We start from the raw sequence: 456,739 nt of genomic DNA, 5'->3' as shown, positions 1-456,739 counted from the left end.
CCGTACGGATCACCGGCACGTACGCGCTCAGCGCCCTCGGCAGGGGCGCGGACGCGCTGCTGGCCGGGGTGCTCACCGGCGCCCCGGCGTTCGGACCGGTGCGCCGTTTCGACACCACCGGCCGCCGGGTCACCGTGGCGGCCACAGCGCCGGACGTCGGCACGCTCGCCGACGAGCTGGCCGACGCGATCGACGCCGCCGCCGGGGCCGCCGGGCTGGACCGGGCCGGGCGCGCCGGGTCGGCGCTGTTCCTGGCCACCCACGGCGGGCCGCACTCGCTGCCCGTACCGCAGGGGCGGGACGCGCCGACGGTGCCGGCGCTGGCCGGTCACCTGGCCGCGCGGTGCGGACTCGGCGGGCGGACCCGGATCTACACCACCGCCTGCGTGTCGGCGAGCAGCGCGGTCGCCGACGCCGCCGCGCTGATCCGCCGGGGTGACCTGGAGCGGGTCGTGGTCGCGGCCGGTTACCTGGTCGAACCGGACCAGTACGCGCTGTTCGACGCCGGGCGGGCGCTCGCCGCCGACGGCGCGGTACGCCCGTTCAGCGCCGGCCGCAAGGGACTGCTGCTGGGCGACGGGGTGGCCGCCGTGGTGCTGGAGTCGGCGAGTGCCGCCGCCCGGCGGGGCGCCGAGACGGTGGCGACGGTGGCCGGGTGGGGGCGGGCAGGGGACGCCTACCACGCGTGCCAGCCGCACCCGGAGGGGCTGGGGCTGGCCCGGGCGGTCGAGGCGGCGCTGCGCCGCGGCGGGCTGCCCCCGGACGCGGTCGGTTACGTCAACGCCAACGCCACCGGCACCCCGTTCAGCGACGCCTCCGAGGCGGCGGCGCTGACCCGGGTGTTCGGCGACGACGCCGGGCGGCTGCCGGTCAGCTCCACCAAGTCGGTGCACGGGCACGCGCTGGAGGCGTCCGGGCTGCTGGAACTGCTGGTCACCGTGCTGGCCCTGCGGCACGGCAAGCTGCCGGTCACCGCCGGCTGGCTCGGCCCGGACCCGCAGTGCCCGCTGGACGTCATCCGCGACGCCCCCCGCCCCGCGCGCACCGCACACGCCCTGACCCTCAACGCCGCCTTCGGCGGCGCCAATACCGCACTCCTGGTGAGCACCTCATGACCGCCTCCACCCCCAGCCCTCCGCGATCTTGCACTTCCGGCCCCGGCGAAACGGGCACAACGCCCGCCGAGAGGGCGCCAACCGCAAGATCGCGCAGCCAAGGGGAGGCGCGGTGGCCCGAGGACGGAGATGAGAGGCCGGCGGGGGTGCCGGGGTTTGTGCACTCGGCGTTCGCGCCTCTCGTGGTGGCGGTGGCCGAGCGGTGCCTCGCGCGTCGCTACGGCACCGGGCCGCTGCCGCCGGGCAACGGTACGGCGGTGGTGCTGGTCAGCGCCGGCGGGGACACGGCCAGCGCGGCGCACGTCCGGGCCGCGGTGGACGCCGGTGACCGGATCGGGCCGCTGTTCTTCTTCCAGTCGGTGCCGAACAGCGTGGCCGGGCACGTCGCGGCGCGCTGGGGACTGGACGGGCCGGTGGTGTGCCTGAGCCCGACCGGCGACCCGCGGGCCGAGGGGGAGGCCGAGGCGGACCTGCTGCTGCACGACGGCGACGCCGCACAGGCGTTGCTGATCCTGATCGAACTGGCATCGGACGGTACGCCGGGCGAGGCGACCGCGGTGCTGCTGGGGGAGGGAACACGTCAATGAGGACGAAGGGACTGCGCGGCGCGCTCGCAGCCGACGCGGAACTGGGCGCGGGCAACGTGCTCGCCCGGGTGCTGGCCCACGGCGCCGACCCGGACGGGCCGGGGCTCACATTCGACACCGAGGTCGACGGCCACCCGGCCGAGACCCCGCTGACCCTGGGCCGGCTCGACCGGATGGTCGCCGCCCGGGCGGCCTGGCTGCACGAACGCGGGGTGAAACCCCGCGACCCGGTCGCCGTCTGGGCCGGTACGGCCGCCGACATGGTGCTGTCGTTCCTGGCGCTGACCCGCCTCGGCGCCATCCCGGCGCTGATGAACGGCAGGCTGCGCCCCGAGATCGCCGCCGAGTACATCCGCCGGCTGCGCGCCGCCGGGGTGCTCGCCGACGCCGCGCACGCGCAGGCGCTGGCCGGGCACGACCTGGGCGCGCCGATGCTCGGCGAGCCCGCGCAGGCCGGGACCGGCGACCCGGACGCGGCGCCCGCGCACTACCGGCACCACCCGGACGACCCGATCGTCATCACCCACACCTCCGGCACCACCGGAGTGCCGAAGGCGGTGCTGCATTCGCACGCCAGCCTGTTCGCCGCCACCCGGCACCTGCTGTCCATGCCGCAGGCGCAGGGCACCACGCGCATCCTCAACGCGCTGCCCGCCCCGCACACCGCCACCGTGCTGATGGTCAACCAGGCGCTCGGCAACCGGGCGGAGATGTTCCTGCTCTCCGAGCAGGGCGGCGAGCGGGTGCTCGACGCGATCCAGCGGTGGCGCCCGGACGGCGTGTTCGGCTTCTCCGTCACCTGGGCCGAGCTGGCCCGCTTCGACCTGTCCGGCTACGACCTGGACTCGGTGCGGCTGTGGTTCAACACCGGCGACTGCTCGCACGAGCCGCACGTACGGCGGCTGGTCGCGGTGGGCTCCCGCGACGTGGTGACCCGTCAGGGCGTGACCCGGGTACCCGGGTCGGTGTTCATCGACGGCCTGGGCTCCAGCGAGATGGGCCACTCGATGTTCCACATCACGCACACCTCCGACACCGACAGGTACGGCCGCTGCGTCGGCCGCCCGTACCGGTTCACCAAGGTCGCCGTGCTCGACACGGACGGCAACGAGCTGCCGCCCGGGCAGGTCGGCTGGCTCGGCATCGACTCGCCGTCGCTGTTCCGCGGCTACTGGAACGACTCGGTCACCACGTACCGGTTCCGGCTGCGCGGCTGGTACCTCACCGGCGACCTGGTGTACGCCGACGAGGACGGCCGCTACTACCACCTGGACCGGGCGGTCGACTCGGTCGAGGCGGGCGACGGCAAACGGTTCTTCACCGCGCTGTCCGAGGAGCGCATCCTGGCCGCCAGCCCCGACGTGACCGACTGCACCGTGGTGATCGTCAAGGCGGACGACGGCACGGTCACCACCGACGTGCTGCTGGAACTGGCCGCCGGCGCCGACCCGGACGCGGACCGCACCGAGCGGATCCGTACCGCGCTGGGCCCGGACGTGGGCGCCACGCTGCGCCGGATCGTCCCGGTGCGCGCCGACGACATCCCGGTCACCGTCACCGGCAAGGTACGCAAGGTGGCGCTGCGCGAGCGCTTTCTGACCGAGGCGCCGTCGTGACCGCCGCCGTCACCGGCATGGGCCTGTTCACCCCGGCGGGGCGCGGCGTGGCGGACACGTTCGACGCGCTGCTCACCGGCCGCTCCGGGCTGCGCCGGCCGCCCGAGGGACACCCGGCGGCGGGCAGCCTGGAGGTGGCCGGCGTGCTGCCGGACATCGACCCGCGCAGCGTCGCCTCCGGCCCGGAGACGAAGGTGCTCGACCGGGTGGTGCTGCTGGCCCTGATCACCGCCGCCGAGGCGCTCGCCGACGCGGGCATCGAGGTGGGCCGCGACGTCGACCCGGAGCGCATCGCGGTGATCGTCGGCGGTGTCGGCGGGATGTCCACGCTGGAGGGGCAGGTGCTGGCGCGGGCCGCCCGGGGCCGGGCGGCGGTCAGCCCGTACCTGCTCACCGGCATCCTGCCGAACATGCCCTCGGCGCGGATCGCCATCGCGCACGGCATCCGCGGCTACAGCTCGTCGGTCGGCACGGCCTGCGCCTCCGGCGCCCAGGCGGTCGCCGACGGGGTACGCCTCATCCGCTCCGGCGAGGCCGACGTGGTGGTGTGCGGGGCGAGCGAGGCGCCGCTGTTTCCCACGTTCGCCGACACGTTCGGCAACGCCCGGGCGCTGGCCCGGGGCTGGGACGAACCCACCGAGGCGAGCCGCCCGTTCGACAAGCGGCGCAACGGGTTCGTGCTGGCCGAGGGCGCGGCGCTGCTGGTGCTGGAGCGCGCCGGACACGCCGACGGTCGGGGCGTGCGCGGCTACGCCGAGGTCGCCGGTTTCGGGGCGAACACCGACGCGTACCACCCGACCGCGCCGCGCCCGGACGGCGCGGGAGCGGCCGCGTGCATGCGCCGGGCGCTCGCCGCCGGCGGGATCGGGCCGGGCGACGTCGGGTACGTCAACGCGCACGGCACCGGCACCAAGCTCGGTGACGTCGCCGAGACGATCGCCCTGGCCGAGGTGTTCGGCCTCGGCGGCGTCCCGGTCAGCTCCACCAAGGCGCTCACCGGGCACCTGCTCGGCGCATCAGGGGTGCTGGAGGCCGCCGCCACCGCGCTGGCGCTCGACAGTGGCCTGCTGCCGCCCACCTACCACCTGGACGACCCGGACCCGGAGTGCGAGGCGGACCACGTCCGCGCCGTGCCCCGGCCCACCCGGGCCGACCACGCGCTGACGAACTCGTTCGGGTTCGGCGGCCAGAACGTCAGTCTGCTCCTGCGCCGGCTCTCCGGGCCGGCCCGCCGGGCCGCCACCCCGGCCGCCGGCTGACCGGACTCCAGTCCCGGGCGTCCGTCCGGGTCGCGATCACGGGGGGAACAGGGGAAGCCCATGACCATCAACGGGATAGACCATCTCGAACTGTACGTGGGAGACGCCCGGCAGGCGGCCTTCTACTTCGACAACGCCGTCGGTTTCCGGCTGCGCGGGCAGGGCGGGCCGGAGACCGGGCTGGACGGGCAGCGTTCGCTGCTGCTGGCCCAGGCCGGCATCCGGCTGCTGCTGACCACCGGGCTGTCCGCCGAGCACCCGGCGGCCACGTACGTGCACCGGCACGGCGACGGCATCGCTGTGGTGGCGCTCGCCGTCGACGACGCCGCCGGGGCGTACGCGGAACTGGTGGAACGCGGCGCGACACCGCTGAGCCCGCCGCGCACCTTCACCGGCGCGGACGCCGAGGTCGTGGTCGCCGAGGTCGGCGGCTTCGGCGACGTGGTGCACCGCCTCGTCCAGCGCAGCGGTGACCCGGAGGTGTTCCTGCCCGGCGTGATCGAGCCGGTGGCCGCGCCGGACGGCGACGAGCTGCTGGCCGAGGTGGACCACCTGGCCGTCTGCGTACCGCCGGGGCAGCTCGACGAGATCGTCGCGCACTACGAGAAGGTGTTCGGCTTCGCCGACATCTTCACCGAGCACATCGAGGTCGCCGGTCAGGCGATGAACTCCAAGGTGGTGCAGAGCCCGTCGGGGAAGGTCACGCTGGTGCTGCTGGAGCCGGACACGAGCGCCCGGCCCGGCCAGATCGAGGACTTCCTGCGCTGGCACGCCGGCGCCGGAGTGCAGCACCTGGGGCTGCGCACCGACGACATCGTCACCGCCGTCGGCGCGCTCGCCGGGCGCGGGGTGCGGTTCGCCAGCACGCCCGGCGCCTACTACGACGGCCTGGAGCAGCGGGTCGGCCGCCTCGACGCGCCGGTGGACCGGCTGCGCGAGCTGAGCATCCTGGTCGACTCCGACCACGACGGGCAGCTGCTGCAGATCTTCACCGAGTCGATGCACGTGCGCCGCACCCTCTTCCTCGAACTCATCGAGCGGCGCGGGGCGCGCACCTTCGGCAGCGGCAACATCAAGGCGCTCTACGAGGCCAAGGAACGCGAGCTGGCCGCGGCGGGGGCGACCCCTGCTGCCGCGGCCGGAGGGGTAGGGGCATGACCACCATCGATCCCGGGCTGACCGCCGAGGAGGAGGCGCTGCTTCCCTCCGACGAGGACGTCCGGCACTACGCCGAGCACGGCTGGTACCTGTCGAAGAAGCTGCTCACCGACGACGAGGTGGACGAGCTGGTCGCCGCCACCGACAGCTACTACGCCGGGGAACGCGACCGGCGGCTGCCGGTCCGGCCGCCGAAGCTGGCCTACTGGGAGCCGGCCAAGGGCGACGTGCAGCGGCACAACGACTACGTCCACCACGAACACGACGGCATCGCGCGCATCCTGCGCAAACCGCTGATCGGGGCGGTCGCCGCCCGGCTGGCGCAGGCCACCGAGATCCGCATCTTCCAGTCCACGCTGATCTGGAAGCCGCCGATCGCCGGTGAGCCGTCGAACATCGTGCCCTGGCACTTCGACAAGCACTACTGGGCGTCCTCGTCGTCGGAGAACATGCTCACCGCGTTCATCCCGTTCCACGACTGCGGCGAGGAGATGGGCACCATCACCATGGTCGACGGCTCCCACCGCTGGCGGGAGATCGGCGCCGACGACACGGTGGTGCGGCACTTCGCCGACCGGGACCGCGACCAGCTCGAAGTCATGCTCGCCGAGAACGCGGCGTACAACGGGGCGACGATCCGCAAGATCCCCATGGTGATCCCCAAGGGACACATGAGTTTCCACCACTGCCGCACCTACCACGGCAGCGGTGCGAACGTCAGCGGACGGCCCCGCCGGGCCATCTCGCTGCACCTGCAGGACGGCGACAACGCCTGGCGGGAGTATCCGCTCTCCGACGGCACGCTCGCCGCGTACAACCACGACGTGCTGGTCCGCCGCACCCACGAGGGCCGGCCGGACTACGCGGACCCCGATTACTGCCCGGTCATCTGGCGCGACCGCGCCCAGCAGGGAGGCTGACAATGTCACGGTACGACTGGGGTAAGACGCACCCGGGCATCGAGCGACTCGAGCGGGCGGTGACCGAGCGCCGCGACGTGGTGGTCAAGCACCCGCTCTACGCCAACCTCGACACCCACGACGCGCTCGTCACGTTCATGGAGCACCACGTCTTCGCGGTCTGGGACTTCATGTCCCTGCTGAAGTCGCTGCAGCGGCAGCTCACCTGCGTCACGGTGCCGTGGATCCCGACCGGCCCGACCGGCAGCCGCCGCCTGATCAACGACATCGTCATGGTCGAGGAGAGCGACGAGCTGGGCGACGGCTACATCAGCCACTTCGAGCTGTACGTGCAGGGCATGACCGAGGCCGGCGCCGACACCACGGCCGTGAACAAGCTCGTCGACCTGCTGCGCGACGGCACGCCGGTCACCGAGGCGCTCGGCGCGGCGGGCGTACCCGCGGCGTCGGCCGCGTTCGCCGGTACCACCTGGCGGATCATCGAGACCACCCCGGTGCACTGCCAGGCCGCGGCGTTCGCGTTCGGCCGCGAGGACCTCATCCCGGAGATGTTCACCCAGGTCGTCGCCGTCAACGAACGCAGCAACCGGCTCAACAAGTTCGTCGACTACCTGGAGCGGCACATCGAGGTCGACGGCGAGCAGCACACCCCGATGGCCATGCAGATGCTGGCCGACCTGTGCGGCGACGACGACACCAAGTGGCAGGAGTGCGCCGACACGGTCAACGCCGCGCTGGCCGCCCGCGCCCGACTCTGGGACGACATCCTCGCCGCCGTCAAGGAGGGCCGTCCGGCGTGACCGGCTCCGACCCGCTCCGGCTCTACCGGACGGTCCGGCTGATCCGCCGCTTCGAGGAGCGCGCGATCGAGCTGGTCCGCGCCGGACAGATCGTCGGTGGCATCCACCCGTACCTCGGTCAGGAGGGGATCGCCGCCGGCGTCTGCGCGGCGCTGGACCGCGAGGACCTGGTCACCGGCACCCACCGCGGGCACGGGCACGTGCTCGCCAAGGGCGCCGACCCGGCCCGGATGCTGGCCGAGCTGTGCGGCCGGGTCACCGGGCTCAACCGGGGCCGGGGCGGGTCGATGCACGCCGCAGACTTCGGCGTCGGCGTCCTCGGCGCCAACGCCATCGTCGGAGCCGCCGGCGCGATCCTCACCGGAGCGGTGTGGGAGCGCCGGCGGCGCGGCGCCGACATCGTCGGCGCCACCTTCTTCGGCGACGGCGCGGTCAACGAGGGCATGCTCCTGGAGGCGTTCAACCTGGCCGCGCTCTGGCGGGTGCCGGTGCTGTTCGTCTGCGAGAACAACGGCTACGCCACCACCATGCCCGTCGAGGGCGCGGTCGCCGGCACCATCGCCGGGCGGGCTGCCGCCTTCGGCATGCCGGCGGTCGCCGTCGACGGGCAGGACCCCGAAGCGGTACGCGAGGTCACCGCCGCCGCCGTCGCGCGGATGCGCGCCGGCGGCGGCCCCGAGCTGGTCGAGGCCCGCACCTACCGCTTCGACGCCCACCACACGTTCGAACATCAGGTACGCCTCGACTACCGGCCGCCGGAAGAGGTGGCCGAGGGCCGGTCCCGCGATCCCGTCGACATCGCCGGAGCGCGACTCGACCCGGCGGTACGGGCCGAGGTGGACGCCGCCGTCGAGGCGGAACTGGACGCCGCCGTCGAATACGCGCTCGCCGGTCCGCACCCCGACCCGGCGACCGCCCTGGACCACCTGTACGCCAGCGGGCTCACCGCCCGGACCGGAGGTGGCTGATGCCCCGGCTCTCCTACCGCAGGGCGCTCACCCGGGCGCTCGCCGACGAGATGGCCCGCGACGAGTCGGTCGTGGTGCTCGGCGAGGACATCCGGGTGGCCGCCGCGAACGTCACCACCGGCCTGCTGAAGAAGTTCGGCCCGGAACGGGTCCGCGACACGCCCCTGTCCGAGCAGGCGTTCACCAGCTTCGCCACCGGCGCGGCGCTGGCCGGGGCCCGCCCGGTGGTGGAGTTCCAGATCCCGTCGCTGCTGTTCCTGGTCTTCGAGCAGATCGTCAACCACGCGCACAAGTTCCCGCTGATGACCGGCGGCCAGTGCGCGGTGCCGGTCACCTACGTGGTGCCCGGCTCCGGCTCCCGCACCGGCTGGGCCGGGCAGCACTCCGACCACCCGTACGCGTTGTTCGCCCACGTCGGGGTGACCACAGTCGTACCGGCCACCCCGGCCGACGCGTACGGGCTGCTGGTCTCCGCGATCCGCTGCGACGACCCGGTGGTGGTCTTCGCCCCGGCAGGCGCGCTGGACCTGCGCGCCGACGTCACCGACCTGACGCCGGTGCCGCTGGGCCGCGGGATCGTCCGCCGCCCCGGCGCCGACGTGACGGTGGTGGCCGTCGGACACCTGGTGCACGACGCGCTCGCCGTCGCCGAGGAACTCGCCGGGCAGGCGTCGGTGGAGGTCTTCGACCCCCGCACGCTCTACCCCTTCGACTGGGACGGCCTGGTCGAGTCGGTGAGCCGCACCGGGCGGCTGGTGGTAGTCGACGACGGCAACCGCTCCTGCGGCATCGCCGGGGAGATCATCGCCACCGTGGTCGAGCGGGTCCGGCTGGCCGCGCCACCCCGGCGGGTCACCCGCCCCGACGGTGCCGTGCTGCCCTTCGCCCCGGCCCTGGACCGGGTCGTGCAACCCGGCCGCGACCAGCTCACCGCCGCCATCCAACTGACCCTCAAGGACGGATGAACGATGGACCCGAACTACACGTGGCCGCCACTCGGCCAGGCGTGGACCGACCTGCCCGAGTCCACCCGTACCGCGATGGTGACCACCGGCGCCGCGGCCTGGGAGAAGATCTTCCACGGCCGGGCCACGTACAACAAGCAGTGGCGGCTGGCCCGTCCGCCCGTCTTCACCGCCGACGCGTTCGGCGAGCTGAACGAGGTCTGCGACCGCATCGCCCAGCTCATCCTGGAAGCCTGCCGGCGTCGCGCGCGTACCGCCGGTGAGCTGCAACGGCTCCTCGACGTGCCGGAGGGGGAGACCCGGCTGCTCGACCCGGAGGAGGAACTGCACGAGGGGCTGCTCGCCGCGTACCGGCCGGACGTGCTGTTCTCCGGCGGCGTGCCGTGCATCGTCGAGTACAACATCGACAGCAGCCTCGGCGGCGGCTTCGACGCCGACACCGTCATCCAGCGGTACGCCGAGCTGTACCGTACCCATGACCTGCTCGACGGCGCGCGGCCCGCGCCGTCCCTGCTGGACCAGCGGTTCGCCGCCATCCGGGACACGCTCGGCCTGGCCGACGGCGCGCGGGTGGCGCTGCTGATGGACTTCGACGCCGACTACCCGGGACTGGACGACCCGGAGACGTTCATCCGGATCCTGTCCCCGCTGATCGACCAGGCCCGCCCGTTCGGCATCGACCTGGTCATCGCCCCGGTCGCCACCGCCGGTCTGGACGCGCAGAGCCGCCTGGTCGTCGGCGGCGCCCCGGTGGACGCCCTGTTCCGGCTGTTCGTGCCGAACCGGGTCACCCCCAGCCCCGGCCTGGACGCGGTCGCCGGCGCGCTCGCCGCCGGCACGCTGCCGATGTTCGTCAGCAGCGCCGCCTGGCTGCTCAGCAACAAGCTCAACTACGCCTGGCTCTGGGAGGATCTGGACCTGCTGCCGGAGGACGACCGGACGCTGATCCGCCGGTACGTGCCGCACACCGTCGCGCTCACCGCCGACCAGCTCGACCGGGCGCTGGCCGAACAGGCCGACCTCGTGGCCAAGCCGGCCGGCGGATCGGCCGGGCACGGGGTGCTGATCGGCCGCGAGATGACGGCTGTCGCGTGGGCGGACGGGGTGCGCGCGGCGATCGCCGAGGGGGGCAACATCCTGCAGCGCTACCACGAGGCGGACCGGGTGGCGATGGACTTCGTGCAGATCGAGACCGGTGAGACGGTCACCGCCGATGTCCCGTACAGCCTCGCCCCGTACCTGTTCGGCCGTACCGGTTCCGGCGCGCTGGCCCGGGTCGGCTACCCGGGCTGCGACGAGGTCCTCAACCTGGCCCGAGGCGTCCTCCTGACCGGCATCCTCCTAACCGACTGACCCCCTCCCTCCGGCCGCCCTTGCCCCGTTGATCAAGGAGTTTGTGTCCTCATCGGGGCGCGTGACCGACCCAAACTCCTTGGTCAACAACGTGGATCCGGGCCGAGGGCGCTGGGCGCGGGTGAGGGGGAGGGGGAGGGCGCGGTCAGGGGTGGGGGAGGTGGGTGGCCAGGACTCTCAGGGTTTCGGCTGTGGCTATCGCGTCGCTGCGGGCGCTGCCGTGCCGCCCGTCGCTGCTGTACAGCGACGGGTCGGCCACCAGCGGATGGTCGGTCAGGTGCACGTGCAGCGTCCCCAGCCGCTCGGCCACGCCCCGGGTGTGCCGCGACAGGCGGCGCATCCGCTCGCCCAGGCCCGCGCGCAGCGTCTCCGGCACCGCCGGGCTGTGCGAGACGTCGAACATGCCCACAGTGATCACGTCCGCGCCGGCTTCCCGCAGCGCGCTGATCATGGCGGTCAGCTCGGCGTCGACCGCGTCCGGGTCGTAGGCGGACCGGAACGCGTCGTTGCCGCCGCACACCACCAGTGCGAGATCCGGCTCGAAGGCCAGCGCGTCGGCGAGCTGAGTGGCCCGTACCTCGTGCGCGCGCAGCCCGCGCCGGCCCAGGTTCAGGTACGCCAGCTCCGGCCGGACGGCGCGCAGCTCGGCGGCGATCCGGTCGGCCCACTGGAGGTCCGGGTAGCCGTCGGCCGGCTCGCACAGTCCTTCCGCGACGCTGTCGCCGAGCACCACGAACCGGCGCCACGGGTGCCCGCGCAGCAGCTCGGTGGCCTCGCCCGGACGCAGGCACCACGGATCAGTCGCCTCGGTCAACGTCGATGCCATGATCGGCAGGCTAGCCGAGCGCCCGGCGCGGCAAAAGAGGCTCAGCTCAGCAGGGTCAGCAGTTCGCCGGGCCGGGTCAGGTTGAGGTCGGCCGGTTCGGCCGGATCGTACTGATGGCCCCACGCGGCGGCCACCGCCACCGCGCCGCTGCTGCGGGCGGCGCGCAGGTCCAGCGGCGAGTCGCCCACGTACGCGGCCCGGCCGGCCGGCACGCCGAGCCGCCGGCAGGCCACCTCGACGCCCTCGGGCGCTGGTTTGGGGCGGGTGACCTGGTCGCCACCGAGCACGACCCGGAAGTGACCGAGCAGGCCGACCCGGTCGAGCATGATCTCCGCCGCCCGGTGGCTCGCGCCGGTGAACACGCCCACCGGCACCCGGGCGGCGAGGTCGGCGAGCATCTCCGGGACTCCGGGGTAGACGCTCACCCGCCCGGCCGTCGCGGCCAGTTCGGTGTGGTAGCGGTCGAGGTCAGCGGCGGTGGCGGGGCGCCGGAGCAGGTGCGTCAGCAGGTCGGACGGTGAGCCGATCGAGTAGCCGGCGATGACCTCGGCGTCGGTGTACGACGGGCCGCCACCGGCCCGCACCGCCGCCCGGTACGCCGCCGGCACCACCTCGTGCGACTCGATGAGCGTGCCGTCCATGTCGAAGACGACGGCGTCCACCGGGCGGCTCACGCGGCCCCGGCCCGGTGCGCGGCGGCGAGCCGCTTCGGCGCGCGGGCGTGCCACGCCTCGGTGATCAGCTCGGTCAGGTCGTCCACGGCGATCCGGTCGAGCCGGACCAGCACCGCCGGGTAGCCGTCGAGGTGCGGCGTGGTGAAGTAGACCGCCGGGTCGTCGGCGAGCAGCGCCTCCTTGGCGCCCAGGTCGGGCACCCGGGCACCGAGGATCGGGCCGTCCGGCGCGGCGTCGCCGAGCGCTTCGAGGTCGCTGCGGCGCAGCGGCCGGTCCCAGACGAACATCTTGTCGCGCACCCGCCAGGCGGGCAGGTCGTCGTACGAGCCGCGCTCGGTGGTCTCCGGCAGGGCCAGCGCGATGCGCCGCACGTCGTCCCAGGTCGCCATGGCCCCGACCCTACCGCCGCCCACCGACACCCCGGCTCAGACCGGTGTGGGGGTCGCCGGTTCCGGGGCCGGGCGGCGGGACGCGCGGGTCAGCAGCAGCGGCCCCACGGTCAGCACCAGGCAGACCACCGACATCACCAGCAGCGCCGGGGTCAGGTCGAGCAGCGCCACCGACCAGCCGCCGAGCAGCGCGCCGACGGGCAGGCCGAGGAACGCCACCGACCCGGAGATGCCCAGCACCCGGGTCTGCAGCTCGCCCGGCACCCGCTGGTAGAGCGCCGCGCCGAGCAGCGGGTTCACCGCCGCGATGCCGATGCCGGACAGGAACGTCACCACGAGCACCACGACCAGGTCGTCGCTGAGCGCCAGCGCGAGCAGCCGGGGCGCGCCGCTGAGCGTCAGCCCCACCGCGAACGTCGTCCCGGCGGGCAGCCGGGTGCCGAACATCGTGAACAGCACGTTGCCCAGCAGCGCGCCGCCCGAGAACACACCGAGCAGCAGGCCGAAGCCGGCCGGGTCGCCGAGCACCTGGTTGACCCAGAGCGGGATCCAGACCGCGACGCTGGCGTTGGCGAACATGTTCGACACCGAGACCACCAGCAGCATGATCATCAGCGTCCGGTCGGTGCGCAGGTACGCGAAGCCGCCGCGCAGCGCCCGCAGGTAGGGCTCCCGGGGTGCGGGTTGCGCCGGCGCGGGCGGCCGGACCAGCACGCCGATGAGCAGCGCGCAGACCGCGAACGTGGCCGCGTCGATCCAGATGGCCCGGGTCAGCCCGACCCAGTCGATGAGCAGTCCGCCGAGCACCGCGCCGAACAGCGTCATGCCCCGAGCCAGGCCGTCGTAAGCGCTGGTGAGCCGGATCAGCGGCACCCCGGCCCGCTCGGCGGCCGGTTTGAACAGTACGTGCTTGACCCGGTCGCCGATGCCGCGCAGCCCGCCGGCGACCGCCACCAGGACCAGCAGCGTGCCGAACCCGAGCCAGGGGGCCAGCGCCACCACCGCCATCGCGACGGCGCTCGCCGCGTCCACGAACACGGAGGTACGGCGTACCCCGAAGCGGTCCGCCCACGGCGTGGCCAGCGCGCTGGAGAGCATGTACGGCAGCGTCTCCGCCGCCGCGACGAGTCCCATCTTGGTGGGGCTGCCGGTGGTCTCCAGCACCAGCCAGGGGATGGCCACCACGGAGATCCGGGTGCCGAGGTTGGACAGCAGGTCGGCGCCGACCAGGGTGTACAACTCCCGGCGCGGGTTCATGCCGAGCTGCCGATCACGGTGCCCAGCGAGTCGGCGTCGGCCGGATGCGCGGCGGCGTACCGGGCCCGAAGCGCCCGTTTGTCCACCTTCGCGGACCGGTTCAGCGGCAGCGCGTCCACGAACTCCACGGCGCCGGGCGCCCACGTCTCGCTCAGCTCCCGCACCACCAGCGCGATCAGCTCCTCGCCGGTCACCGACGCGCCGGGCGCCGGCACCACGTACGCGTACGGCAGCTCACCGGCCACCGGGTCCGGCACGCCGATCACGGCGGCGGCCCGCACCTCGGGATGGCCGGCGAGCACGTCCTCGATCGGGCGGGAGTAGATCGGCCAGCTGCGCGCCCGGGTGAGGATCCGGTCCTGCAACCGGTCGACCAGGTAGAGGTAGCCGTCGGCGTCGAGGTGGCCGATGTCGCGGGTGCGGACCCAGCCGTCGACGAGCGTCTCCGCGGTCAGCTCCGGCCGGCCGTGGTAGCCGGCGAAGCTCAGCTTCGTCCGGACCCACACCTCGCCGTCGGCGCCGGGCGGCAGCACCTTGCCGTCGGCGTCGCGGATCTCCACCGTCACGTCGCCGTACGGGCGGCCGCAGGAGCGCAGACGCTCCGGGTGCTCCGGGTCCTCGGTGAGCCCGGGCAGCGCGCAGATGACCACCGCCTCGCTGAGGCCGTACACGATGCGCAGGCACGGGCCGAAGCGGGCGATGGCCTGGCGCAGCCGGGCGGGCGCGGCGGGCCCGGCGCCCACGTTGAACATGAACATGGCGGAGAAGTCGGCGCCCGGCAGGTCGGGGTGGTCGAGCACCTCGTAGAGCATCGGCGGGGTGACGAACGTGGAGGTGAGCCGCTCGGCGTCCACTGTCGCGATGAACGCGGCCGGGTCCCACTGGTCGCGCAGGAACAGCACGCCGCCGGTGAACAGGTTGAACAGCGTGGTGATCTGGCCACTGGCCAGCCACATCGGTGAGTGGGACAGGTGCCGCAGCAGCGGGAACCCGGCGCCCCGGAAGTCGGCGGCCAGGGCGAGGATCTGCCGGTAGAAGCTCTCCCGGTGGTGCACCAGCTTCGGCGTGCCGGTGGTGCCGCTGGTCTGCAGGAACGACTCCGGCGCGGGCGCGTCGGCGGGCAGCTCCGCGGCCGGCTCGCCGGCCGTCGCGGTCAGGTCCGGTCCGGCGCCGCCGGGGCCGAGGCAGAGCACCGGTACGCCGGACAGCCCGGCCGCGATCTGGACCGCCTGCGGGTCGCGCGGGTCGTACACGAACGCCTCCGGCGCGGACAGCGCGACGAACTCGTCGACCTCCCGCCGCGAGGTCACCGGGGCGACCCACATGCTCCGGCAGCCCAGCAGGTGCAGCGCCAGTTGCAGCAGCGGACCCTCGACCGTGTTGCCGAGCATCACCAGCACTGCCGCGCCGGGGCGTACCCCGTGCCGGCGCAGCGCGGCGGCCAGGCCGCGCACCCGCGCGGCGACCTGGGGGTAGGTGAGGCGGCGTCCGCCGCCGACGAGCGCCTCCCGGTCGCCGAAGCCGGCGAAGAGCTCCAGCGCCTCGTGCACATAGTTCGGCCGGTCGGTCATCGGGCAGCCCCCATCATGGTCCGCGAGCGGCGTCCGGCCAGGTCAGGGCCGGGACATGACGGCAGGTGCCAGGTCGGCGACCGCACCGCCGCCAGCTTCCGAGCCTAGGCAGCGGCGGTCCACCGCGGACAGAGCCGATCGTCGCTGCGTCCCGCGACGTGGGCATTTGATCATGTCGATCAGGTTGATTGACGCTCGTCACCGCCGGAAGCTAGTTTCCGGTCCATCGCCCGGGCCGGTGCCGCCGACCGCGTCACGCCCGGGGCTGCCGACCATGGAGGATCGATGCCGACCCCGAAGAGATGGCACGTCATAGCTTCCGCCGTAACGCTGCTGATCGCCGCCACCCCGGCGGTCACCGCGAGCGCCGGCCCGACCGACACCGACCGCGCCGGGCACGGGCGCGCCGAGTGGGCCGGGACCTGGGCCGCGGCGGTGACCCGCGGGAACACCGTGGGCCTGACCGAGACCGGCCTGAACAACCAGAGCATCCGGATGACCGTGCAGACCTCGGTGGGCGGGCCGCGCCTGCGGGTGCGGCTGACCAACCTCTACGGCCAGCAGGCCATCCAGGTCGGCCGCGCCACCATCGCCCGGCCGAACACCGCCACCCCCGACGACCTGTCCGACATCGTCCCGGCCAGCGTCCGTCAGCTGACCTTCTCCGGCGCCGGCTCGGCGACCATCAACAAGGGTGCCGAGCTGCTCAGCGACCCGGTGGCCTTCCCGGTGGCCGAGCAGGAGGACCTGGTGGTCACCCTGTACTTCCCGGTGCTCACGGGGCCGGTCACGTTCCACGGCCAGTCCCGGGTCACCAACTTCATCGGCGCCACCGACCTCACCTCGGCGGCCGACGGCGCCGGCTTCACCATCCGGCCCAACTGCTGCTGGATGTTCCTGTCCGGCATCGACGTGGAGCGCAAGGTGACGCCCGGCTCCGTGGTGGTGCTCGGCGACTCCATCAGCGACGGCAACGGCAGCACCGTCAACGCCGACCGCCGCTGGCCGGACCTGCTCGCCAAGCGGCTGATCGACGCCCGCCCGGAGCCGCGTACGCCGGGCGTGCTCAACCTCAGCCTGGCCGGCAACCGGCTCAACCACGAGGGCACCGAGCCCGGCGCGGGCGACTTCCCCGGCTACTACGAGCTGGGCCCGAACGCGCTGGCCCGGCTCAACGAGGACGTGTTCCCGCAGACCGGGGTGCGTACCGTCATCACCCACCTGGGCATCAACGACATCTGGATGAACGGTGACAGCCCGGAGGCGATCATCGCCTCGCTGCGCCAGCTCAACCGGCAGGTCCAGGCGCGCGGCCTGACCAGCATCGCCGGCACGCTCATGCCGTACGAGGGCAACGGCGGGCCGGGCGTGTGGACGCCGGAGAAGGACGCCACCCGGCAGGCCGTCAACACCTGGCTGCGCGGGCCCGGCCGGGCCGAGTTCGACGGCGTCGTCGACTTCGACGCGGTGATGCGCGACCCGGCGCAGCCCAGCCGGCTGCTGCCGGCGTACGACTCGGGTGACCACATCCACCCGAACGACACCGGAGCCGCGGCGATGGCGAACGCGGTGCCGTTGAAGCTGCTCGGACTGTGACACCGGGCGGGGGCGGCGGTCGACACGACGCCGCCCCCGCCGCCGTTTTCCTGGGGAGGAAAGACAGTGGACGTCAGCGAGATCCTGACCGGGCTCTACAGCGAACAGGGCCGGCAGAACCCCTATCCCTTCTACGCGGCCCTGCACGAGCACGGGCCGATAAACGCCGTTCCGGCCCGCGCCGAGCACAGCACCGTCAGCGCGGTGGCCGGCGGGTACGACATGGTGGACCAGATCCTGCGCGATCCCGGCTGGTACAAGGGCTTCCCGCCCGGCTGGGAGGAGCAGGAGATCCTACGGACTTTCCTGACGTCGATGATGTTCGTCAACCCGCCCGACCACACCCGGATGCGCGCGGTGTTCGCGAAGACGTTCACCCCGCGCCGGCTGGTCGCGCTGGAGCCGGTGATCGAGCGGGTCGTCGCCGAACGCCTGGACCACATGGCCGAGGTGGGCGCCGACGGGCACGAGGTGGACTTCGTGGCCGACTTCGCGTACCCGGTCCCGGCGCTGGTGATGGCCGAGTTCATCGGCCTGCCCCCGGCCGACCTGGCCTGGTACCGGCAGCGGGTCGACTGGATCGACGAGTACATGGACGTGTCCGGCAAGACGCCGGAGCGGCTGGCCCGGGCCAACCAGGCCGCCGAGGAGCTGCGCGTCTACTACCGCGACCTGATCGCCCACCGGCGCCGTACGCCCGGCCACGACCTGATCAGCGGGCTGGTCGAGGTGCTCGACGCGGGCGGCGTCGACCTCACCGAGGACGAGCTGATCAGTAACCTGATCGTGCTGTTCAACGCCAGCTTCGTCACCACCGTCTACATGTTCAGCAACGGCCTGCCGCTGCTGCTGGAGCACCCGGACGTGACCGCCGCGCTACCCGGTGACGACGCGCTGGCCCGGGGCTGCGTGGAGGAGGTGCTGCGGATGGAGAGCCCGGTGCACTTCCTGGCCCGCTCCGCGCCCGCCGGCGTCGACCTCGGCGGCGTGCCGGTCGACCGGGACGACAACGTGCTGCTGCTGATCGCCGCCGCCAACCGCGACCCGGCCCGGTTCCCCGACCCGGACCGCTTCGACCCGCGCCGTCCCGGCCCGCCGTCGCTGGCCTTCGGCGTCGGGCTGCACTTCTGCCTCGGCTCGGCGGTGTCCCGGCTGGAGGGCCGGCTGGCGCTGCCGCGCCTGTTCGCGCGCTTCCCGCGGCTGGCCGTCACCCAGCCGTACACGTACAGCGGGAGCCTGTTCCTGCGCGGCATCGACAAGCTCTTCGTCACCACAGGGGAGGCCGGATGACACTCGATCCGCAGGTGGTCGCGTGGCGGACCGCGCGGGCCGCCGCCGGGACCGTGCCGCTCTACACCCAGACCCTGGCCGAGGCCCGCGCCGCCGACCTCGCCGCGATCCGTGCCGGCTCCGGCGCGGTCGAGCCGGTCGCCGAGGTACGCGACACGACGGTGCCCGGCCCGGCCGGGCCGCTGCCGGTGCGGATCCACCGGCCGGACGGCGACGGCCCGCTGCCGACTCTCGTCTACTTCTTCGGTGGCGGCTGGACCCTCGGCAGCGTCGACACCGCCGACGGAATCTGCCGGCGGCTGGTCAACCTGACCGGCGCGCAGACCGTGACGGTCGGCTACCGGCTCGCCCCGGAGCATCCGTTCCCGGCGGCGGTGGAGGACTGCCATGCCGCGGTGCGGCACCTCGCCGCGCACGCCGCCGAGTTCCGCGTCGACCCGGACCGGCTGGCGGTCGGCGGGGACAGCGCGGGCGGGAACCTGGCCGCCGCGGTGACGCTGCTGGCCCGCGCCGACGGCGGTCCCCGGCTCGCCGCCCAGCTGCTGGTCTATCCGAACACCGACCAGCGGCCCGGGCACCGCCCCGGCGACGACGAGGACCCGATGCTGTTCAACAGGCACTCGGTGGGCTGGTACCGCAACCACTACCTGGCCGACCCGGGCGACGCGGCGCACCCGCTGGCGTCTCCGCTGCTCGCCGAGGACCTGGGCGGCCTGCCCCCGGCGCTCGTGATCACCGCCGGGTACGACCCGCTGTGCGCCGAGGGCCGGCGGTACGCCGAGCGGCTGGGCGAGGCCGGCGTGCCCACCGAGACGGCCCACTACCCGGGGATGGTGCACGGGTTCTTCGCCATGCCCGGCGTGTTCGACGCCGGACGGCAGGCCCAGGAGCGGGCCGCCGCCTTCCTGCGCCGCACGTTCGGGCTCGACCGCACGCCCGGCGCGGGCGAGTCCGCTGCGGGCGTGGACCCGGCCGGGAACACGGTGGGCGCGGGCGGCCATGGCTGATCCGGCACGCGACACGCAGCCGCCCGGCGACGCGGCGGACGGCTTCGTGCCGCCGGTCAGCCTGGCCGACTTCGCCGCGCTGGCCCGGGCGGTGCTGCCGCCCGACGTGTGGGACTTCGTCGACGGCGGCAGCGGCGCCGAGACCGCCCTGGCCGCGAACCGGGCCGCGCTCGATCGGGTGGCGGTGCTGCCCCGGATGCTGGCCGGCGTGGACGACCCGTCCACCGAGGCGGCGCTGCCCGGCGGCCGGGCCGCGTTGCCGGTGGCTGTCGCGCCGATGGCGTACCAGCGGTTGCTGCACCCCGACGGCGAGCCCGCGCTCGCGGCGGCGGCCCGCGCGGCGGGCGTGCCCTACGTGGCCAGCACGCTGGCCAGCACGCCGATCGAGGAGATCGCGGCGACCGGCGCGACGGTGTGGTTCCAGCTGTACTGGCTGCGCGACCGGGCGCTGGTGGCCGACCTGCTCGACCGGGCGTCGGCGGCCGGCTGCGCGGCGGTGATGGTGACTGTGGACGTGCCGGTGCTCGGGCGGCGCCTGCGCGACGCCCGCAACGGGTTCGCGCTGCCGCCGCACGTCACCGCCGCGAACCTGCCCGGCGGCCGGGACGACCTGGCACACCAGGGCACCCCCGGCGTGTCGGCGGTGGCGGTGCACACCGGCGCGGTCTTCGCCCCGGCGCTGAGCTGGGCGGACCTGGAGTGGCTGCGGGAGCGTACCCGGGTGCCGTTGCTGGTCAAGGGCATCCTGGACGCGCGCGACGCGGCCCGCGCGGCGGACGCCGGCGTGGACGCCGTGGTGGTCTCCAACCACGGCGGACGGCAGCTCGACGCCGCCCCGGCCAGCGCGAGCGTGCTGCCCGAGGTGGTCGAGGCGGTCGACGAGCGGTGCGCGGTGCTGCTGGACAGCGGCGTCCGCGGCGGCGTCGACGTGCTGCGCGCGCTGGCGCTCGGCGCGGACGGCGTGCTGCTGGGCCGGCCGCTGCTCTGGGCCCTGGCCGCCGGTGGCCGGGCCGGCGCCGAGGCGGCGCTCGCGCTGCTCGCGGCGGAACTGCGCGACGCGCTCATCCTCAGCGGCTGCCCGGACCCGGCCTCGGCCCGGCGGCTGCGCACCCGGATCGGAGGCTGACGTGGAACCGGTCGACCTGGCCGTCACGGCGCTGCACGGCAGTGTCGGCGACCCGGCGCTGAACTCGATGAACTTCCTCAACGAGGTGGCGCAGCACTACCCGGACGCGGTGTCGCTGGCGGCCGGGCGGCCGTACGAGGAGTTCTTCGACTCGGCGGTGCTGCACACGTACCTGGACCGCTTCCGCCGCCACCTCGCCGAGGACGTCGGGCTGGACCGGGCCGGCGTGGACCGGACGCTGCTGCAGTACGGCCGGACCAAGGGCGTCGTGCACCACCTGATCGCCCGGCACCTCGCCGTGGACGAGGAGCTCACCGTCGACCCGGAGTCGATAGTGGTGACAGTCGGCTGCCAGGAGGCGATGTTCCTGGTGCTGCGCGCGCTGCGGACCGGCCCGGCGGACGTGCTGTTCGCTGTCGCGCCCACGTACGTCGGGCTCACCGGCGCGGCCCGTCTGGTCGACCTGCCGGTGCGCCCGGTGGCCGGCGGGCCCGACGGCGTCGACCTGGCCGACCTGCGCGCCGGGGTGCGCCGCGCCCGCGCGGAAGGGCTGACGCCCCGGGCCTGCTACGTGATGCCCGACTTCGCCAACCCGTCCGGCGTCAGCATGGGCACCGGGCAGCGGCGGCGGCTGCTGGAGCTGGCCGCCGAAGAGGACCTGCTGCTGATCGAGGACAACCCGTACGGCCTGTTCCCGGCCGACGGCACCGCGCGGCGGGCCACGCTCAAGGCGCTGGACACCGCGCGCCGGGTGGTCTACCTCGGCTCGTTCGCCAAGACCGTGCTGCCCGGGGCCCGGGTCGGCTACGTGGTCGCCGACCAGCGGGTGGGGGAGGCCGACGGTGCCGTGGTCCCGCTCGCCGACCACCTCGCCAAGATCAAGAGCATGGTCACCGTGAACACCTCACCGATCAGCCAGGCGGTGATCGGCGGCGCGCTGCTGGCGCACGACTGCTCGCTGGTGGCCGCGAACGTGCGGGAACGGGCCGCGTACGCCCGCAACCTGCGCCACCTGGTCGACGGCCTGGCCCGGCGCTTCCCGGCCGGCGGCCCGGTCACCTGGACCGTCCCGGCGGGCGGCTTCTTCGTGGTGGTGAGCGTCCCGTTCCCGGTCGACGACGCGCTGCTGCACCGCTCGGCCCGCGAGTACGGCGTGCTCTGGACGCCGATGGCCCACTTCTACGACGCGGGCACGCCGGTGAATGCGTTGCGGCTGTCGGTGAGCGCTGTCACACCGGAGTCGATCGATCTGGGGCTGGACCGGCTCGCCGCGCTGGTCACGGACACCATGGCCGGCGGCGTGACGCCGGAGTGTCAGGGTTCCGGCACACTGCGTGTTTCCTGACGCCGTTCCTCTGTTGATAATGGACCAATGGTTGCCTGGGAGTACGCGTTGCTCGTTCGTCGGTATCAGGGTCAGGGACGCAATTTCCACGTCTCGTTCGTGTGGTACGGCCCGGACGGGTCACGCACCGACGTGACCGCGTACGGCGACACCGCCATCGCGCACCTGAACCGGGTCGGCCGGGAGGGCTGGGAACTGGTCTCCGCCGCCGAGGACGTGAACAACGTGCAGGGCAGCACCGAGGTCCACCGCTACCACCTGAAGCGCCCGCTGCGCTGACCCCGTAACCGCCGGCACCCCGGGAGACTCCTTCTCCCGGGGTGCCGCTTCGTGTTGTCGGGCGCTCAGCCCAGGTCGACCGAGGGGTAGAGCGGGAACGGCGTGAGCAGGTCGGCGGCCTGCTTGCCGACGGACTCGGCGACGGCCGGGTCCAGCACGTACTTCGCCTTCGACGGCGCGCCGTCCGGGCCGGTGCCGGGCGTGGTCTGGCTGAGCACGGTGTGGATCAGCTCGGCGGTGGCGTCCATCTCGGCGGCGCCGAGGCCCCGGGTGGTCAGCGCCGGGGTGCCGATGCGGATGCCGGAGGTGTACCAGGCGCCGTTCGGGTCCTGCGGCACCGAGTTGCGGTTGGTCACGATGCCCGAGTCCAGCAGCGCCTGCTCGGCCTGCCGGCCGGTCAGGCCGTACCCGGACACGTCGATGAGCACCAGGTGGTTGTCGGTGCCGCCGGTGACCAGCGTCGCGCCCCGGCGCAGCAGCCCGTCGGCGAGCGCCTGCGCGTTGTCCACGATCCGCTGGGCGTAGTCGGCGAAGTCGGGGCGGCGTGCCTCGGCCAGCGCGACCGCCTTGGCGGCCATCACGTGCGGCAGCGGCCCGCCGAGCACCATCGGGCAGCCCCGGTCGACCTGGTCGGCCAGTTCCGGGCCGCAGAGCACCATGCCGCCGCGCGGGCCGCGCAGCGACTTGTGCGTGGTGGTGGTGACGATGTGCGCGTGCGGCACCGGGTCGAAGTCGCCGGTGAAGACCTTGCCGGCGACCAGCCCGGCGAAGTGGGCCATGTCGACCATGAAGGTGGCGCCGACCGAGTCGGCGATCTCCCGCATGATCCGGAAGTTCACCTTACGCGGGTACGCGGAGTAACCGGCGACCAGGATCAGCGGCTTGAACTCGCGGGCCGCCTCGGCCACCCGGTCGTAGTCGATCAGGCCGGTGGCCGGGTCGGTGCCGTAGCTGCGCTGGTCGAACATCTTGCCGGAGATGTTCGGCCGGAAGCCGTGGGTGAGGTGCCCGCCGGCGTCCAGCGACATGCCGAGCATCCGCTGGTTGCCCAGCTCGCGGCGCAGCGCGAACCAGTCGGCCTCGGTGAGGTCGTTGACCTGCCGGGCCTGCGCCTTGCGCAGCGCGGGGGACTCGACCCGGTCGGCCAGGATCGCCCAGAACGCGACCAGGTTGGCGTCGATGCCCGAGTGCGGCTGCACGTAGGCGTGCGACGCGCCGAACAGCTCGCGGGCGTGCTCGGCGGCGAGCGCCTCGACCGTGTCGACGTTCTGGCAGCCGGCGTAGAAGCGGCGCCCGACGGTGCCCTCGGCGTACTTGTCGCTGAACCAGTTGCCCATGGCCAGCAGCGTCGCCGGGGAGGCGTAGTTCTCGCTGGCGATGAGCTTGAGCGACTCGCGCTGGTCGGCCAGTTCCGCGGCGATGGCGTCGGCGACACGCGGCTCGACGCCGCGGACGACCTCCAGCGCGCTGCGGAAGGCGGTGGACTCGGCGTTGCGCGACATGCGACCTCCAGGTGACGTGCGGAAGGCCCAGGCGCTCGGCATGCGTCCTCATGACGAGGCCGCTCCCCGATGGTGCTCCATCTCCACGCGCCAGTCACGGCCCGTGCCGATCCTACCGGCCCGACCCGGACCTGCGGGGTTGGGCCGCCCGTCCCGGCGACTGAACCCCGCGACGCGAGCGGGACCGCCCCTCTGCCTCGGGGCGGTCCCGCTCGCGTCGCGCGGCCGGTGTCAGGCGACCACGGCATCGAGGGACTTCTTCAGCGCCTTCGGGGCGGTCGGCGTCTTCGGGGCCTTCGGGCGCAGGTCGAGCATCCGCTGGCCGATCTCCTGGAGCTGGTTACGGCCGAGCGCCTCCCGGACCTTCGGGAACCACTCCTGCTCCTCCTCCTCGACGTGGTGCAGCACGTTCTCGATCAGCACCGTCGTCTTGGCGTTGAACCGCTCGTCGTCGGCGTCCATGGTGAACAGCTCGAAGCAGAGCACGTCCGCGACGTGGTGCTCCTCGTACGACTCCAGGATGTCGTCCTCGACGTCGGGCACCAGCTTGCGGACCTCCGGGTACATCACCTCGTTCTCCAGGTAGGTGTGCACCGTCAGCGCCTCGAGGATCTGCTCGACGATCTTCCCGCGCTTGCTCGCCGGTCCCTCCTCGGCCTCCTGGAAGGCCTTGAACAGGCGGCGGATCTCCTTGTGGTCCTCCTTGAGCAGGACGATCGCGTCGGTGGACACCGGTTACCTCCTATAGTCGGCTGACGCTGCCCCCCTACCCGGGGCCCGACCAGGACAAACAGACCGGGCCCGGCGCGCTCGCCGGGCCCGGTCCACGCGGGTACGGGTTACTTCACCGCGTTGTACGCGTCCACGACACCGGCGCCGTAGAACCCGTTGCGCTTCCCGCCGGAGCAGGTCGCGTCGTACGAGTTCGGGCCCGCCGGGATCAGCGGCACCGGGTTGTACACGCCCGCCGGGCAGGACTTCGCCACCGCCGTGCGCTCCAGGAACGAGGAGAGCTGGCCCGGCGTCATGCCCGGGTGCGCGGACAGCGCCAGCGCCGCGACGCCCGCGGCGTGCGGGCCGGACATCGAGGTGCCCTGCTTGTAGCCCCACCCGTTGGTACGGGTGGCGGTGTTGAAGGTGGTGGACAGGATGCCGTCGGTGGACGTCGAGCGCGCGCCCTGGGTCCGGAACCGGGTGTCGCCACCGGGTGCGGTCACGTCGATCACACCCTGGCCGTACGAGGAGTAGTAGCTCTTGTCACCGGTCGGGCCGACGGCGGCGACGGTCACCACGCCCGGCGCCTCGGCCGGGAGGACCAGGCAGGCGTTGGTGAGGTTCGCGCGCTCCTCCGGCGTGCCGTTGTTCGGGCTGCCGGTGTCGGTGATCTTGTGGGCCAGGTCGAAGTTCGCGTTGCCGGCCGACGCCACGTGCAGCACGCCCTGCGACTGCGAGTAGCGCAGCGCCCGCTGCACGGCCTGCCACACCGGACGCTGGCGGGCGTCGTTGCGGCAGTTCAGCTGCCACGGGTCGATGTAGTAGCTGTTGTTGGTGAGCTGGAAGCCGTGCTCGGCGGCCCACATGAACCCACAGACCGCGGCCTCCGGGAAGATGTAGCCGTCGTCGTTGACCACCTTGACGGCGGCGACCTTGACGCCCGGGGCGACGCCGGTGACGCCGACGCCGTTGACGGCGGCGGCGATGGTGCCCGCCACGTGGGTGCCGTGGTCGCTGGTGGTCGGGTTCCACGCCGGCTCGGCGGTGTCGGTGACGCCGCCGATGCAGGACGTGCTCTTGTCCTTGGCGATCTGGGTCGCCAGGTCCGGGTGGCTGCTGGAGATGCCGCTGTCCAGCACGCCCACCACGACCGACGGGCTGCCGCCGGTCACCGCGTGTGCCTGCGGGACGCGGATCATGTCCATGTCCCACTGCTGGCCGTACAGCGGCTCGGCGGTCGGGTCGCCCGCGGCGCGGACCACGTCGGCGGCCGGGACCTCGACCGTCTCGCCCTCGTCGAGGGCGGTGCCCAGACCGGCGGTGGAGGCGACCGACTCGACGCCGGCACCGGCCACGCGGGTGGCGAAGTCCGGGGCGGACGAGCGCGCGACGAGCACGCCGATCTTGTCGTACGCGGCCACGACAGTGCCGTCGGCGGCGGCCACCCGCGCCGCGGCCTTGGCGGTGCCGTTGCCCTGCGGGGCGAGGACCAGGTACGACGTCTCCGGTCCGGCGGCCGCCACCGGCGCCGGGACGCCGATCAGGGCGAGACCGGCGCCGAGCGTCACGGCGGACGCGGCGGCGAGTGTCTTGCGACGGAGATTGTTCACACAGACTCCCAGGGGGTTGGTGCGGCCGGGCCGCTCCCTGGACGGGGGTACGGCCCGGTGGAGACGCGCAGGCTGCACGCCTCGCCGCAACAGCGCCCACCGACGGCGGGGTGTTACACGCCTCACCCCGCCGAGCTGTGGATCGTCAGACCGTGGCGATCGTGTACGGGATCTCGTCGAGCAGTTCCCGGGCGAGGAAGCCGATCCGCCCGTACCGGGGGACCAGCCGCTGCCCGCTGACCGCGTGCGCGAACGCCGCCCAGCAGGCGGCCTGCGCCGGGTCGGCGCCACGGGAGAGCAGGCCCGCGAGCAGCCCGGCCCGCACGTCGCCGCTGCCCGAGGTGCCCAGCCCGGCGTCACCGCTCTCCTCCCGCCAGGCCCGGCCGTCCGGCGTCGCGATGTGCCCGTAGAGCGAGACGACCGCGTCGTACCGGCCGGCCAGTTCCACCGCCTCGGCGTCCAGGTCGTCGCCCGGATCGCGGCCCAGCAGGTGCTTCGCCTCGGTCAGGTTGGGGGTGAGCACCACCTTGCGGCCGGAGCCGACCAGCAGGTCCGGGGCGTGGCTGAGCGCGCCCAGCGCGTACGCGTCGAGCACCAGCGCGGTCTCCCGGCCGGCCGCGTCCAGGACCAGGCGCAGCAGCTCCCCGGTGGTCTCGATGTCGGTCAGGCCGGGTCCGACCGCCACCACGTCGGCCTCGGCGACCAGGCCGCGGAGCAGGTCGCCCGGGTCGCCGCGGACCGCGCCGTCACCGGTCTCCGGCAGGCCGACCACGAGCGCCTCCGGCACCTGGATGCTCAGCGACGCCGCAGTCGACTCGGCCGCGGCGAGCTGGAGCACGCCGGCCCCGGCGCGCAGCGCGGCCACCCCGGCGAGCAGCACCGCGCCGGGGGTGAACCGGGAGCCGCCGACCACCAGCACGGTGCCGCGCGCCTCCTTGCCGCCGGTGGGCACCGGCAGCGCCCAGTCCCGCAGCAGCGCGGGGGTGATCACGTCAGACCGGCTCGGCATTGACCTCGTCCTCCCTGGTGGGCGTCGCCCCCTGCCGGTGCAGGTGGGCGACGTCGTTGAACACGTCCGGCACGAGCCGGCCGGTGTCGTCGGCGTGCCAGCCGGTGACCGAGCAGTTGGCGATCACGTGCTCGCGGGTCAGCGCCATCAGCTCGGCCTCGGTGAGCCCCTCCACCAGGTAGCGCAGCAGGAAGACCAGCGCGTCGTGGCCGAACAGCAGTACCCGGCCCCCCTCGTGGTCGCGGCGCAGGTCGCCGAGCAGCGCCCGCAGCCGCAGCGCCACGTCGGTCCAGGACTCGCCGCCGGGCGGGCGGTAGTAGAACTTGCCGAGCCGGGTGCGCCGCCGCGCCTCCTCCGGGTAGCGCCGGTTCACGCCGTGGCCGGTGAGCCCGTCGAGGACGCCCAGCTCCCGGTCGCGCAGCCGCTCGTCGACGCTGGCCGGGATCCCGGTGCCGTGCAGCGCCAGCTCGGCGGTGCGCACCGCCCGCAGGTACGGCGACACCACCGCCACGTCCGGGCGCCGCGAGCCCGGCAGCCCGGCCAGCCACCGGCCGGTCGCCCGCGCCTGCTCCTCGCCGGTGGGCGACAGCGGCACGTCCGCGTCCCGGTGGCTGAGGTCGATCAGCTCGGCGCCGGACGTCTCGGCCGCCGTGGCCGCGACGTTCGCCGTGCTCTCACCGTGCCGGACGATCCAGAGCGATGCCAACTCCGCCATGCGGCTCCCGGTACCCGGGCCCGACCGGGGATAACCGTGCCGGACCGGCCCGGCGCGGGACTGCGCGGCCGTGCATCGACCCGGCACAATGTCCCACGACGCGGGACGGACGGCCCGGGTACGAGGGAGGCGCACATGGCGACTGTGGTGCGGGGGCTGCGGGAGGCGCTGGTGCTCTTCCTGATCGCGGTCCTGGTGATCGCGGCGGCGGTCGGCATCTGGGTGGCCGTCGGCGGCGGCGACTTCACGCACCGGCTCGGCGTCGCGTTCATGATCGTCGGCGCCGTGATCGGGATGACCGGTGACCTCACGTTGAGCCGCATCGGCATGCTGCCGGCCCGGTCGGCGTTCGGCCTCGCGCCGGAGCGGGAGGATGGCGGCGGCGGGCGGGTGCTCACCGGCGTCGGCATCTTCCTGTTCGTCTCGGTGCCGCTGATCGTCGTCGGGGCGCTGCTGATCACCTGAGCGGTTCTCACGCTGTCGGTGCCGCCGGTTATGGTCCCCGCACACTGCGGGCGATCAAGGAGACGGTGTGCGCAGATTCGAGTTCGTGGGCGGCGGTTCGGCCAAGTTCTGGGAGGTCGGGCAGCGCGACGCGACGGTGACGGTCCGCTATGGATCCCTCGGCGCGCAGGGCCGCACCCAGGTCAAGGAGCTGGGTTCGCCGGCCGAGGCCGCCGCGCACGCCGACCGGCTGATCGCGGAGAAACTGCGCAAGGGGTACGCCGAGGCGACCGCCGCACCCTCCGCCGGGCACACCGGCGCGCCGGCCGTCGGGCCGGCCGGACCGAGCCACGAACCGGAGGCGACCGTCGCCGATCCGGCCGGCGCTGGTTCGGCCGGCAGCGACCAGGCCGGGACGCCGTCGGCCGCGTCGCCCGCCGGCGACCTGCCGGACGAGGACGCGTTCGAGGTCCCGGCCGGCTGGCGACGGATGCTGGCCCCGCGCCGGGGCGGCGCACCGGGCCCGGCCCTGCCCAGCGCCGCGAAGGGGCGGGCCGCCGGGCGGAAGGTGCTGGACTCGGTGGCCGACCAGGTCGCCGCCATCGCCCGGGCCACCACCGACCCGGAGCTGGGTCCGGCGCTGCGCGGCTACCTCGACGGCGAGCCCGGTCCGCTGGGCGGTGCCGCGCTGGTGGCGGCGGTGGCCATGGCGCTCGGCTATCACGGGCGCGACCAGCAAGGGCTGGCCCTCGGCGACCTGCTGGTCGCCGATCTCGGTCCGGCCGGTGCGGCCGTCGCCGCGACCGAGCAGATCACCGTGGCTGCCGCCGGGTCGATGTCCCCGCTGCCGCTGAACCGCATCAGGGCGGAGAAGTCGCAGAACTACGGCCACTGGCGGCTGCGCCAGTCCGTGCTGCGCCGGGTCCGCGCCCATCTCGCGGCGGCCGGCGACGACGACTACGCCGCGGCCCGCGCCGCGCTGGTCCCGTACCGGTCCGGGCCACTGGCGACGCGGGTGGTCACCTCGTTCCTGCTGCCCACCGAGCGGGAGTCGGTGGCCCGGGACGCCGCCGACGTGGCGCGCGACGGAGGCCCGCTGCTCGCCGAGCTACTGCTCGGCGCGGTCGACGAGGTGGACGCGATCCACGCCCTCAGCGGGCACCTGGCGGTCTACCGGCTGATGTACGACCAGGCGCCGATCGTCACCGCCACCGCGGCGGTCGGGTCGCCGATCGCGCCGCTGCTGACCGAATGGTTCGACCACGAGCACGCCGGCGCGGACGCGCGGCAGCGGCTGGCGTCGCTGCTGGCGGCCCTGCCCGGCGACGAGCCGATGGCGGCGCTGCTCGACCGGCTGGACCGTAGGTACGTGCCGCCCGCGGTGACGGAGATGCTGCGCCGCTTCCCGGTGCGCGGCGTGCGCCTGCTGTCCGCCGCCGCCGAGGGGCGCAGCCCGGCTGCGCGGGAGGCCGCCACGTTGCTGCGCGCCCACGTGCTGGCCAACCCGGCCGCTGTCGAGGCGGCGCTGCCGACGCTGGCCCCGGCACAGCGGGAGCGGATCGAGCGGATCCACGACGACGCCTCCGCGCTGCCGGCCGCCGGGCCGGACCGGCTGCCGCCGGTGCTGGTGTCCCCGCCCTGGTCGGTCCGCCGCCCACGTTCCGCCCCGCCGGTGGTGGACGGGCTGGCCCGTCCCGCCGGGTCCGCCACGGCCTGGCTGCCGGGCGAGCGGGAGCGGTGGGCCGCGGTGGTGCCCCGCTGGTCCGGCTGGTGGCGGGGTGACGACCTGACCGTGCTGGCCGCCGAGGTCGCCGCGGGGCGAGCCGGATCGTCAGCGGCGATCCACTTCTTCGTCCGGGCCACCGAGGAACTGGCCCGGCCGCTGCTGCCGGCCTGGCGGCCGACCGAGTCCTGGGGCGCCGACGAGTGGATGTCCCGCCTCGCCGGGCGCTACGAGCTGGACGCGCTGCCCACCGCGCTGCACCTGGCCCGTACCGCGCCGAAGAGTGTCGGCGAGGTGCTGCTGCCGTACGCCGACGGTGAGGTCGCCGACCTGATGGCCGACTGGCTCGACCGGCTCAAGACGGCCCGCCCGGTCGCCCGGGCCTGGCTGCGGCGGCACCCGGAGTACGCCGTGCGGGCGCTGCTGCCGGCTGCCCTGGGCGCGCCCGGCCCGCGCCGCCGGGCCGCCGAGCGGGCGCTGCGCCTGGTCGCCGCCGAACACCGCGACACGCTCCTCGGCGTGGCCCGCGAGCACGGCGAGGAGGCGCTCGCCGCCGCCACGGCGATGCTCGACGCGGACCCGCTGGCGCAGCTCCCGGCCCGGATGCCGAGCCTGCCGGCGTGGCTGGACCCGGCGGTGCTGCCGCAGGTGCTGCTGCGGGACCGTTCGGCGGCGCTGCCCGCCGAGGCGGTACGCCACCTCTGCACGATGCTCGCCATCTCCGCGCCCGGCGAGCCGTACCCGGGGGTGGAGATCGTCCGCGCGGCGTGCGACAGCGACTCCCTGGCGGAGTTCGGCTGGGCGCTGTTCGAGAGCTGGCAGGCCGCCGGCGCGCCGTCGAGGGACGGCTGGGCGTTCACCGCGCTGGGGCTGCTCGGCGACGACTCGACCGCGCGGCGGCTCGCGCCGTTGGTCCGGGCCTGGCCGGGCGAGAGCCAGCACGCCCGGGCGGTGACCGGCCTGGAGGTGCTGGCGCAGATCGGCACCGACGTGGCGCTGATGCACCTGTACGGCATCTCGCAGAAGGTGAAGTTCCGCGGCCTGCGGGAGCAGGCGGCCCGCAAGGTCACCGAGGTCGCCGACGGGCTGGGGCTGACGCCCGAACAGCTCGGCGACCGGCTGGTGCCCGACCTCGGGCTGGACGCCGACGGCAGTCTGGTCCTCGACTACGGGCCGCGCCGGTTCACCGTCGGCTTCGACGAGCAGCTCAAGCCGTACGTGGTGGACGGCGCCGGCGCCCGCCGCAAGGACCTGCCCAAGCCCGGCGCCCGGGACGACGCCACGCTCGCGCCCGCCGCGCACAAGCGTTTCGCCGGCCTGAAGAAGGACGTGCGCACGCTCGCCGCCGACCAGATCCGCCGCTTCGAGACGGCCATGGTGACCGGGCGGCGCTGGCCGGCCACGGACTTCCGCCGCTACTTCCTGTCCCACCCGCTGCTGTGGCACGTCGTGCGCCGGCTGGTCTGGGCCACTGTGGACGACGCCGGTCAGGTGAGCGCCGCGTTCCGGGTCGCCGAGGACCGCACGCTCGCCGACGTCGACGACGAGACGTACGCGCTGCCGGATGACGCCACCGTCACCATCGCGCACCCGCTGCGCCTCGGCACGGCGGTGCCGGCCTGGGCGGAGGTCTTCGCCGACTACGAGATCCTCCAGCCGTTCCCGCAGCTCGGCCGCGACGTGCACCGGCTGGACGAGGCCGAGCGCGCGGAGAAGCTGCTGCGGCGGCACGCGGGCGTCACGGTCCCGGCGGGGCGGCTGCTCAGCCTGGAGCGGCGAGGCTGGCGGCGCGGCGACCCGCAGGACGCCGGCATCCAGAGCTGGCTGGAACGCGAGGTCCCCGGCGGCGGGGCGGTGGTGATCGACCTCGACCCCGGCATCGCGGTCGGGATCGTCGACATGTTCCCCGACCAGAAGATCGAGGCGATCTGGGTCAACGACGTGCCGTACGGCGGCTGGTTCCAGCGCGACGGCAAGGTCCGCCTCGGCGACCTGGACGACGTCACCGTCTCCGAGGTGCTGCGCGACCTGGCGGAGGTGACCCGGTGACCGCGCTCGACCCGACCGCCGAGCGGGCCCAGCGGCCTCCGGCCGAGGTGCGGTACGCCGACGAGCTGGCCGCGCTGGCCGCGAACGACAGTGACCCGCGCCCGCCGGGCTGGCGGCTGAGTCTGCGCGCCGCGCGCCGGTTCATCCTCGGTGACCCGGCGGCCGGGATCCGGCGCAAGTTCGTCGGCGACCCGTCGCTGATCGACAGGGCGCTGGTGGCGCTGGCGACCAGCCGCGGGCTGATGCTCGTCGGCGAGCCCGGCACCGCCAAGTCGCTGCTGTCGGAGCTGCTCGCGGCCGCGGTCAGCGGCGACTCCACGCTGACCATCCAGGGCGGCGCGGCCACCACCGAGGACCAGATCCGCTACTCGTGGAACTACGCGCTGCTGGTCGCCGACGGCCCGTCGCCGCGCGCGCTGGTGCCGGCGCCGCTGCTGCGCGGCATGGCCGAGGGGCGGGTGGTCCGCTTCGAGGAGATCACCCGCTGCCCGCTGGAGGTGCAGGACTGCCTGCTCTCCCCGCTGTCGGACCGCGTGCTCGCCATTCCGGAGCTGCCCGGCGCCGACGCCATGGTGTTCGCCCGCGAGGGCTTCAACGTGATCGCCACCGCGAACACCCGGGACCGGGGCGTCAACGAGATGAGCGCCGCGCTGAAGCGGCGGTTCAACTTCGAGACCGTCTTCCCGATCCCCGACCTCGGCACCGAGCTGGAACTGGTGGAGGCCGAGGCGGGCGAGTTGCTGCGCCGCTCCGGCGTGACCGCGCCGCCCCGCCGGGACCTGCTGGAGGTGCTGGTCACCACGTTCCGGGAGCTGCGGACCGGGATCACCGAACGCGGCGACGCGATGGAGCGGCTGTCGGCGGTGATGAGCACCGCCGAGGCGGTGTCGGTGGCGCACGCGGTCGGGCTGCGCGGCTGGTTCCTGCGCGGCGAGCCCGGCGACGCCGCCGACCTGGTCGCCTGCCTGGCCGGCACCGCCGCGAAGGACGACGCGGAGGACCTGGCCCGGCTGCGCCGCTACCTGGAACAGCAGGTGTCCCGCCGCTCCGGCGCGCAGTGGCGGGCGGTGCACGACGCCCGGCACCTGCTGCCCGGGTGAGCACCGTCGAGGCGCCCGGCGGCGTCACCTTCCTCGGCGTCCGGCATCACAGCCCGGCCTGCGCCCGGCTGGTCGCGGCCACGGTGGCGCGGCTGCGCCCGGCGTACGTGCTGGTGGAGGGGCCGGCGGACCTGAACGGGCGGATGGACGAGTTGCTGGGAGACCACGAGCTGCCGATCGCCGTGTTCACCGCGCACCGCGACGGCAACCGGCGGCACGCCTCCTGGAGCCCGTTCTGCGCGTACTCGCCGGAGTGGGTGGCGCTGACCGCCGGCCGTGAGGTGGGCGCGCAGCTGCGCTTCATCGACCTGCCCGCGTGGCATCCCGCGCTGTCCGGCCGCGCCAACCGGTACGCCGACGCCGACCAGCGGTACGCCGAGGCGGTACGCCGGCTCTGCGCCACCCTCGCCGTGGACAACGTGGACGCGCTCTGGGACCACCTGTTCGAGATCGGCCCGGACGACGGGCTGGCCGAGCGCCTCGACACGTACTTCGACGTGCTGCGCGGCGAGTCCGCGGCCGGGGCGGACGACACGGCCCGGGAGGCGTACATGGCCCGCTGGGTACGCGCCGCCCGCCGCCGGGCCGCCGGCCGCCCGGTGCTGGTGGTGACCGGCGGCTTCCACCGTCCCGCCCTGGTCCGGCTCACCGCCGGGGCGGGGGACGACGGACCGGAGGACGAGGACTGGCCGGAGGTGCCCGCCCCAGCTCCGGACGCGGTGGCGGGCAGCTACCTCGTGCCGTACTCGTTCCGGCGCCTCGACGCGTTCGTCGGCTACCAGTCCGGGATGCCGTCCCCGGCGTACTACCAGCGGGTCTGGGAGGACGGGCCGCGCCGGGCCGCGGAGGCGCTCACCGAGGCGGTGGCGGCCCGGCTGCGTGCCCGGCGGCAGCCCGTCTCCACCGCCGACCTGATCGCCGCCCGGACGATGGCCGGCGGCCTGGCCCGGCTGCGCGGCCACGCCCACCCGGGCCGGGTCGACGTGCTCGACGCTCTGGTGTCCGCGCTGGTCACCGACGCGCTCGACCAGCCGCTGCCGTGGGCGACCCGGGGCACCCTCGCGCCCGGCGCGCACCCGGTGGTGGTGGAGATGGTCGCAGCGCTCAGCGGCGACCAGGTCGGCCGCCTGCACCCGGACACGCCACTTCCGCCGCTCGTGCACGACGTCGACGCCGAGCTGGCACGGCACCGGATCGATCCGCAGGAGACGGTCGAGCTGGACCTGACAGTCTCCGGCGACCTGGCCCGCAGCCGCCTGCTGCACCGGCTGCGGCTGCTCGACGTACCCGGTCACAGCCGCGAGAGCGGCCCCCGGGTGGGCGCGGACGCGCTGCTCACCGAACGCTGGACGCCCGCGCCGCCGGCGGACCGGCTCGCCCGGGTGATCGAGGCCGGTGGGTACGGGCCGACCGTCACCGACGCCGTCACCGCCCGGATCGAGGAGCGGATGACGCTGCTCGGCGCCGACGTCGACGCGCTCGCCACGACGCTGTTCGACACCGCGCTGGCCGGGCTTTCCGAGCATTCCACCCGCACGCTCACCGCGATCACCCGCGCCACCGGCACGGTCACCGACCTGCGGGCGCTGGGCCGGGCGCTCGCCGTCGCGCTGGCGCTGTGGCGGCACGACCGGCTCCTCGGCAGCGCCGGAACCGCACCGCTGGGCGCGCTGATCACCGCCGCCGTACGCCGGGCGCTCTGGCTCGTCGAGGGCGTGCGGGCCACGGCCGCGCCGGCCGACCCGGGACGGCTGGCCGCGCTCGTCGCGGTCCGGGACGCGATCCGCCACGCCGGTCCCGCGCTCGGGCTCGACCGGGACGGCGCGCTCGCGGTGGCCGGGCGGGTCGCCGCCGACGCGGCGGCCCCGCCGGACCTGCGCGGCGCGGCGCTGGGCCTGGCCTGGTCGCTGGGCGACGTGCCGGACGCCGCCCGCGCGGTCCGGGCCGTGGCCGCGCCGGACACGCTCGGTGACTGGCTGTCCGGGTTGTTCGCGCTGGCCCGCGAGGAGGTGGTGGCCGGCGACGCCGCGCTGCTCACGGTCGTCGACGAGCTGCTGGCCGGGATGGGCGCGCACGACTTCCTGGTGGCGTTGCCCGCGCTGCGGCAGGCGTTCGGCTGGTTCCCGCCCCGGGAGCGGGCGGAGGTGGCCCGGCACGTGCAGGCGCTGCACGGCGGCGACGCGCCGCCCGGTGACCTGCTGCGGCTGGACGCCGACCCGCTGCTGGTGGCCGCCGCCCGCGCGGTGGAGGAGCGGGTCGACGCGGTGCTGGCCCGGGAAGGGCTGTGGGAGGGGGAGCGGGCGTGACGGACCCGATGCGGGAACGCTGGCGGCTGGTGCTCGGCGACGCCGCGCAGGACAGCCTGGGCGGTCTGTCGGCGGAGGCGGCCGGCCGGGACGCGGCGCTGGACTGGCTCTACGGCCGCGACGCCGACCTCGGCCGCCGCGACGTGCGGCGCGGCGGGTCCGGCCCGTCCGTGCTGACCACTGTGGACTGGCTGGACGGGATCACCCGGCTGTTCCCGAAGGAGACGGTGCAGCGGCTGGAACGCGACGCGGTCGAGCGGTACGGCATCCACGAGGTCGTCACCGACCCGGCGGTGCTGGCCCGGGTCGAGCCGAACCCGGCGCTGCTGCGCGCGGTGCTACGCACCAAGCACCTGATGGACCCGGAGGTGCTGCGCCTGGCCCGCAAGCTGGTCGAGGCGGTGGTGCGGCAACTGGTCGAGCGGCTGGCCGCCGAGGTGCGGCAGTCGTTCTCCGGGCCCCGGGCGCGACGACCCAGCCGGTTCCGGCAGGCCCGCAACTTCGACGTCCGGCGCACCATCCGGGCGAACCTGGCGCACTGGCGGCCGGACGAGCGCCGGCTGCACGTACGGCAGCCGCACTTCTTCTCCCGTACCCGCCGCCACCTGGACCGCTGGCAGGTGATCCTGCTGGTGGACCAGTCCGGTTCGATGCTCGGCTCGGTGATCCACGCCGCGGTGACCGCCGCCTGCCTGTGGGGGCTGCCGGGCGTACGCACCCACCTGGTCGCCTTCGACACCGACGTGGTCGACCTGACCTCCGACGTGGACGACCCGGTCGAGCTGCTGATGAAGGTGCAGCTCGGCGGCGGCACCGACATCGCCCGCGCGGTCGCGTACGGCGCGCAGCTCGTGGAGAACCCGCGCCGGGCCATCGTCGCGCTGGTGTCCGACTTCTACGAGGGCGGGAACGCCGGACGTCTGGTCCGGTCGGTGCAGCAGCTCGTGGAGCAGGGCACGCACGTGCTGGCGCTCGCCGCGCTGGACGAGGAGGCCGACCCGGCGTACGACCGGGCCACCGCGCAGCGGCTGGCCGACGGGGGCGCCGCGGTGGGCGCGATGACGCCGGGCGAGCTGGCCGCGTTCGTGGCCGAGCACGTGGGCCGGTAGGGGGACCGGATGACCCGTGACGACCTGATCGCGCTCACCCCGGCCGTGCTGGCCGCGCTGAGCAACAGGGGCCTGGTGAAGCGCGCCACCAGGGAGGTCGACGCCGGTGAGCGGCCGGTGCTCACCGAGGACGCCGACGGCGCGGTGCGCGCCGCGTACCCAGACGGGGTGACGGTGACGCTGCCCGTGGGTGGCGGCCTCGCGGCCGGGATCTGCTCCTGCCCGGCGCCCGGCGTGTGCCGGCACCTGCTCACCGTCGTGCTGACCTACCAGCGAACGCACGCCGACGCCCCCGGCCGCGAGGTCGCGCCGGACCAGCCCGCGGCGCCGGACCGGCAGGCCGTGCCGGGCCACGACGCCGCGTCGAGCCACGACGCCGAGCCGGGCCACGACGTCACGCCGGGCCTGGACGACGCCGGGGCCGGCTGCGAGCCGTGGCGGTGGTCGCCGGGCGACGTCACCGACGAGGAACTGGCCGCCGCGATCGGCGCCCCGGCGCTCGCCGCCGCGAAGCGACGGCTGCGCCGCGGCTACACCGCCGTGGTCCACCGGCCGGACGCCGCCGACCCGGTCCCGCGCGTGGAGCTGCCCACCGGCACGGTCCGGTTCCTCGTGCCCCACCAGATCGGGTACGCGCGCGGCGACGCCGCCGACGACGGCGGAGAGTCGATCGCGCTCGCCGTGTGGGCGTGCCGGGCGGCCGACCGGGAACACCCGGACCGTCCCGAGGCGCAGATACGCGTCGGCGGACCGGCCACCGTGACCGAGCATGCGGCGCTGGACGCGGCGGTGGCGCTGGCCGCCGACGTGTTGCTGACCGGGGCCGCGCACCTGGGCTCCGGCGTGGACGGCCGGCTCGCCGCCGCCCGGCGCGATCTCGACGCGGCCGGTCTGCGCTGGCCGCTGCTCGCCGTGGAGGACCTGGCCGGGCAACTGGAGGCGTACGCCGCGCGCGGCGCCCGGTACCGGCCGGAGACCCTCGCCGACCTGCTCGCCGAGCTGCCCGCGCGGCGGCGCGCGGTGGTCAACGCCGGGGCCACCCCGCCGGAGCGGGTACTCGGCACCCACGAGCCGGCGGAGACGCCGCTGCGGCGGGTACGGCTGACCGGCCTCGGCGCCCGGGTCCGCTCCAGCGGCGGCGAGGTGGGCGTGGACGTGGTGCTCGCCCACCCGGCCGCCGTCTCGGTGCTGGTGCTGCGCCGCGCCTACCCGATCACCGGCGACGACCCGCCCACCGGGCGCGAGCTGGCCGGGCGGCGGATCACCGGCGCCACGCTCGGCGCGCTCGCCGGCGGCAACGTGGTCTCCGAGTCGGCGGTGCGCAGCGCCGCGCACCAGCTCCGGTTCGCCGCCGGCCGGCTGGCCCGCACCACTGTCACGCCCGGCGCGGGAGACTGGTCCGGCCTGCCGCCGGGCCTGCTCGCCCGCGACCCGGACGCGCTCGCCGCCGAGCTGGCCGGACGGCCACCCCGGCTGCTGCGCCCCCGGACCGCCGCCGAGTCGGTGCGGGTGCTCGCGCTCGGCGAGGTCCGCGCCATCGGGTACGCGGCCGGCGAACAGCGCCTGCACGCCACGGTGACCGGGGCCGACGGCGGCACGGCGACCGTCACCGCCACTCACCACGCCGCCGCCCCGGGTGCACTCGACGCGCTCGCGGCGGCACTGGACGGCACACACGGGCCGCCGCGCTACGTCAGCGGGACAGTCCGCCGGGGCGCCGACGGACTCGTCGTCGAGCCGCTGGCGGTGGTCGCCGACACTGTGGTCGTACCCGATCTGGCGCCTGGAGTGGGTGACGGGCGGCTGGCCGGCGCGGTCGACGCCCGGCCCGACCCGGTCGCCGCGGCGCTGGGTGCGGCGGTGGCGCTGCTCGCGCAGGCCGCGCACACCGGCCTGCGGCACCTGCCGGCAGCCTTCCCGGAGCGGCTGCGCGCGACGGCGGCCGGGCTCGCCGCGGTCGGCCTGGACCGCTGCGGCGCGACAGTGTCCGGCCTGGCCGGCGCGCTCGGCGCCGACCCCGGCGAACCGGCGGTACGGGCCTGGGTGGACGCCTGGATCCGGCTGTCGGTCACCGGGGAGTCCCGGTGAGCCGGTCCCCACGCCCGGCCAGGATCGCTACGGTGTGACGGTGGCGACCACGGCGGCGCAGGAGATCCAGGTGGGGGAGCGGCTGGTCCGCGTCTCCAGCCCCGACAAGCCCTACTTCCCGGAGCGCGGGCTGACCAAGCTGGACGTGGTCAACTACTTCCTGTCCGTCGGCGACGGCATCCTGCGCGCGCTGCGGGACCGGCCGACCATGCTGGAACGCTGGCCGCGCGGCGTGTTCGAGGGCGCCAAGGTGGCCACCCGGCAGACCAACAAGGGCGACGCGTTCTACCAGAAGCGGCTTCCGGCCGGCGCGCCCGACTGGGTGCGCACCGCGCACATCACGTTCCCCAGCGGCCGTACCGCCGACGAGGTGGCGCCGAGCGAGCTGGCCGTGGTGATCTGGGCGGCCAACCTGGGCACGCTGCGGTTCCACCCGTGGCCGGTGTCGAAGGGCGACGTGGAACGCCCCGACCAGCTGCGCATCGACCTCGACCCGATGCCGGGTGTCGACTTCGCGCAGGTGGTGCCGGTGGCGCACGAGGTACGCGCGTTCCTGGCCGAGCTGGGCCTGGAGGGCTTCCCGAAGACCACCGGTGGACGCGGCATCCACGTCTACGTCTCGATCGAGCCGCGCTGGAGCTTCGGCGAGTGCCGGCGTGCGGTGCTCGCGCTCGGCCTGGAGATGCAGCGACGCCTGCCCGACCTGGTCACCACCACCTGGTGGCGCGACCAGCGGGACCGGCCGGTGTTCGTCGACTACAACCAGATGGCCCGCGACCACACCATGACGTCGGCGTACTCGATCCGGCCGACACCCGCGGCGCTGGTCTCGGCGCCGCTGGACTGGTCCGAGCTGGACGACGCCCGCCCGGAGGACTTCGACGTGGTCAGCATGCCCGAGCGGTTCGCCGACCGCGGCGACCCGCACGCCGGGCTGGACGGGCGGCGGTACTCGCTGGAACCCCTGCTGGAGCGGGCCGACGCCGAAGGGCTGGATTCGCCGCCGGAACGCTGAGGCGGTCAGTCCCAGGGGCTCTGCGTGCCGTCGAACTCCTCGAACACCAGCCAGGTGCGCGTCGACAGCACCCCGGCGATGCTCTGCACCCGGTCCAGCACCACGTCCCGCAACGTCGCGTTGTCCGGCGCCCGGACCAGCGCGAGGACGTCGTGCTCGCCGCTGAGCAGCGCCGCGTGCTCGATGTAGCGCACCCGGGCCAGCTCGGCGGAGACCTCCCGCCAGGTGTTCTGCTCGATGGTCAGCGCGATGTACGCCGACGTGCCCAGCCCGGCCGGCTCCGGCGCGACCCGCGCGGTGAACCCGGTCAGCACCCCGTCGCGCAGCAGCCGCTCCACCCGGGCGTACGCGTTGGTACGCGATACGTGCACCCGTTCGGCCAGCGTACGGATGGACGTGCGGGCGTCACGGACCAGCTCGCGCAGGATCCGCCGATCCACCTCGTCCAACGGCCCGGCCGAACGTCCCGTTCCGCCCGCCGCGCCCGGTGTGGTGCCGGTCTCCTGGCTCACCGCAGCCGCCCTCCCGTGCCATTCGTCCCGCGTTCATCCCGCATGTTGAGTCAATCATCCACGACCGGGAGCATAGGGCCACCACACGTCCAGGAGGTCCCCGCCGTGACGACCACACCCCAGGCGGTCCGCAGGGCATCCCCGCGCACCCGCCGGAAGACCACCCCGGCCGCACCCGACCCGTCGGCCGGCTTCATGCCGCAGCGGGAACCGGTCCGGCTGCTCGAACCCGACGGGACCCCGCTGCCGGCCCGCGACGACTACCCGGAGCCGCCGGTCGAGACGCTGCGCGAGATGTACCGGCGGATGGTCGTCGGCCGCCGCTTCGACGTGCAGGCCACGGCGCTCACCAAGCAGGGCCGCCTCGCCGTCTACCCGTCCGCGCGCGGCCAGGAGGCGTGCCAGATCGGCGGCGTGCTCGCGCTGCGCGAGGACGACTGGGTGTTCCCCACGTACCGCGAGTCGATGGCGCTGACCGCGCGCGGCCTCGACCCGGTCGAGGTGCTCACGCTGCTGCGCGGCGACTGGCACTGCGGGTACGACCCGGCCGCCACCCGCACCGCGCCGCAGTGCACCCCGCTCGCCACCCAGTGCGTGCACGCCGCCGGGCTGGCCTACGGCGAGTCGTACCAGGGTCGCGACACCGTGGCGCTGGCGTTCATCGGCGACGGCGCCACCAGCGAGGGCGACTTCCACGAGGGCATCAACTTCGCCGCCGTGTTCAAGGCGCCCGTCGTCTACCTGGTGCAGAACAACAAGTACGCGATCAGCGTGCCGCTGTCCCGGCAGACCGCCGCGCCCAGCCTCGCGTACAAGGGCGTCGGCTACGGCGTACCCAGCGAGCAGGTCGACGGCAACGACCCGGTCGCCGTGCTCGCGGTGCTGGAGCGCGCCGTCGCGCACGCCCGCGCCGGCAAGGGCCCCTACCTGGTCGAGGCGCACACCTACCGGATGGAACCGCACACCAACGCCGACGACCAGACCCGCTACCGCGACGCCGACGAGGTCGAGGCGTGGCGCGACCGCGACCCGATCGCCCGGCTCGAGGCGTACCTGCGGGCCAAGGGCGTCCTCGACGACGCCGCCGTCGCGGCGATCGCCGAGGAGGCCGAGGAGTACGCCGCGGCGCTGCGCCGCCGGATGGACGACCAGCCCACGGTGGACCCGCTGAGCCTGTTCGACCACGTGTACGCCGAACCGACGCCGCAACTGGTCGAGCAGCGCGAGATGGTCCGGGCCGAGCTGGCCGCCGACGCGGAGGGGGACGCCTGATGGCCACCATGACCATGGCGAAGGCGCTCAACGCGGCGCTCGCCGACGCGATGCTCGACGACGAGCGGGTCGTCGTCTTCGGTGAGGACGTCGGCCAGCTCGGCGGCGTCTTCCGGATCACCGACGGGCTGCAGGCCCGGTTCGGCGACAAGCGCTGCTTCGACACGCCCCTTGCTGAGGCCGGCATCGTCGGGTTCGCCGTCGGCCTGGCCATGTCCGGGCTGCGGCCGGTCGTGGAGATGCAGTTCGACGCGTTCGCCTACCCGGCGTTCGAGCAGATCGCCTCGCACGTGGCGAAGCTGCGCAACCGCACCCGCGGCGCGTTGAGCGTGCCGATCGTCATCCGCGTGCCGTACGCCGGTGGCATCGGCGGCGTGGAGCACCACTGCGACTCGTCCGAGGCGTACTACGCGCACACGCCCGGCCTGAAGGTGGTCACGCCCGCGACCGTGGACGACGCGTACTCGCTGCTGCGCGCCGCCATCGACGACCCCGACCCGGTGGTGTTCCTGGAGCCCAAGAAGCTCTACTTCACCAGCGCCGAGGCGGAGCTGCCGGCCCGTACCGCGCCGATCGGCAGCGCCGTGGTACGCCGCCCCGGCACCGACGCGACGCTTATCGCGTACGGCCCGGCGGTGCCTGTGGCGCTGGCCGCCGCCGAGGCCGCCCGCGAGGAGGGCTGGGACCTGGAGGTGGTCGACGTGCGCAGCATCGTACCGTTCGACGACGCCACGGTCACCGCCTCGGTACGCCGTACCGGCCGGTGCGTGGTGATCCAGGAGGCGCAGGGCTTCGCCGGTGTCGGCGCGGAGATCGCCGCGCGGGTGCAGGAGCGCTGCTTCCATGCCCTGCACGCGCCGGTGCTGCGGGTGTCCGGGCTGGACATCCCGTACCCGGCGCCGATGCTGGAGCACACCCACCTGCCCTCGGTCGACCGGGTGCTGGACACCGTGGCCCGCCTGCAGTGGGACGACCAGCCCGACACGAGGTGGGTGGCGGCATGACCGAACGCACCGAGCGGAGCGAGGGCCGTGAGGGCATGCCCAACCAGCGCGGCATGACCGAACGCACCGAGCGGAGCGAGGGCCGTGAGGGCATGCCCGGCCGGCACGGCATGAGCACGGCTGTGGGGACCCGCGACTTCCTCCTGCCCGACCTCGGGGAAGGGCTGAGCGAGGCGGAGATCGTCGAGTGGCGGGTCGCCGTCGGCGACGTGGTCACCGTGGACCAGAGCGTGGTCGAGGTGGAGACCGCCAAGGCCGTCGTCGACGTGCCGTGCCCGTACGCCGGACGGGTCGTGGCCCTGCACGGCGCGGCCGGTGAGGTACGCCCGGTGGGCCAGCCGCTGATCACCATCGCCCCGCTCGACGACGCCCCCGACCCGCACGCCACCTACCGCGAGGAGGAGCGGGCCGGGTCCGGAAACGTCCTGATCGGCTACGGCACCGGCCACGGCGGCTCGGGCCGGCGGCGGCGTCGGCCGCGTCTGGCGCTCGCTCCCGAGGCCGCGCCGGCGTCGGTCGACCCGGCGCGGACCGGCGGACCGGCGGCGGCGCCGCTTGTCATCTCGCCGATCGTGCGGCGGCTGGCCAAGGAGCACGGCATCGACCTGGCGTCGCTGCGCGGCACCGGGCCGGGCGGCGTGATCCGCCGGGCCGACCTGGACGCCGCCGTGGCCGCTGCTGCTCCGGCGGCCCGGCTGGCCGCGGTGCCGGACGCCCCGGCCGCCCACGTCGGGCTCGCCCCGGCCGGCGACGGTGACACGGTCATCCCGCTCACCGGCATCCGCAAGGTGATCGCCGACAAGCTCTCCCGCAGCCGCCGGGAGATCCCGGAGGTGACCATCTGGGTCGACGTGGACGCCACCGGCCTGCTGGAGACGCGCGCCGCGATCAACGCCGCCGCGCCGGAGGCGCCGGTGAGCATCCTGGCCCTGCTGGCCCGGATCTGCCTCAGCGGCCTGCGGAAGTTCCCGCAGCTCAACGCGCACGTCGACACCGAGGGGCAGCGGATCATCCAGTCCGCGGGCGTGCACCTGGGCATCGCCGCGCAGACCGACAGGGGCCTGGTCGTGCCGGTGCTGCGTGACGCGCAGCGGCTGACCACCCGGGAGCTGGCCGCCGCGCTCGCCGAGACCACCGCGGCGGCCCGGGCCGGCACGCTGCCCCCGGCACGGCTGACCGGCGGGACATTCACGCTCAACAACTACGGCGTGTTCGGCGTCGACGGCTCGACGCCGATCATCAACCACCCGGAGGCGGCGCTGCTCGGCGTCGGCCGGATCGTGGACAAGCCGTGGGTGGTGGACGGGCAGCTCGCCGTCCGCAAGGTGACCCAGATCAGCCTCACCTTCGACCACCGGGTCTGCGACGGCGGGGTGGCGGGCGGCTTCCTGCGCCACGTCGCCGACTGCGTCGAGCAGCCCGCCCTCCTGGTCGCCAACGTCTGACCGGTCAGGCTCCCGGCCCCGGCCCTCCCCACGGAGGTCCGGGGCCGCGCCGCGTCCCCGCCCCCGCTCCCCGCCCCGGGCTCCCCGTCCCCGCTCGCGATCTTGCACTTGCGGCCCTCGACGTGCCCGATTCGCACCCTTCTCCGGGGCCGCAACTGCAAGATCGCCGCGGCGGCGCGGGTGACGCGAGCGAGCGAGTCCAGCGCTGGCCGTCTTGCGGGACCCTTGTCTCGGTGGGTGGGATCGGTCGAGATCTTGGTAGCAAAGTGCCCCTATGGAGGCCGTTTCGTACCAAGATCTCGCCGGGTCGGAACCTCACGGCGCCCTCCCTTCGTCGATCATGAGGTTGACGGGGACAAAAAGGACGCCGCGCGCCGTCAACTTCATGATCGACGGACAAGGGGCGGTCAAGAGGTGAGGAGGGCGGTGGTGGGAACCGGGCGGAGGGGCGCGTGCGGCGCAAGCGGGGACGGGAATTACCTGTCCGGCACGATTCTCCGCAGCCTTTTCCGAGCAATTCCGCCGAAGGTGCCACGGCGTGATCCCGGGCCTACAGAATGTGGGCGAGAGGGTTCGGAAATGGGGGGCGAAATATGTTTGCGAGGCGCCGACTGACGCTTTTCGCGATGACTGTCGCAGCCGCGCCGCTGGCGGTCGGCGCGTGCACCGCCGGCCCGAAGTCGGTGGCGAAACAGGCCGAGGCGTCGCCGCCGTCGGTCACCGTGACACCCGCCGATCGCACGAAGAACGTGCCGATCAGCGCGGAGGTGGGCACGAAGGTCAGCAACGGCAAGGTGACAGCCGTCAAGCTGACCGACGACAAGGGCAACGCCGTACCGGCCCAGCCGCGCGAGGACGGCTCCGGCTGGGTGCCGGACCGTCCGCTGGCCAATTCCCGGACGTACACCGCGGAGGTGACCGCGACCGGCGATTCCGGCAAGACCGCCACGCAGAAGACGACGTTCACGACGATGGCCAAATCCACCAAACCGGCCGTCACCAGCGAATTGTATTTCCGGCCGAATCAGACGTACGGGACGGCGATGCCGGTGGTGCTCGGATTCGACCCGCCGATTCCGAAGGAGGCCCGCGCGGACGTGCAGCGCCGGCTGTTCGTGAAGACCGACCCGCCGCAGCCCGGCACCTGGTCGTGGGTGGCCGACGGCAAGCAGGCCGAGTACCGGGCGCCGGACCGCTGGAAGCCGGGCACGACGATCAGCGTGCGCAGCGCGTTGCAGGGGCTGCCCATCGGCAAGGAGGCGATCGGCGACTCCGACCGGGTCGCGACCGCCAAGGTCGGCCGGCAGGTGACGCTCGACATCGACAACGGGACCAAGCAGATGACCGTCTACGAGGACGGCAAGGTGCTCAAGAAGATCCCGGTCAGTCTCGGCAAGGAGAGCACGCCGACGTCCAGCGGCACCATGGTGATCATGGAGAAGCACGAGCACACCACGTTCGACACCCGGGGTGAGCCCAACGGCGGCTACGTGGTCGACGTGGACGACGCCCAGCGGCTGACCTGGGGCGGCGAGTTCATCCACTCCGCGCCGTGGTCGGAGGGGGAGCAGGGCTACACCAACACCTCGCACGGCTGCACGAACGTGTCGGCCACGGCCGCGGACTGGCTCATGGGCGTCACGCAGGTCGGTGACCTGGTGACAGTGCGGGGCACCGAGGTGAAGCTCGACCAGGGCAACGGCTTCACCGCCTGGAACGTCAGCTGGGACGAGTTCGCCAAGGGCAGCGCGCTGCCCGTACCGGCGGGGCTGAAGCCCACGCAGAGCGCCACGCCGCACCCGGGCGCGGTGGCCGGCGGGTCGGCGCCGGCGCCGGCGCCGTCGCGGAGCAACAGCGGCGGCTGAACCTGGGGAGGAACGGCCCCGGGGCCGGCCCGCGTCGCGCGGGCCGGCCCCGTGCCGTGCTCAGTCCAGGTCGACGCGGGCCACCCCGGCCGCGGTCAGGCTGCCCAGCCAGAGCCGGCGGCCGTGCTGCCGCACGCCGGTGACCATCGGGTACGCCCCGCTCGGGCCGTGCAGCGTCCGCAGCACCCGCCCCGCGCCGTCGACCAGCGCGACCAGCCCGTAACGGCGCGGCCGGGGCTGCACCGCGCCGGGCAGCAGCGCGACGATCTGGCGTACGCGCGGATGCGGCAGCAGCCGTTCCATCGCCGCCAGCCGGGGGCTGGGCAACGCGACCCAGTACGTCCCGTCACCCACCGCGGAGATGTTGTCCGGGTACGCCGGGAGGTCGGTCAGCACCGTGGCCCGCCCGCCCGGCAGGTCGATCCGGAGCAGCCGGTGGGTGGCGGTCTCGGCGAGCATCAGCGCCGACTCGTCCGGGGTGAGCGCCAGCCCGTTGGGGAAGTAGAGCCCGTCGGCCACCACGTCGGTGCGCCCGGTGCGCCTGTCGTAGGCCAGCACCCGCCCGTTGGGCTGGTGCTCCAGCAGGTCCCGCTTCCAGTGCGACAGCGGGAAGCGGTCGGAGGAGTCGGTGAAGTAGACGGTGCCGTCGCTCGCGACCGCCGCGTTGTCGGCCAGGTGCACCGGCGGGGCGGTCCCGGTCAGCTCGTGCACCGCGCCGGCGGGGTCGACCCGCAGCAGTCCCCGGTACGCGTCGCAGACGAGCAGCCCGCCGTCGACCGGGTCCCGTTCGATGCCCAGCGGCCGTCCGCCGGTCTCGGCCAGCAGCGTGGGCCGGGTGCCGGCCGGCGCGTCGGCGGGCCACCACCAGAGCCGGCCGTCCTCGTCGCCGCTGACCACCCGGCCGTCGGCGTCGACCACCACGTCCTCCGGCCCGTGCCCGCCGGCCGGCAACGGCAGCAGGTCGGCCCGGTCGAGCCGGGTGTCGGCGGGCGCCCAGGGCCCGGTCAGCGGCGGCGGCACGGTCGCCGGCTCGCGGACCGGCCGGATCAGCAGGGGCGCACGCGGGCGGGGGACGGCCATCGGCTCATTGTGGCCCGGCGGCGTCGCGAAGGGCAGTGCCCGACGGCGTTTCGCGCCCGTGGCGCGGCGGCTGCGGGATGACCCTGAGACGGCTCGGGGTCGGTTCCCGGACAGTACCCGGAACCCCCGCCGCGAGGCCCGGAAATGTCGGTGGGGCCGGGTAGGTTTGGCCGCATGGTACACAGCGTTGAGCGCTTCCACGTGGCGATGGACGTGCACGATCACGTGGTCGAGCTGCGTCCGGTCGGCGAGATCGACATCGCCACCGTGACGGCGTTCCGGGCCGCGCTCTGGGCCGCGCCGGCGCGGCCGGTGCTGCGGGTCGACCTGTCGGGTGTGCGGCTGCTGTCCGCCGCCGGGGTCCGCGCGCTCGTCGCCACCCACCTGCGGGTCCGGGCCCGCGGTGGCGAGCTGGTGCTCGTCGACCCGGACCCGGTGGTGGCCCGGGTGCTGCGGGTGACCGGCCTGCACCGGGTGCTCCCGGTGCGCTGCTCCGACCGCTCGCAGGACGTGCCGAGTCGTGCCCACGACCGGTCCGGCCGCACCCACGAGATGGTGGCGTGCGCGGCCTGAACGGGAGCGGGCCGCCGGGCACACGTCGGGCCGCCGGCGCGAGTGCCGACGGCCCGACGTGAACGGCGCTGCGCTCAGCGCACGCCGAGCAGGTCCACCACGAAGACGAGCGTCTCGTTCGGCTTGATGACGCCGCCGGCGCCGCGGGCGCCGTAGCCCAGGTGCGGCGGGATGGTGAGCTTGCGCCGGCCGCCGACCTTCATGCCGACGACGCCCTGGTCCCAGCCGGCGATGACCTGGCCGCCGCCGAGCGGGAACTCGAACGTCTCACCCCGGTTCCACGAGGCGTCGAACTCGCGGCCGTTCGAGTGGGCCACGCCCACGTAGTGCACGCTCACCAGTTGGCCCGGGCGGGCCTCCGGGCCGTCGCCGACGGTGATGTCCTCGACGACCAGATCCGCGGGCGGCGCGCCCTCGATCGGGCCGACCTGGGGCTTGTCCATGAACGGTCTCCTCGGTGCTGACGGTGTGGTCACCGTCGATCCTGCCGGATCGCGACCGGCCGATACGCGCCGGTCCCCGCACACCGGCGTGGCGGGGACACGAGAAGGGGGCGGGCGCCGCCTGTCGGCGACGTCCGCCCCGCAGCGGGCTGGTTCACTTCAGCCAGGGGAGACGCTGGACCAGGGGGAGCTTCGCCCAGATCCGGCCGAGGCCGAGGGTGTTGCCGGCGCCCACCAGGGCGAGACCGGCCAACAGGCCCGCGTAGATGAGGTGGTCGTCCATGAAGGGGTTGTTCGCCGGGGGCAGCACGGCCGTCCACATCAGGACCAGGAGCAGTCCGCCGGCCACGGCGGCGATCCGGATGCCGATGCCGAGCATCAGCGCGACACCGATGCCGAGCAGGCCGAGCATGAACAGCGTGTCCGCCCAGGCCGCGCCGGCGATGTTCCGGTAGAGGTCCGCGAACGGGCCCTCGACCGCGTTGCCCAGGAAGCCCTTGGTCGGGCTGCCGCCGTTGATCCAGGCGTTCTTCGCCGCAGTCTCGTGGCCGAGGCCGAACATCTTGTCGAGGAAGGCCCAGAGGAAGATCCAGCCCAGCGCGAGCCGCAGGCCGGCCCACACGTACCGGGTGGCCTTCTGCCGGGTGGTCTCGATGTGCGCCGCCGGAGCGGTGGTGGCGGCGGGGGTCCGCTTGACGGCGGGGGTCCGCTCGATTGTCGCGGTCATGGTCTCCACGTCCCTTCCTGTGCCTCGCACCGCGCTTCCCGGTGGCACATTCATTCCACCGCCGCGCCGCCTCCCGGAGCAGGGCCGACCGGTGCCCTGATGACCGGGTCATTGGTCCCGTCCGTACCCGGTCCGGTCGGCCCCTCCCCGCCGGTCCGCCGCCCCTGACCAGGGCGTTTGCGGCGGCCTATCGTCGCAGGTGAAGGCCCGGCACGAGGAGGTCGTGATGAGGACGTGGCAGGTGGCCGACGTGATGACCAGGGACGTCGCGGCGGTGACGGAGCAGACCCCGTACCGCGAGATCGTCGACGTGCTGGTGCGTAAGCGGATCAGCGGCGTGCCGGTGGTCGACTCGTTCCACCGGGTGCTCGGCGTGATCTCCGAGGCGGACCTGCTGCACAAGGTGGAGCGGGCCGGTCACCCGGACGAGCGCCGGGTGTTCGAGGGGCGGCGGCGCCGTACCGCCCGGGAGAAGGCCGACGCGCTGGTGGCCGGGGAACTGATGACCGCACCGGCGGTCACCACCCACGAGCGCGCCTCGCTGGCCGCGACGGCCCGGCTGATGGACCGCGAGGCGGTCAAGCGGGTGCCGGTGCTGGACGACCTGGGCCGGCTGTCCGGCATCGTCACCCGTGGTGACCTGCTCCGGGTGCACCTGCGTACCGACGCGGAGATCCGCGAGGAGGTGGTGCACGAGGTGCTGCGCCGGGTGCTGTCGGTCCGCGACGGCCTGGTCACGGTGCAGGTCCGCGGCGGCGAGGTCACCATGGACGGTCGGCTGGACCGGCGCAGCGCCGTCGAGCTCGCCGGCCGCCTGGCCGGACAGGTCGCGGGCGTGGTCGCCGTGCACAACGCGATCGGGTACGACCTGGACGACACCACGCTGATGGAGCTGGACCCGGTGCACGCCACTCCGGTCGCCTGAGCGTGCCGGCGCGGTCAGGCGGTGGTGCTCGCGAGCTGGGCGGCGAGCAGCGCCGGGGCCTCGGCCAGCGACGGGCCGTACCAGGTGAGGTGCCGGCCGGACACCAGCGCCGCCGGCACCCCCGGGAACGCCTCCGGCCCGTCGTCGGCGGTGAACCGGTACGGCTCGTCGGGCAGCACCACCAGCTCCGGTGACCGGGCGCGCAGCTCGTCGAGAGCGGGCCGGGGATAGCGTTCCGCGTCCCCGGCCCAGCCGTTGAGCACGCCGAGCCGGGCCAGCACGTCCCCGGCGAACGTGTCCCGGCCGAGCACCACCCACGGGCGCCGCCACACCGGCACCACAGCGGTGCGGACGCGCGCCGGCGTGCCCAGGGCCGCCCAGGCGCGACGGGCCGCCGTCAGCCACGGCGGCTCGGCCGGCGCGCCGAGCGCGACCACCAGCTCGCCGAGCTGGTCGAGCGCCTCCGGCACGGTACGCGGGAACGTGACCCGCACCGGCGCCCCGGCCGCGCGCAACGCCTCGGCGTCGGCCAGCCGGTTCTCCTCCTCGTTGAGCAGCACCAGATCCGGCTTGAGGGCGAGCACCCGGTCCAGGTCCGGATACTTCGTCCCGCCGACCCGGGCGACGTCCAGCCCGGCCGGATGGGTGCACCAGTCGGTCGCCCCGACCAGCACCTCCGGGCGGGTGGCCGCCACCGCCTCGGTCAGCGACGGCACCAGCGACACCACCCGCACGGCGTGTTCTCCCCTCGTACTGCGGATCAGCGGGCCGGCGCGGTCGCGGCGTCGGCCGTCTCCGGCGGCAGGCCCGCCACCGGCAGGCCCTTGCGGGCCGCCCAGTCGACGGCGGCGCGTAGGTCCGCGGTGGGCAGCGGCCGCCGGGTGCTCACCCCGACCGCCGCGTGCATCGTGTAAACCAGGAACGGGTACGACTTGGCGAGCGCGGCGATCGCGTCGTGCAGGCGGCGCACCACCTCGAGCGCGGCCGGCTCGTCCAGCCCGGGCAGCAGGAGCTGGTACTCGTTCTCGGCGACCCGCAGCGCGCGGTCGACCGGGCGCAGCGCGCCGGTGACGGCGGCGAGCACGGCATGGCCCTCCCGGGCGCCGTTGCGCCGGCCGAACCGTTCCGGCGAGCCGGGCGGCTCGTCCACCCGCAGGCCGACCAGCGCCACCGGCAGCGTGCCCGAGGCGGTCACCCCGTCCATGCCGGCCCACCGGCGCAGGCCCGGCTCGTCGAGGAACGCCTCGGCCGGCTGGACCGGCGGCGTGACCCGGTCGGCGCGGCGGGCCAGCAGCCGCAGCGCCGCCTCGGCGCGCGGCTCGCCCGGTCCGGCCGGGATGTCGCGCACCCGGGCGATTGCCTCGTCCAGCGCCGTGCGCGCCTCGGCGGGCAGCCGCTCGGCGAGTTGTTCGCGCAGCCGGATGGCCTCGTGCAGCGCCTCGTCCCGGCGGAATCCCCAGCGGCCGTCGAAGAGCCGGCCGGCTTCCAGCGTCGGCGCGGGCGTCGCCTCGGCGCGGTCGTGGGCCACGAGGGTGGCGCCGAACCGGGGGCTCAGCACCACCACGCTCCACTCGCGGGCCAGCTCCTCCGCCTCGTCGAGCGTCACGCCGTACGTGCGCTCGGGCAGGTCGGGCGGCGGGCCGCCGACCATCGCCACCACCGTCGCCGCGGCGCGGCCGGCGATGCGCCGGTAGACCTCGCGCTCCCGGTCGAAGTACGGCAGCCGCTGGAACAGGGCGAACACGATCAGCGGGCCGTCCTCGGCCTCGGCGAGCGCGGCCCGCTCGATGGCGTGGGAGAGGGCGACGAGACTGCGTTTGGTGAACTGCTCCGGGGTCCGTCCGCTGTGCACGGGCAGAGCCTAGAGGCACGGACGCGGCTGCGCACCGGTCGGCGGGCCCCGGCGTGCTCCACCGCACCGCCGGGGCGGACGCCCGACGCCCTACACTCGGGCGTCGACCGGACGACGGGGGGGCGGGGCGAGATGACGAACACCGGCAGCGTGACCGCCTCCTGGCTGCGGCCGGTCCCGTCCGGCGCGACGCCGTGCCTGACCCGCCACGGGCACGTCGGGTACGCCGGCCGGCGGCTCGGCGAGCTGGTGCAGGGCCGTCCGCCGGGGGTCACCGGCAACCAGTGGAGCACGGCCGGACGGGCGCCGCTGGACCTGGTGGTCGGCGCCGCCGACACCGGCCTGCCGCGCTTCGCGGTGCGGTTCACCGCGCCCGCGTCCGACGGGTCGCCCGCCCGCCGGGAGGAACGGCTGACCGACGCGGTGTCCGCCGCCGTCGGCCTGCCGCTGCTGCGGGTCGAGTCACCGACGCTGCGCGGCGCCGATCACGTCCGCCGCTTCGTCGAGTACGTCCTGGACGCGCGGGCCTACGCCGAGGGCACCGACCCGGACGCCGGGGACGCGGTCGGCTTCCGGGACATCATCGGCCGGCTCCCGGACGGCCGGCGTGGACCGGTGAACGACCTCGGGGCGCTCGCGCGGGTCGAGGCGGTCGAGGCGTACGTGGCCGGCCGGATCGCCGACCCGATCGTGCGCGGGCTGCACGTGCGCTGGACCGGCGGCCCGGCGGAGGGCTGGTGCTGGGTCGAGGTGCGGCCCGGCGGCTGCCTGCTGGAGCGGGTACGGCTGACGTCGCGGGGATTCTCCTGCGGCGTGGACCCGGGCCGGCTCGCCGAGGACCTGGCCGCGATGGCGCTGGGGGAGCGACTGCGCGATCTCGACGCCGCCGGGGCGTCTCTGGTGGACCGGGAGGAGCTTCGCGGTCGGGTGCGCGCGCTCGCGGCCCGGCGGGACTCCTTCGACGGCGGCTTCGCCTTCGACCACCTCTGCGCGGACTGAACCCTTCCTGGCCGCGGCGCCGAGCCGACCCCGGCCCGGCACGTCCCGATTTTTTTTCGATCTCCGGTTGAACCTTCGCCGACGGCGCTCCGTACCTCATCGGGAATGGACGCAGACTTCCCCGCCGCGCCCGGACGGCGCGGAGACGATGCGGAAAGGGCATCGTCGGCCATCGACGCGCGACCCGAGCGTCGCAGTGATCTCACACCCCGAATTCATCGGTCCGCCGGGATCACCAGTCAACTACCGGATCGAGAAGGAGAGCAATTCGATGCGCAGGTCCACACGGGCGCGCCGGTCATCCGGTAACGCGCGGAGCAAGCGGGTGCTGGCAGTGGTCGGCACGCTCGCGGTCTTCGGCGGCATCGTGGCCGTCACCCAGATCTCGTCCGCCCAGGACCGGCGGACGACCACGCGCGCCGCCTCGGCGTCCTGTGTGCCCGCCAGCCCGGGGGCGACCGCCCCGGACGGCCAGGGCAGCAGCACCCGTACCTGGCAGAACGGCCGCTGGGTCCGTAACCACTGGGGCGACGGCCAGATGTCGCCGGCCGAGTGCCAGCAGACGACCGCGGGTGGCGCCGGCGCCGGCACTCCGACCGTGACCTGCCCGGACGTCCGGGGTCGGCTGCCGCAGGTGCCCGGCCGGGCCCGTGCCGAGGTGGATCGCGAGCTGGCGGCGCTGACGTCCCAGATCGCTGAGGCGAACCGGCGGCTCGCGGCGGAGGGCCGCAACGGCGGCGAGTTCATCAACAACGCGATCCTGGGTCCGCTCGCGGACAAGCGGACCGCGGCGCTCAACCGGATCGCCACCGCCATCGGCCGGTTCGGCCAGCGCCCGCAGGGGCTGGACCAGTTCGCCCGGTGCGCGTTGACCGACGTCCCGGGCAACGGCGGGGGTCAGAACGGCGGCAACAACAACGGCGGTCAGAACGGGGGTCAGAACGGCGGGAACAACGGCGGCGGGAACAACAACGGCGGCGGGAACAACAACGGCGGCGGGAACAACAACGGCGGCGGGAACAACAACGGCGGCGGGAACAACAACGGCGGCGGCCAGAACAACGGTGGCGGCAACGGGCTGAACGTGCTCGCCAAGGACTGCTCCGGCAGCCAGCTGCAGGGGCACGACGGCTTCCAGAACGGCAACCGGTGCGTCAGCACCGCGTTCGGTGAGGTGGGCGCCGCGGCGAACAATCCGTCGCTGCTGATCACGCAGTTCCCGAACCAGGTGCGGCGCAACCAGCCGTTCACGCTCCGGGTGACCACCAAGAACCTGGTGCGGGACCGCTTCCTCGCGGCCGGGCAGGGCGGCTACTACCTGGAGAGCTCGCTGCTCAACGGTCAGGGCCTGGTGCGCGGCCACTTCCACACCGCCTGCCGGATGCTCGGCAGCACCCGGCAGCCCCCGAACCCGCAGGACGTGCCGGCGTTCTTCGTCGCCACCGAGGACGGCCGCGGCGGCAACCAGCCGGACGACGTGCTGATCCAGATCCCGGGCCTGGCGCAGTCGGGCGTGGCGCAGTGTGCGGTCTGGGCCGGTGACGGCTCGCACCGCATCCCGATGATGGAGCGGGCGAACCAGACTCCCGCCATCGACGTGGTGCGCATCCGGGTCAACTGAGGACACGCGACGGCCGCGGCCGCCCGGGAACCGTCCGGGTGGCCGCGGCCGTGTCGTGTCCGCGTGGTGGGTACGCGAGGCGGGTCCGGCAGGGGAGCGTGGGAATCGTTCCGGGAAGAAGTTTCGTGCCGTCGGACTCCAGCCCGATGAAAGTCACCGACAACACAAAAGGCCGGCCGGGCGCTGCGATTTCTCAGCGTGACCCTGGGATACCCGACGGTGAGTGTTTAGCGCTCAGCGGTTCTTGTACGCCTCGACGACCGACACCGGGATGCGCCCGCGCTCGGAAATCTCGTACCCGTTCTTGGCTGCCCATTCGCGGATGGCGCGGTTCTGCTCGCGGTCCATTCCCGAGGTGCTCGGCCGGCCCGCGCGCCGGGTGGCGCGGGCGACCTCGGTGGCGCCGCGGCCGATCCGCCTGCCAGCGCTGATGTACGGGTCCAGCGCCTTGCGCAGAACGCCCGCGTTCTCGTCGGACACGTCGATCGTGTACGCCACGCCGTCCAGGCTGAACTCGACGGTCCGATCGGCCTTTCCGCCGTCGAGGTCGTCGGTCAGAACGGTGATTACTTTCCTTGCCATCGCCATTACTCCCTGTGTCGGGCGGGGTGTGCTAAGAGTCTGACTTACCTCACGGTAATTTCGCAACAATACCCGCCTCTTTGCATTCGGCGGGTCGTGCCAGGTAAGCGTCGCGGCCAATAGAGGACCGGTGCGCGAACAGGCGTCGGGAAGGCCGGACAGTGGCGTGGGTCACAACCCGGAACAAGGGACACCTTTTGTTACTTGAGCCAGACACGCTCAACCAACGTGATGGCAGGTGTCCGATGGCAACTCTTCCGGTACTTCCCCTGACCGACACCGTCCTGCTGCCCGGGATGGTCATCCCGGTCACCCTCGACCCGACCACCCAGGCCGCCGTCGACGCGGCCCGCGCCACCGGCGACAAGGAACTCCTGGCCGTGCCCCGCCTTGACGGCGAGTACGGCTCCGTCGGCGTGGTCGCCACGATCGAGAAGGTGGGCCGGCTGCCCACCGGCGAGCCGGCCGCCGTGATCCGCGGTCTCGTCCGGGCCCGTATCGGCTCCGGCGTGCCCGGTCCCGGCGCCGCGCTCTGGGTCGAGGCCGCGACGCTCGACGAGCCCGCCCCGGCGGGCCGCGCCCGGGAACTCGCCCGCGAGTACCGCGCGCTCATGACCTCGGTGCTCCAGCAGCGCGGCGCCTGGCAGGTGATCGACGCGATGGAGCGGATGACGGACCTGTCCGAGCTGGCCGACTCGGCCGGCTACGCGCCCTGGCTCAGCCTGGCGCAGAAGACCGAGCTGCTCGCCGCGCCGGACGTCACCGCCCGGCTGGAGCTGCTGGTCGGCTGGGTGAAGGAGCACCTGGCCGAGCAGGAGGTCACCGAGCAGATCAACAGCGACGTGCGCGAAGGGCTGGAGAAGTCCCAGCGCGAGTTCCTGCTCCGCCAGCAGCTCGCCGCGATCCGCAAGGAACTCGGCGAGGACGAGCCCGACGGCTCCGCCGACTACCGCTCCCGGGTGGAGTCCGCCGACCTGCCGGAGAAGGTACGCGAGGCGGCGCTGCGCGAGGTCGGCAAGCTGGAACGGGCCAGTGACGCCTCACCCGAGGCGGGCTGGATCCGTACCTGGCTGGACACCGTGCTGGAGATGCCGTGGAGCACGCGTACCGCTGACAACACGGACCTGGCCGCGGCGCGGGCCGTGCTCGACGCCGACCACGCCGGCCTGGCCGACGTGAAGGACCGCATCCTGGAGTACCTCGCGGTGCGCAACCGGCGCGCGGAGCGCAACCTCGGCGTGGTCGGCGGACGCGGCTCCGGCGCGGTGCTGGCCCTGGCCGGCCCGCCCGGTGTCGGCAAGACCAGCCTCGGCGAGTCGGTCGCCCGGGCGCTGGGCCGCAACTTCGTCCGCGTCTCCCTCGGCGGTGTCCGGGACGAGGCGGAGATCCGCGGCCACCGGCGCACCTACGTCGGCGCGCTGCCCGGCCGGATCGTGCGGGCGCTGCGCGAGGCCGGCTCGATGAACCCGGTCGTGCTGCTCGACGAGGTCGACAAGCTGGCCGCCGGCTACTCCGGCGACCCGGCGGCGGCTCTGCTGGAGGTGCTCGACCCGGCGCAGAACCACACGTTCCGCGACCACTACCTGGAGGTCGACCTCGACCTGTCCGACGTGCTGTTCCTCGCCACCGCCAACGTGGTGGAGGCGATCCCCGGCCCGCTGCTGGACCGGATGGAGCTGGTCGCGCTGGACGGCTACACCGAGGACGAGAAGGTGGCCATCGCCCGCGACCACCTGCTGCCCCGGCAGCGGGAGCGGGCCGGGCTGACCGGCGAGGAGGTGAGCGTCGCCGACGACGCGCTGGCGCTGATCGCGGGCGAGTACACCCGGGAGGCCGGTGTCCGGCAGCTCGAACGGGCCCTGGCGAAGATCCTGCGCAAGGTCGCCGTCGCGCTCGCCACGGACGCCGCGCCGGTACACGTGGACGCCGGGAACCTGGCCCGCTACCTGGGCCGGCCGAAGTTCACCCCGGAGTCGGCCGAGCGGACCGCCGTGCCCGGCGTGGCGACCGGCCTGGCCGTCACCGGCGCCGGTGGCGACGTGCTGTTCATCGAGGCCACCACCATGGAGGGCGAGCCCGGGCTGACGCTCACCGGGCAGCTCGGCGACGTGATGAAGGAGTCCGCGCACATCGCGTGGTCGTACCTGCGGTCGAACGGGCGGCGCTACGGGCTGGACCCGAACGCGCTGGCCGGGCGGCGGATCCACCTGCACGTCCCGGCGGGCGCGGTACCGAAGGACGGCCCGAGCGCCGGCATCACCATGGTGACCGCGCTGGCCTCACTGGTGACCGGGCGTCCGGTGCGGCCCGAGTTCGGGATGACCGGCGAGGTGACGCTCTCCGGCCGGGTGCTGCCGATCGGCGGGGTGAAGCAGAAGCTGCTCGCCGCGCACCGGGCCGGTCTCACCGAGGTGATCATCCCGAAGCGCAACGAGCCGGACCTGGACGACCTGCCGGCGCAGGTGCGGGAGGCGCTGACCGTGCACACGCTGTCCGACGTGGCGGACGTGCTCGCGCTGGCGCTGCGCCCGGCCGAGATCGACACGCAGGCGCTGGACGGCCCGGCGCTCGCCGCGGCCTGACGGCCGTCGCCCCGGCCACCGTACGCACGGTGGCCGGGGCGACGCCGTGTCCGCCCGCGCTCAGCGCCGGTCGCGCCGCTCGTAACCCCGGTCGCGGCGCTCACCGGAACCGTCGCCGTCCCGGTCCCGGCGTACGGTCGCCTTACGGCCCTTGATCGTGGTGCCCCGCAGCCCTGAGATGATCTCGTCGGCCACCGCCTGCGGCACCTCGACCAGCGAGAACCGGTCGGCGATCTCGATCGAGCCGATGTCCCGGCCACTGATCCGGGTCTCCCCGGTGATCGCGCCGACCAGGTCCTGCGGCCGTACCCCGGCGCGCCGGCCCAGCCCGATGAAGACCTGGGTGGTCCCCCCGGTACGCGGACGGCCCGGCCCCCGGCGCTCGCCCCGCCCACCGGTCTCCGGGCGGCCCTCGCGCGGGCCGCGGACCGGAACCTGCGGGATCTCCTCCTCGTCGTCCGAGCCCGGCGACGTCGCCTCGTGCGCCAGCTTCACCGCCGCCAGCGCCACCTCGACCAGGTCGAACTCGTCGGTCAGCGACTCGACGATCACCCGGTACGGGTCGAGGTCGTCCTCCAGCAGGCTCTCCCGCAGCGCGCCCTGGGTCAGCTCCAGCCGCCGGGTGCGCATGTCCGCCACCGTGGGGATCTTGTCGATGGTGATCCGCTGGCCGGTGACCCGCTCGATGGTCTTGAGCATCCGGTGCTCGCGCGGCTCGGCGAGCGTGATCGCCACACCCTCCCGCCCGGCCCGGCCGACCCGGCCGATCCGGTGCACGTACGACTCCGGCGCCGACGGGACGTCGTAGTTGACCACGTGGGTGAGCTGCTCGACGTCCAGCCCCCGGGCGGCTACGTCGGTGGCGACCAGCAGGTCCGCCGTACCGGCGCGCAGCCGGCCCATCACCCGGTCCCGCTGCTCCTGGCTCATCCCGCCGTGCAGCGCCTCGGCCCGGTAGCCCCGGCCGTTCATCGTCTCGGTGAGCCGGTCGACCTCCTCGCGGCTGCGGCAGAACACGATCGCCGCGGTCGGCGACTCCACGTCCAGCACCCGGCCCAGCGCGGCCGGCTTGTGCCCCCGGGCCACGATGTACGCGCTCTGCCGCACCCGGGGCGCCTCCCCGGCGACCGGCCGCTCCCGCTCGATCTGGATCCGGACCGGATCGGTCAGGTGCTGCCGGGCCAGCCCGTCGATGCGGGCCGGCATGGTGGCCGAGAACAGCACCGTCTGCCGGCCGGCCGGCGCGTGCTCCAGGATCGCCTCGATGTCCTCGGCGAAGCCCATGTCGAGCATCTCGTCCGCCTCGTCCAGCACCACCGTGGCCAGCGCGCCCAGCCGCAGCGTGCCCCGGGCGATGTGGTCCAGGGCCCGGCCCGGCGTCGCGACCACCACGTCGACCCCGTGGTCGAGCGCGCGCAGCTGCCGGCCGATCGGCTGCCCGCCGTAGATCGGCAGCACCCGGGCGCCCAGGTCCTTGCCGTAGCGGTGGAACGCCTCGGAGACCTGCACGGCCAGCTCACGGGTGGGCACCAGCACCAGCGACACCGGGTCGCCGTCCGGCCGTCCCACCGGCATCCGCTGCAGCAGCGGCAGCGCGAACGCGGCGGTCTTGCCCGTACCGGTCGCCGCCTGTCCCAGCAGATCCTGCCCGGCCAGCAGCGGGGGGATCGCCTCCCGCTGGATCGGGGTGGGTTCCTCGTAGCCGAGCGCGGCCAGCGCGCCCAGCAACTCGGTGCGCAGCCCGAGATCCGCGAAGGCGGTGGCGTCCTCGGCGTCGGCGGGAATGGCGGGGTCGGTCGGGGTCGGTGCGGCGGTCATGCGACAAGTTTTTCATCACCGCCGCGCGGCGGTCGCGGCGACCGGGCCAAACGTTCGCCGCGCCACCTGCGTGCCGTCCCCTCCGGGTGGTCCGGCGTGGCCCCGTGCCCCCGCCGGATCACCGGGACAGGACGGCCAGCAACGTGGTGAAACCGACCGCGACGTCGAACACCGCGCACCACAGCGCGTACCCGCGCGGAACCACCGCGCCGGTGCGGTGGTACCAGGCGTCCCAGGCGGCGTGGACGAGCCAGCCCACCCCGACGAGCACCCCGGCGACGTCGGCGGAGGCGACCATCGCCACGACCGCCAGGCCGCCCCACCCGGCCGCCCCGGCGAGCTGCGCGGCCAGCGCGCGCCGGTCGCCCCACTGCCGCCGCCAGGTGCCGATCAGCAGGTAGCCGGCCGGCAGGACCAGCAGCGTCCACGGCGCGAAGACGGTCGGCGCGAACCACATGTCCACGGTCATGAGCAGCGCCAGCCCGGCCGGCCACCCGCGCGCCACGGCTGCCGCGACCGGGTGTCGGCGGGGCGGCGCCGCGGACGTGTGCCGGTGCCGCAGCGCCACCAGCAGCATCGCCACCACCATCGCGGCCAGGTGCCGCGTCCGCGCCCACCCGGCCCACCGCCGGGGTACGACCACAGTCATCTCCGTCATGCCCCGACCCTGCCGCCGCCGGGCGCACCGGAGAAGGCGCGTCAGTCATCGGGAAACCGTGCGGATCGCACGGCCCGGCCGTGACGTTTCTCAGGAGTGGGCGGACCGGTGCACGCCCTAGGATCAGCGGGCATGAGCGTCGATCCGGCGGACCACCGGCTGCGCCGGGCCCGGCGGGTCACGCTGCTGTCGCTGGCCACGAACGTGTGGACGACGGTGCTGCTGCCAGCGGTCGGACTGGCCCGCGAACCCGACCCGGCACGCGTCGCGCTCGGCGCCGCCGGGCTGCTCGTGTTCGCCGCCGCCCAGGTCGCGGTGCTGCACGCCGCCGTCACGCCGTGGCTGCCCGTGCCGGCGCGCCGCCGCCGGCACGCCGCGCTGACCGTGGCGGCGCTGCTCAGCCTGCCGCTGCTCGGCCCGGTCGCGGCCGGCTCCTGGCCCACCTGGGCGTGGCTCGGCGCGTCGCTGGTCGGCATGACGCCGCTGCTGTTCCGGCCCGTCGTGGCGGCGGTGGCGGCGGCCGGCGTCCTCGCGGCGTCCGCGGCCGTCACCTGGTGGACCGATGGCCCGCTGACCACGGCGCTGCTGGTCACCGGCCTGGTGGGGGCCGGGACAGCCGCGCTCACCTGGGTCCAGGTCTGGTTCTGGGACCTGCTGGTCGAGGCCCGGCAGGGGCAGGCCGCCCAGGCACGGCTCGCCGCCGCCGAGGAACGGCTGCGCTTCGCCCGGGACGTGCACGACCTGCTCGGCCACGACCTGACGGTGATCGCGCTGAAGGCCGAGCTGGCCGAGCGGCTGGCGCCGACCGACCCGGACCGGGCCGCGCGGGAGGCGGCGCAGGCCCGGCGGCTCGCCGCAACGGCGCTGACCCGGGTACGCGCGGCGGTGCACGGCTACCGCGCCGTCGACCTGGCCGAGCAGGCCGCCGCGGTGGGGGAGGTGCTGCGCTCCAGCGGCGTACGCACGACTGTGGTCCCGCCGTCCGGCGACGTGCCCGGTCCGGTCGCCGCCGACCTGGCCGCGGTGCTGCGTGAAGCCGGGACGAACGTGCTGCGGCACAGCCGGGCCGGCTGGTGCCGGATCGAGATCACCCGGGAGGACACGGCGGTGACGCTGACCGTACGCAACGACGGCGTGCGTGACGGCGACGGCCCGGACCGGCTCAGCGGCGGCCTGCGCGGCCTGTCCGACCGGCTCGCCCCGGTCGGCGGCCGGGTCCGGGCGGACGCCGCCGACGGCGTGTTCAGCCTGGTCGCGACCGTGCCGGTGGCGCGATGATCCGGGTGCTGCTGGCCGACGACGAGGAGCTGATCCGGCTCGCCCTCGCCGCGCTGCTCGACCTGGAGCCGGACATCGAGGTGGTGGCGCACGCGGGCGACGGGCGCGCGGCCCTGGACGCGGCGCTGGCTCACCGCCCGGACGTCGCGGTGCTCGACCTGGAGATGCCGGCGCCCGGCGGGGTCGAGGTCGCCGCCGAGCTGACCCGGGCGCTGCCCGGCTGCGCCCCGGTGATCCTCACCGGACACGGCCGCCCCGCCCAGCTCCGGCCGGCGCTGGCCGCCGGAGTGCGCGGCTTCCTCGCCAAGGGCGCTCCCGGCGGCGCGCTGGCCGACGTGATCCGCCGCGTGCACTCCGGCGCCCGGTACGTCGATCCGGCGCTCGCGGCCGACGCGCTCACCCTGCCCGAGTGCCCGTTGACGCCGCGCGAGCTGGAGACGCTGCGCCTGGCTGAGCTGGGCACCCCGGTCGCGGTGATCGCCCGGCGTACCCACCTGGCCGCCGGGACGGTCCGCAACCACCTGAGCGCCTGCGTGCAGAAGCTCGGCGCCGCGAACCGGGCCGAAGCGGTACGGCTCGCCCGCGAGGCCGGCTGGCTCTGAGGTACGGGACGTCGTGGCACGCTGCCGGCGGCTAGCCTGATCACGTGCGGACGGTCGAACTGCTCTGCTCATCCGAACTGGAAGCGGCGGTTCGCGCTGCCTGGGACCGGCTCGCCGCCGCCGGGCTGCCCAGCCTGGCCCGCAACACGCACCCGACGAACCGGCCGCACCTGACGCTCGCCTCCGTCGAGGAGTTCCCGCCCGGCGCCGAGCAGCGACTGGCCGACCTCTGTGACGCGGCGCTGCCGCTGCCGGTGCGGCTGGGCCGGGTGGAGGTGCTCGACGGCAGCGCGCCACTGGTGTGGCTGGTCCATCCGACGCCGCAGCTCGTCGCGCTGCACGGCGCGGTCTGGGACGTGCTAGCCGAGGCGTCCGGCGGGCACTCGTGGCACCAGCCCGGCCGGTGGGTGCCGCACCTGAGCCTGGCGCTGCGGTTCGGCGCGGCGGACCGGCGGCGCGCCCGGGCGGTCGCCGGGGCGCACCCGCCGGCCGGGGCGTTCGTGGCGGCGCGCAGCTACGACGGCGACACCCGCACGGTCAGCGAACTGACCGCCGCCTGCCCGCGTTCCGGCGGCTGACCGAGAGGTCATACCCGGCGCTGGTGGGCGTCGGTTCCGCTGACCGGGACCCCCGGCCTGGGCAGATCCGGGTACTCTTCGCCCCATGATCGACAGTGTTCGATTGGCGGTCGTCGGTGTGGGCAACAACACGTCGGCGTTGGTGCAGGGCATCGCCTTCTACCGCAACACCGGCAGCCTGGTAGGGCTCCACCGGCCAGAGATCGCGGGACTGGGCGTCAGCGACATCGACGTCGTCGCCGCTTTCGCCATGTCCGACCGAAAGGTGGGCAAGGATCTCCACGAGGCGATATTCATGCCGCCCAACAACTTCCCGCGCCTCGACACCGAACTTCCGCCCGCCGGCGTGACGGTGCGGCGTGGCCTGGTGGACTCGACGGAAGTCGAACGGGTGGCGCACGCGCTGGAAGGGGCGGAGGTGCTGCTCTACTCCGCTCCGAGCGGCCGGCCGGACACGGCTCGGGCTTACGCCGAGGCGGCTCTGACAGCGGGAGTCGCGTTCGTGAACACCACGTCGGATCCGGTGGCCAGGCACGAGTCACTACTGGCACGTTTCGAGGAAGCCCGTGTGCCGTTGCTCGGCGACGACCTGGCCAGCCAGTTCGGCACCTCCGTGCTGCACCACGCACTACTGCGGCTGATCGAGGAGCGCGGCCTCACCCTGGGCAGCTCCTACCAGGTCAATCTGGGCGGGACCGAAGACTTCCGCAACCTGGTCGAGAACCCGAACACCAAGAAGCAGTCCAAGCTGAACGCCCTGGGGTCGTCCGGCAAGGTCCAGATGGCGCCCCTCGCGTACATGCCGCACCTGCGATCCCACAAGATCGCCCACCTCAACATCGAAGCGCAGGGCTGGGCCGAGACGGCGGTGAGTGTGGAGGTGCGCCTGCAGGTGCATGACCCGAGTGGTGCTGCCGGCGTCAACATCGACCTGATTCGTCTGGCGGCCATCGCCCTGCGGTCGGGTCGTGGCGGCTACCCGGCCGAAGCGGCATCCCTCCTGAAGTCCCCACCCGGAACCGCGATCTGACCCCAACCCCCGGACCGTTCGGCGCGGCCCGAACCGTGCCCGTGTCAGCATGGGCCGATGACCACCGGTGCCGACGGACGCGGACTCGCCGGGTTCGCCGCGCTGCTCGCCGACCCCACCCGGGCCGGCTTCTGTCTGGCCCTGCTCGACGGCCGCGCCTGGACCGCCGGGGAGCTGGCCCGCGCCGCCGGGGTGGCCGCGTCCACCGCGAGCGGCCACCTCACCCGGCTGGTGGCGGGCGGTCTGGTGGTCGAGGAGCGGCAGGGCCGCCACCGGTACGTCCGCCTCGCCGACCCGGGCGTCGCCCAGCTCGTCGAGGACCTGGCCGCGCGGGCGCCCGCACCGGCGGCCCCGCCCCGCACGTTGCGCGCCGCGTCGGCCGGTGCCGCCCTGGCGTACGCGCGCACCTGCTACGACCACCTGGCCGGGCGGCTCGGCGTGCTGCTGCACGACGCCCTGCTCGACCGTGGCGTGCTCGACCGCACCGGCGGCCTCGCGCTGACCGAGGCCGGCATGAGCTGGCTGGACCGTCTCGGCGTACCCGTCGAACCACTGCGCGGCACCCGGCGGCCGCTCGTCCGCGACTGCCTGGACTGGACCGAACGGCGCCCGCACCTGGCCGGCGCGGTCGGGGCGGCGCTGTGCGGGCGCTTCCTCGACCTCGGCTGGACCGCGCGCGGCAACGGCCGGGCGGTACGGGTCACCCCGGCGGGGCGGGACGCGCTGGCCGAGGCGCTCGGGCTCGACCCGGTGCTGCTGGCCGCGCCCGCCACCCGCGACACCGGCCCGGCGCGCGCCTGACCCGCCCGTGCCCCGCGGCACCGGTCCCGCCCGCGACTGACCGCCGGGTGTGCCCGGCCGGATCGTTCGGTCCGGGCCGAACTGTCGGCGCCCTACGGTCCGGTGATGGATTCACCGACGATCACGGCTGCTCCGGGCACGCCGCCCTGCGGGCCGCCGACCTCGGACGACGGCGGCTGGGTGGTCACCCGGTACGCGGACGTCGTCTCCGTCCTGACCGATCCCCGCTGCGTGGTGCCGCCCGCCGAGGAGGCGCCGGAGGGTGGCCTGGCATGGCTGCGCGCCTCGGTGAGCCGGTTCAGCCCGCCGGACCGCCATGCCGCGCGGCGAGCCGTCGGGGTGGCGGCGCTCGACACGCTCGACCCACGGGAACTGCGCGTGATCGCGGAACGGCTGACCGGGCGGATCCTCGACCGCGCCGCGAGCGCGGACAACGGCGGCGACCGGGTGGACGTGACCGGTGACCTGGCTCGGCGCGTACCCCTTGTGGTGCTGGCGGAGCGGCTCGGGCTGGCCGACCCGGCGGCGGCCGTAGCGGAGGTGACGGCGGTGGCCGCCGCCTACCACCCGGGCGCCGGCCCGGCGGCGGTGCGGCGGGCGGACCGGGCGGTGGCGGCGCTGCTGGCCATGTCGCCGCCCGCTCCGGCCGAGGTGACAGCGAACCGGCTCGGGCTGCTGGTGCAGGCCGCCGACGCCACCGCCGGGCTGATCGTGGCCGCCGTCCGGCACGGGCTCGACGCGCCGGACGGGCTCGAGACCGACGTGCTGCTCGCCGAGGTGCTGCGCCTCGACCCGCCGGTACGGGTCACCCGCCGGGTCGCCGCCGACCCGCTGACCCTGGGCGGCCAGCCGGTGCGCGTGGGGGAGCGGCTGCTGCTGCGGTTCGACGCCGCCAACCGCGACCCGGCGGTCTTTCCGGAGCCGGACCGTTTCCGCGCCGGCCGGGCGAACGCCGCGCTGACGTTCGGCGCCGGACCCCGCGGCTGCCCCGGGCAGCGGCACGCGCTCGCCCTGGCCGCCGGCGTGGTCGGCGTGCTGCGCCGCCGCTGCCGTCCCGCCGGCCCTGCCCCTGACGTCCCGCCGACCCCACTCGAGGTGATCCTCCGATGACCGACCGGTACCGCGCATTCCGTGACCTGCACCGGCCCGGCGAACCGCTGCTCCTGCCGAACGCCTGGGACCACGCCTCCGCCGCGGCGCTCGCCGCCAGGGGGCATCAGGCGATCGGCACCACCAGCCTGGGCGTGGCGGCGGCCGCCGGCCGACCGGACGCCGTCAGGGCGACCCGCGCCGAGACGCTGGAGCTGGCGTACCGGCTGCGGGACCTGCCGACGCTGCTCACGGTGGACGTCGAGGACGGCTTCCACGACGACCCGGCGCAGGTCGCCGGGTTCGTGGGCGAGCTGGCCGCGCTCGGGGTGGTCGGCGTGAACCTGGAGGACGGGCGCCCGGACGGGCGACTGGCCCCGGCGGACCACGTCGCCGCCGTGATCGCTGCGGTCCGCGCGGCGGTGCCGCGGATGGTCGTCAACGCCCGCACCGACGCCTGGTGGCTGGGCGTGCCGGCGCCGCTGGACGAGGCACGGCGGCGGGCGGCGGCGTTCCGGGCCGCCGGTGCCGACTGCCTGTTCGTGCCCGGCGCGCCGGACGACCTGGTCGGCCTGCTCGCCGCCGAGGCGGGGTTGCCGCTGAACGTGCTGTACCGGCCGGGCGGCCCGGACCTCGCAGCCCTCGGGCGGCTCGGCGTGGCCCGGGTCAGCACCGGATCGCTGCTGTTCCGGGCCGCGCTCGGTGCCGCGCTGCACCTGACCGACGCGATCGGCGCCGGGCGCGACGCGGGCCTGCCGGCGCCGCCCGGATACGAGGAGGTGCAGGCCCTGGTGTCGCCGTCCGCCACCTGATCGGGCACTTCGGAGGAGATGGGAGGAATCGCGCCTTCTCCGGTCTTTACGGTGTGCGCAGGCCCAATCACGCCGTGTCCCGACCGAGAGGGGACGGAGACCATGCGAGTGCCCAGCCGCAGCCCCGGTCGCCAGCCCGGTCCCGCCGCCGCACCCACCGCTCCCGCCCGCCGGGTGCCCGCAGCCGGCCGGCGCGGCGACGCCGTCCCGGACCTGTCCGCGTACCGGGCGGCGGTGGCGGACCTCCTGGTCGAGGTGGGCGCGCTCGCCGACGCGCCGTCGGCCACCGCCCGCCAGGTGCTGCTCGACCAGCGGCTGCGCGAACCCGCCATCGCCGCCGTCCTCGACGCCACGCCCCAGGGGCTGATCGGGGCCCGGGAGACGCTGCTGCTGGAGATGGCCCGCTACCAGCCCAACGCGCGCAGCTCGGCGCAGGACCTCACCGCGCTGGTGCGCATCTACCTGCTCTCCCGCGTCGACGTGCTCTGGTGGCGGGACGCCCCGACGTTCCTCACCGACGACCAGGTCCGCACCAGCGCCGAACTCGTCGACCTGGAGTGGCTGCGCCGGCGCGGGCTGATCGAGTTCCGCTATCAGGAGCAGCCCGCCACGGTCGTGGGCCGGGGCCTGCGCGCGGCGCGCCGCCGGTTGCTTCCGGCCGCCACCCCGCGTACCGCCGGTCTGCTGTTCCGCCGGGCCCGCCGCGAGATGATCGCGTTCCTCAACGACCTGGCCCGGGAGTTCGCGGCCGTCGCGCCGGACGGCACGCCGCCGCTCTGGGTGACCAGCCTGGCCCGCAGCGCCGAGCACCAGTACCGGCTGCGCCGCCTGGGGTACGCCGCGATGGTGCCCAGCGGACACTGCCTCGGCTGGGCCGCCGATGTCGAGCTGGAATGGTACGAGCGCTTCGGCGCCCGTTCGGTCCTCGCCGGGTTACTCCTGGCCCGTCAGGACGCCGGCGAGGTGAACGTGGTCGACGAGGGACAGGCCTGGCACGTGTGTCTCGCCCCGGACGCCCGCCGCCGCTACCGGCGGGCGTACGAGGCCGAGATGGGGGTGTGACCCGGTGTGCGGCATCGCGCTCAGCATCGGCCCCGAGGCCGACCCGGCCACGTTCCGCCGGATGCTCACCGCGCTCGCGTCGCGCGGTGAGGTCACCGAGACCCGCCAGGAGAACGGCCTGCTGGCCGGCGTACGGCGGCTGAAGATCGTGGACCGGGAACGGTCCGTCCAGCCGTGGATGTCGCCGGACGAGCGGCACCTGCTCTGCTACAACGGCGAGATCTTCAACCACCACGAGCTGCGCGCCGAGCTGACCCGGCTCGGGCACGAGTTCCGCACCACCGGCGACACCGAGGTCGTGCTGACCGCGTTCCGCCAGTGGGGCGAGAACGCGGTACGCCGGCTGCGCGGGGAGTACGCGTTCGTGATCGTCGAGCGGGACAGCGGGCGGGCGTACCTGGCCCGGGACCCGCTCGGGGTCAAGCCGCTGTACTGGTCCCGCCTGCCCGGCTGCCTGCACCTCGCCTCCGAGGTCAAGGCGCTCGTCGGGCACGGCGCGCCGATCGGCGAGGTGGCGCCCGGGCACCACGGCTGGGTCGAGCCCGGCGAACCGGTCCGGCCGCGCCCGCACGTCGACCTGCTCACCCTCGGCGACGGCCTGCCGGTGATCGACGACCCGGACGAGGCGGCCCTGCTGGTCCGCGTCGCGCTCACCGACGCGATGCGGGCCCGGCTGGACACCGACCTCACCGTCGGCGTGGTGCTCTCCGGCGGCCTGGACAGCTCGCTGGCGCTGCTGCACGCCCGCGAACTGCACCCGGACTGCGTGGCGGTCACCATCGGCGTGCCGGAGAGCCCCGACGTCGCGTACGCCCGGCGGCTCGCCGCCGACCTCGGCGTGCCGCACGAGGTGATCGAGCTGCGCCCGCGTGACATCCGGCTGGCCGACGTACGTGAGGCGATCCGGGTCTCCGAGCTGACCGAGTACGGCGACATCATCAACGCTGTCGTCTCGGTGCCGATCTTCCGGCGGCTGCGCGAGCTGGGCGTACGGGTGGTGCTCACCGGCGACGGCTCCGACGAGCTGTTCGGCGGCTATCCGATGTACCACCAGGTCGGGCCGGAGCGGTCCCGCCGGCTGTTCCTGCACAAGATCCGCAACCTGTGCCGGACCGAGCTGCAACGGGTGGACCGGGCCAGCATGGCGCACGGGGTGGAGGCCCGGGTGCCGTTCCTCGACCTCAGCGTCGTCGAGCTGGCCATGCGGCTGCCGCTGGACCTCAAGCTGCGCGACGGGCAGGAGAAGTGGATCGTCCGGCAGGCCTTCGCCGACCTGCTGCCCGCCTACGTCCGGCAGCGGCCGAAGAACCCGATGTCGTACTCGTCGGGCCTGCACGAGCGGGCCCGCCTCTACAAGCCGCTGTTCGCCCGGCTGCACCGCTCCTTCGGCTACGACCTGCTGGAACCGGTCCGCCGTGACTTCGACAGCGTGCTCACCCGCTGCGGCAACGACCTCGACCGGGCCATCGCCGAGGGCATGGCCCGGCCCGACTACACCGTGCTGGAACACGCCCGGGACCTGGTCGGCGCGGCCCGGTGGAACGCCGCGCCGATGGTCCGGCGGCTGGTCAACCCGCGCCGCACCCGAGGCGACGAGGCGCCCCTGCCCGGGTGAGCCCGCGTGGCCCCGGTAGGAGGCCGCCGGGTCAGCGCCGCAGGTCCACGTCGGCGGCCACGCCGGAGACCGGGTCCATGCAGTGCACCGTCGGGCCCGGACGCAGCCGGGCGTCCGAGGCGTACCGCCGGGCCAGCTCCCGCCCGGCGGCGGCGTCGCCGCGGTCGGCGGCCACCAGCAGCGCGGCGACCTCGTCGACGAGCGTGAGGTCGGCGCCGGTCAGGTCCTCGGTCATCGCCCCGAAACCGTCCCAGAGCAGCACCTCGTCCTTGTGCCGGTGGGCCAGCTCCAGCAGCACGTAGTCGTGGATGAACCAGTCGCCCCGGATCGGCAGCGACGGGTCCACGCCGTAGGTGTCCGGGTCGACCCGGCCCGCCCGGTACGCCAGCCACACCCGGGCCGCCGACTCGAAGTGCCCGGCCTCCGGGTCGATGTCGTAGCCGTCGAACGGCCGGTCGCCGGCCGGATCCAGCTCCGGGTCGGACCAGACCCACCGCTCGCCGTCCCACCACTCGGCGAGCACATGGTCGTGGTGCCAGCCGGGCACGAAGTAGCTCGCGAACCCGACCCGGCTGCGCGCCGGGACGCCGTGCTGGCGCAGCGCCGCGACGGTGAGCAGCGTGTGGTCCCGGCAGCAGCCGGCGACCCGCTCGGCGGCCGGGCGCTCGGCGGTCAGCGGCAGCGGGAACCGCGACTGGTCGGCGTCGAGGATGCGGTCCAGCCAGCGCAGATTCACCTCGGCCCGGCGGACGTCCGGCAGCTCCACCCCGCCGGCCCGGTAGTGGATGATCACGTTGCGGGCGGTCGCCGCGACGGTGGGCAGGTCAGCCGGCACGGCTTCGAGCAGCGCCGCATGGTGGCGGGGATCGCTGTACGGGGAGTGGGTCCGGTAGTCGTCGACGTCCATCCGGCCATTGTCGGCGCGGGACGCGGCCGGCGGGTGCCCGCTCGGCGCGCAATCTCGCGGCACCCGGAATGCCAGGTCCGATCACCGCCAGCGCCGCGGTCCGGGCCGCGCCAGGCTGGGACCGTGACGACCACCCGTACCGCGTTCCGGATCCACCCGCTGCCCGCGGGGACGCTCGCCGAGCTGCGCCGCACCGGCCGCGACGCCACCGGGCAGCCGCCCGAGCACCGGCACGCCACCGGCGGCGAGCCGCTGCGCTGCTGCCTGCGCGACGCCCGGCCGGACGAGACGCTGCTGCTGTTCGGGTACGCCCCGCCGCTGCCGCCGAGCCCGTACCGCGAGGTGGGACCGGTGTTCGCGCACGCCGCCGAATGCGCCGGCCCGCACGACGTGACGGCGTACCCGTCCCAGTGGCGCGGACGGGAGCAGGTGCTGCGCGCGTACGACAGCCGGGGTCGCATCGTGGGCGGACGGCGACACGACGGCGGCGACCCGGAGGCGGTGATCGCGGAGCTGTTCGCCGACCCGGCGGTGGACCTGCTGCACAGCCGCAACGTCGTGTACGGCTGCTGGATGTTCGCTGTCGTGCGGAGTTGACCGGGTCCCGGATGGACATCGGCGGACGCCTCTTCTAGCGTCGCTGTCATGCGGAGGACCCTCATCGCCGGCGGGCTCGCGTTGCTCCTGCTCGGCACGGCCTGCGGGGAGAGCCGCCGGTCCGACCCGCCGGCCGCGGCCGGCTCGCCCACCGCCTCGCGGCAGGACCCGGGCCAGGTCGAACGGACGCTGGCCAGCCTCCGCAAGATCGACGATCTGCCGATGTACGAGATGACGTACGACGGCGACTACGACCCGACCGCCGGGCTGGCCGGGTCGACGCCGCCGAGCCCGTTCGGCTGCTCGTTGTTCGCCGCGCTCGGCGACCGGGAGCGGCCGCTGTTCGCCCGCAACTTCGACTGGGAGCCGAACCCCGCGCTGGTGCTGCGCACCGACCCGCCGGACGGGTACGCCTCGATCTCGCTGGTCGACATCTCCTACCTGGGGGTGGCCGCAGACCCGACGGGGGACCGGCGGCTGCTGGACGCGCCGCTGCTGCCGTTCGACGGCATGAACGAGCGGGGTCTCGCGGTCGGGCTGGCCGCCGACGACGGGGCGCGCGCCGAGCCGGTGCCCGGACTGCCGAAGGTGGGCTCGGTGCGCATCCTGCGCCTGGTGCTCGACTCGGCCGCGACCGTGGACGAGGCGGTCGCCGTGTTCAAGCGCTACAACCTGGACTTCGACGGCGGGCCGCCGCTGCACTACCTGCTGGCCGACGCGACCGGCACGTCGGCGGTGGTGGAGTTCGTCGACGGGAAGATGACAGTGGACCGGCGCAGCGGCCCGTGGCAGGCGCTGACGAACGTGCCGGCCGTCGGTGTGCCGGACCGGGAACTGCGCCAGGACCGCAGGTACGGGGTGCTGGCGAAGGAACTGGACCGCACCGGTGGGGTGGTCGACACGGCCGGGGCGCTGCGGCTGCTGAACGCGGTACGCCAGTCGCACACCCGCTGGTCGGTCACGTACGGGCTGCGCAGCGGCGAGGTGCGGGTGGTCACGGCCGGTGGCGGCACCCGTGACTACCGCCTGCCGATGAGCTGATCCGGGCCGGGTGGACCGCTCCGGCCGAGGTCGTCGGCGCTGACAACGCACCGGGCCCGGCGGCCCCCGCGAGGGGAGCGCCGGGCCCGGGACGGGTCAGCGGGTCACCAGCTCAGGTAGCCCGCCTGGGTCTGCACGTTCAGCTCGGGAACCAGCAGGAACTGCGCCAGCCAGGTACGCGGGTCACGCAGCTCCAGCACGTCCAGTCCCTTCTGGATGTCGCTGGAGTAGATGTGGCCGTTGAACCAGTACGCCGACCAGGACCCGCCGGTACGCAGCTGCGTGGCGTCCAGCGGACCGCGCTCCCAGTAGGCGATCTCGGTCGGCTTGCGGGAGTTGGTGAAGTCCCACACCGAGATGCCGCCCTGGTACCACGCCTGCACCATGATGTCGCGGCCGGGCACCGGGATCAGCGAGCCGTTGTGGGCCACGCAGTTCTCGGTGTCGGCGTTGACGCGCGGGATCTTGTAGTAGCTGCGGAATTCCAGCTTGCGGGCGTTGCCGCGGCCGGTGATGTCGTAGATGGCGTCCGCGCCACGGTTCGGGCCGACCACCTCGTTGCAGGTGGCCGCGCCGCCGCCGCCCAGCTCGTCGGTGAAGACGACCTTGGTGCCGGAGTTGTTGAACGTGGCCGAGTGCCAGAACGCGAAGTTCTCGGCGTCGGTCACCCGCTCGATCACCCGGGGCGCCTCACGGTCCTTGATGTCCAGCAGGATGCCGTCACCCATGCACGCGCCGGCGGCCAGGTCCTTCGCCGGGTACGCGGTGATGTCGTGGCAGCCGGTGGTGGCCGACGACTGACCGGGGATGCCCGGGTAGCCGCCGTCCGGGAACAGGTTCGGCGTGGCCACCACGGAGGCGGTGGTGGGGTTCTTCACCGGCACCTTGACGATGGAGATGGAGTCGTGCGGCGGCTGGCAGTCCGGGAAGTCGGCGCGCGGGCTGTACGACGAGACGTACAGGTAGACGTTGCGCTTGTCCTTGCCGGGCACGAGCGTGTGGGTGTGCGAGCCGCACGCCGTCTCGACCGACTTGATGTAGCGCGGGTTGCGCTTGTCGCGGATGTCGAAGATCTTGATGCCCTCCCAGGACTCCTTCACCGACGCCGGCTGGCTGGTGCTGGCGCAGGAGTCGTCGCTGCGGGAGGAGTCGGTGGACAGGAAGAGCAGGTCGCCGTGGACCGAGATGTCGTTCTGCGAGCCGGGGCAGAGCACCTGCGACACGATCGTCGGGCGGCTCGGCCGGAGGATGTCGTAGATGACGAACCCGTCGTAGTTGCCGACGAACGCGTACCGCCCCTGGAAGGCGATGTCGGTGCCGAGGGCTGCGGTGGTGTCGAACGGCGCCTGCTTCGGCAGGTTGGCCACCTGCCGCAGGTTGGGGCTGCTGGAGATCTCGTCGACACCGGGGACGGCGCTGTCCGCGGTGGCCGGCGCGGCCTGGGCGCGGGGGATCTCCTGGGCGCTGCTCGGCGGCGCGGCGACCACGCCGGCGAGCAGCAGGCCGGCGGCGGCGAGGCTGATGATGCGGGTGCGGGACGTGCGGATGCTGATCACCGGCAACACCCTTCGAAAGGGGATGATGATTCGCCAAACCTTACCGATCGGAGACCGTCATCAATGTGACCTGGGTCACACTCGGGAACTTTTGTCTATGTATAGGATCGCCTTCACCTTGACCGGAGGAGGCGTCGTATGACCAGCCGGCAGGCGCGCGTGTGGGTGGGCGTCACAGCGCTCGTCATGCTCGTGGTGATCGGCGGGCTGGCGCTCGCCGGGCGCGACGACACCCGGCCCGAGGCCGCGGCGGGGAACGCCGCGACGGGCGCGCCGAGCCCGAGCGCCACCACCTCGGCGCCGCCGCTGCTGGTTCCCGGCCGCCCGGGGGAGTCGGCCGCCACCCGTGCGCCCGATCAGGTGCGGGCAGCGTCGACGCCCCGGTTCAACAGCCTCGACGTCTGGTACGTCCGGATGATGATCCCGCACCACGAGCAGGCGCTGGAGATGGCGACGCTCGCCCCCGACCGGGCCGCCGATCCCCGCATCCGCGCCGTGGCCGAGCGGATCCGCGCTGCCCAGGGGCCGGAGGTCGGCCTGCTGCGTGCCTGGCTCAGCACCCGCGACCTGCCCGCCGACGTGCCGGGGCACGACCACGGCAGCATGCGCGGGATGCAGTCCGCCGAGGCGATGCGGCAGCTCGCCGACGCAAGGGGCGCGGCGTTCGACCGGATGTTCGTGCGGATGATGACCGATCACCACCAGGGCGCGATCGTGATGTCCACCGACCTGCTGAAGGTCGGCGCCGACCAGGCCATGCAGGAGTTCGCCACCGGCGTGGCCGTCGAGCAGTCCGCCGAGATCACCCGCATGCGCGCCCTCCTGCCTTCCTGATCCCCGCCTCCCGGCCTGCCCGCCCGTTCCGGACGATCATGAGGTTGGCGGCGACAAATCGGACGACGACGCCCGTCAACCTCATGATCACCGCAAGGTGGGGCGGCGGGGGAGAGGTGGGGAGAGCGGGCCTAGGCTGGGGAATCGTGGCTCGCCTCATCCTCGGCCGTCCGCTGCGCGGCATCGCCTTCGACACCGCCGTCTGCGGGCTGGTCGTGTTCTTCGCCGTCTCCGCGTACGTCGCCGGCCAGATCGGCCTACCGGCGTTCGCGGTCGGGCTGGCGGCGGCGGTGGCGGTGTTCTTCCGGCGTACCCACCCGACGGCGGTCGCCGCCGCGGTGGCCGCGCTCGCGCTGGTCCAGGTGATCGCCGGCTGGGGTCCGCTCGCCTACGACATCGCCGTGCTGATCGCCCTCTACAGCGTGGTCAAGTACGCCGACCGGCTCCGCGACGGCATCGTGGCCGGGGTCGTCGCCGTGCTCGGCGGGGTGCTCGCCGCGCTCCAGACGCCCGGCGCCGGGCCCTGGTGGATGGGCGCGTTCTTCTACGCCCTGATCGTCGGCGCGGTCTGGCTGGCCGGGCTGAACCTGCGGACCCGCCGGCTCTACGTGCTCAGCCTGGAGGACCGGGCCGCGACGCTGGAACGGGAACGGGAGGCGCAGGCGCGGGCCGCGGTCGCCGAGGAGCGCACCCGGATCGCCCGCGAGCTGCACGACGTGGTCGCCCACAGCATGGCCGTGATGATCGTGCAGGCGGACGGGGTGCGGTTCACGCTCGACCGGGATCCGGCCACCGCCCGCGAGGCGGCCAAGGTGGTGGCGGACACCGGCCGGGCGGCGCTGGAGGAGATGCGGCGCCTGGTCGGCGTACTGCGGGAACCCACAGCGACGCAGCCGGACCCGGCGGACGGGCCCGCGCACCGCCGGCCCGCGCTGGTGGAGCTGCCCGCGTTGCTCGACCGGTTCCGCGCCGCCGGGCTGCGGGTCGCCTGCGGCGGCGCCGGCGCGCCGCCGCCGCTGCCCCCCGGCCTGGAGCTGACCGTCTACCGGGTGGTGCAGGAGAGCCTGACCAACACGCTCAAGCACGCGGGCGTCGGCGCGTCGGTGGAGCTGACGCTGGACTGGAGCGCCGACGCCGTCGTGATCCGCGCCGTGGACGACGGGCGCGGCCGTCCGGTCGACGGCCCGGCGCCGTCCGGCGGTCACGGCCTGGTCGGCATGCGGGAACGGGTCGGGGTGTACGACGGCAGCCTCGCCGCCGGACCCACACTTGCCGGTGGCTGGCGGGTGCGGGCGCGGCTGCCGCTGTCCCCGGCGGCCGGCACCGGGGAAGGGAGGGCGGCGGCGTGACGGTACGGGTGATGATCGTCGACGACCAGGCGCTGGTACGCGCCGGGTTCCGGATGGTGCTCGACTCCCAGCCCGACCTGGCGGTGGTCGCCGAGGCCATCGACGGCGCGGACGCGCTGCGGGTGCTGGACCGGGTCGCCGTCGACGTGGTGGTGATGGACCTGCGCATGCCGACCATGGACGGGGTGGAGGCGACCCGGCGGATCTGTGCCCGGCGCGACGACGGGCGCCCCCGCGTGCTGGCGCTGACCACGTTCGACACGGAGGCCGACGCGTTCGCCGCGCTGCGCGCCGGGGCGAGCGGGTTCCTGCTCAAGAACGTGCCGCCGGAGGAGCTCATGGCCGCGATCCGGGTGGTCGCCCAGGGCGACTCGGTGGTGGCCCCGTCGATCACCCGGCGGCTGCTCGACCGGTTCGCCGGGCAGCTCGGCCCCGCGCCGGCCGCCGATCCCCGGCTGGCCCAGCTCACCGAGCGGGAACGGGAGGTGCTGCTGCTGGTGGCGCAGGGGCTCTCCAACGCCGAGATCGCCGCCCGGGTGCACGTCGCGGAGGCGACGGTGAAGACCCACGTCGGCCGCATCCTGGCCAAGCTCCAGCTGCGCGACCGGGTCCAGGCAGTCGTCCTGGCGTACGAGAGCGGCCTGATCACGCCCGGCGGCTGACCCGGCGTACGCCTCAGGTCGTACGGGTTTCCCCGGTGGGGGACGACCTCCGTCGCATCGAGGTCGAGCGCGCAGGTGGAGATCAACCAGGTGGTGCCGCCCCTAGCGTCGGAACTGTCAGAAAGACCGTGTCCGACAGGAGCACCTCAGTGTCCGCACCACCGACCACCGGCGTCGCCCTCGCCGCCCGCGCGCTGCGCATGGAGTACGGCGCCGGGCAGTCCCGCGTCGTCGCGCTCGACGGCGTCGACCTCGACCTGGCCGCCGCCCGGTTCACCGCCGTCATGGGCCCGTCCGGCTCCGGCAAATCCACCCTGCTGCACTGCCTCGCCGGCCTCGACCGGCCGACCGCCGGGGCGGTCCACATCGGTGACGCCGACCTGACGCGCCTGGACGACCGGCGGCTCACCCGGCTGCGCCGGGACCGGATCGGCTTCGTCTTCCAGAAGTTCAACCTGCTGCCCACGCTCACCGCGCAGGAGAACATCGTCCTGCCGCTGGCGATCGCCGGCCGTCGCCCGGACCCGGCGTGGCTGGGGCAGGTGGTGGCGGCGGTGGGCCTGACCGACCGCCTCGGGCACCGCCCGGCGGAGCTGTCCGGCGGGCAGCAGCAGCGCGTCGCGGTGGCCCGCGCGCTGATCACCCGGCCCTGGGTGATCTTCGCCGACGAGCCGACCGGCAACCTCGACTCGCGCTCCGGCGCCGAAGTGCTGCGGCTGCTGCGCGAGGCGGTGGACATGCTCGGTCAGACCGTCGTCATGGTCACCCACGACCCGGCCGCCGCCGCGTACGCCGACCGGGTGGTCTTCCTGGCCGACGGCCGGCTGGTCGACGAACTGCACGCGCCCACGGTCGGCGCGGTCCGGGACGCGCTCAGCCGGCTCGACCCGGCCGTCGCGCCGGCAGGGCGGTGACCGGGATGCTGCGGCTGACCCTGCGCCAGGTCCGCGCCGACGGCCTGCGCCTGCTGCTGTCCTCGCTGGCGATCGTGCTCGGCGTCGCGTTCGTCGCCGGCACGCTGATGTTCACCGACGGGATGCGCGCCGGGGCGTACGAGCGGGCCGGTGAGTTCGACAGACACACCGACCTGGCCGCGTACGCGGAGAGCGACCCGCTGCCCCCGGCGCTCGTGGACCGGGTACGCGCCCTCGACGGGGTGGCCGCCGCCGCGGGCGAGCTGACCGGCTCCGCCGGGGTGGTGGGCGCCGACGGCCGTCCCGTGCTCGGCTACGCGGTGCTCGCCGCCGTCCCCACCGAGGCGGCCCTGCAGTCCTACGACGTGGTGGCCGGGCGGCTGCCGCAGCGCCCCGGCGAGGTGGTGCTCGACGACGAGACCGTCGCCGAGCAGCGCTTCACCGTCGGCGGCCCGGTGTCGATCGGCGGACGCGACGGCGCGGCCCGGCCGTACACGCTTGTCGGCACCGTCGACGTGGACGGCAGCTCCCGCGACGTCGGCGGCCCCTACATCGGGCTGACCGGCCCGGACGCGCTGGCCGTCAGCGGCGAGAAGGGTTACGGCCGGATCATGGTGGCGGCCCGTCCCGGCGTGGACACGGCGGTGCTGGCCGACCAGATCCGCGCCGTGGTGGGACCGGACGTGACGGTCCGGGACCGCGACGCCATCCTCGACGCGGCGGTCGACGACGCGGTACGCGACCTGCGGCAGTTCGGCATGCTGCTGGGCACGTTCGCCGCCGTCGCGGTGGTGGTGGCCGGCTTCGTGATCGCCAACACCTTCGCCATCGTGCTCGCCCAGCGCTCCCGGCGTACCGCGCTGCTGCGGCTGGTCGGCGCCACCCGGGGGCAGATCTACCGGGCCACGCTGTCCGAGGCGGCGGTGACCGGCCTGCTCGCCTCCGTCGTGGGGGTGCTGGCCGGCGCGGCGGTGGCCGGCGGCCTCGGCGTGCTGCTCGCCGGCACCGGCGCGCCGCTGGGCAGCGGGCTCACCCTGACCCCGCGTACGCTGCTGCTGTCGCTGGGGCTGGGGACGCTGCTCACCGTGGCGTCGGCCGCGCTGCCGGCCTGGCAGGGCACCCGGGTCGCCCCGGTGGCCGCGCTCACCGACGCGGCGGTCAACCCGGTCCGTCCGGCCGGGCGGATCCGGCTGGCGGTCGGCGCGCTGGCGCTCGCCGCCGGTGTGGCGGCGCTGGCCGGCGCCGGCGCCACCGGCCAGGTGGTGCTGGTCGCGGCCGGCGGGTTGCTGGCCTTCGGCGGCATCGTGGCGTTCGGCCCGGTGCTGGTGCCGGCGCTGGTACGGGTGCTCGGCGGGCCGTTCCGCGCGGCGTTCGGCGCCACCGGCGGGCTGGCCGTGTCGAACGCGGTGCGCAACCCGCGCCGGGTCGCCGCCACCGCGACGGCCATGGTGATCGGCATCGGGCTGGTCTCCGCCTTCGTGGTCGGCGCGGCGAGCGTCAAGTCCGGCATCGAACGCGCGGTGGACGCCCGGATCGGCGTGGACTTCCTGGTCACCGGCATCGGCGGGGACCTGCCGGCCACCGTCGCCGGCGAACTGGCCGCCCGCCCGGAGCTGGGTGTGGTGCACGAGCAGCGCAGCCGGGTGGTCGACGACGTGCAGCTGCGGGCCGCGCACCCGGCGCTGGTCCGGCGCACGCTGTCCGCCGTGGACGCCGGTGACCCGGCCGGCCTGGGGCCGGGAGCGGTGCTGGTGCACCGCGAGCTGGCCGCGACCAGGGGCTGGACGGCCGGTTCCACGATCACGCTCGCCGGGCGGCCGTTCCGGGTCGCCGCGGTGGTGGCCGACGAGGAGCCGGTCCTGGCCGGGAGCCCGGTGCCCCCCGGTCACCTGGTGGACGTGCTGGACGCCGACTTCACCGCCATGTTCCCGACCGTGCGCGGCCACCTGGCCGAGGTGGATCCGGCCGCCGGGGTGAGCGTCGACGAGGCCCGGACCGCTGTCGAGTCGGTGCTGGCGCGCTACCCGACGGTGAACGTGATGGACCAGGCCGCGTACAAGAAGATGCTCACCGGCACCGTCGACCTGGTGCTGGGGTTCGTCACCGCGCTGCTCGGCCTCGCCGTGGTGATCTCGCTCGTGGGGGTCGCCAACACGCTCAGCCTGTCCGTGGTGGAACGCACCCGGGAGACGGCGGTGCTGCGCGCGGTCGGACTGAGCCGGGCCGGGATGCGGGGTGTGCTGGCGGTCGAGGCGGTGCTCACCGCGCTCGTCGGCACGCTGCTCGGCATCGCGCTCGGCACCGGGGCGGCCGCCGGGGCGATGGCAGTGGTGGCCCGCATCGGCGGGGACTTCACGCTCGTCCTGCCCTGGGCGCGGATCGGGCTGATCGTCGCGGTGGCGGTGGTGGCCGCGCTGCTCGCCTCGGTCCTGCCGGCCCGCCGGGCGCTGTCCCGGCCGGTGGTGGCGTCGCTCGGCGCGGACTGAGCACCACCGCCCGGACACGACGAGGAGCCGGCTCCGCCGCGGGCGGGGCCGGCTCGTCGTGGGTCAGGGTTGGGTGGCCGGCTGCCCGCCGGTGTCACCGCCGGTGCCGGGGTCGGCGGTGGTCGGTTCGGGTGCCGGCGTAGTGGTGGGCGCCGTCGTCGCCGGCGTGCTGGGCGGCGTGGTGGTCGGCGCGCCGGTGGGCGCCGGCTCCTCGCTGACGCTCGGCTGCGCCGACGGGACCGTCGAGGCGCTCGGCGTCACCGACGGCGTGGCCGACGGCCGGCCGCCCGGGCCGACCGGCCGGTAGGTGTAGTCGTCGCCGGCCGTCGGCTCGTCGACGACCGGCTCCGCGGCCGGGTCGCTCGGCGCCACCGCGGGCGCCGTCTTGTCGATCTTCGTGGCCGGTTCGGCGGTGTCGTTCGCGGCGGCCACCAGCGCGCCCAGCGCGCCCATCGCCACCAGCACCGCGCCCAGCGCCCCGACGAGCGTGCCGCGCCGGCCCCGCCGCCGCGACGTCGCCACCGCGGCGCCCGGCCGGACCGCCGGCTGGTCGTCGCGGGACCGCGCCGGGCCCGCCGCGCCGCGCAGCGCTATCGTCGCGGTCGGTGAGTCGGTACGGGCGGCCCGCGCCGCGTCGGCCATCGCCGCGGCGCTCGGGTAGCGGTCGGCCGGGTCCTTGGCCAGCGCCCGGGACACCAGCTCGCGCACCGACGCCGGGATCTCCGCCGGCAGCTCCGGCGGCTCGTCGTCGAGATGGCGTACGGCCACCTGCAGCGGGTTGTCACCGGTGAACGGCGGGCTGCCGGTGAGGCAGCAGTACGCGACCGCGCCGAGCGCGTACACGTCGGTGGCGCCCGAGACCGGCCGGCCGGCGGCCTGCTCCGGCGCCATGTAGAGGGCGGTGCCGGGCACCGCGTTGGTGCTGGTGATGCTCGTGACGTTGGTCGAGCGGGCCACCCCGAAGTCGACGAGCACCACGGTGCCGTCGTCCTGCACCAGCAGATTGCTCGGCTTCACGTCGCGGTGCACGATGCCGCGCCCGTGCGCCGCGTGCAGCGCCTGCGCCACCTGGGCCACGATCGACATGGTCTCGGCGACCTCGAGGCACCCCGCGTCCTCGATCCGCCGCGACAGCGGCTCACCGGCGACGAACTCCATCACCAGGTAGTCGGCCCGGCCGCCGCTGGGCAGCTCGTCCTCGCCGCAGTCGAAGACCTGGACCACGCCGGGGTGGCGCAGCGAGGCCATGATCCGCGCCTCGGAACGGAAACGGGCGATGAAGTCGGGGTCGGACACCAGGGCGGGAAGAAGCACCTTCACCGCGACCGGACGACCGAGGACCAGGTCGGTGGCACGCCAGACGTCGCCCATGCCGCCGGTGGCGACACGGTCTTCCAGGCGGTACCGACCGCTGAGTACGACGTCTGAGGACAGCACCCCCATACCGTACCCACAGCGGGCGCGAAGTATTTCCCGCGATCTCGGCGCGGGATCGAAAGCCTTCAGCGGGGCGTTCCAGCAGCCGGGACGCCGATCGGCGCACCGTGACCGGACCGGCACGATCGGCCAGAATGTGACAGCACGTCGCTGTCCGCCCGCGGGGCCCGGCACGACCGGTTGCGCCGGGAAGCGTCGATTCCGTACGTTGCGTTACCTCGACACGCCGGTGACGGGCGTAGACATTTCTCTCTCTTCCTCCGGCCCTGACGTCTTGCCGGAGCGCCCCGCGTTCCCAGGCGTCGGCCCGGCTCCCGGCCGCCCCGAGCCGTCGGTACCGTATGTCCGCCGACGCCCGTGCCGCGCGGCAGTGTCCATGGCTCATCGCACCCGTGTGCGAGTGTCAGATCAACTCACCGGGGGGCGGGGTGCGGATGGCGGTGTGGCCACTGGCTCCCCGGCGTGCCCGGTGCCCGCACACGACCCGGTCCGGACGGCGACCGTGACGGCCGAGCTGAACGAGGCGGTCGCCGCGGCACAGGCCGGCGACGAGGAGGCGTTCCGGTTCCTCTACCGCAGCCTGCAGCCCGCCTTGCTGCGCTACCTGACCGCTCTCGTCGGCGCCGACGCCGAGGACGTGGCCTCCGAGGCATGGCTCCAGATCTCCCGCGACCTGCCCTCCTTCACCGGTGGCGAGTTCCGCGCCTGGGCGGTCACGATCGCCCGCAACCGGGCCATGGACCATCTGCGCCGGCAGCGGCGGCGTCCGTCGGTACCGGTGCCGGTGCAGGCGCTCAACGACCTGGCCGCCGACGCGGACACCGCCGACCGGGCCGGCGAGGCCATCGCCACCGAGAGCGCGCTGGCCCTGATCCGTACGCTGCCACCGGCCGAGGCGGAGGCGGTGATGCTGCGGGCCGTCATCGGCCTCGACGCGGAGACCGCCGGGCGGGTGCTGGGACGGCGGGCCGGAGCCGTGCGCACCGCGGCGCACCGGGGCCTTCGCCGGCTGGCTGCCATGCTGGAGCGCTCGGCGGCGGACACTGCCCCGGACGACTCCCGGGGCGCCCTCGCGCCGCGTCCCCGTACCGACCGCCAGGTGCCGCACGCGCCCGAGGCCGAGCCGGCGGAGGGCTGACGTGAGGAGAGACGGCATGCACCCTCGCCGGTCCGGCGGGCCCGCCGACCGGGCGGAATCCGATCGTCTGCTCGACGCCGCGCGCGCCGGGTCGCCACCGGGGCCGCAGACCGACCCGCTGACCCGGCTGCTGTCGGCCGCGGCCGGCCCGGCCACCGCCGGTGAGATCGCCGGCGAGGACCGGGCGGTCGCCGCCTTCCGGGCCGCCCGCGCCGCGCCCGCGCCGGGGCCCGTGCCCGCGGTCCGGCCGCGCCGGCGCCTGCGGATCGCCGCCGCGCTGTCCGGGCTGGCCGCCACCGCGGTCGCCGGGGTGGCCTTCGCCGCCGTACGCCTGGACCGCCACCCGGACCCGGTGATCCCGCCGGCGCCGGCCACCAGCGGCCCGGGCGTCACCGGCCCCACCGCCACCGGGCCGTCGCGGCCGGCGCCGAGCACACCGGCCGGCGAGGCGTCGGGCGCGGCGTCCCGGCCGGCCCGTGACGTGACGCCGACGCCGACGTCGACGCCGAGCGTCCCGGCCGCGCCGCCCGCGCCCCCGGCGGGGAACAACCGGATCGTCGCCCACTGCCGCGCCTACCTGGTCAAGTCGGAGCGGCAGCGGGAGAAGGCGCTGACCAGGCCCGGCTTCGCCGACCTGGTGGCCGCCGCCGGCGGCCCCGAGCACGTGGAGAGCTACTGCCGGAATCTGGTGGGGGAGCCTTCGGGGACCCCGCCAGCCGAAGACGACGACCAGGACGAGGACGACTGAGCGCGGGGGGCGCAATCAGATTTCGGACAAAAATTCATCTCTCCGGGCAAGCGGATCACGTCTGCTAGACAGAGGATGGTGTGACGGCGTCCCGCGCCGAACGGGCCGGGCGCGTCGCGACACCGTGGTCGTCCGTCGCCGAGGAGGAGCCGCCCCATGGTGATGTCGCCGGACCTGGACCGCGCCGTCGTCCTGGGCGACGAGCAGGCGGCCCGGGGCCACCTGGCCCGGATCTGCTTCAAGACCGGACCGCCCACGCTCGTCGGCGTCGAACTGGAATGGACCGTGCACGACGCCGCGGACCCGGCCCGGCCGGTCGACCGCGAGCGACTACGCAGGGCGCTGGGGCGGCACAGCCCCGTGACGCTCGACCCCACCAGCCCGGCCGACGAGCTCCGGCGCGCGAGCGCCGTGACCGTGGAGCCCGGCGGGCAGGTGGAGATCTCCGCCGCGCCGCGACCGACTGTCGGCGCGCTCGTCCTGGCCACCGAGGCCGACGTCGCCGAGCTGCGGGCCCGGCTGGACGCCGCCGGGCTGGTGCTCGGCCGTAGCGGCATCGACCCCTGGCGGCTGCCGCGACCCGTCGTGGAAACCCCCCGCTACCGGGCCATGCGGTGCGCCTTCGACCGGCGCGGCCCGGCGGGGCGGGCGATGATGTACAGCACGGCGGGCCTGCAGGTCTGCCTCGACGCGGGCGAGCCGGAGCACCTCGCGCAGCGGTGGGCCGCCGCGCACGCCGTCGGCCCGCCGCTGCTGGCCGCCTTCGCCACCGCCGACCGGCACGCGGGCCGGGCCACCGGCTGGGCCTCCGCCCGGATGGCCACCTGGCTGGCCATCGACCCGGCCCGGACCCGCCCGGTGTGGTCGCCCGAACGCGCCGACGAGGATCCGGTGGCCGCCTGGACCGGGTACGCGCTCGCCGCGCCGCTGCTCTGCGTACGCGGCGACGGCCCGGACTGGACCGCGCCGCCGGACGTCACGTTCGCCGACTGGCTGGCCGGCGCGCTGCCCCGCCCGCCCACCACCGACGACCTTGAGTACCACGTCAGCACGCTGTTCCCGCCGGTGCGCCCGCGCGGCTACCTGGAGCTGCGCTACCTGGACGCACAGCCCGGGGCGGCGTGGACCGTGCCGCTGGCGGTCCTGGCCGCGCTCTTCGCCGACCCGGCGACCACCCGGGACGCGCTGGCGGCGGCCGCGCCGGTCGCCGACCGGTGGCGCGCGGCGGCCCGCTGCGGACTGGCCGAGCGCCCGCTGGCGACCGCCGCGGCGGCGCTGTTCGACCTGGCCCTGACGGCCCTGCCCCGCCTCGATCTGCCGCCCGCCATCCACGAGGAGACCCACCGAGAGATCCGGCGGCGACGTGCCGCCGCGGAGAGGGGACACCGGTGACCACGACCGAGCGACCGGGCACTGACGCCGAACGACTGCGCGACCGGATCGCCGCGGAGCTGGAGCGGACCCGCGCCCGCACCGCGGCGCTCACCGACGCGGTGGACGACGACGACCTGGTCCGGCAGCACTCCACGCTGATGTCGCCGCTGGTCTGGGACCTGGCGCACGTCGGTAACCAGGAGGAGCTGTGGCTGGTCCGCGACGTCGGCGGCCGCGAACCGGTGCGCCACGACATCGACGACCTCTACGACGCGTTCAAGCAGCCCCGCAAGGACCGCCCGGCGCTGCCGCTGCTGCCGCCGGCCGAGGCGCGCGCCTACGTGCGTACGGTCCGCGACAAGGTGTTCGACCTGCTCGACGGCATCCGCTTCACCGAGCGTCCCCTGGTCGCCGACGGGTTCGCGTTCGGCATGATCGTGCAGCACGAGCAGCAGCACGACGAGACCATGCTCGCCACCCACCAGCTGCGCGCCGGCGCTCCGGTGCTGGACGCGCCGCCACCGCCGGAGCCCCGGTCCCGGGTCGGCGGGGAGGTACGGGTGCCGGCCGGGCCGTTCACGATGGGCACCTCCACCGACCCGTGGGCACTGGACAACGAGCGCCCGGCGCACACCGTCGACCTGCCCGCGTACCTCATCGACGCCGCGCCGGTCACGAACGGGCAGTACCGCGCGTTCATCGCCGACGGCGGATACGACGAGCCGCGCTGGTGGAGCGAGGCCGGCTGGCGGCACCGGATCGACGCGGAGCTGAGCGCGCCGATGCACTGGCGGCGCGACGGCGACGGCTGGGCGTACCGCCGGTTCGGCCGCTGGTCGGCGGTCCGCGACGACGAGCCGGTGGTGCACGTCTGCTGGTACGAGGCGCAGGCGTACGCGGCGTGGGCCGGCAAGCGGCTGCCCACCGAGGCGGAGTGGGAGAAGGCGGCCCGCTGGGACCCGGCGTCCGGCCGGTCCCGCCGTTACCCGTGGGGCGACGAGGATCCGGGCGCCGAGCACGCCAACCTGGGCCAGCGGCACCTGTGGCCGGCGCCGGTGGGCGCGTACCCGGCGGGCGCCTCGCCGCTGGGCGTGCACCAGCTCGTCGGCGACGTGTGGGAGTGGACCTCGTCGCCGTTCCGCGGGCACCCGGGCTTCACCGCGTTCCCCTACCGGGAGTACTCGGAGGTCTTCTTCGGCGACGACCACAGGGTGCTGCGGGGCGGCTCGTTCGGCACCGACCGGTCCGCCTGCCGGGGCACGTTCCGCAACTGGGACTACCCGATCCGGCGGCAGATCTTCAGCGGTTTCCGCTGCGCCCGTGACGCCGGCCCGGAGGAGTGAGCCGGCCCGATGTGCCGTCACCTCGCGTACCTCGGTCCACCCGTGCTCCTGGGCAGCCTGCTGTTCGACCCGCCGTACGGCCTGCTGCGCCAGTCGTGGGCGCCGCGTGACATGCGCGGCGGCGGCACCATAAACGCCGACGGCTTCGGCGTCGCCTGGTACCCGGACGACGGCGACCCGGTCCGGTACCGGCGGGCCCAGCCGATGTGGAGCGACACCACGCTGCCGGAGCTGGCCGCCGTGACGCGGGCGCGGGCGGTGCTGGCGGCGGTCCGGTCCGCCACCGTCGGCATGCCGCTGCACGAGACGGCGGCGGCGCCGTTCGCCGAGGGCCGCTGGTTGTTCAGCCACAACGGCGTGGTGCGGGGCTGGCCGGACAGCCTGGTCCCGCTCGCCGCCGGCCTGCCCGTGCGCGACCTGGTCACGCTCGACGTGCCGACCGACTCGGCGCTGCTGTGGGCGCTGGTCCGGCACCGGCTGCGCGCCGGGGCCCCGCCGGACGAGGCGGTCGCGGACACGGTCGCGGCGGTCGCCGCCGCCGCTCCCGGCTCGCGGCTGAATCTGCTGCTCACCGACGGTACGACGGTGGTGGCGAGCACGGGCGGCCACGCGCTGTCGGCGCGTCGCGGGCCGGACTCGGTGCTGCTGGCCTCCGAGCCGTTCGACGACGACCCGGCCTGGCAGGCGGTGCCGGACGGCCGGCTCGTGGTGGCGTCCACGGGCCGGTTCGACGTGCGGGAGCTGACCGCCGCCTGACGTTCTTCCCATCACCGGCAGGACAGAGAGGACACCTGATGAGCGCGGAGCCGCTGGAGATCCACCTGGAGGAGCGGGACCTCGACCGTGGGTTGCGGGAGGACGTACGGGTGGGGCTGGCCGCGACGCCGAAGTGGCTGCCGCCGAAGTGGTTCTACGATGCCCGGGGCAGCGAGCTGTTCGAGGAGATCACCCGCCTGCCGGAGTACTACCCGACCCGGGCCGAGCGGGCCGTGCTCGCCGCGCACGCCGACGACGTGGCCACCCTGACCGGCGCGAAGACGCTGATCGAGCTGGGGTCGGGCTCGTCGGAGAAGACCCGCCTGCTGCTGGACGCCTTCACCCGGCACGGCGACCTGGGCACGTTCGTTCCGCTGGACGTGTCGGTGAGCGCGTTGCGCTCCTCCACCGAGCAGATCGCCGCCGCGTACCCGGGGCTGCGGGTGCGGGGGATCGTCGGTGACTTCACCCGCCACCTGGACCGGCTGCCCACCGGCGGCCGGCGCCTGGTCGCGTTCCTCGGCGGCACGATCGGCAACCTGCTGCCGGTGGAGCGGTCCGGGTTCCTCACGGCGATGCGCGCGGCGCTGGAGACCGGCGACTGGCTGCTGATCGGCACCGACCTGGTGAAGGACCCGGCGGTGATCGTGCCCGCGTACGACGACGCGGCCGGCGTGACCGCCGAGTTCAACCGCAACGTGCTCCGGGTGATCAACCGGGAGCTGGGCGCGGACTTCGACGTCGACGCGTTCCGGCACGTGGCGGTCTGGGACCCGGAGCGGGAGTGGATCGAGATGCGGCTGCGCGCCGAGCGCCCGACAACGGTGCGGGTGCTGGACACCGACGTCGTGTTCGCCGCCGGCGAGGAGCTGCGCACCGAGGTGTCGGCCAAGTTCCGGCCGGAGGGGATCGCGGCCGAGCTGACCGCCGCCGGGTTCACCCGGCAGGCGATCTGGACCGACCCGGGCGGGCTGTTCGGGGTGAGCCTGGCCCGGGCCGACTGAGGTCCGGGTGGTCCGGGCCACACCCGCTGACGGGCCCGGCGGGTGATCGGCTAGGCTGGCTGCGCGAAGGGGAGTAGCCCCCAATGTCGTGGTCGACACACTGGTGCGTTCCGCATCCGGCCACGCGGCCCCGGTCTCCGGGGCGGGCGAGACCTTCGACTCAGGCTGTCGCAGCCGGGTCGAGGGCGCCCCCGTTCCTCCTCCCGGCTTGATCGGGAAGGTTCACATGGAGGGTTTCCTCGTCGCGCTGGTGGTCAGCTTCGGCGTGATCTTCGTTGCGGAGCTGGGCGACAAATCCCAGCTCATGGCGCTGACATTCGCCACTCGGTTCAAGACGGTGCCGGTGCTCATCGGCATCACGATCGCCACCGCGATCGTGCACCTGGCCTCGGTGGCCATCGGGTACGGCCTGAACGCCGCGCTGCCCACCGGCTGGATCTCGCTCATCGCCGGCCTGGCGTTCCTCGGATTCGGCGCGTGGACGCTGCGCGGCGACAAGCTGACCGAGGAGGAGAAGCGCAAGGCCGAACGCAGCGGCAAGTCGGCGATCCTCGCGGTGGGTGTGGCGTTCTTCCTGGCCGAGCTGGGCGACAAGACCATGCTCGCCACCATCACGCTGGCCACCAAGTACGGCTGGTTCGGCACCTGGCTCGGGTCGACGCTCGGCATGGTCGCCGCGGACGCGCTGGCGATCCTGGTGGGCCGGATGCTCGGCCGGCACCTGCCGGAGCGGGCGATCCGTTACGGCGCGGCAGTGCTGTTCGCCATCTGCGGCCTGTGGCTGATCTTCGAGGCGGTCACCGAGCTGAACTGATCGGCCCGTGTCGCGCCGGCCGTTCCCGCTCCGGGGACGGCCGGCGCGACGCGGGTCAGGCGGCTCCGCCCTGGTAGATGTCCGGGATGCCGTCACCGTCGGCGTCCCGGTTCTCCCGTTCGCTGATCCGGCGGTAGACCCGGTTGCGGCGGACCAGCACCACCGAGGCGAGCAGGGCGGAGGTCAGCGAGCCGAGCAGCACCGCCACCTTGACGCCGTCCTCCTCCGGGCTGCCCGTGCCGAACGCGAGCTCGCCGATGAGCAGCGACACGGTGAAGCCGATGCCGGCCAGCAGCGCGAGTCCGAGCAGGTCGGCCCAGGTGATCTCCTCGTCCAGTTCGGCCCGGGTGAACCGGGCGAGCAGGTACGTCGAGCCGAACACGCCGACGACCTTGCCCAGCACGAGTCCGGCGGCGACCGCGAGCACCACCGGGTTGCTGAGCACGCCGCCCACGTCCACGCCGACCAGCGTCACCCCGGCGGCGAAGAAGGCGAAGACCGGTACGGCCAGGCCGGCGGAGACCGGCCGCCAGCGGTGCTCCAGCCGTTCGGCCAGGCCGGGTGAGCCGTCGCGTCCGCGCAGCACGGGCACGGTGAAGCCGAGCAGTACGCCCGCCACCGTGGCGTGCACGCCGGAGGCGTGCACGAGCGTCCAGGCGGTCACGGCCAGCGGGATCAGCGCCCACCACCAGGTGCGGCGCCGCTGCACGAGCAACCCGAACACGGCGATCGGCAGCAGCGCGCCGAGCAGCGGCAGCGGGTGGAAGTCGGCGGTGTAGAACACCGCGATGATGGTGATCGCGAAGAGGTCGTCCACCACCGCGAGGGTGAGCAGGAACGCGCGCAGCCCCTGCGGCAGGTGGGAGCTGACCACGGCGAGCACGGCGAGGGCGAACGCGATGTCGGTGGCGGTGGGGATGGCCCATCCGCGCAGTCCGGCGCCGCCGGCGCTGAGCGTCACCGCCAGGTAGATCAGCGCGGGCGCGACCATGCCGCCGACGGCCGCGATCACCGGCAGCGCGGCCCGGCGGGGGTCCCGCAGGTCACCGGCGACGAACTCGCGTTTGAGTTCCAGGCCCACCACGAAGAAGAAGATCGCCAGCAACCCGTCGGCGGCCCAGGTGCGCAGGCTGAGGTCGAGGTGCAGCGCCGCGCCGCCGGGCCAGGGCACCCAGTGGCTCAGTTCCGCGTACCCGGCGCGCCACGGCGAGTTGGCCCAGATCAGCGCGATCACGGCGCCGAGCAGCAGCAGAGCGCCGCCGACCGTCTCGGTGCGCAGCACGTCGGCCAGGAACCGGGCCTCCGGCCAGGAGCGGCGGGAGAGCAGGCGCGACGGAGGTGGGGTGTGGGTCATGCGGCGTCCGTTCGGGAGCTGGGGTCGGCGAATCCATCGCCGACCAGGCTTCCCGGCACACCGGTTCCAAGCCTAACGGCCGCCGGGACCGGCGGCGAGCTGAGCCGGTGGGACGCTCGTCCCATCTCGTGGGCGGGCGTCCCACCGGCTCCGGTCAGCGCTGGCCGGGCAGCGCCGGCAGGGCGGCGCCGGCCGGTTCGCAGAACGCCGCCAGTCGCTTGATCAGCTCGTCCGGTTCCGCGTACGGGTCCAGCGTCCGCACCTCGTCCGGGTCCAGTTCCGGCACCGGGACGTGGGAGATCAGCGGGTGCAGCGGGCGGGTGTCCACCTCGTCCGCGCCGAACAGGTGCTCGTGCAGCTTCTCACCGGGCCGCAACCCGGTGAAGACGATCTCCACGGGCCGGTCCGCCTCGGCGGCGAGCCGGCGCGCCACGTCCGCGATCCGGACCGGCTCGCCCATGTCGAGCACCAGCGCCTCGCCGCCCCGGCCGATGGTCGCGGCCTGGAGCACCAGGTGCACCGCCTCCTGGACGGTCATGAAGTAGCGGGTGACGTCGGGGTGGGTGACGGTGACCGGCACGCCGGCGCGGATCTGCGCCTGGAACGCGGTGAGCACCGACCCGCGGCTGCTGAGCACGTTGCCGAACCGGACGCTGAGGTAGGTGCCGTTGAGCCGCTGCGCGTGGTACGCGGTGAGCCGCTCGGTGATCCGCTTGGAGTAGCCGAGCACGCTCGCCGGGTTGGCCGCCTTGTCGGTGGAGATGTTCACGAACTCGGCGACGTCCCGGCACGCCTCCAGCACGTTCAGCGTACCCAGGATGTTGGTCTTGATCGCCTCACCGGGGTGGCGCTGGAGCAGCGTGAGGTGCTTGAGCGCGGCGGCGTGGAACACCACGTCGGGCTGCCGGTCGGCGATCACCCGGGCGATGCCCTCGGCGTCGCGGATGTCGGCCAGGATCAGCTCCGGGCCGTCCAGCAGCGCGCGCCCGTGCAGGGACATCTGCAGCGCGTGCAGCGCCGACTCGTCCCGGTCGAGCATCATCAGCTCGTCCGGCTCGCAGCGGGCGATCTGCCGGCACAGCTCCGAGCCGATCGAGCCGCCGGCGCCGGTCACCAGCACCCGCCGGCCGGCCAGCCCACCCCGCTCCACGCTCAGCTCCGCCACCCGGTGCGCCCGGCCCAGCAGATCGGTGAGCTGGACGTCGCGCACGTCGGTGGCGGCGACCGGCCGGTCGAGCAGCTCGCGCACCGGCGGCAGCACCTTGAACGCCGCCCCGGCCTCCAGGGTCCGGGTACGCACGTCGCGCAGCAGCTGCGGGTCCGAGCCGCTCATCGAGAAGATGACGGTGGTCGCCCCGGTCGCCCGAACGGCGTCGCCGACCTGCTCGCGGCCGCCCAGCACGCGCAGCCCCTCCAGCCGCAGGCCGCGGCTGTCGGCCGCGTCGTCGAGCAGGCCGACCGGCCGGTAGCTGCTGTCGGGATCCTGCAGCAGCACCCGGACGAGCCGCTCGCTGGCCGCGTCCACCCCGTAGACCAGGCAGCGCTCGGCGTTCCGTGGGGCGGGTGGCCGGCGGTCGGCGTGGGCACGCCACAGGCCGCGGGCGGTCGCCATCACCACCAGCGCCACCGTGCCGCCGACGAGCGGCGTGCTGGCCGGTACGGGATGCCGCGTCCACTGCATCACGGCGACGGCGCCGACGGCCGCGACGAGCGCGACGGTGACGGCGAGCCCCTGTGCGTCCCCAGAGCTGCCGATCGGGTAGCGGCCGTAGATCCGGGAGCGCAGCAGCGTGAGCGCGGCGTACAGCGCGGCGCAGGCCAGCGCCAGGCCGAGCGTACGGGCGCTGGCGGCGACGGTCAGGTCGAACTCGTACCTCGTCCAGGCGGCGCCGAGAAATCCTCCGCACCACGCGGCCGTGTCCAGCGTTAACAGGGAAAGGGTGGCGGCGCGGTGGGTGATCCGGCGGTGCGGTCGCACTGCTGTGCTGGCTTCACGATCCATGGGCTGCCCTCTGTGTCCTATCCGGATTGAAAGGATTAGACCTTCTGTGCCTGTTCGGTCGTTTACATTCGTCAAGTCACGTAAAGTCGTGAATAGGCGATTCGATCCTGGCACGGGTACGGGTGCTTTTAGGGGGCTTTCGTGCAGTTTCATCGGCAGACCGGCGTGTCGCTAGGGAGGGCGTGATGGACGTTCTCGGCTACCTGCGCCTGGTCCGACGCCACTGGTGGATCGTGTTGGTGACGGTGATGCTCGCCCTGGGCACCGCCGCGCTCGTGACGGTCCGGACGGCGCCTCGGTACGAGGCCTCGGTGACGTTCTTCGTCACCACGCCCAGCCAGGGCGTCACCGACGCCTACCAGGGCAGCCTCTTCCTTCAGCAGCGGGTGAAGTCCTACGGTGACCTGCTCACCAGCGACCGGCTGGCGCAGAGCGTGGTGGCCGACGCGCCGCTGGGTCTCACCGCCGACCAGGTGCGCAGCCGGATCCGGACCGCCAGCACGACCGGCACGGTCCTGCTCAAGGCCACGATCACCGACACCGACCAGACCCGGGCGCTGAAGACCACCGAGACGCTCGCGACGAAGTTCACCGAGCTGGTGCGCAAGGTCGAGACGCCGCCGGACGGCAATGCCCCGCCGATCAAGATCGAGGTCGTCAGCGGTCCCCGGGTGACGTCCAGCCCGGTCTCGCCGCAGCCCACGCGCAACCTGGTCATGGGCGGTGTGCTGGGCCTGCTGCTCGGCGCCGCGCTGGCCGTGCTGCGCGGGCTGGCCGACGTCCGGATGCGCGACGGCGCCGCGCTGCAACGGGTGACCGGCAGCCCGCTGCTCGGCGAGATCCCGTACGAGAACGGCGCGAAGGCGGCGCCGCTGATCGTCGGCGCGGCGGCCACCTCCGCCCGTGCCGAGGCGGTCCGCAAACTGCGCACGAACCTGCGCTTCGTGGACGTGCACGAGCCGGCCCGGGTCATCGCGGTCACGAGCGCGTTGCAGGGCGAGGGGAAGACCACGATGGCCTGCAACACCGCCATCGCGCTGGCCGAGGCGGGCTGGCGGGTGCTTCTCATCGACGCCGACCTGCGCCGCCCGAAGGTGGCCGACTACCTGGGCCTCGACGGCGGCGTCGGCCTCACCGACGTGCTGGTCGGCGACGTCCAGGTCGGTGACGTGGTGCAGCGCTGGGGGGAGAAGTCCCTTCTCGTGCTGCCCAGCGGCGCCACCCCGCCCAACCCGAGCGAGCTGCTCGGCTCGAAGTCCATGGCGGACCTGCTGGTGGCGCTGCGGGACTCGGCGGACATCGTGGTGATCGACACCGCGCCGCTGCTGGCCGTCACCGACGGCGTGGTGGTGGCCGTGCAGGCCGACGGCGCGCTCCTGGTCACCCAGCAGGGCCGGACCTCGCGCAGCCAGGTGGCGGCGGCGGCGAACGCGCTCAGCTCGGTCTCGGTGCGCCTGCTCGGCTGCGTGCTCAACATGGCCAAGGTGGCCAAGTCGGACGCCTACCAGTACGAGGCGTACAAGGTGGTCGTGCCGCCGGCCGCGCCCTCGGTGCCGGCCGACCGGGCCGGCAGCCGCCGGGGCGCCAAGGCCGTCGGGGGCGACCGGACGCAGGAACTCACCCGGCTGTCGCGATGAGCGCGAGCACGGGGCGGATCGACCGCTCGATCTCCTCCGCGCACCGCCGGAAGTCGGCCGGCGAGCCGCCGATCGGGTCGCGCAGGTCGTCCACGTCGGGGGCGGCGGGTTGCAGCCGCCCCCGGGCGCGCACGGCGGCCGACACCGCCGCCCGCAACGGCGTGCCCGCCTCCGCCTCGTCCGCCCGGGCCTCGGTGGCCAGCCGGGCGAACTGCCGGAGCGTGAACGTCCGCGCCAGCGTGGCCGGGGCCATCGCGGTGCAGGCCGAGCGCTGGCGGCGGGTCGCGGTCAGCACCAGCGCCGCTCCGGTCAGGTGCTCGGGGCGCAGCCGCCGGGTGCGGAAGGCCGCCGGGTCCGCGCCGGTCCGGGCAGCCACCTCGACCGCGTACGGGTGCATGGCGGCGCCGTCGATCGCGTCGGTGCCCGCGCTGGCGACCGCCAGCGGCAGACCGGCCAGCATCCGGCGGGCGATGAACTCCGCCATCGGTGACCGGCACATGTTCGCGTGGCAGACGAAGAGGACCTCGTCGACCATCTGCACCCCTCTCGTCGGCACGGTCGCGGCGCAGAGTGCCGCGACGGCGTTCTTCCGGCGGTCGCGGCCGGACGCAGAGGGGTTGCCGGAATCGTACGCGCCGCGCCGCGCGCCCGTCCGGCAAGCCGCGCCGGGAGCGTGGACATGAGGATCGGCATCCTGTCGTACCACTTCCCGCCGGAGCCGGCGTTCGTCCCGGGCAGCCTGGCCGAGGAGTTGGTCGCCCGGGGCCACGAGGTACGGGTGCTCACCGGGTTCCCGGACTATCCGGGTGGCCACGTCTATCCGGGCTGGCGGCAGCGCTGGCGGCACCAGACGCACAGCGAGCGGCTGACCGTACGCCGGGTGCCCCGGTACGCCGGCGGCGACGGCACGCCCCGGGCCCGTACCGCGAGCTGGCTCTCCTTCGCCGGCAGCGCCGCGCTCGCCGGGCGGGGCCTGCTGCGGGGCGTCGACGCGCTCTACGTCTTCGGTCACCCGGCGGTCACGTTCGCGGCGTCCGGGCTGCTGCGGCTGCTCGGCCGTACGCCCACCGTCCTGCACGTGCAGGACGTCTGGACGGAGCACGAGCCGGGCCCGGCGCAGAGCGACCGGGCGCCGGCCCGGCTGGAGGCCGCCATGCGCCGCCTCTACCGGGAGGCGGCAGTGGTGGCGGTCAGCTCGCCGTCCATGGCGGATCTGGTGCGCGCCCGCGGGGCCGATCCGGCGCGGGTGCGTACGGTGCTCAACTGGACCGACGAACGCATCTTCCGTCCGACCCAGGCCGGTCCGGCCGTCCGCCGGCTCATCCGGCGGGACGACCGTTGCGTGGTGATGCACGCCGGGACGATCGGCGTGCGCCAGGGGCTGGAGACGGCGGTCCGCGCGGCGGCGGCGCTCGGCGACCGGATGGACCTGGTGCTGGTCGGCTCCGGTCCGCAGGAGCGGCGGGTGCGGGGGCTGGCCGCCGAGCTCGGCGCCGACAACGTCCGGTTCGTCGAGCGACGGTCCGCCGTGGACATGCCGCAGCTCTACGCGGCCGCCGACTATCAGCTCGTGGCGCAGCGCGACCTGCCCGAGCTGCGGGGGACCGTGCCCGCCAAGCTCCAGGCCGCGCTCTCCTGTGCCGCGCCGGTGGTCGCCTCCGCCGGTGGGGAGACGGCGGAGCTGGTCGAGCGGGCCCGCGCGGGGCTGTCCTGCCCGCCGGAGGACTGGGCGGCGCTCGCCGACCGCTTCTGGCTGGCCGCCGCCATCCCGGCGGCCGCCCGGATCGACATGGGTAGGCGGGGCCGGGGGGCGTACCTGCGGGAGATGTCGATGCGGGCCGGCGTGGACCGGATCGAGGCCCTGCTGCAGGAGGCGGCGGGTGTGGCGCCGAAGCGAGCAAAACTCGCAGAAGCGATGCAAGCCGACAGAGCGGCGGAATAGCCAACTAAAGCTTCCTTTTCCATGCTAGAAAGCAACTCGATTGCGAAAAGTGTCTTATTCGTCTCGTAGGAGGATTTTGTGTCCGGACCCGGTCCTTCGCCCGGCCGCCGACGGCGCTCGCGGCGGCGCCGGCGCGCCCGGGTCCGCCGGATCCTGCTGACCGGGCTGGTCGTCGTCTCGGTGCTGCTCAGCGCCGGTGGCTGGGTGGCGTTCCGGGGCTGGCAGGCCCGCGCCCACCTGGTCAACGCCGCCGGGCTGGCCAAGGAGCTCAGCGCCCAGGTGCTCGACGGCGACGTGGCCCGGGCGCAGCGCACGCTCGCCGCGTTGCAGGAGCAGGCGGCCGCCGCGCGCGGCGCTACCGGGGATCCGGTCTGGTGGGCCGGCCAGCAGGCCCCCTACGCGGGGGACAACCTGGCCGCGGTGCGGCAGATCTCGGTGGCGGTGGACGACCTGGCCCGGCTCGCGTTCCCCACGCTGCTGCGGGTCGACCTCGCCTCGCTGGTGCCGAAGCAGGGCCGGCTGGACCTGGCCCGCCTGCGCGGGGTCTCGGCCGAGGTCGCGGCGGCCGACCAGGCGGTCCGGGCCACCGCCGAGCGGTTGCGGCAGGTGCCGGTGGACAGCCTCGTGGCGCAGGTGCGCGACGCGGTCACCGCGCTGCGCGCGGAGCTGGACAGACTGGGCGAGCTGACCTCGGCGGCGGATCGGGGCGCGCGGCTGCTGCCGCCGCTGCTCGGCGCGGACGGGCCACGCAGTTATCTGCTCGTCTCGCAGAATCCGGCCGAGCTGCGCGCCACAGGCGGCATGTTCGGCGCGTACGCGGTGCTGCGGGCCGAGGGCGGCCGGGTCCGGTTGGTCAAGCAGGGCACCTCGGCCGGCATGGGTCCCTTCGACCCACCACTCAAGATCGGCGCGGAGGCGAAGCGGCTCTGGGGCGACCTGCCGGGCATCTATCCGGCGGATGTGAACCTCAGCCCGGACTTCCCGGCCGCCGCCGCGCTCTACCGGGACATGGTGCGCCGCCGTACCGGCACCACCGTGGACGGCGTGCTGGCGGTGGACCCCGTGGTCCTGTCGTACCTGCTCGGCGTGGTCGGCCCGGTGACCGTGCCGGACGGGCCTTCGCTGGCCGCCGCCACCGCCGTGCGGACGCTGCTCAGTGACTCGTACCGGGACCTGGACACGAAGGACCAGGACGTGTTCTTCGCCCGGGCCGCGTCCGGCGTGTTCGACACGTTGTTCACCAAGACGGTCGACCCTCGGTCGCTTTTGACCGTTTTTAGTCGTTCCATTAACGAACGTCGGATATTGTTCTGGAGTGTCCGATCCGATGAGCAGCGCGCGCTGGCCGACACCCGGCTGGCGGGTCAGCTCCCGGAGAAGGACACCGTGCCGACTGTCGGCGTGTTCCTCAACGACGGCAGCGGCGCGAAGCTCGGTTACTACCTCAGGTTCTCGGCCACCGTGACGGTCGGCGAATGCCATCCGGACGGGCGCCGCGAGCTGCGGCTGAAGGTGACGGTGCACTCCACCGCCCCGAAGTCGGGCCTGACCAAGTCGGTGACCGGGCTGGCCCTGTCCGGCGACAAGTACACCGCACGCACCTTCGTCTCCGTCCACACGCCCACCGGGGGCGCCGTCCTCACCGGGCGGCTCGACGGGAGGGACACCGCGATGGGCAGCGGCACCGACGGCCGCCGCCAGGTGGCGGTGGCCAACGTGGAGACCCGCCCGGGGCAGACCCGGACGCTCGACGTCACGGTGCTCACCGGCCAGACCGGCGCCGGGACGGCCGAGCTGGTGCACACGCCCACCGTCACCCCATGGACCACCCAAGTAGTCAACGCACCAAGCTGTGAACAGTAGGAGGGAAACCATCATGCGGCTATCCCGCATCATCATGGCGCTCACGGTGGGCCTGGCCGTAGCGGCCGTGCCGACCGCGGCCGGGGCGGCGCAGCCGCAACCCCCGGTCTACCCGCCCGAGGTCGCGTCGCTGACCGTCTCACCGACGACCATCCGGCTCGGCGAGACGTTCACCCTGCGGGGATCGAACTTCGGGCCGAACGAGACGGTCCGAATCGACGTGGCGATCTCGGGCCTGCCCGCGGCCGCCCCGGCCGACGGTTCCGCGCGACGCAGCGACGGCAGCACGGTGGCGATGGCGCCGGTCGCCTACACGCCCAACCGCGCCCAGCCGCAGCCCGCGCCGACCACGTTCACCGTGACGACCGACGCCAGCGGCAACTTCACCGTGACCTACCGGCCGACCCGGCCCGGGCGGTACACGTTCACCGCCACCGGTCTGACGTCCGGTCGGATCGCCAGCGCCACCGGCACCGTCCTGCCGCCGCGGCCGACCAAGTCCCCGCACCACGGGCTGCCGGTCACCGGTGACAGCATCGGCACGCCGCTGAAGCTCGGTGGGGGCCTCGCCGCCGCCGGCGCGGTGCTGCTGCTGGCCTCCATGGCCTGGCGTCGCCGTCGCCTCGGCTGATCCGGGGCGCGCCGGGAAAGACCCGGCTCGATCGTGAGTGCCCGCCGGACCGCGTCCGGCGGGCACTCACGTGTCCCGGCGTCGGGCCAGAATAAGCCATGGACGCGACACCGTGGACCGACCGGACCGGCCTGCTCACGCTGCCCGGGGGCGCCACCGTCCGCGGGCGGCGAGTCGCCGAGCCCGCCTCGCCCGCCGACTTCGCGCTGCTGCTGGCGCCCGGCCCCGAACCGGAGTGGCCCGCCCGGCGCGTCCGCTGGCCCGACTTCTGGATCCCGGCCGACCGCGCCGACGCGCTCGACGCGCTGCGGGAGGCGTGGCGGCGCGCGTACGCGGGCGAGCGGGTCGAGGTGGCCTGCCACGGCGGTGTGGGGCGTACCGGAACCGCGCTCGCCGCCTTCGCCGTACTGGACGGGCTGCCGCCCGCCCGGGCGGTGGCCTGGGTCCGCTCCCGCTACCACCGGAAGGCGGTGGAGACGCCGTGGCAACGATGGTGGTTGCGCGGCGTGCGCTGACCCCCGGCCGGTCACCGAGCGGGGCCGGGCGATCGGCGCCGCGTCACGGCCCCGGTGAGCCACCCGGCCCTGATCAACGGGCTCGGTATGGTGCCTTCTCATGAGAGCCCGGGTCCTGGCCGCCGTCACCGCCGTCACCCTGCTCGCCGCCGGGACACCCGCACCGGCGCCGGCCGCCCCCGGGACGGCCCCCGCGCCCGGCGCCACCGTGCCCTGCCCCCGGCAGCCCGCGCCGAAGGTGAGCCGGCCGCCCCGCCCCACGCCGCCGGCCACGACACCCGAACAGGCGGCGGTGGGCGGGGAGGCGCTGGCCGGCGCCGGACTGGTCGCGCCGCCGGGCAGCCCCGCGCCCCCGGCGGTCACCGCCAGCACCTGGCTCGTGGCGGACCTGGACACCGGCGCCGTTCTGGGCGCGTGCGGGGCGCACGTCCCCGGCACGCCGGCCAGCACCCAGAAACTGCTGCTGGCCGCCACCATGCTGAGCCGGCTCGACCCGAAGCAGGTGGCCGTCGCGACCCGCGCCGACCTCGACATCGAACCGGGCAGCTCGGCCGTCGGGCTGCTCGTCGGTGGCCGCTACAGCGTGGAGACGCTCTGGCTGGGCCTGCTCCTGCAGTCCGGCAACGACGCGGCGAACATGCTGGCCCGTCTCGGCGCCGGCAGCACGCAGGCCGGCGTCGCCGAGATGAACGCGCAGGCCCGCCGGCTCGGCGCCGGGCAGACCCACGCGGTCACCCCGTCCGGACTGGACGGCCCCGGGCAGTTCACCACCGCGTACGACCTGGCGCTGATCGCGCGGGCCTGCTTCGCCGACGCCGCGTTCCGCCGGTACGCGCTCACCGAACGCACACAGATCCCGGCCCAGCCCGCCCTGAAGAAGGGCGGGTTCCAGATCCAGAACGAGAACCAGCTGATCTATCGCTATCCGGGCGCGCTCGGCGGCAAGACCGGTTTCACCGAGCTGGCCCGGCACAGTTACGTCGGCGCCGCGCAACGCGGCGGACGCCGTCTCGTGGTGACGCTGCTCGGTGCCGAGGCCAGGCCGGTACGCGGCTGGCAGCAGGGCGCCCAGCTGCTCGACTGGGGCTTCGGGCTGCCCCGGGACGCCTCGGTCGGCCGGCTGGTGGAGCCGGGTGAGGGGGACGCCGCGGCGGCGGAACCCCGTAACGCTCCCGCCGCCGCGCCGGCCCGCACCGTCTCGCCGCCGTGGCGGGGGCCGGCCGGCACCGCGCTGCGCCGCGTCGGCGAGGGGGACTGGCGGATGATCGTGCCGCTCGCCGGTCTGCTCGCCCTCACCGTCGGCGGGGTGGCGGCGGTGCTCGCCGCCCGCCGGGGCCGGTCCCGCCGCCGCGGACGCCGCCGCGCCTGAACCCGGCGTCCCGGCGGGTCGCGTGGACACCGATTCCGTGGGTATGCGCCCGGCATGGAGCACCCGGGCCGGATCGTGGTGGTCTCGGCGGACATCGGCGCCGGACACGACCGGGCCGCTGACGAGCTGGCGCAACGGCTGCGTGCGCGGGGCTTCGCGGTGGACCGGCTGAACCTTCTGCACCTGCTGCCCCGCCCGCTGCACCGGGCGGTGCGCGAGACGTACCGGGGGGTGCTGCACCGGCTCCCGTGGGGCTACCACGCGCTGTTCCGGCTGACCGGCAGCTCACCGACGGCCGTACGCGCGATCCGCGCGCTGCTGAGGCCGTTGCGCCGTCGCCTGCGCCGCCGCATCCCGTCCGACACCCGGGCCGTGGTCACCACCTATCCGTTCGCCAACCAGCTCCTCGGCCCGTTGCGGCGGCACGGGCGGCTCCGTGTCCCGGTGATCACCTACGTGACCGATTTCGTGGTGCACCCGACCTGGCTCGCGCCGGGCGTGGACGTGTACTGCGCGGTCCGCCACGCCGAGACGCGCCAGGCCGACGCCGCCGACGTCACGGTGGTGCAGCCGCTGGTGTCCCGCGCCTTCGCCCGGCCCGGCCCGGAGGACCGGCAGCGGGCCCGGCAGCGGTTCGGCCTGCCGGCCGACGGTGTGCTCGCGCTTGTCGTCGCGGGCTCCTGGGGCGCCGGCGAGGTGCCGGCGACGGTGGCCGAGGTCGCCGCGGCGGGTGTCCGCCCGGTGGTGGTGTGCGGGCACAACGCGGCGCTGCGCCGCCGGCTGCACGGCGCCGGCCGGTACGTGCTGGGCTGGGTCGACGACATGCCGGCACTGATGCGCGCCGTCGACGTGATGGTGGAGAACGCCGGCGGGCTGACCTGCCAGGAGGCGCTGGCGGCCGGGCTGCCGGTGGTCACGTACCGGCCCATCGCCGGTCACGGGCGTGCGAACGCCGCGATCCTGGCCCGCGCCGGCCTGAGCCGGTGGGCGGGCACACCGCAGCAGCTCGGGCCGGTGCTCGCGGCGGTGATCGGGACTTCACCGGTGGTCCCGTCCCACGACGACGTGTCCCAGGACCCGGCCGGTCTGGTCGCCGAGGCGGCTCGCCGGGCGCCGCCCGCGGGTTCGGCCGGCACGCGCCGCCCGTTGCTGGACCCGGTCGGCGACGCGGTCGCCGTACTCGCCGCGATGCTGCAGTCCACCGGCGGTCTGCGATGAGAGCGGCGACCCTGGCCCGGGCCGCCGCGCTCGCGCTGCCGGTGTTGCAGGTGGCGCCGTCGGTCACGGCGCTGCCCGCCGTGCGGCGGCGGTGGCTGCCCGGCCTGCACGGAATCGGGGCGCCCGACCGGGTCGCGCTGACCTTCGACGACGGCCCGGACCCGGAGTCCACCGGCCACGTCCTGGACGTGCTGGCGGCGCACCGGGTCCGTGCCACGTTCTTCGTGCTCGGCGCGATGCTGCGGCGCAACCCGGCGCTGGGCCGCCGGCTGGTCGACGACGGCCACGAGGTGGCCGTGCACGGCTGGACGCACGACAACCTGCTGCTGCGCGGCCCGGCCCGCACCGTCCGGGACCTGACCCGCGCGTACGACCTGGTCACGGACGTGACCGGCCGTGCGCCCCGGTTCCTGCGACCGCCGTACGGCGTGCTCACCGCCGCGGCGCTCACGGCCGCCCGGCGGCTGCGTCTGCGGCCGGTGCTGTGGAGCTGCTGGGGGCGGGACTGGACCGCCACGGCCACCGCCGACACGGTCGCGCGAACCGTCCTGTCCGGGCTGGAGGGAGGCGGCACGATCCTGCTGCACGACTCCTCCCGTACCGCCGCGCCGGGCGCCTGGCGGGCCGGTGTCGCCGCGCTTCCGCGCGTGCTGGCCGAGTGCCGTCGCCGCGGATGGCACGTCGGCCCGCTCAGCGGTCACGGGCTGCCCGCGCGCTGATCCGGGCACGGGCGGGGGAGCCTACCGCGTGGCCCCGGCGCCGGGGCCCGAATCCCGGAGCCGGTGACCCGTTCGGGTCGGCGTGGCTAGCGTCCGGGTCATGAGGACCTGGGGATCCTTCGTGGCGCTGGCCGCCGCCCTGCTGGTGCCGGTGTCGGCGACGCCCGCGGTGGCGGGCGTCCGCGCGCCCGTACGCCGGATGCCGGCCGCGCCGCCCTGCCCGAACGTGCCGCCCCCGTCGACCCGGCCGCCGCAGCCGCCGCCCGCGCCCGATCCGGCCGCGCGGGCCGTCGGCGGCGCGGCGCTGGACACCGCCGGGCTGGTCGTCCCGCCCGCGTCGACCGCGCCGCCGCCGGTCACCGCCACCTCCTGGGTGGTCGCCGACCTGGACAGCGGCGCGGTGCTCGGCGGCTGCGGGCCGCACGAGTACGCGGTGCCCGCGAGCGTGCAGAAGCTGCTGCTGGCGGCCACGATGCTGCCCCGGCTGGACCCGAACCGGGAGGTCACCGTGACCGCCGGGGATCTGGCCGTGGAACCGGGCAGCTCGGCGGTCGGGCTGGTCGAGGGCGGGCGGTACCGGATCGAGACGATCTGGCTGGGACTGCTGCTGCGTTCCGGCAACGAGGCGGCGAACGCGCTGGCCCGCCTCGGCGGCGGCCCGGACGGGCTGGCCGGCGGGGTGCGGGCGATGAACGAGGAGGCGCACCGGCTCGGCGCGCGGCAGACCCACGCGGTCACCCCGTCCGGGCTGGACGGTCCGGGCCAGTTCACCAGCGCGTACGACCTGGCGCTCATCGCGCGGGCGTGCTTCGCGAACCCGGCCTTCCGCCGGTACGCCGCCACCCGTACGGCGCAGATCCCGGCCCAGCCGGCGCTGCGCAAGAAGGCGTTCGCGATCTCCAACGACAACATGCTGCTGGACCAGTACCCGGGCGCGATCGGCGGCAAGACCGGCTTCACCGACCTGGCCCGGCACACCTACGTCGGCGCCGCCGAGCGCGGCGGGCGGCGGCTCGTGGTCACGCTGCTCGGCGCCGAGGTGACCAGCCAGCGGGGCTGGCAGCAGGGCGCCGCGCTGCTGGACTGGGGATTCGCGCAGCCTCGGGACGCCTCGGTCGGGCGGCTGGTCGAGCCGGGTGAGCTGGACCGGACCGCGCCACCGGCGGGCGGCGGGGCGTCGGCCCTGGCCGGGCACGCCGACCTGCGTGGCGGCGCGCCGGGCCCCGGCGCCGCGCCCAGCGCCGGTGTGACGGTGGCGGTGGGCGCGGTGCTGACGGCCGGGGGAGCGGTGCTGCTGGCACGGCGGCGCCGGCACGCCGCGGCGGCCGCCGCCACCATGTCGACCGGGCCGGTTCTGCGCGAGCCGAAATTCCGGAACAGGACTGAAAGCGGCGGTCCGGGTCAGCGGCAGGCGGGCGCCGCGGTGCTGTCGCGCACCACCAGTTCGGTGGCCAGTTCGACCCGGGGCGAGTCGATCTCCTCACCCTGGGCCAGCCGCAGCACGGTACGCGCGGCGAGCCGCCCCATCTCGACGAGGGGCTGGCGGACGGTGGTCAGCGGCGGTGAGGCCCACCGTGCCTCGGGCAGGTCGTCGAAGCCCACCACGCTCACGTCGTCGCAGACCCGCAGTCCGCGCCGGCGCACCGCCTCGTACACCCCGAACGCCATCTGGTCGCTCGCCGCGAAGATGGCCGTCGGCGGCTCGTCGAGGTCGAGCAGCGCGCCACCGGCGGTGAACCCGGAGGCGTGGTAGAAGTCGCCGGGCTGCACCAGCCGGTCGTCGGCGGCCACACCGGCAGCGGCCAGCGCGGCCCGGTAGCCGTCCAGCCGGGCCCGGCTGCACAGCAGGTGCGGCGGGCCGGCCACGAAACCGATCCGCCGGTGGCCGAGCTTGAGCAGGTGCTCGGTGGCGGCCAGGCCGCCGGTCCAGTTGGTGGCGCCGATCGCCGGCACGTCGGTGGCGGCCACGCCGGCGGCCGGGTCGACCACCACCACCGGCACGTTGAGGCGGCGCAACTGGGCCTGCACGGCCGGGCTCAGGTGCGAGGTCACCACGATCACGCCGTCGGACGCGCGGGCGCGCAGGTTGTGCAGCCACTGCCGGGTGGAGCTGGACTCGCGGTGGATCGCCGAGACGACGGTGCCCACCCCGGCGGCGTGACTGACGTCCTCCACGCCGCGGATGATCTCCACGGCCCAAGGGCTGTCCAGGTCGTTGAAGACCAGGTCGACCAGGTCCGCCCGGCGCACCGTACGGCTGCCCCGGCGCCGGTAGCCGTGGTGGCGCAGCAGCTCCTCGACCCGTTCCCGCGTGTCCGGCGCGACGTCGGACCGCCCGTTGAGCACGCGCGACACGGTCGGGACCGAGACGCCGGCCTCCCGTGCGATCGCGGTGATGGTCACCCTGCGTTCGTCGTCCGCGCTCACCCGTGTTCCCTTCGCCGGCTGCCGGAACCGACCGGTAGACCGTCCCGCCCCACGCACATCTTGCCGTACGCAGAGGGCTTGACGACAGGCCGGACCGGCCCTAGCGTTCGCACGAGTTGCGGAAACGTTCCGGAAATGCGCCAGTCATCTTCCGGCGGCTCGCCGTCCACCCCCGACGAACGACGAGGAAGACCGAGGCGTGCTCACCGACCTGACCGAGGCCGAACTCCGTACCTACCGCAGCGACCTGCACGAGCCTGCCGACTTCGACGCCTTTTGGGCTGACACTCTCGCACAGGCGCGCTCGTGCGGCGACCCCGTGACGGCGACCCCGCTGCCGACGCCGCTGACCGGTGTCGACGTCTTCGACGTGACCTTCCCCGGCTTCGCCGGACAGCCGATCCGTGCGTGGCTGCGGGCGCCGCGCGGCGCGTCCGGCCCGCTGCCCACGATCGTGCAGTACGTCGGGTACGGCGGCGGGCGCGGCCACGCGCTGGAGAACCTGCTCTGGTCCGCGGCCGGCTTCGCCCACCTCCAGATGGACACCCGTGGCCAGGGCTCGGGGTGGAGCCGGGGCGACACCCCGGACGTGGCCGCCGCCGGGCCGCAGGCGCCGGGCATGGCCACCCGGGGCATCGAGGACCCGAACAAGTACTACTACCGTCGTTTCCTCACCGACGCGGTCCGCGCCGTGGACGCCGCGCGTGAGCTGCCGGCAGTCGACCCGGACCGGATCGCCGTTCTCGGTCACAGCCAGGGCGGGGCCGCAGCGCTCGCGGCCGCCGCGCTGGCGCCGTCGGTACGCGCGGCGGTGGCGTACGTGCCGTTCCTCTGCGACATCCCGCGCGCGATCACGATCACCGACTCCGCGCCGTTCCGGGAGATCCGGGACTACCTCGCCGTGCACCGCGACCGCGAGGAGCAGACGCTGCGCACGCTCGGCTACGTCGACGGCGTCGCGTTCGCCCGCCGCGCCACCGCGCCGGCCCGGTTCTCCGTCGCGCTGATGGACGAGATCGTCCCGCCGTCCACGGTCTACGCCGCCTACCACGACTACCGGGGCGACAAGGACCTGACGGTGTGGCGGTTCAACGGCCACGAGGCGGGCGGCATCGACGACGACGCCGCCGCTGTGGACTTCCTGCGTACCGTGCTGGGCGGCTGACCACCGGTTCCGCCGATGCCGGCCCGCCCGGGCTGGTAGACACGGCGGATGGGCACCGGCATGCGCGCGACGGCGGGCCTGGCCGTGGCGACCGCGCTGCTCGCCGCCGCCTGCCAGCGGCCCGCGCCGTCGCCGTCGCCGTCCGCGCCGCCGTCCGCCACCCCGACCGGCCCGCGGGCCCCGGCGGACTTCGTGGACCTCAGCACCGTCGACCCCACCGTCCGCACCGACATCCGGTACGCGGGCTCGCACAACTTCGTCGGCCGTCCGATCGACGGGTACGCCGAACCACGCTGCCTGCTCACCCGCCCGGCGGCGCAGGCGCTGCACCGGGTGCAGACCGCCGCGCTCGCCGGCGGGCACAGCCTCAAGGTGTACGACTGCTACCGCCCGCAGCGCGCCGCCGACGACTTCGTCGCCTGGGCGAAACTCCCCGGCGAACAGCTGATGAAGGGCGAGTTCTACCCCGCCGTGCCGAAGGACCGGCTCTTCGCCGACGGGTACATCGGCGCGCCCACCGCGCACAGCCGGGGCAGCACCGTCGACCTGACCCTGGTCCCGGTCTCCGGGCCCCCGCAGGCCGGGTACACGCCCGGTCAGCCGCTGGTGCCCTGCACCGACGCGGCCGGGCGCCGCTTCGCCGACGACTCGATCGACATGGGCACCGGCTTCGACTGCTTCGACCCGCGTGCCCACACCGCCGACGCGCGGATCAGCGACACCGCCCGCAACAACAGGGACCTGCTGCGCCGGCTGATGTCCGCGCAGGGCTTCGAGAACTATCCGCTGGAGTGGTGGCACTACCGCTACGTCGACGAGCCGTACCCGGACACCTGGTTCGACTTCCCGGTGGCCGGTTCGTCGCTGCGGTGACGCGGTCGTTCCACCATGATCGATTGCGGCTAGGGTGGGCGTTCATGGAGACCGAACGGATCGGCCCGCCGCTGCTCGGCGGGGAGCGGGAGTCGCTGCGCGCGTTCCTCGACTTCCACCGGGCCACGCTCGCCCTCAAGTGCGAGGGGCTGACCGACGAGCAGTTGCGCCGGCAGGCGTCGCCGCCGTCCACGCTGTCCCTGCTCGGGCTGGTCCGGCACATGGCGGAGGTGGAGCGCACCTGGTTCCGCCGGGTCATCGCCGCCGAGGACGTGCCGCTGGTGTGGTCGGACACCGGTGACTTCCAGCAGGCGTACGACGCCCGCGACGCCGACGTGGCGGAGGCGTTCGAGGCGTGGCAGCGCGAGATCGAGCACGCCCGGCGCATCGAGCGGGAGGCCGCCTCGCTCGACGTGACAGGTCACCAGGCACGCTGGGGTGAGGACGTGTCGCTGCGCCTGGTCATGCTGCACATGCTGCACGAGTACGCCCGCCACAACGGGCACGCCGACCTGATCCGCGAGGCGATCGACGGCACCGTCGGCGTCTGAGTCCGGCCGCTCAGCGCGTGCGCAGCGGCAGCCAGGCCAGCACGTCGGAGATGCGTGCGTCCCAGTACGCCCAGTCGTGGTCCCCCGGACCGAAGTCGACGGTGACCGGCACGTCGCGCTTGCGGGCCGCGTCGAGGAACCGCACGTTGTCCTCGTACAGGAAGTCCTCGGTGCCGCACGCGACGTAGAGCGCCGGCCGGTCGTCGCCGGAGCGCTCCAGCAGCCCCACCGTGTCGTCGTCCGCCGGCACCGGGTCGTCGCCCCAGACCGTGTGCCACACCGCCGGGTCGACCGGGTGGGTCGGATGGTGGCGGCGGCGGGTCACGTCCAGCGCGCCGGACAGGCTGGCCGCCGCCGCGAACCGCTCCGGCCGGCGCAGCGCCCACTTGAGCGCGCCGTAGCCGCCCATCGACAGGCCCGCGACGAATGTGTCCTCCCGGCGGTCGGACAGCCGGAAGAACGACCGGCACACCTCGGGCAGCTCCTCGCTGAGGAACGTCCAGTAGCGGTTGCCGTGCGCCTCGTCGCAGTAGAAGCTGCGCTGCACCTGCGGCATCACCACGGCCAGCCCCAGCGGCGCCACGTACCGCTCGATCGACGTGCGGCGCGTCCACACCGTGTCGTCGTCGGTCAGCCCGTGCAGCAGGTAGAGCACCGGCGGGTCACCGTCCGCGCCGGAACCCGCCATGCCGATCCCGGCGGCGCCCGGGTCGGGCAGCAGCACCGTCATCGAGGTGCCCACGCCGAGCGCCTCGGAGAAGAAGTCACACCGGATGTGCGCCATGAGGCGGGAGCGTACCTCGCAGGGGTTCGATGAGGGCGTTCCTATTGCCCCCGGACGGTCGTACGGGACAGGATGGCCGTGCGTGCCGGTAACACACCCGTAACCTGCGCGCTGCTGGTCTCTGTCACAAGGAAGTGGGAGTCAGGCATGAGCGACGTGTCGGCCGCACTGGGTGTGCGCCTCTACCCGGACCTGGTCGAGCCGGGTGGTCTCGCCCCCGCGCTCGTGGCGACCGCCGCCGCGCACCAGCTCGACGTCGGCGCGGTCTCCGCGCCCGAGCAGGGGCGCAGCCGCTTCACCTGCGCCGAGATGACCTCCCCCCGGGGCGTGGTCTGCGTCAGCCTCGGCTCCCAGGCCCGCTACTTCATGATCGACCTGAGGGTGGACGGCGACGTCCAGGCCCGCGGCGACGCCACCGACCTGCTCCAGGTCGCGCAGGTGGCGGCCGCCTGGCGGGCGGGGATCACGCTCGCCGAGCTGACCGCGCGCTACCCGTTCATGGAGGAGATGCGGCGCCACCCGGTCGCGCAGGCCGGCTGAGGCCGGGCACCCTGGCCCGGCCCGATCCAGGTCGACCGCCGCTCCCGGACGCGCCGTGTCGATCTAGGGTGATGCGATGACCGCCAGGCGCGTGACGACAGTACTGTTCGACTTCGCGTGGACTCTGTTCGCCAGAGACTCGGAGCGCTGGGTGGGCAACGCGGCGGCATCGATCGACCGGACATTGGCTGTCGGCGAGGCGCACCGTATTGCCGGCGACTTCGCGGAACTGTTGCGGGAGACGGCCACGGATCCGGCCCACATCGCCCGAGATCTGGACCCGCGATTCTGGGATCGGGCGATCCTCGCTGTGCTGGAACAGATTCCTGGGGTGGACCAGGCGCTGGCATCGGCCATGCACGAAACACACGCCGAAGCAGTCGAGCCGTACGCCGACACCGTCGCCACCCTGTCCGCATTGCGTGACAGCGGTGTTCGCATCGGCGTCGTCAGCAACGTCGGCTGGGACATCCGCACATGCTTTGCGCGGCATGGACTCGACGGCTATGTCGATGCGTTCGTACTGTCCTACGAGGTCGGCTTCGTCAAACCGGACCCTCTGATCTGGGTCGCCGCCCTCGAAGCCCTCCATGCCGCACCGGGCCAGACCCTGATGGTCGGTGATCATCCCGCCGGCGACGGCGGATCGGTTGCCGCCGGCATACCGGCGCTGATCCTGCCAATGGTGGATTCGCCCGCGCAGAAACGCGGATTTGAATACGTGCTCAGGCTTGCCCAGGTTCCGTCCTGACGGGTCTTTCGCTGGTCACTCACGTGAAGCTCCTGGTAATCAGCGCGTGCGCGGAAAGGTTCAGTGCTGTCGCAAATTCGCGTTGCCGCCGGTGCGTGGCGGCCGTACGGTGAGCGGGCAACGTCGATCTGATCCACCAGGGGAGTCCACCGTGTCGCAGCAGAACCGCACCCGCGCCGAGCGGCAAGCGCCGCGCGCCGGTGCCCTGCTGCCCGAGCCGGGCACGGGCCGGGAACGGCAGTGGCAACCAGGGTGGTGGCGCGTCTAGCGCCGGCGCGACGATCCGCGCGAACCGCCCGCCCCGACACCGGAGCAGGGCGGTTCTCCGTTTCCGGGGTACCTATCTCCGACGGACACGAGCAAGGAGACGACGATGGGTTTCACCCCGCTGGCCGGTACCCGGGCGCCGGTCCGCGTCTGGACCGACCCGTACACGATCGAGGCGCAGGCGGCCCGGCAGCTGCGCAACATCGGCGCGCTGCCGTGGGTGCAGGGCGTCGCGGTGATGCCGGACGTGCACTTCGGCAAGGGCGCCACAGTCGGCTCGGTGATCGCGATGCGGCAGGCCGTGTCGCCGGCCGCGGTCGGCGTGGACATCGGCTGCGGCATGTCCGCGGTGCGGACCTCGCTGACCGCCGCCGACCTGCCCGACGACCTCGCGCCGCTGCGTTCGGCAATCGAGGCGGCGATCCCGGTCGGCTTCGCGATGCGCGACGACGCTGTCGATCCGCGGCGGGTCCGGGGCCTGGAGCAGGCCGGCTGGGACGAGTTCTGGCGGCGGTTCGCCACGCTGGACCGGAAGGTCGCCCAGCTCGAGACGCGGGCGCAGCGGCAGCTCGGCACGCTCGGCGGCGGCAACCACTTCATCGAGGTCTGCCTGGAGCAGGGTGGCCCGGACGACGGCCGGGTCTGGCTGATGCTGCACTCCGGTTCCCGCAACATCGGCAAGGAACTGGCCGAGCGGCACATGTCGGTGGCGCGCGGGCTGCCGCACAACACCGACCTGCCGGACCGGGACCTCGCGGTGTTCCTCGCCGGCACGTCGGAGATGGAGGCGTACCGGCGGGACCTGTGGTGGGCGCAGGAGTACGCCCGGCGTAACCGGGCGGTCATGCTCGCGCTGCTGAGCCAGGTGGTCCGGGAGGCGTTCCCGCACGTGCGCTACGACGAGCCGATCTCCTGCCACCACAACTACGTGGCGGAGGAGAGCTACGACGGGGTGGACGTGCTGGTGACCCGCAAGGGCGCGATCCGGGCCGGTAAGGGGGACCTGGGCATCATCCCCGGCTCGATGGGCACCGGGTCGTACATCGTGCGCGGCAAGGGCAACGTCGACGCGTACTGCTCGGCGTCGCACGGGGCCGGGCGGCGGATGTCGCGGGGGCAGGCGAAGCGCACGTACAGCACGGCGGATCTGGCCGCGCAGACCGCCGGTGTGGAGTGCCGTAAGGATGCCGGTGTGGTGGACGAGATTCCCGGCGCGTACAAGGACATCACCGAGGTGATGGCCCAGCAGGAGGACCTGGTCGAGGTGGTCGCCCACCTCAAGCAGGTCGTCTGCGTGAAGGGCTGAGCGGTAGGGCCGGCGTCGAGGGGGCGCCGGCCCTAACGGGTACGCCGGGCGACGCGTACGCCGATGGCTACCGCGCCGATGACGAGCAGCGCGGACAGGAGCTGGAGGCCGGGGGAGTCGTCGGCCTCCCCGTACACGAAGCCGGCGACGCCGAGCGCGACGGCGAGCACCGCCACGGCGGCGGCCAGGTGCCTCATCGCTCCTCCTCGTCGGGGACCCATTCGAGCAGGTCGCCGGGCTGGCAGTCGAGCACCCGGCACATGGCCTCCAGGGTGCTGAACCGGACGGCCTTGGCGCGGCCGTTCTTGAGCACGGCGACGTTGGCCGGGGTGAGCCCCACGCGCTCGGCGAACTCGCCGACGCTCATCTTGCGCTTGGCCAGCTCCACGTCGATGCGCACGACGATCGGCATCAGATCACCGCTTCCATGTCGGTGCGCAGCGTGGTGGCCTGGCGCAGCAGCGCGCGCAGCACAACCATCAGCAGCCCCAGCACGGTGACGCCGGTGACCAGCAGGAACAGCAGCAGCGGCAGCCCGGGGTCGTCGGCGTTGAAGCCCACATAGAGGAACACCCCGACGAGCACCACCCAGGCGGCGGCGACCGCCCAGACGATCCCGTCGACCCAGCGCAGGGACGCCTCGGTGAAGATGCGGTCGCGCTTGACCAGGGTGAGCAGGTGCCAGGTGCAGACGATCACCACCTGGACGCAGAGCACCCAGAAGACCGTGACCGCGGTGGCGGGCCATCGCAGGTACGCCATGTCCGGGTCTTCCCGGGCCATGTGGGCGAACTGGCCGGGCAGCGACATGGTCTGGAACAGCACCAGGACCGCGAACAGCAGGACCAGGAAGGCGCGGAGTGGTGTCACCGCGCGTTGCGCCGTAAGCATGCATCGACTATCGCGCGGAACCTATCGAAAGTCAATCGGTATCGCTCGCGCGGCGGGTGACGGCGTAGCGGACGTGCACGGCGTACCGCGAGTGGTGCACGGCGCAGATCTCCAGGTCGACGTCCCGGTCGAAGCCCTCGAAGAGCCGCTTCCCGCCGCCGAGCACCACCGGAGCCGTGGACAGGCCCAGCTCGTCGACCACGCCGGCGGCGAGCGCCTGCCGGATGACGGCGGCGCCCCCGCCGATGATCACCGCACCGTCCCCGGCCGTACGCCGGGCCGCCGCCAGCGCCGCGTCGAACCCGTCGACCATGAGGAAACCCGCGTCCGGATCTGGCTGGTCGGCGGTGCGGTGGGTGAGCACGACCAGGGGCGTCTGGAACGGGTTCCGGCCGCCCCAGGCGCCCGCGGCGTCGTACATGCCCCGGCCGCACAGCGCCGCGCCGGCACCCTCCAGCAGCTCGTCGAAGTACGCGCGGTCCTCGGCGGTCATGCCGGCGCCGGGTTCGCGTGGCGTGTCGTACGTCCACGGCCCGCCCATCACCCAGTAGTGCAGCCGCTCGCCGCCGGCACCGAGCCCCTGGCCCGCGTGGTCGTCCGGACCGGTGACGTAGCCGTCCAGGGACACGGTGACGAACGCCCGCACCCGGCCCCGCGCTTCGCTGGTGCTCATGCTTCCTCCCGGAGACTCGGAGAACACCGACTCACCGAAGACCGCGCACCGGCACCGGACTCATCGCCGTCCTCGGTCCGGCGTCAGCCGTACACCGGATGTTCGGCCTGGAACGCCAGCCGGCGGTCCGCGCCGGCGGCCAGCTCGGCGAGCACGTCGTCGAGGTCCAGGAACGTCTGCCAGCGCTCCTGGCCGGTGATGCCGGCGAGCCGGTCGACCACGAGTTGCTCCAGGTCGGCGACCCGGCGGCCCTTCCACACCTTGTCGGCCAGGCTGACCATCAGGTCCTCCAGCTGCACGCCGGGGGAGTGCCAGGCGGCGTGGGTGACGGCGAAGCGGGCCCGCTCCTCCGGCACGCCGAAGCGCAGCAGCAACTGGTAGCCCGCCTCCTCGTGCGCGGACCCCGGGCCGGTCAGCTCGGCCGGATGCTCGACCTTGCCGAGGTCGTGCACCGCGGCGCCGAACAGCACCGCCTGCCTGTCGAACGGCACCGTGGCGAACCGGTCGGCGAACGCGGCGGTCAGGTGCCAGGCGACGTCGTGCACCAGCCGCAGGTGCGCGCCGAGGCGCGGCGGGGCGGCGAGGGCGGCCAGCAGCTCGACCGCCACGCCGGGCAGCGCGAGCAGCGGCGGGTCACCCGGCTCGGTGAGGGCGCGGCGCAGGGCGTCGGAGGTCATCGGGGCGAGCGTACCGGGTCGCTGCGGCCTCACCAGCGGTGATGGACGAGCAGCCGAGCGTGAAGCGGCCGCTCGCCCGATTCCCGTCGATCGATCCACTCGGGAGGGTGAGGGCCACGTCTCTCACGGGGGTTGTCGAATGACAGCGTTGAATCGTCGTGCCCTGCTGCGTACCGCCGCGTTGACCGGGCTGGCCGCCGCGACCGGGCTGGCCGCCACGTCCCACGGCGCGGCCGCCGCCGAGCCGGTCAACGGGCCGTGGCTGGTCAGCGTCGGCTGGGGTGTGCTCCAGGTCGACCCGGGCCGCACCACGCCGCGGGAGCTGCTGCCGAACGGGGACCACGCCAAGACCTCGCCCGACGGCCGGTACGTGGCCTGGGTCAACACGGCCCGCTCCGGCGACGGCACGCTGGAGCCGTTCGTCGCGGTGTACGACCGGACCACCGGCCAGAAGCGCACGCTGCTCGCCGACCCGTTCGGCGTCCGCTACGGCGCGCCGACCTGGTCGCCGGACGGCACCGAGATCGCGCTGGTCACCGGGCAGGACAACGACCGCCTGATCGCCGTCGACGTGGCGACCGGTGCCACCCGGGTGCTGGTCGAGGGGCACACCATGGCCGACCCGGACTGGTCCCGGGACGGCTCCTCGATCGCCCTGCGGTGGCGCAGCCGTTCCGAGGGGCCGCAGCTGCGCGTGCTGGACCTGGCGACCGGCAGGGCGCGGCCGATCTACACACCGCTGGCCGGCGAGCGGTTCGGCTCGCCGGTCTTCATGCCCGACTCCGGGCGCGTGGTGTTCTGCACCGACCGCTGGTATCCGGACCTGGAGACGCTCAACCAGTCCCTCGCCTCGGTGCGGATCAACGGGACCGGGCTGAAGAAGCTCACCGACGAACCCCGGTTCTACCTGTCCCCGGTGTTCTCCCCGGACGGCCGCTACTGCGCCGCGCTGTCGATCCCGCCGGAGAACGAGTACCCCGACGGCGGCAACATCATCGTGTCCACCAGCGGTTTCGGCGAGCAGTGGTGGATACCCGGCGACGAGTACGACGACAGCACCCGGCTGGACTGGGCGCGGGCGATCTGACGTACCGGGCGCGCGCATCACGGACCGGATGCGCGCCGCCGGGCGTGACCGGTGCGAGGCTTGGAGCGGACGCCGCCGACGGGGCCGGCGTCCGCTCTGGAGGGGTGATGGCCGAGCCGCCGACCGGGACGTCGTCGCACCGCGCGCAGGCGCACGGCCGGCACGCCAACCACCGCCGCTACCACGACGGCGCGGAGGTCGACGGGTACGTCGACGACCCGTACCACAGGGTGCGCCGCGCGGTCGCGGCCCGGCTGGTGACCGAGGGGGTGACCGGCGGCGGGCCGGTGCTGGAACTGGGCTGCGGACCGCGCGGCATGCTCGACCCGGCGGCGCTGCCCGGCCCGCTCGTGCTCGCCGACATGGCCGAGGCGGCGCTGGGTGCGGCGCGCGCGGTGACCGGCGGCCGGGCGCTGCCGGTCTGCCTGGACGCCACCCGCGGGCTGCCGTTCCGCGCCGGCAGCTTCGCCGGGCTGCTCGCCGGGGAGCTGATCGAGCACGTGTACGACCCGCTGGCGCTGCTGCGGGAGTGTCACCGGGTGCTGGCGCCGGACGGGCTGCTGGTGCTCACCACCCCGAACCTGGCGCCGGTGCAGGACCGGCTGGCGTTCCTCGCCGGCCGCGCGCCACGCCAGGTCGACCCGCTGCACCCCTATCTGTGGCTGCACATCCGCCCGTTCACCGCCTCGCTGCTGCGCCGCACGCTGCGCCGGGCCGGGTTCACGCCGGTGGCCCTGCGCTCCAACGAGGTCGGCTGGCGGCTGCCCGGCGGGCGGTGGGTGGCGTCGCGGCGGCTGGCCCGCGCCGCGCCCGGGCTCGGCGGCTCGCTGATCTGCGCCGCCCGCCGGCAGCCGCCGCCGGCCGGAAACAGGGTGTGATGGTGACATTGACAGCGGGCTATCATGGAGGTTCCGTCGTCGACCGGGGGATGTCATGACGCGCCTGCTCGCCTGGGTCGTGACCAACCTCGACGCGTTCATCGGTCTCGTCCTGGCCCTCACGGTCGCCGTGCTCGGCCTGACCAACGACGCGGTCAGCCAGGAGGTCGTCAACAGCGCGATCCTGCTGGTGCTGGGCCTGCTCGCGCAGGCGGTGCTGCGGGACCGGCTGCGTCGGCGCACCACCGAGCGGGAGATCCGTCAGGTCATCGTGGACACCCGCGACCGGCTCACCGAACTGGTGCCGCAGATGCGGGAGATCACCGGCCCCGAGGGCGCGCTGAACCGGGCCCGCGAGGCCATCGACAGCGTCTCCATGGTGCGGGTGCTGCACGGCAGCGAGGTCGGGCAGGCGCTCGCCGAGGCCCGGCGGCACACCGACCAGTGGAGCTTCAAGGGCGGCACCGGCACCTTCCTGCGCGCGGTCACGCTGCCGGACTGCCTGGAACACGCCCGGCGGCGCAACGCCACGCTCACCGTCGCCATCGAGATCATCGACCCGACCGACGAGGAGGTCTGCGAGCGGTACGCGCGGTTCCGGCGCAGCCTCGACCCGGACGCGCCGGGCGAGCCGTGGACCGTCGACCGCACCCGCAAGGAGTCGTACGCGACGGTGCTGGCCGCCTGCTGGCACCTGCAACGCTCCGGCCTGCTCACTGTCGACGTGCGGCTCTCCGCGCAGATGACCACGTTCCGCTACGACCTCTCCTCCTCCTGCGTCGTCGTCACCCAGGAGAACCCGCAGACGCCCGCGCTGCGCATCGACCGCGGCGAGGTCTACTACAACCGTTTCAACATCGAGCTGGACTACAGCCGCCGGCAGAGCCGGCGCGTGCCGATCGAGGCGGCGGCCCAGGTCAAGCTCGACGACGAGCCGTCGGTCGAGCAGGTACGGCGGTTGTTCACCGCCCTCGGCCTGACGCTGCCCCGGTCCTTCGGCGACCGCGAGGTCGCCGACATCATCGGCAAGGCCGTCCAGGCGAGGAACCCCTACTCATGACCAGTTACGCCGACCTCGAACGGGAGATCGACCGGGGCACCCGGCCGGAGCTCCTACGCGGCTGGGCGCTGGACGTGCTCGACGACGTCGCCGAGGGGCGGCGGTCGCTGCGCGCGGTCCGGCACCCGCTCGGCTTCACCTGCCTGCCAGTGGAACGCGACGGCCCGGACGGCGTCTGCGTGCACGCCTGGCCCGCCGACCCGCCGCCGGTGCGCCCGACCACCTCCACCATGCACTCGCACAGCTGGGACCTGCTCAGCCACGTGCTGCACGGCACCGTCCGCAACGAGCTGATCGAGGTCGACGACGCGCCGGCCGACCCGGCCTGGCGGGTCTACGAGGTGCGCAGCCTCGGCGAGGTGGACGAGATGGCCGCCACCGACCGGCTGGTCACCGCGATGACCGCCACCGTGGAGACGCACTCGGCCGGCGACTCGTACGCGCTGCGCGCCGGCGGCTTCCACACCTCGGAGGTCGACGCCGGTGAGCCGGCGGTGACAGTGGCGCTCGGCCGGACCACTCCCGGCGCGTGCGACCTCAGCCTCGGCGCGGTGGACGGGCGCAGCCACCGGGTACGCCGGGACCGATGCGACGCGGTGGAGACCGCGCGGATGGCGCGGCAGATCGCGCGACTGGTGGCACGGGGCTGACTGGCTGGAGGAGCCATGGACGTGGAGCCGAGCAGAGGCGGGCCCGACCTGCGCGAGGCGCACCGGTTCGCGGTGGAGGCCGCCCAGGCGGCGGGCCGGCTGCTGCGCCGGGGCACCCGGGGGGAGGTGCGCGCCCGGGCCAAGAACGACACCGGCGACCTCGTCACCGACCTCGACCTGGCCGCCGAGCGGCTGATCGTCGACCGGATCCGGGCCCGCTGGCCGGAGCACGGCGTGATCGCCGAGGAGGGCGGCGAGTACGCCCCGGACACCGCCTTCGCCTGGCTGGTCGACCCGCTCGACGGCACCAACAACGTGGCGATCGGACTGCCCGCGTACGTGGTCGGGATCGCCCTGTGCGACAACGGCTCGCCGGTGCTCGGCGTGGTCCACGACCCGGTCGCCGGCCGTACCTGGTCGGCGGTGCGCGGCCGGGGCGCGTTCGTGCACCCCTCCGGCCCGGCCGCCCGTCCGCTGCGCGCCGCGCACCGGCCGGTGCCGGCCGCGCCGGTGCTGGCCTGGACCCAGGGGCACGAGGTACGCCGGGACGACAGCACCGCCCGGGCGCTGAAGGTGGTGCTCGACACCACCGCGCGGCGGGTGCTGCAACTGTGGGCGCCGCTGCTGTCCTGGGTGATGCTGGCCCGCGGCGACATCGACGGCATCGTCGGTTACCGCCCCGAGGCGGTCGACCTGCCCGCCGGGATGCTGCTGGCCGCCGAGGCCGGCATGGCGGTACGCGCGCTCGACGGCGGCACGTTCGACGACCGGTACGGCTGCCCGGCGGACCGGCGCAGTTTCGTGGCCGGGCCGCCGGAGACCATCGACCGGCTGGTCAAGCTGGTCACCGCGGCACAGTGGATCGAGCCGCAGGTGCGCCGCCTCACCCCGGTCAGTCTCGGCTCGGTCGGCTGGTGAGACGCGATCCGCTGCAGACGAACCTGCGCTACCCCGGCCTTCGGTCGGCCAGGAAGTCGGTCCAGGTCCGCACGCCCCTCGCCGCACCGGGCCGGGCGAGGTTCGCGCCGTCCCGGTACGCCCGGCCCGCCCGCCCGGGGATGCGGACCGGCAGGCGTGCCCGGCGCTTCCCGGTGGCCGCCAGGTAGCCGGTCAGCAGCTCGCCGATGCCGTGGGTGTCCGGCCCGGCCAGGTCCGGCACCAGCCCGGCCGGTGCGCCCAGCGTCAGCTCGGCCAGCCGCGCCGCCACCTCGGCGGCGTCGACCGGCTCCAGCCGCAGCCCGCCCGGCACCGGTGCCACCGGCAGCCGGGTCATCGCCGTCAGCATGGTCAGCACCAGGTCGTGCACCTGCGCGGCGCGCAGCACCGTCCACGGGACGCCGGAGTCCGTCACCGCGCGCTCGGCGTCGAGCTTGGACCGGATCCAGGCCAGCGGCACCCGGTCGGCGCCGGTCACGGAGATCTGCACCAGGTGCGCCACACCGGCCCGGTGCGCGGCGCGGGCCAGGTGGGCGGTGGCGCGGTCGTCGCCCTTCGCGCCGCCGGCCAGGTGCAGCACCGTGGACACCCCGCGCAGCGCGGGGCCGAGGTCGGCGCCGGTGAGCAGGTCGGCGGTCACGTGGGTGACGCCGTCGCCGGACCGTCCGCCGCGTCGGCTGAGCACCCGCACCGGATGCCCGGCGGCGCGCAGCAGCGGTACGACGTGCCGGCCGATCGTGCCGGTGCCGCCGGTGACCAGGATCTGTGGGTTCATCGTCTTTCCCTCCGTCGCCTGTGCTGCCACGTCGACCCGCGCCGACCCGTCGACGTGACAGGTGTGACGGTGGTCACCTCCGGTCACCTCGGCCGGTTGTGGCGGGTCGGGACGACGTGCGGGAGAGGGAGGCTCAGGTGATGGACCACGGGCTGGCGGAGCGGTTCGAGCGGGAGCGGCCGCGTCTGCGCGCTGTCGCGTACCGGCTGCTCGGCTCGCTCACCGACGCCGAGGACGCGGTGCAGGAGACCTGGCTGCGGCTGGCCCGTACCGACCCGGCCACCGTGGACAACCTGGATGCCTGGCTCACCACAGTGGTCGCCCGGGCCAGCCTCAACGCGCTGCGGTCCCGCGCCGCCCGCCGGGAGGACCCCCTCGACGTACGCCTGCCCGACCCGGTGGTGGACGCCGACGACCCGGCGCATGCCGCGGTGCTCGCCGACTCGGTGGGGCTGGCGTTGCTCGTGGTGCTGGACACGCTGAGCCCGGCCGAGCGGCTCGCGTTCGTGCTGCACGACATGTTCGGGGTGCCGTTCGACGAGATCGGTCCGCTCGTCGACCGCTCACCGGCGGCGGCCCGGCAGCTCGCCAGCCGGGCCCGCCGCCGGGTACGCGGACAGGCGCCCACCCCCGATCCCGACCTCACCCGGCAGCGGGCGGTGGTCGACGCCTTCCTCGCCGCCGCCCGCGACGGCGACCTCGACGCGCTGATCGCGGTGCTGCACCCGGACGTGGTGCTGCGCTCCGACGCGGGGACCGCCCGCGCCCGCCACACGGTCGTGCTCACCGGCGCGACGACGGTGGCCGCGCAGGCCACCACGTTCGGGCGGCTGTTCCCGCACGCCCGGCCGGTGCTGGTCAACGGCGCCGCCGGGGTGCTGGTGAGCGCCGGGGACCGCCCGCTGTCGGTGATGGCGTTCACCGTCACCGGCGGACGGATCGCCGCCGTGGACGTGATCGCCGATCCGCGCCGGCTGGCCGCGCTCGGCCTCACCGGCTGACTCGGAGCCCGCTCGGTCGGCCGGGACCAGGTCGGCTCAGTCGACCAGGGCCAGGTTGGCCATGTCGACCACCGGCCGGAAACCGAGGCCGGCGTAGAGCCGGTTCGACACCGGGTTGGCCTGGTCGGTGAACAGGCACACCCGCGCGCCCTCGGCCGTGAGCAGCCGGCTGACCTCGGCGACCGCGTTGCCGGCCCAGCCGCGTCCGCGCTGCTCGGGTGGCGTGTAGACCGGACCGACCCGGGCCACGCCGAACGACGGCGGGTTGGCGGCGGTCAGGTGCACCGGAGCGCCCGACCCGTCGGTCCAGAACCAGACCCGGCCGTCCCGGATGCGGCGCAGCAGATCGGCGCGGTCGGGCGTCTCGTGGGCGCTCGTGCCGCGCGGGCGGCCCGCCTGCTCGTCGGCGTCGGCCATGAACGCGGCGAACCACGCGGCGACCAGGTCGACCTCGTCGGCGGTGGCCGTCCGCAACGCGCCCGGCGCCGGCGCGGGCGGCGTGAGCTGGTCGAGCACGTGCAGCCGGGTGTGCTGGGCGACAGCGACCCGGCCGCCGTCGAGCCGGGCGACCTCCTCGGCGCAGGCGCGCGCGGCGGGCAGCGCGCCGTTCACCGCGCGGACGCGCTCGCCGCGCCGGTGCCACGCGCGGGCCAGCGCCTCGGCGGCCTCCGGCGGCATCGGCAGCAGGAACGCCGGTCGCGGCGGGAACGGCGCGGTACGCATCGCGGCGCCCACCACCGCCCCGGAGGCGTCCCGCACCACCAGCCACCAGTCGTCCTCGGGCAGCGTCACGCCCTCGGCCCGGCGGGCCGCCATCCGGCGCGTGACGCTGGCGACGACGGTGCTCACCACCGGGTCGGCGGCCAGGTACGCCCCGGCGGCGGCGAGGAACTCCTCCGGGTCGGCGTAGAAGCGCAGGGTGGGATCGGCGGTCATGCGGGCACGGTAGCCACTGCCCGCGGCCGGGCCGTAGCGGTTTTCCCGCCCCGGCTCAGGGTGCGATGCGCAGTCGGCGGATGCGGGTGTCGTCGTACTCCTCGAACCGGAACCGCAGCCCGGCGAACGGGCTGCCGGGGAAGTCACCGCTGATCGTGGCGGTCACGACCGTCCCGGCGGGTGTCTGCTCGACGTCGGTGATCTCGTACGACACCAGCGGCGTGCCGTCGCGCCAGGCGCGGATCTCCCCGATCCCGCGGTGGGTGCGGCCCTCGTCCTCGACCACCGCGTCGTCGGCGAACAACGCGAGCCAGGGCTCCTTGTCGGCCTGGCCGGCGAGCGCGAAGTAGCGGCGGACGATCTCGGGCGGGTTGCTCATGGACGCGATGCTAGGCGCCGGGACCGACAAGAAGCGCCGTGACGGTGGCGGTGGTGGCGAGCACGGCCAGCGCGGCGCTGGTGGCCACGAACCGGCCCAGCGGCACGGCCACCCCGGCGGCCCGGCAGCGCTCGTACCAGATCAGTGTCGCCAGCGACGCCCACGGCGTGGCCAGCGGGCCCACGTTCGTGCCGATCAGCAGCGCCAGCAACTGGGTGTGCCGGTCGGCCGCGATCACCGCCTCGCCGGCCAGGTACGCGGGCAGGTTGTTCACCGCGTTGCTGAACAGCGCGCCGACCGCGCCCGCCCGCAGCGCGCCCTCAGCGCCCGGGTCGGTGCCGATGAGCGTGCCCATCACGGAGTCCAGGCCGTACCGGCCGATGGTCTGCACCACCAGGAACAGCCCGGTCACGAAGACCAGCAGCCGCCACGGCACCAGCGCGAGCCGCAACCGGTGCCGGGCCCGTACCGCGAAGCCGGCGACCAGGATCGCGGCGGCCACCCCGGAGGCGACGCCGATCTCCACCCCGGCGAGGATCCCGGCGACGAACAGCAGGCAGGCGGCGAGCGCGGTGCGGTAGAGCACCCGGTCCGGCGGCACGTACGGCGGCGGCGGGTCGAACGGGTCGGCCCCGGCGCGCGCCGGACGCCAGTACCACCACCACAGCAGCAGCGCGGTCACCGCCACGGCGACCAGCTGCGGCCACCACATCCGCGCCGCCCACGGCACCGGGTCCAGGTCGACCCGGTCGCTGGCCAGGATGTTCGTCAGGTTGGACACCGGCAGCAGCAGGCTGGCCGTGTTCGCCAGCCACACGGTGGTCATGGCCAGCGGCGTCGGCGGCACGTTCAGCGCCCGGGCCAGCGCGATCATCACCGGCGTGAGCAGCACCGCCGTGGTGTCCAGGTTGAGCGCGATGGTGGTCACCGAGGCGAAGCCGACGCAGAGCCAGAACAGGGCCCGGAAACTGCCCCGCGCGGTCACCGCCACCCGGGTCGCGAGCGCGTCGAACACCCCGGCCACAGCGGTCAGCTCGGCCAGCACCACCACCGTGCCGAGGAAGATCAGGATCGGGATGATCCGCCGCATCGTGCCCTCGGCGTCGGCGCGCGGCAGCAGCCCGGTGAGCACGCACACCAGCCCGACCGCGGCCAGGCCGATCGCGATCCAGTCCAGCACGTGCAGGCGGCCCCAGCGGGAACGGTCGGGCACGGCGTTCGGCGGATCGCCGGGGGTCTCCACGAGTGATGATCCTCGCACATGCGGGCGTGGCGGCAGGAGCCCGACGCGGGCCCGATCCGGGCTGCCGAGGGTGTCGATCTGTTGACCGTCGGTGGCCATAATGACCACGTGGCTGTAGGCGCGCACCCCACCCGGTCCGACCGCCCCATCGACTTCTTCATCAGTTACTCACCGGCCGACGAGCGCTGGGCGACGTGGCTGGCGTGGGAGTTCGAGGCGGCCGGCTACCGCACACTGTTGCAGGCGTGGGACTTCGTCGCCGGCACCAACTTCATCGACTTCATGGACCGTGGCGTCCGCGAGGCCGAGGTCGTGGTGGCGGTGCTGTCCGAACGCTACCTGCACTCCACGTACGGCAAGCTGGAGTGGCAGGCCGCGCTGCGCGCCGACCCCGACGGCACCGGAAACAAGCTCGTCACGGTACGCGTCGAGGACTGCCCGATCGACGGGCTGCTCGCCACCATCACCTATGTGGACCTGGTCGGTGTGGACGACCCGGCGCAGGCCCGCAACCGGGTGCTCGACCGCATCCGGGAGGCGCTCGACGGCCGGGCCAAACCGATGCGGCAGCCGGCGTTCCCGCACCACCCGGCCGACCCGCACGGGGTGCTCGCCGCGCCCGCCGCCGGAGCGCCCGCGCCGCGCCGCGCCCGGCGTACCCCGATCAACCCGCCGCCGTTCCCGCCGGCCGCGGTGGCGCCGCCGACCGCCCGGGACACCGTCACCGTGCTCCAGGTCGCCGGGCCGCGCTTCGGCCGGGGCGTGATCACCCCCGGCGCGCCGGTCACCCCCGGCGAGGTGCAGGAACACCTGATGGGTGACCTCACGCTGCTGATGAACGACGGCGTGCCCCGGCCGGACCTGCTCGTCGTCGCCGGCAACCTGACCGAGTCGGGCAGCCCGCGCGAGTTCTCCGACGCGCTGAGCTTCCTCACCGGCCTGCGGGTGCTGCTCGGGCTGGAGCCGCACCGCCTGATCGTGGTGCCCGGCCCGCGCGACGTGACGATGGCCGCCTGCCGCGCGTACTTCGCGACCTGCGAGGCCGACGACGTCGACCCGCAGCCGCCGTTCTGGCCGAAGTGGCGGCACTACGCGCGCCTGTTCGACGACCTCTACCAGGGCCTCGAGGACCGGATCTTCGACAGCGAGCAGCCCTGGACGCTGTTCCCCGTCCCGGACCTGCGGGTGGTGGTGGCCGGGCTGAACTCCACCATCGCCATCACCCACCGCGAGGAGGACCGGTACGGCTTCCTCGGCGAGGCGCAGTCCAGCTGGTTCGCCCAGCGGCTGCGCCACTACCAGCAGTCCGGCTGGCTGCGGCTGGGCGCGATGGCGCACGCGCCGGGGGCGCGCAGCCCGTACGCCGACGAGGTGCCGCCGGATCCGGTGTCGCTGCGCGACCGCGGCGCGGTCAACCGGCTGGTCGGCCCGATGCTCAACCTGCTGCTCTCCGACGCCGCGCCGTCGGCCCGGGTCGACCCGGTGGTGCCGCTGGCCGCCGCGCCCCGCGACGGCCGGGCGCAGGTGCTGCGGCTCGGCGGCGACGGGATGACCCGCTGGGTGCTCGGCCGCGACGACCGCCTCGACTCCGGGGCTCTGACGGCGGTGAACTGGCCGCACGCCGAGGCGACGTTCGGCGCGGCCGGCCCGGCCCAGGTGCCCGACCCGCGCCGCCCGGTGGCCGTCGAGGGGGCCACCCAGGGCGTGGCGGTCACCGCCGCCCCGGTGCAGCGCCTGCTGGACCGGCTCGCCGAGGTCTGCGAGGCCCGCTACGACCGGGTGGTGGTACGCCGCGTCGACACCGACCCGCCGCATCTCTACATCAGCTACCGCTCCGACGGCGTGGTCCGCCAGCAGCGCGTCGGCGCGCACGTGGGCACCCCCACCGCCGCCGACGTGGACGTCTTCGCCCGCCGGGTGCACGCCACCGATCCGGACATCGCCTCCGAACTGGTCTACGACGGTGACCGGGTGCCGCGCGGGCTGGCCGAGGAGGCGCAGCGCCGGGGCGTGCGCGTGCTGCACCTGACCGAGTTCCAGGGCCTGCTCGACCTGCGCGACTACGTCGCGGCGCAGACCGCGCGGCTGCAGGCCGACCGGCTCTACCCGCCCGGGCAGTACGTGCCGCAGCGCTACCGTCACCTCGTCGGCGCCGACCAGCGCGTCCGCGACGACGTGGTGGACGAGCTGCTGGAGACCGTCTCCGCCCCGGACGGCCGGTTCGTGCTGGTGCTCGGCGACTTCGGCCGGGGCAAGACGTTCGCGCTGCGCGAGGTGGCCCGGCGGCTGCCCACCGCAGCCCCCGACCTGATCCCGATCCTGGTCGAGCTGCGCGCGCTGGACAAGGCACACTCCGTGGACGGCCTGGTCGCCGCGCACCTCGCGAATCACGGCGAGCAGGTGATCGACCTCAAGGCGTTCCGCTACATGCTGCGCCAGGGCCGCATCGTGCTGCTGTTCGACGGGTTCGACGAGCTGGTCGCCCGGGTCACGTACGACCGGGCGGCCGACCACCTGGAGACGCTGCTGCAGGCCGCCGAGGGCAACGCGAAGATCGTGGTGAGCAGCCGGACCCAGCACTTCAAGACCAACTCGCAGGTGCTGACCGCGCTCGGCGAACGGGTCGGCCTGCTGCCGCACCGGCGCGTGCTCGCCGTGGAGGACTTCACCCCCGGGCAGATCGAGGCGTTCCTGCGCAACCGGTACGGCGGCGACGAGCGGGCCGCCCGCGAGCGGATGGACCTGCTGGCCGGCGTGAAGGACCTGCTCGGGCTCTCCCGCAACCCGCGCATGCTCGGCTTCATCGCCAACCTGGACGAGGGGCGCCTCGCCGCGGTCGCCGGCGCGGGTGGCACGTTCAGCGCCGCCGCGCTGTACCGGGAGATCCTGGAGTCCTGGCTGGACTTCGAGGAGCGCCGCACGCAGGGCATCCCGGGCGCGCCGGTGAGCCTGCGCCGCCCCGAGCTGTGGCAGGCGGTGAGCCGGCTGGCGTTCCAGCTCTGGGAGAGCGGCGAGGCGTACCTGCGCCTGGCCGAGCTGGCCGAGTCCACCGGCCAGCTCGCCGGCCGGGCCGACTCGCGGCTGTCCGGCCCGCAGGCGGCGCACGCGGTCGGCGCGGGCAGCCTGCTCGTCCGCACCGACGACGGATTGTTCGGGTTCATCCACACCTCGGTCATGGAATGGCTGGTCGCCGAGGGCGTCGCCGAGCAGATCAACCGGGGCGAGGAACCGGCCGCGCTGGCGGTGCGGTCGCTGTCCGCGCTCGCCGTCGAGTTCCTCGGCGACCTCGCCGACCCGGCCCGCTGCACCGCCTGGACCGCTCGGGTGCTCGGCGACGAGTCGGCGGGGGAGACGCTGCGCGCCAACGCGCTGCGGCTGTCCGCCCGGCTGCGCCTGCCCGACCGGGCCGACCTGCGCGGCGCGGTGCTGCGCGGCGAGGACCTGTCGCACCGCGAACTCGCCGGGGCCGACCTCACCGGCGCCGACCTGACCGACGCGCGGCTGGTCGCCACGAACCTGACCGAGGCGCGGCTGGAACACGCCCGGCTGCGCGGCGCCCGCCTGGACCAGGCCCGCCTCGCCGGGGCGGACCTGCGCGACGCGGAGCTGGCCGGGGCGCGGCTGTTCCGTACCGACCTGCGCGGCGCGCGCGTGGGCGGCAGCAGCTGGCACCGCACCGCGCTGATCGACGTCAGCGCCGACGCGGCCATGCTGCGCGCCCCGGAGCTGCGCGGCGCCGTCGTCGCGCCGGGCCGGCCGGTCGCGCCGGGCCTGGCCCCGCCCGCGGTGGGCGTCGCCTACGGCTTCGAGGTGGGCCGGCTGCCGGTGCCGGCGGCGTACAGCCCGGACGGCGCGGTGCTCGCGGTCGGCAGCGACGACGGCGGTGTGCTGCTCTGCGACACCGCCACCGGGCTGCCGGTACGCACGCTCCAGGGACACCGCTCCCGGGTGTACGCGGTCCGCTACGACGCCGCCTCCCACCAGCTCGTCACCGGCGCGGCCGACCTCACCGTACGGCTGTGGGACGCCGACCATGGCGACGTGCGGCACGTCATCGAGGACGTCTTCACCGGCTGGGTGTGGCCGCTGCTGACCGACGGCCGCCGCGGCCGGCTCGTGGTGGGCGACGCGGCCGGCGTGGTGCGGCTGTACGACACGCGCACCGCCCGGCTGCGCCACGAGTGGCCCGGCCACGCCGCGCCGATCTGGGGCACCTCGTTCAGCCCCGACGGCCGGCGGGTCGTGGTGGCCGACAGCGGCGGCACGGTACGCGGCTGGGACATCCCCACCGGCCGGCTGGCGTTCGAGGTGCGCGAGCCGGAAGTCGTCTACCGGCTGGCGCACACGCCGGACGGGCGGCTGCTGGCCGCGGTCGGGCAGCACGGCCGGGTCTGGGTCCGCCGGGCCGCCGACGGCGAGCTGCTGCGCTCGCCGCGCGGCCACGAGGCCGACGTGTACGCCCTCGACATCCACCCCGACGGCACGCTGATGGCCACCGGCGACACGCACGGCGCGCTGCGGCTGTGGGAGACCGAGACCGGCCGGCCGGTACGGGTGCTCGGGCGGCAGCGGGGCGCGATCTACAGCGTCCGGTTCAACGGCGACGGCAGCCTGCTCGCCACCGCCGCCAGCGACGGCGCGATCCAGCTCTGGGACACCGACGACGGGCAGGTCCGGCACGAGCTGACCCGGCACCGCGGCTCGGTCTGGCCGGTGGTCTGGCGGCCGGACCAGAACCAGGTGGCCACCAGCAGCAACGACGGCACCACCCGGCTGTGGGACGTACGCACCGGGCAGCTCCAGCACACGTTGCGCGGGCACGGCCGGCGGGTCACCGCGCTGTCCTTCCGCGACGACGGGGAAGTGCTCGCCGCCTGCGGCAACGACGGCGTGATCCGGCTCTGGGAACCGCGTACCGGCCGCCTGCTGCGCCAGCTCGCCAGCCCCGCCGACCGGCTGCTGTCCGTGGTGTTCTGCCCCGAGGAGCCGCTGGTCGCCTCGCCCAGCGGCGACGGCGGCGTGCACCTGTGGAACACCGACACCGGAGCCGACGAGCGGGAGCTCAACGTGGACACCGACCACGTCTGGGCGGTCGCGTTCAGCCCCGACGGCGACGCGCTCGCCACCGCGAACGACGACGACACGGTACGCCTGTGGTACCGCCGCACCGGCCGGCACTTCGCCACGCTGACCCCGCACCGGGGCCGGGTGCGCACCGTCGCGTTCAGCCCGGACGGCGAGACCATCGCCACCGGCTGCGACGACCAGACGGTACGGCTGTGGGACGCCGCTACCGCCACCTGCCGGATGACGCTGGAACACCACACCGACCGGGTCTACTCGGTCGGCTTCAACAGCGAGGGCACGCTGCTGGCCAGCGCCGGCAACGACGGCACGGCGGTGGTCTGGGACGTGCAGACCGGCCAGCCGCGTGTCGTGCTCACCGAACACGACGGCCGCCTCTGGTCGTGCGCGTTCAGCCCGGACGGCAACCTGCTCGCCACCGCCGGGGACGACCTGGTGATCCGGCTGTGGGACCCGGTCACCGGCCGGCTGCACGGCACGCTGGCGGCACACACCCGGCGGGTCTGGTCGGTGCACTTCAGCCCGGACAGCAGCCTGCTCGCCAGCGCCGGTGACGACGGCACCGTACGCCTGTGGGACGTGGCCGACCCGGAGCACGCCCAGCTGCGGACCACGCTGATCGGGCTGCCGGACGGATGGGCGGCGGTCAGCCCGGACGGCCGGTACAAGCTGGACGGTGACCCGGGCGGCCAGTTCTGGCACGTCATCGGCACGTGCCGCTTCGAGGTGGGCGAGCTGGATCCTTACCTGACCCAGGTCCGCCGCCTACCCGTGGACGCCCCCTTCTGACCCCCGCGAATCTCCCCGTGCTCTCCGCGGTGATCAAGGAGTTTGTGTCCCGATCCGCGCCCGATCCGGACACAAACTCCTTGATCACCGCCGTGGGCGCTGCCGGGAGGTGCTCGTTCCGCCGGGCCGCCGTGGGCGCCTCGTCCGAGGCGGTCCGGAGATCTTGGTAGGAAAGGGTCCCTATGGGGGCCCTTTCCTACCAAGATCTACTGCAGTTCCGGGATGTGGTCCGCGAATCCTGGAATCCGGACACGCGTGGCTGGTGCGGGTGGCCGGGCAGGGGGCGGGTGGGCCGGCCGCACCCCATGCCCGCGATCTTGCACTTTGTGCCCGGGCGAACGGGACATTCGGGGCGCGACTCGGGCCGAAAGTGCAAGATCGCGGGTGCGGGTGCGGGTGCGGGCGGGGCGGGCGGATGCGCCGCCCGCCCCGGGCCGGGACGCCGGTCAGCGGCGCCACTTCTGGTTGGCGGCGCCGGTGCAGTCCCAGATCTGCAGCCGGGTGCCGTCGGCCGAGCTGGGACCGGTGGCGTCCAGGCACTTGTTGGCCTGGGGGTTCACGATGTCGCCGGCCGCGCTGAACACCCACTTCTGCGCGCCGGTGCCGTTGCAGTCGTAGAGCTGCACCTTGGCGCCGCTCGCCGTGGACCCGGCGGCCACGTCGAGGCACTTGCCGAGCGCGCGTACCGAGCCGTCGGTGTTCCAGTTCCAGCGCTGGGCGGCGGTGCCGTTGCACGTCCAGAGCTGCACCGGGGTGCCGTTCGCGGTGCCGGCGCTGGCCACGTCGACGCACTTGTTGCCGTACCCGGTGATCTGGCCGCCGGTGCCCCCGCCGCCGTTGTCCCAGGCCTGGACCCGGACGTAGTCGATGGTCATGGTCTGCGGGAACGTCGTGCTGCCGTCCGGCGAGCCGGGCCAGTTGCCGCCGACCGCCACGTTCATGATCATGAAGAACGGGTGGTCGAAGACCCACCGGTTGCCGCCGATGTCGGCGGGCGTCTTGCGCGAGTACGCCACGCCGTCGAGGTACCAGGTGATCGAGTCCGGCGCCCAGTCCACGGCGAACGTGTGGAAGGCGTCGGCGAGCGCCTGACCGCCGGGCAGCGAGGTGGAGGCGCCGACGCCGCTGCCGCCGGAGTAGCCGGGGCCGTGCAGCGTGCCCCAGACGGTCGACGGCGCGTACCCGACGTTCTCCATGATGTCGATCTCGCCGCTGCCGGGCCACGGGTTCGTGCCGATGTCGTTGCCGAGCATCCAGAACGCCGGCCACAGCCCCTGTCCACGTGGGACCTTGATGCGCGCCTCGAACCGCCCGTACGCCTGGGCGAACGTGCCGTTGGTGAGCAGCCGGGCCGAGGTGTACTGGCAGCTTCCGTACCAGCAGTTGTAGCCGGCGGGGTTCTCCTTGCGGGCGGTGATGACCAGGTTGCCGTTGCCGTCGAGCGCGGCGTTGCGGGTGCTGTTGGTGTAGTACTGCAGCTCGTTGTTGCCCCAGCCGCCGCCACCGATGTCGTAGCGCCACTTGCTCGCGTCGGGCGCGGCGCCGGCGGGGCCGTTGAAGTCGTCGGACCAGGTGACCGCGCCGGGGGCGGCGATCGCGGGGGAGTGGGGGACGACGGTGAGGGCGGCGGTGAGGCCGACCGCTGTCACCGCCAGGGCGGCCAGGGTACGGATGGTGCGCACGGGGCGCCTCCTGCGGGGGTGGTGGCCGTTACCGTCACGGCGGCCGGCCCCGCCCAACGGTTAACAAACCATACAAATAGACTTCGATGAAGGTATGAACGAAGTCGGTCGATGTCAAGAGAGCGTTTCCCGGCTGCGCTCCGAGACGGGCTCGGGCTCGCGCTGCCGCACCACAGTGGGGCGGCGCATGTCCCGCCACGGGCCGCCCAGCAACGGCGTCAGCACCACCAGCAGGTAGCAGGCGCCCATCACGACCAGCGTGGACGTCGGGCCGAACCGGTCCGCGGCGAATCCCGCGCCGATCGCGCCGGCCGGCATGGCCGCCCACGCGCCCGCGCCGATCACGCCGTACACCCGGGCCCGCATGGCGGGCGGCACCCGCTCCAACTGGACCGCGCCCATCAGCGGGTTGAGCGCGCCGGCGGCGAGCCCGGCCATCGCCACCACGGCGGCCACCACCGGCAGCGGCGGTGCGGCGGCGAGCGCCCACAGCGGTGGGGCGCCGCACAGCGCGTACGCGGTGACGAATGTGGCCCGGCGGGGCAGGCGGTGCCCGATCGCGCTGAACACCAGCGAGCCGACCAGCGCCCCACCACCCATGACGCCCACCAGCAGGCCGAACGCGGCCGGCCCGCCGAGTTCCCGGTCGGCGACCACCGGCAGCAGCACCTGGCTCTTGGCCGCGTCGAACAGGTTCGTCACCAGCACCAGCAGGACCATGGCGCGCAGCAGCGGCTCGCGGACCAGGAAGCGCAGCCCGGCGGCGAACTGCCGCCAGTAGCCGCCGGTCTCCGGCTCGCTCCCGTCGTCGGACGGCCGCAGGCCACGCGGCACCAGCAGTGTCACCACGAGCGCCGACACGGCGAACGTCACCGCGTCCAGCGCCAGCACCGGCACCGCCCCGAACACGCCGACCAGCAGGCCGGCCAGGGGTGCGCCGATCATCCGGGCGCCGCGCGAGGTCGCGTCCTCCCACCCGGCCGCCCGCTCGATCGGCACCCCGGCCGCCGCCGCGGCCTCCGGCAGCAGCGCGGTGCGCGCGGTCTGCCCCGGCGTGTCGAGCAGTCCGCTGACGAAGACCAGGGCCAGCAGCGCCGGGAACGGCAGGCCGACGGTGGAGTGCAACAGGGGTACGGCGGCGATCGTCACGCCGGAGACCACGTCGGCGAGCACGCTGGAGCGCCGGTAGCCGATCCGGTCGACGAGCACGCCGCCGAACGCGCCGCCGAGCACCACCGGCGCGGTGGCGAACGCGCCGGCCAGCCCGGTGGCGCCCGGCGAGCCGGTCTCGGCCAGCACGTAGAGCGGCAGCGCGATGAGCGTGAGCACGTTGCCGGTCAGCGAGACGGCGTGCCCGATCAGCAGTCCGGCCAGCGGCCGGCGGTCGCGGGTCACCGCGGCCCCCGGTACGCCTGCCAGATGAGCGTGACCATCTCCGCGCCGGGCCGGCCGGCGGCGCCGCGTTCCCGCCAGCGCCGGCCCAGCTCGGACAGTTCGTCCCGCAGCTCCACCAGCTCGTCGGGGGTCAGGTGCAGCACCGTGTCGCTGCTCGTGGTGCCGCGGACCCAGGCCGGGTCGAGGTCGGCCTCCGATTCCAGGTACGCCTGGTAGCGGGCCACGTAGCGCTGCATGGCGGCCTGGCGCAGCAGGTTGCCGGCGAGCCGGCGTTCCGGGTCGTCGAGCAGTTCGAGGGGATCCCAGTCGGTGGTGGCGTGCGCGGCCCGCCACCACCGTTCGCGCCGGTCCCGGGCGAGTTCGGGGGCCTCGGTCACGAAGCCGTGCTCGGCCAGCTTGCCGACGTGGTAGCTGACCGACCCGACCGCCTCGCCGGTCCGCTCGCTCAGCATGCCGACGGTCTGCGGGCCGCGCAGGCGCAGCTCGCCGAGCAGCCGCAGCCGGGTGGGGTGGGCCAGCGCCCGCATGGCGCGCGGGTCGCTGAGGCGCCGGTTGCCGGTTCCGTCGGTCATGCCGCCAGGCTAGACCGACAAGAAGTAATGTACAAGGAGTCTTGTTGAATCTCCTGGGGTCAGTCGAGGCAGAACTCGTTGCCCTCCGGATCGGTCATCAGCACGTGCCCCGCCTCCAGCGGGGGAGCGGGCTCGAAGCGCCCGACGCGCGTCGCGCCGAGCGGAACGAGCAGGTCGGCCGCCGCCTCCAGCGCCGCCATCCGGGCCTCGCCGGTCAGGCCGGGCGCGGCCCGGACGTCCAGATGCACCCGGTTCTTGACCCGCTTGGACTCCGGCACCCGCTGGAAGAACAGTCGCGGACCGGCGCCCTCCGGGTCGACCACTGCCGAGGCGTCGTTGTGCCGCTCCGGCGGAACGCCCATCGCGGTCAGCGCCTGCTCCCACGAGTCGAAGCCCTCCGGCGGGCCCTGGACCCGGTAGCCGAGGACCTCGGCCCAGAACGCCGCCAGCTTCGCCGGGTCGGCGCAGTCGATGGTGATTTGCACGTCGCGGGCCATCTCGGCTCACCTTCCGTCGGTCCCGCCGGCGAACCGGCGGCACGTGTGATCGGTCGCCGTCCAGCCTGCCGGAGCCAGCGGACAGCGACTGTCCTCAACACGGGACGGATCAGGTTCGGCGGCCGGTAGTGCGGCCCTTGAGCCGGCGACCCATCTCGCGGGCGATCTCCTTCTTCGCGTCCCGCTCGGCCAGCGCCTGACGCTTGTCGTACGACCGGCGACCCCGGGCCAGGCCCAGCTCCACCTTGGCCCAGCCGTCGGCGAAGTACATCGACAGCGGCACCAGCGTGACGCCGCCGTCGCGCAGCTTCTCCAGGATGCGGGCGATCTCCACCCGGTGCAGCAGCAGCTTGCGGGTGCGCCGGGGCGCGTGGTTGGTCCAGGTGCCGAAGCCGTACTCGGCGATGTGCAGGCCGTACAGCATGATCTCGCCGTCGCGCTCCTGGGCGAATGCGTCGACAAGCGACACCCGCCCCTCCCGCAGCGACTTGACCTCGGTGCCGGCCAGCACGATACCCGCCTCGTACGTCTTGAGGATGTCGTAGTCGTGCCGCGCCTTCTTGTTCGAGGCGATCAGCTTGCGCCCGTTCTCCCTGGCCACGCGAGCAGGGTACCCGCGGGCGGCGACTCCGGGCCGGTCGCCGGGCGGGTCGCGGCCACCCAGCCGGTGGTGATCAGCAGCAGCGCCGCGCAGTAGGTGGTCATCACCAGCAGGCCCCGCCCGGGCAGCTCGATCCCGGCCGCGCCCACGCCGATGAGCAGGTCGGAGACGAGGAAGAACGCGCCGCCGGCGGCGACAGGCGCGGACACCCCGGCCGCGGCGACGGCCATCAGGCACAGCGCCAGGCTGTAGCCGAGCACCGGCAGCCGCAGCGGCCCGAGCATGCCCCACAGCAGCGCGTTCGCCCCGGCCCAGGCGAGCAGGTAGCCGGCCCACGCCACGACCGGCGCGCGCCGGTGCCGGACGAAGGCGGTGATGAACGCGATCTGGGTGACCAGGAAGAAGCCCATGCCGGCCAGGAACGCGGTGTCACCCTCCAGGAGCAGGGCGACGTCGCCCGCGGTGGCGGCGACAAGGCCGACCGCCACCGCGTCCACCCGGCGGCGGCGCGCCCAGAGGTACGCCAGCAGCACCGGCGCGAGCAGCGGCTTGGCCAGCCACTGGAGCACCGTCGAGTCGAGCGCGACCCCGACCAGTTCGACGGCGGCGACCAGCCCGAACAGGAGCAGCATCCAGGAGCGCCTCATCGGGCCGGCTGCCAGCCCGGGCGGCCGAACAGGTAGCCGAGTCGGTGCCGCCAGCAGTCGGCCCGGCGTACGTCGGACCAGATCGCGGCGAACTCGTGGGTGGCCACCCGCAGCGGGTTGTAGGTGCCGATGTTCTTGGTGAGGCCGTAGCGCGCGGAGGCCCGCTCGGGCTCGAACGTGCCGAACAGCCGGTCCCAGATGATCAGGATGCCGCCGTAGTTGCGGTCCAGGTACTCGGTGTTGGAGCCGTGGTGCACCCGGTGGTGCGACGGCGTGTTGAAGATCCACTCGATCGGCCGGGGCAGCACCCTGATCCGTTCGGTGTGCAGGAAGAACTGGTAGAGCAGGCTGACCGACTGCTGCAGGAAGATCATCCACGGCGGGATGCCGAGCAGGGCCAGCGCGAGCCAGAACGGCAGCGAGGTCATCGGCGTCCAGCTCTGCCGCAACGCGGTCGAGAAGTTGTAGTAGACGCTGGAGTGGTGGACCACGTGGCTGGCCCAGAGCACGCGCACCTCGTGGTGCGAGCGGTGGAACCAGTAGTAGGCCAGGTCGTCGGCGAAGAACAGGATCACCCAGGTCCACCAGTCGCCGGGGGACAACTGCACCGGCGCCACGGTCCACAGCGCCGCGAACAGGCCGACGGTGAGCAGCTTCCACGGGAAGCCGATGATCTGGCTGCCCAGCCCCATGGACAGGCTGGTGGTGGTGTCGCGCAGCTCGTAGCCGCGCTCGTCGTCGTCGGGCAGGAAGCGGTAGGAGACCGCCTCGATCACGATCAGGAGCAGGAACGCCGGGACGGCGTACAGCACGGCGGGGATCATGCGCGCGCTTCCCTTCCGGGGGTGGTGGTGGGGGTGGGGGTGACCGGCGCGGTCAGCAGCTCCCGGGCGTGCCGGGCGGCCGCCGCGCCCTGACCGGAGGCGATCGAGGTGGCGAGACGGCGGTGCCCGGCGACGTCGAGCAGTTCGGCCGCGCGGGCGTCCGGGGGGACGTCACCGACCGCGAACGTGCCGGCCACCAGGCTGTTGAAGGCGAGCTGGTAGGCGGTGTTGCCGCTGCCGCGTACGACCAGCCGCCAGATGGCGATGTTCGCCTCGTTCATCAGGTCCAGGTCGGGGGCCAGGTCGCCGTACTCCTCGGCGGCCCGGACCACGGCGGCGACGACGGCCGCGTCGCCGCGCTCGGCGCACAGCCGGGCCGCGTCGATCCCGACGCACCCCCGCATCTCCAGCATGTCGCGCACCAGCGTCTCGACCGGGAGTACGTCACCGGAGCGGGCCAGTGACAGCGCCAGGTCCAGCCCGGCGTGCACCCGCCAGTCCAGCACCCGGGTCGCGCCGCCCTGACTGACCCGGACCAGGCCGAGCTGCTGCAGGCGGCGCAGCGCCTCCCGGACCGCGTGCCGGTTGACCGCGAACGCGCCGGCCAGCTCGCGCTCGCCGGGCAGCGTCTCGTCCGGCGCGTACCGGCCGGAGACGATCGCGTCGCGCAGCCGGCCGAAGACGTGGTCGGAGACCGAGACGCGGGGCGCGGGATCGAAGGTCATGCGCAGCAGTGTGGCCCCGTGCACATCAACCCGTCAACTGGTTGTACCAGTCGATTTCCGGGGCGGCCGGTGCGTGCCGCAGCGGTCACCCCTCGTATCCTTTCCGCCGTAGGAGCCGCCAGAGGGAAGGAGCCGGTGTGAGCGACGGGGTCGAGACGTTGGAGTTCCAGGCCGAGGCCCGTCAGCTGTTGCAGCTGATGGTGCACTCGATCTACTCGAACAAGGACGTCTTCCTGCGCGAACTGATCTCGAACGCGTCCGACGCGCTGGACAAGCTGCGGCTGGAGTCGCTCGTCGACAAGGACCTGCCGGCCGACACCTCCGACCTGCACATCGAGATCGAGGCCGACAAGGACGCCCGTACGCTCACCGTGCGGGACAACGGCATCGGCATGACCCGTGACGAGGTGGTCCGCCTGATCGGCACCATCGCCAAGTCCGGCACCGCCGAACTGCTGCGCAAGCTGCGCGAGTCCTCCGACGCCGCAGCGTCCCAGGAGCTGATCGGCCAGTTCGGCGTCGGTTTCTACGCCACGTTCATGGTCGCCGACAAGGTGACGCTGCTGACCCGCCGCGCCGGACAGTCCGGCGGCACCCGCTGGGAGTCCACCGGCGAGGGCACGTACTCGATCGAGGAGGTCGAGGACGCACCCCAGGGCACCTCGGTCACGCTGCACCTCAAGCCCGTCGACACCGAGGACAACCTGCACGACTACACCGCCGAGTGGACGATCCGGGAGATCGTCAAGCGCTACTCCGACTTCATCTCGTGGCCGATCCGGATGACGGTCGACAAGCCCGGCGAGGACGGCGCCACCACCCGCGAGGAGCAGACGCTCAACTCGATGAAGGCGCTCTGGGCGCGCTCGCGGGACGAGGTCGACGAGGCCGAGTACAAGGAGTTCTACCGGCACGTCGCGCACGACTGGGCCGACCCCCTCGAAACCATCCACATGCGCGGCGAGGGCACCTTCGAGTACGAGGCGCTGCTGTTCCTGCCGTCGCACGCCCCGCTGGACCTGTTCTCCCCGCAGGGCCGCCGCGGCGTGCAGCTCTACGTCAAGCGCGTGTTCATCATGGACGACTGCGACGCGCTGATGCCCAACTACCTGCGCTTCGTCAAGGGCGTGGTGGACGCGCACGACCTGTCGCTGAACATCTCCCGGGAGATCCTCCAGCAGGACCGGCAGATCCGCGCGGTACGCCGCCGGCTGGTCAAGAAGGTCCTCGCCACGCTCAAGGACATGTCCGCCGAGTCGTACCGCACCTTCTGGACCGAGTTCGGCGCGGTGGTCAAGGAGGGTCTGCTGGAGGACCCGGACAACACCGAGACGCTGCTGGAACTGGTCCGCGCCGCCAGCACCCACGACCCGGCCGAGCCCACCACGCTGCGGGCGTACGTGGAGCGGATGAAGGACGGGCAGAGCGAGATCTACTACGCCACCGGCGAGAACCGGGCCACCATCGAGAACTCGCCGCACCTGGAGGCGTTCCGCGCCAAGGGCTACGAGGTGCTGATCCTCACCGACCCGGTGGACGAGGTGTGGGTCGAGCGCGTCGGCGCGTACGACGGCAAGACGCTGCGCTCGGTCGCCAAGGGCCAGGTGGACCTGGAGACCGAGGAGGAGAAGGAGAAGGCCGAGGCCGAACGGCAGGAGTACGCCGACCTGCTCACGTTCCTCGGCGGCGCGCTCGCCGACAGCGTCAAGGAGGTGCGCCTGTCCACCCGGCTGACCACCTCGCCGGCCTGCGTGGTGGGCGACGCGCACGACATGACGCCGACGCTGGAGAAGATGTACCGGGCGATGGGCCAGGAAGTGCCCCAGGTCAAGCGGATCCTGGAGCTGAACCCGGCCCACCCGCTGGTCACCGGGCTGCGCAAGGCGCACGGTGAGGGCGGCGACACGGCCGCGCTGACCGAGACCGCCGAGCTGCTGTACGGCATGGCGTTGCTGGCCGAGGGCGGCGAGCTGGCCGACCCGGCCCGGTTCACCCGCATCCTGGCCGACCGCCTGGCCCGCGGCCTGTAGCCCGACCCGACCCGGCCCGCTTGATCGACTCCACTACGCCGAGGTGGCGGTACCTGGGTGCCCCCGATGCCTCCACCTCGGCGAGCTGGTGTCGATCAAGCGCCGGGAAGTCGATCCGGGTGGTTGTCGGGTCAGTCCTTCGCCGGGCTCGTGCGGGCGGCTGGCTGCCGCTTGATCGACTCCAGCTCGCCGAAGTGGTGGTATCAGGCGGGCTCTGACCCCGCCACTTCGCCGAGCTGGTGTTGATCACCTGGGGCGTCCCGGAATGAGGAAGATCGATCCCAGTTGGAGGGACGCTCGGGGCTCTAGATGAGTGAGGGCTCTGGCGGAGATGGTCTTGCGGGCCCGCGTCGGCGGGGCGGCCCCAATGCGCAGGTGTCGAGCGGGTGGATCTGACGGAGCGCCGCTTGGCGAGCGTCGGCTGATGTCGGGCTCTTGTCGAAGGCTGTTGATCGGCTGTGTCCGGGCGGTTGTCGTGGCTTGTGCTTGATCGACACCATTGCGCCGAAGTGGCGGCATCGGACGGGTTCTGACCCCGCCACCTCGGCGAGACGGGTCTGTTCAGGGGAGCGCGGGGTAGAGCGCTGCCACCCCACCGGACAGTCCCGCCTGGACCCGGCGGGCGACGTCGTCGGCCAGGATCTCGTAGCTGCCGGACTCGATGCCGTCGGCGGCGAGCCGGGCGACGTCGGCCGGGTGCGCCTTCGGGCCGGGCACGGCGGCGGCCATCTCGGTGTCCATGTAGCCCACGTGCAGCCCGGCGACCCGGACGCCCCGGCCGGCTAGTTCCAGGCGCAGCGCGTTCGTCATCGACCACTCGGCGGCCTTGGCCGCGCCGTACGCGCCGACGCCGGGGATCGTGAACCAGGACAGCGCCGACAGCACGTTCAGGATCGTGCCGCCGCCGTTCGCCGCGATCCGGGGCGCGAACGCGCGTACCACCGACAGCGTGCCGAGGTAGTGCGTCTCCAGCTCCAGCCGGATCTGCGCGAGGTCACCGTCGAGCAGGTCGGCGCCGGTGCTCACGCCGGCGTTGTTCACGAGCAGCGTCACGTCACCGGCCCGCTCCGCGGCGGCGGCCACCGAGGCGGGGTCGGTGATGTCGAGGCGTACCGGGGTGACGCCGGGCAGGTCGACGGTGTCCGGGTTGCGGGCGCCGGCCCAGACGGTGGCGCCGCGCGCGACGAGTTCGGCGGCCAGGTGCCGGCCGAAGCCGCGGTTGGCGCCGGTGACCAGGGCGGTGCTTCCAGCGATCTTCATGTCTCGCTCCGAGGGGTGGGAAAGGAAGGTGGGTCAGGCGGACAGCAGGCCCGGACCGGGCAGGACGGCCAGCTCGCCGGGCGGTACGTCGTGTCCGGCGTCGCAGCGCAGCCGGGCGTGCACGGCCGCGCCGCACTCGTCGTGGGTCAGCCGGACGGCCGGGCCGGCCTCGTCGGCGGCGTACGTGTCGCCCCACTGCCGCAGCGCGACCAGCACCGGGATCAGGTCGCTGCCCTTGGCGGTGAGCACGTACTCGTCGCGGGTGCGCTGCCCGGGCTCGCGGTAGGGGCGCCGGTCGAGCAGCCCGTCGGCGACGAGCTGCTTGAGGCGTGCGGCGGCGACGGGCTCGCTGACGCCGACCCGCCGCGCGAAGTCGTCGAAGCGGCGGGTGCCGAACGACGCCTCGCGCAGCAGGAGCAGCGTGGTGCGGTTGCCGACCACCTCCAGCGCCCGGGCGATCGAGCAGTTGGCGGTGGACCAGGAGTCACGCTGGGCAAGGAGGTCCGTCATGGCGTCGACGGTACCCCCTGACTTAGGAAATCAAAAGTCAGCTACCTCACAGCTGGCCGGGGAAGAAGCCGTGCCGGGCCAGCGGCTCGACGATCTGGTGCTCCTCGTACGACAGGTGCGACAGCAGCGTGTCGGTGAGCAGGTCCACCGCCTCCTGGAGCTGCGTGAAGTCGCCGGGCCGGTGGACCAGTTCCACGAGCGCCCGGTCGACGCTCTCCACCACCCCGTGGATCACCACGTGTTCCTCCTCGAGGCGGTCGAGCACGGCCGCCAGCCCGGCCTCGGAGCGGCGCAGGTGCGGGAAGATCGAGGCGTCCTCCAGCCCGTGGTGCTGGGTGACCATGGTGCAGTAGGCCGCGCAGTACGCCCCGAGCGTCCAGTTGTTCTGCCGCATGGTCATCTCGTTGAGCGCCGCACGCGCCCGGCCCGGCGAGACGGCGCCCCGCTTGACCTGTTCCAGCAGGTCGCGCACCTGGGCCAGCTCCTGGCGCAGGTGGTCGTGCACGTCCACCAGGTGCTGCCCGGCGGCCTGCCCCCGGGGTGGGTAGACCTGGCCGGCCGGAGGCGGCGGGGCGGTCGGCCGGGTCGACTCGTCCCAGGGGCGGCGCGCGCTCAGACGTACCCCCGGGTCGGGGGTGGGGGTGACCGCCAGTGTGGCCGCGCCGCCGGTGGCGGCCGTGTCGTCGGCGACCGCACGGGCCCCGCTGCCGGGCGCGGTGCGCTCGGCGGCGACGAGTTCGCGGACCGCCGGCGCGACCTCCTGGGCGAAGATCTGGATCGCGCGCGGCTCGTCGCTGCCGAGGATGAACGTGGTGATGCCGTGCTCCAGCGTGAGCCCGGCCAGCTCCTCCGCCCACTGCGCCGGCGGCCCGGCCAGGAAGCCGGCCGACGAGCGCGCGAACGTGCCGTTCACGTTGAGCATGCGGCGGATCTCGGCCGGGTCGCGCCCAGCGGCCTCGGCGCCCTCGTCCACGAGCGCGTTCAGGGCGGGCAGCTCGTCGGGGCCCTTGGGCAGGTAGGACAGGGAGGGCAGCCAGCCGTCCGCGGCGCGGCCGACCAGGCGCAGCATGCGCGGCTTGTACGCGCCGACCCAGATGCCCACCTGATGAGCGGGTGCCGGACCGCGCTTGGCGCCGACCACGCGGTAGTGCTCGCCGTCGACGCGGATCATGCCGCGCCGGTCGGTGTCCCAGACCTCGCGGATCACCCGGATCGCCTCGTCCAGGGCCTGGACCGCCGCGCCGGGGGACAGGCGCCGCCCGCCCGTCGCCTCGATCGCGTCCCAGAACGCGCCCGCGCCGAGTCCCATCTCGACCCGGCCGCCGGTGAGCAGGTCCAGGCTGGCCACGCTGCGGGCCAGCACCACCGGCTGGCGCAGCGGCAGGTTGAGCACGTTGCCGGCCAGGCGGATGCGCTCGGTGACGGCGGCCACGTAGGACATCAGCGTCCAGGTGTCCAGGAAGCCCGGCTGGTACGGGTGGTCCTGGAACGTGACCAGGTCCAGCCCGACCTGTTCGCAGAGCGTGGCCAGCGCCACCACCTGGTCGGGCTGCCCGGCGGCGGGGGTGATGAAGCCGCCGAAGGTCAGCTCGTGTCCGTGATCGGTCATCCGTTCCGCCCTCCCGTGATCTTGCTCGGCCCTGCCACGGTAGCTCCACAGGTGGTAGCCCGGCCGGGTGAACACCGTCACAAGAAGTGGACGATCGCCGCAAACCGTCCTTAGCGTCGGTTTCGTTCGCATTCGCGGGCACCGCGGGCCGGAAACGCCAAATCCCGCCGCCGGCCCCGGTAACCGAACCTCGTGCGGGAGCGGGGGAACCACACGTTCCACGGTGCATCGTCACCTCGGGGTGAAGCCGCCACCGGCGGCCGGGCTCCTCGGCCCGAACCCGACAGCTCACCTCGTCGGCGTGGAGGAATCCACATGTCAACTGCATACTCGGCCCGAAGTCGCCGTACCGCTCTCGGTGCGGTGGTGACCGGCGCCGTCGTCGGCGTCGCGACCCTGTTCGGCCCGGCCGCTCCGGCCAGCGCGGGCGTCAACTGGGACGCGGTCGCGCGCTGCGAATCCGGCGGCAACTGGAAGATCAACACCGGCAACGGGTACTACGGCGGGCTCCAGTTCTCCCGCGCCACCTGGAACGGCTACGGCGGCCAGAAGTACGCCGCCCGCGCCGACCTGGCCAGCCGGTCCGAGCAGATCGCCGTCGCGGAGAAGGTGCTGCGCGGCCAGGGCATCGGCGCGTGGCCGACCTGCGGCAAGAAGGGCGGCTCGGCGAACGCCGCGGCGACCCGGTCCGAGCGGGCCGCCCCTAAGAAGGCCACCTCGAAGAAGTCCGCCCCGAAGCGGGCCGCCACGCGCAAGGCCGCGCCGGAGCGGGCCGTGACGACGGCGGCGCGGCAGCCGTCGTCCGGGACGTACGTCGTCCGGCGCGGGGACACGCTGTCGGAGATCGCCGTGGCGCAGCGCGTCGACGGCGGCTGGCATGCCCTGCACGAGCGCAACCGGGCAGTGGTCGGCGACGACCCCGGCCTGATCTTCCCCGGTCAGCGGCTGCGTCTGCGCTGATCTGGTCCGGACGCCCGGCCGGTTCGCTCCGGCCGGGCGTCCGACCGTCCGCGACACGCCGCGCCGCCGGTGTCCGGCCTGCTCGCGGCACCGGACGCCACCCGTGACGGCCGCTGACCGCGATTCGTCGGAGCCGGTTGCTAGGGTCACGATGATCGGCTCAGACGTGAAGAAAGCGCGGAAATGACCAACGATCCGTTCTCGGCGGCCGCGAGCATCGACGAACTGCTGACCCGCACGCAGCAGGCGCTCACCGCGATGCGCTCCCGGGCCTCGGAGCACGCCGACGGCGAGCCGGGCGACCTGCTGCGCGCCGAGGGCACCGCAGCCGACGGCCGGGTCCGCGCGGTCGCCGTTCAGGGTGGCCGGCTGGATTCCGTGACGATCGACCCGGACTTGGCCGGCGAGCCCCTCGACGTCCTGTGCGGACATGTCACCGCCGCCGCCAACGCCGCGCTGTCCGAGCTGGACGCCCGGGTCAGCGCGTCGGCGCGGGCCGACGCCGACGCGCTCGCCGCCCGGCTCGGCAGCATGGGTGACCAGGCCGAGCTGTTCGGTCGCGCGATGCACGAGGCGGCCGCGCGGATCCACCGCGACCGCGGCACGGCGTCCCAGGCCGGGCGTCCGGCCTGACCCGACCGCACACGGCCCGGCACGACGCGGCGCCGCCCCGGCACGCGGCGCCGCCCCGGCACGCGGCGGCGGCCAGGCGCGACGCGGCACCGCCCGGCACGACGAGGCGGCCGGCCGCCGGGAGGACGACGACCGGCCGCGCTACGCCACGGTCAGCTCAGGGTGACCGCGGTGTCGTCGACGACGAAGGACGTCTGCAGTGAGCTGTCCTCCACGCCGCTGAAAGAGATGGTCGCCGTGGTGCCTGCGAGTGACGAGATGTCGAAGGACCGCTGCACGTAGCCGGTGGCCTTGTTCAGGTTGGAGTAGGTGGCCAGCGTGGTGCTGCCGGCCTTGACGGTGAGCTTGTCGTACGCGGTGCCGGTGGTCGTCTCCGCGCTGTCGATGTGCAGCCAGAAGCTGAACGTCGCGCGGCATCCGGCCGGGATCGTCACCGACTGACTGAGCGTGTCGGTGTGCGACGAGCCGTACCCGTCCAGCCACGCCTTGTACGAGCCGCCGTGCGCGGCCTGGCCGCTGTCGGTGGTGATGACGCCGGACGAGGCGGTCCAGCTCACGTTGCCCGACTCGAAGCCGGGGTTGGCGAGCTTGTTGCCGGAGCAGCCGCCCGACGGCGGGGTGGTGGTGGCGGTCGGCGTGGGCGTCGGGGTGCCGCCGGCGCAGGTCGGCTCACCCGACTGGGCCGGTACGCTGACCGCCGCCCAGGCCGCCTTGACCGCGTTGAACTCGGTGCAGCTGCTCGGGTAGAGGTTCTTCGCCGCCTGCAACGTCCAGACGCGGTACTTCAGGTAGGACGAGGACGACGTCTTCAGCAGCATGGCGTTGTACATGATCTTGATGGCCTTCTGGATGCCCAGGCCGCTCACGCTGCTGCTGTTGCAGGTCGAGCTGGACGGCTGCCCGTTGGTCGGGCTGCTGCCGTTGGCCAGCAGGTAGAACCAGTGGTTGCCGGGCCCGGCCGCGGCGTGCACCTCGGTCGACGGGATGCTGCTGGAGTAGCAGTTCGGGTCGCCGAGCGCCGACGGGTTGTACATGTTGCGGATCGGGCCGGAGCCGACCAGGTTGATCTTCTCGCCGACCAGGAAGTCCGGCGCGTCGTAGCTGGACGGCTCGTTGGCGAACCACTCGGTCGCCGCGCCGAACGTGTCCGCCACGAACTCCTGCGTGCCGCCGCCGGAGATACCGCCGGGGGTGTTGTCGTCGATGCCGTGGCCGATCTCGTGCGCCACCACGTCCAGCGAGCCGATCCACTGACCGGCGGTGTTCTTGCCGATCTGCACCTGGCTGCCGTCGTAGTAGGCGTTCTGGTCGTTGAGGCCCACCCGGATCGGCCAGTAGCCGCCGTTGCCGTTGGCGCCGTTGCGGCCCAGCCACTGGGCGAGCATCTTGTGCTCGGTCTGCGCGGAGAACAGCGCGTCCACGCAGCCGGTCTCCTTGTTCGTGGCGGTGCCGTTGCCCCACACGTCGTCGGAGCCGCTGAACGTGGTGTTGTTCGCCGCGTCCTGGCAGCTCAGGTTCGTGACGGTCGGGTCCTTCATGGTGTACGTGGAGCCCGACTGGGTGGTGTTGAGCGTGAGCGGGCTGGGCCCGTTCCAGGCGCCGGTGCCGGTGCCGCGTACCACGTGCTCCTGCTTGCGCAGGACCGCGCCGGTACGGGCGTCGACGTCGACGGTGAGCCGGCTCGGGCCGTCCGCGCCGGTGCCACGTACCGTGGTCTCCCAGGCCAGCGCCGGTGCGGCGCCGAGCGTGTAGACGACGAGCGTGGTGCCCTCGACGGCGCTGACGGTCTTGAGCTGGGCGCGCGCCGTGGCCGCGGCGGCGGCCTGGGTCAGCGCGGGCGTGGTGGCGAGGGCGCCGATCGGCCGCTGCTGGGCGACCGAGGCGTACTTGAGGTTGCCGGCGGAGTCGGTGGCCAGCACGAAGTCGCCGCCGACCACGGGCAGGCCCTTGTAGGTGCGCTCGTACGGCACGTACTGGGTGCCCTCGGAGGAGATGACCGGCTTCTGGACGAACGCGTCGTCGGAACCGGCCTGGAGGTAGGCGGGGCGGTTCGCGACCAGCGCGCGGGTCGAGTCGGCGGCGGCCGCTCGGGCCTGGGCCGGGTTGGGGGCGGCGGGCCCGGGTGGCGCGGCCTGCACGGCCGCGGCGGTGCCGGCGGCGATGACGCCGGCCGCAGCCGCGCCGGTGAGCGCGGCGAGGCGAGGTGAGAGTTTCACGGAGGTTTGCTCCTGTTCTACAGGCGCGCCGCACGAGCCCGGTGGGGACGGGCGGCGCGGTGGTGCGAGGCAGGGTGACGGCCGGTCACCGGAGCTGCCGGCGTGGCTCCGGGTCGACAGATCGACCGTCGCGATTCGCCGGGGGTCGGCGGTTCGCTGGTGCACAATCACACGCCGCGCGAGCCGTGAGCAATGGGTGACCTGGGCAACGGCTGGCAGTCGGGCGTGTCGCCGCGCGCGTCGTCCCAGGCAACCATGATCTTCAATAGGCCCTGATCAGGGCGAACATTGCCGACAGTGGATGGGGGCCCGTGCAAATTGCGGACGTTGCCTATGTGCGCGAATGGCGCACATAGACGCGAGGACGCCGCCGCACGCGGGCCGCCACCGCGCGGCCGGGTACGTCAGCGCGGGCCGCGGGTCCGCGTCGGCGTGATCGTGGGCGGCGGTGGCAGCGTGGGCGTCAGCGTGGGCCGCGACGTCGGCCGCCCGGTCGGCTCCGGGCTCGGGCTGGGGCTCGACGGGGTCGGGCTCGGGCTCGGGGAGTCCGACGGTGTGGGCGCGGCGGTCGACGGCGGCGGCGCCGACGCGGTCGGCTCCGGGGTGTCGCCGGGAAACTTCGGCTCACCGAAGCGGTACTTGCCCGGGTCGAGCTTCATCGCCTCGGTGGCCTTTGTCATGAACTGCCGCCAGATCGGCGCGGCACCGGTCGAGCCGTACACGTCGTAGCTGCCGTCGCTGGTCCGCAGCGGCTTGCCGTCGGTGGTGCCCAGCCACACGGCCGAGGCCAGCGCGCCGGTCCAGCCCACCATCCAGGTGTGCACGTTCTGCGTGGTGCTCTTCCCGGCCTGCCAGGTGCCGGTCTTGCCGGCGGAGTCCCAGCCGTTGTCCAGCTTGGCCGCCCGGACCCGGCGCAGCGTCCAGTCCAGCTGGTCGACGGCCTCCCGGTCCAGCCCGAGGTCGGTGGTGCGCAGCTGCTCGGTCCACACCTCCTCGTCGTCCTTGCTCACCGACCGGACGAAGTGGGCGTCGGCGCGCTTGCCGCCGGCCGCGAACGTGGCCATCCCGTTCGCGTGGTCCTGCACGGTGATGCCGTACTGCCCGATGCCGACCTCGGTGGAGAACCGCTTCGCCACCTCGTCGGCGGGGTCGCTGCGCAGGTCGACGCGCTGCGGTCGGGGGTTGCCCCGGACCGTCTCCCACATCGACTCCACGCCCGCCTGCCGGGCCATCTCGATCACCTTGTCCGTGCCGAGCCGCTCGGTCAGCTCGAAGTAGGTCACGTTGAGCGAGGCGACGGTGGCCTCCCACAGCGCACAGTCCGGCTGGCAGGGCGCCCGCTCGGCGTTGCGGATCGGCCCGGCCGCGCTGCCCTTGGTGCGCCCCGAGGCGGGGAACTCCTTGGTGTCCGGCGAGTCGAACCGCTCCTTCACCGAGATCCCGTCGCGCACGGCGGCGGCCAGGTCGTACACCTTGAACGACGACCCCGGCGGATGCTGGCCGAAGCCGCGGGCCTGGCCGTCCTCGTCGGAGTACCAGCCCGCGTAGTCCGCGCCCGAGCCCTTGTCGCCGCCGTAGTAGCCGAGCACCCGGCCGGTGCCCGGCTCCACCGCCACCAGCGCCGCCTGCCAGTTCCGCGGCTGCCCGCGCACCGCTCGCGGAGCGGTGTCCCGGCGGATGTCCGCCGCCGCCTCGGCCGCGTCCTGCACGCGCTTGTCGATGGTGGTGACGATGCGGTAGCCGCCGTCCCGGATCACCTCGTCCGGCTTGCCCCGGAACGGCTCGGTCCCGCGCAGCTCGGCCAGCACGTGGTTGACCACCAGGCCGGTCGGCCGGTCCAGGTCGGACCGGCCCGCGTCCTTGTCGATCGGCCGGACCGTGTCCGGGTACGCGAGGTCCGCCGCCTGCTGCGGCGTCAGGTAGCCGAGCTTGACCATGCCGTCGCGGATGTAGTTCCACCTGTCGATCGAGTTCTGCTTGGCCAGCGCGTTGCGGCGCGGGTCGTAGCCGGGCGTGCCCTCGGGGTCGGCCGGATCCGCCTCCGGCTGCTTCACCATGGCGCAGAGCACCATCGCCTCGGCCTGGGTGAGCTGCCGCTCGGGTGGGGCGTCCCGGCGGACCGTCTTGCCGAAGTACGTCTGCGCGGCCGCCTCGATCCCGTACGCTCCCCGGCCGAACGGCACGGTGTTCAGGTAGAAGCCGAGGATCTCCTCCTTGGTGTACGCGTCGTCGAGCTTCCACGCGATCACCGCCTCGCGCAGCTTGCGGGAGTAGGTGACGCCGCGCAGGTCGGCGGCGATGCGCGCGTACTGCTGGGTGAGCGTGGAGGCGCCCTGCCGCTGCCCGCCGCTCACGTTGGCCCAGGCGGCGCGCAGCACGCCCTTGAAGTCGATGCCGCGGTTGGTCCAGAAGGTCCGGTCCTCGGCCGCCACGATCGCCTGCTTGGCCGAGTCGTTCATCTGGTCGTACGGCACGATGGTGCGGTTCTGCGCGCCCAGCTTCGCCATCGGCGTGCGCCCGTCGGCGTAGAAGACGGTTGTCGACTCGGGCAGCTTCAGGTCGCTGGGCGTGGGCACGCTGTCGAAGTAGTAGCCGCCCGCGACCAGGCCGCACCCGGCCAGCAGCACGCAGACCGCGAGGACGACCGGCAGGCGCCGCCGCTTGCGCTTCGGGCTCGCGGTCGTGGCGCCGGCCGGCCCCGGGGTCTCTCCCGTTCCTCGCACCGTTACCTCCGGTCGCTCGGCGAAGTCGTGCCCGGCTCGCAGGCTAACCGAGGTAGGGCGCCCGCACCGGCCGACGACGTCGGGGCAACGGATCAACCTCCGGCTCGCCGAGGCCGAGCACAGCGACGTCCCCGTGAAGGCGGCGGGCGGGAGCCGGGGCGGCTGGGTGGCCGCCCCGGCCCGGTCAACCGGTCAGCGCGCCGCCCGGTCGGCGGCCCGGCCGTCGCGGTCCGGGCGGCCGAAGCCGCGGTGACGCACCGGCCAGCGGTCGTTGCCGCCCGCACGGAACGGCGTCGACCGCCACAGCGCCCGCAGCTCGGTGCCGTCCGGGGCCGCGAAGGCCTCCCGTGCGGTGTAGCCGAGCCGCCGCAGCAACTCCTCCTGCTCCCCGGCGCACGGGTGCGCGTAGGTGGGCAGGCTGAGGGTGTCCATCCGGCGCTGCGCCCCGGCGAGCGCCTCCGCCGCACCGCCCCGGGGAGCGGCCAGCAGCGCCAGGTTGTTGTGCGGCTCGACCGGACGCCGGGCGGCGAGCGCGTCACCGAGGCGGCGGAACCGCTCCTCGTCCGGGCCGGCGGCGGCGGCGAGACGATCGGCGTACCGGTGGGGCGTCGGGATCGGCCGGTAGCGGTGGAACCACACGGTGGCGGCGCTGCCGTCGGGCAGCAGGAACGCGTCGCCGAACAGCAGCGCGTGTTCGGTCCAGATCCGCGCCACGGCGGCGAGGACCGGCAAACGGCGCGGCGCGTCGGGGACGAGCCAGGCCGCCAGGGCGGTGGGCATCAGGGCCTCGGCGACGAGATCGGCGATGCGGCCGATGTCGCACCACCGGGCGCGGGCGACGGGCAGGGCTGTGCTCATGAACGAACTCCTGTTTCACAGGCGTGATCGGGTCTGGTGCGGGCGCCGGACGACGGCGCCGCCGCGCAGGCGCGGCAGTCGGGCGGGACACGCCCGTGCTCCGGATCGCATGTGGTCCTGTGAAGTCCGCTCAGGCGGGTCTGGTGCCGGGCCGTGACGTGCGGGAGGCCGGCAGGCGTTCGTGCGACGGGCGCCCGTACTGGTGGGCGAGCGTCGGCAGCCCCCAGCGGCACGCGTCCGCGTCGGCCGCCTCGCTGTGCACCGCGCCGCCGGCATGGCTGGCGCCGTCGTACGGCTGCGGCGCGACGGGGGTCGGGGCGAAGTCGGCCGCCGTGCGGACAGCCTGCGTCGCGCTGCGCGCGGCGGCGCCCCGGGGTTCGACGGCGAAGGCACGCGCCACCGGGCCGGCGGCGACCGTAACGCTGTCGCCCGCGCGGGCCGGCGCAGCCGGGCGGGCCTTCACGACCGGATCAGCGGTACCAGCCGGACCAGCCGGACCAGCCGGATCAGCCGGGTCGGCGGGGGCTGTCGGGTCACCGGGGTCGGTCGGGTCAGCGGGGTCGGCCGGGCCCGGCTGCGACGCCGCCGGTGGGTCGAGCAGATCGGTCACCGGGCTGAGCGGGTCGAGCACCGGGTCCAGCGGCGCGACCACCGGTTCCAGGCCCCGCCAGACCGGACCGAGAATCGGGCTCAGCGGCTCCACGACCGGGGACAGCACGTCCGCGACCGGTTCGAGCACGCCCTCCGTGACCGGGCCGGTGAGCGGGCGCAGGGCCTCCGCGACGGGCGTGAGCAGGTGATCGCGTACCGGGTCGGTGGCCGGGCGCAGGCCCTCGGTGACCGGGGTCAGCACGTGGTCGCGGACCGGCGTCACCACCGCCTCGACGACGCGGCCGGTGACCGGCGTCGTGGCGGCCGGGGCCGCCTCCGGGGCCGCCTCCGGGGGCGTCGCCACGGCCTTTCCGGGCGTGGCCGTGCCGGACGTGGGCGTGCCGGGCGCGTCAGCGCTCGGCGCGGTGGCGTCGGCGGCGGGAGCTGTCGTGCCGGATGCCGGCGCGGCGGCGGGTGTGGACTCGACACCGACGGCCCCGGACGCGGGCAGGCCGAGAACCGCGCCGAGTGTGTGGGTCAGAGTCTCCACGGTGGCCGTGAGCGGCGGACGGTCGGCGGCGTGGGCGGCCGAGCCGGCCGCCACCTCGTGCGCGCCCCAGACGGCTGCCACGCCGCCGAGCAGCAAACCGAGGCGCAGCGTGTAGTACGCCACCCACCCGATCCGTCGCGTCATCGCACACCCTCCGGATCCGCGCCCGGCGGCGCGGATCATCGCCCGCACTGTACCGAACGTGGCCGTCCGGGCACAGTACGCCGCGAATCGGTTTCGGGCGCGTCGCGCCGGGCGCAGGCGTGGGACGCGCGCGCTCCGGGTACAGCGGGACCATGAACACGAGCACGGCCGAGCGCCCGGCCACCGCCCCCGCCGCGCCCCCGGCCGGTGTGGTCGCCGTCGTCGCCCATCGGAAGAAGACGTTCGGGGGAGGGCTCGACGAGCTGCGCTCCCGGCTCGTCGCCGCCGGGGTCGGGCGGCTGCTCTGGTACGAGGTGCCGAAGAGCCGCAAGGCGCCCAAGCGGGTCCGCGCGGCGCTGGACTCCGGCGCCGAGCTGGTGCTGGTGTGGGGCGGCGACGGCATGGTGCAGCGGTGCGCCGACGCGCTCGCGGGCAGCGGCGTGCCGATGGGCATCCTGCCGGCCGGCACGGCCAACCTGTTCGCGGTGAACCTGGGCATCCCGGTCGACCTGCCCGAGGCGGTACGCATCGCGCTGCACGGCCGCCGCCGCGAGCTGGACCTGGGCCGGATCAACGGCGAGCACTTCGCGGTGATGGCCGGCGCCGGGTTCGACGGCGACCTGATCCGGGACGCCGACCGGCAGCTCAAGGGCCGGTTCGGCCGGATCGCGTACGTCTGGACCGGGCTGCGGCACGTGCGCGGCGAGTGCGTACGGACCCGGATCCGGGTCGACGGCGCGGACTGGTTCGACGACGAGGCGAGCTGCGTGCTGTTCGGCAACGTCGGCACCATCACCGGCGGCATCCCGGCCTTCGACGACGCCCGTCCGGACGACGGGGCGCTGGAGGTCGGCCTGTCCACCGCCAGCGGCGCGGTGGACTGGGCGCGCACGCTGGGCCGGATGGCCGCCGGGCGCTCCGAGGAGTCGCCGTTCGTGCGGATCACCCGCGGTCGCAAGATCACGGTGCGGTTCGACGCGCCGAAGACGTACGAGCTGGACGGCGGCGCGCGGGGCAAGGCGAAACGCCTCAAGGTGAAGGTGGTCCCGGGCGCGCTGACGGTGTGCTGCCCCGACCCGCCGGACTGACCGCTCCCGCTCCGGGGCAGGATGCCGGAATGCGCGACGACATCCGCGACTACCTGGCCGAACTGGTCCGCCGCTCCCGGGACGTGCTCGGCGACGACCTCGTCGGCGCGTACGCCGCCGGGTCGGTGGGGCTGGGCGCGTACCAGCCGGGGCGCAGCGACGTGGACGTGGCGCTGCTGGTCGCCGGGCCGCTGCCCGAGGCGGCCAAGCGGATACTCGTGGAGCGGCTGCGGCACGGGTCGCTGCCCTGCCCGGCGCGCGGCCTGGAACTGGTCGTCTACCGCCGCGACGTGGCCGCCTCCGGCGCCCCGGAGCCCGGCTTCGAGGTCGAGCTGAACACCGGCGCGACAATGCCGTTCCGCGCCACCTACGACCCGGCCGACCGGCCCGCCGCCGACGGGCGGTTCTGGTACGCGCTGGACCGCAGCATCCTGCGCCAGTCCGGCCTGACGCTGCTCGGCCCGCCCGCCGCCGACGTGTTCGCCGACCCGTCGCCGCAGGCGCTGCGGGCGCTGCTGGCCGACGCGCTGCGCTGGTGGCTGGCGCTGCCCACCCCACCCGGCGACGCACCGGCTCCCGGCGCGGAGGACGCGGTGCTCGGCGCCTGCCGCGCGCTGGTGCGCCACCGCGACGGCGTCTGGCTGGGCAAGGTCGACGCCGGGCTGCGGGTTGCCGCCGACGACCCGGACGCCGCGCTGATCCGCGCCTCGATCGAGGCCCGCCGCGGCGGCACGCCGCCGTCCGGCCCGGCCGCCCGCGCGTTCCAGCGGCGGGTGCTGGACCGGATCACCGCGGACTGAACCGCGACTACTGTGAGCCGGGGAGGTGCGGTGATCATGACGGAGCTGAGCGCGTCCACGCGGGCCGGACTGGAGTCGGTGGTGCCCGGCGGCGTGGCGACCCGGGCCGCGGACCGGCTGCGGATGGCCCACGACGCCTCGCACTACCTGCTGCACCCCGGCGCGGTGATCACCCCGGCCGACGCCGGTCAGGTCGCCGCGCTGCTGGCGCACAGCCGCCGCACCGGCACCCCGCTGACGTTCCGCTCCGGCGGCACCAGCCTCAGCGGCCAGGCCGTCACCGACCGGCTGCTCGTCGACGTGCGACGGCACTTCCGCGACCTCACGGTGCTCGACGACGGGCGGCGGGTGCGGGTCCAACCGGGGGTGGTGCTGCGGCAGGTGAACGCGCGGCTCGCGCCGTACGGCCGCAAGCTCGGCCCCGACCCGGCCAGCGAGTCCGCGTGCACGGTCGGCGGCGTGGTCGCCAACAACTCCAGCGGCATGACCTGCGGAACCGAGTTCAACACGTACCGGACGCTGGAGTCGCTGGTCCTCGTGCTGCCCAGCGGCACCGTGCTGGACACCGGCGCCCCGGACGCAGACGCCCGGCTGCGCGCCGCCGAACCGGCGCTGCACGCCGGGCTGCTGCGGCTGCGCGACCGGGTACGCGGCAATCCCGACTCGGTGCGCCGCATCCGCGCCCAGTACGCCATGAAGAACACCATGGGGTACGGCGTGAACGCGTTCCTCGACCACGACGACCCGGCCGATCTGCTCACCCGGCTCGTGGTGGGCAGCGAGGGCACGCTCGCGTTCGTCGCGTCGGCGACGTTCCGCACCGTACCCGTGCACCGCCATGCCGCGACGGGCCTGCTGGTCTTCGAAACGCTGGGCGCGGCGATGGCCGCGATGCCGGCGCTGGTGGCCGCCGGGCCGGCGGCGGTCGAGCTGCTCGACGCCGTCGCCCTGCGGGTCGCCCAGCGGGACCCGAAGGCGGACGCCACGCTGCGTGGCCTGGCCGTGCGCGGGCACGCCGCGCTGCTCGCCGAGTGGCAGGAGTCCGACCCGGCGGCGCTCGCCGACCGGGTCGCCGACGCCGGACCGGTACTGGCCGGTCTGCCGCTGAGCGCACCGGCGCGGCTCAGCGGCGAACCGGCCGCCCGGGCCGCGCTGTGGCACATCCGCAAGGGCCTGTACGCGGCGGTGGCCGGCGCGCGCCCGTCCGGCACCACCGCGCTGCTGGAGGACATCGCCGTGCCGGTGGAGGCGCTCGCCGGCACCTGCGCGTCGCTGGCCGAGCTGTTCGAGCGGCACCGGTACGCCGACAGCGTCATCTTCGGCCACGCCAAGGACGGCAACCTGCACTTCATGCTCAACGAGCGCTTCGACGGCGGTGCGGCCCCGGCGCGCTACGCCGACTTCACCGAGGAGATGGTCGACCTGGTGCTCGGCCACGGCGGCACGCTCAAGGCCGAGCACGGCACCGGCCGGGTGATGGCCCCGTACGTGCGCCGCCAGTTCGGCGACGAGCTGTACGAGGTGATGCGCGAGCTGAAGACGCTCTGCGACCCGGACGGCGTGCTCAACCCGGGGGTGCTGCTCAGCGACGACCCGGAGATCCACATGCGGCACCTCAAGACCGTGCCGACGGTGGAGGAGGAGGTCGACCGCTGCGTCGAGTGCGGCTACTGCGAGCCGGTCTGCCCCAGCCGCGACCTCACCACCACGCCCCGGCAGCGCATCGTGCTGCGCCGGGAGATCGCCGCAGCGCAGGCCGCCGGCGACACCGCGCTGGTCCGGGAACTGACCGACGACTACGACTACGACGCGGTGCAGACCTGCGCCGTCGACGGCATGTGCGCCACCGCCTGCCCGGTGCTGATCAACACCGGTGACCTGGTCAAGCGGCTGCGCGCGCAGGAGCACGGCCGGGCGGCGGGGACCGCCTGGCGCGGCGCGGCCCGCCGCTGGGGCGCCACCACCCGGGGCATGGCCCGGGGACTCGATCTGGCCGGGGCGCTGCCGCCCGCGCTGCCCGAGGCCGCCACCCGGGCCGCCCGCGCGGTGCTCGGCGCCGACCGGGTGCCGCAGTGGCAACGGGACCTGCCGCGCGGCGGCACTCCGCGCCGCCCCCACCCGGCCGACGACCCGGACGCCGTGTTCGTGCCGTCCTGCCTGGGCACGCTGTTCGCCCCGGCCGATGGCGGCAGCGGCGTCGCAGCCGCGCTGCTCACGCTCGCCGAGCGGGCCGGCGTACGCCTGCTCGTGCCCGACGGCATCGGCGACCTGTGCTGCGGCACCCCCTGGTCGTCGAAGGGACTCACCGACGGCTACCGGCAGGTGCGCGACCGCGTCCCGCCGGTGCTGCGCGCCGCCAGCCGCGACGGCGCGCTGCCGGTGGTCAGCGACGCCGCGTCCTGCACCGAGGGCTTCGAGCGGCTGCTCGACGGCGCCGGGGACGTGCGGGTCGTCGACGCCGTCGCGTACACCGCCGGCACGCTGCTGCCCCGGCTGACAGTGCGCCGCCGGATCGGCTCGCTCGCGCTGCACCCGACCTGCTCGTCGGTCCGCCTCGGACTCGACGACGCGCTGCTCACCGTGGCCCGCGCGGTCGCCGACGAGGTGGTCGTCCCGGAGGGCTGGCAGTGCTGCGGCTTCGCCGGGGACCGGGGACTGCTGCACCCGGAGCTGACCGCGTCGGCCACCCGGGCCGAGGCCGCCGCCGTCACGGCACGCGCCTTCGACGGGTACGCCTCGGTGAACCGTACGTGCGAGATCGGGCTGGCGCGGGCGACCGGGCAACCGTACCGGCACGTGCTGGAGTTGCTGGCCGAGGCCACCTCGCCGTAGCGACGTCCGCGGAGTGCCGGCTTTTCGCGTGATCGACACCAGTTCGGGGATGAGGGGAGCGGGCGCCGTGAGCTGGGCTGGCGTACCGAGGGCTTGATCGCGGGCGGGGCGGGGACGGCAGGGCTTACGGTGCGGGAGGGGAGTCCACGGGAGGGGTGACGCGGTGGCTGCGGGCGTGTTGTCGGGGCGGGTCGCTGTGGTCACCGGCGCGGCGCGGGGGATCGGCCGGGCCGCGGCGGTGGCGCTGGCCGAGTCGGGCGCGGACGTGGCCGGGATGGACGTCGCCGGGCCGGTCAGCCCGATCCTGGACCTCCCGCCCGCCACCCCGGAGGACCTGGCCGAGACCGGGCGCCGGGTGACGGCGGCCGGCGCCCGCTGGTCCGCGCACGTGGCCGACCAGCGCGACATCGGGGCGGTACGCGCGTTCGCCGAGGCGGTCGAGCGGGAGCACGGCGGCGTGGACGTGCTGTTCGCCAACGCCGGCATCCAAGCGTTCGCGCCGCTGCTGGAGATGACCGACCAGCACTGGCACGACCAGATCGACGTGAACCTCACCGGTGCCGCGAACGTGCTGCGGGTGTTCGCGCCACTGCTGGTACGGCGCGGCGGCGGGCGGATCGTCATCACGTCGTCCACCCAGGGACAGCACGGCACCACGAACGGGTCCGCGTACTCGGCGTCCAAGTGGGGGCTCATTGGGCTGATGAAGTCCGCCGCGCTGGAACTCGGGCCGCACGGCGTGACGGTGAACGCGGTGATCCCGGGGCTGGTCGACACCGCGCTGACCCGGCACCGGGACCGTTACGTGCAGGCGCTGGTGGAGGCGGGGAAGTCACCGTCGGGTGACCTGGCCGAGGTGGAGCGGGAAGCGGTCGGGGCGCTGCGGGCGAAGACGCCGCTGGGCGTGCCGTGGGTGGAGCCGGAGGACGTCGCGCCGCTGGTGGTGTTCCTCGCCTCCGACGCGGCGCGCATGGTCAGCGGCACGTCGTTCGCCGCGACAGCGGGCGACAGCGCGCACGTGACCGCCTGATCCCGCCGGGCCGCCGGCGACGGCGGTCGTGGCCGGGGACGCATCGAGCCGGCGCCCCGGCCACGAGGGCCGGGGCGCCGGAGTCGCGCGTTCAGGAGCTTCGGGTCAGGAACCGTACGGCAAGGTGACCGTCGAGCCGTTGCCGACGCCGAGGATCGTGGGCGCGCCGCCGATGGCGTTCCACACTTCGACGCGTACCGTGCCGCCGGACAGATTGCCCAGCGTGCCGGTGGCCGAGAGCAGGCCCTGGGTCTGCCGGTAGCGCTCCGCGCCCGGGATCGGATCGGTGGCGAAGTACCGGTAGGTCTCCACCCGCTCGACGCTGCCGTTGCCGGTCAGGTCGTAGGAGACCCGGATCTGGACGCCGTTGCCGATCGCCGTGCCGGCGTCGACGGCCAGGTCGAAGGCGGTCGCCCCGCCGGTGTACGTGCCGGTCAGCCCGGTGGCGGTGAACACCTGCGGGTTGGTCGGCGTGCCGTCGTGGTTGCCGTTCGCCGCCGCCACGTTCACCGTGCCGGCGGTGCCGGCGTTGCCGTCCAGCCCGCCGCCCGAGCGCAGGTACCGGACCGGCTTCAGCGCGCTGCCCGTACCCGTCGGGCTGGGGCTGGCGGAGGTCGGCGTGGGACTCGCGGTGGTGGGGGTGGGGCTGGGCGTCGAGGTCGTCGGCGTGCCGGTCGGCACGGTCCCGCCGCCGGTGGCGTTGCCGCCGCTCCACGTGTACGCCCCGGACGTGGCGGTCTTGCCGGCCGGCACGGCGAGCGTGACGCCGTTGGAGAACGTGACGGTGAGCGGCCGGGCGGTGATGTTCGACGCCACGTAGGTGCGGACGCCGTTCTTGACGAACACCTTCGCCAGCGGGTGGTTGGCGGTGACCGTGGTGTCCACGGTGCCGAGCGCGGCGAGGTTGCGGATCCAGTGGAACGTGTGCGCCTTGCTCTCGCCCTCCTCGCTGGTGAACCCGCTGTTCGCGCGGAAGTTGCGCAGCGCCTGCTCGCCGTCGCCGAGGGCCAGGAACTCCCAGATGATGTCCTGCCACACCGTCGGCGGGCCGCCCTTGTTGGTGACCAGCTCGGCGTAGTTGGCCTTGACGTACTCGGGGAAGTCGCCCAGGTAGAGGTGCCCGCCGGTGATCGGCAGCATGTTGATGCCCTGGATCATCTCCGGCGCCGCGGAGAACCAGGTGGAGTACGACCCGCCGTCGCCCCACACCATGCCGACCGTCTTGTGCCCGAACGCGGCCGGGAAGTTCTGGTCGTACACGTCGAACCAGTACTCGGAGATGGCCGCGGACTGGGTGGTCCACAGGTAGACCCCGGCGTCGCGCACGGCGGTGTCGCCGGTGGCCTGGCCCCACTGGATCAGGGCGTTGGCGAAGTTCATCCCCTCCGACGAGGACTCCTGGTTGTTGCCGGCGAAGAACGGCGCCAGGCCGGAGGCCCAGTCGTGCCCGGCGTAGATGTCGAAGTCCCGCAGGTAGGGGAAGCGGCTGTCGGCGCGGTCGTAGTTGTTGGCGTCGCGGATGAGCAGGTCGATCATGCCGCCGTAGCGGCTGTCGTCGGCCCAGCCCGGGTCGAACTTGGCGACCGTGGCGGCGGCGGCGATGAAGTAGCCGTAGTGGAAGTGGTGGTCGTTGAGGTCCTCGTCGGAGCCGTACGAGGCGGGGTAGCCGATGAGCGTGCCCCAGTTGCGGTCGAAGTAGAAGAGCTGGCCGGTCTCGCCCGAGCTCGCGGTGAGCCAGTTGGTCAGCCGGTTCTTCATCGCGGTCACCGCCGCGTCGCGGACCGAGGTCTGCCCGAGCTGGTCGGCGATCTCGGCGATCCGGGCGGCCCGGCCGAGTCCCTTGCCGGCCCAGTACGTGTCGGTGCCGCTGACGCCTTCTGGGTTGCCCTGCTCGGCGTTCAGGTAGCCGGTGACGGTGGCCAGGTCGGCGCCGCTGGAGTCGCCGACGGCGGGCACCTCGGGCAGCACGCCGGTGAAGCGCATCGTGGTGGTGAACGACGGCACACCGGTGAGCACCCGCATGGCGCCGCGCGCCGAGACGTACGTCGGGGTGATCGGGGTGGCGCCGGTGAGGCTGCGCCACTGGTGCGGGTAGAGCGCCACCACGGTCTTCGTCTCGCTGCCCTCGCGGGGCGTGGTGGTGAACGCGTACGTGGTGCGCACCGTTCCCGCCGACGGGTCGTACGTGTAGCTCATCCGGGTGCCGGTGACGTGGGCGTGGGCGTACCGGCCGTAGGTGTCGGCCAGGGCGGCCCGGTCACCGCCGCCGGGCAGCACCGCCACCGAGAAGTACCCCTTGCCGGCCAGCGTCGAGCTGATGCCGGCGCCGTTGACGGTCCAGGTCGCGCCGGTGGGGGCGTACGCGACGTAGTCGTGGCCGTTGACCGTGAAGCCGATGGTGGCGCCGGAGTTGCGCCACACGGTGGGTGTCGCGGTGGCGGTGAGCTGCGCGGTGCCGCCGCTGACCGTGTAGTAGCTGAACGGCAGCCCGTGGCCGATGGTGGCGCGCATGGTGCGGCTGCCGTCGCTCCAGTCGGCGGTGACCGTCCAGTCGCTCCAGCCGGCGGCCTTGACCACCGGCGCCGACAGTCCGGGCATCCCGACGCGGACGTCCTCGCCGTACGGGTAGTGGAACTCGCCGACGCCGGTCGCGGTGCCGCTGATGGCGGGCGTGGTGGTGTACGACAGGCCGAGCCCGTTGTTCTCGGCCTTGAACGCCAGCGGGTGGGCGTGCAGGTTCTCGCTGCCGGCGCAGTTGTTGCGCTTCCAGATCAGCGACGACCACCAGTCGTTCGTGGGGATGGCGCCGGCGGGCGCGTCGGCGGTGGTGAAGATGCGCGGGTTGGTGCTGATCGCGCCGCAGCCCTTGGGCAGCAGGGCGCCGGGCGGCAGCGTCTCGGTGTAGCTGCCCGCGCCGACGGCGCCGGCGGTGGCGGTGCCGCCGCCGCCGACCACGGCGCCCAGCAGGCCGGCGGCCAGCACGGACGCGGCGACGAGGGCGGTCGCCCGCAGTCCGCGACGGCGGGCCGGGGACGGGACGGGCGCGGTCGGGGGTACGGGGTCGGGAGAGAAGTCCCGCAGGAGGGTCATGGAGGTCCCCTTCACGAGGAGAAGGCGGGGTACGGAGTGGTGGTGCGGCAGTCGTGAGAGCGCTCTCTTGAGAAGGGACAGTAAGGTTCGGGTTACGGATCCGTCAATGTCTTGTTACCGAAGAGAGCGCTCTCCCGCACTCGCGACCGACCCTTCGATCACCTCACGAAGCGCGCTGACCAGGCTCGACGGTGCGCACGAGCGCCGCCCCGGGCCCAGGCGGCCGGGGGCGGCGTGAGGACGCGTGTGCCTACGCTGCGTCAGGCGGCGGTGGCGGCGAGGCTCCGCGCGTCGGTCCGTGCCGCGGCCGTGCCCGGCTCACCGGCGGCACCGGGCCGGCTGACGCCCGGCTGTCCGGCGACGGGCCGCGAGGCGGACTGCGGCGAGCCGGCGGACTGCCGGGGCGCCCGGGCGGCGCTCAGCCCCGCCTGCGCGTTGTTCCACGCGCCGCAGGGCCAGGCGGCCCCCGCGCAGCTCGGGCTCGCGCAGACACGTTCGGCGTCGGGCTGGTGCGCGTCTGCCACCGCGGCGGCCAGGTCCCACAGCAGCGGATCGGTCACCTCCGCGGGGCGGTCGGTGACGCGGTCTGTGCTGGCTTCGGACATGATTCGGTCCCCCTGTCGTGAACGGCCCCCACCTGTTTCCGGAAACCGCCCCGGCCAAACCTGCGCCCGCCAGGTCGCGGGCATAGGCTGGCCGTCGTGGCGAGGTACTACGACCTGCATCCGGACAACCCCCAGCCCCGCGTGATCCGGCAGGTGGTGGACCTGCTGCGCGCCGACGGGGTGATCGCGTACCCGACGGACTCCTGCTACGCGCTCGGCTGCCGGATCGGCAACCGCGACGGCGTGGAACGCATCCGCGAGATCCGGCGGCTCGACGACCGGCACCCGTTCACGCTCGTGTGCGCCGACTTCGCCCAGCTCGGCCAGTTCGTCAAGCTCAGCAACGCGGTCTTCCGCCAGGTCAAGTCCGTCATCCCGGGCAGCTACACGTTCCTGCTGCCGGCCACCGCCGAGGTGCCCCGGCGGTTGCAGGACCCGCGCCGGCGGGTGGTCGGGGCGCGCGTGCCGAGCCACACGGTGACCCAGGCGCTGCTGGCCGAACTGGGTGAGCCGCTGCTGTCCAGCACGCTGCTGCTGCCCGGCGAGGACGAGCCGATGACCCAGGGCTGGGAGATCAAGGAACGGCTCGACCACCTGATCGACGCCGTGGTCGACGCCGGTGACTGCGGGCTCGAGCCGACCACCGTGGTCGACCTGTCCGGCGAGGAGCCGGAGATCCTGCGGCGCGGCGCCGGAGACCCGGCCCGCTTCGAGTAACGATCACCGATTCCGCCCCGTCCGGGCGCCGTCGTGGGGCACGGTAGGGACCCGGGGGAACGGTGACGGGGGTACGGCGTGGAAGCACTCCTGCTGATCACGGTGCTCGGCGCGACAGTGCTCGTCGGGACCACGATCGGCGGTCGCTACAGCGTCGCGCCGCCCGTGCTGCTGATCGCCATGGGCGCGCTGATCGGCCTGCTGCCGCCGTTCGACAACCTGATCCTCGAGCCCGAGGTCGTGCTGGTGCTGTTCCTCCCGGCCATCCTCTACCGGGAGAGTCTGGTCATCAGCCTGCGCGAGATCCGCGCCAACCTGGTGGTGATCATCGGCCTCGCCGTCGTGCTGGTGATCATCACGATGGCCGCTGTCGCGTTCACCGCGCAGGCTCTCGGCGTGGCGGCGTCCGCCGCCTGGGTGCTCGGCGCGGTCCTGGCCCCCACCGACGCCGCCGCCGTGGCCGGCCTGGCCAAACGGATGCCGCGCGGCATCCTCACCACGCTGCGCGCGGAGAGCCTGGTCAACGACGGTACGGCGCTCGTGCTCTTCGCCGTGGCGGCCGGCGTGATCGCGGGCGGGACGGTGCCCGGGCCGCTGCTGCTCACCGGCGAGTTCATCGGCAAGTCGGCCGGCGGCGTGGCCGCGGGACTGCTCGTCGGCGCGGTCGTGGTGCTGATCCGCAAGCACGTCGACGATCCGATGCGCGAGGGCGGGTTGAGCATCCTCACCCCGTTCGTGGCGTTCCTGCTCGCCGACGCGGTGCACGCCAGCGGCGTGCTCGCGGTGGTGGTGTCCGGACTGTTGCTGTCCTACGCCGCGCCCCGGGTGATCCGGGCCCGCTCCCGGGTCACCGCGTTCGCGTTCTGGGACCTCTCCACCTTCATGATCAACGGCGGCCTGTTCGTGCTGCTCGGCACGCAGGTGCCGCGTTCACTGCGCAGCATCACCAGCCACTCGCCGGCCGCGTCGCTCGGCATCGCGGTGCTCGTCGCCCTGGTCGTGGTGATGATCCGGCTGCTCTGGGTGCACCTGTCGGTGTCGGCGCTGCAACGGGCGGACCGGCGGGAGTCGAGCCGGGCGCGGCACTTCGACTTCCGCATGCGTACCGCGGTGGGCTGGGCCGGGTTCCGCGGCGCCGTCTCGCTCGCGGCGGCGCTGGCCGTGCCGGTCACCATGCACGACGGCAGCAACGTGCGCGAACGCGACCTGATCATCTTCGTGACCGTGGTGGTGATCGTGCTGATCATGCTGGTGCAGGGCACCACGCTGCCCGCGGTCGTGAGCTGGGCCGGCCTGACCGGCGACCGGGAACGCGACGACGAGGTGCGCTGGGCCCGGATCCGGGCCACCGAGGCAGCCCTGGAGGCGCTGCCCCGGGCCGCCAGCGACGTGGGCGCCACCCAGGACACGGTGGACCGGCTGCGCGCCGACTACGAGGACCACCTGGCCGCCGCGCGCGACCCCGGCGGCGAGGAGGCGGAGGGGGAGCGGGAGATGGCCCGCCGGCTGCGGTTGCGGGTGCTCGACCACAAGCGGCAGGAGATCACCCGGCTGCGCAACACCAGGCAGATCGACGACGTGGTGCTGCGGCAGCTCCAGGCGGCCATCGACATCGAGGAGATCCGCCTGCTCGGGCCGGAGATGGAGGAGTGAACCGGCCGCCACCCGGAGAGGGTGGCGGCCGGCGTGGCTCAGCGCGCGTCGACAGCGACGACCGTGTACGGGGTGGTCGGAGTCGGCGGGGTGGTGAACCGGCCGTTCGGCAGGTAGAGCCGGCCGAGCGCGGCGGCCACCGTGGTCGGCACGTCGAAGCCCGGGTCGGTGATGACGCCTCGGGCGACGCCGGCCGTGCCGGCGCGGTTCAGGTCGACCACGGCGACCTGGTTGAGGAAATTCTGCACCACGTACAGCCTGCGGCCGAGCAGCAGCAGGCCGTCACCGTTGAGGAACGTGGCGCCCGGCACGTCGACGGCGGTGGTGACGCCGGTGGCCGGGTCCACCCGGAACAGCGTGCCGGTGTTCGACTGCACGACGATCAGCGCGCGCCCGTCGGGCGTGGGCGCGATGCCGTTGAGGTTGACGCCGGTGCCGATCTGCTGGAAGTCACCGGTGAGCGGCAGTGTGGTGAAACCGCCGGCGGGCGGCAGCGTGCCGCCGTGTCCGAGCGGCAGGCGGTAGAGCACCGGCCGGTTCGAGTCGGTGAACCAGGCGGCGTCGCGGGTGAGCGTCACGTCGTTGACGAACGTCGGCGCCTCGGCGAACCGGTAGCTCGCGAGCACGGCGCCGGTGCGGGTGTCGACGACCCGGGCGTCCCCGGCGGTGCCGCCGGCGACGAAGAGCCGGCCCCGCGCGTCGACCTTCAGGCCGAGCGACGGGGTGCCGGTGGCGGGGCTGACCTGCTTGCCCGCCCCGGTGATCAGGTCGGCGCGGTAGATCTCACCGGTGGCCCGCGACCCGAACCAGGCGTAGCGGCCGGCGGCGGCGACGCCCTCCGGCTGGAAGCCGTCCGGCAGCGCGATCACGCTCGGGCGGCGGTCGTGGGCGGCGGCGGGGGCCGGGGCGGCGGTGGTGACGAGGGTGGCGGCCAGGGCGACGCCGAGGACGGTCCTGATGCGTCGGTTCACTGTGGTCCTTCCGGACGAAACGGTGGAACAGGACCTGCCCCACTGTACGGTCGCCGGCCGGCGACCGCCGGGGACGCGACCCGGCACGGTGCTCCCGTGCCGGGTCACGCCGACTGTCAGCCGGCCGCGCAGGCCGGCGTGCCGGAGGGCGCCGTGCCGGTGCCCTGGAATCCGAACTCGGTGGTGCCACCGGCACCGACCTGACGGTTGTAGTCCACGTTGCGGAACGTCACCGCGCCGGTGGTGCCGCTGGCCTGCGCGCTCCAGGTGTTCGTGACCGCCGAGCCCGACGGCACGGTGAGCGACACGGTCCACCCGTTGAGCCCGCTGGAACCCGCGGTGATCCGTACGTTGGTGACGAAGCCGCCCGGCCACTGGTTGGTGGTGATCGTGGCGGTGCAGGCGCCGGTCGGCGGCGGAGTCGTCGTCGGCGGCTCACTGGTCGGCGGCGTGCTGGTCGGCGGCGTCGAGGTGGGCGGGGTGCTGGTCGGCGGCGCGGTGGTGGGCGGCGGGGTGCCGCCCTCGTTGAGCGCGTTCAGCACGGCGGTGTACGCCTGCTTCTTGTTGCCGCTGCCGTCGAACAGCAGCGGGGTGCCGCTGGCCCGCCACGAGTCGGTGTCGCGGATGCCCCACACGGTGATGCCGTTGCAGCGCGCCACCGCCAGGCAGTCCCGGGTCACGTTGCCGTACGAGGTGGCCTGGCTGCTGCCGGAGCCCTCGATGTCCAGCTCGGTGATCTGCACGTCGACGCCGAGCGCGGCGAAGTTCTGCAGCGTGGTGCGGTAGTTGCTCGGGTACGGCGACCCGCTGTTGAAGTGCGACTGGAGGCCGACGCAGTCGATCGGCACGCCCCGGGACTTGAAGTCCCGCACCATGTTGTAGACGCCCTGGGTCTTGGCCCAGCTCCAGTTGTCGATGTTGTAGTCGTTGTAGCAGAGCTTGGCGCCCGGGTCGGCGGCGCGCGCGGCACGGAACGCGGCCTCGATCCAGTCGTTGCCGGTCTGCTGGAGGTTCGAGTTGCGGCGGGCGCCGCTGTTGCCGTCGTCGAACGCCTCGTTCACCACGTCCCAGGAGTGGATCTTGCCCCGGTAGTGGGTGGCGACCTGGGTGACGTGGTTGATCATCGCGTCGCGCAACGCGCTGCCGGACAGGCTTCCCGTCCACCCGGGCTGCTGCTGGTGCCAGAGCAGCGCGTGGCCGCGCACCCGCATGCCGTTGGCCTGGGCGTGCGCGACGAGCCGGTCGCCGTTGGTGAAGTTGAACTGGTTCCGGGACGGCTCGGTGGCGTCCCATTTCATCTCGTTCTCGGCGGTGACCATGTTGAACTCGCGGTTCAGGATGCCGACGTACGTGCTGTCGGACAACTTGTTCACCGCCACCGCCGTGCCGAAGTACCGGCCCTGCTCCGCCGCCGACGCGCCGAGCGTCGTGCCGGCGCTGGCGCTGGTCGCCACCGCTATCGTGGCGGCGACCATCGCGGCCCCCGCCACCATCGCGACCACAGCGGTCCGCGGGCGTGACCGGGCTGCCGCGCTCCCGCTGCCGCGGGCGAGCACCTTGTCCATCTGAACGCCTCTCTAGCCTGTCAATGGGATCGGCTCGCCTCGGCCACCGCCCGCCACGATGTCGGCTCCGCGCGGTCGCCCGGTGGCCGCGCCAACTCGGGGAGCGACTCCCCGGCACATCGTGAGTGGATCGAAGCGAATCTCTGCCCGGAGCCTACCGGAAGCGTTCCGAAAACTTAATCACCTCGATGCGTCGACATCGGGGCACGCGGTGGCGGGTGGAGGGCGGGAATCCGAGGGCGGGCGCGGGGGGACGGGCGCGCGCACCGCCGGCCGCGACTCCGGAAGTTTCGGGAATCGCCGGTTCTGCCGGTTGAGTGGATCGCGCCCGCGGGCTGATGCTGTGCCAATCGACCGTAGACGATGGAGGAGGTCCCGGAGGATGCGCCGACCCGCGCTCGTCGTACTCGTCCTCGCCGTCCTGCTGACCGGCGCTCCGGCGGTCGCCCGGGCCGGCGTCGCCACTCCACCGGCCGGGCCCGCCGCGCTCGCCGGGATCCGCACGCCCGGCACCGCCTGGGAGCACGACCCGGCCACCGGCCGGCTCACGGTCACCGCCGACGACACGGTACGCGGCAGCGAGCTGGCCGCGCTGCGCCGGACCGCGGCCCGGGCCGGCGCGGTGCTGCGCCACGAACCCGGGCGGCTGCGTACGCTCATCGCCGCCGGTCAGGCGATCTACGGCGGCGGCGGGCGCTGTTCACTGGGCGCGAACGTGCGCAGCGGCGCCACCTGGTACTTCGTCACCGCCGGACACTGCACGCGCCTCGCCGCCACCTGGTACGCCGACAGCGCCCGCACGACGGTGCTGGGCAGCCGGACCGGCAGCAGCTTCCCCGGCAACGACTACGGCGTGGTCCGCTACACCGGAACCGCCGCCCACCCGAGCGCGATCCACACCTACCCGGGGCAGGTCACCGTAACCGCCGCCGGCAGCGCGTACGTCGGGCAGGCGGTCTGCCGCAGCGGCGCCACCACGGGCGTACGGTGCGGCACCGTCACCGGGCTGAACGCCACAGTCAACTACGCCGAGGGCAGCGTCACCGGGCTGATCCGCACGAACATCTGCGCCGAGCCGGGGGACAGCGGCGGACCGCTCTACGTGGCCGCGACCGGCGTCGTCCTCGGCGTGCTGTCCGGCGGCAGTGGCAACTGCACGAGCGGTGGCACCAGCTACTACCAGCCGATCCTGGAGATCCTCGCCGCCTACGGCCTGACCATCCCCTGACCGGCCGCGCGGGCGGCCCGCCGCGCCGCCCGCGCGCAGTTGCGCCGTCCGGTCAGGCGTCGCCGGGTACGGCCATCTCGCCCAGGCGCGACCAGTCCTGCTGCGGCACCGTCACGTTGACGATCCGGGGCGTCTCGGCCAGGTGTGGCGGCAGCGTGCGCTGGGCTTCGCGGAAGTGCTCCGACTGCACGTGCGCCGCGCCCGCCTCGTCGTCGCGGAACGCCTCGACCAGCACGTACTCGGTCGGGTCGTCCAGGCTGCGGGACCAGTCGAACCACAGGCAGCCGGGCTCGGCCCGGGTCGCGGCGGTGAAGTCGGCGGCGATCCGCGGCCAGTTGTCGGCGTCTTCGGGGCGGACCCGGAACTTGGCGGTAATGAAGATCATGGGATCAGGCTACCCAGGGCCGCCGGTGACCCGCGCCCGATCAGCTCTTGGCCGCCGGGCCGAGCAGTTCGGCCGCCCGCCGGTCGGCGAACGCGGTGACCGCCTGCTGCCCGGCGCCGAACACGATGGCCAGGCCCAGCAGCGCGGCGGTGCTGCTCACACTGGTCTCCACCAGGCCGCCGATGACCAGCATGATGCCGACCACCGCCACCAGCGGGCCGACCGCGAGCTTGAGCAGCCCCTGCTGGAACGGCAGCTTGTAGGGCAGCCCGCCGGACCGGGACGTGATCATCGACGGCAGCGCGCTGAGGAACGCGCCGAGCGCCCCGGCGATCAGCACGAAGAACAGCAGCCGCCAGGCCGGTACGCCACCGGCGTCGGTCGGCGCCTCCAGCAGCCGGACGTCGTGGCTGAGCCACTGCACCAGCACCACGAGGATCTCCGCCACCAGCGCGAACACCGACAGCCCCAGCATCCGGTTGCGCAGCCGCCGCGCCGACTCGTGGAACTCGTCGGACGCGGAGTGAAAGCGCAGCAGCAGCGCCTGCACCCGGGCGCGCAGCAACTCCACGGGCACCCCGCCGGTCGCGGTGTCGAGGTCGCTGAGCACCTTGTCGTCGGCCGGCAGCACCTGCGCCGCCGCGCTGCGGTACGCCGGCAGCAGCCCGGTCAGCTCGTCCGAACTGCGCAGCGCCACCATGGCCCGCTCCACCGAGTGGATCGTCTGCCACGCGTACTCCAGGTTGCCGCCGCGCAACCACTCGACCACGCCGCTGCGCCCGAGCACCACCTCCACCCGGGACAGCTGCGCGCGCAGCGCCTCGGCCCGATCGGGGTCGCGCGCGGACAGCACCGCGAGCTGCTGGTACAGGTCGTCGAGTTTGGTCCGTACGCGGACCTGCCACACCGCGCCGGGAACCGGCGCGGCGGGCCGGGACGGCCCGCCCTCCGGCGTGTTCCGGGGCTCGGGTATGGCCTCCGGCTGGGTCTCCTGCTCGATCATCCTGCCCCACCTCTTTCCCCCACGCCGCGCGGACCTGCTACCAGTATTCGCAGGTCAGAGCCATAATGGCTAGAGCACACCGGACAGTCGACCCGGCTCGCGGAGGCGGCGGATCCGGCCCGACGGACGAGGCCGGAGCGCTCGGGCGGTCGGTAGCCTGAGCCGGTGACCGTCTACGCCCTCGCGCAGCTCACCATCCACGACCGGGCGCGCTACGACAGGTATGCCGCCGCCTTCCCGCCGGTGCTGGCCCGCTACGGCGGTCGGCTGCTCGCCGCCGACACCAGCCCGCGCGTGGTCGAGGGGGAGTGGCCGCACCACAAGGCGGTGCTGTTGTCGTTCGACAGCCGGGAGGACTTCGAGCGCTGGTCCACCTCGCCGGAGTACCGGGAGATCTCCCGGGACCGGGAGGCGGCCACCGAGGGCGTGGTCCTGCTGCTCGACGGGATCGGGCACGCCTGGCCGGCCTGACGACCGGTCAGAGCCGGTGGCGTACCCACACGTTGGGCTCCACGTACGCGGCGTGGTCGTGGTCGACGTCGACGAGCACCGGCGTCAACGCACCCGGCACCCGCACCGGCCCGGAGGTGTCGAACGGCAGCCCGGTCCAGCGCCGCCAGTCCGCGAGCGTCCCGGTCACCGTCATCGACCGGGGCGCGACCCGCTCGATCACCCCGCCCGCCCGCACGTGCACCCGCAGCCACGGATCGGCCGGCAGACCGTCGGGGCGGCGGCGGGCCGCGTACTCGGTCATCGGCACGTCCGGGGCGTCGGCCTTGCCGTTCGGGCGCACCGGCGCCACCAGCGTGTCGAACCCGGCGCGGGCCACCGCCGCGCGCATGGCCGCGAGCATCAGCCCGGACACCCCGCCGCCGCGCCGGTCCGGGCGCACGCAGATCTCCAGCGCGGACACCAGGTTGGGGGTGGACCCGGTGAGCCGGCCGAGCGTGGCCCGCTGGATCACCCGGTCCCAGCCGCCGTCGGGCAGCTCGTCCTCCGTCCAGCGCAACGGCGCCGCGTAGCCCCGGGCGACGGCCCGGCCCGGCTCGGCCGGGTCGACGGCGGCGAAGACGAACTCGGGGTACGTCTCGTGTGCGACGCCGTAGTAGAGCGCGCCCATCGGATCCCAGAGCATGAACGGCGGCCAGGCGCCGTCGAAGTCGGTGTCGAGCAGCGGCGCCAGGTCGGGCCGCTGCGCCAGGGTCACGATCTCCAGAGTCACGCCGGGCAGGTTAGGGCCGCGTGGCCCGGACCGCACGCCGATTACCGCCGCGCCGCTGGTTAGGCTGCCGGCATGGCAGATCCGTTCCGGGTGCGCGTCACCGTGCGCGGCTACGAACTCGACACGCAGGGGCACCTCAACCAGGCGGTCTACCTCCAGTACGCCGAGCACGCCCGCTGGGAGTGCCTGCGCGCCTCCGGCATCGGCCAGGACCGGCTGATCGCCGGCGGCGTCGGACCGGTCGCGCTGGAGGTGACTGTGCGTTACCTGCGGGAGCTGCGCGGCGGCGACGAGGTCGACGTGACCTGCGAGTTCCACTGGGGCGAGGGCAAGACGTTCCGGATCGGCCAGGAGTTCACCCGCGCGGACGGCACCCCCGTCGCCTCGGTGTCCGGCGTCGGCGGCCTGCTCGACCTCGCCGAACGGCGGCTGGTGCCCGACCCGCGCGAGCGGTTCCGGGCACTGGCCACCGACCCCGCGCCGATGAGCCTGTAGCGCCCGGTCAGCCCGCCGCGCGCAGGTGGGCGAGCACTGCCAGCACCCGCCGGTTGGTGTCCTCGTCCGGCGGCAGGCCGAGCTTGGCCAGGATGTTGCCCACGTGCTTGCCGATCGCCGCCTCGGTCACGTGCAGCCGCGCCGCGATCGCGCTGTTGGAGTGGCCCTCGGCGACCAGGCCCAGCACCTCCCGTTCACGGGGGGACAGCGCGCCGAGCGGGTCGCGCGGGCGGCGCAGCAGGTGCCGCACCACGTCCGGGTCGACGGCGGTGCCGCCGGCCGCCACCCGGCGCAGCGTCGCGGCGAACTCCTCGACGTCCGCCACCCGGTCCTTGAGCAGGTAGCCGACCCGGTTGCCGTCGCCGCTGTCGAGCAGCGCGGCGGCGTACCCGCTCTGCACGTGCTGGCTGAGCACCACCACGGCGAGGTCCGGGCGTTCGGCGCGCAGCGCGACCGCCGCCCGCAGGCCGTCGTCGCGGTGCTGCGGCGGCATCCGGATGTCGGTCACCAGCAGGTCGGGCCGGTGGGTGCGGACCGCGTCGAGCAGGTCCGGGGCGGAGCCGACGGCGGCGTCCACAGCGAAACCGAACCGGGTCAGCAGGCCCACCAGACCCTCCCGGAGCAGCACCTCGTCCTCGGCCAGGACGACCCGGATCACGGACGGCACGGCAGCTCCACCCGCACGAGGGTAGGCCCACCGGGCGGGCTGGACAGCAGCAGCCGCCCGTCCACCGCCGCCACCCGGTCCGCGAGCCCGGTCAGACCGGTGCCGCGCGTTGGGTCGGCGCCGCCCCGGCCGTCGTCGCGCACCTCCACCACCAGCAGTCGTTCGTCGCGGATCAGGCGCACCTGCGCCCGGGTCGCCCCGGAGTGCCGGGCCACGTTGCCGAGCGTCTCCGAGACCACGTACCAGGCGGTGGTCTGCACCAGGTCCGGCACCGGGCGGGTCAGGTCGGCGTGCACGGTGACCGGGACGACCGACCGGGCGGCCAGATCACCGACGGCGGCGGCCAGGCCGAGTTCGGTGAGCTGCTGCGGGCGGATGCCCTGGACGATCCCGCGCAACGTCACCATCAGCTCCTTGGCCTGCTCGTGCGCCGCCGCGAGCGGCTTCGCCGCCGGGGAGCCGTCCGGCACGTCGAGGCGGGCCAGCCCGAGCTGGAGGGTGAGGCTGGTCAGGCGCGGCTGCACGCCGTCGTGCACGTCCCGCTCGACGCGGCGGCGCTCGGCCTCGTAGGCGCTCACCAGGCGGGCCCGGGACCGGGTCACCTCGCGCAGCGCCGTCCCGCCGGGCGCGTCGTCGAGCAGCAGGCGAGCCACCGCCGCCTGGGCCGCGACGAGCAGCCCGGCGAGGTAGACCAGCGCGGGGACCGCCAGCAGACCGGCGGCCGCGTACGGCACCGCCTCGGCGGGGGAGTCGACAGTGGCCCAGATCAGCACGATGCGGTCCTCGCCGCCGGCCAGCCACGGACCGGCCACCAGCGCCACGTCCAGCAGCACGAGCAGACCGAACATCCCGTACGCCAGCGGCACCGCCACACCCAGCACCGCCAGGTACGCGCCCTCCCGCCATCCGGTGGCGGTGGTGAGGCGGGCGGCGATCCCACGCCATTGGGGCGCGGTCACCGATCGGTCGTCGACCAGGCCGAGGCGCCACCGCTCGACCGCCGCCACCGGCGCGCCGGCCAGCGGCGCGAGCGCCACCACCGCCAGCGCCAGCACGGCCAGCACCGCCAGCGCCGTGGCGTCGACCGGGCGGCCCCGCCGCAGCGCGCCGGCCACCAGCAGCAGCGGCGCGGCGACCACCGCCGCGCCGAGCGCCGCCGTGCCGGCCAGGGGCAGGGTCGTGACGGCGTACGCCAGGGCCCGCCACGGCCACGCGGACAGCAGGTAGCGGCGGCGGCGCAACGCTGCCGCCAGCCCGTGATCAACGGTCATGCCGTGACGCTAGCCAGACCCCGCCGCCCTTCCCAGCCATCCAGGCCCCATCCGCGGGTAGGTCTGGCCCTACCTCGAACCGGCCCGCCACGCCCCGTGCGCCGGGGCGCCCCGAGACGGTGCACTCGTCGGGTGAGAAACCGTCTCGCGGGCGCCTGCTGGCTGCTCGCCGCCGTGTCGTTCCTGGCCGCCAACGTCCTCGTCGGCCTGGCCTGGGACCAGCCCCGGTTCAGCTGGGCCGAGCACAACATCAGCGACCTCGGCAACGTGACCTGCGGCGTGTGGGACACCAGCCGGCCGCGTCCGGTCTGCTCACCGTGGCACGCGGGCATGAACGCCGTGTTCGTCGCCGCCGGGCTGCTGCTCGCGGTCGGCGCGCTGCTCGCGCGCCGGGCGCTGCGCCCGGGCCGCGCCGCGACCGTCACCGTGGCGTCGGCAGTGGCCGCCGGGTCCGGGTACGTGCTGGCCGGTCTCTACCCGGCCGACGTGGACGAGAACCTGCACGTGCTCGGCGCGCTGCTGGTCTTCGCGCTCGGCAACGCGGCGCTGCTGGCCGCCGCGCTCGGCCGGTCGCCGCTGCTGCGTGAGCTGCGGACCGTCAGCGCGGTCCTGGGTCTGCTCGGGCTGGCCGGCACCGTGCTGTTCCTGGCCCGGGTGGACGCCGGCATCGGCGTGGGCGGCATGGAGCGTGTCGCCGTGTTCCCGCTGTTCGCCTGGGTGACGGCGGCCGGGCTGCGGCTGCTCGGGTTCCGTCGGTCCCGGCCCCTATCCTGACCGGATGGAGCTGGTGTTCAGCGGCGAGGTGTGGTTCTGGCGCGGCCCGGCGCCGTACCACTTCGTCACGGTGCCCGACGAGCAGAGCGCGGCGATCGAGGCCGCATCGGCGTCGGTCACCTACGGCTGGGGCATGATCCCGGTGACGGTCCGCATCGGCGGCACCGACTGGCGGACGTCGCTGTGGCCCAAGGACGGCCGGTACGTGGTGCCGCTGCGGGTCGCGGCGCGCCGGGCCGAGGGCATCGAGCTGGGTGACCGGGTCGACGTGCGGCTGACGGTGGACGTGTGACCGGGCCGGAGCTGGCCGAGGCGGGCCGGCTGCTGGCCGCCGCGCGCCGGCCGGTGGTGTTCACCGGGGCCGGCATGTCGGCGGAGAGCGGCGTGCCGACGTTCCGGGACGCCCAGACCGGGCTGTGGCAACGCTACGACCCGCAGGAGCTGGCGACACCGGCCGCGTTCCGCGCCGACCCGGCGCTGGTCTGGGGCTGGTACGAGGCACGCCGGCGCGGGGTGCGCCGGGCCGAGCCGAACCCGGGGCACCGGGCGGTGGCGGCGATCGCGGCCCGGCTGCCGGACACCGTGGTGATCACCCAGAACGTCGACGACCTGCACGAGCGCGGCGGCGTGCCCGCCCCGGTACGCCTGCACGGCAGCCTGTTCGCGCCCCGCTGCTCGGCCTGCGCCCGGCCCGCGCCGCTGCCGTCGGACCTGCCGCCGTCCGCCGGTCCGCCGGAGCCGCACGACGGGGCGGAACCGCACGACGGGGCGGAACCGCACGGCGGGGCGGAATCGCATGCGCCGGAGGCGCACGACGGGCCGCTGGACCCGCCCGCGTGCGCCGACTGCGGCGCGCCGGTGCGGCCCGGGGTGGTGTGGTTCGGCGAGGCGCTGCCGTCGGCCGCGCTCGACGCGGCGGTCGAGGCGGCCTCCGGCTGCGACCTGCTGCTGACGGTGGGCACCTCCGCGCTCGTGCACCCGGCCGCCGAGATCCCGCTCGTGGCGGCCCGTCTCGGCGCGCCGGTGGTGCAGGTGAACCCGGTACCGACGCCGCTGGACGCGATCTGCGCGGTGAACCTGCGTGGCCCGGCCGGCGAGGTGCTGCCCGCGCTGGTCCGCGCCGCCTGGCCGGACGACGCGGTCGGCTGAACTGACCGCAGGCCGAGCCCGGCGTGATCCCGGGAATCGCCCGATCGTCACCCCTGCGCCGCCTACCGTCGGCGCAGGAGGTGGACCGGCGGAGGGCGGCGGGCGTGGGACGCGAACGGGTGCGACGACGGCCGCGCGCGCCCCGGCCGGGGCCGGACGAGCGCCGGGTCACGCCCTTCGAGATCTTCTTCGACCTGGTCTTCGTCTTCGCGCTCACCCGGATCATGGCGCTGATCGAGCCGCACCCGACCCCGGCCGGGATGGCCAAGGGCCTGCTCCTGCTCGTGCTGCTCTGGGTGGCGTGGTTGTCGTACACCTGGTTGGGCAACCACACGCCCGCCGACGTCGGGGTGGTGCGCGGCGGGTTCCTGGTCGCGATGGCCGCGTTGTTCCTGGCCGCGCTCGCCATGCCGCAGGCGTGGACGCCGGGCCCGGGGCTGGACGGTCCGTTGATCGTCGTGCTGGCCTACGTGGTGCTGCGCGCGGTGCACCTGACGCTGTTCCACTGGGCCGCGGCGGGTGACCCGGAACTGCGCGCCCGGATCCGGTTCTTCGCGTGCGTCAGCGCCGTCGGCTGGGTGCCGCTGCTGCTCGGCGCGCTGCTGGACGGTGCCGCGCACGCGGCGCTGTGGGTGCTGGGCTTCGCCGTCGAGGTGGCCGGGCAGCGGCTGTCGTACGCCCGCCGGGGCGCCTGGCCGCTGCGCAGCCCGACGCACTTCGCCGAGCGGTACGGCCTGGTGCTGATCATCTCGCTGGGGGAGTCGGTGGTGGCCGCGGGAGTGGGCGCGGCCTCGGCGGTCACCGAGCCGTCGGTCCTCGCCGTGGCGCTCGTCGGTTTCGTGGTGACCGTCTGCCTCTGGTGGCTCTACTTCCGCAGCACGTCCCCGGAGGCGGCCCGGGCGCTCGCCGCCGCACCGGCGGCGCGGCGGGACCGGATGGCCGCGGACGCCTACAGCCAGACCCATCTGCTGCTCGTCGCCGGCGTCATCTACCTGGCGCTCGGCATCGAGCAGGTGCTGGAGCACGTCGCCGACCCGGAGGCCGGGCCCCGGCTGAACCGCTCGGCCGCGGTGGCGCTGTTCGGTGGCGCGGCCGTCTACCTGGCCGGACGGCTGCTGTTCCGGCGGCTGACCGGTCAGCCGGTGGGAGCGGCCCGGCTGGCCGTCGCCGGGGCGGCGTTGCCGCTGGCCGCGCTCGGGACGGCGCTGCCGCCGGCGCTGGCGCTGGCGGCGCTGGCCGGGCTGTTGCTGGTCGCGATCGCCGTCGATCGGCGCGGTGAGCCGTCCGCCGCCGGGCGGTCGGCGAAGCAGCCGGTAGGCCGGGTCGCCGGGGGTGGAGGGTGAGCCTCACGCGTCGCGCGGCGCCCGCTTCGGGAAGACGGTGTACGCGACCGGCCAGAACACCAGCCAGCCCGCCATCACCACGGTGAGCCGGCCGGCCCACGCCCACAGCTCGGCGGTGCGCTCGCCGTCGCCGACCAGGGCGATGCCACCGAGCAGCACGGCGCAGGCGACCGCCCAGCCGATCATGCCCTTGCCCCACTCGCGCCACTCGTGCCGGGCCCGCGCCATCCCGTACTTCGGGGCCCGGCGCGGGGGAGGCCCGCCGGCGAACCGGTGCGCGAACCGCTCGTCGGCCCAGCGCACCATGCTGTGTCCGAACGCCACCGAGAACCCGAGGTACGCGGCGGCGAGGCCGTGGGCGAACGTGGCTGTCGCGCCCCGGCGCAGGTCGATCATCGTGGCGGCCAGCAGCACGAGATCGACCACGGGCACGGCGATCAGCAGCGCCGCGCCGAGGCGGGGCCGGCGCAGCGGGTACCGGGCGATCAGCCCGGCGAGCAGCACCACCCAGAACGCCACCTCGCATCCGACGATCACTGCCACGAGCATGCGGCCTCCTTTTTTAGTACGCTGTGCGATAACCGTAGCAGCGTTCGTCGACCAGGTTCCGGAGGGGCCCGTGCCCAAGATCGTCGACCACGACGCGCGCCGTGCCGAGCTGGCGCGGGCGATGTGGCGGGTCGTCTACCGCGACGGCGTCGGCGCCGCCACCGTGCGCAGCATCGCGGCCGAGGCGGGCTGGTCACCGAGCGCGCTGCGGCACTACTTCACGACCCAGACCGAACTGCTGGTGTTCGCCATGGAGCACGTACAGGCCGAGGCGGCCGAGCGGATCGCCGCCGACGACCGGACCGGCAGCCCCCACGAGGTCGCCCAGCGGGTGCTGGAACACCTGCTGCCGCTGGACCGGCAGCGCGTCCGCGAGGCCGAGGTGTGGCTGCTGCTCGCCGCGCGCGCCCAGACCGACCCGGCCGCGCGATCCCGGATGGCCGAGGCGGACGACGGCATCCGCCGCGCCGCCGAGTTCGCCGTCTGCCTCCTCACCGGGGAACCGGCCCCCGACCCCGAGGCGGTCGCCGGGCTGCACGCCCTGCTCGACGGGCTCGCGCTGCACGCGCTGCTGCACCCCGAGCGGATGCCACCCGCGCGCGCCCGGGCGCTGCTCGGCGCGCACCTGGACACGCTCGCCGCGCCCTGACCGCCCCGGCCGCGTCCTGAGCGACTCAGTCGCCCGGACGCCGGCCCATCGCCGCGCCCAGCTCGGCGCGGCTGGCGATGCCCAGCTTGCGGTAGACCCGGGCCAGGTTCGCCTCGACCGTCTTCGGGCTGATGTAGAGCGCGTCGGCGATGAGCCGATTCGTCTGCCCCCGGGCGGCGAGCCGGGCCACCCGCTCCTCCGTCGCGGTGAGCGCCGTCGGGGCCGGGGTGCGGGCGCCGATGCGGCCCAGCTCCGCCCGTGCCCGGTCGGCGAACGCGGACGCGCCGAGCGCGTCGAACTCGGCCACCGCCGCGTCGAGCGCCGCCCGCGCCTCCCGCCGCCGCCGCACCCGCCGGTACGCCCGCCCGGCCGCGAGCAGGCAGCGGGCCCGGTCCAACGGCAGCACCGCCTCCGGCACCGTGGCCCGGGCCTGCGTCAGCGCGTCCAGCGCCTCGCCCGGGTCCGCGCCCGTCGCGCCGGCCAGCAGCACCCGGCTGCGGGCCAGCCCGAGCGTCGTCCACGGCCGCGGCAGCCGCGCGTGCCGCCGGGCCAGCCGGTCCAGCGCCGCGTGCGCGGTGTCCAGGTCACCGGCGCCCACGCACGCCTCGATCCAGTCCGGCTCGAACCGCTGCCCCAGCGGCTCGACGATGCCCGAACCGTCCAGGTCGGCCGCGAGCGAGCCGTACGCCGCCGCGGCCGTGACCCACTCGCCCGAGGCGAGCGCCACCAGCCCGGTGAGCTGGTGGTGCAGCCGGCGGCTCCACGCGTCGCCGAGGTCGTCGTCGCGACGTAGCCCGGCGGCGGTGGCACCCGCCCGCGCCAGCCGGCCCCGGTGCGCGTCGAGCATGCCGGCCAGCCAGCTCTCGCCCACCAGGCCGGTGCCGAGCTGCTCACCCAGGTCACGGGCGTCTGCGATGTGCGTACCGGCCTCGGCGAACCGCCCGGCGAGCAGTTCCGTCTCGCCGAGGTGGGTGAGCGCCTCGTGCCGCAGCGGGTCGTCCCCGCGCGCCACCGCCCGGTCCAGCATCAGGTGCAGCCGGGCCCGGGCCCGGTCGTGGTCGTCGACGGCCTTCCACCAGATCGCCGGCACCGAGCCGGCCAGGTAGGACGGTTCGCCGGCCTCCAGCGCCAGCGCCCGGTCGAGCAGGCCGGTCGGCGCCTCGCCACCGGCGCGTACCTCGTGGAAGAAGAACAGCAGCAGCGCGGCGGTGAACAGCGGGCGGTGGTCGTCGCGGTCGGAGAGCCGGGCGATCGCCGCCCGCGCGTGCGCCCGCGCGGCCTCCGGCTGGTCGTGGAACATCGTCAGGTGCGTGTGGATCCGCCCGGCCAGGTCCCCGTCCGGCCCGGCCGCGGCGAGCGCCTGCTCGGCCACGCGCACGGCGGTGACCAGGTCGTCGGCGCACCAGGCGACGAGGGCGCGCAACAGCAGCGCCTCACCCCGCTCGGCGCCGGTCAGCTCCTCGGCCGCGGCCTCGGCGGCCCGGCCGGCCGCCGCGTAGTCCCCGCTGTCGATGCGGCACTGCACCGCGTCGAGGCGACGCCGGTTGCGGTCGGCGGTGGCGGCCTGCGGGGTCAGCTCGGCCGCCCGGGCGTACCAGTCGGCGGCGAGCGCGGGCGCGCCGCGTATGCGCTGCCGGGCCGCCGCGGCGGCCAGGTCGGCGGCGACGTCCGCGTCCGGCGCGACAGCGCACCGGGCCAGTTGCCGGGCCCGCTCGTCGGGGTCGGCGACCGCGCGGGCGAGCACCGCGTGCAGGCGCCGCCGGGCTCCCGGCGGGATGCTCTCCCGGACCGCCGCAGCGTACCGGGGGTGGGCGAAGCTGATCCGGCTCGGCGTGACCACGACCAGCCCGGCGTCCTCCGCCGCGTCCAGCGCGCCGGGCGGCATGCCCGCCGCCGTCAGGTCCCGCATGTCCGGCACGGTCAGCAGCGCGGCCAGCCGGACCGCCTCCCGGCTCGGGCCGGGCAGCGCCCGCAGCGTCTCGGCGAGCAGCCGGCGCAGCGACGACGGTACGGGCAGGTCCTCGTCGTGCGCGGGTGGGCGGGGCAGCCGCAGCACCGCCCGGGCCAGTTCGACGGCGAGCAGCGGGTTGCCGTCGGCGTCGCGTGCCAGCCGCTCGACCAGCGGGCGGCTGAGCGTGCCGCCGAGGCGGGCCTGAAGGATGCGGTGCAGGTCGGGCGCGGGCAGCGGCGGTACGTCGGCGCGCAGCAGCGGGTGCCGGCCGGTCGGGTCGTCGTCCAGCCCGAGCGGCACCGGCGTCGCCGGGGTCTCGCCGGTGCGGTGGGTGGCCAGGACGGCGGGCCACCGGGACAGCCGGCGCAGCGCGAACCGCAGCGCCCGGGCGCTCGGCAGGTCCAGCCACTGCGGGTCGTCGACGGCGAGCAGGAGCCGGGGCGCGTCCGTGACCGCCGCGTCGAGCAGGGTGCGGGTGGCGGCGCCCACGGCCCGTTCGTCGACCGCCGCGCCGTCGTGCTCGCCGGTCAGGAGCACCATGTCGGCCGCCGCGCGTTGCGGCGCCGGCAGCCCCGGTAGCGCGTCGGCCAGCGGGCGCAGCACGTCCGCCAGCGCCGCGTACGGCAACGCGCTCTCGGCCTCGGTGGGCGCGGCGGACAGCACCCGCCAGCCGGTGCGCCGGGCGTGGCCGAGCACTGCTCGCCACAGCGTCGTCTTGCCGATGCCGCTGGGACCGTCGAGGAGCACCGGAGTGCCCGCCGCCAGGGCGCGCCACACCCGCTCGACGACCGCGTCGCGGCCGACCAGTGCGGCGTCCATGGCGGGATGGTGGCACAGCCGCGCCCCCGAACCCAGCGTCGGCGCGGCCTAGCCCGGAACCTGTCCGCATATCGAGACGGGCGGGATCACCTCCTGGTTGCGGTAGACGTCGGCGCTCCAACTCGGCCCGCTGGTCGCCGCGATCGGCGGGATCCGGGGCGCCCGGGACGGGCTGAGCAGGCTGAGGAACTTGTTGATCACTTGGACGACGGGTTCCAGGATGCGGTAGCCGATGCCGAACCTCGCCCGTACGCCGAGGCCGACGCCCCGGCACACCGCGTACGGGGCGCCGAGCGCGGACCCGATCGTGGCCCCGTACGAGGTGACCAGCTCGAACCAGATGCCGGCGGTGAACAGGAACGCGCTGATCCCCATGGTGAACCGCACGCCGTGCCGCACGACCAGCCCCATCACGCCGACCGGCACGCCGGTGAGCGAGTCGAGCAGGCTCACCCGGCGCGCGAAGCCCTCCGTCACGCGCGACCCCACCTGGCCGTTCGCGTAGCCGAACCCGAGCTTGCCGGCGAGGGCGTACTCGCCGGAGCCGCGGAACGTGCCCAGTTTCGCGCCGAACGCGGTGGCCACCTCCAGCGTCTGGCTCACCGTGAACGACAGCGGCAGGCCGGCGACCAGTCCGATCGGGAACGCGATGTCGACCGGGACCGGGAACGTCTTGCGGTGGTTCTGCCCGCCGTCGACGCCGGCGGTGAAGTCCACCTTGATGCCGAAGCCGCCGCCGATCTCCAGTTCGGCCCGGGTCACCTTGCCCGCGCCGATGGCCAGGTGGAACGACGCGGCCGGGCGGCCGACTGTGAGCGTGACGGTGCCGGCGAGCCGGACGCCGCCGTCGTCGTACGTGAAGTGCGTGCCGACGCCACCGGCGCAGCAGAACGTCCGTACCCGGTAGCCGTGGGCGCTCGCGGCGGCCTGCCCGCCCGGCGCGGGCGGCGGCTGCGCGGGCGCGACGGCGAGCGGCCGGGATCGGCCGAGCGTGCCGCCGGCCGCCGCGGCGTCCCGGGTCCACGACGGCTCACCGGCCACGTAGACGGTCGGCTGGTCGAGGGTGACGTCGTCCCCGCCGAACGTGCCGTCGCGGATCACCTCGGTGAGTGTGACCGGGCCGATCGTGACGACCAGGTCGCCGCCTTCCTCGGCCAGGTCGAGCACCCGGCCCACGCCGCGCCCGGTGAGGAACATGACCCGGCCGGGCGCGAGCCGGTCGGCGTCGCGCGCGCCGGGGTCGAGCCGCCAGGTCAGCCCGTCCGGGCTCACCGACCGCACGGTGCGGCTGCCGCCGCCGACCAGCACCACGTCCGGTTGCAGCGTGACGTCCTTCCCGGGCGCCGGCGCCTGCCCGTACCGGGGCTGCCCGTCGTCGGCCGCGTCGGCCGGGCCGGGCGTGGGGCCGCCGCAGCCGGTCACCGCCAGCAGCGCCGCCACGCCGGCCGCGAGCAGCCGACGGCCGCGCACCGGCCGCCTCACATCCGACCGGCGACGGTACGGGCGAGCCGTTCCAGCGGCGCCCGGTTCTCCTGCGGGTCGTTGAGCCGCACCAGCCGCACCGCGACCCACAGGTCGCCCTTGCGCAGGAAGAACGCCTCCGCGGTGAGCAGGGCCTCGTCGGCGGTGCCGGCCAGCTCACGGATCTCGTGCTCGAGTTGCCGCTCGATGTCGAGGTACTTCTTGGCGCCGTCGCCCACGAACACCTCGACCTGGGCGGTCGGCCCGCTCGTCGGCCCCGTGTAGGTGCACGACTGCCCGGCGGCGACCGGCTCGTCGAGGGGCGTGCCGGCGAGACGTTCGGCGTCGGCCTTGGACACCAGCGCGCAGGCGTCCGGCCCGGCGGCGTCGTCCACCGGTTCGGCGCTCGGCTCGGCCGGCGCCTCCCCGGTCGGGTCCGCGACCGGCGAGCCCGCGCCGGGCGCGGCGGCACCGGCGGCCGGCGGTTCGTCGCCGCCGCAACCGGCGGACGCGGTGAGCAGGATCGCGGTCAACGCGAGCGCGATCAGTCGACGGGTTCGCATGCCGGCCCCCGCTCAGGCCGGGATCGCGTCGAGCGTGCGGCGCAGGATCTGCTCGTTGCCGGCGGTGCCGCCGCCGAAGCTGCTGATCGTCACCGTGTACGTGCCCTTGCCGTCGATCAGCACCGCCTCGCCGCGCACGTCCTTGACCGCGAGGTAACCCCGCTCGCCCCGGTCCAGGTCGACGACCTTCTCGTACTGCTGGCCGGCCTGCTCGTGCTGGTAGTCGTAGGTGGCCTTGCCGGCGGTGGCCGAGGCCGTGGTGACCGCCAGCTGGGCGATGCCGTCGCCGAACGAGCAGTTGCCCTCGTCGCGCAGCTTCCGGTCGACCAGTTCGGAGACCTGGGCGGCGGTGAACGGGCACGGCGGCCGCACGTCGTCCACCGCGCCCGCGTCGGTGTCGCCGCCGTCCTCGCCCGCCACGGTGTCGGCCGCGCCTCCGTCGAGCACGTCGCCGCCGGAGTCGCACCCGGCCGGCGCGAGCAGGGCAAGCAGCACCAGGGGCAGCGCCAGGCGGGCGCGGTGGAGACGGGCGGTCCGGGCCGGTGTGAGCGCGTCAGTTGCCATGCCTGCGACGCTAGGCGCGACGTCACCGCCGGTAATCGGGGGTTTCCCTATGCGGTGACCTTGGCGGCAGGCTCGCGCGCCCCGGTAGGCGGCGCGTCCGGGCCGCCGCGCCGCCCCACCCGGACGGCGAGCCGATCCAGGTAGCCGACCATGAGCGCGACGAACAACACCACGAACAGGATCAGCATGGGCAGCGGCAGGACCAGGCCCAGCGGAAGCTCGCCCCCGGCGCCGAAGGCGCGGCCGGCGATCATCTGCACCAGCGCGGGAGCGGTGAGGCTGTCCGGGCCCCGGCCTACGAGCATCGACCACAACGGCGACTGGGCGTGTGCCAGCCAGGTCGGCAACGCGGTCACGGCCAGCATCGGCAGCGCCGGCAGCAGCAGCGTACGGCCGGCGCCGCCGCCGGAACGCCACCGCTCGTGCTGGCCCCGGAACAGCAGCGTGAACGCGAACAGCGCGGGCACCGACAGCCAGGTCGGCGGCACCAGGCCGAGGAACAGGCCCAGCTGTTCGCGCTCCGTCGTGCGTTCGAAATTGGCGATGGCCAGCGGGCCGGCGCCGACGAACAACCACGGCGCGAACGGCACCAGCAGCAGCTCGCTCCAGCGCCCCAGCGGGCGCAGCGCGCCGATCCCGAACCCGGCCAGCGCCGCGACCGTCACCGCGACGAGTGTGGACAGCAGCGGCGGCACCCAGGTGTTGGCGAACAGGTTCGCCGTCTCGACCCCCTTGGGCAGGGGCCCGGTGTCGGCGGAGAAGTTCCGCAGCCACGGCAGCGACGCCCAGACGGTCACGCCGAGGACGACGACGAGCGCGACAGCGGTCAGCCCGACGAGCAGCGGCCGGCGGCCGGTGAAGGACTCCGCCTCCCGGACGGCCGGGCCGTCCCGCCAGCCGTCGAACTCGATGCGCAGCCGGGTGGCCAGGATGAGCGCCGCCGCGGCCAGCCCGAGCAGCCCGAGCAGCACCAGCAGCAGCGTCGACGTGGCGGACCCGACACCGAAGCGCATCGTCCGGAAGGTGGTCTGCACGGCGGTGAACACCGGCGTCGCAGTGGATTCGCCGCGCGGCCCGCCGCCGGTCAGGATCACCGGGGCGGTGTAGGTCTGCAGGGCGGCGGCGAGGACGCCCAGGCCGAGCAGCCCGCCGACGGTCAGCATGGCGGGCGCGGGCCGCTGGTCGGGGTCCCGCCGGCGCAGGGCGCTCAGGTACAGCGTCGCGGCCACCGCGACGACCAGCCCGAACGTCACCTGTGCCAGCGCCGAGACGAGGAACGTCCGGGGGGACTGCAGATCCTGGGTGAGGGTGCCGTCCTCGATGCCCTCGGCGCGCCGGCCGAGGTACACCGCGACCGGCGCGTACGCGGCGAGCGGCAGCGCCAGCACGCCCCGGGTGACCAGGCGGGCGACCCGGCCGGCCCGGTCGGCGAGGACTGCGAGCAGCGGCGCGGCGAGCAGCGCCACCGCCAGCGGGATCAGGGCGAGCAGCACCGCGAACCCGACCTGCCCGGCGAAGCCGGAGATGAGGGCGGCCTCGTAGTTCGCCGTACCGGCCGACTCGCCCGAGCCGCGCGGCCCGTCACCCTGGAAGCTGCGGGCCACTGTGGACAGGGTGGGCAGGACGTACGACCAGACCCAGGCGATCACGGCCGGGACGATCAGCGCCAGCCCGATCAGGGTCCGCGCCGGGCGGTTCGGCTGGGTGTGCTGGGGTGCTGGCGCCTGCGGTGTTGCCGGCTGATTCATCGGGACATCCACCCTCGAAGATCGACGATCACGGCCGTCGCGACGGTAACCGATGCCGTCCACGTCGGCAGCGCGACCGGACCGCTGCCGGGCGGGGCGGCTACTGTCGCAACCGTGCGGAGCAAGCAGGAGCTGACCACGGCGATCCGGGGACGACGGCGGGCGGCGCTGGTGGTCAACGCCCACTCCCGCCGTGGCCGGCGGCTCTACGACACCGTCCACGCACGCCTGCGCGCGGCCGGGTTCACGCTGCTCGGCGCGTACCCGGTGGACCGGCCCGGCGAACTGGACCGGGTGCTCGCCGAGGCCGCCGACCTGGGCCCGGACCTGCTGGTCACCGGCGGCGGCGACGGCACCGTCGGCGCGGCCGCCCGGCTGCTCGCCCACCGGGACGTCGCGCTGGGTCTGCTGCCGCTGGGCACCACCAACAACTTCGCCCGCACCGTCGGCGTGCCGCTCGACCTGGACGCCGCGATCGCGGTGCTCACCGACGGCAAGGTGATCGACGTCGACCTGGGCCTGATCGGCGACACCCGGTTCACCAACCACGTCGGGATCGGGCTGTCCGCCGACATCATGCAGGCCGCGCCGCCGGGGCTGAAGCGGGCCGCCGGGCGGCTCGCGTACCCGATGACCGGGCTGGGTCTGCTGGCCCGGCACCGGCCGCTGCGCGTGACGGTCCGCGCCGAGGGACGCGAGCACACGTTCACCACCCATCAGGTGTACGTGGCAAACGGCGGTTTCCACGCCGGCCGCCCGATCACCGCCGACGCCACCGCCGACGACCGGCTGCTGGTCGCGTACCCGGTGGGTGGGCCGACCCGGCGCGGGCTGCTGCGCGAGACGGCGCGCAACGCGGCGGCCGGCCACCGCCGCACGCTCGGCGACGAGCCGTTCCTGGCGGTACGCCAGCTGTGGCTGGACACCGACCGGCCGGCCCGCATCGAGGTCGACGGCGAGCCGTACGGGCAGACCCCGGTCCGGATCGGTCTGGACCCGAACGCGCTGCGGCTGATGGCCCGGGCGGACAGCCCGGACCACTGAGCCGGTCAGGCCCAGTGCTCCTCGTCGGGCAGCGGGATCTCCGTGTTCTGCTCCACCGCGTCGGCGGCGGTCAGATCGTCGCGCACCGACTCGCCCAGGCCCGCCCGGTCGCTCGGCGGGCGCAGCACGCCCTGCTCGGCCAGGTCCGCCTCGCTCGCCTCGGGCACCGCCCTGTCGACCGTGTCGGGTGGCCCGACGAGCGTCTCGTCCTGCCGTTGCTCCTGCGCGTCGGCCTCGGGCGGGCGGCGCAGCGCGTCCTCGCTCACGCCGTGCGCCGCACGTACGGGGCGCTCTGGTCGGCCACGTCGCCGTACTCGGCGGGAAGCTGCGTGACGACCTGGGCGTACGCGGCCGGGTCGACGGCGTCGCGCAGCACGTCGAACACCGCCGTGATGCCGTCGCGGGCGGCGTCCACGTCCACGTCGGCGCGTCCGCTGACCCGCTCCACGAACACGTCGAGCCCGAACGGCTCGGCCGCCTCGGCCGGGCTGAACGCGTAGGCCCGCAGCGCCTCGGGCAGCTGGTCGGCAAGGTCGCGGGCCTCCCCGCCGTCGATCCGCTCGGCCAGCGTCGTCAACGTCGCCCGGGTGATCGCCGTGGCCTGCTCCGCGGACGCGCCGCACCGCCGGGCCACCGCGCCGATGAACTGATCCTGGTCCATCTCGCCGCCTTCCTCCGCTGGGATTGCCGGATTCCCACGCTGGACGTCGGCAAACGGGTCGCGAGCCCGAGGCGCCGGCGCCGCCGGGCCGGGGGTAGCGTGCAGCCCGGAACCCGCAGCAAGGAGGCCCCGACAGTGCAGCCGACGACCGTGGACGTGCCCACCCCCGACGGAACGGCGGACGCCTACCTGGCGCGGCCGGACTCCGGTGGCCCCTTCCCGCCCGTCCTGCTGTTCATGGACGCCTTCGGGCTGCGGCCCCGGGTGGCGGAGATGGCCGCGACGATCGCCGAGCGCGGATACGTCGTGCTGGCGCCCAACCTGTTTTACCGCGCCGGACGCGCCCCGCTGATCGACCTCGGCGCGCTCGCCGACGACAGCCGCCGCGGCGCCCTGTTCGAGAGCATCGGGCCGATGATGGCCGCGCTGACGCCGGAGACGGTGGTCCGGGACACCGCCGCCTACCTGGACTTCCTCGCCGCCCAGCCGGACGTCGCGCCGGGTCCGGCGGCGATCACCGGGTACTGCATGGGCGGCATGAACGCGCTGCGCGCGATCGAGGCGCTGCCGGACCGGATCGCCGCGGCGGCCGCGTTCCACGCCGGGCGGGTCGTCACCGACGCGCCGGACAGCCCGCACCTGGGCCTCGGCGCGGTGAGCGGCGAGCTCTACTTCGGGCACGCCGACGCCGACCCGTCGATGACCGCCGAGCAGATCGCCGTGCTGGAGAAGGCGCTGGACGCGGCCGGTGTCACCTACCGCTCCGAGGTCTATCCCGGCGCCCGTCACGGCTACACCCAGTCGGACACGCCGATGTACGACGAGCAGGCCACGAAGCGGCACTGGGCCGCGTTGTTCGACCTGCTCGACCGCACCTTCGGGCGCTGATCCGGGCGCCGGCCGGGCCGGGCGGACGATTCACCGGCACGGGGGCGGGTAACCGGCGACATGGCCGACCGCCCTCGCGACACCGTCCGCTCGCCCCTGGACCGGGTGGTCGAGCGGGGCGGCAGCGCCCTCGCCCGGGCCCGTGCCGAGGGCGGCATGGCCAGCCGGAACCGGATGCGCCAACTGGAGATCACCGTGGTGATCTCCGCGCAGGCCGGGCTGGCCGCGGCGCTCGCCGCGCTGCTCGCCCAGTGGCTGCTCGGCTCCGGCGGGCACGTCTTCGCCCCGGCCGCCGCGGTCGGCACCATCGCCACCGCGATCGGCCAGCGGGCCCGGCGCACGTTCGAACTGCTCATCGGCGTGGGCCTCGGCATCGTGGTCGGTGACCTGCTGCGCGCCCTGCTCGGCAGCGGCTCCTGGCAGACCGGCCTGGTGGTCACGCTCGCCATCGCCACCGCGCTGCTGGTGGCCGGGCGCGGCGGCGCGCTGGTCGGCCAGGCGGGCGGTACGGCGGTGCTGATCGCCACGCTCGCGCCGGTGCAGCCCGGCCTGGAACTGCCCCGGCTCTTCGACGCGCTGGTGGGCGGGCTGGTCGGCCTGTTCGTGGTGGCGCTGCTGCTGCCGGTCAACCCGATCCGGGTGCTGGGCAAGGCGGTGGAGCCGGTGACCGCCGGGCTCACCGCGCAACTCGACGCCGTCGCGCACGCGCTGACCCGGCGCGACGCCGACGAGGCTCAGCGCGCGTTGGAGGACCTGCGCGGACTCGAGCCGGACATCGGGCGGCTCAACGACGCGCTCAGCGGGGCCGAGGAGGTGGTGACCATCGCGCCCGTCCGCTGGCGCCGCCGGGCCCAGTTCCACAGGTACGCCGAGGCGACGCAGCACCTGGAACGGCTGGTGCTCTACGCCCGGTCGATCGCCCGGCGCTCCGCCACCGCGTTGCAGTACGACGAGCCGATCCCGCCCGCGCTGCCGGACGCGGTGGTCCGCCTCGGCGCGGCCACGCGGGAGCTGAACCGGGCCTGCCGCGGCGGCGACGACGAGGACCTGGAACGCACCCGGGAGTTGGTGCGGGAGGGCGCGGAGCTGGCCGGACGCGCGTGGTCGCAGGGGGTGCGCACCTACGGCGAAGCGATGATCAGCGACCTGCGGACCGCGCAGAGCGAGCTGCTGCGGGCCACCGGCTGCCGGGCCGAGGACGCCAACGGCAGCGTGCGCCGGGCCGCCGGCGCGGGCGAGGCCGAAGCGCGTCCGCCGATCCGGGCCCAGATGAGCCGGCCGGTCCGGCGCCGGGTGGCCGGGCGGGGCGTGCCCGGTCGGCGCCCGGACATGTTCCGCCCGCCGACCCGCGTCGGCTGAGCGCCGCCGAAGGCCACCGGGCGGCAACTGGCACCTGCCCCGGCCGGTCCGGCTCGTTAGCGTCGGCCCATGGACACCCGTCACGCCGCCCTGGTCGCGCGGTTCGCCGCGCTGACCACCGCTCACGTCGCCGACGCCTGCCTGCGCGCCGGCGTCGAGGTCCGGTGCGCTCCGGCCGCCGTACGCCCGGTGCTGCCCGGGCGGCGGCTCGCCGGGCCGGTCCGCCCGGCCCGGCACGTCGGCAGCGTGGACGTCTTCCTCGAGGCGATCGAGCGGGCCGCCGAGGGGGACGTGCTCGTCGTCGACGACGGCGGGCGCACCGACCGGGCCTGCGTCGGCGACCTGGTGGTGCTGGAGGCGCGGGCCGCCGGGCTGGCCGGCCTGGTGGTGTGGGGCGCGCACCGCGACACCGTCGACCTGGTGGCGGTCGGGCTGCCGGTGTTCAGCCTCGGCGCCACTCCGAGCGGGCCGCTGGAGCTGGACCCGCGCCCGGACGGGGCACTGGAGCACGCCCGGGTCGGGTCGTTCACCGTCGGCCCGCGGGACCTGGCCCTGGCCGACGACGACGGCGTGCTGTTCGTGCCCGCCGACCGGGCCGGGGACCTGTTCGACCTGGCCGAGTCCATCCGGGACACCGAGCGGCGGCAGGCCGACCGGATCCGGGCCGGCGAGTCGCTGCGGTCGCAGGTCGGCTTCGCCGCCTACCTGACGGCCCGCGCGGCCGACCCGGCGCTGACGTTCCGGGCGCACCTGCGCGCCGTGGGCGGCGCGATCGAGGAGTGAGCCGCTCAGCCGCCGCGCGCCCACAGCGCCAGGCGTACCCGGTTGGGGCTGCCGGTCTTCGTCATCAGGCTGGTGATGTGCGTCTTCACCGTGGTCACGCCGATGTGCAGCCGGTCGGCGATCTCGGTGTTCGACAGTCCGTCGGCCACCAGGTCCAGCACGTCCCGCTCGCGGGCGGTCAGCTCGGCCGCGCGCCGGGGCGCGCCGGCGCGGGCGTGCACCGCGCGTTCGACCAGCCGGCGCAGGATCTCCGGGCTGAACGGGCTGTCCCCGGCGGCGGCGCGGCGGATGCCGTCCAGCAGGTCGGCCGGGGGCGCGTCCTTGAGCAGGAAGCCGCAGGCGCCGGCGGTCAGCGCCGGGTAGAGGTGGTCGTCGTCGCCGAACGTGGTGAGCACCATGATCCGGGTGGCGGGCCGGTCGGCGAGGATCCGGCTGGTCGCGGTGATGCCGTCGACGCCGGGCATCCGCAGGTCCATCACCACCACGTCGGGCCGCAGCCGGGCGGCGAGGGCGATCGCGTCCCGGCCGTTGTCGGCCTCGCCGACCACGTCGAGGTCGGGCTGGGCGTCGCAGAGCATCCGCAGACCGGCCCGGATGAGGTGCTGGTCGTCGACCAGCAGCACCCGGATCACGCCGGCTCCGGCGCGCCCGCGCGGGGGCGGGGCGTGTCGGGGGCGGGCCCGGCCGCCGGCAGCACGGTCCGTACCCGCCAGCCGGACCCGGTGGGCCCGGCCTCCAGCCGACCGCCGAGCACCTCCACCCGTTCCCGCATGCCGACGATGCCGTGGCCGCCGCCGGAGGGCACCCCGGCCGGCGCCGCGCCCCGCCCGTCGTCGGACACCGCCCAGTGCACCGCGCCGTCCTCGACCGACACGGTCAGCCGGGCCCGCGCCGCCGCGCCCGCGTGTTTCGCCACGTTCGTCAACGCCTCCTGGGTCAGTCGCAGCACCGCCTGGCCGCGTACCGCGTCGAGCGCGCCGACAGCCGGGTCGACGTCGGCCTCCACCACCACGCCCGCCTGCCGGGCCCGGTCCACCGCCGCGCCGAGCGCCGCCGGAAGCGCCGACGGCTCGATCGCGGTCAGGGCGGCGTCGCCGCGTACGCCGTCCGGGTCACGCAGCACCGCGACCAGCCGCCGCAGGTCGGTCAGCGCCGCCGTGCCGGTGGCGTGCACGTCGTCGAACACCTCGCCGACCCGGGGGTCCAGGTCGGGCAGCACGTGCCGGGCCACCCCGACCCGCAGCACCATCGACGCGACGTGGTGCGCGAGCACGTCGTGCAGTTCCCGGGCGATGGCGCCGCGCTCGTCGGCGCGGGCCGCCCGGCTCTCCGACTCGCGCCGGCGCCGGTCCGCCTCGGCCCGCTCCTCGGCCTGCCGGCTCAGCTCCCTCGTGGTCCGCACGACCAGCCCGAGCAGCAGGGGCAGGCAGACGGTGACGGCGAGCCCGAACAGCCCGGTCAGCGCTGTGCGGACCGGTTCGCCGATCAAATTGGTCAGGTCGACGGCGGCGAGCAGCCCGGCGCCGAGCCAGATCGTGCGCGGCCGGGTGGCCCGCATGGTCAGCTCCAGCAGCGCCCAGCTCGCGCCGACCTGGTTGATCATCACGTCGTCGACCAGCGGGAACGCCGCCGCGAGCAGCGCCGACTGGAGGAGCAGGTTCAGCAGCGGCCGGCGGTGGCACAACAGCGCCAGGAGAAACGCCGGGACCGCCAGCGCCCACTGCGTTCCGGTGGGCCCGGGGCGGCCGTGCACGCCGACGACCAGGTAGCCAATGCCGCTGAGATCCAGCAGCAGGATCCGCGCGAGCGTGTCGCGTGCGTCGAACAGCCGACCGACCCAGCCCACCGCGTCAGCCTAGGCAACCGGCGCGGCCGGGGCCACCGCGTTGGCTCGCCGCCGCCGGACGGCGCGCAGTCCGAGATGGACGGCCAGCCCGAGCGGGCCGAGCAGGACGGTGAGCAGCAGCACCGGAGCGGTGAGCAGGGCCGGCAGCCCGCGCTCCCGCGCGTCCTGCCAGATCCACCGGCCGACGAACAGGTCGAAGGCGATCATGTGGGCCCAGGCCGCCGCCGCGCCGTCTGCGGTGCCGAGCAGGTCCCGCAGCCCGTCGAGGGTGGGCGCTGTCACCACCGGCAGCACCGTTCCGAGCGACGGGAGCACGAGGACGGCGTAGACCAGCAGCACCGGTGCGACGATCAGCGGTGAGCCGACGATCCGGGCGGTCCAGGACCAGCGCGGCGCGAGGATCATCAGCGCCCAGAACGGGGCGGCGAGCAGGAACGTCAGGTCGAACAGGATCCCGGTCATCCGACGAGCACCACCCCGGCGCGGCGGGCCCGGCGCGCCAGCACCAGCGCGGAGGCGGTTGCCGTGGCCGCCACCAGCACTCCCGCCGCGGCGAGCGTGAGCGCGTCCGGGGCGAGCAGCGGCTGCCCGCGCAGGGCCTGGGCGGTCACCAGCAGCGTGAGTCCCGCGTACGCGGCCCCGCCGACGAGCACCAGCCGGGCCCGGGTCAGCCCGTCCAGCCGCCGGCCGAGGAACCGGTCGAGCAGGATCGCCAGCAGCGGCAGCGCCTGCAGCGCGTGCATCCCGACGAAGTGCCCGACGCGCAGGTCGCCGCCGGTGGTGCTCCAGCCGAGCAGCGGCAGCCCGGGACCGCCGTCGGGCACCCCGACGCTGTGCGCGCCGCTGATCCCGGCCGGCGCTCCGGCGGGCTGCCGCATGACCATCGGGAACGCGACGACCATGCCGAGCAGGGACACGGCGAGGCCGAGCCGTACCGCGTATCCGCCGGCGCGGTCCGCGAGCGACCGGCGGGACAGCACGACCGCCAGCACGAGCTGGGCGGCGAACAGCACGGTGATCGCCGCGCCCATGACGCTGTACAGCATCGCGTCCAGTGTCGTGGCGCCGTTGAAGTGGCTCGCGGTGCCGCGCAGCACCTGGCCCACGATGATCGTCATCTCCAGCACCGCCATGGCCACGATGAGTGTGGCCGCCCGCTCGGCGGCCCGGCTGCGGCGCGGCAGCAGGGACAGCATCCAGGCCAGCGTGACGCCGTAGAGCACGAACGAGATCGCGAACTTCAGCGGCTTGGCCCAGATGGGCGCGCCGGTCAGCACGCGCGGGTCGGCGACGACGCCGACCGCGGCGACGACGGTGAGCACCGCCATCGCGGACACGAGGAGCATCAGGGGGCGGTGCCATCCGGCCGCCCGGTTCCGCACGGTAGTCATGCCTGTAGATGCTGGTGGCGGACCGGGACCCGCGCGCCCGTCCGCAGGCCGCGTCCGTGACCCCGGGTCGGAGCGCGCCTCCTACCGGGGGAGGAGGCGGAGCGGTCAGTCCGGCAGCCGGGGCATCTCGACGCCCGGATCGCGGCCGAGCAGCACCCCACGGGTCAGCGCCCGTGATCCGAAGCGGTCGCGTACCGCGTCGACGGCGGCGTCCAGCGCCGGACCCGGGTCGGCGGTGAACGGCAGGGCCAGCTGGGTGTGCCCGCCGCCGAGGTTTGCCACCGAGACGCCGAGCAGCGTGACGCCGCGCAGCGCGATCTGCGGCAGCGCGGCGCCCAGCAGGTCACGGGCGGCGTCGCGCAGCGGCGCGGTCTGCGCGGTCGGCTCGTCGAGCGTGTGCGACCGGGTGACCCGCGTGTAGTCGGCGAAACGCAGCCGCAGCGTCACCGTGCGGCCGGTGCGCCGGGCCGCGCGCATCCGCCCGGCCACCCGGTCGACCAGACCGGCCAGCACCGCGTCCAGCTCGGCGGGGGAGTGCGGGCCGCGCCCCAGCGCGTGCTGCGCGCCCATCGAGGAGCGGCGGCGGCCCACCTGCACCGCCCGGGGGTCGCGGTTGTGCGCCAGGGCGTGCAGGTGCCGGCCGGCGCCCGCGCCGAGCAGCGACACCAGCGCCGGCTCGTCCAGCCGTGCCACCTGCCCGACGGTACGGATGCCGCGTTCGCGCAGCCGGGCGGCGGTGACCGGGCCGACGCCCCACAGCCGCTCCACCGGCAGCGGGTGCAGGAACGCCAGTTCCCGCTCCGGCTCGACCACCAGCAGCCCGTCCGGCTTGGCCACGCCGCTGGCGACCTTCGCCAGGAACTTCGTCCGGGCCACGCCGACGGTGATCGGCAGGCCGACCTCGCGGCGTACCCGCTCCCGCAGCGTGGCCGCGACGGCGGCCGGCGTTCCGGCGAGCCGCCGCAGCCCGCCCACGTCGAGGAACGCCTCGTCGATGCTGAGCCCTTCGACCAGCGGGGTGGTGTCCCGGAAGATCTCGAACACCGCCCGGCTGGCGGCCGTGTACGCGGCCATCCGGGGCGGCACCACGATCGCGTCCGGGCAGAGCCGCCGCGCCTGCCGGCCGCCCATGGCGCTGCGCACGCCCCGGGCCTTGGCCTCGTAGCTGCACGCGAGCACCACGCCGCCGCCGACGATCACCGGCCGGCCGCGCAGCCGGGGGTCGTCGCGCTGCTCGACCGAGGCGTAGAACGCGTCCAGGTCGGCGTGCAGGATGGTGGCCTCGCTCGACACCCCGCCATCCTCGCACACATGTTCGAACAGGCGCGGCTGACCTGCCCGGACGCACGCGACCGGCCGGCGGATGGCTCCCGCCGACCGGCCGCGTGCGCCTCACCGTCCGTAGACCTCGAACTCGTAGAGCGAGAAGCCGTACGAGGTCGCCCGCGTCACGCCGTACATCCGCACGTAACGGGCGCTGACCGGGGCGAACGTCACGTTGTCGACGCCGCCGTTGCCGGTGGTGGTGCTGAACACCGGCTGCCAGGAGTTGCCGTCAGCGGAGACCTCGATCCGGTAGCCGGTGGCGTACGCGGCCTCCCACCGCAGCACCGCCCGGCTGATCGTCCGGGCCGAGCCGAGGTCGACCCGCAGCCACTGGTTGTCGTTGTAGCTGCTGGCCCAGCGGGTGCCGAGGCTGCCGTCGACCGCCTTGGCCGGGGTGTTGCTGGTCAGGAACTGCGTGCTGGACGCGGTGGCGGTACGGCCCTGCGCCAGGTTGGTCACCGTGTCGCCCCGGCGCGCCGGGAACGACACGACCTGCTGGTACGTGGGCCGGTTCTGCCAGCCGATCAACGGGTGGGTGATGCCGCCGAGCCCGGACTGGGCGATCGCGTCGGCGCACCACTGGTCCCCGGCACCGCAGGACGAGTCACCCGGGTAGACGGTGGCCGCCGGGGCGGCGGTGGCCTGGCCGAGCGTGTCCAGCAGCGCCTGCCGGCACGCGCCCAGGTTGCCGTTGCCGCAGTACGTGCGCCCGAGCCCGCCGGCCACCGGGTCGCCGAGCACCGCGCGCAGGTCCTTGTCGACGTAGCCCCACCAGCCGTACTGGAACGCCGAGCCCTTGTGCGCCTGGCCCTGCGACGCCCAGCTCACGCTGCCGTCGCGCGCCGCGTTCTGCCCGCCCGAGGGCGACTCGTTGACCTGCAGCGCGTCGACCAGCGCGCCGTACAGGTCGGGGCCGAGGCCGGGCCGGAACTGCGCCGCCGCCAGCAGCGGCCACCAGGCGTCGAAGATCCGGATGGCGTCGGCGTGCTGGTAGACCTTCGAGCCCGGTGACGTCTCCACCCGGCGGGACCCGGCCTGCTGCCAGGCCCGCAGCTTGGTCACCGCGGCGGCGAGCGCCGGGTCGGTGACCGGCGTGCTGTCCAGCACCCGCAGCAGTTCGCCGAGGACCTGCTGGCCACGCAGGTCGGTGACTCCCGCCTCGGCGGTGATCCGGACGACGTCGGCGCGGCTGAGCTTGCGCTGGGCGATGGCGGCCTTCACCGGGCCGTCGAGCAGTTGACCGCGGTGCACCGCGCCGTAGCTGAAGTTGCCGTCGGCCGCGCCGAAGTCCCGCGCCTGCTTGTTGTTCCAGCTGACGTAGTAGTCCTGGTTGACCGACTGCGGGTGGGCCGACGCCGGTGCGTAGGTGGCGTCGTTGGTGTCCGGGTTCCAGCCGACCCACTCGTACGCCGGCTCGGCCTTGGCCGGCAGGTTCGGGTCGAGCGTGGCCGGGCGGACCGGGTTCGCGCCGGAGTTGTAGTACGCCGCCTCGGTCGAGTTGACGTAGAACCAGTTGAACGCGTACCCGACGTTCGCGGCGGACGCCTGGAACGCCGCCGCGCTGCCCATCGCCGCCGGGTCGTTGAACGCCTGGAAGCCGATCGCCGAGTCGGCCTCGTGCCGGTAGGTGGAGCGCAGCTTCGTGAACGCGGTCGGCTGCCCGTTCACCATGCCCCGGTAGGCGACCAGCCCGTACTTGGTGCGCAGCGCGCGCAGCGTGTACGCGCCGGCCGGGGTGGAGTCGGCGAGCGTCGGCGACCACGAGTTGCGCTTCTCCAGCACCTCCATGGCCACGCACTGACCGCGGTAGAGGTAGCGGTTGGAGCGCAGCGTCGGCGCGGTGCCGTCGGTGGTGCACAGCGGCACCGCGTACGTGTCGGTCAGGTCCTGGGAGGCGGAGGTGGCGCTCCACGCGTAGTCCTGCCCGCGGCCGAGCAGCACGTAGAGGTTCAGCCCGGCGAACGCGGCGCCGCGCGCGCTGATCCCCGGCCCCTGCAGTTCCTGGAGCATGAGCAGCTGCGGGGCGAAGTAGCCGGTCTGCGGGCCGAACACGGCCACCGGGTTGCCGGTGGTGGTGTGCCGGCCGGAGACCACCACCGCGTTTGACATGCCGTGCGTGCGCAGGGTGGACAGGCCGCCGAGCAGGTCCTTGGTGGCGGCGCTGCTGCCGGTGCGGGCAGCGGCCCCGCCGGTGGCGTCGTACGCGAGCGGCTCGGCGACCACGGTGCCCGCGTCCGGCAGCACCGCGCTGGTGGCGCCGGGCGGTGTCGCGCCGTACGGGAAGCTCTGCCCGTCGTGCAGCGTCAGCACGGTCTCCGGGTCGTTCTGCGAGCGGAACGCCGCCCAGACCCGGTCGCCCTCGGTCGGGCCGTACTTGGCGCGGGCGGCCACCCGGACCAGCGCGGACCGGACCTCGCTGCCGCCGCCTCCGCCGAACAGCCCGCCGATGACGCCGGCGGTGGCGATCAGGTCGGTCATGGTGAAGTGCTTGGGCTTCCCGGCGCCGGTGAGCACGTACTCGCCGGGGTAGTTGTCGTCGGCGATCGACTTGTCGATGTAGGCGTTGATGCCGGCGATGTAGTCGGCCACGTCGGTGTAGAGCTGCTGGCCCCGGGTGCCCTTGAGGCGCAGCGCGTCCACCTGGGCCTGGAGGTCCGCCTCGGTGTAGGGCGAGTTGGCCCAGACGCTCTGCTCCAGCTCGCGGTTGCCGGGGGCGCCACCGGCGAACGAGCTGACGTTGCCGCGGCCGACGTGCCGCAGCAGGTCCATCACCCAGAGCCGGTCCTGGGCTCCGGCGTACCCGGCGCCGAACATGGTGCCGCCGCGGGTGGTGCCGGTGACGTGCGGGACGCCGGTGGCCTTGTCCCGCACGATGGTGACGTCCGAGCGTGGCGAGATCCTGCTCTCGACCTGCGCGTCGGGGACGCCGAACGAGGCGTCGTTGTAGAAGTGGGCGATCTGCTCGTCGGTCAGCCCGGCGTAGTTGTAGACCAGGTTGGCGTACTCGTCGAGCTGGTCGCTGGAGTGCGCGGGCCGGGTGCCGAGCGCCTGGTGGGCGAGGATCGCCACGAGCGTGGCGTTGCCGTTCTGCCCGGGCGGCAGGATGTCGGCGCACTGGCCGAGGCAGTAGTCGTCGGGGGTGAACGTGGTGGCGGCGAGCGCCGGTGACGGCGCGATGACCGTCAGGACGCTCGCGGTGAGGGCGGCGGTGGTGAGCGCCGCGAGGCGGGCACGGATGGCGGGTAATGGCATGGCGATCCTCCGGGGGACGCGGAGTAGGGCCGTTCGGTACGCCCGGCTGACGGCGTCTCGGCCTCCGCGCCCGGGCGTCCTGCCCGGAGGTGAGAATGACTCATATCTATCTGCGGGCAATGATCGGGGCACCACCGCCGTCCGGGATAGCCGTCGTTCACCAGTCGTCAATGCCGACGTTTCGCCGTGATCCCGGCCGTAACGACGCGGTGGGGGTGGCGCCGTTGCCACCCCCACCGCTCTCCCCGCCGGTGCGCCGTCAGTGCTTGTGGAACGACTGGCGCACCACACCCCCCACCAGCGCGCACCAGGTGGTGGTGCTGATCTTGCCGTTGGGTGGTAGTCCGTGCAGGCGCTGGAGGTCCTTCACCGCCGTGCGGGTGGCGTGGTCGTACTCGCCGGTCTCGATCACCTCGGCGTAGCCCTTGGCGGCGAGCATGAACTGCGCCGCGGCCACCGGGACGCCGGTGGACTTCTGGTCCAGCTCCGGGGCGAGGGTCTCCCAGGTCGGCGCGGTCAGCGTGGCGTCGACGTCGACCGGGATGCCGTTGCGCGCCTGCCAGTCCTGCACGGCGGCGACGGTGGCCGCGTCGAACACGCCGGTGACCGGCACGGTGTAGCCGCGGAACGTCAGCAGGCGCTGGGCGACCTGGACCACCGGGCCGCCGACGAAGCGCCAGATGTCCGGCCAGCGGCGGGCCGGCACGTCGCCGAGCCTGGTGCCGAGCTGCTTGAACACCGCGCGGCGCAGCGCCGGGAACTCCCGGTAGAACATCGCGCCCGGGCAGAGCGTGGCCCGGAAGTCCCAGTGGCCGAAGATGTCGTGGGCGTGCAGCCCGTACTGCCGGCAGATCGCGGCGCACAGCCGGGCGAGGGAGTCGAGCAGTTCCTCCGGCGGCGTCTCGGTGACGTACGTGCCCTCGTTCTCGATGCCGATGGCCCGCCCGTTCTCGCCGGGGCAGTGCGCGGCGATCATCTGCCGGTCGCCGGCGCGCAGCCGGTCCAGGCTGCCGTGCCGTCCCTCCAGGACGTGGCCGCCGCGGCTGACGGTGAAGTGCTGCCCGGTGTCGGACCAGCCGTTGCCGTCCATGTGCAGGTCCTGGCAGTCGCGGGCGAGCTGCTTGGCGTGCTCCTCGGAGTAGTCCGTGACGTTCGGGAACGCCATGTGGTGCACGATGATCTTGTTGGTGGGGGTCGCGCTCACCGACAGCGGATCGGCCGGCGGGCGGGCGGCCCACTCGTCGCAACCGATGATCCAGTCGAGGTCCGCGCCCGGCGCGGCGTGCGCGGCGGTCGGCCGGACGAGCTCGCTCCCGACGACCGCGACCGCGGCGGCGCCGAGGCCGGCCCGCAGCAGCGTACGGCGGTCCAGCTCGGGGTGGTCGAAGTGCATTCCGCCTCCTCGATGGCCCGGCCGGGGCCGGGTGATGTAAAGGAACTCCAACGGCTGCGCGCGAGGTGGAGAATATTGCCAAGGCGGCGCGGCGCGCCAGAGGACAAAAGCGACGTTCGCCGGGCCGCTCCTACCGCCGGAGTAGGCGATCTCACGTCCGCTGACCGGGATGGACCATGTCGCGTCGTGATCGGCCGTGGCAGCCTGGACCCGTGCAGTCGCCCAGCCCGGCCGGGATTCTCGTGCTCGTCGCGGTGCTCGCGGCCGCCACCGCGTTCGGCTGGTGGCGCCGCCGCCACGACGGGCGGCTGCGCGCCGTCCGGAAGCGCCCATCGGACGCCGCCGCGCCGCACCGGGCCACCCTCACCGCCCTCGGGGTACGCCCCGGCGAGCGCACGCTGGTGCAGTTCTCCGCCCCGGTCTGCGCGCCCTGCCGGGCCGCCCGCCGGGTCCTCGCCGACGTCGCCGCCCGCCTCGACGGGGTCACGGTGCTGGAGGTCGGCGTGGACGAGCACCTCGACGCGGCCCGGGAACTGGACGTGTGGCGTACCCCGACCGTGCTGGTGGTGGACGGCGCCGGCCGCGTCGTGCGCCGGGCCGCGGGCGTGCCCGACCGCGACGAGCTGATCGCCGCGCTCACCGCCGGGGCGGCCCGATGACCGGCGTACGGCTGACCCGCCGCCGGGTGGTGGACCACGGGCGGCTCGCCGCGAGCCTCTGTGCGCCGGTCCGTCCCGCCTGACCGACCGCCCCCGCACGAACGGACCCACCCCATGCTGCTCGACCCCCGGGGACCGCGCTTCGCCGCCGTCCTCACCACAGTCGTCCTCGCCGTCGTCCTCGTCACCGGCTCCGGGCTGCTCCTGCTCGCCCAGGCCGTCGTGTTCGCGCTCACCGCGCTCAACCCGCGCCTCGGCCCGTACGGGCTGCTGTTCCGCGCCCTGGTGGCGCCCCGGCTGGACCCGCCGGCGGAGCTGGAGCCGGTCGCCCCGGTGCGCTTCGCCCAGCTCGTCGGCCTGGTCTTCAGCGTCGTCGGCGCGGCCGGCTGGCTCGCCGGGATGCCCGCCCTCGGCCTGGCCGCCACCGGCGCGGCGCTGGCCGCGGCGTTCCTCAACGCCGCGTTCGGGCTCTGCCTCGGCTGCGAGGCGTACCTGACGATCCGCCGTCTGACCGGGCGGCCGCTGGCCGGCCGGGTGGCGGCGCCCCCGCGCTGACCGCCCGCCCGTACGCTGGCCCCGGCGGATGGGGGAGGGGCATGGCAGGTCGCGCACGGCTGGACCGGCGCAGCGTGCTCGTCGCGGCGGGCGGACTCGCGGTGGCCGGGATCGGCGTGCCGGTCGGCCTGGCCGCCACGAACGACCGGCCACCGCCGCCCGCGCCGCGCGGACGGCGGCCGATCAGCATGGCGATGCACCTGCACGCCTCGTTCAGCGAGGGCGTGGCCAGCTACGCCGCCCACCTCGACCAGGCCCGCCGCAATGCCGTCGACGTGCTCTGGTGGACCGACCACGACTTCCGGGTCGCCGCCCACGACCACCGCCGGGTCGTCCACTTCGACGGCCCGGAGGAACGCGAGGGCGGGCTGGCCTGGACGTGGCAGCCGGCCACCGAGGGGCGGCTCGCCGCGTCGGCCGCCGACTTCGTGGACGTCCCCGATGCCCCCGACGGCCCCGGCCGCGCGCTGCGCCTGGTCGCCGCCGGGACCGGCGCCCACTGGTACGCGGGCAAGGCGTGGAACTGGACGCACACCTCCAACATCTCCGACACCACGCTGCACCTCGACGTACGCCCCGAAGCCGCCGGCCGGGACGCCACGCTCACCGTGGAGATCGCGCTGTCGCACCACCCCGCCGGACCCGGCCGCCCCGCCGGGCAGCTCGTGCTGCGCTACCGCCTCGGCGGCGTCGACACGGTCCGGCACTCGGTCGACGGCCGTTTCGGCACCGTGGAGCGGCCCGCCCCGGCCGGCGCCTGGCAGCGGCACACGTTCGAGCTGCTCGCCGACGTGCGGCGGCTCTGGCCCGGCCTGGTGGCGGGCGACAACTCGCTGCGCGGGCTGCGCCTCGGCGTCACGGTGGCAGGAGGCGCGCGCGGCGCGTACCTGGTGGACCGGCTCGTCTTCGACCGCGCCCGCCGCGCCGGGCAGGCCGGCGAGGAGATGCGCGCCGAGGTGCTGCGCGGCTACGACGGGGCGTACCCGGGCGTGACCCACCACCGCGCGTACGAGGTGTCGATGGTGCGGCACCTCAACTGGTTCGGCGGCGACGGCACGCTGCCGAGCTTCCCGTCCCCGCCGTACCGGGACAACGACGTCGAGGCCACCGAGAAGATGGTGCGGTTCCTGCACTCGCACGGCGGGGTGGTGTGCTGGAACCATCCGCTGGACACCGAACGCCGCGAGTCACTGGCCCGGCTGCTGGTCAGCCGCAACGCGCTCGGCGTCGACCTGATCGAGATCGGGCGCCGGCCGGTCGAGGACTACCTCTGGGCGTACGACGTGGCGGCCCGCAACGCGATCCCGCTGACCGCCGTGGGCGTCACCGACGACCACGACGGCACCGACTGGCGGGCCGGCCGGGACCGGAACGTCACCTCCGTCTGGGCGGCCTCGACCGGCCGTGACGACCTGGTCGCGGCGCTGCGCGCCGGGCAGGCGTGGTTCGCCGACCTGGCCGGTTACCGGGGCGCGCTGGACCTGGAACTCGGTGGCCGCAGCGGCATGGGCGCGCTCGCCGTGCTCGCCGAGGACACCGTCACGGTGCGGCTGCGCGCCACCGACCTGCCCGCCGGGGCCACACTGGAGGTGGTCACCGGCGAGGTCGACCGGGCCGGTGTCGCGGACCCGACTCCGGCGGTCCGGGTCGGGCGGGTCCCGTGGCGGCAGTTGCGGGCGGGCTGGCACGACCAGCCGGTGCGCGTCGGCGCCGGCACGTACGTGCGCACCCAGGTACGCGACCGTGAGGGCGAGATCGTCGGCGCCAGCAACCCGATCTGGCTGCTCCGCACCCCTCCGCCCGCAGGCATCCCCCCACCCCGCCGCTTCTGACCGCCACCCTCCGCCTGTTCCGTCGATCATGAAGTTGACGGCGATGTCGGTCCCTTTTGTCCACGCCAACCTCATGATCAACGAGGTGAGGGTGGTTGCCGGGATCTGGTACTCGTGGCGGTGTGTCCGATACCGACCACCTACCGCGCCGCGCCGTGCCGCGCGGGCGCCCGGCCGCCGACCGGCGGCCGGAAGCAGCCGTTGCGCCGATGGCCGGCCGCCCCGGCCCGGTGAGAATGACCAGCGAGACGGCATCCGACACCCGCCCGTGGGACGCGGTGGAGTCTGTCGCATGAGCGGCTGGGAACTGTCCGGCTACACGCCGGTCCGCCGGCTCGGCGCCGGCGCGTCCGGCAGCGTCGTGCTCGCCACCCACGACCGGACCGGCACCCCGGTCGCCATCAAGTACCTGGTCCGTGACCTCGGCGAGGACTCGTCGTTCCGGACCGCGTTCCGCGCCGAGGCCCGGCTGCTCGGCGAGATCGACGACCCGCACGTCAGCCGCCTCTACGAGTACGTGGAGAGCCCGCACGGCGCGGCCATCGTGATGGAACTGGTCGACGGCGTGTCGCTGCGCCAGATGCTGCGCGCGCACGGCCCGACCACGCCCGAGGCCGCGCTCTGCGTCCTCAAGGGCTCACTCGCCGGCCTGGCCGCCGCCCACGCCCACGGTGTCGTGCACCGCGACTACAAACCGGAGAACGTGCTCGTCACCGGCGCCGGGCTGAGCAAACTCGCCGACTTCGGCATCGCCATGCCGGTCGGCCAGGGCTCCGACACGACTGTCTCCGGCACGCCCCGCTACATGGCCCCCGAGCAGTGGACCGGCGCCCCCGCCGCCCCGACGTGCGACGTCTACGCCGCCACCGCCACGTTCTTCGAATGCCTCACCGGCCGGCCCCCGTACCAGGGACCGGACCTGCTCTCGCTGCGCGACCAGCACGCCTTGGCGCCGATCCCCGCCGAGGCGGCGCCCCCGCCGGTGCACGAGCTGCTGCGCCACGGCATGGCCAAGCGCCCCGACGAGCGGCCCGAGTCCGCCGAGGCGTTCCTCGGCCTGCTGGAACAGGTGGCCGGCGCCGGCTACGGCCCGCAGTGGGAGGAACGCGGGCTGCGGGAGCTGGGCCGCCGGGCGGCGCTGCTGGCCGCGCTGTGGCCGTTCCCCGAGCGGGCCGAGGGGGCCACCGCCGTCGCCTACACCGAGGTGGCGGACACGGCGCTCGGCGCGCGCTCCGGCCGGCGCGGACTGTTCCGCAAGGGCCGCACCCGTACCGCGCTGGCCGCCGGAGCCCTGGCCGCCGCCGTCGTGGCCGGCGGCGCCGGCTACAGCTACGCCGCCAACGACGGCACCGACGCCGCCGCCCCCACCGGCCCGGCGAGCGCCGCCCCGGCCACCACGACCGCGCCCACACCGGACCCGACCGCCGCCGGGTCGCCGAGCCCGTCGCCGACACCCACCCCGCCCACCGCGTCACCGCCGCCCGCGCCGTCCGCCACCCCGGACCGGACCGGGTCGCCGACCCGCGCCGGCACGCCCACCCCCAGCGCGTCGCGCAGCACCACCCCGCCACCGCCGGACGTGACCGCGCCGGTCGTGGACGGGGTACGCGCCGACCCCGGCGAGCTGGACCCGAAGGGCTGCCCCTACGGCGCGAAGAGCAGCACCGTCACCGCCACCGTCACCGACGACCGCAGCTCCCCGGCCGCGCTGACCGTCACCTTCGGCTACACCCTCGACGGCGCCACCGGAACGGTCCGGATGGCCGCCGCCGGCCGCGGCGTGTTCACCGGCACGCTCGGCCCGCTGTCCACGCCCAAGCGCAGCGCCCGCATCCCGATCCGGGTCACCGCCGCCGACGCCGCCGGCAACACGACCACCTCGGCGTCACCGGTGTACGTGACGCTCTACCACGACTGCACCCCCGGCTAGGAGTACGACAGTGCCCGCTGCCCAGCACCGCATCCCGTTCCGGGGACGTCCGGCGTGACCCGGCCCGACGAGCCCACCGAGGCGCTGCCGACCCGCGCCCTGCCGGTGACCCCGCCCGGGGACGCCGATGCCGCCGAGCCGACAGTCCACCTCGTCGCGCCCCGCGCCGCCGCCGAGGCGGAGCCGACCGTTTCTCTGTCTGCGGTGAACGGCGAGCCGACGGTGCCGCTGTCCGTGGACGGCGCGGAGCCCACTGTGCCACTCGCCCGGCCGGAGGTGGACCGCTCGCCAGATGCCGAGCCGACCGTCCACCTGAGTCCGGCTCCGGCTCCGGCAACGGCTCCGATTCCGGCCCCGGGCACCGTGACCGGGCAGGCGACAGTGCGTCCGCGGCCGGCGCCGCCGGCCAGGGGCCCGGGCGTGGAGCCGACCGTCTCGTGGCAGCCCACCGGGGTACCGCATGGGCACCAGGCCGGCGGGCCGCCGGCGGCGACGGGCGCCGGGGCGTACCCGGATCGGACCGTGGGCGCGCGGGCGCCCAGCGGCGTCCCGGCGCCCGCGCCCGGCGGCGAGTTGCGCTTCGGGCCGGGCGTGCCGGTGACGCCGCCGCCCGCGCCGCCCTGGCCGACCGCGCCCCCGATCCGGCCGCGACCGGTCTGGCGGCGTGTCGTCTCGGTGCTGTCCACGCTGCTCACCGCCGCGCTGCTGCTCACTGTCGGCCTCTACCTGTGGCAGCGGCTGCGCCCGATGGAGGTCGAGCAGGTGTCGGTGGCGGCGAACCGGCCGGCCGGTGTCGCGTGCGACGTGACGGTGGACGTGGTGGCCACGGTACGGACCAACGGGCGCGCCGGAACGATCCGCTACCAGTGGTTCCGCTCGGACGGCCCGCCCGGCGCGGTGCTCACCGAGCGGGTCGGCAGCGGGCAGCACACCGCGACCCTCACCCTGGAGTGGACGTTCTCCGGAGTGGGCACGACAGTCGGCACGGCCACCGTCAACATCATCGAACCGGCGCCGATGCAGGCCGGCACCCGCGTCAGATACCGCTGTCCCGGCGGCTGACCGCGTTTCCCCGCGCGCGGGTCCGGGTAGCCCCACCCGAACAAACCTGGACCACGTACGTGGAGGCCCTTCGATGAGAGACAACTTCGGGGACGCGGTGGGCGACGCGTTCCGTTCGGTGATGCTGTTCCTGCCCAAGGCGGTCGCGTTCGTCGCGATCCTGATCGCCGGCTGGCTGATCGCCAAGGCCGTGCTGAAGCTCGTGGACAAGGTGCTGGAGCGGGTCCACTTCGACCGGGCCGTCGAGCGCGGCGGCATCAAGACCGCGCTGGCCCGCTCCAAGTACGACGCCAGCGACATCGTCGCCAAGCTCGCCTACTACGGCGTGCTGCTGGTCACGCTCCAGCTCGCGTTCGGCATCTGGGGCCCCAACCCGATCTCCGACCTGATCGCCGGTGTGATCGCCTGGCTGCCCCGGGCGTTCGTCGCCATCGTCATCGTGGTGGTCGCCGCGGCCATCGCCCGTGCCGTGAAGGACATCATCTCCAGCGCGCTCGGCGGCCTCTCCTACGGCCGGGTGCTGGCGAACCTCGCCTCGGTGTTCATCCTGGGCCTCGGCGTCATCGCCGCGCTCAACCAGATCGGCGTCGCCACCACTGTCACCACTCCGGTGCTGATCGCGGTGCTCGCCACCGTGGGCGGCATCCTGGTCGTCGGCGTCGGCGGCGGCCTGGTCCGGCCGATGCAGAGCCGCTGGGAGAACTGGCTGACCCGGGCCGAGGAGGAGTCGCGCACCATCGCCACGCACGCCCGCGCGTACCAGGCCGGGCGCCGCGACGTCGAGGCCCGCCTGGCCGCCACCGGCCCGTACGCGGACTCCGAGCTGACCCAGCCGGTGAGCCGGGACGCCGAGGCGGACCTTACCCAGCCCGTCCCCGCGTACCCGGCCACCCCGGCCGCCGCCGGTGCGGACGCCACCGAGCCGGTGCCGACGGAGGCCACGCAGCACATTCCGGCGTACGCGGACTCCGACCGCACCCAGCCGGCCACGCCGCGTCAGCCGACCGCCGAGCAGGCCGCGGACAGCGAGGCCACCATGGTCATCCCGCAGGCCGACGTGGAGAAGTTCCGCCGCTGACCTGGCGGCAGTGACACTCGGGGCGGGACCGCACGGTCCCGCCCCGATCTCGTGCCCGCCGGGGGACCACCGGGGCGCCTCGCGGCGGATAGGATCCCGGCATGACCTGGCGATGTTGATGCCCTACTGAGCGACGAGGCCGCGGGCCGCCGCGGACGCCGTGCATTCCGGCCGGTGTCCGTCACGTCCCGTGGGAAGGTCCCATGCTCGTCGCTCCTGCCCGCGTACCCGCGACCCGCCGCCTGGCGGCGACGCTCTACGGGTACGCGTTCCTCACCGACCTCGTCCTGCTCTACCCGCTCTACGTGCTGCTGTTCGCCGACACCGGGTTGTCGGTCGGGCAGATCTCCTCGCTGTTCGTGCTCTGGGCGGCCGCCGGCATCGTGCTGGAGGTGCCCTCCGGGGTGTGGGCCGACACGGTGTCGCGCCGGCTGCTGCTGTGCCTGGCGCCGCTGCTCGCCGCCGCCGGTTTCGCGCTCTGGGTGCTGCTGCCGTCCTACCCGGCGTTCGCCGTGGGTTTCCTGCTGTGGGGCGCCGGTGGCGCGCTGCGCTCGGGCGCGCTGGAGGCACTGGTCTTCACCGAGCTGGAGCGTCTCGGTGCGGCCGACAGGTACGCCCGGCTGATCGGCCGGGCCCGCACCGCCGAGGTGCTCGGCGCCGTCGGGTCCGGGGTGCTCGCCGGGCCGGCGTACGCGCTCGGCGGCTACCTCGCGGTCGGCGCGGCGAGCGTGGCGACCTGCCTGCTGGCGGCAGCCGTCGCGGCCCGCTTCCCGGAACACCGCCCACGATCGTCCGCGCCGGTTCCAGGTGGCGAGCCGGACGGGCCGCGCGCGAGTGCCGCGCCGGGTGACGACGAGCCCGGCTGGCTTAACAGCCTGTGCCTGGGCCTGCGCGAGGTGCGCGCCGACCGCCGCGTCCGGGCCGCCGTGCTGCTGGTCGCGGCGGTGACAGCGATCTGGGGTGGGCTGGACGAGTACACCGGGCTGCTGGCCGCCGACACCGGCATGGCCGAGGTGGGCGTACCGCTGCTGCTCCTGCTGGTCTGGGCCGGGATGACTGTGGGTGGGCTGCTCGCGCCGCTGGGCGAGCGGCTGTCCCACCGGGGGTACGCGGGCCTGCTGGTGTTCGCGGCGGGCGCGACGGCGGCCGGGGCGCTGCTGCGGCACCCGGCGGGGTTCGTGCTGCTGGCCGCCGCGTTCGCCGCGTTCCAGCTCGCCACGGTGCTCGCCGACGTGCGGCTGCAGGCCCGGATCGCCGGGTCGGCGCGGGCGACCGTCACGTCGCTGGCCGGGATGGCCACCGATCTGACCATCGTCGCCTTCTACGCCGGGTACGGGCTGCTCGCCGGCGCGGTCGGCAACCCGGGTGCCTTCGCGGTCGCGGTGCTGCCGTACCTGCTGGTGGCGCTGTGGCTGTTCACCGGTCGAGCATGAATCACCAGAAAAGGGACCAATGGTCGCGTTCGCGGCCTAGCGTGGGTCCGGAAAATCGGCGACCCCGGGGAGACGATCGCGGTGACGTTGGAAGCAGAGCGCACACTGCGCGACGAGGACCTGACCGGGCTGGCGGAGCTGGCCGCCCAACTCCGGGTGGACGCCATCCGGTGCAGCACGATGGCCGGCTCCGGGCACCCGACATCGAGTCTCTCCGCCGCCGACCTGCTCGCCGTGCTGGTCGCCCGGCATCTGCGCTACGACTGGTCCTACCCGGGCAACCCCGGCAACGACCACCTGATCCTCTCCAAGGGGCACGCCTCGCCGCTGCTGTACGCGGTGTTCCGGGCCACCGGCGCGATCAGCGAGCAGGAGCTGCTGGAGACGTACCGGCAGGCCGGGTCGCGCCTGCAGGGCCACCCCACGCCGGTGCTGCCCTGGGTCGACGTCGCCACCGGCTCGCTCGGGCAGGGGCTGCCGGTCGGGGTCGGGGTGGCGCTCGCCGCCCAGTACCTCGACCGGTCACCCGCGCACGTCTGGGTGCTCTGCGGCGACAGCGAGACCGCCGAGGGATCGGTGTGGGAGGCGCTGGACAAGGCCGGGCACTACGGGCTGCGCAACCTCACCACGATCGTGGACGTCAACCGGTTCGGCCAGCGCGGCCCCACCGAGCTGGAGTGGGACCTGGACACCTACCGGCGTCGTGTCGAGGCGTTCGGCTGCCGGGCGATCGCCGTCGACGGCCACGACCTGGGCGCGATCGACGAGGCGTACGGGCAGGCACGCGAGGCCACCGGGCCGACGGTGGTGCTGGCCCGCACGGTCAAGGGCAAGGGCGTGCCGGAGGTGGAGAACGACCCGGCCTGGCACGGCAAGGCGTTCGACCCGGAACTGGCCGACCGGGCCGTACGGGCGCTCGGCGGCCCCCGCCGGATCCGGGTCGCCGGGCCGAAACCTCCCGCCGCGCCGCGCACCGCCGCCGCCGAGCACCGGCAGCCGGAGCTGCCCCGGTACGAGCGCGGGACGAAGGTGGCCACCCGGAACGCGTACGGCGACGCGCTGCGCGCCCTCGGCGCCGCCCGGCCCGACGTGGTCGCGCTCGACGGAGAGGTCAGCGACTCCACCCGGGCGGAGAGCTTCGCCGCCGCGTACCCCGATCGGTTCTTCCAGATGTTCATCGCCGAGCAGCAGCTCGCCGCCGCGGCGGTGGGCCTGGCGGTACGCGGCTACCGGCCATTCGCGGCGACGTTCGCCGCGTTCTGGTCCCGGGCGTACGACTTCATCCGGATGGCCGGGGTGTCCCGGGCCGACATCGCGCTGGTCGGCTCGCACGCCGGGGTCGAGATCGGCCCGGACGGCCCGTCCCAGATGGGGCTGGAGGACATCGCGGCGCTTCGCGCAGTGCCCGGCTCCACGGTGCTCAGCCCGGCCGACGCGGTCTCCTGCGCGGCGCTGGTCGCCCAGATGGCCGACCACCCGGGCATCACCTACCTGCGCACCACGCGCGGCAAGTACCCGGTGCTCTACGACGACGGCGAGCCGTTCCCGATCGGCGGCAGCCGAATGGTGCGCGACGGCGGCGACGTGGCGCTGCTCGGCACCGGCGTGACGGTGCACCTCTGCCTCACCGCCGCCGACGAACTGACCCGCGAGGGCATCGACGCGCGCGTGATCGACATGTACTCGATCAAGCCGGTGGACCGGCAGCGCCTCGCCGAGACCGTGGTGGAGACCGGCGGGCGGCTGGTGGTGGTCGAGGACCACTACCCGGAGGGCGGGCTGGGCTCAGCGGTGCTGGAGGCGCTCGCCGACCTGGGCGAACCGTCCCGGGTCAACCACCTGGCGGTACGCGGGCTGCCCGGCTCCGGCACCCCCGCCCAGCAGTTCGACCGGGCCGGCATCGGCGTCGGCGCGATCGTCTCGGCGGCGCGGGCCCTGGCCTGAACGCCTGGTCGCCGGGGCCAGGTCAGCGGCGGTGTTTGCCGAGGCCGGCGGCGGGTAGCCACGCTGCCGTTGCGACGGGAGGACAGACGATGGCCGAACCGGAGTTCTACGCGCGGGTGTCCGCCCGCGCCGGCGTACCGGTCGAGACGGCCCGCGCGCTGACCGAGGCGACGCTGCGCACGCTCGCCGAACGGATCGGCGGCGGCGAGGCCGACGACCTGTCCGCGCACGTCGCGCACGAGCTGCGTCCGCTGCTGGCCCGCGCCCGGGTCGAGGACCCGGAGGTCTTCGGGTACGACGAGTTCCTGCGCCGGGTCGCCGAGCGCTCCGGCGCGACCCCGTCCGACGCCGAGCGCGGCGCGCGGGCGGTGCTGCAGGCGCTGCACCGGGTGGTCGGGCCCGCCCAGTTCAACCGGGCGCTGTCCCAGCTGCCGCGCGAGATCGCCGAGCTGGCCCAGCCCGCCCCGCGCCCGGCCTAGGCGAAAGGAAGGGCCCCTTGTTAACGCCTCCGGTAGAGGAAGGGCCCCTTGTTAACACCCGCCGCCGCAGGCTGCGCGCGTCGGCGCCAGGGAGGCGTCACTCGGGCAGCGCGTCCAGGTAGACCCAGCGGCCGTCCTCGCGGGCGAAGCGGCTGTGCTCGGCCAGCACACCCGCCCGGCCACCCTCGCGGTAGTGCGCCCGGAACCGGACCGTCCCGGCGTTGTCGAACAGGCCGCCCTGCCCGGTCTCCACGATCTCCAGCCGGGTCCAGCGCGTGCCCGGGTCCAGCTCCAGCCGCTCGGGCCGGGTGGTCGAGTGCCAGCTGTGCCGCAGGTAGGCGGCGTCGCCGAGCGCGAACGCGCTGAACCGGGACCGCATCAGCGCCTCCGCGGTCGCCGCCGTCGCCTCGCCCCGGTGGACCGGGGCGCAGCAGTCCGCGTACGGCCGGCCGGTGCCGCACGGGCATGCCGCCGTCCGTTCACCCCGTCTCGCCATGCCGCGATTCTCCCAAGCCTCGGAGAGGTGTTAACAAGGGGCCCTTCCTCTACCGGAGGCGTTAACAGGGGGCCCCTCCTTACACCTCAACCCAGTAGGCTCCCCGGACCATGAGCGTGAGTCCGACTCAGCGTGTCCTCGACCCCGATCAGGTCCGCCGATACCTCACCGCCTCGCTCGGGCCCGGCGTCGAGGTGGCCGACTGCGGCCCGCTGACCGGTGGCGGCTTCGCCGCCGTGTGGCAGGTACGCCTCACCGACGGCCGGGACGTGGTGCTCAAGGTCGGTCCGCCGCCGCACGTGCCGCTGCTGCGCTACGAGCGGGACATGGTCGGCGCGGAGGCGCACTACCTGCGCCTGGTCGCCGACCGCGCACCGGGGGTGCCGACGCCGGCGCTGCTGCACCACGGAACCGACCCCGAGCTGGGCGACTGGCTGCTCATGGCGCGGCTACCAGGTCGTACCCTCTGGGACCTGAGCCAGGCCGGCGCGGACGTCGGGCCGCTGCGCGAGGAGTTCGGCCGCGCGCTCGCCGCGCTGCACGCCGTCACCGGCGAGCGGTACGGCTACGACGGCGACCGGGCGCACGGGGCTACCTGGCGGGACGCGTACACGGCGATGGTGGACGACATGCTCGCCGACGCCGCCGACTGGGCGGTGCCGCTGCCGGTGCCGGCGTCCCGGATCCGGGAGCTGGTGGCGCGGCACGCGGCGGTGCTCGACGCGGTACGCCGTCCGGCGCTGCTGCACTTCGACGGCTGGGCCGGCAACGTGCTCGCCGTGGACGGGCCGGACGGCACGCCCCGGCTCACCGGCCTGGTCGACGGCGAACGCTACCTGTGGGGCGATCCGCTGATGGACCTGGTGTCGCCGCTGCTGTTCCGCCGCGCCGAGGACGAGCCGGACGACCCGCTGGTGCGCGCCTACCGGGCGGCGGCGCCGTTCCCGCTCGACGCCGGGGCGCGGCGGCGGCTCGGGTTGTACCGGCTGTACCTCTACCTGCTGATGACCGTCGAGATGCCCAGCCGGAACATCACCGCCGACAACGACCCGGGCCGGGTGGCGCTGCTGGCGAAGCTGCTCGACGCGGAACTGGCCGACCTGGAAGGCTGAGCGTCAGCGGGTAGCGGTGGCGAAGACCACGATGTTGTCCGGGTAGCTGCCGGTCCGCGGGTCGAACCGCCCGCCGCACGTGATCAAACGCAGCCGCGCAGCAGCGTCGCCGCCGTAGACCCGCGTGGTGGGGAAGCGTTCCTTCGGGTACGCCCCGACGCCGTCCACGGTGAACGCCGCCGTCCGGCCGTCGGCGCGCAGCACCCGGATCGTGTCGCCGGGGCGCAGCCGGCCGAGGTCGAAGAAGACCGCCGGGCCGTGCTGCGAGTCGACGTGCCCGACCAGCACCGCGTTGCCGGCCTGGCCGGGGGCGGGACCGGGGTGGTACCAGCCGGTGACCTCGGGGCGTTCCAGCGGCGGCACTTCCAGCGCGCCGTCGGCGTCGGTGGCCACCGGCACGATCTCGGCGTCCACGCCGATGCGCGGGATGGTCACCCGCACCGGTGTGGCGCGGGGGAGCGCCGGACCTGCCGTACCCGGTCGTTCGGTGGCGGGCGCGGCGGAGACGCCGGGCTGTGGCGGTGGCGTCGACGTGGTGCCGAGCCCGGCCGAGACCAGTCCGGTGCCGGTGGCGGCGGCGACGGTGACGGCGGTGACCACGACGGCGGTGCGCAACCGCGACCGGCGCTGCGACTCCGACAGCATCCCACCTCCGTCCGACAGGGACGTGCCGCCCGCGCCGGGTGCTCCGGCGCGGGCGGACCGCTCGACGATCCGGTCAGGCGACGGCGCCCGCGCGGCGTCGGCGGATGACCGCGTACGCGCCACCGGCGAGCGCCCCGGCGGCCAGCACGCCCCCGGCGACCAGCACCCCGGTGTCGCCGTCGCGCCCGCCGCCACCGGCCTGCGCGCCGCCGATCGGGGTGACGGTGAACGTGGCGCTGCCGCCGTCGCTGCCGTCGCCGCACGTGGTGGCGACGGTGTACGTGCCGAGCGTGAACCCGGCGGTGAACAGCTCGGCGCTCAGGCCACCGCCCGCGGCCGCGGTGGTGGACCGGACGTTCTGGTCCCGGTCCGGGCCGGTGACCCGGAAGATCGCGTCACCGGCGTTCGGGTTGCACGTGGTGGTCAGCACGACGGTGCCGCCGACCGGGGTGGCGGCGGGTGAGACTCTGGTGTCCGCCAGCGCGGCGGCCGGGAGCAGCAGTGCGCCGAGGCCCACGCCGAACGCCGCCGATCCGAGAAATGACTGTGCCTTCATCCGCGTCTTCCCTCACTTTTCGTCCGCTGTAGGCGTGGGACGTCGTTCGGGTGGCCAACTCCGTGACGAGCACCGGTGTGGCCAACACTAGGAGGGTTGCGGCGGTCACTGGGGGTAATTGAGAAATCTTCGTTGCCGTCCGGTGTGCTCCCTGCCGCCGTCGGAGGGTGGACATGCCGGGCCAGGCCGGACGGCGAGCCGTCCCGCTTCGCCGTGTCTGGGTCCGCTGTCCGTTTCGCGCCTACCGGACGGGCGGTTCCGGCCGGACCAGCCCGGTGTCGTACGCGAGCACCACCGCCTGGATCCGGTCGCGCAGGCCCAGCTTGGTGAGGATCGCCGAGACGTGTGTCTTCACGGTGGCGGTGCTCAGGTGCAGCCGGGCGGCGATCTCCGCATTGGACAGTGCCCGCGCGGTGAGTGTCAGCACCTCCCGTTCGCGGGCGGTCAGCACGGCGAGGGCGTCACCGGTGGGCGTGGGCGCGGGAAGCCGGTCGGCGTACCGGTCCAGCAGCCGCCGGGTCACAGTCGGCGCGAGCAGCGCCTCGCCCCGGGCCACCACGCGTACCGCCTCGGCGAGGTCGGCCGGGCGGGTGTCCTTGAGCAGGAACGCGCTGGCCCCGGCGCGCAGCGCGGCGTAGACGTGTTCGTCCAGGTCGAACGTGGTCAGCATGACCACCTTGGCCGGGTTGCCGGCGGCCACCAGGTCGCGGGTGGCGGCGATGCCGTCGCGGCGGGGCATCCGCACGTCCATCAGCACCACGTCCGGCCGCGTACGCGTCGCCACCGCGACCGCCTCGACCCCGTCGGCGGCCTCGCCGACCACGCTCAGGTCGGGCCGCGCGTCGAGGACTGTGCGCAGCCCGGCGCGGATCAGCTCCTGGTCGTCGGCGATGACCACCCGTACCGTCATCGGGCCGCCTCCACCGGCAGCCGGGCGTGGACCCGGAATCCGCCGGCCGGCAGCGGGCCGGCGTCCAGTGTGCCGCCGAGCAGCCGGGCCCGTTCCCGCATGCCGACGATGCCGCGCCCGGTGGTCGTGCCGGGGCGGCGGGCGGGCGCCGGGCCGTCGTTGACGACCTCCAGCCGCAGTACGCCGTCGCGGTAATCGACGTCCACGTCGGCGCGGGTGGCGTGCCCGTGGCGCAGCGCGTTCGTCAGCGACTCCTGCACGATCCGGTACGCCGACAGCTGCACCCCGCCGGGCAGCGCCTCGCCGTCGCCGTCGCGCCGCAGCGTCACCCGCAGGCCCACCGCCCGTACCGCGTCGGCGAGCGCGTCGAGCTGCGCCAGTCCCGGCTGCGGTCCGTCCGGTTCGGACCCGTCGTCGAGGGCGAGCGCGTGCAGCATGGCCCGCAGCTCGGTCAGCGCCGACCGGGCCGCCGTGTCGATCGCGGCGAGCGCGGCGCGGGCCTGCTCCGGCTGCTCGTCGAACACGTCCTCGGCGGCGGCGGCCTGCACCGCGATGACCGCGACGTGGTGCGCCACCACGTCGTGCAGCTCCCGGGAGATCCGCTCCCGTTCGGCGGCGCGTACCTGCCGTTCGCGCTCGCCACGCCGCTGCGCCTGGCCCCGCTGCAACTCGCCGAGCGTCCAGCTCAGGCCCAGCGCGGTCACCGCCAGCAGCAGGTCCCGCCAGCCGCCGGTGACCAGCTTCCACGGCGTGGGCGCGAGCAGCAGCCCGAGCGCGACGAGCGAGTACCGGGGCGGGCGCAGCCGGGCCACGTACGCCATCGGCACCGCGACCAGGCCGAGCCAGCCGAGCTGCGGGCAGAGCGCCTCGAGGCCGACGCCGGCGAGCGCGGCGACGCCGAGGGCGTACCCCGGGTGGCGCCTGATCCACAGCAGACAGCCGGCCTGCGCGACGGCGAGGCCGACCGCGACGGCGGTCGCGCCGGTCGTGTCCGGGCCGGCGTCGGAGGCCAGCAGCGCGAGCAGGCACACGGCGAGGCTCACGGTGGCGATGCCGCCGTCGAGCAGCAGCAGGAGCCGGGACCGGGACGCACACCTCATGTCCGGATGCTAGGCCGCGTGCGCACCGCTTCTCATCGGTCGCCAGACGGAGATCCGGGCCGGTGATCGGTCCGGCGACGGAGCCGGGAACCGCTCCGCGGCCCGATCCGCGCGGCGGCCCGCCGGACCTAGCGTCGGCGGCAGTCGTCCCGATGCCGAGGAGCCACCGATGGAAACCACGATTCCGACCGCCGCCACCCGCCCGACCCGCCGCCGGGTGCGGCTGCTGACGGTGCTCGCCGCCACCGTGGCCACGCTGCTGGGCTGGGTGATCGCGGTGCCGCTGGCCGGGGTGGAGCTGACCGCGCGCACCGGTTCGGACGTGCAGCGGGTGACGCCGGTGGCGGTGGCGGTGAGCACGCTGCTCGCCGGACTGTCCGGCTGGGCGCTGCTGGCCCTGCTGGAACGGCTCACCGCCCGCGCCCGGACCGTCTGGACGGTGGTCGCGGGCCTGGTGCTGCTGGTGTCGCTGCTCGGGCCGCTGGGCGGGGGAGTCGGCCGAGCGGCGACGCTGACGCTGGTGGCGTTTCACCTGGTCGCGGGCACGGTGCTGATCACCGGCCTGCGCCGCGCCGCCGCCGCCTGACGGGCCGGGCCGCCGCGACGGGGGCAGGCGGCCCGGCCTCCAGAACTAGCCTCCTAGGATGCCCTACGCGATGTGACGCCGGAAATTCCTCCGCCACCGATGTCGAGAACGGGCAGGCGGCTTCGTCCCCGGAGTGAACGCGGCCAGAATGGGTCGCACCCTCCACGAGGAGACACAGATGAAGTACCTGCTCCTGAAGCACTATCGCGGCGGCCCGACCCCGGTCACCGACATGCCGATGATCGACAAGTGGACGCCGGAGGAGATCTCCGCGCACGTGAACTACATGCAGGAGTTCGCGGCCCGGCTGCAGGAGAGCGGCGAGTACGTCGACGGCCAGGCGCTCGCCCCGGAGGGCACGTTCGTCCGCTACGACGGCGAGGGACGCCCGCCGGTCACCGACGGCCCGTTCGCCGAGACGAAGGACCTGATCGCCGGCTGGATGGTGATCGACGTGGACAGCTACGAGCGTGCCCTCGAACTCGCCGCCGAGCTGTCGGCCGCGCCCGGGCAGGGCGGCAAGCCGATCCACGAGTGGCTGGAGCTGCGCCCGTTCCTCACCGCGCCGCCGACCATCACCGAGTGACCCGTCCGATGGACGAGGTCGCGCTCCGCAGCCTCATCCCGGGCGTGCTCGGTGTCCTCGTCCGCCGCGGAGCAGACTTCGCGGCGGCCGAGGACGCCGTGCAGGACGCGCTGATCGAGGCGCTGCGTGTCTGGCCGGCCGACCCGCCCCGCGACCCGTTGGGCTGGCTGGTCACAGTGGCGTGGCGGCGGTTCCTGGACGCGGTCCGCGCCGACGCCGCCCGGCGCCGACGGGAGGACCTGATCGAGGAAGAGCCGCCGCCCGGCCCGGTGCCCGCCGTGGACGACACGCTGCGGCTCTACTTCCTCTGCGCGCATCCGTCGCTGAGCCCGTCGTCGGCCGTCGCGTTGACGCTGCGCGCCGTCGGCGGGCTCACCACCCGGCAGATCGCGCAGGCGTACCTGGTGCCGGAGGCCACCATGGCGCAGCGGATCAGCCGGGCCAAGCGCACCGTCTCCGGGGTTCGCCTCGACCAGCCCGGTGACGTCGCCACCGTGCTGCGCGTGCTGTACCTGGTGTTCAACGAGGGCTACTCCGGCGACGTGGACCTGGCCGCCGAGGCAATCCGGCTCACCCGCCAACTCGCCGCCGCGATCGACCACCCCGAGGTGGCCGGGCTGCTCGCGCTCATGCTGCTGCACCACGCCCGCCGGGCCGGCCGGACCGCGCCCGACGGCAGCCTGGTGCCGCTGGCCGAGCAGGACCGCAGCCGGTGGGACACCACGCTGATCGCCGAGGGCGTGGGCATCCTGCAGACCGCGCTGTCCCGCGACCGGCTCGGCGAGTTCCAGGCCCAGGCCGCGATCGCGGCACTGCACGCGGACGCGCCCACCGCCGCGGAGACCGACTGGGTGCAGATCGTCGAGTGGTACGACGAGCTGGTGCGCCTGACCGGCAACCCGATCGCCCGGCTCAACCGGGCGGTCGCGGTCGGCGAGGCGGACGGCCCGCGCGCCGGGCTGGCGGCGCTCGCGGCGCTTGACGACACGCTGCCCCGCTACACGGCGGTGGCCGCGTACCTGCACGAACGCGACGGCGACCCGGACCGGGCAGCCGGCCTGTACGCCGACGCGGCCCGTCGCGCGGCCAGCCTGGCCGAACGCGACCACCTCAACCGGCAGGCGGCCCGCCTCAACTCCCGCCGCCCGGATAAACCGGTCGGCAGGGTTCGTCGCCGCTGGTAGGTTGCCTCGCCGTGACGGGGGAACGGCTCGGCGGGCGCTTCGCCCGACTGTGGACGGCGAGCACGCTGTCCGCGCTGGGCAGCGGGACGGCGACTGTGGCCGCGCCGCTGTACGTGGCGTCGCTCACCGACGATCCGCTGGTGGTGTCGGCCGGGGCGGCGGTGTCGTGGCTGCCGTGGCTGCTGTTCGCGCTGCCCGGCGGCGTGCTGGCCGACCGGGTGGACCGGCGGCGGCTGATGGTGCTCATCGACTGGGTACGCGTCGGCGCGCTCGCCGTGCTCGCGGCGGCGATGCTGGCCGACCGGGCCGGGATCGCGCTGCTGTACGCGGTGCTGTTCGTGGTGAACACCGGCGAGGTGGTGTTCCGTACCGCCGCGCAGGCGGTGCTGCCTGCGGTGGTGCCGCGCTCGCTGCTGGAACGCGCCAACGGGTGGCTGGGCGGCGGCACCCAGGTGATGCAGAACATGATCGCCGGCCCGCTCGGCGGGTTCCTGTTCGTGCTGGCGGCGTCGCTGCCGTTCGCCCTGAACGCCGGCACGTACGCGCTCAGCGCCGTGCTGGTCGGGCTGCTCGCCGGGACGTACCGTGCCGGGCCGGCGCCGGACGGGCGGCGTTCGGCGCGGGCGGAGGTCGCGGAGGGGTTCCGCTGGCTGTGGGGGCAGCGGCTGCTGCGCACCATGACCGTGCTGATCGGCCTGCTCAACGTCACGCTCACCGCCGCCGTGGCGGTGCTGGTGCTGCTCGCCACCGAACGGCTGGGTCTCGGCTCGGTCGGCTACGGCGCGTTGTTCACCTGCATGGCAGTGGGCGGCGTGCTCGGCTCGGTGGTGGGGGACCGGCTGATCGCCGCGATCACGCCCACCTGGACGGTACGGACCGGGCTGCTGGTCGAGGCGGGACTGCACCTGGCGCTGGCCGCGTCCCGCAGCGCCGCCGTGGTCGGGTTCGCGCTGTTCGCGTTCGGGGCGCACAGCGCGCTGTGGAACATCGTGGCGAACTCGCTGCGGCAGCGGCTCACCCCGCCCGCGTTGATGGGCCGGGTCGGCAGCACCACGTTGTTCGTCGCGGCGGGCGGAAACTGCGTCGGCGCGCTGCTCGGCGGTGTGGTGGCGGCCCGGTTCGGCATCACCGCGCCGTACTGGGTGGGTTTCGTGGTGGCGGTCGCGGTGATCGCCGCGACGTGGCGGGTCTTCGACCGGGCGACGGTGGCCGCCGCCTACGCCCAGCCGGCCCCCCAGGAGCCCGCCCCGGTGGCCTGAGCGCGGGTCGGCCGGTGACCGCGCCCGCCGATGTGACAGCGTGGTCGGGTGCAGGCATCCTCAGCGGTCGACGTCGACCTCGCGCTGGTCGGCGGCGGCGGCGCCGCGTCCCTGGTCCTGGCCGCGCTGGACCGCCACGGCGTGACCGGGCTGCGGGTCGCGGTGGTCGACCCGGTGCACAAACGCGGCCAGGACCGCACGTGGGCGTTCTGGGGCCTGCCCGGTGACGACCTGGATCCGTTGCTGAGCGCGAGCTGGTCGCAGGTCGACGTGGTCACGCGCGCCGGCCGCCGCGTCCTCACGCTCGACCCGCTGCGGTACGCCATGCTGCGCTCCGCCCCGGTCTACGACCGGGCTGCCGCGGCCGAGCGGCGGCTGGACGCGGTCCGGATCAGCGCTCCGGCGGGGGAGCTGCACGACGACGGTGAGCGGGTCACTGTCCGCGACCCGGAGGGGCGTGAGCTGGTGCGGGCCGGGTGGGTGCTCGACTCGCGGCCACGGCGGCCGAAACGACCGGGGCGGACCAGTTGGTTGCAGCACTTCCGGGGCTGGTGGCTGGCCGCCGACCGGCCGACGTTCGATCCGCAGCGGGCCGTTCTGATGGACTTCCGCACCCCACAGCCGCAGCGCGGCGTCTCCTTCGGGTACGTGCTGCCTGTCGACGACCGGTTCGCGCTGGTCGAGTACACCGAGTTCGGCCCGGCCCTGCTCGACGACGCGGGCTACGACACGGCGCTGCGCGGCTACGCGGACCTGCTCGGGCTGGACCTGACCGCGCTGCGGGTGCGGGAGGTCGAGGACGGCGTGATCCCGATGACCGACGGCCCGTTCGAACCCCGTCCCAGCCCGCGGGTGGTGCGGCTGGGCACCGCCGGTGGGGCGACCCGGCCGTCCACCGGGTTCACGTTCTCCGCGATGCTGCGCCAGGCCGACCAGGTGGCCCGGGCGCTCGCCGCCGGCCGTCCGCCGGTGCCCGCGCCCGCGTACCCGGTGCGGCACCTGTGGATGGACGCGGTGGCGCTGCGCGCGCTGGACCGGGGGCACGTCGGCGGGGTGGAGTTCTTCGAGCGGCTGTTCGACCGCAACCCGGCGGAGCGGGTGCTGCGGTTCCTCGACGGCGTGACCAGCCCGGCCGAGGACCTGGCGGTGATGCGGTCCAGCCCGCTGCTGCCGATGACCGGCGCGGTGCTCGGCGACGCGGCCGGCCGGCTGCGGGCCCGCCTGCGCCGCTAGCTCCGGTGGCCGGTCGCCTCGGCGACGCGGTCGCGCACCAGCACCCGCAGCTGCTCCATCGGGTCGCCGTCGCCCGCGCCGAGCCGGTTGCGCACCGCCGCCACCGTCAACCCCAGATCCGGGTACGCGAACGCGAGGCTGCCGCCGCTACCGGCGGTGCCGAACGATCCGTCGTCCTCGACCGCGTACCCGAGCCCGAACGTGCTCTCCTGGCCGAACACCCACTCCTGGGCGCGTACCGCAGGGGCGGACACCTCCCGCATCCGTGCGGCGGAGATCAGCCGTACCCCGTCGACCGGGCCGAGTAGCGCCGCGTACATCCGGGCCACCGCGCGGGCGCTCATCGTGCCGACCGACGGCACGTCGGCGCGCAGCACGTCGGGGCGGGAACCGATGACGGTGTCGGGTCGTACCGCTGGCGGGGCGACCGCGTCGAACTGCGGCAGGTTCGCCCCGGCCCAGGTCATCAGCGTGGACAGGCCGGCGTCCTCCAGCCGGGCCAGCCGGGCCAGGTCCGCCTCCGGTACGGCGAGGAACAGTTCCCGGTCCACGCCGAGCGGCCCGGCCACCTCGTCGGCGAGCACGCGCGACACGGGCGCGCCGGTGACCCGCCGGACCACTTCGCCGAGCAGCCACCCCCACGTCCAGGCGTGGTACGCCAGCCGCTCGCCGGGCGCCCACAGCGGCCGCGCGTCTGCCAGCAGCTCGCACATGCGCGTCCAGTCGGTGAAGTCCTCCGGCGTGACGTCGGCGGGCAGCGCGGGCAGGCCGGCGGTGTGGGTGAGCACGTGCCGCAGCGTGATGGCGTCCTTGCCGTGCCGGGCGAACTCCGGCCACACCGCGGCGAGCGGCAGGTCGTAGTCGAGCCGTCCCCGCTCGGCGAGCACGTGCACGACGGTGGCGGTGAGTCCCTTGCCGGTGGAGACCGCGTGCACGGGCGTGTCGGCGGTCATCGGCCGTCCGGTGGTGGTGTCGGCGAGCCCTGCGTGTTCGGAGACGATCGCCACCCCGTCCAGGTACGCGGCCACCTGCACACCGGCCTCCCGGCCGGAGGAGACCAGCTCGTCGATCGTGTCCCGTACCTCGGCCCGCAGGCCGTCCCACCGCGTGTCCACGATCTCGCAGCGTGCCAGACCGCCGCGCCGCCGTCGCTCGCTTTTCGGCCGCCGGTTCTCCGTCGCTGCGTGCTCGGCCGGGCGGCGGCGCTCAGCGGGCGAGTGTCGTCGGCGTGGCGCCGGTGGTGCCCTGGGTCGGCAGCGGGTCCGTGTCGCCGGTGAGCAGCCGGGCGCGCAGCGCGTCGATCGTCTGCGCGTCGACACCGAGCCGGCCGGTCACGTACCCGTGCACGGAACCGTGTGCGGCCCGCAGGTCGGCCAGCACCAGCCGGATGACCTCGGCCGGCGCCCGCCCGTACGCGGGCCAGCCCGGCGTCGCGCCGCCGTTGCGGTCCCGCCACTCGGCGACCAGCCGGTCGGTGGCGTGCTCGGTGAGCGCGAAGTCCGTGGCGATCTGGTCGTCGTCCACCCTCAGCAGGGACAGCACCAGCGCGGCGAGCAGGCCGGTACGGTCCTTGCCGGACGCGCAGTGGAACACCAGCGGATGCTCGCCGTCCGCGATCACCTCGACCGCCCGGCGCAGCTCGGCCACGCCGTCCTCGGCCACCTCGGCGTACCGGTCGGCCAGGTAGCGCCACGGGTCCACGTCGGGATCGATGTCGGCCTGCACGTACGGCCGGTGCTCGATGCTCAGGTTGTGCCAGGTCACGCCGAGGCTCTCCGGGGCCCGGCCGCGGTCGGCGATCTCCCACGGGTAGCGCAGGTCGATCACGGTACGCACGCCCAGCGCGGCGAACCGTTGCAGGTCGTCACCGGCGAGCTTGGCCAGCGAGTCGGAGCGGTAGAGGCGGCCCCGGGCGACGGTGCGGCCGTCGCCGGTCCGCCAGCCGCCGAGGTCACGGAAGTTGCAGAGGGTGGCGAAGTCCGGGGGAGTGGTCATGCCGGCACGGTAGCCGCGCGCGGCGGGTCGGGTGGTCCCGCGTACTCGCGTACCCGGTAGGTTGCCGGGCATGGCGGAGGCGGAGACCGGCCGGGTCGTGGAGATCTGGACCGACGGCGCGTGCAGCGGCAATCCCGGGCCCGGCGGTTGGGGCGCGGTGCTGCGCTGGGGCGGGCACGAGCGGGAGCTGTGCGGCGGCGAGGCCACCCCGACCACCAACAACCGGATGGAGTTGACCGCCGCGATCCGGGCGCTGGAGAGCCTGACCCGCCCGGTCACGGTACGGCTGCACACCGACAGCACCTATGTACGCAACGGCATCACCGGCTGGCTGAACTCGTGGAAGCGCAACGGCTGGCTGACCGCCGCGAAGCAGCCGGTGAAGAACGCCGACCTGTGGCAGGCGCTGGAGGCGGCCTGTGCCCGGCACGACGTGACCTGGCTGTGGGTTAAGGGCCACAACGGGCACCCGGAGAACGAGCGCGCCGACGCGCTGGCGAACCGGGGCATGACCGAGGCGCGGAGCGGCACGGCCGCCGCCCCGCGCACGCGTCAGCGCAGCGGCCGGCCCTCCTCGATCTCCTCCGGCTCCTCGGACGGGTCGCCGGTCCCGGAGACCGCGTCGACGTCGTAGCCGGCGCGGCTGACCTCCCGCGCGGACCGGCGGTCCTCGGCGGGCAGGTCGGCGAAGTCGTCACCGGTGTCGTCGGTGGTGTGCAGGGACTCGCCGGGCGGGCGCAGGGACGCCTCGTACGCGGTCACGCCGTCGGGTTCGTCGCCGGCCGCGCGGCCGAAGGACTCTTCACTGGTCATGTCGCACTCCTGCCCGCAGCGGGTGACGGCAAACGTTCAGCGGGCGGCGTCCGGGTGGGTCGGCATCGAGGAGCCGCCCGAGCTGCTGCCGGAGGCGCCACCCGCCATGCCGGAGCCGTCGTCCTCGGTCACCTCGTCCGGTTTCGGCACGCCGGGTGCGGGCGCCGGCACGTCGGTGTCCGCGGCCGTCTGCACCAGCGGAACCTGCCCGGCCTCGTCCTCGGCGTGCGCCGGATCGACCGGCTCCTCACCGTCGCGTGCCCGATATCCCACCGGTGCCCCTCCCGTCGACCAACAGTCGTCCGCGCCGCCTACCCCACCCCATCCCCACCAAACCCCGCCCCCTCCGCCCTCCGGCCCCCTTCTCCCCGTTGATCAAGGAGTTTGTGTCCCGATCCGGCCCCGAACCAGCCACAAACTCCTTGATCGTCGCCCAGTTTCCGGACCGGTGGGCCGGGCGGGTCAGCGGCGGCGGGGGCGTGGCCGGGGGCGGGCCGGGGTCAGCGTCAGGGACCAGTGGGCCGGGCGGCGCAGCCCCGGCGGCAGGACCGTGCGGTGGTCGCCGCGCGCGGCGTCGAGCTGCGACTGGTGCGTGAACAGGCACTCGCTCAGGTCTGCGCCGCGCAGGTCGGCCCCGCGCAGGTCCGCGCCGGTCAGGTCGGCCGCGCCGAGCCGTACGCCCCGCAGGTCCGCGCCGATCAGGCAGGCGCCGCGCAGGTTCGCCCCGGCCAGCGGCGTACGGCGCAGGTCCACAGCGATCAGCGTCGCGCCCCGGCGGTCCGGGCCGGCCTTCCCGGCGCGGGCCTGTTCGGCGGCGCGGGACAGGAGCCGGTTGGCCCGGTCCCGGTGCGCGTCGACGTCGAGCGCGAGCAGCTCGTCAGGGGTGCCGTCGGCGAGCCGGCCGGTCTCGTCGAGCGCGGCGGTCAGCTCGTCGCGCAGCGGGCCGGGCGGGGTCAGGCGTACCGCCTCGGTCAGATACCAGAGCAACTCGTGCAGGGGCCGCAACACCGCGAAGGTGTCGAACATCCGCGCTGCGGTGGCCGGGTCGGCGCGCCAGTCGCGGCCGGCGAACGTGTGCCGGGTGAGGTGCTGGCCGGCGCCGAAGCAGTCGAACACGGTGCATCCGGGGAAGCCGCGTTGCCGCAGCTCGGTGTGGATGCCGCAGCGGAAGTCGGCGCCCAGGTTCGGGCAGGGCCGTCCGGCGGGCTTGTCGATGGCGAAGTCGGCGGACGCGGTGAACGCCGGCGCGACGCAGCAGACCCCGGCGCAGCGCGAACAGTCCGCCCGCAGCTCCCGCCCGCCACCGACCGTGCGCGCCTCCACAGCACCCCCGTCCACCCGCACCATTCTCCGCACCCACCCCACCCCCACCCCACCCACCCCACCCACCCCGTCGATCATGAGGTTGACGGCGACAAAACGGACGGCAACCGCCGCCAACCTCATGATCAACCAGAACGAGAGGGGAGGGTCAGAAGGTGAAGAGAGAGGCGGTGGTGCGCTGCATCAGGCAGGGGTTAGTGAACGTACGCGTGTAGGAGACCGGGCGGTTCTGCCAGAAGCCTGCGGCGCGGGCGACGACCGGGGCGTACTGGGAGGTGCACGGCGCGCCGTCCACGTCGAGCGCGTCCAGGTCGCCGTCGACGCGGGCGACGAGCCGGCAGGCGGTGATCGGGTCGGGGTGCAGACCGCCGGTCGGCCCGCAGGTCAGCACCGTGGCGCGCACATCGGCGTCGTCGTCGACGGTGAGCAGCAGCACCGAGGGGGTCTGCGGGCCGGGGCGCGGCGCGGCCTGCGCGGGGGAGGCCGGCGCGCCGAGCGCGGCGACCAGGGCCAGTGCGGCGGTACGTCGGGCGAAGGGCATGGGTGGTCCTTCCGTCGGGGCCCCGGGGTGCGGGGCCGATGGGTGGCCCGGTCCGTCGTGCGTAACCGGGCCGCCGAGAACCCTAGGTGGACGGTGTGAACGCGAAGAGTCACGAAGTGTTACACCAGTCGACCGCGTCGCACGTTCGGTGTGACATCGGCGTACGGGAATGCCCGAACGGCTGACAACCGCTTCCGCGCCTCGCGCAAACGCATTCCGAATAAGCGTGACGCCTGCCTGAAAGGCTGACAACCAAATCGGCCCGTTATTGCGCCGATGCATTCCGTACGCCGGATCGTTGTCAATGGATGACAACCGGAGCGGCCGTTACCGTAACGATTCTTTCCGGTGCTCCGTCTCCCTTTACCGTCGGATGGCAGGGCGTTTTCGCCCCCGTCGGAGGGACTGTTCATGAGCGATCTCTCACACCCGTCGCCCCGGACCACGGCCGCCGACGCGACCATTCCCGGCCCCGAGATCCAGGCCGACTCCGAACCCGTCGGCCGGACCGCCGAGTTCGTCGGCCGGTCACCGAACCAGCTCGCCTGGCTGCGGCTCAAGCGGGACCGTACGGCCCGGGTCAGCGCCCTGACGCTCCTCGTGGCCGCAGTGGTGGCGCTCGGCGCGCCGCTGCTGGGGCGGCTCACCGGAATCGACCCGACCGACAAGTTCGTCGACCGGTTGAACGATTTCGGAATGCCGACCGGGTATGCCGGCGGGATCAGTTCCGATCATTGGCTCGGCCTTGAGCCGGGCAGCGGCCGGGACATCCTGATGCAACTGGTCTACGGCCTTCGGACGTCGCTGTTCATCGCGTTCACCTCGGCGCTGCTGGCCTCCGGGATCGGCGTCGCGGTCGGTGTGCTGGCCGGATGGGCCAGAGGCTGGCTGGACAGTCTCGTCAACTGGCTGATCGACCTCACGCTGGCGTTCCCGTTCCTCATCTTCGCCCTCGCGGTCATCCCGATCCTGCAGGACCGCTTCTACTCCGACCGGGAGGCGCCGTCGCCGGCCTTCCGGGTGGCGCTGATCGTCGCCACCTTCGGCCTGTTCAGCTGGACGTACACCGCGCGGCTGGTCCGCGGGCAGGTGATCTCGCTGCGGGAGCGGGAGTTCGTCGACGCGGCCCGGGCCGCCGGTGCCGGCACCGCGCACATCCTGCTGCGGCAGCTGCTGCCGAACATCTGGGCGCCGATCCTGGTCACCGTCTCGCTGATGGTGCCCCAGTTCATCGCCATCGAGGCGGCGCTGGCGTTCGTCAACATCGGCGTCACCGAACCCACGCCCGACCTGGGCCGCATGATCTTCAACAGCATCGGCTACGTCGCGAGCGACCCCTGGTACACCCTGTTCCCCGGGTTGACGATCTTCCTGCTGGTCCTGGCGTTCAACCTGCTCGGCGACGCGCTGCGCGACTCGCTGGATCCCCGCTCCACCCGGTAGTCCCCACGGCCATCACACGCCCGGCCGGCGGGGGCCGCCGGGCACGAAGGGAGCACACCGTGCGCGCACGAACCCGGACACTGACAGGTGTCCTCGCCGCGGCGGCGCTGGCCGCCGCCGGCTGCAACCCCACGCCCGACGACAGCGGCGGCGACGACCAGAAGACCAAGACCCAGAGCGGCTCGATCTCGTACGAGGCCGCCGACAACCAGGGCCCGGCGAAGCCCGTCGACGGCGCGTCCCGGGGCGGCACCCTCACCGTCATGCAGCCGGCCGACTTCGAACACCTCGACCCGGCCCGCAACTACGTCAACGTGCAGCAGGTCGCCGGCGGGATGCTCTACCGCCCGCTCAACGGCTACAAGGAGGACGGCACCGGCAAGCTGCTGCTCGTCGGCGACCTGGCCACCAACCCCGGCAAGGACGTCGACGGCGACTGCAAGGTCTGGGAGTTCACGCTGCGCGACGGCGTGCGCTACGAGGACGGCACGCCGGTGAGCAGCAAGGACGTCGCCCACGGCATCGCCCGCTCGTTCGCGGCGAACCTCAACGAGGGCCCGCACTACATCCAGCAGTGGCTCTACCCGGGCGGGGCGTACAACGCCACCTACAAAGGACCGTACGACGGCGGCAAGCCGGTGCCCGACGGCGTCACCACCCCCGACGACCGGACCATCCGGTTCACGTTCCCGCAGCCGCACTGCGACATGCCGTACGCGGCGGCGCTGCCCACCAGCGCGCCGGTGCCCGCCGCCAAGGACACCCGCGCCAACTACGATCTGCGGCCGTTCTCGTCCGGCCCGTACCGGGTGAAGTCCTACCAGCGCGACGTGTCGCTGGAGCTGGAACGCAACCCGAACTGGGATCCGGCGACCGACCCGATCCGCAACGCGTACCCGGACACGGTCCGGATGACGTTCGGCCTGGAGCAGGCCCAGATCGCCGAGCGGCTGGTCGCCGACGGACCGGCCGACCAGGCGGCGCTGAGCTGGTCGGACGTGCCGCCGTCGGTGCTGCCCCGCACCACCGGCGCCGGCGTCGCCGACCGGGTCGTCCGCGGCCCGACGCAGTACAACTGGGTGCTGAGCATCAACACCCAGCGGGTCACCGACCTGAACGTACGGCGGGCGCTGAACTACGCGGTCGACAAGGACGCCCTGCTCAAGGTGCTCGGCGGCCAGGCCGCCGGGACACCCGCGACCACGCTGATGTCACCCACCACCGCCGGGTTCGTCCCGTACGACGTGTTCAACGCCCCGGTGACCGGTGACAAGGCGAAGACCGCCGAGCTGCTCGCCGGAAAGCGGCCGAAGCTGGTGCTCGCCCACTCCAGCCTGGAACTGCGTACCCAGCAGGCCGAGGCGCTGCGCAAGAACCTCACCGACATGGGGTTCGACATCGTCATGAAGCCGATCGACAACAGCAGCTACTACGACGAGGTCGGCCGCAAGGACAACCCCTACGACCTGTACCTCACCGGCTGGGGCTCGGACTGGCCCACCGGCTCCACAGTCATCCCGCCGGTCTACGACGGACGGGAGATCGTGGCCGAGGGCAACCAGAACCTGTCGTACCTCGACGAGGCGTCGGTCGGCGCGGAGATCGACCGGGTCCGTGCCCTGCCCGCCGCGGAGCAGGACGCCGGCTGGATGGCGCTCGACCGCATGATCATGGAGAAGTACGCGCCGGTGGTGCCCTGCTACTACGACGCCACCTACGAGCTGCACGGCTCGAAGGTAGGCAACGCCTTCCTCAGCGACGCGTTCGGGATCATCTCGCTCAACGGCATCTACGTGAAGAAGTGACAGCCGCGCGGGGACGGCTGCCACGGCGGCCGTCCCCGCGCCCCACCCCGGGGGAGGTGCTCCCGTTGCTCCGTTTCGTCGTCCGGCGGCTGCTCGTCGCCGCCCTGACCCTGGTCGTCATCAGCCTCGTCACATTCGGTCTCTTCTTCGCGGTGCCGAGCAGCCCGGCGAAGGTGATGTGCGGCAAGAACTGCACGGCCGAGGACATCGCCCAGGTCGAGCGCCGGCTCGGCATCGACCAGCCGCTGCCCCGGCAGTACGCGGACTTCGTCGGCGGCGTCTTCGCCGGCCGTACCTACGGCGAGGGGGACTTCCGGCAGGATTGCCCGGCGCCCTGCCTGGGTTACTCGTTCCGCAACAACCAGCCGGTCACCGAGATCGTCGCGCAGCGCGCCCCGGTGACGTTCAGCATCGTCCTCGGCGGCGCCGTGCTCTGGCTCGGCCTCGGCATCTCGCTGGGCATGGTGTCGGCGCTGCGCCGGGGTACGGCGTTCGACCGCGCCGCCATCGGCGTCACCCTGGCCGGCGCGTCCATGCAGGTCTACTTCTTCGGTCTGATCCTGCTCTACCTGCTCGTCTACTCCACCGGGCTGCTGCCGTTCCCCAGCTACACGCCGCTGACCGAGAGCCCGGCCCGGTGGGCGGCCGGGCTGCTGCTGCCCTGGATGACGCTGGGTTTCCTCAACTCGGCGCTGTACGCCCGGCTGTCCCGGGCGCAAATGCTGGAGACCCTGTCGGAGGACTTCATCCGTACCGCCCGGGCGAAAGGGCTGCCCGCGCGGCAGGTGCACACCCGGCACGCGCTGCGCGCGGCGATCACGCCGATCGTCACTATCGCCGGGCTGGACATCGGCACCAGCCTCGGCGGCACGTTCATCACCGAGACCATCTTCGGCCTCCAGGGCCTCGGCAAGGCGACAGTGGAGGCGGTGCAGTTCCTCAACCTGCCGGTGGTGATGGCGACGGTGCTGCTGGCGGCCGTGTTCATCGTGGTCGCCAACATCGTCGTCGACGTGCTGTACGCGGTGATCGACCCACGGGTCCGGCTGGGCTGAGGAGGAGGAGACGGACATGGTGGAGCTTCCGACGCCGCGACGCGGCGAGGACCCGTACCTGCGGGTCACGGATCTGCGGGTGCGGTTCGACACCGAGGACGGTGTCGTCAAGGCCGTGGACGGGGTGTCGTTCGCTGTCGAGCGGGGCCGCACGCTGGGGATCGTGGGGGAGTCCGGTTCCGGTAAGAGCGTCACGTCGCTGGCGATCCTCGGTCTGCACAACGTGAAGCGGACGACCATTTCCGGGGAGATCTCCGTCGGTGGTCGTCAGTTGGTCGGCCTGCGTGAGGAGGAGATTCGTCGGTTGCGGGGCCGGGACATGGCGATGATCTTTCAGGATCCGTTGTCGGCGTTGCATCCGTACTACTCGGTGGGTCGGCAGATCGCGGAGGCGTACCGGGTGCACCACCCCAGAGCCGGGCGGCGGGAGGCCCGCAGCCGGGCGGTGGACATGCTCGGCCGGGTCGGCATCCCGCAGCCGGCGAAGCGGTTCGATCAGTATCCGCATGAGTTCTCGGGTGGGATGCGGCAGCGGGCGATGATCGCGATGGCGCTGGTGAATGATCCGGATCTGTTGATCGCGGATGAGCCGACGACGGCGCTTGATGTGACGGTGCAGGCGCAGATCCTGGACCTGCTTGCGGATCTGCAGGCGGAGTTCCAGTCGGCGATCATTCTGATCACGCATGACCTGGGTGTGGTGTCTCAGGTGGCTGATGACGTGTTGGTGATGTATGCGGGTCGGGCGGTGGAGCACGGGAGTGTGGAGCGGGTGTTGCGGGCGCCGCAGCATCCGTACACGTGGGGGTTGTTGTCGAGTGTGCCGTCGTTGCACGGTGACGCGGATGCGGACCTGGTGCCGATCCCGGGTAACCCGCCCAGCTTGATCAATCTGCCGTCGGGGTGTGCGTTTCATCCGCGGTGCCAGTGGGCCGGCGTGAACGGTGACCGGTCCCGCACCGAGATCCCGGAGTTGGGCCCTGCTGGTGCGCCGGGTCATCTGGTGGCGTGTCATCTGCCGGTCGCCGCGCGGGAGCGGATCTACCGGGACGAGGTCGCGCGGGTGGGGGTGGCTCGATGAACGGTGTGACGAACGGGCAGGCGGCGGTGGCGGGCGACGCCGGCCGGCTCGCGGGCGAGCCGCTGCTGTCGGTGCGGGGGCTGACCAAGCACTTCCCGGTCCGGCAGGGCCTGCGCGCCACGGGTGCGGTGCGGGCCGTCGACGGGCTGGACTTCGACGTGCGGCCGGGCGAGACGCTCGGCCTGGTCGGGGAGTCGGGGTGTGGGAAGACCACGACCGGGCGGATGCTGGTGCGTCTGCTGGAACCCACGGCCGGGACGATCGAGTTCGCGGGGCGGGACATCACCCACGGCGGGCGGCGTGAGCTGCGCGCGTTGCGGCAGGACCTGCAGATCATCTTTCAGGACCCGTACGCGTCGCTGAACCCCCGTCACACGGTCGGGCGGATCGTGGCGATGCCGTTGCAGGTCAACCGGATCACCCCACCCGGCGGCATCAAACGCCGGGTCCAGGAGTTGCTGGAACTCGTCGGGTTGAATCCGGAGCACTACAACAGGTACCCGCACGAGTTCTCCGGCGGGCAGCGCCAGCGCATCGGCATCGCCCGCGCCCTGGCGTTGAAACCGAAGCTGATCGTGGCCGACGAACCGGTCTCGGCGTTGGACGTGTCGATCCAGGCGCAGGTCATCAACCTGCTGCGCGACCTGCAACGCGACCTCGACCTGGCGTTCGTGTTCATCGCCCACGACCTCGCCGTCATCCGCCACTTCTGCCACCGCGTCGCTGTCATGTATCTCGGCAAGATCGTCGAGATCGGCGACCGCGACACCATCTACACCCGGCCGCAGCACCCCTACACCCGAGCCCTGCTGTCGGCGATTCCGGACGTCACCACCCTCGGGCCCGCCGGCCGGATCCGCCTCACCGGCGACGTCCCGACCCCGTTGAACCCGCCATCGGGCTGCCGCTTCCGTACCCGCTGCTGGAAAGCCACCGACCACTGCGCCACCGAAGAACCGGCGCTGACCACCCGGGACGACGGCGGGCAGCTCACCGCCTGCCACTACCCGGAGAGCGGACCGGTCGGCATGCCGACCGGCGAACCCGGCAGCAACGAACGCACCTGACCCACGACGGAGCCGGGGACGACCCTGCCCGGCGCAGGGATCAAGCCTGACTGCCCTGAGCCGGGCACGGTCGCCCCCGGCCGCCGATGCCGGAGTCCGCGCCGGTGACGATCGCGACCCCGGTCGTAGTGTTCGTATCGCTGGGGCATGACCGCGCACTACCCGCACGCGGCGACCTCAACCGGGCGGACGACCCCGACTCGGCCGCCGGTTTCGTCGGAGGCGGTGGCTAGGGTACGGACGTGATAGCCGATGAGTCCGATGCCGTGACCGTTCGCTTCCTGCGCATGATGAGCGCCGAGCTGCACGCCGAGCGGGTGGGCGACGACTCGCTCGGCCGCACTGTCGAGCTGGCCCGGCAGTGGTGGGGGACCGCCGACGACCGGCTCGCCGACGCCCTGCGCGAGCTGCACGGCGAGCCGTCCGAGCCGGCGTCAGGCGGTCCGGACGGGCACGGCGAACTCCGGGGCCTGCGAGGTGAGCAACGCCGTCCGTGACGGCACGCGCCACTGCTCGTCCAGCGCCGCCGCCAGCTCGTCCAGCATCCGGCGTACGGTCGGCGCCGCCCCGGCGTGCATCGCCTCGATGACCACGAGGACCTCGACGGTGTCGGCACGTACCGCCGAGGCGCCGCTCTGCCGGTGGCACCAGCGCCGGGCGTGCGCGTGTCCGCCCTCGTCGGCGAAGATCACCTCGCCGGGCGCGGGCTGCTCGGACTCCCCACCGAGGCCGAGATAGGACTCGGTGCCGTCGGCCGGGCGCACGGTCAGGTCGCCGTCGATCCCGGCCAGGTCGAGCACGGCGACCGGGACCGCGTACCCGACGGAGAGCGCGTTGCCGAGGTCCACGAGCGGGTGCAGCCGGGGCAGGTCCCCGTCGCGGCGCAGCCGGCGCAGCAGTGACTCGGCCGCGCAGCGGTAGCGCGTCGGCGGGCAGCCCATCCGGGTGAACGCGCGCCGCCACGCCTGGATCTCCGGGAAGCCGCCCTCGGGTGCGGCGGCGAGCCGGTCCCGGGCGACGCCGAGGTGACCGGCGAGGCGCGGCGTGACGTCGGCGTCGGGCGTGATCCCGGTGGCGCGCAGGACGCCGCAGGTCAGCTCGGGGAAGGACGACCAGATCTCGGGGGAGTGCCGGAAACGCACGTGTTGCTCCTTCAGGCGAGTGCTAGGCGGCGAACGCGAGGCCGAGGCCCAGGGCGAGGAAGCTGCCGGCCACGGCGTGCCGCAGCAGCGCCCTCAGCCGGGGCCGGGCGAGCACGCGGCGGCGCAACGCGCCGGCCAGCACCGCGTACCCGGCGAACACCAGCAGCGTGACCAGCATGAACACCAGGCCGCAGGCGAGCATGCGGACGGGGGCGGCGGGCGTGCCCGGGGGTACGAACTGCGGCAGGAACGCCACGAAGAACACCGTCACCTTCGGGTTCAGCAGGTTCAGCAACACTCCGTCGCGGAACACCGCCGACGCCGGGCGCGGCGGCCGGTCCGCGTCGACGGTGAACGCGCCCCGGTCGCGCCACGCCGACCAGGCCATCCAGAGCAGGTACGCCACGCCCAGCCAGGTCACCACGCGGAACGCCGGGGTGCCGGCGCGAAGCAGCGCGGCCAGGCCGGTCACCGCGGCGATCACGTGCGGAACGAGGCTGAGCGTGGCACCGGCCGCGGCGGCCAGCCCGGCGCGGCGTCCGGCGGTCACGGCGGTGGCGAGCGTGTGCGTCACCCCGGTGCCCGGAGTGACGGCGACGACGAGTGCGGTCAGCAGGAAGGCGATGGTCACCCGTCCAGCCTCTGGCCATAATGGTCCGGTGGACAGGGCCAAAGCCGTCGTTTCCGAGAGGTCCAAATCGGTCGGCGCGGACTTCCTCCAGCTCGATGTGGGCGAGGCCCCGCCCGGCGGCCGCGCCGACTGGCTGGCCGCCCGGCTGCGCTCGGCGATCGCCGACGGCCGGGCGCCAGTAGGTACCCGCCTGCCACCCAGCCGGGTGCTCGCCGCCGAGCTGGGCGTCTCACGCGGCGTGGTGACCGAGGCGTACCAGCGGCTGGGCGAGGACGGCCAGGTCGCCGGGCGCGGCCGGGCCGGCACCGTCGTGGTGGCCACCCCGGCCGCCGTGCGCGCCCGGCCACCCGAGCCGAGGAGAGCACCGGAGGTGTTCACCGGCCGGCCCGGCCTCGACGTCTTCGAAGCGCTGCGCGCCGCCCCCGCGCGGGTGGACCTGACGCCCGGCGTACCCGATCTGGCGGCATTTCCTCGCGCGGCCTGGCTGCGGGCCGAGCGGGCCGTGCTGCACCGGGCCACGCCCGCCGCGCTCGGCTACGGCGACCCGACCGGCACGCCCGCGCTGCGGCGGGCCGTCGCGAACTGGCTGGCCCGCAACCGGGGCATCCGCGCCGACCCGGCCGAGGTGGTGGTAGTGGCCGGGGTGTCCCAGGCGCTCGGCCTGCTCGCGCGGGTGCTGCACGAGCGGGGTACGCGCACCGTCGCGGTGGAGGACCCCGGCTCGCTCGGCGTGCGGCAGCACCTCACGTACGCCGGGATGGCGACGCCGCCGGTGCCGGTGGACGACAGGGGCCTGCGCGTCGACGAGCTGGAGCGGTCCGGCGCGCCGGCCGTGCTGCTCACCCCGGCGCACCAGTTCCCGACCGGGGTGGTGCTCGACGGTGAGCGGCGTCGCCGGCTGCTGAGGTGGGCGCGCGACGGCGGCCTGGTGCTGGAGGACGACTACGACGCCGAGCACCGCTACGACCGCCCGCCCGTGCCGGCGCTGCGCGGCATGGCCCCCGACCGGGTCTGCTACACCGGCAGCATCTCCAAGCTGCTCGCCCCGGCCCTGCGGATCGGGTGGACGCTGGTACCGCCGTCGCTGCACGCCGACGTGGTGGACGCGAAGCGGACGGCGGATCTGGGCAACGCGGCGCTGCCGCAGCTCGTGCTGGCCGAGCTGATGGAGTCGGGAGCGCTGGAGCGGCACCTGCGGCTGCTGCGCCACCGGCACGTACGCCGCCGCGACGCGATGATCCGGGCGGTCCGCGCGTACCTGCCGGGGGCGGTGGTGCACGGCGCCGCCGCCGGGCTGCACCTGACGGTCACGCTGCCCGGCGACGTGGACGACCTGGCGCTCGCGGCGGAGGCGCTGCGCCGGGGCGTCAAGGTCCATCCGCTGTCCTGGCACGGCCAGCGTCCGCAGCCGCCGGGCCTGGTCCTCGGGTACGCGGCGACCCCGCCGTCGGAGATCGACCGAGCCCTGTCCACAGTCGCCGATGCCCTCCACGCCCTTCCTTGATCAACGAGGGAGAGGTGGGGGGTAGAGGGCGGCCAGGGCGGTGGCTGTTTCGGCCAGGCGGGCGCGCAGCTCTTCCGGGGACAGGACCTCCACGTCGGCGCCGAGCCGCAGCAGGTCGCCGTGGGCGTGGGTGAGCGACTCGATCGGGATGACCGCGCGCACCCAGCCGCTGTCGTCGGGCGGGCCGGCGCTCGCCTCGGCGGCGGCGACCACCACGTCGCTGCCGATCTCGCGCAGCCGGGCGAACCCGCGCGGCGACAGCCGGATGTGCGCCTCGTCGCGGTGCAGCCCGGCCCGGAACTCCACCACGTGGGCGCGCCACCAGGCCGGCAGGTCGAACTCGGGCCGCTCGAACGTCTCGTCCAGCGGGGCCAGGTCGAGGATCTGGTTGACCCGGTAGGTGGCCGGTCCGGCGCGGTCCGGGCGGGCGGCCACGAGATACCAGCGCCCGCCCTTGAGCACCAGCCCGTACGGTTCGAGCACGCGGGTCGTCTCGCCGCGCCAGCCCCGGTAGCGCACCCGGATCCGGTGCTCCCGCCACACCGCCTCGGCCGCCTCGGCGAGGTACGGCGACGGGTCGCCGTCGGAGTACCAGCCCGGCGTGTCCAGGTGGAACCGCTGTTCCAGCCGGGCGGCCCGGTCGGCCAGCGGCGCTGGTAGCGCGGCCCGCAGCTTGAGCTGCACGGCGGTGACGACCGACTGGTAGCCCAGTTCGGCGGCCGGTCCGGGCAGCCCGGCGAAGAGCAGCCGGTCTGCCTCCTCGGCGGTCAGCCCGGTCAGCCGGGTTCGCCAGCCCTCCACGAGCCGGTAGCCGCCGTCGTGTCCGGCCTCGCCGTACAGCGGGATGCCGGCGGTGTGCAGCGCCTCGACGTCCCGGTAGATGGTGCGTACCGACACCTCGAGGCGGGTGGCCAGGTCGGCGGCGGTGAGCCGGCCGTGCGCCTGCAGGAGCAGCAGGATGGACAGGAGTCGACTGGCCCGCATTCCGCTGACACTAGCTGTCAGGGGACCGCCCCTACCGTCCCGATCATGGCTTTCCACGACAAGGAGCTGACGGTGCCGGGGACGATCGAGGTCGCCGGCCGGCACGTCAAGCGCTACCACATCGACCAGCCGGACCGCCGCCTCGAACCACGTGTGGTCGACGCCGCGTACGCGTACCTCCCCAAGCTGCTGCCCGGTCCCGACGGCGGCACCCCGCCGGCGAGCTGGGTGGTGCTGCACCGGGGCGCGGACAGCGGCGCGTACCTACTGGCGTACACCTGGTTCTTCGACAACGTGGTCGAGTGCCGCATCGCGATCGCCGGGCAGCCCGCGCTCGACTGCCCGGACGACGATCCGGCGCGCTTCGTGGACCTGGAGCGACCCGGGGTGGGCTGTGTCTGGGAGCTGGGCGTGCTGGAGCACGAGCGCGCCGCCTGGATCCGGCACGTGCTCGCGCCGGACCGACCGGACCTGGCCGGCTACCTGGCCGACGCCCGGCCCGAGGGGCCGGTGGGGTTCTGATGGGCGACTTCGACTTCCTCGTCGGAACCTGGGACGTGACCAACCGGCGTCTGCGGCAGCGGCACGTCGGCAGCGACGACTGGGACGAGTTCACCGGCGTCAGCGAGGCCCGCTCGTTCTTCGACGGCGCGGGCAGCTTCGACGAGATGCGCTGCCCCAGCCGGGGCTTCTCCGGCTCCAGCGTGCGCGTCCTGAACCCGGCGACCGGGCTGTGGTCGATCTACTGGATGCACAGCGCGCGGGGCGTGCTGGAGCAGCCGCCGGTGGTGGGCCGGTTCACCGACGGCGTCGGTGAGTTCCACGCCGACGACACCGACGAGGGCCGCCCGGTGCGCTGCCGGTTCCTCTGGTCGGCGATCACCCCGGTCTCCTGCCGCTGGGAGCAGGCGTTCTCCACCGACGGCGGGCACGCCTGGGAGACCAACTGGGTCATGGAGTTCCGGCGGACGGCATGACCGGCGGGGTGGTGGTCCGGTAGATCGCGGTCAGCCAGACGTCGAGCAGCACGTCGACCACGTCCCGCTCGGCCACCGCCGGGCCGTCCCCGGCGAACGTGGCGTACCAGACCCGTTCGTTCATCGAGTTCAGCGCGATCGAGAGGTCCCGGGCGGGCAGCCCGTCCGGGGCCGCGCCGCGTGCGCGTTCGGTCTCGATCGCGGCCTGCACCGCGCGGACCCAGCGTTCCAGCACCTCGGCCCAGAGCCGCCGCACCTCGGCGTTGGTGCCGCGTACCTGGGCGCAGGCCAGCACCACGTCCCGGTGCCCGCCGAACGTGGCGTGGAACCGGGCGATCAGCTCCCGCCAGTGGGCGCGCGGGTCCTCGGCGAGCCGGTCGAACACGCCGCCGGCCGCCGCGTCGGCCTCCTCGGTGACCCGGTCCAGCAGCGTGAGCAGCACCGCGTCCTTGGACGGGAAGTAGAAGTAGAACGTGGGACGGGAGATGCCCGCGCCGCGCGCCAGGTCGTCGATGGAGATGTCGCCGAACGCGCGCTGCCGTAGCAACCGCTCGGCGGTGGCCAGGATCGCGGTCTCCCGCTCGTCGCCGGTGGAGCGGCCGGTCCGCCGCCCGCGGCTGGGCGCGGCGCCGGCCGGCGTACGGGCGGTGGTCATGTCGGCAGATGCTACACCCGCTCGACACCCTGTCGATTAAGCTCGACACGGTGTTGACTGCGCTCGACGGCGATGGATAGTGTCCGGTCCACCGCCGGTGCGAACGGGAGAAACCGATGGCCGCAGACCACGTCGACGTCCTCATCGTCGGGGCCGGCCTGTCCGGCATCGGCGCCGCCGTCCACCTCGGACGCGAGTGCCCCGGCAAGACCTACGCGGTGCTGGAGGCCCGGGGCGCCATCGGCGGCACCTGGGACCTGTTCCGCTACCCGGGCATCCGCTCCGACTCCGACATGTACACCCTCGGCTACTCGTTCAAGCCGTGGACCGACCCGAAGGCCATCGCCGACGGCGACTCCATCCGGGCGTACGTGCGCCAGACCGCCCGCGAGTACGACGTCGAGCGGCACATCCGCTTCCACCACCGGGCCGTGCGCGCGGAATGGGACAGCGCCACCGCCCGCTGGACAGTCCACGCCCGCCGCGACGACACCGGCGAGGACGTCACCATCACCTGCGGGTTCCTGTTCACCAACTCCGGCTACTACCGCTACGACTCCGGCTACACGCCGCGTTTCCCTGGCGTCGAGCGGTACGCCGGCACGCTCGTGCACCCGCAGCACTGGCCCGACGACCTGGACTACACCGGCAAGCGGGTAGTGGTGATCGGCAGCGGCGCCACAGCCGTCACCCTCGTGCCGGCGATGGCCGAGCGGGCCGCCCACGTCACCATGCTCCAGCGCTCACCCACGTACGTGATCGCGCTGCCCTCGCGCGACCCGTTCGCCGACGCCGCGCGGCGCTGGCTGCCCGCGAAGGCCGCGTACACGGTGGCGCGGTGGAAGAACGTCGCGCTCGGGGTGGCAAACTTCCAGCTCAGCCGGCGTGCCCCCGGCGTGGTGAAGCGGTTCCTGCGCCGGGCCGCGAAAGGTCGGCTGCCCGCCGGGTACGACGTCGAGCGGCACTTCTCGCCCCGGTACGACCCGTGGGACCAGCGCCTGTGCGTTGTCCCGGACGGCGACCTGTTCACCGTGCTGCGCGAGGGACGCGCGTCGGTGGTCACCGACACCATCGACACGTTCACCGAGCACGGGCTCCGGCTCGCCTCCGGCGAGGAGCTGCCCGCCGACATCGTGGTCACCGCCACCGGCCTGAACCTGCTCGCGCTCGGCGGCATGACCCTGGCGGTCGACGGCGCCGACGTCGACCTCGCCTCGACGGTGGCCTACAAGGGCATGATGCTGTCCGGCGTGCCGAACTTCGCCATGACGATCGGCTACACGAACGCCTCGTGGACGCTCAAGGCCGACCTCGTCGCCACCTACGTCTGCCGGCTGCTGCGCCACCTCGACGAGACCGCCCAGCAGATCGTCACGCCGCTCGCCCCGGACACCGACGACCTGGCGCCGATCATCGACCTGCAGTCCGGCTACGTGCTGCGCGCCGTCGACCAGCTGCCCAAGCAGGGGCCGCGCGCGCCGTGGCGGCTGCACCAGAACTACCCCCGCGACGTACGCCTGATGCGGCGCGGCCCGCTCACCGACGGCGTACGCTTCGCCCGCGCCGGCGTACCCGCCGCCGCCACCTCGGGAGGATCCGATGCGTGACCTCGTCTTTCCCGGCGGCACCGCGGTCCTCACCGGCGCGGCGAGCGGCATCGGCGCGGCGCTGGCCCACGGCCTGGCCCGGCGCGGCGCCGACCTGGTCCTGCTCGACCGCGACGCCGACGGCCTGACCTCGGTCGCCGCCGCGATCTCGGCGGCGCACCCGGACCTGCGGGTCGAGACGTACGTGGTCGACCTCGCCGACGCCGAGGCCACCGAACGGGTCGCCGCCGAGATCCACCGCGCGCATTCCCGCATCCGGCTGCTGATCAACAACGCCGGGGTGGCGCTGGGCGGGCGTTTCGACCAGGTCACAGTGGAGGAGTTCCTCTGGGTCGTCGAGATCAACTTCCGGGCGGTGGTGCGCCTGACCCACGCGCTGCTGCCCGCGCTCAAGGCCGAACCCGGCGCGCACCTGGTCAACGTCTCCAGCCTGTTCGGCATCATCGCGCCCGCCGGGCAGGCCGCGTACGCGGCGAGCAAGTTCGCCGTCCGCGGCTTCACCGAGGCGCTGCGGCACGAACTCGTCGACGACGGCGTCGGCGTCACGTCGGTGCACCCGGGCGGCATCCGTACCCGGATCGCCGCCAGCGCCCGGGTCGGCAGCGGCGTTGACCGGGCTGAGTACGAGACCGGGCTCAGGCAGTTCGAGAAGCTGCTCACCATCGACCCGGCGAAGGCCGCCGAGGCGATCCTGCGCGGCGCGAAGCGGCGTCGCGGCCGGGTGCTGATCGGCTGGTCGGCGAAGCTGCCCGACCTGCTGGCCCGGGTGGCCCCCGCCGGGTACGGCCGGGTGCTCGCCCTGGGCATGCGCCCGTCCCGCCCGGCGGCCGTCGCCGAGGTGCCGGCGCCGCGGGCCGAGACGCCCGGCGAGGAGGCCGCGCGGGAACCCGGACGTACGGCGTGACGGTGGCCCTCCCGCCGGCCGACGAGCGCACCGTCGACGGCCGGCGCGTGCGCTGCCGGATCAGCGGCGACGGGCCGCCCGTGGTGCTGCTGCACGGCATCGGCCGTACCCTCGACGACTTCACCGCCCTGCACGCCGCGCTGGCCCGCGACCACCTGGTGCTCGCGGTGGACCTGCCCGGGCACGGCGGTTCCGCGCCGCTGGACGGGCCGCACACGCTGCCCGCCCTGGCCGGCGCGGTCGCCCGGTTCCTCGACGTGGCCGGGGTGACCGGCCCGGCGCACCTGGTCGGCAACTCCCTCGGCGGGGCGGTGGCGATGCGCCTAGCGGTCGACGCGCCGCAGCGGGCGGCCAGCCTGGCGCTGCTCAACAGCGCCGGCTTCGGCCGGGAGGTGACGGTGGCGCTGCGGCTGCTCGCGATCCGCCCGCTGGCGCCGTTGCTGCTGCGCCCGCATCCGGGGATCGCCCGCCGCAGCGAGCGGGCCATCTTCTTCGACCCGGCGTACGTCACCGAGGAGCGGATCGCCACCGCGCTCGCCGTCGCCGGGCAGCCGCACGCCGCCCGGGTGATGTTGGAGCTGGTCCGCGACCTGGGCACCTGGCGCGGGGTGAAGCCGCGGTGGCGCGCCGAACTGCTCGACGCGGTGGCCGCGCTCGACCTGCCCACGCTGCTCGTCTGGGGCGACCGTGACCTGATCCTGCCCGCCACGCACCTGGCGTACGCCGGCAGCCGGCTGCCGCACGCGCGCCGCCATCTGTTCCGCGACACCGGGCACATGCCGCAGATCGAGCGGACCGCCGAGGTGGAGGCGCTGCTGCGGGAGTTGTGGGCCTGACCCGCGGTGGCCTGCGCCACTGCCCGGACCCGCGCCGGATCGGCGCGACCAGCCGCGGAGCAAGCTTAGATACATGACGCATCCCAGCCGGACCGCGCCGTCCGCCGCCGAGCGGGCGTACCGGCACCTCAAGCAGGCCATCCTGGAACAGGTCTACCCGGGCGGCCAGCTCGTGAGCGAGGGCGAGATCGCCGACGCGACCGGCGTGTCCCGCACCCCGGTCCGGGAGGCGCTGCTGCGGCTGGAGACCGAGGGTCTGGTCAAGCTCTACCCGAAGCGCGGCGCGCTGATCCGGCCGGTGTCGGCCCGGGAGATCGCCGACGTCATCGAGGCCCGCCGGCTGGTCGAGCTGCACGCCGCCGAGCGGGTCTGGGACCGCCGCGCCGAGTTGCGCGCCGACCTGGCCCGCCGGCTGGAGGAGATGCGACGCGCGCACGCCGCCGGTGACATCAGCGCGCTGATGGACGCCGACCGCTCGTTCCACGCCGCCGTGGTCGAGGCGGCCGGCAACGAGATCCTGGCCGAGCTGTACCACCGCCTGCGCGACCGGCAGCTGCGCATGGGCGAGGCGAGCTTCCGGCTCTCACCCGGCTGGGCCGAGGTCGCCCTGGCCGAGCACGCCGGCCAGCTCGCCGCGCTCGACGGCGACGACCCGCAGGCGTGGCGCGACGCGGTCGCCGGGCACATCGACACCGCCGCGCGGATGCTCGGGACGCTGCGGTGAGCGTGTCCCGCCGGCCCGCGGCCCTGGTGTACGCGGTGGCGCTGACCGCGTACCTGACCGCCGTGTTCCACCGCAGCTCACTCGGCGTCACCGGGGTCGACGCGGCGGATCGGTTCCACATCAACGCCTCCGCGCTCGCCACGTTCTCCGTCGCCCAGCTCGCCGTCTACGCCGCCATGCAGGTCCCGGTCGGGGTGCTGCTCGACCGCTACGGCTCGCGCCGGCTGCTGCTGGCCGGCGGCGCGCTGATGGTGGCCGGGCAGATCGTCTTCGCGGTCGCCACCGACGTGCCGGCCGCCGTCGCCGCGCGGGTGCTCGTCGGCCTCGGTGACGCCATGACCTTCATCAGCGTGCTGCGCATCGTCGCGTTCTGGTTCCCCGGCCGCCGCAACCCGCTGCTGGTGCAGCTCACCGGCACCGTCGGCCAGCTCGGCGCGGTGCTCGGCGCCGTACCCCTGGTGCTGCTGCTGCACCGCGCGGGCTGGACCCCGGCGTTCCTGACCGCCGCGGCGCTCGGCGCGACGGTGGTGCTGATGATCCTCGTCGCGGTACGCGACACCCCGCACGCCGAGCACGCCACCGCGCTCGCGCCCGACCTGGCGACCGTGCGCCGCCAGCTCGCCGAGGCGTGGGCCGAGCCGGGCACCCGGCTGGGCCTGTGGACGCACTTCGTCACGCAGTTCTCCGGCTCGGTGTTCGCGCTGCTGTGGGGGTACCCGTTCCTGGTGCAGGGCCAGGGCTTCTCGCCCACGGCGGCGGCCGGGCTGCTCACCCTGATGACGATGGTGACGCTCGTGTGCGGGCCGGTGCTCGCGCATCTGTGCGCCCGCTTCCCGTTCCACCGCTCGGTGTTGGTCTTCGCCATCACCGCCGGCACCGCCGGCATGTGGGCGGTGGTGCTGGCGTGGCCGGGCCGGGCGCCGCACGCGCTGCTGGTGGCGCTCGTGGTGGTGCTCGCGGTCAACGGTCCCGGTTCGATGATCGGGTTCGACTACGCCCGCTCGTTCAACCCGGTGCACCGCATCGGCAGCGCCACCGGCATCGTCAACGTCGGCGGTTTCGCCGCCTCGATCGTGCTGATCCTGGCCGTCGGCCTGGTGCTCGACCTGGCCACCCCGGCCGGGCACGACGCGCCGCCGCTGTCCGCGTTCCGCTGGGCGTTCGCCGTGCAGTTCCTGCTCTGGGCGCTCGGCGCGGCGCAGGTGCTGCGCTACCGCAACGCCGCCCGCCGGATCGCCGCCGACCGGGCCGCCGCGACGGCCGCGGCCCCCGTCTGAGTACGCGGCCGGCCCGGAGCGGCTTCGGCGCGGGCGGCTCAGCGCCGGTGCCGCACCAGCGAGTCGAGCATCAGCGTCAGCCCGGCGCCGACCAGCCACACGTCCTTGGCCAGCCCGATGCCCTCCTGGCTCGGCCGCAGGCTGCTGCCCTCCCGCATGCCGGGCGTCTTCAGGTAGAGCTGCACCAGCCCCGCGCCGAACGCGGTGAGCGCGGCCCCGGCCAGCAACGACGGCACGAACGGGGCGAGCAGCGCCGCGCCGAGCGCCGTCTCGCCCCGGGACAGCAGCACGGCGAACCGGTCCGGCGGGATCTGCCGCAGCTGCGGCATCGCGCCGGCCGCCATGCCGTGCATGCCCGCGGCGGCCTCACCCTCCAGGCCCCGCTTGCCCAGCCCGGAGTTCAAGATGTACGCGCCGATGGCGACCCGCAGCGGCGCATGCGACAGCCTCATGATCACTCCCGTCCCACCTGGTAGAACCGGCACACCGGGTACCCGGTCATGACCAGGACAATCCGGCGGGCTTCATTGGTTCGCGGGTCATGATCAGCGGTAGGTTCGGGGTGCAGAAGCACGCAACAAGGGAGGCACTGTGAGCCAGGAAGTCCGGGGAGTCGTGTCGCGGCGCAAGGGCGCGCCCGTGGAGGTCACCACCATCGTGGTGCCCGACCCGGGACCGGGCGAGGCGGTGGTCCGCATCCAGTCGTGCGGCGTCTGCCACACCGACCTGCACTACCGCGAGGGCGGCATCAACGACGACTACCCGTTCCTGCTGGGCCACGAGGCCGCCGGCATCGTCGAGCAGGTCGGCGACGGCGTCACCGACGTGGCACCCGGCGACTTCGTGGTGCTGAACTGGCGCGCGGTCTGCGGGCAGTGCCGGGCCTGCCGCCGCGGCCGCCCGTGGTACTGCTTCGCCACCCACAACGCGACGCAGAAGATGACGCTCACCGACGGCACCGAGCTGACCCCCGCGCTCGGCATCGGCGCGTTCGCCGAGAAGACGCTCGTGCACGCCGGGCAGTGCACCAAGGTCGACCCGTCGGCCCGGCCGGCGGCCGTCGGCCTGCTCGGCTGCGGCGTGATGGCCGGCCTCGGCGCGGCCATGAACACCGGCAACGTGACCCGGGGCGACTCGGTCGCGGTGATTGGCTGCGGCGGCGTCGGTGACGCGGCGGTGGCCGGCGCGGCCCTGGCCGGCGCGACCACGATCATCGCGGTGGACACCGACTCCCGCAAGCTCGACTGGGCGCGCAAGTTCGGCGCCACCCACACCGTCAACGCCTCCGAGGACGACGCGGTGGAAGCCATCCGCGCCGCCACCGGCGGCTTCGGCGCCGACGTGGTGATCGACGCGGTCGGCCGCCCGGAGACCTGGAAGCAGGCGTTCTACGCCCGTGACCTGGCCGGCACGGTCGTGCTGGTCGGCGTGCCGACGCCGGAGATGACTGTCGACCTGCCGCTGCTGGACGTGTTCGGTCGCGGCGGCGCGCTCAAGTCCAGCTGGTACGGCGACTGCCTGCCCAGCCGCGACTTCCCGATGCTGACCGAGCTGTACCGGCAGGGCCGGCTGGACCTGGACGCGTTCGTCACCGAGGAGATCGCCCTCGACCAGGTCGAGGAGGCGTTCAGCCGGATGCACCACGGCGACGTGCTGCGCTCGGTGGTGGTCTTCCCGTGACCGCCCGCGTCGACCACGCCGTCACGTCCGGCACGTTCTCCCTGGACGGCCAGACGTTCGACGTCGACAACAACGTCTGGGTGATCGGTGACGACGCCGAGTGCCTCGTCCTCGACGCGCCGCACGACGTCGCGGCCATCCGCCAGGTGATCGGCGACCGGCGGGTGGTGGCGATCGTGGCCACGCACGCCCATGACGACCACGTCCGGGTCGCGCCCGAGCTGGCCCGGGCCACCGGCGCGCCGGTGCTGCTGCACCCGGCCGACCGGGTGCTGTGGGACATGGTGCACCCGGGCACCGCCCCGGACTGCGAGCTGACCGACGGGCAGACCATCACCGTCGGCGGGACCACGCTGCGGGTGCTGCACACCCCCGGCCACAGCCCCGGCGCGTGCAGCCTGTACGCGCCCGACCTGGGCGCGGTCTTCACCGGCGACACCCTGTTCGCCGGGGGACCGGGCGCCACCGGCCGGTCGTACAGCGACTTCGGCACCATCGTCGAGTCGATCCGTACCCGTCTGCTCACGCTGCCGCCGGAGACGGTGGTGCACACCGGGCACGGCGACGACACCACGATCGGGGCCGAGGCGCCGCACCTGGACGAGTGGATCGCCCGGGGCCACTGAGGACCACACACCCGCGCGGGTCCGGCCGGAGCAGTCCGGTCCGGGCCCGCGTGCGGCGTCTTCCGGCCCGTCCGCGCCCGGGCACCGCCGGATGTCCGTCCGCTTCGGACGGGTCCGGAAAACCGTGTGGCCGGGCGACGTTCCGCCCCGATGACACTCGCGTCCGTGCCCGTCGCCACCCTCACCGACGCCCAGTCCGCCGCGCTGCGTCACGTCCGCCAGGTCGCGCTCGCCGTCATCGCCGGGCACCTCGCCGCCTGCCGGTACGAGGAGGTCGTCGCCGCGAGCGGCTGACGCTCAACTTCCACCCGGCTTCGTGCTGCCGGTGGACGCCGAGTTCCGCGGGCCCGACATCCCGCCGCTCGCGTGCACGCCGGGTTCGCCCGCCCGGGACAGCAGCTGCACGCCGAGGTGATCGGCCGAGCCGCCACGTCCGTCGGTGGTACGTGACGGACCGGGGACCGGCCGCGGTGACGCTGCAGCACCTCAAGCAGCTCCGGCACGCGCTGGTCCGGTGCGGCGTCTCGCCCTGATCGTCCCGTTCCTCGTCCTTCACCCAGGATGCGGACCGGGTGCCCGGAATCGCGGGTGACCTGGACCGCAGCCTCGGCGCTGCCCGGCATTTCCGGAATGACCGACACTGCGGGCTCGTTGTGTCCCCCATACCGTCGGAACCCAAACACCTACCCGGCGGTAGTCCCCCGAGGGGCGCTCATCCCGGAGCGCGTCGTAACGATCGAAAGGGCAACCATCGTGAAGCAGCACTTCACTCGATGGCTCCCCGCCATCGCGAAGACCGCCGTGGCGAAGACCGCCGTCGCGAAGACCGTCGCCGTCGCCAAGAACCGCCGCGCCGTGCTGAGCGTGGCGGGCGTGGCCGTCCTGGGCGGGCTGGCCGTCGGCCCCACCGCCGTGGCCGCGCCCGTGACCAGTGGCCCGCACGCCGGCGCCAAGGCCGCCATCGACCTGGCCACCGGCAAGCAGACCTCGACCGAGGCGGTCAAGCCCGGCCAGACCACCGGCCTGGACAAGCTGCCGACCAGGGCGGACCGGCCGGCCAAGGAGAAGCTCGTGCCGCACGGCGTCGAGGGCGCGCAGTCGCGCATCCCGCTCGACGACGCGCAGCTCGCCAACGCCAAGGCCATCGTCGAGGCGGCCAAGGAGACCGGCGTGGGGGAGCGGGGCGCCGTGATCGGCGTCGCCACCTCGCTGCAGGAGTCGAAGTTGTACAACCTGGGTCACCTCGGCGCGTACAACGACCACGACTCCGAGGGCCTGTTCCAGCAGCGCCCGTCGTCCGGTTGGGGCACGTCCGAGCAGATCACCGACCCGGAGTACTCCAGCAAGGCGTTCTTCAACGCGCTGAAGAACGTCGGCGGCTGGCACGAGCTGCCGCTGACCACCGCCGCGCAGACGGTCCAGGTGTCCGCCTACCCGTACGCGTACGCGCAGTGGGAGGAGCAGGCGGCGGACATCGTCCAGCAGGTCTGGTGACCCACCCGTAGCGAACGGCCGGCCCTCCGGGGTCGGCCGTTCTCGCCGATCTTGGAATTGTGGTGCCTCGCATACCTCTGATACCGGACATCCTGGGCGCCACAACTCCAAGATCGGCGGGGCGGGCGGGGCGGGGGGCGTTGTAACCCGGTGCGCGACCGGAGTGGCGCCGGCGAGCGCCCCGGGGAACAAGCCCGGGTCGTCGGTCGTTGCAGATGCACCCGGCACGCCCCGCGCTGCCGGATCCCCCGAGAACTTCGAGCGCCTGACGGTGCCCACGCATCCCCCCGGATGCGTCGACCCCCGAACGGAGCCCACCATGAACACGATCCTGCGCAAGAGCATCCTCGGTATCGCCGGTCTCGCCTTCACCGGTGGCGTGTTCGCCGGTCCGGTCGCCGCTCACGCGGCGGAGACCGCCAAGCCGGCCGCGGCAGCGGTTCAGGGCGTGAGCCCGCAGGGCGAGCAGTCGCACGTGGACCTGAACGACGAGCAGATCGCCAACGCCAAGGCCATCATCGCGGCCACCAAGAAGGCGGGCCTGCCCGAGCGGGCCGCTGTCGTCGCGATCGCCACCGCGCTGCAGGAGTCGAAGCTGGAGAACCTGGGTCACCTGGGTGACCGCAACGACCACGACTCGCTGGGCCTGTTCCAGCAGCGGCCGTCCAGCGGCTGGGGTACGCCGGAGCAGATCACCGACCCCGAGTACTCGACGCTGGCGTTCCTCAAGGGCCTCAAGCAGGTCGACGGCTGGCAGGACATGCCGCTGACCGAGGCCGCGCAGACCGTGCAGGTCAGCGCCTACCCCGACGCGTACGCGCAGTGGGAGAAGCAGGCCGCCGAGATCGTGGCCGAGCACTGGAACAAGTAAGACCCGACGAAAGGCCGGTACCCGATCCGGGTGCCGGCCTTTCGCGTGCTCTCAGCCGCTGTGCGCGGCGAGCCACGACAGCACCGGTTCGACCACCGACGGGTCCAGCGGCTGCTTCGCCTCTTCCCGGTACGCCCGCAGCGACGGCGGACCTGGTTGGCGCCGCAGCACGTGGGTGACGTCCGGCAGCACCGTGGTCTGCACGGGCCCACCCGCGTGGGCGGCGATGACCGGCAGGTCCGCCGGGTCGGTCTGGAGGTCCTTGTCGCCGGTGAGCGCGAGGATCGGGGCGTCGACGCGGGCCAGGTCCGGCCGGGGGTCGTAGCGCAGGAACTCCCGGAACCAGCGGGCGTTGAGCCGCTGCCCGCCGACCCACGCCACGTCCTTGTCGGTGGCGAGGATCTTCTCGTGGTTGCGGGCCACCTTCGCCACCAGGTCGGTGCGGGTGAGCCGGAGCACCAGGCGTACCGGCGCGGGCAGCGTGGGCAGCAGTCGTCCGGCCTGCCAGCGCAGCACCTCGGCGCCGCTGCGCCCGGGCGCGGACAGCAGGACCAGGCCGGCCACCGGTACGCCGCGCGCGGCGAGCGCGACAGCGGTGAGCGCGCCCTCGCTGTGCCCGACCAGGAACATCCGTCCGGCGTCCACGGCCGGGTCGTCGCGCAGCGCCGCGAACACGGCGGCCGCGTCGTCGACGTTGTCGAAGAAGCCGGTACGCAGGAACTCGCCGGTGCTCTCGCCGACGCCCCGCCGGTCGTACCGGGCGACCGCGATCCCGGCCCCGGCGAGCGCTGCGGCCAGGTGCCGCTGGATGCCCAGTGGCAGGCGGCGGTGGTCGCCGTCGCGGTTGATCGGCCCGGAGCCGGGCAGCAGCAGCGCCACCGGGTGCCCTCCGGCGCCGTCGGGCAGCGTGAGCGTGCCGGACAGCCGCTGCTCGCCCGAGTCGACGACGAGCGGACGGTCGATCGTCACGGCAGCACCGCCGCGGCCAGGGCGGAGGCGTCGTCGGCGCCGATGAGCAGGGAGTCGTACGCCTGGCCGGTGAGGGTGATGCGGACGGCCGGCTGGCCGCCGCGGACGCTGACGAACTCCTTGCCGGCCCTGCCGCGCCAGGTGCCGACGTTGCGCGTGCGGGGCACGCCGAGGCCGGGCGCCCGGATGCCGCGGGTGGCGCGCGCCCCGTCGGGCACGACGACGGCGCCCGCGACGGCGGAGCGGGGGAACGACAGGTCGCCGCGCAGGGCCCAGATCTTCTCGGCGGTGGTGAGCCGGACGTCGATGCGGTCGGGGGTGATGTCGATGGTGGCCATCGGCGCGCTCCTCGGTTCTGTTATCGTCGGTGAGAACATTACCGGAGGCGATAACAAAAAGGGGAGCGACTGTGGCACTCGACACCGTGGAGCTGCTGATGCACCCGGTCCGGCTGCGCATCGTCCAGGCGTTCCTGGGCGGCCGCACGCTGACCACCGCCGACCTGCGCAGCGAGCTGAGCGACGTGCCGCCGGCCACGCTCTACCGGCAGGTCGCCACGCTCGCCGAGAACGGCGTGCTGCACACGGTCGGGGAGCGGCGGGCCCGCGGCGCGGTCGAGCGCAGCTACCGGCTCCACGAGGCCGCCGCGTCGGTGGACCCGGACGAGGCCCGGGCCATGAGCCCGCAACGGCACCGCCAGGCGTTCCTCACCTTCGTCGCGGGCCTGCTCGCCGACTTCGACGGCTACCTCGACCGCGGCGACCCCGACCTGGCCCGCGACGTGGCCGGCTACCGGCAGAACGCGTTCCACGCCACCGACGCCGAGACCGCCGAGTTCGTCACCCGGTTCCGCGAGCTGTTCGCCGAGTACGCCGCGCTCGGCCCCGGGCCCGGCCGCACCCGGCGGCTGCTCACCACCGTGCTGCTGCCCGGCGCCGATCAGGGGCGGCCCGCCGGGCGTCGGTGACCGGCCACGATGTCCGCCACGGCGGCACCCAGCGCCAGCACGATGATCCCGGCGGCGAGCAGCAGTGAGTGGCGGAACGCCGTACCCCAGTCGCCGTGGTCGTCGGCGATCGTGGAGAAGAACAGCGCGCCCACCGCGGCGATGCCGGCGGCCGAGCCGATGCGCTGCCCGGTCTGCAGCATGCCCGCGCCGCTGCCGGCCATCGGCACCGGCACCTCGGACAGCGTGAGCGTCTGGTTCGGCGCGATCACCAGGCCGCTGCCCAGCCCCGCGACGAGCAGCGGCAGCGCGGTCCGCAGCGGCACGTTGTCGTGCGGCCCGCCCGCCAGCACCAGGTCGGTCGCGATCAGCCCGGCCACCACCGCCAGCAGCCCGATCGCGACGAGCGGACGGCCGTACCGGGTGACCACCCGGCCGCCGAGCGCGGAGGCGAGCGCCGAACCGAGCGCGAACGGCGTGATCGCCAGACCGGCCACGAGCGCGCTGTAGCCGAGCCCCATCTGCAGGTAGAGCGTGAAGATGAAGAAGATCGCGGTGAACCCGGCGAAGTAGATCAGGCCGATCAGCGCGCCGAGCGTGTACGAGCGCACCGTGAACAGCCGCAGGTCGAACAGCGGCTGGGCGCGCCGGGCGTACCGGTGCTCCCAGAGCGCGAACCCGGCGAGCAGCAGCAGGCCGACCGGGATCAGCAACCACTTGCCCGGGCCCCGCCACTGCTCCCGCTGCACCAGCGGCAGCAGGATCACCGTCACCCCGGCGCCGAGCAGCAGCACGCCGAGTGGATCGAGGCGGCCCCGCCCGGCGGGGTTCGTCGCCCGGGTCGGCATCAGCCGCCAGCCGAGCAGCATCGCCACGATCCCGACCGGGATGTTCACGAAGAACACCCACCGCCAGCCGTGCTCCGCGCCGCCCAGCTGGATGAGCAGGCCGCCGAGCAGCGGCCCCACGGCGGTGGAGATACCGATCGTCGCGCCCAGCAGGCCGAACGCGCGACCCCGGTCGGCGCCCCGGAACAGCTCCTGGATCATGCCGCTGACCTGAGGGTTCACCACACCGGCGGCGGCGCCCTGGACGAGCCGGGCCACCACCAGCCACTCCGGCGAGCGGGCCAGCCCGGCCAGCGCGCTGGTCAGCGTGAACAGGCCCACCCCGACCACGAACGCGGTACGCCGCCCGCGCGCGTCGCCGAACCGCCCGGCCGGCACCAGCACCAGGCCGAACGTCAGCGCGTACCCGGACAGCACCCACTGCAGGTCGCTCGGTGTGGCGTGCAGCGCCCGGTCGATCGACGGCACCGCGACGTTGACGATGCTGACGTCCAGCAGCGTCATGAACGCCGCGATCAGGCCGACGCTCAGCGCGCGCCAGCGACGCCGATCGTCGTACCCGGTGTCCGGCACGATCCGATCACGCCACCTGGCGCGCGCACCACCGCGGCCCGAAGTCCAGGCCGGACATCGGGGAGTCCTCGCGGTGCAGCAGCCCTCGCTCGGTGAGCGAGTGCAGCGGCTCGCGCAGTTCCTCCTCGGTCATCCCGGTCTCCTGGGCGATCAGGTCCGGGTAGGGGACGTGTCCCTGCACCTCCAGCGCGGACACCGCCTGGTACACCCGTTCCTCGACCGCAGACAGCTGGACCTGAGGCATCGCTTCCCTCCTCGGCGTGGACCGTCCGACCCGCGGACGGCCGGCGACCGGCGGTTACCCGGACGGGCCGCGATGATGCTCACCCGTTCGACTGTCGTGCCGGGCGGGGCGGCACGGCGGTGCCCTAGGCTGCACCAGTGATCATCTGGGATCTCGTCGTGGTCGGCGGTGGGCCCGCCGGACTCTCCGCCGCGCATGCCGCGGCCCGCTCCGGCGTCCGCACGCTCGTGGTCGAGCGGGCCACCCACCCCCGGTACAAGACCTGCGGCGGCGGCCTGATCGGCACCTCGCTGGCCGAGGTCGCCGACCGCCTCGAGGTGCCCGCCCACGACCGGGTCGACCGGATCACGTTCACCCGCGACGGGCGGCGCGCGTTCACCCGCCGGCACCCGTCGCCGCTGGTCACGATGATCCGCCGGGAGGAGTTCGACGACCGGCTGCGCGCCGCCGCCGTCGCCGCCGGGGCTCAGGTCCGCGAGGGCGTCGCGGTCCGCGCGGTCGAGCAGGACCCCGACGAGGTACGCCTGCGTCTGGCCGACGGCGAGGTGGTGCGCGCCCGTGCCGTCATCGGCGCGGACGGCTCCTCCGGCGTCACGGCACGCCACGTCGGTGTCCGTTTCCGCCAGGTCGACCTCGGCCTGGAACTGGAACTGCCGGTGGACGGTGCCGAACGGGAACGCTGGCGCGGCCGGGTGCTGCTCGACTGGGGGCCGCTGCCCGGCTCCTACGCGTGGGTGTTCCCCAAGGGCGACCGGCTCACCGTGGGCGTCATCTCGGCCCGGGGCGACGGCGACCGTACCCGCGCCTACCTGCGCGACTTCACCGACCGGCTCGGACTGTCCGGGGTGACGCCGGAGCACGACTCCGGTCACCTCACCCGCTGCCGCGCCGACGACTCGCCGCTGCGCCACGGGCGGGTGGTGGTCGCAGGCGACGCGGCCGGGCTGCTGGAGCCGTGGAGCCGGGAGGGGATCAGCTACGCGCTGCGCTCCGGCCGGCTGGCCGGGGAAGCGGTGGCCGGCGGCGACCTCGGCGCGTACGCCCGGGAGGTCGGCCGGCGGCTGACGCCGGAGATGCGCGCCGGGCACCGGCTGCTGGAGACGTTCGAGCGGCGGCCCGACGTGTTCCACGCGATGCTCGCCAGCCCGCCCGGCTGGCGGATGTTCGTCCGGTTCTGCCAGGGCCGGGCGAGCTTCGCCGAGATGCTCGACCGGCGGCCGGTACGCGCCGGGCTCGCGGTGCTCGACCGTCTGCCCGCGAGGGCGCGGGCCGTGGCCGGTTAACCTGGCGCGGTGACCGACTGGGATCTCGTCTGCGGACGCGACTTCGCGGTGCCGGACGGCCGCGACCTGGACGACCTCGTCGCCGAACTCGCCGCCGCGCTGCGCGACCCCGACCCGGCGGTCCGGGACGGCGCGCCCTACGTGGTGCTGCGCACCTGGATCGCCCGGGACGTGATCGACGCCGGCCGCCGGGCGAAGCTGGGCGCGATCATGGCCGAGCGGTTCACCGACCCGGAGATCCAGGCCCGCACGTTCGCGCCGCTGGTGCTGGACATGATCGTCAGCCGGGGTGACCTCGACCCGGCCTGGCCGGCCGCGTTCCGCGCCTGGTACCTGGCCGAGACCGACCTGCGCGGGTACGACGCGACGCTCGGCTGGCTGCACGCGGTGGCCCACGGCGCCGACCTGCTGGCCACGTTCGGCCGCCACCCGTCGGTCGACCCGGCGAGCATGCTCGACCTGGCCGCGGCCCGCCTCGTCGCGCCGACCGGGCACCTCTTCGCCGCACAGGAGGACGACCGGCTGGCCCGCGCGATCGCACTGGTGCTGGCCCGGCCCGGCCTGTCAGGCGCCGACGCGCTCGGCTGGCTGGACCCGGTCGCGGCGAGCTTCGCCGCGCTGCCCCGGGGCACCACACCCGCGCACGCCTCGAACAGCATGCGGACGCTGCGGGCGCTGTACGTGCTGCTGGACACCGGCATCGGGCCGAGCCGGGACGCCCCGGCGCTGCCGCAGCCGCACCGCGACGCGGTCAAGGCACGCCTGGCCGAGGTGCTCGCCCCGGTCTTCCAGCACGGCTGAACGCCCCCGGTCAGGGGACGATGACCGCCCGCCCGTGCACGTCGCCCCGGCGCAGCGCCTCGTACGCCTGCGGCGCCTCCGCGAGCGGGAACGTCTGCACGTCGGCGTGCAGCCGGCCGTCGTGGGCCAGCGCGATCACCTCGTGCAGTTCGGCCCGGGTGCCCCAGAACGGCACCGCCACAGCGGCCTCGAACGGCACGGGCGGCGGTTCGTCGGCGACCGGCCGGACCGGCAGCGTACCGCCGGCCAGGCCGACCAGCAGCAGCTGACCGCCGGTGGCGACGACCTGCCGGGCGGTGTCCAGGGTCGCCTGCGCGCCGACGAAGTCGAGCACCACGTCCGCGCCGTCCGGCGGCGGCCCGACCAGCTCACGGATCTTCTCCACCGCGTCCGGGCCGGCCTGCACCACGTGGTGCGCGCCGAGCCGCCCGGCCAGGTCCAGCGCCGCGGCGCTGGTGTCCACCGCGACGATCCGTACCGCTGTGGTGGCGAGCAGGATCTGCAACCCCATGTGCCCCAGCCCGCCGATGCCGATCACCACGCAGGTGGTGCCGGGCCGCAGCCGGGGCCGGGCCAGCTCCACCGCGTGGTACGGCGTCAGCCCGGCGTCGGTGAGCGGCGCGGCCTGGGTCAGGTCCATGTCGCCGACCGGCAGCAGCCGGGACGCGGGAACCACGACGTACTCGGCGAGCCCGCCGTCGCGGCTGAGCCCGACGCCGCCGACCGGGGTGACCCGGCAGCGGTTCTCCTCGCCCCGCAGGCAGGCACGGCACCGGCCGCAGCCGATGATCCCGTAGACCGCGGCCCGTTCTCCGGGCGACCAGCCGACCACCCCGGCGCCGACCGTGTCGACGGTGCCGGCGATCTCGTGCCCCAGGGTCATCGGGATCGGGAACACGCCGGCCGGAGCGTCGAGGATGTGCAGGTCGGAGTGGCAGGCGCCGACCGCGCCGACGCGCAGCAGCACCTCACCGGGGCCGGCCTCGGGCGTGGGCACCTCCGTGTGCTCCAGCACCCCGGGCGCTGTCATCCGTACTGCGCGCATGTCTCCTCCACCTCGTCGCCGACGGTCGTCGCGGCGGCATACCCCTGCCGTGGTGGTTGATGCGCCGGCGGGACGGGCGGGCGCACAATGCGGTCATGAGTGAGCCGGCCGAGTCGTTCACCGACGAGGAGTACGCGTTCCTGCGGCACGTCCGCTTCGGCGAACTGCCGGCCCGGGTACGCCCGGAGGACCTCACGGGGTCCGTGGAGACCGAGACCCCGCCGGACCGGCCGGACCCTGTCGGCGGGGAGTCGGAGTGGCACCTGCGCGCGGGCGGCTGACGGGGCCCGGGCACCGGCCCGGACCCCGTCGCCGCACGGTCAGAAGACCGGCACGCCGTCGCGCACCAGCTTCCAGTTGGGTACGAAGAAGTCGGCCGGGTCGATGACGCCCTTGGCCTGCGCCCAGTCGATGAGCAGCTGGCGGATCTCCTGCTGGGCGTTGTAGACCTGGGTCTTCACGATGCCCGGGAAGTTGCCGCCGCCGCTGCGCCGGTAGTTGTTCACCGCCACCACGAACCGGGCGTCCGCCGCGACCGGGGTGTCGGTGCCGGCCAGCACCAGCCGGGTGATCCGCTGGCCGACCGGCTTGGCGATGTCGATGTCGTAGTCGACGCCGGAGAACACGTCGTAGTTGTAGTCCGGCACCGCCGGGTCGCTGATCGTCTCCGGGTTCACCGGCGCGCCCGCCGGCAGCGTGACGAAGTACTTCGCCGAGTACTCCAGGTACGCCTTCACCTCGGCGCCGGTCAGCACGACCGCCTCCAGCGTGTTGTCGTACACGTAGAGGCCCGCCACGTCGCGGATGCGCACGTCGCCCTGCGGGAACACCGCGGTACGGCTGAACGGCGCGGCGATGGACAGCACCGGCAGGCCCGCGTACTCGCCGCCGGCCAGGGCCTCGGTCACCACCTCGGTCTGGACGTGGTTGATGAAGTCCAGGATCGGGGTGTCCTTGTACCGCGACTCGGCGGCCGACAGCTCCACGCTGGACTGCGCGACGACGCGGTTGACGTACTCGACGGTCTTGGTGTGCTGGCCGCGCACGGCCGCGAGCACCGCCGGGTCCTCGACCACGGTGTTGGTGTTGAGCGTGGTGGCCGACTTGGCGGTGACCTTCCAGCGACCCTTGTCCCGGGTCAGCGTGAAGTCCATCCGGGTCAGCCGCTGGCCCCACTTCGACGGCTCCGAGGTGAGGACCCGCTCGCCGGTGGTGAGGTTGGTGACGAACTTCTCCGGCACCTCGTTGTGCGCGTGGCCGAACAGGATCGCGTCGATGCCGGGGACCTGCTCGGCGATCAGCGCGGTCGGGTTCTCGTTCGGCAGCTCCGGGCCGTAGCTGGAGGTGCCGCTGTCGCCGCCGTGCGCCGAGATGACGACCAGGTCGGCGCCGCGGCGGCGCATCTCCGGCACCCACTTCGCGGCGGTGGCGACCATGTCGGCGAAGACGAGGCGGCCCTCGACGTTGCCCTTGTCCCAGATGGCCACGCCGGGGTTGGTCAGGCCGAGGATGCCCACGCGCAGCTTCGGCGCGCCGTGCCCGCCGAGCTTGACCTCCTTGATCACGTACGGGAGGAACGCCGGCTTGCCGGTCTTCGCGTTGAGCGCGTTCGCGGCCAGGGCCGGGAAGCCGAGCTGCTCGATCCAGGTGGCCAGCAGCGGCAGGCCGTAGTTGAACTCGTGGTTGCCGAGCGTCACCGCGTCGTACTTGAGGATGTTCATGGCGCGGGCCATCGGGTGCGTCTCACCGGTGCTGGTGATCGGCTCCTGCTTGGCGTAGTACGTGGCCAGCGGCGTGCCCTGGATGGTGTCGCCGGCGTCGAGGACCAGCGTGGCCCTGCCCTTGCGCTCGGCGCGGATCTGGTTGACCAGGGTGGCGAGCTTCGCGACGCCGACGTCGTTCTGCTTGCTGTCGTCGAACTCCGCGTCCTTGTAGTAGTCCCAGTTGTAGACGTTGCCGTGGGTGTCGGACGTGCCGAGGATCGTCAGGTCCCAGGTCTTCGGCTGCTTCGGCTTCGCCTCGGCGGGCGCGCCGGCCAGCAGGGGAGCGGTCGCGGCGGCGGCCGCGACGGCCAGCACCTGGCGCCGGGAGGCGCCGGAGGAGGAAGTCATGAGGTGCCTTTCCAATGGGGGGTACGCGCCTCGTGGGCGCCGTTGCGCACCATAACCACCACATGTCGCGTGCGCCACACCGGCCCGTTTTGTTTCCCCTACGGTCACGGTGCTGCTGTTTCCCCTCCGGTCACCGGGGTAGGGGCGCAGACATGAGCGAGGACCAGTTCACCCAGCAGCACCCGGCCGAGCAGTACGGACAGCGTGAGGGACAGCCGTCGCAACAGCAGACGCCGCCCGGCAACGAGCAGGAGATGGGGCCGAAGCCCGACCACGGCGAGCAGTCGTACCGGGGCAGCGACCGGCTCACCGGCAAGCGCGCGATCATCACCGGCGGCGACTCCGGCATCGGGCGGGCCGTGGCGATCGCCTTCGCCCGCGAGGGCGCCGACGTGCTCGTCACCTACCTCGCCGACGAGGAGGAGAAGGACGCCCGGGAGACGGTCGCCCTGATCGAGCAGGCCGGGCGCACCGGCGTCGCGGTCCGGTGCGACCTGCGCGAGGAGGCCAACTGCCGTGCCCTCGTCGACCAGGCGATGCGCGACCTCGGCGGCGTCGACATCCTGGTCAACAACGCGGCGTACCAGATGTCGCAGGACAACGGCCTGCTCGACATCACCACCGAGCAGTTCGACCGGGTGTTCAAGACCAACGTGTACGCCATGTTCTGGCTCTGCAAGTTCGCCGTGCCGCACATGAAGGAAGGCTCGACGATCATCAACACGTCGTCGATCCAGGCGTTCGACCCGTCGCCGCAGCTGCTCGACTACGCCACCACCAAGGCCGCCATCGCGAACTTCACCAAGGCGCTCGCGCAGAACCTCGCCGAGCGGGGCATCCGGGTCAACGCGGTCGCGCCCGGTCCGATCTGGACGCCGCTGATCCCGGCCACCATGCCGGAGGAGAAGGTGAAGCAGTTCGGCACCGACACGCCGCTGGGCCGTCCCGGTCAGCCGGCCGAGCTGGCGCCCGCGTACGTCTACTTCGCCTCCCAGGAGTCCAGCTACGTCACCGGCGAGATCCTCGGCGTCACGGGCGGCCGCCCGACGAAGTGAGCGTCCGGTCCGGCTGCGTCTCTGGTCCCGGCTCGCCCATCCGGCCGGTCCGGCTTGTCCCGGCTCGGTCGTCTGGTCCGGCGCGACTCGGGCGTCTGTCCGTCCGGCGCGGCGCGGCGGGGTCGTCTGGTTCCGTTGCTCAGCGGGGCCAGACGGCCATCCGGCGGCGCACCTCGGCGATGCGCGGCGCGTCCAGGCCGTAGCGGGTGAACCGCCGGTCGGCCAGCCCGTCCAGGTAGCGGCCGGCGGCGCGCACGTCCTCGTCGTCCAGCGCCGGGTCCACCTGCCGGGCCAGCTCCAGCAGCTCCGCGACCGTGTACCGGTCCAGCGCGGCGGACACGTCGATGTAGTCGCGTACCTCCCGCCGGTTCACCAGCGCGGCGGTCTTGTTGGCGATCAGGTCCCGCACGTCCATCACCGGGCCGAAGTCCATCACCACCGGGCTGCGGTGCCGGTCCAGGCGGGCCAGGCTGAGGCGGATCTGCCGGCCGTCCCGGCTCACCACGAAGTCCCGCAGGTCCCGGTCGAAGCCGTCGAACACCTCGCCCAGGCCGCCCGGATCCGCCTCGGCCACCTGGTAGCCGGCCCGTTCCAGCGCCGCGCGTACCCCGTCGGCCGCGGCCGCGGCGGCGCCCTCCACGTCGGCGAACAGGTCGACGTCCTCGGTGGGGCGGGTGACCAGGCCGTGCGCGGCCCAGGCGACACCGCCGCCGAGCACGAACCGGTGCGGGCCGGCGGCGGCCAGCGCCACCCGGGCCACCTCCCGGTAGAAGTCGTGCGGATGGGTCACGCCGGGCGCAGGCTCCGGTGCCGGCCCTCCCAGGCCAGGCGTACGCCCCGGGGCAGGTTCAACAGCGGCCACAACCGGCGCAACGTGCCCCCGTGGATCAGCTCGCGCAGATCCTCCACCCGGGTCGTCTCGCGCAGCACGTTTTCGTACATCCAGAGCAGTTCGTCCGGGTCGGCCAGGTCGAACGCGCGCTCGCTGCTCCACATGAGGCGTACCGGCAGTTCGACGATGCCGGTGGTGGGGCCGGTCAGCTCGTCCAGGGTGCGCGCCACCACGGCGGGTCGCCCGGGCCGGGCGAGGTACGCGTGCGCGGTGGCCGACATGGCATCAGGGTAACGCCAACCCGGCCCATCACCCCCCTCCCTTCCCGCCCTTGTCGCGTCGGGCGGGCCCACCCCAGCCCGTTGATCAAGGAGTTTGTGTCTGCCTCAGGCCTCACGGGTGACCCAAACTCCTTGATCAATGACTTCGGCGACAGCGGTTCGGCGGCCTGCCGCCGGCATCCGAGATCTTGGTACGAGGGCGCCCCCGGAAGGGCGGTTTCGTACCAAGATCTCTCCGCCGCAGGCCGTTCACTCGAGGCCTGATCGATCATGAGGTTGGCGGCGACAAAACGGACACGAGGTGCCGTCAACCTCATGATCGACGCTTCCGGGTCACGGGAGGGTGAGCCGGGGTGTCGGGTGGGGTGGGTGTCTGGTTTCGGGGTGGTCGGGGACACCCGGGTGGCGGAATCGGTGGCGGGGCGGGGGCGTTATACCTGGTGAACGACCGCAGCAGCGTCCCCCGGCGCCCCCCGGAATGATCCCGGGGCGGCGGTCGTTGGACATGTCTCCGGCCCCCGCAGCCACGGGCAGCGAGCCGGATCCCCCCGAAGACTTTTTGAGCGCCTGACGGTGCCCACGCACTCGCCCCCGGGTGCGTCGACCCCCGAATGGAGCCCCCTCATGAACACGATCCTGCGTAAGAGCATCCTCGGTATCGCCGGTCTGACCGTCGCCGGTGGCCTCGCCGCCGGCCCCCTCAACCACGACACCAGCACCCCCACCACCCGCGACGCCGCCGCGGTCACCACCACCCAGGCCGCCGCGAAGCTGGACAGCGCCGCGCTGATCCCGCACGGCGTGCAGGGCACCCAGTCCCACATCGACCTCGACGACGAGCAGACCGCCAACGTCAAGGCCATCATCGCCGCCACGAAGAAGGCCGGCATGGACGAGCGTGCCGCGGTCGTGTCCATCGCCACCGCCCTGCAGGAGTCGAAGCTGGAGAACCTCGGCCACCTCGGTGACCGTAACGACCACGACTCGCAGGGCCTGTTCCAGCAGCGCCCCTCCAGCGGCTGGGGCACGGTCGAGCAGATCACCGACCCCGAGTACTCCACCACCGCGTTCCTGAAGGGTCTGAAGCAGGTCGACGGCTGGCGCGACATGCCCCTGACCGTCGCCGCCCAGACCGTCCAGGTCAGCGCGTACCCCGACCACTACGCCCAGTGGGAGCAGCAGGCCGCCGACCTGGTCGCCGAGCACTGGAACAGCTGACCCGGCGGTGACCGGGGTCACGAGGAACGAGCGGAAGAACCGTGACCCCGGTACCGTTGTGCAGAGCGTCGGTGTGTCCAGTGTCCCCGGGCCTCACCTAAATTGCCTTCGCGGAATACCGTTCGGCTGGAGCCGCGTCGCGCCACTCGCCGAGAGGCGACATGCACACCGACGCCCAGAGCCGCCCCGGCCGAATGGCCGGGGCGGCTCTGTCTGTGGGCTCGACTCGCACGCCTCCGGCGGCTGGCCTAGGGTGAGAAGGAAGAGGTGAGAGCCGTTCTCGACGCGGAGGGGGTGCCCGGGTGGGTCTGAAGACCTTCATCCAGGGGTGGCCGGTCTACCGGCAACTCACCGGCACCGATCCGCTCGGTCGCGGCGCCGCCGCCCAGTCGGCGCGCTCCGCCGCGCTGACCGCCCGCACCGAGACCGCCGACGGCATGGCCCGCTCGGTCTGCCCGTACTGCGCGGTCGGCTGCGGGCAGCGCGTCTTCCACTCCGACGGCAAGGTCACCCAGATCGAGGGCGACCCGGACAGCCCGATCTCGCGCGGCCGGCTCTGCCCGAAGGGCTCGGCCAGCAAGAGCCTGGTCACCAGCCCGCTGCGCCAGACGAAGGTCCGCTACCGCCGGCCGTACGCGACCGAGTGGGAAGACCTGGACCTCGACGTCGCGCTCGACATGATCGCCGACCGGATCCTCGCCGCCCGCGCGGAGACCTGGGAGGACGTCGACGACGAAGGTCGTCCGCTGAACCGGACGCTCGGCATCTCCAGCCTCGGCGGCGCGACGCTGGACAACGAGGAGAACTACCTCATCAAGAAGCTGTTCACCGCGATGGGGGCACTCCAGATCGAGAACCAGGCCCGTATTTGACACTCCGCCACCGTCCCCGGTCTGGGGACCAGCTTCGGTCGCGGCGGCGCCACGGACTTCCAGCAGGATCTCGCCAACGCTGACGTCATCATCATCCAGGGCTCGAACATGGCCGAGGCCCACCCGGTGGGTTTCCAGTGGGTGATGGAGGCGAAGAAGCGCGGCGCGAAGGTCTTCCACGTCGACCCGCGGTTCACTCGCACCAGCGCGCTCGCCGACACGTACCTGCCGATCCGGGCGGGCACGGACATCGCGCTGCTCGGCGGCGTGGTGCGCTACATCCTGGACAACGAGCTGGACTTCCGGGAGTACGTGCTGGCGTACACCAACGCGGCCAACATCGTCAGCGAGCGGTTCGCCGACACCGAGGACCTGGACGGCCTGTTCTCCGGCTACAACCCGGACACCGGCTCCTACGACCACGCCAGCTGGCAGTACGAGGGCCAGGAGGACAACGCCAAGATCCGGGGTACCGGCAAGGAGCGTGACTCGGCTTCCGGGCTGGAGCACGAGTCGCACGGCGAGCCGGTGCCGGCGCAGGCCCCGCGGGACGAGACGTTGCAGCATCCGCGCTGCGTTTACCAGATCCTGAAGCGGCACTTCTCCCGCTACACGCCGGAGATGGTGGCCCGCGTGTGCGGCATCCCGGAGGAGAAGTTCCTCGAGCTGGCGCGTGCCTGGACGGAGAACTCGGGGCGGGAGCGCACCGGCGCGCTCGTCTACTCGGTCGGCTGGACGCAGCACAGCGTGGGCGTGCAGTACATCCGCACCGGCTCGATCATCCAGACGCTGCTGGGCAACATGGGCCGTCCGGGCGGTGGCATCCTGGCGCTGCGCGGTCACGCCAGCATCCAGGGCTCCACCGACATCCCGACGCTGTTCAACCTGCTGCCCGGCTACCTGCCGATGCCGCACCACGCCGACCACCCGACGTTCGACAGGTGGGTGGACAGCATCCGGCACCCGGGGCAGAAGGGCTTCTGGGGCAACTCGCGGGCGTTCGCGGCGAGCCTGCTCAAGGCGTACTGGGGTGACGCGGCGACGCCGGAGAACGACTTCTGCTACGGCTACATGCCCCGGATGACCGGCGACCACGGCACGTACCAGCAGGTCCTGAACATGATCGACGGCAAGGTGAAGGGCTATTTCCTGCTCGGCCAGAACCCGGCGGTCGGCTCGGCGCACGGCCGTGCCCAGCGCCTCGGCATGGCCAACCTCGACTGGCTCGTGGTCCGCGACCTGTTCATGATCGAGAGCGCCACGTTCTGGAAGAACGGCCCGGAGGTCGCCACCGGTGAGATCGTGCCGGAGGAGTGCCGTACCGAGGTGTTCTTCCTGCCGGCGGCCTCGCACGTGGAGAAGGAGGGCACGTTCACCCAGACGCAGCGGCTGCTGCAGTGGCGGGAGAAGGCCGTCGACCCGCCGGGCGACGCCCGCTCCGAGCTGTGGTTCTTCTACCACCTCGGCCGCGTGCTGCGGGAGAAGCTGGCCGGCTCCACCGAGCGCCGCGACCGGGCGCTGCTGGACCTGGCCTGGGACTACCCCACGCACGGTCCGCACGCGGAGCCGAGCGCCGAGGCGGTGCTCAAGGAGATCAACGGGTACGAGGTGGCGACCGGCCGCCCACTGAACGCGTTCGGCGAGGCCCGCGACGACGGCTCGACGGCGATCGGCTGCTGGATCTACTCCGGCGTCTACGCCGACGGGGTGAACCAGGCGGCCCGCCGCCGGTCCCGCCACGAGCAGGACTGGGTGGCCGCCGAGTGGGGCTGGGCGTGGCCGGCGAACCGCCGCACGCTCTACAACCGCGCCTCCGCCGACCCCGAGGGCCGGCCGTGGAGCGAGCGCAAGAAGTACGTCTGGTGGGACCCGGATGCCGGCGAGTGGACCGGCTACGACGTGCCGGACTTCGAGAAGACGAAGCCGCCGTCGTACCGGCCGCCGGAGGGCGCCTCCGGGCCGGCCGCGCTCGCCGGTGACGACCCGTTCGTCATGCAGGGCGACGGCAAGGCGTGGCTGTACGCGCCGAGCGGCGTCCTGGACGGCCCGCTGCCGACGCACTACGAGCCGGCCGAGTCGCCGATGCGCAACCCGCTCTACGGTCAGCAGGCCAACCCGACCCGCAAGATCTACGAGCACCCGATCAACCGGATGAACCCGAGTCCGCCGGAGCCGCACAGCCAGGTCTTCCCGTACGTGTTCACGGTCAGCCGCCTCACCGAGCACCACACCGCCGGTGGGATGAGCCGTACCGTGCCGCGCCTGGCCGAGCTGCAGCCGGAGATGTTCGTCGAGGTGTCCCCGGAACTGGCCGGCGAGGTCGGGCTGGCGCACCTGGGCTGGGCGCACCTGATCAGCGGCCGCGCGGTGATCGAGGCGCGGGTGCTGGTCACCGATCGGCTCACTCCGCTGCGGGTGGACGGGCGGATCATCCACCAGGTGTGGCTGCCGTACCACTTCGGCACCGAGGGTCTGGTCACCGGCGACTCGGCGAACGACCTGTTCGGCATCACGCTGGACCCGAACGTGCTCATCCAGGAGAGCAAGGTCGGCACCTGCGACATCCGGCCCGGCCGTCGTCCCACCGGTCCGCCGCTGCTGGACCTGGTCGGCGACTACCAGCGGCGGGCCGGGATGACGCCGGACCGGAAGATCCCGCTGGTGACCACCGACGCGGCCGGCGGGGACGACGCCGCCGGCAGCACCGACGAGCAGTCGCCCGCCGCGCACCAGGACGGGGAGCCGCATGCCTGACGCCAACAGCCTGTACGGTCCGCTGGACCCGGCCCCCGACGCGGGCTGGGTCGAAGCGCCGCCCCGGATGGGCTTCTTCACCGACACCAGCGTCTGCATCGGCTGCAAGGCGTGCGAGGTGGCCTGCAAGGAGTGGAACGGCGTCCCGGACTCCGGGTTCGACCTGCTCGGCATGTCGTACGACAACACCGGCGCGCTGACCGCGAACTCGTGGCGGCACGTGGCGTTCATCGAGCAGCCCCGCCCGGCCGGGCACCGTACGCCGGCGTTCGCCGGTGACCCGACCGGCCCGGCGACCAGCCCCGCGTCCGCGGCGGTCGGCGCGGGCACGGCCCCCGACACCGGCACGAACCCCGGTCTGCCGCCGGGGCGGCCGGAGGCGGCGGCACGGATGGCGGCCGGTCCGGAGTTCCTCGGCATGCCCGGCGCGCAGCCGCCCGGGCGGGACAGCGGCGCGGAGACCCGCACCGACTTCCGCTGGCTGATGATGTCCGACGTGTGCAAGCACTGCACGCACGCGGCCTGCCTGGACGTGTGCCCGACCGGTTCGTTGTTCCGCACCGAGTTCGGCACGGTGGTGGTGCAGGAGGACATCTGCAACGGCTGCGGCTACTGCATCTCCGCCTGCCCGTACGGCGTGATCGACCAGCGCAAGGGCGATGGCCGGGCGTGGAAGTGCACGCTGTGCTACGACCGGATCGGCGCGGGCATGACGCCCGCCTGCGCGCAGGCGTGCCCGACCGAGTCGATCCAGTACGGCCCGCTCGACGAGCTGCGGGAACGGGCCGCCACGCGGGTCGCCGCGCTGCACGAGCGGGGCGTGCCGGAGGCGCGCCTGTACGGCCACGACCCGACCGACGGCGTGGGCGGCGACGGCGCGTTCTTCCTGCTGCTCGACGAGCCGGAGGTGTACGGGCTGCCGCCGGACCCGGTGGTCACCACCCGGGACCTGCCGAAGATGTGGAAGCGGGCCGGGTTCGCCGCGCTGGCCATGGCGGCGGCTGCCGTCGCCGCGTTCGTCGGAGGATCGTCGTGAGCCCGGACCGCCCGGTCGGTGACCTGTTCCGCCGCTTCCGCGAGCGCCTGTCCACGGGACCGGAGGACCGCGGCGCCGCCGAGCGGGAGAACGGCAGCCGGGCCACCGCGGCCGGTCCCGGCGTGGGACGCACCGACGCGGGTTCCCGCGACGCGCGGCTGGCCCCGCACCCGCCCCGCGACGCGGCCCCGCGCCGGCGCGGCAAGGGTGGTGGTGAGCAGCTCAACGTCCCGCCGGCCGAGTTCACCTCCTACTACGGCCGGCCCGTCCTCAAGCCGCCGGTGTGGCGGTGGGACATCGCCGCGTACCTGTTCACCGGCGGTCTCGCCGCCGGCTCGTCGCTGCTGGCCGCGGGCGGGCAGCTCACCGGCCGGCCGCCGCTGCGCCGCGCCGGCCGGGTCACCGCCCTGGCGGCGGTGGGCGCGAGCACGTACTTCCTGGTCAACGACCTGGGCCGGCCGTCCCGGTTCCACCACATGCTGCGGGTGGCGAAGGTGACCTCGCCGATGTCGGTGGGCACCTGGATCCTCAGCGTGTTCGGCCCGGCCGCCGGGCTCGCCGCGATCGCCGAGGCGGCGCCGCTGCTGCCCGAGCGCGGCGTGCTGGGGCTCGGCCGCCGGCTGCTGCCCCCGGCCGGGCACACCGCCGGTGTGGTCGCCGCCGTCACCGCGCCCGCGCTGGCCACGTACACCGGGGTGCTGCTGGCGGACACGGCGGTGCCGTCGTGGCACGAGGCGTACCCGGAACTGCCGGCCATCTTCGCGGGCAGCGCGCTGGCCAGCGGCGCCGGTGTCGGGCTGGTGGCCGCGCCCTGCGCCCAGGCCGGTCCGGCGCGGCGCCTCGCGGTCGCGGGCGCGGCGATGGAGCTGTGGGGTTCGCACCGGGTGGAGAACCGGCTCGGGCTGCTCAGCGAGCCCTACACGCAGGGCACACCCGGCAAGCTGCTGCGCGCGGGCCGCGCGCTGACCGCCGCCGGTGTGGTCGGCGCGCTGGTCGGTCGCCGCAGCCGGGTGCTGTCCGCGCTGTCCGGCGGCGCGCTGATCGCCGCGTCGGTGTGCACCCGGTTCGGGATCTTCCACGGCGGCGTCGCCTCGGCACGCGATCCGCGGTACACGGTGGTGCCGCAGCGCGAACGCGCCGACCGGCGGGCCGCCGACCAGGTCTGACACCTCCCCGGGCGGCCTCCCGTCCGCTGTGGTTGACTGCTGCGTGGAGGCGTTCAGGCGGCTGGTGCCCCTCCCGGTCTTCAAAACCGGTGTGGTCCGGGACCCGGGCCAGGCGGGTTCGATTCCCGTCCGTCTCCGCCAAACCGTTCCCGGGAGTGCGCGATGCGTGAGGTCGACCCGCGACGGCGGGTGCCGCGCACCGACGCGCTGCTCGCCGATCCCGCGCTGGCCGCCGCCGCCGCGACGCTCGGCCGCGACCGGGTCAAGGCCGCGATCGTCCGCGCGCAGGACCGCGCCCGCCGCGGCGAGCTGACCCCCGAGCAGGTACGCGACGCGGCGCTCGCCGACCTGCCCGGCCGTACGCCACGCGCGGTGCTCAACGCCACCGGCGTCGTGCTGCACACCAACCTGGGCCGTGCCCCGCTCGCCCCGTCCGCCGTGGACGCCCTGGTCGCCGCCGCTGGGCACACCGACGTGGAGCTGGACCTGCGGACCGGCCGACGGGCCCGGCGCGGCCGGGAGGCGCTGGACGCGCTCGCCGCCGCGGTGCCCGACGCCGGGGCGGTGCACGTGGTGAACAACGGCGCGGCGGCGCTGGCACTTGCCGCCACCGCGCTCGCCGCCGGCCGGGAGATCGTGGTCAGCCGCGGTGAGCTGGTCGAGATCGGCGACGGGTTCCGCCTGCCCGACCTGCTGGCCAGCACCGGCGCGCGGCTGCGCGAGGTGGGCACCACCAACCGCACCACGCGCGCCGACTACGAAGCCGCGATCGGCGAGCACACCGGGTTCGTGCTGAAGGTGCACCCGTCGAACTTCGTGGTCACCGGCTTCACCTCGGCGGTGCCGGTCGCCGAGCTGGCCACGCTCGGCGTACCGGTGGTGGTCGACATCGGGTCGGGCCTGCTCGCGCCCGACCCGCTGCTGCCCGACGAGCCGGACGCCGCCACCACGCTGCGCGCGGGCGCGCACCTGGTCACCGCCAGCGGCGACAAGCTGCTCGGCGGCCCGCAGGCCGGTCTGCTGCTCGGCGACGCCGACCTGGTGCACCGGCTGCGCCGGCACCCCCTCGCGCGGGCGCTGCGCGTCGACAAGCTCACCCTCGCCGCGCTCGCCGCCACCCTGTACGCCCCGACCACGCCCACCCGCGACGCGCTGCACGCCGACCCGGCCCGGCTGCGGGAGCGGGTGGAACGGCTGCGGGACCGGCTCGGTGCGGACGGCTGCAAGGCCGAGGTGGTGCCCAGCGCGGCAGTCGTCGGCGGCGGCGGGGCGCCCGGCGTGGAGCTGGACTCGTGGGCGCTGAGCCTGCCCGAGCGGTACGCCGAGCCGCTGCGCGCCGGCGACCCGGCGGTCCTCGGACGGGTGCTGCAGGGCCGGCTCCTGCTGGACCTGCGCGCCGTGCCGGAGGGCGCCGACGACCGGGTCCGCGTGGCCGTGCTGAGCGTGGAGGACTGACCGGCATGTGGGTGGTGGCCACCGCCGGGCACGTCGACCACGGCAAGTCGACGCTGGTGCGGGCGCTGACCGGGATGGAACCGGACCGGTGGGCGGAGGAACGCCGCCGGGGCATGACCATCGACCTCGGCTTCGCCTGGACCACGCTGCCCTCCGGCGGCACCGTCGCCTTCGTCGACGTACCGGGGCACGAGCGGTTCGTGCCGAACATGCTCGCCGGTGTCGGCCCGGTCCCGGCCGCGCTGATCGTGGTGGCCGCCGACGAGGGCTGGATGCCGCAGTCCGCCGAGCACCTGGCCGCGCTGGACGCGCTGGGTGTGTCGTACGGGCTGCTGGCGGTGACCCGCGCGGACCTCGCCGACCCAGGGCCGGCGACGGCGCGGGCCCGCACGGAGATCGCCGCGACGTCGCTGGGCGAGGTGGAGGCGGTGCCGGTCTCCGCGGTCACCGGCGCCGGACTGCCCGAGCTGCGCGCCGCCCTGGACCGCCTGACCGCCCGGCTGCCCGACCCGGCCGCTGACGCGCCGGTGCGGCTCTGGGTGGACCGCGCGTTCACGGTACGCGGCAGCGGCACCGTGGTCACCGGCACGCTCGGCGGCGGCCGGCTGCGCGTCGGCGACGAACTGGAGCTGGCCGGCACCGGCGAGGCGGTGCGGGTACGCGGACTGCACTCCCTCGGCGCCGCGCACACCGCCGTCGAGGCGGTGGCCCGGGTCGCGGTGAACCTGCGCGGCCTGCCCCGGGACCGCGTCGGGCGCGGCGACGCGCTGCTCACACCCGGCCGGTTCGGGCGTACCGACCTGCTCGACGTGCGCCTGTCCGGCGACCCGGCCGCCGACCTGCCGGCCACGCTCATGCTGCACGCCGGCTCGGCGGCGGTGCCTGCCCGGGTCCGGCCGCTGGGCCCGGACACGGTCCGGCTGCGCCTGGCCCGGCCGCTGCCGCTGCTCATCGGGGACCGGGCGCTGCTGCGTGACCCCGGCCGGCACCACGTCTGCGGTGGCGTCACGGTGCTGGACGTGGACCCGCCGCCGCTGCGCCGCCGGGGCGCGGCAGCGGCCCGCGCGGCCGTGCTCGCCGGGCTGGACGGGCGCCCGGACCTGCACGGGGAGCTGCGCCGGCGGCTGCTGATCCGGGCCGGGGACCTGACCCGGATGGGCGTGCCGCCGACCGCGACGCCGGTGGCCGGGCAGTGGCTGGCCGACCCGGAGCACTGGCGGGACCTGGGCCGCCGCCTCACCGAGGAGGTGACCCGGTACACCGCCGAGCATCCGCTCGCCGCGGGCGTACCGGTCGACGTGCTGCGGCACCGGCTCGACCTGCCCGACCGCGCGCTGGTCACGGCGCTGCTGCGCCCGCCGCTGCGGCTGCGCGACGGCCTGGTCACCGCCGCCGGGCAGCACACGCTGCCCGATCCGGTGGCGCGGGCGGTGGACCGGGTCCGGGCCGAGTACGGCGACCGACCGTTCCAGGCGCCCGAGGCGCACCACCTGGCCGACCTCGGGCTCGGCCCCCGCGAGATCGGCGCCGCCGTCCGGGCCGGCGCGCTGCTGAAGCTCGCCGAGAACGTGGTGCTGCTCCCCGGCGCCCCGGACGACGCGGTACGCGTGCTGGCCGGGCTGCCGCAGCCGTTCACGCTCAGCGCCGCCCGGCAGGCGCTCGGCACCACCCGCCGGGTGGCGGTGCCGCTGCTGGAGCTGCTGGACCGGCGCGGCGCCACCCGGCGGCTGCCCGACGACGCCCGCGAGGTGCTCCGCCCGCCGGGCTGACGCAACAGGCGTCGCCCGCCCGCTCCGGTCACCTACCGTGACGCCATGGACCCTTCCGCGGTCTGGCGGGACAAGAACCACAAGTGGCGGATCGAGGCGTACCGCGCACCGGACCTGAGGTTCGCCATCTACGCCACGAACGGCCCCACCGAGTCGGCGCCGCTGTGGCTGTTCGGGATGGCCGCGCTGGCCCGCTGGCTGATGACCCACGCGATCTCCCTGGACGACCTGGAGACGGACTGACACCCGGACGGGGGACGGCCGCCCGATCCCCGCCCCGGGCGGCGCCGCCGGTCGTACGGTGCGGGCGTGAAGGACAGGGGACTGCGTACGTTCATCACCGTGCTGGCCGGACTGGCCGTGATCTACTTCGGCTTCTCGGGAAGCCGCGACAGCGGCGGGGAGGGCGGCGTCTCCGGCGGTGTGGTGCTGCTCGCGCTGCTCGCCGCGCTGCTGGCCTGGAACCTGACCAAGCCCGGGCCGGCCAAGTAGCGCTCTCAGCGCGCCGTGGCGGCGCTGCGGCTCACCTCGCCGGCCGACTCCTCGCCCAGCGCCACCCGCACCAGCGCCGACGCCAGCCGCCCGAAGTCGGCCTCGCCGACCAGCCCGACCAGGTCGCCGGGGCTCGCCGGCAGGCCCAGCCGTTTCGCCCCGGCCAGCGTGCGCCGGTCGGCGTACGGGCGCACGTCCGGCCACACCGACTGCGCCTCGCGCAGGAAGATGTCCGCCCCGGTGGGGCCGATGCCGGGGAACTCGGTGAGAAACCGGCGCAGCGCGGCCCGGTCGGCGCCGGCTTCCTGGTGCAGCCGGCGCAGGTCGCCGTGCCAGCGGTCCAGGCAGAGCCGGGCGCCGGTGCCGAGCATGGTCGCGGTCCGCTCGTCGTAGCGCCGGTAGTGGCCCCGGCCCAGCGCGTCGACCCGGTCCTGCCAGCTCGCCGCCTCCATCGTCTGCGGGGTGCGGTAACCGGCGGCGAACAGCTCCCGGGCGGCGGCCACCGCCACCGACGCCCGGATCCGGGTGCTCAGCAGCGTGGTGAGCACCAGCAGCTGGTAGAGCGGGCCGGGCCGGTCGGCGAGGGTGATCCCCGCCTCCTCCGCGTACGTGCGGGACTGCCGGTCCAGCAGAGCGCGCGCGACGTTGCGATCGTCTGGCATCCATCCGGCTTACCCGTCCCGGCCCCGGCCAGACCCCCGCGCCGATCCGGAATGCGCCGGGCGGCGACGGGTACGCCTGTCTGGTGCGCGGCCGACGGCCGTGCGCCCCACCGGGAAGGAGAGAGCCGTGGTCAAGCCGCAGCAGGAGGAACTGCGCCGGAACGATCTCGGCGCCACCAGCCAGGACAGCCGCAAGACGGCCACCCAGGCGGGCGGCCGTTCGCGGAGCCGGGGCACGTCGAACGCCGACGCGGGACGGCCCGTTCCGAAGGGTCAGGTGTCGCCGTACGGTCCGGCCGGTGAGCCGGTTGCCGACGACGAGAGCTAACCGCGAGCCGACGCCGGCCGCAGCCGCCGCCAGGTGGCTGCGGCCGACAGCCCGTACGCCAGGTGCGGGATCAGGTCGGAGACCCAGTCGGCGCGCCGCCAGGTACGCGGGTCGGTCACGCCCAGCACCGTCATCGAGCCGTCCGAGGTGGCCATCACCCCACCGCCGAGCAGCACCGTGGCCAGCGGCAACGGGATCCGCCGTTGTCCGGCGAGCAGACCGAACGCGGCCCCCGCGGCGATGCCTGTGGCGTACCCGAGCAGTGGCCCCAGACCGGAACGGCGGTTCGCCGCCTCGTCGCCGGGGCCCAGGTCGACGTGCGTGACGTCGGCCAGCCGTCCGGCCACCGACTCCGGGGTGCTGCTCGCCGGCCGCGCCCGCAGCGCCATGTCGAGGTAGGAGACCGCGTTGAGCACGGCGCTGCCGACGGCGCCCGCGATGGCGCCGTCGACGGCGGATGCCGCTCTCACTTCGGGTCACCCGGTTCCCGGTTGCCCTTGGGGCCGTAGGTCCGTTCGCCCCGGACCACGCCGCGTTGCCCACGGTCGTCCTGCAGGATCCGGTTGGCGACCTGGTTGGCCTCCTTGTCGGTGGCGCGCCCGGACTGCTCGACGAGGTCGCGCAGCCGTGCCCGTTGCTTGTCGTACGCGTTGCTGCCCGGACGGGGTCCTGCCATCACTGCCTCCTCGGGTCGCCGTCGGCTGACGAACCCGTCTACCCGCCCGGGCCGGGGCCAACCGTGCGCTCAGGCCGGGGCGCGGACGACAGCGACCGGGCACGCGGCGCGGTGCAGGATCCCCTGGCTCACCGAGCCGAGCAGCAAGCCGCTGAGCTCACCGCGGCCTTGCCGGCCCACCACGACCAGTTGGGCGTCCCGGGACGCCTCGGTCAGCGCTGTGACCGGGCGGGCCCGCACCGCCTCCCGGTTGATCGGCACGTCCGGCCAGCGCTCGGCGACGCCGGCGACCGACTCGGCCAGGACCCGCTCCTGCTCGTCGGCCTGCGCCGACCGGCCGCCCGGGTGGGCGTGCAGCACACGCAGCGGGGCGCCGCGGTGGGACGCCGTTTCGGCGGCGAACTCGACGGCGGCGCGGGACAGCGCGGAGCCGTCCACCCCGGCCACCACCGGGCCGGTGTCGCGGGCGGCGCCCCGGGCCACCAGCACCGGGCAGTCGGCGTACGCGGTGACCTGCAGCGCGACCGAGCCGATCACCAGCGAGGCGAACCCGCCGAGACCCCGGTCGCCGAGCACGATCAGCGCGGCGGTGGGGGACTCGCCGATCAGCACGGCGGCCGCCTCCCCGTCGATGATCTCGCCGGTGATGCGCAGCCCGCGCTCCTGCGCCTGGGCCGCGTTGACCGCGTCGGCGACCAGTTGCTCGGCCTGGTGACGCAGGCCGGCGTGCGGCGGCGCCCCGGCCGGAGCGGCCACCGGTACGCCCAGCAGCGGCCAGATGAATCCGTGGACCACCCGCAGCGGCCGGTTGCGGCGGGTGGCCTCCCGGGCGGCCAGGAGCACGGCCCGGGTCGCCGGCTCGGAGCCGTCCACCCCGACCACCACGGCCGCACCGTCAGCGGAGTTCACCAGGTACCTCCTCGTGGCCGGCGCTCCCGCGGCCAGTATCGCGGCCGGCGGGACCGGCCCGGGGCGATACCGCGCCGGTCGCCCGGTCGGTACGCTGGCGGACAGCGCCCAGGGAGGGAGGCCCGTCGATGGATCAGCCGGACGGACCGAGCACCGCCCGCATGATCGACTACTGGCTCGGCGGCCGGCACCACCGTCCGGTCGACGTCGCCGCGGCCGCCGCGTTCGAGGCGGCGTACGGGCCCTGCGCGGCGATCTTCCGCTCGCTGCGCGGTTTCCTGGGCCGGACCGTGCGCGCCATGGCCGGCGACGGCGTGGACGGCTTCCTGGTCTTCGGTGCGGGCGTGCCCACCTGCGGAAACGTGCACGAGGTCGCACCGAAGGCGACGGTCCTCTACACCGACGTCGACCCGGAGACGGTCCGGCTCGGCCAGCGCCTGCTCGCCGGCAGTGACCGCGCCGGTTACGGCTACGGCGACGCCACCGACATCGGCACCGTCGACCGGGCGCAGCTGCACCGTTTCGTGCCGGGGTGGGGGAGACGGCCGGTCGGAGTGGTGTTCCTCGGGCTGGCCGCGTTCCTGGACGACGACACGCTCGCCCGTACCCTGGACGAGTTGTACCGGGCGGTCGCGCCGGGCAGCCGGCTGGCGATCGACTTCGACAGCGAGGAGCTGGCCGGGCACCCGCAGGCGCTGGCCATGATGGGCCCGGCGTTCCGGATGCGCGCGCCCGAGCGGTTCGCGCCGCTGCTGGGCCGCTGGCGTCCCACCGACGAGGGCGTCGTGCCGGTGGCCCGGTGGCGGCCCGAGGGTGAGCCGGAGCCGGTGCCGGACGCGTTCTACGGCGCGTTGGCGCTGCGGCCGGCGGACTGAGCCGCGCCGGTCGAGGCGGGCCGTTCGGCGGTCGGGGGTCCTTCGTATGATGTTTGCTCTGTAGCAATAGTCGTCATCGGAGGATGAGCATGCCGGAGGCGTCCGGATCGGTGTCACGTGCCCTGCGCACGGCGCCACCCGACCAGCTGGTGGAGACCGCGGACGCGGTGCTGCGCCAGACGCTCGGGGCCGCGCGGGCGGAGGTGTTCGTCGCCGACTACCGCGCCAGCGGCCTCTGGCCGGTGCTCGACCCGGACGTGCCCGACGGTGGCCCGTTGCCGGCACACACCGTGGCGCAACGCTGCTTCAGCAGCCAGGAGCCGGTCCTGGACATCATCGACGACGGCCGCTGCCGGGCCTACCTGCCGCTGTCGGTGTGGGGGGAGCGGCTCGGCGTCCTGATGGTCGAGCTGCCCGGTGACCCGGACGCGGCCACAGTGGAGGCGGCGCGGGACGCCGCCGGCGAGCTGGCCGTGGCCATCCGCGCGGCCGACCGGGAGACCGACAGGTACCGCCGCGCCCGGCGGCGGGAACGGCTGAGCATGGCTGCGGAGATGCAGTGGGACCTGTTGCCGGGGCGCAGCGTGCGCCACGGCGACGCGTTGCTGGCCGGGCAGCTCGAACCGGCGTACACGGTGGGCGGTGACCACTTCGACTGGTCGGTGGACTGTGAGCGGCTCACCCTCACCGTGCTCAACGGCACCGGCAGCGGGCTGGCCGCGTCGCTGCTCACGGCGATGACGGTGAACGCCATGCGCAACGCCCGGCGTTCCGGCGGCAGCCTGGTCGAGCAGGCGGAGCTGGCCTCGGACACCATCTACTACCAGCACCGGGGCGGCCGGCACGTGGCCACGCTGCTGCTGGAGCTGGACAGCCGCCGGGGCGTGGTGCGGGCGGTGGACGCCGGTTCCCCGCAACTGCTGCGGCTGCGGGGGAGGCGGGTCACCCCGATCGCGTTGGAGCAGCAACTGCCGTTGGGCATGTTCGCCGAGACCCGGTACGACGTGCAGGAGTTCACTCTGGAGCCGGGCGATCGTCTCTTCGTGGTCAGCGACGGGGTGTACGCGGCGGAGCCCGACGGCCAGGAGCCGTACGGCGTCCGGGCCATGGCGCGCGCGATGCGGGCTACTCGGCTGCAGCCGGCGACCGAGGCAGTTGGTACGGTGATGCGCGAACTGCATGCGTACCACGCCGACGCGGATCTCCGTGACGACGCGGTCGTCGTCTGCCTGGACTGGCGCGGTTCCGGCCGGTCCGACGACGTCACGGGGCAGTGATCGGGGCGGCGGAGCGAACACGAGCGGGACGATCGCAGGGGACAGCGGGTGGAGCGACCTCCGAATCTTGCCGCGGCCATCGAGTCGGCTGCCGAGGCGCTCATCGGTGTGCTCGACTCCGCGACCTCACGGCACACCGTCAGCGTCTCGCCGACCCAGCTGCGGGTGCTGTCGCTGATCGTGTCCCATCCGGACACCAACGTGAACCGGCTGGCCGAGCTGCTGGACGTGGTCCCGTCGTCGGCGAGCCGGCTCTGTGACCGCCTGGAGGCCGTCGGCCTGCTGCGCCGGGTGGCCGACCCGCGTGACAGGCGAGAGGTGCGGCTGATCCCGACCGCGGCGGCGGACACGTTGCTGCGCGACCTGCAGCAGCGCCGGCACCGTGCGGTCCAGGCGGTGCTCGACCGGATGCCCAACCGTGCGCAGCACGAGCTGCTGCTGGCGCTCGTGGCGTTCAGTCAGGCCGCCGCGGCGGTCGCGCCGCAGGCGGGCTCCGACTCCACCGCCCGGACCGCCTGAGTCCCACCCCGGCGCTGATCCTGACCAACAGCCCGTGATGGTCAGCTAGTGTCCTAGGATGCCATAGCGGTTGTGACGGTCCCCACCCTCACAACACTGAGCAACGGCGCAGCGCGGCCAGCGGCCGGAGCGGGGGAGCCCGATATAGTGGCAGCGCAACTGAGCGGCCGGTGATCACCGGCCGCGTCGGGGGAGGTCCCAGCCCGGGATCACAGAGGGCGCCGGCGTCTGACCGGCCGGCAACGCGCACGTCCCTCCAGCGGCCGCTCGTCCGGCTGCCGGACCGTGCTGCGAAGGGAGGGTTCGGTGTCGCGTCGGCCGGCTCCAGCGGAGCACCCGGATTCCGGGGACGCCACGGTCGTGGGAGACCGCGTCCTCACGCTGCCCAACCTGATCAGCTTCGTCCGGCTCGTCGGCGTGCCGATCTTCCTCTACCTGTTCCTCGTGGTCCGCGCCGACGTCGCGGCCATCGTGGTGCTCGCCGTGGGCGGCACCAGCGACTGGGTGGACGGCTGGATCGCCCGCCGGCTGGGGCAGGTGAGCCGGCTCGGCGAACTGCTCGACCCGCTGGCCGACCGGCTCTACATCCTGGCCACGCTGCTGGCCTTCACCGCGCGGGAGGTGGTGCCCTGGCAGTTCACCGGGGCGCTGCTGGCCCGCGAGTTGCTGCTGCTGGTCTCTCTCGGGGTGCTGCGCCGCTACGGCTACGGCCCGCCGCCGGTGCACTACGTGGGCAAGACCGCCACCTTCCTGCTGCTGGCGGCGTTCCCGATCCTGCTGCTGGCCGACGCCGTGCCGGACATCGGCACCGCGGCCGGCGCGATCGGCTGGGGCCTGGGCTGGTGGGGTCTGGTCCTCTACTGGGTGGCCGGCGCGATGTACGTGGTGCAGGCGAGCCGTCTCGTACGGCAGATGCGGGCGCGGCGCGCGGAGGTGGCGGCGTGACCGGGCCGGCGTCCGGCGACGCGGAGAAGGAGCGCGACCCGTCGAGCCGGGTGTACGCGCCGGACTTCCTGACCGAGCTGTTCCGCAATCCGCTGGACCCGGGGTACGGGGACGCGGCGGCGCGCCGGGCGGCGGGTGGCATGTCGCGGGTGCGGCAGGTGCTGGGCCGCCCGGTGAGCCTGCTCGTCCTGGCGGTGATCGGGTTCCTGTTCGCGGTGGCGTACCGGGAGACGATGGCGGAGGAGCCGAGCCGGGCGACGGCGCGGGCGGGGCTGATCGCCGAGATCAAGGGGCGTGAGGCGGCGACCGACCGGTTGACCGAGCGGGCCGAGCAGTTGCGCGAGGAGGTCGGCCGGCAGCGGGACGCGGCGCTGAGCGGTTCGCAGGCGTCCCGGTTGCGCACGCTGGAGGCGGGCACCGGTCTGGCTCGGGTGCGCGGTGACGGCGTGGTGGTGCGGCTGGCCGACGCGACGGCGGACCAGGACGGCGTGACCAGCGGGGACGCGGGCCCGTCCCGGGTGCTGTACTCGGATCTGCAGAAGGTGGCCAACGCGTTGTGGGCGGCGGGCGCCGAGGCGGTGGCGGTGAACGGCCAGCGGTTGACCGCGACGTCGACGATCCGGTCGGCGGGTGAGGCGATCCTGGTGGACTACCGGCCGGTGACGGGCCCGTACGAGGTGCAGGCGATCGGGCCGCGGTCGATGCGGGACCGGTTCAACGAGAGCCGGGCGGCGGCGCTCATGCGTGAGGTGGCGCGGACGACGGGGCTGTCGTTCGGGGTGAAGCGGGTCGACGACCTCACCTTGCCGGCGGCGCCGCAGCCGCGGCTACGCTACGCCGAGCCTTCGGTCAGTCCGAGTCCGCGTCCGTCGGGTTCGGGGGCCGCCGGTTCGTCGAGTCCCGGGTCGTCCGGCCCGGGTGGTTCTTCCAGCCCCTCGGGAGGTGGCCGATGATCGCGGTGCTGGCGTTGCTCGCCGGTGTGGTGCTCGGGGTGTATCTGGACCCCACGGTGCCGGCGGCGTTGCAGCCGTATCTGCCGATCGCGGTGGTGGCCGCGTTGGACGCGGTGTTCGGTGGGGTGCGGGCGAAGCTGGACCGGATCTTCGACGACAAGCAGTTCGTGGTGTCGTTCATCTCGAACGTTCTGGTGGCGGGGCTGATCGTGTACCTGGGTGACCAGTTGGGCGTGGGTGGTCAGTTGTCCACGGGTGTGGTGGTCGTGCTCGGGGTGCGCATCTTCGGAAATGTGGCGGCGATCCGTCGGCACCTGTTCCGGGCGTAGGTTTGTGGCGATGAGTGAGGAACACAGGGAGACGGGGACGGGGTGGCCGCGTCCGGTGGAGCCGGAGCGGCCGTCGGGTCCGGCGGGTGAGCCGGATCCGCGCCCGGACGCGCCCGATCCGGACGAGTTGAGCCCGTTGGTGCCGGTGGAGCCGGCGCCGGATGAGTCGTCGGAGCCGGCGGAGCGGGAGGCGGTGCCGGAGTCCGAGCCGGAGCCGGGTGCGGTGGCGCGGCCGTCGCGGTCGCGGCGGTTCTCCTCGGCGGGTCTGATGATCGCGGTGCTGCTGGCGTTGCTGGGTTTCACGCTCGTGGTGCAGTTGAAGACGACGTCGACGGATCCGACGCTCGCGGCGACGCGGGAGGAGGATCTGGTGCGGATCTCGTCGGATCTGGATTCGCGGGAGCGGCGGCTGCGTCAGGACATCGACGCCCTGGAGGAGAGTCAGCGGCAGTTGCGCTCGGGTGAGCAGGGCCGGCAGGCGGCGCTGGAGGAGGCGACGCGGCGGGCGGACGAGCTGGGCATCCTGGCGGGTACGTTGCCGGCGGTGGGTCCGGGGCTGGAGGTGCGGTTCTCGGGGCCGGCGAAGGCGGTGTCGTCGACGCGGATCCTGGACGCGGTGCAGGAGCTGCGGGGTGCGGGCGCGGAGGCGATGCAGATCCAGGGCGCTGATGGTTCGGCGGTGCGGATCATCGCGTCGACGTATTTCGTGGACGGGGCCGATGGTGTTCTGGTGGTGGACGGGCGGCGGCTGACGGGTCCGTTTACGATCATGGTGATCGGGGATCCGGCGACGATGCGTACGGCGTTGAACATTCCTGGCGGGGTGGTCGCATCGGTGCGGGACGGCGGCGGTAACGTGACCTCCGAGGATCGTGAGGTTGTGGAGGTTTCGCAGCTGCACGCGCCGATCAAGCTGGACCACGCGCGGCCGGTTTCCTGACCGGGCGCGGCCGCGCCGGTTTTTCCGGTGCACCGATGACGAAGGACGCAGTTGGTGATTCCTGAGGATCTGCGGTACACCGCCGAGCACGAGTGGGTGGTCGGTGGTGACGGTGGTGTCGTCCGCGTCGGTATCACGCACTTCGCGCAGGACGCTCTGGGTGACATCGTGTTCGTGCAGCTGCCGGATTCCGGTTCGGTGGTGGCGGCGGGCGAGTCGCTGGGCGAGATCGAGTCGACGAAGAGCGTGTCGGAGATCTACGCGCCGTTGAGCGGCACGGTGGCGGCGCGCAACGAGGCGCTTGCCGACACCCCTGAGGTGATCAACACGGATCCGTACGGTGCGGGGTGGTTGGTGGAGATCACTCCGGATGATCCGGCGGCGGTCGAGGGGTTGTTGACCGCTGATGCGTACCGCGAGCTCACCGAGAGCTGAGTTCGTGCTGTTCCGGGCGGCGGCGTGGTTCCGCGCGTCCGGTTGCCCTGCATTTCGGCGCTGGCTAGGCTCGCCCAGTCGACCGAGAACCAATAGTTTGAGCGTTGCGGAATGCGCCTTCCCGGGCACGGGGAGCCAGCCGCCGGGTGTGGTGTTGCCCGGCGGCCAGACCCGCCATTTCCTGACGCCGACCGAACAGATCCGTGAGGTGGTCCCATGACGCGCCCAGACGACGAGTTCCCCCCGCTCGACGTCACTTCGACGCTCAATCTCGGTTCGCTCGACGAAGTGCTGGAGGGGCCGGACACCGATGTGGTGCCGAGCCGGATGTCCGGTTCTTTGCCGCCGGGTATGGCGTTGCTGGTGGTTCGCCGGGGTCCGAACGCGGGCGCCCGGTTCCTGTTGGACCACGACGTGACGACGAGTGGGCGGCACCCGGACAGTGACATCTTCCTGGACGACGTGACGGTGTCGCGTCGGCACGCGGAGTTCCACCGGGACGGTGGGACGTTCACGGTGCGGGATGTGGGCAGCCTGAACGGCACGTACGTGAATCGTGAGCGGGTCGAGGCGGCGACGTTGAGCAACGGTGACGAGGTGCAGATCGGTAAGTTCCGGGTGGTGTTCATCGCCGGTCCGCGCCCGGAGGGTGAGGCCGGCCGGGGGTGAACGAGCCTGCGGCTTCGACGCCGTCCGGGGCTGGGCGGGCGCCTGCGCTGATGAGTATCGGCGAGGTGCTGGCTCAGTTGCGGCCGGAGTTTCCGGACGTCACGATCTCGAAGTTGCGGTTCCTGGAGGCCGAGGGCCTGGTGGAGCCGCAGCGGACGCCGGCGGGTTATCGCAAGTACGGCTGGGACGATGTGGCGCGGCTGCGGTTCGTGTTGACCGCGCAGCGGGATCAGTATCTGCCGTTGCGGGTGATCCGGGAGCAGTTGGCCGAGTGGGACGGTTCTGGTCCGTCGCCGGGGCGGGGGCGGCCGAATCTGGTGGCTGTGGGTCCGGGTGGTGAGGTGCCGGGCCGGGAGCCGGTGGATTCGGTCGAGTCGTCGGAGGTGCGGCTGGACCGGGCGGGGCTGATCTCGCGTAGCGGCGTGGACGAGTCGACGCTTGCGGAGTTGGAGCGGCTCGGTGTGCTGGTGTCGGATCCGCCGGGGTGGTACGACGCGGATGCTTTGATCATCGCGAGTGCGGTGGCGGGTCTGGCGGCGTACGGGTTGGAGCCTCGGCATCTGCGGGCGTACCGGTCGGCGGCGGATCGTGAGGTTGGTTTGTTCGCGCAGCTTGTGGCGCCGTTGGCGCGGCAGAGTGATCCGGCGGCGCGGGCTCGTGCGGCGGAGACGGCGCGGGAGCTGGTGGCGTTGTCGCAGCGGTTGCACGCGGCGTTGGTGCGGGTGGGGCTGCGGTCGACGTTGGGCCGGTGAGGTTGTCGGTGGAGGGCCGGGTGTCGTGGACGCCCGGCCCTTCGTCGTGGGGTGGCGCGGAAAGATCTGGTCGGGGGAGCGTGTCGTAGGCTTGCCGGGGTAAGCCCCTCCGGCGAGGCGTGGTGCACGTAGCGTGTGGGACTCCTGTGTCCTGGTCCGTGTACCGTGCAGGGAGGGGCGCGGTGCAAGGTGACGACGACACGGAGGCGGCGGTGCGCGAGCTGAGCGTGGTCGGAGTTCGGGTGGAGTTGCCGAGCAACCAGCCGATCGTCCTGCTGCGGGAGGTCGAGGGGGACCGCTATCTGCCGATCTGGATCGGCGCGGTCGAGGCGACGGCGATCGCTTACGAGCAGCAGGGGGTCAAGCCGGCCCGGCCGTTGACGCATGATCTTCTGCGGGATGTGCTGGCGGCGTTGCAGGCGCCGTTGCGGGCGGTGGAGATCACCGAGTTGAAGGACAACGTGTTCTACGCGGATCTGCTGCTGGGTGACGGGGTGCGGGTGTCGGCGCGGCCGAGTGACTCGATCGCGTTGGCGTTGCGGGTCGGCGCTCCGATTCGTTGTGCGGAGCAGGTCCTCGGCGAGGCGGGGATCGTGATTCCGGACGAGCAGGAGGACGAGGTGGAGAAGTTCCGGGAGTTCCTGGATCAGGTGCGTCCGGAGGACTTCGCGGGTTGAGGTGTGCCCGGCCGGGTGGCCGGGGCGCGGCGGTGGTTGTCACTGTGGGTGATGGCTGGCCGCCGTGTGTCGTTGGTGCCGGGCGGTCGCGCGGCGTGTCGCGGTGTCTCCTGCGGGTGAAGTGCGGGCGGCGGCGATAGGGTTGCCGTGTCGAGGGGTGCGCGTGACGGGGAGTCGGCGCGGCACCGCCACGGACGCGGGGAGGTTGGTCCGGATGCACGAGCCGCGGGATCCTGGTCCGGGTGCGGAGCAGCAGGCGGGTGTGGGGCCTGAGTCGGTCGGTGACGGTGAGGTCGGCTACCGGGGTGTGACCGCGTGTTCGGCGGTGGGCATCAGTTACCGGCAGTTGGACTATTGGGCGCGTACGGCGCTTGTGGTGCCGAGTGTGCGTGATGCTTCGGGTTCGGGGACGTCGAGGTTGTACTCGTTCCGCGACCTGGTGGTGTTGAAGGTCGTGAAGCGGCTGCTGGACGCCGGGGTGTCGTTGCAGAACATTCGGAAGGCGATCGAGGCGTTGCGGTCGCGTGGGGTGGATGATCTTGCGGGCATCACGTTGATTTCCGACGGGACGACTGTGTATGAGTGCCGGTCGCCGGAGGAGGTGGTCGACCTGTTGCAGGGCGGCCAGGGCGTGTTCGGCATCGCGATCGGTGGGGCGTTCAAGGAGATCCAGGGTTCGTTGTCGCATCTGCCGGCGGAGCCGGTGGGTGGGCAGGAGCCGGCTGCTCCGGCGGTGGAGCCGGAGGCGGACGCGGTGGGTGACGAGCTGGCGGCGCGTCGGGCGCGGCGCCGGGCCGGGTGACCTGCGTCGCGTCTCGTTGACGGGATCGCGCCGCGCCCGAAAAGGGTGCGGCGCGATTCGTGTTTTGGTGACGGGGTGTGCTGTGCGGGGCCCGGGCGGGCCCGGTCCGGTGGTCGGGCGCGGCCCGGTCGGTGTATCCGCAGGTCGCGGCTGGTCGGTGCGCAATGTCCGAAAGGGACGGTACGCGCTGTGGGTTGACCGGGGGTGCTCGGCTGACTGCGGTGTGTTCATCGTATTCGCGGCTGTTGTTGACTGTCCGTAGTTGACGGTTCTCGGGATCGGGACAGGGGCGGCGTGAAGCGTGGTGGGGGGCGCGCTATCGTCCGTTCCGATCGTCGGCGTGTCGACGTCACGGTGGAACGCTGTGTGACTTCGCGCGCCGGACGGTGAGCCCCTGACGCGGCGCTGCCCGCGGACCCCTGGTGGAAGGACCGAGCATGACGGTGACGAGCGAGACCACCCCGATCTCCCATTACGAGCGCATCGGCGGCGCGGCGGCGGTGAAGGCCGCTGTGGAGTCGTTCTACGACAAGGTGCTGGCCGATGCGGATCTCGCGGGCTACTTCACCGGGGTGGACATGGTGGAGCAGCGGCGGCACCTGGCGCTCATGCTGGCGGTGGTGCTCGGTGGGCCGAACGAGTACGCCGGCCGTGGGCTGGCCGAGGCGCACCAGCCGTTGAACATTCCGGGTGAGCACTACGCGAAGGTCGGTGAGCACCTGACGGCGACGCTGGTGGAGCTGGGCGTGCCGGCCGACGTGATCGCCGACGTGCAGGTCGTGCTCGGGCAGGTCCGCGATCAGGTCGTGTCGGCGGGGGATGCCTGAGCGTGGACGCGGCACGGCTGAAGCAGAGCTGGTCCCTGGTCGCCGCGCACGGCGACCAGGTGCCGCTCTACTTCTATTCGACGCTGTTCCTGGCGCATCCGGAGACCCGGCAGATGTTCCCGACGAACATGGCCGGGCAGCGGGATCGTCTGGTGGCGGCCCTGGGGCATGTGGTGTCCCACGTGGACCAGGTGGATCAGCTGGTCGGGTTCCTGCGGGACCTGGGCGCGGATCACCGGAAGTTCGCGGTGCGCGCGGAGCACTATCCGGCGGTCGGTGAGGCGCTGCTGGCGACGTTGCGGCATTTCTGCGGTGAGGCGTGGACCGACGAGCTGGCGGCCGACTGGACCGCGGCGTACGGCCTGGTGGCGCAGGTGATGACCGACGGCGCGCAGGCGGCGGAGTCGCAGTCGCCGCCGTGGTGGGTGGCGGAGGTGCTGTCGCACGAGCAGCGCACGTTCGACGTGGCGGTGCTGACGGTGCGCCCGCAGTATCTGCTGCCGTTCAGGCCGGGGCAGTCGATCGGGGTGTCGCATCCGGCGGTGCGGTCGTGGCGGTACTACTCGCCGGCGAACGCGCCGCGTTCGGACGGCACGGTGGAGCTGCACGTGCGGGCCGCGCCGGGTGGCGTGGTGTCGTCGCGTCTGGTGTACGGGTGCGCGGCGGGTGATCAGATCCATCTGGCGTCGCCGGTGGGGGAGCGGTTGACGTTGTGGCAGGCCGGGTCGTCGGATCTGCTGCTGTTGGCCGCCGGGACCGGCTGGGCGCCGGTGAAGGCGCTGGTGGAGCAGGTGGCGGCGGAGGGTTCCGGGCGGCGGGTCGACCTGTATGTGGGGGCCCGTTCGCGTACGGAGTTCTACGACAGTGAGGCGATCGACAAGTTGGCGGCGACGCATCCGTGGTTGCGGGTGTCGTACGTGGCCGGATCGGATCCGCAGCGGCCGGGGGAGATGGTGCGGCTGGCCGACCGGGTGCTGGCCGACGGGGACTGGCGGTCGAGGCACGTGTATGTGTGCGGGTCCGACGAGATGGTCGGTGATTCGGTGGCGGCGCTGACCGCGGCGGGTTACCAGCCGGGCCAGCTGCACCACGAGGGTTTCGGCAAGCACTGGTACGGCCCGTCCTGGCGGACGGTGGCCGAGGGAACAGAGGTGATCCGGTGAGCGCGAGGAGTGAGCCGGGGTTGCGAGCCCCGCAGTCGCGAACAGAGGTGATCCGGTGAGCGCGAGCCCGATCAGCAGCTATGACTCGCAGCACGTGTCGGGTCCGGTGCAGGTGCGGCTGACCGCGGACCGGGTGCGTCGGTGGGAGTTCGGGTCGGCGGCGTTCACCCGGCGCGGGTACGACCCGGCGGACGTGGACCGGTTCCGGTTGCAGGTGGCCGACGAGCTGGATCTGCTGGCGGCGCAGGTGGGGGACCTGCGGGCGGAGAACGAGCGGCTCAACGACCATCTGGAGCTGCACCGGCACGGGGTGATCCCGAGCGCGGAGAAGGCGCCGGCGGCGCCGGCGGCGAAGGAGGTCAACCTGCTGTCGGCGGCGCAGCGGGAGGCCGAGCAGATCATCGCGCAGGCGCACGACTACGCGCGCCGGGTGGCCGAGTACGCCCGTACCCAGTACGAGAGTTACATGCGGGCGGCGGCGGAGGAGGCGAAGCAGGAGGCCGAGCGGGCGGTGGCGGAGTACCGCAGCGCCGCCGGGGGCAGCTTCGACGACTCGGTGGCGACGCGGGAGGCGTTGCGGATCTTCGGCGAGATGATGATCTCCCACATGCAGGCGGCGGCGCGGCATCTCGACGACGGTAGTGAGCAGTTGGCGCGCACGATGGAGCGGATCTCCCGGGAGTTGCCGGCGGCTGATGCCGGGGCAACGCCGCAGCCGGCGTTGCCCCGGCATCAGCGGTGACCGTACCGCCCGGCCTGCGGTGCGGCGGGCCGGGCGGTACGGCTCAGGTGGTGACGGCGGTGATCGCTTCGGCGATGGGCGTGTCGCCGCCGACCAGTTCGAGGGTGTGCCCGGCGGTGCCGGGGGCGTAGAGCAGGGCCAGCAGGACCCGGGCGACGTCGGCGCGGCTGATCGCGCCGCCGGTGACGTGCCGGGCCAGCGTGATGCGGCCTTCGGGTTCGTCGTCGGTGAGCCGGCCGGGCCGCAGCACCGTCACGTCGAGGTCCCGGCCGGTGATGTCGTCCTCGGCGGCTTTCTTGGCCCGCAGGTACGCCGCCCACACGTCGTCGGTGCCGTCGGCGGGTGCGTCGTCCACGCCCATGGAGGAGACCAGCAGGTAGCGGCGTACGCCGGCTTGTGCGGCGGCGTCGGCGAGCAGCACTGCGGCGCCGCGGTCGACGGTGTCCTTGCGGGCGGCGCCGCTGCCCGGTCCGGCGCCGGCGGCGAACACGACGGCGTCGGCGCCGGCCAGGTGGGCGGCGAGGGTGTCGACGTCGGTGTGTTCCAGGTCGCAGAGGACCGGTTCGGCGCCGGCGGCACGTAGCGCGGCGGCGTGGTCGGGGTTGCGGATGAGCCCGAGCGCGGTGTCTCCGCGTCCGGCCAGTTCCCGCTCCAGCAGTTTGGCGATTTTGCCGTGCCCTCCGGCGATGACGACGCGCATGCGATCAACGTAGCCCGGCCGGGCGCGCCCCGCCGGGCGTCCGGGTGGGAGGTGCGGGTCCGGCGAGGGACCATGGACGGGTGAGTGAGGCGTTCGAGGCGTTGGCGCGGCTGGTGGCCGCCGGGGACGTGGTGGTGCTCAGCGGCGCGGGCCTGTCCACCGAGTCGGGCATTCCGGACTACCGGGGGCCCAGCGGCGCGTCCCGCCGGCACACCCCGATGACGTACCAGGAGTTCACCCGGGATCCGCTGGCGCGGCGGCGGTACTGGGCGCGCAGCCACCTGGGCTGGCAGACCATCGCGCGGGCGGCGCCGAACGAGGGGCACCGGGCGGTGGCGCGGCTGCAGGCGGCCGGGCTGCTCGGCGGCATCATCACGCAGAACGTCGACGGGTTGCACACCGCCGCCGGCGCCACCGGCGTGATCGAGTTGCACGGCCGCCTCGACGAGGTGACGTGCCTGGACTGCGGCAACGCCACCGGCCGCGAGGAGCTGCACCGGCGCCTGTCGGAGGCGAACCCGGGTTTCGACGCGCGGGTGGCGCACGTCAACCCCGACGGCGACGTGGACCTGCCGGACGAGGCGGTGGCCGGGTTCCGCACGGTCGACTGCGCGCTGTGCGGCACCGGCATGCTGAAACCGGACGTGGTGTTCTTCGGCGAGACGGTGCCCGCGTCGCGGGTGGCCGACTGTTTCGCCCTGGTGGAGGGGGCCCGGGCGCTGCTGGTGCTGGGGTCGTCGTTGACGGTGATGTCGGGGCGGCGGTTCGTGCTGCGCGCGGCCCGCCACGGCATCCCGGTGGCGATCGTCAACCAGGGCGTCACCCGCGGCGACACCTACGCGGCGCTGCGCCTGGACGCGCCGCTGGGCGCCACCCTGCGCGCGCTGGCGGACCGGTGCGCGGCGGCCCCGGCGCCGGTGTGATCGACAACCCCGGGACATGAGCCGGAAACACGCCCGCTGGTAGCGTTGGGGGTGCCGGTACCACCCACGTGGGAGAGACCGCCGATCCCGGCGGCGCCGAAGGGGCAGATTCTCCCCGGAACCTCTCAGGCAAAAGGACCACGTGGGCAGGCGCTGTGGAGCGCGTCAGCGCGACTCAGGGGGAGGCCGACCCGTCGACCTCGCCCCCCAAGGAGCGCAGCGCATGACCGCAGAGCAGTTCGCCGACCGGCACATCGGCCCCGGCCCGGCCGACGAGCGCCGGATGCTGGAGGCCGTCGGTTACGGCTCCGTCGACGAGCTGATGGACGCCGCGATCCCCGAGGTGATCCGCTGGCACGGCACCCTGGACCTGCCCGCCCCGGCCAGCGAGCAGGAGGCGATCGCCGAGCTGCGCGCCCTCGCGTCGCGCAACACCGTCGCCGTGTCCATGATCGGTCTGGGTTACCACGGCACGCACACCCCGGCGGTGATCCGCCGCAACGTGCTGGAGAACCCCGCCTGGTACACCGCGTACACGCCGTACCAGCCGGAGATCAGCCAGGGCCGGCTGGAGGCGCTGCTGAACTTCCAAACCATGGTCACCGACCTGACCGGTCTGGCCACCGCGAACGCCTCGATGCTCGACGAGGGCACCGCCGCGGCCGAGGCGATGACCCTCGCGCGCCGCGCGTCCAGGAGCAAGAGCCCGGTGTACGTGGTCGACGCCGACGCGCTGCCGCAGACCGTCGCGGTGATCACCAGCCGCGCCGAGCCCCTCGGCATCGACGTGCGGGTGATCGACGTGGAGCGCGACGAGCTGCCGGCGGAGTTCTTCGGCCTGCACCTGCAGTACCCGGGCGCGTCCGGCGCGGTCCGCGACGACCGGGCGCTGGTCGACGCGGCGCACGGCGTGGGCGCGCTGGTGACGGTCGCCGCGGATCTGCTGGCGTTGACGCTGCTGCGCCCGCCGGGCGAGATCGGCGCCGACATCGCCGCCGGCACCACCCAGCGCTTCGGTGTGCCGATGGGCTTCGGCGGGCCGCACGCCGGCTACCTGGCGGTGCGCTCCGGGCTGGAGCGGATGCTGCCCGGCCGCCTGGTCGGGGTGTCCCGCGACGCCGACGGCAACCCGGCGTACCGGCTGGCGTTGCAGACCCGCGAGCAGCACATCCGCCGGGAGAAGGCGACCAGCAACATCTGCACCGCGCAGGTGCTCCTCGCCGTGATGGCCGGCATGTACGCCGTCTACCACGGCCCGGACGGGCTGCGCGCCATCGCCCGGCGTACCCACGAGGCGGCGGCGCGGCTCGCGGCCGGGCTGCGCGCCGGCGGCGTTCAGGTCGCGGACGTCGCGTTCTTCGACACCGTCACCGCGACCGTGCCGGGCCGGGCCGCCGACGTGGTGGCCGCCGCCGCGGCGCGCAACGTGAACCTGCGGCTGGTCGACGCCGACCGGGTCGGCATCTCCTGCGACGAGACCACCACGGCCGCGCACCTGCAGGCGGTGTGGGCGGCGTTCGGCGTCGACGGGTTCGACGGCGAGGTGGACGCGGCCCTGCCCGGCGGGCTGGCCCGCACGTCGGAGTTCCTCACCCACCCGGTGTTCCACAGCCACCACTCGGAGACGGCGATGCTGCGCTACCTGCGCCGCCTGGCCGACTTCGACTACGCGCTGGACCGCGGCATGATCCCGCTGGGGTCGTGCACGATGAAGCTCAACGCCACCACCGAGATGGAACCGATCACCTGGCCGGAGTTCGCGCACCTGCACCCGTTCGCGCCGAACGCGCAGACCACCGGGTACCGGGAGCTGATCGCGCAGCTGGAGGGCTGGCTGGCCGAGGTCACCGGCTACGACGCGGTCAGCGTGCAGCCCAACGCCGGGTCGCAGGGTGAGCTGGCCGGGCTGCTGGCGATCCGCGGCTACCACCGCGAGCGCGGCGAGGCCCACCGCGACGTGTGCCTGATCCCGTCGTCGGCGCACGGCACCAACGCCGCGTCCGCCGTGATGGCCGGCATGCGGGTCGTGGTGGTCGGCTGCGACGCCGACGGCAACGTTGACCTGGTCGATCTCGACGCGAAGATCGACAAGCACCGGGACGCGCTCGCCGCGATCATGGTGACGTACCCGTCGACGCACGGCGTGTACGAGACCGGCATCGCGCAGTTGTGCGCGAAGGTCCACGACGCCGGCGGTCAGGTGTACGTCGACGGCGCGAACCTCAACGCGCTGGTCGGGTTCGCCAAGCCGGGCCGGTTCGGCGCGGACGTGTCGCACCTGAACCTGCACAAGACGTTCTGCATTCCGCACGGCGGCGGCGGCCCCGGCGTCGGGCCGGTGGCGGTGCGTTCGCACCTGGCGCCGTTCCTGCCCGGCGACCCCCTCGGCGCCCGCGCCGACGGGCGGCCGGCGATCTCGGCGGCCAACCACGGGTCGGCGGGGATCCTGCCGATCCCGTGGGCGTACCTGCGGATGATGGGCGCCGACGGGCTGGCCCGCGCCACCGGCGTGGCCGTCCTGGCCGCGAACTACGTGGCGGCGCGGCTGCGTAACCACTTCCCGGTGCTGTACGCCGGCAACAAGGGCCTGGTCGCGCACGAGTGCATCCTGGACCTGCGTCCGCTGACCAAGGCCACCGGCGTGAGCGTCGACGACGTGGCGAAGCGGCTGATCGACTACGGCTTCCACGCGCCGACGATGTCGTTCCCGGTGGCCGGGACGCTGATGGTGGAGCCGACCGAGAGTGAGGACCTGGCCGAGCTGGACCGCTTCTGCGACGCGATGATCGCGATCCGGGCGGAGATCGACAAGGTCGGCTCGGGGGAGTGGCCGACGGGGGACAACCCGCTGTCCAACGCGCCGCACACCGCGGCGATGGTGTCGGCCGACGAGTGGCCGCACCCGTACCCGCGGTCGGTGGGCGCCTACCCGGCGGGCGTGGACCGGGCGGGCCGCTACTGGCCTCCGGTGCGGCGCGTCGACGGCGCGTACGGCGACCGGAACCTGGTCTGCTCGTGCCCCGCGCCGGAGGCGTTCGAGGACTGAGCGGCGAACGCCGGGGCGGTGGGCTCTCGCCGCCCCGGCCGGCGCGCCGGCCGGTCATGACCGGCGCGTACGCTCACTGACGCTGCGTGATGGCTCAGGCCACGAGAGCGTGACGGGCCGGACCCCGGTGCGGGGCGATGGTGCGTCCGTCGGGAAGCAGCTCACCGGTGTCCTCGAAGACGATGACACCGTTGCAGAGCAGGCTCCAGCCCTGCTCAGGGAAGCAGGCGAGGACGCGGGCGGCCTCGCGGTCGGTCGCGTCGGCGGAGGGGCAGGTGGGCTGGTGCTGACACATCGGGTTCTCCGGACTGTGGGGGCACTGTGTCATGGTTCACATGACCAGTGACGCACAGTACCAAGGAAAACTGAGCGGCAACGAGCAAGGATGCGTCTTGTTCACCGAGAATGGGCTGAACGGATGACCCGTAACGGGCCAGACGTTGTGGAAGCGCTCCCACAGGTGGAGGTCGATACCCCCGGCGCCCCGCCCGGATGCCGTCGCCGACTGGTCGAGACGGCCCGCCTGCACTGGTCCGCCACCGACGGCGGCGACCCCGCTGACCTGGCACAACGCTTCCTCGCCGCGCACGGCGTCACCCGCGACGACCTGACCCGCCCCGGCCGCCACGACCCCGACGACGCGGTCTGCGGCGCGGCGCTCTACCTGTCCGCCGCCGCCGGCGCGTACACCCTCGGCGTGTCGCCCGGCGCGCCGAGCCCCGCGCCGACGCTGCCCGACCTGGTCGTCGTCGTCTACCACCACACCGACCGGCCCACGCCGACCCCGCCACCGGCCCACGCCGGCGGGTGGCGGCTCGGACCGTGGCGCGACAGCTGGACCCCGGCCGCGCACGCCGCCGCCGTCGACGCGGTCCGCGCCGCCATCGCCCGCGGCGACGTCTACCAGACCAACCTCGTCGGCCACGCCGCCGCCCCGTACACCGGCGACCCCCGGCCGGCGCTGGCCCGCCTCGCCGCGCTGCCCGGCGCCCGCTACGGCGGCACCCTGCACGGCCCCGGCTGGGCGCTCGGCTGCGCCTCCCCGGAAACCCTCATCGCCGTCGAACACGGCCGCCTGGTCACCCGCCCCATCAAGGGCACCCGCCCGGCCACCCCCGCCGGCCGCCGCGAGCTGCTCGCCTCCGCCAAGGAACGCGCCGAACACGTCATGATCGTCGACCTGGAACGCAACGACCTGGCCCGCGTCGCCCGCACCGGCTCGGTGCGCGTCGACGAGCTGTTCGCCGTACGCCGCTGGTGTGACCTGTGGCAGGCGGAGTCGACGGTGTCCGCGGCGCCCGCCGACGGCCTCGGCCTGGCCGACCTGCTGCGCGCGGTCTGCCCCGGCGGCTCGGTCACCGGCGCGCCCAAACGCGCCGCGCTGGCGCAGATCGCCGCGCTGGAGCCGGTCGGACGCGGCGCGAGCATGGGCGCGCTCGGCTGGGTCGGACCCGACCGCCTCGACCTGGGCCTGACCATCCGCACCGCCGCCGCCGACGGCGACCTGCTGCACCTGTGGGCCGGCGGCGGCATCACCTGGGACAGCGACCCGGCCGCCGAGGTCGCCGAGGCCGCCGCCAAAGCCGCCCCGATCCGGGCCCTGCTCGCCGGCTGACGGGCCGGCCCGCTCGCGGCGGCTCCGCCGGCCGGTAGCGGCCGTGCGCGGCGGCTACCGGCCGGCGGCGAACGCGTCCAGGGCGGCGACCACCCGCTCGCCGATGCCGTGCCCGCCGCCGTGCCCGCCGGACTCCACGATCTCCAGCCGCGCATCAGGCCAGTCCCGGGTCAGCAGCCACGCGATGTCCGGCGGGCCGCTGACATCCAGCCGGCCCTGCACCAGCACCCCCGGAATCCCCGCCAGGCGGCTCGCGTCGCGCAGCACCTGCCCGTCCGGCTGGAAACCCCGGTTCGCGAAGTAGTGCGTCACCAGCCGGGCGAACCCGTACCGGAACACCGGATCGGCGAACCGCGGATCCGGCGCGTACCCGCCCGCCAGGGACACGTGCACGTCCTCCCAGTCGCACCAGTCCCGCGCCGCCCGCTCCCGCACCGCCGGGTCCGGGTCGTCGAGCAGCCGCGCGTACGCCGCCGACAGGTCACCGTCCCGGTCGGCCTCCGGCACCCCGTCACGGAACCGCGCCCACTCCTGCGGGAACACCCGGCCCATGTCCCGGGTCAACCACTCGATCTCCCGGCTGGTGTTGGCGACCACGCTGAACAGCACCAGCGCGGTGACCCGCTGCGGGTGCCGCTGCGCGTACGCCAGCGCCAGCGACGACCCCCACGACGCGCCGCACAGCAGCCACCTGTCGATCCCCAGGTGCGCGCGCAGCGCCTCCATGTCGGCCAGCAGATGCGCGGTGGTGTTCACCGACAGGTCCGTGGCCGGATCCGACGCCAGGGGAGTGCTGCGCCCACAGCCACGCTGGTCGAACAACACGATCCGGTACGCGGCTGGGTCGAACAGCCGCCGCCACCCCGCGCCCGCGCCCGAACCCGGACCGCCGTGCACCACAAGCGCCGGCCGGCCGTCCGGATTGCCGCACGTCTCCCAGTACACGCGCTGCCCGTCCCCGACGTCCAGCATCCCCTGGGCGTACGGCTCGATCGGCGGATACATGCGGCGGCCTCCCAGCGTCGGTGTCCGCACACCCTACGAGCGTCGCCGCCCCGGCGGGTGCCCCCCACCGCGCGGTAAGCAACGGATAGCCTTCCGGACATGACTATGCGCCCGATCCGGATCATCGGCGACCCCGTGCTGCGCACCCCCAGCGAACCCGTCACCAGCTTCGACGCCGAACTGCGCGCCCTCGTCACCGACCTGATGGACACGCTGCTCGGCGCACCCGGACGCGCCGGCGTCGCCGCGCCCCAGATCGGCGTCAACGCCCAGGTGTTCGTCTACGACGCCGACGGCCGGCGCGGCCACATGATCAACCCCACGTTGGAACTGTCCGACGAACTCCAGGACGACGACGAGGGCTGCCTGTCCATCCCCGGCCTGTACTTCCCGACCCCCCGCGCCCTGCACGCCACCGCCCACGGCTACGACCAGCACGGCGAACCCCTCACCATCACCGGCAGCGGCTTCCTCGCCCGCGCCCTGCAACACGAGACCGACCACCTGCGCGGACGCCTCTACGTCGACACCCTGCGCGGCGACACCCGCCGCCGGGCCCTGCGCGAGATCCGCGCCGGCCGGTTCGACTCACCCAGCCGCGGCCGCTGACGTCAACGCGCACTCGGTGAACCCGGCCACCCGGGAGAACCCCAACCGCTCGTACAGCCGCACCGCCGCCGCGTTGTCCGCCCGCACGTTCAGCGTCACATGATCCACCGACGTGCGCAGCCGCGCGCACAACGCCGCCACCACCCCCGCGCCCAGACCCCGACCCCGCACGTCCGGATGCGTCGTCACGTTCCCCAACGCCGCCACCCGCCACCGCGGCGAGAACACGTGCACCCCCGCCACCGCCACCAACCGGCCCCGCTCCCGCACACCCACGTACTGGCCCGTGTCCAGCATCCGCGGATCGAACCAGTTTCCCGGATACGCCACCGCGTACAACCCGGAAAGCTCCGCCGCGTCCGCCGGCCCCAACGGCTCACCCACCGCCGGCACCGCCGCCAACCGACCCGGATCCGTCAACGCCATCCGGTGATGCGCCGCCGCCTCCGACACCACGAACCAGCGGCCCACAGCCGCCTCCAGACCGGGGGACAGGTGCGCCCACATCCGCGCCGGCAACACCGGCGCCGCCTCCGCCAGCAACCCCGCCAACTCCGGCACCCGATCCGGCGCCGCGAACGCCAGCAACGTCGGCAACTCCACCCCGTGATACAGCAACACCACCTGGTCGCCACGCCGGAACCACGACGTGTACGGCCAGAAGAAATCGTCCAGATCACCCAACTGGTACGCGTGCAACACCGGATCCCGGCCCAGCAGACCCGCCAGCACCGCCCGATCGTGCTCCGCCCGCACCGCCACCGCGATCAGCCCGCCAACCACTGGTCGTAACCCAACCGGGCCACCAACGCCAGCACCACCACCAGCAGCACCACCCGCACGAACCCCGCACCCCGCCGCAACGCCATCCGCGCGCCCACCGTCGCCCCCACCACGTTGCACACCGCCATCGCCGCACCCAACGCCCACCACACGTGCCCGGTCAACCCGAACACCACAAGCGCACCCAGATTCGTACCCGCATTCACCACCTTCGCCATCGCCGACGCGTGCACGAAATCCGAACCCAGAATCGCCGTGAACGCCAACACCAGAAACGTGCCCGTACCCGGACCGATCAACCCGTCGTACAGGGCGATGCCCAACCCGGCCACCGCCACCGCCACCACCACCCGCCCCGGCGTGCGCCGCGGCGACGACACCACACCAAGCGACGGCCGCGCCATCACGAACACCGCCACCGCCACCAGCACCACGAGCACCACCGGCCGGTACGCGCCACCCGGCACCGCACCCGCAAGCGCCGCACCCAACCCCGCCGTCAGCACCGCCAACCCCGCCGCCGGACCCGCCACACCCCAGTCCAGCTTCGTCCGCCGCGCATACGTCACCGCCGCCGTCGACGTACCGAAAATCGCCGCCAGCTTGTTCGTGCCCAACGCCGTCGCCACCGGCACACCCGGCGCCGCCACCAGCAACGCCGGCAACAACAACAGACCACCGCCACCCACCACCGCGTCCACCCACCCCGCGACAAGGGCAGCGGTCAGCAACGTCGTCAACGACAGGGCATCCACCGCCGCATTCTGCCCACCCCGCCACCAGCGACAACGCCACCTGTGGCAAGCCTCACCGGCCCCGACGACGCCGCAACCACACCCCCACCGACCCCACCGCCACGAACACCAGCATCGAACAGCACAACAGTCTCAGCACCCGGCAAGACTGCCACGACGACGTAGGGTGTCCAGGTGCGCCTGGCCACCTTCAACCTGCTGCACGGCCGATCCCTCACCGACGGACTCGTCGACCCCGACCGGCTCACCGCCGCCGTCACCGCCCTCGACGCCGACGTCCTCGCCCTCCAGGAAGTCGACCGCGACCAGACCCGCAGCGGCAAACTCGACCTCACCGCCCTGGCCGCCCGCGCCCTGCACGCCGACCACCACCGCTTCGCCGCCGCCGTCGTCGGCACCCCCGGCGAACAGTTCCGCCCCCTCACCCACGACGACGACGGCCACGGCGAACCCCTCTACGGCATCGGCCTGATCAGCCGCCACCCCGTCCGCTCCTGGCAGGTCACCCGCCTACGCGCCGCCCCCGTCCGCTCACCCATCTACGCACCCGGACCCGGCGGCGGCCTCATCCTGCTCCGCGACGAACCCCGCGTCGTGCTCGCCGCCGTCCTCGACACCCCCCACGGCCCCCTCACCGTCGCCGCCACCCACCTGTCCTTCGTCCCCGGCTGGAACGTCTGGCAACTACGCCGCGTCATCCGCGCCCTGCGCACCCTGCCCGCACCCCGGATCCTGCTCGGCGACCTCAACCTGCCCGCCGGACCCGCCGCCGCGCTCACCCGCTGGCGGCCCCTCGCCCGCCGCCCCACCTACCCGGCCGGGCAACCCCGCGTCCAACTCGACCACATCCTCGCCGACCGGCACGCCCTCGACCGGCTCCCACCCGTCACCGCCGTCCACACACCGCTGGCCACCATCTCCGACCACCGGCCCCTCGTCGTCGACCTCGGCTGACGCTCAACCCAGCCCGGCCTGCCGCCGCGCCGCGTCCACCGCGTTACGGAACAACATCGCCACAGTCGTCGGACCCACCCCGCCCACACGCGGCGTGATCGCACCCGCCACCTCGGCACACGACTCGTCCACGTCCGGCAGCAACCGCCGCCCCTCGTACCGCACCCCACCACCGACCACCACCGCACCCGGACGCACATGCTCCGGCCGCACGATCCCCGGCACCCCCGCCGCCGCGATCAGGATCTCCGCCCGCCGCGTGTACCGCGGCCAGTCCGCCACCCCCGTGTGCACCACAGTCACCGCAGCGTTCGCCGTCGGCCGCTTCTGCGCCAGCAACATCGCAAGCGGCCGACCCAACGTCGCACCCCGGCCCAGGATCACCACCTCCCGGCCCGCCACCGGCACACCGTGAAACGCCAGCAACGCCTCGATCCCCGCCGGCGTACACGGCAACGGACCCGGCAACCCCAACGCCAGCCGGCCCATGTTCACCGGATGCATCCCGTCCACGTCCTTGTCCGGATCCAGCACCGCCAACGCCCGGTCGTAGTCCAGATGACCCGGGATCGGATACTGCACCAGCACACCGTGCACCGTGGCGTCCGCGTTGAAATCCGCCAGCACCGCATGCAGATCCGCCTGCGACGCCGACGCCGGCAGATGCACGTGCGGCGACACGAAACCCAACTCCGCCGCCTGGCGCTGCTTGATCCGGATATAACCCGCGCTCGCGTCGTCGTCACCCACCAGCACCGTCGCCAGCGCCGGCGTCACCCCCGCCGCACGCAACTCGGCCACCGACGCGGCGACCTCCGACAACACCCGCTCCGCCACCGGAGCACCCGGCAACAACCGCGCAGAAGACATACGACACCTCGCCCGCAGGGGCCCAGGCGGTCGACCCCCACGACGAGCTCCCCGATGGTTCACCCATCCCCGTGCCGCCAGTCGCGTTCCCCCTCAGCCTGCCACAGCCTCCGCCACCACCGCATCCACCACCACCTGCCACCCCGGCAACGCCGCCAGCAGACCGTCCGCCCGACGCCGCCGATCCGCCGCCGACGCCACACCCAGATCCGCCAGCACCGCCTGGAACGCCGGCCGCAACGCCCGCTCCCGCTCCGGCGCCACCGCGCCCAACACCACATGACACCGCGCGTACGTCACCAGCACCCAGAACATCGCCTCCCGATGCCGCCCCGCCCCGATCAGCTCAACCGCACCGTCGAACACCACCGGACGCCCCGCCGCACCCAGATCCGCCCCGAACGCGAACCCCTCCCGCGGCAACCGCGCCACCTCCTCGAACACCACCGCCAACCCGGCCAGATGCGCCCGCACCCGCGCCGGATCCAACCCCACCCCGCCGCCGTCGAGCGTGTCCAGCAACCCCGGATACCGACCGGCGAACCCGAACCGCGACAACACCCACTCCGCCCGCACGTACCGCCGCCGCACCGTCGGATCCACCAGCCCCGCCACCGCCGGCCACACCGCCAGCAACGACGTCGGAAACACCCACGCCAACACCTGCTCCGCGGTTGGCCGCTCGGCGTCGACCGCCCGCAACCCGGCCTCGATCCGCCGCCGCACACCCGCACACCGCGCCCGCACCCACACCGGATCCGCGAACCCCGCCGCCACCCGCTCCCGCAACGCGCCCAACCGGCCCGACGGATCCGCGATCACCCCATCGGTACGCAACATCGGCGCGAACACCCACGACCCCAGCACATCCTCCGGACCGCCCAACTCCGCCCACGTGATCGTGCTGACCTCCAGCAGCACCCCCCGATACACGAACTTGCCCACCTTCACACCGGGCTCCCGGCGCACCAGCAACACGTCCACGTCCGACCATGGCGGCAACAACGCGTCGTCCGGCAACCCCACAGTCGACCCGCTGAAGAACGCCCCCTCGACCGACGGATCGACGCGCATCCGCTCCCGTACCCACCCGGCCGCCACCGCCCGCGCCGCACCCACCCGCATCCGCCCGATCCTGCCAGCCCGGCAGCGCATTGACTCACCCATTCTGGATACGCACGGTTGTAGATCGGGCACAGAACGTGCAACATCGATACAAGTGACTGTCGTCGAATCGTGTGGGGCGATGCCATGGCGGGCTACTATCCGATCCTCAAAGGCCGAAAAGCTGAGTTCCAGGCCATCGACAACCTCGCTGGCGAACTCGCGCCACACATCGTCCCGATCTTCGAAGTCGTGCCTGACAAGGGACCGATCGAAGACGCCCGCAAGTTCATCGAACGTGTAAAGCGAACACTTCCTCCCGGCATGGTCGTCGCTGTCGATGTGCAGCACCTTCCAGAACCGATGACCGGTACTCGCCGACCACTCCACGACATCGCCGTCGACCTGGAAGCCTGGAGAATCTCAGCGCTGCCCGTCGTGCACCTGCAGGACACAACCCAACAACTTGCGGACGTGCGTAGCGCCGCCGCCATGCACGGAGGCGGCGTCGTGCGAGTCACGGCCAGCCACGCCGAACCAGACGTCACCGAAGTCGACGGTCGGCTCTCTCAGGTGTTGGCCGTGATCGAGTTGCGTACCGAGGACTGCATCGTCGTCCTCGACGCCGCCGAGGTGCGCTCCGACCAGGACCTCACGAAGGCAGAACCCCTGCTCCGCAAGCACCTCGCGTGGACCCGACGCCATCACTGGAAGGACGTCGTCGTCGCGTCGGGCGCCATGCCCCCGAATCTCTCGCAGGTTCCGCCTCATCGGGCAACCCCACTCCGTCGCCGGGACTTCGAACTGTGGCAGCGACTTCAGCAGCACGGCGTCCAATTCGCCGACTACTGCATCGCTCATCCGGGGACGAGCGGCAAAGGCTGGGGACCAGCGCCGAACATCCGGCACACCGGCCGCGATACCTGGTGGACGTACCGGACGACGCGCGACGGCAAGGGCAACATCGGCATCTACGACATCTGCAAGGCCCTTGTGTCCGCCGACCATTGGCCGGCCGCCGGACGGCACTTCTCCTGGGGCGACGAGCAGATCGCTCTGCGAGCCGCAGGCCATGCCGGGACCGGCGTCGCCACGGATTGGATCGCTTGGGGAACGTCACACCACCTGGCGTACGTGGCCGCTCAACTCGGCCTGACCACTACCGCTTGAGCAACCCCGACAACGCCCGATTGGTACGGTTCGCCGCCACCGCCGCCCGCTGCTGACCCGCCGTCACCTCGATGTACGTCTGCGACGACGCCAACGACGCATGCCCCAGCAACCGCATGATCTCCGCCGCGCTCGCCCCGTCCTCCGCCAACCGCGTCGCGAACGTGTGCCGCAGCGCGTGCAACCGCGCGCCCCGGGGCACCCGGTCACCGATGCCCGCCCGCCGGTAACACGACTCCACCAGGTACTGCAGCCCACCCCGCCGCAACGCCTCACCCTGGCGGTCCACCAGGAACGCAGAGTCCGGCCGCACACTGCGCGCCCCGAACCGGAGCCGCCGGCTGTCCAGATAACCCGTGAGCACCCGGTCCACGGCATCCTCGATCGGCACCGTACGCGGCCGCCCGCCCTTGCCCGCCACGTCCACCCGCCGCTCGCCGTCGCGCCCCGCCACCGACGACACCCGCAGCGCCAGCAGTTCCGACAGGCGCAACCCGGCGCACAACGCCAGCGCCAGCACCGCCAGGTCGCGCTCCGGCCACGGGTCACGCTGCCGGCCCTCCGCCCGGGCCACCGCCGCCAGCAGCTCCTCCGGGGTGTCCTCGCCCCGGAGCGGCTTGGGTCGGGGGAGCGGCGTACGGGGCCGCCCCACCGCCGGCATCGGATTGCCCGGTACGACGCCCTCGGCCACCAGGAACGTGAAGAAGCTGTTCCACGTCGACCAGGCACGATGGACCGAGGCGGCCGCGCGGGGAGCGGCGAACCGCGCGAACGCCGCGCGCATGACCCGGGGGGAGAGGGAGCTGACCGCGACCCGGTCCAGGGGGAGGGGAGTGGCGTCGCCGTCGGCGGCGATCAGCTCGGCCACTGCGGTCAGATCCCTCCGGTACGCGGCCAAGGTGTGGGGGGAGGGCTTGCGGGTGGCCCGGGCGGTCAGGAACTCCTCAATCAGACCGCCTACCGTTTCGTCCGGTTTGTCATGCATAAGGGATATTATGCATGATTCTCGCGTTCCCGCCAGGAGGCCCTTTCGAGGGGGAGTGCGGCCCGCTCAGTCGATGATCAACTCCACTACGCCGAGGTGGCGGCAACCCGGGCGCTCCGATGCAGCCACATCCGCGTACTGGCGGCGGCAGCCACACCTGTCGGCACTCGGCCGGAGCAGGGAGGGCGGTGAAAGGGGCCGGTGCCCTCTCTGCTCCGGCGATCATGAAGTTGACCGCGGATGCTGTCCCATTTGTCACCGCCAACCTCATGATCGCCGGAGCGGTGGATGGGTTGAGAGTGTGGCGTCGGCGGGCCGCGCCTAGGTGTGCGGTGCGACGGGGCAGCCGGCCGGACCTCCAAGTCCCGGAAGGTCAGCCGCCTCGCGAGGACGTCCGGGGAGGCCCGCCGGAGCTCTACTTGACATAATGTACATTATCGAATCATGGCTCAGGAGGGCTTTACGTCTTCGCCGAGGGTGTCCGACATGACCTTCAGAAGCGCGGCCAGCCGTGGCTGGTGACCTCCGGCCCGCAGTCTCGCGAGTGCCGCGTCCACCTCTGCCTTGACCGCCTGCCGCTGCGACACCTGCCCCGAGTCGAGCGCCTTCTGGACTCGCGGTGTCAGGTCGGCCAACAACGTCAGGGCCTCCGTGTCCGGCGTATCCGCGTCGTCGGACAGTTCCGGGGCCTGCTGCCGGACGTCTGCGAATCGCCCTGCCCCGAACCGGGCCAGGGCGTCCGCCACGTCGTCCGCCGGCTGCCGCACCTGATCGAGGTCGAGCAGCTTCAGGGCCGGCCGCCCGTCGACCGGGCTCCGGCTGGTGAGCGGACGGTCGATCGTCGCGGCGGTGGCCGGCACCAGCAGCACCTTTGCGGCTCTCTGGTTCCGGCCACGGGACGGTAGCGGCTGGTCGAGCACGACAGCGTCGATCTCGGCCCATGCCACGAGCCGGTTGAGCCCGGCGACCCGCAGATCCAGTCCGTCGGCTCCGATGCGGAACCGGAACGGCCTGAGCTGGTAGGCGACGAACAGGCCGGCCGACACCAGCCAGAGGCCGAGAAGGATCCATCGTCCGGTCGACGCGGAAGTGTGGTAAAGCAGCGGGAGCACGCCGACTCCGAAGACCGTGAGGCCCCTCCACAGCTTCTCTCGGCTCCTACGCAGCTCCATGCCGGCACCTCGTCCCTTGTGGCCTGTCCTGGGAGGGCCCTACATGGTGGCACGGGCGAGGCGCTCTCGTGATCATCCGAACGTCCCCGGAAAGACCAGCACCTCTCCCCTGCCTGCCGGTACGAAGATCAGCTCAGACCGGCTGCGGGTCGCGGCGCTCGGCCTCGCCGGGCTCCGGGGCTTCCTCGACGGCCCGCAGGTCGGGCATGGCGCGTACGGCGGGCGCGACGGCCGCGCCGACGGCGAGCGCCAGCATGACGGCCGCGAAGCTGCCGAACACCACCGGCGCCGGTACGCGGTCGATCAGCAGGCCGGACAGGGCCGGGCCGAACGGCGCCACGATCAGCGCGATGAAGCTGGTCGCGGCGTTCGCTCTCCCCTGCAGGTCGCCGGGGGTGAGCAGGGTCTGGAGGGTCAGCATGCTGATGTTGGCGGCCGGTACGACCAGGACGCAGGCGCCGGCCAGCGCACCCAGGACCAGTCCGTTGTCGGTGGTGGCCATGGCGGCGGTCAGCACGGCGCAGGCCCAGACGACGGCGAGGATCAGCCAGCGGGTGGGTACCCGGGCGGTCAGCCAGGACGCGACGAGTGATCCGGCGACGGCGCCGAGGCCGACGCATGCCATGACGGTTCCGGCGGACAGGCCGGAGGCGCCGTTGCGGACCGGCACGACGATGATCGCCAGCAGGACGCCCGCGAACGCGAAGTTCAGGACGGCGCCGCAGAGCAGCGTGAACCGCAGCGACGGTTGCCGCCACAGGAACCGGACCCCGGCGACGGCCTGCCGGGGCAGGGACTCCCCCGGCGTGGTCGCCGACCGGCCGAGTGGGCCGCGCAGCAGGGCCACGGCGACCAGGGAGACGGCGTACGAGAGCGCGTCGACGAGGAACGGCAGTGCCGGGGCGAGGCCGAACAGGAAGCCGCCGAGCGGCGGACCGGCGAGGTGGACGACGCCGTTGCGGGTCTCGTTGAACACGGTGGCGGTACGCAGGTCCCGGGCTGGGACGACGGCGCGGGTGGCGGCCGCGGCGGCGGGTTGCAGCGCGGCGCCGAGGCCGGCGGTGGCGGCGGCGAGGACGGCGATGAGCAGGACTGGCGCGTGTCCGACGAGGGCGAGCACGGTGACGCCGGTGACGGCGAGCAGCGCGCCGGCGTCGCAGCAGAGCATGAGGATGCGCCGGTCGCGGCGGTCGGCGAGCAGGCCGGCGGGCAGGAGTACGAGGACCAGGGCGATGCCTTCGGCGAAGGCGACGAGGCCGGCGTCGGTGGCGGAGCCGGTGGTCAGCAGGACGAGCAGCGGCGTGGCGACGGCGGTGACCTGGGTGCCGAGTTTCGACGCGGTGCGGGCGACGGTGATGAGGAGGAAGTCGCGGTTGTGTCGTAGGCCGGTGGGCGGCATGGGGGCTCCGTGTGCGTGGTGGCGGGCGGGATGCCGGCTTCACCGGGCCGGGTTGACGACGGACCCGGGCGGGCGGTGGCCGCCCGCCCGGGTCGCCAGGCGGATCAGGTGTGGCTGGGGCTGGTGGCCCGTTCGCCACTGCCGTCTCAGCCGTTGCAGCAGGCGATGCTGATGCTGCTGGACTGCGGCGGGACCGCGTGGCGGGTGCCGTTCTGCGTGGCCATGGCCTGCAGGTTGAGGAGCTTCGTCATGGGGGTTCACCTCCTTCTCGGGTGTGGTGGGTTGGCCGTCGGTGGTTCCGACGGGGTCTGTGGGCGCCGGGCGGGGGTTCAGCTCGCGGCGAGGAGGTGGCCGGTGGGCGCGACGTGGGTGGGCGCGTCGAGGAAGGGCAGCGTCACGGCGGTGCGGTGCAGCGCGGCGTGCATGGCGGACAGGATTCCGGCGCCGCCGGCGGCGAGGTCGGTGGAGATGCGCAGCAGGGTGTCGCCGGGGAACGCGAGGTGGCCGTCGAGGGCGTAGGCGTGCCAGGCGAGGCGGGTCAGGTGCGCGGGGACGTGGTGGGGCGCGTCGTCGCGGACGAGTCCGACGGGGCGGTGCGGGGTGGCGCGGCGCGGTGGGTCGTCGGTGAGCAGGGCGGCGGTGGCGAGGAGTCCGGCGCGGCCGTGGAAGAGGCCGGGCAGCAGGACGAATTCGACGTCGATGGTGCGGCGGACGGTGGTGACGATGTCGCGCAGCCACTGGCGTTCGCCGTGGCGGAGCAGTGTGTGGGCGGCGACGGCGATGCCGGCGCTGCCTTCGTCGAGGTAGAACAGCCGTCGTGCGCCGTCGCGTACGTGGAGGTTGCCGTTGTCGTCGCGGACGGTGTGTTGCAGGTCGCGGCGCAGGGCGGTGCGGGCGGCGCGGAGCCAGGCGGGGTCGCCGGTGGTTTCGTGCAGGCGGGTGAGGAAGGTCGCGGGGCCGGACCAGCCGTGGAGCAGGCCGGGGCGGGTGGGTTCGGGTACGGGTTGCGTGGTGTCGCCGGTGAGGGTGCGGGCGAGTCGGTCGCCGATGTGCAGGGCGTCGTCGGGGGCGGGTCGGCCGGGGCGGAGCAGGGCGAGTCCGATGCCGGCGAGGCCGCTGTGCAGGCCGGGGCCGTAGCGGTGGTGGAGGCCGGTGCGACATCGGTCGAGCAGTTCGTCGGCGTCGTCGTGGCGTCCGGTGCGGTCGAGGAGCGCGGCGATGCCGGCGAGGCCGTCGTAGAGGCCGAGGTGGGCGGCGGGTAGGCGGTGGGCGGCGCGGGTGAGCCAGTCGAGGTGTTCGTCGCGTTCGGGGTAGTCGACGCCGGTGTTGACGAGTGCCCAGATGATGCCGGCGGCGCCGTGCGCGAGGGTGGCGCCGCCGTGGGGGAACTGGCCGGGGTCGCCGGGGAAGAGCCGGTCGGTGCGGTGTGGTGTGGCGGTGGCGCGGATGCCGGCGGCCAGGGATTCGATCAGCTGGCGCGGGTCGGCGGACCACTGGTGGCGGGTGACGCGGCGGCGGCCGGGCGCGGGTGGGTGCAGTGCGGTGCGCAGGTCGTCGCGGATGCGGTCGAGGTAGCCGGGCGGTAGCGGGAAGCGTCGGGCGATCGTGAGGAGGTCGTCGAACTTGTCGTCGCTCAGGGCGGCGAGGGGTGTCAGCGGTACGAAGACGGCGAGGCGTAGGCAGGCGAGCGCGTAGGTGTCGACGGCGGTGCCTCGGCGGATGCGGGGGGTGGCGAAGCCGGGGTCGCCCAGTGAGGGGGTGAAGTCCTCGTCGGTCAGGTACGCCTGTTCGAAGTCGACGAGCACGATCCGGCCGTCGGGGCGGATCATGATGTTGGCGGTGTGCAGGTCGCCGAAGACCACTCCCCTGGCGTGTATCCGGGCCAGGGCTGCCTGGACCTGGTCGATGACGTCGAGTGCCCAGGTGGTGTAGTCGGTGAGGTCCTGCTCGGTGGGGTCGGGGTGGATGAGTGGGTGCCGCATGGCGAGGTGGTGTTGGAGGGTGTCGCCGTCGACGTGCTCTTCGACCAGGAACTGGTGTTCCCACCAGGTGAGGCGGTCGAGCAGCTGGGGTACGCAGTCGAGGCCGGCGAGGCGCCGCAGCATGGTCTCTTCGCGGCGCAGGCGGGTGAGCGCGTCGGTTCCGGCGCCGTCGAGGCCGGCGTGCGGGCGGGCTTCGCGCAGGACGACGGTGCGGCCGTCGCGTAGGTCGGTGGCGCGGTAGACGCCGCCGGCGTTGGAGTGGTGCAGGGCTTCCTCGATGCGGTACGGGGGTTCGTCGTCGGTGTGCGCGTCGACAGCGGCGACGGCGGCGATGTGCTCGGCGACGAAGTCGGGCACGGGGGCCCAGTCGGGCACGGTGAAGACGGGTTCGCGGCGGTCGGGGACGAGGGTTCCGTCGGGGCGTGTGACGGCGGGGACGGGCTGGTCGCCGTCGACGCACCAGAGCTCGGCGAATCCGCCGTAGCGCAGGTAGAGGGGGCCGTCGTGCCAGCGCAGGTCACTGAGGACGTACGGGCCGCGGTAGCCGGCGAGGCGGGCGCCGAGGTCGTCGAGGACGCGGCGCAGGGCGGTGTCGTCGGCCGGGTAGAGGGCGGCGAGTTTGCCGCTGCCGGCGCGGTGGGCGTACTTCTCGTTGTTGACCAGGGCGAGGCGGCGGCTGCGTTGGAACTTGAAGGCGACCCGGTGGGTCACGCAGTGGTCGCGTACCAGGTCGAGGACGTCGGCGGCGTCGTCGAGGTTCACCGACACGTGGACTTTCCAGCCCTGCTGGGGCAGCTGCGCCTGCGGCGGGTGCCACATGATCCAGCCGCCGTGTTCGGCGACGCGCCAGCCGTCGGGCGGGGTCTGGTCGGCCAGCGGGAACCGGCTCGCCGTGTCGGCGACGTACGCCGGTGAGTCGACGTGGACCGGGTCGGCGATCAGGAACGCTCCGGGCGTGGGCATGGCAAACCTCGCGGCCGTGACGATGGGTTGGGTGTCCGGGGCGGTTCGGTGTGTTGCCGTTGTCGCCTGGACTGGTTCCATCGTGGTGGTAGCCGGCCGGTGCTGGCGTCCGGCCGTGGGGCGAGGTTCGGGGTCCGTCCCGGCTCGGTGGTGGGCGTCGGGGGTCCGTCTGGAAGGTGACACCGGATGTCACCCGGTACGGGGACGTCCGGCGGGCCGGTGTGGACCAGAATTTCTCGCGTACGCGGGCTGTTCGCCCGCATTTCCTTCTGTGGAGGTCTGTGATGAGGACCGAGGTCCAGTCGCCGCCGGTGGTGGTGTTCCTGCAGGCGCAGCGGCCGGCGGGGTGGGTGACCGTAGCGCGTGGGGTGCCGTTGGACGGACGGCGGTGTCTGCTGAGGACGGTGGGTGCGGGCCGGGCGCGTTCCGGCGACGCGGTGCGTCTGGTGGGGGTGGCCGGCGGGGACGCGCGGTCGCTCGCTGTCGCCGAGGTGTCGGTGTTGCACCGTGACGAGGCGGACCTGGTGATGGTGTCGCTGGCCGGTGCGACGGTTCCCGGTGGGCACGGCACTGATGCCTTGGCGGTGCGGCGGGTGTTGGCGATGCTCGCCGACGACGCGGACGGGCGGTGGCGGGTGGCCGCGGACGCGGCGGCCGACGTCGTGGCGCCGGTCGTGCTGGTGGGGGCGGGCCGGGTGGGTGCGCCGGGCCGGACGGCGGTGCCGGTGACCACGCACCGGGTGGGCGCGGCCACGCCGTCGCCGGACGGTGACGGTGGCGGCGACGACGACGGCTCACCGCTGTCCTGGACGTGCCGGTTGTTCGGCATCGGCTGCCCTACGGAAAACTCCTGATCCGCCGATGACGTCGGTGACCGGTGCGGTGGCGCCGTCCGCCCCGGCGCGGGCGGCGAGATGGTGGCGTCACGATCTTCTGCTGCTGCCGGTGCTGGGCCTGCTCGACCTGTTCACGGCGTCGTCCGTGGTGATCCAGAGCGAGCCGGTCGGCCCGGCCCGGCAGTGGCTGCAGGTGCTCGCCGCGGTGTTGTCGGTCGGCGCCCTGTGGTGGCGGGCCCGCGCGCCGGTGGCGGTGTTCGCGTTCGAGTGCGTGCACGGCGTGGCGATGTGGTTCCTGCTGCACGACTACCGGCCGTGGGTGGGCCTGATCGTGGCGTTGTACACGGTGGCGGCGTTGCGGCCGCTGGTGGTGTCGGCGGCGGCGTACGCGGCGGCGTGCGCGCGGAGCCTGCTCAGCGCGTTCGACTCGTTCCGGGTGGAGCCGAGTGCGGGCGCGCGGGCCGGGGAGTTCGTGGTGACCGCGTTGATGTTCGCGCTCATCTACGCGGCTGCGTGGGCGGCCGGGTCGGTGGTGCGGCGGCACCGGCGGCGGGTGGCCCAGTTGGAGCGGGAGCGGCGGGTGGCGCGGGCGGAGGCGGTGGCGTTGGAGCGTCGCCGGATCGCCGCGGAGCTGCACGACGTGGTGTCCCACTCGGTGACGGTGATGGTGTTGCAGGCCGCCGGCGCGGCGCGGATCAGCGCGTCCGATCCGGAGCGGACCCGGGAGGCGCTGCTGCACATCCAGCAGGCCGGGCAGCAGGCGATGGCGGAGTTGCGGCGGCTGCTGGCGGTCATGCGGGCCGAGTCGGGGCTGGTGGGCGACGGTGAGCCGGGTCCGCAGCCGCGGCTGGACGACATCGAGGTGCTGCTGACGTCGATGCGGTGTGCGGGGCTGACGGTGACGATGTCGGTGTCCGGCAGCCCTCGGCCGCTGGATCCGAGCATCGAGCTGGCGGCGTACCGGACGGTGCAGGAGAGCCTGACGAACACGCTCAAGCACGTCGGCCGGCGGGCCTGCGCGACTGTTCATTTCGGGTGGCAGGAGCGGGTGCTGTTGCTGCGCGTCGACGACGACGGCTCGGGCCGCGAGCCGGGCGCGGCGGCGGGGCTGTCGACCGGTAACGGGCTGGCCAGCCTCGCCGAGCGGCTGGAGCGTGTCGGCGGTCGTCTGGTCGCCGGGCCGCGTGCCGAGGGCGGGTTCCGGGTGAGCGCGACGCTGCCGGTCGCGCAGCACGGCGACCTCGTGGCGGCCTCCGGTGACGGCGGGGCGCCGGCTGTCGGGTGAACGGCGTGTCCGCTGTGCGACATCAGGGTGGCCGCCGTCGCCGGCGTCGATGATCATGTGGTGGGGCCACTGTCCCGGCCGCCGACGACGGGAGCCTTCATGATCCGGGTGCTGCTCGCCGACGACCAGCCGCTCGTACGGGCGGGACTCGCGATGCTGCTCACCAACGAACCCGACATCGAGGTCGTCGCCGAGGCCGACGACGGGGCGCAGGCCGTGGAGGTCAGTCGGCGGCTGCGCCCGGACGTGGTGCTGATGGACGTGCGGATGCCCGGCACCGACGGGTTGGCCGCGACCAGGCTGATGGCCGACGAGCAGCTCATCGACGACCCGCAGCAGCCGGTACGGATCATCATGCTGACCACGTACCACGTGGACGAGGCGGTGCACGCCGCGTTGCGGGCGGGCGCGTCCGGTTTCGTGCTCAAGGACGCCGCGCCCGCCGAGCTGGTGTCGGCGATCCGGGCGGTGGCCGACGGCGAGGCGTGGCTGGATCCGGCGGTGGCCCGGCGGCTGCTCGACGACCTCGCCGCCCGGCCCGACCCGGGACTGCCCACCCCGGTGCAGATGCGCCGGCTCACCCCGCGGGAACGGGAGGTGCTGGTGCTGATGGCGTACGGGATGTCGAACCGGGAGATCGCCGAGCATCTGGTGCTGGGCGACGCGACTGTCAAGACGCACGTCAGCCGGGTGCTGACGAAGCTGGGGCTGCGGGATCGGACGCACGCGGTGGTGGCCGCGTACCAGTGCGGCCTGGTGGAGCCCGGCACGGCGCCGCCGGCCCGGATGGCCGGTCTGTCCCGCTGAGACCCGCGGCGCGGCCGGGGGTCTCAGCGGGCGCGCCGGTCAGGCGCCGACGTAGTCGGCGAGGTGTTCGCCGGTGAGCGTGGACCGGGCGGCCACCAGATCCGCCGGGGTGCCCTCGAACACGATCCGGCCGCCGTCGTGACCGGCGCCCGGGCCGAGGTCGATGATCCAGTCGGCGTGCGCCATGACCGCCTGGTGGTGCTCGATCACGATGACGGACTTGCCCGCGTCGACGAGCCGGTCGAGCAGGCCGAGCAGCTGGGCGACGTCGGCCAGGTGCAGGCCGGTGGTGGGTTCGTCCAGGACGTACACGCCGCCCTTGTCCCCCATCCGGGTGGCGAGCTTGAGGCGCTGCCGTTCCCCGCCGGACAGCGTGGTCAGCGGCTGGCCGAGCGTGAGGTAGCCGAGGCCGACGTCGGCGAGCCGGTCGAGGATGGTGTGGGCGGCCGGGGTGCGGGCCTCACCGTCGCTGAAGAACGTCTCGGCCTCGTCGACGGACATGGCGAGGACCTGGCTGATGTCGCGTCCGCCGAGGTGGTAGTCGAGCACGGCGGGCTGGAACCGTTTGCCTTCGCAGTCCTCGCAGGTGCTGGCGACGCCGGCCATCATGCCGAGGTCGGTGTAGATGACGCCGGCGCCGTTGCAGGTCGGGCAGGCGCCTTCGGAGTTGGCGCTGAACAGGGCGGGTTTGACGCCGTTGGCCTTGGCGAACGCCTTGCGGATGGGGTCGAGCAGGCCGGTGTAGGTGGCCGGGTTGCTGCGGCGGGAGCCGCGGATGGCGGTCTGGTCGACGCTGACGACGTCGTCGCGTCTGGCCAGTGAGCCGTGGATGAGGCTGCTCTTGCCGGAACCGGCGACGCCGGTGACCACGACCAGGACACCGAGGGGGATGTCCACGTCGACGTCGCGCAGGTTGTGGGTGCGGGCGCCGCGGATCGGCAGCGCGCCGGTGGGCGTACGCGGCTTGTCCTTGAGGGTTGCGCGGTCGTCGAGGTGGCGGCCGGTGGTGGTGCCGCTGGCGCGCAGGCCGGCGACGGTGCCCTCGTAGCAGATGGTGCCGCCGGCGGTGCCGGCGCCGGGGCCGAGGTCGACGACGTGGTCGGCGATGGCGATGGTTTCGGGTTTGTGTTCGACGACGAGGACGGTGTTGCCCTTGTCGCGCAGTTGCAGCAGGAGGTTGTTCATGCGGGCGATGTCGTGCGGGTGCAGCCCGATGGTGGGTTCGTCGAAGACGTAGGTGACGTCGGTGAGGGACGAGCCGAGGTGGCGGATCATCTTGGTGCGCTGGGCCTCGCCGCCGGAGAGGGTGCCGGCGGGCCGGTCGAGGCTGAGGTAGCCCAGGCCGATCTCGACGAACGAGTCGAGGGTGTCCCCCAGCGCCTTGAGCAGCGGGGCGACGGAGGGTTCGCGCAGGTCGCGTACCCAGGTGGCGAGGTCGCTGATCTGCATGGCGCAGACGTCGGCGATGCTGACGCCGTTGATCTTCGAGGAGCGGGCTTCGGGGGCCAGGCGGGTGCCGTCGCAGTCGGGGCAGGTGGTGAACGTGATGGCGCGTTCGACGAAGGCGCGGATGTGCGGCTGCATGGCGTCGACGTCCTTGGCGAGCATCGACTTGCTGATGGCGGGGATGAGGCCGGTGTAGGTGACGTTGATGCCGTCGACCTTGATCTTGGTGGGTTCCTTGTGGAGCAGGTCGCTCAGTTCCCGCTTGGTGTAGTCGCGGATCGGCTTGTCCGGGTCGAACAGGCCGCTGGAGCGGAAGATGCGGCCGTACCAGCCGTCCATGCTGTAGCCGGGAATGGTGATGGCGCCCTCGTTGAGGGACAGCTTCTCGTCGTAGAGGACGGTCAGGTCGAAGTCGGTGACCGCGCCGCGGCCCTCGCAGCGGGGGCACATGCCGCCGAGGCGGTTGAAGGTGCCCTTCCTGGTCTGGGTCTTGCCGGGGCCCCGGTCGACGGTGATCGCGCCGGCGGCGCGTACGGAGGGGACGTTGAACGAGTAGGCGTTGGGCGGGCCGATGTGGGGGTCACCGAGGCGGCTGAACAGGATGCGCAGCATCGCGTTGACGTCGGTGGCGGTGCCGACGGTGGAGCGTGGGTCCGCGCCCATGCGTTCCTGGTCGACGATGATGGCGGTGGTGAGGCCCTCCAGGACGTCGACCTCGGGCCGGGACAGGGTGGGCATGAAACCCTGGACGAAGGCGCTGTAGGTCTCGTTGATCAGGCGCTGGGACTCGGCGGCGATGGTGCCGAAGACCAGTGAGCTCTTGCCGGAGCCGGACACGCCGGTGAACACCGTGAGGCGGCGTTTGGGCAGCTCGACGTGGACGTCGCGCAGGTTGTTCTCGCGGGCGCCGAGGACGCGGATGACGTCGTGGCTGTCGGCGCGGTGCAGGCCGGTGGTGGCCTCGCTCATGGTCTCTCCGTCCGGGTCGGGTGTTCCGGTCGAGCCAGCGTCCGCCGCGGGCGCCGTCAGCGCCGCTCGTTGATGCGGATGAGGTTGCCGGTGGGGTCGCGGAACGCGCAGTCGCGTACGCCGTAGGGCTGTTCGGTGGGTTCCTGGACCACGTCGGCGCCGCTGGCCGCCAGCCGGTCGAACAGGCCGTCGAGGTCGTCGGTGGCGAGGGTGAGCGCGCCGTAGCTGCCCTTGGCGATGAGTTCGAGGATGGTGCGGCGCTCGTCGTCGCTGATGCCGGGGTCGACGGCCGGCGGGTGCAGGACGATGCCGGTCTCGGGCTGGTTCGGTGGGCCGACGGTGAGCCAGCGCATGGTGTCGCCCTGGCCGACGTCGTTGCGCAGTTCGAAGCCGAGGGTGTCGCGGTAGAAGGCGATGGCGGCGTCGGCGTCGGTGTGCGGCAGGAACGTGTAGTGAATGGTGATCGTCATGGTGGTCACGCTAACGGTGGCCGGCCGGTGCGGGCTTCTCGATTCCTGATCGGTCGGGTCGCCTGTTTGGTCAGGCACGGGGGCGGCTCGGCGGTGTCGGGGGCGTGACGGGCGCGGTAGGCGCTGGGCGGTTCGCCGACGAGTTCGGTGAACCGGGTGCTGAAGGTGCCCAGGGACTGACAGCCGACGGCGAAGCAGACATCGGTGACGCTGAGGTCACCACGGCGCAGCAGGGCCATCGCGCGTTCGATGCGGCGGGTCATGAGGTACGAGTACGGGGACTCGCCGTAGGTCTGGCGGAACTGGCGGCTGAGGTGGCCGGCGGACATGTGCTCGCCGCGGGCGAGGGCTTCGACGTCGAGGGGACTGGCGTACTCGCGGTCGATGCGGTCGCGGACGCGGCGCAGCCGGGTCAGGTCGCGCAGCCGTTGGGCGAACGCGGGGTCGTCGGTGCCCTGGTGCGGTGACACGTCCGCATCCTGCCTGCTGGGCGGTGGTGTCGTCCACCTGTTCGAGCGGCGAGTCGCCGCCCGGGTGCACCTGGGCGGCTGGTGCACCCGGGCGGCGGTCAGCGCAGCCGGCGGGCGGTGAACCGGGTGGGCGGCTCGGCGATGGCGTCCTGGGCGGCGACGAGTTGCAGTTCCCGGGTGCCGGCGTCGAGGGTCGCCTCGAGTACCGCGTAGATCGAGTTTGTGGTGCGTTCCAGCGCGGTCTGCGGTGAGCCGGTGGTGGCCAGGTGCGCCAGGTAGAGGGCGGCGGTGACGTCGCCGCCGCCGTTGGGGGCGATCGGCAGCAGCGGGGTGGTGACGGCCCAGGCGCCCTCGTCGGACACGGCGACGACTTCCAGGTGCCCGGCGGGCAGGTCGCCGTGCAGGACGCTGGTGACCAGGACGTGCCGGGGGCCGGTGGCGCGGACGGTGTCGACGGCGGCGAGCAGGTCGTCGAGGGTGTCGGTGGTGCGGCCGGCGAGGAACTCCAGCTCGAACTGGTTGGGGGTGACGATGTCGGCGCGGGGGACGACGGTGTCGCGGAGGTACTCGGGGATGCCGGGGCGGACGAACATGCCGCGGCCGACGTCGCCCATGACCGGGTCGCAGCAGTAGAGGGCGGCCGGGTTCGCCGCTTTGACCTGGGCGACGGCGTCGAGGATGACCGCGCCGACGGCGGGGTCGCCCTGGTAGCCGGACAGGACGGCGTCGGCGGTGCCGAGCACCCCGCGGTCGGCGATGCCGGCGATGACGTCGGCGACGTCGGTGGGGGCGAGCAGAGGGCCGCGCCAGGCGCCGTAGCCGGTGTGGTTGGAGAAGTGCACGGTCAGGACCGGCCAGACCTCGTGTCGGAGGCGTTGCAGCGGGAACACGGCGGCGGAGTTGCCGACGTGGCCGTAGGCGACCGACGACTGGATGGACAGGATCTTCACCTGCTCATGGTCGCATCCCCGGCGAGGGCTGACGGCCCGTGGTGGGGTGATGACGGGCCGGGACCGCGGTGACCGTTCGGCTCAGGGTTTCGACCGCCGGGCGCGGGGCGGGTTTGGGCGCAGCGTGCGGTGGGGGCATGAACGGGCTGTTCTCGCCTTCTGGACGGAGGAAGCAACGATGCTTTCCGCACTCGATCGTCGGCACACCGTCGCGCCGCCGGGGTACAGCCGCTGGCTGATCCCCCCGGCGGCGCTGGCGATCCATCTGTGCATCGGGCAGGTGTACGCGACGAGCGTGTACAAGAACTCCCTGATCGCGCATTTCGACACAAGTCAGACGGCGATCGGGGTGATCTTCAGCATCGCGATCGTGATGCTGGGGTTGTCGGCCGCGGTCGCCGGTACGTGGGTGGAGGCGAACGGGCCGCGTAAGGCCATGTTCGTGTCGGCGTGTTTCTGGGCGGCGGGATTCCTGGTCGGGGCGCTGGGCATCGCGACCGGGCAGCTGTGGCTGCTGTACCTGGGGTACGGGGTGCTGGGCGGGATCGGTCTGGGGATCGGGTACATCTCCCCCGTCTCCACGTTGATCAAGTGGTTCCCGGACCGGCCGGGGCTGGCGACCGGGCTGGCGATCATGGGGTTCGGTGGCGGGGCGATGGTGGCCTCTCCCCTGTCCCGGCAGCTGCTGTCGTTCTACGACGCCGGGTACGACCCGTCGGACAGCGGTTCCACCGCGTCGGGCTCGGCGCTGGTGTGGCTGTTCGTGACGCTCGGCATCGGCTACTTCGTGATCATGATGTTCGGGGTGTTCAACGTGCGGGTGCCGGCGCCGCACTGGCGGCCGGCCGGTTTCGACCCGTCGACGGTGGCGGAGAAGCCGCTGGTGACCACGGCGAACGTGTCGGCGGCCAACGCGCTGAAGACGCGGTCGTTCTGGCTGCTGTGGGTGGTGCTGTTCTGCAACGTGACGGCGGGTATCGGCATCCTGGAGCAGGCCAGCCCGATGATCCAGGACTTCTTCCGCGACAACGGGACCTCGGCGGTGTCGGTGGCGGCGGCCGGCGGGTTCGTGGGAGTGCTGTCGCTGTTCAACATGGCGGGCCGGTTCGTGTGGTCGTCCACGTCGGATGTGATCGGCCGTAAGCCGATCTACGTGGTGTACCTGGGTGTGGGCATGGTGCTGTACCTGCTGCTGGCGCTGGTGGGGCAGACCTCGACGGCGTTGTTCGTGCTGCTGGCATCCGTGATCCTGTCGTTCTACGGCGGTGGGTTCGCGACCATTCCGGCGTACCTGCGGGACCTGTTCGGCACGTTCGAGGTGGGCGCGATCCACGGCCGGCTGCTGACCGCGTGGTCGGCGGCCGGGGTGGCCGGGCCGCTGATCGTCAACGGGTTCCTCGACGCGCAGGGCGAGCCGGGCACGTTGACCGCGGCGGCGTACCGGCCGGCGCTGTTCACGATGGTCGGCGTGCTGGCCGTCGGCCTGGTGGCGAACCTGCTGGTGCGGCCGGTGCCGGAGCGCTACCACGAGCCGGCGTCGGGACGGGACGGGACAGCGCAGGGGCCGACGGAGAGGAGCGGATCGTGAACGAGCACAGCGGTGGCGGGCAGCGGACCCGCCTGGTGGTGTCGTGGCTGGTGGTGTCGGTGCTGCTGGGCTACGGGGTGGTGCAGACGGTGATCACGGCGGCGAAGCTGTTCACCCAGTAGCGCAGGAGGCGAGGCGGCGGCCCGGGGCGGACACCCCGGGCCGCCGTCGTGTCAGAGCCCGCCGCCGACGCGCAGGACCGCGCCCGTGGTGTACGAGGCGTCCGGGCCGAGCAGGTGGGCGATCGCGCCGGCGACCTCCTCGGGTTCCCCGGCGCGGCCCATCGGGATCCGCCCGGCGGCGGAGTCGGGGCGGTCGGGCACGCCGGAGCGGGCGTGGATGGTGGTGCGGATGATGCCGGGGGCGACGGCGTTGACGCGGATGCCGTGCGGCGCGAGCTCCTTGGCGAGCCCGACGGTGAGGGTGTCGGTGGCGGCCTTGACGGCGGCGTAGTGGACGTACTCGCCGGGTGAGCCGAGCGTGGCGGCGACGGAGGAGACGTTGACGATGGCGCCGCCGCGGGTGAGCCGCCGGGCCGCCTGCTGGGCGCAGAGCACGTACCCGATGAGGTTGACGTCGACGACCTCGCGCAGGTCGTCGACGCGCAGGTCGGTGAACGGGCCGATCGGGCTGGTGACGCCGGCGTTGTTGACCAGGCCGGTGAGCGGGCCGAGCTGGTCGGCGGCGTCGAAGATGCGGCGTACCTGGTCCGGGTCGGTGGTGTCGGCGGCGACGGTGACCGCGCGGCGGCCGGCCGCGCGGACGTCGGCGGCCACGGATTCGGCGGCGGTGTGGTCGGCGCGGTAGCCGATGACCAGGTCGTGGCCCTCGGCGGCGAGCCGCCGGGCGGTGGCCGCGCCGATGCCGCGTCCTCCCCCGGTGACGATGGTGACGGAGGTCAATGCACTTCTCCCCTGCCTTGCGGTGGGGGCGACGTTACCGTGGGCGGGACCATCCGGGGTGGAGAGGACTGTCACATGGGGCGCGCGTTGGTGCTGGGTGGCGGCGGGGTCACCGGGGTGGCCTGGGAGCTGGGTCTGCTGGCCGGGCTGGCCGGGCACGGCCTGCGGTTGGACGAGGCGGAGCTGGTGGTGGGCACGTCGGCCGGGTCGGTGGTCGGGGCGCAGGTGCGTTCGGGTACGCCGGTGACGCAGTTGTACGAGGCGCAGCTGCGGCCGCCCCGCGAGGAGGTGCCGGCGCGCCTCGGGACGGGGGTGCTGTTGCGCTGGGCGTGGGCCGGTGGGCGGGGCCGGGACGCGGCGCGGGCCCGGGCGCGTATCGGCGCGATGGCGTTGTCGGCGCGTACCCCGTCGGAGCAGTCGCGGCGGGCGGTGATCGCGGCGCGGCTGCCGTCGTCGGACTGGCCGGCGGCGCGGCTGCTGGTCACCGCCGTCGACGCGGCCTCCGGCGAGTTCGTGGTGTTCGACGCGGACAGCGGGGTGCCGCTGGTGGACGCGGTCGGGGCCAGTTGCGCGGTGCCGGGGGTCTGGCCGCCGGTGACGATCGGTGACCGGCGTTTCGTCGACGGCGGCGTCCGGTCGCCGGTGAACGCGGACCTGGCGGCCGGGTGCGAGCGGGTGGTGGTGCTGGCGCCGACCCGTGCGGCGGTCGGACCGATGCCGCGGCTGTCGGCGCAGGTGACGGCGCTGCGGGAGGCGGGCGCGCGGGTGGCGGTGGTGTCGCCGGACCGGGCGGCGCGCACGGCGATCGGCCGTAACGTGCTGGATCCGGCGCGGCGGGCCGCGTCGGCGCGGGCCGGGTTCGCCCAGGCCGACACGGTGGCCGACGAGGTGGCCGGGGTGTGGCGGTGACCGCGATCAGGAGTCGCTGGTCAGGCGCGCCAGCCGCCGGTTGAGGTAGCGCTGTTCGGGCAGGCTGCCGGTGAGCCGGGCGGCCAGCCGGTAGTGCTCGGCGGCGGCCCGCGGGTCGCCGTGCAGCTCCAGCAGGTGGGCGCGGACGGCGTGCAGCCGGTGGTGGCCGCGCATGGCCGGGTCGGTCAGCAGCGGGCCGAGCAGCGCCAGCCCGACGTCGGGGCCGTGCGCCATGGCCACGGCGACGGCCTGGTTGAGTGTGACGAACGGGCTGGGGGCGACCCGGCTCAGCATGTCGTAGAGGACGCTGATCTGCAGCCAGTCGGTGCGGTCGAACGTCGGGGCCTCGGCGTGGACGGCGGCGATGGCCGCCTGGAGCTGGTAGCGGCCCACCGGGCCGTGGGGCAGGGCCCGGCCGAGCAGCGCGACGCCCTCGTCGATCAGGTCGGCGCGCCAGCGGGAGCGGTCCTGGTCGGCGAGCGGCACGAGGTCACCGGCGGCGTCGGTGCGGGCGGGCGACCGGGCGTGGGTGAGCAGCATCAGCGCCAGCGCGCCGGTCACCTCGTGGTGCTCGGGCAGTGCGGTGTGGACCTGGCGGGTGAGCCGGATCGCCTCCTCGGCGAGTGCGACGTCCAGGAGCTGGTCGCCGGAGGTGCGGGTGTAGCCCTCGCTGAACACCAGGTGGCACACGTCGAGCACGGCGGCCACCCGGGCGGGCAGCGCGTGCGGCGGCGGCATGGTGAACCGGGCGCCCGCCTCGCGCAGCGTCGCGCGGGCCCGGCTCAGCCGCTGCGTCATGGTCCGGGCCGGCACCAGGTAGGCGGCGGCGATCTGCTCGACGCGCAGGCCGGCCACCGCGCGCAGGGTCAGCGCGACCTGTGAGGGGCGGCTCAGCGCCGGGTGGCAGCACAGGAACAGCAGCCGCATCGTGTCGTCGGCGCCGGTCACCGGCGTGTCGTCGACGGGCGGTACGAGGCCGGCGTCGGGTTGCCGGGCCGCGTCGAGCCGCTCGCGGCGGGTACGGGCCGCGTCGGCGCGGATCCGGTCGATCAGCCGCCGCGCGGCGACCCGGATCAGCCAGGCGCGGGGGTCGTCGGGGACGCCGGTGCGCGGCCAGTTGGCGGCGGCCGCCTCCGCCGCGTCCTGCAGGGCGTCCTCGCAGGCGTCGGGGTGCCCGTAGCGGCGCAGCAGCGCGGCGCGGACGTGCGGCGCCTCCCGGCGCCACACGTCCGCCAGCGCTGTGGCGCTACTGATCGGAGCCGCCCGGCCACATCAGGGGCCGCAGCTCGACGGTCTCCCCCGGCCCGGCGAACTTCGCCGCGACGGCCTCGGCGCGGGCCTGGTCCTCCACGTCGATCAGGAAGAACCCGGCGAGGTGTTCCTTGGCTTCGGAGTACGGGCCGTCGGTCACCAGCGGCGCGCCGTCGCTCCACCGGTACAGCCGTGCGGTGGCGGGGTCGGCGAGCGCCTCACCGACGACGAGCTCACCGTTGGCGTGCAGCTCGGTCAGCACCTGCTCGAAGTCGGCGTTGAGCCGGTCCCGTACCTCGGCGGGCAGCTCCTGGTAGGAGGCCAGATACTCGGAGGTGGGGTGGCCCCACGGCTCCGGGTTGGAGTGGATCATGATGACGTACTTCACTGTCGGTCCTTCGCGTCGTGCGGCGGTGCCTCCCCGCCGCTCGCCGGGGACGACGGAGCCGCATCGCCGATGTCTACATATCCTCGCGTCATGAGTAACGCGTTGGGTGTCGGTGACCTGATCGAGGATTTCACGCTGCCGGACGAGACGGGGACGCCGCGTCGCCTGTCGGAGTTCCTGGCCGCCGGGCCGGTGGTGTTGTTCTTCTATCCGGCGGCGATGACGCGGGGCTGCACGGCGGAGAGCTGTCACTTCCGGGATCTGGCGGCGGAGTTCGCCGCGGTGGGCGCCCAGCGGGTCGGGATCAGCCGTGATCCGGTGCAGCGGCAGGCGGAGTTCTCCCGCCGGCACGGGTTCGACTATCCGCTGCTCTCCGACGTCGACGGCGCGGTGGCGGACGCGTTCGGGGTGCGGCGGCGGCTGCCGCTGGGGCCGCTGAGCACGCGGCGGATGACGTTCGTGATCGGCACGGACCGGCGGGTCCTCGCCGTGGTGCGCAGCGAGCTGAGCATGAACGAGCACGCCGACGCGGCGTTGCGGGCCCTCGGGGGCTGATCATCGTGGTGTCGCAGCCGGCTGGTATCAAGGCTGCGTCAAACAGGTGTACGGAAGAGGGCGTGATGGCGGGTCAGGGTTTGTCCACTGACGAGGTTCAGGGGATCCGGGAGGCGCTCGCGGCGGGCCGCAAGCCCCGGGTGGTGTTCACCGAGACGGCCGGGCAGATCGCCGGGCAGATCGGGCAGGTGGTGGAGCTGACCGACCCGGAGGCGTCGGAGGAGTTCGTGGTGGTGCGGTTCGGCCGCGACGAGCTGCCGTTCTCCCGCACCGACGTGGCGGTCGCGCCGAAGGGCGCCGGGCGGCGTCCGGCCGCCGAGGCGAAGCCGGAACCGGAGCAGCCGCCGGCCGCGCCGGAGCCGGAGTTCGTGCTGGACACCCCGCGGGTGCCGGCGCCACGACGGGAGGAGCCGAAGACCGAGGCGCCGCAGGCGGAGCCGAAGCCGGCCAAGCGGGCGGTGAAGGCCGCGAAGCCGAAGACCCCGCCGGGCTTGACGGTGACGCTGGCCTACGCCGAGGGCGAGTGGACGGTGGCCGCGCAGCAGGGCACGAAGGCGCTGGCCCGGCCGTACGTGGTGAAGCCGGCCGAGGCGCTGCGGATGGTGGCGCTGGTGGACGTGCCGGGGGTGCAGGAGGCGGTGGAGCAGATCCTCGCCGCCGAGCGGGCCGAGGCGGAGCAGCAGGCGGAGAAGCTGCGCGCCGAGCTGGCCGAGATCGAGGCGCGGCTGGCGGAGCTGCGCGAGGCGCGCTGAACGCCCCGCGGGGCCGGTGCGACCCCCTCGCACCGGCCCCGCGCCCCTGCGCCCACAGGTCGATCAGTGTTGCGGAATGTTCTGTACCCCGATCCGGCGGCGGAACACCCAGTACGTCCAACCCTGGTACGCCAGCACGATCGGCGTGAAGATCACCGCCACCCAGGTCATGATCTTCAGGGTGTACGGGGTGGACGCGGCGTTTGTGGCGGTGAGCGTGCCGGCCGCGTCGAGCGTGGACGGCATCACGTTCGGGAACAGCGCCGCGAACAGTGTCGCCACGGCCAGCGCGATCGCCACGGCGGTGCCGGTGAACGCCCAGCCCTCCCGGCGTACCTTGGCCGCGGCCAGACCGCCGAGCAGGGCGAGGGCGGCGCCGACGGCGAGCACGACGGCGGCGGCGCTGGAGCGGATGGTCAGCGACCAGCTCAGGAACGCCACGGCGGCCACGGCCGTGCCGACGCCGAGCTTGACGGCGAGGGCGCCGGCGCGCTCGCGGATGTCGCCGGTGGTCTTGAGCGCCAGGAACACCGCGCCGTGGGTGAGGAACAGCCCCAGCGTGGTCAGGCCGCCGAGCAGCGCGTACGGGTTGAGCAGGTCGAGCAGCCCGCCGACGTACTCGTGGTCGGCGTCCAGCGGCACGCCGCGGAAGATGTTGGCGAACGCCACGCCCCACAGCACGGCCGGGATCGCCGAGCCCCAGAAGATGGCCTGGTCCCAGCGGCGCTTCCAGGACGCCTCGGGCCGCTTGTGGCGGTACTCGAAGGCGACGCCGCGGGCGATCAGGGCCAGCAGGATGAGCAGCAGCGGCAGGTAGAAGCCGGAGAACAGGGTGGCGTACCACTCGGGGAAGGCGGCGAACATGGCGCCGCCGGCGGTGATCAGCCACACCTCGTTGCCGTCCCAGACCGGGCCGATGGTGTTGATCAGGACACGGCGCTGCCGGTCGTCGCGGCCGAGCACCGGCAGCAGCATCCCGACGCCGAAGTCGAAGCCTTCGAGGATGAAGTAGCCGGTGAAGAGCACTGCTACGAGGAGAAACCAGACGGTCGTCAGTTCCACGGTTGGGCTCCGGGGTGTCAGTAGGCGAACGCCAGCGGGCGCTCGGCGTCGTCGGTGTCGTCGTCGTCGGTCTGCGGAGTGACGTCCGGGACGCCGGCGCGGGCATAGCGGACCAGCAGCTTGAACTCGACCACCGCGAGGACGGCGTAGATGAGCGTGAACGCGGTGAAGGAGGTGAGGACCTCGGTCAGGGAGACGCTGCGGGACACGCCGTCACGGGTGAGCATCTCGCCGAAGACGATCCACGGCTGGCGGCCCATCTCGGTGAAGATCCAGCCGAAGGAGTTGGCCAGCAGCGGCAGCACGGGCATGACCAGGCCGGCGCGCAGCAGCCACTTGCTGGTGGGGGTGCGGCCCTTGCGCTGGCTCCAGAGCACCAGCAGCGCGATCGCGGCGGCGGCCAGCCCGAAGCCGATCATGAAGCGGAAGCTCCAGTAGGTGACCGGGATGATCGGGGCGTAGTTGCCGGGGCCGTACTGGCTGGCGTACTGGGCCTGGAGGTCGTTGATGCCCTGCACGGTGCCGTTGGGGTCGCCGGTGCCGAGGAACGACAGCAGGTACGGGATCTTGAGAGCGAAGATCTCGCGGCTGCCGTCGAGGCTGCCGACGGTGAGCACGGAGAACGAGGCGGGGCTCTCGGTGGTGTAGAGGCCCTCCGCGGCGGCCATCTTCATCGGCTGCACCTCGGTCATGATCTTGCCCTGGATGTCGCCGGTGAGGATCACCAGCGCCGAGGAGATCAGGACGACCCAGGAGCCGAGCTTGGTGGCGAAGCGGTACGCGCCGGTGTCGGCGCTGTCGCGGTTGCGCATCACGTGCCACAGGCCGACGGTGACCATCAGCGACCCGGCGACCAGGAACGAGCCGGCCAGCGTGTGCGGGAAGGTGACCAGGGCGACCTTGTTGGTGAGCACGGCGACGAAGTCGGTCAGCTCGGCGCGGCCGCTCTCCGGGTTGATCCGGAAGCCGACCGGGTTCTGCATGAACGAGTTGGCGGCGAGGATGAAGTACGCCGACAGGTTGGTGCCGATCGCGGCGGCCCAGATCGCGGCCAGGTGCAGGCGTTTGGGCAGCCGGTCCCAGCCGAAGATCCACAGGCCGATGAACGTGGACTCCAGGAAGAACGCCACAAGGGCCTCGATGGCCAGCGGCGCGCCGAAGATGTCACCGACGAAGCGGGAGTAGTCACTCCAGTTCATGCCGAACTGGAACTCCTGCACGATGCCGGTGACCACACCCATCGCAAAGTTGATCAGGAAGAGCTTGCCGTAGAACTTGGTGAGTTTGAGGTACCGCTCGTTGCCGGTGCGGTGCCACATGGTCTGGAGGATCGCCACCAGCACGGACAGGCCGATGGTCAACGGCACGAACAAGAAGTGGTAGACGGTGGTGACACCGAACTGCCAGCGGGCGACGTCCAACGCGTCCACCAGAAAACCCCCAGCTGTGCATACTACGAGACGTAGTAGATACTACTCGGCGTCGTAGCGACAGCAGCAGGGCCGCAGGGCCCCACCCGGCCCGGGACCAATGACCCTGATCACCCTTGCCGGAGGACCCCCACCGGCTCCCGCCGCCACCCCTGCGCGTGCGACCATCCAGCACTGATGAACAGCACCCTCTGGCGCGCGCCGCTGCTGTGGCGGGGCGCGCAGACGCTCGCCCGCGCCGCCGTCGGGCTGGTCGGCCGGCTGGAGGTCACCGGCGACGTGCCCGACGCGCTGCGCCGCGGCCCGCTGATCCTGGCCGCCAACCACATCAGCCCGTTCGACCCGGTCGTGCTCGCCGCCGCCTGCCGGGTCCGCGACGTCGCGCCACGGATCATGGCCACCGGCGGCCTGTTCCGCACCCCGGTGATCGGGGCGCTGATGCGCCGCGCCGGGCACATCCGCGTCGACCGCGGCACCGCCGCCGTGCACCGCTCGCTGGAGGTCGCCGCCCAGGCCGTGGCCGGCGGCTCGGTGGTGCTCGTCTACCCGGAGGGACGCATCGGGCTCGACCCGGGCATGTGGCCCGAGCGGGGCAAGACCGGCACGGCCCGGCTCGCGTTCGCCAGCGGCGCCGCCGTCGTACCGGTGGCGCAGTGGGGTTCGCACGAGGTACTGCCGTACCGCGCGCCCAAGGGGATGCTGCGTGGGGTGGCCCGCGCGCTCGTCCGCCGGCCCGCCATCCGGGTGCACTTCGGCGCCCCGGTGCCGATCGACGACCTGCGGTCGGGCTCTCCCGGCGCGGCCCGGCACGCCACCGACCGGATCATCGACGCGATCACCGACGACCTGGTCCCGCTGCGCCCCGACGAGCCGGACCTGCCGCGCCACGTCGACCCGGGCCGGCCGGTCGACACCGCCCGCGCCCACCGCCGCCACCGCCCCGGCTGACGCATCCCGGCCCCGGAGGCGGGTATCAAGTCCCGCAATCCCGAGGCGGAGAGGATCCGGCCATGACCGCTGTTCGAGCACTCGTCCTCAACTGCACCCTGAAGCGCTCACCGGCGACGTCCAGTTCCCAGGTGCTCGGTCAGGAGGTGCTCGACGCGCTGGCCGATCAGGGTGTCGACGGCGAGATCGTCCGCGTGGTCGACCACGACGTGCGCTTCGGGGTCTCCGTCGACGAGGGTGCCGGCGACGGCTGGCCCGCCATCCGCGCCAAGCTGCTCGCCGCCCAGATCCTGATCATCGCCACGCCGATCTGGCTCGGTCAGCCCTCGTCGGTCACCAAGATGGTCCTGGAACGGTTGGACGCCGAACTGTCCGAGACCGACGACCAGGGCCGCCTGCGTACCTACGGCAAAGTCGGCGGGGTGGCAGTGGTCGGCAACGAGGACGGCGCGCACCACACCATCGCCGAGGTGCAGCAGGCCCTCAACGAGGTGGGGTTCACCTGCCCGGCCGCCGGGGCCACCTACTGGGTCGGCGAGGCGCTGCACAAGACCGACTACGTCGACGCCCGCCCCAAACCCGACACGACCGGCCGCACCACCGCCGCGCTGGCGCTCAACAGCGCCCACCTGGCCCGGCTGCTCGCGGAGCAGCCCTACCCGCCGCCGGGAACCCGCGACGCAGCCACCGCCCCCGCCCGCCCCCGTTGATCTTGCAGTTGCGGCCCGGCTGAACCCGGCAAACCGCCCCGAACGAGGGCCGCAATCGCAAGATCGACGGGGGTCAGGGGGTGGCGCGCAGGCGGGCGTCCAGGGCATCGAGGTCCGGTACGAACCACACCTGGTCGTGGCGGTTGGACTCGGCCACCAGCGCGCGCAGCGCGGCACTGCGCTCCATGTGGTCGGAGATGTCGCCGACAATCGCCAGGCGCAGCCGGTAGTTGACGAACTTCTGCATCACCTCACCGGCGAAGCGCGTGCCGAGCGTGAAGAAGCCGGGGTCGAGCCGCTCGGCCGGCACCGCCACCACTGTCGCGCCGAGGAACGCCGCGCCGATCAGGTCCAGCGCGTCGCTCTCGGTGGCGATCGGCGGGCCGTCCGGGTCGCAGACCAGCACCGGCACGCCGGCGCGCTCCTGCATCTGGTCAGTCACGGCCGCCGCCGAGCAGGTCGTTGCCGCCGCCCAGCACCCCGTCGAGCAGGCGCAACAGGTCGGCGGTGGCGGTGAGATCGCCCAGGATCACGATGGTCATGCGGTGCCGCTCCTCGTCGTGGACCGTCTGCACGCGCAGCGGGCGGTCCGGGTCGTGGTGGGTGTTCACGCCGGCCAGCACCAGCGTGGCGAGCCGGTCGACGGCGGCCCGGTCGACGCCGTCGAGGCGTACGACGCTGGACACCTCCGCCGCCGGTCCGGTGGCCGCGACGGCCGGCCGGCCGGTCAGCGCGTCCAGGTCAGCGCGGGCGATCCGGTACTGCTTGCCGATCCGGGTGGCCCGCAGCCGGCCCGAGCGGATGTAGCCGCGCACCGTGCGCACGTGCAGGCCGAGCAGGTCAGCAACCTGCTCCACCGAATACATGTCGTTACTCATCGCACCCTATCTTAGTCACGATAGGGAACGATAGATAATTTCACCGCCTGGTCATGTGCGCGCCACCCGGGCCGGGCATACTGCCCGCGTGCAGCCCCGTCACGGCTACCTCGACGCGCCCGCGCCGCTGGCGTTCGCCCACCGCGGCGGCGCGGCCGACGGCGACGAGAACACCGCCGCCGCGTTCGCCCGTGCCGTCGCCCTGGGCTACCGGTACGTGGAGACCGACGTGCACGCCACCGCCGACGGCGTACCCGTGGTCTTCCACGACCCGACGCTGCGCCGGGTCACCGGCGAGCCCGGTCGCATCGCGGACCTGCGCTGGGCCGACCTGACCTCGGTGCGCGTCGGCGGGGCCGCCCTGGTGCCCCGGCTGGACGACGTGCTGAACGCCTGGCCGCAGGTGCGGTTCAACATCGACGTCAAGTCCGACGGCGGCGTGGCGCCCACGGTCGCCACCGTCACCCGGGCCGGCGCGGGTGACCGGGTGCTGCTCGCCTCGTTCAGCGACGCCCGGCTGTCGCGGCTGCGCGCGCTGGCCGGCCCGAGCGTCGCCACCAGCCTCGGCATGCGCGGCGTGGCCCGGCTGCGGCTGGCCTCGCTGCACGGGCGACCGGTGCGGCTGCCCCCGTCCGTGGTCGCCGCGCAGGTCCCGGTCTCCTTCGGGCGGGTGCCGGTGGTGGACCGGCGGTTCCTCGCGTACTGCCGCCGGATCGGGTTGCATGTGCACGTCTGGACGATCGACGAACCCGCCCAGATGCACCACTTACTTGATCTTGGTGTGGATGGCATCATGACCGATCACGTCAGCGTGCTCCGCGACGTCTACCGCAGCCGCGGCCACTGGGCCGCCTGACCCCCCGAGGACGACCCCCGATGGCCGATACGGTCACCCCCGCCGTCGCCGACCCCGCCGGACCGGGCAGCACCCGCCGCGAGCGCACCGGCTGGTACTTCTACGACTGGGCGAACTCCGCGTTCCAGACCACGGTCATCACGGTCTTCCTCGGGCCGTTCCTGACCACCGTCACCGAGCTGGCCGCCGGCTGCGAACTGGGCGCGGACAGCTGCGACGGCGCGGTGTACCCGCTGGGCGTCAAGGTCGCCGCCGGCTCGTTCTACCCGTACCTGATCTCGCTGTCGGTCTTCCTCACCGTGTTCGTGCTGCCGGTGATCGGCGCGATCGCCGACCGGTCGGCGCACAAGAAGCGGCTGCTCGCCGCGGCGGCCTTCACCGGCGCCGGCGCGACCATCGCGTTCGCGTTCGTCACCGGTGAGCGCTACCTGCTCGGCGGCGCGCTGTTCCTGGTCGCGAACATCTCCTTCGGCGCCGCCGTGGTCGTCTACAACTCGTTCCTGCCGCAACTCGGCGGCCCGGACGAGCGCGACGGCATCTCCAGCCGCGGCTGGGCCATCGGCTACCTCGGCGGCGGTCTGCTGCTCGCGCTGAACCTCGTCGCCGTCACCATGCTCAGCGAGGAGGGCAACGCCCAGCGCACGCTGGACCTGGCCCGCTGGTCGATCGTGTCCGCCGGCGTGTGGTGGGCGGCGTTCACCCTGGTCCCGCTGCGCTGGCTGCGCGAGCACCCCACCGCCGCCGCCCTGCAGGCGGGCGGCAACGTGCTCACCGACGGGTTCCGGCAGCTCGGGCGCACCCTGCGCGAGCTCAAGACGTACCCGCTGACGCTGTTCTTCCTGCTCGCGTTCCTGGTCTTCAACGACGGCATCCAGACCGTCATCACCCTGGCCAGCCAGTACGGCACCGAGGAGCTGCGACTGGACCAGAGCACGCTGATCGTCACCATCCTGCTGGTGCAGTTCCTCGCGTTCGGCGGCGCGCTCGCCCTCGGCGCGCTCGCCAAGCGCATCGGCGCCTGGAAGACCGTGCTGCTGTCGCTGGTGCTCTGGACCGGTGTGATCATCGCCGCGTTCCGGCTGCCGGCCGAGGCGCCCGTGCCGTTCATGATCCTCGGCGGCTGCATCGGCCTGGTCCTCGGCGGCAGCCAGGCGCTGAGCCGGTCGCTGTTCAGTCAGCTCATCCCGGCCGGCAAGGAAGGCGAGTACTACGGCTTCTACGAGATCAGCGACAAGGGCACCAGCTGGCTCGGCCCGCTGGCGTTCGGCCTGGTGTTCCAGCTGACCTCGTCGTACCGGGTGGGCCTGGTGTCGCTGTTGATCTTCTTCGTGGTCGGCTTCGCGCTGCTCGCCGCCGTGCCGATGCGCCGGGCCATCATCGCCGCCGGCAACACCCCGCCCCGGGTGCTCTGACGGGTCGATCATCGCGGACCGGATCCGGCGGCGTCGATGGACTAGGCTGCCCCGACGTGACCGACGACGCCGCCCCGACCTGCCTGGCCCGTCCCCTGCCGGGGCCGGGCGACGACCGAGCCGCCGGCTGCGCCGCCGCCCGCGGCGTCGACGGCCGGCCGCTGCACGCCGCCGCCCTGAAGTTCTTCTGGGGGCCGATGGACTGCGGCAAGTCCACCATGGCGTTGCAGATGAACCACAACCACGCCCGCCAGGGCCGCCGCGGCCTGGTCACCACCCGCATCGACCGCTCGCTGGGCCCGCAGGTCACCACCCGCATCGGCCTGGCCCACGAGGCCGTCGAGGTCACCGACGACCTGGACCTGCGCGACCTGGTCCGCGACGCCTGGGCCGAAGGGGTACGGGTGGACTACCTGATCTGCGACGAGGCGTCGTTCTACAACCTCGAACACGTCGAGCAGATGGCCGAACTGGTCGACCGGTTCGACGTCGACGTCTACGCCTTCGGGCTGGCCACCGACTTCCGCTCCTGCCTGTTCCCGGCCGCGCAGCGGCTGTTCGAACTGGCCGACGAGGTGGCCCGGATCCAGGTCGAGGTGCTGTGCTGGTGCGGCCGGGAAGGGCTGCTCAACGCCCGGGTCGTGCAGGGCGCGGTGGTCCGCGAGGGCGCCCAGGTCGTCATCGGCGACACCGTGGACACCGCCGACGTGCGCTACCAGGTGCTGTGCCGGCGGCACTACCGCTCCGGGGACCTCGGCCCCCGCGCCTGAGCCTCAGAACGGGTCCCCGCACACCCGCCACGACCCGCCCTCCGACACGATCGGCAACTCACGTTCCTCGCTGCCGCCGCCGTCACGGTTGATCCGCACGATCACCGTCCCGGTCGGCTTGCCGGAGCGGGTCGCCACCGACACGTCGACGATCTCGTAGCCGCTGACCTGCGGCGGCGTACGCACCCAACTGCCGAAACCGGCCTTGCTCCACCTACCCCGGGCCTCGGCGCACAGCCGCTCGTACGCCGCGTCGGTGTCCCCGGCGGCGACGTCGCGGAAGAACCCGTCGGCGGTCTCCCGGACCGGCCCGTCGGACTGGAGCACCACCTGCGCGTTCCACACCGCCAGCCCGGCCACCCCGATCAGGCAGGTGCCCACGCCGAGACCGGCGATCAGCACGCCCGCGCGTAGCGGCCGGCGCCGCCGGGCCGTGTGGTGCCACTCCTGCTGCCTGCCCATCACCGTCGACGGTAGGCAACCGGAACGCGCCGCGCAGGCGGTTGCGCCGCGCGCCCGTGACGGGCCGAAGATGTCAGGGGGCGGCGGCAGACTGCCGGTACGCCCGATCGGGCAGCCGTTCTGCCTCTGCCCCCGCCCGCAGGGCTGACCGGTCCGCGCGACGGCTCAGCCGCGACGGCGCGCGCGGGCCGCCCAGATCGCGTACGCCGGGTCGCGGTCCAGGTTGTGCCGGTCCCGGTCGTAGCGGCGGGTGGTACGCGGATCGGCGTGCCCCATCGCGTCCTGCACGTCCTCCAGCGGCACCCCCTCGGAGCGGGCCGTGGTGGCGAAAGCGTGGCGCAGTGAGTGCGGCGACAGTTTCGCCCAGGCGGCGATCCCGGCCCGCTGGGCGAGGCGGCGCACCAGCCGGAACACGGCATGCCGGTCCAGCCGGCCGCCGGTCGCGGTGACCAGCAGCGGACCGGTCAGCTCCGGCACCGTCACGCCCTGCGCCTCGGCCCGCGCGGTCAGGTAGGCGTCGACCGCGTACGCGGTGCCCGGGGTGAGCGCGCGCCGGCGTACCTTGCCGCCCTTGCCGACGAAGCGGACGCTGCGGTGACCGCGCTCGGTGCCCAGGTCGGACACGTCCAGCGCGACCAGTTCCCCCACCCGCAGCCCCAGGTCGGCCAGGAGCGCGACGGCGGCCCGGTTGCGGGCGGCGGTCGGGCCGGTGTCCGTCTCGGCGGCGGCGATCAGCGCGTCGACCTCCTCCGGCGTGAGGCCGACGGTGGCGGAGTGGTCCCGGTCGACGCGGGGCCGGTCCGCCGCCGAGACCGGATTGGCGGTCACCGCGCCCAGTTTGGCCAGGAAGTCGTACCAGCTCGACAGCGCGGACAGCCGGCGCGCGACGGTGGCCGGCGTGAGCGTCCGGCCGTCGCGCCCGCGCGGCGTGGACTCCAGCTCCCGGCCGTAGGCGTTGACGTCGAGGAAGGTGGCCCGCAGCGGGTCGAGCCCACGCTCGGCGCACCAGGTCAGCCAGCCGGTGACGTCACGGCGGTACGCGTCACGGGTGTGCTCGGACAGCCGCCGGTTGCGCAGCCACGCCTCGGTGACGTCGGCCGGGCCGGCGGGCAGGGCGGCGGTGCGGGCGCGCGGCAGCACCTCGGGGCGAAGCATGTGAGAAAGGCTCTCAGCCCGCGGATGGTTTGGCGATCAGGCGCGCTGGTACGACAACGCGGGGTCGGCCGGCGCTCCGGCCTCCCCCGCGTCGGCGTGAACGATCAGGCGGTGGTGAGCTGGCGGCGGCCGTTGCCCTCGGCGGGCGTGGCCACGGTGATCCGGCGCGGCTTGGCGCGCTCGGCGATCGGGATGCGCAGCGTCAGCACGCCGTTCTCGTAGCCGGCCTCCAGCCGGTCGGTGTCGAGCGTGTCGCCCAGGAACAGCTGCCGGGTGAACGTGCCCATCGGACGCTCGGCGGCGACCAGCTCGACGTTCTCGCCGCTGGGGCGGCGGCGCTCGGCGCGGACGGTCAGCACGTTGCGCTCGACGGTGCAGTCGATGCTGTCCGGGTCGACGCCGGGCAGGTCGAACGCCGCGTAGAAGTGGTCACCGTCGCGGTAGGCGTCCAGGTGCATCACGGCGGGCCGGGCGGCGGTGCCGAAGAACTGCTCGGCGATCCGGTCGATCTCGCGGAACGGGTCGGTACGCATCAACATGGCTCTTGCCTCCTCGGTTCTCCTGGCCCAAGGTCTCAAGTTGAGTCTTGGTGACTCAAGTTCCTGGTTCTGTTTTAACGCGCCCGCGCCGCGTCGTCAACTCGCGCCGGCAGTGACTTCTCGAACCAGTGCTGCGCGTACGGGCCGCTGGTGAAGGCGGGGATCTCCCGGTAGCCGTGCCGGGCGTACAGGGCCCGCGCCTCGACCAGGTCGGAGCGGGTGTCCAGCCGGATCCGCGTCGCCCCGCCACCGACGGCGTACGCCTCGACCGCGGCGAGCAGCGCCGCTCCACCACCGGCGCCACGGTGCTCCGGGCGCACGTACACCCGGGTCAGCTCGGCCCAGTCCGGCTGCCACCGCAGCCCGGCGCACCCGGCGAGGCGACCGTCGCGGCGGGCCAGCACCAGCAGCCCGCTCGGCGGGACCAGGTCGTCGCTCGGGTCCTCGGCCAGCGCGGCGTCCACCTCACCGGGCTGCTCCGGACGCCCGTACCAGCGGCGCACCATCTCCGCCATGTACTCGCGCAGCACCAGCGTCGCGTCCGGCTGCTCCGGGCGTACGACGTGCGTGCTCCAGCCGCTCACGGCCCGGTCCGCCAGTAGACGCCCTGCTCGCGGGTGAGCAGCATGTCGTCGATCAGGTAGCGGCGCAGCGTCACGTGGTCGGCCTCGCCGCCCTCGCACCACCGGCGCAGCGCGTCGTCCACCTCCCGCTCCGGATAACGACGTCCCGGCTCGAAGGTGCGTTCGGTGATGTGCTCCAGCAGCACGCGGCGGCGTCCGCGCTGCGCGGGCAGCCGGGTCAGCGCGCCGTCACGCAGGAACGTGCGCAGGATCGTCTCGCGCGGGTTCGCCGCCGGGGCCGCCGGAGACGCCGCCCCGGCCCGGGCGAACTCGCGCAGCCGCTCGGCGTCGACCCGCAGCCCATCCCCGTCATCGGCGAGCACACCGGTGTCGGTGAGACGGCGTACGGCCACCGCGGCGTCGCGGGCCGGCAGCCCGGTGCGGGCCACCACGGCAGACAGGTCCCGGGCGCCGAGCACGATCGCGGCGAACACGGTCCGGCGGCGCTCGTCGGCGAGCGCCCCGGCGAGGGCATGAGCGGTCATGGCGGGCAGCCTGTCAGCAACCCACCCGGTCCGGCCAGGCGTTTTCCGGCCGCCGATGTCACAGCCGCCGGTGCATGACGTGCAGCCCGACCCGGCCCAGCGTCGGGTGGGCGAACGACTCCGGCACGGTGCCGATCACCGTGAAGCCCAGCCGCCGGTACAGCTCCACCGCCGCCGTGTTGGTCTCCACCACGGCGTTGAACTGCATCGCGGCGAAGCCCTGCCGCCGCGCCCAGTCCAACGCGTCCTCGCACAGCGCACGGCCCACGCCCCGGCCGCGCGCGTGCGCCGCCACCATGAAGCTCGCGGTCGCCACGTGCGACCCCGGCCCGGGCCGGTTCGGGCCCATCTTCGCGGTGCCGCGCACCGCGCCGTCGTGTTCCACCGCGACCGAGGTACGCCCCGGCGGCCGCTCCACCCACACCTCGCGCGCCGTCCCCGGCGACCATTCCGGGTCGTACGCGAACGTGTCGGCGGCGGTCACGACGTCGGCGAAGATCGGCCAGACCTGGTCCCAGTCGGCGTCGGCGTAGTCACGAATCCTCATCGCCGGGCACGCTAACCGTCGCCCCGGCCGTCCGGCCACCGGTTTCCGTCCACCCGGCCGAGGGTCACGGGGCATCGACGGCCCGCCGGTGCGGTCCATCATGGGCAGGTGGCCGAATCAGTCGCCGACGTCGATCGGAGCCAGGCCGCCGCGCCCGCTGGCCCGCCGCCCGCCGGTCCGCGTACCGCAGCGCCCCTGGTGGTGGGCGCGGTCCTCACCGCTGTCCTGCTGTCGCTCGCCGGCCGCTACGGCTACCACCGCGACGAGCTGTACTTCCTGCTGTGCGGCCGGCACCTCGACTGGGGCTACGTCGACCAGGGGCCTCTCGTGCCGGCGCTGGCCCGGCTGGCCGACACGATTGCGCCGGGCAACCTGGTCGTGCTGCGTACCCCGTCGGCGTTCATCGGCGGCGCGGCGGTCGTGCTGGTCGCCGCCATCGCCCGGCAGTTCGGCGCCGACCGCGTCACCCAGAGCGCCGCGGCGGTGCTCGCCGCCGCCTCGGGCATCGTGCTGGCCGGCGGCCACCTGCTCAGCACCACGAGCGTCGACCTGCTGGTGTGGCTGGCCGCGGCGCTGTGCGTGGTGCGGATGCTGCGCACCGGCGACAGCCGGTGGGCGCTCGGCGCCGGGCTCGCGCTCGGCGTCGGCCTGCTCAACAAGCCGCTGCCCGCCCTGCTCGGCGTCGGCCTGGTCGCCGGTCTGCTGATCGCCGGGCCGCGCCGGCTGCTGCGCGACCGGTGGGTGCTCGCCGGCACGGGCGTCGCCGTGCTGCTCGCCGTGCCGTACGCGGCGTGGCAGGCCGCGCACGGCTTCCCGCAGCTCGACGTCGCCGCGTCGATCGCCGGCGGCGACAGCTCCTACAGCGGCCGGATCGACGCCGTGGTGCTCCAGTTCCTGATCATCAGCCCGTTCGCGGTCCCGGTGTGGGTAGCCGGGCTGGTCGCGCTGCTGCGCCGGCCGGACTGGGCGGCGTACCGGTCGCTGGCCTGGGCCTGGCTGGTCGTCGTCGCGATCGTGGTGGTGGCCGGTGGCAAGGGCTACTACGACGCGCCGCTGCTGCTGGTGCTCACCGCCGCCGGGGTGGTGCCGGCCGTCGAATGGGCGCGGCGGGGCGCGCCCCGGATCCGGCAGGCGCTGCTGGTCACCGCCGCCGTGCTGATGGCCGCGAGCAGCGCGGTGCTGCTGCTGCCCACGCTGCCCGCCGACCGGCTGCCCGGGTTCGTGGTCGCGGCGAACTACGACGCGGGCGAGACCATCGGCTGGCCCGAGTTCGCCGACTCGGTCGCCGCCGTGCACCGCGCCCTGCCCCCGCCCGAGCGGGACCGGGCGGTGGTGCTGACCGGCAACTACGGCGAGGCCGGCGCGCTGGCCCGGTACGGGCCGCAGCGGGGACTGCCCCGCGCGTACTCGGGGCACAACAGCATGGCCACGTTCGGCCGGCCGCCCGACGACGCCGACGTGGTGATCGTCGTCGGCTGGTCCCGCCCGGACCGGTTGCGCGCCTGGTTCACCGAGGTCACCGAGGCCGGCCGGGTCGACCAGCGGGTCGACGTCGACAACGACGAGAACGGCGAGCCGATCTTCGTCGCCCGAGGGCTGCGCCGCCCGTGGTCGCAGATCTGGGACTCCGAGGTACGGCACGGCTCCTGACATACTTGCCGCCATGCTCTGGGGAGTCAGCGGGTCGATCTTCCTCCTCGACTACCTCGGCGCGGTCGCCGTGGCCGTCGCGATCGCGATCGCGGTACGCGAACTGACCGGCCGCCGTACCCGGGGCGCGACGCCCGACCGGGTCGAGCTGGCGTACCTGACCGATCGGGCGCTGCTGGCCTGCCAGCTCGGGGTGGCCGCGCTGCGCCGCGCCGGTGGCGTCGAGATCGGCGAGCTGGCCACCCTGCACGCGCAGGGGCGTCCCCCGGCCGGTTCGCCCGCGCTGGTGCGCGCCCTGCACAGCGCGCTGCGCCGCCCGCAGACCTGGGCCGCGGTGCTCGCCGACCCGGAGGTGGGCCGGGCGCTGCGCCGTACGGTCGGGCGGCTGGTCCGCGACGGCTGGCTGCTCACCCGCGCGCAGCGGCGGCGGATCGCGCTGGGCACGGTGCCGCTGTTCGCGGTCGCCGCGGTCGGGCTGACCCGGCTCGTGGACAGCGCCGTCGAGGGGCGCTCCGCCGGTGGTCCCGCCTCGGTCGCCGGACTCCTGCTGTGCTGCCTGGCCACCGCGCTCGGCGGCTGGTGGCTGACCGAGGTGCCGGAGACCGGGTCCGCCGCCCGGCGCCTGCTGCGGCGGCTGCGCCGCGAGCACGCCGACCTCGACCCCGAGCGCCGCCCGGTCTGGCAGGGCCGCGACACCGACACGCTGCTCACCGGAATGGCGCTGTTCGGCCCCCGCCCCCTGCTGGCCGTGGACCCGGCCTTCGCCGTCCAGGTGGGGATCGACCCGGACCGGGACCGCCCGCGCCCCGCCCGCAAACCCGCCCGCCGCTGACCGAACCCCCCATTTCGCGTCGATCATGAGGTTGACGGTGTCCGGCGCCCGGTTTGTCCGGTACAACTTCATGATCGACCCGGCGGTGGCAGGCCCGCCGGTTTCCTTGTCTTGAGGGGCGGGAAGGCTCGGGCATGGCCGAGACATTCGTGAGCGAAGACCTGAAGACACTGCAGGCGATTGCGCGCGGGGCCGGGATACAGGAGGTCGACCGCCTGTCGCCGGACCAACTGGTCGAGGCGCTGCGCCGCGCCGGGGTGACCGACGGTACGCAGGACCAGTGGCCGCCCCAGCCGATCGAGGACCCGGCTCACCTGGCCGGGCTGCCCCGCAGTTCGCTGAAGCAGGGCGACGAGAGCACCGGCGGCCGGGCCGCCGAGGAGTCGATCGGTGCCATGCCCGGCGAGTCCGGCACCGAGATCAACGACCGTACGGAACGCTGACCGCAATCGCACAAGGGGCCGCCCCCGGTGACTCCCGGGGGCGGCCCCACGCTCGACCGTGCGGGATCAGTGCATCCCGGCGGCCGCCGCCTCCTCACGGACCCGGCGCTCGTCACCGCTGAGCGTGTTCAGGGGCTTCTCCTTGATGAACAGCACGACGACCAGGGCGAGCAGCGCGAACGGCGCGCCGATGAGGAACATCTCCGACGTCGCGGTGCCGTAGACCTCCTGCACGATCCGCAACACCGGCTCCGGCAGGGCCGACAGGTCCGGCACCTCGGCCGATCCGCCGCCGGTGGCCAGCGGCCCGAGCTTCTCGGTGGTCAGCGACGTGACCCGGTTGGCCAGGACCGCACCGAGCGCGCTGACCCCGACCGCGCCGCCCATGCTGCGGAAGAACGTCAGCACCGAGGTCGCCGCGCCCAGCTCGGCGGCCGGCACGTCGTTCTGCGCGGCCAGCACCAGGTTCTGCAGCAGCATGCCGACGCCGACACCCAGCACCGCCATGTACACCGAGAGCATCGGCACGCTCGTGTTCGCGTCGATGGTGCTCAGCAGCAGCATGCCGACGGTCATCACCGCGGCGCCGGCGACCAGGAACATCTTCCACCGGCCGTACTTGGTGATCAGCTGACCCGCCACGGTCGAGGAGACCAACAGGCCGAGGACCATCGGCAGGCTCATCAGGCCGGCCACCGTCGGCGACTTGCCGAGCGAGGTCTGGAAGTACTGCGACAGGAACACCGTGCCGCCGAACATCGCCACGCCGACCAGGATGCTGGCCACTGTGGTGAGGCTGACGGTGCGGTTGCGGAAGATGCCGAGCGGGATGATCGGTTCCTCGGTGCGGGACTCGACGAACACGGCGAGCGCGAGTAGCGCCAGCCCGCCGCCGACCAGCAGCGCGGTCCAGCCCGAGGCCCAGTCGAACTTGTTCCCGGCCAGCGACGACCAGATCAGCAGCGTGGACACACCCGAGGTGATCAGCAGGGCGCCGAGCCAGTCGATGCGGACCCTGCGGCGGACCACCGGAAGGTGCAGCGTCTTCTGCAGCAGCGCGATGGACAGCAGGCTGAACGGCACACCGATCAGGAAGCACCAGCGCCAGCCGAGCCAGGACGTGTCGACCAGGACGCCGCCGATCAGCGGGCCGGCGATGGTGCCGACACCGAAGACGGCGCCGAAGATGCCGGCGTACCGGCCCAGCTCACGCGGCGGGATCATGGCCGCCATGACGATCGTGGCGAGCGCCGTCATGCCGCCCGCGCCGATGCCCTGGATGACCCGGCTGAGCAGCAGCACCTCGACGTTCGGGGTGAATCCGGCGACCAGCGAGCCGACCACGAACAGGCCGAGGGACGACTGGATCAGCAGTTTCTTGCTGTAGAGGTCGGCCATCTTGCCCCACAGCGGCACCGTCGCGGTCATCGCCAGCAGCTCGCTGGTGACGATCCAGGTGTAGACGGTCTGGCTGCCGTTGAGGTCGGCGATGATCCGGGGCAGCGCGTTCGCCACCACCGTCGAGGCGAGGATCGCCACGAACATGCCGACCATCAGGCCGGACAACGCCTGGAGGATCTCCCGGCGTGACATCCGCGTACCCGTCTCGGCGGGCGGAACAGTGGCGGTGGTCATCGAACTCCTTGTCGTGTGCGCGGGCGGGCGGCCACGGCCGGTACGGATGGGAGGGGTCAGGACGGATCGGGCAGGCCGGCGGCGACGGCGGCGAACGCCTCGGCGGTCAGCTCGCGCAGCGTCGTCGTGTCGGGTCGCTCGACCCACTGCATCAGGGCGGTGCGCAGAATCGCGCCGGCGACAGTGGTGACGAGCGTCGGGTGGCCGTGGCACGGGTCGAGGCCCAGCCGGGCGGCCACCGCCGCGACGATCACCTGCTCGGTCTCGGCGTTGCCGCTGATCAGCCGCGGGAGCAGCGACGGGTTCGCCGCGATGACCCGCAGCCGCAGCAGCCACACCTCCCGGTCGGCCTCGACGGCTTCGACGACGTCGCCGAAGGCCAGCCGCAGCGCGTCGAACGCGGACACCTCCGGCGGCGCGGCGACGATGCGGGCGGCCAGCACCTCGCGGTCGGTCGGCTGGTCGCCGAGCAGCGCCTCGTCCTTGCTGGGGAAGTAGTTGAAGAAGGTGCGGGCCGACACGTCGGCGGCCTCGCTGATCTCCTCCACCGTCACCTGGTCCAGGCCGCGCTCGGCGACCAGGCGCAGCGCGGCGGCGCTGAGGGCGGCGCGGGTTTGCCGCTTCTTTCGGTCACGCAGGCCGGGGCGGCTCTGGTCGGTGGTCACGCCACGACCCTACGAGCGATCTTGCAGACAGTGCAAACTTTTAGTCAGTGAAGTGATGCGTGACGCAGCGGTCCCGGAAAACGGGTTGAGAGCGGTTCCGGACGTCCCGTACGTTTCCCGCACTCCTGTCGCAGCGAAGAAGGACGATTCCGCGTGACCCCTCCTGCTCTCTGACCCTGACACGTTCCCCACGCCTGTAGCCGTCGCCTGCGCGACGGCTCCCCGGGCTGCCCTCGCGCGCCCGGCCACAGCGTCCGAGGCCGCGCGTAATCGGCCTCGCGTCAGGTCTTCAGAGATCAGGTCTCCATGTCATCCCAACCTCATATGGTGCTGCCCTGGGTCGTACGCCGGACCCGCCTTCCGCTGCTGTCGCTGCGCTGCGTCATCTGCCGGGCGGAGACGGCCACCGCCGCCCGGGGCCGGTTCCGCGTCAACGCCAACGGCAAGCTGCTGGACGTCTGGCTGCTGGTGCACTGCGTGTCCTGCGGCCGGACCAGCAAGCTCACCGTCCGTGAGCGGGCGGCGGTCAGTTCGTTCGATCCCACCGATCTGCACGGCCACCAACTCAACGATCCCGACCTGGTGGCGGCCACACTGCTGGACCCGGCGTTCGCCCGGCGCTGCCACTTCACCCTCGACTGGACCGGAGCGTGGCGCCTGGACGCGCCGGTCGTGCCGCTCGACGGGTGGCCGGTGCAGGTGAACGTCACGTTCGACGACCCGGTGCCGGTGCGCCCGGACCGGCTCATCGCCCACCGGTTCGGCCTCACCCGGTCCGAGGTGCTGCGCCGGGTCAAGTGCGACATCCCGCTGAAGCGTCCGACGAGCACCGCATTCACCTTCACGGTGCTGGCGGAGGACTGACCGGGCGTGGTCGCGGCGGCATCCCGCCGCGACCACGCCTCACCCGCTGTTCGCGGCGCCGCCCCGTACCGCGGCCAGTTCGGCCTCGATCAGGTCGGCGGCCCGGTCGGCACCACCGGCGGCGCGGGCCTGCCGCTTCAGCTCGGCGCTGCGGGCCACCACGGCCGGGTCCGACGTGAGGGCGAGCAACGTCTCGCGCAGCTCCGCGGCGGTGACGTCACCCGAGTCGACGACCCGGGCGACGCCGAGCGCGGCCAACTGCTCGGCGTTCGCGAACTGGTCGGCCGCCTGCGGTACGGCGATCATCGGCGTCCCGCAGTAGAGACCTTCGCTGCTGCCGCCCATGCCGGCGTGGGTGACGAAGGCATCCGCCTGCTCCAGTACGGCCAGCTGCGGCACCCACCGGTGGACCTCGACGCTGTCCGGGACGGGACCGAGTTCGGCCGGGTCGACGTGCTCGCCGATCTGCAGGACGGTGTGCCAGCCGGGCAGGTCGCCGAACGCGGCGACGCAGCGGCGGTAGAACTCGGGCTGCCGGGTGAAGGCGGAGCCGAGCGAGACGAGCAGCACCTTCCCGGCGTGCTCCGGTCGTACCCAGGAACCCTGCTCGGCGCGGTCGCCCAGCACCGGGCCGACGAAGCTGTAGACCGACCGGTCCACGCGGTCGGCGTTCGGCTGGAGCGCCTCCGGCGGCAGGACGAGGCTGCGGACCGGCCGCCCCTGGAACGCCATGCTGTCGGTGACCGACGAACTCTGCGCGGTCAGCCATGCCGTGAACCGCCGGTAGTAGTCGGCGCCGCGCGGATCGGCCCGCATCGCCTCCACAGCGGATGCCATCTCCTGCTCGTAGCCGTCCCAGGCCACGAACGTCGAGGACAGTTGAACGGCCGGAATCCCCCACTGCTCGCCGAGCAGCCGGGCCGGCGCGCCCGCGATGTCGTAGAGGAACAGGTCCGGCCGGTCGTCGGCGTAGGCGGCCCGCAGCTGCGGCAGCATGGCGATCGCGTCGTCGAGGAAGAGCGTGAGCTGCGCGATCAGGTCGTCGATGCCGGCGCCGCCGTCAGCGGGCAGCGTCGAGGCGTACGCCTTCAGCTCCGCGCCGGTTGACCGGATGACCTCGCCGAAGGCGGGGTCATTGGCGTACGTGACCCGGTGGCCGCGCCGCACCAGGGTACGGATGATCTCCAAGCTCGGGTTGACGTGCCCGTGGAACGGGATGCTGACCATGGCGATGTGCGGCAAGTGATCTCCTGATCTCTGCTGAGACGAGACGTCCCGTCTCGCTTGCCCAGCAGAGCACGGCACGACCACCTCCGTCAAGACGATACGTCTCGTCTCGCGGTAGGCTGCCGGTGTGACTCCGCAGCCCAGCCGCCGCAATGAGCAGTCCCGTCGCGCGATCCTCGCCGCCGCCCTGGAGCTGCTGACCGAGACCGGCTATTCGGCCCTGACCGTCGAGGCGATCGCCGCCCGCGCCGGGGTCGGCAAGCAGACCATCTACCGCTGGTGGCGCGGCAAGGGCGCGGTCATCCTGGACGCGCTCGCCGACGACATGCCGGAGGTGATCGCGCTGCCCGACACCGGCGACCTGCGGGCTGATCTGCGTGCGGTTCTCCGGGCCACCGTCGCGGAGTTCGCCGATCCCCGGCTGTCCGCCACCACGCGTGCCATCACCATCGAGACGCTCGCCGACGAGGACCTGGCCGCCCAGGCGCGCGACCGGCTGCTCCGTCCCCAGTTGAACGCGGTCCGCGCCCGCCTGGAGGCCGCCCGCGAGGCCGGCCAGGTACGCCCCGACGCTGCCCTGGACCTGGTGGTGGAGCTGCTGTTCGGTCCGCTGTACCACCGCTGGCTGCTGCGCAACGGCCCGCTGACCGACGACTACGCCGACGGGATCGTCGACCTGGTCGTCACCGCGGTCACCCCGTCACCGGGCACCCGCGGCTAGCCAGTCGTCGAAGCTGGTCGGCGCGATACGCACGCCGTCGCCCGGCAACAGCACGTCGCCGGACATCGACGTGCCGAACACGCCGGACCACGTCGGGACGAGCCGGACCCGGCGCCCCCGCGCCTCATTGGTACGCCGGGCCATGTCCACGAGGTCCTCCGTCGCGGGCCCGGCGATGTCCACGTGGCGCCCCCGTGGTTCGCCGACGGCGACCTCGGCGAGGATGTCGGCGACGTCCCGGGGTGCGATCGGTTGCACCAGCAGCGGCGCGACGGTGGCGACGCCGTCGCGTTCGGTCCAGCTCGTGACCATGGCGGCGAAGTCGTGGAACTGGGTGGCCGGAACGATCGTCCACGGCACCGGCCCGCATTCGACCAGTCGTTCCTGCTCCCTCTTGCCCGCGTAGTGGGCGTTGTCGTCGACCCGGTGGATGCCGACGATCGACAGCAACACGTGGTGCCGCACGCCGGCGCGCTGTTCGGCTGCCAGCAGGTTGCGGGTGAGGCCACCGAGGTACGCCATCGTCTCGGAACGCTCCCCTGCCGCCACATTGGTCGTGTCGACCACCGACTCGACGCCGGCGAGCGCCTCGTCCAGCCCGTCGCCCGTCATCACGTCCACGCCCAGCGAGCGGCTGATGCGTACGACGTGGTGACCCTGCCGCTGCAGCGCGGCGACGGTGAGGGCCCCGATGCGGCCCGTCGCTCCGGCAACCGCAATCCGCATTGCCATCGACCTCCTCCCGGACGCGATCGCCTCACCGTAGTCGTTCGAGGACCGAGAGGTGGTCCCTCGCCGCGCATCTCGCGCCACACCCACCGCGCGCGCATAACTGTCATTATGGTGTAGCGCCGATTCGTCCTATTTGACCGGCCAGGTAGGTCGATTACTGTTACCGGTAATCCGATAATCGTCGCGGCACCGAAAGTGTTCGGCGAGCCGAACACCGTCGGCTCCCGGCCTGCTCGACAATCCACGGGTGACGACGACATCCCCCGCGCGCCAGATGGCCGGCTCACCTCCCGCACTGCACTACTACGTGCTGTACGACGCCGCCGGCGCGCCGGAAGGACTGCTGGCCGAGGAGTTCCTGCTCGCGGCGGACTACTCCTCCGCCGGCCTGGTGAGCGGTGGTTGGATCCGGTCCGAGGGGCGTTGGCACGAGGCGTCGGCCACCAGCCGGCGGCTACGTGCGGACGCCGGGTTACGCGAGCGGGTGACGCCCGTCGACCGCGGCGCGGCGGCGGCGCTCTATCGAGATCTCTGCGGCGCGGACCTGCCGGACGAGGACACGCTGCGGGAGTGCTTCGGCGCCCCTCCGGCTCAGCCGCCCCCTCTGCGCCTGGGCGACTCCGGTCCCCGGCCGGGGTTCCGCGAGACGCGCGTCTACCGGATCCTGTTCGCCGGCGAGTTGAGCCCGGACGGTCTCACGGCACTCGGCGAGGCGTGGCAGATGCCGATCACCGGCGACCCGGCGGATCCCGGCACGCGTGTCCTGGGAGCGGCGCGCCGACAGGTCCGCGGCGACGCCTTCCGCTGGGATCTGCGCCGCGTTGCCGCGGGTGCCGCCTGGGGACTGGACGTGACCTGCGACCTTCTCGGCGACCGCGATGAGGCCGTCGGTGTGCTTCTGTACGGTCTGACGACTCGGATGCGCGAGCAGGGGATGCTTCCCGTCACCGTCGACCGGTTCCGCTGACGCCTACCTCGCGAACAGCCTGGTCACCTCGAAGGGCTCGGGGAACCGTACGGGGATCCGGGCCTCCGCACTCCTGCGGTCGAGGAACGCCTTCGTCACGGCGAACCTGTCGAAGACGGGCGGCAGCGGGCGGAGCCTGCGGTCCAGCGACACGAAGAAGTTGTCCCAGTGGATCGGCACGATGAGGCCGGGCCGCGTCGCTTCCACCACGTGCCGCCAGTAGTCGTCCTGGAACCGCCGCGGCTGAACACCCAGAGCGCCTGTCGCGAGGTAGAGGACGTCGACGTCGAGCCCGTCGAACTTGCCGGGTACGAAGTTGGCGCTCGGATGGATCAGCAGCGAGCCGCCGGGATGGGTGATGAGGAAGGAGAAGCACCCGCCGTCGCGGTAGCTGCTCGCCCTGACCGGTGGGACGAGCGGTTCGTCGATCGTGCCCGGGAACCTGTTGCCGGGGCTGTGGACGGCGGCGAGCACACGCACGGTGAACGCGCCGACCGTGTGCTCGCCGCCGTCCGCGATGCGCGTCATCGACTCCTCGGCGAGGCCCGCGCCACGCCCCACGTTCAGGGTCGACTCGGAACCGAAGAGCCTGCCCCCGAGATGCTTGACGACCTCGGGGGCATCCATGGCGTGGTCGTAGTGGGAGTGGGCGACGAAGAGCGCGTCGAGACGGGTCACCCCGGCCCGGGCGAGAGCACTGGTGATCCGCCCGAGGTCGGGAGCGACGCGACCGAACGCGACGCGGAGCAGCGAGGGCCTGCTCAGGAAGCCGTCGATCAGGATGCCGGACGTCCCGTCGGACAGCCAGACGGTCGTGGTGCCGAAAAAGATGGCCTCGACAGACGTCCCGCTGGAGTCCATGCGCAGATGGTAGTGCGCCCGTTCTCGCGCTGGTGGCTGTCCGAACGGCGCCGTGAGGGCCGCAGCCGAAGGCGCCCGTCGATAGGGTGACCCGATGGACGAAGACGCACGACGCCGGCACTCCTCGTCGTTCGGCGCAGCGGCCACCGCGTACGCCGAACACCGTCCCGACTACGCGCGGGCCGCCCTGCGGTGGGCGCTCGAACTCGCACCCGGCGCGCGGGTGCTCGACCTCGGCGCGGGCACCGGCAAGCTCACCGCCACGCTGGTCGAGGTGAGCGACGACGTGACGGCCGTCGAGCCGGACCCGGCGATGCTCGCCGAGCTCCGCCGCACCCTGCCCGGGGTACGGGCGCTGTCCGGCAGCGCCGAGGCGATCCCGCTGCCGCACGCCTCCGTCGACGCCGTGGTCGCCGGCAACGCCATGCACTGGTTCGACATGGCAGTGGCCGGGCCGGAGATCGCCCGCGTCCTCTCCCCCGGCGGTGTCCTGGCCGGACTGTGGAACGTCGTGGACGACCGGGTCGACTGGGTGGCCGGGCTCGCGGCGGTCAGCGGAAGCGCCGCCATCGGCCCCCGGGACACGCCCGCGAGCTGGCGCGACGCGACGGCGACCATGCACCTGCCGAAGACCGGCGGGGCCCGGTTCGGCTCGCCCGAGCAGGCGGAGTTCCCGCACGGGCAGCGCCGGACCGCCGACTCGCTCGTTGCGACGCTCGCCACCAGGGCCGGGATGCTGGTCATGCCGGAACGGGAGCGCACGGAGACGCTCGACCGTATCCGCGCGTACCTGGCGAGCCGGCCGGAGACCGCCGACGGCGAGTTCACGCTGCCGATGCTCACCTGTGTGCTGCGCGTGCGGCGATTGTGAACGGCGCGGACCTCCGCGCCGCCGCCGCGGCGACGACCGCCGTGCTGCGGCCCGCCGCCGACCGGGACTGGACGATACGCGCGGGAGACCTGGACTGGTCCTGCTGGACCACGGCCGCGCACATCGCGCACGACCTGATCGCGTACGCCGGTCAGGTGTCCGGCCGGCCCGACGGCGGCTACCTCCCGTACGACCTGCGGGTACACGCGGACGCCGCGCCCGCCGAGGTGCTCACCGTCGTGGCGGCCGCGGCCGGGATCCTGGCCGCCACTGTCGACGCCGCGAGCCCGGACGACCGGGCGTGGCACTTCGGCCCCTGCGATCCGGGCGGCTTCGCCGCGATGGGCGTGGCCGAGATGCTGCTGCACACCTACGACCTGACCCGAGGGCTCGGCCTGGACTGGTCGCCACCCGCCGAGCTGTGCGCCCGGGTGGTGAGCCGGTTGTTCCCGGATGCGCCCGACGGCAGGCCGGCGCCGGTGCTGCTGTGGCTGACCGGCCGCGCGCCGCTCGGCGACCGGCCACGGCGTACCTCGTGGACCTGGCAGGCGGCGCGCCCCTGAACGCTCAGCGGCGCCACCAGCGCCAACGGCGGCGCGGGCGGGCCGACGCGGCACGGGGTGGCTCCGGCGTCGTGACGACCGGCGCGGCGCGTTCCCGGTCGGCGCGCCAGCCGCGCACCGCCTCCTCGACGTTCACCGGGCGTACCACCACACGTGGCCCGGTCGGGGTACGCAGCCAGGCGACCACCTCGGTGTTGAGCGCCGCCACGTACGAGCGGACGGCGTCCTCGGTGGGCAGGTCGCGCAGCTCGGCCGGGAGCTGTTCGATGCGGCGGCGCAACTGCAGCGGCGTGGGCAGCAGCAGGTCGGACGGGATCTGCTCGCGCTCCATGAAGCTGCGGATCCACCAGCCCTCGTCGTAGGGCGTGTCACGCCCCGGGATGGGCTTGCCGGCGCCCGGCAGGTTGTCGAACTCGCCGCGTTCCTGGGCCGAGCGGATCTGCGCCTCGACCGCGGCCTCCCAGGCTGTCGTCACCGCCGTCACCTCCCCGTACCCACGGTAGCCGCCGCCGTCCGACAAGAGTCAGCGTCGCGCGGGGCCGGGCTGTTCCCGCGCGGACCGCCGCGTAGCGTGCCCCCGGGGTGAGGGGGTGCCGGCGTGCGCGACTGGCTCATCGGCCTCGTTGTGGCGACGGCCTGCCTGGTCGGCAGCTGGGCGGTGCTGCTGCGCCTGCTCGGCTCATGATGAGAGCAGCGGCGGGCCGGACCCGGCGTCAGGGCAGGTGGCGGACGTGGCGGTGGCCGTCGCGGGGAAACGGCGCGCGGGCCGGCAGGACCTCGGCGAACGCGTACCCGCTCTTTTCCGCCACGCGGCAGGACGCCGGGTTGTCGACCTGGTGCAGCAGCTCCAGGTGGGTCAGCCCGGTGGCGGCGAACCGGGCGAACGCCCATCCGGTGACCGCCTCCACCGCGCGTGGCGCGACGCCCCGGCCCCGTGCCGGCGCGGCCGTCCAGTAGCCGACCTCGGCGGCCGGGCGGCCCGGGCGGACGTCCTTGAGCACCACACAGGCCGCCACCTGCTCCTCCTCCAGCACCGCGAACATGAACCGGTGCCCGGCGGCCCAGCCCTGGTGGCTGCGGCGCAGGAACACCCGCGCCTGCGCCGGTCCGGTCACCGGATGTCTGGTCCAGGCGCGCAGCACCGGATCCCGGTACGCCTCGATCAGCGCGTCGGCGTCACCGTCACGCCACGGTCGCAGCAGCAGACCGGGCGCGGTCGCGGTCGCCGGCGCGGACAGCACGATCGACATGCGACAAGTATCCCCACCGCCCCCGCCCCGCGCTGACCCCCCGACTCCGGCGATCATGAAGTTAGCGGCCGTCGGTGACCGATTTGTCGCCGTCAACCTCATGATCGCCGGAGTGGGAGCAGGGGTGAGGGCGCGGCGGGGCGGTGGGTGTCGGCGGGTGGGCGTAGGGTCCGGTTCACGGTCGGCAACGGGGAGGCGACATGGTTACAGTCGGCGCGGTGATGGGGATCGCCCTGGTGGCGCTCGGTCTGGTGCTCACGCCCGGGCCGAACATGGTCTACCTGGTGTCCCGCTCGGTGACCCAGGGGCGGCGGGCCGGACTGGTGTCGCTGCTCGGCGTGGCAGCCGGGTTCCTGGTCTACCTCGCCGCCGCGGTGGCCGGCATCGCCACCGTGTTCGTGCTGGTCCCGCCGCTGTACACGGCGGTGAAGCTGGCCGGCGCGGCGTACCTGCTGTGGCTGGCCTGGCGGACGCTGCGCCCGGGCGGCACGTCGGCGTTCACCCCGACGCCGCTGCCGCCGGACCGGCCCCGGCGCCTGTTCACGATGGGCCTGGTCACCAACCTGCTCAACCCGAAGATCGCCATCCTGTACGTGTCGCTGCTCCCGCAGTTCGTCGACCCGGCGCGCGGGCACGTGGCGGTGCAGAGCCTGCTGCTGGGCCTGACCCAGATCGTCGTGGCGCTCACCGTGAACGCGCTGATCGTGCTGAGCGCCGGTTCGGTGTCGGCGTTCCTCACCCGGCGGCCGGGCTGGGCGCGCCTGCAGCGGTGGGTGATGGGCACGGTGCTTGCCGCGCTCGCGGTGCGGATCGCCGCGGACCGCTCCCGCGCCGCCGTCGCCACCCCCTGACCGGGGTACGCGCACCCACGCCGTCCGTCACGAACGCATACCGCCGGGGCGACGTCACGACGGCTCCTCACGCACGACCGCAACACCACCCGGCGGCACCGTCAACGAGCCGTCGGCCGTCGCGCCGGTCAGCAGGTCGAGCCCGGTGACCGGCACCCGCTGCGGCCGGTCGGTGTGGTTGAGCAGGTAGAGCAGGCCGTCGTGGCGGCGTACCGCCTCGACACCCTCGGGCGCTCCGGGACAGGTCGGGGTCACACCGGCGAGCCCTGCTGCCTCGGTGAGCAACCGCCGATAGGTGTCGTCGTCGGGGCGGGTGGAGACGTACCAGGCGTACGCGTCGCCGATCCGGTGCCGGGTGATCGCGGGACGGCCGTCAAGCACTCCCCCGGCGTACGCGCTGATCGTCTCCGCGCCGGCCGGGTGCACCGTCTCGGACCAGATCCGGCCGGTCCCGCCGCCGGTCAGCGGCACGTGTTCGTCGTCGGCGAGCGGGTGGAACTCCTCCACCCGTACGCCGAGCAGGTCCCGGTACGCGCCCGGGTAGCCGCCGAGGCGTACCCGGGCGTGCTCGTCGGCGACACCGCTGAGCCAGGTCACCAGCAGGTGCCCACCGGCGTGGACGTGCCGGCGTACCCAGTCGACTGTGGCGTCCGAGGCCAGGTAGAGGGCCGGGAGAACGAGCAGCCGGCAACCGTCGAGCGGGGCGCCGGGCGGCACCACGTCGGCGGTGACCCCCGCGTGCCACAGCGCCCGGTGCGCGGCAGCCGCCTCGCCAGGGTGGTCGAGTCCGGCGCGGGGCATCCCCGGGTGCCGCAGCGCCCAGCCGCTCGCCGCGTCGTACGCGATGGCCACGCCCGCCTCGACGCGGCCCGGCGCGGTCCCGGCGAGCCGGGCCAGCGCGGCGCCCAGGGCGGTGGCCTCGCGGAACACGCGGGTGTCCGCGCCGGCGTGCGACACCACCGCGGAGTGGAAGCGTTCCGCGCCGCCGGCCGGGGCGCGCCACTGGAAGAACATCACCCCGGCGGAGCCGCGTGCGACGTGGGCAAGACTGTGCCGGGTCATCCGGCCGGGTTCCTTGGTGTGCATCCGCCCGGCGACGTGGATCTGGTTGGGCGCGCTCTCGGCCAGCAGCCACGGCGCCGGCCGCCCGGCGCCGTGGCGGGCCCAGCCGCGGGCCAGGTCGGCGGCGAACGCGGTCTGCTCCTGCGCGTCCGAGCCGACCGCGGACGGGTAGTGGTCGATCGCGACCACGTCCACCTCGCGCGCCCAGCGGGCGTGGTCCACCGGCACCCAGTCGCCGAGCACGTAATTGGTGGTGACCGGCACCGAAGGGTTCGCCGCCCGCAGCAGGTCACGCTGCTCGGTGTACGCGGACAGCAGCGTGTCGGACCAGAAGCGGCGGAAGTCGAGCAGCTGGCCGGGGTTCGCGAGATATTGCGTGGCGCGGGGCGTGCCGACCTGCGCCCAGTCGGAGTAGTGCTGGCTCCAGAAGCTGGTCACCCAGGCGTCGTTCAGCGCGTCGAGGTCGCCGTACCGGCCGGTGATCCAGCGGCGGAACGCCGCCTCGGTGTGCGGGCAGTGGCAGGTGGTGCCGTACTCGTTGTGCACGTGCCACAGCGCGAGCGCCGGGTGGTGCGCGTACCGGGCGGCCAGCACCTCGGCGATGCTGCGGGCGGCGTCGCGGTACGCGGGCGCGGCGGCGCAGTAGGTGTCGCGGCTGCCGTGGGTCAGGCGGACGCCGTCGGCGGTGACCGGCAGCGCGTCCGGGTGGCGCAGCGAGAACCACGGCGGCGGCGACGCGGTCGGGGTGGCCAGGGCGGCCCGGATGCCGTTCGCGTGCAGCAGGTCCAGGACGCGGTCGAGCCAGTCGAACGTGTGGCGGCCGGGTTCGGGTTCCAGCCGGGACCAGGCGAACACGCCGACGGTGACCAGGTCGACCCCGGCGGCGCGCATCAGGGCGACGTCCTCGCGCCACACCTCCGGCGGCCACTGCTCCGGGTTCCAGTCCCCGCCGTAGCAGAGCCGCCCGTCGCTCCACGGCACTTTAGTTGTCATCCCGGCCAAAATAGGAACAGGTGAGACGGAAAGTCAATGGCGTCGATCATTGACAGTTAGTTGGGCTTCCAAAGAAACTGGCGGGACCGCCCGTGGACGCCGCGAGGAGACGCCCATGCCGTACCGCCCGCCGCTGGTCCCGTACGAGACGTTCGTGGCCGACCCGCCCGACCTGCCGGTCCGCGCCCCCGGCGAGGAGGGCGCCGACGACGTGCTGCGGGCCGAGGTCGCCGCGACCGATGCGCACGGGGTCACGCTCACCGCGACCTGCGCGTCCGGCCGCACGCTGGTCACGCGCGTCGAGGCCGCCGGGGACGGGATCATCCGGGTACGCCTCGCCGACGACCCCTCGGTACGCAGCCGGTCCGCACCGGCGCTGACACTGGTCCACCCGCAACCCCACCCGGCCACCGTGACCGTCGCCGACGGGCAGGTCCGGGTGGCGGCCGGTGGCATGGTCGCCGAGCTGAGCCTGGACCCGTGGGGACTGCGGTTCCACACTCCGGACGGACGACTGCTGCTGGCCTCCGACGCCGGCACCCGCGACATCAGCGGCCGCCGCCGCACGCTGCCGCTGGGCCGCTCCACAGTCGACGGGGAGCCGGTGGCCTGGCACGAGAGCTTCGTCGCGCCGGGCGACGAGCGGTTCGTCGGCTTCGGCGAGAAGTTCACCCCACTGGACAAGCGCGGCCAGCGGCCACTGATGTGGAACTTCGACGCCTTCGGCGGCGAGTCCGACCGGTCGCACAAGAACGTGCCGTTCTACCTGTCCGACCGCGGCTACGGCGTACTCGTCGACAGCGGGCTGCCGGTGCAGTTCGACATGTGCGCCAGCACGCACAGCAGCGTGCAGATCCTCGTCCCGGACGACCTGCTCGACTACTACGTGCTCGCCGGACCCACCCCGGCGCAGGTGCTCGACCGGCTCGACACGCTGACCGGCCGGCCGTACCTGCCGCCGCGGTGGGCGTTCGGCGCGTGGATCTCCTCCGGCTTCTTCCCGGACAGCCAGCAGCGCGTGCTGGAACGGGCCCGGCGCATCCGCGCGGACGACATCCCCTGCGACGTGCTGCACCTGGACTGCTACTGGCAGGTCGCCGGACACTGGTCGGACCTGCGCTGGGACACCGACGCCTTCCCCGACCCGGACGGCATGCTCAAGGACCTCACCGAGCAGGGCTTCCGGGTGTGCCTGTGGATGAACCCGTACCTGATGACCGGCAGCCCGCTCTACGCCGAGGCCGAGGCCGCCGGCTACTTCCTGCGCCGCCCGGACGGAAGCACGTACGTCGCCGACACGTGGCACGGCAGCTACCCGGTCTGCGCGATCGTGGACCTCACCAACCCGGCCGCGGTGAGCTGGTTCCAGGACCTGCTGCGCCCGCTGCTCGCCCAGGGCGTCGCCGTGTTCAAGACCGACTTCGCCGAGGGCGTGCCCGCCGACGCCGTCGCCCACAACGGCATGACCGGCGTCGAGCTGCACAACGTGTACGCGCTGCTGTTCAACGACGCGGTCGCCGACGTCACCGAGGAGGTGGCCGGGCACCGCACCGTGTGGGCGCGCTCGTCGTACCTGGGCGGCCAGCGGCACAGCGCCCAGTGGAGCGGCGACGTCAACGCCACCTGGCCCGGCATGGCCAGCACGCTGCGCGGTGGTCTGTCCCACGGGCTGTCCGGCGTGCCGTTCTGGAGCCACGACACCGGCGGCTTCCACGGCACCCCCGAACCGGACCTGTACGTGCGCTGGACCCAGTTCGGCGCGCTCTCACCACTGGTACGGCTGCACGGCACCACCAGCCGGCTGCCGTGGGAGTTCCCGCCCGAGGCGCAACGGCACGCGGTGGACGCGCTGCGGCTGCGCTACCGGCTGCTGCCGTACCTCTGGTCGGCGGCAGTGGACAGCGCCCGCACCGGCAGCCCGATGATGCGCGCGCTGCTCGTCGACACCCCGGAGGACCCGGCCGCCTGGACCGCCGACCTCCAGTACCGCCTCGGCCCGGACCTGCTGGTGGCGCCGGTGCTCGACAGGTCCGGCGAGCGCACCGTCTACCTGCCGACCGGCGACGACTGGCTGGACGCGTGCACCGGGCAGCGGCACACCGGCGGACGGCACCTGCGGGTGAGCGTGCCGCTGGACCGCCTGCCGCTGTACGTGCGGCACGGCGCCCTGATTCCCACTGTGGCGCCCGCGACGACGGTCGGAACCGGCCCGTTCCGGGACGTCACGGTGGTGGCCTGGGGCGGCGTGGACGGCGTGAGCGTGGTGCGCGACCCCGACGGCGACACCACGGTCACCGCCGTGCGCGACGGCGACACGCTGCGGGTACGCGTCGACGGGCCGCTGGACGTGCGGCGCGTGAGCGTGGTCGGCACGGACCCGCCGCGCCGGGTGGTGCTCGACGGCGAGCCGGTCCCGGTGACGCCGTTCGTGCCATGGTTCCCCGGACGGGCCCACCCGGCCGGGATCGCGCCTATTTAGTTTAAGCTTTAGCCGAACCCAGGGCCGGGCGCAGGAGGCGGGCAGTACGTGATCAGCATCGACCGGCCGACGGCCGACCTCGGCGACGTGCGGGTGACGAACCGGGCCGCGGTGCTCCGGCACGTCCGCCGGCACGCCCCCTGCTCCCGGGCCGACGTCGCCGCACGCACCGGGCTGAACAAGGCCACCGTCTCCAGCCTGGTCGGCGAGCTGATCGAACACGGGCTGCTGCGCGAGACCGGGCTGACCGAGAACCGGGTGGGCCGCCCCGCCACGATGCTCGTCCTCGACGGCGCCCGCTACGTCGGGCTCGGGCTGCGCGTCGGCGCGGACGAGCTGGTCGCGGTGGCCGCCGGGCTGGGCGGCGACCCGGTGCTCACGTGGCGGCGCGCGTTCCCCGCCGCCACCGCCGGTGCCGAGGAGACGGTGAAGGCGCTGGCGGCGCTGACCCGCCGCGCCGTCACCCGCGTCACCGGCGCCGAGCGCACCGTGCTCGGCCTCACCGTGGCCGTGCCCGGGCTGGTCGACGCCGACGGCGACGTGCCGGCCGCCCCGGCGCTCGGCTGGCGTGGCGTACCGCTCGCCGCCGCGTTGCGCCGCGCCCTGCGTGATCCGGGTTTCCCCCTCACCGTCGACAGCGAGGCCAACCTCGCCGTCCTGGCCGAGCAGCGGCACGGCCCGTACGCCGGCACGGCCGACCTGGTGCACCTCACCGGCGGGCCGGTGATCGGCGCGGGCCTGATCAGCGGCGGGCGGCTGCTGCGCGGCAGCAGGGGCTTCGCCGGCGACATCGGGCACCTGCCACTGGCCGCCGACGGCCCGCCCTGCGCGTGCGGGCGGCGCGGCTGCCTCACCGCGCTGCTCGGCGTGGACGCGGTGATCGGCCGGCTGCTGCCGGACGCCGGCCCGGTCACCGATCACCTGCCGGAGATCGAACGGATCCAGGCGCTCGCCCGCGCCGGGGACGAGCCGGTACGCACCGGGCTCACCGAGATCGGCCGGCTGCTCGGCCAGGCGGCGTCGGTGCTGGCCGGGCTGCTCGACCCGGAGGTGGTGGTGGTCGGCGGGCACCTGGCGGCGCTCGCGCCGTGGCTGCTGCCGGCCGCCCACGCCGAACTCGCCGCCCGTACACCGGTCCCGCCCGGCGTACGGCTGGAGGCCAGCACGCTCGGGTCCGCGGCCGGCGCGCTGGGCGGGGCCACCGCGGCGCTGGCCACAGTGGAGACGGGACGCCTGCCCGCCGGGTGACCCCTTGACCGCACCGGGCGGAAGGTGTCAACCTCGGTAGCGCCGCGTTCCGGGATCGGGCAACCTGCGAAAGCGGCGTGTTTTTCGGCGGTTGTCGAAGCGCTTCACCACCGCTCCGGGCCGACCCTGCCGACACCGACCACCACCCTTTTTCGCGTACGCGCCGCCCCGTCACCGGCACGGTCGTCGAAGCGCTTCGACGGCTGGGCGGCGGCCCGTACGCCGACCGGAGGCGCCCACCATGACCGACCCCGTCCCCCACCGTCTCGACGACCTGCTGGCCCGGCTCACGCTGCCGGAGAAGCTCGGCCTGCTGCACCAGTGGCAGGCGCCGGTGCCCCGGCTCGGCCTGCGCGCGTTCCGCACCGGCACCGAGGCGCTGCACGGCGTCGCGTGGCTCGGCACCGCCACCGTCTTCCCGCAGGCGATCGGCCTGGCCGCGAGCTGGAACCCGGACCTGATCCGGGCGGTCGGGGCCGCCGTCGGCGACGAGGTACGGGTCAAGCACCGCGCCGACCCGGTCCGGGTCGGCCTCAACGTGTGGGCGCCGGTGGTCAACCCGCTGCGCGACCCCCGCTGGGGACGCAACGAGGAGGGCTGGTCCGAGGACCCGTGGCTGACCGGCAAGCTGGCCACCGCGTACGCGATGGGGCTGCGCGGCGACCACCCGATCCGGCTGCGCACCGCGCCGACGCTCAAGCACTTCCTCGGCTACAACAACGAGACCGACCGGGCCACCACCTCCAGCGACCTGCCACCCCGGGTGCTGCACGAATACGAGCTGCCGGCGTTCCGCGCCCCGCTCGCAGCGGGCGCGGCGGTCGCGGTGATGGCGTCGTACAACCTGGTCGACGGCGTACCGGCGCACCTGAGCCCGCTCATCGAGGGCGAGCTGCGCGGCTACGCCGACGACGACATCATGGTGGTCGGCGACGCCGGGGCGGTCGGCAACATCGCCGGCGTGCAGGAGTACCTGCCCGACCACGTGGCCGGGTTCGCCGCCGCGCTGCGCGCCGGGATCGACAGCTTCACCGAGGACGACGAGGACAGCGCCCCCACGGTGGAACGCCTCACCGAGGCGCTGGCCCGCGGTCTCATCGAGCCCTCCCACGTGGACCGGGCGGTACGGCGGATCCTGTCCGTCCGGTCGCGCCTTGGCGACCTGGACCCGGACCCCCACGACAACGTGCCGCCCCACACGCTCGACAGCCTCGCCCACCGGGAACTCGCCCGCGAGGCCGCCCGCCAGTCGGTCGTGCTGCTGCGCAACGACGGCCTGCTGCCGCTGCGCCCCGGCACCCGCGTCGCGGTGCTCGGCCCGCTCGCCGACACCGTGCTCACCGACTGGTACAGCGGCACCCCGCCGTACACGATCAGCGCCTACGCGGGGCTGCTCGGACGGCTGCCGGAGGTGACCACCCACCCCGGCACGGACCGGGTCACGCTGCACGTCGGCGACCGGGCGGTACGCCTCGACGGCGACGGCCCGCTGGCGCTCGGCGACACCGCGGCCGAGTTCGAGGTGGTCGACTGGGGACAGGACGTGGTGGCGCTGCGCGCCGTGGACACCGGCCGGTACGTCGGCGCCGACGACGCCGGGGCCCTGGTGGCCGACCGCGAGGGACCGGGCGGCTGGGTGGTACGCGAGACGTTCCGCCTGGACCACCGGCCCGACGGCACGGCGCTGCTGCACCATCTGGCCACCGGACGGCACGTCGGCGTCGCACCTGACGGGCGGCTGAGCGTCGCCACCGGCGACCCGGCCGTGTTCACCGTGACGCTGCGCGCCGACGGGGCCGCCGACGCCGCCGCGCTGGCCGCCGCCGCCGACGTGGCGGTGGTGGTGCTCGGCAACCACCCGATGGTCAACGGCCGGGAGACCGAGGACCGGGCCGACCTGACGCTGCCCACCGGCCAGGAGGAACTGCTGCGTGCGGTGCACGCCGCGAACCCGCGTACCGTGCTGGCGCTGACCAGCAGCTACCCGTACGCGGTGGGCTGGGCGCAGGAGCATCTGCCGGCGGTGCTGTGGAGCGCCCACGGTGGACAGGAGCACGGCAACGGGCTCGCCGACGTGCTGCTCGGCGCCGCCGACCCGGGCGGGCGGCTCACCCAGACCTGGTACGCCGACACGGCCGAACTGCCCGACCTGCTCGACTACGACGTCATCGGCGCGGACAGCACCTACCTCTACCACCGGGGTGAGCCGCTGTACCCGTTCGGGCACGGGCTCAGCTACGCCGCGTTCGACTACGCTGACCTACGGTTGAGCACCGCCACGGCACGTGCCGGCGAGGAGGTGGAGGTGAGCGTCGAGGTCACCAACACGGGCCGCCGCCCGGGCACCGAAGTGGTGCAGCTCTACACCCGGCAGCGGCGTTCCCGGGTCAAGCAGCCGCTGCGGCAGCTGCGCGACTTCGCCCGCGTCACGCTCGATCCGGGCTGTGCGGCCCGGGTGACGATGCGCCTGCGTACCGCCGATCTGGCCTGGTGGGACGAGACCCGCGCGGCGATGGTGGTGGAGGACACCGTCCACTCGGTGCTGGTGGGCCGGTCCGCTCGCGACATCCGGCTCGTCGGCGCGCTCGCCGTGACCGGAGACGCCACGACGGTCGCCCCGGCCGACCGCAGCTGTGGAGCCGCCCGGTGAGCGGGCGCGTCCCCGGCGAGCAGGTCACCATCGCCGACGTGGCCCGGCACGCCGGAGTGGCCGCCAGCACCGTCTCGTACGTGCTCAGCGGCAAACGCACCATCTCGGCCACCACCCGGGGACGGGTCCTCGACAGCGTCCGCGCGCTGGGCTACCACCCGCACGCCGGGGCGCGCGCCCTGGCCAGTCGCCGCGCCAACGTGATCGCGCTGGTGCTGCCGCTGCGTACCGGCATGCAGGTGCCGGTGGTGATGCGCTTCGCCACCGCAGTGGTCACCACCGCCCGCCGCTACGACCACGACGTGCTGCTGGTCACCGCCGACGAGGGCCCGGCCGGGCTGCACCGCATCGCCGGCAGCGCGCTCGTCGACGGCGTGCTGCTGATGGACGTCGAGCTGGAGGACTCCCGGGTGCCGCTGCTGCGGGAGCTGGCGCTGCCGGGTGTCCTGATCGGGCACCCCGCCGACAGCACCGGGCTGGCCTGCGTGGACCTGGACTTCCGGCGCGCCGGTGAGCTGTGCGTGGAACACCTGGCCGCCGCCGGGCACCGGCGGATCGCGCTGCTCGGCGCGCCCGCCGCGGTCTACGACCGGGGCACCGGGTTCGCCCACCGCACCCGCGCCGGGGTACGCGCCGCCGCCGGGCGGCTCGGCGTCGACGCGGTGACCCGGCCCTGCGAGGAGGGACCGGCTGCGGTACGCCGCGACCTGGAGGCGCTGCTCGCCGACCACCCGGACGTCACCGGCCTGGTGGTGCAGAACGAGTCGGCGGTCGGGCCGGTGCTGGCCACGCTGCCGCTGCTGGGCCGCCGGGTGCCGCGCGACGTGTCGGTGGTCGCGATCTGCCCGGACGAGCTGGCCGAGCAGTCCGGGCTCACCTGCGTACCGGTGCCCGCCGAGGAGGTGGGGCGGCAGGCGGTGGCGTTGCTGATGCGGCGGCTGAGCGGCGAGGGAGTGCCGGAGGTGACGTTGCTGGAACCGCACCTCACCGTGCGGGACACCAGCGCCCGCCGGTGACCGTGCACCGCGTCCACGACACCGCGCCGGCCGCCGACTGGACCGACGCGTTCCTCACCGGCAACGGCGAGCTGGGACTCATGGTCCACGGGCAGCCGTACGCGGAGCGGATCGTGGTGAACCACCACCGGCTCGTCCTGCCGAACGGCGCCCGGGACGCCCGCGCGCCTGAGCTGGCCGCGCTGATGCCGGACATCCGCGCGCTGGTGCTCGCCGGGCGCCGTGCCGAGGCCGCCCGGCTGCTCACCGGCGGCCGGGAGCTGGAGTGGACCCAGTCGTTCCACCCCGGGTACGCGCTCACCGTCGACGCGCCGCCGGGACCGGTACGCGGCTACCGGCGCGACACCGACTTCACCACCGGGGAGGTGGAGGTGCAGTGGTCGGGCGGGCGGCGGCGTTGCTTCGCCTCCCGCGCCGACGGCGTGGCGGTGCTCCACCTCGACCAGGGCGACTGCGTGGTCGGTGTGACCGGTGAGCTGCCCGGCCGGCCCGCCGACGTGGTGTACGGGCAGGCCGCTTACCGCCGCGACGGGCTGGTGTTCCTGCGGGTACGCGCCCGCTACCCGCACGCCGGCGGCGCGTACGGGTTCGAGGGGTTGACGCTGCTGCGCGGTGACGTGAGCGTCGACGGCGACCGGATACGGGTACGCGGACCGGCCCTGCTCACCACGCTCGTCGACCGGCCCGACGCGCCGCCGTGGCGTACCCGGGACTCGGAACGGCGGCTCGCCGCGCTGGCCGGGGACTACGACGCGCTGCTGGCCCGGCACGCGCCGCGCCATCGCGGGCCGTACACCCGGGTCGGCCTGGACCTCGGCGTGCCCGCCGCCGACCGGGCGCTCCCGGTGGGTGAGCTGCTGGCCCGGCAGGCCGCCGCGCCGCACCGGCTGGACCCGGCGCTGCTGGAGCGGCTGTTCCACTCCGGCCGGTACCTGCTGTTCAGCGCCAGTGGGGTGCTGCCGCCCCGGCTGACCGGGCTGTGGCTGGGCTCCTGGCACGCGGCGTGGGCCGGTGACTTCACCACCGACGCGAATCTGAACCTCCAGCTCGCCGGGGCGAACGTGGGCGCGCTGCCGGAGGTGACAGCGGCGCACGCCCGGCTGGTCGCCGCGCAGGTGGCCGACTGGCGCGCCAACGCGCGGGCCGTGTACGGCGCGCGCGGGCTGCTCGCGCCCAGCCGCACCGACGGTGAGCACGGGCACCTGTTCCACGTCCACCCCGACTGGCCGTTCACCGCGTGGCTCGCCGGCGCGGACTGGCTGCTGCACCCACTGCACGAGCATCATCTGGTCACCGGTGAGCCGCTGGGCGAGGTGGCCGGCTGGCTGGCCGAGGTGGCCGACTTCTTCGCCGACGTGCTGACCGCTGTGGACGGGCAGCCGGCGCTCGTGCCGTCGTACTCGCCGGAGACCGGCCCGTACGACGACACCGGCCGGACCGCGCCGGTCGCGGTCAACGCCACCATGGACGTCGCCGCGGCCCGGCACGCGCTGCGGCTGGCCGCCGAGGTGACCGGCACCGACCGGTGGGCCGGGGTACGGCCGCCCGGCTACCTGGTGGACGGGCGCGGCGCGCTCGCCGAGTGGGCGTGGACCGGCAGCACCGGCGACGAGAACCACAGGCACGTCAGCCACCTGTATCCGGTGTGGCCGCTCGACGAGATCAACAGGGACGACACCCCGGAACTGGCCACCGCCGCGCACCGGGCGCTGACGCTGCGCGGCGACGAGGACGGTTCCGCGCACGGCAGCCTGCACCGGGCGCTGGCGGCGGCGCGGCTGCACGACGGCGACCTGGTCGCGGCGAACCTGCGCAAGATCCTCGACGCGGACATGTTCTTCCGGTCGCTGATGAGCGCGCACAACCCGGGCCGGACCACGTACAACGCCGACGCCGCGCACACGCTTCCGGCGGTGCTGATCGAGTCGCTGGTGCAGTCCCGCCCCGGGGTGCTGCGGCTGCTGCCCGCGCCGCTACCTGAACTGCCCGCCGGGACGCTGCGCGGCATCACCTGCCGGGGCCGGGTCACCGTCGAGGAGCTGAGCTGGGCGCCGGGCCGGGTGCGGGCGCGGCTGGTGTCGCCGGTGGCGCAGCGCGTGGTGGTGCACGCACCCGGGGACCGCCGTGCGGTGGAACTGGCTCCGGACCGGCCGTACGAGGTGGTGTTCGGCTAGAGGTTGTCGGGCTGGCGCAGCGCCGGGTGGCTCTCGCCCGGCGCGGCGTACCAGGGTGGGGCGTCGTCGGTGAGCGCGGTGCCGATCCGCAGCCGCGCCCAGTCGTCCAGTTCGGGCAGCGCGTCCGGGGCGAACCAGGCTACCGCCAGCGACTCGTCGCCGTCGGCCGTCGGCGCGCCGCCGATCGCCCGGCAGCGGAACCAGACGTTCAGGTATTCGCAGGCGTCCCCGTTGAGGTAGACCACCGGGTGGGTGGCGACACCGGCGAGCCGGTCGATCGCCACCTTGACGCCGGTTTCCTCGTGGACCTCGCGCACCAGCGCGTCGGCGGGTTGCTCGCCCGGGTCGACGGTGCCGGCCGGGACCGACCAGCGGCCGTTGTCGCCCCGGCGGGCCAGCAGCACCCGTCCCGCGTCGTCGGTGACCACGCCGCTGACGCCGTACAGCATGAGCAGGTCGTGGCCGATGTGGCGGCGCAGCCGGGCGATGTAGGGCGAGACGGCCATGGCGAGCAGGCTACCGGCGGTCCTGCCGGTGCCGCCGGACCATGCCCTCGGCCAGCGCCGCACCGTCCAGGTCACCGGCGGCCAGCCTGCCGGCGACGGTACGGCGCACCATCCGGTCCGCGAGAGCCGGAGCGTGCCGGGCCAGCGCCAGTTCGATCCGGCCACGCCGGGTGGTGGCCACGTCCCGTGGCGCGCGCCGGGCGGTCGCGGCGCGCAGGATCGCCGCCACCACTCCCTCCACGGGTTCCGGCCGCGACACTCCGCTCAGCGACAGCCCGGCCGCCACAGTGCTGTCGTGGATCGGGGAGGCGACCATGCTGGGGTAGACCACGCTGACGCCGACGTGCGTGCCTACTTCGTGGCGCAGCGCGTCGGCGTACGCGACGAGCGCCCGCTTGCTGACCCCGTACGCGGCTGCGAGGGGCAGCGGCAGCACGGCCATCCGGCTGGCCACGAAGATCACCCGTCCGCGGGCGGCCTCCAGGGCGGGCATCGCGGCGGCGGTGGTACGCCAGGCGGCGAGCAGGTTCACCTCGATCTGGCGGCGTACCACCTCGTCCGGCGGCAGCTCGGCGGGTGCGGGCCCGCCCACACCGGCGTTGTTGATGAGCAGGTCGAGTCCGCCGAGCCGGTCGATCGCGGCGGCCACGGCCGGTGGCGTCGCGGCCGGGTCGGTCAGGTCGACGCCGAGCACCGCAGGGGTGGCATCGGGGTCGGCGTGCAGGTCCAGCCCGACCACGTGCGCGCCTGCGGCGGTGAGCGCGGCACCCAGGTGCTGCCCGAACGTGCCGCGCGCGCCGGTGACCAGCACGCGTCGTCCGGCCAGGGCGCTGCGGCCCGGCGTGCCGGATCCGGCGGCCGAGCCTCGGCCTGCCGCGCCGGATCCGGTCCGCTGCGCGTCCTCGGCCGGGGGCCGTCCCGGGGCGTTCATCGTGCCGCTCCGGCGCGGCGCCGGCCGGCGGCCAGTTCGCGGCCCAGTTCGGCCAGGTAGACGTCGAAGTCGACGCGCATGTGCGGTCGGCGTTGCCCCCACCGGGCGGTGGCGGCGCGCAGCTCGTCGCGGCAGGCGGCGGCCTGCCGGGCCGCGTCCGGTGGCGTCCAGGTGCCGGCCAGCCGCGCGGCGACCAGCCGGGCCTGCGCCTCGACCAGGGGGAACGCGGCGCCGGTGGACTGCATGAGCCCGACGAATGCCAGCCCGGGGGCGTCGAGGTGGAACACGTGCCGGTACAGCGGAAGCCGGTCGGGGCCGTCGCCGAGCAGCGCCGGGTCGAGGAACGGCATCTCGACGCGGTAGCCGGTGCACCAGACGACCAGGTCGATCTCGTCGTGGCGGCCGTCGGTGAACTCGACCCGGTCGCCGTCGAAGCGGGCGATGCCGGGCCGGGCCTGGATGTCGCCGTGGGTGAGGCGGGACAGCAGCGCGTCGGACAGCGTCGGGTGGTCCTGGAGGAAGCCGTGCGCCGGTGCGGGCAGCCCGTACCGGGTGGGCGGGCCGACCGCGGTGGTGATCATGGTTTGGCTGATCCGCTGCCGCAGCCGCCACGGCAGCCGGCGGGCCAGCGCGCCGTTGAGCGTGTCCGACGGGCGGCCGAGCAGGTACTTCGGCACCACCCAGACGCCGCGGCGCAGCGACAGCAGCGTGCGTGCGGCGGCGTACGAGGCGTCGACGGCGATGTCCATGGCGGAGTTGCCGCCACCGACGACGAGGACCCGCCGCCCGGCGAGCTGTTCCGGCCCTCGGTAGTCGTGGCTGTGCATCTGCTCGGCGGCGCACTCGCCGGGGTACGGCTCGGGCCGCTTCGGCACCCGGTTGTGTCCGTTGGCGACCACCACCGCCTCGACGTCGACAGCGACCGGGCCGTCCGGGCCGGTGGCGCGTACCCGCCAGCCGTCGCCGGTGCGGGTGACCCGCTCGACGGTGTGGCGCAGCCGTACTGCCTCGCGCAGGCCGAACCGGTCGGCGTAGTCGGCGAGGTAGCCGGCGACGCGGGTGTGGTCGGGGTAGTCGGGCCAGTCGGCGGGCATCGGGTGGTCGGCGAACTCGGTGCGCCCCTTGCTGGTGTTCAGGTGCAGCGTCCGGTACGCGGGCGAGCCGGGTGCGCCGTACACCCAGAGGCCGCCGAGCGTGTCGGCCGCCTCGAACGCGACGGCCGGGATGCCGGCGTCGGCGAGCGCCTTGAGCGTGGCCAGTCCGGCGGCTCCGGCGCCGACGACGGCGACCCTCGGTGTGGCCATACCCGCCTCCTTAATCCAACGACTGATGGATAATCCCCGGAGCGCGGGCCGGCGTCAAGGCCGGGCGCCGCCGTACAGCGCGTCGAGGAAGCGGTGCACGAACGCCCGGAACTCCCGCCGCTCGCGCGCGCCCGAGCCGGTCCCAGCCGCCAGGGCCACCACGTGCCCGTGCACCGTCCAGACCAGGGAACGCACCGTCACGTGCGGCGTCGGCTCGGTCAGCGCGCCCGCCTCGGCCGCCGCGACGAGCAGCTCCTCGACCAGCCCGTACAGCGGCGCGGCGTAGCGGCGGTCCAGCTCGCCGTGCCGCTGCGGCTCCAGCCAGCGGCGCAGCCACAACGCGGTGGTCTCCGGACGGTCCTCCAGGAAGTCGACGAACACGTCCAGCAGGTCGTGCAGCGCGCGCAGCGCGTCGTGCGGCCCGGCGGACAGGGCCGCCCGGGCGCGCTCCCCGGCTGCCTCGATGACCTCCCGCTCGGCGCTGAACACCCGGGCGAAGCAGGCGTCGTAGAGCTGCGCCTTGGTGCCGGTGTGGTGCACCACGGTGGCGGCGTCCACCCCGGCCGCGGCGGCGACGTCGCGGACGCTGACCGCGTCGAAGCCCCGCTCGGCGAACAATGCGGTGGCGGCGGCGAGCACCAGGTCACGGGTCGGGCGCTGGTCGTCGCGGCGGGGCCGACCGGGCCGGCGGCGAGGCATGGTCATCCGGCCATTGTTCCCCCTACAATCCAGCAACCGTTGGATTGGGGGCGGCGTGCCCCGAGGACAGGAGGCCGCGATGACCGGGCTGGATCAGCGCTCCGACGCGCTCACCCTGCCACGCGGCCCGCTCGCCGGGTTCGCCACCGGCTCACTCGGCATGGGCGTCTGGGTGACAGTGCCCGGGCTGCTGCTGCTCTACTTCCTGACCGACGTGCTGGCGGTCGCCCCGTGGCTGGCCGGGCTCACCCTGCTGCTGCCGAAGATCGCCGACGTGCTGCTGCACCCGTGGATCGGGCACCTCTGCGACGTCGAGCAGGCCCGCCGGGGTCACCGCCGACGGCTGCTGCTGGCCGGGTGCGCGCTGCCGCTGGCGTTCGCCGCGCTGTTCGCCGTGCCCGGCGGCCTCACCGGCGCCGCCGCGGCCGGCTGGGTGGCGGTGTTCTTCGTCGCCGGCAACCTGCTGTTCGCCGCGTACCAGGTGCCCTACCTGGCGACCCCTGCCGATCTGCGGATCGGCTACCACGAGCGGACCCGGCTGATGGCGTTCCGGATGGTGGTGCTGACGCTCGGCATCCTGGTCTCCGGGCTGCTCGCGCCGCTGCTGGCCGGCGGCGACGACGCCACCCGCGACGGTTACCTGCTGATGGGCGTGGTGCTGGCGGCCGGGATGCTCGCCGCGATGCTGGTCGGCGTCGCCGGGATCGGCCGGCTGCGCCGTACCGCCGCCGACACGGCCCCGCCGCACGGTCCGGGCGGGTGGCGGGCGCTGGCCGCGAGCCTGCGGGACCGGCAGTTCCGCTGGCTGGTCGGCGCGTACCTGGCCATGTCCACCACCACCCACCTCGTGCTGGCCGGCGTGCCCTACTACGCCGAGTACGAGCTGGGCCGCCCCGGACTCACCACAGTGCTCGTAGCCGCGTTCGTCGCGCCCGCGCTGCTGGTGACCCCGGTCTGGCTGACGGTGGCGCGGCGGATCGGCAAGCAACGCGCCCTGCTCGCCGCGCAGGCCGCGTTCGCCGCCGGGTCCCTCGTGCTGGCGATCGGCCGTCCCGCCGGACTGCCGGTGCTGGTGGCCGCCGTGGCGGTGCTCGGGGTCGCCTTCGCCGGCATGCAGTTGCTGCCGTTCTCCATGCTGCCCGACGTGATCCGCGCGGGCGGCGGCGCCGAGCGGGCCGGCACGTACACCGGGGTGTGGACCGCCACCGAGGCCACCGGCGCGGCGCTCGGCCCGTACGCGTACGCGCTGTGCCTGGCCGCCGGCGGGTTCGTGGCCTCGACCGCCGGGCAGACCGTGACCCAGTCCCCGGCCGCGCTGGACGCGCTGCGCTACGGCTTCGGGCTGCTGCCCGCCGCCGTGATGGTGGTAGCGGTGCTGTTGCAGCGCCGCTACACCCTCGACGGCGCGGCCCGCGCCGACGCCGCCGGATAGACTTCGCCCCCGATGGACGCCGAGCCCGCCACCGACACCCGACCCTGCGCCCACTGCGGACGCGACGTGCCGCAGCGCGTCGGCGCGGGCCGCCCGTTCCGCTACTGCCGGGACAACGACGGCGCCTGCCAGCGGGCCGCGCGCAACTCGCGGATGCGTCACCGCAACTCCCCCGGCCTGCCCGGGCAGGTGGCGCGCACCTGGGAGGCGGTGGACCGGCTCGACCAGATCGTCGAGACCCTCACCGAGGCGCTGCACGCCGAGCTGTCCCCGGCGGGTGTGGAACGGCAGCTCGCCGAGCTGCGCGCGGAGACGTCCGCACAGGTGGCGGCCGCGCACGCCGAACGCGACGAGGCGCGCCGCGAGGCCGAGGACGCGACCGCGGCGGCGGCCCGCGAACGGCAGCAGGCCCGCGCCGCGTACGCCGAACGCGACGCCGCCGCCGACCGGGCCGAGCGGGCAGAGGCGGCGGCCGCGACGGCCGCCGAGCGGGTCGCCGCCGCCGAGGACGCCCGCGACGCGGCCCGCGCCGAGGCGGGCGCGGCGCAGGCGCTGCGGGTGCAGGCCGAACGCGACCGCGACGCCGCCCGGCACGACCTGCTCACGGTACGCGCCGAACGCGACGCCGAACGCCGCCGCGTCGCTGAGCTGACCACCGAACGGGACACCGCCCGCGCCGACGCCGAGCGGGCCACCCGGTCCGCCGCCGAGGCCCTGGACCGGGCCGAACAGTCCCGCGCCGACGCCGACCGGGCGCGCGCCGACGCGCAGGCCGCGCAAGGGCGGGCCACCGAGGCCGAGCGCGCGGCGCGGACCGACGCCGAACGCGCCGACGCCGAGGCCACCGCCGCGCGGGCGGCGCGCGCCGAGCGGGACCGGGCCGACGCGGTACGTGCCGACGCCGAGGCGGCGCTGGAGCGGGCCCGCGCCGAGGCGAGCGCGGCGATCGAGGCGGTCCGCGCCGAGGCTGCCGCTGCCGTCGAGCGGTTCCGTGCCGACGTGGCCGCCGCGGTGGAGCAGGCCGCGGCCCGTACCGCCGAGCGGGACGCGCTCGCCGCGGAGCTGGCCGACGTGCGGCGTGCCGCGAGCGCCGCCGAGGCGCGGGCGGCCGACCTGGCCGCGCGCACGGCCGTGATCGAGGCGGACCGGGACGCCGCGCAGCGGCGCGCCGGGCAGCTCGCCGACCAGGTCAGTGACCTGGCGACGGCGCTGGCGCGGCTCGGCACCCGCACCGGCTGACCGCCACGGGCTGGGAAGGGGGCAGCGCCCGACCCGTGCCGGCGGCGAGGATCGGGGCATGGGAAAGACATACGAGCGCATCGACGGCCGGCTGCGGGACTTCATCGAGGCGCAGCCGATGTTCTTCGTCGCCACCGCCCCGCTGTCCGGTGACGGCACCGTCAACCTGTCCCCGAAAGGGCTGCGCGGCTGCTTCGCGGTGCTCGACGAGCACACGGTGGCGTATCTGGACTTCGCCGGCAGCAACGCCGAGACCATCGCCCACCTGCGGGAGAACGGCCGGATCACGCTGATGTGGTGCGCGTTCGCCGGCCCGCCGAACATCGTGCGGGTGCACGGGCGCGGCGAGCCGGTGTTCCGCGACGACCCGCGCTGGCCCGGCCTGCTGCGGCACTTCCCCGACATCGACCCCGGCCCGCACGGCCTGCGGGCGATCATCGTGGCGCACGCCGAGCTGATCCGCGACACCTGCGGCTACGCGGTGCCGTTCATGACCTACGACGCCGACCGCGACCTGCACGAACGCCGGTTCGCCCGGGAGGACGACACGTCGCTGAGCGCGTACTTCGCCGGCAAGGACCACGTCGCCACCAGCATCGACGGGCTGCCCGGCCTGCCGCTGCCACTGCCGCCCACTCCGTCGGTGTGAGCCAGGTCAGTGGATGCCGGCCATCAGGGTCCGGATCTGGCGGGTGAACATCACCGCGGCCAGGCCCAGCACCACCGAGGCCAGCCCGAAGGTCAGGAAGTACACCGGCTGCGACCAGGCGCCGGCCAGCCGGGCCACCTGGCCGCCGATCGCGTCGCCGACGGCGGTGGCGAGGAACCACAGGCCCAGCATCTGACTGGCGTACTTGACCGGGGCCAGTTTGGTGGTGGCGGACAGGCCGACCGGGCTCAGCGACAGCTCGCCGGCCACCTGGATCGCGTACACCGCGACCAGCCACAGCGGTGAGACCAGGTCGCCGCCGACGGCGGCCCGCGCGGCGGCGGCCATCAGCACGAACGACAGACCGTTGAGCACCAGGCCGACCGCGAACTTCGTGGGCGTGGACACCCGGTGCCCGAGCTTGAGCCACAGCGCGGCGGCCAGTGGCGCGCCGATGATGATCAGGATCGGGTTCACCGACTGCAGCCAGGACGCCGGGAACGTGAACCCGCCCACCGAGCGGTCGGTCTGGTCGGCGGCGAAGATGTTCAGCACCGATCCGGCCTGGTCGTAGATGAGCCAGAACGAGGCGGCGAACACGAACAGCCACACGTACGCCTTCATCCGGCTGCGTTCGGTGCCGCTGATCTCCCGGTCGGTGAGGATGCGCGCGAAGTAGCCGACTGTCACCAGCACCGTCACCACGGTGAGCAGGTTGACCACGGTGTCGACGGTGAACCAGCCGGCCAGCAGCAGCACAAGCAGCACCGCGAGCAGAATCCCTGTGGCCACGCCGATGCGGGTCAGCGCGCGTCGCCGGTCCGCGCCGAGCAGTGGGTCCGCCGGGCGGGCACCGGCGTCGCCGAGGTTGCGCCGGCCCAGCACGTACTGGAGTACGCCGAAGGTCATGCCGACCGCTGCCGCGCCGAACCCCAGATGCCAGTTGATCTTCTCGCCGAGGAAGCCGGTGATCAGCGGCGCGATGAACGCGCCCAGGTTGATGCCCATGTAGAAGATCGAGAACCCGGCGTCGCGGCGCGGCGAGTCCCGCTCGTACAGGTCACCGACCATGGTGGAGATGTTCGGTTTGAGCAGGCCGGTGCCGAGCACGATCAGCGCCATGCCGGCGAACACGCTCCACCCGGTCGGGATCGCCATCACGTAGTGGCCGGCGGCGATCACCACGCCGCCCCACAGCACACTGCGTCGCGCGCCGATCAGCCGGTCCGCCACCCAGCCACCGGGCAGGGCCATCAGGTAGACCATGGCGTTGTAGGTGCCGTACACGGCGTTGGCGCTGGACTCACCGATGTCGAGTCCGCCGTCGGCGACCGCGGCGGTCAGGTACAGCACCAGGATCGCCCGCATGCCGTAGAAGCTGAACCGCTCCCACATCTCGGTGAGGAAGAGCGTGGACAGCGCACGGGGATGACCGAAGAAGGTCTTGCCCGCGGGTGGCCGGGCCCCGACCGGCGCGTCACTGCTCATCGTCACCTCCGGCACGCAAACAGGTGGGTAACATCCCCATTGACAGGCGAAACACTCCACCGATTCGGCCCGGCCGGGGACGACCCCGCCGGGCAGCTGTCATGGCCGGTTACCCTTGGTTCTTCCGACCCGCGTACGGCCCTGCCGACGTGGGTGGGGAATGGGCGAACGGTGACCGGCCGTTACACCTGAAGACCAGCACCACGGACGAGGGGAAGTCGATCATGGGCGAGCGCATGCTGCGCGGTAGCCGGCTGGGCGCGGTCAGCTACGAATCCGACCGCAACACGGAGCTCGCGCCGCGCCAGACCCGCGAGTACCTCTGCGCCAAGGGCCACCAGTTCGAGGTGCCGTTCGCCGTCGACGCCGAGGTCCCGACGACCTGGGAGTGCAAGTTCGACGGCAGCGTCGCCCGCCTGGTCGACGGCACCGAGCCGGAGCAGAAGAAGGCCAAGCCGCCGCGTACCCACTGGGACATGCTGCTGGAGCGGCGCTCGATCGCCGAGCTGGAGGACATCCTCGCCGAGCGGCTCCAGGAGGTCCGGACCCGTCGCGGTCGCGCCTGAGCATCTCCCGCATGACCGAAAACGCCCCCGGGGGATCACCCGGGGGCGTTTCCGTTGCCCGGGCGGGGCGCGGTCGCCACTTCGGGGTGGTGGCGGGGTCGGGCGCGGTCTGATGCCACCACCTCGGCGAAGTGGAGTCGATCAAGCCGATGGCCCGGCGCAACGCAGCGCGGCGGGCGTGCGTCAGCGGTCGACGATTTCGCCCTCGATGGCCTTGCCGGGGTCGGTGACCGGCTGGGGCGTCGGCGAAGGCGCCGGACCAGGCGACGGTGACGGCGCGGGCTCCGGGGTCGGCTGCGGCGCACCCCGGTACACGCGCACCCGGCGCGGCCCGAACAGGTCACCGGCGACCATCGACGACACCCGGCGCTCGGTGGCCCGGCGCACCCCGCCACCGGCCAGCCGGCGCAACGGCGGCACCAGCAACAGCAGGCCCACCACGCCACTGACCAGTCCCGGCAGCGCCAGCAGCAGCGCGCCCAGCAGACCGACAAGCCCATCGGTCACCTCCGGGCCCGGCGGCCGGCCGGCCTGCGCCGCCGCGCGGAAGCCGCGCCACGCCCGCATGCCCTCGCGGCGCAGCAGCACCAGCCCCAGCAGGGACGCGCCGAACACCAGCAGCACCGCCGCGCCGAACCCGACAGCCCGGCCGACCAGCACGAAAACGGTCAGCTCCAGCAGCGCCAACAGCAGCAGGGCCGGGGGTACGTACTTCAGTCCTCGGCGCATCTCACCTCATCCGCCCGGGGTCATCACGCCCCTCAAGCATGACACGCCTCGGCTCAAGGCCAGCGGGCGAGCGCGTCCGGGCGGGCGGACGCGGTCGCCAAACGGTCCCGCACTCCCCACCGGGTGACCCGCCACAGCGCCTCGGCCACGATCAGCGGGCTCATCTTGCTGTCGCCGTGTTCCCGCTCGGCGAACGTGATCGGCACCTCCACGATGCGTACCCCGGCTCGGTGCGCCAGCCGGGACAGCTCGACCTGGAAGGCGTACCCCTGGGAGCGCACCGAGTCCAGGTCGATGGCGTCCAGCGCGCTGCGCCGGTACACCCGGTAGCCGCCGGTGGCGTCGCTGACCGGCATGCCCAGCGCGAGCCGCGCGTACAGGTTGCCGACCCGCGACAGCAGCAGCCGCTGCCACGGCCAGTTCAGCACCCGCGCGCCGCGCGTCCACCGGGAGCCGATCACCACGTCGGCGTCGCGGGCGGCGTCCAGCAGCGCCGGCAGGTCCTCCGGCGCGTGCGAGCCGTCGGCGTCCATCTCCACCACGGCGTCGTAGCCGCGTGCGCGGGCCCAGGCGAAACCGGCCAGGTAGGCCGCGCCGAGCCCTTCCTTGCCTTCGCGGTGCAGCACGTGCACCCGCGGGTCGTCCCCGGAGAGCCGGTTCGCGATCGCGCCGGTGCCGTCGGGGCTGTTGTCGTCGGCGACGAGCACGTCCACCCCCGGCGCCGCCGCGCGTACCCGGGCGACGATCCGCTCGACGTTGTCGGCCTCGTTGTAGGTGGGGATGACCACCAGGACCCGCCCCACCCCGGGGTGGCCGGCCGTCCGCCTGTCGGCTGTCACCGCCACCGTCGCACCGCCTCCCGCTCGTCGGCTCAGCCGGGAGTGGCCTCCCGGCGCCGGCGCAGCACGGCCGCGCCGGCCAGGGCCGCGACCGCCAGCGCCGTGAGCGCCACCTCCGGCCACACCCCGGCCGTCGTCGCCGGGGTACGCCCGTTGCCGAGCTCCATCTGCCGCACCACCACCGCGGCGGTGTTGAACCCGGTCGCACCGTCTACCCGCCCGTCGGGGGTAACGAACCCGGACACTCCGACCGTGGAGGCCATCAACGCGGCCCGGCCGTGCTCCACCGCCCGCAACCGCACCATGGCCAGCTGCTGGCGGGCCTCGGCCACGTCGAACGTGGCGTTGTTCGTCTGCACCACCAGCAGCTGCGCGCCGCCGGTCACGGTGTCCCGGACGATCCCGTCGTAGGCGACCTCGAAGCAGATCACGTCGCCGAGGACCGCCGCGCCGGCGTCGACCACGCCGGGCCGGTCACCGGGGACGAAGTCGGAGCTGACCCGGTCGACCTGCGAGCTGACCATGCGGGCGAGGGATCGCAGCGGCACGTACTCGGCGAACGGCACCGGATGCCGCTTGACGTACGTCTGGTCCAGGTCGACGCCCGTGCCGGGCCGCCACAGCAGCCCCACGTTGCGCACCTGCCCCGCCTCCGGGCCGGCGAGCACCGCGCCGACCAGGATCGGCGCGCCGATCGCGTCGGCGGCCTGCCCGATCCGTTCCCCCGCGGCCGGGTTGCGCAGCGGGTCGATGTCGCTGGAGTTCTCCGGCCACACCACCATGTCGGGGCGGGGCTGCCCGCCCTCGGTGACCCGTTCGGCCAGTTCCAGCGTGGCGTCGACGTGGTTGTTGAGCACCGCCTGCCGCTGCGCGTTGAAGTCCAGCCCGAGGCGCGGCACGTTGCCCTGCACGATCGCGACGGTGACGGTGCCGTCCGCGCCGCGTACCTCGGCGGGCACGGCCGGGCCGGCGGCGAGCAGCGCGACCAGCCCGGCGGTGAGCCCGGCCACCGGCCGCCACTGCCCGGGCGCGCGACGCCAGTCCCGCCACGCCACCGCGACGAGGATCCCGCCGGCGACCGCTACCGCGAACGTGACCAGCGGCGCGCCGCCGAGCGCGGCCAGCCGCAGCATCGGCGACGTGTCCTGGCTGAACGCCAGCCGCCCCCACGGGAACCCGCCGAACGGGGTCCGGTCGCGCAGCGCCTCCTGCCCCACCCACAACACGCCGGTGAGCAGCGGCCATGCCGCCCGGTGCCGGTCGGCCAGCGGCGACACCCAGGCGGTGGCGGCGCCCAGCAGCGCCAGGTAGGCGGCCTGCAGCAGCGACAGCAGCGCCCACGGCAGGTAGCCGGTGTGCAGGTTCGTCCACTCCAGCAGCGGCGCGAACAGCGCCACCCCGGTGAGGAAACCCAGCCCGGCGCCGGCCCGCAACCGCCGCCGGTGCGCGGCGGCCGCCAGCAACGCCACCCCGACCGGGGCGAGCGGCCACATCCCGTACGGCGGGAACGCCAGCAGCAGCGCCACCCCGGCCAGTACGGCGGCCGGCACGGCCAGCGTCAGCGGCAGGGGACGCGCCCCGTCGGCGACGGTGCGCGACTGCTCCTGCTCCAGCGTCGTCACCGGCTTCTCCCCACGATCACGGGCCGAAGGCTACCCGCCCGTACCGGCCGTCGGCCCGCGCCCCTGCGCCACCGATCGGGCAACTGCGCCTCGGTGGGCGGGGCCCGCTGCCATGCTCGGCAGCATGAACGCTGAGCGGGGACGGGGTCGTGTCCTGCCGACCGCGCCCGGCTCGCGCGTCACCCGGGTGGAGTTGTTCTACGACCTGGTGTTCGTGTTCGCGTTCCTGAACGTCACGAACGTCCTCTCCGAAACCCTGAGCGGCAGGTCGTTGCTGGCGGGACTGCTGTTGCTGTTGCTGCTGTGGTGGTGCTGGGTGTCCTTCGCCGCCCTGGGCAACGTCGTCCGCACCGACCAGGGGGTGATGCCGCTTGTCGGCTCGGTGACGGTGGCCGCGCTGTTCGTGCTGACGCTGAGCACACCGTCGGCGTTCGCCGAGGAGCAGGCGCAGCAGCAGTCCGGTCCGCCCGGTCTGGTCTTGTTCGCCTGCTGCTACCTCATCATCCGGGCGGCCCAGGTGCTGGTGTTCCTGGCCCGCAGCAGCCGCCGCGGACGGACCGCCCTGCGCCTCGGTCTCCCACCGCTGACCAGCGTGGCGTTGATCCTCGCCACCAAGGCACTGCCCGAGTCACCCCAGCAGCCATGGGCGAGGTGGCTGCCGCTGGCGCTGTGGCTGGCCGCGGTCTGCGTCGAGTACACCTCCGGGGGCCTCGCCCCCAGCGCCGGGCTGACAGTCGTGTCCGCCGCCCACTGGGCCGAGCGATACGCGCTGATCCTGCTCATCGCGCTCGGCGAGTCGATCATTTCGCTCGGGCTGGGACCGAAGCTGAGCGCCGGCTTGCCGGCCACGTGGCCGGTGATCGTGGCGTCGGTGCTCGGCGTCACCATCATCGCGTCCCTGTGGTGGCTGTACTTCGACACTCTGGCACCCGCGCTGGAGCAGCGGCTGCATCGCACCCGCGACGTCCGGGCACGGGCGGCGCTCGCCCGCGACGCCTACGCCTACCTGCACCTGCCGCTGATCACCGGGATCATCCTGTTCGCCCTCGGGCTCAAGCGCTACCTCACCGTCATCTCCCACCCGCACGGCGATCCCTGGTGGGAACACGCCGCCGAGCTGGACAGCCGGGTGCTGTTCGCCGGGGTGGTCATCTACATGTTGGGACTGCTGGCGCTGGCGGTGCGGGCGACCCAACGGATTCCGGCGGTCGCCACCTGTGTGGTGCTCGTGCTGGCGGTGGGGCTGCCGTGGGCGGGCCGGCTGCCGGTGGTGGCCGCTCTGGCGATCCTGGCGGCGGTCAGCGTCTTCCTGGTGCTGTTCGGTCTGCGCGCGGGTGACCCGTGGCGTCGTCAGGTGCGCCGGACCGCGTTGGACGAGCAGGTCGCCGCCGAGCGGGAGCAGTCCGAATGGCGCCGGCGTCACCTGTGACCGGCGGGTGGGGAGTGTGGGCGGTGCCGGTGACAGGCGACAATCGGGCCCATGCGGTTCGGTGTGCTCGGCGCGACGCAGGCGTACGCGGCCGACGGCAGCGCGCTCCCGGTCGCCGGTGAGCGGCTGCGTGCCCTGCTGGTGCTGCTGCTGCTCGACGCCGACCGCACGGTGCCGCCGCGGCGGCTCATCGACGGCGTCTACGGCGACCGGCCGCCGGAGCAGGCCGCGAACGCGTTGCAGTCGCAGGTGTCGCGGCTGCGGCGGCTGCTGCCCGGGGCGCGCATCGAGTTCGGTCCGGCCGGTTACCGGCTGGCCGTCGACCCGCAGCGGGTGGATGTGCACCGGTTCACCCGGCTGGCCGGGGCGGGACGGGCGGCGCTGGCCGACGGTGATCCGCGCGGCGCGGCGGCGCTGCTGCGCGACGCGCTGGACCTGTGGCGCGGTGAACCCCTCGCGGATGTCGCCGGGGCGCCGTTCGCCGACGTCGAGGCGGCCCGGCTGCGCGAGCTGCGCCTGGCGGCGATCGAGGACCGGGTCGAGGCGGACCTGGCGCTCGCGCCGTCCGGGGCGCCGCTGATCGCCGAGCTGCGGACCCTGGTGGCGGCGCATCCGCTGCGGGAGCGGCTGCACGGGCTGCTGATGCGCGCCCTGCACGGCGCGGGCAGCCGCGCCGAGGCCCTCGCCGCGTACGCCGACGCGCGCCGCGTGCTGGCCGAGGAGCTGGGCGCCGACCCGTCGGCGGAGCTGGTCGCGTTGCACGCCACGCTGCTGCGCGACGACCCCGCGCCGCCGGCGCGGCTGCCCGCCCCGCTGACCAGCTTCGTCGGCCGGGAACGGGAGTTGCGGCGCGTCGAGGAGCTGCTGGCCTCGGCGCGGCTGGTGACGTTGCACGGCCCCGGCGGCGCCGGGAAGACCCGGCTGGCCACCACCGCGGCGTCCCGGCACGACGGGCCGGTGTGCCTGGTGGAGCTGGCCGCTGTCGCGCCCGGCTCGCCTGTGGCGCCAGCGGTGCTGACCTCGCTGGACCTGCGCGACGCCGGGCTGCGGGCCCCGGGCGGGCCCCGGGACCTCACCGACCGGCTGGTGGCGGCGCTGGCCGGCCGGCGTCTGCTGCTGGTGCTGGACAACTGCGAGCACGTGATCGACGACGCGGCCCGGCTGGCCGCCCGGCTGCTCGCCGCCGCTCCCGGGCTGCGGGTGCTGGCCACCAGCCGGGAGCCGCTGGGCCTCACCGGTGAGGCGCTGTGCCCGGTCGGTGGCCTGGCCGTCCCGGACGCGCCGAGCGCACCGGAGACGGCGGCCGCGTATCCGGCGGTGCGGCTGTTCGCCGACCGGGCCGCCGACGTGTCGCCCGGGTTCACCCTCGACGCCGGCACCACCCCGGCGGTGCTGCGGATCTGCCGTACCCTCGACGGGCTGCCGCTGGCCCTGGAGCTGGCCGCGGCGCGGCTGCGGGCCCTGCCGGTGGCGCAGGTCGCGGCCCGGCTGGACGACCGGTTCCGGCTGCTGCGCCGCGGCGACCGCGCCGCCGCGCCCCGCCACCGCACGCTGGAGGCGGTGGTGGGGTGGAGCTGGGACCTGCTCGACGCCCCGGAGCGGCTGCTGGCCGCCCGGATGAGCGTGTTCGCCGGCGCCGCCGACCTGTCCGCCGTGCAGGCGGTGTGCGGCCCGGACGCCGGCGACGTCCTGGACACCCTCACCGGCCTGGTGGACAAGTCGCTGGTGGAGGCGGCCGGCGGGCGCTACCGGATGCTGGAGACGATCCGCGAGTTCACCGCCGCCCGGCTGGCCGAGCGCGGCGAGACCGGGCGGATCCGCGACGCGCACGCCGCGTACTTCCTGGGTCTGGCGCAGGCCGGCGACGCGGGCCTGCGCGGCGGCGGCCAGGAGCGGTGGCTGCGCCGCCTCGACGCCGCCCGCGACGACCTGCACGCGGCGCTGCGGCACGCGGACGCCGCGACCGGGCTGCGGCTGGTCGCGGCGCTGGCGTTCTACTGGTGGCTGCGGGGCCTGCGTGGGGAGGGCGCGGCGCCGGCCCGGCGGCTTGTCGACCGGCTCGGCGGCCCGCCCGACGGCCTGGCCGAGGAGTACGCGCTGGCCCTGCTGATCGCCACGCTCGCCGGCGGCGGCGAACGCAGCGAGGTCGACGCCGCGTCGCGGATCCTGTGGACCATGGCCCGGCCGCCCCGGCATCCGTTCCTGCTCTACCTGTCCGGCATGGCCAGCGGCCCGCCGTCACCGGAGGACGCGGCGGCGCTGCACGAGCGGGCCGTCCGGGACCGGCTGCTCGGCGCCGACCCGTGGAGCCGGGCGCTGGGCCGCCTGGGCACCGCGATGGTCGGTCTGCTGCACGGCCGTCACGCCCAGGCCCACGCCGACCTGGACGGCGCGCTGGCCGGTTTCCGGGCGCTCGACGACCGCTGGGGCATGATCGTGACGCTGTCCACCCGCGCCGAGGCGGCCTACCGCACCGGTGACGTCGCGTCGGCGGCCGCGCCGATGGCCGAGGCGCTGGAGCTGGCCGAGCAGCTCGGCTCCACCCTGGACCTGGCGGAGCTGCTGCGGACCCGCGCCGACGGGCGGCTCGCCGCCGGTGACCTGACCGGCGCGGCCGAGGACTTCCGGCGGGTGCGGCGCATCGCCGGGCCGTCCGGCGCGCCGGAGCTGGTCGCCGCCGCGTACCTGGGGCTCGGTGAGATCGCCCGCCGCGACGGCGACCCGCGGCGGGCGCGGGCGTTGTGCGAACGGGCGGTCGCGCAGTGCCCGTCGGGCTGGTTCGGCGCCGATGTGGTGCGGCTCGCGGCGCTGGTGACGCTCGGGCAGCTCGCCGACGCCACCGGCGACCCGGCTACGGCCCGCGCCCACTACCGGCAGGTCCTCACCGCCGGCGTCGGTGTGTGGGACGTGCCGGTGGTGGCCGCCGCCGCGGACGGGCTGGCCGGGCCGCTGCTGCGCGACGGCGACCCCGAGTCGGCGGCCCGGCTGCTGGGCGCGGCGGCGGCGCTGCTGGCGGGCACCGGCGCGGCCGACGCGCCGGCCGGCACACCCACCGCCGTCGAGCTGCGGGAACACCTGGGTGAGGCGGCGTTCGCCACCGCGTACGCCGGGGGCGCGGACCTGCCCCGGCAGCGGGCGCTGGCGCTGGTCGACGGGCGCTGACCGGCCCGGTGCGCGCGCGGTGCGCGCCCGGTCAGCGGCACCGGTGACGCTGACCGGCATGACCGACGACGCGACGGCCGTGCTGGCCGACGGGATACGAAAACGGTACGGACGCACCACCGCGCTGGACGGCTTCGACCTGGCCGTGCCGGCCGGCACGGTGTACGGGGTGCTGGGCCCGAACGGGGCGGGCAAGACCACCGCGGTGCGGGTCCTCACCACGCTGCTGCGGTTCGACGCCGGCCGGGCCCGGGTGGCCGGGTACGACGTCGCCTCCGAACCGGACCGGGTCCGTGAGGCGATCAGCCTGACCGGGCAGTACGCGGCGGTCGACGAGGTGCTCAGCGGCCGGCAGAACCTGGTGCTGTTCGGGCGGCTGCGGCGGCTGTCCGCGCGGCGGGCCCGCGACCGCGCCGAGGAGCTGCTGGACCGGTTCGGGTTGACCGAGGCGGCGGACCGGTCGGCGGGCGGCTACTCCGGTGGGATGCGCCGCCGCCTGGATCTGGCGGCCAGCCTGGTGGTGCCGCCGCGGGTGCTGTTCCTCGACGAGCCGACCACCGGCCTGGACCCGCGCAGCCGCAACGGTCTGTGGTCGGCGGTGCGGGAACTGGTCGCCGACGGCACCACGGTGCTGTTGACCACCCAGTACCTGCAGGAGGCCGACCACCTCGCCGACCGGGTGTGCGTCATCGACTCCGGCCGGGTCGTGGCCGAGGACACCCCGGAGCGGTTGAAGGCCCGCATCGGCGCGGACCGGCTGGAGCTGGTGGTCCGCGACGCGGCGGACCTGCCCACGGCGGCGGCGGTGGTGGAACGCGCCACCGGCGCGGCCGTGACGGTGGACGCGGAGCTGCGGCGCCTGGACGCGCCGGTGGCCGACCGGATCGCCGTGCTCATGACAGTGCTGCGGACCCTGGAGGACGCCGGGGTGGCGGTGGAGGACGTGCTGGTGCGCCGGCCGACGCTGGACGAGGCGTTCCTGCGCCTGACCGGCGGCCGGTTCGACGCGCAGCGGATGGAGGTGACGTCGTGAGGGCGCTGACCGACGGGTGGCTGATGGCCGGGCGGAACATGCGGCACGTGGTCCGCGCCCCGGAGGAGATCATCATCTACTTCAGCCTGCCGATCATGTTCGTGCTGGTGTTCGGCTACGTGTTCGGCAGCGGCATGTCCGTGCCGGGCGGCGGCAACTACCGGGAGTTCCTGCTGCCCGGCGTGTTCGTGATGACGATGCTCTACGGGCTCGGCGCGACCGCGTCGGCGATCGCGGCGGACGCCGGCCGGGGCGTGGTGGACCGGTTCCGGTCACTGCCGATGGCCCGTTCGGCGCTGCTGTCCGGCCGCGCCGGCGCCGACCTGGTGCGGGCGTGCCTGGAGATGACCACGCTGGTGGTGTGCGGGCTGCTGGTGGGCTGGCAGTGGCGCGACGGAGTCGGCCCGGCGCTGACGGCGGTGGCGCTGATCCTGCTGCTGCGCGTCGCGATGACCTGGGTGGGCATCCTGTTCGGGCTGCTCGTGCCGAACCCGGACACGGTCGCGGTGGTGGTGTTCCCGCTGGCGTTCCCGCTGACCGCCCTGTCCAACGTGTTCGTGGCGCCGGAGCTGATGCCGGACTGGCTGGGCGCGATCGCCGCGTGGAATCCGCTGTCGGCGACGGTGGCGGCGGCCCGGGACCTGTTCGGCAACCCGGGCCTGGACGGGGACTCGTGGCCGGCCCGGCACGCGCTCGAACTGGCGGTCGCCTGGCCGCTGGCGCTGATCGCGGTGACCGCGCCGGCGGCGGTGCGCCGCTACCGGCGGCTCGGCCGCTGACACGGGGAGCATCGGGGGGATGAAATCGGGGCGCGGCCGAAGCCGCGCCCCGATGCTCCCAGGCCCTTCCCGGCCGGTGGGGCGAAGACGATCAGCGCCGACCTTCGGACCGACCCGACGTGGACTGGCTGCCCCCGCCTGGCCGTTGTCTACTGGCCGTGCCTCTCACCTTGCCCGTACACCGGTAACCGCGGCCGGTTCGCGCCGCCCCGCCGACCCCCGCCCGCTGGACCTGGCCGCCGCAACCTTCCGGTCGCTCGGCCAGCGGACGAAGGGACGAAGCGAACAACAGCCGCTTCCCGTGGTAGGACTCAAAGACGGTACGGCGTAGACCCCCGCCGCTGTCAACCCACCCGGGCCTGTCGTGTGTTGCGACACGGCGTGTCGCGTCGGCGCGTCTCGATTCCTGAGCCTGCTTCAGGCGCCGAGGTGGTGCCGCAGCATCGCCGCCGCCGCACCCGGATGATCGTCGGCGAGCAACCCGGCGGCGGCCAGCACGTAGTCCACGTCGACGACCGGGCGGCCCGCCCGCGGCAACGCCCACCCGCCGGCGTGGTCGGTGAGCACCGCGTCGAGCACCGCCGCCGCGTCACCCGGGTCGGCGTGCCGCAGCACCCCGCCGGAGCCGACGAGCAGCTTCACCTCCCGCAGGTCCCGCCCGGCCCGCTCCCCCGTCGCCGCCCCACGCGCGTGCCGCCGCAGCGCCACCGTCGCCGCGAGGGCCGCGATGCGCCGGTCCACGGCCCGGTCGGCGTCACCGGCGGGCAGGAACCCCGGGTCGGCGGCCCGGACCGCCGCCGCGGCCGCCAGATCCGCCTCCTCGGCCGCGTCGAGCAGCCGCTCCTCGACCGCGGCACGCACCACACCCGGCGCGCTCCACCGCATGCCCAGGTCACCCTCCACGGTGCGGGCCCGCCACAGCGTCCCCGCCACCTCCTGGCTCGGGCCGCTGTCCCGCTCGTCGGGGGTGAGCACCGAGTACACGTCGGTGGTCGCGCCACCCACGTCCACCACCGCGAGGTCACCGCCGAGCGTCCCGGCGAGGACCTCCACGCCGGTCAGCACCGCGTCGGGGGTGGCGGCGCGGACCAGCCGCGCGAACCGCGTACCCCGGGACAGCTTCTTGCCGCCGATGACGTGCCGCAGGAACACCTCCCGGATCGCCGCCCGCGCCGACGACGGCTCCAGCACCCCAATGCGCGGCAGCACGTTGTCCGCCACCGTCACCGGCACCCCCGCGCCGGCCAGCAGCGCGTGCAGCTCGTCACGCACGTCGGCGTTGCCCGCCAGGACCACCGGCACCCGCAAGCGCGCCTTCGCCAGCCGCGTCGCGTTGTGCGTCACCGTCTCGGCATCGCCGCCGTCGGTGCCGCCGACGAGCAGCACCACGTCCGGGCGGGCCGCCCGCAACGCCGCCACGTCCGCCCCGGACAACCGCCCCGCCGCCACGTGCACCACGTTCGCGCCCGCCGACAGACCGACCCGCCGGCCCGCCTGAGCGGTGACGAGGGGCTCGTAACCCACCACCGCCAGGCGCAGCCCACCCCCGGCCGACGAACACACGTACCAGGGCGCCTCAGCGACCCCGGCCGACGCGGTGGCCGCGCCGACCGCGGCGTCCAGACCGTGCAGCACGTCAGTGCCCACAGTGGTGGGCGCCGACGCCGCCGCGACCAGCCGGCCGCCGTCGAGGTCCACCACCGCGGCCTTCGTGTACGTCGACCCAACGTCGGCGCAGACGACGACGCTCACGGCCGTTGGGGCACGACCACCGTGCCGGTCGCGGTGACCGCCACGATCGGCTCGCCGAGCACCTCGGCGGCCGACTCGCCCTTGTCCGGGCGGCCCCGGCACACCACGGTCGCGGCGAAGTCGATCGTGCGGCTGCGGGTGCCCACCCGGGTCACCGTCGCCGTCACCTCCAGCACGTCACCGGCCTTCATCGGCGCCCGGAACTGCACGTCCGCGTACGAGGCGAACAACCCCTCGTCACCGTCGGTACGGATGCACACCTCGGTCGCCACGTCCCCGAACAACCCCAGCGCGTACGCCCCGTCGACCAGGTTCCCCGCGTAGTGGGCGTGGGAGTACGGCACGTACCGGCGGTGGGTGACTGTCAGACCGACACGCGGATCGCTCATGCGACGTTCGCCTTCCTGGAAGTGATCAAAGCGTGGACGAGGTAACTGGCCACCTCGCCCGGAGTGGTGCCACGCCCGAAGATCCGGTCCACGCCCAGCTCGCCGGTCATCGTCTCGTCGAACCGCGGCCCGCCGACGATCAGCAGCGGCCGGCGCCCGGCCGGCATCGCCTCCCGGAACGCCGCCGACATCTCCCGCGTGTTGTGCAGATGCGCGTCGCGCTGCGTCACCACCTGCGACACCAGCACCGCGTCGGCGCGCTCCCGCCGGGCCGCCTCGACCAGCTCCGGCACGCTCACCTGCGCGCCCAGGTTCGTGACCTTCAACTCCCGGTAGTACTCCAGGCCCTTCTCCCCGGCGATGCCCTTGACGTTGAGGATCGCGTCGATGCCCACGGTGTGCGCGTCCGTGCCGATGCAGGCGCCCACCACCGACAGCTTGCGGCGCAACTGCCGCTTCACCACCGCGTTGACCTCCTTGGCCGACAGCAGCGGATAGTCACGCTCCACCACCTGCACCTTCGCCAGGTCCACCAGGTGGTTCACCCGCCCGTACACCACGAAGAACGTGAACCCGTCACCGATCGGTTTGGCGTGCACCAGCATCGCCGGGTCCATGCCCATCTTGTTCGCCAGCTGCACCGCCGCGCCCTCGGCCCGCTTGTCGTGCGGCACCGGCAACGTGAACGACACCTGCACCATGCCGTCACCGGTCGTGTCCCCGTACGGCCGCACAACCGTCTTCTCACTCATGGGGCTGCTCCAGGATCTCCGTGGCCGGGTTGTAGTAGTCCGCCTCGTGCCGCGCCACGCCGTCCAGGCCCTTCCCGCGGTCCGCCGGCCGCTTCATGATCCCGAACGTGCCCTCGGCGATCGCCGTCAGCAACGACTGGTCCCCGATGCGCTCCAGCAGATCCACCGCCTCACCGAGCACCCGGTGCGCCCGCGCCTGGATGAACCCGCCCGGCGCCGGCACGAAGTCCTCGTGCAACCCGCCCGCCGCGCCCAGCACGTACCGCACGTTCTGCAGCGCGATGTCCCGGTCCGACAGCCACGGCGTCACCACCGCCTCGGTCATCATCCCCACCAGCAGAATCCCCTGCCCGGTCATCGTGCCCACCAGGTTGAAGAACCCGTCCAGCAGGTTGCCCCGGAACACGTCACCGGTCATGTGCTTCGTCGGCGGCATCCACTTCAACGGCGCGTCCGGGAACAACTCCCGCGCCAGCAGCGCGTGCGCCAACTCCAACCGGAACGACTCCGGCACATCCGGGTTGATCTCGAACGCGTGCCCCAGCCCCAGCTGCCAGTCCGCCAGCCCCGCCTCGTGCGCGAAGAACTCGTTCAGCAACTGCGACACCGTCACCGTGTGCGCCTCGTCCACCGCGTCAGCGGTGGTCAGGTAGTTGTCCTCACCGGTGTTGATGATGATCCCCGCCCGCGCGTGCACCTGCCGCGAGAACCGCTGGTCCACGAACGTGCGGATCGGGTTGATGTCGCGGAACAGAATCCCGTACATCGAGTCGTTGAGCATCATGTCCAGCCGCTCCAGGCCGGCCAGCGTCGCCATCTCCGGCATGCACAGACCCGACGCGTAGTTCGTCAACCGCACGTACCGGCCCAGCTCCTTGGACGTCTCGTCCAGCGCCGCCCGCATCAGCCGGAAGTTCTCCTGCGTCGCGTACGTGCCCGCGAACCCCTCCCGGGTCGCCCCCTCCGGCACGTAGTCCAGCAGCGACTGCCCCGTCGACCGGATCACCGCGATCACATCGGCGCCGGCCCGCGCCGCCGCCTGCGCCTGCGGAATGTCCTCGTAGATGTCACCCGTGGCCACGATCAGGTAGATCCACGGCCGACGCGCCGGATCCCCGAACCGCTTCACCAAGCGGTCCCGCTCCGCACGCCGCCGGTCGATGCTGCGGATCCCCGCCGCGACCGCCTTGCGCGACGCCCGCCGCGCCGCCGTCGCCGCCTTCCCCGACGGCTGCGCGAACCGCACCGACCCGGCCGCCGCCTTCTGCGCCAGCAACGTCACATCGGCGATGCCCTCACGCGCCAGCGCGTCGAACACCGGCGCCGCCACCCCGTGCCCCAGCCCGACGTCCGCGACCACCGCGTCGACCAGCCGGTTCACCCACGGAATGCCGTCCGGGTCCGCGCCGGTCACCCCGGCCAGCCGCAGCACCGCCCGCTCCACCGACACCGTGGTGTGGCTACGCGCCAGATCCACCACCGGCTGCCCGGCCCGGCGCGCCAACTCCCGCGCCCGCGCCACCAACGCCGGATCCAGCCCAAGCTTGCCTGTCACGAAGACCCTTCCTGATAGATCACGTCACCGCGCAACACAGTGGTCCGGCACACCGGCAGCGGCGTCGGATCCTCCGGCCCCCGCAACTCCGGATCCTCGGCCAGCACCACCGGAAGCCCCCGCTCCACGCCCGCCGGGGTGTCCCACACCGCGAACGTCGCCGGCGCCCCCAACGCCAGCACACCCTCGTTGTCCAGGTGCACCGCCCGCCACCCGCCGCGCGTGTGCGCCGCGAACGCCGCCCGCACACTCATCCGCTGCGCCGGGTTGTGGTGCGCCGCCGCCGCCCGCACCGACCCCCACGGATCCAGCGGCGTCACCGGCGAATCCGACCCGAACGCCAACGCCACACCGACACCGTGCATCGCGCCCATCGGATTCGACTCCAGCGACCGCGCCAACCCCAGCCGCGACTCGTACATCCGGCCCGAGCCGCCCCACAACCTGTCGAACGCCGGCTGCATCGACGCCACGATCCCGTACTCCACGAACCCGGCGATCAACGCCTTGCTCATGATCTCCGCGTGCTCCACCCGGTGCCGCGCCGCCCGCAACCGGTCCACACCCACCGACCGCGCCGCCAGACCGAAACCCTCCAGCACCGTGCCGATCGCCGCGTCCCCGATCGCGTGGAACCCGCCCTGCAACCCATGCGCCGCACAATCCAGCAGATGATCACGAACCTGCTCCGCCGACACGTACCCGTGCCCGCACGCCCCCGCCTCACCGTCCAGGTACGCCGCCGACACGTGCGCCGTCCGCGAACCCAGCGCCCCGTCGGCGAACAGGTCACCACCCGCGCCCACCGCGCCCAGCTCCCGGGCCTTCGCCGCACCCAGCAGCTCACCCCAGTACCCGTACACCTCCGGCACCCCGGCCCCCGAGATCGCCAACAGCCCGGTGAAGTCCTCCTCGTCGGAAATGTCCGGCCCACCGCACTCGTGCACCGCCGCGACACCCAGCGACGCCGCGTGCGCCAGCGCCCGCCGCTGCGCCGCCACCCGCTGCGCCCGCGAAACCGACGCGAACGCCGCCGCCCGCACCACATGGTGCGCGTCGCGCCGCAACCACCCCGACGCCTCGTACCCGGCCGCCGACACCACCTCCGGGCACGCCGCCAGCAACGCCGCCGACACCAGCGCCGAATGGATCGACGCCTGCGACAGATACACCCGCCGCCCACCCGCAGCACGATCCAGCGCCGCCGCATCCGGCAACACCGGATCCGCCCAGCCCGACTCGTCCCAGCCGTGCCCCAGCACCACCGCGTCACCCGGCAGACCCGCCGCGAACGCCGACACCGCCTCCAGCAGCCCACCCGCCGACCGCACCGCCGACAGATCCAGCCCCGACAACGCCAACCCGGTATCAGTCGCGTGCACGTGCGCGTCCACGAACGCCGGCGTCACCAGCGCACCGCCCAGCTCCACCACCCGGTCCGCCCGCGGCGCCTCCGCGTCCGTGCCCAACCAGGCGATCCGCCCGTCCCGCACCAGCAGCGCCGTCGCGCTCGGGTCGGCCGGACAGTGCAGCACTCCACCGCGATACAGCGTCGAGGGGTTCGTCATGGTCTCAGTCTGCCGCCAGACGCGCCTCGAACAGACCGCGCACCCCCGGCTCGGTCCGCAACAAATCCAGCGCCAGCGCCGCGTGCCCCGGCACATACCCGTTGCCCACCAGCATCGTCACGTCCGCCGCCAGGCCCTCCGCACCAAGCGCCGCCGCCGCGAAGCTCGTCGCCATCGAGAAGAAGATCACCGTACCGCCGTCCGCCGTGGCCAACACCGCGCCGTGCTCACACCCCGGCACGTCCACGCACACCACAGTCACGTCCGCCGGCACACCCAGCGCCGTCGTCACCGCCGTCGACAGCCCCACCGGATCCCGCGCGTCGGCCAGCGCCACCACGTCGGCCAGCCCGGCCGCCGCCAGCGCGTCCCGCTCCGCGGCCACCGGAACCACCCCGACGGTACGGGCGGCGCCCGCCCGCCGCGCCGCCGCCAGCGACAGCGACCCGCTCTTGCCGGCCCCGCCGATCACCGCCACCGACACCGGACGCGGATCACCCTCACGTGAGCGCCGCGCCACCTGCTCGGCCACCACCCGCGCGGTGAGCGCCGGCGCCCCGCACACGTCCAGCACGGCGAGGGACAACTCGGGGTGCAGGTCCGCCGGCAACACCGCCGCGATCGACCGCGCGAACAGGATCGCGTACCCGTCACACGGCACCTGCTCGCTGCGCCCGTCCCAGCGGGCCAGCCCGTCGAGGATCGTCAGCGGCGTCAGCGTCAGCGACACGAGCGTCGCCACCCGGTCGCCCGGCTTCAGCCCCAGCGGCGACCGGCGGCCCGCCTCCTCGACGGTGCCGATCAGCATCCCGCCGGAACCGGTCACCGGGTTCTGCATCTTCCCCCGGGTCGACACGATCTCCAGCACCTCGGCGCGGACCTTCTCCCCGTCGCCGCCGTGCTTCTCCGCCAACTGCCGGAAGCTCGCCGCGTCCAGGTTCAGCCGCTCGACCCGGATCCGCACCTCGTTCGCCGCAATCCGCGGGTCCGGGTCCAGCCGCCAGGCCGCCTGCGGGAGCACCCCCGCCGGTTCCACGACTCGGTGCAGTCCCACCGGTGACGTCACGCCGACCCCCTATGTCCAGCCGCCCGAACCCCTGGTCAGGACTCGCATCGCGGGAAAACTTACGGCAGACTAATTTCTTCACCGCAGATTTTCCAGTAGCCTACGCATCCGTTGATCAACCCGCACACTGACGAGGAGGGGCCGTGACCCAGACCCAACCGGTGGAGACCATCCCGACGCCCCGCCACGCGCCGGTCGCCGTCCCGGCCGCCGGACAGCCCTACGAATACCGCCGTGCGCCCCTCGTCGAACCCGACTGGACCCGGTTCCCCGGCTGGCGCCACGTCACCCGCGACCAGTGGGAGAGCGCCCAGTGGCAGCGGGTCAACTGCGTCAAGAACATCAAGCAGCTGCGCGCCGTCCTCGGCGACACCGTCGACGAGACCTTCTACGCCGACCTGGAGGCCGACCAGAAGGCCCTGGCCACCATGTCCATGCTGGTGCCGCCGCAGATGCTCAACACCATGGTGCCGTTTGAGCCGATGAGCACCGAGGCGCTGCTCGCCGACCCGATCCGCCGCTACATGATCCCGGTCGCCTCCGACCGCCGCACCGACTGGCCGTCGCACCCGTACGCCAGCCGCGACAGCCTCCACGAACACGACATGTGGGTCGCCGAGGGCCTCACCCACCGCTACCCCACCAAGGTCCTCGCCGAACTGCTCTCCACCTGCCCGCAGTACTGCGGCCACTGCACCCGCATGGACCTCGTCGGCAACTCCACCCCCGCCGTCGACAAGCTCAAGCTCACCCTCAAGCCCGTCGACCGCTACGACGCCCACATCACCTACCTCAAGGCCCACCCCGGCGTACGCGACGTGGTCGTCTCCGGCGGCGACGTCGCCAACGTGCCGTGGCGCAACCTCGAGTCGTACCTGATGCGCCTGCTGGAGATCGAGACGATCCGCGACATCCGGCTCGCCACCAAGGCGCTCATGGGCCTGCCCCAGCACTGGCTCCAGCCCGACGTGGTCGAGGGCCTGGAACGGGTCGCCCGCACCGCCGCCCGCCGCGGCGTCAACCTGGCCATCCACACCCACGTCAACCACGCCCAGTCGCTGACCCCGCTGGTCGCCAAGGCCGCCCAGACCGCGCTCGACGTCGGCGTACGCGACGTGCGCAACCAGGGCGTGCTCATGCGCGGCGTCAACGCCACCAGCGCCGACCTGCTCGACCTGTGCTTCGCGCTGCAGGGCGAGGCGGGCATCCTGCCGTACTACTTCTACATGTGCGACATGATCCCCAACGCCGAGCACTGGCGCGTCCCGGTGTGGCACGCCCAGCAGCTCCAGCACGACATCATGGGCTACCTGCCCGGCTACGCCACCCCGCGGATCGTCTGCGACGTGCCGTTCGTCGGCAAGCGGTGGGTGCACATGCTCACCGACTACGACCGTGAGCGCGGCATCTCGTACTGGACGAAGAACTACCGCACCTCGATCGAGTCGGCCGACCTGGAGGCGCTGAACAAGCGCTACGCCTACTACGACCCGATCGACACGCTGCCCGAGGCCGGCCAGGCCTGGTGGCTCGCCCACCGCGACGACTGACCCCGGACACCCGAACGGCGGGCCACCTCTGCGATGAGGTGGCCCGCCGTTCCGCGTACTCACTTGTTGAAGGCGTCCTTGACGTCGCGGCCCGCCTGCTTGGCGTGCTCCCCGGCCTGCCGGGCCCGGGCCGCGCTCTGCTCGGAGGCGCCCTCGGCCCGCAACCGCTCGTTGTCGGTCACGTCGCCGATCCGCTCCTTGGCCATTCCGCTCATCTCCTGGGCCTTGTTCTTCGCCTTGTCGGTGAAGCTCATGTCGCCCTCCTCGTTCCGGCTGAGCGTTGCCCTTGTCGCGTCCCCGGTGACTGTCGGGTGAAACGCCGTTGTGCTGCGCACATCGCGTAATGCGTCCTAGGACAATAGGTTGAAGGCTGGACGCCCGGCCGACGCCGACCCACCGTGGTTGACTGGGCCGGTGAACGAGATCCTGCTGATCCGGCACGGCGAGACCACCTGGAGCGCCGCCCACCGGCACACCTCGTACACCGACCTGGAGCTGACCCCCGACGGCGAGCGGCAGGCCCGCGCGCTGGCTCCCCTGCTCGCCGGCCGGCGCTTCGCCCGCGTGCTGTCCAGCCCCCGGCAGCGCGCCACCCGCACCGCCGCTCTGGCCGGGCTCGCCGTCGACGCGATCGAGCCCGATCTCGCCGAATGGCACTACGGCGAGTACGAGGGACGCACCAGCGCGGACATCCAGACCGAGCGGCCCGGCTGGTCGATCTGGACCGACGGCGGCCCCGGCGGGGAGTCACCGGAACAGGTGGGCGCCCGCCTGGACCGCGTGCTGGACCGGGTCGCGCCGCTGCTGGAGCAGGGCGACGTGGCGCTGGTCGGGCACGGCCACAGCCTGCGGGTGCTCGGGGCACGCTGGATCGGGCTCCCGCCGTCGGCCGGCGGACTGCTGCGGCTGGACACCGCCACGCTCAGCGTGCTCGGGCACGAGCACGGCCGGCGGGTGATCAGGCGGTGGAACCTGCCGGCTCCGCCGACGGGCGCGGACGACCCCGGCCGGTCAGCTCGCCACTGATCTTCGGCGGCCGGTTCTCGTACGGCGTCGACAGCACCACAGTGGTGCGCGTGGTGACGTTCGCCGAGGTGCGGATCTCCTGCAGCACCCGCTCCAGGTCGGCCGGGCCGGCCACCCGCACCAGCAGGAGATAGAAGTCCTCCCCCGCCACCGAGTAGCACGAGTCGATCTCGGGCAGGTGGGCGAGCCGCTCCGGCGCGTCGTCCGGCTGGGACGGGTCGAACGGCCGGATCGCCACGAACGCGGTCAGCGGCAGGTCCAGCGCCTCGAACGACACCCGCGCGGCGTACCCCTTGATCACCCCGCGCTGCTCCAGCCGGCGGACCCGCTGGTGCACGGCCGACACCGACAGGCCCACCCGCTCGGCCAGGTCCGTGTACGACAGCCGACCGTCCCCGGTCAGCGCGGCGACGATGGCGCGGTCGATCTCCTCCACGCGCTGCACAGTAGCCGGTAAAACGCTCTCCCGCCGCACCCGGCCCGCCGTGGTGACGCTCAGCGCGCCGTCCGGTCGCGTACCGCGTCCGCGGCGTAGTTCAGCACCTCCGCCATGTCCTCCTCGTCCAGGAACGGCAGGTCGGTGAGGATGTCCGTGACGGACATGCCCTCGGCCATCATGGCCAGCAGGGTGGCCACGGGGATGCGCGACTGCCGCACGCAGGGCGCACCCCCCATGACGTCGGGGTCGGCGGTGATCCGGGGAAAGGTCACCGCGACAGGCTAGCCCTTGGCCAGCGCGCGCGAGATCACCAGCCGCTGGATCTGGTTGGTGCCCTCCACGATCTGCAGCACCTTCGCCTCACGCATGTACCGCTCGACCGGGTGGTCGGCGACGTACCCGGCGCCGCCGAGCACCTGCACCGCGTCGGTGGTCACCCTCATCGCCACGTCGGTGGCGAACAGCTTCGCCTTCGCCGCCTCGATCGAGTACGGGCGGCCCGCGTCGCGCAGCCGCGCGGCCGCAAGCGTGAGCGCCCGCGCGGCGGAGATCTGGGTGGCCGCGTCGGCCAGGTTGAACCCGAGCCCCTGGAAGTCGATGATCGCGCGGCCGAACTGGCGCCGCTCCCGGGCGTAGCCGACCGCGTAGTCCAGCGCGCCCTGGGCCAGGCCCACCGCGCACGCGGCGATGCCCAGCCGGCCCGAGTCCAGCGCCGACATGGCGATGGTGAACCCGGCGCCCTCGCCGCCGATCAGCCGCTCCGCCGGCACCCGGGCGTCGTCGAACGCGATCTGCGCGATCGGCGAGGCATGCAGACCCATGGTGCGCTCGGCGGCCTGCGGATGGATGCCCGGCGTGGCCCGGTCGGCCAGCAGGCAGGAGATGCCCTTCGGGCCGGGACCGCCGGTGCGGCAGAAGATGTTGTAGAAGTCGGCGACCCGGGCGTGCGTGATCCACGCCTTGGTGCCGGTGACCACGTACTCGTCGCCGTCGCGCACCGCCCGCGTGGTCAGGGCCGCCGCGTCCGAACCACCCTGCGGCTCGGAGAGACAGTACGCCCCGAGCAGTTCCCCACCGATCATGTCCGGCAGCAGTTTGCGCTGCTCGTCGGTGCCGAACTGGGCCACCGGATAGCAGGACAGCGTGTGCACGCTGACCGCCTCGGCCACCGCCAGCCACCGGCTGGCGAGGATCTCCAGCACCTGCAGGTACACCTCGTACGGCTGGGCGGCGCCGCCGTGCTCCTCGGCGTACGGCAGGCCGAGCAGCCCGGCGCGGCCCAGCGTGCGCAGCACCTCCCGGGGGAACTCGGCGCGGGTCTCGAAACCGGCGGCGGCCGGGGCCAGCTCCCGGTCGGCGAGTTCGGTGGCGAGGTCCAGCAGGTCGTGGGCCTCGTCGGTGGGCAGGATCCGGTCGACGTTCATAGCGCGATGAGCTCCGTGGGGGTGGTGTTGAGCCGTTGCCCGCCGTCCGTCGTGCAGACGACGATGTCCTCGATCCGGGCGCCGTGCCGCCCGGCGAGGTAGATCCCGGGTTCGACCGAGAAAGCCATGCCGGCCTCGAGGGGCCGGGGGTTGCCGGTCACCACGTACGGCTCCTCGTGGCCGTCGAGGCCGATGCCGTGACCGGTGCGGTGCAGGAAGGCGTCGCCGAAACCGGCGGCGGTGATGACGTCGCGGGCGACCGCGTCGAGGGCCTCGGCGGTCACGCCCGGCGCGACGGCGGCCACGGCGGCGCGCTGCGCCTCCCACAACACCGCGTAGTAGTCCACGAACTCGGCCGGGGCCGGGCCACCGGCCACGTACGTGCGGGTGCAGTCGGAGCGGTAGCCCGACGGCATGGTGCCGCCGATGTCGACCACCACCGGCTCACCGACGCCGATCGGACGGTCCGAGACACCGTGGTGCGGGCTCGCGCCGTTCGGGCCGGCGGCGACGATGACGAAGTCGACAGTGGCGTGCCCGGCGGCCCGGATCGCGGCGGCCAGGTCGGCGGCGACCTCCCGCTCGGTGCGGCCGGGACGCAGCCACTCGGCCATCCGCCGGTGCACCGCGTCGATCGCGGCGCCCGCCTCGGCCAGCGCCGCCACCTCGGCCGGCGACTTGCGGATCCGCATCTCGCGCAGCACGTCGGAGGCGAGCCGCTGCGCCGCGCCGGGCAGCACGTCGCGCAGCGCGAGGACCTGCTGCGCCCACATCCGGTCGGCCAGCCCCACCGCGCGGACCGGGCCGGGCAGCGCCGCGCGCACCAGCGGCCACGGGTCGGCGCCGTCGGCGTGGTCGACGATCCGGTACCCGGTGCCCGGCGCGGCCTCGGCGTCCGGCCGCTCCAGCACCGGCACGATCAGCGTCGGCTCACCCTCGGCGGGCAGCACCAGGCAGGTCAGCCGCTCCCCCTCGCGGGCGTCGTAGCCGGTCAGGTAGCGCAGGTCCGAGCCCGGGGTGAGCAGCAGCGCATCCAGGCCCGCCGCTGCGGCGGCGCGCTGGGCCTCGGCGAGTCGCCCGGCCGGGTACAGATCGTCGGTTCCCACAACCGAAGCTTAACGGTCGTTTGGGCCAGCGCGGGAGTCCGGTTGATGCTCGAAGCCGAGGCCCGCCGCCCGGGCCCGGCCGGCCTGCTCGGCGGCCTCCCGCGCCCGGGCCCGCGCGATGTCCGGCAGGCGACCGGCCAGGAAGTCGCGGTGCAGCAGCGCCACGATGAAGTACCGGCGCAGCCGCTCGTACGACTCCCGGAACTCCCGGCGCGCCGCCGGAGCGACAGGGGTCACAGGCACGACGGCTCGGGCTCGATCACGCCCTCCTCTACCCGGCGCTCGCGCCGATATGCGCGCGCTTGCGGGCACGAGCGACCATGGAGTGGTGATCCGCTTTCTGCTGAACCTGCTGTGGCTCGTCTTCGGCGGCGGCTTCGTCCTGGCCCTCGGCTACGGCGTCGCCGCCCTGGTCTGCTTCGTCCTGGTCGTCACCATCCCCTTCGGCGTCGCCTCGCTGCGGCTCGCCTCGTACTCGCTGTGGCCGTTCGGCCGCACCATCGTGCGCAAGCCGGGCGCCGGGCTTCCCTCCGGCCTGGCCAACGTGCTCTGGGTGGTGCTGGCCGGCTGGTGGCTGGCCCTGTCGCACATCCTCGCCGGCGTCGCGCTCTGCGTGACGATCATCGGTATCCCGTTCGGCGTGGCGAACTTCAAGCTGGTCCCGGCGGCGCTGTGGCCGCTCGGCCAGGAGGTCGTCGAGAACCCGTAACCCCTCCTCGCCACGCGGGGTCCACCCGCCACTGGAACGCCATGGGTGTCTCCGGCCCTGTTTGACACCCATGGCGTTCCACTCTGCGACGGTTACGCGGCGAGTTGACGTTCGCACCCGAGGACGACCCCCACGATCTCGGCAACCGAGATCGGCGTCCCGCGCCACGGGACGGCTTGGAGATCTTGGTACGGAGTCGCCCCTCCGAGGGCCGTCTCGTACCAAGATCTCGCAGGTAACGAACGCGAGCACCGAAGGCGCGCCGCAGCGGCCAGTTCCCCGTTCGCGGTGAGCGGCCGGGCTCACCATCCCTACAGCATCCTAGGAGGATGGGGTGTTGGCGGGCGCTGGCCGCCGAAGGATGCGAATGCGGCTCGCACCAACGCCTCGCTGGCTAGCGTCGGGAGGGTGCGGGACGGGGTGATCGAGACACTGAAGGCGGACCCGGCGATGTCGGGACTGCGCCGGTCGCTGGACTTCTACCACGGCGACCCGGCACGCGACGCCGCGCTCGACCGGTTCTACGCCCCGCTCGTGCACGCCGGTGACCTGGTCTTCGACGTCGGCGCGCACGTGGGCGACCGGCTCGGCAGCTTCCGCCGTCTCGGCGCGACGGTGGTGGCCGTCGAGCCGCAGCCGTTGTGCGCGCGGGCGCTGCGCGAGCTGTACGCGGGCGACGAACAGGTGACTGTGGTCGAGGCGGCGTGCGGGCGTACCGCCGGGCCGGTGCGACTGCACGTGAACTCGGCCAACCCGACGGTCTCCACCGCCTCCCCCGGGTTCGTCCGCGCCGCCGACGGCGCGCCCGGCTGGGCGGGCGAGACCTGGGACGCGCAGATCGTGGTGCCCGGCACCACGCTCGACGCGCTGATGGCCGCGTACGGCGTGCCGGCGTTCGTGAAGATCGACGTGGAGGGCTTCGAGGACGCCGTGCTGGCCGGGCTGAGCCGGCCGGTCCCGGCGCTGTCGTTCGAGTTCACCACCATCGCCCGGGTGGCGGCGGCACGCTGCCTGGACCGGCTCACCGCGCTGGGCTTCACCCGCTTCACCGCGGCGATCGGCGACGAGACGACGTTCGCGCTGCCGGGCTGGCGGCCGGCCGCCGAGGTGGCCGCGTACCTGGGGACGCTGCCGGACGAGGCCAACTCCGGCGACGTGTACGCCCGCCCCTGAACCTCCACTTCGGACCGGCGACGGACGGGCCGGAAGGCATCGACCCTGCTCATCGCGCGGATCGGCGCAGACGCAGCCCGGGCGCTTTTTTCACGGCTCGAACTTAGCTGTACATCGTTACCCATCTGTGATTGACGTGACCCGCGCCACTTGGGTTGACTGCCACGGAACCGCTTCCGCAACCGGTTCCGAAACATCCCGCTCATCCCTTCGACCCGGGAGCGCCACGTGCCGATCACGATCGCCGACGTCGCCGCCCGCGCCGGGGTGAGCAAGACGACGGTGTCCCGGGTGCTGAACGGCAAGGGCGAGGTGCACCTGCGCACCGCCGACCGGGTCCGCGCCGTGATCAACGACCTCGGGTACGTGCCGAGCGCCCGCGCGGTCGGGCTGGCCCGGGGGCGTACCCGGGTGGTCGGCATGCTGGTCCCGGCGCTGACCTGGCCCTGGATGGGCGAGGTGCTCCAGGGCGCGGCCGACGTGGTCGAGGCCGCCGGCTACGGCATGCTGCTGTTCACCTGCACCCACGGCGACGAGTCGATGCGCCGCTTCGCCTCCCAGGTGTCGGCCAAGTCGTTCGACGGGCTGCTCGTGGTCGAACCAGAGGGGACGCTCGACTACATCACCGAGCTGCACCGGCGCGGCCTGCCGGTCATCCTCATCGACGACCGGGGACACCAACCCGGCTTCCCGTCCGTGCGCACCACGAACGAAGCCGGGGCGCGGGCCGCCGCGACGCACCTGCTGGCGCTCGGACGGCGGCGGCCGCTCGTCGTCACCGGCCTGCGCCGGTTCGGCTGCACCCGGGAACGGCTCGCCGGGTTCGCCGGCGCCTACGCCGAAGCCGGCCTGGCGATCGACCCGGACCGGGTGGTGGAGGGCGACTTCACGTTCGAGTGCGGGCGCGCGGCGGTGCGGCGGCTGCTCGCCGACGGCGTACCCTTCGACGCCGTCTTCGCCCACAACGACCTGTCGGCCGCCGGCGCGCTGCAGGCGCTGCGCGACGCCGGGCGGCGCGTCCCGCAGGACGTCGCGGTGGTCGGCTTCGACGACCTGCCGCTGGCCGGGCACACCCACCCGCCGCTGAGCTCCGTGCGCCAACCGCTGCGGGAGATGGGTACGGCCGCCGCCCGGCTGCTCATCGCCCACCTCGCCGGCACCCCGCTGCCGGAGGGCCCGACCGTCATCCCCACCGGCTTCACCACCCGCGACTCGACCGGCGTCACCTGACCCACCCCGCCGTACCCGGCGACCACGCCGGCGGGCCCGCCCGCCGGTGGCTCCACCGCACACCCTCCATCCACCACATCCCGCCCGAGGAATGCGGGACCACCGAGGGAGACCTCCATGAGAAGACGGCAACTCCTCGCCCTCGCGCTGGCCGGCGCGATGGTCACCACCGCCGCCGCGTGCGGCGACAGCCCGAACGCGAACAAGAAGAGCGGCCAGGCCGCGACGGTGCTGAGCGTCGGCATGCCCAACGGCCCGCAGGCCGAGAACAACAACCCGTTCCTCACCACCTCGGCCGCCGCCTCGCTTGGCTACCGGTGGCAGATCTACGAGCCGCTGATGATGTGGAACCCGGTGAAGCCGGCCGAGCCGTTCAAGCCGTGGCTGGCCACCAAGGCCGAGTGGTCGTCGGACTACAAGTCGGTGAAGGTGACCATCCGCGAGAACGCGACCTGGTCGGACGGGCAGAAGGTCACCGCCGAGGACGTCGCGTTCACCTACAACCTGGTGAAGAAGTTCCCGGCCATCAACGACCAGGGCGTGCCGTACACCGACGCCGTCGCCAGCGGCAACGAGGTCACCATCTCGATGGCCAGCCCGCAGTTCGTCAACCAGCAGAAGGTGCTGTGGCGGGTGCCGATCGTGCCCAAGCACCTGTGGGAGAAGATCGCCGACCCGGCCAGCGACCCGGTGAAGCAGCCGGTCGGCAGCGGCCCGTACACGCTCAAGTCGTTCACCCCGGCGAGCATGACGCTGGCGGTACGCGAGAGCGGCTACTGGCAGGACCTGCCGAAGGTGAAGGAGCTGCGGTACACCTCGTACACCGACAACAGCGCGCAGACCACCGCGCTGGCCAACGGCGAGGCGGAGTGGAGCTTCGTCTTCATCCCGAACTACCAGACCGTGTTCGTGGCCAAGGACCAGGAGAACCACAAGATGTGGGCGCCCCCGGTGCTCGGCATCCACGGTCTCTACCTGAACACCACGAAGAAGCCGTTCGACGACCCGACGCTGCGCAAGGCCATGAACATGGTGATCGACCGGGCGGACATCTTCACCACCGCCGAGGCCGGCTACTTCCACCCCGAGGTCAAGAGCGTGACCGGCCTGCCCAGCCCGGCCGGTGACTCGTTCATCGCGCCCGAGTACAAGGGCCAGGAGCACAAGGTCGACGTCGAGGGCGCCAAGGCGCTACTCACCGGCGCTGGCTACAAGCTGGACGGCAACACGCTGAAGGACCGCAGCGGCAAGGCGGTCACGATCCGGCTGACCGACCCGGCCGGCTGGTCGGACTACCAGACCAGCCTGGAGATCGTGAAGGGCAACCTGGCGAAGATCGGCATCGCGGCGACCATCGACAAGGCCAACCAGGACGCCTGGTTCCGCAACGTCGAGCAGGGCAACTTCGAGGCCACGTTCCGGTGGACCGAGAGCGGCGCCACGCCGTACGACATCTACCGAACCATCATGGACGGCCGCGTGCTCAAGCCGATCGGTACCGCCTCCCCGGCGGGCAACTTCGGCCGGTTCGACAGCAAGGAGGCCACCGACGCGCTGGTGTCGTACGCCAACGCCACCGACGACGCCACCCGCGCCACCGCGCTGGCGACCCTGCAGAAGATCTTCGTCGAGCAGATGCCGATGATCCCGGTCGGCGCGGACAACATCGGCGGCGCGTACAGCACGAAGAACTGGGTCGGCTGGCCGGACGACTCGAACCCGTACGGCGCTCTCCAGCCCACCCAGCCCAACGCGGTGGACGTGGTGCTGCACCTCAAGCCGGCCAACGGCTGACCCGGCGCCGCCGGCCCGGCCACGATCGCCCAGCCGGGCCGGCGGCGCCCGCCCCTCGCTACCGGCAACCCCAGACAGGAATTCGGCATGACGTTGACCGAGAGCGCACCGGCGCCGGCCGACGAGGTGGTGCTGGAGGCCGTCGGCCTGACCAAGCACTTCCCCGTCCGCCGGCGGCTGCGTGACCTTCTCTCCCGGACCCCGGCGGTGGTGCACGCCGTCGACGACGTATCGATCGAGTTGCGCCGTGGCCGGGTGACCGCGCTGGTCGGCGAGTCCGGCTCCGGCAAGTCCACAGTCGCCCGGCTGCTGGCCCAGCTCTACCCGCGCACCGGCGGCGACATCCGGCTGCACGGCCGCTCGACCCGGGTACGCGGCGGACGCCGGTTCCGGGCGTACGTGCGGCGGGTGCAGTTGATCCTGCAGGACCCGTTCGCCTCGCTGAACCCGGTGCACACGGTCCGCTACCACCTGACCCGGTCGCTGCGCATCCACGGCAACGCCGGGACCGGGCCGGACGGGCTGGACAAGGCGCTGGCCGACCTGCTGACCCGGGTCAGCCTGACCCCGCCGGAGCGCTACCTCGACGCGTTCCCGCACGAGCTGTCCGGCGGGCAGCGCCAGCGCGTCGCGATCGCGCGGGCGCTCGGCGCCGACCCGGAGGTGCTGCTCGCCGACGAGCCGGTGTCGATGCTCGACGTGTCGATCCGCCTGGGCGTGCTCAACCTGCTGCAGGACCTCAAGGACCGGCTCGACCTGGCGATCCTCTACATCACCCACGACATCGCCTCGGCCCGCTACTTCGCCGACGAGACGATCGTCATGTACGCCGGGCGAATGGTCGAGGGCGGCGACAGCGAGACCGTCACCCAGCGGCCGGCGCACCCGTACACCCGGTTGCTGATCGAATCGGCGCCGGACCCGGAGCGGATCACCGGCGCGGGCGGCGACGGCGCGGCGGCGGGCGAGCGCGGCCACGGCGAGCCGCCGAGCCTGATCCGCCCGCCGGCCGGCTGCCGGTTCCACCCGCGCTGCCCGGCGGCCATGCCGCGCTGCGCCACCGACCTGCCGCCGCCGATCCCGGTCGACGACGCGCCCGGGCACTGGGCCGCGTGCTGGCTGTTCGACGCCGAGACCGTCGCGACACAGAAGGCGGAGAACGCGGAGCAGGCCGGAACGGAGACGGCCCGGTGAGGTTCCTGCTGCAACGGGTGGCCTTCTACCTGTTCACCGCCTGGGCGGCGATCACGCTGAACTTCTTCATCCCGCGTATGGTGCCGGGCGACCCGGTCCAGTCACTGATCTCCCGCAACCAGGGCCGGATCAGCGCCGACGCGATCGCGTCGCTGCGGGTGCTGTTCGGGCTGGACTCCGACCGCTCGCTGTGGGAGCAGTACGTCGCCTACTGGGGACAGCTGCTGCGCGGCGACCTGGGACTGTCGTTCACGTTCTTCCCCGCGCCGGTGTCGGAGGTGATCGGCAGCAGCCTGCCGTGGACGGTGGGCCTGGTCGGCGTCACCACGATCGTCAGCTTCCTGCTCGGCACCGCGCTCGGCGTCGGCGCGGGCTGGCGGCGCGGCTCCTGGATCGACGGACTGCTGCCGGCCACCACGTTCCTGTCCTCGATCCCGTACTTCTGGCTGGGCCTGGTCGCGATCGCGTTGTTCGCCGGGCCCGGCAGCTTCTTCCCGTCCTCCGGCGGCTACGAGCCGGGCCTGGTGCCGGCGTTCGACGCGTACTTCATCCCGAGCGCGATCCAGCACAGCATCCTGCCCGCGGCGACCATCCTGGTGTCGTCGATGAGCGGCTGGATCCTCAGCATGCGCAACATGATGGTGACTGTCGCCAGCGAGGACTACATCACCGTCGCGCACGCCAAGGGGCTCTCCGAGCGCCGGGTGGCGCTCAGCTACGCCGCGCGCAACGCGCTGCTGCCGAACGTGTCCGGGTTCGCGTTGTCGCTCGGTTTCATCGTCGGCGGCACGCTGCTCGTGGAGATCGTCTTCTCGTACCCGGGTCTGGGGTTCCAGCTCTTCCAGGCCGTCGGGTCGAAGGACTACCCGCTCATGCAGGGCATCTTCCTGATCATCACGATCTCGGTGCTGGTGGCGAACCTGCTCGCCGACGTGGCGTACCTGCTCCTCGATCCGCGGACCCGAAAGAGCTGAGCGATGACACTCTCCCCGTCCAGCATCGAGCAGGTCATCCCCGGCCAGGGCGCGATGGCGCAGCCCTCGGCCCGGGCCCGCCGCCGCCGGTTCCGCTTCGTCGCCAACGGCAAGGCCGCGACCGGCCTGGCCGTCCTCGGGGTGTACGTGCTCCTGGCGGTGATCGGACCGTGGATCGCGCCGTACGACCCGGACGCGCGCAGCGCCGACGTGCTGCAGGCGCCCTCGGCCCGGCACTGGTTCGGCACCACCCACCTCGGGCAGGACATCTTCAGCCAGATCCTGGTCGGCGCGCGCAGCGTGATGGTGGTGGGCCTGACCGCCGGCGTGCTCGCCACGATCCTGTCCATCCTGATCGGCGTGACTGCCGGTTACCTGGGCGGCGCGGCCGACGAGGGCCTGTCGGCGGTGTCGAACGTGTTCCTGGTGATCCCGGCGCTGCCGCTGATCATCATCGTCACGTCCCTTGTCGACCAGGCCAGCGACACGCTCGTGGCGCTCATCATCGGCCTCACGTCGTGGGCCTGGGGCGCCCGGGTGCTGCGCGCCCAGACGCTGTCGTTACGCCGCCGCGACTACGTCGAGGCGGCGCGGGCCACCGGCGAGCGGACCTGGCGGATCATCGGCTTCGAGATCCTGCCCAACCTGACCGCGATCATCGCCTCCGGCTTCGTCGGCACCGTCATCTTCGCGGTCATGTCGGAGATCACCCTGGCGTTCATCGGCGTCTCGTCGGTCTCGTCGTGGAACTGGGGCACGATCCTGTTCTGGGCGCAGGGACAGCAGGCCCTCGCGCAGGGCGCCTGGTGGTGGTTCGTGCCGGCCGGGCTGGCCATCGCGCTGCTCGGCACCGCGCTCGCGCTGATCAACTTCGGCATCGACGAGTTCGTCAGCCCCCGGCTGCGCACCGGCGGCCGGACCCGGATCCGGACCGCCGACGGTCGGACCGTCGCGATGCGCGTCGGGTTCACCCCGGTGCTCGCGCCGAATCCGGCGCCGGTCCCGATGCAGCGGCCGGCGGACCCCACCCGAGAGGACGCGACCTCATGAGCGACCAGGTGCTCCAGATCCGCGGGCTGTGCGTCGACTACGGCGTCGGCGCGGACGCGGTGCGCGCGGTCCGCGACGTCGACCTGACACTGCACCGCGGCGAGGTGCTCGGGCTGGCCGGGGAGAGCGGCAGCGGCAAGTCCACCCTGGCCTACGGGCTGACTCGGCTGCTGCCCCCGCCCGGCGTGGTCAGCGGCGGCCAGGTCATCTACCACCCGGCCGACGGCCCGCCGGTCGACGTGCTCACGCTCAGCCCGGCGAAGCTGCGCGAGTTCCGCTGGGCGGAGACGTCGATCGTGTTCCAGGGCGCGATGAACTCGCTGAACCCGGTGCACAAGGTCTCCACCCAGCTGCTCGACGTGATCCGGGCCCACGAGCCGAAGAGCACGGCGGCGAGCCGGCTGGCCCGGGCGAAGGAGCTGCTGCGCCTGGTCGGCATCTCCGCCGACCGGCTGGACAGCTACCCGCACCAGCTCTCCGGCGGCATGCGGCAACGCGTCATGATCGCGATGGCGCTGGCGCTGGAGCCGCAGGTGGTCATCATGGACGAGCCGACCACCGCGCTGGACGTGGTGATGCAGCGGCAGATCCTCGGCCAGCTCGCCGAGCTGCGCGAACGCCTCGGCTTCGCGGTGCTGTTCATCACCCACGACCTGTCGCTGCTTGTCGAGTTCTCCGACCGGATCGCGATCATGTACGGCGGCCGGATCGTCGAGGAGGCGCCCGCCGCCCGGCTGTACGCCGAGCCGCTGCACCCGTACACCGAGGGGTTGCTGCACTCGTTCCCGGCGCTGCACGGTCCCCGCCGGGAGCTGACCGGCATCCCCGGCTCCCCGCCGGACCTGCGCGCCATGCCGTCCGGCTGCGCGTTCCACCCCCGCTGCCCGAAGGCGTTCGACGGGTGCGACGAGCAGGTGCCGGTGCTCGGCGCGCCGTACGTCGACGACCCGGCGCGGGCCGTCGCGTGCCGGCTGCACCCGGCCGTCGCGCCCCTGTCCCGCTGACCCGCCCGACACCACCACCCGCTACCCGCGAGGAGAGCCATGGACACCGACCTCACCCGCCCGTCGTCAGTCGCCGGCGCGGACCCGATCGACACGCTGCCGCCGACCTTCCGGTGGGGGGTGGCGACGTCGTCGTACCAGATCGAGGGCGCGGTGGCCTCCGACGGCCGTACGCCGTCCATCTGGGACACGTTCTGCCGGGTGCCGGGCGCGGTGGCGAACGGCGACAACGGCGACGTGGCGTGCGACCACTACCACCGGATGCCGCAGGACGTCGCGCTCATCGCCGACCTGGGGCTGGACACGTACCGGTTCTCGGTGGCCTGGCCGCGGGTGCAGCCGGGCGGGCGCGGCCCGGCGAACGTGGCCGGGCTGGCCTTCTACGACCGGCTGGTGGACGAGCTGCTCGGCCGCGACGTCGAGCCGTGGGTGACGCTGTACCACTGGGACCTGCCGCAGGAGCTGGAGGACGCGGGCGGCTGGCCGAACCGGGACACCGCGTACCGGTTCGCCGACTACGCCGAGCTGGTCTTCGCCGCGCTCGGCGACCGGGTCCGCACCTGGACCACGCTCAACGAGCCCTGGTGCTCGGCGATGCTCGGGTACGCCTACGGCGACCATGCGCCGGGCCGGCGGAACCTTGGTGACGGCATCGCCGCGGCGCACCACCTGCTGCTCGGGCACGGGCTGGCGACGCGGCGGCTGCGCGAGGCGGCCACGGTGCCGATCGAGCTGGGCCTCACGCTGAACCTGGCCACCGCCGACCCGGCGACCGACAGCGCCGCCGACCGGGACGCGGCGCGGGCCGCCGACGGGCTGGGCAACCGGCTCTACCTGGACCCGGTGCTGCGCGGGGAGTACCCGCAGGACGTGATCGCGGACCTGGCCGCCGAGGGCGTGCGGATTCCGGTGGAGGACGGCGACCTGGACGTCATCGCCACCCCGATCGACGTGCTCGGCGTGAACTTCTACTTCGGGCAGCTGCACTCCGGCGTGGACGAGCAGGGCCGCGACCGCGACGACGACGGCAAGCCGGTACGCCGGGTGGTCCGGCGTGACCTGCCGCGTACCGCGATGGACTGGGAGATCGTGCCGGAGTCCTTCACCGACCTGCTGGTGCGGCTGCACCGCGACTACCCGGGCACGCCGATGGTGATCACCGAGAACGGCGCGGCGTTCGACGACGAGCCGGACGCAGACGGGTTCGTCGCCGACGACGACCGGGTCGGCTACCTCGCCGAGCACCTGCGGGCGGTGGCCCGGGCCCGGGCGGCCGGGGCCGACGTGCGCGGCTACTTCGCCTGGTCGCTGCTGGACAACTTCGAGTGGGCGTACGGCTACGACAAGCGGTTCGGCATCGTCCGGGTCGACTACGACACGCAGCGCCGCATCCCCAAGCGCAGCGCGCTGTGGTACCGGGACACCGTGCGGCGGGTACGCGGCCGGCGCTGACGCCGGCGTGGGGGCCGGGCCGGTCAGTGACGGCGGGCCGGCCCCCACGCCGGGGACGGGCGGGCGGCCGGGTCGCGGGGCACGCCGCCGTCGCGCAGCAGCCGGGTCATCGGCAGGGTGGCCGCGCCCATCGCGACCGCGTCCGGTCCGAGCCGGCACAGCTCGATCGAGGTCTGCGCGTACGGCTGGCGCAGCGCGTGCCGCGCGGTGGCCGCACGGATCGCGGGCAGGTGCCGCTCGCCCAGGGCCAGCCCGGCCCAGCCGCCGAGCACCACCCGCTCCGGGTTGAACAGGTTCACCAGGTTCGCCACCCCGGCGCCCAGGTAGCCGACCGTCTCGTCGATCACCTTCGCGGCGGTGCCGCTGGTGGAGCGCAGCAGCTCACCGAAGGCGGTCTCCTCGTCCGCGCCCGGCGCCGGGCGGCCCCGGTTGGCCTGGCGGAACCGGTCCAGCACCGCCTCCGCGCCGACGTACGCCTCCAGGCAGCCGAGGTTGCCGCAGCGGCAGCGGCGGCCCCCGTACACGATGGTGGTGTGGCCCCACTCCCCGGCGCTGCTGTGCGCGCCGCGGTAGCCGACGCCGTCGGCGACCACGCTCGCGCCGACGCCGGAGCCGACCAGCGCGACCACCGCGTGCCGGACGCCGCGGCCGGCGCCGAACCACATCTCGGCCTGGCCGAGCGTCTTCGCGCCGTTGTCCACGTGCACCGGCACGTCGGCGCGCAGCATCGCGCCGAGCGGGACGCCGTCCCAGCCGAGTGTCTGGGCGTGCACCACGGCGTCGGCGGTGCGCTCGACCGTGCCGGCGACGGCGACGCCGAAGCCGAGCACCGCGGCCGGGTCGACGCCCGCCTGTTCGGTCACCGCGGCGAGGCCGTGCCGCAGGTGGGCGGCGACCCGCTCGGGGTCGGGCCCGGTCGCGGCGATCGGGTACTCGGCCTTGGCCAGCGCGGTCATGCTCAGGTCGAACAGCTCGACCTGGACGCGGGTTTCGCCGACGTCGGCGCCGACCAGGTAGCCGTAGCCGGGCGCGACGCGCAGCAGCACGCGGGGACGGCCGCCGTCGGACTCGACCGAGCCGGCCTCCTCGACCAGGCCCTCGTTGATCATCTCGCCGACCAGGTTGCTGACGCTGGCCAGGCTGAGCGCTGTGGACTGGCCCAGCTCGTGCCGGCTGAGCGGGCCGTCCAGCCAGATCCGGGTCAGCAGCACCGACCGGTTGGCCCGGCGCATGTCGCGCACCGTGGTGCGTCTGGCGTCCACGTCCGCCGCCGTCCCTTCCCGGCCGCCCACGGCGACCTGCGTTCGTCTGCGTTCACGCCGTGAACCAAGCGGTGACAGCGTACTGCGCATTTACACTTAACAAAGTTAACTGATAACCTCCGGCGCATCGATGAGGAGGTATGTCAATGCGACTCGGACGCGGGATGACCGCACTGCTCGGTGGCGTCGCGCTGCTCGCCGCCACCGCCGCCGCCCTGCCCGCCACCGCCGCCACCACGACCGGCGCCGTCGGCGCGCTCGTCGCGTGTGACGCGCCGGCCTGGGCCGAAGGCGTCACCTGGACCGCCGGCAGCCGGGCGACCTACGGCGGCCGGCTGTACCAGGCGCTCGTCACACACACCCCGCCGGCCGGCGCGGGCTGGAACCCGGCCGCCGTACCGGCGCTCTGGACCGACCTCGGCGCCTGCACCGGCGGCACGCCGTCGCCGAGCCCCACCACCCGGCCGCCGTCGCCGTCCCCGTCCGCCTCCACCTCCCCTTCCCCGACCCGGACGCCTACCCCCACGCCCACGGTGTCGTCCAGCCCGACCACCCCGGGCGGGGACACCTGCGCGCTGCGGTCCCGGCCGACCGGCAAGGTGCTGCAGGGCTACTGGGAGAACTGGGACGGCGCCGCCAACGGCGTACACCCCGGCCTCGGCTGGATCCCGATCACCGACTCCCGGATCACCGGCCACGGCTACAACGTGGTGACCGCCGCGTTCCCGGTCATCCGCGCCGACGGCACCGTGCTCTGGGAGGACGGCATGGACGCCGGCGTCAAGGTGCCCACCCCCGCCCAGGTGTGCCAGGCCAAGGCCGCCGGACTCACCGTGCTGCTGTCCATCGGCGGCGCCACCGCCGGCATCGACCTCAGCTCCAGCGCCGTCGCCGACCGGTTCGTCGCCACCGTCGTGCCGATCCTCAAGCGGCACAACTTCGACGGCATCGACATCGACATCGAGACCGGCCTCACCGGCAGCGGGAACATCAACCAGCTCTCCCCCTCGCAGGCCAACCTGATCCGGATCATCGACGGGGTGCTGGCCCAGATGCCCGCCGGGTTCGGGCTCACCATGGCGCCGGAGACCGCGTACGTCACCGGCGGCAGCGTCACCTACGGCTCGATCTGGGGCGCGTACCTGCCGATCGTCAAGAAGTACGCCGACAACGGGCGGCTCTGGTGGCTCAACATGCAGTACTACAACGGCTCGATGTACGGCTGCGCCGGTGACTCGTACCCGGCCGGCACCGTCGCCGGTTTCGTCGCGCAGACCAACTGCCTCGACGCCGGCCTGGTCATCCAGGGCACCACCGTCCGCGTACCGCTGGACCGACAGGTCCCCGGGCTGCCCGCGCAGGTCGGCGCCGGCGGCGGGTACATGAGCCCGGCGCTGGTGGCCCAGGCGTGGAACACCTACCAGGGCCGCCTCAAGGGCCTGATGACCTGGTCGGTGAACTGGGACGGGTCGAAGGGCTGGACGTTCGGCGACAACGTCCGCTCCCTGCAGGGCCGCTGACCCGGCAGGGCTCCGCGTTTCCACCCCCGGCGCGGAGCCCTGCCGCTGGCGCGGGTTGCGAGACCCTGCGAGGCTGGCGCTCGTGTATGACTACGACCTGCTGGTGCTGGGCTCCGGACCGAGTGGACAGAAGGCGGCGATCGCCGCTGCCAAACTGGGCCGCCGCGTCGCCATCGTCGATCGCCGCGACATGCTCGGCGGAGTGTGCATCAACACCGGCACCGTGCCCTCGAAGACGCTGCGCGAGGCGGTCCTCTACCTGACCGGGCTGAGCCAGCGCGACCTCTACGGCAGCAGCTACCGGGTCAAGGAGGACATCACCGTCGCCGACCTGGCCGCCCGCACCCAGCACGTGATCACCCGGCAGACCGACGTGATCCGCGACCAGCTGGCCCGCAACAAGGTCGCGCTGATCACCGGCACCGGCCGGTTCGCCGACGCCCACTCCGTCTGGGTGGACGCCGGCTCCGGCCGGGAGACCCGGATCAGCTTCGACAAGGCGGTCGTCGCCGCCGGCACCCGCCCGGCCCGACCGGACAGCGTCGACTTCGACGACCGGACCATCGTCGACTCCGACGGCGTCATCAACCTGCAGGCCGTCCCGCGCAGCATGGTCGTGGTCGGCGCCGGGGTCATCGGGATGGAGTACGCCTCGCTGTTCGCCGCGCTCGGCACCAAGGTGACAGTGGTCGAGCGCCGCCCCCGGATGCTCGACTTCTGCGACGAGGAGATCGTCGAGTCGCTGAAGTACCACCTGCGGGACCTGTCGGTGACCTTCCGCTTCGGCGAGGAGGTGGCCGCCGTGGAGAAGCACCGCACCGCAGCGCTCTGCGTGCTGCGCAGCGGCAAGAAGATCGTCGCGGACACGGTGATGTACTCGGCCGGGCGGCAGGGACAGACCGACGACCTCGCGCTGGACGCGGCCGGGCTCACCGCCGATCACCGCGGCCGGATCGCGGTCGACGCGAACTACCGCACCGCCGTCGAGAACATCTACGCGGTGGGCGACGTGATCGGCTTCCCCGCGCTGGCGTCCACGTCGATGGAGCAGGGCCGGCTGGCCGCCCAGCACGCCTGCGGCGAACCGGCCCGCGGCATGTCAGACCTGCAACCGATCGGCATCTACACCATTCCGGAGATCAGCTTCGTCGGGAAGACCGAGGAGGAGCTGACCGAGGCGTCCACCCCGTTCGAGGTGGGCATCGCCCGCTACCGGGAACTGGCCCGGGGGCAGATCGTCGGCGACTCGTACGGGATGCTGAAACTGCTCGTCTCACCCGAGGACGGGCGGCTGCTCGGGGTGCACGTGTTCGGCACCGGCGCCACCGAGATCGTCCACATCGGTCAGGCCGTGATGGGCTGCGGCGGCACCGTCGACTACCTGCTCGACGCGGTGTTCAACTACCCGACCCTGGCCGAGGCGTACAAGGTGGCCGCCCTGGACGCCGCCAACAAGATCCGCAACATAACCCGAATCAACGACTGACCCCGGGCTACCCCGCCCTCCACCCCGTTGATCTTGCACTTGCTGCCCCGCGGGTGCCCGTTATGACCGGTGCGCCGGGGCCGCAAGTGCAAGATCAGCGGGAAAGGGGGTCAGCGGCCGGTGGCGTAGCCCTGGGCGCCTCGGGGGTTCGCCGCCGCGGACAGGACTCCGGTGCGGGGGTCGCGGGTGACCGCGCACATGCGGCCCAGGCTCCACGGGTCGGACAGCCGGACGGTGTGGCCCCTTGCGCGCAGGCCGGCCAGCACATCCGCGTCGATCCGGTCCTCCAGCACCAGCACGCCGGGCTCGACCTCGCGCGGGTAGAACGACGCCGGAAAACTCGTGGTGTGCCACGTGGGGGCGTCGATCGCCTCCTGCAGGTCCTGCCCGCCGGCCAGGTGCCGCAGCAGGAACAGCAGCTGCCACTGGTCCTGCTGGTCGCCACCGGGCGTCCCGCAGGCCATCACCGGCTCGCCGTCGCGCAGCACCAGCGTCGGGCTGAGCGTGGTACGCGGACGCCGCCCCGGCCGCAGCGTGGAGGCGAGCCCCTCCTCCAGCCAGCACATCTGCAACCGGCTGCCCAGCGGGAAGCCCAGCTCCGGGATGGTGGGGGAACTCTGCAGCCAGCCGCCGCTGGGCGTGGCGGAGATGATGTTTCCCCACCGGTCCACCACGTCGACGTGGCAGGTGTCGCCGCGGGTCACGCCGTCGGCGCGTACCGTGGGTTCGCCGGTGCTCGGGTCCTGCGGGACGGCCCGGCCGGCGGCGTGGGTGTGCAGGTGCGACGGGAGCCGGGGCGGCTCACCCGCCGGGCTGCCGGGACGCAGCGTCGTGTCCGCGCTGTCGCCGATCAGCGCGGCCCGCGAACGGGCGTAGCCGGCCGACAGCAGCGCGGAACCCGGCAGGTCGGTGTCGCCGTACCACGCCTCCCGGTCGGCGAACGCGAGCTTCAGCGCCTCGGCCTGCGCGTGGATGCCGTCCAAGCTGGACGGATCGTAGACCGCCGGGTCGTCGAGCGCGTCCAGGACGGCCAGGGTCTGCAGCAGCACCGGGCCCTGCCCCCAGAAGCCGGTCTTGGCGATCGTGTGCCCGCGCCAGTCCAGCGTGACCGGCGCCTCCCAGGTGGCCGAGAACCCGGCCAGGTCGTCGCCGGTGACCAGCCCGGCGTGGGCGCGCCCGCTGGAGTCGCGGAACGGCAGCCGGCTGAAACGGTCGATCGCCTCGGCGACGAAACCCTCCCGCCAGGCGCGCCGGGCCGCCTCGATCTGCGCCTCCCGGTCCGCACCGGCGGCCCGTCCCGCGTGGACGAGGCGGCGCAGCGTGTCCGCGTACGCCGGGTTGGTGATCATCTCCCCCGGCGCGGGTGGGCGGCCGTCGCGGAGCCAGAGCCGCGCGGACGTCGGCCAGTGGTCGGTGAACAGCGACCGGACCCGCGCGACTGTCTGCCCGGCGGCGCCGACCAGCGGGTGGCCGGCGGCGGCGTAGCCGATCGCCGGTTCCAGCACCTCGGCGAGCGTGCGGGTGCCGTGGTCGCGCAGCAACAGCAGCCACGCGTCGACAGCGCCGGGCACCACGGCGGCGAGCGGGCCGGCGCCGGGCACGAGGTCCAGGCCCAGCGACCGGAAGTGCGCGACGGTGGCGGCGGCCGGGGCCGGACCTTGGCCGCACAGCACCCGCGGCGCCGGATCGGCGGCGGTGGCGAGGATCGCCGGCACCTCGCCGGCCGGGCCGTTGAGGTGCGGCTCCACGACGTGCAGCACGAACCCGGCGGTCACGGCGGCGTCGAACGCGTTGCCGCCGCGCTCCAGCACGCCCATCGCGGACTGGCTGGCCAGCCAGTGCGTGGACGAGACCATGCCGAACGTGCCGCGCAACGTCGGCCGGGTGGTGAACGTCATCGGCGGTGAGCCTACGCCGTGCCGGCGATGTCGGCGCGGTCCGTCGCGCCGCCCTCCTCCCCCGGGCTGCCGTCGCGCTCGCCGTCTAGCGGGAACAGGCACGCGGCCTCGTGGCCCGGACCCACCTCGGCCAGCGCCGGATCGGTCTCGGCGCACGCGGGGCGGGCCTGGGGGCATCGGGTACGGAAGCGGCAGCCGCTCGGCGGGTCCACCGGGCTGGGGATGTCGCCGGTGAGCACGATGCGGCGGCGCTGCCGCTCGACCCGGGGATCGGCCACCGGCACCGCCGACAGCAGCGCCGCCGTGTACGGGTGCGCCGGGCGCCGGTAGATCCGCTCCGGTGGGCCGGTCTCCACGATGCGACCCAGGTACATGACCGCGATCCGGTCGCTCATGTGCTCGACGGCCGCCAGGTCGTGCGCGATGAACAGGTAGGTCAGCCCGAGGTCGCGTTGCAGGCGCCGCAGCAGGTTCATGATCTGCGCCTGGACGCTCAGGTCCAGCGAGGCGATCGGCTCGTCCAGAACGATCAGATCCGGCTCGCCGGCCAGCGCCCGCGCCACGCCGACGCGCTGGCGCTGGCCGCCGGACAGCTCGTGCGGGTGCCGGCCGGCGGTGTCGGCGCGCAGGCCGACCAGGTCCAGCAGTTCGGCCACCCGCTCCCGCCGGGCGGTGCGGGACGTGGCGAGCCGGTGCACGACAAGAGGTTCGGCGATGCTGTCGCCGACGGTGCGGCGCGGGTCCAGCGACGCCTGCGGGTCCTGGAACACCATCGCCACGTGGCGGCGCGTCGCGCGCAGGCGGCGCCGGGACCAGCGGGTCACGTCCGCGCCCGCCACCCGGACCCGCCCGGCACTCGGGTCGACCAGCCGCAGCAGCGCCAGCCCGGCGGTGGACTTGCCGCTGCCCGACTCGCCGACCAGCCCGAGCGTCTCGCCCCGGTGCACGGCGAGCGTGACGCCGTCCACGGCGCGGACCGTTCCGGCCGGGGTCGGGAAGTGCACGGCGAGGTCGTCCAGCTCGGCGATCACGTCGGGGGTGTCGTCGCTCATCCGGCCTCTCCACTGTAGAAGGTGCGGACCGTGTGCCCGTCGCCGACCGGGGTCAGCGGCGGCAGCTCGTGCTCGCAGCGCGGGTCCGCGCGGACCGGGCAGCGCGGCCAGAACGCGCAGCCGGGCGGCAGGTCCAGCGGGCTCGGCGGCGCGCCGGGGATGGCGACCAGGTCCTCGCCGCGCCGGGACGGGTCGGGCCGGGCCGCCAGCAGCGCCCGGGTGTACGGGTGGGTGGGCGTGTCGAACACCCCGTCGACCGGGCCCTGCTCGACGATGCGTCCCCCGTACATGACCGCGACGGTGTCGGCGATGCCGGCGACCACGCCCAGGTCGTGGGTGACCCAGACGACAGCGGTGCCCAGCCGCGCCTGCAGGTCGGCGACCAGCTCGATGATCTGCGCCTGCGTGGTGACGTCCAGCGCGGTGGTCGGCTCGTCGGCGATCAGCAGGTCCGGCTCGCACGCCAGCGCCATCGCGATGGCGACGCGCTGGCGCATGCCGCCGGAGAACTGGTGCGGGTACGCGTCGACGCGCCGCGCGGCCGACGGGATGCCGACCAGCTCCAGCAGCTCCACCGCCCGGTCGCGGGCGGCGCGGCGGGTCAGCCCGAGGTGTTCCTCGGCCGCCTCGGTGACCTGCCGGCCCACCGGCAGCACCGGGTTGAGCGAGGTCATCGGGTCCTGGAAGACGAACCCGACGTGCCGGCCGCGCAGCCTGCGGCGGCGGTCGTCGGGCAGCGCGGTCAGCTCGTGGTCGAGCAGCCGCACCCGGCCGGTGACCGTCGCGGCGCGCGGGGCCAGGCCGGTGGCCGCGAGCAGGGTCATGCTCTTGCCGCTGCCGGACTCGCCGACCAGCGCGAACGTCTCCCCCTGCCGTACCTGCCAGGACACGCCGGCCACGGCGCGGGCCGGGCCACGGCGGGTGCCGATCGTGACGGTGAGGTCGTCCACGGACAGCACCGTCGAGTCGGTCCTGGGCCGCTGGCGCTGGCTCGGCATGCGTTCGGTGCGCTCGCTCATGGGGTGCTCCGGCGGGCCTCGGCGAGGGTGAGCTGGCGCGGGTCGAGCACGTCCCGCAGCGCGTCGCCGACCAGGTTGAACGCCAGCACGGTGAGGAAGATCGCCGCGCCCGGGAACACGCCCAGCCACCAGGCGTCGGTGACGAAGCCGCGCCCGTCGAACAGCATCCGGCCCCAGGCCGGCGCGGGCGGCTGGATGCCGAGGCCGAGGAAGGACAACGCGGCCTCGGAGAGGATCGCGAACGCCAGCGACAGCGACGTCTGCACGATCAGCGGCGCGGCGATGTTCGGCAACACGTGGCGGCGCATGATGCGCAGGTCGGACGCGCCGATGGACACGGCGGCCCGGACGAACACCTGCTCGCGTACGGACAGCACGCCGGCACGGGTGATCCGGGCGAAGATGGGCGTGTAGACCACGCCGATGGCGACCATGGCGGTGAGCAGGCCGGGGCCGAGCACCGCCACGATGGCCACCGCCAGCAGCAGCACCGGGAACGCGAACAGCACGTCCATGCAGCGCATGAGGATGCTGTCCAGCCAGCCCCGGTAGTAGCCGGCGAGCAGCCCGAGCGTCACGCCCGCGACCAGCGCGATGCCGACGCTGACCGCGCCGACCTGCAGTGACACGCGGGCGGCGACGAGCACCCGGCTGAGCACGTCGCGGCCCAGCTCGTCGGTGCCGAACGGGTGCGCGCCGCTGGGCGGGCGCAGCATCTGGTCCACGTCGACGTCGTTGACGCCGGCCGGGGCCAGCCACGGGCCGGCCACGCCCACCACGACCAGCAGGACGAGCACGATGGTGCCGCCGACGGCGAGCGGGTCGCGGCGCAGCGCGTCCAGCACACGGCGCCCGGTGCTCTCGGTCGTGGCGCTCACTTGACCGTGATCCTCGGGTCGAGGCGGGCGTAGAGGATGTCCACCAGCAGGTTGACCAGCAGGAACAGGGCGGCCACCAGCAGCACCGCGCCCTGCAGGACGGGATAGTCGCGGGCCTGCACGGCGTCGAAGGTGAGCCGGCCGATGCCCGGCCAGGCGAACAGCACCTCGATGACGATGACGCCGCCGAGCAGGCTCGCCAGTTGCACGGCGACCACAGTCACCACCGGGATCAGCGCGTTGCGCAGCACGTGCCGCACGATCACCACCCGGTTGCGCAGCCCTTTCGCCTCGGCGGTACGCACGTAGTCGGCGGAGAGCACCTCCAGCACCGAGGAGCGGATGAACCGGGTGAGGATGGAGGCGGTGACCAGGCCGACGGTGACCGCCGGCAGCGCCACGTGGGTGGCCCACCGGCCGGGGTCCTCGGTCAGCGCCACGTAACCCGACGGTGGCAGCCAGCCGAGCACCCCGGCGAACAGCAGGATGCCCATGATGCCCATCCAGAAGTCCGGCACCGAGACGCCGAACTGGCTGAACACGCGGGCGGCGTGGTCCACGGCGGAGCCGCTGCGTACCGCCGCGACGATGCCCAGCGGGAACGCCACCAGCAGCGCGAACAGCACCGCGGTGACGGCCAGGGACAGCGTGGCGGGCAGCCGTTCCAGCACGATCTGGCTCACCGGCTGGCCGGTGCGGAAGCTGACCCCCAGGTCACCGGTGAGCGCGTGCCCGAGGTAGCTGGCGTACTGCACCGGCAGCGGCTGGTCGAGGCCGGCCCGTTCCCGCAACGCGTCGTACGTCTCCTGGTCGAACCGGGTGCCGAGCGCCACCCGGACCGGGTCGCCCGGCACGAGTTGCAGCAGCAGGAACACCACAAGGGTCACGCCGATCAGCACGACCGCCGACTGGAGTGCCCGCCGCAGGACGAAGCGGGCCATCACTTGGCCAGGGCGACCGACCGGAACCGGATCGCCCGGTCGGTGCGCACCTCGTAGCCGGAGACCTCCTTCGACCAGCCCTGCACCACGTCCGGGTTGTAGAGGTAGAGGTAGCTGGCGTCGTCGACGATCTGCTTCGCCGCCTGCTCGTACGCCTGCTTGCGGGCGCCCTGGTCGGTCTGGGTGCGCGCGTCGTCCAGCAGCTTGTCCACCGCCGGGTTCTTGTACTTGTGGAAGTTGAACGTGCCGCCGCTGTGGTGCTGGGCGTAGTAGAACTCGTCCGGGTCGATGTTGCCGAGCCAGCCCAGCATGAACCCGTCGAAGTTGCCCTTGGCCTGCTCGTCGAGCCACTGGGCGAAGTCCAGCGTACGGATCTTCACGGTGATGCCGACGTCCTTGAGCTGGGCGGCGATGACCTGGGCGGCGCTGACCGTCTCCGGGTACTCGCTGGTGACCATCAGGTCCATGGTCAGGTTGCTCACGCCGGCCTGGCCGAGCATCTGCTTGGCCTTGCCCGGGTCGTGGCTGTAGGGCGCGTAGTCGTAGTAGAACGCGCTGTCCTTCGGGATGGCGGTCTGGTTGACGGTGGCCAGGCCGAACTTCGCCGCCTTGGTGATCGCCTCCCGGTCCAGGGCGTACCCGATGGCGCGCCGCACCTCGGGGTTGTCGAACGGCTTGCGGGCCTCGTTGAGCGCCACGTACCAGTAGTCGGTGGAGGCCGCCGACTTCACCACCGGGTCGTCGCCGTCCTGCAGCGACTTGACCTGCTGCGGCGGCAGGTTGTCGGTCCACTGCACCTGGCCGCTGCGCAGGTTCTGCAGCGCCACGGTGGGGTCCTTGACGAAGGTGAACGTGACGCCGTCGAGCTTCGGCTTCTCACCCCAGTAGGCGTCGTTGCGCACCAGCTTGATGCTGTCGCCGGAGGTGTAGCCGGCCACCGTGAACGGGCCGCTGCCCACCGGCGCGGTCTTCACCTTGCCGGACTCCACGTTGGACTTCTCCACGATCGCGACGCCTTTGAACCCACCGAGGTTGGCGAGCAGGTTCGGCGTGGGCGCGCTGAGCGTCACCACCACGGTCGCGGGGTCGGGCCCGGTGACCGACTTGACGGTGGCGAACTTGTACGCGTTGTTCAGCTTCTCCTTGATGATCCGCTCGAAGGAGTAGACGACGTCCTCGGAGGTCAGCGGCGACCCGTCGGAGAACTTCACGCCCTCACGCAGCGTGAACGTCCAGGTGAGCTGGTCGTCGCTGGTGGTCCACTTGGTCGCCAGCGACGGCACCATCTTCAGGTCGGCGTCCGGCTCGACGAGCGTGTCGTAGACGTTCTCCAGCACCTGGAAGCTGTAGTAGGCCGAGGTCTTGTGCGGGTCGAGCTGGTCGGGTTCGCCGCCGATCGCGGCGTTGAGGATTCCGCCTTCGCCGCCGGCGTTCCCCCCGCCGCCGACGTCGACCGCCTCGCCGCCGGTGCATCCGGACAGGACGCCGACGGTGAGGATGAGTGCGGCGCCGAACGCGCCGAGCTTGTTCCTGGACACAGGCCCCCCTTGCCACTTCCCGGACAAAAGAAAGTTTCGGCGAGTCTTGTCTCCGAGCCGGATGATGTCAAACGAATCCAGCCAAAATGACTGGTCGATCGGTGTTGCCGGTGCGGAGTGAACGGTGGTTCAATCCGGGCCCCGACCCGATCCGCCACCGCGCTGGGAGTTGCCGCCGTGACCACACACGAGGTCGTCAACCAGGTCCCCCCGATGGTCGGCCACGACACCGCCGACGACCCGGCACTGCGCGACGGCGTGACCCGGGAGGGCGCCGAATGGGCGCTGCCCGGCCTGCACGAGCTGGGCCGTCTCGCCGGTGGTGAGGAGGCGGCCGAACACGGGCGGCTCGCCAACGAGCACCCGCCGGTGCTGCGCACCCACGACCGGTACGGCAACCGGATCGACGAGGTGGAGTTCCACCCGTCCTGGCACGAGCTGATGCGTACCGCTGTCGGGCACGGCCTGCACGCCGCGCCGTGGGCCGACGACCGACCCGGCGCGCACGTGGCCCGGGCGGCCGGCTTCTACCTGTGGCGGCCCGACGCCGGGCACGGCTGCCCGATCTCGATGACCTACGCGGCGGTGCCCGCGCTGCGGCACAGCCCGGACCTGGCCGACCGCTACGAGCCGCTGCTCACCACCCGCGATTACGACTTCGGGCTGCGCCCGCCGCAGACCAAGCGCGGGCTGCTCGCCGGCATGTCGATGACCGAGAAGCAGGGCGGCTCGGACGTACGCGCCAACACCACCACGGCCCGGCCCGAGCCGGACGGCAGCTACCGGCTCGTCGGGCACAAGTGGTTCACCTCGGCGCCCATGTGCGACCTGTTCCTCACGCTCGCCCAGGCGCCCGGCGGCCTCACCTGCTTCCTGGTCCCCCGCGTGCTGCCCGACGGCGCCCGCAACCCGATGCGGCTGATGCGGCTCAAGGACAAGCTCGGCAACCGCTCCAACGCCTCCGCCGAGGTCGAGTACGAGCACGCGGTGGCGTGGCGCGTCGGCGACGAGGGCCGGGGCGTGCGCACCATCATCGACATGGTCAACCTGACCCGGCTCGACTGCGTGATCGGCGCGGCGGCCGGGATGCGTCACGGCGTGACCACCGCGGTGCACCACGCCACCCACCGGCGGGCGTTCGGCAGCTACCTGGTCGACCAGCCGCTGATGCGCAACGTGCTGGCCGACCTGGCCGTGGAGTCCGAGGCCGCCACGCTGCTGATGGTCCGGCTGGCCGGCGCGACGGACCGGTCGGCGCGCGGCGACGACGGCGAGACCGCGTTCAAGCGCCTCGCCCTCGCAGTCGGCAAGTACTGGGTGTGCAAACGCTGGCCGGGGCACGCCGCCGAGGCGCTGGAATGCCTGGGCGGCAACGGCTACGTCGAGGAGTCCGGCATGCCGCGGCTGTTCCGCGAGTCGCCGCTGAACTCGATCTGGGAGGGCTCCGGCAACGTCGCCGCGCTGGACGTGCTGCGCGCGCTCACCCGGGAACCGCAGGTCCTCGCCGCGTACGAGGCGGAGGTGGCCGCCGCGGCCGGCGCGGACGCGCGACTGGACGCCGCGGTGCGCCGGGTGCGCGACGAGCTGGCCGACCACACCGACCTGGAGCTGCGCGCCCGGCGCGTGGTGGAGCGGCTGGCGCTGGTGCTGCAGGGCGCGCTGCTGGTACGCCACGGCCACCCCGCGGTCGCCGACGCGTTCTGCGCGTCCCGGCTCGGCGGCGACCACGGCCAGGCGTACGGGACGCTACCCGGCGGACTGGACCTGTCCGCGATCATCGACCGCGCCACCCCGAAGATCGGCTGAGCGGCGATGACGCGTCTGGTCTCGGCCCACCTGTATCCGGTCAAGTCCCTCGGCGGCGTCGACGTCGACCGGGCCGTGGTCGAGCCGTGGGGGTTGCGTCACGACCGCCGCTGGGTGGTGCTGCGCCCCGACGGCGGCAAAGTGGGCTCGACCGCCCTGCCGGCGCTGCTCGGCCTGACCGCCGCGCCCGGGCCCGGGTCGCTCACGCTCACCGCCCGCGACGGGTCGTCGCTGACAGTCGCCGAGCCGGTGGACGGGCCGCTCGTCCCGACCGACGTGTCCCGGCTGGACACGGTCCGGCTCGCCGCCGACGAGGCCCACGACTGGCTCTCCGCGCGACTGGGCCGGCCGGTGCGGCTGGCCTGGCTGGACGACCCGCGCCGCCGCCCGATGTCGGCCGAGCACGGCGGCCGGCCCGGTGACCCGCTGAACCTCTCCGACGCCGGACCGCTGCTGGTCGCCACGGCGCCGTCGCTGCGGTGGCTGCGGGACTGGATCGTCGAGGGCGCGCTGGAACGCGGCGAACCGGCCCCGGAGCCGCTGGCGATGGCCCGGTTCCGGCCCACTGTGGTGCTCGACGGGCCGTTCGAGCCGTTCGCCGAGGACGGCTGGACACGGGTGCGCATCGGCGCCGTCGACTTCCGGGTCTCCGAACGCTGCGACCGCTGCTCGGTGACGCTCATCGACCCGCAGACCCTCGCCAGCGGGAAGGAGCCCATCCGCACGCTGGCCCGGCACCGGCGCCACGACGGCAAGACCTGGTTCGGCGTCCGGCTGGTCCCGGAGACCACCGGCGAGATCCGCGTCGGCGATCCGGTCACCGTCTCCTGATCCGGCCGCTCAGCGGCCACGCCACTCGTCGGCCAGGATCGCGTGGACGAGCTGGTCTGCCCACCCGCCCCGGAACCGATAGCTGCGCACGTGCCGCGCCTCCCGCCGCATCCCGAGCCGGGCCATCAGGCGCGCCGACGGCTCGTTGTCCGCGTGGCAGCGGGCCACCACCCGGTGCAGCCCGAACTCGCCGAAACCCCAGTCCAGCAGCGCCCCGGCCGCCTCCGTGGCCAGCCCCCGGCCGCCGTGGTCGGGGTGGAACACGTACCCCAGCTCGGCGGTGCGGTCCGCGGCGCTGCGCCACACCAGCTCGACCGCGCCGATCACCCGCCCGTCGCGCACCACGGCGAGCGTCAGGCAGTCGCCCTCCGCGCGCAGCGCGTCCTCGCCGGCCATCGCGGTCACCGACGCCAGGGACTCCGCCCGGGTACGCGGGGCGGCGCCCGCCATCCAGCGGACCACGTCCGGGCGGCGCTGCCAGGCGTGCACGTCGTCGAGGTCGTCGAGCGTCACCGGGCGCAGCAGCAGCCGGGTCGTGCGCAGCGGGTACGCCGGGTGGGCCATCGGGCGATGGTAGGACGCGCCTAGGGTGAGCCGCATGGTCGTTTCCGCCGACGACGGCAACCCGCTCACCCAGCTCACACTCGACCAGCTCCGGGCACGCACCAGCGTGAAGTGGCGGCTGTACCCGCCGGACGTGCTGCCGCTGTGGGTCGCCGAGCAGGACGTGCCGCTGGCGCCGCCGGTGGCCGAGGCGCTGCGCCGGGCGGTCGACCTGGGCGACACCGGCTACGCGTACGGCACCGGGTACGCCGAGGCGGTCGGCGGGTTCGCCGCGCAGCGGTGGGGCTGGGCCGACTTCCCGGTCGGCCGGACCACGCTGGTGCCCGACGTCATGATGGGCACGGTCGAGGTGCTGCGCCTGGTCACCGGGCCGGGCGACGCGGTGGTGGTCACTCCCCCGGTCTACCCGCCGTTCTACGCGTTCGTCACGCACGCCGACCGGCAGGTGCTCGAGGCGCCGCTCGGCGCGGACCTGCGGCTCGACCCGGCCGCGCTGGAGGAGGCGTTCCGGCGCGCTCGCGCGATCGGCGAGCGGCCGGCGTTCCTGCTCTGCAACCCGCACAACCCCACCGGCGTGGTGCACCGGCCCGACGAGCTGGCCACCGTCGCGGAGCTGGCCGCCCGGCACGGCGTCCGGGTGGTCTCCGACGAGATCCACTCGCCGCTGGCGCTACCCGGTGCGCGGTTCACCCCGTACCTGACGGTGCCCGGCGCCCAGAACGCGTTCGCGCTGCTGTCGGCGTCCAAGGCGTGGAACCTCGCCGGGCTCAAGGCGGCGCTCGCCGTTGCCGGGCCGGACGCCGCCGACGACCTGGCCCGGATGCCGGAGGAGGTGAGCCACGGCCCGAGCCACTTCGGCGTGCTCGCGCACACCGCCGCGTTCCGGGCCGGCGGGCCGTGGCTGGACCGGCTGCTCGACGGCCTGGACGCCAACCGGGCGCTGCTCGGGTCGCTGCTGGCCGAGCACCTGCCGGCGGTGTCGTGGCAGCCGCCCGAGGGCACGTACCTGGCCTGGCTGGACTGCCGCGCCCTCGGCGTGCCCACCGAGGCGGGCGACGGCCCGGGGGTGGCCAGCGATCTGGACGGGCCGGCGCGGATGTTCCTCGACCGGGCCCGGGTGGCGCTCAGCTCCGGGCACGTCTTCGGCGCCGGCGGCGCCGGATTCGTCCGACTCAACTTCGCCACCTCCCCCGCCGTGCTCACCGAGGCGGTGACCCGGATGGGCCGGGCGGCGACCGGCTGACGGCCGGGCCGGCACCGGCGCCCCGCGGCGCCGGTGCCCCGGCCGGCTCAGGTGGTGGTCTGCCCGTCGATGCTCTCGCGCAGGATGTCCGCGTGCCCGGCGTGCTGGGTGGTCTCGGCGATGACGTGGATCAGCACCCGCCGGATGCTGCGGACCGAGCCGGGCTCGTTCCACGGCGCGTCCGGCACCGGCCAGGTCGCCGACAGGTCCTCGACGCCGGCGACGATCTCCTCGGTACGGGCGGCGACGCGCGCGTACCGGTCCAGGATGGCCGGCAGCGTGTCCCCGGGCAGCATCTGGAAGTCCCGCCCCCGCTCGATCGCCCACTGCGGCAGCTCGCGGGCCTTGCCGGCCAGGAAGTCCTCCCAAGTGACGCCTTCGGGCAGAGCGAAGGACATCGCCGACGGGCCCTCGACCACGAATCGCAGCCACGCCTCCTCGGTGGACGTCACATGCTTGATCAGCCCACCCAGGCAGAGCGCGCTGACCGTCGGCTTCTGCCCGGCCTGCTCGTCGGTGAGGCCGCGCACCGTGTTGATCAGCATGTTCCGCGCCTCGGCCAGCTCGGCCAGCAGGTCGGCCCGCTCGGCGTCCAGGGTGGTGGGGGTCGTGGTGGTGCCGGTCATCGTCATCGGTTCCTTCCGGTCCTGATCGGGTACGGGTCCACACTCGCAGGCATAGCGGTCAGGGTGTGTCCTCTTCTGCGGGCAGAATGCGTGTCGTGCCGACGACTTCCGCGCGACTGCTCTCCCTGCTGTCCCTGCTTCAGGCCCGCCGGGACTGGCCGGGCGCGCTGCTCGCCGAACGGTTACGGGTCAGCGCGCGTACCGTGCGCCGCGACGTCGACCGACTGCGCGAGCTGGGCTACCCGATCGAGAGCACCAAGGGCCCGGACGGCGGCTACCGCCTGGGCGCCGGCTCGGCGCTGCCGCCGTTGCTCTTCGACGACGAACAGGCGGTCGCGCTCACCGTGGCGTTGCAGACCGCCGCCACCGGCGTGACCGGCATCGAGGAGGCCGCCGCGCGGGCGCTGACCACGGTGCGGCAGGTGATGCCGCCCCGGCTGCGCCACCGGGTCGACGCGCTGCGGGTGATCGCCGTGGAACGCGCCGGCACACCCGCCGCGGCCCGCGTGGAGCCGGGACTGCTGATGACACTCAGCGCCGCCGTGCACGCCCGGGAGGAGCTGCGCTTCGACTACGACTCGGTGTCGGCGTCCGCTCCCGACGCGCCGCCGCGCCGCGCGCAGCCGCACCACCTCGTCACCTGGGGCGGGCGCTGGTATCTCGTGGCCTGGGACCTGGACCGCGACGACTGGCGCACGTTCCGGGTCGACCGGATCAGCCCGCGTACGCCCACCGGCCCCCGGTTCACGCCCCGCGAGCTGCCCGGCGGGGACGTCGCGGCGTACATCGCCGGCCGGTTCAAGGGCGCCACCGGGCCGGGTGACTGGCCCTGCCGGGGCGAGGTGATCCTCGACCTGCCCGCCCGGACGGTCTCCGCGTGGACCCGCGACGGCATCGTCGAGGAGCTGGGGCCCGATCGCTGCCGTCTGACCCAGGGCGGCTGGTCGTGGGCCGGGCTGGCCGCCCTGCTCGGCCGCTACGACGCCGACATCGAGGTGGTCGGGCCGCCCGAGTTGCGGGAGGCGTTCGCCCGCCTGGCCCGCCGCTACGCCGCAGCAGCGGAGGGCCCGAACCCGCCTCGGTAGCCGGGCCGGCCGGGGTGTCAGTCGGTGGGCAGGAGCGGGCGCATGAACGTGCGCTCGTACCGCAGGACGCAGCCCGACTCGTCGCGGATCCGGTCGGCGGCGACGAACTCGGGGTCCACTCCGAACCGGGCCCGGTACTGCTCGTACGCCGCCAGGCTCTCAAAGCTGAACAGCGCCTCGGCCCGGTCGCTGGCGCCCTCGGCGGGCAGGAAGTAGCCGTGGTGCACGCCGCCGTGCCGTGCCACCAGCCGCATCCAGGTGCGGGCGAAGCGCTCGAACGCCTCGATCTGTGCGGGATCGATCGTGTAGTGCACGACGCAGGTGATCACGCGGCCACGATAGCGACGGTCGGTCAGGCGGCGCAGCGGCGGTCGCCGGGGTCGGTCGTGTCGGCCAGGCCCGCGTACCGGCCCCGGTGGTAGAGCAGCGGCGACCCGACGTCGGCGTGCCGCAGCAGCTCCGGCTCGGCCAGCACGACGGCGTGGTCCCCGACGACGACCCGGTCCACCACCCGGCACAGCAGCCAGGCCAGTGTGTCGTCGAGGACCGGCACCCCTTCCGGGCCGGGACGCCAGCGGGTCGGCTCGGCGAACCTGTCGATCCCGCTGGCGGCGAACCTCCGGGCCACCTCGTGCTGGCCGTGCCCGAGCAGGTGCACCGCGACGTGCCGGGCCCGGGACACCACCGGCCAGCTCGACGAGCCCAGGTCCAGCCGGTCAGACCGTGAAGCCGTGGAACAGCACCGACGCCAGTCCGAGCGCCAGCACCAGGTTGAACACGGTGGCCGCGCCGAACACGGTGACCGGCCGCCAGCCGGCCTCGCGCAGCGACGACACGCGGACCTCCAGGCCGATGCTGACGAAGGCCACGATGAGGAACCAGACCCGCAGGTCGGTGACGATCGCCAAGGTGGCCTTGCCGTCCGCCCCGGCGACGTCGAGGTACCAGGTGGCGATCACCGAGGCGGCGACGAACCCGAGGACGAACTTCGGGAACCGCCGCCACAGCTCGCCGAGCCCCGGCCGCGGGGTGTCCGGGCGGCGCTCCACGCGCAGCGCGAAGTACGCGGTGAGGGCCACCGCCACCACGCCCATCAGCGCGTTCTGGGTGACCTTGACGATGCTGGCGATCTGGAGCGCGTCCTCACCGGCGAGCGCGCCCGCCGCGGTGACGGCGGCGGTGGTGTCGATGTTGCCGCCGATCCAGGCACCGGCGACCGCGTCCGAGAGGCCGAGCACGTCGGCCAGCCACGGCAGCAGGAAGATCGACGGCAACGCGAACGCGATGACCAGGCTGGCCGTGTACGCGAGCTGTTCCCGGCGTGCCCGGACCGCGCCGGCGGCGGCGATCGCGGCGCTCACCCCGCAGATCGACACGGCCGAGGCGAGCAGCGCCCGCAGTTTGTCGTCCAGGCCGAAGCGCCCGGCCAGCCACCAGGTGAACAGGAACACGCCGCTGATCAGCAGCAGCGCCTGGGCGATGGCGGGACCGGCGGCGCTCGCGATGACGGCGAGGTTGATCGAGGCGCCGAGCAGCACCAGGCCGGTCTTGATGAAGAACTCGGTCCGGAACGCGGCGGAGATCCGGTCGCGCAGGCCGGTCACGGTGACCACCAGGTTGCCGAGCAGGCCGAGCAGGATCGCGTAGACCGGGTACTCGATCGCGGCGGCCACCTCCTCGACCGCGCTGCCCTCGGCCCAGACCGGCACGTTCTGTTCCAGGTAGCGGGTGAGCGCGGCCAGCCCGAGCACCACCAGCAGACCCACGGCGGTCCAGGCCCAGAACGCGCCGGAGCGCAGGTCGGCCGGGGGCGGCGCGTCCGCGGGCGTACCGTCCGGTCGGTCCACTGAGGTCGCGACGGCTGGGGCGTCCGCGGTGGAGGCCGCGGGCGGCCCGGCGGCGTTGCTGCGAACGGCGGGCTCCGGTGCGGCGGCCATCACGGCACCAGCCCGGCGGGGATGACGCCGACCAGCACCAGGAGCAGCAGCGCGAGGCCGAGGACAGTGGCGGCCCAGTCCTCGCTGAAGGCGAGCCGGGACGTGCCTGCGGTGGGCGGTTCGGGTGGCGTGGGCGCGTTGCTCATGGAGGGCTCCTACGGGTACGCGCGGGCGAGGGAGGGCAGCCGAGGGCTCATCGACCCCACGGAGAGTTTCCTACTTAACCAGTAGGATTACAAGGTCTTCCCGCGCCCCGGCTCACCCGCGGCACGTTCGGCGACCACCACCGAGATGCCGTCGAGCACCCGCTGCAGACCGAACTCGAAGGCGTGATCCGGCCCGTACGCCGCGCCGTGCGCCATGCCCGCGGCCGTGCCGACCCGCGCGGCGAGCGGGAAACTGCCGGCGGTCATGAACTTCTCCAGCCAGGGCCCGTGCGTCTGCCACCACTGGTCGTCGGTCATCCCGGTCTCACGTTCCAGCTCGGCCACGTCCAGCGCGACCCGCGCCGCGCTCTTGGCGTGCCCCAGCACGAGCGTGAGCACCGCGTCCATCTCCACGTCGTCGAGCCCGATGTCCGCGACGGCGTGCAGTTCGTAGTCGTACTTCGCGAGCACGTTGGGGCCGAGCACCGGCCGGGTCGTCTCGGCGCGCAACAGCCACGGGTGGGACCGGTAGAGCGCCAGATTGTCCCGCGCGATCCGTTCCAGCCGGCCCCGCCAGCCACCCGGCACGTCGGCCGGGCGCGGAAGGTCACCGAGAACGGCGTCCACCATGACGTCGAGCAGTTCCGCCTTTCCCGGCACGTACGTGTAGACGGACATGGTGCCCACGCCGAGCGCCTCGCTGACCCGGCGCATGGTGAGCGCGTCGATGCCCTCGGCGTCGGCGATCTCGATCGCGGCGCGCACGATCCGGTCGACGCTGAGGCCCGGACCGGCGCCGCGGCTGGCCGGCTCCCGGGTGCGCCAGAGAAGGGCCAGGCTGCGGGCGGGATCGGCCTTGCGCCGGCGCTCCTTCGACATGGTGCCGTCATCCTACCGGCCACGCCGGTCGCGGCCCGTCGGCGGGACGCCGGGAAAAGCCACGAGAATTGTTCGGGCAAAAAGAATGGCGGGTTCTCCCGCCACTACCAACATATAGCGCACCCCCGGTCTTGCGGCAAGCCCCGGGTGGTGGCGCAGAATTGCCGGCCGTAACCCATTGCCGAGGCATTCGAAAAGCCGCGAAGAGCGGAGGCTCGGCCGTGCCCGTGATCGGAGACGAGTTGAATCTGCCTGCCACGAGCGTTTTCGATCTTCCCGAACGTCTGTCGGCCAAGGCCGACCCGAACCTGATCGCCGACGACGAGCGGCACTTCGCCGTCATCGCCGACAGCCTGCGCCGCTCGATCGCCGAGTTGACCGACCGGCTCGACGCGGCGCGCCGGTCCGCCGGCGGCCGGGGCCGGCAGGCCGTCGACCGGGACCAGGAGGTCCGGCGGCTGAGCGCGCGCCTGCGTACGCTGCGCCGTTACGGCCTGGACCTGTGCCTGGGCCGGATGGTCGGCGCGGACGGCGCGGCCCCGGTGTACGTGGGCCGGCTCGGCCTGACCGACGGCGCGGGCGGCCGACTGCTGCTGGACTGGCGCTCCCCCGCCGCCGAGCCGTTCTTCGGCGCCACCCACGCCGACCCGATGGGCCTGGTCAGCCGCCGCCGGTACCGGTGGAGCCGAGGGCGGATCACCGACTACTGGGACGAGGTGTTCACCGCCGACGCTCTGGCCGGGCACGCCGCGCTGGACGACCAGTCGGCGTTCATCGCCAGCCTGGGCGCGACCCGGTCGGCGCGGATGCGTGACGTGCTCGGCACCATCCAGGCCGACCAGGACGCGATCATCCGGGCCGGTTCCCGGGGCGCGCTGGTGGTGGACGGCGGTCCCGGCACCGGCAAGACGGTGGTGGCGCTGCACCGCACCGCGTACCTGCTGCACGCCGACCCGCGCCTCGGCGAGCGCCGCGGCGGGGTCCTCGTCGTCGGGCCGCACCAGCCGTACCTGAACTACGTCTCCGACGTGCTGCCCAGCCTGGGCGAGGAGGACGTGCAGATCTGCACCCTGGCCGACCTGGTGCCGGAGGGCGCGGCGGCGGCGCCGGAGACCGACCCGGAGGTGGCCCGGCTGAAGGCGTCGGCGGACGTCGTGCGGGCTGTCGACGCCGCGGTCCGGTTCTACGAGGAGCCGCCCGCGACCGGGATGACTGTCGGGGTCGGGGACGCCGAGCTGCGGCTGACCGCCGACGACTGGGCGACGGCGTTCGAGGCGGCCGGCCCGGGCGTCCCGCACAACGAGGCCCGCGACGACGTGTGGGAGGAACTGCTCACGATCCTGGTGGAGAAGTACCGCGGGGACGAGCCGGAGGAGGCGGTCCGCCGGGCACTGGGACGCGACCGGGAACTGGTGACCGCGTTCGGCCGGGCGTGGCCGCTGCTCGACCCGCTCGACGTGGTGGCCGACCTGTGGTCGGTGCCGGCCTACCTGCGCCGGTGCGTGCCCTGGCTGAGCGTCGAGGAGATCCGTACGCTGCGGCGGGCCGACGCCCGGGCCTGGACGGTCGCGGACCTGCCGTGGCTGGACGCGGCCCGGCGGCGGGTCGGCGACCCGGAGGCGTCGCTGCGGCGGCGCCGCGACGAGGCGGTGCTGGCCGCGCAGCGCGCCGAGATGGACACGGTGGTCGACGCGCTGATCGCGTCGCACGCCTACGACGACGGCGAGGGTCTGATGACCATGCTGTACGGCGAGGACATGCGCACCAGCCTGGTCGACTCCAGCGCGTTGAGCGTGGCCGATCCGGACCTGCTGGCCGGGCCGTTCGCGCACGTCGTGGTGGACGAGGCGCAGGAGCTGACCGACGCGCAGTGGCAGATGCTGCTGGCGCGCTGCCCGTCGCGCAGCTTCACCGTGGTCGGCGACCGGGCGCAGGCGCGGCACGGGTTCACCGAGTCGTGGCCGCAGCGGCTGGCGCGGGCCGGGTTCGACCGGGTCGAGGTGGCGACGCTGACCGTCAACTACCGCACCCCGGCGCAGGTGATGGCGGCGGCCGAGCCGGTGATCCGGGCCGTGCTCCCGGACGCCAACGTGCCCACGTCCATCCGCGACGGCGCCCCCGTGCGGTACGGCGACCGCGCCGAGCTGCGCGCGGTGGTGGACGGCTGGCTCGCCGCCCATCCCGAGGGCGTCGCGTGCGTCATCGGCGATCCCGGGTTCCCGGCGACCGACCGGGTCCGGTCGCTGACGCCGGAGCTGGCGAAGGGGCTGGAATTCGACCTGGTGGTGCTGGTCGACCCGGAGTCCTTCGGCGACGGCATCTCCGGCGCGGTGGACCGGTACGTGGCGATGACCCGGGCCACCGGCGAGCTGGTCGTGCTCACCGGGCCGTGACCCGTGCCCCGGGGGCGACGCACGGCCGCCCCCGGGGTCCGGCTCAGCGGCTGAGCGCCCGGTAGCGGCGCAGCGACAGCGGCAGGAACACGGCGATCAGCGCCAGCGGCCAGAGCACCGCCAGCAGCGGGTGATGCACGGCCACCCAGGAGTCGCCGCCCCAGCCGGGGTTGCCGAACAGCTCCCGGGTGGCGCCGACGGTGGCGGACAGCGGGTTCCACTCGGCGACCGCGCCCAGCCACGCGGGCATGGTGGACGGCGCCACGAACGCGCTGGACAGGAAACCGAGCGGGAACTCCAGCGTCTGCACGGCCGTGACCGCGCTCTGTCCCTGCACGGTCAGGCCGAGGAAGACGCCCACCCAGACCAGCGCGATCCGCAGCAGCAGGATCAGCCCGAACGCGGTGAGCGTGTCGCCGAGGTCGCCGCGTGCCCGCCACCCGACGGCCAGGCCGACGAGCAGCATGACGGCGAGCGTCACCACCGCGAACATCAGGTCGGCGACAGCGCGGCCGAGCAGCGGCGCCAGCCGCGACACCGGCATGGACCGCAGCCGGTCGGTGACACCGCGGTCCAGATCCGCCGCGACCGCCATGGTGGTCATACTGATGCCGAAGACCATGGTCATGGCGAACATCCCGGGCATCAGGAACTCGCGGTAACTGCCGCCGCCTGGTACCTGGAGCGCGCCGCCGAACAGGTACGCGAACATCAGCACCATCAGGATGTCGAAGCCCAGCGAGCCGATCAGCGGGCCGGGCTCGCGCCGCCAGTGCGCCAGCGCGCGCCCGGTCAACGTCAGGCCGTCACCGGCCAGCGACGCACGGCGCGCGGGGTTCACCGTCGCGGTCACGCGGTCACCTCCACGCCGGTGCGGGCGGCGGAGGACGTGGCGGTGAGCTGGAGGAACACCTCGTCCAGTGTGGGCCGGCGCAGCGCCACGTCGGCCACGCCCACGCCGTCGGCGTCGAGTGCGCGCAGCACCTCGGTCAGCGCACCGGCCCGCTCGCCGACCTGGGCGCTGACCGCCCGCCGGTCCGGGTCGACAGCCGGTTCGGAGCGGGCCACCGCGCGCAGCCGGCGCGCGGCGGTGGCGAGGTCGGCGGCGTCGCGGACGACCAGTTCGATCCGGTCGCCGCCCAGGCGGGACTTGAGCGCGTCCGGGGTGCCCTCGGCGATCACCCGCCCGGCGTCGAGCACGCAGACGCGGTCGGCGAGCTGGTCGGCCTCGTCCAGGTACTGCGTGGTCAGCAGCACCGTGGTGCCGCCGCGCACCAGGTCCCGTACCGCCTCCCACACCTCGTTGCGCCCGCGCGGGTCCAGCGCCGTGGTCGGCTCGTCGAGGAACAGCACCGACGGCGCGAGGATCATGCCGGCGGCCAGGTCGAGGCGGCGGCGCATGCCACCGGAGTACGTGCGTACCGGCCGATCGGCGGCGTCGGCGAGCCCGAACCGGTCGAGCAGTTCGGTCGCCCGCCGCCGCGCCCCGGCCCGGTCCAGGTGGAACAGGCGGCCGAAGATGACCAGGTTCTCCCGGCCGCTCAGCGCCTCGTCCACCGCCGGATGCTGGCCGACCAGGCCGATGCGGTGGCGTACCCGGTCGGCCTGCCCGGCCACGTCGTAGCCGGCGACCTCGGCCCGCCCGGCGTCGAGGCGCAGCAGCGTGGCGAGGATGCGGACGGCTGTGGTCTTGCCCGCGCCGTTCGGGCCGAGCAGCCCGCACACGGTGCCCGGTGGCACGCGCAGGTCGAATCCGTCCAGCGCAACGTTGCCCCCGTACCGCTTGCGCAGGCCCTCCGCGAGGATCGCGTGTTCCACGTCTGTCCCCCTCCGTCGACGACGGCCACTACCGTACAACGTACGGTAAGCCGTCCGCCAGGGACTGCGGCGCCTAGCGCTTGAGCAGCACGCGCAGCGCCTCGGTGATCTCGCCCGGCGCCTCCTCGGCCATGAAGTGCCCAGCGGTGGTGGTGCGGTGCTCCAGGTCCGGCGCCCAGGCCCGCCACACCGCCGCCGCGTCGTAGCCGAGCGCGGCGCCCCAGTCCTGCTGGATGACGGTGACCGGCATGGCCAGCCGCCGCCCGGCGTCCCGGTCGGCCCGGTCGTGCGCCACGTCGATCCCGGCCGACGCCCGGTAGTCGGCGACGATCGAGTCGACCGCCTCCCGGGAGGCACGCAGGTACTCGGCGCGCACGTCGGCCGGCATGGCCGCCGGGTCACCCGCCCAGGCGTCGAGGAAGTGCCCGAAGAACGCGTCAGCGCTGGCCGCGATCATCTGCTCGGGCAGGCCGGGCGGCTGGGCCATCAGGTACAGGTGGAACGCCACCGACGCGGACGCGCCGTGCAGCACGTCCCACATGTCGAGGGTGGGCAGCACGTCCAGCGACGCCAGGTGGGTGACCGCGTCCGGGTGGTCCAGGCCGGCCCGGACCGCGACCAGGGCGCCCCGGTCGTGCCCGGCGAGCGCGAACCGCTCGTGTCCGAGCGCGCGGGCCGCCGCCACCACGTCGGCGGCCATGGTCCGCTTGCTGTACGTGTCCTCGCTGGCAGCGGCCGGCTTGTCGCTGGCGCCGTAGCCGCGCAGGTCCGGGCAGATCACCGTGTGCTCGCCGACCAGGTCGGCGGCGACGTGCCGCCACATCAGGTGGGTCTGCGGGAAGCCGTGCAGCAGCACGACCGGGCTGCCGGAGCCGCCCACCGCCACGTTCAGGGTCACGCCCTCGGCGACCGGAACGCGCTGGTAGTCGAATCCCGCGATGGTGGTGCTCATCTCGATCCTTCTTTCGTCTCGTCGTACCTGACCAGCGTGGCGGCGCCCGATGAGCAACCGATGAGCGCGATACGGTGGCCCGGGTCGAGGAGGGGTCGGTGCCTGTCGGTTTCGGTGTGCTCGGTCCGGTCACGGCCTGGGACGACGCGGGTGAGCCGGTCGACCTGAAGGGGCCCCGGCACCGGGCCGTGCTGGCCCGGCTGGTCGCCGCCCGGGGCCGGGTGGTGCCGGTCGGGCAGATCGTCGACGACCTGTGGGACGACCCGCCGGCCGGCGCGGTGGGCGCGGTCCGCACGTTCGTCGCGGCGCTGCGCCGCCGCCTTGAGCCGCGCCGTCCGCCACGCGAGGCGGCCCGGCTGCTGGTCACCGAGGGACCGGGGTACGCGCTGCGCGCCGACCCGGGCGCCGTCGACGCCTGGCGGTTCGAGGACACGGTCAGCGCAGTAGCCGACGCGCTGCCCCGGGCCGCGCTCGACCGGCTCGACGAGGCGCTGGGCTGGTGGCGCGGACCCGCGTACGCCGACTTCGACCAGCCGTGGGCGCACGCCGAACGGTCCCGGCTCGACCAGATCCGGCTCACCGCCGTGGAGCGGCGGGCCGAGGCGCTGCTGGCGCTGGACCGGGCCGCCGACGCCGTACCCGATCTCGACGCGCACGTCGCCGCGTACCCGTGGCGGGAGGACGGGTGGGCGCTGCTGGCGTCGGCGCTCTACCGCGCCGGACGGCAGGCCGACGCGCTCGCCGTGCTGCGCCGCGCCCGGGAACTGCTGCGCGACCAGCTCGGGCTGGACCCCGGACCCCGGCTGCGGCGGCTGGAGACCGACCTGCTGCGCCAGGCCGAACCCGAACCGACCGGCGCGGCGCGCGTCTGGGCCGAGACCGCCGCGGCGTACGAGCGCAGTGTGGTGCCCGGCGCGCGGGCCCGGCTGGAGTCCACGGTCGGGCTGTTGCGCAGCCTCGCGGTGACCGGGCCGGGCGGACTGGAGGCCGCCCGGGACCAGCGCGAAGCGGCTATCAGCGCCGCCGAGCAACTGGGCGACCCGGAGTTCACGGCGCGGGTCATCGGCGGGTACGACGTACCCGCGATCTGGACCCGCTCGGACGACCCGGCGCAGGCGGCCCGGGTCGTCGCGGCGGCACAGCGGGCGCTCGCCGGGCTGGGCCCGGACGCGCCGGAGGCGACCCGCGCCCGGCTGCTGGCCACCGTCGCGATCGAGTCCCGAGGTACGGCGTCACCCGGCCCGGCGCAGTCCGCGCGGGAAGCGGAGGCGATCGCCCGGCGGGTGGCCGACCCGGCGCTGCTGGCCCAGGCGCTCAACGGCGTCTACATGCAGACGTTCCAGCGGGCCGGGCTCGCCCCGCAGCGGGACGCGGTCGGCGTCGAACTGGTCGCGCTCGCCGCCCGGCACGGCCTGGCCACAGTGGAGATCCTCGGGCACCTGATCCGCGTGCAGGCGCGCAGCGCGCTCGCCGACTTCACCACCGCCGACGCGCACGCCGACGCGGCGGACCGGCTCGCCGCCCGGCACGAGAGCCCCCTCGTCGGTGTGTTCACCGGTGGCTACCGGGCCATGCGGACCGCCGCCACCGGCGCCGCGTACCCGGATGCGGAGGCGGCGTACCGGTCGTGGGCGACCGGGCTGGCCGGCTGCGGGATGCCCGGCGTGGAACGCGGGCTGCTGCCGCTGGCGCTGCTGTGCCTGCGGGTGTGGCACGACCGGCCCGCCGACTTCCCGGCCGACACCGACTGGGGCCCGTACGCGCCCTGGACGCGCCCGCTGCTGCTGCTCGCCGCCGACCGGCGCGACGAGGCAGCCAGGGCGTTGCGCCGCACCCCGGCGCCGCCGCGTGAACTGCTGCAGGAGGCGCTGTGGTGCCTCACCGGCCGCGCCGCTGTGGCGCTCGGGGACCGGGACGCGACGCTCCGGGCGCGCGACGCGCTCGTCCCGGCGGCGGGCGAGGTGGCCGGGGCGGGCAGCGGTCTGCTCACCGTCGGGCCGGTGGCCGCACACCTGGACCGCCTCGACGCCGCCCTCGAAGGGAGCGGCGACCGGGGCTAGGGTGCGGCGATGGACGAGCTGAGGCACCTGTTGCGGCGCGCCGCCGACCATGCGGCTGACTACCGGCTGTCGCTGCCGGACCGGCCGGTCGGCGTACCCGTGGACCAGGCCGCGCTGACCGAGGCGTTCGCCGGTCCGTTGCCGGACGCGCCCACCCCGCCCGGGCAGGTCCTCGCCGACCTGGTGGCCGCCGCCGAGCCGGGCCTGGTCGCCACCGCCGGCCCCCGTTACTTCGGCTTCGTCGTCGGCGGCACCTCGCCCGCCGCCACCGCCGCCGACATGCTGGCCGTCGGCTGGGACCAGATCGCGTTCAACGCGGTCACCTCCCCCGCCGCCGTGGCCGCCGAGACGGCCGCCGGCGGCTGGCTGAAGGACCTGCTGGGCATCCCGGCGACCGCGTCGGTCGGCTTCGTCACCGGCGCGCAGGCGGCGAACACCGCCGGGCTCGCCGCCGCCCGCCACCAGGTGCTCGCCGACGCCGGCTGGGACGTGGAGCGGCGCGGCCTGTCCGGCGCGCCTGCGGTACGCGTGTTCGCCGGGGCTGAGCGGCACGCCACCATCGACAGGTCGCTGCGCCTGCTCGGCCTCGGCACCGACGCGCTGCACGCGGTGCCGACCGGCCCGCAGGGCGCGATCGACCCGGACGCCCTGGAAGCCGCGCTGCGCGACGCCGGTCCCGGCCCGACCATCGTCTGCCTGCAGGCGGGCAACGTGAACACCGGCGCGTGCGACGACCTGCGCCGGGCCTGCGACCTGGTCCACCGGTACGGCGGCTGGGCGCACGTGGACGGCGCGTTCGGGCTGTGGGCGGCTGCCAGCCCGTCGACCCGGCACCTGGTCGACGGACTGGAGAACGCCGACTCGTGGGCCTGCGACGGCCACAAGTGGCTGAACCTGCCGTACGACAGCGCGTTCGTGTTCTGCGCCCGGCCCGACGCGCACGCGGCGGCCATGTCGCTCGCGGCCGCGTACCTCGTGGGTTCCGGTGGTGTGCCGGCGGGCGCGGACCTGACCGCGGAGTCCTCGCGCCGCGCCCGGGGTTTCGCGGTCTGGGCGGGCCTGCGGGAGCTGGGCCGCGACGGCGTCGGCGCGCTTGTCGAGCGGTGCTGCGCGCTGGCGCGCCGGTTCGCCGACGGGCTCGCCGGAGCCGGGTTCGAGGTGGTGAACGACGTGGTGCTCAACCAGGTGCTCGTCGGGTTCGGCGACGACGCGCGCACCGACCGGGTGGTGGCCGCCGCGCAGGTCGACGGGACGTGCTGGGTGGGCGGGACGACGTGGCGGGGGCGGCGGCTGATGCGGATCTCGGTGTCGAACGCGACCACGACGGAGGCGGACGTGGACCGGTCGGTGGCGGCCATCATCCGGGTGGCCAACTGACGGATCCACCGACCGAAGGCAGTCGTTCACCGTCCGAGGTGGATGAACGCCGCCCAGGCCAGCGGCTGGGCGAGGTCGGCCCGAGAGCATTGGGACGCCAGCTCGACGGGCATCTCGGGCGGTGGCACCCGATCCGCGTCCAGCATCCACAGCTGTGCACGGTGCAGCGCCTCGGCCGGCTGGCACCCATCGACATGGAGGTGATGGTGCACCAGGTACATCAGCAGCGAGGTACCGACGTCGGGTACCGACCACAGCGCCCCGAAGACAGTCCGGGCACCCGCCGCCAGGAATGCGGTGGCCAGGCTGAACGCCTCGTCGTGAAGACCGCCGATCAGGCTCGTGGTGCAGGCCGCCAGGAAGACCTGCCCCAGTTCGAGTGCCGCGCGCCGCGACGCGTCGAGCAGGTGCCGAGCGGGTAGCTCGCCCCCGGCGAGCACCAGGGAGGAGTCCGCCGGGCGCGCGGGATCGACGCGGCCGTGGCAGGCCAGGTGCAGGACGGCCGGGCCGGAGGCGGTACGCATCCACGCCAGCACCTCGTCGGGTCGGGCGAGACTGTCCGGGCCCTCAGACGGACCGCCCAGGTAGCGCCCCTGCGGATGGAACCGGTGGTGGACTGCTCGCGCTTCGGCGCCGGCGAAAGGCAGGTCGCCGAGGGGATCCCCGACCACGAGTGCCGACCGGGTGGACGTCGGTGGCTTGGTGGAGGAGGCGCAGAGCAGGCGCGCTGACGGAGTGTAGGAGACGACCACATCCTGTACGGCGTACCGCCGTCCAGACGAGGTCTCCCGGTAGGCGGCGTGCCACGGCACGAGGCCGAGGATGCCCATCGGAACCATGACCAAACGGGCCGGCCCTGCGGCACGCAGGTCCCGGCCGATCGTGACGACCTCCGCCATGGCGGCACGCCAGGCCCATCGGCACAGGTCATCCAGCGGTGAGCCGGACATGACCGACCCGGTCGAGCCCACAGGTCCCGCATCTCGAAGGGGTCCGGCCGCCACGGGACCCAGCCCCGCAGTCAGCAACCGCCGCAGCGGTGACCCGGGGGTGACGAGTAGCTGGGGCAACTCGACCAGGAACGTCGCAGATCGGGCCGGTACGACGGCCGCGAATCCGGGCACGGCGCCGGCTGCGGGGACCAGGTACACGATCGCGTCCGCGCCGACGTCGATAAGTGCGGCGCGAAGGTCCTCGACTCGAACCTGCGCCACCGGATCGTGGCCGGCGGCGTCCAGGACCCGCAGCACCCGCGTACGCAGGTCGTCGGGGACCTCATCGGCGGCCGCCACGGCGTCGAGCGGCCGACCGGTGACCTGGTCGCGTCCCAGTCCTTCTGTGCGCCGCCACTCGTCGGCCAGGTCGGACCGTCCGACCTCGTCGAGCACATCCGCCACCGTCCGGGACTCGGTCGCGGCGTGCAGTACGAGTCCCCGTCCCGCGTCCAAGGCGACGATGGCGTCGTCATCGGCCTGGTCCTGCAGGCACCAGCGGAGCACGGTGGCCGCGTCCACCGTGGCCTCCCGGGCCGCCTCCAGGGCATGGTCGGTGCCCGCCTGGAGAAGGACTCGCCGCGCATGGCCCGCGAGCGCGGCGAGCCCGAGTCGGCGAGTGCGCTCACGGTCGGTACCGCCGGCCAGCCGCAGCGCCCGAGCGTGGTCACGCGTCAAGTCGGTCCACAGCGGGTTCTCCGGCCCGCCGCACTCCGCCACCGCCACACCAAGGTGATCGGCGGCACGGGCGGCCGCGCCCCGGCTCCCCAGACCCAGCTCGGCCTGTGCCGCCAGCTTCCAGCTCACCGTCCGCGCCACGTGCCCGCGTGGCAGCCGTTCCGCCAGATCGCTGAGGTGGTCGGCCCACAGCCGCAGCATCCGCCCGTCGCCATGCAGCGCGGCGACACTCACCTGGGGGATGGCAGTGATGATCGCGTCGGCCACCGACTGGTAGGGCAGCTCTCCAGGTGGCAGCGGACGCGGCGGCAGGGCGGCCGCCGGCCGATCGCCCGAAGCGAGCGCCGCGGCCGTCCGCAAGGCGCGGACCATCGGCTCCAGCGTCCGATCGGGGACGTACGCGTTGATCCGCCCGATCGTCTCCCGCATACCGTCGAGGTCACCGCCCGCGCCTCGCCCGGCCGCCCCCATGAGCATTGCCGCCGCGGGGAGGCCGACGCCGGGTTCGCCCTCGTCGGGGAGTACGTCGGCAGATCGTTCCGCCAGATCCATAGCGGCACCGAACGCGCGCAGATCACCCGTGGTGGCCGCTCTGGTGTACAAGGCGTGGTACAGCAGCACTCGCAGCCGCGCCCCCTCGGTCCGCGCGAGTCTGGCGTCACGCCCGGCGCGTACCACCGCCTCGACTCCCGCGCCCGCCTCCGGCTCGGCGCCAGTGGCGTGAAGGTACTGGTCGAGCAGTCCGGCTGCCGCGTCTAGTGCGCCCGCGATCCCTTCGGGCGGGGGGCCGGTCGACCGGCCCAGTGCGAGCAGCCGGCGCAGCTTCGCCACGTCGATCTCGGCCTGTGTCTCGCCGAAGTAGGCGAACTCGCCGTACAGCACGATGGCGGCGAGGGCCACGCGTCGTTCGGCGTCGGCGCCCACCCGATCGGTCAACGCCTCGTCGGCGTCGTTGAGCGCCGTACGCAGGTAAACGGCGCCGGCTTGCGGATCATGGTAGGTGAGCAGCTCGTACCCGACCACGACCCGGAGGATGTGTGCCGCCAACAGGTCGTCGTCCGCCCGGCCGAGAGCCGCGACCGCGTCATCGGCGCACCCGATGGCGTTCCGGAGCGCCTCCGGCGCGCGGGCGAGCTGCCAGCACAGCAGGTGTGTCTCCCCGAGTGCCCGCCACACCGGCCCGCGGTCATCTGTCGACGACAACGCCTCGGCCAACACGGCACCGGCTTCCGTCAGCCCCTTGAGGTCACCGGTCGCGACCGCCTCCTGTCGCAGCAGGTCGGCCAGGCGGACGGCGACGGCGGGGTCGGGGTCGGCCTCCTGAACCGTCCGCCAACCCGAGATGGCCACACCCAGGTCAGCCGCGTTCCCGTCCAGTTCCCAGAGGGCTTCGTGCGCAGCGGCGAGAGCGCGGTGCAGTGAGATCCAGCCCGGCGTTCCGGGATCGCACGGCCCGAGTGCGCGCCGCGCAGCGGACGCGGCGATCTCGACGTGGGCCCGGTCCCGCTGGAGACCGGCTAGTTCCAGGTGGCCGCAGGCCAGATCCGCGGCGGCGGTGGCGTAGCGGGACTCGATGTCGACGGGGAGCGCATCCAGTGCGGCCGTGAGCTCGGCGACGCCCCGGGTGAGGTCCTCCGTACACCTACCGGCATGGTCGTATCGCGCGAGCAGCGCCATTCCCCGTACCACCGCCAAGTGCGCCGCGTGATCCGAGGACGTGGAGACCAGGTGGATGTCTCGCAGCGTGCCGAGCGCCTCGTCCGCGTCCGCCGCGGCGGTCTCGGGCGGGAGTACGCTGTCCGCCCTCCGGGCGAGGAATCGATCCCAGACCGCCTCCCCCAGGTCCATTGCCACGTCATCCCGGTCCGTGTCGTCGGTCGGCCATCGCCGGTACGCGACCGTGAGATGGGAGACGGCGCCGTCATGATCCTTCGAGCCGTGGCCGAGCTTCGCCCGTGCCGCGAGCGCCAAGCCGAGCTGCCAGTGCCATAGCGCCGCATCCGGGTGGGCCTCGGCGGTGGTCACCGCCCGCTCCAGAGCATCGACGGCGGTGTCGAGGTCGGCCGGTTCGCCACCGATGTCGTACCGCTTCAGATGCGCGAGTCCAAGCATGCCGGACAGCCCGGGGAGGTCGGCACACGGTGGCGGCGCGGTGACGAGCGCAGCCAGCCGCGCGATCCACTCGTCCTCCTCGCTCACCATTCGGCCTCGACCGAGCCCGGCACCTCCGTCACCACCGGCACGACCGCTGTCGTCCAGTCACACGCGCTCCCCTCCATCGTGCCGGCGTCACGATGGACCGCAGCCAGCCCGAGCCGACCGAGTAGACCGGAGACCACCAGCGGCGCCCTCGTTCGACCCGGCCACGCCTCGTCCAGCGGCGGCAGCTCGAACGGTGACGAGCTGAACTCCTCTTCGGCCGCGAGGAGCACCAGCCAGTCCCGCGTCGTGGCGCCGGGCTCCACCACGGATCCAGCGGGTAGCCGCAGCTCCACCGGCCGTCCGTAGAGCGCCGCGCCCACGTGCTTCGGCGCGACGTACGCCCCGGGGAAGAGGCCGGCGTGCACGCGATGCCGCTCGGTGATGTCGAGCAGGACGCAGTGCAACCGACGGTCGCCGGCATTGCGGATCCGGACGAACACCGTCGGCGGAACCCACAGGTCGGCTTCCCTGCGGTACTGCAGGCGCAGCACGCCGTCGGCGCCCGGAAGCAACGGTGGGCGTTCCGCGGGCGCGGCCACCTCACCGGGCCTGGCCTCTACGACCTCCAGCGTGACCACGTCAGCCAGGGCTGAGACGGGATTGGTGAGGGCTTTCACGCGCTTCACCCGGGCGATGTGCTCGAGCACGGCGGTCACCCGCCGACCGCCGTCGCGGGCCACACCGGTCAGGTCATCGCAGAGCGGGAAGTCCTCAGCGTCACTGACGCGGACCCGGTCGGGCTCGGGCACGTCCAGGCGCAGTTCGGGCGTCCGCTCCTCGTCCGGACCGAGTATCCGCACGTGCGGCGACGGGCCACCGGCAGGCCCGGCCGTCTCGAGGGCCGCCAGCACGAGGTCCAAAGTTGGCTGGTGTGCCGCGTCCACCCCGACGGTGATCGCCGGAGTCGGCACCCGGCTGAGCACCACCGGGTACTGCAGATCGTCATCGGGCTCCCAGCCAAGGGGACGGACCACGCTGCGCTCGGGAAGAATCCGGACGACACGCGCCTCCCGAACTTCTGGCCCGGGTACGGCCACCCGTATGTCGTCGTACCCGTCCGCCAGGAGGCCGTGGCAGCTGCCAACGTCGATCTCCCAGTCACGCCGCACGCGGCGCATTCGCATACCGCCGGCCGACGGCGTCACCTCACCACCCAGGAACGGCTGGTCGGCGATACCCGGACTGGCGGGCGCCAGCTGCGGGACCTGCGCGGACACGTACCGTTCGACCTCGCACCGAGCAGCCGTCAGCAAGTCACGATACGTCGCCGCCGATCCAAGGCGTCGCATGGCGCTGATCAGGGACCAACTGAACAGTCCGTGGTACCGACCGTCCACCCACGTCTCGACGGCCGTCTCGGAGGAGCGGCAGGCGGCCAGTTCCACGTACTGCCCGGGTGGCCTGGAGGCAGCGGCCAGCAGATCCGGCAGCAACGCCTCGATCAAGGGTATGTCGGTCACCGGTGGAAGCGCCCGGCTCAGGTTGCGGGTGCCGCTCTGCGAGTGGCAGCTGTCCAGGACGACCACCAGGTGGACGCCACGCGCGGCGATCTCGCCGAGCAGCAGCGAGAGGTGCTTGTCGGAGAGTTCGGGGACACCATCGGAGCGGCTGTCGTGGCAGACGAGCGTCTGCATCTCGGCGCTCGGCTCCAGATGCCAGAGTTCGGCGGGGACCGCCATCCGCGAGCCGTGCCCGCTGAACCAGAAGATGGCCGTGTCCCCCGGTCCGGCTCGTCCGAGGTGGTCTCGAAGGCCGACGATGATCGCCGTCCGCGTGGCCTCCTGGTCACGCAGCACGCGGATCGACGACGGGTCCTGCTCCGGGCAACGTGTCTTCAGAAACTGCTCGGCCAGTGTCACGTCGTTGACGGTTCCGCGCAGTCCCGGTGCCGCGCGGTAGTGGTCGATCCCGACCAGCAACGCGAGGACTTTGCGGCTCATCCGCGTCGTCCTGGGGGCACATGGATCCAGGCATGCTCGACGAACTGCTTCTCCGGCAGCTCGACGGTGGCCTCCTCGAACTGGTCTGGCAGTGGCGGCTCGACGGAGTGCTGGATGACATCGCGGTAGAGCAGGTCCGGAACGCCGAGGACGTAGTCGGCATGCGGGTTGTCCCGCAGCGCAGCCCGCAACGGCGGACTGTCGAGGATCCGGTGTACGGCAATCGCCGCGGTGCCCACCCATCCGCTGTCCGCTGGCTTCATCAGTCCACGGTGGAGGGCCACCCGGAGCCGGACCCGCTCGGCCGCGGAAAGAAGCCGGTTCGTCCGCGACAACGCCTCGGCCAGACCGCCCACCAGGCGTGGGATCACCACCGACTCGTCGATGCCGACCGGCAGTACGGCGAACTGACCGTCGCCCTGTGGCTGCAGGGCGATCGCAGTCTCGTCCAGACCGGCGGCGCGTCGCGCGTCGGACAACACCTGGACCAGCCAGGACTGGGTCCGCTCGGCGAGGTCGTTCGATCGGCGGCTGTAGCTCGCGACGTCCGTTGCCATGCACAGCCGTACCGCCGCCGAGCTCGGTTCCGCCGGCCCGGGCAGAGCTTCCTCGAATCTGACAGAGTCCCGGACGGTGGCCTGGTGTCGGACCATCCGGCCTCGGCCGGGCACGGCCATCTCGACACGGAGTCCAACGCGTCCGGACACCGTCGTGGCAGCGGCCGGAAGCTCCACGAGCGCGTGCATTCCATAGGTCAGGGGCAACAGGCTCTGACCGGTCGGATCCGGAAAAGTCCAGCCGAACTGGCGCCGCCCGGTTCCGAAGGACCAGGCACGCGGCCGGCCCGTGCGAGGTGCCAGCCGGAGCAGCCAGCCGGGGCGGGCGGCCCCGACTGCCCGCTCGGCGGCGGGAGTCAGCGGGCGCGGTGAATCGAACCCGTAGTTCAGTCCGAGGGCACCTCCGTCAGCGTCGACGCGAATCGCGGCCGCGTGTTCGTCATCTAGGGCAACCTCGAAGCGAGCCAGCGTGTAACGCCGGCTTCCCCCCAACGGATCCAGGTCGAATGCGATGATCATGCCGTAGTAGCGCCGCCCGCCGACGTCGGCACGCCGTCGCAGCGGAGCCGGCAGTTCCTCGGCCGGGATGGGAAAGAGCAGGGGGCGTCCGATACTCACGGTCGCCGGGTCTGCCAAGTAGTTCGGGTCCTCCGGATCCCTGGGCCGATCAGTCGACAACGCCGTGTGGGCAAGTACGTCGTCCGGCCGCAGCAGTTCCTCGCCGGTTACCACGTCGTCGCGGGTCAAACTGCCCTCCAGTTCGTCGCCCGATGGTCGATTGCAGCTATCGGCACGCCCCGAAAAGGCAATCGACCCAGGCTCTTATGTCACGCGCGCGTTACACCATTGGTTGACGTATTGGACGCCTGCGAGTAACAGATCTTTGCCATATCTCGGCGAGGAGCAATACCGAGTGTCAACCAACCGACAACAGCACGACACGGTTGGACGAGGCGTCATCCGCCGCCCCGCGCGACTCTCACCGTTCCGGACCGCGCCCGTGAAGATCCCGCAGAAATACGGAGTCCTGCGAATCCCGCCATGCCAGGCTGCGGCGGACCTGGATACGGAGGAGCCGACGTGGACATACGATCACCCCGATCGCCGATAAGGCCGATCGCCTCAACCTGCATCGCGAGGCGGCGCGGCGTTGCGGGCAGCCGCCGGATGTCGCACACTTGCTGGATCACCAGCGGACCACACTCGCACGACGGGGTCGACGTGGACGGTGCCGACCGGCTCCCGGGTGAGCCGCGTGCCACCGGATTCCTGGGCCGTCTCCCCCCGACGACGCGCCAGGAGGTGCTCGACCACGGTCGGCCCCGACGGTACGAGCCGGGTGACCGGATCCTTCGGGAAGGCGACCGCGACCGCCACGTGATCCTGCTAACCAGCGGATTCGTCAAGGTGACCACCCACATCGAGGGGATCGAGGCGCTCGTCGCCATCCGGGGTGCCGGAGACATCGTGGGTGAGGCCGCCGCCCTCTCCGACCAGCCCCGAATGGCCAGCGTGATCGCGTGCGGCACAGTCACCGCGCGGCTGGTCACCGCAGAGGCGTTCGGCACGGTGCTGATCCGGTATCCCGATGTCGCACGGCTCGTGACCATCACGCTGGCCGAGCGGCTGCGCTGGGCCAATGACCGGCGGGCCGACTTCGTGGCCTTCCCGGTCGAGGTGCGTCTCGCCCGCGTACTCGTCGAGATATCCGTACGGTTCGGGCGGCGGGCCGCTCACGAAGCTGTCGCCATCGACGTTCCGCTGAGCCAACGTGAACTCGCCACCATGGTCGGAGCCTCGGAGGACACCGTCCAGAAAGCCCTACGGGCACTACGGCGGGCGGGACTGATCCACTCCACCTACCGCCGACTCACCGTCCTGGATCCGGCCGGCCTGCGGCGGATGTCACGCCACGTCCGGTGAGCCCGCATCGGCCGAGCCGCTTGGCCGGCCGCCGAACGGACCTGTAGTCCGCTGGCCATTCGGTCGCCCCTTTGACCTCTTCGGTCGACGCGAAACAAAGGTCGTCGCCGCAAATATTCAGCAAATGATTCAACTTGGCTAATCCCGTGAGGGGGACCTCCACATCGTGCCGCGCGAGACTGCCGACTAGACCAACCGCCGATTTTCAGCTGCCCATTCCCCTTCGGCGACCCATCGCCCGTCTTCTCTGACCCCACCGGAGAATCATGTCCGACGTCAACCAGCTCCGCGGCCAGCTCCGCAGCATCGAAAATCAGATCTTCAACCTGAGGCAGAACATCCTCAAGGTGGACGACACGGTCGGCGCAATCGAGCAGCAGCAACAGGCCACCCGAAACGACCTCGTTGAGCTGCGCCTGGCCTTCGCCCGCTTCGCGCAGCAGGCCGAACGCACCGCGAACGTCCACCGTGCCGAGACCGCAATCGGCGCCCTCAAGAACGACATCGAGCACCAGTTCGGCCACCACAAGGTGGTACGCCGAACCGCCGTCGGAATGCTGCAGTCCTTCGACGTCGGACTGGTCAGCGAGGACACGGTCCAGGCGGTCGGTGAGCAGTTGATGATCCAGACCCCGCGCTACTGGCTCGCGCCGGTCCTCGTCGCGCTTGCCGCCTGGGTCGGCGACGATCCCGACCTGTGCGTCCGGGCGGTCGAGGAGGCGTACCGACGGTCCCCGGAGCGCACCTCCCTGCTGATGACACTGATCTTGCGTCGGCAAGGGCGACGGGCGAGTGCAGTCCGATGGCTGAGGCACTACCTTGATGCCCAGGACCCGGCGGCGCTCAACCGTGAATTCGCGTTGATTCTGGAGGCGATTGCGCACGGCGCCTTCGGTCCCGATGCGTTGACGCTCACCCGGGAACGACTCGAGTCGTGGCGCCGCACCCTGCTCGCCGACGAAGCATCCACGCACGCCCAACTCAACCGGTGGCGGCGCGAGATGGAAACGTTCGTCCGGCCCGAAGGCCTTCGAGAGGATTTCCCTCGACTCGGCGCGTCCTCGCCGCAGTGGCCGCAGCTGGAACGCGCGCTCGCCGGAGCTGAGGCACACCAGTCCATCATCGATCGGTACGTCGCCGTGCTGAACACCCCGCCGTCGCCCACCGACCGGATCGAGGATGCCATCGACGACCTCCTCGACATGTTGGTCGAGGAGTACGACCCCGAAGAACTTCCGCTACGGCGCGAACTGGCGGCGAAGGAGGCGATCGTGGCGGCCGACGGGGATCTTGAGGAGGCAGCCCGTTCGACACCGTTCCAACTGGCCGCACTGAAGGACGTGAGGGACTACCTGACCATCCAGACCGACTCTGCCCTCGATCCCGACGGCATTGGGGTGTCGCCACAGACCCAACGGCTCGCCCTGGCGTTCTGCCACGACTGGCTCAGTGACGCCCACAGCGCGTTCACCCGGGACTACCGCCTGGGATTGCCCTCCACGGTCACGGTGACCCTCGACCTGCGCGAACGCGCCGACGTGACGGGCTTCAAGCCACCCCCGTGGACCGGCTCCTTCGAGCGCCCGCTGGACGCGCTGGAGCGCTCTCTGACCTCGCACTGGACACGGCACACCGAGCCGTTCCTCGCGGGTCTCGCCTTCGACTGGCGCAAGCGAATCATCGCGCCGATCGTGGTACTGCTCCTCGTCGCCGTGTTCGGATCTGCCGTCGCCGGCCTCGCAGTGGGCCTTGTGATTACCGTCGGGGGTGGTGTGGCCTGGGGCCTCCTGCTCCGCGCCCAGGCCGACTCCGCAGCCGAGAAGCAGAACGCCGCCCGTGCTCGGCTCGCGGCAGCCCGGAAGCGGTCACTGGTCGAACTGCGAGCTGCCGGCGCCGAACTGACCGACTGGACCACCCGGTTCACAGACGCTGACAGCAGGGAGTCGAACGTACGGGCTCTGATTGCCGACCTTGCCACCGCGGGGGCGCCGGGAAGCCCGCACGAACGCCGTGTCCCCGGTCGAGCAGAGGAGGCGTGACATGGAGATGTCCGAACCGGCCACGGATCTCGTGGCCGATGCGCCGGCCTCCGGCGTTCCGTGGGCCCGGCAACCGATCGCCGCGGCGAAGCGCAGCACCAGCCGGGCCCGGAGGATGGTGGAGAACCTTCCCGACTGGGAGCCGATGCCACCAGGGGAACTCGTCGTCCGCCGCCCGCGCCGGGACTGACATGTCCAGCGCCGACAACGGATATCAGCGATGGGCGAAGTTCCTGGAACTGTGGCGGTCTGGTGAGGACGCCGATTCGAGGTATCTCCCGCCCCTGGCCGAGGACGACTATCCGGCCGACGTCTGGGTCAGGCTCGTGCGCCGCATCGTCGAGGCGATGGCGACTCGGCTGAATGCGTGGGAACGAGGTCTCCTACAGGCCCTCCTCGCCGCGCAGGACGAGTTCGAGGTGGCACGCGCACTCACCCAGTCCCGAGGGAGCCTCACCCCCATCCGCGCGTTGACCGGCCATCCCGGCCTGCCCGCAGACCTGTCCCGACAGCTGCGCGCCGAGGTCGACAGGCAGATCCGCTCGGTCCAGCGTGCGCTCGAGGAGACCGTCGAATCCGCGCACCGCGTCGGAGCCAACGACCGGCTCGTCCAGGCGCGACTGCGTACGTTCCGTGAGAACGCGGTCACCGAGGTGCTGGTGCAGGCGCCGGGGCGCCGGGGCGGCTGGGACGGCTGGGCCACCGAGCCGGCGGACCGACCACGTCGGCGGTTGATCGTTCGTCGTCACCCCGACAGATCCGAGGAGTAGCGTGTCCCACTACGACGAGGCCCGCCGCGACCTCGACAGCTACATCGCCGCCCGGGTGCCGCTGATCGGCATCCGCAGTGCCGAGCAGACCCGTGCCATCCGGCTGATCCGGGAGGTCGCTGGCAGTAGCCAGCGCGTCAACCTGCCGTTCTGGATTTATACCCGGGCGACCGGGCTTAGGGACCTACGCACCAGAAATGCGGTGCAGGAGGATCGATCCCTGGTCGCGGCCATGGATTTCGCCGCGGCCCAGATGTCCCGGCGCGCCCAGGCGACCATGGTCTTCGTCGAACCGGACGACCTGAGTGTCGATTCGCCGGTCACCCGTCACATCGCCGAACTCGCCCGGCTCGCCGACGACCAGTCCGGCAGTGTCGTGCTGATCACGGACACACCGATCTGGAGCGGCCTGCAACGCCTCGGGATGAGTGTCTCGTTGGAGCTGCCCAACGCGGCCGAGATGTACGAGGTCGTGGTCGACTTCCTTAAGGATCAACAGGGTTCGGTGACCATCGACTGGATCGAGGCGGACGCCCGCCAGGTGGCGGACTTCCTGGTCGGCGTACCGGAAGGCACCGCCATCAACATCCTGGCCACGATCGCCGCGAGCGGCCGCCTCCGCCGCGAGGACGTCGACCGTCTCGCCGAGGTCAAGGACAAACACTTCTCGGATCTCGCCGGCCTCGTCCGCGTACCGCTGGACCGCTCCGCGCACGAGATCGGTGGGCTGGCCACCCTGCGGCACTGGTTGCACCGGCGCCATCAGGTCATGTGCGCTGACCTGCGGAACACCGGGCTCCGGCCGCCTCGGGGCGTTCTGCTCGTCGGGGTGCCCGGGTGCGGCAAGTCTCTGTCCGCAAAGGCGGTAGCTGCCCAGTGGCGGCTGCCGCTGTACCGGCTCGACTTCGCGGCCATCCTCGGAATGTACGTGGGGCAGTCCGAGGCACGGCTACGGGAAGCCCTGGAGATGGCAGACCGCACCGCCCCATGCGTGCTGTGGATCGACGAGATCGAGAAAGGGCTCGCCGGCCAGCATGACAGCACCGGCGTGGGCAGGCGGCTGGTCGGACAGTTCCTGTTCTGGCTCCAGGAATCCCGGTCGCGGGTGTTCGTCGTGGCGACGTCCAACGACGTCCGCTCACTCCCGCCGGAACTGCTCCGGAAGGGCCGTTTCGACGAACTCTTCTTCGTCGACCTGCCCGACGACACCGAACGCGCCGAGATCATCCGGCTCTACCACCGCAAGTATGTCGGCTCCGAGCCTGCCCCGGATCTGCTCGACCGCCTCGTCTCCCTCTCTGAGGGTTTTGCCGGCTCCGACATGGAAGCCGCTCTCAAGGAGGCTGGATTCGAGGTGCTGGTCAACGGTCATGCCGGTCTGAGCAGTGACTTCATCATCGACACGTTCATGGACACGATCCCGCTCAGCCGCAGCCATCCCGAGGAGATTGCCGAGATACGCGCGTGGGGCCGGGACCGCGCTGTCCCGGCCGGTGCGGCGAGCCTTCCCGACTCATCCGAATCCGGGGCACGCCGACGACTGATCGTCGCCGGTGAGGCGTGACGAGAGGAGTGAAATGAGCGACGACCGAAAGCCCGACAGCGGACCGATCTGGAACGTACGGTCCCTCGTCGGCGACCTCGCCGACGATCTGCCGAAGGCCGCACCGGCACCTCCGATGAGAGTGCCCGCGGCGCCCCCGGCCACGCTGTCCACTCCCGCTCGGCGGGTGCTGGAGAGACCCGACGATTCAAACGAAACGCCGCCCGGCCCGATCAGCGACGACGCGCTGGAGACCGCGGAGTCTCCTGACCCCCAGCCGCGCGGCGGCTGGATCAGCGAGGGCGAGACGCCCCGGCCGAGCAGCGGTGATTCGATGCGGCTGTTCACCCTGTTGCTCGGCATCGCGGTCGTGGCGTCGGTCCTGATCCTCATCGTCGTCGGCCTGGTTGCCGGTCGGGACGAAGACCTGTCCGGAGCCGTACCTCCACCGATCCCGGTGACTTCGACGGAAGATCTGCGGGACGCCGAGACGCCCAGCGAGGTCGTATCGCACCAGGAGGAGCAGGCTCTCCCCGCCGCCGTCGCGGATCCGGAGGAGGAAGCGCTTGCCCGCCTGGAAGAACTTCATCGGCAGGACCTGCACACAGTGCCCCTCGACGGCCAGTACGCCGCCCAGCTCGCATCGAAGACGGTGGGGATCGTCGACACCAACCAGGTCGCTGCCAACGGCTCACACACCTTCTACGCCCGTGACATCCTTGAGGAGCACGCCAGCCTGAGGCAGCGGTTCGGTGGCGAGGCTCGGATCGTGCTGCTGTTGAGCACCGACTACGGGCGAAAGCAGCAGTTGGACGGGCAGCCGCTCTGGGTAACCTTCGCACTCCTGCCTAATTCGAAAAAAGAGGCTGTCACGGGGTGGTGTGCGCGGCAGTTCCCACAGATGCGCGGCGCCGCGCTGGAGAACCGCTGCATACCGCGCCGGTTGAATCCACCCGGCACGTCCACCGGCTGAGGACCGTCCAGCGTCCGGCGGCCGGGGTCTCCGGGACGCCCGAGGTCGGCAAACCTGCTGCGCAAGACCGGTGACGACTGGCGGCGCGGGAGGCGGTCGCCGTGGTGCTGCGCCATACCGCGTCGCACGGTGCGCTCGCCGCAGCGGCCGCGCAACTGGCCAGCCGCGCCGAGACGGTACCGGCGACCGACGGCGGCCGGAACGGATGGGGCAGCACGCAGCGCTAACAGTAGGTAGCTTGGCGCTCACTGCTGTCCTCAGGGGAGGGTCAAAATGTGGGCGGACGAGGCCGCGCTGGACGCGGCGGCACGCCGGCTCGACGAGTGGGAGTCGGCCCTGGCCGATCGGGCGGCACGGGCCCGCGACCTGTCCGCCCGCACCCAGACGCTGACCGGCATCGCGCGCAGCGCCGACGGTCTGGTCGAGGTCACCGTCGACTCGTCCGGGCTGCTCGCCGACCTGCGGCTGGACGAACGCGTCCGGCAGCACTCCGCCGCACACACCGCCCGGCAGATTCTCGCCGTCACCCGGGACGCCCGCGCCGACCTGCTGCGACGGCTCACCGAGGCCACCACCGCGGCACTCGGCGCGGACGACCCGGCCGGGCAGGCGATCGTCGAGTCCCACCAGCGGCGGTTCGGCCCCGACCCGGGCACGTCGGATGCCGCCCGGTGACGGCCTCCAGGTCGACCCCGACGACCTGACCGCGCACGCCGCACACCTCGGCCGCTGCGCCGACAGCATCGACGCCGCCCGGCAGGCCGGCCAGCACGTCAGGCTGGGCACCGACGCGTACGGGCAGCTCTGCGCGATCATGCCGGTCCTGCTCGACGGTCTCCAGCGGACGCTCACCGACGGCATCGGCACCGCCGCCACATCGGTCCGCGACACCGCCGGGAAGCTGCGGTCGAGCGCCGAGCGCTACCGCGCCTCCGACGCGCACGCCGCCGACCTGCTCGACCGGGTACGGCAGCGGCGGTGACCACGAACCCACTGGTCGCCGCCGCGGCGGACTCCGGTCCGAGTCCCTGGGCCGGCGTGTGGATCTGCGAGGACATCGAACTCATCGCCCAGGGCGTCCGCACCGGCAGCTGGATCGACGGCAGCCTCGGCGTGGTCAGCGCCGGCCTCGACGCGCTCGCGCTCGTGTCCGACCCGGCCGGGGTCCTCCTCCAGTTCGGCATCGCCTGGCTCATCGAACACGTCAAGCCGCTCAGCGAAGCCCTCGACTGGCTCGCCGGCGACCCCGCCGAGATCACCGCGCACGCGCAGACCTGGCGTAACGTCGCCGCGTCCCTGCGCGAGGACGCCGCCGAGCTGGCCCACGCCGTCCGCACCGAGGTCGCCGGCTGGACCGGCGCCGCCGCCACCGGCTACCGGCGCTGGGCGGGCGAACAGCAGCAGGCCATCACCGGGCTCGCGCAGGGCGCCGAGGCGATGGCCGCGATCACCGAGGGTGCCGCCGGCCTGGTCGCGGCCGTGCGGCTGCTGGTCCGCGACGCCATCGCCGCCTGCGTGTCCCGCCTGATCGTGTACGCGGCCGAACTGGTCGCCACGGCGGGGCTGGCGACGCCGCTCGTGGTGGAGCAGGTGACGACGACAGTGGCGTCGTGGGCGGCGCGGATCGGGAGGTTGCTGCGGGGGTTGCTGGCAAGTCTGCGGCGGCTGATGCCGGAGATGCGCCGGCTGGGTGACCTGATCGGGAAGCTCAGGGAGGCGCTGAGCCGCCTTCTGGGTCGTCGCTCGCCTGAGGCTCCGGGTGGCGGATCCGCCAAACCGGACGGCCCGCACGGGTTGAGGCCCACCGACTTCGATCCGGGCCGACACCACGGCCCTCTCGGCGACGAGTTCCGCCCGGGGGTGCACGATCCGCGCGGGTTGTTCGAGGACAAGGAGCGGGCCATCGCGGACCGCCTCGCGGTCGAAGGTGACATGGTGCACCCGAGAGAACGAATCGACGACGCTCACAAAATGAAAAATCCCGATGCGATGGTGCGGACTGGTCCGGAGGATCCCGGCGTGATCACCGAGTTCAAGACACTGGTCGGGTCAGGCAGCAGTAGCGTGCGGCGGAATATCCTTGAGGCGGGTGAACAGGCAGGATCCGACGGGGTCGCGGTTCTCGACGGTCGTAACGTCGGTTTGACCGAGGAGGATGCACGACGAGGCTACGGCCGGGCGGCCGGACAGGCCCGTGTTCATGACCAGCAGATGCCGGCGACGGTACGCATCATTCTCGGCGACGGCCGCATCATCGATCTTCCCTAGGAGCCGGGCGGCGCATGTCCACCTTCGAGCACATCTTCATTCACACCGACCTGGCCCCCGAGGGTGTGGCGGCGGAGCTCGCCAGCCGCATGCACGTGGAGTTCAGCCGAGACGACGAGGGCAAGGTGTACCTCAGTCGGCCGGCCTCGGACGGGCGGCCCGGCGTCGTCGGCGGCGAGTTGTCCGTCAACCGTTACAGCTATCCGCTCGACGAGCCGGAGGAAGAGTCCGTCATCGACGGGTACAGCGTCGTGTGGGACGTCGGATACAGCCGACGGGACGGCGAGGTGCAGCGTGACGAGGCGCGACGGTTGTTCACCGAGTTGACCGCGGTGAGCCCTTGGCCGGTGCTTCTCCTGCACGGCCTAGACCTGCTTGTCGCAGCCTGGGAGCCCCGGTCGGGTTACCGGGACTTCCCGCCCGGCACCACGCCCGACTTCGTACACCGCGCGCTCTGGGAGAAGCACCGCCGGCCGTCGGTGGGTTGAACGGGCTGGTGGTGCGGCGTCGTGGGCATCGTGCTGAACCCCGTCGGGAATCGGCTACGAGCCGAGGATCCCGCACTGCAGCCGGACGGTGACGCGCTCGGTCACCACATCCACCCCGCCGAGAGCGTCGCGTACGTCGGCGGCGAACACCGCCCGCTGCCGTGAAGGAGGCAACCGCTCCGCGGACATGGCGGAGAAGACACCGCCGACCATGTCGTCGACAGTGAGCGGGGCGTCGTACCGCACCGACGTCTCCTCGTACCGATATTCGGCACGCACGAGCGCCTCCCGGTTACGCCGACGCCCGTCCTCGTCGGTCTGACATCTTCCGGTGACCGGGTGGCCGACCATCCGCTCCAGGCATCCCCGCAGCGCGATCGACCACTCGGTGTCCTGCATCCACAGGGGTTCGCCGTTAGTGACGACGGCGATTCCACCGCCGGAGCGCAACAACGGCCGCGCCGCCTCGAAGAGGGCGTCGCGGTCCATGAAGTGGATGGCGACGGCGACGGTCAGCGCACCGACACTTCCCTCGCCGAGCAGCCGGGACAACGCGGGCACGTCGCCGTCACCGCCGAGCACCCACGTGGCGTTGGTCGTGCCCTGGTCGAGGGCGGTACGCCGGGCTATCGCCAGCATGTCCGGCTCCGGGTCCACGCCGATGACCGCGCCCACCCGGTCGGCGAGCGGGAGGCTCAACTGACCGGTACCGCAGCCGAGGTCGACCACCGTGTCGTCGGCGCCGAGCTGGAAGGCTGCCGCCACGGCGTCGAGCACTGCGGGCGGATAGCCGCGCCGATGCCGCGCGTAGTAGGTCGCCACCTCACCGCCGAAGCCCGTCGCCATGCCGGCAGCCTGCCCGCCGCGCCAGCCCCGAGGCCAGCCGTTCTGCTGAGGGCACGCCCCCGAAGTGCTTGTCCCCCGTGCGAGCTACCCGCAAGTGTCCACCGCACGGTGACGATTCCGAGCCTGCGAATCCATAGCGTTCCAGGTGAACCGCGGCGCTCCGGCCGCGGACCTCTCGAAGGAATCGTCATGCGTGTGGTGAAGCAGTTCCTGGCCGTCGTCGCGGTCAGTGTCGTCGGCAGCCTGGCGCTCGTCGCGGCACAGGACAACGCCGGGCTCAGCCTGATCCTCGGCGTCGCGACCGCCGCGGCCGCGATCATGGTGTACGGGTGGGTGGTGCGCCGTACCGAGCGTCGCGAGGTCACCGAGCTGGCCCGGAACGGCGCGGCCGCCCGGCTCAACCGCGGGGTGCTGATCGGGTTCGCCATGTTCGCGGCGGTCATCGGCAACATCGCCCTCATGGGCGGCTACCACGTACACGGCATCGGCTCGGTGCCCGGCGCGGTGGGCATGGTCGGGTTCATGGCCGCCGCGGCGGTGACCGAGGAACTGATGTTCCGCGGCCTGCTGTTCCGCCTGGCCGAGGAACGGCTCGGCACGTGGCTCTCGCTGCTGCTGACCGGCGTACTGTTCGGCCTGATGCACCTGCTGAACCCGGACGCCAGCCTGTGGGGTGCCACCGCCATCGCGATCGAGGCCGGGTTCATGCTGGCGGCCTGCTATGCCGCGACCCGCAACCTGTGGGTACCCATCGGCCTGCACTTCGGCTGGAACTTCGCCGCCGGCGGCGTCTTCAGCGTCGTCGTCTCCGGCAACGGCGAATCGGAAGGGCTGCTGGACGCCACCACGTCGGGTTCGACGCTGCTCAGCGGCGGCGGCTTCGGGCCGGAGGGCAGCCTCTACACGGTGGCTGCCGGGGTGGCGCTGACAGTGGTCTTCCTCTGGCTGGCGCACCGCCGTGGTCACATCGTGACGCGGCGCCGCCGCGCGGCCGAGGCCCCGGCGGAGAGCGTTACGGTCTCCTGATGATCACCCGACGGATGCTCCAGGACTCGTGGCGGCGCTGGCCCGTCACGGTCCGGGACCTCCCGCTGGCGCTGGTGATCGCGCTCGCAGCAGTGACCCCGCCGCTGCGCGGCATCGGTACGCAGCTCGGCGATCTGCCCGCCCGGCCGTTCGACGCGCTGACAGTGGTGGTGATCGCCCTGGAGTGCCTTCCGCTGGCGCTGCGCCGCAGCCGCCCGGCGCTGTCCCTCGCCCTGGTGTCACTCGGCTTCGCGCTCGATCAGGTACGCGCGTACCACACCTTCGCGGGCGCCGCGCTCGCCGTCGCGCTGGTGAGCGCGGGCGCCCACCTGGAACGTGGCCGCCGTACGACGGTGCTCGCCGGCTCCCTCGCGTACATCGGTCTGGCGGTCGTGCTGGATCGACAGGGGTCGACCGAGGGCGTGGTCGGGTTCACCACGTTCTACCTGCTGCTGGCGCTCGCCTGGGGCACCGGGTCGTGGCTGCGGCAGGACCGCCTCGCCGAGGCCGAACGCCGCCGGCACGTCGCGGAAACCGCCCGCGCCTCCGAACGCGCCCGCATCGCCGGTGAACTCCACGACGTGGTCACCCACCATGTGACGGCGATGGTGGTGCAGGCCGAGGCGGCCCGCTACCTGACCGCCGCGCCCGACCGCCTCGACACCACCCTGACCGCCATCACCGACACCGGTCGCCGTGCCATCGGCGACCTGCGGCTGCTGCTCGACGTGCTCAACCCCGACCACGGTACGGAGCCACGCGCCCCGTCGGTCGGCGAGCTGCACGCCCTGGTGGAGCAGACCCGGCAGGCCGGGCAGCCGGTGGAGTTCACGCAGCAGGGCACCCCGGCGGAGGTGACCGGCGGCGCGGAGATGGCCGCGTACCGGGTGGTGCAGGAGGCGCTCACCAATGCCCTCAAACACGCGCACGGCCGCCCCACCGCTGTGCACGTACACCATGGAGACCGGGAGATCACGGTGGAGATCAGCACGGACGGCCCGGGCCCGCGCGCCGCGGGTCCGGGCGGAAGCGGACGCGGCCTGGCCGGGCTGCGCGAGCGCGTCTCGATGCTCGGCGGCGAGTTCGACGCGGGGCGACGGGCGGGCAACGGCTTCGTCGTCCGGGCGCGCATCCCCACCGGGAGCGCGTCGTGACCGGGCCGATCCGGGTGCTGGTCTGCGACGACCAGGCGCTGATCCGTACCGGATTCACCACCATCATCGACGCGCAGCCGGACATGGCCGCGGTGGGCGAGTGCGGCGACGGCCGCGCCGCGGTCGACCTCGCCGGCCGCCTGCGGCCCGACGTGGTGGTGATGGACGTACGCATGCCGGTGCTCGACGGCATCAAGGCCACCCGCCTGCTGGCCGGCGCGGGCATCGCCCAGCCGGTCAAGGTGCTGGTGGTGACGACGTTCAACCTCGACGAGTACGTCTACGAGGCGCTGCGCGCCGGCGCGAGCGGATTCCTGCTCAAGGACGCCCCACCGGCGCAACTGCTGCACGGCATCCGCACCGTCGCCTCCGGCGCCGCGCTGCTGGCGCCGGAGGTGACGCGGCAGCTCGTCGGCCGGTACGCGGCGCGGATCCGCCCGGCCGAGGGCGCGCCGGCGGACGTGGGGCTGACGCCGCGTGAGCTGGAGGTGCTGCGGCTGATCGCCGACGGGCTGTCGAACAGCGAGATCGCGGCGCGGTTGGTGATCAGTCAGGAGACGGTGAAGACGTACGTGTCGCGGATTCTCACGAAGCTGGACGTGCGGGACCGGGTGCAGGCGGTGGTGTACGCGTACCGCACCGGCCTGGTCACCTGAACTCTGTGGTGGAAGTCCCAGGCATCCGGGTCAACCTGCGCTGGGCTCGCCCAGCTCAGCCCGGCATACGGCCGCGTTGTTCCGGCAGTTCTCAAGGAGCTCGGGGTACCCGCCCATGCGGTTCAGGTCCTTTGCGAGATCCTCGAATGCCTGCCGCGCCTGCCGGTAGTCGCCGGCCAGCAGGTGCAGGTTGGCGAGGTCGTACCGCAATGGAACCTGCTCCTCAACCGCCGTTCCGACGGCGAGAACCCCCTTGATGAGTTCTGCCGCCTGCACGAACCGCTCCTGCTCGGCCAGCTCCCCGATCTGCGACCGCACATCCGCGAGCGTCCTCGTGGATGGCTGCGCCACCACGGATCCCGCGGAAGCAGCGGCGACCGGCTCGATGCCGCAGGCGTCCAGCAAAGCGACTCGGCCCTCGCCTGCGAAGGGAACAAGAAGCTGCCCGACTTCCCCGGCAGAGGCCGGCCGGTCGGACGGGTCCTTGGCCAGGAGGCAGAACAGGAGATGAGCCAGGTCGTCCGGGACGTCCGCCCGGTACTCGGTGACGATCGGGATGGGCGATCGCATGTGCCTGTGCAGCATCTCCAACGAGCTGCCGGCCTCGAACGGCGGCACACCGGTGAGCATCTCGAACAGGATGCACCCGAGCGCGTAGAGGTCTGCTGCCGGGCCCACCGGCGCACCCGCGGCCTGCTCAGGTGCGATGTAGGCGGGAGTGCCGAGGGTTTGACCGGTGGCGGTCAACCGGGACTGCTCGGCCGGCCCGAGTAGCGCGGCGACCCCGAAGTCCAGGACCTTGACCACCCCCGAGGGCGTGATCATTAGATTCTGCGGCTTCAGGTCGCGGTGTACGAGTGACGCGGCATGAGCGGCCGCCAGCACGGAGGTGACCTGCACGGCGATCGATGCGGCCTCTGCCACCGGCAGCCGGTCGCGCTCCGCCACGAGATCCGCCAGCTGGCAACCACGGACGAGCTGCATGGCGATGTAAAGGTCGTCGTGGTGTCGGCCGAGGTCATGGATGACCGGCACGCCGGGATGGTCGAGGCGGGCGGTCACCCGTGCCTCCCGCCTGAACCGCTTGACCGCGACCTCGCGCTCGTCCTCGGGCACTTCGCTCGTCCGAAGGAACTTGACCGCGACCGGCCGGTCGAGACGCTCGTCGTAGCCGGCCCAGACCTGGCCCATTCCCCCACGACCGATCGGATACGTCAGCTCGTAGCGATCAGCGATACGGTCCCCCGCCTGCACGTGCCGCCTCTCTCTAGTCGTACGTCGGCCCCGGCCTCACCACCGGCAGACTGTCACGTCGCCTCTCGTTGCACGAGACGAGAGGTGAGGAACGGGCTCGGAGTGCCGTGCCAGAACACCGCCAACTCGTCGCGGGGTCGGGTGGCGGCGACGAAGAGAAGGGACCGGTCGCGCTGGCGTTCCCGCTGGTACCGCTTCGGATCGCTGTCCCGGTACCGGCTGATCACCTGCCGGGGCACCAGACCGTCACTGACCCCGGCGATGATCATGCGCTGGTATTCGAGTCCCTTGAACCTGTGCATGGTGCCGACGTGAATGCCGTCCGGCTGCTTCGGGCCATCCGGGCCGATCTCGACAGCGGGCAGGCCTTCGGCTTCCATCCGGCTCAGCACGTCGGCCGCCAGTTCCCGGGTGGGGACGCAGATGGCCAGCGATCCGTCGACCGGGTTGCCCCAGGATCGCAGGTGCGTGACGATCAAGTCCTGCTCCTGCGTCCAGGTCGCGGCACCGTGGAACACCGGCCGGGCACCCCGCAGAAGGGAACGGTAGCCCGCCAGGTCCTCCTCGCCTCCGTCCAAGTCGTCGTATACCTCCCCGGTCATGATCTGGAGCGCGTCGGCGAGGATCTGCCTGGTGGTGCGATAGCTCAGCGTGAGACGGGACGACCGGCCGCGGATGTTGATGCCGAGGCTGCCGAGCGTGACGTGGTTGTCATAGATGCGCTGATGGGTGTCACCCGTGAGGAAGAGGTCATCGGGGCCGGGGGGCACCATGGCTCGCAGCATCTTCCAGTGCGCCGCGCTGAGGTCCTGAGCCTCGTCCACCACGACATGGCGGTAGCGAGGGCGCCGGAACCCACCGGACGACTCGCCGGACTCCGCCGCCCGGTCCATCTCCAGACGCGCTGCCCGCTGAGCCACCTGGCGCCAGGTCCAGACACCGCGGGCCTCCAACCAGGAGGTGAACCGCTCAGTCAGCTGCCAGATCTGATCCCGTTCCATCCGGGTGAGGCTGCGGCCCCGGTTGGGCCGGCGCGCTTTGAAGTACTCCGCGCGCGAATTCAGCACCTGCCCGAGGATCACCTGTGTCCACTCGGCGGCGAGAAAGTCCGCGTCCCAGCCGGAGGCGCTGGTCTCAAGCAGGAACTCACCCCAGAGGTCGGGCACCTGATTGTCGCTGACGACGTTACGGTTCGCGCCCGCCTTGGCCTCGGTAACGACGCGGCTGGCCAGCCGGTCGATGTTGGTGATGTCCACCCGGGCCACCAGTTCCTGACCGCCGAGTGCCAGAAGACGGGTCCTGAGATCGGCGGCGAGGTTGCGGTTGAAGGTGGTCAGCAGGATCGGTTTGTCGGTCCCCGGCGGCAAGTGCCGGGCAAGATGGGCCACCCGGTGCAGCGCGACGATGGTCTTGCCGGTGCCCGGGCCCCCACCGACGCGGGCCGGGCCGTTGTACCTGCGTTCGACAAGCTTCCGCTGCGTCGGGTGCAGGAAGATCTGCCAGCGCTCGAATGCCTCCCCGATGATCGCTTGCAGGGCCTCGTCGTCTGACGTCACCTGCGTCGCGGGGCGCTGCACGGCCGCCGCGAAGTCCTCCAGGTCCACCGGCTCGTCCGCGCGTACCGGCTCGGTGACCTGCTGGAGCACCTCCTCGTAGGGCTTGCCGTCGAAGAGCGCGAAGAGGACATCTGTCGTGAGCTGCGGCGCACGATCGAGCAGTTCGAGCAACTCGGCCTCGGTGGTGAGTTCCCGGATCTGCGGCAGCAGCGGCTCGGACACGCCCAGTTCCAGGAGCTGGGCGTCGCTGTAGGCGTCGAAGAGCGGCTTCTGCGTCGGCGTCGGTTCGGCTTCCGGCGGGACGACCCGGCCGACGATGCTGTCTCCCACCGGTGCCAGGTCGACGACTTCGATGCCACCGGTCACCCGGTTGATCCGGTACGCGTAGCGCGACAGGTCGTCGTACACCTCGCCCCGGTGCTTGACCGCGACGAGCAGATAGTCCCGGTCGGCGATGTGCAGCAGGAGCGCCCGGTAGTCACGGTTGACCCGGGCGGACATCAGTCGCGAGTCACCGTTGAGCGACTTCAGCTTCAGCCCGGGATTGTCCGGGTTGTTGCGGAACTTGTGCATGAACTCGTACACCGCGCCGATGTCGGCGCGGGTCAACTTCATGACCTCCTTGTCCGCGCGGTCTAGGATGCGCAGCATCGCTCCGGTGCTCATCAGACCTCTCCCCCACTCGTCGCCGCGAGCTGCGCCGCCAGTTCCTCGGCCGACCATTCCCGCGCGGTACGCGCATGCCAGCCCGCTTCCGTGTACGCCCGGTCGCGGTCCTCCGTCTCCGGGTCGTCGGGCGCGCCGGTCAGTACGACGGCGATCCGCCGCTCCGGCCAGGCCAGCTCGGCCGGCCATGCCTGATCACCCAGCTCGTAGCCGACGACCGGGACGGGCAGGTTCTGCCGCGCCAACTGCTGCACCAGCAATTCCAGCGTGCTCTCCTCGCGGTCCATGTAGCGCAGGACGTCCTGCCACGGCGACTCGTCCTCGACCGGTTCCGTCACGGTGCTCGGCGGCTGCGGCGCGGTACCCAACCAGGTGGCGGTCTCGTCGTCCAGTGGCAGAGCCCGCTGCGCCGACACAAGCCCGGTGCCCTCGGTAACGGCCAGCGACATCGGGTCGAACGAATCGAGCGCGGAGACCGCGAGCTGTCCCGCGTCACCCCCGGCGGGCGTGAGGAACTGGATGACGTTGCCCCAGGTGAGCCATGCGGCCCAGCGGGCCTTGTGTGCGCCGTCGGTTATCGCGCCCGGTAGATCGTTCACCAGGGCGAGCGCTGACCACGTAGGCAGCGGCTTGGTGCGGGCATCCATCACCACGGTCATCGGGCAGCCGGCGCTGTCCTGCGCACGGGCCACCATGATGTGCCGTGCCGCAGCGGCAGCGGGCAGGGGCTCGTCCCGGAGGGAAGCGACCACTCGTTGCGCGACACCACTGGAGTCGGTGGTGGACTTGTCCCGAGCCTGCTTCAACAGGCCCGCCAGAACAGCTTCCGCGCGCCGCTGCCACCGGATGAGGTCAGGCTCGGCGAGGAACCGCATCAGCTGTTCGATCGGATTGGTCCAGATGGTCTGTTCCAACTCGTCCGGGTCGGCCCCGGGCAGGAACTGCCGGTACCGCTCGCGGGCGGTCTGCTTGGAGACGCCGCCGTACGGCGTCCACCGGCCCGACCCGTCACCGCTTCCCCACGTCTTGACGTCGTCCCAGGTGGCGGCGAAGACGAGATAGCCGTGGGCACGCAGGCGCGCGCGCTTGTCAGCGTCGTCGGCCAGTCTGTTGTACTGCGGCGAGGCGTGGTACTTGAACCCGTCGAGGTAGACCGCCACTTCTGGGGACGGCGCGTCCAGGCGCGTGAAGTGCACGTCCGGCCGGGTGCCGCGGACGGTGTTCTGCAGCTTCATCTGCCAGTGTGTGACGCTCTGCCCGCCGTCACTGACGAATCGCAGGTCGGCGACCCGGGCGCCGTCGTGATCCCGCCGCCGGTCGATGCGCAACCCCGAGCCCGGTGTCTCGCCGAGGGCCAGCAGCTTGGTGAGGAACTGCAACTCCAGCTCGCTCTCCACCTGATGGATCAGCGAGATCTCGTCGGTGCGGGTGCCCTCCTCGACACCCCAGCTGTCGAGCAGCTTGTCGAGCATACCGAGCGCCTCGTCGCGGCTCATCAGCGCGAAGTGCTCGTTGCGGGCGTAGCGCAGCAGGCACCTGTGACATACCGGCTTCGCCTCGTTGCGGCACTCGCAGTCGGCGATCTGCCGGCGGGCCAGACGCAGGACGGCCCGGAACTCTTCGGGCTCGGCAAGGCGGTGCAGGTAGCCGGTGCCCTGCGGCTGGGTGTCGTAGACGACAACGAAGTTGCGGGTGCCGTCGCTCTGGCCGTCCGGCATAGTGGCAGAGACGGTCTGCAGGTGGGCGGGCTCGCCGCCGTACTGGGCCGCGATGCCGAGCCGGACCGCCGCCGCGAAGGACAGCAACCGCTCCTGCACCATCGCGGTCGCTGCCGGGATCAGGATGCGCAGCGCCTCGGTCTCCAGTTCGTGCGCCAGGACCAGGTCGACGTGCGTGTCCGGCCCGGCGGCGGACCGCCGGTACGGGCACCAGGGTCGGTGGTGTTCAGCCCCTTGGATGACCGTGGCACCTGAGGCCTGCGCGGCGAGCTGCTGGCCGGTCACCGGAGCTCCGTCAACGGTGGTGCCGCCACAGGACGTGCAGGTGTGGAACCTGTTGATCCGCACCTCCTCGCCGGCGAATAGTTCGGCAGCCCGGTCGTAGCGCTGGGCCCCGAGGTTGAAGTGGCGGATCACCGCGTGGCGGCTGTAGTCGACGCCGAAGGTGTCGTGCGCGTGCCGCCAGGACGATCCCACCTTGGCCGGGTCGATGTCGACGGCGACGGTGGTGGCGTAGAAGCGGCGGTCCCGGTCGTCGCTGTCGTCCCGGATGCGGGCGTCGTCGCGCTTGTCCCGGCTGTAGACCCGTTTCGGCTGCAGCACGTGGAACAACCGGCCGTGATCGGCGATGCCCCGGTCCGCGCAGCGCGGGCATGCGCTGGTGTCCTCCTTGGCCAGGTGGGTACGCACGTACCCGCACTGCGCGCAGATCCGCCACTGTTCGTATGTCGGCCGGTCGGGCGGGCCGACGTCGAGCCCGGAGATCTCGTGCTTGTAGCCCCGGACGTAGTAGCTGTTGCCGGGGGCGATCTCGACGAGGGCCGGACGGGCCGGGCGTGCGTACTCGCGCAGCTCGCTGTGGAACCGGCGGTCACCGTCGACCTGCTCCTCCCAGGTCAATGTCGCTTCGAGATCGGTACGGCTGTCGATGAGCGCGTAGTTCGGGAGCAGCCCGAACTCGACCAGCGTGCCGTGGGCGGCAGCGGCGCTCACATCGCGCAGCCGACGGCGGACAGCGGCTTCCTCCGCCTTCAGCATCCGGATCTCGCGGGCGTGATCGGGGTCGCTGGGTACGAGCGTGGCACGGGCCTTGGCGATCTCCCGGAGCCGACGTCGCAGGTCCGCCAACCGGAGCTCCCAGGTCTCGTCCGCCTCCTTGACCCGGTGGACGATCCCGTCGACGGCGAACTCCCGCAGTTCCTCGACGGCGGAGGTCATGATCTTGTTGCCGAAGAGCGCCAGGAAGCCCGTAACCAGGTCGACGCCGTCGCGCCGGGCCGCTTCCGCGAGGTTGGCGAGCCAACCGCTCGGGCCGAAGAGTACGTGCGCGCGGCGTGGCATGGGCAGCACTCCGGGCAGCCGGCCGCGCGCCGCCAGGTCGATCAGGTGCGCCAGGTACTGCCGGCGCAGGATCTCCACGGCGGACAGGAAGCAGCCGGGCGGCACGATCTGCCCGGCGATCATGTCTCTCGGCTCGGTCAGGTAGTAGCGGTCCCGCTCACTGCGGCCGACGAGCGTGAGCACGAGAGCGTTGCCGCTCTTCCGGCCGGCCCGGCCGGCCCGCTGTACGTAGTTCGCCGGTCCGTGCGGGAGCGACGCGAGCACCACCGCGGACAGGGCCCCGATGTCGATGCCCATTTCCAGGGTGGGCGTGCAGGACAGGACGTTCGGGTCGGTGTACCGCCTGCCGTCGCGGAACTGCTTCTCCACGTTCTCCCGCTGGGCGCGGGTGAGCATGCCGGTGTGCTCGCCGGTGACGACCCGGAAGACCGAGCTCTCCAGGTAGAGCCGCCGGTAGTAGTCGTCCGGCGCGGTGTCGTCGTGGGCGGCCCGCAGCAGGCCGCGGCAGCGGTACTGCCGGCAGGGCTGGCCGACCCATCCGGCCACCCGGTCCGGGTGTTCCGTCTGCTGCCAGTGGCAGGTGTCGCAGGCGACCCCCGCCTGTTTGGCGGCGTCGTCATCAAGCCGGGTGACGCGCAGGTGGCCGGGCGTCAGGCCGTACACCTGGTTGCCGTCCTCGGTGTCGCCGACCGCGACGATGCCGGCGGCGGCCAACGCCGGCATCAGGCTGGACAGGTAGGCGGCTGCCGCGGCGAGATCCATGCCGAGGCATCGCGAGGTCCAGTCCTGATACCAGTTGCCCCGAGCGGTGATCGCGTCGAACTCGGACTTCGACTTCGGCGTCGCGAGCAGGAAGGCGGGCGCGGACACGCCGCGCGGGAAGGCGGGCATGCCGGCAGGCCGGCCGCCCCACACCTGCCACCGGGTGCCGCCCCGCTTGAGGTATGGCACCAGCCACTCGTGGTAGATCGCGCCACGGGTGCGCAGCCGCTCCAGCAGGCCGCGGAGGAAGGCGAGGTAGCGGGCATCGTCCGCAGGCGTGCCACCGAGCTGCCCCGGGGCGGTCCTCTGCACGTCGCGACAGATCCCGGTGGCCTTCGCGGGATCGTCGAGGGCCACCTCGACGGCGACGCTGCGGGTCAGCTCCAGGGTGCGGCCCTGACGGGAACGCAGACCGGTCTCCATCACGGTGGCGAAGACGAGCCGCTCGCTGATCAGCGACCAGGTCTCTCGGGTGCCGTTGTGCTCACCGGCGAGCAGGCTGTCGACGTCCGGCCGATCGTGCAGGTCGGGTGGTACGACAGTGGAAAGGATCTCCGGTTCGGCGGCCTTCTCGATCATCTCGACGAAGAGGTCGTCCAGCCCCACCGACTGTCCGGGCCGCAGGCGGCTGGCGAGCAGCGAGCGCAGGGAGAAGGCGTACGACCGGTTGGCGACGAACCCGGCCCGGTGCGCGGCGTCCTGCACCGAGTCGTTGAACAGCAGCGTCTTCTTCTCGTGCTCGTCGAGCTCCCCGCCGGTGAACAGCTGGGTGATGGCCACCGAGGCGAGCGTGGCCAGCCCGGCGCCGAGGAAGCGGATGCCGTGGTCCATCGAGCAGGACGGGCAACGATCCTTCTCCGCTGCGTCGATCGCACCGAGGTCGCCGAGCACGACCAGCGCGTCGGCGGACCGCACCCGGTCGCGCTGCTCGTCGAACGGGCGGACCCGCCGGCCGTACTCCAGCACCAGCAGCCCTCCGGTGCGCTGCTGGATCTCGTCGTCGGTGGCGGCGATCAGCGCGCGGACCCGGCGCTTGTCCCGTCCGACACTGGCTCGGTAAATCTTGTCCGGATCGGTCTCCAGTTCCTGCGGGTCCTTCTCCGGCGACAGCGCCATCCAGCCGGACCGTCCGCAGTGCCGGCAGTAGACAGCCGGCAGGCGCGGGTAGCGGTTGTCGGCGATGACGACGTCGGCGTCCGGCACGTACGGGTCGATTTCCCGGGGCGGCTCGCCGTACCAGCCGAAGGCAGGCTGACGGGACGTGCCGCGCAGCAGCCGCGAGACGGACCGCACCCACAGGTGCGTCTCGATGTTGAGCAGCGGACGACCCGGTACCTCCGGGTTCTCAGCGAGCGACAGCAGGCCCACGAACCGGGCGATTGCCTTGGCGGTCACCTCCGGCCGCGTCTTCATGGCGCTGCCCCAGCCGGTGGCGTTCTTCCGGGGCAGCACGTCGATGATCTCTTCGAGCGTGCAAGGCCGGGCCTGGAGCGAGTCGAGCACCGCCTTGGTGAGCGGATGCCGGCGCAGCAGCTCCCCCAGGCGCGCCGGATCGTCGGCGCAGCGCTGGCCGACCACCAGCTCGGCGACCTCGGCCATGAGCCCCGGGTTCCGGTCGTCGACTGCGGCGAGCTGTTCCGGGGTGGGCAGGGGCAGCCCGAAGTCCTGGTGGTCCATGAATTCGCCGGGCTCGTAGCGGTCCTCACCGACGAGTGAATCGGCGTCGAAGGCCACGCCGAACACCTGCTCGGCGACCTCCCGGATGGCCGTACGGCCGTCCCGGCCACCGCCCTCACCCAGGGTGGCGGAGGTGGCAACCGGGCAGATGCCACCCAGCGGACGGTCCGCCTCGGCCAGCCCGAGCGCGGCACCGAGCCGGCGCAACAGCATCGCCACGTCCGTACCCTGGGCGCCGTCGTAGGTGTGGAACTCGTCCAGCACCACGTACGCCGGTTCCGCGCCCTCCCACAGCGGCAGGTCGTCACCGCGCTGGAGCAGCAGGTCCAGCATCTTGTAGTTGGTAATCAGGATGTCCGGCGGGGTCCGCCGCATCTCCGATCGTTTTGTCATCACGTGGCGGTACTCGATGGCCGCGACGTCCCCGATGTAGAGGCCGGCCGTGATCCCGGCCAGCGCAGGATCGGTCAGCAGATCGTTGATGCGCTGCGTCTGGTCGGTCGCCAGGGCGTTCATCGGGTAGAGCAGGATCGCCTTGACACCGGCCCGCCCTTGCTGGCGCTGCCGACGGCAGTGGTCGAGCACCGGGATCAGGAACGACTCCGTCTTTCCCGAGCCGGTGCCGGTGGTGATCAGGGTCGGCTCGGCCACCTTGCCCCGGGTCGAGAGCCGGGCGAACGCCTTTGCCTGGTGCAGGTAGGGGGTGAAGTCGGCCGGCGCCCAGTCGAGGCACACGCGCCAGTCCCCCGCCGCCGGTCGGAAGGGGGTGCGGATCCGCAGGTACGGCCCGCGGAAGACGCCCTGCTGCGGGTGAGAAAGGAAGCCTTCCAGGCCTTGGCGTACGCCGTCCTCGGTCAGACCGAAGGTCGTGGTCAGGTACTGGGTGAGGGTCTGGCGCAGGGTGTCGGCGGCGATCGTCGGTCTCATGAGCGGATCACCGCCGCATGCTACTTCACCCCTTACCGGGCTCTGACCTGCCGGATGGGCTGAACCACGCACAAGTCAGATTCGCGACAGGCAGTAGTCGGGAGCGCATCTTCGCATTCCTGCCCGCCAGCATCGATCACCTCGACGCGCGGGCAGGCTCGTTATGCGGCTGCCGGCTCCTCGCCTTCCCCGTCTTCGCTGGTGTCGAGACCAACCTCGCGTGCTAGTTCGGTGGCGGTCATCCGCTGGTCAGCTGCCGCCCGACCCGCATGGTCGAAGCGCACACCCTCGGCCTCCAACACGGTCCGTGGGTCGTCTCGGCGTTGAGGGTCGGGCCAGCGGAAGTCTGCCGAGATGGCGCCGTCGATCTTCAAGACTCGATGGGCGTTCGGAACCTGGACACTGGCGAGGCGTCCGGCAACCGCGCGGTGGAATACGCCGATCACCTCCGCGATGTCCGAGTAGCTGGTCCAGCGGCCGGCAGGAATGCTGGCAAGCGCCTGGTTCATCAGGGACCAGCGTGGGCTGGGTGGAGTCACCGCGGCCGATTCGTCGGGGCCCGGCCAAATGAGCAGGACTCGGTCAGCGAGGGCTCGGCCACGCGCGAGGATCTCCGTTCGACCCCACCGGGGCGAGTCAGCGATTTCACGATTCATCGCGAGTCCGCTGTCGCGGAGGATCTTCTTCTTGGCCTCGAATCCGTCGTTGGCCAGCTTGGGGTTGTACGCGGTCAGGCTGAGATTCCCGAGAGTGTGCACCAGAGAGCTGTGTAGTTCCTCGACCGTCTCGTCGGCCTCCAGGTCGGGAGCCAGCATCTCCCGCCACTCGTCCGTCAGGGACTGCGGCAACACGTGCTCGATGGTGACCTTCGCGGTGTCGAAGTTGATGGGCTCCTTGTGCTCGAAGTCCTCCTCAATGCAGCGCAGCACGTAGCTGCGCTGCGGACCGCGCCCCAGCCAGTAGAAGCTGTTCACCAGCACGGCTTCGCGGATGTACTGGTCGGTGGGGAACTTCTTCCGGACCCCTGAAAGCGCCCGCGTGATCGCTTTGGCCGAGGGGACCTGTTCTCCCAGGTCCTTGACCAGCGACATCAAGATTCGATTGGTGTTGGCACTGGCGATGCCCGCGATCATGCGACGGACCAGGTAGCTCTCGACGACCCGTAGTGCATCAGCGGCTTCGGCCGAGCTGAGGCGGCGCGCCTCGTGCGCCAGCAGGACATAGAGAGCGATGGGGTGGACCACTGCCGCACCCCAGCGGTCGAGCCGGTCCAACGCCCGCCGCAGGATCGGATCTGCGACTTCGCCCGGCTTCAGAATCTTGCGGAACAGGCGCGCTTTGTGGTGGAGATCGATGATCCACTCCTCGATCGCAGCCTCACCGGACAATTGGCCGAGGCGCAGCTGCTGCGACTGGTAAATCGCCTCCTGGGTGGCGCGGTCGTCCCCACGGAGCACCAGGTCCAGCCAGACCAGGTCCTCAAGCTGCTTATCCGTGAGCAACTCCTGAAGCGGCAGCCAATGCCGTTCGTAGACGTGGTCACCCCGAGCGGGCAGGCGCATGAAGAGGTAGTTTCGCAGCAGGTCTGCCTGGGTTAGCGGCTGGCCGGTGTAGTTGAGTGACTCGAAGATGCGGTGGACGTTGTCATCCGGGTGCGCGGCGATTTCCACGAGGCTCAACCTCGCCGCTACCGCCTGCTCGATCCGAATCAGATCATGGTCATCGTCCGGGTCGTCGGCTTGGACGAGCGCGGCCCGAAAAAAGCGATAGGCCTCGCCGATCCGATCCTCACCACCAGCACCAGGGTCCCTTTCCACGAGCGCCAACCACGCCGCTCGGTCGGCCTTCGTGGGTAGAAGCGTGTATCGCTCCATCCCCGACGCATACTTGTTGAACAGGTACATGTCGTCGATCTTGGCCGCTAGCTGCGCATCGGACTCTTGAACGTGATCCCGAATCGCACACAGCAGAATACTCAGTGTCGTCAACCGTTGTTGCCCGTCCACGACGAGCCAGCTCTGCACGCCGGTCGGCGTGTTAGCCGGACTCGGCGCGAGGACCACCGAACCGAGGAAGTGTGTGGCGTTGTCACTCACCTCCGTCACCCGCATCACGTCAGCCCAAACCTGTGCGAGATCTTTGCGCTTCCAGCTGTAGCGGCGCTGGTAGAGCGGTACGACATACTGCTTCTCGCCTTGCAGCAGGTTTCGACGGTCGTCTCGTTCGCCTTCAAGTAATCTCCCCGGGGACGATGCAGCTCAGCCGCGCGGGCGCGGAAGCCGTGCCCAGTACTGCTACCGGTCCATTCCGGATGGTGTCAATGAGACTGTAGGAATATCGGCTGTTCGACCTCGTCGCCGAAATCGCCACGAGCGCCGATACGGGTAGCCGCTTCCCCCTCCGTAGCGTCCCGACGCCTGCCTCGCCTGCAGCTTTGGCACCCTTCCAGCTGGGATCGTGCCGTTGCTCCTGACGTCGGCTGCCATCGCCCAGGGATGCCCGGACTCAACGGGAACCCTCCGCGCGGCAGGCCGACCACATTGACAGTGAGCACTTGATCGGCAACCCTGGGTGTCCGAGACGAACGCTGTGCCTCACCCTGGGGGTAAGCGTGAAGATCGAATCACTGGTGCGCTCTCTCGGTGCCGAGTCGACGCTCGCGGCCGAGTCCTCCGAGCAACTCGTCAGCGACGTGCTCGCGTACGCCAAGGAACGCGCCCGGGACAACGATGCCTACCGCTACGGCAAACCGCCGATACCGATCCGCATCGGTGCCGCGATTCGCACCAGTCCGGCACAGGTGCTGCACGAACTGGGCGTGGCCACCACGCTCCTGACCGCGTCGCCGCTGGCGCAGGTGGCCCGACACTGGGCTCATGTGCGCTACTGCGCGACGCTGGACGTACGCGATGGTCATCTCGCGTTGTCCCAGCATGCTGGCAACGTCGTTCATCACCACAAGGTGGCCCAGTCGGAGCAGTTGGGCATCGGCTTGGCCCTGGTAGTGGCGAAGGAGGTGCTGCGACGGCAGCATCCGCGCTGGGACTTCCACGCCGTCGACGCGGAGGTCGCGTTGAAGGCCGGCTTCCTCGACGGCGTGGGCGAGGTCGCCACCATGCCGAGGACCACGAAACGACCGGACTACATCCTGCTGGGGCACCACCGCTCCGGCCGACGCAACGGCATGAAGATCGTCGTGCTGGAGTGCAAGGGCACCCACCAGTCCCCGGGCTTCGCGCACGGACAGCTCGCCCGCGCGGCCGTCCAGGTGAACGCGCTGCGGGTGGGCGGGCGCAGCCAGCCGTCACTCATGGTGGCCTCCTACCTGTCCCGGACACGGATCACCTCGTACGTGCTTGACCCGCCGGGGGACGACGAGCTGTGGTCGGGCGCGGACGACGAGCTGGACGAGCTGCTGGGTGGTGCACCCGGCGACCAGGACTGGAGGCCGCAACCCGCACCGCCCGACGAGGGCCGCACCTGGGAGGTGCCGGCCGACGCCGATCTCCGGGCCGAGGCTTCGGACGTCTCCCCTGCTGAGGATCTGCCCCCCGGTCGCCCCGACGTGTTCGACATTCCCGCTGACCGGCGTGGCTGGTTCACCCAGATCCTGACCCGCGCCGCAGCGGCGACGGCACTCCTCTTTGCCGGGGACAACGGCACCGCGCGTGCGTACGCGACACCTCGTCAGCGTGACGAACAGCCCGATCTCGGCCAGCAGACGTTGTTCAAGATCGACCTGCCGTGGGCGTCGAGCACTGCGCGTACGCTCCGGCTGCCCAACGGTCTGCGAGCGGAGGGCACCCGCTACCGAGCACCCCTGCCGGACGGCGAGATTCTGGAGGTCTTCCGCGGTGTGGAGAGCAGCCTCTACCGGCAGCTCGCGGACGGTCAGCTCGGCGCGTATTTCCGCGCCGCACCGCAAACCTTTCGCCAGTGGGCGCGAACCCCGCTGAACGGCGGGGTGCTGTCGGTCGGCCGCGATGGCACGGTCCTCGCCGTGCGACGCGCAGAGAGGCACTGATCAGGGCGGCCGCCCCCCGACGAACCGGTTTCGTGCTAAACCGCGGGTAGGTCATTTCGCGATGTCCGTCCCGGCCGCCCGATGCCATACACCTTCTACCCACATCTCGTTGAGACCACTTCACCGGCGCGCAAAGCCAGCATCCGAGATGCGGAACAACCTACAACCGTACGCAAAAGGTTGACGCCCGTTGATCGTGATCGACCAATCACGCGGATCAGTCAGATCGCCGTACGAACGAAGGAGCCGTTCGTCAGCCGGCCAGAACGTTCGGTGAATTCCCGCCGCAGCACGTCCGCCATAGTGTCGACAGCCTCACATACGTGGTCACGCACCCGACGACATCGGAGGCCACCGTGGTCATGCGGCGCACCATCGGCGACTGGTATGCCAACGCGGAGGGCCGCGATTCGGCCGACTTCCGGCGTGACTGGGACAATGACGACCGGCCTGACCGCACTCCCGACTCCTGGCTCGACCGGTTGAAGCCATCGGAGCGGCCGGCGGCTGTCCGCCCTTCGCGCCGTTCCGCCTCCACCTCGCGGGGCGGCCTTCGTGGCACAGTGCCCACCCAACGCGGTTTGGCGGATGCCGCCCGCGAGCTCCAGCGCCGGATGCCCGGCATCAAGGACAAGACGCTCGTCCGGCACCTCCGGCAGCGCGGCTGGCTCGACGTTTCCGAAGAACAGGTACGCAAGGCGCTGCGTGCGTACCCGGCCCGGCCGAGCTCGCAGTCACGAGGAACCACGACGGCGACCACGCCGCCGAGCGCGAACCCGAAGCCGGCGAAGACGAGAACGAAGGACGGCGGGACCATCACAATGGTCTACCCGCCCACCACCCCTCCCCCGCCGAAGTCTAAGGCCCGAGGAACCATCAAGGCAGTCTCGCCCTCTCCCGCCACCCCAAAGCCGGCGAAGAACGGCACACCCAGCCGCGAGCGACCCACCTTGGCGGACGTGGTCCGCGAAGTCCAGGCGAGCCGCCCCGGGCTCGGCACAAAGAGGTTGACCCAGGAGGTCAGAGCGCGCGGCTGGCAGGGGGCCACCGAAAAGCAGGTCAAGGCCGCCCGGAAGTTCCTCCCCCCGAGCCCACCCGCGCCCACGCCACCACCCCGAAGGATCCAGGTTCCGCCCCCGCTTCGGACCGTGCGGACTCCGCACCCCGACGCCTGCTTCGCTTGCGGAGTCGTGCCTTCACCACTCGGGTCGTGCCGTTGTTCCTGACGCCGAGTGGCCCTTCGTACCGAGTGGACGGACGCTTCTGATCTATCGGCGGCCACGTGCGCCCGCGTAGCCTGACCCACTGCGGCCGAGCGCGACGTGGCTCAGACCGCCCACCCCCACGCGCCTCGACCCCAAGGAGTTCCCGGCATGACCTCGGATGCCCCCGACGGATCGGTTTCGGAAGCAGCCGTACCCGGGCAGCGGGTCCTCGACCTGTTGGACAAGGCCATCGCCGTCCAGAGCCCGCTGGTACGCAAGAACATCGCCCGGGCCCGCCAGCGGAACCCGGAGGCGACACCTGAAGAGGTGATCCGCAACCTGGAGCGGATGTACGTCAGCGCGTTGACCGGTACGGGCGCCGCGGTCGGTGGCGCTGCTGCCGCGCCCGGCGTCGGAACGGGCATCGCCCTGGCGCTGTCGGCCGGCGAGGTGCTCTCCTCCCTCGAACTGAGCGCCCTCTTCGCGCTCTCGATCGCCGAAGTCCATGGAGTCGGCATCGACGAAATCGAACGCCGCCGCACCATCGTCATGGGCATCATGCTCGGTGGATCCGGCTCCGCCACCATCACCAAGGTTGCGGAGCGCACCGGGCAACACTGGGGCCGCCAGGTCGTCGCGAAGGTGCCGCTGGAGACGTTGCGGCAGATCAACAAGATCCTGGGCAAGAACTTCATCACGAAGTACGGAACCAAGCAGGGAATCATCGTTCTCGGGCGGGTGGCGCCGTTCGGGATCGGCGCGTTGATCGGTGGCGGCGCCAACGCCGCTATGGCCACCCTCGCGGTGAAGGCCAGCCGCCGCGCGTTCGGCCCGCCCCCGCCGTCGTGGCCATAACGGGGGTACGCGCTGCCGTCAGCCACCGGCCGTCCCGTACGCGCCTCGCTCGGCAACGGAGGGCTTGGCCGGAAACTGCGCCAGGTCGGTCCAGTCCTCCAGCGCGGCGACGAGGATCTTCTTGACCTGAGTCTTGGCTTCCTCAAGCGCGAGATCGATGAAGCACTGGCATCTCGTCAGATCGTCCCCGTTGATCACGCACAACAGCACCCCGGCCACCTGGAGCCCGCGGGCCGTGGCGACCATCTTGGCGTCCGGGGGCAGCGGGATGCCGGACGCGAGTTCGCGGGCGAACGACTGCACGACCCGGTCGCCGCCCAGAAGTGAGGCGAGCCAAGCGGCGACCGCTCCGACCACGTCGTGCAGCTTCTTCTTGCCCGCCAGGATCGCCCCGGCCATGCGTGCCAGCAGCTTGCACCGCCTCCGCCGTCGGCGGCTGAAGAGTCGCTTCCAGGTCTCCTCGGTCACATAATCTGTGGCGCGGTCCGACACGACCTCGACCCACCCGTCGGTGAGGACGGAGGCGCAGAACTCGGCGGCCTTCTGGACCCGTTCCTGCTCGCGACGTTGCCTGGCACCGCCGCCGACTCCTCGGGGCGCTGCGCTCATGCCGGTGACCCGCCGCCTCGGGTGTGACGCGCGGGCACTACCCCGAGTCTTCCTCTCTTTGGGATGCCGTGGGCCCGCCTCCGGCATCCCGGGGTGCTTGTGGCAACGAATCCCCGCGATCCGTACACGGTTCTTGCAGAGGGTGTTGTCCTGGCACCGCGCGCGGCACTTCGGCATCTGACAATCATCACCACGCCCGGCCGGAATGACTGTCAGAAAATATACGGGTGCGCATTCGCGGTTCTCGGAAGCAGGTCGTCTTCACGGCCCGGCATGGGAATTGCACGAGCGTGAATAGTGCGACGTGGTCTTGTAGAGTCAGGTGTCGTAATTGTTTTTCGGTCGCGGTTCCGAAAGGTAGTCATGTAGGCACCCTGCTCGTGGGCCACGTCCGCAGCGTCGGTGGCGCCGTCGATGACCCAGGCGAGCGTGCCGCGGTGGCCGACGCGGTCCTCGTTCGCCCGCTGGCCGCCGGAGTGGTGACGGCTTCTCGCACCTTCATGGCTGCCCACTTCTCACGACACAGTCGCGTTACCTTCGCAGCTCAGCGGCGCAGGCGGCGGGAGCACTCGCCGTCGTGGCCGTCGCGGAGCACGCAGCGCCGCCCGCCC

At 73.6% G+C, this 456,739-nt stretch carries 422 protein-coding genes, 1 tRNA gene, 2 pseudogenes and 3 riboswitches (2 of these 428 running past the window's edge); of the genes and pseudogenes, 239 read left to right on the top strand and 186 right to left on the bottom strand.

The genetic code is table 11. The features are described 5' to 3' along the window. The 10 genes from J3R08_RS17985 to J3R08_RS17940 form a co-directional block, all read left to right on the top strand. Positions 1-1,115: the 3' portion of a beta-ketoacyl synthase gene (locus J3R08_RS17985; RefSeq protein ID WP_209962127.1), read on the top strand. Its footprint begins 16 nt before the window's first position; the window shows 1,115 of its 1,131 coding nt (coding positions 17-1,131); its start codon lies beyond the left edge, outside the window; the stop codon is at positions 1,113-1,115. A 146-nt stretch (positions 1,116-1,261) separates the two neighbouring features. Beyond that, the gene (locus J3R08_RS17980) at positions 1,262-1,702 is read left to right on the top strand and encodes a beta-ketoacyl synthase chain length factor (RefSeq protein ID WP_104115201.1); all 441 of its coding nucleotides are present in this window, start codon (positions 1,262-1,264) and stop codon (positions 1,700-1,702) included. Continuing rightward, a complete protein-coding gene (locus tag J3R08_RS17975) occupies positions 1,699-3,318 on the top strand; it encodes a class I adenylate-forming enzyme family protein (protein WP_209962125.1) in 1,620 nt (539 codons plus the stop codon). Before J3R08_RS17980 ends, J3R08_RS17975 begins: the two co-directional genes overlap by 4 nt. Next, positions 3,315-4,577 carry a beta-ketoacyl synthase gene (locus J3R08_RS17970; protein WP_209962123.1) on the top strand — a complete coding sequence of 421 codons (1,263 nt, stop codon included), beginning with the start codon at positions 3,315-3,317 and terminating at the stop codon, positions 4,575-4,577. Before J3R08_RS17975 ends, J3R08_RS17970 begins: the two co-directional genes overlap by 4 nt. Before the next feature lie 60 nt (positions 4,578-4,637). Then, positions 4,638-5,735 carry a 4-hydroxyphenylpyruvate dioxygenase gene (gene hppD, locus J3R08_RS17965; RefSeq protein ID WP_043323634.1) on the top strand — a complete coding sequence of 366 codons (1,098 nt, stop codon included), beginning with the start codon at positions 4,638-4,640 and terminating at the stop codon, positions 5,733-5,735. Next, entirely contained in the window at positions 5,732-6,655 is a 924-nt protein-coding gene (locus J3R08_RS17960) for a phytanoyl-CoA dioxygenase family protein (RefSeq protein ID WP_043323636.1), read from the top strand. The genes hppD and J3R08_RS17960 overlap by 4 nt, the downstream gene beginning before the upstream one ends. 2 nt (positions 6,656-6,657) lie before the next feature. Next, positions 6,658-7,455, top strand: coding sequence for a DUF3050 domain-containing protein (locus J3R08_RS17955; protein ID WP_013286631.1), 798 nt, complete (start codon positions 6,658-6,660; stop codon positions 7,453-7,455). Next, entirely contained in the window at positions 7,452-8,423 is a 972-nt protein-coding gene (locus tag J3R08_RS17950; RefSeq protein WP_113972837.1) for a thiamine pyrophosphate-dependent dehydrogenase E1 component subunit alpha, read from the top strand. The genes J3R08_RS17955 and J3R08_RS17950 overlap by 4 nt, the downstream gene beginning before the upstream one ends. Further along, positions 8,423-9,388: an alpha-ketoacid dehydrogenase subunit beta gene (locus J3R08_RS17945; RefSeq protein ID WP_209962122.1), complete on the top strand. Its 966-nt coding sequence runs from the start codon at positions 8,423-8,425 to the stop codon at positions 9,386-9,388. The genes J3R08_RS17950 and J3R08_RS17945 overlap by 1 nt, the downstream gene beginning before the upstream one ends. Before the next feature lie 3 nt (positions 9,389-9,391). Beyond that, on the top strand, positions 9,392-10,741 hold the full coding sequence (locus J3R08_RS17940) for a hypothetical protein (protein WP_043323644.1): 1,350 nt from the start codon (positions 9,392-9,394) through the stop codon (positions 10,739-10,741). A 145-nt stretch (positions 10,742-10,886) separates the two neighbouring features. Here the strand turns inward: J3R08_RS17940 and J3R08_RS17935 are convergent, their stop codons facing one another. From J3R08_RS17935 to J3R08_RS17915, 5 genes are read right to left on the bottom strand one after another with little or no spacing between them, the layout of a single operon-like run. Then, entirely contained in the window at positions 10,887-11,567 is a 681-nt protein-coding gene (locus J3R08_RS17935) for an SGNH/GDSL hydrolase family protein (RefSeq protein WP_209962119.1), read from the bottom strand. Positions 11,568-11,608: 41 nt separating this feature from the next. Then, complete coding sequence (locus J3R08_RS17930) at positions 11,609-12,241, bottom strand: HAD family hydrolase (RefSeq protein WP_209962117.1); 633 nt, start codon at positions 12,239-12,241, stop codon at positions 11,609-11,611. Then, the gene (locus J3R08_RS17925) at positions 12,238-12,630 is read right to left on the bottom strand and encodes an MmcQ/YjbR family DNA-binding protein (protein WP_064445772.1); all 393 of its coding nucleotides are present in this window, start codon (positions 12,628-12,630) and stop codon (positions 12,238-12,240) included. Before J3R08_RS17925 ends, J3R08_RS17930 begins: the two co-directional genes overlap by 4 nt. A gap of 36 nt (positions 12,631-12,666) precedes the next feature. Next, a complete protein-coding gene (locus tag J3R08_RS17920; protein ID WP_209962115.1) occupies positions 12,667-13,887 on the bottom strand; it encodes an MFS transporter in 1,221 nt (406 codons plus the stop codon). Beyond that, positions 13,884-15,458: a class I adenylate-forming enzyme family protein gene (locus tag J3R08_RS17915; protein ID WP_209962114.1), complete on the bottom strand. Its 1,575-nt coding sequence runs from the start codon at positions 15,456-15,458 to the stop codon at positions 13,884-13,886. Before J3R08_RS17915 ends, J3R08_RS17920 begins: the two co-directional genes overlap by 4 nt. A 285-nt stretch (positions 15,459-15,743) precedes the next feature. On the opposite strand from J3R08_RS17915, the gene J3R08_RS17910 reads away from it, so the two are divergent. The 6 genes from J3R08_RS17910 to J3R08_RS17885 all read left to right on the top strand — a co-directional run bounded on the left by J3R08_RS17910 (position 15,744) and on the right by J3R08_RS17885 (position 22,101). Then, entirely contained in the window at positions 15,744-17,054 is a 1,311-nt protein-coding gene (locus J3R08_RS17910; RefSeq protein WP_043323654.1) for an SGNH/GDSL hydrolase family protein, read from the top strand. A gap of 66 nt (positions 17,055-17,120) precedes the next feature. Beyond that, complete coding sequence (locus J3R08_RS17905) at positions 17,121-18,344, top strand: cytochrome P450 (RefSeq protein WP_166455911.1); 1,224 nt, start codon at positions 17,121-17,123, stop codon at positions 18,342-18,344. Then, entirely contained in the window at positions 18,341-19,351 is a 1,011-nt protein-coding gene (locus J3R08_RS17900) for an alpha/beta hydrolase (protein ID WP_245254762.1), read from the top strand. The genes J3R08_RS17905 and J3R08_RS17900 overlap by 4 nt, the downstream gene beginning before the upstream one ends. Beyond that, positions 19,344-20,477 carry an alpha-hydroxy acid oxidase gene (locus J3R08_RS17895; RefSeq protein ID WP_209962113.1) on the top strand — a complete coding sequence of 378 codons (1,134 nt, stop codon included), beginning with the start codon at positions 19,344-19,346 and terminating at the stop codon, positions 20,475-20,477. Before J3R08_RS17900 ends, J3R08_RS17895 begins: the two co-directional genes overlap by 8 nt. Before the next feature lies 1 nt (position 20,478). After that, positions 20,479-21,822, top strand: coding sequence for a PLP-dependent aminotransferase family protein (locus J3R08_RS17890; protein WP_209962112.1), 1,344 nt, complete (start codon positions 20,479-20,481; stop codon positions 21,820-21,822). Positions 21,823-21,849: 27 nt separating this feature from the next. Beyond that, on the top strand, positions 21,850-22,101 hold the full coding sequence (locus tag J3R08_RS17885) for a hypothetical protein (protein WP_013286617.1): 252 nt from the start codon (positions 21,850-21,852) through the stop codon (positions 22,099-22,101). A gap of 65 nt (positions 22,102-22,166) precedes the next feature. Here the strand turns inward: J3R08_RS17885 and J3R08_RS17880 are convergent, their stop codons facing one another. The 5 genes from J3R08_RS17880 to J3R08_RS17860 all read right to left on the bottom strand — a co-directional run bounded on the left by J3R08_RS17880 (position 22,167) and on the right by J3R08_RS17860 (position 27,651). Then, a complete protein-coding gene (locus J3R08_RS17880) occupies positions 22,167-23,603 on the bottom strand; it encodes a glycine hydroxymethyltransferase (RefSeq protein WP_030499908.1) in 1,437 nt (478 codons plus the stop codon). A gap of 18 nt (positions 23,604-23,621) precedes the next feature. After that, a riboswitch (ZMP/ZTP riboswitch) is annotated at positions 23,622-23,711 on the bottom strand. Positions 23,712-23,834: 123 nt separating this feature from the next. Next, positions 23,835-24,335: a hemerythrin domain-containing protein gene (locus J3R08_RS17875; protein ID WP_030499909.1), complete on the bottom strand. Its 501-nt coding sequence runs from the start codon at positions 24,333-24,335 to the stop codon at positions 23,835-23,837. A 107-nt stretch (positions 24,336-24,442) separates the two neighbouring features. Beyond that, positions 24,443-25,927, bottom strand: a complete 1,485-nt coding sequence (locus J3R08_RS17870) for a S8 family serine peptidase (protein WP_064445778.1) — start codon at positions 25,925-25,927, stop codon at positions 24,443-24,445. 145 nt (positions 25,928-26,072) lie between these two features. After that, positions 26,073-26,936, bottom strand: coding sequence for an NAD(P)H-hydrate dehydratase (locus J3R08_RS17865; protein WP_209962111.1), 864 nt, complete (start codon positions 26,934-26,936; stop codon positions 26,073-26,075). After that, positions 26,920-27,651, bottom strand: a complete 732-nt coding sequence (locus tag J3R08_RS17860; protein ID WP_104112622.1) for a histidine phosphatase family protein — start codon at positions 27,649-27,651, stop codon at positions 26,920-26,922. Before J3R08_RS17860 ends, J3R08_RS17865 begins: the two co-directional genes overlap by 17 nt. A gap of 135 nt (positions 27,652-27,786) precedes the next feature. Between J3R08_RS17860 and J3R08_RS17855 the strand changes: the two genes are divergently transcribed. The 7 genes from J3R08_RS17855 to J3R08_RS17825 all read left to right on the top strand — a co-directional run bounded on the left by J3R08_RS17855 (position 27,787) and on the right by J3R08_RS17825 (position 39,485). Then, positions 27,787-28,116 carry a hypothetical protein gene (locus J3R08_RS17855; RefSeq protein WP_043323668.1) on the top strand — a complete coding sequence of 110 codons (330 nt, stop codon included), beginning with the start codon at positions 27,787-27,789 and terminating at the stop codon, positions 28,114-28,116. 67 nt (positions 28,117-28,183) lie between these two features. Next, a complete protein-coding gene (locus tag J3R08_RS17850) occupies positions 28,184-31,867 on the top strand; it encodes a DUF4132 domain-containing protein (protein WP_209962110.1) in 3,684 nt (1,227 codons plus the stop codon). Next, positions 31,864-32,967, top strand: coding sequence for an AAA family ATPase (locus J3R08_RS17845; RefSeq protein ID WP_209962109.1), 1,104 nt, complete (start codon positions 31,864-31,866; stop codon positions 32,965-32,967). The genes J3R08_RS17850 and J3R08_RS17845 overlap by 4 nt, the downstream gene beginning before the upstream one ends. Further along, complete coding sequence (locus tag J3R08_RS17840) at positions 32,964-35,273, top strand: DUF5682 family protein (RefSeq protein ID WP_209962107.1); 2,310 nt, start codon at positions 32,964-32,966, stop codon at positions 35,271-35,273. Before J3R08_RS17845 ends, J3R08_RS17840 begins: the two co-directional genes overlap by 4 nt. Next, the gene (locus J3R08_RS17835; protein WP_209962105.1) at positions 35,270-36,382 is read left to right on the top strand and encodes a VWA domain-containing protein; all 1,113 of its coding nucleotides are present in this window, start codon (positions 35,270-35,272) and stop codon (positions 36,380-36,382) included. Before J3R08_RS17840 ends, J3R08_RS17835 begins: the two co-directional genes overlap by 4 nt. 9 nt (positions 36,383-36,391) lie before the next feature. Then, positions 36,392-38,470, top strand: coding sequence for a hypothetical protein (locus tag J3R08_RS17830; RefSeq protein ID WP_209962103.1), 2,079 nt, complete (start codon positions 36,392-36,394; stop codon positions 38,468-38,470). A 34-nt stretch (positions 38,471-38,504) separates the two neighbouring features. After that, positions 38,505-39,485 (top strand): DNA polymerase domain-containing protein, encoded by a 981-nt coding sequence (locus J3R08_RS17825; RefSeq protein ID WP_209962101.1) that lies wholly within the window; start codon positions 38,505-38,507, stop codon positions 39,483-39,485. Between the two features lie 5 nt (positions 39,486-39,490). Here the strand turns inward: J3R08_RS17825 and J3R08_RS17820 are convergent, their stop codons facing one another. Beyond that, the gene (locus tag J3R08_RS17820) at positions 39,491-39,997 is read right to left on the bottom strand and encodes an Lrp/AsnC family transcriptional regulator (protein ID WP_030499924.1); all 507 of its coding nucleotides are present in this window, start codon (positions 39,995-39,997) and stop codon (positions 39,491-39,493) included. 72 nt (positions 39,998-40,069) lie between these two features. On the opposite strand from J3R08_RS17820, the gene pdhA reads away from it, so the two are divergent. The 4 genes from pdhA to J3R08_RS17800 all read left to right on the top strand — a co-directional run bounded on the left by pdhA (position 40,070) and on the right by J3R08_RS17800 (position 45,583). Further along, positions 40,070-41,269 (top strand): pyruvate dehydrogenase (acetyl-transferring) E1 component subunit alpha, encoded by a 1,200-nt coding sequence (gene pdhA / locus J3R08_RS17815; protein WP_043330070.1) that lies wholly within the window; start codon positions 40,070-40,072, stop codon positions 41,267-41,269. Continuing rightward, on the top strand, positions 41,269-42,273 hold the full coding sequence (locus J3R08_RS17810; protein WP_069088570.1) for an alpha-ketoacid dehydrogenase subunit beta: 1,005 nt from the start codon (positions 41,269-41,271) through the stop codon (positions 42,271-42,273). The genes pdhA and J3R08_RS17810 overlap by 1 nt, the downstream gene beginning before the upstream one ends. 110 nt (positions 42,274-42,383) lie before the next feature. After that, positions 42,384-43,718 carry a dihydrolipoamide acetyltransferase family protein gene (locus J3R08_RS17805; RefSeq protein WP_043330072.1) on the top strand — a complete coding sequence of 445 codons (1,335 nt, stop codon included), beginning with the start codon at positions 42,384-42,386 and terminating at the stop codon, positions 43,716-43,718. Positions 43,719-44,311: 593 nt separating this feature from the next. Then, positions 44,312-45,583 carry an Ig-like domain-containing protein gene (locus J3R08_RS17800; RefSeq protein ID WP_064445788.1) on the top strand — a complete coding sequence of 424 codons (1,272 nt, stop codon included), beginning with the start codon at positions 44,312-44,314 and terminating at the stop codon, positions 45,581-45,583. Positions 45,584-45,643: 60 nt separating this feature from the next. Here J3R08_RS17800 and J3R08_RS17795 read toward each other — a convergent pair whose 3' ends face one another. Then, on the bottom strand, positions 45,644-46,663 hold the full coding sequence (locus tag J3R08_RS17795) for an SMP-30/gluconolactonase/LRE family protein (protein ID WP_209962098.1): 1,020 nt from the start codon (positions 46,661-46,663) through the stop codon (positions 45,644-45,646). Positions 46,664-46,837: 174 nt separating this feature from the next. Here J3R08_RS17795 and J3R08_RS17790 point away from each other — a divergent pair, with 174 nt between their 5' ends. Continuing rightward, positions 46,838-47,236, top strand: coding sequence for an STAS domain-containing protein (locus J3R08_RS17790; RefSeq protein ID WP_083297017.1), 399 nt, complete (start codon positions 46,838-46,840; stop codon positions 47,234-47,236). A gap of 74 nt (positions 47,237-47,310) precedes the next feature. Here the strand turns inward: J3R08_RS17790 and J3R08_RS17785 are convergent, their stop codons facing one another. Together J3R08_RS17785 and J3R08_RS17780 are read right to left on the bottom strand one after the other, a co-directional pair. Continuing rightward, complete coding sequence (locus tag J3R08_RS17785) at positions 47,311-47,679, bottom strand: FKBP-type peptidyl-prolyl cis-trans isomerase (protein WP_030499930.1); 369 nt, start codon at positions 47,677-47,679, stop codon at positions 47,311-47,313. 154 nt (positions 47,680-47,833) lie between these two features. After that, entirely contained in the window at positions 47,834-48,415 is a 582-nt protein-coding gene (locus J3R08_RS17780) for a hypothetical protein (RefSeq protein WP_369799256.1), read from the bottom strand. Positions 48,416-48,632: 217 nt separating this feature from the next. On the opposite strand from J3R08_RS17780, the gene J3R08_RS17775 reads away from it, so the two are divergent. Continuing rightward, complete coding sequence (locus J3R08_RS17775) at positions 48,633-49,331, top strand: CBS domain-containing protein (RefSeq protein ID WP_209962097.1); 699 nt, start codon at positions 48,633-48,635, stop codon at positions 49,329-49,331. A gap of 14 nt (positions 49,332-49,345) precedes the next feature. Here J3R08_RS17775 and J3R08_RS17770 read toward each other — a convergent pair whose 3' ends face one another. Next, on the bottom strand, positions 49,346-50,065 hold the full coding sequence (locus tag J3R08_RS17770) for a helical backbone metal receptor (RefSeq protein ID WP_209962095.1): 720 nt from the start codon (positions 50,063-50,065) through the stop codon (positions 49,346-49,348). A gap of 26 nt (positions 50,066-50,091) precedes the next feature. Then, positions 50,092-51,183 carry a DICT sensory domain-containing protein gene (locus tag J3R08_RS17765; RefSeq protein WP_043323680.1) on the bottom strand — a complete coding sequence of 364 codons (1,092 nt, stop codon included), beginning with the start codon at positions 51,181-51,183 and terminating at the stop codon, positions 50,092-50,094. A gap of 132 nt (positions 51,184-51,315) precedes the next feature. Between J3R08_RS17765 and J3R08_RS17760 the strand changes: the two genes are divergently transcribed. After that, on the top strand, positions 51,316-52,182 hold the full coding sequence (locus tag J3R08_RS17760) for a hypothetical protein (RefSeq protein WP_043323681.1): 867 nt from the start codon (positions 51,316-51,318) through the stop codon (positions 52,180-52,182). Positions 52,183-52,453: 271 nt separating this feature from the next. Then, positions 52,454-53,803: a hypothetical protein gene (locus J3R08_RS17755; protein WP_209962093.1), complete on the top strand. Its 1,350-nt coding sequence runs from the start codon at positions 52,454-52,456 to the stop codon at positions 53,801-53,803. 234 nt (positions 53,804-54,037) lie between these two features. On the opposite strand, the gene J3R08_RS17750 is transcribed toward J3R08_RS17755, so the two are convergent. Beyond that, a complete protein-coding gene (locus J3R08_RS17750; RefSeq protein ID WP_043330078.1) occupies positions 54,038-54,385 on the bottom strand; it encodes an Lsr2 family protein in 348 nt (115 codons plus the stop codon). Positions 54,386-54,630: 245 nt separating this feature from the next. On the opposite strand from J3R08_RS17750, the gene lon reads away from it, so the two are divergent. Continuing rightward, the gene (gene lon, locus J3R08_RS17745) at positions 54,631-56,967 is read left to right on the top strand and encodes an endopeptidase La (RefSeq protein WP_209962092.1); all 2,337 of its coding nucleotides are present in this window, start codon (positions 54,631-54,633) and stop codon (positions 56,965-56,967) included. 60 nt (positions 56,968-57,027) lie between these two features. On the opposite strand, the gene J3R08_RS17740 is transcribed toward lon, so the two are convergent. Both J3R08_RS17740 and J3R08_RS17735 read right to left on the bottom strand, forming a co-directional pair. Continuing rightward, positions 57,028-58,785 (bottom strand): DEAD/DEAH box helicase, encoded by a 1,758-nt coding sequence (locus J3R08_RS17740; RefSeq protein WP_043323686.1) that lies wholly within the window; start codon positions 58,783-58,785, stop codon positions 57,028-57,030. Between the two features lie 118 nt (positions 58,786-58,903). Beyond that, on the bottom strand, positions 58,904-59,443 hold the full coding sequence (locus tag J3R08_RS17735; RefSeq protein WP_209962090.1) for a hypothetical protein: 540 nt from the start codon (positions 59,441-59,443) through the stop codon (positions 58,904-58,906). Between the two features lie 132 nt (positions 59,444-59,575). On the opposite strand from J3R08_RS17735, the gene J3R08_RS17730 reads away from it, so the two are divergent. From J3R08_RS17730 to J3R08_RS17690, 9 genes are all read left to right on the top strand, one after another. Beyond that, complete coding sequence (locus tag J3R08_RS17730; protein ID WP_209962088.1) at positions 59,576-60,721, top strand: sensor histidine kinase; 1,146 nt, start codon at positions 59,576-59,578, stop codon at positions 60,719-60,721. Next, entirely contained in the window at positions 60,718-61,323 is a 606-nt protein-coding gene (locus J3R08_RS17725) for a response regulator transcription factor (protein ID WP_064445796.1), read from the top strand. Before J3R08_RS17730 ends, J3R08_RS17725 begins: the two co-directional genes overlap by 4 nt. A gap of 44 nt (positions 61,324-61,367) precedes the next feature. Next, on the top strand, positions 61,368-61,901 hold the full coding sequence (locus tag J3R08_RS17720) for a 2'-5' RNA ligase family protein (RefSeq protein ID WP_209962086.1): 534 nt from the start codon (positions 61,368-61,370) through the stop codon (positions 61,899-61,901). A gap of 85 nt (positions 61,902-61,986) precedes the next feature. Beyond that, positions 61,987-62,931 carry an inositol-3-phosphate synthase gene (locus tag J3R08_RS17715; protein WP_043323695.1) on the top strand — a complete coding sequence of 315 codons (945 nt, stop codon included), beginning with the start codon at positions 61,987-61,989 and terminating at the stop codon, positions 62,929-62,931. Between the two features lie 57 nt (positions 62,932-62,988). Continuing rightward, positions 62,989-63,732, top strand: coding sequence for a helix-turn-helix transcriptional regulator (locus tag J3R08_RS17710; protein ID WP_064445798.1), 744 nt, complete (start codon positions 62,989-62,991; stop codon positions 63,730-63,732). Positions 63,733-63,837: 105 nt separating this feature from the next. Next, on the top strand, positions 63,838-64,842 hold the full coding sequence (locus J3R08_RS17705) for a cytochrome P450 (protein ID WP_245254760.1): 1,005 nt from the start codon (positions 63,838-63,840) through the stop codon (positions 64,840-64,842). Further along, positions 64,839-65,633, top strand: coding sequence for an isocitrate lyase/phosphoenolpyruvate mutase family protein (locus tag J3R08_RS17700; protein ID WP_209962085.1), 795 nt, complete (start codon positions 64,839-64,841; stop codon positions 65,631-65,633). Before J3R08_RS17705 ends, J3R08_RS17700 begins: the two co-directional genes overlap by 4 nt. 102 nt (positions 65,634-65,735) lie before the next feature. Continuing rightward, positions 65,736-66,695: a hypothetical protein gene (locus J3R08_RS17695; RefSeq protein WP_209962083.1), complete on the top strand. Its 960-nt coding sequence runs from the start codon at positions 65,736-65,738 to the stop codon at positions 66,693-66,695. A 4-nt stretch (positions 66,696-66,699) separates the two neighbouring features. Further along, entirely contained in the window at positions 66,700-68,310 is a 1,611-nt protein-coding gene (locus J3R08_RS17690) for an asparagine synthetase B (protein WP_209962080.1), read from the top strand. A 31-nt stretch (positions 68,311-68,341) separates the two neighbouring features. On the opposite strand, the gene J3R08_RS17685 is transcribed toward J3R08_RS17690, so the two are convergent. After that, the gene (locus J3R08_RS17685; RefSeq protein ID WP_209962078.1) at positions 68,342-69,217 is read right to left on the bottom strand and encodes a transglutaminase domain-containing protein; all 876 of its coding nucleotides are present in this window, start codon (positions 69,215-69,217) and stop codon (positions 68,342-68,344) included. Between the two features lie 123 nt (positions 69,218-69,340). Between J3R08_RS17685 and J3R08_RS17680 the strand changes: the two genes are divergently transcribed. Next, on the top strand, positions 69,341-69,814 hold the full coding sequence (locus J3R08_RS17680) for a DUF1203 domain-containing protein (RefSeq protein WP_209962076.1): 474 nt from the start codon (positions 69,341-69,343) through the stop codon (positions 69,812-69,814). Between the two features lie 48 nt (positions 69,815-69,862). Beyond that, positions 69,863-70,855, top strand: a complete 993-nt coding sequence (locus J3R08_RS17675; protein ID WP_209962074.1) for a carcinine hydrolase/isopenicillin-N N-acyltransferase family protein — start codon at positions 69,863-69,865, stop codon at positions 70,853-70,855. A gap of 104 nt (positions 70,856-70,959) precedes the next feature. Here J3R08_RS17675 and J3R08_RS17670 read toward each other — a convergent pair whose 3' ends face one another. Then, positions 70,960-72,402 carry an LVIVD repeat-containing protein gene (locus J3R08_RS17670; protein WP_374102409.1) on the bottom strand — a complete coding sequence of 481 codons (1,443 nt, stop codon included), beginning with the start codon at positions 72,400-72,402 and terminating at the stop codon, positions 70,960-70,962. A 147-nt stretch (positions 72,403-72,549) separates the two neighbouring features. Between J3R08_RS17670 and J3R08_RS17665 the strand changes: the two genes are divergently transcribed. From J3R08_RS17665 to J3R08_RS17645, 5 genes are all read left to right on the top strand, one after another. Continuing rightward, positions 72,550-73,245, top strand: coding sequence for a DUF305 domain-containing protein (locus J3R08_RS17665; protein ID WP_209962071.1), 696 nt, complete (start codon positions 72,550-72,552; stop codon positions 73,243-73,245). A 146-nt stretch (positions 73,246-73,391) separates the two neighbouring features. Continuing rightward, entirely contained in the window at positions 73,392-74,594 is a 1,203-nt protein-coding gene (locus J3R08_RS17660) for a sensor histidine kinase (protein ID WP_374102382.1), read from the top strand. Beyond that, positions 74,591-75,256, top strand: a complete 666-nt coding sequence (locus tag J3R08_RS17655) for a response regulator transcription factor (RefSeq protein ID WP_043323707.1) — start codon at positions 74,591-74,593, stop codon at positions 75,254-75,256. Before J3R08_RS17660 ends, J3R08_RS17655 begins: the two co-directional genes overlap by 4 nt. Before the next feature lie 200 nt (positions 75,257-75,456). Beyond that, entirely contained in the window at positions 75,457-76,170 is a 714-nt protein-coding gene (locus J3R08_RS17650; RefSeq protein ID WP_051611472.1) for an ABC transporter ATP-binding protein, read from the top strand. A 5-nt stretch (positions 76,171-76,175) separates the two neighbouring features. Beyond that, positions 76,176-78,656: an ABC transporter permease gene (locus tag J3R08_RS17645; protein WP_209962067.1), complete on the top strand. Its 2,481-nt coding sequence runs from the start codon at positions 76,176-76,178 to the stop codon at positions 78,654-78,656. A gap of 63 nt (positions 78,657-78,719) precedes the next feature. On the opposite strand, the gene J3R08_RS17640 is transcribed toward J3R08_RS17645, so the two are convergent. Continuing rightward, entirely contained in the window at positions 78,720-80,099 is a 1,380-nt protein-coding gene (locus J3R08_RS17640) for a serine/threonine-protein kinase (RefSeq protein ID WP_209962064.1), read from the bottom strand. Positions 80,100-80,595: 496 nt separating this feature from the next. On the opposite strand from J3R08_RS17640, the gene J3R08_RS17635 reads away from it, so the two are divergent. The 7 genes from J3R08_RS17635 to J3R08_RS17605 all read left to right on the top strand — a co-directional run bounded on the left by J3R08_RS17635 (position 80,596) and on the right by J3R08_RS17605 (position 87,270). Beyond that, positions 80,596-81,231, top strand: a complete 636-nt coding sequence (locus tag J3R08_RS17635; RefSeq protein ID WP_069088687.1) for an RNA polymerase sigma factor — start codon at positions 80,596-80,598, stop codon at positions 81,229-81,231. Positions 81,232-81,247: 16 nt separating this feature from the next. Continuing rightward, positions 81,248-81,979: a hypothetical protein gene (locus J3R08_RS17630; RefSeq protein WP_209962062.1), complete on the top strand. Its 732-nt coding sequence runs from the start codon at positions 81,248-81,250 to the stop codon at positions 81,977-81,979. A gap of 156 nt (positions 81,980-82,135) precedes the next feature. Further along, on the top strand, positions 82,136-83,371 hold the full coding sequence (egtA, locus tag J3R08_RS17625) for an ergothioneine biosynthesis glutamate--cysteine ligase EgtA (protein WP_209962060.1): 1,236 nt from the start codon (positions 82,136-82,138) through the stop codon (positions 83,369-83,371). After that, positions 83,368-84,696: an ergothioneine biosynthesis protein EgtB gene (gene egtB, locus J3R08_RS17620; protein WP_064445810.1), complete on the top strand. Its 1,329-nt coding sequence runs from the start codon at positions 83,368-83,370 to the stop codon at positions 84,694-84,696. Before egtA ends, egtB begins: the two co-directional genes overlap by 4 nt. A 9-nt stretch (positions 84,697-84,705) precedes the next feature. Then, on the top strand, positions 84,706-85,452 hold the full coding sequence (gene egtC / locus J3R08_RS17615; protein ID WP_209962058.1) for an ergothioneine biosynthesis protein EgtC: 747 nt from the start codon (positions 84,706-84,708) through the stop codon (positions 85,450-85,452). 38 nt (positions 85,453-85,490) lie between these two features. Beyond that, complete coding sequence (gene egtD / locus J3R08_RS17610) at positions 85,491-86,456, top strand: L-histidine N(alpha)-methyltransferase (RefSeq protein WP_209962056.1); 966 nt, start codon at positions 85,491-85,493, stop codon at positions 86,454-86,456. Between the two features lie 226 nt (positions 86,457-86,682). Then, on the top strand, positions 86,683-87,270 hold the full coding sequence (locus J3R08_RS17605) for a TMEM165/GDT1 family protein (protein ID WP_069088592.1): 588 nt from the start codon (positions 86,683-86,685) through the stop codon (positions 87,268-87,270). A 55-nt stretch (positions 87,271-87,325) separates the two neighbouring features. Here the strand turns inward: J3R08_RS17605 and nhaA are convergent, their stop codons facing one another. Next, positions 87,326-88,624, bottom strand: a complete 1,299-nt coding sequence (gene nhaA, locus J3R08_RS17600) for a Na+/H+ antiporter NhaA (protein ID WP_209962052.1) — start codon at positions 88,622-88,624, stop codon at positions 87,326-87,328. 154 nt (positions 88,625-88,778) lie between these two features. After that, positions 88,779-90,626 carry a nucleoside-diphosphate sugar epimerase/dehydratase gene (locus J3R08_RS17595; protein WP_043323722.1) on the bottom strand — a complete coding sequence of 616 codons (1,848 nt, stop codon included), beginning with the start codon at positions 90,624-90,626 and terminating at the stop codon, positions 88,779-88,781. 185 nt (positions 90,627-90,811) lie between these two features. Here J3R08_RS17595 and J3R08_RS17590 point away from each other — a divergent pair, with 185 nt between their 5' ends. Further along, entirely contained in the window at positions 90,812-92,263 is a 1,452-nt protein-coding gene (locus J3R08_RS17590) for a polysaccharide biosynthesis tyrosine autokinase (RefSeq protein ID WP_043323724.1), read from the top strand. Here the strand turns inward: J3R08_RS17590 and J3R08_RS17585 are convergent. Further along, positions 92,244-92,798 carry a protein-tyrosine-phosphatase gene (locus J3R08_RS17585; protein ID WP_043330096.1) on the bottom strand — a complete coding sequence of 185 codons (555 nt, stop codon included), beginning with the start codon at positions 92,796-92,798 and terminating at the stop codon, positions 92,244-92,246. The genes J3R08_RS17590 and J3R08_RS17585 overlap by 20 nt on opposite strands. A 144-nt stretch (positions 92,799-92,942) precedes the next feature. Here J3R08_RS17585 and J3R08_RS17580 point away from each other — a divergent pair, with 144 nt between their 5' ends. The 8 genes and pseudogenes from J3R08_RS17580 to J3R08_RS17545 all read left to right on the top strand — a co-directional run. After that, positions 92,943-94,205 carry a glycosyltransferase family 4 protein gene (locus J3R08_RS17580; protein WP_209962051.1) on the top strand — a complete coding sequence of 421 codons (1,263 nt, stop codon included), beginning with the start codon at positions 92,943-92,945 and terminating at the stop codon, positions 94,203-94,205. A gap of 78 nt (positions 94,206-94,283) precedes the next feature. Further along, entirely contained in the window at positions 94,284-96,068 is a 1,785-nt protein-coding gene (locus J3R08_RS17575; protein WP_209962050.1) for a DUF4012 domain-containing protein, read from the top strand. Positions 96,069-96,081: 13 nt separating this feature from the next. Next, positions 96,082-96,699 (top strand): hypothetical protein, encoded by a 618-nt coding sequence (locus J3R08_RS17570; RefSeq protein ID WP_209962049.1) that lies wholly within the window; start codon positions 96,082-96,084, stop codon positions 96,697-96,699. A gap of 98 nt (positions 96,700-96,797) precedes the next feature. Further along, positions 96,798-97,214: a protein-tyrosine phosphatase family protein gene (locus tag J3R08_RS17565; protein WP_209962048.1), complete on the top strand. Its 417-nt coding sequence runs from the start codon at positions 96,798-96,800 to the stop codon at positions 97,212-97,214. A gap of 100 nt (positions 97,215-97,314) precedes the next feature. After that, entirely contained in the window at positions 97,315-98,583 is a 1,269-nt protein-coding gene (locus J3R08_RS17560) for a D-alanyl-D-alanine carboxypeptidase family protein (protein ID WP_209962047.1), read from the top strand. Positions 98,584-98,637: 54 nt separating this feature from the next. Beyond that, positions 98,638-99,801 (top strand): glycosyltransferase, encoded by a 1,164-nt coding sequence (locus tag J3R08_RS17555; RefSeq protein WP_064445817.1) that lies wholly within the window; start codon positions 98,638-98,640, stop codon positions 99,799-99,801. Then, the gene (locus tag J3R08_RS17550; protein ID WP_069088599.1) at positions 99,798-100,520 is read left to right on the top strand and encodes a polysaccharide deacetylase family protein; all 723 of its coding nucleotides are present in this window, start codon (positions 99,798-99,800) and stop codon (positions 100,518-100,520) included. Before J3R08_RS17555 ends, J3R08_RS17550 begins: the two co-directional genes overlap by 4 nt. Before the next feature lie 100 nt (positions 100,521-100,620). Then, a pseudogene (locus tag J3R08_RS17545) lies at positions 100,621-101,835 on the top strand (D-alanyl-D-alanine carboxypeptidase family protein); the annotation flags it as partial. Positions 101,836-101,921: 86 nt separating this feature from the next. On the opposite strand, the gene J3R08_RS17540 reads toward J3R08_RS17545, so the two are convergent. Continuing rightward, the gene (locus tag J3R08_RS17540; protein WP_043323734.1) at positions 101,922-102,947 is read right to left on the bottom strand and encodes a LacI family DNA-binding transcriptional regulator; all 1,026 of its coding nucleotides are present in this window, start codon (positions 102,945-102,947) and stop codon (positions 101,922-101,924) included. A 199-nt stretch (positions 102,948-103,146) separates the two neighbouring features. Here J3R08_RS17540 and J3R08_RS17535 point away from each other — a divergent pair, with 199 nt between their 5' ends. From J3R08_RS17535 to J3R08_RS17525, 3 genes are read left to right on the top strand one after another with little or no spacing between them, the layout of a single operon-like run. Continuing rightward, entirely contained in the window at positions 103,147-104,112 is a 966-nt protein-coding gene (locus J3R08_RS17535) for an acetylxylan esterase (protein ID WP_069088601.1), read from the top strand. A 60-nt stretch (positions 104,113-104,172) separates the two neighbouring features. Beyond that, entirely contained in the window at positions 104,173-104,985 is an 813-nt protein-coding gene (locus tag J3R08_RS17530) for a M15 family metallopeptidase (RefSeq protein ID WP_209964280.1), read from the top strand. A gap of 44 nt (positions 104,986-105,029) precedes the next feature. Beyond that, entirely contained in the window at positions 105,030-105,536 is a 507-nt protein-coding gene (locus J3R08_RS17525; RefSeq protein ID WP_043323738.1) for a DinB family protein, read from the top strand. 10 nt (positions 105,537-105,546) lie between these two features. On the opposite strand, the gene J3R08_RS17520 is transcribed toward J3R08_RS17525, so the two are convergent. After that, positions 105,547-106,320 (bottom strand): alpha/beta hydrolase family protein, encoded by a 774-nt coding sequence (locus tag J3R08_RS17520; protein ID WP_043323740.1) that lies wholly within the window; start codon positions 106,318-106,320, stop codon positions 105,547-105,549. 147 nt (positions 106,321-106,467) lie between these two features. On the opposite strand from J3R08_RS17520, the gene J3R08_RS17515 reads away from it, so the two are divergent. From J3R08_RS17515 to J3R08_RS17505, 3 genes are all read left to right on the top strand, one after another. Continuing rightward, positions 106,468-106,860 (top strand): hypothetical protein, encoded by a 393-nt coding sequence (locus J3R08_RS17515; protein ID WP_043323741.1) that lies wholly within the window; start codon positions 106,468-106,470, stop codon positions 106,858-106,860. Positions 106,861-106,936: 76 nt separating this feature from the next. Next, the gene (locus J3R08_RS17510; protein WP_166455879.1) at positions 106,937-107,611 is read left to right on the top strand and encodes an HAD family hydrolase; all 675 of its coding nucleotides are present in this window, start codon (positions 106,937-106,939) and stop codon (positions 107,609-107,611) included. A gap of 373 nt (positions 107,612-107,984) precedes the next feature. Continuing rightward, positions 107,985-109,184, top strand: a complete 1,200-nt coding sequence (locus tag J3R08_RS17505) for an RtcB family protein (RefSeq protein WP_209962046.1) — start codon at positions 107,985-107,987, stop codon at positions 109,182-109,184. A 32-nt stretch (positions 109,185-109,216) separates the two neighbouring features. Here the strand turns inward: J3R08_RS17505 and J3R08_RS17500 are convergent, their stop codons facing one another. The 5 genes from J3R08_RS17500 to J3R08_RS17480 form a co-directional block, all read right to left on the bottom strand. Beyond that, positions 109,217-109,381: a hypothetical protein gene (locus J3R08_RS17500; protein ID WP_209962045.1), complete on the bottom strand. Its 165-nt coding sequence runs from the start codon at positions 109,379-109,381 to the stop codon at positions 109,217-109,219. Continuing rightward, positions 109,378-109,596, bottom strand: a complete 219-nt coding sequence (locus tag J3R08_RS17495; protein WP_030499989.1) for a helix-turn-helix transcriptional regulator — start codon at positions 109,594-109,596, stop codon at positions 109,378-109,380. The genes J3R08_RS17500 and J3R08_RS17495 overlap by 4 nt, the downstream gene beginning before the upstream one ends. Continuing rightward, positions 109,596-110,075 carry a DUF2975 domain-containing protein gene (locus J3R08_RS17490; RefSeq protein ID WP_064445824.1) on the bottom strand — a complete coding sequence of 160 codons (480 nt, stop codon included), beginning with the start codon at positions 110,073-110,075 and terminating at the stop codon, positions 109,596-109,598. The genes J3R08_RS17495 and J3R08_RS17490 overlap by 1 nt, the downstream gene beginning before the upstream one ends. A 31-nt stretch (positions 110,076-110,106) precedes the next feature. Beyond that, positions 110,107-110,748 carry a dihydrofolate reductase family protein gene (locus J3R08_RS17485; RefSeq protein ID WP_064445825.1) on the bottom strand — a complete coding sequence of 214 codons (642 nt, stop codon included), beginning with the start codon at positions 110,746-110,748 and terminating at the stop codon, positions 110,107-110,109. Positions 110,749-110,831: 83 nt separating this feature from the next. Beyond that, a complete protein-coding gene (locus tag J3R08_RS17480; RefSeq protein ID WP_209962043.1) occupies positions 110,832-111,425 on the bottom strand; it encodes an HD domain-containing protein in 594 nt (197 codons plus the stop codon). Between the two features lie 139 nt (positions 111,426-111,564). Here J3R08_RS17480 and J3R08_RS17475 point away from each other — a divergent pair, with 139 nt between their 5' ends. The 5 genes from J3R08_RS17475 (at position 111,565) to J3R08_RS17455 (ending at position 116,018) form a co-directional block, all read left to right on the top strand. Beyond that, positions 111,565-112,512 (top strand): LpqB family beta-propeller domain-containing protein, encoded by a 948-nt coding sequence (locus tag J3R08_RS17475; RefSeq protein WP_166455877.1) that lies wholly within the window; start codon positions 111,565-111,567, stop codon positions 112,510-112,512. A 107-nt stretch (positions 112,513-112,619) separates the two neighbouring features. Further along, entirely contained in the window at positions 112,620-113,390 is a 771-nt protein-coding gene (locus J3R08_RS17470; RefSeq protein WP_064445828.1) for a class I SAM-dependent methyltransferase, read from the top strand. Between the two features lie 55 nt (positions 113,391-113,445). Then, the gene (locus J3R08_RS17465; protein WP_064445829.1) at positions 113,446-114,450 is read left to right on the top strand and encodes a hypothetical protein; all 1,005 of its coding nucleotides are present in this window, start codon (positions 113,446-113,448) and stop codon (positions 114,448-114,450) included. Next, on the top strand, positions 114,447-115,100 hold the full coding sequence (locus J3R08_RS17460; protein ID WP_064445830.1) for a hypothetical protein: 654 nt from the start codon (positions 114,447-114,449) through the stop codon (positions 115,098-115,100). The genes J3R08_RS17465 and J3R08_RS17460 overlap by 4 nt, the downstream gene beginning before the upstream one ends. Before the next feature lie 15 nt (positions 115,101-115,115). Further along, positions 115,116-116,018 carry an inositol monophosphatase family protein gene (locus J3R08_RS17455; protein ID WP_064445831.1) on the top strand — a complete coding sequence of 301 codons (903 nt, stop codon included), beginning with the start codon at positions 115,116-115,118 and terminating at the stop codon, positions 116,016-116,018. Between the two features lie 28 nt (positions 116,019-116,046). Here J3R08_RS17455 and J3R08_RS17450 read toward each other — a convergent pair whose 3' ends face one another. Beyond that, positions 116,047-116,811, bottom strand: a complete 765-nt coding sequence (locus J3R08_RS17450; RefSeq protein ID WP_069088605.1) for an SDR family oxidoreductase — start codon at positions 116,809-116,811, stop codon at positions 116,047-116,049. A 140-nt stretch (positions 116,812-116,951) separates the two neighbouring features. Between J3R08_RS17450 and sigJ the strand changes: the two genes are divergently transcribed. Next, positions 116,952-117,812 (top strand): RNA polymerase sigma factor SigJ, encoded by an 861-nt coding sequence (sigJ, locus tag J3R08_RS17445; protein ID WP_209964277.1) that lies wholly within the window; start codon positions 116,952-116,954, stop codon positions 117,810-117,812. 36 nt (positions 117,813-117,848) lie between these two features. Here the strand turns inward: sigJ and J3R08_RS17440 are convergent, their stop codons facing one another. Genes J3R08_RS17440 through J3R08_RS17430 form a run of 3 tightly spaced genes read right to left on the bottom strand, consistent with a single transcriptional unit; the run spans position 117,849 to position 120,370 of the window. Further along, complete coding sequence (locus J3R08_RS17440; protein ID WP_209962042.1) at positions 117,849-118,748, bottom strand: GNAT family N-acetyltransferase; 900 nt, start codon at positions 118,746-118,748, stop codon at positions 117,849-117,851. A gap of 55 nt (positions 118,749-118,803) precedes the next feature. Further along, positions 118,804-119,127 carry a nuclear transport factor 2 family protein gene (locus J3R08_RS17435; RefSeq protein ID WP_043323765.1) on the bottom strand — a complete coding sequence of 108 codons (324 nt, stop codon included), beginning with the start codon at positions 119,125-119,127 and terminating at the stop codon, positions 118,804-118,806. 10 nt (positions 119,128-119,137) lie between these two features. Next, complete coding sequence (locus J3R08_RS17430) at positions 119,138-120,370, bottom strand: SLC13 family permease (protein ID WP_043323767.1); 1,233 nt, start codon at positions 120,368-120,370, stop codon at positions 119,138-119,140. Between the two features lie 108 nt (positions 120,371-120,478). On the opposite strand from J3R08_RS17430, the gene J3R08_RS17425 reads away from it, so the two are divergent. Continuing rightward, positions 120,479-126,244 (top strand): TIR domain-containing protein, encoded by a 5,766-nt coding sequence (locus J3R08_RS17425; RefSeq protein WP_140946346.1) that lies wholly within the window; start codon positions 120,479-120,481, stop codon positions 126,242-126,244. 446 nt (positions 126,245-126,690) lie between these two features. Here the strand turns inward: J3R08_RS17425 and J3R08_RS17420 are convergent, their stop codons facing one another. The 8 genes from J3R08_RS17420 to J3R08_RS17385 form a co-directional block, all read right to left on the bottom strand. Beyond that, on the bottom strand, positions 126,691-127,926 hold the full coding sequence (locus J3R08_RS17420; RefSeq protein ID WP_209962040.1) for a ricin-type beta-trefoil lectin domain protein: 1,236 nt from the start codon (positions 127,924-127,926) through the stop codon (positions 126,691-126,693). Between the two features lie 114 nt (positions 127,927-128,040). Next, positions 128,041-129,321: an MFS transporter gene (locus tag J3R08_RS17415; RefSeq protein ID WP_209962039.1), complete on the bottom strand. Its 1,281-nt coding sequence runs from the start codon at positions 129,319-129,321 to the stop codon at positions 128,041-128,043. Continuing rightward, complete coding sequence (locus J3R08_RS17410; RefSeq protein ID WP_043323777.1) at positions 129,318-129,893, bottom strand: helix-turn-helix domain-containing protein; 576 nt, start codon at positions 129,891-129,893, stop codon at positions 129,318-129,320. The genes J3R08_RS17415 and J3R08_RS17410 overlap by 4 nt, the downstream gene beginning before the upstream one ends. 59 nt (positions 129,894-129,952) lie before the next feature. Next, a complete protein-coding gene (locus J3R08_RS17405; RefSeq protein ID WP_069088613.1) occupies positions 129,953-130,390 on the bottom strand; it encodes a VOC family protein in 438 nt (145 codons plus the stop codon). 109 nt (positions 130,391-130,499) lie between these two features. Continuing rightward, positions 130,500-130,991, bottom strand: coding sequence for an SsrA-binding protein SmpB (gene smpB / locus J3R08_RS17400; RefSeq protein ID WP_166457646.1), 492 nt, complete (start codon positions 130,989-130,991; stop codon positions 130,500-130,502). Next, on the bottom strand, positions 130,964-131,623 hold the full coding sequence (locus J3R08_RS17395; RefSeq protein WP_245254758.1) for a lysoplasmalogenase: 660 nt from the start codon (positions 131,621-131,623) through the stop codon (positions 130,964-130,966). Before J3R08_RS17395 ends, smpB begins: the two co-directional genes overlap by 28 nt. An 11-nt stretch (positions 131,624-131,634) precedes the next feature. Further along, positions 131,635-132,462, bottom strand: a complete 828-nt coding sequence (locus J3R08_RS17390; RefSeq protein WP_043323784.1) for a sterol desaturase family protein — start codon at positions 132,460-132,462, stop codon at positions 131,635-131,637. After that, positions 132,459-133,187, bottom strand: coding sequence for a FadR/GntR family transcriptional regulator (locus J3R08_RS17385; protein WP_209962035.1), 729 nt, complete (start codon positions 133,185-133,187; stop codon positions 132,459-132,461). Before J3R08_RS17385 ends, J3R08_RS17390 begins: the two co-directional genes overlap by 4 nt. 137 nt (positions 133,188-133,324) lie before the next feature. Here J3R08_RS17385 and htpG point away from each other — a divergent pair, with 137 nt between their 5' ends. After that, a complete protein-coding gene (gene htpG / locus J3R08_RS17380) occupies positions 133,325-135,217 on the top strand; it encodes a molecular chaperone HtpG (protein ID WP_104114145.1) in 1,893 nt (630 codons plus the stop codon). 561 nt (positions 135,218-135,778) lie between these two features. Here htpG and J3R08_RS17375 read toward each other — a convergent pair. From J3R08_RS17375 to J3R08_RS17365, 3 genes are read right to left on the bottom strand one after another with little or no spacing between them, the layout of a single operon-like run. Further along, positions 135,779-136,477, bottom strand: coding sequence for an SDR family oxidoreductase (locus tag J3R08_RS17375; RefSeq protein ID WP_064445843.1), 699 nt, complete (start codon positions 136,475-136,477; stop codon positions 135,779-135,781). A 33-nt stretch (positions 136,478-136,510) separates the two neighbouring features. Further along, positions 136,511-136,987: a helix-turn-helix domain-containing protein gene (locus J3R08_RS17370; protein ID WP_043323791.1), complete on the bottom strand. Its 477-nt coding sequence runs from the start codon at positions 136,985-136,987 to the stop codon at positions 136,511-136,513. 46 nt (positions 136,988-137,033) lie between these two features. After that, positions 137,034-138,596 carry an LLM class flavin-dependent oxidoreductase gene (locus J3R08_RS17365; protein ID WP_209962033.1) on the bottom strand — a complete coding sequence of 521 codons (1,563 nt, stop codon included), beginning with the start codon at positions 138,594-138,596 and terminating at the stop codon, positions 137,034-137,036. A gap of 171 nt (positions 138,597-138,767) precedes the next feature. After that, positions 138,768-138,913: riboswitch (cyclic di-AMP (ydaO/yuaA leader) on the top strand. On the opposite strand from J3R08_RS17365, the gene J3R08_RS17360 reads away from it, so the two are divergent. Both J3R08_RS17360 and J3R08_RS17355 read left to right on the top strand, forming a co-directional pair. Continuing rightward, on the top strand, positions 138,912-139,556 hold the full coding sequence (locus J3R08_RS17360) for a transglycosylase family protein (RefSeq protein WP_209962030.1): 645 nt from the start codon (positions 138,912-138,914) through the stop codon (positions 139,554-139,556). (Overlaps the previous riboswitch by 2 nt.) A gap of 183 nt (positions 139,557-139,739) precedes the next feature. Continuing rightward, positions 139,740-140,189, top strand: a complete 450-nt coding sequence (locus J3R08_RS17355; protein WP_043323797.1) for a YbaB/EbfC family nucleoid-associated protein — start codon at positions 139,740-139,742, stop codon at positions 140,187-140,189. Positions 140,190-140,341: 152 nt separating this feature from the next. Here the strand turns inward: J3R08_RS17355 and J3R08_RS17350 are convergent, their stop codons facing one another. From J3R08_RS17350 to J3R08_RS17335, 4 genes are all read right to left on the bottom strand, one after another. After that, positions 140,342-142,405, bottom strand: a complete 2,064-nt coding sequence (locus J3R08_RS17350; RefSeq protein ID WP_064445846.1) for a M4 family metallopeptidase — start codon at positions 142,403-142,405, stop codon at positions 140,342-140,344. 404 nt (positions 142,406-142,809) lie between these two features. Beyond that, on the bottom strand, positions 142,810-145,128 hold the full coding sequence (locus tag J3R08_RS17345) for a transglycosylase domain-containing protein (RefSeq protein WP_209962029.1): 2,319 nt from the start codon (positions 145,126-145,128) through the stop codon (positions 142,810-142,812). A gap of 192 nt (positions 145,129-145,320) precedes the next feature. Further along, entirely contained in the window at positions 145,321-145,986 is a 666-nt protein-coding gene (locus tag J3R08_RS17340) for a hypothetical protein (RefSeq protein WP_064445849.1), read from the bottom strand. Between the two features lie 130 nt (positions 145,987-146,116). Beyond that, positions 146,117-147,271 carry a hypothetical protein gene (locus J3R08_RS17335; RefSeq protein ID WP_245254757.1) on the bottom strand — a complete coding sequence of 385 codons (1,155 nt, stop codon included), beginning with the start codon at positions 147,269-147,271 and terminating at the stop codon, positions 146,117-146,119. Positions 147,272-147,423: 152 nt separating this feature from the next. On the opposite strand from J3R08_RS17335, the gene J3R08_RS17330 reads away from it, so the two are divergent. The 4 genes from J3R08_RS17330 (at position 147,424) to J3R08_RS17315 (ending at position 153,021) form a co-directional block, all read left to right on the top strand. Beyond that, positions 147,424-148,359 carry a diacylglycerol kinase family protein gene (locus tag J3R08_RS17330; protein WP_209962027.1) on the top strand — a complete coding sequence of 312 codons (936 nt, stop codon included), beginning with the start codon at positions 147,424-147,426 and terminating at the stop codon, positions 148,357-148,359. A 29-nt stretch (positions 148,360-148,388) separates the two neighbouring features. After that, on the top strand, positions 148,389-149,159 hold the full coding sequence (locus tag J3R08_RS17325) for a nucleotidyltransferase domain-containing protein (RefSeq protein WP_209962025.1): 771 nt from the start codon (positions 148,389-148,391) through the stop codon (positions 149,157-149,159). 36 nt (positions 149,160-149,195) lie between these two features. Further along, positions 149,196-151,991 (top strand): FAD-binding and (Fe-S)-binding domain-containing protein, encoded by a 2,796-nt coding sequence (locus tag J3R08_RS17320; RefSeq protein WP_209962023.1) that lies wholly within the window; start codon positions 149,196-149,198, stop codon positions 151,989-151,991. Between the two features lie 163 nt (positions 151,992-152,154). After that, positions 152,155-153,021, top strand: coding sequence for an SDR family NAD(P)-dependent oxidoreductase (locus J3R08_RS17315; RefSeq protein ID WP_043323809.1), 867 nt, complete (start codon positions 152,155-152,157; stop codon positions 153,019-153,021). 105 nt (positions 153,022-153,126) lie between these two features. Here the strand turns inward: J3R08_RS17315 and J3R08_RS17310 are convergent, their stop codons facing one another. Continuing rightward, positions 153,127-156,111 (bottom strand): glycosyl hydrolase, encoded by a 2,985-nt coding sequence (locus J3R08_RS17310; RefSeq protein ID WP_209962021.1) that lies wholly within the window; start codon positions 156,109-156,111, stop codon positions 153,127-153,129. Between the two features lie 260 nt (positions 156,112-156,371). Further along, the gene (locus tag J3R08_RS17305) at positions 156,372-156,716 is read right to left on the bottom strand and encodes a hypothetical protein (RefSeq protein WP_043323812.1); all 345 of its coding nucleotides are present in this window, start codon (positions 156,714-156,716) and stop codon (positions 156,372-156,374) included. A 96-nt stretch (positions 156,717-156,812) separates the two neighbouring features. Between J3R08_RS17305 and J3R08_RS17300 the strand changes: the two genes are divergently transcribed. Beyond that, positions 156,813-157,433 carry an L-threonylcarbamoyladenylate synthase gene (locus J3R08_RS17300; protein ID WP_064445853.1) on the top strand — a complete coding sequence of 207 codons (621 nt, stop codon included), beginning with the start codon at positions 156,813-156,815 and terminating at the stop codon, positions 157,431-157,433. A gap of 78 nt (positions 157,434-157,511) precedes the next feature. Next, positions 157,512-159,086, top strand: a complete 1,575-nt coding sequence (locus J3R08_RS17295; RefSeq protein ID WP_181373756.1) for a Na+/H+ antiporter — start codon at positions 157,512-157,514, stop codon at positions 159,084-159,086. Positions 159,087-159,124: 38 nt separating this feature from the next. On the opposite strand, the gene J3R08_RS17290 is transcribed toward J3R08_RS17295, so the two are convergent. After that, positions 159,125-160,057 carry a superoxide dismutase gene (locus J3R08_RS17290; protein ID WP_209962019.1) on the bottom strand — a complete coding sequence of 311 codons (933 nt, stop codon included), beginning with the start codon at positions 160,055-160,057 and terminating at the stop codon, positions 159,125-159,127. A gap of 116 nt (positions 160,058-160,173) precedes the next feature. Continuing rightward, positions 160,174-161,622 carry an endo-1,4-beta-xylanase gene (locus J3R08_RS17285; RefSeq protein WP_043323818.1) on the bottom strand — a complete coding sequence of 483 codons (1,449 nt, stop codon included), beginning with the start codon at positions 161,620-161,622 and terminating at the stop codon, positions 160,174-160,176. A gap of 382 nt (positions 161,623-162,004) precedes the next feature. Between J3R08_RS17285 and J3R08_RS17280 the strand changes: the two genes are divergently transcribed. Next, entirely contained in the window at positions 162,005-162,850 is an 846-nt protein-coding gene (locus J3R08_RS17280) for a S1 family peptidase (protein WP_113972772.1), read from the top strand. Positions 162,851-162,902: 52 nt separating this feature from the next. Here J3R08_RS17280 and J3R08_RS17275 read toward each other — a convergent pair whose 3' ends face one another. Both J3R08_RS17275 and J3R08_RS17270 read right to left on the bottom strand, forming a co-directional pair. Continuing rightward, positions 162,903-163,235, bottom strand: coding sequence for a putative quinol monooxygenase (locus J3R08_RS17275; protein WP_043323822.1), 333 nt, complete (start codon positions 163,233-163,235; stop codon positions 162,903-162,905). A gap of 40 nt (positions 163,236-163,275) precedes the next feature. Then, positions 163,276-164,238: a hypothetical protein gene (locus J3R08_RS17270; RefSeq protein WP_043323823.1), complete on the bottom strand. Its 963-nt coding sequence runs from the start codon at positions 164,236-164,238 to the stop codon at positions 163,276-163,278. A gap of 165 nt (positions 164,239-164,403) precedes the next feature. Between J3R08_RS17270 and J3R08_RS17265 the strand changes: the two genes are divergently transcribed. Beyond that, positions 164,404-164,709 (top strand): DUF1330 domain-containing protein, encoded by a 306-nt coding sequence (locus tag J3R08_RS17265; protein ID WP_043323825.1) that lies wholly within the window; start codon positions 164,404-164,406, stop codon positions 164,707-164,709. A 7-nt stretch (positions 164,710-164,716) separates the two neighbouring features. Here the strand turns inward: J3R08_RS17265 and J3R08_RS17260 are convergent, their stop codons facing one another. Continuing rightward, the gene (locus J3R08_RS17260; RefSeq protein ID WP_064445858.1) at positions 164,717-165,460 is read right to left on the bottom strand and encodes a hypothetical protein; all 744 of its coding nucleotides are present in this window, start codon (positions 165,458-165,460) and stop codon (positions 164,717-164,719) included. Positions 165,461-165,532: 72 nt separating this feature from the next. Here J3R08_RS17260 and J3R08_RS17255 point away from each other — a divergent pair, with 72 nt between their 5' ends. Then, positions 165,533-165,955, top strand: coding sequence for a thioesterase family protein (locus J3R08_RS17255; protein WP_043323829.1), 423 nt, complete (start codon positions 165,533-165,535; stop codon positions 165,953-165,955). Between the two features lie 7 nt (positions 165,956-165,962). Here J3R08_RS17255 and J3R08_RS17250 read toward each other — a convergent pair whose 3' ends face one another. Together J3R08_RS17250 and J3R08_RS17245 are read right to left on the bottom strand one after the other, a co-directional pair. Further along, positions 165,963-166,622: a response regulator transcription factor gene (locus J3R08_RS17250; protein WP_043323831.1), complete on the bottom strand. Its 660-nt coding sequence runs from the start codon at positions 166,620-166,622 to the stop codon at positions 165,963-165,965. After that, on the bottom strand, positions 166,610-167,893 hold the full coding sequence (locus tag J3R08_RS17245; RefSeq protein ID WP_209962016.1) for a histidine kinase: 1,284 nt from the start codon (positions 167,891-167,893) through the stop codon (positions 166,610-166,612). The genes J3R08_RS17250 and J3R08_RS17245 overlap by 13 nt, the downstream gene beginning before the upstream one ends. 132 nt (positions 167,894-168,025) lie before the next feature. Here J3R08_RS17245 and J3R08_RS17240 point away from each other — a divergent pair, with 132 nt between their 5' ends. The 4 genes from J3R08_RS17240 to J3R08_RS17225 all read left to right on the top strand — a co-directional run bounded on the left by J3R08_RS17240 (position 168,026) and on the right by J3R08_RS17225 (position 171,159). Next, entirely contained in the window at positions 168,026-168,667 is a 642-nt protein-coding gene (locus tag J3R08_RS17240) for a DUF998 domain-containing protein (RefSeq protein ID WP_064445860.1), read from the top strand. A 4-nt stretch (positions 168,668-168,671) separates the two neighbouring features. Then, complete coding sequence (locus J3R08_RS17235; RefSeq protein ID WP_064445861.1) at positions 168,672-168,959, top strand: DUF1905 domain-containing protein; 288 nt, start codon at positions 168,672-168,674, stop codon at positions 168,957-168,959. After that, entirely contained in the window at positions 168,956-169,816 is an 861-nt protein-coding gene (locus J3R08_RS17230) for a Sir2 family NAD-dependent protein deacetylase (protein ID WP_209962014.1), read from the top strand. The genes J3R08_RS17235 and J3R08_RS17230 overlap by 4 nt, the downstream gene beginning before the upstream one ends. 104 nt (positions 169,817-169,920) lie before the next feature. Beyond that, complete coding sequence (locus J3R08_RS17225) at positions 169,921-171,159, top strand: low temperature requirement protein A (protein WP_209962012.1); 1,239 nt, start codon at positions 169,921-169,923, stop codon at positions 171,157-171,159. Positions 171,160-171,162: 3 nt separating this feature from the next. Here J3R08_RS17225 and J3R08_RS17220 read toward each other — a convergent pair whose 3' ends face one another. Next, complete coding sequence (locus J3R08_RS17220; RefSeq protein ID WP_064445864.1) at positions 171,163-171,708, bottom strand: hypothetical protein; 546 nt, start codon at positions 171,706-171,708, stop codon at positions 171,163-171,165. 70 nt (positions 171,709-171,778) lie between these two features. On the opposite strand from J3R08_RS17220, the gene J3R08_RS17215 reads away from it, so the two are divergent. After that, a complete protein-coding gene (locus tag J3R08_RS17215) occupies positions 171,779-172,357 on the top strand; it encodes a TetR/AcrR family transcriptional regulator (RefSeq protein WP_064445865.1) in 579 nt (192 codons plus the stop codon). 25 nt (positions 172,358-172,382) lie between these two features. Here J3R08_RS17215 and J3R08_RS17210 read toward each other — a convergent pair whose 3' ends face one another. From J3R08_RS17210 to J3R08_RS17190, 5 genes are read right to left on the bottom strand one after another with little or no spacing between them, the layout of a single operon-like run. Further along, on the bottom strand, positions 172,383-175,127 hold the full coding sequence (locus J3R08_RS17210; RefSeq protein WP_166457634.1) for an AAA family ATPase: 2,745 nt from the start codon (positions 175,125-175,127) through the stop codon (positions 172,383-172,385). A 48-nt stretch (positions 175,128-175,175) separates the two neighbouring features. Next, complete coding sequence (locus J3R08_RS17205) at positions 175,176-176,597, bottom strand: hypothetical protein (protein WP_209962010.1); 1,422 nt, start codon at positions 176,595-176,597, stop codon at positions 175,176-175,178. Between the two features lie 8 nt (positions 176,598-176,605). Further along, positions 176,606-177,151, bottom strand: coding sequence for a hypothetical protein (locus tag J3R08_RS17200; RefSeq protein WP_209962008.1), 546 nt, complete (start codon positions 177,149-177,151; stop codon positions 176,606-176,608). Between the two features lie 12 nt (positions 177,152-177,163). Then, positions 177,164-177,715, bottom strand: a complete 552-nt coding sequence (locus J3R08_RS17195) for a hypothetical protein (protein WP_104114162.1) — start codon at positions 177,713-177,715, stop codon at positions 177,164-177,166. Positions 177,716-177,762: 47 nt separating this feature from the next. After that, positions 177,763-179,463, bottom strand: a complete 1,701-nt coding sequence (locus J3R08_RS17190) for a sugar ABC transporter permease (protein WP_245254756.1) — start codon at positions 179,461-179,463, stop codon at positions 177,763-177,765. Between the two features lie 114 nt (positions 179,464-179,577). Here J3R08_RS17190 and J3R08_RS17185 point away from each other — a divergent pair, with 114 nt between their 5' ends. After that, positions 179,578-180,507: a diacylglycerol kinase family protein gene (locus J3R08_RS17185; protein ID WP_064445870.1), complete on the top strand. Its 930-nt coding sequence runs from the start codon at positions 179,578-179,580 to the stop codon at positions 180,505-180,507. Positions 180,508-180,512: 5 nt separating this feature from the next. On the opposite strand, the gene J3R08_RS17180 is transcribed toward J3R08_RS17185, so the two are convergent. Both J3R08_RS17180 and J3R08_RS17175 read right to left on the bottom strand, forming a co-directional pair. Continuing rightward, complete coding sequence (locus tag J3R08_RS17180; protein WP_064445871.1) at positions 180,513-180,773, bottom strand: hypothetical protein; 261 nt, start codon at positions 180,771-180,773, stop codon at positions 180,513-180,515. Next, entirely contained in the window at positions 180,770-181,168 is a 399-nt protein-coding gene (locus J3R08_RS17175; RefSeq protein WP_209962006.1) for a DUF2267 domain-containing protein, read from the bottom strand. Before J3R08_RS17175 ends, J3R08_RS17180 begins: the two co-directional genes overlap by 4 nt. 135 nt (positions 181,169-181,303) lie before the next feature. On the opposite strand from J3R08_RS17175, the gene J3R08_RS17170 reads away from it, so the two are divergent. The 3 genes from J3R08_RS17170 to J3R08_RS17160 all read left to right on the top strand — a co-directional run bounded on the left by J3R08_RS17170 (position 181,304) and on the right by J3R08_RS17160 (position 184,198). Next, positions 181,304-182,056: a dienelactone hydrolase family protein gene (locus J3R08_RS17170; protein WP_209962004.1), complete on the top strand. Its 753-nt coding sequence runs from the start codon at positions 181,304-181,306 to the stop codon at positions 182,054-182,056. Positions 182,057-182,116: 60 nt separating this feature from the next. Continuing rightward, on the top strand, positions 182,117-183,415 hold the full coding sequence (locus tag J3R08_RS17165) for an aromatic acid exporter family protein (protein ID WP_209962002.1): 1,299 nt from the start codon (positions 182,117-182,119) through the stop codon (positions 183,413-183,415). Between the two features lie 69 nt (positions 183,416-183,484). Beyond that, positions 183,485-184,198, top strand: a complete 714-nt coding sequence (locus tag J3R08_RS17160; protein WP_209962001.1) for an RraA family protein — start codon at positions 183,485-183,487, stop codon at positions 184,196-184,198. Between the two features lie 5 nt (positions 184,199-184,203). On the opposite strand, the gene J3R08_RS17155 is transcribed toward J3R08_RS17160, so the two are convergent. The 7 genes from J3R08_RS17155 to J3R08_RS17125 form a co-directional block, all read right to left on the bottom strand. Continuing rightward, the gene (locus tag J3R08_RS17155) at positions 184,204-184,830 is read right to left on the bottom strand and encodes a response regulator transcription factor (protein WP_043323860.1); all 627 of its coding nucleotides are present in this window, start codon (positions 184,828-184,830) and stop codon (positions 184,204-184,206) included. Continuing rightward, a complete protein-coding gene (locus J3R08_RS17150) occupies positions 184,827-186,044 on the bottom strand; it encodes a sensor histidine kinase (protein ID WP_209962000.1) in 1,218 nt (405 codons plus the stop codon). The genes J3R08_RS17155 and J3R08_RS17150 overlap by 4 nt, the downstream gene beginning before the upstream one ends. A gap of 9 nt (positions 186,045-186,053) precedes the next feature. Next, positions 186,054-186,506 (bottom strand): ABA4-like family protein, encoded by a 453-nt coding sequence (locus tag J3R08_RS17145; protein ID WP_064445877.1) that lies wholly within the window; start codon positions 186,504-186,506, stop codon positions 186,054-186,056. Further along, entirely contained in the window at positions 186,503-187,435 is a 933-nt protein-coding gene (locus J3R08_RS17140) for a hypothetical protein (protein WP_064445878.1), read from the bottom strand. Before J3R08_RS17140 ends, J3R08_RS17145 begins: the two co-directional genes overlap by 4 nt. Before the next feature lie 105 nt (positions 187,436-187,540). Next, the gene (gene dinB / locus J3R08_RS17135; protein WP_069088636.1) at positions 187,541-188,728 is read right to left on the bottom strand and encodes a DNA polymerase IV; all 1,188 of its coding nucleotides are present in this window, start codon (positions 188,726-188,728) and stop codon (positions 187,541-187,543) included. A 99-nt stretch (positions 188,729-188,827) separates the two neighbouring features. Further along, positions 188,828-192,013, bottom strand: a complete 3,186-nt coding sequence (locus tag J3R08_RS17130; RefSeq protein WP_069088637.1) for a penicillin acylase family protein — start codon at positions 192,011-192,013, stop codon at positions 188,828-188,830. A gap of 259 nt (positions 192,014-192,272) precedes the next feature. Next, a complete protein-coding gene (locus J3R08_RS17125) occupies positions 192,273-193,406 on the bottom strand; it encodes an N-acetylmuramoyl-L-alanine amidase (RefSeq protein WP_069088638.1) in 1,134 nt (377 codons plus the stop codon). A gap of 212 nt (positions 193,407-193,618) precedes the next feature. Between J3R08_RS17125 and J3R08_RS17120 the strand changes: the two genes are divergently transcribed. The 9 genes from J3R08_RS17120 to J3R08_RS17080 all read left to right on the top strand — a co-directional run bounded on the left by J3R08_RS17120 (position 193,619) and on the right by J3R08_RS17080 (position 204,378). Next, entirely contained in the window at positions 193,619-194,065 is a 447-nt protein-coding gene (locus tag J3R08_RS17120; RefSeq protein ID WP_233607907.1) for a thioredoxin family protein, read from the top strand. A gap of 114 nt (positions 194,066-194,179) precedes the next feature. Continuing rightward, positions 194,180-194,620, top strand: coding sequence for a DUF4395 domain-containing protein (locus tag J3R08_RS17115; RefSeq protein WP_043323868.1), 441 nt, complete (start codon positions 194,180-194,182; stop codon positions 194,618-194,620). Positions 194,621-194,661: 41 nt separating this feature from the next. Then, a complete protein-coding gene (locus J3R08_RS17110) occupies positions 194,662-196,452 on the top strand; it encodes a hypothetical protein (RefSeq protein WP_069088640.1) in 1,791 nt (596 codons plus the stop codon). Between the two features lie 292 nt (positions 196,453-196,744). Further along, positions 196,745-198,382, top strand: coding sequence for a serine/threonine-protein kinase (locus J3R08_RS17105; protein ID WP_069088641.1), 1,638 nt, complete (start codon positions 196,745-196,747; stop codon positions 198,380-198,382). A gap of 54 nt (positions 198,383-198,436) precedes the next feature. Further along, positions 198,437-199,444, top strand: a complete 1,008-nt coding sequence (locus tag J3R08_RS17100; RefSeq protein WP_069088642.1) for a hypothetical protein — start codon at positions 198,437-198,439, stop codon at positions 199,442-199,444. 73 nt (positions 199,445-199,517) lie between these two features. Then, the gene (locus J3R08_RS17095; RefSeq protein WP_209961999.1) at positions 199,518-200,522 is read left to right on the top strand and encodes a hypothetical protein; all 1,005 of its coding nucleotides are present in this window, start codon (positions 199,518-199,520) and stop codon (positions 200,520-200,522) included. A 203-nt stretch (positions 200,523-200,725) separates the two neighbouring features. Continuing rightward, the gene (locus tag J3R08_RS17090) at positions 200,726-201,955 is read left to right on the top strand and encodes an MFS transporter (protein WP_104115944.1); all 1,230 of its coding nucleotides are present in this window, start codon (positions 200,726-200,728) and stop codon (positions 201,953-201,955) included. Between the two features lie 81 nt (positions 201,956-202,036). Continuing rightward, entirely contained in the window at positions 202,037-203,899 is a 1,863-nt protein-coding gene (locus J3R08_RS17085) for a transketolase (protein WP_209961998.1), read from the top strand. 89 nt (positions 203,900-203,988) lie between these two features. Continuing rightward, positions 203,989-204,378 (top strand): DUF2267 domain-containing protein, encoded by a 390-nt coding sequence (locus J3R08_RS17080; protein ID WP_209961997.1) that lies wholly within the window; start codon positions 203,989-203,991, stop codon positions 204,376-204,378. A gap of 97 nt (positions 204,379-204,475) precedes the next feature. Here the strand turns inward: J3R08_RS17080 and J3R08_RS17075 are convergent, their stop codons facing one another. Then, a complete protein-coding gene (locus J3R08_RS17075; RefSeq protein WP_113972754.1) occupies positions 204,476-204,874 on the bottom strand; it encodes a YchJ family protein in 399 nt (132 codons plus the stop codon). A gap of 110 nt (positions 204,875-204,984) precedes the next feature. On the opposite strand from J3R08_RS17075, the gene J3R08_RS17070 reads away from it, so the two are divergent. Next, positions 204,985-205,986, top strand: coding sequence for a phosphotransferase family protein (locus tag J3R08_RS17070; protein WP_113972753.1), 1,002 nt, complete (start codon positions 204,985-204,987; stop codon positions 205,984-205,986). 3 nt (positions 205,987-205,989) lie between these two features. Here J3R08_RS17070 and J3R08_RS17065 read toward each other — a convergent pair whose 3' ends face one another. The 4 genes from J3R08_RS17065 to J3R08_RS17050 all read right to left on the bottom strand — a co-directional run bounded on the left by J3R08_RS17065 (position 205,990) and on the right by J3R08_RS17050 (position 209,197). Beyond that, positions 205,990-206,631 carry a class F sortase gene (locus J3R08_RS17065; RefSeq protein ID WP_043330111.1) on the bottom strand — a complete coding sequence of 214 codons (642 nt, stop codon included), beginning with the start codon at positions 206,629-206,631 and terminating at the stop codon, positions 205,990-205,992. Between the two features lie 73 nt (positions 206,632-206,704). Further along, on the bottom strand, positions 206,705-207,187 hold the full coding sequence (locus tag J3R08_RS17060; protein ID WP_043323881.1) for a hypothetical protein: 483 nt from the start codon (positions 207,185-207,187) through the stop codon (positions 206,705-206,707). A 241-nt stretch (positions 207,188-207,428) separates the two neighbouring features. Beyond that, a complete protein-coding gene (locus J3R08_RS17055; protein WP_069088645.1) occupies positions 207,429-208,097 on the bottom strand; it encodes a response regulator transcription factor in 669 nt (222 codons plus the stop codon). After that, entirely contained in the window at positions 208,094-209,197 is a 1,104-nt protein-coding gene (locus J3R08_RS17050) for a sensor histidine kinase (RefSeq protein WP_209961996.1), read from the bottom strand. The genes J3R08_RS17055 and J3R08_RS17050 overlap by 4 nt, the downstream gene beginning before the upstream one ends. 169 nt (positions 209,198-209,366) lie before the next feature. On the opposite strand from J3R08_RS17050, the gene J3R08_RS17045 reads away from it, so the two are divergent. The 5 genes from J3R08_RS17045 (at position 209,367) to J3R08_RS17025 (ending at position 214,045) form a co-directional block, all read left to right on the top strand. Further along, positions 209,367-209,783, top strand: a complete 417-nt coding sequence (locus J3R08_RS17045) for a DUF6069 family protein (protein WP_209961995.1) — start codon at positions 209,367-209,369, stop codon at positions 209,781-209,783. 178 nt (positions 209,784-209,961) lie between these two features. Further along, positions 209,962-210,369, top strand: a complete 408-nt coding sequence (locus J3R08_RS17040; RefSeq protein ID WP_043323886.1) for a YciI family protein — start codon at positions 209,962-209,964, stop codon at positions 210,367-210,369. An 8-nt stretch (positions 210,370-210,377) separates the two neighbouring features. Then, positions 210,378-211,553, top strand: a complete 1,176-nt coding sequence (locus J3R08_RS17035; protein ID WP_209964271.1) for an RNA polymerase sigma factor — start codon at positions 210,378-210,380, stop codon at positions 211,551-211,553. An 11-nt stretch (positions 211,554-211,564) separates the two neighbouring features. Continuing rightward, positions 211,565-212,812: an MFS transporter gene (locus J3R08_RS17030; RefSeq protein ID WP_043323888.1), complete on the top strand. Its 1,248-nt coding sequence runs from the start codon at positions 211,565-211,567 to the stop codon at positions 212,810-212,812. A 48-nt stretch (positions 212,813-212,860) separates the two neighbouring features. Next, positions 212,861-214,045 carry a lycopene cyclase family protein gene (locus tag J3R08_RS17025; protein ID WP_209961993.1) on the top strand — a complete coding sequence of 395 codons (1,185 nt, stop codon included), beginning with the start codon at positions 212,861-212,863 and terminating at the stop codon, positions 214,043-214,045. On the opposite strand, the gene J3R08_RS17020 is transcribed toward J3R08_RS17025, so the two are convergent. Beyond that, positions 214,042-215,160: a serine hydrolase gene (locus J3R08_RS17020; RefSeq protein ID WP_209961991.1), complete on the bottom strand. Its 1,119-nt coding sequence runs from the start codon at positions 215,158-215,160 to the stop codon at positions 214,042-214,044. The genes J3R08_RS17025 and J3R08_RS17020 overlap by 4 nt on opposite strands. Positions 215,161-215,251: 91 nt before the next feature. Beyond that, positions 215,252-216,040, bottom strand: coding sequence for a tyrosine-protein phosphatase (locus J3R08_RS17015; protein ID WP_209961989.1), 789 nt, complete (start codon positions 216,038-216,040; stop codon positions 215,252-215,254). A gap of 70 nt (positions 216,041-216,110) precedes the next feature. On the opposite strand from J3R08_RS17015, the gene rnhA reads away from it, so the two are divergent. Then, the gene (rnhA, locus tag J3R08_RS17010) at positions 216,111-216,674 is read left to right on the top strand and encodes a ribonuclease HI (protein WP_166457617.1); all 564 of its coding nucleotides are present in this window, start codon (positions 216,111-216,113) and stop codon (positions 216,672-216,674) included. On the opposite strand, the gene J3R08_RS17005 is transcribed toward rnhA, so the two are convergent. From J3R08_RS17005 to J3R08_RS16990, 4 genes are all read right to left on the bottom strand, one after another. Next, entirely contained in the window at positions 216,593-216,853 is a 261-nt protein-coding gene (locus tag J3R08_RS17005) for a hypothetical protein (protein ID WP_043323893.1), read from the bottom strand. The genes rnhA and J3R08_RS17005 overlap by 82 nt on opposite strands. 36 nt (positions 216,854-216,889) lie before the next feature. Beyond that, positions 216,890-217,126, bottom strand: a complete 237-nt coding sequence (locus J3R08_RS17000) for a preprotein translocase YidC (RefSeq protein ID WP_069088651.1) — start codon at positions 217,124-217,126, stop codon at positions 216,890-216,892. Between the two features lie 189 nt (positions 217,127-217,315). Further along, the gene (locus J3R08_RS16995; RefSeq protein WP_069088652.1) at positions 217,316-218,200 is read right to left on the bottom strand and encodes a pentapeptide repeat-containing protein; all 885 of its coding nucleotides are present in this window, start codon (positions 218,198-218,200) and stop codon (positions 217,316-217,318) included. A gap of 124 nt (positions 218,201-218,324) precedes the next feature. Next, entirely contained in the window at positions 218,325-218,717 is a 393-nt protein-coding gene (locus tag J3R08_RS16990; protein ID WP_209961987.1) for an SSI family serine proteinase inhibitor, read from the bottom strand. A 411-nt stretch (positions 218,718-219,128) separates the two neighbouring features. On the opposite strand from J3R08_RS16990, the gene J3R08_RS16985 reads away from it, so the two are divergent. The 6 genes from J3R08_RS16985 to J3R08_RS16960 all read left to right on the top strand — a co-directional run bounded on the left by J3R08_RS16985 (position 219,129) and on the right by J3R08_RS16960 (position 225,665). Further along, a complete protein-coding gene (locus J3R08_RS16985) occupies positions 219,129-220,160 on the top strand; it encodes an ABC transporter permease (protein ID WP_209961985.1) in 1,032 nt (343 codons plus the stop codon). Positions 220,161-220,219: 59 nt separating this feature from the next. Next, a complete protein-coding gene (locus J3R08_RS16980) occupies positions 220,220-221,965 on the top strand; it encodes an ABC transporter substrate-binding protein (RefSeq protein WP_209961983.1) in 1,746 nt (581 codons plus the stop codon). 65 nt (positions 221,966-222,030) lie between these two features. Then, positions 222,031-223,020, top strand: coding sequence for an ABC transporter permease (locus tag J3R08_RS16975; protein WP_043330115.1), 990 nt, complete (start codon positions 222,031-222,033; stop codon positions 223,018-223,020). A 16-nt stretch (positions 223,021-223,036) separates the two neighbouring features. After that, positions 223,037-224,101: an ABC transporter ATP-binding protein gene (locus J3R08_RS16970; protein ID WP_209961981.1), complete on the top strand. Its 1,065-nt coding sequence runs from the start codon at positions 223,037-223,039 to the stop codon at positions 224,099-224,101. Next, a complete protein-coding gene (locus tag J3R08_RS16965; protein ID WP_209961979.1) occupies positions 224,098-225,168 on the top strand; it encodes an ABC transporter ATP-binding protein in 1,071 nt (356 codons plus the stop codon). Before J3R08_RS16970 ends, J3R08_RS16965 begins: the two co-directional genes overlap by 4 nt. A 266-nt stretch (positions 225,169-225,434) precedes the next feature. Further along, positions 225,435-225,665, top strand: a complete 231-nt coding sequence (locus tag J3R08_RS16960; protein WP_245254755.1) for a hypothetical protein — start codon at positions 225,435-225,437, stop codon at positions 225,663-225,665. Here J3R08_RS16960 and J3R08_RS16955 read toward each other — a convergent pair. Next, on the bottom strand, positions 225,603-226,310 hold the full coding sequence (locus tag J3R08_RS16955) for a B3/4 domain-containing protein (RefSeq protein ID WP_209961978.1): 708 nt from the start codon (positions 226,308-226,310) through the stop codon (positions 225,603-225,605). The two genes, J3R08_RS16960 and J3R08_RS16955, sit on opposite strands and share 63 nt — an antisense overlap. Before the next feature lie 22 nt (positions 226,311-226,332). Further along, positions 226,333-226,941: a LysE family translocator gene (locus tag J3R08_RS16950; protein WP_043323912.1), complete on the bottom strand. Its 609-nt coding sequence runs from the start codon at positions 226,939-226,941 to the stop codon at positions 226,333-226,335. A 28-nt stretch (positions 226,942-226,969) separates the two neighbouring features. Here J3R08_RS16950 and J3R08_RS16945 point away from each other — a divergent pair, with 28 nt between their 5' ends. Beyond that, a complete protein-coding gene (locus J3R08_RS16945) occupies positions 226,970-228,445 on the top strand; it encodes a PLP-dependent aminotransferase family protein (protein ID WP_064445906.1) in 1,476 nt (491 codons plus the stop codon). On the opposite strand, the gene J3R08_RS16940 is transcribed toward J3R08_RS16945, so the two are convergent. After that, the gene (locus tag J3R08_RS16940) at positions 228,446-229,429 is read right to left on the bottom strand and encodes a YafY family protein (RefSeq protein ID WP_209961976.1); all 984 of its coding nucleotides are present in this window, start codon (positions 229,427-229,429) and stop codon (positions 228,446-228,448) included. Between the two features lie 45 nt (positions 229,430-229,474). Here J3R08_RS16940 and J3R08_RS16935 point away from each other — a divergent pair, with 45 nt between their 5' ends. Both J3R08_RS16935 and J3R08_RS16930 read left to right on the top strand, forming a co-directional pair. Further along, complete coding sequence (locus J3R08_RS16935) at positions 229,475-229,951, top strand: hypothetical protein (RefSeq protein WP_209961974.1); 477 nt, start codon at positions 229,475-229,477, stop codon at positions 229,949-229,951. Then, on the top strand, positions 229,951-230,406 hold the full coding sequence (locus J3R08_RS16930) for a hypothetical protein (RefSeq protein WP_209961972.1): 456 nt from the start codon (positions 229,951-229,953) through the stop codon (positions 230,404-230,406). Before J3R08_RS16935 ends, J3R08_RS16930 begins: the two co-directional genes overlap by 1 nt. On the opposite strand, the gene J3R08_RS16925 is transcribed toward J3R08_RS16930, so the two are convergent. Continuing rightward, a complete protein-coding gene (locus J3R08_RS16925) occupies positions 230,381-231,061 on the bottom strand; it encodes a TetR/AcrR family transcriptional regulator (RefSeq protein ID WP_043323920.1) in 681 nt (226 codons plus the stop codon). The genes J3R08_RS16930 and J3R08_RS16925 overlap by 26 nt on opposite strands. A 116-nt stretch (positions 231,062-231,177) precedes the next feature. Between J3R08_RS16925 and J3R08_RS16920 the strand changes: the two genes are divergently transcribed. The 5 genes from J3R08_RS16920 to J3R08_RS16900 all read left to right on the top strand — a co-directional run bounded on the left by J3R08_RS16920 (position 231,178) and on the right by J3R08_RS16900 (position 236,409). Further along, positions 231,178-232,668 carry an NAD(P)/FAD-dependent oxidoreductase gene (locus tag J3R08_RS16920; RefSeq protein ID WP_209961970.1) on the top strand — a complete coding sequence of 497 codons (1,491 nt, stop codon included), beginning with the start codon at positions 231,178-231,180 and terminating at the stop codon, positions 232,666-232,668. After that, positions 232,661-233,572 (top strand): SDR family oxidoreductase, encoded by a 912-nt coding sequence (locus tag J3R08_RS16915; RefSeq protein ID WP_209961968.1) that lies wholly within the window; start codon positions 232,661-232,663, stop codon positions 233,570-233,572. The genes J3R08_RS16920 and J3R08_RS16915 overlap by 8 nt, the downstream gene beginning before the upstream one ends. After that, positions 233,569-234,408: an alpha/beta fold hydrolase gene (locus tag J3R08_RS16910; protein ID WP_113974196.1), complete on the top strand. Its 840-nt coding sequence runs from the start codon at positions 233,569-233,571 to the stop codon at positions 234,406-234,408. Before J3R08_RS16915 ends, J3R08_RS16910 begins: the two co-directional genes overlap by 4 nt. Before the next feature lie 73 nt (positions 234,409-234,481). Next, positions 234,482-235,132, top strand: a complete 651-nt coding sequence (locus J3R08_RS16905) for a GntR family transcriptional regulator (protein ID WP_209961964.1) — start codon at positions 234,482-234,484, stop codon at positions 235,130-235,132. Beyond that, positions 235,129-236,409, top strand: coding sequence for a nitrate/nitrite transporter (locus J3R08_RS16900; RefSeq protein WP_064445915.1), 1,281 nt, complete (start codon positions 235,129-235,131; stop codon positions 236,407-236,409). Before J3R08_RS16905 ends, J3R08_RS16900 begins: the two co-directional genes overlap by 4 nt. A gap of 38 nt (positions 236,410-236,447) precedes the next feature. Here J3R08_RS16900 and J3R08_RS16895 read toward each other — a convergent pair whose 3' ends face one another. Then, positions 236,448-236,861 carry a hypothetical protein gene (locus tag J3R08_RS16895; protein ID WP_030504610.1) on the bottom strand — a complete coding sequence of 138 codons (414 nt, stop codon included), beginning with the start codon at positions 236,859-236,861 and terminating at the stop codon, positions 236,448-236,450. A gap of 139 nt (positions 236,862-237,000) precedes the next feature. On the opposite strand from J3R08_RS16895, the gene J3R08_RS16890 reads away from it, so the two are divergent. From J3R08_RS16890 to J3R08_RS16870, 5 genes are all read left to right on the top strand, one after another. Further along, entirely contained in the window at positions 237,001-238,089 is a 1,089-nt protein-coding gene (locus J3R08_RS16890) for an S-(hydroxymethyl)mycothiol dehydrogenase (RefSeq protein WP_043323928.1), read from the top strand. Further along, positions 238,086-238,715, top strand: a complete 630-nt coding sequence (locus tag J3R08_RS16885) for an MBL fold metallo-hydrolase (RefSeq protein WP_209961961.1) — start codon at positions 238,086-238,088, stop codon at positions 238,713-238,715. Before J3R08_RS16890 ends, J3R08_RS16885 begins: the two co-directional genes overlap by 4 nt. Positions 238,716-238,865: 150 nt before the next feature. Next, on the top strand, positions 238,866-239,009 hold the full coding sequence (locus tag J3R08_RS16880; RefSeq protein WP_209961960.1) for a hypothetical protein: 144 nt from the start codon (positions 238,866-238,868) through the stop codon (positions 239,007-239,009). Positions 239,010-239,468: 459 nt separating this feature from the next. Continuing rightward, on the top strand, positions 239,469-240,209 hold the full coding sequence (locus J3R08_RS16875) for a hypothetical protein (protein WP_176722887.1): 741 nt from the start codon (positions 239,469-239,471) through the stop codon (positions 240,207-240,209). A 319-nt stretch (positions 240,210-240,528) separates the two neighbouring features. Continuing rightward, positions 240,529-241,080: a hypothetical protein gene (locus J3R08_RS16870; RefSeq protein WP_166457408.1), complete on the top strand. Its 552-nt coding sequence runs from the start codon at positions 240,529-240,531 to the stop codon at positions 241,078-241,080. A 51-nt stretch (positions 241,081-241,131) separates the two neighbouring features. On the opposite strand, the gene J3R08_RS16865 is transcribed toward J3R08_RS16870, so the two are convergent. Both J3R08_RS16865 and J3R08_RS16860 read right to left on the bottom strand, forming a co-directional pair. Then, on the bottom strand, positions 241,132-242,049 hold the full coding sequence (locus J3R08_RS16865; RefSeq protein ID WP_209961957.1) for an alpha/beta fold hydrolase: 918 nt from the start codon (positions 242,047-242,049) through the stop codon (positions 241,132-241,134). Further along, complete coding sequence (locus J3R08_RS16860; RefSeq protein ID WP_043323938.1) at positions 242,046-242,387, bottom strand: hypothetical protein; 342 nt, start codon at positions 242,385-242,387, stop codon at positions 242,046-242,048. Before J3R08_RS16860 ends, J3R08_RS16865 begins: the two co-directional genes overlap by 4 nt. A gap of 71 nt (positions 242,388-242,458) precedes the next feature. Between J3R08_RS16860 and J3R08_RS16855 the strand changes: the two genes are divergently transcribed. Beyond that, the gene (locus J3R08_RS16855) at positions 242,459-243,016 is read left to right on the top strand and encodes a helix-turn-helix domain-containing protein (RefSeq protein WP_104112606.1); all 558 of its coding nucleotides are present in this window, start codon (positions 242,459-242,461) and stop codon (positions 243,014-243,016) included. Here the strand turns inward: J3R08_RS16855 and J3R08_RS16850 are convergent. Next, a complete protein-coding gene (locus J3R08_RS16850; protein ID WP_244206004.1) occupies positions 242,989-244,416 on the bottom strand; it encodes an MFS transporter in 1,428 nt (475 codons plus the stop codon). The genes J3R08_RS16855 and J3R08_RS16850 overlap by 28 nt on opposite strands. A 7-nt stretch (positions 244,417-244,423) precedes the next feature. Beyond that, positions 244,424-244,660 (bottom strand): hypothetical protein, encoded by a 237-nt coding sequence (locus tag J3R08_RS16845; RefSeq protein ID WP_043323944.1) that lies wholly within the window; start codon positions 244,658-244,660, stop codon positions 244,424-244,426. A 137-nt stretch (positions 244,661-244,797) separates the two neighbouring features. Between J3R08_RS16845 and J3R08_RS16840 the strand changes: the two genes are divergently transcribed. Then, positions 244,798-245,943, top strand: a complete 1,146-nt coding sequence (locus tag J3R08_RS16840) for a geranylgeranyl reductase family protein (protein WP_069089619.1) — start codon at positions 244,798-244,800, stop codon at positions 245,941-245,943. Between the two features lie 9 nt (positions 245,944-245,952). Continuing rightward, positions 245,953-246,744: a DUF2785 domain-containing protein gene (locus J3R08_RS16835; protein WP_209961955.1), complete on the top strand. Its 792-nt coding sequence runs from the start codon at positions 245,953-245,955 to the stop codon at positions 246,742-246,744. A gap of 10 nt (positions 246,745-246,754) precedes the next feature. Here J3R08_RS16835 and J3R08_RS16830 read toward each other — a convergent pair whose 3' ends face one another. Continuing rightward, a complete protein-coding gene (locus J3R08_RS16830; RefSeq protein WP_113974182.1) occupies positions 246,755-247,789 on the bottom strand; it encodes an NAD(P)-dependent alcohol dehydrogenase in 1,035 nt (344 codons plus the stop codon). Positions 247,790-247,884: 95 nt separating this feature from the next. Here J3R08_RS16830 and J3R08_RS16825 point away from each other — a divergent pair, with 95 nt between their 5' ends. After that, on the top strand, positions 247,885-248,070 hold the full coding sequence (locus J3R08_RS16825) for a hypothetical protein (protein ID WP_223201055.1): 186 nt from the start codon (positions 247,885-247,887) through the stop codon (positions 248,068-248,070). Positions 248,071-248,109: 39 nt separating this feature from the next. Here J3R08_RS16825 and J3R08_RS16820 read toward each other — a convergent pair whose 3' ends face one another. Further along, on the bottom strand, positions 248,110-249,900 hold the full coding sequence (locus J3R08_RS16820) for a bifunctional UDP-sugar hydrolase/5'-nucleotidase (protein ID WP_209961953.1): 1,791 nt from the start codon (positions 249,898-249,900) through the stop codon (positions 248,110-248,112). 152 nt (positions 249,901-250,052) lie between these two features. Between J3R08_RS16820 and J3R08_RS16815 the strand changes: the two genes are divergently transcribed. Then, positions 250,053-250,955, top strand: a complete 903-nt coding sequence (locus J3R08_RS16815; RefSeq protein ID WP_064445930.1) for an SDR family oxidoreductase — start codon at positions 250,053-250,055, stop codon at positions 250,953-250,955. A gap of 139 nt (positions 250,956-251,094) precedes the next feature. Here J3R08_RS16815 and J3R08_RS16810 read toward each other — a convergent pair whose 3' ends face one another. Both J3R08_RS16810 and J3R08_RS16805 read right to left on the bottom strand, forming a co-directional pair. Continuing rightward, the gene (locus J3R08_RS16810; protein ID WP_069089624.1) at positions 251,095-251,745 is read right to left on the bottom strand and encodes a nucleotidyl transferase AbiEii/AbiGii toxin family protein; all 651 of its coding nucleotides are present in this window, start codon (positions 251,743-251,745) and stop codon (positions 251,095-251,097) included. After that, entirely contained in the window at positions 251,742-252,068 is a 327-nt protein-coding gene (locus tag J3R08_RS16805; RefSeq protein ID WP_043323958.1) for a hypothetical protein, read from the bottom strand. Before J3R08_RS16805 ends, J3R08_RS16810 begins: the two co-directional genes overlap by 4 nt. 624 nt (positions 252,069-252,692) lie before the next feature. On the opposite strand from J3R08_RS16805, the gene J3R08_RS16800 reads away from it, so the two are divergent. The 9 genes from J3R08_RS16800 (at position 252,693) to J3R08_RS16760 (ending at position 262,830) form a co-directional block, all read left to right on the top strand. Then, on the top strand, positions 252,693-253,286 hold the full coding sequence (locus tag J3R08_RS16800) for a hypothetical protein (RefSeq protein WP_209961951.1): 594 nt from the start codon (positions 252,693-252,695) through the stop codon (positions 253,284-253,286). A gap of 302 nt (positions 253,287-253,588) precedes the next feature. Continuing rightward, positions 253,589-256,912, top strand: coding sequence for a formate dehydrogenase (fdh, locus tag J3R08_RS16795; protein WP_147265161.1), 3,324 nt, complete (start codon positions 253,589-253,591; stop codon positions 256,910-256,912). After that, entirely contained in the window at positions 256,905-257,948 is a 1,044-nt protein-coding gene (locus J3R08_RS16790; RefSeq protein WP_069089627.1) for a 4Fe-4S dicluster domain-containing protein, read from the top strand. Before fdh ends, J3R08_RS16790 begins: the two co-directional genes overlap by 8 nt. Then, positions 257,945-259,114, top strand: coding sequence for an NrfD/PsrC family molybdoenzyme membrane anchor subunit (nrfD, locus tag J3R08_RS16785; RefSeq protein WP_140946324.1), 1,170 nt, complete (start codon positions 257,945-257,947; stop codon positions 259,112-259,114). The genes J3R08_RS16790 and nrfD overlap by 4 nt, the downstream gene beginning before the upstream one ends. 45 nt (positions 259,115-259,159) lie before the next feature. After that, positions 259,160-259,255 (top strand) — tRNA-Sec (locus J3R08_RS16780). A gap of 21 nt (positions 259,256-259,276) precedes the next feature. After that, the gene (gene selA / locus J3R08_RS16775) at positions 259,277-260,569 is read left to right on the top strand and encodes an L-seryl-tRNA(Sec) selenium transferase (protein ID WP_140946323.1); all 1,293 of its coding nucleotides are present in this window, start codon (positions 259,277-259,279) and stop codon (positions 260,567-260,569) included. A 5-nt stretch (positions 260,570-260,574) separates the two neighbouring features. Continuing rightward, positions 260,575-262,338, top strand: coding sequence for a selenocysteine-specific translation elongation factor (selB, locus tag J3R08_RS16770; RefSeq protein ID WP_113974169.1), 1,764 nt, complete (start codon positions 260,575-260,577; stop codon positions 262,336-262,338). Positions 262,339-262,383: 45 nt separating this feature from the next. Continuing rightward, positions 262,384-262,581 carry a hypothetical protein gene (locus tag J3R08_RS16765; protein WP_030503909.1) on the top strand — a complete coding sequence of 66 codons (198 nt, stop codon included), beginning with the start codon at positions 262,384-262,386 and terminating at the stop codon, positions 262,579-262,581. Between the two features lie 66 nt (positions 262,582-262,647). After that, positions 262,648-262,830 carry a hypothetical protein gene (locus tag J3R08_RS16760; protein WP_043323969.1) on the top strand — a complete coding sequence of 61 codons (183 nt, stop codon included), beginning with the start codon at positions 262,648-262,650 and terminating at the stop codon, positions 262,828-262,830. A gap of 5 nt (positions 262,831-262,835) precedes the next feature. Here J3R08_RS16760 and J3R08_RS16755 read toward each other — a convergent pair whose 3' ends face one another. Further along, the gene (locus J3R08_RS16755; RefSeq protein ID WP_043323971.1) at positions 262,836-263,492 is read right to left on the bottom strand and encodes a hypothetical protein; all 657 of its coding nucleotides are present in this window, start codon (positions 263,490-263,492) and stop codon (positions 262,836-262,838) included. Positions 263,493-263,619: 127 nt separating this feature from the next. On the opposite strand from J3R08_RS16755, the gene J3R08_RS16750 reads away from it, so the two are divergent. Then, entirely contained in the window at positions 263,620-263,820 is a 201-nt protein-coding gene (locus tag J3R08_RS16750) for a hypothetical protein (RefSeq protein ID WP_043323973.1), read from the top strand. Here J3R08_RS16750 and J3R08_RS16745 read toward each other — a convergent pair. The 3 genes from J3R08_RS16745 to J3R08_RS16735 all read right to left on the bottom strand — a co-directional run bounded on the left by J3R08_RS16745 (position 263,817) and on the right by J3R08_RS16735 (position 265,405). Further along, complete coding sequence (locus J3R08_RS16745) at positions 263,817-264,290, bottom strand: hypothetical protein (protein ID WP_043323975.1); 474 nt, start codon at positions 264,288-264,290, stop codon at positions 263,817-263,819. The two genes, J3R08_RS16750 and J3R08_RS16745, sit on opposite strands and share 4 nt — an antisense overlap. After that, positions 264,287-264,496, bottom strand: coding sequence for a hypothetical protein (locus J3R08_RS16740; protein WP_030503913.1), 210 nt, complete (start codon positions 264,494-264,496; stop codon positions 264,287-264,289). Before J3R08_RS16740 ends, J3R08_RS16745 begins: the two co-directional genes overlap by 4 nt. A 69-nt stretch (positions 264,497-264,565) precedes the next feature. After that, complete coding sequence (locus tag J3R08_RS16735) at positions 264,566-265,405, bottom strand: universal stress protein (protein WP_064445938.1); 840 nt, start codon at positions 265,403-265,405, stop codon at positions 264,566-264,568. A gap of 128 nt (positions 265,406-265,533) precedes the next feature. On the opposite strand from J3R08_RS16735, the gene J3R08_RS16730 reads away from it, so the two are divergent. The 15 genes from J3R08_RS16730 to J3R08_RS32475 all read left to right on the top strand — a co-directional run bounded on the left by J3R08_RS16730 (position 265,534) and on the right by J3R08_RS32475 (position 277,310). Then, positions 265,534-266,280, top strand: a complete 747-nt coding sequence (locus tag J3R08_RS16730; protein ID WP_043323979.1) for an SAM-dependent methyltransferase — start codon at positions 265,534-265,536, stop codon at positions 266,278-266,280. An 89-nt stretch (positions 266,281-266,369) separates the two neighbouring features. Further along, entirely contained in the window at positions 266,370-267,557 is a 1,188-nt protein-coding gene (locus J3R08_RS16725; RefSeq protein WP_043323981.1) for a PP2C family protein-serine/threonine phosphatase, read from the top strand. 48 nt (positions 267,558-267,605) lie between these two features. Then, positions 267,606-268,076 (top strand): MarR family transcriptional regulator, encoded by a 471-nt coding sequence (locus J3R08_RS16720; RefSeq protein ID WP_043323983.1) that lies wholly within the window; start codon positions 267,606-267,608, stop codon positions 268,074-268,076. 306 nt (positions 268,077-268,382) lie between these two features. Continuing rightward, entirely contained in the window at positions 268,383-269,021 is a 639-nt protein-coding gene (locus tag J3R08_RS16715; RefSeq protein WP_043323984.1) for a CDP-alcohol phosphatidyltransferase family protein, read from the top strand. Continuing rightward, complete coding sequence (locus J3R08_RS16710; RefSeq protein WP_043323986.1) at positions 269,018-269,974, top strand: DUF881 domain-containing protein; 957 nt, start codon at positions 269,018-269,020, stop codon at positions 269,972-269,974. Before J3R08_RS16715 ends, J3R08_RS16710 begins: the two co-directional genes overlap by 4 nt. Then, the gene (locus J3R08_RS16705) at positions 269,971-270,303 is read left to right on the top strand and encodes a small basic family protein (protein ID WP_007071104.1); all 333 of its coding nucleotides are present in this window, start codon (positions 269,971-269,973) and stop codon (positions 270,301-270,303) included. The genes J3R08_RS16710 and J3R08_RS16705 overlap by 4 nt, the downstream gene beginning before the upstream one ends. A 10-nt stretch (positions 270,304-270,313) precedes the next feature. Then, positions 270,314-271,243: a DUF881 domain-containing protein gene (locus J3R08_RS16700; RefSeq protein WP_209964268.1), complete on the top strand. Its 930-nt coding sequence runs from the start codon at positions 270,314-270,316 to the stop codon at positions 271,241-271,243. Between the two features lie 54 nt (positions 271,244-271,297). Further along, positions 271,298-271,678: a glycine cleavage system protein GcvH gene (gene gcvH, locus J3R08_RS16695; RefSeq protein ID WP_043330119.1), complete on the top strand. Its 381-nt coding sequence runs from the start codon at positions 271,298-271,300 to the stop codon at positions 271,676-271,678. 216 nt (positions 271,679-271,894) lie between these two features. After that, positions 271,895-272,347, top strand: a complete 453-nt coding sequence (locus J3R08_RS16690; protein WP_030503922.1) for an FHA domain-containing protein — start codon at positions 271,895-271,897, stop codon at positions 272,345-272,347. 50 nt (positions 272,348-272,397) lie between these two features. After that, entirely contained in the window at positions 272,398-273,099 is a 702-nt protein-coding gene (locus J3R08_RS16685) for a MerR family transcriptional regulator (protein ID WP_176722889.1), read from the top strand. A 212-nt stretch (positions 273,100-273,311) separates the two neighbouring features. Then, complete coding sequence (locus J3R08_RS16680; protein ID WP_043330120.1) at positions 273,312-273,776, top strand: bifunctional nuclease family protein; 465 nt, start codon at positions 273,312-273,314, stop codon at positions 273,774-273,776. Between the two features lie 214 nt (positions 273,777-273,990). After that, on the top strand, positions 273,991-274,578 hold the full coding sequence (locus tag J3R08_RS16675; RefSeq protein ID WP_064446489.1) for a MerR family transcriptional regulator: 588 nt from the start codon (positions 273,991-273,993) through the stop codon (positions 274,576-274,578). Positions 274,579-275,015: 437 nt separating this feature from the next. Continuing rightward, complete coding sequence (locus J3R08_RS16670) at positions 275,016-275,405, top strand: group 1 truncated hemoglobin (RefSeq protein WP_064445941.1); 390 nt, start codon at positions 275,016-275,018, stop codon at positions 275,403-275,405. Between the two features lie 2 nt (positions 275,406-275,407). Continuing rightward, on the top strand, positions 275,408-276,568 hold the full coding sequence (locus tag J3R08_RS16665) for a globin domain-containing protein (protein WP_064445942.1): 1,161 nt from the start codon (positions 275,408-275,410) through the stop codon (positions 276,566-276,568). Positions 276,569-276,623: 55 nt separating this feature from the next. Next, positions 276,624-277,310 (top strand): DivIVA domain-containing protein, encoded by a 687-nt coding sequence (locus J3R08_RS32475; RefSeq protein WP_209961950.1) that lies wholly within the window; start codon positions 276,624-276,626, stop codon positions 277,308-277,310. A gap of 43 nt (positions 277,311-277,353) precedes the next feature. Here the strand turns inward: J3R08_RS32475 and J3R08_RS16655 are convergent, their stop codons facing one another. Then, positions 277,354-278,010 carry an NAD(P)H-binding protein gene (locus J3R08_RS16655; RefSeq protein ID WP_043323996.1) on the bottom strand — a complete coding sequence of 219 codons (657 nt, stop codon included), beginning with the start codon at positions 278,008-278,010 and terminating at the stop codon, positions 277,354-277,356. A gap of 80 nt (positions 278,011-278,090) precedes the next feature. Here J3R08_RS16655 and J3R08_RS16650 point away from each other — a divergent pair, with 80 nt between their 5' ends. Together J3R08_RS16650 and gcvP are read left to right on the top strand one after the other, a co-directional pair. Further along, positions 278,091-278,933, top strand: coding sequence for an NAD-dependent protein deacetylase (locus J3R08_RS16650; RefSeq protein ID WP_064445944.1), 843 nt, complete (start codon positions 278,091-278,093; stop codon positions 278,931-278,933). Positions 278,934-278,992: 59 nt separating this feature from the next. Next, positions 278,993-279,084: riboswitch (glycine riboswitch) on the top strand. A 72-nt stretch (positions 279,085-279,156) separates the two neighbouring features. Then, entirely contained in the window at positions 279,157-281,979 is a 2,823-nt protein-coding gene (gene gcvP, locus J3R08_RS16645; protein WP_209961948.1) for an aminomethyl-transferring glycine dehydrogenase, read from the top strand. A 94-nt stretch (positions 281,980-282,073) separates the two neighbouring features. On the opposite strand, the gene J3R08_RS16640 is transcribed toward gcvP, so the two are convergent. Beyond that, positions 282,074-282,274 (bottom strand): DUF5999 family protein, encoded by a 201-nt coding sequence (locus tag J3R08_RS16640; RefSeq protein WP_013286363.1) that lies wholly within the window; start codon positions 282,272-282,274, stop codon positions 282,074-282,076. Positions 282,275-282,397: 123 nt separating this feature from the next. Here J3R08_RS16640 and J3R08_RS16635 point away from each other — a divergent pair, with 123 nt between their 5' ends. Further along, on the top strand, positions 282,398-283,594 hold the full coding sequence (locus J3R08_RS16635) for a chorismate-binding protein (RefSeq protein ID WP_140946320.1): 1,197 nt from the start codon (positions 282,398-282,400) through the stop codon (positions 283,592-283,594). A gap of 54 nt (positions 283,595-283,648) precedes the next feature. Here the strand turns inward: J3R08_RS16635 and pip are convergent, their stop codons facing one another. Next, complete coding sequence (pip, locus tag J3R08_RS16630; RefSeq protein WP_209961946.1) at positions 283,649-284,599, bottom strand: prolyl aminopeptidase; 951 nt, start codon at positions 284,597-284,599, stop codon at positions 283,649-283,651. 99 nt (positions 284,600-284,698) lie between these two features. Here pip and def point away from each other — a divergent pair, with 99 nt between their 5' ends. After that, positions 284,699-285,208: a peptide deformylase gene (gene def / locus J3R08_RS16625; protein WP_064445948.1), complete on the top strand. Its 510-nt coding sequence runs from the start codon at positions 284,699-284,701 to the stop codon at positions 285,206-285,208. Here the strand turns inward: def and J3R08_RS16620 are convergent. Both J3R08_RS16620 and J3R08_RS16615 read right to left on the bottom strand, forming a co-directional pair. Further along, positions 285,188-285,991 carry a GNAT family N-acetyltransferase gene (locus J3R08_RS16620; protein ID WP_209961943.1) on the bottom strand — a complete coding sequence of 268 codons (804 nt, stop codon included), beginning with the start codon at positions 285,989-285,991 and terminating at the stop codon, positions 285,188-285,190. The genes def and J3R08_RS16620 overlap by 21 nt on opposite strands. Continuing rightward, positions 285,976-286,746: a TSUP family transporter gene (locus tag J3R08_RS16615; protein WP_209961941.1), complete on the bottom strand. Its 771-nt coding sequence runs from the start codon at positions 286,744-286,746 to the stop codon at positions 285,976-285,978. The genes J3R08_RS16620 and J3R08_RS16615 overlap by 16 nt, the downstream gene beginning before the upstream one ends. Before the next feature lie 174 nt (positions 286,747-286,920). Between J3R08_RS16615 and J3R08_RS16610 the strand changes: the two genes are divergently transcribed. Further along, positions 286,921-287,700, top strand: a complete 780-nt coding sequence (locus J3R08_RS16610) for an endonuclease/exonuclease/phosphatase family protein (protein ID WP_209961939.1) — start codon at positions 286,921-286,923, stop codon at positions 287,698-287,700. Positions 287,701-287,703: 3 nt separating this feature from the next. Here the strand turns inward: J3R08_RS16610 and J3R08_RS16605 are convergent, their stop codons facing one another. After that, positions 287,704-288,570: a bifunctional 5,10-methylenetetrahydrofolate dehydrogenase/5,10-methenyltetrahydrofolate cyclohydrolase gene (locus J3R08_RS16605; protein ID WP_064445951.1), complete on the bottom strand. Its 867-nt coding sequence runs from the start codon at positions 288,568-288,570 to the stop codon at positions 287,704-287,706. Between the two features lie 93 nt (positions 288,571-288,663). Beyond that, a complete protein-coding gene (locus J3R08_RS16600) occupies positions 288,664-289,596 on the bottom strand; it encodes a hypothetical protein (protein ID WP_280841788.1) in 933 nt (310 codons plus the stop codon). A gap of 225 nt (positions 289,597-289,821) precedes the next feature. Between J3R08_RS16600 and J3R08_RS16595 the strand changes: the two genes are divergently transcribed. Beyond that, a complete protein-coding gene (locus tag J3R08_RS16595) occupies positions 289,822-290,844 on the top strand; it encodes a beta family protein (protein WP_209961935.1) in 1,023 nt (340 codons plus the stop codon). Here the strand turns inward: J3R08_RS16595 and J3R08_RS16590 are convergent. The 4 genes from J3R08_RS16590 to lanKC all read right to left on the bottom strand — a co-directional run bounded on the left by J3R08_RS16590 (position 290,834) and on the right by lanKC (position 297,345). Continuing rightward, the gene (locus tag J3R08_RS16590; RefSeq protein WP_209961933.1) at positions 290,834-291,829 is read right to left on the bottom strand and encodes a tyrosine-type recombinase/integrase; all 996 of its coding nucleotides are present in this window, start codon (positions 291,827-291,829) and stop codon (positions 290,834-290,836) included. The two genes, J3R08_RS16595 and J3R08_RS16590, sit on opposite strands and share 11 nt — an antisense overlap. Positions 291,830-292,278: 449 nt before the next feature. Continuing rightward, the gene (locus J3R08_RS16585) at positions 292,279-293,001 is read right to left on the bottom strand and encodes a hypothetical protein (RefSeq protein WP_157538985.1); all 723 of its coding nucleotides are present in this window, start codon (positions 292,999-293,001) and stop codon (positions 292,279-292,281) included. A gap of 133 nt (positions 293,002-293,134) precedes the next feature. Beyond that, positions 293,135-294,400, bottom strand: a complete 1,266-nt coding sequence (locus J3R08_RS16580) for an MFS transporter (RefSeq protein WP_051610940.1) — start codon at positions 294,398-294,400, stop codon at positions 293,135-293,137. Between the two features lie 329 nt (positions 294,401-294,729). Beyond that, positions 294,730-297,345 (bottom strand): class III lanthionine synthetase LanKC, encoded by a 2,616-nt coding sequence (lanKC, locus tag J3R08_RS16575; protein ID WP_209961931.1) that lies wholly within the window; start codon positions 297,343-297,345, stop codon positions 294,730-294,732. Positions 297,346-297,629: 284 nt separating this feature from the next. On the opposite strand from lanKC, the gene J3R08_RS16570 reads away from it, so the two are divergent. The 3 genes from J3R08_RS16570 to J3R08_RS16560 all read left to right on the top strand — a co-directional run bounded on the left by J3R08_RS16570 (position 297,630) and on the right by J3R08_RS16560 (position 300,273). Continuing rightward, positions 297,630-298,199: a hypothetical protein gene (locus tag J3R08_RS16570; RefSeq protein ID WP_209961929.1), complete on the top strand. Its 570-nt coding sequence runs from the start codon at positions 297,630-297,632 to the stop codon at positions 298,197-298,199. 7 nt (positions 298,200-298,206) lie between these two features. After that, a complete protein-coding gene (locus tag J3R08_RS16565) occupies positions 298,207-299,466 on the top strand; it encodes a sensor histidine kinase (protein WP_209961927.1) in 1,260 nt (419 codons plus the stop codon). 99 nt (positions 299,467-299,565) lie between these two features. Beyond that, complete coding sequence (locus J3R08_RS16560) at positions 299,566-300,273, top strand: response regulator transcription factor (protein ID WP_043324014.1); 708 nt, start codon at positions 299,566-299,568, stop codon at positions 300,271-300,273. Between the two features lie 39 nt (positions 300,274-300,312). On the opposite strand, the gene J3R08_RS16555 is transcribed toward J3R08_RS16560, so the two are convergent. The 4 genes from J3R08_RS16555 to pdxY form a co-directional block, all read right to left on the bottom strand. After that, entirely contained in the window at positions 300,313-302,688 is a 2,376-nt protein-coding gene (locus tag J3R08_RS16555; protein WP_209961925.1) for an excinuclease ABC subunit UvrA, read from the bottom strand. Between the two features lie 56 nt (positions 302,689-302,744). Next, positions 302,745-303,158 carry a VOC family protein gene (locus tag J3R08_RS16550; RefSeq protein WP_043330132.1) on the bottom strand — a complete coding sequence of 138 codons (414 nt, stop codon included), beginning with the start codon at positions 303,156-303,158 and terminating at the stop codon, positions 302,745-302,747. 5 nt (positions 303,159-303,163) lie between these two features. After that, positions 303,164-303,628, bottom strand: coding sequence for a helix-turn-helix transcriptional regulator (locus J3R08_RS16545; protein WP_043324018.1), 465 nt, complete (start codon positions 303,626-303,628; stop codon positions 303,164-303,166). A 98-nt stretch (positions 303,629-303,726) separates the two neighbouring features. Beyond that, positions 303,727-304,578: a pyridoxal kinase PdxY gene (gene pdxY / locus J3R08_RS16540; RefSeq protein ID WP_043324020.1), complete on the bottom strand. Its 852-nt coding sequence runs from the start codon at positions 304,576-304,578 to the stop codon at positions 303,727-303,729. Between the two features lie 178 nt (positions 304,579-304,756). Between pdxY and J3R08_RS16535 the strand changes: the two genes are divergently transcribed. Both J3R08_RS16535 and J3R08_RS32470 read left to right on the top strand, forming a co-directional pair. Beyond that, positions 304,757-306,166 carry an OFA family MFS transporter gene (locus J3R08_RS16535; RefSeq protein ID WP_064445960.1) on the top strand — a complete coding sequence of 470 codons (1,410 nt, stop codon included), beginning with the start codon at positions 304,757-304,759 and terminating at the stop codon, positions 306,164-306,166. Next, positions 306,163-306,288: a hypothetical protein gene (locus J3R08_RS32470; protein ID WP_255361250.1), complete on the top strand. Its 126-nt coding sequence runs from the start codon at positions 306,163-306,165 to the stop codon at positions 306,286-306,288. The genes J3R08_RS16535 and J3R08_RS32470 overlap by 4 nt, the downstream gene beginning before the upstream one ends. Positions 306,289-306,339: 51 nt before the next feature. Here the strand turns inward: J3R08_RS32470 and J3R08_RS16530 are convergent, their stop codons facing one another. Continuing rightward, on the bottom strand, positions 306,340-307,068 hold the full coding sequence (locus tag J3R08_RS16530; protein WP_043324027.1) for an SDR family NAD(P)-dependent oxidoreductase: 729 nt from the start codon (positions 307,066-307,068) through the stop codon (positions 306,340-306,342). A gap of 75 nt (positions 307,069-307,143) precedes the next feature. On the opposite strand from J3R08_RS16530, the gene J3R08_RS16525 reads away from it, so the two are divergent. Then, positions 307,144-307,977: a patatin-like phospholipase family protein gene (locus J3R08_RS16525; protein ID WP_209961923.1), complete on the top strand. Its 834-nt coding sequence runs from the start codon at positions 307,144-307,146 to the stop codon at positions 307,975-307,977. A 6-nt stretch (positions 307,978-307,983) separates the two neighbouring features. Here the strand turns inward: J3R08_RS16525 and J3R08_RS16520 are convergent, their stop codons facing one another. Together J3R08_RS16520 and J3R08_RS16515 are read right to left on the bottom strand one after the other, a co-directional pair. Continuing rightward, a complete protein-coding gene (locus J3R08_RS16520) occupies positions 307,984-309,204 on the bottom strand; it encodes an RNA polymerase sigma factor (protein WP_209961921.1) in 1,221 nt (406 codons plus the stop codon). Positions 309,205-309,223: 19 nt separating this feature from the next. Continuing rightward, the gene (locus tag J3R08_RS16515; protein ID WP_043324033.1) at positions 309,224-309,616 is read right to left on the bottom strand and encodes a YciI family protein; all 393 of its coding nucleotides are present in this window, start codon (positions 309,614-309,616) and stop codon (positions 309,224-309,226) included. Positions 309,617-309,706: 90 nt separating this feature from the next. On the opposite strand from J3R08_RS16515, the gene J3R08_RS16510 reads away from it, so the two are divergent. Both J3R08_RS16510 and J3R08_RS16505 read left to right on the top strand, forming a co-directional pair. Next, the gene (locus J3R08_RS16510) at positions 309,707-310,171 is read left to right on the top strand and encodes a peroxiredoxin (protein WP_280841784.1); all 465 of its coding nucleotides are present in this window, start codon (positions 309,707-309,709) and stop codon (positions 310,169-310,171) included. Positions 310,172-310,236: 65 nt separating this feature from the next. Next, positions 310,237-310,923 (top strand): hypothetical protein, encoded by a 687-nt coding sequence (locus J3R08_RS16505; protein ID WP_209961919.1) that lies wholly within the window; start codon positions 310,237-310,239, stop codon positions 310,921-310,923. A 63-nt stretch (positions 310,924-310,986) separates the two neighbouring features. Here the strand turns inward: J3R08_RS16505 and cydB are convergent, their stop codons facing one another. Beyond that, entirely contained in the window at positions 310,987-311,985 is a 999-nt protein-coding gene (gene cydB / locus J3R08_RS16500) for a cytochrome d ubiquinol oxidase subunit II (protein WP_069089654.1), read from the bottom strand. A gap of 17 nt (positions 311,986-312,002) precedes the next feature. Then, positions 312,003-313,415 (bottom strand): cytochrome ubiquinol oxidase subunit I, encoded by a 1,413-nt coding sequence (locus tag J3R08_RS16495; protein WP_043324038.1) that lies wholly within the window; start codon positions 313,413-313,415, stop codon positions 312,003-312,005. Positions 313,416-313,592: 177 nt separating this feature from the next. On the opposite strand from J3R08_RS16495, the gene J3R08_RS16490 reads away from it, so the two are divergent. Both J3R08_RS16490 and J3R08_RS16485 read left to right on the top strand, forming a co-directional pair. Further along, on the top strand, positions 313,593-314,363 hold the full coding sequence (locus tag J3R08_RS16490) for a 1-acyl-sn-glycerol-3-phosphate acyltransferase (RefSeq protein ID WP_064445965.1): 771 nt from the start codon (positions 313,593-313,595) through the stop codon (positions 314,361-314,363). A 62-nt stretch (positions 314,364-314,425) separates the two neighbouring features. Then, positions 314,426-315,073 carry a flavodoxin family protein gene (locus J3R08_RS16485; RefSeq protein WP_064445966.1) on the top strand — a complete coding sequence of 216 codons (648 nt, stop codon included), beginning with the start codon at positions 314,426-314,428 and terminating at the stop codon, positions 315,071-315,073. A 73-nt stretch (positions 315,074-315,146) separates the two neighbouring features. Here the strand turns inward: J3R08_RS16485 and J3R08_RS16480 are convergent, their stop codons facing one another. Both J3R08_RS16480 and J3R08_RS16475 read right to left on the bottom strand, forming a co-directional pair. Beyond that, complete coding sequence (locus J3R08_RS16480) at positions 315,147-315,515, bottom strand: DUF4180 domain-containing protein (protein WP_209961917.1); 369 nt, start codon at positions 315,513-315,515, stop codon at positions 315,147-315,149. Further along, positions 315,508-315,951, bottom strand: coding sequence for a helix-turn-helix domain-containing protein (locus tag J3R08_RS16475; RefSeq protein ID WP_245254752.1), 444 nt, complete (start codon positions 315,949-315,951; stop codon positions 315,508-315,510). Before J3R08_RS16475 ends, J3R08_RS16480 begins: the two co-directional genes overlap by 8 nt. 88 nt (positions 315,952-316,039) lie before the next feature. On the opposite strand from J3R08_RS16475, the gene J3R08_RS16470 reads away from it, so the two are divergent. The 3 genes from J3R08_RS16470 to J3R08_RS16460 all read left to right on the top strand — a co-directional run bounded on the left by J3R08_RS16470 (position 316,040) and on the right by J3R08_RS16460 (position 318,989). Continuing rightward, positions 316,040-316,807 carry a glycerophosphodiester phosphodiesterase gene (locus J3R08_RS16470; protein ID WP_043330133.1) on the top strand — a complete coding sequence of 256 codons (768 nt, stop codon included), beginning with the start codon at positions 316,040-316,042 and terminating at the stop codon, positions 316,805-316,807. Positions 316,808-316,827: 20 nt separating this feature from the next. Continuing rightward, the gene (locus tag J3R08_RS16465) at positions 316,828-318,219 is read left to right on the top strand and encodes an MFS transporter (protein ID WP_043324045.1); all 1,392 of its coding nucleotides are present in this window, start codon (positions 316,828-316,830) and stop codon (positions 318,217-318,219) included. A gap of 83 nt (positions 318,220-318,302) precedes the next feature. Then, complete coding sequence (locus tag J3R08_RS16460; protein WP_369799353.1) at positions 318,303-318,989, top strand: thymidine kinase; 687 nt, start codon at positions 318,303-318,305, stop codon at positions 318,987-318,989. 3 nt (positions 318,990-318,992) lie between these two features. Here J3R08_RS16460 and J3R08_RS16455 read toward each other — a convergent pair whose 3' ends face one another. The 6 genes from J3R08_RS16455 to J3R08_RS16430 form a co-directional block, all read right to left on the bottom strand. Continuing rightward, on the bottom strand, positions 318,993-319,451 hold the full coding sequence (locus J3R08_RS16455) for a hypothetical protein (protein WP_064445967.1): 459 nt from the start codon (positions 319,449-319,451) through the stop codon (positions 318,993-318,995). A gap of 165 nt (positions 319,452-319,616) precedes the next feature. Further along, a complete protein-coding gene (locus J3R08_RS16450) occupies positions 319,617-320,606 on the bottom strand; it encodes a tyrosine-type recombinase/integrase (protein ID WP_209961915.1) in 990 nt (329 codons plus the stop codon). A gap of 104 nt (positions 320,607-320,710) precedes the next feature. Next, entirely contained in the window at positions 320,711-321,145 is a 435-nt protein-coding gene (locus J3R08_RS16445; RefSeq protein WP_030504676.1) for an Hsp20/alpha crystallin family protein, read from the bottom strand. 74 nt (positions 321,146-321,219) lie between these two features. Continuing rightward, on the bottom strand, positions 321,220-321,729 hold the full coding sequence (locus tag J3R08_RS16440) for a GNAT family N-acetyltransferase (protein ID WP_280841783.1): 510 nt from the start codon (positions 321,727-321,729) through the stop codon (positions 321,220-321,222). Then, positions 321,726-322,253: a DUF2087 domain-containing protein gene (locus tag J3R08_RS16435; RefSeq protein ID WP_113974114.1), complete on the bottom strand. Its 528-nt coding sequence runs from the start codon at positions 322,251-322,253 to the stop codon at positions 321,726-321,728. The genes J3R08_RS16440 and J3R08_RS16435 overlap by 4 nt, the downstream gene beginning before the upstream one ends. A 58-nt stretch (positions 322,254-322,311) precedes the next feature. Beyond that, positions 322,312-322,800, bottom strand: a complete 489-nt coding sequence (locus J3R08_RS16430) for a GNAT family N-acetyltransferase (protein WP_209961913.1) — start codon at positions 322,798-322,800, stop codon at positions 322,312-322,314. A 108-nt stretch (positions 322,801-322,908) separates the two neighbouring features. Between J3R08_RS16430 and J3R08_RS16425 the strand changes: the two genes are divergently transcribed. The 3 genes from J3R08_RS16425 to J3R08_RS16415 all read left to right on the top strand — a co-directional run bounded on the left by J3R08_RS16425 (position 322,909) and on the right by J3R08_RS16415 (position 325,725). Further along, on the top strand, positions 322,909-324,450 hold the full coding sequence (locus J3R08_RS16425) for a glycosyltransferase family 39 protein (RefSeq protein ID WP_209961911.1): 1,542 nt from the start codon (positions 322,909-322,911) through the stop codon (positions 324,448-324,450). Positions 324,451-324,463: 13 nt separating this feature from the next. Continuing rightward, the gene (locus tag J3R08_RS16420; RefSeq protein ID WP_209961909.1) at positions 324,464-325,282 is read left to right on the top strand and encodes a TIGR04222 domain-containing membrane protein; all 819 of its coding nucleotides are present in this window, start codon (positions 324,464-324,466) and stop codon (positions 325,280-325,282) included. A gap of 134 nt (positions 325,283-325,416) precedes the next feature. Further along, positions 325,417-325,725, top strand: a complete 309-nt coding sequence (locus J3R08_RS16415; RefSeq protein WP_013286318.1) for a hypothetical protein — start codon at positions 325,417-325,419, stop codon at positions 325,723-325,725. Between the two features lie 66 nt (positions 325,726-325,791). Here the strand turns inward: J3R08_RS16415 and J3R08_RS16410 are convergent, their stop codons facing one another. Continuing rightward, positions 325,792-327,360 carry an MDR family MFS transporter gene (locus J3R08_RS16410; RefSeq protein ID WP_209961907.1) on the bottom strand — a complete coding sequence of 523 codons (1,569 nt, stop codon included), beginning with the start codon at positions 327,358-327,360 and terminating at the stop codon, positions 325,792-325,794. A 56-nt stretch (positions 327,361-327,416) separates the two neighbouring features. Then, positions 327,417-328,025: a TetR family transcriptional regulator gene (locus tag J3R08_RS16405; RefSeq protein WP_187692678.1), complete on the bottom strand. Its 609-nt coding sequence runs from the start codon at positions 328,023-328,025 to the stop codon at positions 327,417-327,419. A gap of 324 nt (positions 328,026-328,349) precedes the next feature. Here J3R08_RS16405 and J3R08_RS16400 point away from each other — a divergent pair, with 324 nt between their 5' ends. Beyond that, positions 328,350-328,889: a DUF1062 domain-containing protein gene (locus J3R08_RS16400; RefSeq protein ID WP_245254751.1), complete on the top strand. Its 540-nt coding sequence runs from the start codon at positions 328,350-328,352 to the stop codon at positions 328,887-328,889. Positions 328,890-328,928: 39 nt separating this feature from the next. Here the strand turns inward: J3R08_RS16400 and J3R08_RS16395 are convergent, their stop codons facing one another. Next, positions 328,929-330,116 carry a macrolide family glycosyltransferase gene (locus J3R08_RS16395; protein WP_374102408.1) on the bottom strand — a complete coding sequence of 396 codons (1,188 nt, stop codon included), beginning with the start codon at positions 330,114-330,116 and terminating at the stop codon, positions 328,929-328,931. A 127-nt stretch (positions 330,117-330,243) separates the two neighbouring features. Here J3R08_RS16395 and J3R08_RS16390 point away from each other — a divergent pair, with 127 nt between their 5' ends. After that, a complete protein-coding gene (locus J3R08_RS16390) occupies positions 330,244-330,837 on the top strand; it encodes a TetR/AcrR family transcriptional regulator (RefSeq protein WP_209961900.1) in 594 nt (197 codons plus the stop codon). Here J3R08_RS16390 and J3R08_RS16385 read toward each other — a convergent pair. After that, on the bottom strand, positions 330,817-331,563 hold the full coding sequence (locus J3R08_RS16385) for an SDR family oxidoreductase (protein WP_209964257.1): 747 nt from the start codon (positions 331,561-331,563) through the stop codon (positions 330,817-330,819). The genes J3R08_RS16390 and J3R08_RS16385 overlap by 21 nt on opposite strands. Before the next feature lie 253 nt (positions 331,564-331,816). Here J3R08_RS16385 and J3R08_RS16380 point away from each other — a divergent pair, with 253 nt between their 5' ends. Beyond that, the gene (locus J3R08_RS16380) at positions 331,817-332,536 is read left to right on the top strand and encodes a hypothetical protein (RefSeq protein ID WP_280841782.1); all 720 of its coding nucleotides are present in this window, start codon (positions 331,817-331,819) and stop codon (positions 332,534-332,536) included. Positions 332,537-332,539: 3 nt separating this feature from the next. Here the strand turns inward: J3R08_RS16380 and J3R08_RS16375 are convergent, their stop codons facing one another. Continuing rightward, a complete protein-coding gene (locus J3R08_RS16375) occupies positions 332,540-333,397 on the bottom strand; it encodes an MBL fold metallo-hydrolase (RefSeq protein WP_209961898.1) in 858 nt (285 codons plus the stop codon). 94 nt (positions 333,398-333,491) lie between these two features. Here J3R08_RS16375 and J3R08_RS16370 point away from each other — a divergent pair, with 94 nt between their 5' ends. Next, complete coding sequence (locus tag J3R08_RS16370) at positions 333,492-334,268, top strand: class I SAM-dependent methyltransferase (RefSeq protein ID WP_209961896.1); 777 nt, start codon at positions 333,492-333,494, stop codon at positions 334,266-334,268. Further along, complete coding sequence (locus J3R08_RS16365) at positions 334,265-334,831, top strand: maleylpyruvate isomerase N-terminal domain-containing protein (protein WP_113974090.1); 567 nt, start codon at positions 334,265-334,267, stop codon at positions 334,829-334,831. Before J3R08_RS16370 ends, J3R08_RS16365 begins: the two co-directional genes overlap by 4 nt. Positions 334,832-334,835: 4 nt before the next feature. On the opposite strand, the gene J3R08_RS16360 is transcribed toward J3R08_RS16365, so the two are convergent. Further along, entirely contained in the window at positions 334,836-335,306 is a 471-nt protein-coding gene (locus tag J3R08_RS16360; protein ID WP_043330135.1) for a DUF1992 domain-containing protein, read from the bottom strand. A gap of 238 nt (positions 335,307-335,544) precedes the next feature. Then, positions 335,545-336,081 carry a GNAT family N-acetyltransferase gene (locus J3R08_RS16355; RefSeq protein ID WP_209961894.1) on the bottom strand — a complete coding sequence of 179 codons (537 nt, stop codon included), beginning with the start codon at positions 336,079-336,081 and terminating at the stop codon, positions 335,545-335,547. Positions 336,082-336,281: 200 nt separating this feature from the next. Here J3R08_RS16355 and J3R08_RS16350 point away from each other — a divergent pair, with 200 nt between their 5' ends. After that, a complete protein-coding gene (locus tag J3R08_RS16350) occupies positions 336,282-336,932 on the top strand; it encodes a LysE family translocator (protein WP_043324080.1) in 651 nt (216 codons plus the stop codon). Positions 336,933-336,986: 54 nt separating this feature from the next. On the opposite strand, the gene J3R08_RS16345 is transcribed toward J3R08_RS16350, so the two are convergent. Next, positions 336,987-338,987 carry a beta-galactosidase gene (locus J3R08_RS16345; RefSeq protein WP_209961892.1) on the bottom strand — a complete coding sequence of 667 codons (2,001 nt, stop codon included), beginning with the start codon at positions 338,985-338,987 and terminating at the stop codon, positions 336,987-336,989. 115 nt (positions 338,988-339,102) lie between these two features. Between J3R08_RS16345 and J3R08_RS16340 the strand changes: the two genes are divergently transcribed. The 5 genes from J3R08_RS16340 to J3R08_RS16320 all read left to right on the top strand — a co-directional run bounded on the left by J3R08_RS16340 (position 339,103) and on the right by J3R08_RS16320 (position 348,554). Beyond that, complete coding sequence (locus tag J3R08_RS16340; protein ID WP_209961890.1) at positions 339,103-341,466, top strand: TIM-barrel domain-containing protein; 2,364 nt, start codon at positions 339,103-339,105, stop codon at positions 341,464-341,466. 48 nt (positions 341,467-341,514) lie between these two features. Then, on the top strand, positions 341,515-342,714 hold the full coding sequence (locus J3R08_RS16335) for an ROK family transcriptional regulator (RefSeq protein WP_209961888.1): 1,200 nt from the start codon (positions 341,515-341,517) through the stop codon (positions 342,712-342,714). A gap of 241 nt (positions 342,715-342,955) precedes the next feature. Further along, the gene (locus tag J3R08_RS16330) at positions 342,956-345,364 is read left to right on the top strand and encodes a beta-glucosidase (RefSeq protein ID WP_209961886.1); all 2,409 of its coding nucleotides are present in this window, start codon (positions 342,956-342,958) and stop codon (positions 345,362-345,364) included. Further along, positions 345,361-346,380 carry a LacI family DNA-binding transcriptional regulator gene (locus tag J3R08_RS16325; protein ID WP_113974081.1) on the top strand — a complete coding sequence of 340 codons (1,020 nt, stop codon included), beginning with the start codon at positions 345,361-345,363 and terminating at the stop codon, positions 346,378-346,380. Before J3R08_RS16330 ends, J3R08_RS16325 begins: the two co-directional genes overlap by 4 nt. After that, on the top strand, positions 346,377-348,554 hold the full coding sequence (locus J3R08_RS16320) for a glycoside hydrolase N-terminal domain-containing protein (RefSeq protein WP_209961883.1): 2,178 nt from the start codon (positions 346,377-346,379) through the stop codon (positions 348,552-348,554). The genes J3R08_RS16325 and J3R08_RS16320 overlap by 4 nt, the downstream gene beginning before the upstream one ends. On the opposite strand, the gene J3R08_RS16315 is transcribed toward J3R08_RS16320, so the two are convergent. From J3R08_RS16315 to J3R08_RS16300, 4 genes are read right to left on the bottom strand one after another with little or no spacing between them, the layout of a single operon-like run. Continuing rightward, the gene (locus tag J3R08_RS16315; protein WP_209961881.1) at positions 348,551-349,060 is read right to left on the bottom strand and encodes an NUDIX domain-containing protein; all 510 of its coding nucleotides are present in this window, start codon (positions 349,058-349,060) and stop codon (positions 348,551-348,553) included. The two genes, J3R08_RS16320 and J3R08_RS16315, sit on opposite strands and share 4 nt — an antisense overlap. A gap of 10 nt (positions 349,061-349,070) precedes the next feature. Then, the gene (locus tag J3R08_RS16310) at positions 349,071-349,991 is read right to left on the bottom strand and encodes an SDR family oxidoreductase (protein ID WP_245254749.1); all 921 of its coding nucleotides are present in this window, start codon (positions 349,989-349,991) and stop codon (positions 349,071-349,073) included. Beyond that, positions 349,988-351,295 (bottom strand): NAD(P)/FAD-dependent oxidoreductase, encoded by a 1,308-nt coding sequence (locus J3R08_RS16305; protein WP_069089681.1) that lies wholly within the window; start codon positions 351,293-351,295, stop codon positions 349,988-349,990. The genes J3R08_RS16310 and J3R08_RS16305 overlap by 4 nt, the downstream gene beginning before the upstream one ends. Positions 351,296-351,349: 54 nt before the next feature. After that, positions 351,350-352,000 carry a TetR/AcrR family transcriptional regulator gene (locus J3R08_RS16300; RefSeq protein ID WP_227457361.1) on the bottom strand — a complete coding sequence of 217 codons (651 nt, stop codon included), beginning with the start codon at positions 351,998-352,000 and terminating at the stop codon, positions 351,350-351,352. 73 nt (positions 352,001-352,073) lie between these two features. Here J3R08_RS16300 and J3R08_RS16295 point away from each other — a divergent pair, with 73 nt between their 5' ends. The 3 genes from J3R08_RS16295 to J3R08_RS16285 are packed head-to-tail and all read left to right on the top strand — an operon-like array spanning position 352,074 to position 355,314. After that, positions 352,074-353,426 (top strand): MFS transporter, encoded by a 1,353-nt coding sequence (locus J3R08_RS16295; protein ID WP_069089682.1) that lies wholly within the window; start codon positions 352,074-352,076, stop codon positions 353,424-353,426. A 12-nt stretch (positions 353,427-353,438) separates the two neighbouring features. After that, positions 353,439-354,665, top strand: a complete 1,227-nt coding sequence (locus J3R08_RS16290; protein ID WP_209961879.1) for a hypothetical protein — start codon at positions 353,439-353,441, stop codon at positions 354,663-354,665. 58 nt (positions 354,666-354,723) lie between these two features. Continuing rightward, entirely contained in the window at positions 354,724-355,314 is a 591-nt protein-coding gene (locus J3R08_RS16285; protein ID WP_043324102.1) for a pyridoxamine 5'-phosphate oxidase family protein, read from the top strand. A 6-nt stretch (positions 355,315-355,320) separates the two neighbouring features. Here J3R08_RS16285 and J3R08_RS16280 read toward each other — a convergent pair whose 3' ends face one another. Next, the gene (locus J3R08_RS16280; protein WP_043330143.1) at positions 355,321-356,802 is read right to left on the bottom strand and encodes a peptide MFS transporter; all 1,482 of its coding nucleotides are present in this window, start codon (positions 356,800-356,802) and stop codon (positions 355,321-355,323) included. Between the two features lie 224 nt (positions 356,803-357,026). On the opposite strand from J3R08_RS16280, the gene J3R08_RS16275 reads away from it, so the two are divergent. Beyond that, on the top strand, positions 357,027-357,368 hold the full coding sequence (locus J3R08_RS16275) for an RNA polymerase-binding protein RbpA (protein ID WP_007070998.1): 342 nt from the start codon (positions 357,027-357,029) through the stop codon (positions 357,366-357,368). 183 nt (positions 357,369-357,551) lie between these two features. On the opposite strand, the gene J3R08_RS16270 is transcribed toward J3R08_RS16275, so the two are convergent. Genes J3R08_RS16270 through lnt form a run of 3 tightly spaced genes read right to left on the bottom strand, consistent with a single transcriptional unit; the run spans position 357,552 to position 360,558 of the window. Then, positions 357,552-358,097 (bottom strand): FxsA family protein, encoded by a 546-nt coding sequence (locus J3R08_RS16270; protein WP_209961876.1) that lies wholly within the window; start codon positions 358,095-358,097, stop codon positions 357,552-357,554. Between the two features lie 53 nt (positions 358,098-358,150). Further along, positions 358,151-358,942: a polyprenol monophosphomannose synthase gene (locus J3R08_RS16265; protein ID WP_064445994.1), complete on the bottom strand. Its 792-nt coding sequence runs from the start codon at positions 358,940-358,942 to the stop codon at positions 358,151-358,153. 26 nt (positions 358,943-358,968) lie between these two features. After that, on the bottom strand, positions 358,969-360,558 hold the full coding sequence (gene lnt / locus J3R08_RS16260; RefSeq protein ID WP_209961875.1) for an apolipoprotein N-acyltransferase: 1,590 nt from the start codon (positions 360,556-360,558) through the stop codon (positions 358,969-358,971). Positions 360,559-360,670: 112 nt separating this feature from the next. On the opposite strand from lnt, the gene J3R08_RS16255 reads away from it, so the two are divergent. From J3R08_RS16255 to J3R08_RS16240, 4 genes are read left to right on the top strand one after another with little or no spacing between them, the layout of a single operon-like run. Beyond that, positions 360,671-361,987: a low temperature requirement protein A gene (locus J3R08_RS16255; protein WP_069089687.1), complete on the top strand. Its 1,317-nt coding sequence runs from the start codon at positions 360,671-360,673 to the stop codon at positions 361,985-361,987. Positions 361,988-362,038: 51 nt separating this feature from the next. After that, positions 362,039-365,149, top strand: a complete 3,111-nt coding sequence (locus J3R08_RS16250) for a BTAD domain-containing putative transcriptional regulator (protein WP_209961873.1) — start codon at positions 362,039-362,041, stop codon at positions 365,147-365,149. A gap of 58 nt (positions 365,150-365,207) precedes the next feature. Further along, positions 365,208-366,182: an ATP-binding cassette domain-containing protein gene (locus J3R08_RS16245; protein WP_209961871.1), complete on the top strand. Its 975-nt coding sequence runs from the start codon at positions 365,208-365,210 to the stop codon at positions 366,180-366,182. Continuing rightward, positions 366,179-366,961 (top strand): ABC transporter permease, encoded by a 783-nt coding sequence (locus J3R08_RS16240; RefSeq protein WP_166457469.1) that lies wholly within the window; start codon positions 366,179-366,181, stop codon positions 366,959-366,961. The genes J3R08_RS16245 and J3R08_RS16240 overlap by 4 nt, the downstream gene beginning before the upstream one ends. A gap of 417 nt (positions 366,962-367,378) precedes the next feature. On the opposite strand, the gene J3R08_RS16235 is transcribed toward J3R08_RS16240, so the two are convergent. Genes J3R08_RS16235 through J3R08_RS16210 form a run of 6 tightly spaced genes read right to left on the bottom strand, consistent with a single transcriptional unit; the run spans position 367,379 to position 374,043 of the window. Further along, complete coding sequence (locus tag J3R08_RS16235; RefSeq protein ID WP_209961869.1) at positions 367,379-368,713, bottom strand: glutamate mutase L; 1,335 nt, start codon at positions 368,711-368,713, stop codon at positions 367,379-367,381. Continuing rightward, entirely contained in the window at positions 368,710-369,102 is a 393-nt protein-coding gene (locus J3R08_RS16230; protein ID WP_043324122.1) for a hotdog domain-containing protein, read from the bottom strand. The genes J3R08_RS16235 and J3R08_RS16230 overlap by 4 nt, the downstream gene beginning before the upstream one ends. Further along, on the bottom strand, positions 369,099-369,854 hold the full coding sequence (locus J3R08_RS16225) for an OAM dimerization domain-containing protein (protein ID WP_030502414.1): 756 nt from the start codon (positions 369,852-369,854) through the stop codon (positions 369,099-369,101). The genes J3R08_RS16230 and J3R08_RS16225 overlap by 4 nt, the downstream gene beginning before the upstream one ends. Continuing rightward, the gene (locus tag J3R08_RS16220; protein WP_043324125.1) at positions 369,847-371,409 is read right to left on the bottom strand and encodes a lysine 5,6-aminomutase subunit alpha; all 1,563 of its coding nucleotides are present in this window, start codon (positions 371,407-371,409) and stop codon (positions 369,847-369,849) included. Before J3R08_RS16220 ends, J3R08_RS16225 begins: the two co-directional genes overlap by 8 nt. Beyond that, entirely contained in the window at positions 371,406-372,977 is a 1,572-nt protein-coding gene (locus tag J3R08_RS16215) for an amidohydrolase (RefSeq protein WP_209961867.1), read from the bottom strand. The genes J3R08_RS16220 and J3R08_RS16215 overlap by 4 nt, the downstream gene beginning before the upstream one ends. Before the next feature lie 4 nt (positions 372,978-372,981). Then, positions 372,982-374,043, bottom strand: a complete 1,062-nt coding sequence (locus J3R08_RS16210) for a hypothetical protein (protein WP_064446002.1) — start codon at positions 374,041-374,043, stop codon at positions 372,982-372,984. 143 nt (positions 374,044-374,186) lie between these two features. Between J3R08_RS16210 and J3R08_RS16205 the strand changes: the two genes are divergently transcribed. Continuing rightward, positions 374,187-375,593 carry a KamA family radical SAM protein gene (locus tag J3R08_RS16205; protein WP_043324131.1) on the top strand — a complete coding sequence of 469 codons (1,407 nt, stop codon included), beginning with the start codon at positions 374,187-374,189 and terminating at the stop codon, positions 375,591-375,593. Positions 375,594-375,652: 59 nt separating this feature from the next. On the opposite strand, the gene J3R08_RS16200 is transcribed toward J3R08_RS16205, so the two are convergent. Continuing rightward, a complete protein-coding gene (locus tag J3R08_RS16200; RefSeq protein WP_043324133.1) occupies positions 375,653-375,847 on the bottom strand; it encodes a CsbD family protein in 195 nt (64 codons plus the stop codon). A 160-nt stretch (positions 375,848-376,007) separates the two neighbouring features. Here J3R08_RS16200 and J3R08_RS16195 point away from each other — a divergent pair, with 160 nt between their 5' ends. Beyond that, positions 376,008-376,619: a histidine phosphatase family protein gene (locus tag J3R08_RS16195; RefSeq protein ID WP_069089695.1), complete on the top strand. Its 612-nt coding sequence runs from the start codon at positions 376,008-376,010 to the stop codon at positions 376,617-376,619. Here the strand turns inward: J3R08_RS16195 and J3R08_RS16190 are convergent. The 5 genes from J3R08_RS16190 to J3R08_RS16170 are packed head-to-tail and all read right to left on the bottom strand — an operon-like array spanning position 376,552 to position 379,831. Next, on the bottom strand, positions 376,552-377,055 hold the full coding sequence (locus tag J3R08_RS16190; protein WP_043330145.1) for an Lrp/AsnC family transcriptional regulator: 504 nt from the start codon (positions 377,053-377,055) through the stop codon (positions 376,552-376,554). The genes J3R08_RS16195 and J3R08_RS16190 overlap by 68 nt on opposite strands. 59 nt (positions 377,056-377,114) lie before the next feature. Continuing rightward, positions 377,115-377,330 carry a DUF433 domain-containing protein gene (locus tag J3R08_RS16185; protein ID WP_030502405.1) on the bottom strand — a complete coding sequence of 72 codons (216 nt, stop codon included), beginning with the start codon at positions 377,328-377,330 and terminating at the stop codon, positions 377,115-377,117. Between the two features lie 9 nt (positions 377,331-377,339). Beyond that, positions 377,340-378,482, bottom strand: a complete 1,143-nt coding sequence (locus J3R08_RS16180) for an acyl-CoA dehydrogenase family protein (RefSeq protein WP_043324138.1) — start codon at positions 378,480-378,482, stop codon at positions 377,340-377,342. Continuing rightward, the gene (locus tag J3R08_RS16175) at positions 378,479-379,588 is read right to left on the bottom strand and encodes a Xaa-Pro peptidase family protein (protein WP_209961865.1); all 1,110 of its coding nucleotides are present in this window, start codon (positions 379,586-379,588) and stop codon (positions 378,479-378,481) included. Before J3R08_RS16175 ends, J3R08_RS16180 begins: the two co-directional genes overlap by 4 nt. A gap of 9 nt (positions 379,589-379,597) precedes the next feature. Beyond that, entirely contained in the window at positions 379,598-379,831 is a 234-nt protein-coding gene (locus J3R08_RS16170) for a hypothetical protein (protein ID WP_124778860.1), read from the bottom strand. Positions 379,832-379,916: 85 nt separating this feature from the next. Between J3R08_RS16170 and J3R08_RS16165 the strand changes: the two genes are divergently transcribed. From J3R08_RS16165 to J3R08_RS16125, 9 genes are all read left to right on the top strand, one after another. Then, positions 379,917-380,297, top strand: coding sequence for a YccF domain-containing protein (locus tag J3R08_RS16165; RefSeq protein WP_051611482.1), 381 nt, complete (start codon positions 379,917-379,919; stop codon positions 380,295-380,297). Between the two features lie 450 nt (positions 380,298-380,747). Further along, positions 380,748-381,470 (top strand): FkbM family methyltransferase, encoded by a 723-nt coding sequence (locus J3R08_RS16160; RefSeq protein WP_209964249.1) that lies wholly within the window; start codon positions 380,748-380,750, stop codon positions 381,468-381,470. Positions 381,471-381,698: 228 nt separating this feature from the next. Then, a complete protein-coding gene (locus J3R08_RS16155; RefSeq protein ID WP_069089698.1) occupies positions 381,699-382,700 on the top strand; it encodes a LacI family DNA-binding transcriptional regulator in 1,002 nt (333 codons plus the stop codon). A 117-nt stretch (positions 382,701-382,817) separates the two neighbouring features. Further along, the gene (locus J3R08_RS16150) at positions 382,818-384,494 is read left to right on the top strand and encodes an ABC transporter substrate-binding protein (protein ID WP_209961863.1); all 1,677 of its coding nucleotides are present in this window, start codon (positions 382,818-382,820) and stop codon (positions 384,492-384,494) included. An 87-nt stretch (positions 384,495-384,581) separates the two neighbouring features. Further along, positions 384,582-385,688 carry an ABC transporter ATP-binding protein gene (locus J3R08_RS16145; RefSeq protein ID WP_209961861.1) on the top strand — a complete coding sequence of 369 codons (1,107 nt, stop codon included), beginning with the start codon at positions 384,582-384,584 and terminating at the stop codon, positions 385,686-385,688. Next, positions 385,685-386,662, top strand: coding sequence for an ABC transporter permease (locus J3R08_RS16140; RefSeq protein ID WP_043324151.1), 978 nt, complete (start codon positions 385,685-385,687; stop codon positions 386,660-386,662). The genes J3R08_RS16145 and J3R08_RS16140 overlap by 4 nt, the downstream gene beginning before the upstream one ends. Positions 386,663-386,665: 3 nt before the next feature. Beyond that, entirely contained in the window at positions 386,666-387,712 is a 1,047-nt protein-coding gene (locus J3R08_RS16135) for an ABC transporter permease (RefSeq protein ID WP_209961859.1), read from the top strand. Then, a complete protein-coding gene (locus tag J3R08_RS16130) occupies positions 387,709-388,716 on the top strand; it encodes an ABC transporter ATP-binding protein (RefSeq protein ID WP_043324152.1) in 1,008 nt (335 codons plus the stop codon). Before J3R08_RS16135 ends, J3R08_RS16130 begins: the two co-directional genes overlap by 4 nt. 39 nt (positions 388,717-388,755) lie before the next feature. Beyond that, positions 388,756-390,168 (top strand): GH1 family beta-glucosidase, encoded by a 1,413-nt coding sequence (locus tag J3R08_RS16125; protein ID WP_043324154.1) that lies wholly within the window; start codon positions 388,756-388,758, stop codon positions 390,166-390,168. 23 nt (positions 390,169-390,191) lie between these two features. On the opposite strand, the gene J3R08_RS16120 is transcribed toward J3R08_RS16125, so the two are convergent. After that, positions 390,192-391,430, bottom strand: a complete 1,239-nt coding sequence (locus J3R08_RS16120; RefSeq protein ID WP_069089703.1) for an ROK family transcriptional regulator — start codon at positions 391,428-391,430, stop codon at positions 390,192-390,194. A 146-nt stretch (positions 391,431-391,576) separates the two neighbouring features. On the opposite strand from J3R08_RS16120, the gene J3R08_RS16115 reads away from it, so the two are divergent. Both J3R08_RS16115 and sthA read left to right on the top strand, forming a co-directional pair. Continuing rightward, positions 391,577-392,950, top strand: a complete 1,374-nt coding sequence (locus J3R08_RS16115) for a glycosyl hydrolase family 18 protein (RefSeq protein ID WP_209961856.1) — start codon at positions 391,577-391,579, stop codon at positions 392,948-392,950. Positions 392,951-393,032: 82 nt separating this feature from the next. Then, positions 393,033-394,436: a Si-specific NAD(P)(+) transhydrogenase gene (sthA, locus tag J3R08_RS16110; RefSeq protein WP_209961855.1), complete on the top strand. Its 1,404-nt coding sequence runs from the start codon at positions 393,033-393,035 to the stop codon at positions 394,434-394,436. Positions 394,437-394,546: 110 nt separating this feature from the next. Here sthA and J3R08_RS16105 read toward each other — a convergent pair whose 3' ends face one another. From J3R08_RS16105 to J3R08_RS16080, 6 genes are read right to left on the bottom strand one after another with little or no spacing between them, the layout of a single operon-like run. Then, positions 394,547-396,334, bottom strand: a complete 1,788-nt coding sequence (locus J3R08_RS16105; RefSeq protein ID WP_209961853.1) for a gamma-glutamyltransferase family protein — start codon at positions 396,332-396,334, stop codon at positions 394,547-394,549. 11 nt (positions 396,335-396,345) lie between these two features. After that, on the bottom strand, positions 396,346-397,386 hold the full coding sequence (locus J3R08_RS16100) for an ABC transporter ATP-binding protein (RefSeq protein WP_043324164.1): 1,041 nt from the start codon (positions 397,384-397,386) through the stop codon (positions 396,346-396,348). Beyond that, the gene (locus J3R08_RS16095) at positions 397,383-398,405 is read right to left on the bottom strand and encodes an ABC transporter ATP-binding protein (protein ID WP_209961851.1); all 1,023 of its coding nucleotides are present in this window, start codon (positions 398,403-398,405) and stop codon (positions 397,383-397,385) included. The genes J3R08_RS16100 and J3R08_RS16095 overlap by 4 nt, the downstream gene beginning before the upstream one ends. Then, on the bottom strand, positions 398,402-399,283 hold the full coding sequence (locus J3R08_RS16090) for an ABC transporter permease (RefSeq protein WP_043324166.1): 882 nt from the start codon (positions 399,281-399,283) through the stop codon (positions 398,402-398,404). Before J3R08_RS16090 ends, J3R08_RS16095 begins: the two co-directional genes overlap by 4 nt. Further along, positions 399,280-400,224: an ABC transporter permease gene (locus J3R08_RS16085; protein ID WP_030502381.1), complete on the bottom strand. Its 945-nt coding sequence runs from the start codon at positions 400,222-400,224 to the stop codon at positions 399,280-399,282. The genes J3R08_RS16090 and J3R08_RS16085 overlap by 4 nt, the downstream gene beginning before the upstream one ends. Beyond that, positions 400,224-401,762 (bottom strand): ABC transporter substrate-binding protein, encoded by a 1,539-nt coding sequence (locus J3R08_RS16080; protein WP_209961849.1) that lies wholly within the window; start codon positions 401,760-401,762, stop codon positions 400,224-400,226. Before J3R08_RS16080 ends, J3R08_RS16085 begins: the two co-directional genes overlap by 1 nt. 177 nt (positions 401,763-401,939) lie before the next feature. On the opposite strand from J3R08_RS16080, the gene J3R08_RS16075 reads away from it, so the two are divergent. Together J3R08_RS16075 and J3R08_RS16070 are read left to right on the top strand one after the other, a co-directional pair. Next, positions 401,940-403,568, top strand: a complete 1,629-nt coding sequence (locus tag J3R08_RS16075) for an acyl-CoA dehydrogenase family protein (RefSeq protein ID WP_209961848.1) — start codon at positions 401,940-401,942, stop codon at positions 403,566-403,568. Between the two features lie 6 nt (positions 403,569-403,574). Beyond that, the gene (locus J3R08_RS16070) at positions 403,575-404,399 is read left to right on the top strand and encodes an MOSC domain-containing protein (RefSeq protein WP_209961847.1); all 825 of its coding nucleotides are present in this window, start codon (positions 403,575-403,577) and stop codon (positions 404,397-404,399) included. A gap of 9 nt (positions 404,400-404,408) precedes the next feature. Here the strand turns inward: J3R08_RS16070 and J3R08_RS16065 are convergent, their stop codons facing one another. Then, positions 404,409-404,963 (bottom strand): GNAT family N-acetyltransferase, encoded by a 555-nt coding sequence (locus J3R08_RS16065; RefSeq protein ID WP_104113076.1) that lies wholly within the window; start codon positions 404,961-404,963, stop codon positions 404,409-404,411. Between the two features lie 34 nt (positions 404,964-404,997). Here J3R08_RS16065 and J3R08_RS16060 point away from each other — a divergent pair, with 34 nt between their 5' ends. After that, complete coding sequence (locus J3R08_RS16060) at positions 404,998-406,206, top strand: MalY/PatB family protein (RefSeq protein ID WP_209961846.1); 1,209 nt, start codon at positions 404,998-405,000, stop codon at positions 406,204-406,206. Positions 406,207-406,253: 47 nt separating this feature from the next. Here the strand turns inward: J3R08_RS16060 and J3R08_RS16055 are convergent, their stop codons facing one another. Beyond that, positions 406,254-406,832 (bottom strand): DinB family protein, encoded by a 579-nt coding sequence (locus tag J3R08_RS16055; RefSeq protein ID WP_209961845.1) that lies wholly within the window; start codon positions 406,830-406,832, stop codon positions 406,254-406,256. An 86-nt stretch (positions 406,833-406,918) separates the two neighbouring features. Between J3R08_RS16055 and J3R08_RS16050 the strand changes: the two genes are divergently transcribed. Further along, entirely contained in the window at positions 406,919-407,917 is a 999-nt protein-coding gene (locus J3R08_RS16050) for a YafY family protein (protein WP_043324179.1), read from the top strand. A 17-nt stretch (positions 407,918-407,934) separates the two neighbouring features. Here the strand turns inward: J3R08_RS16050 and J3R08_RS16045 are convergent, their stop codons facing one another. The 5 genes and pseudogenes from J3R08_RS16045 to J3R08_RS16025 all read right to left on the bottom strand — a co-directional run bounded on the left by J3R08_RS16045 (position 407,935) and on the right by J3R08_RS16025 (position 410,879). Beyond that, positions 407,935-408,246 (bottom strand): NIPSNAP family protein, encoded by a 312-nt coding sequence (locus J3R08_RS16045; protein WP_043324181.1) that lies wholly within the window; start codon positions 408,244-408,246, stop codon positions 407,935-407,937. 23 nt (positions 408,247-408,269) lie between these two features. Continuing rightward, positions 408,270-408,662 (bottom strand): annotated as a pseudogene (locus tag J3R08_RS16040) (flavin reductase family protein); the annotation flags it as partial. Then, positions 408,634-409,854, bottom strand: coding sequence for a YeiH family protein (locus J3R08_RS16035; RefSeq protein WP_209961844.1), 1,221 nt, complete (start codon positions 409,852-409,854; stop codon positions 408,634-408,636). The gene J3R08_RS16035 and the pseudogene J3R08_RS16040, both read right to left, overlap by 29 nt. Further along, positions 409,854-410,000: a hypothetical protein gene (locus tag J3R08_RS16030; RefSeq protein WP_176722891.1), complete on the bottom strand. Its 147-nt coding sequence runs from the start codon at positions 409,998-410,000 to the stop codon at positions 409,854-409,856. The genes J3R08_RS16035 and J3R08_RS16030 overlap by 1 nt, the downstream gene beginning before the upstream one ends. A gap of 87 nt (positions 410,001-410,087) precedes the next feature. Next, complete coding sequence (locus J3R08_RS16025; protein ID WP_209961843.1) at positions 410,088-410,879, bottom strand: TetR/AcrR family transcriptional regulator; 792 nt, start codon at positions 410,877-410,879, stop codon at positions 410,088-410,090. 221 nt (positions 410,880-411,100) lie between these two features. Between J3R08_RS16025 and helR the strand changes: the two genes are divergently transcribed. Then, complete coding sequence (gene helR / locus J3R08_RS16020) at positions 411,101-413,272, top strand: RNA polymerase recycling motor ATPase HelR (RefSeq protein WP_209961842.1); 2,172 nt, start codon at positions 411,101-411,103, stop codon at positions 413,270-413,272. A gap of 43 nt (positions 413,273-413,315) precedes the next feature. On the opposite strand, the gene J3R08_RS16015 is transcribed toward helR, so the two are convergent. The 3 genes from J3R08_RS16015 to J3R08_RS16005 all read right to left on the bottom strand — a co-directional run bounded on the left by J3R08_RS16015 (position 413,316) and on the right by J3R08_RS16005 (position 416,042). After that, the gene (locus tag J3R08_RS16015; protein ID WP_209961841.1) at positions 413,316-414,125 is read right to left on the bottom strand and encodes an ABC transporter permease; all 810 of its coding nucleotides are present in this window, start codon (positions 414,123-414,125) and stop codon (positions 413,316-413,318) included. Next, the gene (locus tag J3R08_RS16010; RefSeq protein ID WP_209961839.1) at positions 414,122-415,090 is read right to left on the bottom strand and encodes an ATP-binding cassette domain-containing protein; all 969 of its coding nucleotides are present in this window, start codon (positions 415,088-415,090) and stop codon (positions 414,122-414,124) included. The genes J3R08_RS16015 and J3R08_RS16010 overlap by 4 nt, the downstream gene beginning before the upstream one ends. Positions 415,091-415,163: 73 nt before the next feature. Beyond that, entirely contained in the window at positions 415,164-416,042 is an 879-nt protein-coding gene (locus J3R08_RS16005; RefSeq protein WP_209961837.1) for an alpha/beta fold hydrolase, read from the bottom strand. 98 nt (positions 416,043-416,140) lie between these two features. Here J3R08_RS16005 and J3R08_RS16000 point away from each other — a divergent pair, with 98 nt between their 5' ends. Both J3R08_RS16000 and J3R08_RS15995 read left to right on the top strand, forming a co-directional pair. Further along, complete coding sequence (locus J3R08_RS16000) at positions 416,141-418,102, top strand: BTAD domain-containing putative transcriptional regulator (protein ID WP_209961836.1); 1,962 nt, start codon at positions 416,141-416,143, stop codon at positions 418,100-418,102. A 9-nt stretch (positions 418,103-418,111) separates the two neighbouring features. Continuing rightward, a complete protein-coding gene (locus J3R08_RS15995; RefSeq protein ID WP_209961834.1) occupies positions 418,112-419,479 on the top strand; it encodes a pyridoxal-dependent decarboxylase in 1,368 nt (455 codons plus the stop codon). Between the two features lie 26 nt (positions 419,480-419,505). Here J3R08_RS15995 and J3R08_RS15990 read toward each other — a convergent pair whose 3' ends face one another. Genes J3R08_RS15990 through J3R08_RS15980 form a run of 3 tightly spaced genes read right to left on the bottom strand, consistent with a single transcriptional unit; the run spans position 419,506 to position 426,595 of the window. Then, positions 419,506-423,351: a CHAT domain-containing protein gene (locus J3R08_RS15990; protein ID WP_209961832.1), complete on the bottom strand. Its 3,846-nt coding sequence runs from the start codon at positions 423,349-423,351 to the stop codon at positions 419,506-419,508. Next, the gene (locus J3R08_RS15985) at positions 423,345-425,270 is read right to left on the bottom strand and encodes a caspase family protein (protein ID WP_209961828.1); all 1,926 of its coding nucleotides are present in this window, start codon (positions 425,268-425,270) and stop codon (positions 423,345-423,347) included. Before J3R08_RS15985 ends, J3R08_RS15990 begins: the two co-directional genes overlap by 7 nt. A gap of 17 nt (positions 425,271-425,287) precedes the next feature. Beyond that, positions 425,288-426,595 (bottom strand): hypothetical protein, encoded by a 1,308-nt coding sequence (locus J3R08_RS15980; protein ID WP_209961826.1) that lies wholly within the window; start codon positions 426,593-426,595, stop codon positions 425,288-425,290. Between the two features lie 294 nt (positions 426,596-426,889). Here J3R08_RS15980 and J3R08_RS15975 point away from each other — a divergent pair, with 294 nt between their 5' ends. The 10 genes from J3R08_RS15975 to J3R08_RS15930 all read left to right on the top strand — a co-directional run bounded on the left by J3R08_RS15975 (position 426,890) and on the right by J3R08_RS15930 (position 435,852). After that, positions 426,890-427,771, top strand: coding sequence for a Crp/Fnr family transcriptional regulator (locus J3R08_RS15975; protein ID WP_307849466.1), 882 nt, complete (start codon positions 426,890-426,892; stop codon positions 427,769-427,771). A gap of 266 nt (positions 427,772-428,037) precedes the next feature. Beyond that, complete coding sequence (locus J3R08_RS15970; RefSeq protein ID WP_104113091.1) at positions 428,038-429,810, top strand: hypothetical protein; 1,773 nt, start codon at positions 428,038-428,040, stop codon at positions 429,808-429,810. A gap of 1 nt (position 429,811) precedes the next feature. After that, entirely contained in the window at positions 429,812-430,000 is a 189-nt protein-coding gene (locus J3R08_RS15965; RefSeq protein WP_209961822.1) for a hypothetical protein, read from the top strand. A 1-nt stretch (position 430,001) separates the two neighbouring features. Beyond that, on the top strand, positions 430,002-430,580 hold the full coding sequence (locus J3R08_RS15960) for a hypothetical protein (protein ID WP_209961820.1): 579 nt from the start codon (positions 430,002-430,004) through the stop codon (positions 430,578-430,580). A 1-nt stretch (position 430,581) separates the two neighbouring features. After that, on the top strand, positions 430,582-432,144 hold the full coding sequence (locus tag J3R08_RS15955; protein WP_104113094.1) for an AAA family ATPase: 1,563 nt from the start codon (positions 430,582-430,584) through the stop codon (positions 432,142-432,144). Between the two features lie 13 nt (positions 432,145-432,157). Next, positions 432,158-433,096 (top strand): hypothetical protein, encoded by a 939-nt coding sequence (locus tag J3R08_RS15950; RefSeq protein WP_209961818.1) that lies wholly within the window; start codon positions 432,158-432,160, stop codon positions 433,094-433,096. 273 nt (positions 433,097-433,369) lie between these two features. Then, on the top strand, positions 433,370-433,771 hold the full coding sequence (locus J3R08_RS15945; protein WP_209961816.1) for a YbaB/EbfC family nucleoid-associated protein: 402 nt from the start codon (positions 433,370-433,372) through the stop codon (positions 433,769-433,771). Next, positions 433,758-434,078 carry a type VII secretion target gene (locus tag J3R08_RS15940; protein WP_209961813.1) on the top strand — a complete coding sequence of 107 codons (321 nt, stop codon included), beginning with the start codon at positions 433,758-433,760 and terminating at the stop codon, positions 434,076-434,078. The genes J3R08_RS15945 and J3R08_RS15940 overlap by 14 nt, the downstream gene beginning before the upstream one ends. Continuing rightward, positions 434,075-435,364 (top strand): hypothetical protein, encoded by a 1,290-nt coding sequence (locus J3R08_RS32085; RefSeq protein ID WP_280841780.1) that lies wholly within the window; start codon positions 434,075-434,077, stop codon positions 435,362-435,364. Before J3R08_RS15940 ends, J3R08_RS32085 begins: the two co-directional genes overlap by 4 nt. Before the next feature lie 14 nt (positions 435,365-435,378). Beyond that, positions 435,379-435,852, top strand: a complete 474-nt coding sequence (locus tag J3R08_RS15930) for a hypothetical protein (RefSeq protein WP_209961812.1) — start codon at positions 435,379-435,381, stop codon at positions 435,850-435,852. Positions 435,853-435,906: 54 nt separating this feature from the next. Here J3R08_RS15930 and J3R08_RS15925 read toward each other — a convergent pair whose 3' ends face one another. Then, positions 435,907-436,698 carry a class I SAM-dependent methyltransferase gene (locus tag J3R08_RS15925; protein WP_209961810.1) on the bottom strand — a complete coding sequence of 264 codons (792 nt, stop codon included), beginning with the start codon at positions 436,696-436,698 and terminating at the stop codon, positions 435,907-435,909. Positions 436,699-436,887: 189 nt separating this feature from the next. Here J3R08_RS15925 and J3R08_RS15920 point away from each other — a divergent pair, with 189 nt between their 5' ends. Genes J3R08_RS15920 through J3R08_RS15910 form a run of 3 tightly spaced genes read left to right on the top strand, consistent with a single transcriptional unit; the run spans position 436,888 to position 439,534 of the window. Then, positions 436,888-437,724 (top strand): CPBP family intramembrane glutamic endopeptidase, encoded by an 837-nt coding sequence (locus tag J3R08_RS15920; RefSeq protein ID WP_209961808.1) that lies wholly within the window; start codon positions 436,888-436,890, stop codon positions 437,722-437,724. Beyond that, entirely contained in the window at positions 437,724-438,878 is a 1,155-nt protein-coding gene (locus tag J3R08_RS15915) for a sensor histidine kinase (RefSeq protein ID WP_209961806.1), read from the top strand. The genes J3R08_RS15920 and J3R08_RS15915 overlap by 1 nt, the downstream gene beginning before the upstream one ends. Further along, entirely contained in the window at positions 438,875-439,534 is a 660-nt protein-coding gene (locus tag J3R08_RS15910; protein WP_209961804.1) for a response regulator transcription factor, read from the top strand. The genes J3R08_RS15915 and J3R08_RS15910 overlap by 4 nt, the downstream gene beginning before the upstream one ends. Before the next feature lie 30 nt (positions 439,535-439,564). Here the strand turns inward: J3R08_RS15910 and J3R08_RS15905 are convergent, their stop codons facing one another. From J3R08_RS15905 to J3R08_RS15890, 4 genes are all read right to left on the bottom strand, one after another. Beyond that, a complete protein-coding gene (locus J3R08_RS15905) occupies positions 439,565-440,788 on the bottom strand; it encodes a serine/threonine-protein kinase (RefSeq protein ID WP_209961802.1) in 1,224 nt (407 codons plus the stop codon). 53 nt (positions 440,789-440,841) lie between these two features. Continuing rightward, positions 440,842-443,010 carry a UvrD-helicase domain-containing protein gene (locus J3R08_RS15900; protein ID WP_209961800.1) on the bottom strand — a complete coding sequence of 723 codons (2,169 nt, stop codon included), beginning with the start codon at positions 443,008-443,010 and terminating at the stop codon, positions 440,842-440,844. Next, complete coding sequence (locus J3R08_RS15895; RefSeq protein ID WP_209961797.1) at positions 443,010-449,435, bottom strand: DEAD/DEAH box helicase; 6,426 nt, start codon at positions 449,433-449,435, stop codon at positions 443,010-443,012. Before J3R08_RS15895 ends, J3R08_RS15900 begins: the two co-directional genes overlap by 1 nt. A 161-nt stretch (positions 449,436-449,596) precedes the next feature. Beyond that, positions 449,597-451,636, bottom strand: a complete 2,040-nt coding sequence (locus J3R08_RS15890; protein ID WP_245255359.1) for a DUF262 domain-containing protein — start codon at positions 451,634-451,636, stop codon at positions 449,597-449,599. Between the two features lie 410 nt (positions 451,637-452,046). Between J3R08_RS15890 and J3R08_RS15885 the strand changes: the two genes are divergently transcribed. Beyond that, a complete protein-coding gene (locus J3R08_RS15885) occupies positions 452,047-453,459 on the top strand; it encodes a hypothetical protein (protein WP_209961794.1) in 1,413 nt (470 codons plus the stop codon). A gap of 1,373 nt (positions 453,460-454,832) precedes the next feature. Next, positions 454,833-455,519: a hypothetical protein gene (locus J3R08_RS15880; protein ID WP_069089729.1), complete on the top strand. Its 687-nt coding sequence runs from the start codon at positions 454,833-454,835 to the stop codon at positions 455,517-455,519. Between the two features lie 18 nt (positions 455,520-455,537). Here the strand turns inward: J3R08_RS15880 and J3R08_RS15875 are convergent, their stop codons facing one another. After that, positions 455,538-456,128, bottom strand: a complete 591-nt coding sequence (locus J3R08_RS15875) for a hypothetical protein (RefSeq protein WP_209961792.1) — start codon at positions 456,126-456,128, stop codon at positions 455,538-455,540. 544 nt (positions 456,129-456,672) lie between these two features. Then, positions 456,673-456,739 carry the 3' portion of a hypothetical protein gene (locus J3R08_RS15870; protein ID WP_123111931.1) on the bottom strand. It continues 185 nt past the right edge of the window, so the window shows 67 of its 252 coding nt (coding positions 186-252); its start codon lies off the right edge, out of view — the gene reads right to left on this strand; the stop codon is at positions 456,673-456,675.

This window comes from Micromonospora sp. HB375, assembly GCF_017872985.1.
Classification (GTDB): Bacteria; Actinomycetota; Actinomycetes; order Mycobacteriales; family Micromonosporaceae; genus Micromonospora; species Micromonospora chalcea.
Note: the sequence above shows the minus strand (reverse complement) of the source record. Positions and strands in the feature narration are given on the sequence as shown.

Bases quoted from the DNA above. Each gene is read 5' to 3' on its own strand.
- J3R08_RS17045 (WP_209961995.1), top strand. From the start codon at position 209,367: ATGGAAACCACGATTCCGACCGCCGCCACCCGCCCGACCCGCCGCCGG.
- J3R08_RS17645 (WP_209962067.1), top strand. From the start codon at position 76,176: ATGCTGCGGCTGACCCTGCGCCAGGTCCGCGCCGACGGCCTGCGCCTG.
- J3R08_RS16100 (WP_043324164.1), bottom strand. From the start codon at position 397,386: ATGAGCGACGACACCCCCGACGTGATCGCCGAGCTGGACGACCTCGCC.
- J3R08_RS16385 (WP_209964257.1), bottom strand. From the start codon at position 331,563: ATGCGGATTGCGGTTGCCGGAGCGACGGGCCGCATCGGGGCCCTCACC.
- J3R08_RS15945 (WP_209961816.1), top strand. From the start codon at position 433,370: ATGTGGGCGGACGAGGCCGCGCTGGACGCGGCGGCACGCCGGCTCGAC.
- J3R08_RS17175 (WP_209962006.1), bottom strand. From the start codon at position 181,168: ATGGACCAGGATCAGTTCATCGGCGCGGTGGCCCGGCGGTGCGGCGCG.
- J3R08_RS16685 (WP_176722889.1), top strand. From the start codon at position 272,398: ATGAGTATCGGCGAGGTGCTGGCTCAGTTGCGGCCGGAGTTTCCGGAC.
- J3R08_RS17915 (WP_209962114.1), bottom strand. From the start codon at position 15,458: ATGACCGACCGGCCGAACTATGTGCACGAGGCGCTGGAGCTCTTCGCC.
- J3R08_RS16565 (WP_209961927.1), top strand. From the start codon at position 298,207: ATGACGTCGGTGACCGGTGCGGTGGCGCCGTCCGCCCCGGCGCGGGCG.
- J3R08_RS17210 (WP_166457634.1), bottom strand. From the start codon at position 175,127: ATGGACGCCGCACTGGTCGGCCGCGACGCGGTCGTCGAGCGGGTGTGG.
- J3R08_RS16200 (WP_043324133.1), bottom strand. From the start codon at position 375,847: ATGAGCTTCACCGACAAGGCGAAGAACAAGGCCCAGGAGATGAGCGGA.
- J3R08_RS16995 (WP_069088652.1), bottom strand. From the start codon at position 218,200: ATGGTGCGGGTGGACGGGGGTGCTGTGGAGGCGCGCACGGTCGGTGGC.
- J3R08_RS17355 (WP_043323797.1), top strand. From the start codon at position 139,740: ATGACCAACGATCCGTTCTCGGCGGCCGCGAGCATCGACGAACTGCTG.
- J3R08_RS17055 (WP_069088645.1), bottom strand. From the start codon at position 208,097: ATGACGGTACGGGTGGTCATCGCCGACGACCAGGAGCTGATCCGCGCC.
- J3R08_RS17305 (WP_043323812.1), bottom strand. From the start codon at position 156,716: ATGTCCGAAGCCAGCACAGACCGCGTCACCGACCGCCCCGCGGAGGTG.
- J3R08_RS17475 (WP_166455877.1), top strand. From the start codon at position 111,565: ATGACAGCGTTGAATCGTCGTGCCCTGCTGCGTACCGCCGCGTTGACC.
- J3R08_RS17220 (WP_064445864.1), bottom strand. From the start codon at position 171,708: ATGCTCGTGGCAGTGATCGTCGGATGCGAGGTGGCGTTCTGGGTGGTG.
- J3R08_RS16690 (WP_030503922.1), top strand. From the start codon at position 271,895: ATGACGCGCCCAGACGACGAGTTCCCCCCGCTCGACGTCACTTCGACG.
- J3R08_RS16990 (WP_209961987.1), bottom strand. From the start codon at position 218,717: ATGCCCTTCGCCCGACGTACCGCCGCACTGGCCCTGGTCGCCGCGCTC.
- J3R08_RS17365 (WP_209962033.1), bottom strand. From the start codon at position 138,596: ATGACCGATCACGGACACGAGCTGACCTTCGGCGGCTTCATCACCCCC.
- J3R08_RS17975 (WP_209962125.1), top strand. From the start codon at position 1,699: ATGAGGACGAAGGGACTGCGCGGCGCGCTCGCAGCCGACGCGGAACTG.
- J3R08_RS16150 (WP_209961863.1), top strand. From the start codon at position 382,818: ATGAGAAGACGGCAACTCCTCGCCCTCGCGCTGGCCGGCGCGATGGTC.
- J3R08_RS16180 (WP_043324138.1), bottom strand. From the start codon at position 378,482: ATGAACGTCGACCGGATCCTGCCCACCGACGAGGCCCACGACCTGCTG.
- J3R08_RS17165 (WP_209962002.1), top strand. From the start codon at position 182,117: ATGGCCGACCGCCCTCGCGACACCGTCCGCTCGCCCCTGGACCGGGTG.
- J3R08_RS17115 (WP_043323868.1), top strand. From the start codon at position 194,180: ATGCTGCTCGACCCCCGGGGACCGCGCTTCGCCGCCGTCCTCACCACA.
- J3R08_RS17855 (WP_043323668.1), top strand. From the start codon at position 27,787: ATGGCGACTGTGGTGCGGGGGCTGCGGGAGGCGCTGGTGCTCTTCCTG.
- J3R08_RS17200 (WP_209962008.1), bottom strand. From the start codon at position 177,151: ATGCGAACCCGTCGACTGATCGCGCTCGCGTTGACCGCGATCCTGCTC.
- J3R08_RS17800 (WP_064445788.1), top strand. From the start codon at position 44,312: ATGTTTGCGAGGCGCCGACTGACGCTTTTCGCGATGACTGTCGCAGCC.
- J3R08_RS17245 (WP_209962016.1), bottom strand. From the start codon at position 167,893: ATGACCGTTGATCACGGGCTGGCGGCAGCGTTGCGCCGCCGCCGCTAC.
- J3R08_RS17945 (WP_209962122.1), top strand. From the start codon at position 8,423: ATGCCCCGGCTCTCCTACCGCAGGGCGCTCACCCGGGCGCTCGCCGAC.
- J3R08_RS17110 (WP_069088640.1), top strand. From the start codon at position 194,662: ATGGCAGGTCGCGCACGGCTGGACCGGCGCAGCGTGCTCGTCGCGGCG.
- J3R08_RS17550 (WP_069088599.1), top strand. From the start codon at position 99,798: ATGAGAGCGGCGACCCTGGCCCGGGCCGCCGCGCTCGCGCTGCCGGTG.
- J3R08_RS17935 (WP_209962119.1), bottom strand. From the start codon at position 11,567: ATGGCATCGACGTTGACCGAGGCGACTGATCCGTGGTGCCTGCGTCCG.
- J3R08_RS16115 (WP_209961856.1), top strand. From the start codon at position 391,577: ATGCGACTCGGACGCGGGATGACCGCACTGCTCGGTGGCGTCGCGCTG.
- J3R08_RS17830 (WP_209962103.1), top strand. From the start codon at position 36,392: ATGACCCGTGACGACCTGATCGCGCTCACCCCGGCCGTGCTGGCCGCG.
- J3R08_RS17005 (WP_043323893.1), bottom strand. From the start codon at position 216,853: ATGACCAGTGAAGAGTCCTTCGGCCGCGCGGCCGGCGACGAACCCGAC.
- J3R08_RS15970 (WP_104113091.1), top strand. From the start codon at position 428,038: ATGTCCGACGTCAACCAGCTCCGCGGCCAGCTCCGCAGCATCGAAAAT.
- J3R08_RS16730 (WP_043323979.1), top strand. From the start codon at position 265,534: ATGGATCAGCCGGACGGACCGAGCACCGCCCGCATGATCGACTACTGG.
- lon (WP_209962092.1), top strand. From the start codon at position 54,631: ATGGCAACTCTTCCGGTACTTCCCCTGACCGACACCGTCCTGCTGCCC.
- J3R08_RS16860 (WP_043323938.1), bottom strand. From the start codon at position 242,387: ATGGCCACCATCGACATCACCCCCGACCGCATCGACGTCCGGCTCACC.
- J3R08_RS17470 (WP_064445828.1), top strand. From the start codon at position 112,620: ATGGCCGAGCCGCCGACCGGGACGTCGTCGCACCGCGCGCAGGCGCAC.
- J3R08_RS16700 (WP_209964268.1), top strand. From the start codon at position 270,314: ATGAGTGAGGAACACAGGGAGACGGGGACGGGGTGGCCGCGTCCGGTG.
- J3R08_RS17275 (WP_043323822.1), bottom strand. From the start codon at position 163,235: ATGATCTTCATTACCGCCAAGTTCCGGGTCCGCCCCGAAGACGCCGAC.
- J3R08_RS16395 (WP_374102408.1), bottom strand. From the start codon at position 330,116: ATGGTCAGCATCCCGTTCCACGGGCACGTCAACCCGAGCTTGGAGATC.
- J3R08_RS17390 (WP_043323784.1), bottom strand. From the start codon at position 132,462: ATGATCCCCGCCGTGCTGTACGCCGTCCCGGCGTTCCTGCTCCTGATC.
- J3R08_RS16595 (WP_209961935.1), top strand. From the start codon at position 289,822: ATGGCGGGCTACTATCCGATCCTCAAAGGCCGAAAAGCTGAGTTCCAG.
- J3R08_RS16485 (WP_064445966.1), top strand. From the start codon at position 314,426: ATGACCGCTGTTCGAGCACTCGTCCTCAACTGCACCCTGAAGCGCTCA.
- J3R08_RS16465 (WP_043324045.1), top strand. From the start codon at position 316,828: ATGGCCGATACGGTCACCCCCGCCGTCGCCGACCCCGCCGGACCGGGC.
- J3R08_RS17960 (WP_043323636.1), top strand. From the start codon at position 5,732: ATGACCACCATCGATCCCGGGCTGACCGCCGAGGAGGAGGCGCTGCTT.
- J3R08_RS17530 (WP_209964280.1), top strand. From the start codon at position 104,173: ATGCGCGCGACGGCGGGCCTGGCCGTGGCGACCGCGCTGCTCGCCGCC.
- J3R08_RS15920 (WP_209961808.1), top strand. From the start codon at position 436,888: ATGCGTGTGGTGAAGCAGTTCCTGGCCGTCGTCGCGGTCAGTGTCGTC.
- J3R08_RS15960 (WP_209961820.1), top strand. From the start codon at position 430,002: ATGTCCAGCGCCGACAACGGATATCAGCGATGGGCGAAGTTCCTGGAA.
- J3R08_RS17195 (WP_104114162.1), bottom strand. From the start codon at position 177,715: ATGGCAACTGACGCGCTCACACCGGCCCGGACCGCCCGTCTCCACCGC.
- J3R08_RS16895 (WP_030504610.1), bottom strand. From the start codon at position 236,861: ATGAGGCTGTCGCATGCGCCGCTGCGGGTCGCCATCGGCGCGTACATC.
- J3R08_RS16555 (WP_209961925.1), bottom strand. From the start codon at position 302,688: ATGAGCGAGGCCACCACCGGCCTGCACCGCGCCGACAGCCACGACGTC.
- J3R08_RS17130 (WP_069088637.1), bottom strand. From the start codon at position 192,013: ATGCCATTACCCGCCATCCGTGCCCGCCTCGCGGCGCTCACCACCGCC.
- J3R08_RS17520 (WP_043323740.1), bottom strand. From the start codon at position 106,320: ATGGCGCACATCCGGTGTGACTTCTTCTCCGAGGCGCTCGGCGTGGGC.
- J3R08_RS15940 (WP_209961813.1), top strand. From the start codon at position 433,758: ATGCCGCCCGGTGACGGCCTCCAGGTCGACCCCGACGACCTGACCGCG.
- J3R08_RS16970 (WP_209961981.1), top strand. From the start codon at position 223,037: ATGGTGGAGCTTCCGACGCCGCGACGCGGCGAGGACCCGTACCTGCGG.
- J3R08_RS16845 (WP_043323944.1), bottom strand. From the start codon at position 244,660: ATGCCTCAGGTCCAGCTGTCTGCGGTCGAGGAACGGGTGTACCAGGCG.
- J3R08_RS16005 (WP_209961837.1), bottom strand. From the start codon at position 416,042: ATGAGCACCACCATCGCGGGATTCGACTACCAGCGCGTTCCGGTCGCC.
- J3R08_RS17455 (WP_064445831.1), top strand. From the start codon at position 115,116: ATGGACGTGGAGCCGAGCAGAGGCGGGCCCGACCTGCGCGAGGCGCAC.
- J3R08_RS16525 (WP_209961923.1), top strand. From the start codon at position 307,144: ATGGGGCGCGCGTTGGTGCTGGGTGGCGGCGGGGTCACCGGGGTGGCC.
- pip (WP_209961946.1), bottom strand. From the start codon at position 284,599: ATGTATCCGCCGATCGAGCCGTACGCCCAGGGGATGCTGGACGTCGGG.
- J3R08_RS17435 (WP_043323765.1), bottom strand. From the start codon at position 119,127: ATGAGCAACCCGCCCGAGATCGTCCGCCGCTACTTCGCGCTCGCCGGC.
- J3R08_RS17570 (WP_209962049.1), top strand. From the start codon at position 96,082: ATGCGGCTATCCCGCATCATCATGGCGCTCACGGTGGGCCTGGCCGTA.
- J3R08_RS17480 (WP_209962043.1), bottom strand. From the start codon at position 111,425: ATGACCTCCGACGCCCTGCGCCGCGCCCTCACCGAGCCGGGTGACCCG.
- J3R08_RS17790 (WP_083297017.1), top strand. From the start codon at position 46,838: ATGGTACACAGCGTTGAGCGCTTCCACGTGGCGATGGACGTGCACGAT.
- J3R08_RS17630 (WP_209962062.1), top strand. From the start codon at position 81,248: ATGCACCCTCGCCGGTCCGGCGGGCCCGCCGACCGGGCGGAATCCGAT.
- J3R08_RS17145 (WP_064445877.1), bottom strand. From the start codon at position 186,506: ATGACCGGGATCCTGTTCGACCTGACGTTCCTGCTCGCCGCCCCGTTC.
- J3R08_RS16125 (WP_043324154.1), top strand. From the start codon at position 388,756: ATGGACACCGACCTCACCCGCCCGTCGTCAGTCGCCGGCGCGGACCCG.
- J3R08_RS16550 (WP_043330132.1), bottom strand. From the start codon at position 303,158: ATGACGATCACCATTCACTACACGTTCCTGCCGCACACCGACGCCGAC.
- J3R08_RS16285 (WP_043324102.1), top strand. From the start codon at position 354,724: ATGGGAAAGACATACGAGCGCATCGACGGCCGGCTGCGGGACTTCATC.
- J3R08_RS17665 (WP_209962071.1), top strand. From the start codon at position 72,550: ATGACCAGCCGGCAGGCGCGCGTGTGGGTGGGCGTCACAGCGCTCGTC.
- J3R08_RS17595 (WP_043323722.1), bottom strand. From the start codon at position 90,626: ATGGATCGTGAAGCCAGCACAGCAGTGCGACCGCACCGCCGGATCACC.
- J3R08_RS17715 (WP_043323695.1), top strand. From the start codon at position 61,987: ATGATCGACAGTGTTCGATTGGCGGTCGTCGGTGTGGGCAACAACACG.
- J3R08_RS17900 (WP_245254762.1), top strand. From the start codon at position 18,341: ATGACACTCGATCCGCAGGTGGTCGCGTGGCGGACCGCGCGGGCCGCC.
- J3R08_RS17710 (WP_064445798.1), top strand. From the start codon at position 62,989: ATGACCACCGGTGCCGACGGACGCGGACTCGCCGGGTTCGCCGCGCTG.
- J3R08_RS15895 (WP_209961797.1), bottom strand. From the start codon at position 449,435: ATGAGACCGACGATCGCCGCCGACACCCTGCGCCAGACCCTCACCCAG.
- J3R08_RS16060 (WP_209961846.1), top strand. From the start codon at position 404,998: ATGGTCGTTTCCGCCGACGACGGCAACCCGCTCACCCAGCTCACACTC.
- J3R08_RS17330 (WP_209962027.1), top strand. From the start codon at position 147,424: ATGAACACGAGCACGGCCGAGCGCCCGGCCACCGCCCCCGCCGCGCCC.
- selA (WP_140946323.1), top strand. From the start codon at position 259,277: ATGCGTGAGGTCGACCCGCGACGGCGGGTGCCGCGCACCGACGCGCTG.
- J3R08_RS16085 (WP_030502381.1), bottom strand. From the start codon at position 400,224: ATGGCCCGCTTCGTCCTGCGGCGGGCACTCCAGTCGGCGGTCGTGCTG.
- J3R08_RS17310 (WP_209962021.1), bottom strand. From the start codon at position 156,111: ATGACCCTCCTGCGGGACTTCTCTCCCGACCCCGTACCCCCGACCGCG.
- J3R08_RS17510 (WP_166455879.1), top strand. From the start codon at position 106,937: ATGACCGCCAGGCGCGTGACGACAGTACTGTTCGACTTCGCGTGGACT.
- J3R08_RS16825 (WP_223201055.1), top strand. From the start codon at position 247,885: ATGAGTGAGCCGGCCGAGTCGTTCACCGACGAGGAGTACGCGTTCCTG.
- J3R08_RS16705 (WP_007071104.1), top strand. From the start codon at position 269,971: ATGATCGCGGTGCTGGCGTTGCTCGCCGGTGTGGTGCTCGGGGTGTAT.
- J3R08_RS16280 (WP_043330143.1), bottom strand. From the start codon at position 356,802: ATGAGCAGTGACGCGCCGGTCGGGGCCCGGCCACCCGCGGGCAAGACC.
- J3R08_RS17060 (WP_043323881.1), bottom strand. From the start codon at position 207,187: ATGAAGGCACAGTCATTTCTCGGATCGGCGGCGTTCGGCGTGGGCCTC.
- J3R08_RS17465 (WP_064445829.1), top strand. From the start codon at position 113,446: ATGACGCGCCTGCTCGCCTGGGTCGTGACCAACCTCGACGCGTTCATC.
- J3R08_RS17070 (WP_113972753.1), top strand. From the start codon at position 204,985: ATGAGCGTGAGTCCGACTCAGCGTGTCCTCGACCCCGATCAGGTCCGC.
- J3R08_RS16580 (WP_051610940.1), bottom strand. From the start codon at position 294,400: ATGCCGCCCACCGGCCTACGACACAACCGCGACTTCCTCCTCATCACC.
- J3R08_RS17270 (WP_043323823.1), bottom strand. From the start codon at position 164,238: ATGATCGAGCAGGAGACCCAGCCGGAGGCCATACCCGAGCCCCGGAAC.
- J3R08_RS15875 (WP_209961792.1), bottom strand. From the start codon at position 456,128: ATGAGCGCAGCGCCCCGAGGAGTCGGCGGCGGTGCCAGGCAACGTCGC.
- egtC (WP_209962058.1), top strand. From the start codon at position 84,706: ATGTGCCGTCACCTCGCGTACCTCGGTCCACCCGTGCTCCTGGGCAGC.
- J3R08_RS16815 (WP_064445930.1), top strand. From the start codon at position 250,053: ATGAGCGAGGACCAGTTCACCCAGCAGCACCCGGCCGAGCAGTACGGA.
- J3R08_RS16450 (WP_209961915.1), bottom strand. From the start codon at position 320,606: ATGCTTCGCCCCGAGGTGCTGCCGCGCGCCCGCACCGCCGCCCTGCCC.
- J3R08_RS16635 (WP_140946320.1), top strand. From the start codon at position 282,398: ATGACCCGTAACGGGCCAGACGTTGTGGAAGCGCTCCCACAGGTGGAG.
- J3R08_RS17075 (WP_113972754.1), bottom strand. From the start codon at position 204,874: ATGGCGAGACGGGGTGAACGGACGGCGGCATGCCCGTGCGGCACCGGC.
- J3R08_RS17895 (WP_209962113.1), top strand. From the start codon at position 19,344: ATGGCTGATCCGGCACGCGACACGCAGCCGCCCGGCGACGCGGCGGAC.
- lanKC (WP_209961931.1), bottom strand. From the start codon at position 297,345: ATGCCCACGCCCGGAGCGTTCCTGATCGCCGACCCGGTCCACGTCGAC.
- J3R08_RS16050 (WP_043324179.1), top strand. From the start codon at position 406,919: ATGCGTGTCGTGCCGACGACTTCCGCGCGACTGCTCTCCCTGCTGTCC.
- J3R08_RS17065 (WP_043330111.1), bottom strand. From the start codon at position 206,631: ATGCTGTCGGAGTCGCAGCGCCGGTCGCGGTTGCGCACCGCCGTCGTG.
- J3R08_RS16230 (WP_043324122.1), bottom strand. From the start codon at position 369,102: ATGAGCGATCCGCGTGTCGGTCTGACAGTCACCCACCGCCGGTACGTG.
- J3R08_RS16800 (WP_209961951.1), top strand. From the start codon at position 252,693: ATGAACACGATCCTGCGTAAGAGCATCCTCGGTATCGCCGGTCTGACC.
- J3R08_RS16055 (WP_209961845.1), bottom strand. From the start codon at position 406,832: ATGACCGGCACCACCACGACCCCCACCACCCTGGACGCCGAGCGGGCC.
- J3R08_RS16445 (WP_030504676.1), bottom strand. From the start codon at position 321,145: ATGTTGATGCGTACCGACCCGTTCCGCGAGATCGACCGGATCGCCGAG.
- J3R08_RS16570 (WP_209961929.1), top strand. From the start codon at position 297,630: ATGAGGACCGAGGTCCAGTCGCCGCCGGTGGTGGTGTTCCTGCAGGCG.
- J3R08_RS17040 (WP_043323886.1), top strand. From the start codon at position 209,962: ATGAAGTACCTGCTCCTGAAGCACTATCGCGGCGGCCCGACCCCGGTC.
- J3R08_RS16490 (WP_064445965.1), top strand. From the start codon at position 313,593: ATGAACAGCACCCTCTGGCGCGCGCCGCTGCTGTGGCGGGGCGCGCAG.
- J3R08_RS17555 (WP_064445817.1), top strand. From the start codon at position 98,638: ATGGAGCACCCGGGCCGGATCGTGGTGGTCTCGGCGGACATCGGCGCC.
- J3R08_RS17140 (WP_064445878.1), bottom strand. From the start codon at position 187,435: ATGACTACCGTGCGGAACCGGGCGGCCGGATGGCACCGCCCCCTGATG.
- J3R08_RS17760 (WP_043323681.1), top strand. From the start codon at position 51,316: ATGACGAACACCGGCAGCGTGACCGCCTCCTGGCTGCGGCCGGTCCCG.
- J3R08_RS16295 (WP_069089682.1), top strand. From the start codon at position 352,074: ATGACCGGGCTGGATCAGCGCTCCGACGCGCTCACCCTGCCACGCGGC.
- J3R08_RS16740 (WP_030503913.1), bottom strand. From the start codon at position 264,496: ATGGCAGGACCCCGTCCGGGCAGCAACGCGTACGACAAGCAACGGGCA.
- J3R08_RS16370 (WP_209961896.1), top strand. From the start codon at position 333,492: ATGGACGAAGACGCACGACGCCGGCACTCCTCGTCGTTCGGCGCAGCG.
- J3R08_RS17565 (WP_209962048.1), top strand. From the start codon at position 96,798: ATGGACGCGACACCGTGGACCGACCGGACCGGCCTGCTCACGCTGCCC.
- J3R08_RS17495 (WP_030499989.1), bottom strand. From the start codon at position 109,596: ATGCCGATCGTCGTGCGCATCGACGTGGAGCTGGCCAAGCGCAAGATG.
- J3R08_RS17090 (WP_104115944.1), top strand. From the start codon at position 200,726: ATGCTCGTCGCTCCTGCCCGCGTACCCGCGACCCGCCGCCTGGCGGCG.
- J3R08_RS17810 (WP_069088570.1), top strand. From the start codon at position 41,269: ATGGCCACCATGACCATGGCGAAGGCGCTCAACGCGGCGCTCGCCGAC.
- J3R08_RS16105 (WP_209961853.1), bottom strand. From the start codon at position 396,334: ATGACGTTCACCACCCGGCCGACGTTGCGCGGCACGTTCGGCATGGTC.
- J3R08_RS15925 (WP_209961810.1), bottom strand. From the start codon at position 436,698: ATGGCGACGGGCTTCGGCGGTGAGGTGGCGACCTACTACGCGCGGCAT.
- J3R08_RS17235 (WP_064445861.1), top strand. From the start codon at position 168,672: ATGGAGCTGGTGTTCAGCGGCGAGGTGTGGTTCTGGCGCGGCCCGGCG.
- J3R08_RS17105 (WP_069088641.1), top strand. From the start codon at position 196,745: ATGAGCGGCTGGGAACTGTCCGGCTACACGCCGGTCCGCCGGCTCGGC.
- J3R08_RS16135 (WP_209961859.1), top strand. From the start codon at position 386,666: ATGACACTCTCCCCGTCCAGCATCGAGCAGGTCATCCCCGGCCAGGGC.
- J3R08_RS16670 (WP_064445941.1), top strand. From the start codon at position 275,016: ATGACGGTGACGAGCGAGACCACCCCGATCTCCCATTACGAGCGCATC.
- hppD (WP_043323634.1), top strand. From the start codon at position 4,638: ATGACCATCAACGGGATAGACCATCTCGAACTGTACGTGGGAGACGCC.
- J3R08_RS16590 (WP_209961933.1), bottom strand. From the start codon at position 291,829: ATGCATGACAAACCGGACGAAACGGTAGGCGGTCTGATTGAGGAGTTC.
- J3R08_RS17405 (WP_069088613.1), bottom strand. From the start codon at position 130,390: ATGGCCCGCGACGTGCAAATCACCATCGACTGCGCCGACCCGGCGAAG.
- J3R08_RS16340 (WP_209961890.1), top strand. From the start codon at position 339,103: ATGCCGTACCGCCCGCCGCTGGTCCCGTACGAGACGTTCGTGGCCGAC.
- J3R08_RS16535 (WP_064445960.1), top strand. From the start codon at position 304,757: ATGCTTTCCGCACTCGATCGTCGGCACACCGTCGCGCCGCCGGGGTAC.
- J3R08_RS17125 (WP_069088638.1), bottom strand. From the start codon at position 193,406: ATGCACTTCGACCACCCCGAGCTGGACCGCCGTACGCTGCTGCGGGCC.
- J3R08_RS16035 (WP_209961844.1), bottom strand. From the start codon at position 409,854: ATGGCCGCCGCACCGGAGCCCGCCGTTCGCAGCAACGCCGCCGGGCCG.
- J3R08_RS16270 (WP_209961876.1), bottom strand. From the start codon at position 358,097: ATGCGCCGAGGACTGAAGTACGTACCCCCGGCCCTGCTGCTGTTGGCG.
- J3R08_RS17190 (WP_245254756.1), bottom strand. From the start codon at position 179,463: ATGAATCAGCCGGCAACACCGCAGGCGCCAGCACCCCAGCACACCCAG.
- J3R08_RS17925 (WP_064445772.1), bottom strand. From the start codon at position 12,630: ATGGCGACCTGGGACGACGTGCGGCGCATCGCGCTGGCCCTGCCGGAG.
- J3R08_RS16430 (WP_209961913.1), bottom strand. From the start codon at position 322,800: ATGAGGATTCGTGACTACGCCGACGCCGACTGGGACCAGGTCTGGCCG.
- J3R08_RS16870 (WP_166457408.1), top strand. From the start codon at position 240,529: ATGAACACGATCCTGCGCAAGAGCATCCTCGGTATCGCCGGTCTCGCC.
- J3R08_RS17940 (WP_043323644.1), top strand. From the start codon at position 9,392: ATGGACCCGAACTACACGTGGCCGCCACTCGGCCAGGCGTGGACCGAC.
- sigJ (WP_209964277.1), top strand. From the start codon at position 116,952: ATGGACCACGGGCTGGCGGAGCGGTTCGAGCGGGAGCGGCCGCGTCTG.
- gcvP (WP_209961948.1), top strand. From the start codon at position 279,157: ATGACCGCAGAGCAGTTCGCCGACCGGCACATCGGCCCCGGCCCGGCC.
- J3R08_RS17580 (WP_209962051.1), top strand. From the start codon at position 92,943: ATGAGGATCGGCATCCTGTCGTACCACTTCCCGCCGGAGCCGGCGTTC.
- J3R08_RS16250 (WP_209961873.1), top strand. From the start codon at position 362,039: ATGCGGTTCGGTGTGCTCGGCGCGACGCAGGCGTACGCGGCCGACGGC.
- J3R08_RS17285 (WP_043323818.1), bottom strand. From the start codon at position 161,622: ATGGACAAGGTGCTCGCCCGCGGCAGCGGGAGCGCGGCAGCCCGGTCA.
- J3R08_RS17955 (WP_013286631.1), top strand. From the start codon at position 6,658: ATGTCACGGTACGACTGGGGTAAGACGCACCCGGGCATCGAGCGACTC.
- J3R08_RS16925 (WP_043323920.1), bottom strand. From the start codon at position 231,061: ATGACCACCGCCCGTACGCCGGCCGGCGCCGCGCCCAGCCGCGGGCGG.
- J3R08_RS17375 (WP_064445843.1), bottom strand. From the start codon at position 136,477: ATGAAGATCGCTGGAAGCACCGCCCTGGTCACCGGCGCCAACCGCGGC.
- J3R08_RS16355 (WP_209961894.1), bottom strand. From the start codon at position 336,081: ATGTCGATCGTGCTGTCCGCGCCGGCGACCGCGACCGCGCCCGGTCTG.
- J3R08_RS17590 (WP_043323724.1), top strand. From the start codon at position 90,812: ATGGACGTTCTCGGCTACCTGCGCCTGGTCCGACGCCACTGGTGGATC.
- J3R08_RS16420 (WP_209961909.1), top strand. From the start codon at position 324,464: ATGCTCTGGGGAGTCAGCGGGTCGATCTTCCTCCTCGACTACCTCGGC.
- J3R08_RS17035 (WP_209964271.1), top strand. From the start codon at position 210,378: ATGGACGAGGTCGCGCTCCGCAGCCTCATCCCGGGCGTGCTCGGTGTC.
- J3R08_RS16765 (WP_030503909.1), top strand. From the start codon at position 262,384: ATGGACCCTTCCGCGGTCTGGCGGGACAAGAACCACAAGTGGCGGATC.
- J3R08_RS17585 (WP_043330096.1), bottom strand. From the start codon at position 92,798: ATGGTCGACGAGGTCCTCTTCGTCTGCCACGCGAACATGTGCCGGTCA.
- J3R08_RS16245 (WP_209961871.1), top strand. From the start codon at position 365,208: ATGACCGACGACGCGACGGCCGTGCTGGCCGACGGGATACGAAAACGG.
- J3R08_RS15900 (WP_209961800.1), bottom strand. From the start codon at position 443,010: ATGAGCACCGGAGCGATGCTGCGCATCCTAGACCGCGCGGACAAGGAG.
- J3R08_RS16725 (WP_043323981.1), top strand. From the start codon at position 266,370: ATGCCGGAGGCGTCCGGATCGGTGTCACGTGCCCTGCGCACGGCGCCA.
- J3R08_RS16130 (WP_043324152.1), top strand. From the start codon at position 387,709: ATGAGCGACCAGGTGCTCCAGATCCGCGGGCTGTGCGTCGACTACGGC.
- rnhA (WP_166457617.1), top strand. From the start codon at position 216,111: ATGGCGGAGGCGGAGACCGGCCGGGTCGTGGAGATCTGGACCGACGGC.
- J3R08_RS17885 (WP_013286617.1), top strand. From the start codon at position 21,850: ATGGTTGCCTGGGAGTACGCGTTGCTCGTTCGTCGGTATCAGGGTCAG.
- J3R08_RS17560 (WP_209962047.1), top strand. From the start codon at position 97,315: ATGAGAGCCCGGGTCCTGGCCGCCGTCACCGCCGTCACCCTGCTCGCC.
- J3R08_RS17675 (WP_209962074.1), top strand. From the start codon at position 69,863: ATGCGGAGGACCCTCATCGCCGGCGGGCTCGCGTTGCTCCTGCTCGGC.
- J3R08_RS17370 (WP_043323791.1), bottom strand. From the start codon at position 136,987: ATGACGGACCTCCTTGCCCAGCGTGACTCCTGGTCCACCGCCAACTGC.
- J3R08_RS17750 (WP_043330078.1), bottom strand. From the start codon at position 54,385: ATGGCAAGGAAAGTAATCACCGTTCTGACCGACGACCTCGACGGCGGA.
- J3R08_RS17505 (WP_209962046.1), top strand. From the start codon at position 107,985: ATGGGTTTCACCCCGCTGGCCGGTACCCGGGCGCCGGTCCGCGTCTGG.
- J3R08_RS16675 (WP_064446489.1), top strand. From the start codon at position 273,991: ATGCACGAGCCGCGGGATCCTGGTCCGGGTGCGGAGCAGCAGGCGGGT.
- J3R08_RS17695 (WP_209962083.1), top strand. From the start codon at position 65,736: ATGCGAGTGCCCAGCCGCAGCCCCGGTCGCCAGCCCGGTCCCGCCGCC.
- J3R08_RS16350 (WP_043324080.1), top strand. From the start codon at position 336,282: ATGGTTACAGTCGGCGCGGTGATGGGGATCGCCCTGGTGGCGCTCGGT.
- J3R08_RS17650 (WP_051611472.1), top strand. From the start codon at position 75,457: ATGGAGTACGGCGCCGGGCAGTCCCGCGTCGTCGCGCTCGACGGCGTC.
- J3R08_RS17280 (WP_113972772.1), top strand. From the start codon at position 162,005: ATGCGCCGACCCGCGCTCGTCGTACTCGTCCTCGCCGTCCTGCTGACC.
- J3R08_RS17160 (WP_209962001.1), top strand. From the start codon at position 183,485: ATGGACACCCGTCACGCCGCCCTGGTCGCGCGGTTCGCCGCGCTGACC.
- J3R08_RS15915 (WP_209961806.1), top strand. From the start codon at position 437,724: ATGATCACCCGACGGATGCTCCAGGACTCGTGGCGGCGCTGGCCCGTC.
- J3R08_RS16880 (WP_209961960.1), top strand. From the start codon at position 238,866: ATGACACTCGCGTCCGTGCCCGTCGCCACCCTCACCGACGCCCAGTCC.
- J3R08_RS16160 (WP_209964249.1), top strand. From the start codon at position 380,748: ATGTCGGGACTGCGCCGGTCGCTGGACTTCTACCACGGCGACCCGGCA.
- J3R08_RS16095 (WP_209961851.1), bottom strand. From the start codon at position 398,405: ATGAGCGAGCGCACCGAACGCATGCCGAGCCAGCGCCAGCGGCCCAGG.
- J3R08_RS17775 (WP_209962097.1), top strand. From the start codon at position 48,633: ATGAGGACGTGGCAGGTGGCCGACGTGATGACCAGGGACGTCGCGGCG.
- J3R08_RS17725 (WP_064445796.1), top strand. From the start codon at position 60,718: ATGATCCGGGTGCTGCTGGCCGACGACGAGGAGCTGATCCGGCTCGCC.
- J3R08_RS17860 (WP_104112622.1), bottom strand. From the start codon at position 27,651: ATGGCGGAGTTGGCATCGCTCTGGATCGTCCGGCACGGTGAGAGCACG.
- egtD (WP_209962056.1), top strand. From the start codon at position 85,491: ATGAGCGCGGAGCCGCTGGAGATCCACCTGGAGGAGCGGGACCTCGAC.
- J3R08_RS17395 (WP_245254758.1), bottom strand. From the start codon at position 131,623: ATGCTGCTCCTGTTCGGGCTGGTCGCCGCCGTCGAACTGGTCGGGGTC.
- J3R08_RS17500 (WP_209962045.1), bottom strand. From the start codon at position 109,381: ATGAGGCACCTGGCCGCCGCCGTGGCGGTGCTCGCCGTCGCGCTCGGC.
- J3R08_RS16605 (WP_064445951.1), bottom strand. From the start codon at position 288,570: ATGTCTTCTGCGCGGTTGTTGCCGGGTGCTCCGGTGGCGGAGCGGGTG.
- J3R08_RS16475 (WP_245254752.1), bottom strand. From the start codon at position 315,951: ATGAGTAACGACATGTATTCGGTGGAGCAGGTTGCTGACCTGCTCGGC.
- J3R08_RS15995 (WP_209961834.1), top strand. From the start codon at position 418,112: ATGGACGAGCTGAGGCACCTGTTGCGGCGCGCCGCCGACCATGCGGCT.
- J3R08_RS17450 (WP_069088605.1), bottom strand. From the start codon at position 116,811: ATGAACCCACAGATCCTGGTCACCGGCGGCACCGGCACGATCGGCCGG.
- J3R08_RS17795 (WP_209962098.1), bottom strand. From the start codon at position 46,663: ATGGCCGTCCCCCGCCCGCGTGCGCCCCTGCTGATCCGGCCGGTCCGC.
- J3R08_RS16275 (WP_007070998.1), top strand. From the start codon at position 357,027: ATGGGCGAGCGCATGCTGCGCGGTAGCCGGCTGGGCGCGGTCAGCTAC.
- J3R08_RS17920 (WP_209962115.1), bottom strand. From the start codon at position 13,887: ATGAACCCGCGCCGGGAGTTGTACACCCTGGTCGGCGCCGACCTGCTG.
- J3R08_RS15880 (WP_069089729.1), top strand. From the start codon at position 454,833: ATGACCTCGGATGCCCCCGACGGATCGGTTTCGGAAGCAGCCGTACCC.
- J3R08_RS16305 (WP_069089681.1), bottom strand. From the start codon at position 351,295: ATGGCCACACCGAGGGTCGCCGTCGTCGGCGCCGGAGCCGCCGGACTG.
- J3R08_RS16415 (WP_013286318.1), top strand. From the start codon at position 325,417: ATGGCCGAGACATTCGTGAGCGAAGACCTGAAGACACTGCAGGCGATT.
- J3R08_RS16830 (WP_113974182.1), bottom strand. From the start codon at position 247,789: ATGCGCGCAGTACGGATGACAGCGCCCGGGGTGCTGGAGCACACGGAG.
- J3R08_RS17015 (WP_209961989.1), bottom strand. From the start codon at position 216,040: ATGACCACTCCCCCGGACTTCGCCACCCTCTGCAACTTCCGTGACCTC.
- nhaA (WP_209962052.1), bottom strand. From the start codon at position 88,624: ATGACCCACACCCCACCTCCGTCGCGCCTGCTCTCCCGCCGCTCCTGG.
- J3R08_RS16330 (WP_209961886.1), top strand. From the start codon at position 342,956: ATGACCGACCCCGTCCCCCACCGTCTCGACGACCTGCTGGCCCGGCTC.
- J3R08_RS17700 (WP_209962085.1), top strand. From the start codon at position 64,839: ATGACCGACCGGTACCGCGCATTCCGTGACCTGCACCGGCCCGGCGAA.
- J3R08_RS17705 (WP_245254760.1), top strand. From the start codon at position 63,838: ATGGATTCACCGACGATCACGGCTGCTCCGGGCACGCCGCCCTGCGGG.
- J3R08_RS16560 (WP_043324014.1), top strand. From the start codon at position 299,566: ATGATCCGGGTGCTGCTCGCCGACGACCAGCCGCTCGTACGGGCGGGA.
- J3R08_RS16930 (WP_209961972.1), top strand. From the start codon at position 229,951: ATGGGCGACTTCGACTTCCTCGTCGGAACCTGGGACGTGACCAACCGG.
- J3R08_RS16920 (WP_209961970.1), top strand. From the start codon at position 231,178: ATGGCCGCAGACCACGTCGACGTCCTCATCGTCGGGGCCGGCCTGTCC.
- J3R08_RS16805 (WP_043323958.1), bottom strand. From the start codon at position 252,068: ATGTCGGCCACCGCGCACGCGTACCTCGCCCGGCCCGGGCGACCCGCC.
- J3R08_RS17730 (WP_209962088.1), top strand. From the start codon at position 59,576: ATGAGCGTCGATCCGGCGGACCACCGGCTGCGCCGGGCCCGGCGGGTC.
- J3R08_RS16255 (WP_069089687.1), top strand. From the start codon at position 360,671: ATGCTCGGCAGCATGAACGCTGAGCGGGGACGGGGTCGTGTCCTGCCG.
- J3R08_RS15975 (WP_307849466.1), top strand. From the start codon at position 426,890: ATGCCAGGCTGCGGCGGACCTGGATACGGAGGAGCCGACGTGGACATA.
- J3R08_RS16410 (WP_209961907.1), bottom strand. From the start codon at position 327,360: ATGACCACCGCCACTGTTCCGCCCGCCGAGACGGGTACGCGGATGTCA.
- J3R08_RS17785 (WP_030499930.1), bottom strand. From the start codon at position 47,679: ATGGACAAGCCCCAGGTCGGCCCGATCGAGGGCGCGCCGCCCGCGGAT.
- J3R08_RS17080 (WP_209961997.1), top strand. From the start codon at position 203,989: ATGGCCGAACCGGAGTTCTACGCGCGGGTGTCCGCCCGCGCCGGCGTA.
- J3R08_RS17735 (WP_209962090.1), bottom strand. From the start codon at position 59,443: ATGACGGAGATGACTGTGGTCGTACCCCGGCGGTGGGCCGGGTGGGCG.
- J3R08_RS15950 (WP_209961818.1), top strand. From the start codon at position 432,158: ATGAGCGACGACCGAAAGCCCGACAGCGGACCGATCTGGAACGTACGG.
- selB (WP_113974169.1), top strand. From the start codon at position 260,575: ATGTGGGTGGTGGCCACCGCCGGGCACGTCGACCACGGCAAGTCGACG.
- J3R08_RS16940 (WP_209961976.1), bottom strand. From the start codon at position 229,429: ATGCGGGCCAGTCGACTCCTGTCCATCCTGCTGCTCCTGCAGGCGCAC.
- J3R08_RS16400 (WP_245254751.1), top strand. From the start codon at position 328,350: ATGGTGCTGCCCTGGGTCGTACGCCGGACCCGCCTTCCGCTGCTGTCG.
- egtA (WP_209962060.1), top strand. From the start codon at position 82,136: ATGGTGATGTCGCCGGACCTGGACCGCGCCGTCGTCCTGGGCGACGAG.
- J3R08_RS17740 (WP_043323686.1), bottom strand. From the start codon at position 58,785: ATGACCGCCGCACCGACCCCGACCGACCCCGCCATTCCCGCCGACGCC.
- J3R08_RS15930 (WP_209961812.1), top strand. From the start codon at position 435,379: ATGTCCACCTTCGAGCACATCTTCATTCACACCGACCTGGCCCCCGAG.
- J3R08_RS16790 (WP_069089627.1), top strand. From the start codon at position 256,905: ATGCCTGACGCCAACAGCCTGTACGGTCCGCTGGACCCGGCCCCCGAC.
- J3R08_RS17640 (WP_209962064.1), bottom strand. From the start codon at position 80,099: ATGGGGGTGCTGTCCTCAGACGTCGTACTCAGCGGTCGGTACCGCCTG.
- J3R08_RS16655 (WP_043323996.1), bottom strand. From the start codon at position 278,010: ATGCGCGTCGTCATCGCCGGAGGGCACGGCAAAATCGCCAAACTGCTG.
- J3R08_RS16455 (WP_064445967.1), bottom strand. From the start codon at position 319,451: ATGGGCAGGCAGCAGGAGTGGCACCACACGGCCCGGCGGCGCCGGCCG.
- J3R08_RS16985 (WP_209961985.1), top strand. From the start codon at position 219,129: ATGAGCGATCTCTCACACCCGTCGCCCCGGACCACGGCCGCCGACGCG.
- J3R08_RS16965 (WP_209961979.1), top strand. From the start codon at position 224,098: ATGAACGGTGTGACGAACGGGCAGGCGGCGGTGGCGGGCGACGCCGGC.
- J3R08_RS16345 (WP_209961892.1), bottom strand. From the start codon at position 338,987: ATGACAACTAAAGTGCCGTGGAGCGACGGGCGGCTCTGCTACGGCGGG.
- J3R08_RS17340 (WP_064445849.1), bottom strand. From the start codon at position 145,986: ATGAGCACAGCCCTGCCCGTCGCCCGCGCCCGGTGGTGCGACATCGGC.
- J3R08_RS17605 (WP_069088592.1), top strand. From the start codon at position 86,683: ATGGAGGGTTTCCTCGTCGCGCTGGTGGTCAGCTTCGGCGTGATCTTC.
- J3R08_RS16510 (WP_280841784.1), top strand. From the start codon at position 309,707: ATGAGTAACGCGTTGGGTGTCGGTGACCTGATCGAGGATTTCACGCTG.
- J3R08_RS16225 (WP_030502414.1), bottom strand. From the start codon at position 369,854: ATGAGTGAGAAGACGGTTGTGCGGCCGTACGGGGACACGACCGGTGAC.
- J3R08_RS17460 (WP_064445830.1), top strand. From the start codon at position 114,447: ATGACCAGTTACGCCGACCTCGAACGGGAGATCGACCGGGGCACCCGG.
- J3R08_RS17050 (WP_209961996.1), bottom strand. From the start codon at position 209,197: ATGAGGTGTGCGTCCCGGTCCCGGCTCCTGCTGCTGCTCGACGGCGGC.
- J3R08_RS17335 (WP_245254757.1), bottom strand. From the start codon at position 147,271: ATGACGCGACGGATCGGGTGGGTGGCGTACTACACGCTGCGCCTCGGT.
- J3R08_RS16585 (WP_157538985.1), bottom strand. From the start codon at position 293,001: ATGGAGCTGCGTAGGAGCCGAGAGAAGCTGTGGAGGGGCCTCACGGTC.
- J3R08_RS16215 (WP_209961867.1), bottom strand. From the start codon at position 372,977: ATGACGAACCCCTCGACGCTGTATCGCGGTGGAGTGCTGCACTGTCCG.
- J3R08_RS16915 (WP_209961968.1), top strand. From the start codon at position 232,661: ATGCGTGACCTCGTCTTTCCCGGCGGCACCGCGGTCCTCACCGGCGCG.
- J3R08_RS15990 (WP_209961832.1), bottom strand. From the start codon at position 423,351: ATGGTGAGCGAGGAGGACGAGTGGATCGCGCGGCTGGCTGCGCTCGTC.
- J3R08_RS17865 (WP_209962111.1), bottom strand. From the start codon at position 26,936: ATGCCGAGCCGGTCTGACGTGATCACCCCCGCGCTGCTGCGGGACTGG.
- J3R08_RS17410 (WP_043323777.1), bottom strand. From the start codon at position 129,893: ATGACCGACGGAACCGGCAACCGGCGCCTCAGCGACCCGCGCGCCATG.
- J3R08_RS16375 (WP_209961898.1), bottom strand. From the start codon at position 333,397: ATGGACTCCAGCGGGACGTCTGTCGAGGCCATCTTTTTCGGCACCACG.
- J3R08_RS17805 (WP_043330072.1), top strand. From the start codon at position 42,384: ATGAGCACGGCTGTGGGGACCCGCGACTTCCTCCTGCCCGACCTCGGG.
- J3R08_RS17755 (WP_209962093.1), top strand. From the start codon at position 52,454: ATGCGCAGGTCCACACGGGCGCGCCGGTCATCCGGTAACGCGCGGAGC.
- J3R08_RS17910 (WP_043323654.1), top strand. From the start codon at position 15,744: ATGCCGACCCCGAAGAGATGGCACGTCATAGCTTCCGCCGTAACGCTG.
- J3R08_RS17880 (WP_030499908.1), bottom strand. From the start codon at position 23,603: ATGTCGCGCAACGCCGAGTCCACCGCCTTCCGCAGCGCGCTGGAGGTC.
- J3R08_RS17440 (WP_209962042.1), bottom strand. From the start codon at position 118,748: ATGACCGCCGATCCCACCCTGCGCTTCTACGCCGACCCGGAGGAGTTC.
- J3R08_RS17685 (WP_209962078.1), bottom strand. From the start codon at position 69,217: ATGGACGTCGACGACTACCGGACCCACTCCCCGTACAGCGATCCCCGC.
- J3R08_RS16315 (WP_209961881.1), bottom strand. From the start codon at position 349,060: ATGGCCGTCTCGCCCTACATCGCCCGGCTGCGCCGCCACATCGGCCAC.
- J3R08_RS16820 (WP_209961953.1), bottom strand. From the start codon at position 249,900: ATGACTTCCTCCTCCGGCGCCTCCCGGCGCCAGGTGCTGGCCGTCGCG.
- J3R08_RS16070 (WP_209961847.1), top strand. From the start codon at position 403,575: ATGACGCGTCTGGTCTCGGCCCACCTGTATCCGGTCAAGTCCCTCGGC.
- J3R08_RS16310 (WP_245254749.1), bottom strand. From the start codon at position 349,991: ATGAACGCCCCGGGACGGCCCCCGGCCGAGGACGCGCAGCGGACCGGA.
- J3R08_RS17385 (WP_209962035.1), bottom strand. From the start codon at position 133,187: ATGACCTTCGATCCCGCGCCCCGCGTCTCGGTCTCCGACCACGTCTTC.
- J3R08_RS16030 (WP_176722891.1), bottom strand. From the start codon at position 410,000: ATGAGCAACGCGCCCACGCCACCCGAACCGCCCACCGCAGGCACGTCC.
- J3R08_RS17320 (WP_209962023.1), top strand. From the start codon at position 149,196: ATGACGGAGCTGAGCGCGTCCACGCGGGCCGGACTGGAGTCGGTGGTG.
- J3R08_RS17325 (WP_209962025.1), top strand. From the start codon at position 148,389: ATGCGCGACGACATCCGCGACTACCTGGCCGAACTGGTCCGCCGCTCC.
- J3R08_RS16935 (WP_209961974.1), top strand. From the start codon at position 229,475: ATGGCTTTCCACGACAAGGAGCTGACGGTGCCGGGGACGATCGAGGTC.
- J3R08_RS17360 (WP_209962030.1), top strand. From the start codon at position 138,912: ATGTCAACTGCATACTCGGCCCGAAGTCGCCGTACCGCTCTCGGTGCG.
- J3R08_RS16145 (WP_209961861.1), top strand. From the start codon at position 384,582: ATGACGTTGACCGAGAGCGCACCGGCGCCGGCCGACGAGGTGGTGCTG.
- J3R08_RS16065 (WP_104113076.1), bottom strand. From the start codon at position 404,963: ATGGCCCACCCGGCGTACCCGCTGCGCACGACCCGGCTGCTGCTGCGC.
- J3R08_RS15965 (WP_209961822.1), top strand. From the start codon at position 429,812: ATGGAGATGTCCGAACCGGCCACGGATCTCGTGGCCGATGCGCCGGCC.
- J3R08_RS17525 (WP_043323738.1), top strand. From the start codon at position 105,030: ATGGAGACCGAACGGATCGGCCCGCCGCTGCTCGGCGGGGAGCGGGAG.
- J3R08_RS16300 (WP_227457361.1), bottom strand. From the start codon at position 352,000: ATGACCATGCCTCGCCGCCGGCCCGGTCGGCCCCGCCGCGACGACCAG.
- J3R08_RS17515 (WP_043323741.1), top strand. From the start codon at position 106,468: ATGAGCGACGTGTCGGCCGCACTGGGTGTGCGCCTCTACCCGGACCTG.
- J3R08_RS16290 (WP_209961879.1), top strand. From the start codon at position 353,439: ATGGACGCCGAGCCCGCCACCGACACCCGACCCTGCGCCCACTGCGGA.
- J3R08_RS16025 (WP_209961843.1), bottom strand. From the start codon at position 410,879: ATGTCGAAGGAGCGCCGGCGCAAGGCCGATCCCGCCCGCAGCCTGGCC.
- J3R08_RS16755 (WP_043323971.1), bottom strand. From the start codon at position 263,492: ATGCCAGACGATCGCAACGTCGCGCGCGCTCTGCTGGACCGGCAGTCC.
- def (WP_064445948.1), top strand. From the start codon at position 284,699: ATGACTATGCGCCCGATCCGGATCATCGGCGACCCCGTGCTGCGCACC.
- J3R08_RS17255 (WP_043323829.1), top strand. From the start codon at position 165,533: ATGGCAGATCCGTTCCGGGTGCGCGTCACCGTGCGCGGCTACGAACTC.
- J3R08_RS17095 (WP_209961999.1), top strand. From the start codon at position 199,518: ATGAGAGACAACTTCGGGGACGCGGTGGGCGACGCGTTCCGTTCGGTG.
- J3R08_RS17490 (WP_064445824.1), bottom strand. From the start codon at position 110,075: ATGCTTACGGCGCAACGCGCGGTGACACCACTCCGCGCCTTCCTGGTC.
- J3R08_RS17485 (WP_064445825.1), bottom strand. From the start codon at position 110,748: ATGAGCACCAGCGAAGCGCGGGGCCGGGTGCGGGCGTTCGTCACCGTG.
- J3R08_RS16505 (WP_209961919.1), top strand. From the start codon at position 310,237: ATGGCGGGTCAGGGTTTGTCCACTGACGAGGTTCAGGGGATCCGGGAG.
- J3R08_RS16905 (WP_209961964.1), top strand. From the start codon at position 234,482: ATGACGCATCCCAGCCGGACCGCGCCGTCCGCCGCCGAGCGGGCGTAC.
- J3R08_RS16640 (WP_013286363.1), bottom strand. From the start codon at position 282,274: ATGTGTCAGCACCAGCCCACCTGCCCCTCCGCCGACGCGACCGACCGC.
- J3R08_RS16435 (WP_113974114.1), bottom strand. From the start codon at position 322,253: ATGACCGCTCATGCCCTCGCCGGGGCGCTCGCCGACGAGCGCCGCCGG.